397 protein-coding genes, 3 tRNA genes, 6 pseudogenes and 1 riboswitch (1 of these 407 only partly in view) are annotated in these 454,713 nt (G+C 69.9%); of the genes and pseudogenes, 214 read left to right on the top strand and 192 right to left on the bottom strand.

What is annotated here, in order from left to right; translation table 11 throughout:
* Nucleotides 1-18: the beginning of a helix-turn-helix transcriptional regulator gene (locus ACQPYK_RS37470; protein ID WP_433242124.1), read on the bottom strand. Its footprint begins 1,059 nt before the window's first position; only the first 18 of its 1,077 coding nucleotides appear in the window; its start codon is at nt 16-18; its stop codon lies beyond the left edge, outside the window.
* Nucleotides 19-90: 72 nt separating this feature from the next.
* On the opposite strand from ACQPYK_RS37470, the gene ACQPYK_RS37465 reads away from it, so the two are divergent.
* The gene (locus ACQPYK_RS37465; RefSeq protein ID WP_433242121.1) at nt 91-540 is read left to right on the top strand and encodes a hypothetical protein; all 450 of its coding nucleotides are present in this window, start codon (nt 91-93) and stop codon (nt 538-540) included.
* A 75-nt stretch (nt 541-615) separates the two neighbouring features.
* On the opposite strand, the gene ACQPYK_RS37460 is transcribed toward ACQPYK_RS37465, so the two are convergent.
* Together ACQPYK_RS37460 and ACQPYK_RS37455 are read right to left on the bottom strand one after the other, a co-directional pair.
* The gene (locus ACQPYK_RS37460) at nt 616-1,956 is read right to left on the bottom strand and encodes a HAMP domain-containing sensor histidine kinase (RefSeq protein ID WP_433242118.1); all 1,341 of its coding nucleotides are present in this window, start codon (nt 1,954-1,956) and stop codon (nt 616-618) included.
* Nucleotides 1,953-2,630, bottom strand: coding sequence for a response regulator transcription factor (locus ACQPYK_RS37455; RefSeq protein ID WP_433242115.1), 678 nt, complete (start codon nt 2,628-2,630; stop codon nt 1,953-1,955). Before ACQPYK_RS37455 ends, ACQPYK_RS37460 begins: the two co-directional genes overlap by 4 nt.
* Nucleotides 2,631-2,680: 50 nt before the next feature.
* Between ACQPYK_RS37455 and ACQPYK_RS37450 the strand changes: the two genes are divergently transcribed.
* The gene (locus tag ACQPYK_RS37450; protein WP_433242112.1) at nt 2,681-3,334 is read left to right on the top strand and encodes a hypothetical protein; all 654 of its coding nucleotides are present in this window, start codon (nt 2,681-2,683) and stop codon (nt 3,332-3,334) included.
* A 62-nt stretch (nt 3,335-3,396) separates the two neighbouring features.
* Here ACQPYK_RS37450 and ACQPYK_RS37445 read toward each other — a convergent pair whose 3' ends face one another.
* The gene (locus ACQPYK_RS37445; protein ID WP_433242109.1) at nt 3,397-3,894 is read right to left on the bottom strand and encodes a DUF523 domain-containing protein; all 498 of its coding nucleotides are present in this window, start codon (nt 3,892-3,894) and stop codon (nt 3,397-3,399) included.
* A gap of 86 nt (nt 3,895-3,980) precedes the next feature.
* Here ACQPYK_RS37445 and ACQPYK_RS37440 point away from each other — a divergent pair, with 86 nt between their 5' ends.
* The 5 genes from ACQPYK_RS37440 (at nt 3,981) to ACQPYK_RS37420 (ending at nt 7,867) form a co-directional block, all read left to right on the top strand.
* Complete coding sequence (locus ACQPYK_RS37440; RefSeq protein WP_433242107.1) at nt 3,981-4,343, top strand: hypothetical protein; 363 nt, start codon at nt 3,981-3,983, stop codon at nt 4,341-4,343.
* On the top strand, nt 4,340-4,720 hold the full coding sequence (locus tag ACQPYK_RS37435; protein WP_433242104.1) for a hypothetical protein: 381 nt from the start codon (nt 4,340-4,342) through the stop codon (nt 4,718-4,720). Before ACQPYK_RS37440 ends, ACQPYK_RS37435 begins: the two co-directional genes overlap by 4 nt.
* A gap of 59 nt (nt 4,721-4,779) precedes the next feature.
* On the top strand, nt 4,780-5,472 hold the full coding sequence (locus ACQPYK_RS37430; protein WP_433242101.1) for an SRPBCC family protein: 693 nt from the start codon (nt 4,780-4,782) through the stop codon (nt 5,470-5,472).
* Nucleotides 5,473-5,653: 181 nt separating this feature from the next.
* Complete coding sequence (locus tag ACQPYK_RS37425; protein WP_433242098.1) at nt 5,654-6,883, top strand: CynX/NimT family MFS transporter; 1,230 nt, start codon at nt 5,654-5,656, stop codon at nt 6,881-6,883.
* 129 nt (nt 6,884-7,012) lie between these two features.
* On the top strand, nt 7,013-7,867 hold the full coding sequence (locus tag ACQPYK_RS37420; RefSeq protein WP_433242095.1) for a metal-dependent hydrolase: 855 nt from the start codon (nt 7,013-7,015) through the stop codon (nt 7,865-7,867).
* A 175-nt stretch (nt 7,868-8,042) separates the two neighbouring features.
* Here the strand turns inward: ACQPYK_RS37420 and ACQPYK_RS37415 are convergent, their stop codons facing one another.
* Together ACQPYK_RS37415 and sigJ (ACQPYK_RS37410) are read right to left on the bottom strand one after the other, a co-directional pair.
* Nucleotides 8,043-9,209 carry an NAD(P)-binding protein gene (locus ACQPYK_RS37415; protein WP_433242092.1) on the bottom strand — a complete coding sequence of 389 codons (1,167 nt, stop codon included), beginning with the start codon at nt 9,207-9,209 and terminating at the stop codon, nt 8,043-8,045.
* A 36-nt stretch (nt 9,210-9,245) separates the two neighbouring features.
* Complete coding sequence (gene sigJ, locus ACQPYK_RS37410) at nt 9,246-10,133, bottom strand: RNA polymerase sigma factor SigJ (protein WP_433242089.1); 888 nt, start codon at nt 10,131-10,133, stop codon at nt 9,246-9,248.
* Between the two features lie 110 nt (nt 10,134-10,243).
* On the opposite strand from sigJ (ACQPYK_RS37410), the gene ACQPYK_RS37405 reads away from it, so the two are divergent.
* Nucleotides 10,244-11,674, top strand: a complete 1,431-nt coding sequence (locus tag ACQPYK_RS37405) for an MFS transporter (protein ID WP_433242086.1) — start codon at nt 10,244-10,246, stop codon at nt 11,672-11,674.
* A 19-nt stretch (nt 11,675-11,693) separates the two neighbouring features.
* Nucleotides 11,694-11,766: transfer RNA gene (locus tag ACQPYK_RS37400), tRNA-Ala, on the top strand.
* 695 nt (nt 11,767-12,461) lie between these two features.
* Here ACQPYK_RS37400 and ACQPYK_RS37395 read toward each other — a convergent pair.
* Entirely contained in the window at nt 12,462-13,040 is a 579-nt protein-coding gene (locus ACQPYK_RS37395; RefSeq protein WP_433242083.1) for a TetR/AcrR family transcriptional regulator, read from the bottom strand.
* A 79-nt stretch (nt 13,041-13,119) separates the two neighbouring features.
* Between ACQPYK_RS37395 and ACQPYK_RS37390 the strand changes: the two genes are divergently transcribed.
* Nucleotides 13,120-13,536, top strand: coding sequence for a VOC family protein (locus ACQPYK_RS37390; protein ID WP_433242080.1), 417 nt, complete (start codon nt 13,120-13,122; stop codon nt 13,534-13,536).
* Here the strand turns inward: ACQPYK_RS37390 and ACQPYK_RS37385 are convergent.
* Nucleotides 13,533-13,655 (bottom strand): hypothetical protein, encoded by a 123-nt coding sequence (locus tag ACQPYK_RS37385; RefSeq protein ID WP_433242077.1) that lies wholly within the window; start codon nt 13,653-13,655, stop codon nt 13,533-13,535. The two genes, ACQPYK_RS37390 and ACQPYK_RS37385, sit on opposite strands and share 4 nt — an antisense overlap.
* 266 nt (nt 13,656-13,921) lie before the next feature.
* Here ACQPYK_RS37385 and ACQPYK_RS37380 point away from each other — a divergent pair.
* The 4 genes and pseudogenes from ACQPYK_RS37380 to ACQPYK_RS37365 all read left to right on the top strand — a co-directional run.
* Nucleotides 13,922-14,206: pseudogene (locus ACQPYK_RS37380) on the top strand (transposase); the annotation flags it as partial.
* A 2-nt stretch (nt 14,207-14,208) separates the two neighbouring features.
* Nucleotides 14,209-14,501 (top strand): annotated as a pseudogene (locus ACQPYK_RS37375) (transposase); the annotation flags it as partial.
* Between the two features lie 166 nt (nt 14,502-14,667).
* Nucleotides 14,668-15,447: a hypothetical protein gene (locus ACQPYK_RS37370; protein WP_433242074.1), complete on the top strand. Its 780-nt coding sequence runs from the start codon at nt 14,668-14,670 to the stop codon at nt 15,445-15,447.
* 257 nt (nt 15,448-15,704) lie between these two features.
* Nucleotides 15,705-16,355 carry a class I SAM-dependent methyltransferase gene (locus ACQPYK_RS37365; protein WP_433242071.1) on the top strand — a complete coding sequence of 217 codons (651 nt, stop codon included), beginning with the start codon at nt 15,705-15,707 and terminating at the stop codon, nt 16,353-16,355.
* A 32-nt stretch (nt 16,356-16,387) separates the two neighbouring features.
* Here the strand turns inward: ACQPYK_RS37365 and ACQPYK_RS37360 are convergent, their stop codons facing one another.
* Complete coding sequence (locus ACQPYK_RS37360; RefSeq protein WP_433242068.1) at nt 16,388-17,032, bottom strand: response regulator; 645 nt, start codon at nt 17,030-17,032, stop codon at nt 16,388-16,390.
* Entirely contained in the window at nt 17,029-18,069 is a 1,041-nt protein-coding gene (locus tag ACQPYK_RS37355; protein WP_433242065.1) for a sensor histidine kinase, read from the bottom strand. Before ACQPYK_RS37355 ends, ACQPYK_RS37360 begins: the two co-directional genes overlap by 4 nt.
* A 135-nt stretch (nt 18,070-18,204) precedes the next feature.
* Here ACQPYK_RS37355 and ACQPYK_RS37350 point away from each other — a divergent pair, with 135 nt between their 5' ends.
* From ACQPYK_RS37350 to ACQPYK_RS37330, 5 genes are all read left to right on the top strand, one after another.
* Nucleotides 18,205-19,257: a hypothetical protein gene (locus ACQPYK_RS37350; protein WP_433242062.1), complete on the top strand. Its 1,053-nt coding sequence runs from the start codon at nt 18,205-18,207 to the stop codon at nt 19,255-19,257.
* A gap of 166 nt (nt 19,258-19,423) precedes the next feature.
* Nucleotides 19,424-20,344, top strand: a complete 921-nt coding sequence (locus tag ACQPYK_RS37345; protein ID WP_433242059.1) for a diacylglycerol/lipid kinase family protein — start codon at nt 19,424-19,426, stop codon at nt 20,342-20,344.
* A 310-nt stretch (nt 20,345-20,654) separates the two neighbouring features.
* Nucleotides 20,655-21,395, top strand: a complete 741-nt coding sequence (locus ACQPYK_RS37340; RefSeq protein ID WP_433242056.1) for an SAM-dependent methyltransferase — start codon at nt 20,655-20,657, stop codon at nt 21,393-21,395.
* Nucleotides 21,396-21,456: 61 nt separating this feature from the next.
* Nucleotides 21,457-22,248 (top strand): SDR family oxidoreductase, encoded by a 792-nt coding sequence (locus tag ACQPYK_RS37335; protein ID WP_433242053.1) that lies wholly within the window; start codon nt 21,457-21,459, stop codon nt 22,246-22,248.
* Nucleotides 22,248-23,081, top strand: a complete 834-nt coding sequence (locus ACQPYK_RS37330) for an SCO6745 family protein (protein ID WP_433242050.1) — start codon at nt 22,248-22,250, stop codon at nt 23,079-23,081. The genes ACQPYK_RS37335 and ACQPYK_RS37330 overlap by 1 nt, the downstream gene beginning before the upstream one ends.
* Nucleotides 23,082-23,141: 60 nt before the next feature.
* On the opposite strand, the gene ACQPYK_RS37325 is transcribed toward ACQPYK_RS37330, so the two are convergent.
* From ACQPYK_RS37325 to metE, 4 genes are all read right to left on the bottom strand, one after another.
* Nucleotides 23,142-24,389 (bottom strand): serpin family protein, encoded by a 1,248-nt coding sequence (locus tag ACQPYK_RS37325; protein WP_433242047.1) that lies wholly within the window; start codon nt 24,387-24,389, stop codon nt 23,142-23,144.
* A 124-nt stretch (nt 24,390-24,513) separates the two neighbouring features.
* On the bottom strand, nt 24,514-25,113 hold the full coding sequence (locus ACQPYK_RS37320) for a hypothetical protein (RefSeq protein ID WP_433242044.1): 600 nt from the start codon (nt 25,111-25,113) through the stop codon (nt 24,514-24,516).
* 37 nt (nt 25,114-25,150) lie between these two features.
* Nucleotides 25,151-26,536, bottom strand: coding sequence for a selenium-binding protein SBP56-related protein (locus ACQPYK_RS37315; RefSeq protein WP_433242041.1), 1,386 nt, complete (start codon nt 26,534-26,536; stop codon nt 25,151-25,153).
* Nucleotides 26,537-26,846: 310 nt separating this feature from the next.
* Nucleotides 26,847-29,063: a 5-methyltetrahydropteroyltriglutamate--homocysteine S-methyltransferase gene (gene metE / locus ACQPYK_RS37310; RefSeq protein ID WP_433242038.1), complete on the bottom strand. Its 2,217-nt coding sequence runs from the start codon at nt 29,061-29,063 to the stop codon at nt 26,847-26,849.
* A gap of 95 nt (nt 29,064-29,158) precedes the next feature.
* A riboswitch (cobalamin riboswitch) is annotated at nt 29,159-29,372 on the bottom strand.
* A 597-nt stretch (nt 29,373-29,969) separates the two neighbouring features.
* On the opposite strand from metE, the gene ACQPYK_RS37305 reads away from it, so the two are divergent.
* Nucleotides 29,970-31,070, top strand: coding sequence for a hypothetical protein (locus ACQPYK_RS37305; protein WP_433242035.1), 1,101 nt, complete (start codon nt 29,970-29,972; stop codon nt 31,068-31,070).
* A 139-nt stretch (nt 31,071-31,209) separates the two neighbouring features.
* Here the strand turns inward: ACQPYK_RS37305 and ACQPYK_RS37300 are convergent, their stop codons facing one another.
* A complete protein-coding gene (locus ACQPYK_RS37300) occupies nt 31,210-31,767 on the bottom strand; it encodes a hypothetical protein (protein ID WP_433242032.1) in 558 nt (185 codons plus the stop codon).
* A gap of 52 nt (nt 31,768-31,819) precedes the next feature.
* Nucleotides 31,820-32,464 carry a hypothetical protein gene (locus ACQPYK_RS37295; protein WP_433242029.1) on the bottom strand — a complete coding sequence of 215 codons (645 nt, stop codon included), beginning with the start codon at nt 32,462-32,464 and terminating at the stop codon, nt 31,820-31,822.
* Between ACQPYK_RS37295 and ACQPYK_RS37290 the strand changes: the two genes are divergently transcribed.
* From ACQPYK_RS37290 to ACQPYK_RS37280, 3 genes are all read left to right on the top strand, one after another.
* Complete coding sequence (locus tag ACQPYK_RS37290) at nt 32,433-33,836, top strand: hypothetical protein (RefSeq protein ID WP_433242026.1); 1,404 nt, start codon at nt 32,433-32,435, stop codon at nt 33,834-33,836. The two genes, ACQPYK_RS37295 and ACQPYK_RS37290, sit on opposite strands and share 32 nt — an antisense overlap.
* 39 nt (nt 33,837-33,875) lie before the next feature.
* Nucleotides 33,876-34,331 (top strand): hypothetical protein, encoded by a 456-nt coding sequence (locus ACQPYK_RS37285; protein WP_433242023.1) that lies wholly within the window; start codon nt 33,876-33,878, stop codon nt 34,329-34,331.
* Nucleotides 34,332-34,509: 178 nt separating this feature from the next.
* A complete protein-coding gene (locus ACQPYK_RS37280; protein WP_433242020.1) occupies nt 34,510-34,956 on the top strand; it encodes a MarR family winged helix-turn-helix transcriptional regulator in 447 nt (148 codons plus the stop codon).
* Nucleotides 34,957-35,024: 68 nt separating this feature from the next.
* Here ACQPYK_RS37280 and ACQPYK_RS37275 read toward each other — a convergent pair whose 3' ends face one another.
* Entirely contained in the window at nt 35,025-36,794 is a 1,770-nt protein-coding gene (locus tag ACQPYK_RS37275) for an asparagine synthase-related protein (RefSeq protein ID WP_433242017.1), read from the bottom strand.
* Between the two features lie 225 nt (nt 36,795-37,019).
* Here ACQPYK_RS37275 and ACQPYK_RS37270 point away from each other — a divergent pair, with 225 nt between their 5' ends.
* Together ACQPYK_RS37270 and ACQPYK_RS37265 are read left to right on the top strand one after the other, a co-directional pair.
* Nucleotides 37,020-38,495 carry a YfbK domain-containing protein gene (locus ACQPYK_RS37270; protein WP_433242014.1) on the top strand — a complete coding sequence of 492 codons (1,476 nt, stop codon included), beginning with the start codon at nt 37,020-37,022 and terminating at the stop codon, nt 38,493-38,495.
* A 187-nt stretch (nt 38,496-38,682) separates the two neighbouring features.
* A tRNA-Ala gene (locus tag ACQPYK_RS37265) sits at nt 38,683-38,755 on the top strand.
* 206 nt (nt 38,756-38,961) lie between these two features.
* On the opposite strand, the pseudogene ACQPYK_RS37260 reads toward ACQPYK_RS37265, so the two are convergent.
* Nucleotides 38,962-39,054 (bottom strand): annotated as a pseudogene (locus ACQPYK_RS37260) (IS5/IS1182 family transposase); the annotation flags it as partial.
* A 60-nt stretch (nt 39,055-39,114) separates the two neighbouring features.
* Here ACQPYK_RS37260 and ACQPYK_RS37255 point away from each other — a divergent pair.
* The 5 genes and pseudogenes from ACQPYK_RS37255 to ACQPYK_RS37235 form a co-directional block, all read left to right on the top strand.
* Nucleotides 39,115-39,861, top strand: a pseudogene (locus tag ACQPYK_RS37255) (MMPL family transporter); the annotation flags it as partial.
* Between the two features lie 48 nt (nt 39,862-39,909).
* The gene (locus ACQPYK_RS37250; protein ID WP_433259034.1) at nt 39,910-41,070 is read left to right on the top strand and encodes an MMPL family transporter; all 1,161 of its coding nucleotides are present in this window, start codon (nt 39,910-39,912) and stop codon (nt 41,068-41,070) included.
* Between the two features lie 270 nt (nt 41,071-41,340).
* Nucleotides 41,341-41,865: a sensor histidine kinase gene (locus tag ACQPYK_RS37245; RefSeq protein ID WP_433242011.1), complete on the top strand. Its 525-nt coding sequence runs from the start codon at nt 41,341-41,343 to the stop codon at nt 41,863-41,865.
* A gap of 33 nt (nt 41,866-41,898) precedes the next feature.
* On the top strand, nt 41,899-42,264 hold the full coding sequence (locus ACQPYK_RS37240; RefSeq protein ID WP_433259032.1) for a sensor histidine kinase: 366 nt from the start codon (nt 41,899-41,901) through the stop codon (nt 42,262-42,264).
* Between the two features lie 4 nt (nt 42,265-42,268).
* Nucleotides 42,269-42,940 (top strand): response regulator, encoded by a 672-nt coding sequence (locus tag ACQPYK_RS37235; RefSeq protein ID WP_433242008.1) that lies wholly within the window; start codon nt 42,269-42,271, stop codon nt 42,938-42,940.
* Nucleotides 42,941-43,039: 99 nt separating this feature from the next.
* Here the strand turns inward: ACQPYK_RS37235 and trpS are convergent, their stop codons facing one another.
* Nucleotides 43,040-44,020, bottom strand: a complete 981-nt coding sequence (gene trpS / locus ACQPYK_RS37230; RefSeq protein WP_433242005.1) for a tryptophan--tRNA ligase — start codon at nt 44,018-44,020, stop codon at nt 43,040-43,042.
* Nucleotides 44,021-44,905: 885 nt separating this feature from the next.
* Nucleotides 44,906-45,052, bottom strand: a pseudogene (locus ACQPYK_RS37225) (IS5/IS1182 family transposase); the annotation flags it as partial.
* A 330-nt stretch (nt 45,053-45,382) separates the two neighbouring features.
* Here ACQPYK_RS37225 and ACQPYK_RS37220 point away from each other — a divergent pair.
* From ACQPYK_RS37220 to ACQPYK_RS37210, 3 genes are all read left to right on the top strand, one after another.
* Complete coding sequence (locus ACQPYK_RS37220; RefSeq protein WP_433242002.1) at nt 45,383-45,847, top strand: hypothetical protein; 465 nt, start codon at nt 45,383-45,385, stop codon at nt 45,845-45,847.
* Between the two features lie 144 nt (nt 45,848-45,991).
* The gene (locus ACQPYK_RS37215; RefSeq protein ID WP_433241999.1) at nt 45,992-46,570 is read left to right on the top strand and encodes a TetR/AcrR family transcriptional regulator; all 579 of its coding nucleotides are present in this window, start codon (nt 45,992-45,994) and stop codon (nt 46,568-46,570) included.
* Between the two features lie 78 nt (nt 46,571-46,648).
* Nucleotides 46,649-47,431 (top strand): oxidoreductase, encoded by a 783-nt coding sequence (locus ACQPYK_RS37210; RefSeq protein WP_433241996.1) that lies wholly within the window; start codon nt 46,649-46,651, stop codon nt 47,429-47,431.
* A gap of 475 nt (nt 47,432-47,906) precedes the next feature.
* Here ACQPYK_RS37210 and ACQPYK_RS37205 read toward each other — a convergent pair whose 3' ends face one another.
* Complete coding sequence (locus ACQPYK_RS37205) at nt 47,907-48,497, bottom strand: TetR/AcrR family transcriptional regulator (protein WP_433241993.1); 591 nt, start codon at nt 48,495-48,497, stop codon at nt 47,907-47,909.
* Between the two features lie 114 nt (nt 48,498-48,611).
* On the opposite strand from ACQPYK_RS37205, the gene ACQPYK_RS37200 reads away from it, so the two are divergent.
* Nucleotides 48,612-49,568 (top strand): SDR family NAD(P)-dependent oxidoreductase, encoded by a 957-nt coding sequence (locus tag ACQPYK_RS37200; protein ID WP_433241990.1) that lies wholly within the window; start codon nt 48,612-48,614, stop codon nt 49,566-49,568.
* A gap of 234 nt (nt 49,569-49,802) precedes the next feature.
* Here the strand turns inward: ACQPYK_RS37200 and ACQPYK_RS37195 are convergent, their stop codons facing one another.
* Nucleotides 49,803-50,483, bottom strand: coding sequence for an alpha/beta fold hydrolase (locus ACQPYK_RS37195; protein WP_433241987.1), 681 nt, complete (start codon nt 50,481-50,483; stop codon nt 49,803-49,805).
* A 58-nt stretch (nt 50,484-50,541) separates the two neighbouring features.
* Nucleotides 50,542-50,766, bottom strand: coding sequence for a hypothetical protein (locus ACQPYK_RS37190; RefSeq protein ID WP_433241984.1), 225 nt, complete (start codon nt 50,764-50,766; stop codon nt 50,542-50,544).
* A 99-nt stretch (nt 50,767-50,865) separates the two neighbouring features.
* On the opposite strand from ACQPYK_RS37190, the gene ACQPYK_RS37185 reads away from it, so the two are divergent.
* Nucleotides 50,866-51,771: a LysR family transcriptional regulator gene (locus tag ACQPYK_RS37185; protein WP_433241981.1), complete on the top strand. Its 906-nt coding sequence runs from the start codon at nt 50,866-50,868 to the stop codon at nt 51,769-51,771.
* 105 nt (nt 51,772-51,876) lie between these two features.
* On the opposite strand, the gene ACQPYK_RS37180 is transcribed toward ACQPYK_RS37185, so the two are convergent.
* The 6 genes from ACQPYK_RS37180 to ACQPYK_RS37155 all read right to left on the bottom strand — a co-directional run bounded on the left by ACQPYK_RS37180 (nt 51,877) and on the right by ACQPYK_RS37155 (nt 58,977).
* On the bottom strand, nt 51,877-52,269 hold the full coding sequence (locus ACQPYK_RS37180) for a DUF3224 domain-containing protein (RefSeq protein ID WP_433241978.1): 393 nt from the start codon (nt 52,267-52,269) through the stop codon (nt 51,877-51,879).
* 164 nt (nt 52,270-52,433) lie between these two features.
* Complete coding sequence (locus tag ACQPYK_RS37175; protein WP_433241975.1) at nt 52,434-53,468, bottom strand: ABC transporter ATP-binding protein; 1,035 nt, start codon at nt 53,466-53,468, stop codon at nt 52,434-52,436.
* Nucleotides 53,465-54,619, bottom strand: coding sequence for an ABC transporter ATP-binding protein (locus ACQPYK_RS37170; RefSeq protein ID WP_433241972.1), 1,155 nt, complete (start codon nt 54,617-54,619; stop codon nt 53,465-53,467). The genes ACQPYK_RS37175 and ACQPYK_RS37170 overlap by 4 nt, the downstream gene beginning before the upstream one ends.
* Complete coding sequence (locus tag ACQPYK_RS37165) at nt 54,619-55,596, bottom strand: ABC transporter permease (RefSeq protein ID WP_433241969.1); 978 nt, start codon at nt 55,594-55,596, stop codon at nt 54,619-54,621. The genes ACQPYK_RS37170 and ACQPYK_RS37165 overlap by 1 nt, the downstream gene beginning before the upstream one ends.
* 19 nt (nt 55,597-55,615) lie before the next feature.
* The gene (locus tag ACQPYK_RS37160) at nt 55,616-57,124 is read right to left on the bottom strand and encodes an ABC transporter permease (RefSeq protein WP_433241966.1); all 1,509 of its coding nucleotides are present in this window, start codon (nt 57,122-57,124) and stop codon (nt 55,616-55,618) included.
* 146 nt (nt 57,125-57,270) lie between these two features.
* Nucleotides 57,271-58,977, bottom strand: a complete 1,707-nt coding sequence (locus tag ACQPYK_RS37155) for an ABC transporter family substrate-binding protein (protein ID WP_433241963.1) — start codon at nt 58,975-58,977, stop codon at nt 57,271-57,273.
* 811 nt (nt 58,978-59,788) lie between these two features.
* Between ACQPYK_RS37155 and ACQPYK_RS37150 the strand changes: the two genes are divergently transcribed.
* The gene (locus ACQPYK_RS37150) at nt 59,789-61,063 is read left to right on the top strand and encodes an MFS transporter (RefSeq protein ID WP_433241960.1); all 1,275 of its coding nucleotides are present in this window, start codon (nt 59,789-59,791) and stop codon (nt 61,061-61,063) included.
* Between the two features lie 73 nt (nt 61,064-61,136).
* The gene (locus ACQPYK_RS37145; protein WP_433241957.1) at nt 61,137-61,829 is read left to right on the top strand and encodes a peptidyl-tRNA hydrolase; all 693 of its coding nucleotides are present in this window, start codon (nt 61,137-61,139) and stop codon (nt 61,827-61,829) included.
* Nucleotides 61,830-61,878: 49 nt separating this feature from the next.
* On the opposite strand, the gene ACQPYK_RS37140 is transcribed toward ACQPYK_RS37145, so the two are convergent.
* On the bottom strand, nt 61,879-62,925 hold the full coding sequence (locus ACQPYK_RS37140; protein ID WP_433241954.1) for a DUF3616 domain-containing protein: 1,047 nt from the start codon (nt 62,923-62,925) through the stop codon (nt 61,879-61,881).
* Between the two features lie 169 nt (nt 62,926-63,094).
* Here ACQPYK_RS37140 and ACQPYK_RS37135 point away from each other — a divergent pair, with 169 nt between their 5' ends.
* From ACQPYK_RS37135 to ACQPYK_RS37120, 4 genes are all read left to right on the top strand, one after another.
* Nucleotides 63,095-64,036 (top strand): hypothetical protein, encoded by a 942-nt coding sequence (locus ACQPYK_RS37135; protein WP_433241951.1) that lies wholly within the window; start codon nt 63,095-63,097, stop codon nt 64,034-64,036.
* Between the two features lie 260 nt (nt 64,037-64,296).
* Nucleotides 64,297-64,890 carry a Maf family protein gene (locus ACQPYK_RS37130; RefSeq protein WP_433241948.1) on the top strand — a complete coding sequence of 198 codons (594 nt, stop codon included), beginning with the start codon at nt 64,297-64,299 and terminating at the stop codon, nt 64,888-64,890.
* Nucleotides 64,891-64,999: 109 nt separating this feature from the next.
* Nucleotides 65,000-65,749: an EI24 domain-containing protein gene (locus ACQPYK_RS37125; protein ID WP_433241945.1), complete on the top strand. Its 750-nt coding sequence runs from the start codon at nt 65,000-65,002 to the stop codon at nt 65,747-65,749.
* 409 nt (nt 65,750-66,158) lie between these two features.
* Complete coding sequence (locus ACQPYK_RS37120) at nt 66,159-67,304, top strand: DUF4192 domain-containing protein (RefSeq protein WP_433241942.1); 1,146 nt, start codon at nt 66,159-66,161, stop codon at nt 67,302-67,304.
* Between the two features lie 4 nt (nt 67,305-67,308).
* On the opposite strand, the gene ACQPYK_RS37115 is transcribed toward ACQPYK_RS37120, so the two are convergent.
* Nucleotides 67,309-67,647, bottom strand: a complete 339-nt coding sequence (locus ACQPYK_RS37115) for a hypothetical protein (protein WP_012893614.1) — start codon at nt 67,645-67,647, stop codon at nt 67,309-67,311.
* A gap of 233 nt (nt 67,648-67,880) precedes the next feature.
* Between ACQPYK_RS37115 and ACQPYK_RS37110 the strand changes: the two genes are divergently transcribed.
* Nucleotides 67,881-68,429, top strand: coding sequence for a DUF1707 and DUF4870 domain-containing protein (locus ACQPYK_RS37110; protein ID WP_433241939.1), 549 nt, complete (start codon nt 67,881-67,883; stop codon nt 68,427-68,429).
* A gap of 314 nt (nt 68,430-68,743) precedes the next feature.
* On the opposite strand, the gene ACQPYK_RS37105 is transcribed toward ACQPYK_RS37110, so the two are convergent.
* From ACQPYK_RS37105 to ACQPYK_RS37095, 3 genes are all read right to left on the bottom strand, one after another.
* Nucleotides 68,744-69,556: a septal ring lytic transglycosylase RlpA family protein gene (locus tag ACQPYK_RS37105; RefSeq protein WP_433241936.1), complete on the bottom strand. Its 813-nt coding sequence runs from the start codon at nt 69,554-69,556 to the stop codon at nt 68,744-68,746.
* A gap of 557 nt (nt 69,557-70,113) precedes the next feature.
* Nucleotides 70,114-71,640, bottom strand: a complete 1,527-nt coding sequence (locus tag ACQPYK_RS37100) for an ATP-dependent DNA ligase (protein WP_433241933.1) — start codon at nt 71,638-71,640, stop codon at nt 70,114-70,116.
* Nucleotides 71,641-71,778: 138 nt separating this feature from the next.
* Nucleotides 71,779-72,153, bottom strand: coding sequence for an FKBP-type peptidyl-prolyl cis-trans isomerase (locus tag ACQPYK_RS37095; RefSeq protein ID WP_433241930.1), 375 nt, complete (start codon nt 72,151-72,153; stop codon nt 71,779-71,781).
* 138 nt (nt 72,154-72,291) lie between these two features.
* Here ACQPYK_RS37095 and ACQPYK_RS37090 point away from each other — a divergent pair, with 138 nt between their 5' ends.
* The 6 genes from ACQPYK_RS37090 (at nt 72,292) to ACQPYK_RS37065 (ending at nt 79,226) form a co-directional block, all read left to right on the top strand.
* The gene (locus ACQPYK_RS37090; protein WP_433241927.1) at nt 72,292-73,089 is read left to right on the top strand and encodes an SDR family NAD(P)-dependent oxidoreductase; all 798 of its coding nucleotides are present in this window, start codon (nt 72,292-72,294) and stop codon (nt 73,087-73,089) included.
* Between the two features lie 304 nt (nt 73,090-73,393).
* Nucleotides 73,394-74,698, top strand: coding sequence for an ABC transporter substrate-binding protein (locus ACQPYK_RS37085; RefSeq protein WP_433241924.1), 1,305 nt, complete (start codon nt 73,394-73,396; stop codon nt 74,696-74,698).
* Between the two features lie 297 nt (nt 74,699-74,995).
* Entirely contained in the window at nt 74,996-75,964 is a 969-nt protein-coding gene (locus tag ACQPYK_RS37080) for a carbohydrate ABC transporter permease (protein ID WP_433241921.1), read from the top strand.
* Nucleotides 75,961-76,809 (top strand): carbohydrate ABC transporter permease, encoded by an 849-nt coding sequence (locus ACQPYK_RS37075; protein ID WP_433241918.1) that lies wholly within the window; start codon nt 75,961-75,963, stop codon nt 76,807-76,809. Before ACQPYK_RS37080 ends, ACQPYK_RS37075 begins: the two co-directional genes overlap by 4 nt.
* Nucleotides 76,806-78,230: a GH1 family beta-glucosidase gene (locus tag ACQPYK_RS37070; RefSeq protein ID WP_433241915.1), complete on the top strand. Its 1,425-nt coding sequence runs from the start codon at nt 76,806-76,808 to the stop codon at nt 78,228-78,230. The genes ACQPYK_RS37075 and ACQPYK_RS37070 overlap by 4 nt, the downstream gene beginning before the upstream one ends.
* The gene (locus ACQPYK_RS37065) at nt 78,231-79,226 is read left to right on the top strand and encodes a LacI family DNA-binding transcriptional regulator (RefSeq protein ID WP_433241912.1); all 996 of its coding nucleotides are present in this window, start codon (nt 78,231-78,233) and stop codon (nt 79,224-79,226) included. It begins immediately after the preceding gene.
* On the opposite strand, the gene ACQPYK_RS37060 is transcribed toward ACQPYK_RS37065, so the two are convergent.
* Together ACQPYK_RS37060 and ACQPYK_RS37055 are read right to left on the bottom strand one after the other, a co-directional pair.
* A complete protein-coding gene (locus ACQPYK_RS37060; protein ID WP_433241909.1) occupies nt 79,210-80,208 on the bottom strand; it encodes a LacI family DNA-binding transcriptional regulator in 999 nt (332 codons plus the stop codon). The two genes, ACQPYK_RS37065 and ACQPYK_RS37060, sit on opposite strands and share 17 nt — an antisense overlap.
* The gene (locus ACQPYK_RS37055; RefSeq protein ID WP_433241906.1) at nt 80,205-81,584 is read right to left on the bottom strand and encodes a GH1 family beta-glucosidase; all 1,380 of its coding nucleotides are present in this window, start codon (nt 81,582-81,584) and stop codon (nt 80,205-80,207) included. Before ACQPYK_RS37055 ends, ACQPYK_RS37060 begins: the two co-directional genes overlap by 4 nt.
* Before the next feature lie 193 nt (nt 81,585-81,777).
* Here ACQPYK_RS37055 and ACQPYK_RS37050 point away from each other — a divergent pair, with 193 nt between their 5' ends.
* The 3 genes from ACQPYK_RS37050 (at nt 81,778) to ACQPYK_RS37040 (ending at nt 85,208) form a co-directional block, all read left to right on the top strand.
* Nucleotides 81,778-83,136: an ABC transporter substrate-binding protein gene (locus tag ACQPYK_RS37050; RefSeq protein WP_433241902.1), complete on the top strand. Its 1,359-nt coding sequence runs from the start codon at nt 81,778-81,780 to the stop codon at nt 83,134-83,136.
* A gap of 85 nt (nt 83,137-83,221) precedes the next feature.
* The gene (locus ACQPYK_RS37045; protein ID WP_433241899.1) at nt 83,222-84,193 is read left to right on the top strand and encodes a carbohydrate ABC transporter permease; all 972 of its coding nucleotides are present in this window, start codon (nt 83,222-83,224) and stop codon (nt 84,191-84,193) included.
* A gap of 64 nt (nt 84,194-84,257) precedes the next feature.
* Nucleotides 84,258-85,208 carry a carbohydrate ABC transporter permease gene (locus ACQPYK_RS37040; RefSeq protein WP_433241896.1) on the top strand — a complete coding sequence of 317 codons (951 nt, stop codon included), beginning with the start codon at nt 84,258-84,260 and terminating at the stop codon, nt 85,206-85,208.
* On the opposite strand, the gene ACQPYK_RS37035 is transcribed toward ACQPYK_RS37040, so the two are convergent.
* Nucleotides 85,166-85,825 (bottom strand): general stress protein, encoded by a 660-nt coding sequence (locus ACQPYK_RS37035; RefSeq protein WP_433241893.1) that lies wholly within the window; start codon nt 85,823-85,825, stop codon nt 85,166-85,168. The two genes, ACQPYK_RS37040 and ACQPYK_RS37035, sit on opposite strands and share 43 nt — an antisense overlap.
* 514 nt (nt 85,826-86,339) lie before the next feature.
* Nucleotides 86,340-87,779: a GuaB1 family IMP dehydrogenase-related protein gene (locus tag ACQPYK_RS37030; protein WP_433241890.1), complete on the bottom strand. Its 1,440-nt coding sequence runs from the start codon at nt 87,777-87,779 to the stop codon at nt 86,340-86,342.
* A gap of 136 nt (nt 87,780-87,915) precedes the next feature.
* On the opposite strand from ACQPYK_RS37030, the gene ACQPYK_RS37025 reads away from it, so the two are divergent.
* Complete coding sequence (locus ACQPYK_RS37025) at nt 87,916-88,383, top strand: GyrI-like domain-containing protein (protein WP_433241887.1); 468 nt, start codon at nt 87,916-87,918, stop codon at nt 88,381-88,383.
* 39 nt (nt 88,384-88,422) lie between these two features.
* On the opposite strand, the gene ACQPYK_RS37020 is transcribed toward ACQPYK_RS37025, so the two are convergent.
* The 5 genes from ACQPYK_RS37020 to ACQPYK_RS37000 form a co-directional block, all read right to left on the bottom strand.
* Nucleotides 88,423-88,950, bottom strand: a complete 528-nt coding sequence (locus ACQPYK_RS37020; protein WP_433241884.1) for a hypothetical protein — start codon at nt 88,948-88,950, stop codon at nt 88,423-88,425.
* The gene (locus ACQPYK_RS37015) at nt 88,950-89,186 is read right to left on the bottom strand and encodes a helix-turn-helix transcriptional regulator (RefSeq protein WP_433241881.1); all 237 of its coding nucleotides are present in this window, start codon (nt 89,184-89,186) and stop codon (nt 88,950-88,952) included. The genes ACQPYK_RS37020 and ACQPYK_RS37015 overlap by 1 nt, the downstream gene beginning before the upstream one ends.
* A gap of 19 nt (nt 89,187-89,205) precedes the next feature.
* Nucleotides 89,206-90,042 carry an ABC transporter permease gene (locus ACQPYK_RS37010; protein WP_433241878.1) on the bottom strand — a complete coding sequence of 279 codons (837 nt, stop codon included), beginning with the start codon at nt 90,040-90,042 and terminating at the stop codon, nt 89,206-89,208.
* Nucleotides 90,039-90,884 (bottom strand): ABC transporter ATP-binding protein, encoded by an 846-nt coding sequence (locus tag ACQPYK_RS37005; RefSeq protein ID WP_433241875.1) that lies wholly within the window; start codon nt 90,882-90,884, stop codon nt 90,039-90,041. The genes ACQPYK_RS37010 and ACQPYK_RS37005 overlap by 4 nt, the downstream gene beginning before the upstream one ends.
* A 100-nt stretch (nt 90,885-90,984) precedes the next feature.
* Nucleotides 90,985-92,118 carry a CaiB/BaiF CoA transferase family protein gene (locus tag ACQPYK_RS37000; RefSeq protein WP_433241872.1) on the bottom strand — a complete coding sequence of 378 codons (1,134 nt, stop codon included), beginning with the start codon at nt 92,116-92,118 and terminating at the stop codon, nt 90,985-90,987.
* A 222-nt stretch (nt 92,119-92,340) separates the two neighbouring features.
* Between ACQPYK_RS37000 and ACQPYK_RS36995 the strand changes: the two genes are divergently transcribed.
* The 4 genes from ACQPYK_RS36995 to ACQPYK_RS36980 all read left to right on the top strand — a co-directional run bounded on the left by ACQPYK_RS36995 (nt 92,341) and on the right by ACQPYK_RS36980 (nt 97,636).
* Nucleotides 92,341-93,912, top strand: a complete 1,572-nt coding sequence (locus ACQPYK_RS36995) for a serine/threonine-protein kinase (RefSeq protein WP_433241869.1) — start codon at nt 92,341-92,343, stop codon at nt 93,910-93,912.
* Between the two features lies 1 nt (nt 93,913).
* Nucleotides 93,914-94,894, top strand: coding sequence for an NAD(P)-dependent oxidoreductase (locus tag ACQPYK_RS36990; RefSeq protein WP_433241866.1), 981 nt, complete (start codon nt 93,914-93,916; stop codon nt 94,892-94,894).
* A 111-nt stretch (nt 94,895-95,005) separates the two neighbouring features.
* Nucleotides 95,006-96,364, top strand: a complete 1,359-nt coding sequence (locus ACQPYK_RS36985; RefSeq protein ID WP_433241863.1) for an FAD-binding oxidoreductase — start codon at nt 95,006-95,008, stop codon at nt 96,362-96,364.
* Nucleotides 96,365-96,376: 12 nt separating this feature from the next.
* Entirely contained in the window at nt 96,377-97,636 is a 1,260-nt protein-coding gene (locus ACQPYK_RS36980) for a class I SAM-dependent methyltransferase (RefSeq protein WP_433241860.1), read from the top strand.
* A gap of 102 nt (nt 97,637-97,738) precedes the next feature.
* Here ACQPYK_RS36980 and ACQPYK_RS36975 read toward each other — a convergent pair whose 3' ends face one another.
* The 3 genes from ACQPYK_RS36975 to ACQPYK_RS36965 form a co-directional block, all read right to left on the bottom strand.
* Complete coding sequence (locus tag ACQPYK_RS36975; protein ID WP_433241857.1) at nt 97,739-99,244, bottom strand: hypothetical protein; 1,506 nt, start codon at nt 99,242-99,244, stop codon at nt 97,739-97,741.
* Nucleotides 99,237-101,276, bottom strand: a complete 2,040-nt coding sequence (locus ACQPYK_RS36970; RefSeq protein WP_433241854.1) for a hypothetical protein — start codon at nt 101,274-101,276, stop codon at nt 99,237-99,239. The genes ACQPYK_RS36975 and ACQPYK_RS36970 overlap by 8 nt, the downstream gene beginning before the upstream one ends.
* A 163-nt stretch (nt 101,277-101,439) precedes the next feature.
* Nucleotides 101,440-102,975 carry a long-chain-fatty-acid--CoA ligase gene (locus tag ACQPYK_RS36965; protein WP_433259030.1) on the bottom strand — a complete coding sequence of 512 codons (1,536 nt, stop codon included), beginning with the start codon at nt 102,973-102,975 and terminating at the stop codon, nt 101,440-101,442.
* Nucleotides 102,976-103,161: 186 nt separating this feature from the next.
* On the opposite strand from ACQPYK_RS36965, the gene ACQPYK_RS36960 reads away from it, so the two are divergent.
* The 5 genes from ACQPYK_RS36960 to ACQPYK_RS36940 all read left to right on the top strand — a co-directional run bounded on the left by ACQPYK_RS36960 (nt 103,162) and on the right by ACQPYK_RS36940 (nt 109,582).
* The gene (locus ACQPYK_RS36960; RefSeq protein ID WP_433241851.1) at nt 103,162-104,706 is read left to right on the top strand and encodes a GMC family oxidoreductase; all 1,545 of its coding nucleotides are present in this window, start codon (nt 103,162-103,164) and stop codon (nt 104,704-104,706) included.
* 57 nt (nt 104,707-104,763) lie between these two features.
* A complete protein-coding gene (locus ACQPYK_RS36955) occupies nt 104,764-106,020 on the top strand; it encodes a cytochrome P450 (protein ID WP_433241848.1) in 1,257 nt (418 codons plus the stop codon).
* Between the two features lie 106 nt (nt 106,021-106,126).
* Nucleotides 106,127-106,975, top strand: coding sequence for an alpha/beta fold hydrolase (locus ACQPYK_RS36950; protein WP_433241845.1), 849 nt, complete (start codon nt 106,127-106,129; stop codon nt 106,973-106,975).
* Nucleotides 106,976-107,028: 53 nt separating this feature from the next.
* Complete coding sequence (locus ACQPYK_RS36945; RefSeq protein ID WP_433241842.1) at nt 107,029-108,279, top strand: cytochrome P450; 1,251 nt, start codon at nt 107,029-107,031, stop codon at nt 108,277-108,279.
* A gap of 28 nt (nt 108,280-108,307) precedes the next feature.
* Nucleotides 108,308-109,582, top strand: coding sequence for a cytochrome P450 (locus tag ACQPYK_RS36940; protein WP_433241839.1), 1,275 nt, complete (start codon nt 108,308-108,310; stop codon nt 109,580-109,582).
* Nucleotide 109,583: 1 nt separating this feature from the next.
* On the opposite strand, the gene ACQPYK_RS36935 is transcribed toward ACQPYK_RS36940, so the two are convergent.
* Entirely contained in the window at nt 109,584-111,554 is a 1,971-nt protein-coding gene (locus tag ACQPYK_RS36935) for a hypothetical protein (protein WP_433241836.1), read from the bottom strand.
* Between the two features lie 556 nt (nt 111,555-112,110).
* Here ACQPYK_RS36935 and leuS point away from each other — a divergent pair.
* Entirely contained in the window at nt 112,111-114,579 is a 2,469-nt protein-coding gene (leuS, locus tag ACQPYK_RS36930) for a leucine--tRNA ligase (RefSeq protein WP_433259028.1), read from the top strand.
* Between the two features lie 188 nt (nt 114,580-114,767).
* Entirely contained in the window at nt 114,768-116,741 is a 1,974-nt protein-coding gene (locus ACQPYK_RS36925; protein WP_433241833.1) for a GTP-binding protein, read from the top strand.
* A 154-nt stretch (nt 116,742-116,895) separates the two neighbouring features.
* Here the strand turns inward: ACQPYK_RS36925 and lexA are convergent, their stop codons facing one another.
* Entirely contained in the window at nt 116,896-117,606 is a 711-nt protein-coding gene (gene lexA, locus ACQPYK_RS36920) for a transcriptional repressor LexA (RefSeq protein ID WP_433241830.1), read from the bottom strand.
* A gap of 272 nt (nt 117,607-117,878) precedes the next feature.
* Between lexA and ACQPYK_RS36915 the strand changes: the two genes are divergently transcribed.
* From ACQPYK_RS36915 to ACQPYK_RS36905, 3 genes are all read left to right on the top strand, one after another.
* On the top strand, nt 117,879-118,208 hold the full coding sequence (locus tag ACQPYK_RS36915) for a LysM peptidoglycan-binding domain-containing protein (RefSeq protein WP_433241827.1): 330 nt from the start codon (nt 117,879-117,881) through the stop codon (nt 118,206-118,208).
* 284 nt (nt 118,209-118,492) lie between these two features.
* On the top strand, nt 118,493-118,954 hold the full coding sequence (gene nrdR / locus ACQPYK_RS36910) for a transcriptional regulator NrdR (RefSeq protein WP_433241824.1): 462 nt from the start codon (nt 118,493-118,495) through the stop codon (nt 118,952-118,954).
* An 85-nt stretch (nt 118,955-119,039) separates the two neighbouring features.
* Complete coding sequence (locus tag ACQPYK_RS36905) at nt 119,040-121,889, top strand: vitamin B12-dependent ribonucleotide reductase (protein ID WP_433241821.1); 2,850 nt, start codon at nt 119,040-119,042, stop codon at nt 121,887-121,889.
* A gap of 232 nt (nt 121,890-122,121) precedes the next feature.
* Here the strand turns inward: ACQPYK_RS36905 and ACQPYK_RS36900 are convergent, their stop codons facing one another.
* Nucleotides 122,122-122,508, bottom strand: a complete 387-nt coding sequence (locus ACQPYK_RS36900) for an ArsR/SmtB family transcription factor (protein ID WP_433241818.1) — start codon at nt 122,506-122,508, stop codon at nt 122,122-122,124.
* Nucleotides 122,509-122,616: 108 nt separating this feature from the next.
* On the opposite strand from ACQPYK_RS36900, the gene ACQPYK_RS36895 reads away from it, so the two are divergent.
* The gene (locus ACQPYK_RS36895; RefSeq protein WP_433241815.1) at nt 122,617-123,894 is read left to right on the top strand and encodes an MFS transporter; all 1,278 of its coding nucleotides are present in this window, start codon (nt 122,617-122,619) and stop codon (nt 123,892-123,894) included.
* A 295-nt stretch (nt 123,895-124,189) separates the two neighbouring features.
* Nucleotides 124,190-124,591 carry a carboxymuconolactone decarboxylase family protein gene (locus ACQPYK_RS36890; RefSeq protein WP_433241812.1) on the top strand — a complete coding sequence of 134 codons (402 nt, stop codon included), beginning with the start codon at nt 124,190-124,192 and terminating at the stop codon, nt 124,589-124,591.
* A gap of 37 nt (nt 124,592-124,628) precedes the next feature.
* Here the strand turns inward: ACQPYK_RS36890 and ACQPYK_RS36885 are convergent, their stop codons facing one another.
* From ACQPYK_RS36885 to ACQPYK_RS36875, 3 genes are all read right to left on the bottom strand, one after another.
* The gene (locus tag ACQPYK_RS36885; protein WP_433241809.1) at nt 124,629-125,597 is read right to left on the bottom strand and encodes a helix-turn-helix transcriptional regulator; all 969 of its coding nucleotides are present in this window, start codon (nt 125,595-125,597) and stop codon (nt 124,629-124,631) included.
* Nucleotides 125,598-125,798: 201 nt separating this feature from the next.
* On the bottom strand, nt 125,799-126,269 hold the full coding sequence (locus ACQPYK_RS36880; protein WP_433241806.1) for a hypothetical protein: 471 nt from the start codon (nt 126,267-126,269) through the stop codon (nt 125,799-125,801).
* A 196-nt stretch (nt 126,270-126,465) separates the two neighbouring features.
* Nucleotides 126,466-126,951, bottom strand: coding sequence for a rhodanese-like domain-containing protein (locus tag ACQPYK_RS36875; protein ID WP_433241803.1), 486 nt, complete (start codon nt 126,949-126,951; stop codon nt 126,466-126,468).
* A gap of 145 nt (nt 126,952-127,096) precedes the next feature.
* Between ACQPYK_RS36875 and ACQPYK_RS36870 the strand changes: the two genes are divergently transcribed.
* Entirely contained in the window at nt 127,097-128,083 is a 987-nt protein-coding gene (locus tag ACQPYK_RS36870) for a helix-turn-helix domain-containing protein (RefSeq protein ID WP_433241800.1), read from the top strand.
* 15 nt (nt 128,084-128,098) lie between these two features.
* Here ACQPYK_RS36870 and ACQPYK_RS36865 read toward each other — a convergent pair whose 3' ends face one another.
* Nucleotides 128,099-128,740 carry a TetR/AcrR family transcriptional regulator gene (locus tag ACQPYK_RS36865; protein ID WP_433241797.1) on the bottom strand — a complete coding sequence of 214 codons (642 nt, stop codon included), beginning with the start codon at nt 128,738-128,740 and terminating at the stop codon, nt 128,099-128,101.
* Nucleotides 128,741-128,901: 161 nt separating this feature from the next.
* Here ACQPYK_RS36865 and ACQPYK_RS36860 point away from each other — a divergent pair, with 161 nt between their 5' ends.
* A complete protein-coding gene (locus tag ACQPYK_RS36860) occupies nt 128,902-129,462 on the top strand; it encodes a TetR/AcrR family transcriptional regulator (protein ID WP_433241794.1) in 561 nt (186 codons plus the stop codon).
* Between the two features lie 108 nt (nt 129,463-129,570).
* On the top strand, nt 129,571-131,043 hold the full coding sequence (locus ACQPYK_RS36855) for an alpha/beta fold hydrolase (protein ID WP_433241791.1): 1,473 nt from the start codon (nt 129,571-129,573) through the stop codon (nt 131,041-131,043).
* A 168-nt stretch (nt 131,044-131,211) separates the two neighbouring features.
* Here ACQPYK_RS36855 and ACQPYK_RS36850 read toward each other — a convergent pair whose 3' ends face one another.
* Nucleotides 131,212-131,790, bottom strand: a complete 579-nt coding sequence (locus ACQPYK_RS36850) for a TetR/AcrR family transcriptional regulator (protein ID WP_433241788.1) — start codon at nt 131,788-131,790, stop codon at nt 131,212-131,214.
* A 179-nt stretch (nt 131,791-131,969) separates the two neighbouring features.
* On the bottom strand, nt 131,970-132,797 hold the full coding sequence (locus ACQPYK_RS36845) for a LysR family transcriptional regulator (protein ID WP_433241785.1): 828 nt from the start codon (nt 132,795-132,797) through the stop codon (nt 131,970-131,972).
* Between the two features lie 82 nt (nt 132,798-132,879).
* On the opposite strand from ACQPYK_RS36845, the gene ACQPYK_RS36840 reads away from it, so the two are divergent.
* The gene (locus tag ACQPYK_RS36840; RefSeq protein WP_433241782.1) at nt 132,880-134,199 is read left to right on the top strand and encodes an MFS transporter; all 1,320 of its coding nucleotides are present in this window, start codon (nt 132,880-132,882) and stop codon (nt 134,197-134,199) included.
* Here the strand turns inward: ACQPYK_RS36840 and ACQPYK_RS36835 are convergent.
* The 4 genes from ACQPYK_RS36835 to sigJ (ACQPYK_RS36820) all read right to left on the bottom strand — a co-directional run bounded on the left by ACQPYK_RS36835 (nt 134,163) and on the right by sigJ (ACQPYK_RS36820) (nt 136,807).
* Nucleotides 134,163-134,918, bottom strand: coding sequence for a pyridoxamine 5'-phosphate oxidase family protein (locus ACQPYK_RS36835; protein ID WP_433241779.1), 756 nt, complete (start codon nt 134,916-134,918; stop codon nt 134,163-134,165). The two genes, ACQPYK_RS36840 and ACQPYK_RS36835, sit on opposite strands and share 37 nt — an antisense overlap.
* Nucleotides 134,919-134,988: 70 nt before the next feature.
* Complete coding sequence (locus ACQPYK_RS36830; RefSeq protein ID WP_433241776.1) at nt 134,989-135,165, bottom strand: hypothetical protein; 177 nt, start codon at nt 135,163-135,165, stop codon at nt 134,989-134,991.
* Between the two features lie 314 nt (nt 135,166-135,479).
* On the bottom strand, nt 135,480-135,944 hold the full coding sequence (locus ACQPYK_RS36825; protein ID WP_433241773.1) for a carboxymuconolactone decarboxylase family protein: 465 nt from the start codon (nt 135,942-135,944) through the stop codon (nt 135,480-135,482).
* On the bottom strand, nt 135,941-136,807 hold the full coding sequence (gene sigJ, locus ACQPYK_RS36820) for an RNA polymerase sigma factor SigJ (protein ID WP_433241770.1): 867 nt from the start codon (nt 136,805-136,807) through the stop codon (nt 135,941-135,943). The genes ACQPYK_RS36825 and sigJ (ACQPYK_RS36820) overlap by 4 nt, the downstream gene beginning before the upstream one ends.
* Before the next feature lie 156 nt (nt 136,808-136,963).
* Here sigJ (ACQPYK_RS36820) and ACQPYK_RS36815 point away from each other — a divergent pair, with 156 nt between their 5' ends.
* Complete coding sequence (locus tag ACQPYK_RS36815) at nt 136,964-140,503, top strand: protein kinase domain-containing protein (RefSeq protein ID WP_433241767.1); 3,540 nt, start codon at nt 136,964-136,966, stop codon at nt 140,501-140,503.
* Between the two features lie 212 nt (nt 140,504-140,715).
* A complete protein-coding gene (locus tag ACQPYK_RS36810) occupies nt 140,716-140,991 on the top strand; it encodes a hypothetical protein (protein WP_433241764.1) in 276 nt (91 codons plus the stop codon).
* Between the two features lie 253 nt (nt 140,992-141,244).
* Here the strand turns inward: ACQPYK_RS36810 and ACQPYK_RS36805 are convergent, their stop codons facing one another.
* From ACQPYK_RS36805 to ACQPYK_RS36715, 19 genes are all read right to left on the bottom strand, one after another.
* Nucleotides 141,245-143,029: a spore surface glycoprotein BclB gene (locus tag ACQPYK_RS36805; RefSeq protein ID WP_433241761.1), complete on the bottom strand. Its 1,785-nt coding sequence runs from the start codon at nt 143,027-143,029 to the stop codon at nt 141,245-141,247.
* A gap of 639 nt (nt 143,030-143,668) precedes the next feature.
* Nucleotides 143,669-144,760 carry an ABC transporter permease gene (locus ACQPYK_RS36800; RefSeq protein WP_433241758.1) on the bottom strand — a complete coding sequence of 364 codons (1,092 nt, stop codon included), beginning with the start codon at nt 144,758-144,760 and terminating at the stop codon, nt 143,669-143,671.
* Nucleotides 144,757-145,608 (bottom strand): ATP-binding cassette domain-containing protein, encoded by an 852-nt coding sequence (locus tag ACQPYK_RS36795; RefSeq protein WP_433241755.1) that lies wholly within the window; start codon nt 145,606-145,608, stop codon nt 144,757-144,759. Before ACQPYK_RS36795 ends, ACQPYK_RS36800 begins: the two co-directional genes overlap by 4 nt.
* Before the next feature lie 200 nt (nt 145,609-145,808).
* Nucleotides 145,809-146,585, bottom strand: coding sequence for an SDR family NAD(P)-dependent oxidoreductase (locus tag ACQPYK_RS36790; protein WP_433241752.1), 777 nt, complete (start codon nt 146,583-146,585; stop codon nt 145,809-145,811).
* Nucleotides 146,586-146,633: 48 nt separating this feature from the next.
* Nucleotides 146,634-147,311: a hypothetical protein gene (locus ACQPYK_RS36785; protein ID WP_433241749.1), complete on the bottom strand. Its 678-nt coding sequence runs from the start codon at nt 147,309-147,311 to the stop codon at nt 146,634-146,636.
* Between the two features lie 11 nt (nt 147,312-147,322).
* Entirely contained in the window at nt 147,323-148,336 is a 1,014-nt protein-coding gene (locus tag ACQPYK_RS36780; RefSeq protein ID WP_433241746.1) for an ABC transporter substrate-binding protein, read from the bottom strand.
* A 64-nt stretch (nt 148,337-148,400) separates the two neighbouring features.
* Nucleotides 148,401-149,825 (bottom strand): amidase, encoded by a 1,425-nt coding sequence (locus tag ACQPYK_RS36775; protein ID WP_433241743.1) that lies wholly within the window; start codon nt 149,823-149,825, stop codon nt 148,401-148,403.
* Nucleotides 149,822-151,468, bottom strand: coding sequence for an FAD-dependent oxidoreductase (locus tag ACQPYK_RS36770; RefSeq protein WP_433241740.1), 1,647 nt, complete (start codon nt 151,466-151,468; stop codon nt 149,822-149,824). Before ACQPYK_RS36770 ends, ACQPYK_RS36775 begins: the two co-directional genes overlap by 4 nt.
* A 960-nt stretch (nt 151,469-152,428) precedes the next feature.
* On the bottom strand, nt 152,429-153,037 hold the full coding sequence (locus ACQPYK_RS36765; protein WP_433241737.1) for a nuclear transport factor 2 family protein: 609 nt from the start codon (nt 153,035-153,037) through the stop codon (nt 152,429-152,431).
* Between the two features lie 35 nt (nt 153,038-153,072).
* Nucleotides 153,073-153,891, bottom strand: a complete 819-nt coding sequence (locus ACQPYK_RS36760) for a sugar phosphate isomerase/epimerase family protein (RefSeq protein ID WP_433241734.1) — start codon at nt 153,889-153,891, stop codon at nt 153,073-153,075.
* 153 nt (nt 153,892-154,044) lie between these two features.
* On the bottom strand, nt 154,045-154,905 hold the full coding sequence (locus tag ACQPYK_RS36755) for an alpha/beta fold hydrolase (RefSeq protein ID WP_433241731.1): 861 nt from the start codon (nt 154,903-154,905) through the stop codon (nt 154,045-154,047).
* 36 nt (nt 154,906-154,941) lie between these two features.
* A complete protein-coding gene (locus ACQPYK_RS36750) occupies nt 154,942-155,784 on the bottom strand; it encodes an IclR family transcriptional regulator domain-containing protein (protein WP_433241728.1) in 843 nt (280 codons plus the stop codon).
* Nucleotides 155,785-155,939: 155 nt separating this feature from the next.
* Nucleotides 155,940-156,665, bottom strand: coding sequence for an alpha/beta fold hydrolase (locus tag ACQPYK_RS36745; protein WP_433241725.1), 726 nt, complete (start codon nt 156,663-156,665; stop codon nt 155,940-155,942).
* A 138-nt stretch (nt 156,666-156,803) separates the two neighbouring features.
* The gene (locus tag ACQPYK_RS36740; RefSeq protein ID WP_433241722.1) at nt 156,804-157,658 is read right to left on the bottom strand and encodes an alpha/beta fold hydrolase; all 855 of its coding nucleotides are present in this window, start codon (nt 157,656-157,658) and stop codon (nt 156,804-156,806) included.
* A gap of 179 nt (nt 157,659-157,837) precedes the next feature.
* Nucleotides 157,838-158,434: a protocatechuate 3,4-dioxygenase subunit alpha gene (gene pcaG / locus ACQPYK_RS36735; protein ID WP_433241719.1), complete on the bottom strand. Its 597-nt coding sequence runs from the start codon at nt 158,432-158,434 to the stop codon at nt 157,838-157,840.
* Nucleotides 158,431-159,165: a protocatechuate 3,4-dioxygenase subunit beta gene (pcaH, locus tag ACQPYK_RS36730; protein WP_433259026.1), complete on the bottom strand. Its 735-nt coding sequence runs from the start codon at nt 159,163-159,165 to the stop codon at nt 158,431-158,433. The genes pcaG and pcaH overlap by 4 nt, the downstream gene beginning before the upstream one ends.
* A 105-nt stretch (nt 159,166-159,270) precedes the next feature.
* On the bottom strand, nt 159,271-160,461 hold the full coding sequence (locus ACQPYK_RS36725; RefSeq protein WP_433241716.1) for a thiolase family protein: 1,191 nt from the start codon (nt 160,459-160,461) through the stop codon (nt 159,271-159,273).
* A gap of 61 nt (nt 160,462-160,522) precedes the next feature.
* Nucleotides 160,523-161,155 (bottom strand): CoA transferase subunit B, encoded by a 633-nt coding sequence (locus tag ACQPYK_RS36720; protein ID WP_433241713.1) that lies wholly within the window; start codon nt 161,153-161,155, stop codon nt 160,523-160,525.
* Complete coding sequence (locus tag ACQPYK_RS36715; RefSeq protein ID WP_433241710.1) at nt 161,155-161,910, bottom strand: CoA transferase subunit A; 756 nt, start codon at nt 161,908-161,910, stop codon at nt 161,155-161,157. The genes ACQPYK_RS36720 and ACQPYK_RS36715 overlap by 1 nt, the downstream gene beginning before the upstream one ends.
* A 156-nt stretch (nt 161,911-162,066) precedes the next feature.
* On the opposite strand from ACQPYK_RS36715, the gene ACQPYK_RS36710 reads away from it, so the two are divergent.
* On the top strand, nt 162,067-163,758 hold the full coding sequence (locus ACQPYK_RS36710; protein ID WP_433241707.1) for an IclR family transcriptional regulator domain-containing protein: 1,692 nt from the start codon (nt 162,067-162,069) through the stop codon (nt 163,756-163,758).
* A 58-nt stretch (nt 163,759-163,816) separates the two neighbouring features.
* On the opposite strand, the gene ACQPYK_RS36705 is transcribed toward ACQPYK_RS36710, so the two are convergent.
* The 3 genes from ACQPYK_RS36705 to ACQPYK_RS36695 all read right to left on the bottom strand — a co-directional run bounded on the left by ACQPYK_RS36705 (nt 163,817) and on the right by ACQPYK_RS36695 (nt 167,278).
* Nucleotides 163,817-164,980: a low temperature requirement protein A gene (locus ACQPYK_RS36705; RefSeq protein ID WP_433241704.1), complete on the bottom strand. Its 1,164-nt coding sequence runs from the start codon at nt 164,978-164,980 to the stop codon at nt 163,817-163,819.
* A gap of 73 nt (nt 164,981-165,053) precedes the next feature.
* Nucleotides 165,054-165,656 (bottom strand): DoxX family protein, encoded by a 603-nt coding sequence (locus tag ACQPYK_RS36700; RefSeq protein ID WP_433241701.1) that lies wholly within the window; start codon nt 165,654-165,656, stop codon nt 165,054-165,056.
* Between the two features lie 68 nt (nt 165,657-165,724).
* The gene (locus ACQPYK_RS36695) at nt 165,725-167,278 is read right to left on the bottom strand and encodes an MFS transporter (protein WP_433241698.1); all 1,554 of its coding nucleotides are present in this window, start codon (nt 167,276-167,278) and stop codon (nt 165,725-165,727) included.
* Nucleotides 167,279-167,523: 245 nt separating this feature from the next.
* On the opposite strand from ACQPYK_RS36695, the gene ACQPYK_RS36690 reads away from it, so the two are divergent.
* From ACQPYK_RS36690 to ACQPYK_RS36660, 7 genes are all read left to right on the top strand, one after another.
* Nucleotides 167,524-169,392 carry a tetratricopeptide repeat protein gene (locus tag ACQPYK_RS36690; protein WP_433241695.1) on the top strand — a complete coding sequence of 623 codons (1,869 nt, stop codon included), beginning with the start codon at nt 167,524-167,526 and terminating at the stop codon, nt 169,390-169,392.
* Nucleotides 169,393-169,577: 185 nt separating this feature from the next.
* On the top strand, nt 169,578-171,920 hold the full coding sequence (locus tag ACQPYK_RS36685) for an AAA family ATPase (protein ID WP_433241692.1): 2,343 nt from the start codon (nt 169,578-169,580) through the stop codon (nt 171,918-171,920).
* A gap of 292 nt (nt 171,921-172,212) precedes the next feature.
* Nucleotides 172,213-173,196, top strand: a complete 984-nt coding sequence (locus ACQPYK_RS36680) for an ABC transporter permease (protein WP_433241689.1) — start codon at nt 172,213-172,215, stop codon at nt 173,194-173,196.
* A gap of 8 nt (nt 173,197-173,204) precedes the next feature.
* Nucleotides 173,205-174,116: an ABC transporter permease gene (locus tag ACQPYK_RS36675; protein WP_433241686.1), complete on the top strand. Its 912-nt coding sequence runs from the start codon at nt 173,205-173,207 to the stop codon at nt 174,114-174,116.
* Complete coding sequence (locus tag ACQPYK_RS36670; protein WP_433241683.1) at nt 174,113-176,272, top strand: dipeptide ABC transporter ATP-binding protein; 2,160 nt, start codon at nt 174,113-174,115, stop codon at nt 176,270-176,272. Before ACQPYK_RS36675 ends, ACQPYK_RS36670 begins: the two co-directional genes overlap by 4 nt.
* A 13-nt stretch (nt 176,273-176,285) precedes the next feature.
* The gene (locus tag ACQPYK_RS36665) at nt 176,286-178,013 is read left to right on the top strand and encodes an ABC transporter family substrate-binding protein (RefSeq protein WP_433241680.1); all 1,728 of its coding nucleotides are present in this window, start codon (nt 176,286-176,288) and stop codon (nt 178,011-178,013) included.
* A gap of 85 nt (nt 178,014-178,098) precedes the next feature.
* Complete coding sequence (locus ACQPYK_RS36660) at nt 178,099-179,187, top strand: winged helix DNA-binding domain-containing protein (RefSeq protein WP_433241677.1); 1,089 nt, start codon at nt 178,099-178,101, stop codon at nt 179,185-179,187.
* Nucleotides 179,188-179,200: 13 nt separating this feature from the next.
* Here ACQPYK_RS36660 and ACQPYK_RS36655 read toward each other — a convergent pair whose 3' ends face one another.
* The 5 genes from ACQPYK_RS36655 to ACQPYK_RS36635 form a co-directional block, all read right to left on the bottom strand.
* On the bottom strand, nt 179,201-180,085 hold the full coding sequence (locus tag ACQPYK_RS36655) for a biotin-dependent carboxyltransferase family protein (protein ID WP_433241674.1): 885 nt from the start codon (nt 180,083-180,085) through the stop codon (nt 179,201-179,203).
* Entirely contained in the window at nt 180,082-180,741 is a 660-nt protein-coding gene (locus ACQPYK_RS36650; protein ID WP_433241671.1) for a 5-oxoprolinase subunit B family protein, read from the bottom strand. Before ACQPYK_RS36650 ends, ACQPYK_RS36655 begins: the two co-directional genes overlap by 4 nt.
* A gap of 10 nt (nt 180,742-180,751) precedes the next feature.
* A complete protein-coding gene (locus ACQPYK_RS36645; RefSeq protein ID WP_433241668.1) occupies nt 180,752-181,507 on the bottom strand; it encodes a LamB/YcsF family protein in 756 nt (251 codons plus the stop codon).
* A 19-nt stretch (nt 181,508-181,526) separates the two neighbouring features.
* A complete protein-coding gene (locus tag ACQPYK_RS36640) occupies nt 181,527-183,038 on the bottom strand; it encodes a hypothetical protein (RefSeq protein ID WP_433259024.1) in 1,512 nt (503 codons plus the stop codon).
* 197 nt (nt 183,039-183,235) lie between these two features.
* A complete protein-coding gene (locus ACQPYK_RS36635; RefSeq protein ID WP_433241665.1) occupies nt 183,236-183,478 on the bottom strand; it encodes a hypothetical protein in 243 nt (80 codons plus the stop codon).
* Nucleotides 183,479-184,223: 745 nt separating this feature from the next.
* Between ACQPYK_RS36635 and ACQPYK_RS36630 the strand changes: the two genes are divergently transcribed.
* Nucleotides 184,224-186,317 carry a SpoIIE family protein phosphatase gene (locus ACQPYK_RS36630; protein ID WP_433241662.1) on the top strand — a complete coding sequence of 698 codons (2,094 nt, stop codon included), beginning with the start codon at nt 184,224-184,226 and terminating at the stop codon, nt 186,315-186,317.
* A gap of 310 nt (nt 186,318-186,627) precedes the next feature.
* Nucleotides 186,628-188,196: an RNA polymerase sigma factor gene (locus ACQPYK_RS36625; RefSeq protein ID WP_433241659.1), complete on the top strand. Its 1,569-nt coding sequence runs from the start codon at nt 186,628-186,630 to the stop codon at nt 188,194-188,196.
* A gap of 104 nt (nt 188,197-188,300) precedes the next feature.
* Here the strand turns inward: ACQPYK_RS36625 and yaaA are convergent, their stop codons facing one another.
* Entirely contained in the window at nt 188,301-189,041 is a 741-nt protein-coding gene (gene yaaA, locus ACQPYK_RS36620) for a peroxide stress protein YaaA (protein ID WP_433241656.1), read from the bottom strand.
* A gap of 45 nt (nt 189,042-189,086) precedes the next feature.
* Between yaaA and ACQPYK_RS36615 the strand changes: the two genes are divergently transcribed.
* Complete coding sequence (locus ACQPYK_RS36615; RefSeq protein WP_433241653.1) at nt 189,087-189,797, top strand: GNAT family N-acetyltransferase; 711 nt, start codon at nt 189,087-189,089, stop codon at nt 189,795-189,797.
* Nucleotides 189,798-189,800: 3 nt separating this feature from the next.
* On the opposite strand, the gene ACQPYK_RS36610 is transcribed toward ACQPYK_RS36615, so the two are convergent.
* Nucleotides 189,801-190,031 carry a DUF7455 domain-containing protein gene (locus ACQPYK_RS36610; protein ID WP_433241650.1) on the bottom strand — a complete coding sequence of 77 codons (231 nt, stop codon included), beginning with the start codon at nt 190,029-190,031 and terminating at the stop codon, nt 189,801-189,803.
* Between the two features lie 239 nt (nt 190,032-190,270).
* Between ACQPYK_RS36610 and ACQPYK_RS36605 the strand changes: the two genes are divergently transcribed.
* On the top strand, nt 190,271-192,343 hold the full coding sequence (locus tag ACQPYK_RS36605) for a DNA gyrase/topoisomerase IV subunit B (protein WP_433241647.1): 2,073 nt from the start codon (nt 190,271-190,273) through the stop codon (nt 192,341-192,343).
* 243 nt (nt 192,344-192,586) lie between these two features.
* On the opposite strand, the gene ACQPYK_RS36600 is transcribed toward ACQPYK_RS36605, so the two are convergent.
* Nucleotides 192,587-193,081: a beta-class carbonic anhydrase gene (locus ACQPYK_RS36600; protein WP_433241644.1), complete on the bottom strand. Its 495-nt coding sequence runs from the start codon at nt 193,079-193,081 to the stop codon at nt 192,587-192,589.
* 166 nt (nt 193,082-193,247) lie between these two features.
* On the opposite strand from ACQPYK_RS36600, the gene ACQPYK_RS36595 reads away from it, so the two are divergent.
* Together ACQPYK_RS36595 and ACQPYK_RS36590 are read left to right on the top strand one after the other, a co-directional pair.
* Nucleotides 193,248-193,565: a hypothetical protein gene (locus tag ACQPYK_RS36595; protein WP_433241641.1), complete on the top strand. Its 318-nt coding sequence runs from the start codon at nt 193,248-193,250 to the stop codon at nt 193,563-193,565.
* A gap of 265 nt (nt 193,566-193,830) precedes the next feature.
* Nucleotides 193,831-194,196 carry a VOC family protein gene (locus ACQPYK_RS36590; protein WP_433241638.1) on the top strand — a complete coding sequence of 122 codons (366 nt, stop codon included), beginning with the start codon at nt 193,831-193,833 and terminating at the stop codon, nt 194,194-194,196.
* Between the two features lie 71 nt (nt 194,197-194,267).
* Here the strand turns inward: ACQPYK_RS36590 and ACQPYK_RS36585 are convergent, their stop codons facing one another.
* Together ACQPYK_RS36585 and ACQPYK_RS36580 are read right to left on the bottom strand one after the other, a co-directional pair.
* Complete coding sequence (locus ACQPYK_RS36585) at nt 194,268-196,763, bottom strand: DNA gyrase/topoisomerase IV subunit A (RefSeq protein WP_433241635.1); 2,496 nt, start codon at nt 196,761-196,763, stop codon at nt 194,268-194,270.
* Nucleotides 196,764-197,081: 318 nt separating this feature from the next.
* Nucleotides 197,082-197,687, bottom strand: coding sequence for a GNAT family N-acetyltransferase (locus ACQPYK_RS36580; protein WP_433241632.1), 606 nt, complete (start codon nt 197,685-197,687; stop codon nt 197,082-197,084).
* Nucleotides 197,688-198,144: 457 nt separating this feature from the next.
* On the opposite strand from ACQPYK_RS36580, the gene ACQPYK_RS36575 reads away from it, so the two are divergent.
* Both ACQPYK_RS36575 and ACQPYK_RS36570 read left to right on the top strand, forming a co-directional pair.
* Nucleotides 198,145-198,966, top strand: coding sequence for a TauD/TfdA dioxygenase family protein (locus ACQPYK_RS36575; protein ID WP_433241629.1), 822 nt, complete (start codon nt 198,145-198,147; stop codon nt 198,964-198,966).
* Between the two features lie 108 nt (nt 198,967-199,074).
* Complete coding sequence (locus ACQPYK_RS36570; RefSeq protein WP_433259022.1) at nt 199,075-201,144, top strand: RecQ family ATP-dependent DNA helicase; 2,070 nt, start codon at nt 199,075-199,077, stop codon at nt 201,142-201,144.
* 234 nt (nt 201,145-201,378) lie between these two features.
* Here the strand turns inward: ACQPYK_RS36570 and ACQPYK_RS36565 are convergent, their stop codons facing one another.
* Nucleotides 201,379-202,272: a carbohydrate kinase family protein gene (locus tag ACQPYK_RS36565; protein ID WP_433241626.1), complete on the bottom strand. Its 894-nt coding sequence runs from the start codon at nt 202,270-202,272 to the stop codon at nt 201,379-201,381.
* A 148-nt stretch (nt 202,273-202,420) separates the two neighbouring features.
* On the opposite strand from ACQPYK_RS36565, the gene ACQPYK_RS36560 reads away from it, so the two are divergent.
* From ACQPYK_RS36560 to ACQPYK_RS36545, 4 genes are all read left to right on the top strand, one after another.
* A complete protein-coding gene (locus ACQPYK_RS36560; RefSeq protein WP_433241623.1) occupies nt 202,421-205,066 on the top strand; it encodes a GNAT family N-acetyltransferase in 2,646 nt (881 codons plus the stop codon).
* 244 nt (nt 205,067-205,310) lie between these two features.
* Nucleotides 205,311-205,901 (top strand): DUF5998 family protein, encoded by a 591-nt coding sequence (locus tag ACQPYK_RS36555; protein ID WP_089207763.1) that lies wholly within the window; start codon nt 205,311-205,313, stop codon nt 205,899-205,901.
* A complete protein-coding gene (locus tag ACQPYK_RS36550) occupies nt 205,898-207,013 on the top strand; it encodes an alkaline phosphatase family protein (RefSeq protein ID WP_433241619.1) in 1,116 nt (371 codons plus the stop codon). The genes ACQPYK_RS36555 and ACQPYK_RS36550 overlap by 4 nt, the downstream gene beginning before the upstream one ends.
* Nucleotides 207,010-207,822, top strand: a complete 813-nt coding sequence (locus ACQPYK_RS36545) for a sulfurtransferase (protein WP_433241616.1) — start codon at nt 207,010-207,012, stop codon at nt 207,820-207,822. Before ACQPYK_RS36550 ends, ACQPYK_RS36545 begins: the two co-directional genes overlap by 4 nt.
* Here the strand turns inward: ACQPYK_RS36545 and ACQPYK_RS36540 are convergent.
* The 4 genes from ACQPYK_RS36540 to ACQPYK_RS36525 form a co-directional block, all read right to left on the bottom strand.
* On the bottom strand, nt 207,762-210,194 hold the full coding sequence (locus ACQPYK_RS36540) for a CHAT domain-containing protein (RefSeq protein WP_433241613.1): 2,433 nt from the start codon (nt 210,192-210,194) through the stop codon (nt 207,762-207,764). The genes ACQPYK_RS36545 and ACQPYK_RS36540 overlap by 61 nt on opposite strands.
* The gene (locus ACQPYK_RS36535; protein ID WP_433241610.1) at nt 210,195-210,659 is read right to left on the bottom strand and encodes a hypothetical protein; all 465 of its coding nucleotides are present in this window, start codon (nt 210,657-210,659) and stop codon (nt 210,195-210,197) included.
* Nucleotides 210,656-211,228: an RNA polymerase sigma factor gene (locus ACQPYK_RS36530; RefSeq protein WP_433241607.1), complete on the bottom strand. Its 573-nt coding sequence runs from the start codon at nt 211,226-211,228 to the stop codon at nt 210,656-210,658. Before ACQPYK_RS36530 ends, ACQPYK_RS36535 begins: the two co-directional genes overlap by 4 nt.
* A gap of 61 nt (nt 211,229-211,289) precedes the next feature.
* Nucleotides 211,290-212,342 (bottom strand): S8 family peptidase, encoded by a 1,053-nt coding sequence (locus ACQPYK_RS36525; RefSeq protein ID WP_433241604.1) that lies wholly within the window; start codon nt 212,340-212,342, stop codon nt 211,290-211,292.
* Nucleotides 212,343-212,546: 204 nt separating this feature from the next.
* On the opposite strand from ACQPYK_RS36525, the gene ACQPYK_RS36520 reads away from it, so the two are divergent.
* Nucleotides 212,547-213,041, top strand: a complete 495-nt coding sequence (locus ACQPYK_RS36520; protein ID WP_433241601.1) for a DUF3145 domain-containing protein — start codon at nt 212,547-212,549, stop codon at nt 213,039-213,041.
* A 194-nt stretch (nt 213,042-213,235) separates the two neighbouring features.
* On the opposite strand, the gene ACQPYK_RS36515 is transcribed toward ACQPYK_RS36520, so the two are convergent.
* The 11 genes from ACQPYK_RS36515 to ACQPYK_RS36465 form a co-directional block, all read right to left on the bottom strand.
* Nucleotides 213,236-214,504, bottom strand: a complete 1,269-nt coding sequence (locus ACQPYK_RS36515) for a hypothetical protein (RefSeq protein ID WP_433241598.1) — start codon at nt 214,502-214,504, stop codon at nt 213,236-213,238.
* 420 nt (nt 214,505-214,924) lie between these two features.
* The gene (locus ACQPYK_RS36510) at nt 214,925-216,307 is read right to left on the bottom strand and encodes an IS30 family transposase (protein WP_433241595.1); all 1,383 of its coding nucleotides are present in this window, start codon (nt 216,305-216,307) and stop codon (nt 214,925-214,927) included.
* A gap of 123 nt (nt 216,308-216,430) precedes the next feature.
* Entirely contained in the window at nt 216,431-217,852 is a 1,422-nt protein-coding gene (locus tag ACQPYK_RS36505) for an acyl-CoA carboxylase subunit beta (RefSeq protein ID WP_433241592.1), read from the bottom strand.
* A 13-nt stretch (nt 217,853-217,865) separates the two neighbouring features.
* Nucleotides 217,866-219,098: a beta-ketoacyl-ACP synthase II gene (gene fabF, locus ACQPYK_RS36500; protein ID WP_433241589.1), complete on the bottom strand. Its 1,233-nt coding sequence runs from the start codon at nt 219,096-219,098 to the stop codon at nt 217,866-217,868.
* Between the two features lie 51 nt (nt 219,099-219,149).
* Nucleotides 219,150-219,389 (bottom strand): acyl carrier protein, encoded by a 240-nt coding sequence (locus ACQPYK_RS36495; protein WP_012893485.1) that lies wholly within the window; start codon nt 219,387-219,389, stop codon nt 219,150-219,152.
* 107 nt (nt 219,390-219,496) lie between these two features.
* A complete protein-coding gene (locus ACQPYK_RS36490) occupies nt 219,497-220,453 on the bottom strand; it encodes a beta-ketoacyl-ACP synthase III (protein WP_433241586.1) in 957 nt (318 codons plus the stop codon).
* A gap of 74 nt (nt 220,454-220,527) precedes the next feature.
* The gene (locus tag ACQPYK_RS36485) at nt 220,528-221,433 is read right to left on the bottom strand and encodes an ACP S-malonyltransferase (protein WP_433241583.1); all 906 of its coding nucleotides are present in this window, start codon (nt 221,431-221,433) and stop codon (nt 220,528-220,530) included.
* 117 nt (nt 221,434-221,550) lie between these two features.
* Complete coding sequence (locus ACQPYK_RS36480) at nt 221,551-222,777, bottom strand: PucR family transcriptional regulator (RefSeq protein WP_433241580.1); 1,227 nt, start codon at nt 222,775-222,777, stop codon at nt 221,551-221,553.
* Between the two features lie 96 nt (nt 222,778-222,873).
* Entirely contained in the window at nt 222,874-223,353 is a 480-nt protein-coding gene (locus tag ACQPYK_RS36475; protein ID WP_433241577.1) for a DUF350 domain-containing protein, read from the bottom strand.
* A 17-nt stretch (nt 223,354-223,370) separates the two neighbouring features.
* Nucleotides 223,371-224,531: a glutathionylspermidine synthase family protein gene (locus tag ACQPYK_RS36470; protein ID WP_433241574.1), complete on the bottom strand. Its 1,161-nt coding sequence runs from the start codon at nt 224,529-224,531 to the stop codon at nt 223,371-223,373.
* A gap of 10 nt (nt 224,532-224,541) precedes the next feature.
* Nucleotides 224,542-224,976 (bottom strand): hypothetical protein, encoded by a 435-nt coding sequence (locus ACQPYK_RS36465; protein WP_433241571.1) that lies wholly within the window; start codon nt 224,974-224,976, stop codon nt 224,542-224,544.
* Nucleotides 224,977-225,091: 115 nt separating this feature from the next.
* Here ACQPYK_RS36465 and ACQPYK_RS36460 point away from each other — a divergent pair, with 115 nt between their 5' ends.
* Nucleotides 225,092-225,880: a helix-turn-helix transcriptional regulator gene (locus tag ACQPYK_RS36460; RefSeq protein WP_433241568.1), complete on the top strand. Its 789-nt coding sequence runs from the start codon at nt 225,092-225,094 to the stop codon at nt 225,878-225,880.
* A 30-nt stretch (nt 225,881-225,910) separates the two neighbouring features.
* Here ACQPYK_RS36460 and ACQPYK_RS36455 read toward each other — a convergent pair whose 3' ends face one another.
* Nucleotides 225,911-226,444 carry a MarR family winged helix-turn-helix transcriptional regulator gene (locus ACQPYK_RS36455; protein WP_433241565.1) on the bottom strand — a complete coding sequence of 178 codons (534 nt, stop codon included), beginning with the start codon at nt 226,442-226,444 and terminating at the stop codon, nt 225,911-225,913.
* Nucleotides 226,445-226,527: 83 nt separating this feature from the next.
* On the opposite strand from ACQPYK_RS36455, the gene ACQPYK_RS36450 reads away from it, so the two are divergent.
* Together ACQPYK_RS36450 and ACQPYK_RS36445 are read left to right on the top strand one after the other, a co-directional pair.
* Nucleotides 226,528-227,790 carry an amidohydrolase family protein gene (locus tag ACQPYK_RS36450; protein ID WP_433259020.1) on the top strand — a complete coding sequence of 421 codons (1,263 nt, stop codon included), beginning with the start codon at nt 226,528-226,530 and terminating at the stop codon, nt 227,788-227,790.
* A 219-nt stretch (nt 227,791-228,009) separates the two neighbouring features.
* A complete protein-coding gene (locus ACQPYK_RS36445; protein WP_433241562.1) occupies nt 228,010-229,812 on the top strand; it encodes a protein kinase domain-containing protein in 1,803 nt (600 codons plus the stop codon).
* A 48-nt stretch (nt 229,813-229,860) separates the two neighbouring features.
* Here ACQPYK_RS36445 and ACQPYK_RS36440 read toward each other — a convergent pair whose 3' ends face one another.
* Together ACQPYK_RS36440 and aceE are read right to left on the bottom strand one after the other, a co-directional pair.
* Nucleotides 229,861-231,423: an alpha/beta hydrolase gene (locus ACQPYK_RS36440; protein ID WP_433241559.1), complete on the bottom strand. Its 1,563-nt coding sequence runs from the start codon at nt 231,421-231,423 to the stop codon at nt 229,861-229,863.
* Between the two features lie 88 nt (nt 231,424-231,511).
* The gene (gene aceE / locus ACQPYK_RS36435) at nt 231,512-234,259 is read right to left on the bottom strand and encodes a pyruvate dehydrogenase (acetyl-transferring), homodimeric type (RefSeq protein WP_433241556.1); all 2,748 of its coding nucleotides are present in this window, start codon (nt 234,257-234,259) and stop codon (nt 231,512-231,514) included.
* A 494-nt stretch (nt 234,260-234,753) separates the two neighbouring features.
* Between aceE and ACQPYK_RS36430 the strand changes: the two genes are divergently transcribed.
* The 6 genes from ACQPYK_RS36430 to ACQPYK_RS36405 all read left to right on the top strand — a co-directional run bounded on the left by ACQPYK_RS36430 (nt 234,754) and on the right by ACQPYK_RS36405 (nt 237,814).
* Nucleotides 234,754-235,161, top strand: coding sequence for a secondary thiamine-phosphate synthase enzyme YjbQ (locus tag ACQPYK_RS36430; RefSeq protein WP_433241553.1), 408 nt, complete (start codon nt 234,754-234,756; stop codon nt 235,159-235,161).
* Nucleotides 235,162-235,284: 123 nt separating this feature from the next.
* Entirely contained in the window at nt 235,285-235,713 is a 429-nt protein-coding gene (locus ACQPYK_RS36425; RefSeq protein WP_433241550.1) for a DUF3052 domain-containing protein, read from the top strand.
* Nucleotides 235,714-235,798: 85 nt separating this feature from the next.
* Nucleotides 235,799-236,257, top strand: a complete 459-nt coding sequence (locus ACQPYK_RS36420; protein WP_433241547.1) for a peroxiredoxin — start codon at nt 235,799-235,801, stop codon at nt 236,255-236,257.
* Nucleotides 236,258-236,316: 59 nt separating this feature from the next.
* A complete protein-coding gene (locus ACQPYK_RS36415) occupies nt 236,317-236,631 on the top strand; it encodes a hypothetical protein (RefSeq protein WP_433241544.1) in 315 nt (104 codons plus the stop codon).
* Between the two features lie 111 nt (nt 236,632-236,742).
* A complete protein-coding gene (locus tag ACQPYK_RS36410; RefSeq protein ID WP_433241541.1) occupies nt 236,743-237,690 on the top strand; it encodes an ROK family protein in 948 nt (315 codons plus the stop codon).
* 49 nt (nt 237,691-237,739) lie between these two features.
* Nucleotides 237,740-237,814: transfer RNA gene (locus ACQPYK_RS36405), tRNA-Val, on the top strand.
* A 56-nt stretch (nt 237,815-237,870) separates the two neighbouring features.
* On the opposite strand, the gene ACQPYK_RS36400 is transcribed toward ACQPYK_RS36405, so the two are convergent.
* Genes ACQPYK_RS36400 through ACQPYK_RS36390 form a run of 3 tightly spaced genes read right to left on the bottom strand, consistent with a single transcriptional unit; the run spans nt 237,871 to nt 240,745 of the window.
* Nucleotides 237,871-239,046 (bottom strand): site-specific integrase, encoded by a 1,176-nt coding sequence (locus tag ACQPYK_RS36400; protein ID WP_433241538.1) that lies wholly within the window; start codon nt 239,044-239,046, stop codon nt 237,871-237,873.
* A complete protein-coding gene (locus tag ACQPYK_RS36395; protein WP_433241535.1) occupies nt 239,043-239,249 on the bottom strand; it encodes a helix-turn-helix domain-containing protein in 207 nt (68 codons plus the stop codon). Before ACQPYK_RS36395 ends, ACQPYK_RS36400 begins: the two co-directional genes overlap by 4 nt.
* A complete protein-coding gene (locus ACQPYK_RS36390) occupies nt 239,246-240,745 on the bottom strand; it encodes a replication initiator (RefSeq protein WP_433241532.1) in 1,500 nt (499 codons plus the stop codon). The genes ACQPYK_RS36395 and ACQPYK_RS36390 overlap by 4 nt, the downstream gene beginning before the upstream one ends.
* Before the next feature lie 126 nt (nt 240,746-240,871).
* On the opposite strand from ACQPYK_RS36390, the gene ACQPYK_RS36385 reads away from it, so the two are divergent.
* Nucleotides 240,872-241,717, top strand: coding sequence for a GntR family transcriptional regulator (locus tag ACQPYK_RS36385; protein WP_433241529.1), 846 nt, complete (start codon nt 240,872-240,874; stop codon nt 241,715-241,717).
* Between the two features lie 1,399 nt (nt 241,718-243,116).
* Here ACQPYK_RS36385 and ACQPYK_RS36380 read toward each other — a convergent pair.
* On the bottom strand, nt 243,117-243,455 hold the full coding sequence (locus ACQPYK_RS36380) for a hypothetical protein (protein WP_433241526.1): 339 nt from the start codon (nt 243,453-243,455) through the stop codon (nt 243,117-243,119).
* 497 nt (nt 243,456-243,952) lie between these two features.
* On the opposite strand from ACQPYK_RS36380, the gene ACQPYK_RS36375 reads away from it, so the two are divergent.
* On the top strand, nt 243,953-244,558 hold the full coding sequence (locus ACQPYK_RS36375; RefSeq protein ID WP_433241523.1) for a hypothetical protein: 606 nt from the start codon (nt 243,953-243,955) through the stop codon (nt 244,556-244,558).
* A 476-nt stretch (nt 244,559-245,034) separates the two neighbouring features.
* On the opposite strand, the gene ACQPYK_RS36370 is transcribed toward ACQPYK_RS36375, so the two are convergent.
* From ACQPYK_RS36370 to ACQPYK_RS36340, 7 genes are all read right to left on the bottom strand, one after another.
* A complete protein-coding gene (locus tag ACQPYK_RS36370) occupies nt 245,035-245,259 on the bottom strand; it encodes a hypothetical protein (protein WP_433241520.1) in 225 nt (74 codons plus the stop codon).
* Between the two features lie 312 nt (nt 245,260-245,571).
* On the bottom strand, nt 245,572-246,534 hold the full coding sequence (locus ACQPYK_RS36365) for an aminoglycoside phosphotransferase family protein (protein WP_433241517.1): 963 nt from the start codon (nt 246,532-246,534) through the stop codon (nt 245,572-245,574).
* Between the two features lie 71 nt (nt 246,535-246,605).
* Nucleotides 246,606-247,487: a glycosyltransferase family 2 protein gene (locus ACQPYK_RS36360; protein WP_433241514.1), complete on the bottom strand. Its 882-nt coding sequence runs from the start codon at nt 247,485-247,487 to the stop codon at nt 246,606-246,608.
* Between the two features lie 198 nt (nt 247,488-247,685).
* Entirely contained in the window at nt 247,686-249,008 is a 1,323-nt protein-coding gene (locus ACQPYK_RS36355; protein WP_433241511.1) for a UDP-glucose dehydrogenase family protein, read from the bottom strand.
* A gap of 116 nt (nt 249,009-249,124) precedes the next feature.
* Nucleotides 249,125-249,910, bottom strand: a complete 786-nt coding sequence (locus tag ACQPYK_RS36350) for a hypothetical protein (protein ID WP_433241508.1) — start codon at nt 249,908-249,910, stop codon at nt 249,125-249,127.
* A 114-nt stretch (nt 249,911-250,024) separates the two neighbouring features.
* On the bottom strand, nt 250,025-250,369 hold the full coding sequence (locus ACQPYK_RS36345) for a hypothetical protein (RefSeq protein WP_433241505.1): 345 nt from the start codon (nt 250,367-250,369) through the stop codon (nt 250,025-250,027).
* A gap of 60 nt (nt 250,370-250,429) precedes the next feature.
* Nucleotides 250,430-251,719, bottom strand: a complete 1,290-nt coding sequence (locus ACQPYK_RS36340) for an aminotransferase class III-fold pyridoxal phosphate-dependent enzyme (RefSeq protein ID WP_433241502.1) — start codon at nt 251,717-251,719, stop codon at nt 250,430-250,432.
* A 249-nt stretch (nt 251,720-251,968) separates the two neighbouring features.
* Between ACQPYK_RS36340 and ACQPYK_RS36335 the strand changes: the two genes are divergently transcribed.
* Together ACQPYK_RS36335 and ACQPYK_RS36330 are read left to right on the top strand one after the other, a co-directional pair.
* Nucleotides 251,969-252,139 carry a hypothetical protein gene (locus tag ACQPYK_RS36335; protein WP_433241499.1) on the top strand — a complete coding sequence of 57 codons (171 nt, stop codon included), beginning with the start codon at nt 251,969-251,971 and terminating at the stop codon, nt 252,137-252,139.
* Nucleotides 252,121-253,362 (top strand): hypothetical protein, encoded by a 1,242-nt coding sequence (locus tag ACQPYK_RS36330; protein WP_433241497.1) that lies wholly within the window; start codon nt 252,121-252,123, stop codon nt 253,360-253,362. The genes ACQPYK_RS36335 and ACQPYK_RS36330 overlap by 19 nt, the downstream gene beginning before the upstream one ends.
* A gap of 95 nt (nt 253,363-253,457) precedes the next feature.
* On the opposite strand, the gene ACQPYK_RS36325 is transcribed toward ACQPYK_RS36330, so the two are convergent.
* From ACQPYK_RS36325 to ACQPYK_RS36295, 7 genes are all read right to left on the bottom strand, one after another.
* Nucleotides 253,458-254,330 carry a phosphotransferase gene (locus tag ACQPYK_RS36325; protein WP_433241494.1) on the bottom strand — a complete coding sequence of 291 codons (873 nt, stop codon included), beginning with the start codon at nt 254,328-254,330 and terminating at the stop codon, nt 253,458-253,460.
* Nucleotides 254,305-254,769, bottom strand: a complete 465-nt coding sequence (locus ACQPYK_RS36320) for a glycine-rich domain-containing protein (RefSeq protein WP_433241491.1) — start codon at nt 254,767-254,769, stop codon at nt 254,305-254,307. The genes ACQPYK_RS36325 and ACQPYK_RS36320 overlap by 26 nt, the downstream gene beginning before the upstream one ends.
* Before the next feature lie 133 nt (nt 254,770-254,902).
* Nucleotides 254,903-255,751: a helix-turn-helix domain-containing protein gene (locus ACQPYK_RS36315; RefSeq protein WP_433241488.1), complete on the bottom strand. Its 849-nt coding sequence runs from the start codon at nt 255,749-255,751 to the stop codon at nt 254,903-254,905.
* Between the two features lie 187 nt (nt 255,752-255,938).
* Nucleotides 255,939-256,451: an NUDIX hydrolase gene (locus ACQPYK_RS36310; protein WP_433241485.1), complete on the bottom strand. Its 513-nt coding sequence runs from the start codon at nt 256,449-256,451 to the stop codon at nt 255,939-255,941.
* Nucleotides 256,452-256,780: 329 nt separating this feature from the next.
* Nucleotides 256,781-256,972 carry a hypothetical protein gene (locus tag ACQPYK_RS36305; protein ID WP_433241482.1) on the bottom strand — a complete coding sequence of 64 codons (192 nt, stop codon included), beginning with the start codon at nt 256,970-256,972 and terminating at the stop codon, nt 256,781-256,783.
* Between the two features lie 75 nt (nt 256,973-257,047).
* Nucleotides 257,048-257,296: a DNA-directed RNA polymerase subunit alpha C-terminal domain-containing protein gene (locus tag ACQPYK_RS36300; protein WP_433241479.1), complete on the bottom strand. Its 249-nt coding sequence runs from the start codon at nt 257,294-257,296 to the stop codon at nt 257,048-257,050.
* Nucleotides 257,297-257,647: 351 nt separating this feature from the next.
* Nucleotides 257,648-258,031: a DUF6221 family protein gene (locus ACQPYK_RS36295; RefSeq protein WP_433241476.1), complete on the bottom strand. Its 384-nt coding sequence runs from the start codon at nt 258,029-258,031 to the stop codon at nt 257,648-257,650.
* Between the two features lie 525 nt (nt 258,032-258,556).
* Between ACQPYK_RS36295 and ACQPYK_RS36290 the strand changes: the two genes are divergently transcribed.
* Complete coding sequence (locus ACQPYK_RS36290; RefSeq protein ID WP_433241473.1) at nt 258,557-263,179, top strand: Ig-like domain-containing protein; 4,623 nt, start codon at nt 258,557-258,559, stop codon at nt 263,177-263,179.
* A gap of 74 nt (nt 263,180-263,253) precedes the next feature.
* Nucleotides 263,254-263,841 carry a DUF6461 domain-containing protein gene (locus tag ACQPYK_RS36285; protein ID WP_433241471.1) on the top strand — a complete coding sequence of 196 codons (588 nt, stop codon included), beginning with the start codon at nt 263,254-263,256 and terminating at the stop codon, nt 263,839-263,841.
* Nucleotides 263,842-264,225: 384 nt separating this feature from the next.
* Here the strand turns inward: ACQPYK_RS36285 and ACQPYK_RS36280 are convergent, their stop codons facing one another.
* The 10 genes from ACQPYK_RS36280 to ACQPYK_RS36235 form a co-directional block, all read right to left on the bottom strand.
* On the bottom strand, nt 264,226-264,432 hold the full coding sequence (locus ACQPYK_RS36280) for a hypothetical protein (protein WP_433241469.1): 207 nt from the start codon (nt 264,430-264,432) through the stop codon (nt 264,226-264,228).
* Nucleotides 264,433-264,464: 32 nt separating this feature from the next.
* Complete coding sequence (locus ACQPYK_RS36275) at nt 264,465-264,776, bottom strand: WhiB family transcriptional regulator (protein ID WP_433241467.1); 312 nt, start codon at nt 264,774-264,776, stop codon at nt 264,465-264,467.
* A gap of 19 nt (nt 264,777-264,795) precedes the next feature.
* A complete protein-coding gene (locus tag ACQPYK_RS36270) occupies nt 264,796-265,161 on the bottom strand; it encodes a hypothetical protein (RefSeq protein ID WP_433241465.1) in 366 nt (121 codons plus the stop codon).
* Between the two features lie 193 nt (nt 265,162-265,354).
* Nucleotides 265,355-267,661, bottom strand: coding sequence for a hypothetical protein (locus ACQPYK_RS36265; RefSeq protein ID WP_433241462.1), 2,307 nt, complete (start codon nt 267,659-267,661; stop codon nt 265,355-265,357).
* Nucleotides 267,661-268,059, bottom strand: coding sequence for a hypothetical protein (locus ACQPYK_RS36260; RefSeq protein ID WP_433241459.1), 399 nt, complete (start codon nt 268,057-268,059; stop codon nt 267,661-267,663). The genes ACQPYK_RS36265 and ACQPYK_RS36260 overlap by 1 nt, the downstream gene beginning before the upstream one ends.
* Nucleotides 268,060-268,062: 3 nt before the next feature.
* On the bottom strand, nt 268,063-268,500 hold the full coding sequence (locus ACQPYK_RS36255; RefSeq protein WP_433241456.1) for a hypothetical protein: 438 nt from the start codon (nt 268,498-268,500) through the stop codon (nt 268,063-268,065).
* A complete protein-coding gene (locus ACQPYK_RS36250) occupies nt 268,497-268,805 on the bottom strand; it encodes a hypothetical protein (protein ID WP_433241453.1) in 309 nt (102 codons plus the stop codon). Before ACQPYK_RS36250 ends, ACQPYK_RS36255 begins: the two co-directional genes overlap by 4 nt.
* Nucleotides 268,802-269,080, bottom strand: coding sequence for a hypothetical protein (locus ACQPYK_RS36245; protein WP_433241450.1), 279 nt, complete (start codon nt 269,078-269,080; stop codon nt 268,802-268,804). The genes ACQPYK_RS36250 and ACQPYK_RS36245 overlap by 4 nt, the downstream gene beginning before the upstream one ends.
* A 20-nt stretch (nt 269,081-269,100) precedes the next feature.
* Nucleotides 269,101-270,087: a hypothetical protein gene (locus tag ACQPYK_RS36240; protein ID WP_433241447.1), complete on the bottom strand. Its 987-nt coding sequence runs from the start codon at nt 270,085-270,087 to the stop codon at nt 269,101-269,103.
* A 330-nt stretch (nt 270,088-270,417) separates the two neighbouring features.
* Entirely contained in the window at nt 270,418-270,558 is a 141-nt protein-coding gene (locus ACQPYK_RS36235) for a hypothetical protein (protein ID WP_433241444.1), read from the bottom strand.
* Nucleotides 270,559-271,160: 602 nt separating this feature from the next.
* Here ACQPYK_RS36235 and ACQPYK_RS36230 point away from each other — a divergent pair.
* Nucleotides 271,161-271,790, top strand: a complete 630-nt coding sequence (locus ACQPYK_RS36230) for a helix-turn-helix domain-containing protein (protein ID WP_433241441.1) — start codon at nt 271,161-271,163, stop codon at nt 271,788-271,790.
* A gap of 230 nt (nt 271,791-272,020) precedes the next feature.
* Here the strand turns inward: ACQPYK_RS36230 and ACQPYK_RS36225 are convergent, their stop codons facing one another.
* Both ACQPYK_RS36225 and ACQPYK_RS36220 read right to left on the bottom strand, forming a co-directional pair.
* Nucleotides 272,021-272,365 (bottom strand): hypothetical protein, encoded by a 345-nt coding sequence (locus tag ACQPYK_RS36225; protein WP_433241438.1) that lies wholly within the window; start codon nt 272,363-272,365, stop codon nt 272,021-272,023.
* Between the two features lie 39 nt (nt 272,366-272,404).
* Nucleotides 272,405-272,749 (bottom strand): MerR family transcriptional regulator, encoded by a 345-nt coding sequence (locus ACQPYK_RS36220; protein WP_433241435.1) that lies wholly within the window; start codon nt 272,747-272,749, stop codon nt 272,405-272,407.
* 515 nt (nt 272,750-273,264) lie between these two features.
* On the opposite strand from ACQPYK_RS36220, the gene ACQPYK_RS36215 reads away from it, so the two are divergent.
* A complete protein-coding gene (locus ACQPYK_RS36215; protein WP_433241432.1) occupies nt 273,265-274,641 on the top strand; it encodes an MFS transporter in 1,377 nt (458 codons plus the stop codon).
* A gap of 232 nt (nt 274,642-274,873) precedes the next feature.
* Here the strand turns inward: ACQPYK_RS36215 and ACQPYK_RS36210 are convergent, their stop codons facing one another.
* Nucleotides 274,874-275,719, bottom strand: coding sequence for a phosphotransferase (locus ACQPYK_RS36210; protein WP_433241429.1), 846 nt, complete (start codon nt 275,717-275,719; stop codon nt 274,874-274,876).
* A gap of 277 nt (nt 275,720-275,996) precedes the next feature.
* On the opposite strand from ACQPYK_RS36210, the gene ACQPYK_RS36205 reads away from it, so the two are divergent.
* Entirely contained in the window at nt 275,997-276,341 is a 345-nt protein-coding gene (locus ACQPYK_RS36205; RefSeq protein WP_433241426.1) for a hypothetical protein, read from the top strand.
* Between the two features lie 38 nt (nt 276,342-276,379).
* Here ACQPYK_RS36205 and ACQPYK_RS36200 read toward each other — a convergent pair whose 3' ends face one another.
* Nucleotides 276,380-277,198, bottom strand: coding sequence for an aminoglycoside phosphotransferase family protein (locus ACQPYK_RS36200; protein WP_433241423.1), 819 nt, complete (start codon nt 277,196-277,198; stop codon nt 276,380-276,382).
* A 487-nt stretch (nt 277,199-277,685) separates the two neighbouring features.
* On the opposite strand from ACQPYK_RS36200, the gene ACQPYK_RS36195 reads away from it, so the two are divergent.
* Entirely contained in the window at nt 277,686-278,420 is a 735-nt protein-coding gene (locus ACQPYK_RS36195; RefSeq protein ID WP_433241420.1) for a sulfatase-like hydrolase/transferase, read from the top strand.
* 37 nt (nt 278,421-278,457) lie between these two features.
* The gene (locus ACQPYK_RS36190; RefSeq protein ID WP_433241417.1) at nt 278,458-278,715 is read left to right on the top strand and encodes a sulfatase/phosphatase domain-containing protein; all 258 of its coding nucleotides are present in this window, start codon (nt 278,458-278,460) and stop codon (nt 278,713-278,715) included.
* A gap of 645 nt (nt 278,716-279,360) precedes the next feature.
* Here the strand turns inward: ACQPYK_RS36190 and ACQPYK_RS36185 are convergent.
* Nucleotides 279,361-280,116, bottom strand: coding sequence for a DUF2306 domain-containing protein (locus tag ACQPYK_RS36185; RefSeq protein WP_433241414.1), 756 nt, complete (start codon nt 280,114-280,116; stop codon nt 279,361-279,363).
* Nucleotides 280,117-280,719: 603 nt separating this feature from the next.
* Here ACQPYK_RS36185 and ACQPYK_RS36180 point away from each other — a divergent pair.
* From ACQPYK_RS36180 to ACQPYK_RS36135, 10 genes are all read left to right on the top strand, one after another.
* Nucleotides 280,720-280,932, top strand: a complete 213-nt coding sequence (locus ACQPYK_RS36180; RefSeq protein ID WP_433241411.1) for an acyl-CoA carboxylase subunit epsilon — start codon at nt 280,720-280,722, stop codon at nt 280,930-280,932.
* A 395-nt stretch (nt 280,933-281,327) separates the two neighbouring features.
* A complete protein-coding gene (locus ACQPYK_RS36175; RefSeq protein WP_433241408.1) occupies nt 281,328-282,326 on the top strand; it encodes a hypothetical protein in 999 nt (332 codons plus the stop codon).
* A gap of 207 nt (nt 282,327-282,533) precedes the next feature.
* Nucleotides 282,534-283,526, top strand: coding sequence for a DUF1702 family protein (locus ACQPYK_RS36170; protein ID WP_433241405.1), 993 nt, complete (start codon nt 282,534-282,536; stop codon nt 283,524-283,526).
* Between the two features lie 365 nt (nt 283,527-283,891).
* Nucleotides 283,892-284,875 carry a DUF1702 family protein gene (locus ACQPYK_RS36165; protein ID WP_433241403.1) on the top strand — a complete coding sequence of 328 codons (984 nt, stop codon included), beginning with the start codon at nt 283,892-283,894 and terminating at the stop codon, nt 284,873-284,875.
* Nucleotides 284,872-286,851 (top strand): CRTAC1 family protein, encoded by a 1,980-nt coding sequence (locus tag ACQPYK_RS36160; protein ID WP_433241400.1) that lies wholly within the window; start codon nt 284,872-284,874, stop codon nt 286,849-286,851. Before ACQPYK_RS36165 ends, ACQPYK_RS36160 begins: the two co-directional genes overlap by 4 nt.
* Nucleotides 286,852-286,855: 4 nt before the next feature.
* The gene (locus ACQPYK_RS36155; protein WP_433241397.1) at nt 286,856-287,845 is read left to right on the top strand and encodes an enediyne biosynthesis protein; all 990 of its coding nucleotides are present in this window, start codon (nt 286,856-286,858) and stop codon (nt 287,843-287,845) included.
* Nucleotides 287,842-293,631, top strand: a complete 5,790-nt coding sequence (locus ACQPYK_RS36150) for an SDR family NAD(P)-dependent oxidoreductase (protein ID WP_433241394.1) — start codon at nt 287,842-287,844, stop codon at nt 293,629-293,631. The genes ACQPYK_RS36155 and ACQPYK_RS36150 overlap by 4 nt, the downstream gene beginning before the upstream one ends.
* A gap of 3 nt (nt 293,632-293,634) precedes the next feature.
* On the top strand, nt 293,635-294,063 hold the full coding sequence (locus ACQPYK_RS36145) for an acyl-CoA thioesterase (RefSeq protein WP_433241391.1): 429 nt from the start codon (nt 293,635-293,637) through the stop codon (nt 294,061-294,063).
* A gap of 33 nt (nt 294,064-294,096) precedes the next feature.
* A complete protein-coding gene (locus ACQPYK_RS36140; RefSeq protein WP_433241388.1) occupies nt 294,097-294,636 on the top strand; it encodes a flavin reductase family protein in 540 nt (179 codons plus the stop codon).
* Entirely contained in the window at nt 294,633-296,084 is a 1,452-nt protein-coding gene (locus ACQPYK_RS36135; protein ID WP_433241385.1) for a cytochrome P450, read from the top strand. Before ACQPYK_RS36140 ends, ACQPYK_RS36135 begins: the two co-directional genes overlap by 4 nt.
* A gap of 478 nt (nt 296,085-296,562) precedes the next feature.
* On the opposite strand, the gene ACQPYK_RS36130 is transcribed toward ACQPYK_RS36135, so the two are convergent.
* Complete coding sequence (locus ACQPYK_RS36130) at nt 296,563-297,330, bottom strand: helix-turn-helix domain-containing protein (protein WP_433241382.1); 768 nt, start codon at nt 297,328-297,330, stop codon at nt 296,563-296,565.
* A gap of 877 nt (nt 297,331-298,207) precedes the next feature.
* Here ACQPYK_RS36130 and ACQPYK_RS36125 point away from each other — a divergent pair.
* The 7 genes from ACQPYK_RS36125 to ACQPYK_RS36095 all read left to right on the top strand — a co-directional run bounded on the left by ACQPYK_RS36125 (nt 298,208) and on the right by ACQPYK_RS36095 (nt 305,752).
* Nucleotides 298,208-298,750 (top strand): SigE family RNA polymerase sigma factor, encoded by a 543-nt coding sequence (locus tag ACQPYK_RS36125; protein ID WP_433241379.1) that lies wholly within the window; start codon nt 298,208-298,210, stop codon nt 298,748-298,750.
* Nucleotides 298,751-298,789: 39 nt separating this feature from the next.
* Complete coding sequence (locus ACQPYK_RS36120) at nt 298,790-299,359, top strand: DUF5987 family protein (RefSeq protein WP_433241376.1); 570 nt, start codon at nt 298,790-298,792, stop codon at nt 299,357-299,359.
* Nucleotides 299,356-301,011, top strand: coding sequence for an FAD-dependent oxidoreductase (locus ACQPYK_RS36115; protein ID WP_433241373.1), 1,656 nt, complete (start codon nt 299,356-299,358; stop codon nt 301,009-301,011). Before ACQPYK_RS36120 ends, ACQPYK_RS36115 begins: the two co-directional genes overlap by 4 nt.
* A gap of 14 nt (nt 301,012-301,025) precedes the next feature.
* Complete coding sequence (locus tag ACQPYK_RS36110; protein ID WP_433241370.1) at nt 301,026-302,120, top strand: carboxymuconolactone decarboxylase family protein; 1,095 nt, start codon at nt 301,026-301,028, stop codon at nt 302,118-302,120.
* A 617-nt stretch (nt 302,121-302,737) separates the two neighbouring features.
* Complete coding sequence (locus ACQPYK_RS36105) at nt 302,738-303,541, top strand: TIGR03084 family metal-binding protein (protein ID WP_433241367.1); 804 nt, start codon at nt 302,738-302,740, stop codon at nt 303,539-303,541.
* 220 nt (nt 303,542-303,761) lie between these two features.
* Nucleotides 303,762-304,802, top strand: a complete 1,041-nt coding sequence (aroF, locus tag ACQPYK_RS36100; RefSeq protein WP_433241364.1) for a 3-deoxy-7-phosphoheptulonate synthase — start codon at nt 303,762-303,764, stop codon at nt 304,800-304,802.
* A gap of 29 nt (nt 304,803-304,831) precedes the next feature.
* A complete protein-coding gene (locus tag ACQPYK_RS36095; protein ID WP_433241360.1) occupies nt 304,832-305,752 on the top strand; it encodes a prephenate dehydrogenase in 921 nt (306 codons plus the stop codon).
* 126 nt (nt 305,753-305,878) lie between these two features.
* Here ACQPYK_RS36095 and ACQPYK_RS36090 read toward each other — a convergent pair whose 3' ends face one another.
* The 10 genes from ACQPYK_RS36090 to ACQPYK_RS36045 all read right to left on the bottom strand — a co-directional run bounded on the left by ACQPYK_RS36090 (nt 305,879) and on the right by ACQPYK_RS36045 (nt 318,199).
* Nucleotides 305,879-307,096, bottom strand: coding sequence for an FAD-dependent monooxygenase (locus ACQPYK_RS36090; protein WP_433241357.1), 1,218 nt, complete (start codon nt 307,094-307,096; stop codon nt 305,879-305,881).
* The gene (locus ACQPYK_RS36085; protein ID WP_433241354.1) at nt 307,086-308,402 is read right to left on the bottom strand and encodes an ATP-grasp domain-containing protein; all 1,317 of its coding nucleotides are present in this window, start codon (nt 308,400-308,402) and stop codon (nt 307,086-307,088) included. The genes ACQPYK_RS36090 and ACQPYK_RS36085 overlap by 11 nt, the downstream gene beginning before the upstream one ends.
* On the bottom strand, nt 308,399-309,436 hold the full coding sequence (locus ACQPYK_RS36080; RefSeq protein WP_433241351.1) for a hypothetical protein: 1,038 nt from the start codon (nt 309,434-309,436) through the stop codon (nt 308,399-308,401). The genes ACQPYK_RS36085 and ACQPYK_RS36080 overlap by 4 nt, the downstream gene beginning before the upstream one ends.
* A 29-nt stretch (nt 309,437-309,465) precedes the next feature.
* Complete coding sequence (locus ACQPYK_RS36075) at nt 309,466-310,728, bottom strand: ATP-grasp domain-containing protein (protein ID WP_433241348.1); 1,263 nt, start codon at nt 310,726-310,728, stop codon at nt 309,466-309,468.
* Between the two features lie 4 nt (nt 310,729-310,732).
* Entirely contained in the window at nt 310,733-312,004 is a 1,272-nt protein-coding gene (locus ACQPYK_RS36070; RefSeq protein ID WP_433241345.1) for an ATP-grasp domain-containing protein, read from the bottom strand.
* Nucleotides 312,005-312,108: 104 nt separating this feature from the next.
* The gene (locus ACQPYK_RS36065) at nt 312,109-313,509 is read right to left on the bottom strand and encodes a dihydroorotase (RefSeq protein ID WP_433241342.1); all 1,401 of its coding nucleotides are present in this window, start codon (nt 313,507-313,509) and stop codon (nt 312,109-312,111) included.
* Complete coding sequence (locus ACQPYK_RS36060) at nt 313,497-314,612, bottom strand: acyl-CoA dehydrogenase family protein (protein WP_433241339.1); 1,116 nt, start codon at nt 314,610-314,612, stop codon at nt 313,497-313,499. The genes ACQPYK_RS36065 and ACQPYK_RS36060 overlap by 13 nt, the downstream gene beginning before the upstream one ends.
* A complete protein-coding gene (locus tag ACQPYK_RS36055) occupies nt 314,591-315,637 on the bottom strand; it encodes a PrpF domain-containing protein (RefSeq protein WP_433241336.1) in 1,047 nt (348 codons plus the stop codon). The genes ACQPYK_RS36060 and ACQPYK_RS36055 overlap by 22 nt, the downstream gene beginning before the upstream one ends.
* The gene (gene asnB, locus ACQPYK_RS36050; protein WP_433241334.1) at nt 315,634-317,538 is read right to left on the bottom strand and encodes an asparagine synthase (glutamine-hydrolyzing); all 1,905 of its coding nucleotides are present in this window, start codon (nt 317,536-317,538) and stop codon (nt 315,634-315,636) included. Before asnB ends, ACQPYK_RS36055 begins: the two co-directional genes overlap by 4 nt.
* Before the next feature lie 172 nt (nt 317,539-317,710).
* Nucleotides 317,711-318,199, bottom strand: coding sequence for a cupin domain-containing protein (locus tag ACQPYK_RS36045; RefSeq protein ID WP_433241331.1), 489 nt, complete (start codon nt 318,197-318,199; stop codon nt 317,711-317,713).
* 991 nt (nt 318,200-319,190) lie between these two features.
* On the opposite strand from ACQPYK_RS36045, the gene ACQPYK_RS36040 reads away from it, so the two are divergent.
* From ACQPYK_RS36040 to ACQPYK_RS36005, 8 genes are all read left to right on the top strand, one after another.
* A complete protein-coding gene (locus ACQPYK_RS36040) occupies nt 319,191-320,441 on the top strand; it encodes a cytochrome P450 family protein (RefSeq protein ID WP_433241328.1) in 1,251 nt (416 codons plus the stop codon).
* A gap of 138 nt (nt 320,442-320,579) precedes the next feature.
* Nucleotides 320,580-321,569 carry a cysteine synthase A gene (gene cysK / locus ACQPYK_RS36035; protein WP_433241325.1) on the top strand — a complete coding sequence of 330 codons (990 nt, stop codon included), beginning with the start codon at nt 320,580-320,582 and terminating at the stop codon, nt 321,567-321,569.
* Nucleotides 321,569-322,309, top strand: a complete 741-nt coding sequence (locus ACQPYK_RS36030) for a methyltransferase domain-containing protein (protein WP_433241322.1) — start codon at nt 321,569-321,571, stop codon at nt 322,307-322,309. Before cysK ends, ACQPYK_RS36030 begins: the two co-directional genes overlap by 1 nt.
* Nucleotides 322,310-322,464: 155 nt before the next feature.
* Nucleotides 322,465-323,772 carry an MFS transporter gene (locus tag ACQPYK_RS36025; RefSeq protein WP_433241319.1) on the top strand — a complete coding sequence of 436 codons (1,308 nt, stop codon included), beginning with the start codon at nt 322,465-322,467 and terminating at the stop codon, nt 323,770-323,772.
* 257 nt (nt 323,773-324,029) lie between these two features.
* On the top strand, nt 324,030-325,181 hold the full coding sequence (locus ACQPYK_RS36020; RefSeq protein WP_433241316.1) for an epoxide hydrolase family protein: 1,152 nt from the start codon (nt 324,030-324,032) through the stop codon (nt 325,179-325,181).
* Nucleotides 325,182-325,388: 207 nt separating this feature from the next.
* Complete coding sequence (locus tag ACQPYK_RS36015) at nt 325,389-326,777, top strand: condensation domain-containing protein (protein WP_433241313.1); 1,389 nt, start codon at nt 325,389-325,391, stop codon at nt 326,775-326,777.
* A gap of 355 nt (nt 326,778-327,132) precedes the next feature.
* Complete coding sequence (locus tag ACQPYK_RS36010; protein WP_433241310.1) at nt 327,133-327,936, top strand: alpha/beta fold hydrolase; 804 nt, start codon at nt 327,133-327,135, stop codon at nt 327,934-327,936.
* Between the two features lie 252 nt (nt 327,937-328,188).
* On the top strand, nt 328,189-329,427 hold the full coding sequence (locus ACQPYK_RS36005; RefSeq protein WP_433241307.1) for an acyl-CoA dehydrogenase family protein: 1,239 nt from the start codon (nt 328,189-328,191) through the stop codon (nt 329,425-329,427).
* A 65-nt stretch (nt 329,428-329,492) separates the two neighbouring features.
* Here the strand turns inward: ACQPYK_RS36005 and ACQPYK_RS36000 are convergent, their stop codons facing one another.
* From ACQPYK_RS36000 to ACQPYK_RS35985, 4 genes are all read right to left on the bottom strand, one after another.
* Nucleotides 329,493-330,209 (bottom strand): MFS transporter, encoded by a 717-nt coding sequence (locus ACQPYK_RS36000; protein WP_433241305.1) that lies wholly within the window; start codon nt 330,207-330,209, stop codon nt 329,493-329,495.
* 199 nt (nt 330,210-330,408) lie between these two features.
* Nucleotides 330,409-331,803 (bottom strand): FAD-dependent oxidoreductase, encoded by a 1,395-nt coding sequence (locus tag ACQPYK_RS35995; protein WP_433241302.1) that lies wholly within the window; start codon nt 331,801-331,803, stop codon nt 330,409-330,411.
* Between the two features lie 33 nt (nt 331,804-331,836).
* Nucleotides 331,837-332,262, bottom strand: coding sequence for an SgcJ/EcaC family oxidoreductase (locus tag ACQPYK_RS35990; protein ID WP_433241299.1), 426 nt, complete (start codon nt 332,260-332,262; stop codon nt 331,837-331,839).
* 50 nt (nt 332,263-332,312) lie between these two features.
* A complete protein-coding gene (locus ACQPYK_RS35985) occupies nt 332,313-333,497 on the bottom strand; it encodes an acyl-CoA dehydrogenase family protein (protein ID WP_433241296.1) in 1,185 nt (394 codons plus the stop codon).
* A 672-nt stretch (nt 333,498-334,169) separates the two neighbouring features.
* On the opposite strand from ACQPYK_RS35985, the gene ACQPYK_RS35980 reads away from it, so the two are divergent.
* From ACQPYK_RS35980 to ACQPYK_RS35970, 3 genes are all read left to right on the top strand, one after another.
* Nucleotides 334,170-335,753 carry a 4-hydroxyphenylacetate 3-hydroxylase family protein gene (locus ACQPYK_RS35980; protein WP_433241293.1) on the top strand — a complete coding sequence of 528 codons (1,584 nt, stop codon included), beginning with the start codon at nt 334,170-334,172 and terminating at the stop codon, nt 335,751-335,753.
* 327 nt (nt 335,754-336,080) lie between these two features.
* A complete protein-coding gene (locus tag ACQPYK_RS35975; protein WP_433241290.1) occupies nt 336,081-338,237 on the top strand; it encodes a glycoside hydrolase family 9 protein in 2,157 nt (718 codons plus the stop codon).
* Between the two features lie 188 nt (nt 338,238-338,425).
* Nucleotides 338,426-338,890: an enediyne antibiotic chromoprotein gene (locus ACQPYK_RS35970; RefSeq protein ID WP_433241287.1), complete on the top strand. Its 465-nt coding sequence runs from the start codon at nt 338,426-338,428 to the stop codon at nt 338,888-338,890.
* Nucleotides 338,891-339,191: 301 nt separating this feature from the next.
* Here ACQPYK_RS35970 and ACQPYK_RS35965 read toward each other — a convergent pair whose 3' ends face one another.
* Together ACQPYK_RS35965 and ACQPYK_RS35960 are read right to left on the bottom strand one after the other, a co-directional pair.
* Nucleotides 339,192-340,574: an FAD-binding oxidoreductase gene (locus tag ACQPYK_RS35965; protein ID WP_433241284.1), complete on the bottom strand. Its 1,383-nt coding sequence runs from the start codon at nt 340,572-340,574 to the stop codon at nt 339,192-339,194.
* Between the two features lie 106 nt (nt 340,575-340,680).
* The gene (locus ACQPYK_RS35960; protein ID WP_433241281.1) at nt 340,681-342,219 is read right to left on the bottom strand and encodes a class I SAM-dependent methyltransferase; all 1,539 of its coding nucleotides are present in this window, start codon (nt 342,217-342,219) and stop codon (nt 340,681-340,683) included.
* A gap of 356 nt (nt 342,220-342,575) precedes the next feature.
* Here ACQPYK_RS35960 and ACQPYK_RS35955 point away from each other — a divergent pair, with 356 nt between their 5' ends.
* Both ACQPYK_RS35955 and ACQPYK_RS35950 read left to right on the top strand, forming a co-directional pair.
* The gene (locus ACQPYK_RS35955; RefSeq protein ID WP_433241278.1) at nt 342,576-342,947 is read left to right on the top strand and encodes a DUF1801 domain-containing protein; all 372 of its coding nucleotides are present in this window, start codon (nt 342,576-342,578) and stop codon (nt 342,945-342,947) included.
* A gap of 553 nt (nt 342,948-343,500) precedes the next feature.
* The gene (locus ACQPYK_RS35950; RefSeq protein ID WP_433241275.1) at nt 343,501-344,931 is read left to right on the top strand and encodes an extracellular solute-binding protein; all 1,431 of its coding nucleotides are present in this window, start codon (nt 343,501-343,503) and stop codon (nt 344,929-344,931) included.
* Between the two features lie 137 nt (nt 344,932-345,068).
* Here ACQPYK_RS35950 and ACQPYK_RS35945 read toward each other — a convergent pair whose 3' ends face one another.
* Nucleotides 345,069-345,710 (bottom strand): winged helix-turn-helix transcriptional regulator, encoded by a 642-nt coding sequence (locus ACQPYK_RS35945; RefSeq protein ID WP_433241272.1) that lies wholly within the window; start codon nt 345,708-345,710, stop codon nt 345,069-345,071.
* 369 nt (nt 345,711-346,079) lie between these two features.
* On the opposite strand from ACQPYK_RS35945, the gene ACQPYK_RS35940 reads away from it, so the two are divergent.
* The 9 genes from ACQPYK_RS35940 to ACQPYK_RS35900 all read left to right on the top strand — a co-directional run bounded on the left by ACQPYK_RS35940 (nt 346,080) and on the right by ACQPYK_RS35900 (nt 355,546).
* A complete protein-coding gene (locus tag ACQPYK_RS35940) occupies nt 346,080-347,690 on the top strand; it encodes an MFS transporter (RefSeq protein ID WP_433241269.1) in 1,611 nt (536 codons plus the stop codon).
* 137 nt (nt 347,691-347,827) lie between these two features.
* Complete coding sequence (locus tag ACQPYK_RS35935) at nt 347,828-348,832, top strand: methyltransferase (RefSeq protein ID WP_433241266.1); 1,005 nt, start codon at nt 347,828-347,830, stop codon at nt 348,830-348,832.
* Between the two features lie 667 nt (nt 348,833-349,499).
* Nucleotides 349,500-351,251: a non-ribosomal peptide synthetase gene (locus tag ACQPYK_RS35930; RefSeq protein WP_433241263.1), complete on the top strand. Its 1,752-nt coding sequence runs from the start codon at nt 349,500-349,502 to the stop codon at nt 351,249-351,251.
* 42 nt (nt 351,252-351,293) lie between these two features.
* Nucleotides 351,294-351,509: an MbtH family protein gene (locus ACQPYK_RS35925; protein ID WP_433241260.1), complete on the top strand. Its 216-nt coding sequence runs from the start codon at nt 351,294-351,296 to the stop codon at nt 351,507-351,509.
* A gap of 84 nt (nt 351,510-351,593) precedes the next feature.
* Nucleotides 351,594-352,679, top strand: coding sequence for a 4-hydroxyphenylpyruvate dioxygenase (hppD, locus tag ACQPYK_RS35920; RefSeq protein WP_433241257.1), 1,086 nt, complete (start codon nt 351,594-351,596; stop codon nt 352,677-352,679).
* Nucleotides 352,680-353,104: 425 nt separating this feature from the next.
* Entirely contained in the window at nt 353,105-353,716 is a 612-nt protein-coding gene (locus ACQPYK_RS35915) for an ArsR/SmtB family transcription factor (RefSeq protein ID WP_433241254.1), read from the top strand.
* Between the two features lies 1 nt (nt 353,717).
* Entirely contained in the window at nt 353,718-354,485 is a 768-nt protein-coding gene (locus ACQPYK_RS35910; protein ID WP_433241251.1) for an SRPBCC family protein, read from the top strand.
* A 106-nt stretch (nt 354,486-354,591) separates the two neighbouring features.
* Entirely contained in the window at nt 354,592-355,134 is a 543-nt protein-coding gene (locus tag ACQPYK_RS35905) for a dihydrofolate reductase family protein (protein ID WP_433241248.1), read from the top strand.
* Nucleotides 355,135-355,165: 31 nt separating this feature from the next.
* Nucleotides 355,166-355,546: a DUF1801 domain-containing protein gene (locus ACQPYK_RS35900; RefSeq protein ID WP_433241245.1), complete on the top strand. Its 381-nt coding sequence runs from the start codon at nt 355,166-355,168 to the stop codon at nt 355,544-355,546.
* Between the two features lie 682 nt (nt 355,547-356,228).
* Here ACQPYK_RS35900 and ACQPYK_RS35895 read toward each other — a convergent pair.
* Entirely contained in the window at nt 356,229-357,503 is a 1,275-nt protein-coding gene (locus ACQPYK_RS35895) for an acyltransferase family protein (RefSeq protein WP_433241242.1), read from the bottom strand.
* An 861-nt stretch (nt 357,504-358,364) separates the two neighbouring features.
* Nucleotides 358,365-358,703: a hypothetical protein gene (locus tag ACQPYK_RS35890; RefSeq protein ID WP_433241239.1), complete on the bottom strand. Its 339-nt coding sequence runs from the start codon at nt 358,701-358,703 to the stop codon at nt 358,365-358,367.
* Nucleotides 358,704-359,669: 966 nt separating this feature from the next.
* Here ACQPYK_RS35890 and ACQPYK_RS35885 point away from each other — a divergent pair.
* Genes ACQPYK_RS35885 through ACQPYK_RS35865 form a run of 5 tightly spaced genes read left to right on the top strand, consistent with a single transcriptional unit; the run spans nt 359,670 to nt 364,294 of the window.
* Nucleotides 359,670-360,836 (top strand): ABC transporter substrate-binding protein, encoded by a 1,167-nt coding sequence (locus ACQPYK_RS35885; RefSeq protein WP_433241236.1) that lies wholly within the window; start codon nt 359,670-359,672, stop codon nt 360,834-360,836.
* Between the two features lie 32 nt (nt 360,837-360,868).
* On the top strand, nt 360,869-361,744 hold the full coding sequence (locus ACQPYK_RS35880) for a branched-chain amino acid ABC transporter permease (protein WP_433241233.1): 876 nt from the start codon (nt 360,869-360,871) through the stop codon (nt 361,742-361,744).
* A complete protein-coding gene (locus ACQPYK_RS35875; RefSeq protein ID WP_433241230.1) occupies nt 361,741-362,751 on the top strand; it encodes a branched-chain amino acid ABC transporter permease in 1,011 nt (336 codons plus the stop codon). Before ACQPYK_RS35880 ends, ACQPYK_RS35875 begins: the two co-directional genes overlap by 4 nt.
* Nucleotides 362,748-363,494 carry an ABC transporter ATP-binding protein gene (locus ACQPYK_RS35870; protein ID WP_433241227.1) on the top strand — a complete coding sequence of 249 codons (747 nt, stop codon included), beginning with the start codon at nt 362,748-362,750 and terminating at the stop codon, nt 363,492-363,494. Before ACQPYK_RS35875 ends, ACQPYK_RS35870 begins: the two co-directional genes overlap by 4 nt.
* Nucleotides 363,491-364,294 (top strand): ABC transporter ATP-binding protein, encoded by an 804-nt coding sequence (locus tag ACQPYK_RS35865; RefSeq protein ID WP_433241224.1) that lies wholly within the window; start codon nt 363,491-363,493, stop codon nt 364,292-364,294. Before ACQPYK_RS35870 ends, ACQPYK_RS35865 begins: the two co-directional genes overlap by 4 nt.
* Nucleotides 364,295-364,376: 82 nt before the next feature.
* On the opposite strand, the gene ACQPYK_RS35860 is transcribed toward ACQPYK_RS35865, so the two are convergent.
* From ACQPYK_RS35860 to ACQPYK_RS35850, 3 genes are all read right to left on the bottom strand, one after another.
* Nucleotides 364,377-365,486, bottom strand: a complete 1,110-nt coding sequence (locus tag ACQPYK_RS35860; protein ID WP_433241221.1) for an LLM class flavin-dependent oxidoreductase — start codon at nt 365,484-365,486, stop codon at nt 364,377-364,379.
* Between the two features lie 178 nt (nt 365,487-365,664).
* Nucleotides 365,665-366,684, bottom strand: a complete 1,020-nt coding sequence (locus tag ACQPYK_RS35855) for an acyl-CoA dehydrogenase family protein (RefSeq protein ID WP_433241218.1) — start codon at nt 366,682-366,684, stop codon at nt 365,665-365,667.
* Nucleotides 366,685-366,718: 34 nt separating this feature from the next.
* Entirely contained in the window at nt 366,719-367,861 is a 1,143-nt protein-coding gene (locus ACQPYK_RS35850) for an acyl-CoA dehydrogenase family protein (protein WP_433241215.1), read from the bottom strand.
* Between the two features lie 322 nt (nt 367,862-368,183).
* On the opposite strand from ACQPYK_RS35850, the gene ACQPYK_RS35845 reads away from it, so the two are divergent.
* The 18 genes from ACQPYK_RS35845 (at nt 368,184) to ACQPYK_RS35760 (ending at nt 383,478) form a co-directional block, all read left to right on the top strand.
* Entirely contained in the window at nt 368,184-368,378 is a 195-nt protein-coding gene (locus tag ACQPYK_RS35845; RefSeq protein WP_433241212.1) for a ferredoxin, read from the top strand.
* Entirely contained in the window at nt 368,378-369,562 is a 1,185-nt protein-coding gene (locus tag ACQPYK_RS35840) for a steroid 3-ketoacyl-CoA thiolase (protein WP_433241209.1), read from the top strand. The genes ACQPYK_RS35845 and ACQPYK_RS35840 overlap by 1 nt, the downstream gene beginning before the upstream one ends.
* An 8-nt stretch (nt 369,563-369,570) precedes the next feature.
* Nucleotides 369,571-370,761: a CaiB/BaiF CoA transferase family protein gene (locus ACQPYK_RS35835; RefSeq protein WP_433241206.1), complete on the top strand. Its 1,191-nt coding sequence runs from the start codon at nt 369,571-369,573 to the stop codon at nt 370,759-370,761.
* Between the two features lie 240 nt (nt 370,762-371,001).
* Nucleotides 371,002-371,742: a 3-oxoacyl-[acyl-carrier-protein] reductase gene (gene fabG, locus ACQPYK_RS35830; protein WP_433241203.1), complete on the top strand. Its 741-nt coding sequence runs from the start codon at nt 371,002-371,004 to the stop codon at nt 371,740-371,742.
* Nucleotides 371,739-372,191: a hypothetical protein gene (locus tag ACQPYK_RS35825; protein WP_433241200.1), complete on the top strand. Its 453-nt coding sequence runs from the start codon at nt 371,739-371,741 to the stop codon at nt 372,189-372,191. The genes fabG and ACQPYK_RS35825 overlap by 4 nt, the downstream gene beginning before the upstream one ends.
* The gene (locus ACQPYK_RS35820; protein WP_433241196.1) at nt 372,184-372,726 is read left to right on the top strand and encodes a 3-hydroxyacyl-ACP dehydratase FabZ family protein; all 543 of its coding nucleotides are present in this window, start codon (nt 372,184-372,186) and stop codon (nt 372,724-372,726) included. Before ACQPYK_RS35825 ends, ACQPYK_RS35820 begins: the two co-directional genes overlap by 8 nt.
* Entirely contained in the window at nt 372,723-372,986 is a 264-nt protein-coding gene (locus ACQPYK_RS35815) for an acyl carrier protein (protein WP_433241193.1), read from the top strand. The genes ACQPYK_RS35820 and ACQPYK_RS35815 overlap by 4 nt, the downstream gene beginning before the upstream one ends.
* A 3-nt stretch (nt 372,987-372,989) precedes the next feature.
* The gene (locus tag ACQPYK_RS35810; RefSeq protein WP_433241190.1) at nt 372,990-374,195 is read left to right on the top strand and encodes a beta-ketoacyl-[acyl-carrier-protein] synthase family protein; all 1,206 of its coding nucleotides are present in this window, start codon (nt 372,990-372,992) and stop codon (nt 374,193-374,195) included.
* Nucleotides 374,192-375,313 carry a beta-ketoacyl synthase N-terminal-like domain-containing protein gene (locus tag ACQPYK_RS35805; protein ID WP_433241187.1) on the top strand — a complete coding sequence of 374 codons (1,122 nt, stop codon included), beginning with the start codon at nt 374,192-374,194 and terminating at the stop codon, nt 375,311-375,313. The genes ACQPYK_RS35810 and ACQPYK_RS35805 overlap by 4 nt, the downstream gene beginning before the upstream one ends.
* Entirely contained in the window at nt 375,291-376,412 is a 1,122-nt protein-coding gene (locus ACQPYK_RS35800; protein WP_433241184.1) for a beta-ketoacyl synthase N-terminal-like domain-containing protein, read from the top strand. Before ACQPYK_RS35805 ends, ACQPYK_RS35800 begins: the two co-directional genes overlap by 23 nt.
* Nucleotides 376,409-377,335 carry a beta-ketoacyl synthase N-terminal-like domain-containing protein gene (locus ACQPYK_RS35795; protein WP_433241181.1) on the top strand — a complete coding sequence of 309 codons (927 nt, stop codon included), beginning with the start codon at nt 376,409-376,411 and terminating at the stop codon, nt 377,333-377,335. The genes ACQPYK_RS35800 and ACQPYK_RS35795 overlap by 4 nt, the downstream gene beginning before the upstream one ends.
* Nucleotides 377,332-378,132 (top strand): alpha/beta fold hydrolase, encoded by an 801-nt coding sequence (locus tag ACQPYK_RS35790; protein WP_433241178.1) that lies wholly within the window; start codon nt 377,332-377,334, stop codon nt 378,130-378,132. The genes ACQPYK_RS35795 and ACQPYK_RS35790 overlap by 4 nt, the downstream gene beginning before the upstream one ends.
* On the top strand, nt 378,129-379,064 hold the full coding sequence (locus ACQPYK_RS35785) for a hypothetical protein (protein ID WP_433241175.1): 936 nt from the start codon (nt 378,129-378,131) through the stop codon (nt 379,062-379,064). Before ACQPYK_RS35790 ends, ACQPYK_RS35785 begins: the two co-directional genes overlap by 4 nt.
* Nucleotides 379,061-379,690, top strand: a complete 630-nt coding sequence (locus tag ACQPYK_RS35780; RefSeq protein ID WP_433241172.1) for a 2-hydroxychromene-2-carboxylate isomerase — start codon at nt 379,061-379,063, stop codon at nt 379,688-379,690. Before ACQPYK_RS35785 ends, ACQPYK_RS35780 begins: the two co-directional genes overlap by 4 nt.
* Nucleotides 379,687-379,812: a hypothetical protein gene (locus ACQPYK_RS35775; RefSeq protein ID WP_433241169.1), complete on the top strand. Its 126-nt coding sequence runs from the start codon at nt 379,687-379,689 to the stop codon at nt 379,810-379,812. The genes ACQPYK_RS35780 and ACQPYK_RS35775 overlap by 4 nt, the downstream gene beginning before the upstream one ends.
* Nucleotides 379,809-380,555, top strand: coding sequence for a class II aldolase/adducin family protein (locus ACQPYK_RS35770; RefSeq protein WP_433241166.1), 747 nt, complete (start codon nt 379,809-379,811; stop codon nt 380,553-380,555). Before ACQPYK_RS35775 ends, ACQPYK_RS35770 begins: the two co-directional genes overlap by 4 nt.
* A gap of 32 nt (nt 380,556-380,587) precedes the next feature.
* Complete coding sequence (locus ACQPYK_RS35765) at nt 380,588-382,201, top strand: AMP-binding protein (RefSeq protein WP_433241164.1); 1,614 nt, start codon at nt 380,588-380,590, stop codon at nt 382,199-382,201.
* Nucleotides 382,198-383,478: a cytochrome P450 gene (locus tag ACQPYK_RS35760; protein WP_433241161.1), complete on the top strand. Its 1,281-nt coding sequence runs from the start codon at nt 382,198-382,200 to the stop codon at nt 383,476-383,478. The genes ACQPYK_RS35765 and ACQPYK_RS35760 overlap by 4 nt, the downstream gene beginning before the upstream one ends.
* Nucleotides 383,479-383,528: 50 nt before the next feature.
* Here the strand turns inward: ACQPYK_RS35760 and ACQPYK_RS35755 are convergent, their stop codons facing one another.
* Both ACQPYK_RS35755 and ACQPYK_RS35750 read right to left on the bottom strand, forming a co-directional pair.
* Entirely contained in the window at nt 383,529-385,229 is a 1,701-nt protein-coding gene (locus tag ACQPYK_RS35755) for a (2,3-dihydroxybenzoyl)adenylate synthase (RefSeq protein WP_433241158.1), read from the bottom strand.
* A 377-nt stretch (nt 385,230-385,606) separates the two neighbouring features.
* On the bottom strand, nt 385,607-386,797 hold the full coding sequence (locus ACQPYK_RS35750; protein ID WP_433241155.1) for a cytochrome P450 family protein: 1,191 nt from the start codon (nt 386,795-386,797) through the stop codon (nt 385,607-385,609).
* A gap of 569 nt (nt 386,798-387,366) precedes the next feature.
* On the opposite strand from ACQPYK_RS35750, the gene ACQPYK_RS35745 reads away from it, so the two are divergent.
* Together ACQPYK_RS35745 and ACQPYK_RS35740 are read left to right on the top strand one after the other, a co-directional pair.
* Nucleotides 387,367-388,170, top strand: a complete 804-nt coding sequence (locus ACQPYK_RS35745) for an alpha/beta fold hydrolase (protein WP_433241152.1) — start codon at nt 387,367-387,369, stop codon at nt 388,168-388,170.
* 871 nt (nt 388,171-389,041) lie between these two features.
* Nucleotides 389,042-389,884, top strand: a complete 843-nt coding sequence (locus ACQPYK_RS35740; protein WP_433241149.1) for a hypothetical protein — start codon at nt 389,042-389,044, stop codon at nt 389,882-389,884.
* Here ACQPYK_RS35740 and ACQPYK_RS35735 read toward each other — a convergent pair.
* On the bottom strand, nt 389,881-390,327 hold the full coding sequence (locus ACQPYK_RS35735; protein ID WP_433241146.1) for a MarR family winged helix-turn-helix transcriptional regulator: 447 nt from the start codon (nt 390,325-390,327) through the stop codon (nt 389,881-389,883). The two genes, ACQPYK_RS35740 and ACQPYK_RS35735, sit on opposite strands and share 4 nt — an antisense overlap.
* A 438-nt stretch (nt 390,328-390,765) precedes the next feature.
* On the opposite strand from ACQPYK_RS35735, the gene ACQPYK_RS35730 reads away from it, so the two are divergent.
* Together ACQPYK_RS35730 and ACQPYK_RS35725 are read left to right on the top strand one after the other, a co-directional pair.
* The gene (locus ACQPYK_RS35730) at nt 390,766-391,221 is read left to right on the top strand and encodes a MarR family winged helix-turn-helix transcriptional regulator (protein ID WP_433241143.1); all 456 of its coding nucleotides are present in this window, start codon (nt 390,766-390,768) and stop codon (nt 391,219-391,221) included.
* 133 nt (nt 391,222-391,354) lie between these two features.
* Nucleotides 391,355-392,341: a hypothetical protein gene (locus tag ACQPYK_RS35725; protein WP_433241140.1), complete on the top strand. Its 987-nt coding sequence runs from the start codon at nt 391,355-391,357 to the stop codon at nt 392,339-392,341.
* Nucleotides 392,342-392,348: 7 nt separating this feature from the next.
* Here ACQPYK_RS35725 and ACQPYK_RS35720 read toward each other — a convergent pair whose 3' ends face one another.
* Nucleotides 392,349-392,579 carry a hypothetical protein gene (locus ACQPYK_RS35720; RefSeq protein ID WP_433241137.1) on the bottom strand — a complete coding sequence of 77 codons (231 nt, stop codon included), beginning with the start codon at nt 392,577-392,579 and terminating at the stop codon, nt 392,349-392,351.
* 630 nt (nt 392,580-393,209) lie between these two features.
* Here ACQPYK_RS35720 and ACQPYK_RS35715 point away from each other — a divergent pair.
* The 4 genes from ACQPYK_RS35715 (at nt 393,210) to ACQPYK_RS35700 (ending at nt 397,493) form a co-directional block, all read left to right on the top strand.
* Nucleotides 393,210-394,307, top strand: a complete 1,098-nt coding sequence (locus ACQPYK_RS35715) for an NAD-dependent epimerase/dehydratase family protein (RefSeq protein ID WP_433241134.1) — start codon at nt 393,210-393,212, stop codon at nt 394,305-394,307.
* 73 nt (nt 394,308-394,380) lie between these two features.
* Entirely contained in the window at nt 394,381-396,057 is a 1,677-nt protein-coding gene (locus tag ACQPYK_RS35710; protein WP_433241131.1) for an acyl-CoA carboxylase subunit beta, read from the top strand.
* Between the two features lie 105 nt (nt 396,058-396,162).
* Nucleotides 396,163-396,885, top strand: coding sequence for a maleylpyruvate isomerase family mycothiol-dependent enzyme (locus ACQPYK_RS35705; RefSeq protein WP_433241128.1), 723 nt, complete (start codon nt 396,163-396,165; stop codon nt 396,883-396,885).
* Between the two features lie 344 nt (nt 396,886-397,229).
* Nucleotides 397,230-397,493, top strand: a complete 264-nt coding sequence (locus ACQPYK_RS35700) for a phosphopantetheine-binding protein (RefSeq protein WP_433241125.1) — start codon at nt 397,230-397,232, stop codon at nt 397,491-397,493.
* 26 nt (nt 397,494-397,519) lie between these two features.
* Here ACQPYK_RS35700 and ACQPYK_RS35695 read toward each other — a convergent pair whose 3' ends face one another.
* On the bottom strand, nt 397,520-398,953 hold the full coding sequence (locus ACQPYK_RS35695; protein WP_433241122.1) for a PLP-dependent aminotransferase family protein: 1,434 nt from the start codon (nt 398,951-398,953) through the stop codon (nt 397,520-397,522).
* A gap of 61 nt (nt 398,954-399,014) precedes the next feature.
* On the opposite strand from ACQPYK_RS35695, the gene ACQPYK_RS35690 reads away from it, so the two are divergent.
* The 5 genes from ACQPYK_RS35690 to ACQPYK_RS35670 all read left to right on the top strand — a co-directional run bounded on the left by ACQPYK_RS35690 (nt 399,015) and on the right by ACQPYK_RS35670 (nt 403,320).
* Nucleotides 399,015-399,914 carry an SCO6745 family protein gene (locus ACQPYK_RS35690; protein WP_433241119.1) on the top strand — a complete coding sequence of 300 codons (900 nt, stop codon included), beginning with the start codon at nt 399,015-399,017 and terminating at the stop codon, nt 399,912-399,914.
* Entirely contained in the window at nt 399,911-400,681 is a 771-nt protein-coding gene (locus tag ACQPYK_RS35685; RefSeq protein ID WP_433241116.1) for an enoyl-CoA hydratase-related protein, read from the top strand. The genes ACQPYK_RS35690 and ACQPYK_RS35685 overlap by 4 nt, the downstream gene beginning before the upstream one ends.
* A 428-nt stretch (nt 400,682-401,109) precedes the next feature.
* Nucleotides 401,110-401,382 carry a hypothetical protein gene (locus ACQPYK_RS35680; protein WP_433241113.1) on the top strand — a complete coding sequence of 91 codons (273 nt, stop codon included), beginning with the start codon at nt 401,110-401,112 and terminating at the stop codon, nt 401,380-401,382.
* A gap of 299 nt (nt 401,383-401,681) precedes the next feature.
* Nucleotides 401,682-402,443, top strand: a complete 762-nt coding sequence (locus tag ACQPYK_RS35675) for a 4'-phosphopantetheinyl transferase family protein (protein ID WP_433241110.1) — start codon at nt 401,682-401,684, stop codon at nt 402,441-402,443.
* Between the two features lie 166 nt (nt 402,444-402,609).
* Nucleotides 402,610-403,320 carry an alpha/beta fold hydrolase gene (locus tag ACQPYK_RS35670; protein WP_433241107.1) on the top strand — a complete coding sequence of 237 codons (711 nt, stop codon included), beginning with the start codon at nt 402,610-402,612 and terminating at the stop codon, nt 403,318-403,320.
* A gap of 263 nt (nt 403,321-403,583) precedes the next feature.
* On the opposite strand, the gene ACQPYK_RS35665 is transcribed toward ACQPYK_RS35670, so the two are convergent.
* Both ACQPYK_RS35665 and ACQPYK_RS35660 read right to left on the bottom strand, forming a co-directional pair.
* Entirely contained in the window at nt 403,584-404,663 is a 1,080-nt protein-coding gene (locus ACQPYK_RS35665) for an SGNH/GDSL hydrolase family protein (protein ID WP_433241104.1), read from the bottom strand.
* Between the two features lie 332 nt (nt 404,664-404,995).
* On the bottom strand, nt 404,996-405,457 hold the full coding sequence (locus ACQPYK_RS35660) for a hypothetical protein (protein WP_433241101.1): 462 nt from the start codon (nt 405,455-405,457) through the stop codon (nt 404,996-404,998).
* Nucleotides 405,458-406,006: 549 nt separating this feature from the next.
* Between ACQPYK_RS35660 and ACQPYK_RS35655 the strand changes: the two genes are divergently transcribed.
* Both ACQPYK_RS35655 and recQ read left to right on the top strand, forming a co-directional pair.
* The gene (locus ACQPYK_RS35655) at nt 406,007-406,660 is read left to right on the top strand and encodes a TetR/AcrR family transcriptional regulator (RefSeq protein ID WP_433241098.1); all 654 of its coding nucleotides are present in this window, start codon (nt 406,007-406,009) and stop codon (nt 406,658-406,660) included.
* Nucleotides 406,661-406,761: 101 nt separating this feature from the next.
* Nucleotides 406,762-408,648, top strand: coding sequence for a DNA helicase RecQ (gene recQ / locus ACQPYK_RS35650; protein WP_433241095.1), 1,887 nt, complete (start codon nt 406,762-406,764; stop codon nt 408,646-408,648).
* Nucleotides 408,649-408,759: 111 nt separating this feature from the next.
* Here recQ and ACQPYK_RS35645 read toward each other — a convergent pair whose 3' ends face one another.
* Nucleotides 408,760-410,412, bottom strand: a complete 1,653-nt coding sequence (locus ACQPYK_RS35645) for a glycoside hydrolase family 13 protein (RefSeq protein ID WP_433241092.1) — start codon at nt 410,410-410,412, stop codon at nt 408,760-408,762.
* 369 nt (nt 410,413-410,781) lie between these two features.
* Here ACQPYK_RS35645 and ACQPYK_RS35640 point away from each other — a divergent pair, with 369 nt between their 5' ends.
* Together ACQPYK_RS35640 and ACQPYK_RS35635 are read left to right on the top strand one after the other, a co-directional pair.
* Entirely contained in the window at nt 410,782-412,035 is a 1,254-nt protein-coding gene (locus ACQPYK_RS35640) for a hypothetical protein (protein ID WP_433241089.1), read from the top strand.
* A gap of 135 nt (nt 412,036-412,170) precedes the next feature.
* Nucleotides 412,171-412,764, top strand: coding sequence for a hypothetical protein (locus ACQPYK_RS35635; RefSeq protein WP_433241086.1), 594 nt, complete (start codon nt 412,171-412,173; stop codon nt 412,762-412,764).
* Nucleotides 412,765-412,863: 99 nt separating this feature from the next.
* Here ACQPYK_RS35635 and ACQPYK_RS35630 read toward each other — a convergent pair whose 3' ends face one another.
* Nucleotides 412,864-413,556, bottom strand: a complete 693-nt coding sequence (locus ACQPYK_RS35630) for a GntR family transcriptional regulator (RefSeq protein WP_433241083.1) — start codon at nt 413,554-413,556, stop codon at nt 412,864-412,866.
* Nucleotides 413,557-413,617: 61 nt separating this feature from the next.
* On the opposite strand from ACQPYK_RS35630, the gene ACQPYK_RS35625 reads away from it, so the two are divergent.
* Entirely contained in the window at nt 413,618-414,379 is a 762-nt protein-coding gene (locus ACQPYK_RS35625) for a sulfite exporter TauE/SafE family protein (protein ID WP_433241080.1), read from the top strand.
* Here ACQPYK_RS35625 and ACQPYK_RS35620 read toward each other — a convergent pair.
* Both ACQPYK_RS35620 and ACQPYK_RS35615 read right to left on the bottom strand, forming a co-directional pair.
* Nucleotides 414,376-415,239, bottom strand: a complete 864-nt coding sequence (locus tag ACQPYK_RS35620) for an NAD(+)/NADH kinase (RefSeq protein ID WP_433241077.1) — start codon at nt 415,237-415,239, stop codon at nt 414,376-414,378. The two genes, ACQPYK_RS35625 and ACQPYK_RS35620, sit on opposite strands and share 4 nt — an antisense overlap.
* A 121-nt stretch (nt 415,240-415,360) precedes the next feature.
* Nucleotides 415,361-415,759, bottom strand: a complete 399-nt coding sequence (locus tag ACQPYK_RS35615) for a hypothetical protein (RefSeq protein WP_433241074.1) — start codon at nt 415,757-415,759, stop codon at nt 415,361-415,363.
* Nucleotides 415,760-415,965: 206 nt separating this feature from the next.
* Here ACQPYK_RS35615 and ACQPYK_RS35610 point away from each other — a divergent pair, with 206 nt between their 5' ends.
* The 3 genes from ACQPYK_RS35610 (at nt 415,966) to ACQPYK_RS35600 (ending at nt 419,448) form a co-directional block, all read left to right on the top strand.
* A complete protein-coding gene (locus tag ACQPYK_RS35610; protein ID WP_433241071.1) occupies nt 415,966-416,238 on the top strand; it encodes a GlsB/YeaQ/YmgE family stress response membrane protein in 273 nt (90 codons plus the stop codon).
* Nucleotides 416,239-416,756: 518 nt separating this feature from the next.
* Entirely contained in the window at nt 416,757-418,142 is a 1,386-nt protein-coding gene (locus tag ACQPYK_RS35605) for a family 2B encapsulin nanocompartment shell protein (RefSeq protein ID WP_433241068.1), read from the top strand.
* Nucleotides 418,143-418,395: 253 nt separating this feature from the next.
* The gene (locus tag ACQPYK_RS35600) at nt 418,396-419,448 is read left to right on the top strand and encodes a family 2 encapsulin nanocompartment cargo protein polyprenyl transferase (protein ID WP_433241065.1); all 1,053 of its coding nucleotides are present in this window, start codon (nt 418,396-418,398) and stop codon (nt 419,446-419,448) included.
* Between the two features lie 41 nt (nt 419,449-419,489).
* On the opposite strand, the gene ACQPYK_RS35595 is transcribed toward ACQPYK_RS35600, so the two are convergent.
* From ACQPYK_RS35595 to ACQPYK_RS35585, 3 genes are all read right to left on the bottom strand, one after another.
* Nucleotides 419,490-420,641, bottom strand: coding sequence for an acyl-CoA dehydrogenase family protein (locus ACQPYK_RS35595; RefSeq protein WP_433241062.1), 1,152 nt, complete (start codon nt 420,639-420,641; stop codon nt 419,490-419,492).
* Nucleotides 420,642-420,769: 128 nt separating this feature from the next.
* Nucleotides 420,770-421,576 (bottom strand): SAM-dependent methyltransferase, encoded by an 807-nt coding sequence (locus ACQPYK_RS35590; protein WP_433241059.1) that lies wholly within the window; start codon nt 421,574-421,576, stop codon nt 420,770-420,772.
* A gap of 205 nt (nt 421,577-421,781) precedes the next feature.
* A complete protein-coding gene (locus tag ACQPYK_RS35585) occupies nt 421,782-422,510 on the bottom strand; it encodes a hypothetical protein (protein WP_433241056.1) in 729 nt (242 codons plus the stop codon).
* Nucleotides 422,511-422,819: 309 nt separating this feature from the next.
* Between ACQPYK_RS35585 and ACQPYK_RS35580 the strand changes: the two genes are divergently transcribed.
* From ACQPYK_RS35580 to hrpA, 7 genes are all read left to right on the top strand, one after another.
* The gene (locus ACQPYK_RS35580; protein ID WP_433241053.1) at nt 422,820-424,457 is read left to right on the top strand and encodes an ABC-F family ATP-binding cassette domain-containing protein; all 1,638 of its coding nucleotides are present in this window, start codon (nt 422,820-422,822) and stop codon (nt 424,455-424,457) included.
* Between the two features lie 160 nt (nt 424,458-424,617).
* Nucleotides 424,618-425,598 carry a LacI family DNA-binding transcriptional regulator gene (locus ACQPYK_RS35575; RefSeq protein WP_433241050.1) on the top strand — a complete coding sequence of 327 codons (981 nt, stop codon included), beginning with the start codon at nt 424,618-424,620 and terminating at the stop codon, nt 425,596-425,598.
* Between the two features lie 311 nt (nt 425,599-425,909).
* Nucleotides 425,910-426,644, top strand: a complete 735-nt coding sequence (gene ppgK, locus ACQPYK_RS35570) for a polyphosphate--glucose phosphotransferase (protein WP_433241047.1) — start codon at nt 425,910-425,912, stop codon at nt 426,642-426,644.
* A 157-nt stretch (nt 426,645-426,801) separates the two neighbouring features.
* The gene (locus ACQPYK_RS35565) at nt 426,802-427,467 is read left to right on the top strand and encodes a hypothetical protein (protein WP_433241044.1); all 666 of its coding nucleotides are present in this window, start codon (nt 426,802-426,804) and stop codon (nt 427,465-427,467) included.
* Entirely contained in the window at nt 427,460-428,149 is a 690-nt protein-coding gene (locus tag ACQPYK_RS35560; protein WP_433241041.1) for a class F sortase, read from the top strand. The genes ACQPYK_RS35565 and ACQPYK_RS35560 overlap by 8 nt, the downstream gene beginning before the upstream one ends.
* A gap of 169 nt (nt 428,150-428,318) precedes the next feature.
* Nucleotides 428,319-430,622, top strand: a complete 2,304-nt coding sequence (locus ACQPYK_RS35555) for a glycoside hydrolase family 6 protein (RefSeq protein WP_433241038.1) — start codon at nt 428,319-428,321, stop codon at nt 430,620-430,622.
* A 249-nt stretch (nt 430,623-430,871) separates the two neighbouring features.
* Nucleotides 430,872-434,744, top strand: coding sequence for an ATP-dependent RNA helicase HrpA (gene hrpA / locus ACQPYK_RS35550; RefSeq protein ID WP_433241035.1), 3,873 nt, complete (start codon nt 430,872-430,874; stop codon nt 434,742-434,744).
* A gap of 161 nt (nt 434,745-434,905) precedes the next feature.
* Here the strand turns inward: hrpA and ACQPYK_RS35545 are convergent, their stop codons facing one another.
* Nucleotides 434,906-435,520: a Uma2 family endonuclease gene (locus ACQPYK_RS35545; RefSeq protein WP_433259018.1), complete on the bottom strand. Its 615-nt coding sequence runs from the start codon at nt 435,518-435,520 to the stop codon at nt 434,906-434,908.
* Between the two features lie 222 nt (nt 435,521-435,742).
* On the opposite strand from ACQPYK_RS35545, the gene ACQPYK_RS35540 reads away from it, so the two are divergent.
* Complete coding sequence (locus ACQPYK_RS35540; RefSeq protein WP_433241032.1) at nt 435,743-436,402, top strand: HAD family hydrolase; 660 nt, start codon at nt 435,743-435,745, stop codon at nt 436,400-436,402.
* A gap of 30 nt (nt 436,403-436,432) precedes the next feature.
* Here the strand turns inward: ACQPYK_RS35540 and ACQPYK_RS35535 are convergent, their stop codons facing one another.
* Together ACQPYK_RS35535 and ACQPYK_RS35530 are read right to left on the bottom strand one after the other, a co-directional pair.
* Nucleotides 436,433-436,738 carry a DUF5709 domain-containing protein gene (locus tag ACQPYK_RS35535; protein WP_433241029.1) on the bottom strand — a complete coding sequence of 102 codons (306 nt, stop codon included), beginning with the start codon at nt 436,736-436,738 and terminating at the stop codon, nt 436,433-436,435.
* A 46-nt stretch (nt 436,739-436,784) separates the two neighbouring features.
* A complete protein-coding gene (locus ACQPYK_RS35530) occupies nt 436,785-438,323 on the bottom strand; it encodes a gamma-glutamyltransferase family protein (RefSeq protein WP_433241026.1) in 1,539 nt (512 codons plus the stop codon).
* 67 nt (nt 438,324-438,390) lie between these two features.
* Between ACQPYK_RS35530 and ACQPYK_RS35525 the strand changes: the two genes are divergently transcribed.
* From ACQPYK_RS35525 to ACQPYK_RS35515, 3 genes are all read left to right on the top strand, one after another.
* Nucleotides 438,391-438,939, top strand: coding sequence for a TetR/AcrR family transcriptional regulator (locus tag ACQPYK_RS35525; RefSeq protein ID WP_433241023.1), 549 nt, complete (start codon nt 438,391-438,393; stop codon nt 438,937-438,939).
* Nucleotides 438,926-439,555: a DUF5360 family protein gene (locus ACQPYK_RS35520; protein ID WP_433241020.1), complete on the top strand. Its 630-nt coding sequence runs from the start codon at nt 438,926-438,928 to the stop codon at nt 439,553-439,555. Before ACQPYK_RS35525 ends, ACQPYK_RS35520 begins: the two co-directional genes overlap by 14 nt.
* A gap of 85 nt (nt 439,556-439,640) precedes the next feature.
* Nucleotides 439,641-441,224, top strand: a complete 1,584-nt coding sequence (locus tag ACQPYK_RS35515; protein ID WP_433237794.1) for an IS1182 family transposase — start codon at nt 439,641-439,643, stop codon at nt 441,222-441,224.
* Between the two features lie 182 nt (nt 441,225-441,406).
* Here the strand turns inward: ACQPYK_RS35515 and ACQPYK_RS35510 are convergent, their stop codons facing one another.
* The 5 genes and pseudogenes from ACQPYK_RS35510 to ACQPYK_RS35490 form a co-directional block, all read right to left on the bottom strand.
* Entirely contained in the window at nt 441,407-442,642 is a 1,236-nt protein-coding gene (locus ACQPYK_RS35510) for an IS701 family transposase (RefSeq protein WP_433241018.1), read from the bottom strand.
* Between the two features lie 179 nt (nt 442,643-442,821).
* Nucleotides 442,822-444,459, bottom strand: a complete 1,638-nt coding sequence (locus ACQPYK_RS35505) for an ABC transporter permease (protein ID WP_433241016.1) — start codon at nt 444,457-444,459, stop codon at nt 442,822-442,824.
* Nucleotides 444,456-445,349 (bottom strand): ATP-binding cassette domain-containing protein, encoded by an 894-nt coding sequence (locus tag ACQPYK_RS35500; RefSeq protein WP_433241012.1) that lies wholly within the window; start codon nt 445,347-445,349, stop codon nt 444,456-444,458. Before ACQPYK_RS35500 ends, ACQPYK_RS35505 begins: the two co-directional genes overlap by 4 nt.
* A gap of 184 nt (nt 445,350-445,533) precedes the next feature.
* Nucleotides 445,534-446,358: an oxidoreductase gene (locus tag ACQPYK_RS35495; protein ID WP_433241009.1), complete on the bottom strand. Its 825-nt coding sequence runs from the start codon at nt 446,356-446,358 to the stop codon at nt 445,534-445,536.
* A gap of 39 nt (nt 446,359-446,397) precedes the next feature.
* A pseudogene (locus ACQPYK_RS35490) lies at nt 446,398-446,607 on the bottom strand (cytochrome P450); the annotation flags it as partial.
* 205 nt (nt 446,608-446,812) lie between these two features.
* Here ACQPYK_RS35490 and ACQPYK_RS35485 point away from each other — a divergent pair.
* Entirely contained in the window at nt 446,813-447,526 is a 714-nt protein-coding gene (locus tag ACQPYK_RS35485) for a helix-turn-helix domain-containing protein (RefSeq protein WP_433241006.1), read from the top strand.
* 566 nt (nt 447,527-448,092) lie between these two features.
* Nucleotides 448,093-448,923, top strand: a complete 831-nt coding sequence (locus tag ACQPYK_RS35480) for an SDR family oxidoreductase (RefSeq protein WP_433241003.1) — start codon at nt 448,093-448,095, stop codon at nt 448,921-448,923.
* Nucleotides 448,924-449,020: 97 nt separating this feature from the next.
* Here the strand turns inward: ACQPYK_RS35480 and ACQPYK_RS35475 are convergent, their stop codons facing one another.
* Nucleotides 449,021-449,521: an NUDIX domain-containing protein gene (locus tag ACQPYK_RS35475; RefSeq protein WP_433241000.1), complete on the bottom strand. Its 501-nt coding sequence runs from the start codon at nt 449,519-449,521 to the stop codon at nt 449,021-449,023.
* 53 nt (nt 449,522-449,574) lie between these two features.
* On the opposite strand from ACQPYK_RS35475, the gene ACQPYK_RS35470 reads away from it, so the two are divergent.
* A complete protein-coding gene (locus ACQPYK_RS35470) occupies nt 449,575-449,718 on the top strand; it encodes a Scr1 family TA system antitoxin-like transcriptional regulator (protein ID WP_433240997.1) in 144 nt (47 codons plus the stop codon).
* Complete coding sequence (locus tag ACQPYK_RS35465; protein ID WP_433240994.1) at nt 449,699-449,965, top strand: DUF397 domain-containing protein; 267 nt, start codon at nt 449,699-449,701, stop codon at nt 449,963-449,965. The genes ACQPYK_RS35470 and ACQPYK_RS35465 overlap by 20 nt, the downstream gene beginning before the upstream one ends.
* A gap of 64 nt (nt 449,966-450,029) precedes the next feature.
* Here the strand turns inward: ACQPYK_RS35465 and ACQPYK_RS35460 are convergent, their stop codons facing one another.
* Complete coding sequence (locus ACQPYK_RS35460; RefSeq protein WP_433240991.1) at nt 450,030-451,178, bottom strand: PP2C family protein-serine/threonine phosphatase; 1,149 nt, start codon at nt 451,176-451,178, stop codon at nt 450,030-450,032.
* A 60-nt stretch (nt 451,179-451,238) separates the two neighbouring features.
* Nucleotides 451,239-452,975 (bottom strand): ABC transporter ATP-binding protein, encoded by a 1,737-nt coding sequence (locus ACQPYK_RS35455; protein WP_433240988.1) that lies wholly within the window; start codon nt 452,973-452,975, stop codon nt 451,239-451,241.
* Nucleotides 452,976-453,097: 122 nt separating this feature from the next.
* Here ACQPYK_RS35455 and ACQPYK_RS35450 point away from each other — a divergent pair, with 122 nt between their 5' ends.
* Nucleotides 453,098-453,514, top strand: coding sequence for a MarR family winged helix-turn-helix transcriptional regulator (locus tag ACQPYK_RS35450; RefSeq protein WP_433240985.1), 417 nt, complete (start codon nt 453,098-453,100; stop codon nt 453,512-453,514).
* A gap of 22 nt (nt 453,515-453,536) precedes the next feature.
* Here the strand turns inward: ACQPYK_RS35450 and ACQPYK_RS35445 are convergent, their stop codons facing one another.
* The gene (locus ACQPYK_RS35445; protein WP_433240982.1) at nt 453,537-454,607 is read right to left on the bottom strand and encodes an amidohydrolase family protein; all 1,071 of its coding nucleotides are present in this window, start codon (nt 454,605-454,607) and stop codon (nt 453,537-453,539) included.
* Nucleotides 454,608-454,713 lie beyond the last annotated feature (106 nt).

Raw genomic sequence — 454,713 nt, 5'->3', positions numbered from 1 at the left:
GAGCCGGCTCGCACGCACGTACGGATTATTTCCAAAAATTCTGAAAAACACTGACAGAAGGTGTCGGTGATCCCGGCCTAGCCTCCGGGCATGGACGACTTCGACTTCCTCATCGGCACCTGGACCGTGGCCAACCGCAGGCTCGTCGAACCGCTCGTCGGCTGTACCGAATGGGAGGAGTTCCCGGCCACCTCGATCGCCCGCCCCGTGTTCGGCGGTGCGGCCAACCTCGACGAGATCACCTTTCCGACCAGGGAGTTCTCCGGCCTCACCCTGCGGCTGTTCGACGTCAAGCGCGAGGAGTGGTCGCTTCACTGGGCCAGCAGCCGGACCGGAACGCTGTTCCCGCCGGCCGTGGGCCGCTTCACCGGCGGCAGGGGAGAGTTCTACGGGGACGACATCTACGAGGGCGCCCCGATCAGGGTCCGCCTCGTCTGGTCGGAGATCACGCCCGTCTCGGCCCGCTGGGAGCAGGCCTTCTCCGCCGACGGCGAGAGGACCTGGGAGACCAACTGGATCATGGAGCTCACCAGGGCGTAGAAGGGGCGCGGCCGTCGCGAGGACCTGCCGTTCCTCAGGCGGGGCGCGATTCGAGACGGAAACGGCCCGGCCGGTTCATCGCGGCCTGTCGCGGCGTGGCCAACGGCCGCCGACCGGCCGCCGCATCCCACGCGGGACGCGCTCGCTCCGGTCGGTGCGAAACCACAGCTGCACGCTGGCACCCCCCAAAGAGGAGGCGTCGATCCGCAACCAGCCGCCGGACGACTCGGCGAGCTGGCGGGCGATGTCGAGCCCGAGCCCGGTGGACCCCGAGCCGCTGGCCCCGCGGCGCAGGGCCGTCTCGGGATCGGGGATGCCCGGCCCCGCGTCGGCGATCAGGACGCCCACGGTGCCGGCGCCCTGGTGCAGGGTCACCGTGAACGCCGTGCCCTCGGGGGTGTGCCGGAAGACGTTGCCCAGCAGCGCGTCCACCACCGCGCTGAGCTCGGTCGCCGCGACGGGGACGCGGGCCGGCTCCGAGGCGCCGATCAGCTGCCACGGACGCTGCTGGTCCTCGGCCAGGGCGGACCAGAAGGTCAGCCGCTCGCGCAGCACGTGGGCGGCGTCGCAGGAGACGGACTCCGGCGCGCGGGAGGGCCGCCGGGCCGCCGCGATGATCTGGTCCACCTCGGACTCCAGCCGGGCCAGGGCCTGACGGCTCTGCTCGGCCTCCGGCCCCAGGTTGTCCAGGCTGAGCCGTAGCGCGGTGAGCGGGGTCCGCAGCCGGTGTGACAGATCGGCGACCATCTCCCGCTCGGCGGCCAGGAGCCGGACGACCCGGTCGGCCATGGTGTTGAACGCCTCCCCGGCCGACACCAGCTCCGGTGGGCCCTCGGGTTCGATGCGGACGCTGAGATCCCCGGCGCCCAGCGCGCCGGCGGCCCGGCCGAGCCGCTGGGTGGAGCGCACCACCCGCACCCCCAGCCGGTCGGCGACCAGCACCGAGCCGGCGACGAGCACCACCGCGACTCCGGTCAGCGTCGCCCATGACTTGGTGACGCCTCGGGTGAGGTCGCCGGCGGGCACGAAGATCTCGATGACCACGGTCCGGCCGCCGTCCAGGGCGACCGGGCGCAGCAGCAGATAGCCGGTGCCGATCTGCGTGGTCACGGCCCGGGTCAGCCGGGAGGCCGTGGCCAGGCTCTCGGCCGATGCCCGCACGGTGCCCACCGAGCCGCCGTCGGGGAGGTGGACCGCGATCCGGTCGCCCGCTCCGGTGCTGAGCAGCGCGTGGGTCAGCCGGGCCGGATCCACCGTGATGGCCAGCACGGGAACCAGCGCCGACGCCTGCCGTTCGGCCTCGGCCATGGCCCGGCCATGGGCGATCTCCCTGACGATGAGCCCGAGCGGGATCAGGAAGGCGAGGGCGATCATCGATGCCCCGGCGACGGCGAGCAGGGCCAGGGTCCGTCTCACGAGGGTGTGATCAGCATGACGCCGACGCCGCGGACGGTGTGCAGGTAACGAGGGTCGGAGGCGCTTTCGCCGAGCTTGCGTCGCAGCCACGACAGATGGACGTCGATGGTCTGGTCATCGCCGTAGGACTGCTGCCATACCTCGGCCAGCAGTTCCTTGCGGGGGACGACCCGGTCGGCACGGGCGGCGAGGTAGGCCAGCAGGTCGAACTCGCGCCTGGTCAGCGTGAGCGGCGCGCCGTCCACGGACGCCTCGCGCCGGTTGAGGTCCACCGAGAGCCCGCCGACGCGCAGCACCGAGGGCGGAGCCGTCGTTCCGACCCGGCGCAGCACGGCCTCCAGCCTGGCGTTCAGGTGGTCTCCGGAGAACGGCTTGACCAGATAGTCGTCGGCGCCGGCCTCCAGCAGACGGACGATCTCCGCCTCGTTGTCCCGGGCCGTGGCCACGATGACCGGGACGGTGGAGACGCTGCGGATCATCTTCAGCGCCTCGGACCCGTCCAGATCGGGCAGGCCGAGATCGAGGATCACCGCGTCCGGAGGGTTCTGGGTGATCTCCCGCAACGCGTCGAGGGCACGCCCGGCGCTGCGTACGGCGTGCTGGCGTCTGCTCAGTTCCTGGATGATCGCGGAACGTACGTAATCGTCGTCTTCCACCACCAGAACCGTTGCCATGTGACGTAACCGTAGTGAACAAAGAGATGTCTGAGGTAATAATTCACTCCATGCGGCAAACGCTTGGTTTCGTGGCGGTGTGGTGTACAGCCACGATTCTGGCGACCTCGGTCGCCTGGCTCGGCGTTCGCGACGTATTACGCAGCGAGGTCTTCGAGGACGCGAAGATCGAGCAGATCAACACTGCGGTCGACCGGATGGGAGTGGCCCCGCCCCCCTCGGGGACGCCGACCGGCCCGGTGGCGGTCCTGGGCACGCCGACCGCCTCGGCGCCTCCGCAGCGGCGCGCCCCGACCCCCCGCGTCACCTCGCAGGCACCCGTCCAGGAAACGATCCGCCCGCGTGCCACCCGCACCTCGCCGAAGGCCGTCTCCATTCCGGTGCGTTCGAAGGAACCGGTGGCCGCCGAGCCGCGGCCGTTCTCGACCGTGCCCGTGCCGGCCCCGTCCGCCGGCGTGCCGGCGCCCGCCACCCTGACGGGCTCCAACGACAACGTCCGGGTCGTGAACGTCCTGGGCGGCTCGGTCTCCTTCGCCATCGAGGGCGGCGCGTGCCGGCTGGTCACCGCCGCGCCCAACGCGGGTTTCGAGGCCAAGGTGTCCCGGGCCGAGGGCTGGATCCGGGTGGACCTGGCCCGGGACGAGCACGGCTCGGCGGTCTTCTGCATCGGCGGGGAGGGCCGGACCGACACCTGGGAGTACTAGAGCGCCGGGACTGCCGGGCATCGGCCGCGGTGGCGACTTTCCCGTTTCCCGGGAGAGGACTCCTAGGCTTCCTCGAGTTCGCGCAGCCGTACCCCGGCGTCGGGGATGTGGTCCTCGGTGAACACCGCGACGCCGTGCAGTTCGAGCAGCGCGGTGGTGACGCCGATGCCGGGCAGACGGCGGCCGCGGAAGGTGCCGTCGTAGATGGTCAGGCTCCCGCAGGAGGGGCTGCCCTCCTTCAGGATCGCCATCCGCACGCCGAGCGACCGGGCGACGGCGAGCGCCGACCGGGCTCCGGTCAGGAACGCCTGCGTGACGTCGGTGCCGTCGGCCGTCAGCACCCGGGCGGCTCCCGCGAGCACCGCCGAGCCTCCGGCGCCGCCCTCGATCTCGGCGGCCGGGCGGGGAACGGGCAGTCCGCCCTCGACCTCCGGGCAGAACGGGACCAGCCGTCCCTCCTGCCGCCAGGTGGCCAGCAGCGCGTCGCCGCTCGTCTTGGCGGCTCCGTCGTAACGGACCTTCCGCCCCATCAGACAGGCACTGACCAGGATCCTTTCCACGGACCCAGCCTATGCGCCGCGAGACGGAGGGCGACCCGGCCGGGCAGTACCCTACTGCTCATGTCCGTCGCCCCTGTGATGTCCCGATGATCGGCCCGCTCGCGACCGGGGTGATCGTGCTGGCGCTGGTGATCCTCCTGGCGGCCATCGTGACCGCCGTACGCGACCGTGCGATGGGGACCGTCCTGCTCGCCGCGCTCGGCGTGCTGGAGCTCGGCCTGCTCGTCCAGGCGGGCTTGGCGATAGCCGGGGTGATCCGCGGCGAGGGGCCGGACGAGACGGCCACCCTCGTCGGCTACCTGGCCGGCACCCTGGTGATCCCGCCGGCCGCGGCGTTCCTGGGGCTCGCCGAGCGCTCGCGCTGGGGAGCGGTCGTGATCGCGGTGGCGGCCTTCGCGATCTGCGTCATGGTCGGGAGACTGCTGCAGATCTGGCAGGGCACGGCATGAGCGGACCGGCGATCGGCAGCGGACCGGGACGCGCGCTGGTGGCGGTCTACGGGGTGTTCGCCCTCGCCGCGGGGGCCCGTGCGGCCGTGCAGATCGCGACGCGGTTCGGCGAGGCCCCGCTGGCCTACTCCCTGTCGGCCTTCGCCGCGGTCGTCTACATCGTGCTCACCGTGGCGCTGGCCCGCGGCGACCGGCGGCTGGCGTTGGCCGCCTGCGGCGTCGAACTGGCGGGGGTGCTCATCGTCGGCACGCTGAGCATGGCGGACCCCGAGGCGTTCCCCCGTGCGACGGTCTGGTCGGGGTACGGCAGCGGCTACGTGTTCATCCCGCTCATCCTGCCGCTCGTCGGCATTTACTGGCTTTTGCGGAGGAGGTAGTTAGGGCCGGATGCTCTCGGGCAGGTCGCTTCCCGAACCCACAACAGGGAGGCAGAGCTGTGAGCACGATCGAACAGTCCGTCGACGTGAACGTCCCGATCCGGACGGCGTACAACCAGTGGACCCAGTTCGAGAGCTTTCCCGAGTTCATGGAAGGCGTCGAGTCGGTCAAGCAACTGAGCGACACCCGTACGGCGTGGGTCGTCGAGATCGCGGGGGTCCGCCGCGAGTTCGAAGCCGACATCACCGAGCAGCACCCCGACGAGCGGGTCGCCTGGACCTCCGTCGACCGGCCGCACCAGGCCGGTGTGGTGACCTTCCATCACCTCGGCCCGGAGATCACGCGGGTCACGCTCCAGATGGAGTACGACCCGGAGGGCTTCGTCGAGACCGTCGGAGACTGGATGCAGATCGTCCGCCTGCGTGTCCGCGGCGATCTGGAGCGTTTCAAGACGTTCATCGAGTCCCGCGGCAACGAGACCGGCGCCTGGCGCGGTGACGTGCCCGGCCCGCAGGACCGTGGCGCGGGCGGCCTGGGCGCCGGTACCGGCGGCGGGAGCCTGGACCTGGAGGACCGTCCCACCGGCGGCACGGGTAGCGGCTACGGCTTCGACGAGCCGGCACCGCCGCGCACCGTCGGCGGCCAGTATCCGCCGGAGTCCCCGCTTCCCCCGCCCGGCAGCGGCCCGCTGCCGCCGGCCGGCCGGCGACCCGGCGAGGAGCTGCCGCCGGCTCCTGGCCCGCGTATCTGACGCTCGCGTCTGACGCGTGATGAAGCCGGGTCACGCCCTGTAAAGGGGGAAGTGGCCCGGCTTTCACGTTGTCAGGGGTTGGCCGGGTCAGGAACAAATCGCCGTTTCAGTCCTGTTACAGTTGGAGTCAGCCAATCATCCTACGATTGGGTGAATCAATTAGAGGAGGACTGAACCCCCCATGACCGTGCTCACCCAGCAGACACGGGGCCGCACCGGTGGAACGACGGGATCCCTGGCCTGGTTGCTCGTGGCGGGCATCATCCTCGCCGCGCTGAACCTGCGCACCGCCGTCACGAGCGTGGGGCCGGTCCTCGACCACATCTCCTCCGGCCTCGGCATGTCGGGGGTGGGGGTCGGGCTCCTCACCACACTACCCGTCCTCATCTTCGCCTCGGTCGGCGCGATGACGCCGACTCTGGCCAGGAAGATCGGCGAGCACCGGCTGCTCCTGCTCGCCCTCGTCACCCTCGGCGCGGGTCTGCTGGTTCGGGCGATGGTGGGCTCGGCGGGAGTGTTCCTGTTCAGCAGCGCCCTGGCGCTGTCGGGGGGCGCGGTGGGCAACGTGCTCATCCCCACCCTGATCAAGCGTCACTTCCCGGGCAGGGCCGGGACCATGACCACCGTCTACACCACCGCGCTCGCGGTGGGCACGATGCTCGCGGCCGCCGCGACCGTGCCCATCGAGCGCGCCGCCGACGGCAACTGGCACGTTGCCCTCGGGGTGTGGGCGGCGCTGGCCGCCGTGGCCGCCATTCCGTGGCTTGCGCTGTTGCGCAATGAGCCGGAGCGGGACACGGGCAGCAGCGATCTCGGACCCCGGACCCTGGTCCGGAGCAAGCTCGCCTGGTCGGTCGCCGCGTATTTCGGCACGCAGAGCATGGTGGCCTACATCATGTTCGGCTTCCTGCCCAAGATCCTCACCGACGGCGGTTACACCACCGGGCAGGCCGGGCTGGTGCTGGGTGTCTTCACCGCGATCGGCATCCCGGTCTCGATGGTCGTGCCCTGGATCGCCTCGAAGTTCGCCGACCAGCGCCCCGTGGTGGCCGCCTTCGTGGTCTTCTACACGATCGGCTTCCTCGGTCTCTGGCTGGCCCCCGCCGGGCTGGCCTGGGCGTTCGCAGTGCTGGTCGGCATCGGGATGGGATCCTTCCCGCTGGCGCTGACCATGCTCGCCCTGCGCACCCGCACCCCCGAGGCCACCGCCGCGCTGTCCGCCTTCGGGCAGAGCGCCGGATATCTCATCGCGGGCGCCGGCCCCCTGGTCGTGGGCGTGATGCACGAGTCGACCGGCGGCTGGACGCTGCCGTTCCTGCTCCTGTTCGCGGTGATCGGGGTGCAGTTCGTGACCGGCTGGTACGCGGGCCGCTCCCGCTACCTGGAGGACGAGCGGGTCCTCGCCGGCTGACCCTCCCCCTCCCCGGTCGCGGCTGACCCCCCTCCCCGGTCGCGGCTGACGTCCCTTCCGGCCTGAGTCGTCCCAGTACGGCTTGCGTCCCTTCGGGGGCGGCGCAAGCCGTACTGGCATGATGAGGGGATGAAAATCGGTGGATCGACTCTGGTCAGCTACCCGGCAGGTGAGGTTCGGGGACGTTCGGCGGTCGTGGGGGCCGTGCCGGTGGGGGACCGGTACGGAACGATCGTGGCCGAGACCCCGTTCCACCCGCTGGACCACACCTGGCCGGACCAGCCCGCCGACGTGGGGACGATCGGCGGCCTGACGGTCGTCGACTGCGTGACCGGAGCCGTGGCCGAGGACGAGGGCGAAAGCGAGCGGAGCGTCCATCTGGGCGAGGACATCCCGGTGCGCCGGGGCACCCCCGGCTGGAGCTGGCTGGTCGTCCACGTCACCGACGCGCCGGTGCCGGGTGAAGAGGTCGAGCTGGTGGTGGACGCCGGCAACCGCCGCGCGCTGTCGGCCGGGCACACCGCCTGCCATCTCACCGCGCTCGCGCTCAACGCGGCGCTGGCCGGCCGGTGGCGCAAGGAGCCGGCGGCCGACGGGCTCGGCCATCCCGATTTCGACCAGACGGCCATCACCTCCTCGCGGATCCTGCCGGACGGCAGCCTTGACCTCTACCGCCTGGGCAAATCCCTGCGCCGCAAGGGCTTCACCACCGAGGGGCTGGCGGAGGAGCTGCCGGAGATCGCCCGGCTGGTCAACGACCGGCTCAAGGAGTGGGTCGCGGCCGACGCGCCGGTCTGGATCGACAGCCCCGGTCCCGAGCTGACCGCCCGCCGTACCTGGCGCTGCGGCCTGCCCGACGGCGAGGTCGCCATCCCGTGCGGCGGCACGCACCTGTCGCGAACCTCCGAGCTCGGCTCGGTCACCGCCACCCTGGAGCTTTCCGGCGACGGCTCCGAGCTGACCATGCGCACCAGGGTCGGCTGACCCGCGCGCCGGGCGGGACTTCGCCGGGACCGGGGAAGACCTTCCGGCCGGGGGCGGGCGCCGCGCTCCGGCCGGCTCGCGAAGGGACCGCGCTCCGGCCGGTCCGCGGCAGGCGCCGCATCCGGGCCGGCCCACGCGGAGGTCGCGTTCGAACCGGCCCACGAGAGCGGCGTGTTCAGGCGGGCACGCGTGAACGGACGGCGCGCAGGGCCGACCGTGCCGCACCCAGGGCGCTGAGCGTGGAGACCTCGCTGAGCAGGCCGGGAGCCGCGACCGCGTCCCCCGCCAGCCAGACGCCGTTGCCCCTGTCGACCGCCGGCCGGTCCCGCCAGGAGAACCCGGGCAGGTCGAGGGCTCCGGTGCGGCCGTTGCAGACGGCCTCCCGCCGCCAGGTCGTCCGCTCCCGCCAGCCGGGCAGTCCCAGATCGGCCAGCCGCTCCGCCCTGGCCATCGCCTCAGTCCTGGACTCGCCCCGCCGCACCGGCATCTCGAGCTGGAACAGGGTGTGCCCGGCGGGGGCGAGCGAGGTGTCCAGCAGGCCGTACTGCTCCAGGAAGCCACCGTCGTCCAGGTCGGAGACCAGGAAGAGGTCCCCGGCACGCCGGGTGAGGCCGAGATCGAGCAGGACCGCCTTGCCGCTCTCCCAGCGCAGCGACTCGTCGCCGAGCAGCGTCGCGGCGGCGTCCAGCGACGTCGCCACGATCACCGGGGCGTTCTCGGGAAGGCGATCCACCCGTGCGCCGGTCTCGATGCCCACACCGAGCCCGCGCGCGTGGGCGGCCATCCGGTCGATCACCCGCTGCCAGCCGCCGATGACGTAGCGCGGCGCCGGGTATCGCGGCGCGGTCACGCGCAGCACCCGTTCCCAGACGAACGCCGCCGACAGCCGTCCGGGATCGGCCTCGTAGGTGATCACGCCGGCCAGTCCCGCGGCCGCACGCATCCCCTCCTCACCGAAGTGCCGGATGGCCCAGGTGCGAAAGTCCTCCTCCACCGGAGCGCGCAGCCGCCGCCCGGTGGTGATCGCACGCACCAGAGACCAGGGCGGCCTCGCGGTGAGGCGGTCGTCGTGCCGGAAGCGGGCCTTGGCGATCTCGCCGAGCGCCGGCCTCCGGAACGGCCCGACCAGCCCCCGGGCCGCCATCCAGCGCCATGGCTCCCCGTCGGAGTAGAAGACGTGGGTGCCGTCGTTGGCGACGTAGGGCGCGGCGGTGCTCCGGGCCCGGCCGCCGAGCGTCCGGTGCGCCTCGTGGACGGTGACCCGTGCGCCGCCCTCGGCACACGCGATGGCCGCGGTGAGCCCGGCGAGCCCACCGCCGATGATGGAGATCTCTCGTGTCATGCCCTCACGACGCACCCGGCGGGGCCGTTCGTGACATCACAGGCGGGACAGTTTCTCCGGATTGGCGACCAGGAAGACGGTCTCGACCAGACCGTCCCTGATGACCAGGGAGAACACCGTGATAGGCCGCCCGCCGGCGGTCACCACGGCCGCCGGGGCTCCGTTCACGTCCGCCGGCTCCACCGCGAGGCCCAGAGCCGGGTCGACGCCCAGCGACTCCAGGAACTTCCGCATGCCCCTGTCGGTGGCGGCCGACGTCAGGAAGCGCGCGACCCTCTTCCCGCCGGTGATGACCCGCAGCGGGGCCCTGACCTTCCCGCCGCCATCGCTGACCAGGGAGACGTCCGCGGCGAGCAACACGGTCAGCGCGTCCAGATCACCGCCGGCGGCCGCGCCGATGAACCGCTCAGTGAGCCGGCGCCGTTCGTCGCGGTCCACGTCGAAGCGGGGTCTGCGCTCCTGCACGTGCTGTTTGGCGCGCCGGGCGAGCTGCCGGGTCGTCGCCTCGGCGCGGCCGATGATCTCGCCGATCTCCGAGTACGGCAGGGCGAACGCCTCCCGCAGCACGAACACCGCGCGCTCCAGAGGGGACAGGGTCTCCAGCACGACCAGCAGCGCCAGCTCGACCGAGGCGGCCAGCTCGGCGTGCTCGGCCACGTCGGGCATGGTGCCGACCAGCTCCGGAAGCCACGACCCGACGTAGGACTCGCGCTGCGCCCGTACCCGCCGCAGCCTGTCGATGGCCAGCCGGCCGGTCACCCTGATCAGGTAGGCCCGGCCGTCCTCGACCGTGGCCGTGTCCACCCCCGACCAGCGCAGCCAGGCCTCCTGGACGACGTCTTCGGCGTCGGTCACGGTGCCCAGGATTCGGTAGGCGACCGCGATCAGCAGGTCACGGTGTTCCTCAAAGCGCTCGACGGCCATAAGAGTAAAGACGTATCACGGTATCCCTGGCGTGACATCACCCGACCGATGACGTTTTCTACGTACGATCTACCATTTGATTGCGAAAGTCGGCGACGGAGGGGGAGTCCGTGACAGAGGTAACCGTCGCCGAGCCGAATACCGAACAGCGGGGCAGGCAGCTGTGGCTGACCCTGCTGGCGCTGTCCACCGCCGGGATGGTCGTCTCCGTCCAGCAGACCGTGGTCATCCCGCTGCTGCCCCGGCTGATGGTCTCCTTCGGCGTGCCGGTCGCGGAGGTCACCTGGGTTTTCACCGCCTCGCTGCTGGCGGGGGCGGTCGCCACGCCGCTGCTGTCCCGCCTCGGGGACATGTACGGCAAGAAGCGGATGATCCTGTTCACCGTCGGCCTGCTGGTGCTGGGCTCGGTGGTATGCGCCCTGTCCGGCTCCCTGCCGGTGCTGATCGCCGGGCGGGCGCTACAGGGCGCGTCGTCGGCGCTGATCCCGCTGGCCATCGGCATGATCAGGGACGGCTTCCCGCGTACCCGGGTGATGACGGCCATCGGCGTGGTCAGCGCCACCATGGGCGTCGGCGGCAACCTCGGCATGATCGTCACTGGGATCATCGCCGACCGCACGCCCAGCCACCACCCCGTCTTCTGGATCACCGCGGGACTGGCCGCGGCGGCGCTCGTCCTCATCGCGCTGAGCGCCCACGACGGCGGAGCCCGCGCCGGCGGCCGCCCCGACTTCGTCGGCGCCCTGCTGCTGTCCGCCTGGTTGGTCTGCCTGCTGCTGGCGATCTCTAAGGGCAACGACTGGGGCTGGGGCTCCAGCCGTGTCGTCGGCCTGTTCGCGGGTGCGGTTGCGCTCTGCGCGGTGTGGGTGTTCAGCCAGCTACGGACCCGGGCGCCGATGGTCCGCCTCCACCTGCTCGTCGGCCGCCGGTCACTGCCCGCCAACCTGGCCTCGCTGCTGCTGGGCTTCGCCATGTTCGGCTCGTTCACCCTGGTCGCCAGCTTCGTCCAGATGCCGCCCTCCGCCGGCTACGGCTTCGGCGGCTCGGTCCTCGACGTCGGCATCTACGCCCTGCCCAGCACCGTGACCATGCTGATGTCCTCCTCCATGGCCGGCCGTCTGTCCGCCCGGCTCGGTCCGGCCCACTCTCTCGCTCTCGGCGCGACGCTGACGGCGGCCGGCTTCGGCTGGTTCACGCTCTTCAACACCTCGGTGATCCACCTGATCGGGGCCGGCGCGTTGCAGGGACTGGGTTTCGGAATCGCCTACGCGGCACTGGGCGCGCTGGCCGTACAGCACGTGTCGATGGACCAGAGCGGCATCGCCAGCGGCATCAACTCCCTGGTCCGCTCGATCGGCGGCAGCGTCTCCGGAGCCGTCACCGCCGCCCTCCTCACCTCGATCACCATCGCCGGAACCACCGTCCCGTCCCGGGACGCCTACGTCCTGTCTTTCGCGATCGTCACCGTGAGCGCTCTGGCCTCCGCCGGCGTCGCCCTCGTCTCCGGCGCGATGGCGCGCGGAGTGCCCGAAGTCGGCTAAGATTTCATCTGCATCGCAAGGGGCTATGGCGCAGCTGGTAGCGCGCCTCCATGGCATGGAGGAGGTCTGGGGTTCGAATCCCCATAGCTCCACACAAGGCCGTTCTCGAGGTGGCCTGAAGTGCGTTGACGAGATCCCGTCCGATCACCCCGATCGGGCGGGATTTCGTTGTTTTCCTGGCTGACGTGGCCTCGGCAAGCCCGTGTGAGCGTGTGCGGCGGTCGTGGTGAAGGGTGCGGGCGGTGTGCGGCCACTGCGGGCGCATCACGGATCGGCCGAGAGGCATACGTGACCTCGCGGCTGACGGTGTCCTGTGCGGTTGGCCCGGATCGGAGTCAGCAGCCGAACGGCGGTGGCCTGCAGTGCAAAGGGCACGATCGTCGAGAAGCCCAGCGCCCCCCGACGGTCACCCCCGGCCGTATTCGGCGACCTGGTGGACGCGCCCTCCCTGGGCGCGTTCATCTTTCAGGGCCGCCGGCAGTGCTCGCATCAGCACATGATCAGCGACGTGCCCGCCCGACCGCATTCCCGTGAAGATCGCCGACGTAGACACTGTCAGGCGGAGGATTCAACTCACCCTCCGGCCGTAGAGCCCGCGCGGTGTGCTCCCGAACGGACCACGTAAGCCCAGCTCACGGGTAGGTTCGTTGGATTTTCGGCCAAGACTACGGGCACCCCCGCCTGCGGGCGTATCACGGTGCCGGTTGCGGTGGTCATCTCGTGAGAGGACTCGAATCTCGTCTCTCCCACCCGAACGGCGGGGCGTTCTTGTCAGCTGGACTGCCGGTCAGGTGCGCAGGGACTCCAGCATGCGGGTGAGGGCGACCTTGGTGTCGGCGAGGTCGCCGGGGTCGGCCGAGGTGGCGAGCCACAGGGCGGCCTCGTTCATGGCGCCGGAGAGCAGGTGGGTCAGGGGGGCGACCGGTTGCCTGGCGATGATGCCGGCCTCGATCAGACGGGTCAGCGCGTCGGCGAGGTGGCGGGCTGAGGTGGCTTCGTCGAGCGCGCGCCACTCGTTCCAGCCGAGTACGGCAGGGCCGTCGATCAGCATGATCCGCTGGATATCCGGGTCGGCGCTCGCGGTGAGGAAGGCGTGGCATCCGGCGACGAACTGGTCCCAGGGGTCCGGCTCGGCGTCGGCGGTCGTGGCCACGCGCCGGCCGACCTCTTCCTGCACCTGCGCGAGGACGGCTCGGAACAGCGCCGTCTTATCGTCGAAGTGGTGGTAGAGGGCGCCTTTGGTGACGCCGACGGCGTTGACGATCTGGGGCAGGCCCACGGCGCCGTAGCCCTCGGCCGCGAACAGCCGCCTGCTCTCCCGCAGCAGTGCGCGTCTGGTCTGTTCGCGTTGCTCGGCTCTGCTCATGTCGCTCCTCGCGCTGTTGACATACCGATAGTATGCCAAATAGTTTTCGCGTACCGACGGTATGCGAAAGAGGTTCGCCATGATCCTGACCAGCTTTTATCCGGTCATCTGCACCAAGCGCCTGGCCGAGAGCCGGGACTTCTACGTCGGCCTGTTCGGCTTCGAGCCGACCTTCGAGGCGGACTGGTACGTGAGCCTGCGGCGGCCCGGCGCGCAGCCGTACGAGCTGGCCCTGCTCGACCACGACCACCCGACGCTGCCTGAGGCGTACCGGGCGCCGGTGCGGGGGCTGCTGCTCAATTTCGAGGTGGAGGACGTCGACGCGGAGTGGGAGCGGCTGGTGGTACGGCACGGCCTGCGGCCCGAGCTGGAACTGCGTAGCGAGGGCTTCGGGCAGCGGCACTTCATCGTCGCCGATCCGAGCGGGGTGCTGATCGACGTGATCACGCCGATCGAGCCGTCCGCCGGGTACGCGGAGCAGTTCAAGGCAGGCTAGGGGGTGATCGCCCCCTGGGTCGGGCCGGCCACCGCGGGGACGATGCCGAGCGGGACGAAGGCGGGCAGGAGGCAGAGGCCAAGCAGTGCCGCGGCGTCAAGCGCGGAACGCCGTGTCATCCGGTCGGCGTAGAGATGGACCGGTACGGCCGCGAAGGGATTTCAGGTCACCATCCCCGTAGGCGCCTTCGGCGCGGCGAGTACATACCTGGGAAACGATCACTTCGGATCCGGGAAGCGATCTTCAGGTGGGCTCCACCTCTCCAGGCCGGCCCAACTCGTGAACACCCCACAAAGGCCGTTCTCGAGACGGTCGGCAGCTAGTTGACGGGATCCCGTCCGATCTTCCTGGTCGGGCGGGATTTCGTCGTTTCCAGGGTTGTGAGGCCCTGATCAGCGTGGTGGCCACCGGCTACCTGCCGGGCGTCTCCACCCGCAGGGTGGACAAGCTCGTCGAACAGCTCGGCATCAAGACCATCTCCAACAGCCAGGTCAGCGAGATGGCCGAGGTGCTGGACGCTCAGGTGGATGCCTTCCGCACCCGGGCGTTGGACGGCGGGCCGTATGCGTTCGTGTGGCTGGACACCCTGACCCAGAAGGTCCGCGAGGGCGGCCGGATCATCAACGTGCACGTCCTGGTGACCACTGCCGTTGATGCCAACGGCAACCGGGGTCGAACAATCCGCGGGAGCGGTTGAACAAGGAGATCCGCCGCCGCACCGACATGGTCGGGATCTTCCCCGACCGCGGCTCGATCGTCCGGCTTGTCGGCGCGGTTTTGGCCGAGCAGACCGATGAGTGGACCGAGCTCGCCGCTACATGGTGCTGGACGTGCTGGCCAAGTGCCGGATGCGCGTTCTCGTCGGCGACACCGCCTCACAACCCTATCCTGCAGGCACTTACCGCTTAACCTGCGGAAACAGGATCGCGCGGAGATCAACTCATACACCATTCCACTGGACGTGACCCGGCCAGGTCGGGCAGGTAGGTGGCGATGGGCTCGTCCAGCTTGATGCGGCCCGCGCCGTGCGACCGGAAGCACCGCCGGGATCATGACGAACGGGTGAGGTATTTTCCCGGGGCTCCCGCGCTGGCACGATCAATGTGATCAGCGAATGACACGGGAGGCCGCGTGAAGCGTTGGAGACCACAGCCGATACACCTGCTCGCGTTCCTGGCGTGTCTCATCTGCGACCTGGTGGCGCCCCTCATCCTGGGCAGGAACGACGATGGGTTCCTGGTCCTCCTGATGCTCATGGCCCAGATGGTCGCTCTCCTGGCGGCGCCGCTTCTGCTGGCGTTCGCCCTGTACTTCGCCCTGAACGGCCGGCGGCAGTGGGTCGTCGCCGCGGTGCTGACGCAACTGGTGCTCGGCTTCGTCACCTTTCTCGGCGGCGCGCGTCCCCTGCACATCTCCTACCTGACCGTGCTGGGCCGGCCGGTCGAGGCCGTCATCGCGGACACGACGCAATACTGCGGTAAGCAGGTAACCGGTCAGGATGCCGCCACCGGCCCGTATGTCTGCACGACCTTCCTGCAGCTCCGGCGGCCGGACGGCAGCGCGGTGGCCGGGGGCGACCTGTTCGGGGGTGATGCGGAGAGCGAGTCCCCGGAGACGGTGCCACCATCCGATTCGATCACCGTGCTTGAGGACCGGCTAGGGCTGGTGCGTCCCATTCCGGCCGACCCGCGCACCGGATGGCCTGTGATGAGCGACTTCGGGCGCGTCCATGTCATGGTCCTGGTGATCTGCTGGATCGCGTTCGCCGCCAGTCTGGCCACGGCCATCACATCCGGCCTGCGGCGCCCCCGGGCGGACTCCGCGACCGGAGCCGCGGATGAAGCCTCCGACGGAACCGCAGGTGAAATTCCGAGTGAAGCCCCGAACGGGGACACCGGTCCGAACCATTGAGCGCCGATGCCGGGCCGGGCGATCTCCAGGGACGCGTCCGCCGATGGCGGCCTGGCCGAGGATGTGGCCGATGTGCGGGGAGAAGGCGGGCCGGGCTTCCTCGGCGTCTTCCGAGGAACACCCCGGTCCTGGCCGGCCCGATGCTCGCGCTCGACCGCTCTGCCCGGCGTGCCGGGCGCGACTCACGGCGGATCGCCGCATGCTGCGTCACCTTCTCGAACCGCGAAATCCGCCGACGGGCTCTAGCATGTCCACCCATGACCGAGCCGGACTTCCTCGGCGCCACCCGCGCCGCCTACGACACCTCCGCCGCCCGTTACGCCGAGTCCATCCCCGAGCGCTTTCACGCCAGCCCGCTCAACCACGCGATGATCTCCGTCTTCGCCGAGCTGGTCCGGGCCGCCGGTGACGGCCCGGTGGCGGACGTGGGGTGCGGTCCCGGCCACGTCACCGCGCATCTGCGCTCCCTCGGCGTCACCGCCTTCGGCGTCGACCTGTCGCCGGAGATGATCGCGCTCGCCCGCGACGCCCACCCGGAGCTCCGCTTCGAGGTGGGGCTGATGGACGCCCTTGAGGTGGAGGACGCCTCCCTCGCCGGAGTTCTCGCCAATTACTCGATCATCCACACCCCGCCCGAGCGGCTCCCCGAAACGCTGGCCGAGTTTCACCGCGTGCTCGCGCCCGGCGGCCATCTGCTGCTCTCCTTCCAGGCGTACGACGACCCTGCCGAGCTGGCCGAGGCGTTCGACCACAAGGTGGTACTCGCCTACCGGTATTCACCCGACCGCGTGGCCGAGCTGCTGCTCAAGGCCGGGCTCACCGAGGTGGCCCGGCTGATCTGCGCTCCCGGCGAGGACCCGCAGCGAGGCTTCCCGCAGGCCCACCTCCTCGCCCGCCGTACGGCCTAGCCCGATCCTCCCGGCCGCGGGTGGGTCTCCCCTCAGCGTCGCCCGATCCCGGCGAAGACGAGGCCCAGTTCGTAGGCCAGGACCGCCGCCTGGGTGCGGTCGCGGGCGCCGAGCTTGTCCAGGACGTTGCCCACGTGCGTCTTGACCGTCTCCTTCGAGACGTACAGTGTCGCCGCGATCTCCGTGTTGTTCTGTCCCAGCACGATGTGTCGCAGCACGTCCAGCTCGCGCGGGGTCAGCTCGACCGGCACGCGCGGCCTCGCCGTACCGTGACGGGGGGAGGCGATGCGACGCAGCGCGTCGGGGAAGAGCACCGCGTCGCGGGAGTGCACCAGCCGGACGGCGTCCGCCAGCTCACCGGCCGGCGAGCGTTTGAGCACGTAGCCGGCGGCTCCGGCGCGCAGGGCACCCCAGACCAGCTGGTCGTTCTCGAACGTCGTGACCACGATGACCCGCGTCGCGGGGGAGCGGCGGGCGAGTTCCTGGGTGGCGGCCAGGCCGTCCAGGCGGGGCATGCGGACGTCCATCAGCACGACGTCCGCGCCGGCACCCACCTCGACGGCCTCGTGGCCGTCGGCCGCCTCGCCGACGACCTCGAGATCGTCGTGGAGGGAGAGCATCGTCGACCATCCCGAGCGGATCAGCTTCTCGTCGTCGGCCAGGACGACGCGGATCACAGTGGAAGCGTCGCCTGGATGCGCCATGTGCCGTCCACCTCCTTCCTCGTGCACGTCCCGCCGACCAGACGGGCCCGCATCCGCATGCCCGTCAGGCCACGCCTCTCCCGGCTCGGATCGGGGGAGGGGCGGACGGTCTCGTTCTCCACGGTCAGGACCAGGTCGTCGCCGACGGCGATGCCGAGGGTGATGGGGCCGCGCCCGTGGCGCAGGGCGTTGGTGAGCGCCTCCCTGGCGATCGCGTAGGCCGCGCGCGAGGTCGTGGCCGGGATCCGGTCGAGACGGCCGACGTTCGCGCGGACGTCGAGGCCGCGGGTGAGCGAGTCGAGCGAGTCGAGCGTGGGAGCCTCGGCCGTGTCGTCGTCGTCGAGCACGCCGAGCAGCACGTCGAGATCCTGCTGGGCGTCGCGGGCGGTGTTCACCAGATGGTCGAGGGAGTGACCGGCCTCCACCACGCCGGCCCGCGTCTTCTGCAGCGCCGCCTGGGCGGCCATGGCCTGGACCAGGACGACGCTGAGGGCGTGGCCCACCGAGTCGTGCAGCTCCAGGGCGAGGGTCTGGCGGCGGCCGAGCTCCTCGAGCGTGCGTGACGGCTCGGCGCGCAGCAACCGGCGCGTCACCCACCGCTGGCCGAACCCGGCGGCGACCATCGCGGTCACCACGACGCCGGCGAGCAGGAGCACCTGAGCCATCTCACCGGGAGCCGCACGCCATCGCGCCGGGTCGCCCAGCTGGACCAGCCCCGGAGACAACAGCAGCACACCCGCGCCGAGCGTGGCGCCGCCGTACAGGTGCAGGACCGTCAGGGCCAGCAGGTAGAGCCGGTCGGTCCGCTCGGGCACCTCGACACCGAGCAGCTCCGGCAGCGCGGCCATCTCGATGCGCCGGATCAGCGGCATCATGGCGACCAGCACCGAGGCGGGCAGGCACGCCGCCCACAGCACCAGCACGCGCCCCGGCGTCTGCTCCGCCAGGAGCACCAGGCCGAGCGCCACAGCGGCCGGGGTCAGCAGCGCGGCGCCCAGCAGCTGGTACATCACGGCTCCCACGGCACGGGAAACAGTGCGGGAAATATGGTTCCTCACGACGGCCGACGTTAGCCTGCGGCTCGCCGCGTGGCCTCCCCCGGCCGGGGGAGGCGGCCTCACCTGCTCGTTTCTAGCGTGAACGGCATGACGAGAACTGATCGGATACTCGGCGCGGCGCTGTCCCTCGCGGTGACCGCGGTCGGGATGCTGTGGTGGACGACCCCGGCCTGCTACCCCTTCGGCGCGCGCGACCGCGTCACGGTGTCGCTGTCACACCTGATCGAACACGGGGTGGCCGGGCCGATGACGGTCACCGCGGGGCTCGCCGGGCTGGTGCTGGTCTTCGCATCCGGGCCGGTGCTGCGGGTGGGGGCGGTCGTGCAGGTGATCTTCTTCGGCGTGGTGATGTCCGACGCCGGCATCATGTCCCTGCTCGGATACGGCATGGCCCTGCTGGGCCCCTTCGCCCTGGCCGGCGTCGTGGTGATGGCCTGCGTGCGCGGCGGGCGCTCGGGTCTCATCGGACTCGCGGCGACGATCGCGGTGGCGACGGCCGGCGTCCTCACCGGGGTGACCTCCCCTCACACGGTCGGGCTCTTCGCGCGCAACGTCACCACGAGCCTCTCCTCCTACGCCGGGCGGATCGGCTGGACGCTGGCCTGCGCCGCGGCCTGCGCCGTGTGGGTGATGATCGCGGTGAAGGCGTTCGGCAAGAGTGAGCCGCGCTGGATCCGGCCCGAGAACGTCGCGCGGTGGGGGCGCCTGGTCACGATCGGGGCGGCCCTGTGCCCGCTGCCGTACGCGATCTACCGGCTGACCTGGCTGACGCCGTGGCCCACCGACACCGACCTGATCGGCCCGCACCTGGATCCGGGCACCCGGCTGCAGGGCGTGGCCATCGCCTTCGGCGCCCTCATCGGCACGGTGCTGACGCTCGGACTCATCAGCAGGTGGGGTGAGGTGGTCCCGCGCTGGGTGCCGGTGCACCACGGCCGTCCCGTCCCCGTGCGGCTGCCGGTCGTCGCCGGCGGGCTGGTCGCGGGGGCCTGCTGCCTGGCCTCGACCGGGCTCGTGGTCAACGCCGTCGAACGCGGGCAATTGTTCCTGCTGTTGTTGTGGCCGTACCCGCTGTGGGGGGCGCTGCTCGCCGCCGCGGTCTTCGCCTACTGGCTGCGCCGCAGATCCGCCACGGCCTAGCGGCGCGACGCCGGGCCGGGGACGGCGCTCCCGGAACGGTGGACGCGCTCCACTCGGAGGCCGCCGTTCCCGGCCGTGACCCGCTCCACCTTCCACACGAGTTTGCGGCTCCGCGGCCAGGGCAGCCCTCGAAGCACCCAAGGCGATGGCTAAGGAAGGGTTCTCCATGCTGCGGCAGAAGCGGAAAGTCGGCACGGTCGCGGTGATCGCCCATCAGAAGAAGTCTGTCGGGGGCGGGCTGGACGAGCTGCGCAGGCTCCTCGCCGACGAGGAACTCGGCACACTGCTCTGGTACGAGGTTCCCAAGAGTAAGAAGGCCCCGAAGCAGGCGCGCAAGGCGCTCAAGGAGGGCGCCGAGCTGGTCCTGATCTGGGGCGGGGACGGCATGGTGCAGCGCTGCGTGGACGCGCTCGCCGGCTCCGGCGTGACCGTGGGCATCATCCCGGCCGGTACGGCCAACCTCTTCGCGCAGAACCTCGGCATCCCCGAGGACCTTCCCGAGGCGGTGCGGATCGCCTTCCACGGGCAGAGCCGGAAGCTGGACCTGGGCAAGGTCAACGGTGAGCACTTCGCGGTCATGGCGGGACTCGGCTTCGACGCCGAGATGATCAAGGACGCCGATCGCGGGCTCAAGGACAGGCTGGGCCGGGTGGCGTATGTGTGGACCGGACTGCGGCACGTCCGGGGAGAGCTCGTCCAGATGGAGGTCGAGCTCGACGGGGTGAAGTGGTTCGAGGGGGAGGCGAGCTGCCTGTTGCTGGGCAACGTCGGGACCATCACCGGTGGTATCGAGGCCTTCGACGACGCGCGCCCCGACGACGGATGGCTGGAGGTCGGCGTGACCACGGCGAAGGGGCCGATCCAGTGGGCTCGCGTGCTCGGCCGGATGAGCGCCGGGCGCTCGGACGAGTCGCCCTTCGTCCGGATGACCCGGGCACGCAAGCTCACCGTCAAGCTGGGCGCGCCGATGACCTACGAGCTGGACGGCGGCGCCAAGGACTCCGTCACCCGGCTCAAGGCCAAGGTCGTGCCCGGCGGCATCACCGTCCGCGTCCCCGAGGTGGCCGAGCCGGACGGCCGGGGCTGAGCGGCCCCGGCCGGCACCGGCGCGGCGTGACCCCTGTCGTGGGCCGAGGAGCTCGGCCGGAGAGCTGGGCGGTGGAAAGGCTCATCTGGAGTTCGGTGATCCACTTGTCCTGGTCGTCATGCGGGCACTCGATGCCGACCTCACGGGCCGGCCCGACGCCGCGGTCGCCGCGCTCCTCGATCCAGTGGGCCGGCGCCTCACACGGTGTCAGAGTCAAGCGCGCGGCGACGGGGCAGGTCTCGTCCACGGGCGATCCTCGCCGGTGGAAAACCAGTTGTCCAAAGCGCCCCGTCTGGAAAACATGACCGCCATGTCACTGCGTTTCCATGAGATCGCCGAAAGCGGTCACCGCATCCTCAATCCGATCACCGAAGACAAGCTGGTGCTGCTGGGTGAAGTCGCCAGGCTCCGGCCCGGCACGCGACAGCTCGACCTGGCATGCGGGAAGGCGGAGGCGCTGTGCCAGTGGGCTCTGCGGCACGGCGTCGAGGGCGTCGGGATCGACATCAGCGAGGTCTTCCTGCGCGCGGCGCAGGAGCGGGCGCACGAACTCGGGGTCGCCGGGCAGGTGCGCTTCGAGCGGGGGGACGCCGGGAGCCACCGGGCCGAACCCGGGGCGTTCGACGTCGTCTCCTGCATCGGGACGACCTGGATCGGAGGCGGGCTGGAGGGGACGATCGAGCTGATGCTCCCGGCGCTGAGGGAGGACGGGATCCTCCTGATCGGCGAGCCCTACTGGATCACCGAGCCGCCGGAGGAGGCGTACGAGTCGTTCGGTTTCGGCCCGGAGGCGTTCAGCTCGCTGGCCGGGACCTTCGACCGGTTCGAGGCGGCAGGGCTTGAGGTGCTGGAGATGGTCCTCGCCGACCAGGACAGCTGGGATCGTTACGCGGCCGGCCAGTGGTGGACGTTGAGCGACTGGCTCCGGGCCAACCCCGACGATCCCGACGCCGAGGAGATGGCCGAGTTCCTGCGGCGGGCCCGCCGCTCCCATGTGGAGTACGGCAGGCAGTACCTCGGCTGGGGCGTCTTCGTGCTGCGCCGTCGTTGACTGCTACTGGCGGGTAAGAATAAGTTCCTAGATACCGACTGGTCGGTTTAAAGGAGCTGCTATGCGGGTGCGGGACAAGGTCGTCGTGGTGACCGGAGCCGCGAGCGGGATCGGGCGGGCCATGGCCCTGCGGTTCGCCGCCGAAGGCGCCGCAGGGGTGCTGGTGGCCGATCTCGACGAGGTGGGCGCGACCCAGGTGGCCAAGGAGGTCGGTGACCGCGCGGTGGCCGTCCGCGCCGACGTGTCCGTCGAGGACGACGTGCGCGGCCTGGTCGCCACGGCCGAGAGCACCTTCGGGCCGGTCGGCCTGTTCTGCTCCAACGCCGGGATCATCACCGGCCACGGGCTGGACGCCACCGACCTCGAATGGACCAGGACGCTCGCGGTCAACGTCCTGGCCCACGTCTACGCGGCACGGGCGGTCGTGCCCGGGATGGTCGAGCGAGGTGAGGGCTACCTGCTCAACACCTGCTCGGCGGCCGGCCTGGTGAGCTGCCCCGGCGACGCCCCCTACGCGGTCACCAAGTCGGCCGCCATCTCCTTCGCCGAGTGGGTGGCCATCCACTACGCGACCAAGGGCGTGAAGGTCAGCGTGCTGTGCCCGCAGGGCGTGCGCACCGGCATGTTCGAGAGGGGATTGGCCGAAGAGCACCTCACTGCCAGGGCGGTGGGCGCCTCCGGCGCCATCCTCGACCCGGACACGGTCGCCGGCAAGGTGATCGAGGGGCTGGAGGTCGAACGCTTCCACATCTTCCCGCACCCGGAGGTCGCCGAGTTCGTCCGGCGCAAGGCCGGCGACCCGGACCGCTGGCTGGCCGGGATGGCCCGCTTCGTCGACTCCCTGGAGGCGTGATGACCGACGTCCGGCTCGCCCGGCAGTCCTGGCGCCGCCTGGAACCGCTGCACGGAATGATCTACTTCGTGCCCGAGGCCGCCGAGCGCTACGCCGCGCTCGGCCTGAAGCCGCACGCCGGCTACTTCGCCTCACGCGCGGCGGCCTTCGGGACCGCCTCGCCCGAGCTGGTCATCGCGACCTTCTACAACTTCTGCCCCACCCTGGTACGGCGGGCGCTCCCGGCCGCCTGGGACGTCACGACCCCCCGGAAGGTGATCGAGGCCCGTCTCGACGCCGTCGGCGCCGCCCTGCGCCGTGGGGGAATCCACGAGATCGCGGTCCTCGCCGAGACGACGGCGCTGGCCAGGCGGGCCGCGGAGAAGGCGGGGGAGCACCCGCAGGGCCGCCCGCTGTTCGCCGCACACGCCGCGCTGCCCTGGCCGGACGACCCGCTGCTGGAGCTCTGGCACGCCCAGACCCTGCTGCGCGAGTTCCGGGGCGACGCGCATGTCGCGACCCTGCTGAGCGAGGGAGTCGGCGGCCTGGACGCGCTGATCCTGCACGGCGCGAGCGGGCAGATCCCCACGGTCTTCCTCAAGATCAGCCGGGGCTGGCCGGAGGAGGAGTGGGCGGCGGCCGAGGAGGGGCTGCGCGAGCGCGGCCTGCTGGACGGTGAGGAGCTCACCGAAGCGGGCCGGGCACTGCGGCAGCGGATCGAGGACCGCACCGACGAACTGGCCCTTTCCGCCTACGCCGCGCTCTCCGACGACGAGCTCGCCCGGTTGGCCGAGCTGGCCCGGATCTTCGGCCGGGCCGTGGTGGACGCGGGCCTGCTCACCTTCTCCGCCTGAGACCTCTCCGCCTGAGGACTCTCTGTCTGAGACCGTTCTCCGCCTGAGACCGGCGTCCGGTCAGCCCCTGGCGGTCGGGTCGGCGACCTGGCCGATGAAGAGCGGAGCCAGCGTCGGACGGTGGACGACCGCGAAGGCGAACGGACGGTCGGCGCGGACCTCGGCCTCGGGCGGCACCATGGCCGAGATGGGGAAGGCCAGGCCGGTGACGGCCGCCGCCTCGGTGCCCCACTCGTCCACGGTGATGGTGGCGCGGTGGACCGCCTGGTCGAGGAAGGCGCCGGGGACGATGCCGGAGTAGTCCGAACCGGTCAGGCCGAGCTTCCTCAAGGGCTCCTTAAGATCCAGGTTCGTAGTGAAGTCCCACCGGGGTATGACGATCTTGACCGGTGCGTTCCTGAGTCCGGCGGCCACCTCGGACATCACCGCGGGGGCCAGCAGGTCGGCGGGTGATCCGCCCGGCCGAGGCAGGAGGATCCACATGACCAGATCGCTCTTGGCGTAGGGGAGCTCGACGGCCTGCCAGCCCGATCCGGCGGCGTAGGGAAGGCTTCCCGTCCGGTGCATCAGGTCCGTCCGCACGGCCGTGCCGTCGGCCCGGGTGAAGGAGGCGTTCTTCTCGGGCGGGTCGGTGAACGCCGTCGCCCACTCGGCCTTGAGGTAGAGGGCGTTGGCGATGACGAGCTTGGTCTCCGGGGCCAGCTGGCCGAACACCTTCTTGATCCGCCCGGCGGTCTGCTCGCGTGCCCACGCGTCGATGACGTCGCGGGCGTCGCCGGTGAAGTCCACCTCGCGCGCGCCCGTGCCGTACTGGGCGGCGAGCGTGCGCAGGAACTCCGGTCCGACGCTCAACCCCTTCTGGGTGAACAGCCCGTTGGCCAGGCCCACCACCGGCCGGGCCGGCTCGCCGTCCTGGGCGTCCCGCGTCGCGCCGGGGGCGGGCGCCGGCGGTGGGCCGTCGACCGTGACGATCCGCCGGGTCAGCGTGTTGAAAGAGGTGTGCGGGCCCTCGGCGGGAAACCCGAAGATCCTGTCCAGCTCCGCACCCGTCCGCTCCGCCGCGCCCGCCCTGGCCACGCCGTAGGCGTAACCGACGCTCAGCGGGGACAGCACGGCGTTCACGCCGGGCTTGGCGGTGGCCGTGAGCAGGGCGTGGCCGAAGGCGGTCAGCCCGCGTACGGTCCGCGCGACCGGGGCGTCGGCCGGGGTCTCCCGCTCCACCCCCCTGGCGGTGATCACGCGGGACTCGCCCGCGCCGCAGGCCGCGAGCGTGGCGATGGCCAGCAAGGCGATGAACAGACGACGCATGCTCCTAACACGTGTGCCACCGCCGGGCGGTTCAACCCGGCGGTTCACGGAAGGTCGATGTCGGGTCCGCAGGAGGACGGGTCGGGCACCGAGTCTGCCTCAACAGCAAACCCGGCAGTTTCCATTAGGTGAGAACGGCGGAGACACCCGCGCCGATCAGGGCGACGGCCCACACGAAGTCGAGGTTGAACCACGCCTTACGGAGGACCGCGACGCCCAGCCGCTCATAAACGATCGTGGCCAGGGCGGTGGTCGCCGCGAGCATGGACAGCGTGTGGACAGCGGTCGCCAGCAGGCTCTGCGAGGCCAGCGCGGCGGCGCCGTGCCCGGCGCGCAGGGTGATCGGAAGCACCATCAGGCCCGCGCCGTGGGCGGTGGCCATCAGGAACGACCACCCGGCCAGCTGCCACCGGGTCACCTTCATCCCGACCCAACGGGGATGGCGGTGCCGTACCAGCCGCCAGACTCCGAATCCGCACACCAGGGCCGCCACGCCGTACGAGACGAGCTTGGGCGGGGCGGCCAGGCGTGCGACGGACACCAGCGCGAGCGTGATCAGCACCGAGCCCGCGTGTCCGAGCACGATGGGCGGCAGTGCGCGCAGCACCGCCGCGCGAGAGCGTTCCTGCAGGCCGAGGGCGACCGCGAAGAGCCAGCCCATGGCCGGGTTCAGGCCGTGGAAGGCGCCGAGCCCGATCAGGATCAGCACGGACGTCAGGTCCATCGGGCACACCCCGTCGCGATCGTGGGTGCAGAGGCGATCAAGGGAAGCAGTAGGAATCGGAGGAGGAGTCGCCGCCCTGCAGGCGGATCTGATGGGCGCGGCGGCCGTCGGCGGCGAAGTCGACGAAGAAGTCCGGGTCGAGGGAGATCGAGCCGTCGTCGGCGACGTCCACCTTAGCCAGCCAGCTGGAGATCCCGTCGGGGTAGAAGACGTCGTCCCAGGAGCGGTAGAGCGAGTTGGTGAAGTAAACCCGCCGTCCGTCCCTGCTGGCCTCGACCATCTGTGGCCCGCCGTTCAGCGCCCGCCCGGGAGCGGCCGGGTGGGGGTCGCGCCGGACGATCCCGCCGATCCGCACCGAGCCGGTCTCCCGGGGGCTGAGCGGATCGGAGACGTCGTAGGCCTTCAGCTCGCCCGTGCCCCAGCAGGAGACCAGCAGAATGCGGTCGTCGAGGGTCAGGGAGATGTCGGTGACCAGCGGCGGCACCGCGCCGAACTGCTTGAGCGGCTCCGGCAGCAGGTCGGCCGGCGCCGGCTCGGCCGGGATGCTGATGATTTTCCGGGCCTTCCAGAGCCCGTTCTCCAGATACCAGGTGAAGATGTTCGCCGACAGGTCCTCGACGCTGATCACGGTGTTGACGAAACCGTGGGTCTTGGTCGGGTCGTGGGCTGGACGCAGCTCCAGGGCCATCTGGTGCTGGTCGCCCAGGTCGATCTCCTGCAGGTGCCTGTGCTTGGTCAGGTCCCAGACGTGCAGCTTGTGGCCGTACTGCCGGCCGACCAGCAACTCCAGCGAGGGACCCGGCTCGATCTGGTTGGGGGTGCCCCACTCGCTGGTGATCATCGTGTCGTGGCCGAGGTGCCACCAGAAGTCGTAGTGCAGCTCCTGCGGTCCCCGGTCCACCTCCCATCGGCCCTTGGGCTCGAAGGTGTCGTGGTCGAGCGTGAACACCCCGCCCGGCGCGTCGCCGTCCACGTTGCCGAGCGCGCTGACATAGATCGCGTCGGTGCCGCAGTGGACGGTGTGCGGACGGCTGTAGCCGGTCTTCTCGAAGATCGTTTCTGGCTCGATCGTCTTGACGAGCTTGGGACGCCGGGGATCGTCCTTGACGTCGAAGATGTAGATCCTGCTGGACCGCAGGCCCGGCAGGACCAGGTAGCGCCGTTCGACGTGCGGGTGCGGAGCGTACGGGCACAGGGCGGCACTGCATACGTTCCATCCGAAATGATGGAGCTCGTCCCCTGGGACGGGCATGTCGTGCACGCTGACGATCGACCCGTCGGCCAGGTCGATCGTGGCGAGCCCGTCGGGGCGCCCCTCCCCGGCCGTGTCGAGCAGGGCGACATAGGCGACCTCCTCCCGTGGGGCCCGCATGGCCTCCCGGGCGGACGGGTAGAAGGTGGGATCGGGCTGGATGAGTGCCATGGCGGACTCCTAGGCCGAGATCAATATCCTACTAATGTTGTAGGAAAACTCTCCGCTGTCTAGGGGTCATTTTAGGTAATCGCCGCGAACGGGCGGCCGATCGACCCCCCCCGCCGACCCCCGCCGGCCTGTCGCCGGGGCGAGGTCACGGCCGGGGCCGGTCGTGGTCGTGGCGGTGGCCGGGGCCGCGCACGCGGGGAGGCCGGTCCCCGCGTGCGCGGCCTGCGGTCTGTATGGCTTGGGGCCTGTGCGGCTTGGCCTGTGCGGCTTGTGGCCTGTGCGGCCTGTGCGGTCTCCCGCGAGGGCCGCTCTACAGCGCGCGGACCCTGCGGGCCGCGGCGACCATGTTCCGCAGGCTCGCCTCGGTCTCGGCATAGCCGCGCGTCTTCAGCCCGCAGTCTGGATTGACCCACAACCGCTCCGGTTCGACCGCCCTGAGCGCCAGCCTGAGCGCCCGTTCGACCTCCTCGGTCTCCAGCACGCGCGGGGAGTGGATGTCGTACACGCCGGGCCCGATCCCACGCGTGTATCCGGCGGCGTGCAAGTCGTCCAGCAGCTCCATCCGGGATCTGGCCGCCTCGACGCTCGTCACGTCCGCGTCCAGGTCACCGATGGCGCCGATGATCTCACCGAACTCCGAATAGCACATGTGAGTGTGGATCTGCGTGGAGTCGGACACGCCCGAGGTGGCGAACCGGAACGCGGCGACCGCCCAGGCCAGGTAGGCGTCGCGTTGAGCCGCGCGCAGCGGCAGCAGCTCCCGCAGCGCGGGCTCGTCCACCTGGATGATCCGGATACCCGCCGCCTCCAGGTCGCGGATCTCGTCCCGCAACGCCAGCGCCACCTGCCGGGCCGTTTCGGCCGGCGACTGGTCCTCCCGGACGAACGACCAGGCCAGCATGGTCACCGGCCCGGTCAGCATGCCCTTGACCGGCCTGACGGTACGCGACTGGGCGTAGACGGCCCAGCGCACCGTCATCGGCTCCGGCCGGGCCACATCTCCGAACAAGATCGGCGGCCGCACGCACCGGGTGCCGTAGGACTGGACCCAGCCGTGCTCGGTGGCCGCGTAGCCGTCGAGCTGCTCGGCGAAATACTGGACCATGTCGTTGCGCTCGGGCTCGCCGTGGACCAGCACGTCCAGCCCGATGTCCTCCTGTAGCGCGATCACCGAGTCGATCTCGGCCCGCATCGCCGCCTCGTATCCCGCCCGGTCGATCCGGCCGTCGCGAAGGTCGGAGCGGGCCTGCCGTACCGCGTCCGTCTGCGGGAACGAGCCGATCGTGGTAGTCGGCAGCGGCGGCAGCCCCAGCGCCGTCCGCTGCATCACCGCTCGCTCGACGTGCCCGGCCCGCGCAGTGCCCTGGCCCAGCGCCTCCAGCCGGGCCCGCGTGCGCGCGTCCACCGGAGCCTTCGCCGGTACGGCGGGCCCGACCGCGTCCGGTCCCCGCCGCATCGCGCGACCGATCGCCACGACCTCCGCCACCTTCTGCCGGGCGAACGCCAGCCCCTCGGGCATCGCCGTCTCCCGGTCCAGATCGAGGGGGACGTGCATGAGCGAGCAGGAGGTGGAGACCACCACCTCCCCGGCCAGCCCGAGCAGCGCCGCGCAGGTGGACAGCGCGCCGGACAGTTCGGTGCGCCAGACGTTGCGGCCGTTCACCACCCCCGCCACCACGGTCTTGCCGGCCAGCCCGGGAGACAAGGCCGCCGCCGTCAGGTTGCCGGGCCCGGCGACGAAGTCGAGCCCCACGGACTCGACGCGGGTGGCGGCCAGCACGGGCAGCGCGTCGCCGATCTCGCCGAAGTAGGTGGCGACCAGCAGTCGCGGGCGGTGGCTGAGCCCGCCCAGATGATCGTAGGCGCGGGCGAGCGCCTTCAGCTCCTGCGCCGACCGGTCGGCCGCCAGCGCCGGCTCGTCGAGCTGGACCTCGACGACGCCGGCGGTGGCCAGCCGTTCCAGCAGCTCGGCGTAGACGTCGAGCAGGTCGTCCAAGAGCCGTAGCGGCGCGAAGGCGGCGGCGTCGGACTTGGCCAGCAGCAGGTAGGTCAGCGGGCCGACCAGCACCGGCCTGGTCTCGAGCCCCAGCTGCCTGGCCTGGCCGTACTCCGCCAGGGGCTTATCCCATGCGAGCCGGAACCTCGTCCCCGGGCCCACCTCGGGAACCAGGTAGTGGTAGTTGGTGTCGAACCATTTGGTCATCTCCAGGGGGGCGATTCCCCGGGTGCCGCGCGCCATGGCGAAGTAGCGCTCCAGGCCGTCCAGTTCGGCGAAGCGGGCGGGGATGGCGCCGACCATGATGCTGGTGTCGAGCATCTGGTCGTAGAAGGAGAAGGTGTTGGAGGGGATGTCGGTCAGGCCGGCGTCGCGTAGTTCGGTCCAGGTGCGTTCGCGTAGCTTCTGGCCGATGTGTTCCAGGTCGGCGGCGTCGATGCGGCCGGCCCAGTAGGCTTCCACGGCTTTCTTCAGCTGTCGGTCGGGGCCGATTCTGGGGTAGCCGAGGACGGTGGTGCGTTGGTCTGTCATGGGTCCTTTTCCCTCGTGGAACCCGGCTTGGCGGGCATGGCGAGGGAAGGTTCCCCCGGCCTTCCCGCGAGGCCATGGACACAGACCGCGCGCCGATCGGCGCACGGGCGGTGGCAGGTATTCGGACTCGTGGGCGTCGTGCCGGTTTCCTACTGGCCGTCGCTTCCCAGGCGATCGCTCACCCAGTGCTCGTGTGACGGCGGTCGTTCCCACTCACCGCTGCGGGGCAGTCCCGGAATCACACCGGGTTCCCTGTTGCCTCACCGCTCCGCCGAAGGGAGCGGCGAACCAGCCGCACCGGCAGCATAACCCGACTCCAGGCGAAAGCTCCGGCCGGTGGCACCACATCGCGGAGTCGATGTCGGTTAGAGGGGAGGCGGGGCCTGATCAGCCAACGAAAAATGGTACATAACCGGAAAATTCGATATTTCTGATCTCGTGGCTCGATTGAGGGGTCAACGCCGCCTTCGAGCTTCGAGCGTCCCCCCAGCCCGCTACGTGCACCGTTGATCCCATCCAACGGGCACAGGCGGAGTTGACGCCAACGGAGGAACCCGAACGATGAGGCAGCCGGGGAGAGGGGGAATCACGTCCGGCGATTCCGTGTCAGGGTCCTGCCGGCTTTCTGCTTTCTCACCGGCTGCTCTCGTGGAGAGCCTCGTAGTTCTCTTCGGGAACGCGTATGATCGCTCACCCGTTATTCCCTCATGACTGGGCTGACTTGGGTTTTCCCTCAACGTCGAGCGGAGAGATGTGGAGAATTTGACGGCGGCTGCCGGGGCGAATGGTGTCCCTTCTCGTGATTCGGGCGGAGCTGGATCAGATGCTGATGCGGAGCGCCACGCTGTCCGGCCTGGGTCTGGGCCTGGTCGACGTGTCGGAGTCGTTCTCCTCATCGTCGGTGTGTTGGGTGCGGGCTTCCTCTATCTGAATCGTCACGACAGGCCTCGTGTGGAACCGGAATGGAAGCCGGGGGCATTCGATCCGCCAGTGCAGTATGCATTCATCTCGAAGGATTCGGATTGCCATAACCGGCCCAAGGCAGAAGAGGAGGGTGCCGCGCCGAAAGTCATCACCTGTAGCGACTGGCGGCTACGTGTGAACTACAAAAGAGGCGAAGGGAGGCAGGACATGAATATCGCCTACGGCGAAGGTTGCGGTGGGTTCAGGGCGGGGGTCGGCGTCGGCGATGACGACTGTTCGAGTGACATCCCCCTCTTCGATGCGGCAAGCCAAGCTCAAGTGGAAGGCTCTAGCTATGTAGGTGTGCCACTCCGTATCACCTCTGACGGCCATCACGTTGCGTACTTCAGCAAGCAGCGTATGCAGTTCGTCGGCTGGGATCTGCCCGCCGCACAACTCAAAGCCATTTCGCCACGACTGGACGCGAAGACGCTCGACGACGTCTACAACCTGGCGATATCGCCTGATGGCCGGTTCTTCGCAGTCGCATTCTCCGGTGCTCAACCCCGCCTCCTGCTCACCGAGTTCGCCACGGGACGGACTTCTACCTTCCCGGGTTTCTGCCATGTGATCGGCCTGAGTGAAGCCGCCACCGTCATCGCAGCCAAACAATCATGTCCGGAACTCGGAGAAGATGATTCCGGAAATAACGCCGTTACCATACTTAACCGCCGAGGCCTGGTCATCAGTGAAGGGAGGGGAGATGATTTTGCGGACGACCTTTCACCGGACGGGCGCCTGCTGGTAGCGGTGATTGCCGACTCCGGCGAGGACGGCAAGGAACATCTTGTCACCTACAACGCCAAGACCGGTAAGACGGTAAACAAGTTTGATCTACGGCTTCTGTCCGAGCCGAACGATGCGATCGGATACGGCTGGCTCGATGCCGATGAATACATCGTCAAGGCCGACCCTCCCGAGTCCGGCGGATCCTTCGGCTATTACAAGGTCAACGTCCGGACCGGGAAGTCTCAACGAATCAGGGATCTTGGACTAAACCCCGGCGCCGTGGTCTCCCTGGGTAAAGTGCATATTGGCAGATGAGGGCCCGATTCTCCACGAACTTCCATCACCAGACCTGGCATATCCTCTCCGATCCGCACGGCGCGCTCAAAAGACCGGCGCGCTCAGAAGAAAGGTCCCCGCCCCCCCGTGACCTGGCCCCGGGCGGGATCACACATGCCTAACTCGCCGCGGGTCCCCAGGTCGGGGAGAGGTACGGCAGGCGGGCGGAGCGGTAGAGCGTGACGATCAGGGCCGCGATGGCCACCAGCCAGGCGACGAGCGTGACAAGGCTCAGGTCGGCGTAGCCGTACTCGACCAGCATGCCGAGCACTCCCAGGCTGACCACGGCCCAGCGCAGCACGTCGAGGAGAGCGGCTCTGGAGGTTTCTCCACAGGGACGGATCCGTCTGATGACGGCGTCGACGGTCACCCAGACGACGATCAAGGCACCGGCTGCGTTGACGATGCCGACCACGTGCTTGATGGGGGAAACCACCGGGGCATAGCTCGAGTGCACGCCGGACGACGCGATCATGGCGACAATCGAGGTGAAGACCATGACGATGGCAAGGGACCTGGCTCGGGCGAAGGTGTCGTCGGCGGATCGCTGCAGCCGAGCCAGCCCGGACGCGCACAGTCCCCATCCGACGGGGTCGAGCAGCAGGTCGAAGCCATTGAGACGGAGGGCGCCGAAGGCGAAGACGAAACCGGTGGCGATCTTCGTGACGGGCGGCATGCGCCACAACCTTCCAGACTTGGAATTGTCCGCGGACGAGTGCCTGTCAGGGTCAAGTCGGGCTCACCGCGTCATTGCAGATCTTGCCGGCGAGACCTCGCTGCCAGGCGACCGGGAGACTTCCCGCGGGTCCTGTCAGCCGCCATGAGCCCCACGTCACCTCCGCTGACCCTGAGCCCATCAAGGTTCTATAGGTGAAGTGGATCGGCTGGGGCTCGTGTGGCACCGCCGCGCAGTCGGTGATGAGAACGCGCCTATTCAGGATTTCCGTGCCACCACTCTCCACGGTGACCACGGAACGTTCCTCTTTCGCCTCGTCGGCAGACAGCAGGTGGAGGCCCGGCATTTCCGCCGAGATATCGGTGAGGGTGAAGGGGATCGATCCCTCGTTTTCAATCTCGATACGCATGTTGGTGGACAGGACGCCGTTATCATCCACCTCGGCATGGAGGAGGAAACCATCGGCAGTCCAGCGGATGTGCGGGGTTATCGCTCCTAGCCACCAGAGGAATGTCGAAATCATCGCAAGCGATAATAAAACGGACGTCACAACCTGTAATCGCCCATGCTGGGCGCGCCATGTGGCGACGCCGAATTGCTGCCATATCTCATCTGAATTCACAGTATAGAACCATATATGGTAGCAATTTGTGACGATACCTTCGATGACCTCCTGGGCAGTCGCCGTGATCACCATGCTGGTGGCAGTCGTGCCGGTCACACGGGAACGACTCACCAGGTTCGCCGTACTGACAGGCCTTTCCGTCACGGCGGCCAACGCCCGCCAGGTCATCGACCACTTCGCCGGCCTGCGGCGGTGGCGGCTGATCGCCCTCACTCTCGCCGCCCCCTTGGCATGCCTCACGGATGACCCGTTCTATCTGGTTCTGGGCTGGTGCGCCGTTTCCGTCTTCCGCAATGTACGGCTGCCGGCCCGGGTGCTCCATGCTCATGACGACGCGAGAATCTATCGGGGGGCATGGCTGCTCGGTTTGGGCGGCGCCGCGGTGGCAGGCGGCCATCTGCTGACCGACCAGGGGGCCACGCCGGCACGTCTGGCCCATTCCGCCATCGTGGTTATCGTGGCGGCGGCCGTACCGCTTGCCGCTCGGGAACTGAGTGCCAGGCCGACACCCGAAGCATTGGACGACATGACCCGGGCCGAGCTGGCCATCGGCCTATGGTCGACACGGACCCTCTATTTGGCGGGCACCGTGATCGTGCTGTCGGGCGCGCTGCTCACCCCCGGGCGACCGCCAAAACATGATCTGCCCGAATACTCGATGCCCAAGTCGTTTCCAAGGCAAACGGCTGTGTTCACGACGGTGAAGGAGTACAAGAAGCCTACCTGCCCGTGGGTCGACCAGATAGACGACCCTTGCCGATCGTGGCTGGTGAACGGGCGGCCATTCCCGCAGGCCGCGCCGTACATCATCGGGAAAGGCGGAGCACCCCGGCCGGCGCCGTTCGTGCGCAGCCCCGACAAGAGGGCCGTCGTCTACCTGGACAGACACGATCGCCGCATGGTGTATCAGGACGCTCGAGGCGTCCACCACCTCACCGGCAGCCTGGCCGACACCGCGGTGCCCACGCCCACGTTCGCCGGCCAGAGCAGGTATGTCGCCCTGGCCAAGGACGGCGCGCAGATCACCGACACCACGACTTGGAGCACGGTGTCGGTCCCCGGTGCTCAACAGGTCCATGACCTCAACGGGAGCGGGATCGTGGTCACGACGGCATCTCAGGTGCTCGTGCTCGACCGCCGGGGCAAGGCGCGGATGAGCCTTCCCATCAAGGAGATCAAGAATGTCCCCGAGGACACGTACCACCTCCGGCCGGACGGAAGCCGCTTCGTGGTCATCCGAGGCCGCGAGATGCGTGTCGAGAGCTTCGACCCGGGGACTGGCAAGCGTGTGTCCAGCGTCACTCCCAGGTTCCCCGGCGACGACTTCCTCGACATCGGCCTCGGCTGGTCGAAGCAGGGCCCCTTCCTGGTCCGCGGCTACGAGAGTGAACGTGTCTACTACCTCGACCTGGCGACGGGCAGGCTCTGGAGACGTGAGAGGTGACGACCACCCGGTCACCGTGTCCGTGCCATCCTGGCGGGTATGCGAGACGGGGACCTGACCGGCCTGTGGGACAGCGGACCCTACGACTACGGGACGATGGAGAGCAGTCAGCTGGGGCTGCTGCCGGACGGCCGCGGCTGGAGTGTGTGGGCCAACGCCGCCGGCGGGGTCGACGTGGGCCGGTTTCGCTGGCGTTGCCCGGAGCCCGGAGTGCTGGAATTGCGCTACCTGTGGTGGGCCTGCGGTGACTGGCGAGAGTCCGGGGGGCCCTTCACCCTCGGCTCCATCGACAGCCAAGGGCCGAGCGACGAGGTGGTGCGCACCGGCTTCACCGTCGGCCGGGACGACACGGTCATGACCGACGAGCCGTTCACCGCCCTGCGCCTGGAGGAGGACGTGCAGTCCTGTTCCACCTACGGTCTCGTCCAGCACGAGATCTCGATCGAGGACGACCCCGCTCACGACGTCGCCCCGTGGGGGCCCTGCGGCCCGTAGAACCGAAGACCCGAGCCGGCAGAGGCGGCCGGCAGGGGCACGGCGGCCGGCGGGGAGGGGCCGGCGGGGGAGGGGGCCGGTACGGCGGTCCGTATCGCCTCCGCCTACAATCCGTTCCGACAGGACTCTCGGATGAAGAGCATCTCGCTGACAGAGAGTTGTGGGTGGCGTGACGGACATGGAGCGGCGACCGGCGGTGGAAGCGGCCGCCCGGTCGCTGCGGCGAGTGATCGTGAACACGATGCTGTCCAACGCCCGGGTGGCCGACGCCATCGGGCTGAGCCCCAGCGACGGGCAGTTCCTCCATCTGCTGGAGTTGAACGGTCCCCTGACCCCGGGCAGCCTGTCCCGGCTGACGGGCTTCAGCACCGGCGCGGTGACCGGGGTCGTCGATCGGCTGGTGAGGAAGGGCTTCGTCCGCCGGGAGCGCGATGCGGCCGACCGCCGCAAGGTTCTCGTCATCCTCGACGCGGACAAGGCCGTGACGGAGCTGGCACCCCTCTACGCCGACCACGGCCGGCCCTTCGCCGCGGTCCTCGCCGGCTACGACCCCGCCGAACTGGCGCTCATCAGCGGCTTCCTCGCCCAGGTCGCCCAGGCGGAGCCGGCGGCCGCCGACGCGTGAGCGGCACCGCGCCACGAGCGGTCGCGCCGCCGTGGGGCGCCGTGGGCAGGGGTCAGGACGGGTCGGGGTCAGGACGGGACGGGGACGCGGATCGGATCGAGTCCCTCGGGCGCTTTGCCCGGGTAGGCGCCGGCGAGCATCGTGGCCACGGTGTAGAGATGCCAGGCCTGGGTGGGCTTCTTGAGCACCGGTTCGGCGAACAGCCTGCGGACCTCGTCGGGATCGACGATCGGAGCCAGCAGGTCGAGGTGATCGAGCACGTGCTCGCGCAGCACGGCCGTCAGCGCCTCGCCGGGACCGGTCCGCCAGTTCCAGCCGGCGCCCGTCTTCGGCGCCGTCAGGGTCTGCGGCCTGCGCTGCCACGGGTAGTAGCGCCTGCCCACGGTGAACCGCCACGGCTTGCCCTCGATCGGGATGTCGCGCAGCGACGGGGCGAACATGCCGATGAGGTCGTGGATGACCTCCTCCGACAGCCGCCAGGTCTGGTCCAGGCCCAGCGCCGCGCGCACCACCCGGTTGTCGAGGAACGGCCAGATCGGGTCGCCGCGGCGCAGCGACCCCGCCCGGGAGGCGGCCTGCCAACGGCCGATCCGGTAGGAGACGTACATGTGGTCGAGCGCCTCCAACCCCGTCCGCTCCAGCCAGGGCCGGGCCAGCTCGCGGGCGTGCTCGTTGGCCGCCTCGCCGAACAGCGCCGGATCCCGCAGGAACGTGGCCTCCACCCGGCGGCTCAGCGCCTTGTCACCCAGGTCGGTCTGGAGCAGCAGGAAGGTCCCCGCCCGCAGGACCTCCCCGCTCTGCCCGGACATGGTGGGCCTGGCGTTGTAGGGCAGATAGCCGACGATCGACTCGTAGGCCGACGTCATGCCCTCGCAGGTCCGCAGTGTTTCGTAGGTCCGCACGAGCGGATGCTCGACCAGGATCGCGTCCTTCTTCTCGGCGCGCACCGGGGGGATGACCGTGTGCTCGATGCGCAGCGCCCGAGAGATCTGCCCGGCGATGACCACGTCGGGGTGGTCGTCCAGGCCGTTGGTGGTCGCGCGGAGCGGGATCCTGGCCGCGTGCAGCAACGCGGCGACCAGCCGGCTGTCCCGGCCGCCGGTCAGCGCCAGATTCACCGGCTCGCCCGCCGCGCGGAGCGGCTCCACGGTCGCCAGCAGCGCGTCGGCCAGCTCTTCGACGAACGCCTTCTTCTGCCGGCGCGAGGCGGGCGCGGGCGCCGCGGCGGGAAGCGGGGTCTCGGTGATCGTACGGCTGCCGCCCGCGATGGTGATGGACGAGGACGGTGGCAGCGCGCTCACCCCGCGATAGGGCGTCTCGTCGGACAGGAAATATCCCTGGCGGATCATCGACTGCAAGGCGAGCACGTCCCACTCGACCATCTCGCCCCGGGCGGCGAGGTGGACCAGCAGGGCCCTGCTGCCGACCACGTGCACGTCGGGGGTCTCGGCGTGGTAGACCGGGCAGACCCGGTGGATCGCGGTGGCGGCCGACAGCTCGCGGCCGGTCGCGCGGAACACCGAAAAGCAGCCGCCGACCGCCTCGGTGCCCAACCCCGGCATGCCCGCCAGCCGATCGACCTCGCCGGGCACGGCGAGATGGCCGTTCACCCCGGTCACCCGATCGTGCCCGGCGACCAGCAGGGGCGGCTGCCGGGAGTCGTCCGGCTCGTTGGTCCAGGCGAACAGAGAGATACCGGGGCGGTGCCACTCCCGTGCCCTGATGGCCTCGGGAGGAACCGGGAACGCGGCGTCGATCGCGCCTCTGACGGTGTGCAGCATCGCGTTCGGGATTCCGTCTTCCGGGCGTTTGGCCGCCAGTCCGAGATACACACGCATGTCCAGGGATCTTATGTCGCGCTTTTTCAAGCCAGCTGTGCGTTCGCCGTAAAACGTGGCCGTCATCGACGAATCTCCAGACGGGGGACCGAAGGCGACGGGCACGATCCGGTCGGGAGATCCGCATCACGCGTTGAGCACGTTTTGTAGTCGCTTGGGTGAAGTGCCCGGCGGGTCGAGAGGACAAGCCGTCGTAGGGGGTGACACGCATCCTACGGAGGCGCCATGAATCCACGCACGCTCGCCGTTGCCCTCGCCGTGATCATCCTGATGTTCGCCGCCGGCTGTGGCGGCTCGGGAACCAGCGACCAGTCCGCCAGCAAGCCGGGCAACGGTTCCGGGCAGGCGATGCCCTCCCCGGCGCCGGACCGGGACGCCGGCGCCACCGAAGAGCGGGACACCACCGCCGACCAGATCTCCACCTTCGCCCTCGACGTCGACACCGCCTCCTACGGCTACGCCAGGCGGACCCTGCAGGAGGGGCGGCTGCCCGAGCAGGACCGGGTCCGGCCGGAGGAGTTCGTCAACTCCTTCCGGCAGGACTACGCCGAGCCGCGGGACGACGGGTTCACCGTCCACATGGACGGCGCCCGCATGCCGGAGAACGGCACCGCGCTGATCCGGGTCGGCCTGCAGACCCGCGGGGCGGCCGCGGAGGCGCGGCGTCCGGCGAACCTGACCTTCGTGGTGGACGTGTCGGGCTCGATGGGCGAGCCCGGCCGGCTCGACCTGGTCCGGGAGGCTCTTCACAAGCTCGTCGACCAGCTCGGGCCGGGGGACCAGGTCTCGATCGTGGCCTTCAGCGACGAGGCCCGGCTGGTCCTCTCCATGACCCCGGCGGCCGACAGGGAGCAGCTGCACGCGGCCGTCGATCGGCTCGCCGTACAGGAATCGACGAACCTGGAGGCCGGTCTGACCAGCGGCTACGCCGAAGCCGCTCGCGCCTTCCGGCCGGCGGCCACCAACCGGGTCATCCTGCTCTCCGACGGCCTGGCCAACACCGGCGACACGACCTGGCGGGGCATCCTCGACCGGGTGGAGGAGTTCGCGGGGCGGCAGGTCACCCTGCTGTGCGTCGGGGTCGGCCGTGACTACGGCGACGAGCTGATGGAGCAGCTGGCCGACAACGGCGACGGCGCGGCGGTCTACGTCAGCTCGGCCGACGACGCCCGCAGGGTGTTCGTCGAGCAGCTCACCGCCAATCTCGATCTCCGGGCCCGCGACGCCAAGGCGCAGGTCGTGTTCAACCCCTCGGCCGTGAAGTCCTACCACCTGATCGGCTACGAGAACCGGCAGATCGCCACCGAGGACTTCCGCGACGACTCCAAGGACGGCGGCGAGATCGGCCCCGGCCACTCGGTGACGGCCCTGTACGAGGTACGGCTGCGCAGCGGGGCCTCCGGCCAGCTGGCCACCGCCACCGTGCGCTGGCAGGACCCCGACACCCGGGCTCCGGGCGAGATCAGCCACTCTCTGGAGTCGGCCGACCTGTCGGCCTCGCCATGGCGCGGCCCCTCGCCCAGGTTCCAGATCGACGTGGTGGCGGCGGCCTTCGCCGAATATCTCCGCACCCGTGAGCAGATCGCCGGGGCGGGGATCAGGGAACTCGCCGGACACGCCACCCGCCTGGCCGCCTCCGTCGAGGACGCCACGGTGACCGAACTCGCCGGCCTCATCGACCGGGCCGCGTCGCTGGGCTAGGACCGGGCCGCGTCGCCGGGCCATGGCCGGGTCACGTCGTCGGGTCACGGCCGGGTCATGTCATCCCCGCGCGGTGGGCGTGCCTCCCCGCGCGGGGATCGCCTCAAATGGTTTCTGAGTGCTCTCCGATGTCCTATACACTGGCGTGGTGCCGCTGGGGCGAGAGCCCGGTGGCGCGAACACCTGAGGGGCTATGGCGCAGCTGGTAGCGCGCCTCCATGGCATGGAGGAGGTCTGGGGTTCGAATCCCCATAGCTCCACGCAAGGGCCGTTCCTGAGATGGCCTGAAGGAAGTCGACGAGATCCCGTCCGATCGACCTGATCGGGCGGGATCTCGTCGTTTTCCTGGCCGGAGGCGCTTGTGCCGTTCGGCGGCCGGCTGCCCGAGCATCGCAACGACGCCCGGTATCTCCGCCGGTCTTCACCGGACCGACAGGCCAGGAGGCCCCTCGTCAGGCTCGGCCGGTGCCGGTTCGACGGGGCTCTTGCCGGCGCGCTTGCCACCGGACGGCGCCCCGGTGATGCAGCCGTCGGCGGACAAGCGGTCGAGTTCGACGCCGGTGGCTTTGCCGGCGCCGTCCACCGACCGGACACGACCGCGGCCGGTTCGGCGGCACAGGACCTCGCCGAGCGGATGCGGAAGCTGCCCGAGGTGGACAGCGTGGCGGCCCCCGTCCGCTCGAAGGACGGCAAGGTCCTCAGGGTCTCGGTCCTGAAGGGCCCCGAGCTGAAGGGCAGGAAGAACGTCGTCCCGCTCCTCGAGCAGACGGCGAAGGTGCAGGCCGGCCACCCGGACCTGGTCGTGGAGGAGACCGGCTCGCCCTCCATCAGCAAGGGCGTCAACGATCAGCGAGGGAAGGACCTCGCGCTCTCCGAGCGCATCACCCTGCCGGTCACGCTCGTCACCCTGCTGATCGTCTTCGGCTCGGTGGTCATGGCCGGTGTACCGCTGCTGCTGGCTCTCTCCTCGATCGCCGCCGCCCTGGGGCTGTCCATGATCGCCTCGCATGTGCTCCCCGACCCCGGAGTCGGGACCAACATGATCCTGCTCATCGGCCTGGCGGTGGGCGTCGACTACACGCTCTTCTACCTCAAGCGCGAACGCGAGGAACGGGCCCGCGCCGGAGGACGGCTCAGCTCCGAGGCCCTGGTGGAGTTGGCGGCGGCGACCGCGGGCCGGGCCATCCTGGTCTCCGGCCTGGCCGTGATCGTCTCCACCGCCACCCTGTACCTGGCGACCGACGTCATCTTCTCCTCGCTGGCAACGGGCACGATCCTCGTCGTGGCGGTTGCCATGGCCAGCTCCCTGACCGTCCTTCCCGCCCTCCTTGTGAAGATCGGAAATCAGGCCGAGCGCCGAGCGGCACGCCAGACCGCCCGGCGGGCGAAGCGGGCGGAGACCGAGACGGGCCGGATGTTCGGCGCCCTGCTGCGGCCCGCGCAGAAACACCCCGTCCTCACCCTGTGCGTATCGGTGCTGGTCATGCTCGGCCTGGCGGCGCCCGCGCTCGGCATGAAGGTCGTCGACCCGGGCAGGGACACCTTCTCCCGCGACATCCCGGCGATGCAGGTCTACGACCGGCTCAACCACGCCTTCCCGGAGCTCCTGGCCAAGCACGAGGTCGTCACCCGCTCCACCCCGGACAAGGCCGCGCAGGTGAAGCAGGCCCTGACCGACCTCGGCCGGCGGGCCCAGGCCGATCCGCTGTTCGCCGCGAACGCCGAGCCGGTGGTGCGCACGTCGGCAGACGGCCGGATCAGCGTGCTGGAGCTGGCCGTTCCGTTCCCCGCCCCGTCCGCCGAGGCGATCGCCTCCCTCGACCGCGTCCGTCAGGTCTTTGTGCCCGCCACGGTCGGCCGACTGTCCGATGTGGAGAGCAGGGTGAGCGGTGACGTTGCCCGGGGCCGCGACTACGTGGCGCACGAGAAGGACATCCTGCCGCTGGTCATCGGGTTTCTGCTGCTGGCGACCTTCCTGATGACCGTGTGGGCGTTCCGCTCGGTGGTCATCGGACTGATCGGCGTCCTCCTCAACCTGCTGTCCGCCGGCGCCGCACTCGGCCTGCTGGTGGTGTTCTTCCAGGGGACGTGGGCGGAGGGCCTGCTCGCCTTTGACTCGCTCGGCGCGATCGCCTCCCGGGTGCCGCTGTTCCTCTTCGTGATCCTCTTCGGCCTGTCGATGGACTACCAGGTGTTCGTGGTCAGCCGGAGCCAGGAGGCCATGCGAGGCGGGGTGCCGGCCCGCGAGGCGGTCCTGGAGGGCATCAGCCGGTCGGCCAAGGTGGTGACCAGCGCGGCGATCGTGATGGTGACGGTGTTCGGGGCCTTCGTCGCCCTGCACCTCGCCGAGATGAAGCAGATGGGCTTCTGCCTGGCGGCGGCCGTACTGCTGGACGCCGTGGTCATCAGGCTCATGGTCCTGCCGTCGGTCCTGCTGCTGCTCGGCGACCGGGCCTGGTGGCCGCTGCGCCCGGCGCACCGGACCGGGCAGGCGGGGCAGGAGGGATACGCTGGGCAGGCGGGGCTGAAAGAGAACACCATCCCCACGGCCGGCGCCCTGGAGAACGTACGTTGACGATCACGACTCAACATCCGCAGCCCAACGACCGGGTTACGGATACGGTCGCTCCGCCGGTTGTACGCGGTCGCCTGGGTTCTCCTGGGCGTCTGTCCCCCGATGCTCTCCGTGCTGGGCGACGCCGGCGCCACGAAATACTGGTCGGCGGGACTGCTGGCCGCGCTCACCCTCTGCTAGGCGGCCGTCGCGGTCCTCCCCGGCAACCCGCTGCTACGGCCGCACGCCTTCCTGGGCGTACTCGTCCTCGGCCTGGGCGCGCTCGCCCTCGTGCGCGGCGACGGCGCGGCGCTGTTCATCGTCTCGCTGCCGCACTTCTGGCTCTTCGCCCGGAACCCGCGCCATGCGATCGCCTTCAGCGCCGCCGCCGCGGCGGCCACCGTGGCCGGCAGCATCCGCCATCAGGGCTGGCATGCCGAAGAGTTCTTCACCGGCAACGTCACCTTCACCCTCATCGGCTGGGTGGCAGGCGTCCTGATAGGCCTGGGGATGGTTCGGGTCGTCGAGCAGAGCGACGAGCGCGCCCGCCGCCTGAGCTCTGAGCTGGAGAGCACCCAACTGCGTCTGGCCGAAGCGCACCGGCTCCAGGGTGCCACCGAGGAGCGCGAGCGGCTCGCGCGGGAGATCCACGACACCCTCGCCCAGGGCTTCGCCTCCATCATCGTGCTGGCGGAGGCGGCCCGTTCCAGTCTCGGCACCGATCCCGGCCGGAGCGCCCAGCATCTGGTCTCGATCGAGAACACCGCCCGCGAAAACTTCGCCGAGGCACGCGTACTCGTCGGCTCAGCTCCGTAGAGCGGTCTCGCCCCCGGCTCGGTCGCCAAGACCCTGCGCCGGACCCTGGACCGCTTCACCGAGGACACCGGACTCACCGTCACGGCGGACCTGCCGGACATCGAGTGCGACCAGCCGACCCGGATCGCGCTCCTGCGCTGCACCCAGGAATCCCTGGCCAACATCCGCAAACACGCGGCCGCCTCCCAGGTGGAGATCGTCCTCGCGCCGTCCCCATACGGCGTCGAACTGGAGATCACCGACGACGGAAAGGGATTCGTGGTGGAGGACTCCCGCGGCTTCGGGCTCAACGGCATGCGCAAGCGCCTCGCCGAACTCGGCGGTGAGCTCACCGTCACCAGCTCGGTCGGCGACGGTACCCGCGTACTCGCCGTGATCCCCACGAACAGTCAGGTGTGACGACATGAAAGCCATGACCGCTGTGAATCCTGGGACCGCGGCAGAGGACAGGCTCCGCATCATCGTGGTCGACGACCACACGGTGATGCGCGCCGGAGTCGTCGCCCTGCTGGCCTCGGAACCCACCATCGACATCGTCGGAGAGGGCGACGACGGCCGCGCGGCCGTCGAGCTCGTCGAACGTCTGAAGCCCGACGTGGCGCTGATGGATCTGCGGATGCCGGTCCTCGACGGAGCGAGCGCCACCGCTCAGATCGTCACCGCCCGCTCGGCGACCCGAGTGCTGATCCTGACCACGTACGACACTGACGAGGAGATCGAGCGCGCGGTCGAGGCCGGAGCCATCGGCTATCTGCTCAAGGACACCACGCGCGAGCAACTCGTCGACGCCATCCACTCCGCAGCCCGGGGCGAGACGGTCCTGGCCCCGCGGGTCGCCGAGCGCCTGGTCGCCCGCATGCGGCGCCCCGCCCCAGTGGCGCTGACCACCCGCGAGGTGGAGGTGCTGAACGCAGTAGCCGACGGCCTGTCCAACGTGGAGATCGGCCGGCGCCTGGTCATCGCGGAGGCCACGGTGAAGACCCACCTGCTGCGGGTCTTCGCCAAGCTCGACGTCAGCGACCGCACACACGCCGTCGTCACCGCCCTTGAACGCGGGCTGCTGGACCGGCGCTAGGCGTAGCTGGACGGCCCGACCGGCAACGCCGCACCACGACGGCTTCCCGCTCGGGTCGCCGTCAGCTATGTGGATGGCCGAACTTCCGTGCACGCTGACTCATCCGGGTAGCAGACCGATCGCCGCCTTGGCCTGGCGTACCTTCGCGTTGGCCAATCCGCGGGCACGGTCGGCGCCGGCCCGCAGAACCGCTTGGACGTGCTGCGGGTCTTCGGCCAGTTGCAGGTAGCGGTTCCGGATGGGTGCGAGGGTGGCCACTACCGTATCGGCGACCGTTTCCTTCAACTCGCCGTACCGGTTGAACCGCCCGGCCAGTCGCTGCGGCTTGTCGCCGGTGCAGGCGGCCAGGATGGCGAGCAGGTTCGATATCCCCGGTTTGCGATCCGGATCGTAGCTCACCACGCTGTCGGTGTCGGTGACCGCCCGCATCACCTTGCGCCGCAGGACGTCCGGTTCGTCGAGCAGTCGCAGCACCCCCGCGGTCGAGGGGGCCGACTTGCTCATCTTGTCGCCAGGTGACGCCAGATCCATGATGCGAGCGGCGACCGGCGGGTTGACCGCCCGGGGGATGGTGAAGGTAGGGCTGTAGCGGGTGTTGAACCGCTGGGCGATATCGCGGGCCAACTCCACGTGCTGGCTCTGGTCCTCGCCGACGGGTACCTCGTCGGTGTCATACAGCAGGATGTCGGCGGCCATCAGGATCGGGTAGGTCAGCAGCGACATCCGGACCTGGTTCTGACGGCCGGACTTCTCCTTGAACTGGATCATTCGCTGGGCCTCGCCGTACCCGGTGGTGCACTCCAGCAGGTAGTGCAGTTCGGTGTGCTCAGGTACGTGCGACTGAACCAGGAACAGAGACGTGTCGGGGTCAGCGCCTGCCGCCAGCAGGATGGTCGCGAATTCCAGTGTCCGCCGCCGCACCTCGACCGGATCATGCTCCAGAGTCAGGGAGTGCAGGTCGGAGATGAACACCACCGTATCCGTGGTGGCCTGCTCGGCGATTATCGGTGCGATCGCGCCGATGTAGTTGCCTAGATGCAGGTCGCCGGACGGGGTGAAGCCGGTGAGTCGTCGTGGCATCGGTTTGGCTCCCTCAGGATCGGGAGGCCGCCCTGGCCGGGCCACCGAGGTGCGAATACACGAAACGGCCGCCCGAACTGGGCGGCCGCGTTATCAACTACGCGGATGAACAGTGCCGCCCGTCAGGGGCGCCACCAGTCAAGGAGCAAGAAGATCATCCGCACACCGTGACCCTACCATCCGACGGGCGGAGAGTAACAGGTAAGCCAGCGGTGATCCTTATAAGAAATAAGCCCTCGGTTCCCGAGCGCCTCTCCGGGCCATCTCGTCCCAGGACCAGGGTGTTCTCCGTGTAGAGCACGTTCAGGGTCGGCTGACCGTAAACGGCCTTGGGTTCCGGCGAGCCCAAGGGCGCACAACCTCCCAGACCGCCCCGACGGCCCGGGCTCGACCCTTGGGTTCGCCGGAACTCTGGGGTTTCACGGGGGTCGAGACTGGTAGGGGTGCCATCGGAATACGGCGGGAACGGGCGGCGCCCACCGGAAACCGCAAGTCAGGCGGTAGGGCCGGAAGCCGGGCTTTCGGCTGTGGACGGCCGTGCCCGGCGCGGGGCCGGATTGGCTCCCGCACCGGCCCCACGGTGCCGACCTGGGGGACGCCGTCCCGGGAACGGAACAGCAGGCGAACTCTGTCCGGTCACCTGGCGGCGTTACCTCAGGTCAACGCCTCCACACCGGTTCTCTGGCCGATTCGGTCTCGTGGACCATTCGGCAACAGACCACCGAAACCCGCTCTCGCCGAGCGGCACAACAGAACGCGTGGCACCGGCCGTTGCCCTTTTCCGGCGTGTGGTGCTGGTGCTGCTGGCCGCGATGACGGCGGTGGTCGCGCAGGGTGCCATCGGGCAGTTGAAGCGAAGCGGCCGGCCACCGCTTCACATATCGATCCGCGCCTGCGCCGGTTGGCCTGTTGGTCACGAGGTTCGGGGATGGTGTGGCGGATCTTGAGTCTGCGAAGGTAGCTCCAGTTGGCGCGAGAGGAGTAGGCCTTGTCACCCGACACGCTGTCGGACCGTGTGCGGGGACATCCCGGTCCGATCCGCAGGATGCGTCGACGCGCCTACCTGGCAGCAGGTTCTGCCGGCCTTCCTGGCCGCCGTCAGGCCGGTCGAAGCGGACCGGGGTGAGGCGACCCCGTTGCCGCCGCGAACGTCTACCTTCTGACGGTGTTCAGCGGCTCCGATGGCGAGCCGGGCATCCGCCGCTGCCTGTACCACGACCGCGAATCGGAACCCTTGGCGGAAGTACGCGCGTGGCGCGCCAAGGTTTCCGTAGTGGATTCCGGAATCAGGGTGGAGTCTGGACACTCCATTCGAAGGAGGGTTGAGTGATAAAAGTTAATTCGAAAGTTTCAGGGTTGATCATGAGCGTATTCTTCATTCCGTTATCCTTGATTGGATGCACGGAGAGCGGGGAGTCGAATGGGGAAACAAAGGTTTTCGAAATTGCCGATACCGAAGAGATCGTCGGCAGGAAGAGTGAAGAGGTGTTGACGCTCAGGAAGCATTATATGATTCTGAATCCACCAAGGGGCTTGACGGATTTAAAGGATTTGGTCGAAGGATATGCCAAGGATCATCCGGTCGAAAGTGAGGGCAGATTCCTTCATCTGTCTTTCTATAGGGAAAGTGGCGACTTGCCGAGGGACTGGCGGCCTGATGAAGGTTACATGAATACGGATCGGCTGGAACATCATAAAAGCGATCTCATCGCATCGATCACTTGGTCGGATGCTCAACCCGAAAAAGAATACGATGTCTATGGCAAAAGTGAGGAAGGAAAAATTCTGAAGCGGATGCGTTTCGTTGAGGATCGGCTTGTTAGGTGAGCCTTTTCGTCTTCTCGCCGGACGCCCCAGGAGCGACCGATGGAGGGCCGGGAGGCGTGTGTCCATCGAGCTGAGCGTGGGGCTGGCCGCCGAGAAGCAGCAGATATTTGACCTTAAGGTCAAAAATGCTGCTACGGTAGTGCCATGGGCAGGCCGAAGCAGTTCGATCCGGACGTGGCGGTGGAGCGCGCGATGGGCGTGTTCTGGCGCAAGGGGTACGCGGCGACGACGCCTCAGGACCTCGTGGATGAGATCGGCATCGGCAAGGGCAGTCTGTACAACACCTTCGGCAGTAAGCACGCATTGTTCGAACGGGCACTTGCCCGCTACCGCGACTCCCAGACCGCGTGGCTGGCGGCACTCCTCGACCATCCCGGTTCGGCGAAGGACCGGCTGCGAGGTGCGCTGGAGGCGCTGGTCGAGCTCGACTTGGGCGACCCGGACCGGCGCGGCTGCATGGCGGTCAACACCGCCGCCGAGTCGGTCCCCGGGGACGCCGAGACGGCCGACACCGTGCGCAAGATGTTCGCGCGCACGGAGAGCGCGTTCCGGGTGACCGTTGAGGAAGGTCAGCGTGCCGGTGAGATCGACGGCGATCGCGACGCGGCGGCGGTGGCCGCCTGGCTGCTCGCGACGGTGATCGGTATGCGAGTACTGGCGAAGACCGCCGAGGATGCCACGCAGTTGAGGCGGGTCGTGGACGCGGCGATGGGATCGTTGTAATTCAGCACTGCCGGCCGAAAGCCCTTTTTTATGGACTTGTTCTGTACCTGTAGTTCAAAAACTTGTAAGGAGTCTGACATGGAGCTCGATCTCGTCGGCAAGACCGCGGTCGTCACCGGGGCGGGCCGAGGCATCGGCCTCGCGATCGCGCGGCAGCTCGTCGCCGAGGGGGTCCGAGTGGTCGGCGCGGCCCGCACGATCACCGCCGAACTGAAGGAGGCCGGTGCCCACCCGGTCGCGGTCGACCTGAGCACGCCGGAAGGCGCCGAGGAGTTGGGGGCGCAGGCGCTCGCCGAACTCGGCGGCGTGGACATCCTGGTCAACAACCTGGGCGGCGGAGACGCGTTCACCCTGAATGGGTTCCTCGCGACCGACGACACCCTGTGGGCGCAGAGCTTCGAGGTCAACCTGTTCGGCACGGTCCGGGTCACCCGTCGACTGCTGCCGAGCATCCTGGAACGCCGCGGTTCGGTGGTGAACATCTCGTCGATGAGTGCGCGCCTGCCGGGCACGGGTCCGATCGAGTACGGCGTCGCGAAGGCGGGCCTCAACGCGTTCGGCAAGGCGCTGTCCGAGGAGTTCGGACCCCAGGGCGTACGCGTGAACACCGTCTCCCCTGGCCCGACACGTACCGGCATGTGGGAGGACGACGACAGCTTCGGCGCCCGCCTTGCCGAGGCGAACGGCGTCGGGCACCGCGACTTCGTGTCCGGGGTGCCCGCGGCGATGGGCATGACCACCGGCCGCATGGTCGAACCCGATGAGGTCGCGGCCGTCGTCGCGTTCCTCGCCTCGGACCGCGCGGCAAGCATGACCGGCGCCGACTACCTCGTCGAGGGCGGCGGCATCAAGACGGTGTGAGGCGTACGACGGGGGACACCGGCATACGCTCGGGACCCGGAATGCAGGTCTTGGGCGGATGCCGGTGGCGCTCTGCGCGTCCTCGTCGACAGCCGGGTCGTGGTGCGACCGCAGTCCGCCGGCGGTATCGGCGCTGGTCCAGCGTCCGCCGTGTCCATTCCGCCAGGTCACACGCTCTCGTGAACACCCCACGCAAGGCCGTTCCTGAGATGGCCTGAAGGAAGTTGGCGAGATCCCGTCCGATCGACCCGATCGGGCGGGATCTCGTCGTTTTCCCGGCCGGCGTGGCCGTCGGCGGGCTCGTGCGAGCGGGTGCGGTGAGCGTCAGAGGATGTCGCAGTCCACCGTGAGGGGTCCAAGGTCCGGGTGATGAACCGTCCTGCCGTCCGTGGTGTGGAGGCCGGCGGCCTGGGAGTCCCGCGGCTCGTCGAAGCGGTCACTCGCGCGTCGCAGATCGGCGATCGGCGATCGCCGATCAGCGATCTCCCTTGGGCGGCCCGGGCCAGCCGGATTCGAGGAGGTCGAAGATGGCGTTCATCGCTGCGAGGGGGTCGGGTTCGGCGCCCGCGAGGTCGGGGATCTCCAGCACGTAGCGGGCCAGGGCGCGGATGGTCATGTCCGAGGGGTCGCGGTCGTTCTCTGCGGCGATCGCTTCGGCCAGGGTCGCTTCGCTGGCGATCCAGAGCTTGCGCGAGTAGTTCCGCAGAGCGGGCGTGCTCACGATCAGGTCGCGTAGGCGCTGGAGTTCGGGCGGCATGTCGGTGGTGAAGGGGCCTCGGCCGGCCATGAACTGGCGCAGGGCTGCCAGGATCGGCTGGCCGGAGGGCCGGTCGCGGATCGCGGTGACCAGGCCGGCGCGCCGTTCGATGCCGTCGTCGAAGATCAGGGCTTCTTTGCCGTCCGGCACGTGCGCGAACAGGGTGGCGATGGAAACGTCCGCCTCGTCGGCGATCTGCGCCACGGTGACCTTGTCGTACCCGTGCTCGGAGAACAACCGTATCGCCGCATCGGTCAATGCCTGACGGGTCTGCGCCTTCTTGCGCTCACGCCGCCCCATCGTCGCCATGCCGCCATCCTAGCCGAAACTGAAATATGTCTAAATTCATAGTGATTATGATTTCATAGTGACTTCAGGTCGGCGTTGACCCGCCGGCCCGCCCATCCCCGCAAGGAGCCCTCCATGTCCACCCACCACAGCCCGGACCCGGCAGGGGGCCACTGGGACGTCCATCGGCTGCCACCTGCCGAGGGCAGGACCTTCCTGGTCACCGGCGGCAACGCGGGCATCGGATACTTCGTCGCCGAGCAGCTCGCCGGCACCGGCGCCACCGTCGTCCTCGGCAGCCGCGACAGCGCGAAGGCCGAAGCCGCGATGACCTCGATCCGCTCGCACGTCCCCGGCGCCCGTGTACGCCGCATTCCCCTGGACCTCGCCGATCCGTCCTCGCTCCGGGCCTCCGCGGACGCGCTGGAGCCGGACGGTCTCGACGCGGTCGTCTACAACGCCGGTGTGCTGCTCGACGAGCCGTCGCGCCGCGAAACCGGAGACGGCAACGAGCTGATGTTCGCGACCAACCACCTCGGGCACTTCGCGCTGACCTGGTGGCTGGCGCCGCTGCTCACGGCGGCGCACGCGAGCCGCGTCGTCACCACCGGCAGCTTCACGGCCAAGTCCGTGGACCTCGACGATCTCCAGAGCGCGCAGGACTACCAGCCGAAGCGCGCCTATGCGCGGTCGAAACTCGCGCAGATGCTCTTCGGCTTCGAACTCGACCGTCGCCTGCGCGCCGCCGGCAGCACCGTGCAGAGTGTGGTGATCCATCCCGGCGGCGCGCTCGACTCCCTCACCCCTTCACGCCCGCCGATGCACGTCCGGACCGTTGGAGAACGGCTGCGTGGCCTGCCCTTGGGCGTTCTCCTGCAGGGCAAGGAAGCCGCCGCGTGGTCCGCCGTCAGGGCGGTCCTCGACCCGTCCGTCCGGGGCGGCCAGCTGTGGGGTCCCCGGGCGTTCGGAATCCGCGGCCTGCCCAGACCCGAACCCGTACGGGGCCTCCTGGCCGACACCGAGCTCGCGGCGCGCCTGTGGACCGTCAGCCGCGACCTGACCGGCGTCGATCCGAGTTCCCGTTTCGGGTGAGAGCCGCTCCCGCTCCACCGCCCAGCCTCCGCTCCTCTACCGCGGTCGGGTCCGCTCGGTCATGGCGATCACAGCCGCGACGGCGCAGAGGACAGCGGTCCATGCCGGCGTGGCGGCGGTCGAGGTGCGGTCGGCGAGGTATCGGGAGGGTCGCGCCGCTGAAGACGATGCCCAGCCCGGTGCCGGCCGGCGGCCCGGCGAGGCCGCCGGGCGAGAGGACCGCGCCGGCGACGATCAGCCGGGTCGAACGGCCTCGAGAAGGATTTTCAGCAGTTCCTCCGGCGCGTCCCGCATGAGGTTGTGCCTGCTGTCCAGCGCGTGTGTCGTCCACAGCGGGTCGCCACGCAACCGCTGGTAGATAGGGGTGAACGGTGACTCGCCGTCCCACCCGGCCGCGTACACGTAGTCTCTGCGCCGCAGCCGCACGAGGTCGCCGGTGAGCTGGATCGGCTGGAGCAGCGAGGCGAGCGGATGGGGTGTGGCGCGTGACTCGAAGAACGGCAGTGGCCGTACCGAATGACCGCTCTCCGTCACGTCCATGTACCATCTCCGCTCCTGGTCGGAGACGAGGGTCCAGCAGGAGTCGCCGTGTTGTGGCACGACGGCGTCCAGGTACACCAGGGAGTCCACCCGATCCGGCACGCGGTCCGCGGCTCCGGTGATCACCATTCCCCCGTAGCTGTGGCCGACCAGGACCGCGTCCTCTATCTCCTCGGCCGCCAGCATGCCGACCACGTCCTGGATGTGCGTTTCGAGGTTCACCCCCGCGTTGAGCAGATGGTCGCGCTCGCTGAGCCCGGTCAACGTCAGCGGGTACGCGCGGTGACCGTGGAGTCGCAGCTGTTCGGTGAGCGGCCCGTAGGTCCAGCCGCCATGACACATGCCGGGGACGAGAACGAAGGTGGCCACGATCATGCTCCTTGTGTCGGTTGCCGGCGTCGTCACCGCTGTCTCTCGCGGCGGTGGCCGGGATTCAGCGGGTGGGGGAGACGAACTCGGGCTGGTCGAGCAGGCGCAGCCGGCTTCCGTCGGGTTGGCGCCGGACGACCTGCGCGCGGGTGCCGGCTCCGTCTCCCGGCGGGGTCACCGCGTCCTCCTCGTAGAGCGCGGCGACTCCGGCCGCGTCACCGGCGGTGGACCGCTCGACGAACAGGCGGGTGATGTCCTCGGGGCGCATGGCCTTCTCGTACTCCGGCATGAGCTTCCTCCTGGGAGCGGGGTTCGACACCTCCCAGCGTGGCCACCAGTTGATCAGAAGTCCAACAGATGGTTCTCATAGAAACTAGAATCCTTGGTTATGGAGCTGAGGCAGCTGGAATACTTCGTCGCGGTAGCCGAGGAGCGGAATTTCACCCGGGCCGCCGAGCGGGTGCACATCAGCCAGTCCGGCGTCAGCGCCCAGATCCGCCAGCTGGAGCGCGAACTCGGTGCCGAGCTGTTCGATCGGTCGGCGCGCACCGCCACCCTCACCGTCGCGGGAAAGGCCGCGCTCGAACACGCCCGCGCCGCGCTCGCCGCCGCCGAGGCGGTCGGCCAGGCGGTGGGTGAGGTGACCGACCTGATCCGGGGCCGGCTCACGGTCGGGATGGTCACCGGATGTACCATCACGCCGCTGTTCGACGCCCTCGCCGCCTTCCACCGGGCGCATCCCGGCGTGGAGATCTCACTGTTGGAGGACAACTCGGATCGACTCGCCGAGGGTGTGCGCGCCGGCACCGTCGACCTGGCCCTCATCGGCACCGCGACCGCCGCACCCGACGGGTTGGACGCGATGACGATCGTCAGCGAGCGGCTCGTCGCGGCGGTCCCGGCCGGGCACCCCCTGGCGAGCCGGCGGCGAGTCGCTCTGCGCGACTTGGGCGCCTATCCGATCGTGTGCATGCCACCCGGCACCGGCCTGCGCACGGTGTTCGACCAGGCCTGCGCGGCGCAGAACCTCCAGCCGGTGATCGCGCTGCAGGCCAGCGCCGCGGACGCCATCGCCGACCTCGCCGCCCGCGGGCTCGCCGTCGCCGTCCTCAGCGACTCGATGGCCTCGCACCACCTCGACCGGCTCACCGTCCTGCCCATCGACGACGTCGAAACACCCGCACTGCTCGCCCTGGTCTGGAGGAGCACGCACAACCCCGCGGTGCGCGAGTTGCTCGTGTACGGCCGGCAGGCATTCGCCGAGCCCGGCCCCGGCGGGAAACAAGCGCGCTGAACGCCGGTGGCGTGGCTGCCCGACCATCTCGCCCACGACCACCACTACGCCATGAGTCACCTGCTCCGCAGGCCCCGTTGCCGGGCGTAGCCGCCTTCCTCAGGGTCAGCCGAGCTCATAGTCGAGGTGGAAGGAGTGGGCGCCGTCGTCATTGACGATCTGCCCCTCGCCTCGGATGCCGAGGAACTCGCCGGTACCGGAATCGGGAAGGATCGTCCAGCTCAGGGTCGATTCCCCGGCGTGGCTGGTGGCCGTGTGGTGGAGCACGAAGGTGCCTTTGCGCCCGTCCACGGTTCCGGTGAAACGCTCGAAGCCGCAGTAGGCCGCCGAGGTCTCGACCTGGGCCACCGCGGTGATGATGTCGGTGGTGCTGGTGCCCTGCAGATCACCGTCGAAGGTCTTGGTCACGTGAACGTGGCAGAGCGCGGCTCCCTCGGCCTCGTCGTAGGGGCGAGGCTCCCAGCTGTCGATGCTGAAGGTACCGGTGGCGCGAGGCATGGGGATCTCCTTGTAGTCCGTGAATCTGGCTCCATCCTCATGCCCATATCTGCCATCTACTGTCAGGTATGGGCATGACATCGGCCTTCGCCGGACGGCGGGCATCACCCCGAAAACGCCGCGAGCCGTACGGGAGGGGCTCCCGTACGGCTCGCGGCGTTCGGTCAGTCTGCGACGACCTCGGCGAAATGGCAGGCCACCGGGTGGCCGTTGCCGCGGTCGACGAGCGCGGGCTCTTCGACGGCGCAGATCTCCTGGGCCTTCCAGCAGCGGGTGCGGAAACGGCAGCCGCTCGGCGGGTCCAGGGGGCTCGGCACGTCACCGGTGAGGATGACGCGCTCCCTGGCGCGCTCCTCCTTCGGGTTGGCCATGGGGGCGGCCGACAGGAGCGCCTGGGTGTAGGGGTGGGCGGGGCGGTCGTAGAGGTCGTCCCGGGGGCCGGTCTCGATGACCTTGCCCAGATACATCACCGCGACCCGGTCGGAGATGTGCCGCACCACCGACAGGTCGTGGGCGATGAAGATGTAGGCCAGCCCCAGTGAATCCTGCAGGTCCTCCAGCAGGTTCACCACGCCCGCCTGCACCGACACGTCCAGCGCGGACACCGGCTCGTCGAGCACCAGCAGCTTCGGCTCCAGGGCCAGAGCGCGGGCGATGCCGACCCGCTGACGCTGGCCGCCGGAGAACTCGTGCGGATAACGGTTGCCGTGCTCGGGGTTCAGACCGACCAGCCGCAGCAACTCGGCCACCCGTTCCGGGCCGCCGTCCTTCCACCGCTCGTGGACCTTCAGCGGCTCGGCGATGATGTCGTTGACGGGCATCTTCGGGTTGAGCGACGCGTACGGGTCCTGGAAGACGATCTGCATGTCACGCCGTACGGGCTGTAGCTGCTTGGACGACATCGTCGTCAGCTCCTTGCCCTGGAAGCGCACCGAGCCCGCGGTGGGCTTGTGCAGCTGCAGGATCGCCCGGCCGGTCGTCGACTTGCCACAGCCCGACTCGCCCACCACGCCGAGGGTCTCACCCTCGTCCACGTGGAGGGACACCCCGCTGACGGCCTGGACGTGGGCCACCACCCGGCGCATGAAGCCACCGCCCCGGACGGGGAAGTTCATCACCAGGTCGTCGACCTCGAGCAGGTGGTCGCCGCCGGTCGGCTCCCGCTCGGCGGCGGGCGTCTCCTCGGTCTTCACACTCATGCCAGAGTCTCGCTCTCGGTGCGGAAGAACACGGTCGGGTCCTCGACCGCCGCCAGCCGGTCCCAGTGGTGGCAGGCCGCGAAGTGCCCGCCGCTGTCGGTCTCGGCCAGCTCCGGCTCGACCGTCCTGCACTTGTCGTCGGCCAGCGGGCAGCGCGGCGAGAAGGGACAGCCTGTCGGCATGTTGATCAAAGACGGGGGAGTGCCCTTGATCGGGCGGAGCCGGCCGCCGGAGTTCTCCAGGGACGGGATCGAACCGAGCAGGCCCGCCGTGTACGGCATGCGGGGCTCCTCGAACACCGGGTCGGTGTCGCCGATCTCGACCGGGCGCCCGGCGTACATCACCAGCACCCGGTGGGCCATTCCCGCGATGACGCCCAAGTCGTGCGTGATGAGCACGATCGCCGCGTTGACCGCGTCCTTGACCTCGAGGAGCTTCTCCAGGATCTGCGCCTGGACGGTCACGTCGAGGGCCGTGGTCGGCTCGTCGGCGATGATGATGTCCGGGTTGTTGATGACCGCCATGGCGATCATCGCGCGCTGGCGCATGCCACCGGAGAACTCGTGCGGGTAGCTGCGCAGCCGTGCCTCCGCCTGCGGGATGCCGACGAGGTCGAGCATCTCCTTGGCGCGGGCCAGCGCGGCCTTGCGCGGCATCAGCTCGTGCGCGAGCACCGCCTCGGCGAGCTGGTCGCCGATGGTGTGCACGGGGTTGAGCGCCGTCATCGGGTCCTGGAAGACCATCGCGATCTTGCGGCCGCGCAGACCCCGCTGCTTGCGCGGCGACATCTTCAGCATGTCGTCGCCCCGGAAGAGGATCTGCCCCTTGATCCGGGCGCTCTTGGGCAGCAGGCCCATGACGGCCAGTGAGGAGACCGACTTGCCGGATCCGGACTCGCCGACGATTCCCAGCACCTCGCGCTCGCGCAGGCTGTAGGAGACGCCCCGGACGGCGCGGACGACGCCGTCCTCGGTCGGGAACTCCACGGTCAGGTTGTCGACCTTGAGGATCTCCTCCTCCGAGGGAGGCCGTACGGCGTCCAGCGTCAGGCCGACATGCACCTCCCCGGCGGCGTCGAGCACGTTGGGCGCGAGGTCGTAGGTGTGCACGTCGCCCTTGCGGGGCTCGATCGGCACGTTAGGAGTCGTCATTAGGCACGCACCCGGGTCTGTCGGGGATCGAAGGCGTCACGCAGGCCGTCGCCGATGAAGTTGATCGAGAGCGCGATGGCGATGATGAAGATACCCGGCCACCAGAACAACCACGGGCGGGTGACCATCGCGGTCTTGTACTCGTTGATCAACTGGCCCAGCGAGGTGTCCGGGGCCTGGACGCCGAGACCGAGGAAGGACAGGGCCGACTCCAGCAGCACCGCGTTCGCGACGGACAGCGTCGCGCTGACGATGATCACGCCGACGGTGTTCGGCAGGATGTGCCGGAAGATGATCCGGGTGCCGGAGGTGCCGACCGCGCGGGCCGCCTCGACGAACTCCTTCTCCCGCAGCGAGAGGAACTCGCCGCGCAGCAGCCGGGCCATGCTCGGCCAGATCACCAGGCCGAGGACGATGCCGAGCAGCACGACGCCGCTCTCGCCGAACTTGCGGCCCAGGACGGCCGCGATGACCAGGATCGGAATGGTGATCATGACGTCGGTGAGGCGCATCAGGATGGCCTCGGCCTTGCCGCGGTAGTAGCCGGCCATGGCGCCGACGACGGCGCCGACGACGGTGGCCACGATGGCGACCGTGAAGGCGACGATGATCGACTGCTGGGCGCCGCGCATGGTCAGCGCGAAGTAGTCCTTGCCGATGTTGTCCTGGCCGAACGGATGCTCACCGAAGTGGAAGCCCGATCCGCCGAGGAACTCGGGGATCAGGCCGAGTGTCGGCTTGCCCTGGTTGACCAGCGCTCCGGTGGCCGTGAAGTCCTTGTCCCACCAGCCGGGGATGCCGCCGAAGCCGATCGAGGTGAACGACAGCACGATGACGAAGCCGAAGACGATCATCCCGGCCAGGGCGGCCCGGTGCCGGAAGAAGCGGCGTCGCACCATCTGTGACTGGGTTCGCGCGACGATCGTCATGCCCTGCGCGCCGGTGTCCGCCCCGGCATCCTGCGCGTTGATTGTCATGATGGGTTCTCCGTTGCTCTCACGACAGTCGGATGCGCGGGTCGAGGTAGGCGTAGAGGATGTCGGCGATCATGTTGAAGATGACGATCGCGGTCCCGGTGACGATGAAGAACGCCATGACCGGCGCCGGGTCCACCTCTTCGAGCCCCTTGGTGAACAGGTGGCCCATGCCCTGCCAGCCGAAGACGTTCTCGGTGACCACTGCACCGCCGATCACTCCGGCGAAGTCGAACGCCATCAGCGTGGTGATCGGGATGAGGCCGTTGCGGAAGGCGTGCTTGACCACGACCGTGCGCTCGGGCAGGCCCTTGGCGCGCGCCGTGCGGACGTAGTCCTGGTTCATGACCTCCAGCATGCTCGCCCGGCTGTAGCGCGTGTAGGTCGCCAGCGAGATCAGGATGAGCGCCATGCTCGGCAGCAGCAGGTGACCGGCGCTGTCGAGGTTGAGCTGCCAGAAGTCGCCGTTGTAGTTGGGGGTGCGCGCGCCGATCGTGGAGATGGGACGGCCGCGCACGGTGGCGCTGTAGGCGGAGAAGGCCTGGAGCATCCGGTCCAGGAAGACCATGGCACCGGTGAACACGCCGGTCAGCACCGTGGCGTTGATCGCCTGGCGGCGCTGCAGGCCGCCGAAGGCGTAGCCGAGGCCGACGCAGACGGCGATGGTCAGCAGCAGGAAGCCGATGATCTCCAGCCAGGTCGGGTCGGCCAGCATGGGGCCGAGCACCTGCGAGCACAGCGCGCCGATCAGCGCCGCGACGAGGGCGGAGTACAGCGGGCCGCGGTACCGGAGCCCGGCGGACAGCGTGGTGAAGCCCACCGCCGCGACGAGGCCGAACGCGAGGATGAGCACCGGGCCCAGTCCGGGGTCGGCGAACCAGCGGGTCAGCGAAAGGATCGTGAACAGCGCGCCGCTGACCGCGAAGCCCACGGCGAAGGCGGTCAGCCGCCGGGTGCGGGCACCCGCGGTGAGCGCGCCGAAGATCAGTCCGCCGAGGAGTGCGAGGGCGACGATGGCGCCGATCGGTATGGTCGGGTCCTTCAGCCAGTCGTTGAACTCGATCGCCATGTACTGCTTGAGCATGACCGCGACCCAGAAGAGCGGCAGCGAGAAGCAGACGAACGCGGCGAAGGTGACGGTGTAGTCGAAGCCGCTGTACTGGCGGAGCGCGGAGATGATGCCGATCACGATGCCCACCGTGATCGCCAGCACGGTGGCGGCGAGGACGAGCTGGAGGGTCGCGGACAGGGCTTTGCTCAGCATCACCGAGACGTCCTGGCCGTCGCGGTTCACGCCGAGGTTGCCGCGGACTATGTTGCCGAGCCAACCCAGGTAACGCAGGGGGATGGGGACGTCGAGCTGCATGCGCTCGCTGCGGTCCGCCATCTTGGTGGCCTTCTGAGGGCTGTTGTCCTGGCGGAGGTCGTCCAGAGGGTCGCCCGAGAGCGCCGTCAGGACGTAGATGATGAAGGTGGCCGCCAGGAGGACGAAAAACGAGATGATCAATCTCCGCGCGATGAAGACGACCATTCCGTCACCTCCCGTTCAGGTAAGAGCGGACTGAGTGGCTCAGGGTCGAGACCGGAGAAGGGCTTGTGGCCTTTTTCCAGTCTCGACCCTGGTGTGGATGATGCTCCGTCAACCGTGGGGGCGGCTGGCGAGGTGAGGCGGTGAAGTTACTTCAGGCTCCACTTGTCCATGTTCCAGCCGATACCTGCCTGGCTGGGGTTCTGGATGACGCCCTCGACATCATCGGTCCACGCGGTGAGGTTGGGGTTCTCGTACAGCGGGATGGTGGCCAGGTCCTGCCACATGGCCTTCTCGACCTGGGCGATCAGCGGGGTCTGGTCGGGCTTGTTGGTCGTCTCGTTGATCTGCTTGATGAGCTTGTCGACCTGCTTGTTGGAGTAGCAACCGTTGTTGTTGCCCTTGTTCTCCGAGTCGCACTTCTTGGCCGTGGTGTAGGTGGAGGCCCAGCCGCTGACCAGGTCGGAGCCGGTCCAGCCGAACAGCGCCACGTCGTAGGTGTTGTTGGCCAGGCCGTTGCCGAAGAAGTCCTCGGCGCCCTTGTCCACGACCTTGAAGCCGGCCTTGTTACAGGAGTCGGCGATCAGCTGCACGACCGAGGAGCGGCGGGGGTTCGGGGTCTTGTAGCCGATCTTGACTTCCAGGCCGGACTTGCCGGCCTTGTCCACCAGGGCCTTGGCGCCCTCGATGTCGACCTGGTCGTACTTCTTGTCCTCGCCGCCGATGCCGGCGACAACGTCACCGTAGTGGGACTGGTTGCTGGCGACGGTGCGGGACTCGAGGACCTTGGCGTCCGCGTTCAGCGGCTTGATCAGGTTGTCCACGATCAGCTGCCGCGGAACGCACTTGGCGAACGCCTCGCGCAGGGTCCGGTCCTTGAACGGGCTGGAGTCGAAGTTGAAGTCCAGGTGGTCGTAGAAGAACTGCGGGGCGGTCTTGACCGTGACACCCTGCAGGGCGTTCAGCTGGTTGAGCACGTCAGGACCGGGCTGCGGGTTGATGATGTTGACTTCGCCGTTCTGCAGCGCCTGGGCCTGCTGGTCCAGCACGATGACGCGCTCGACGATCGTCGGAGTCGCGGGCTTGGGGCCCCAGTACTTGTCGTTGGCGACGTAGGTGAGCGACTGGCCGGCGTCGAGCTTGGAGAGCTTGTACGGGCCGGACGACGGGATCAGGTCCTCGCTGAGCAGCGCGCCCTTCATGATCCAGCCGTCGTTGTAGAACTTGATCGCCTCGGCGAGCTTCTTGTCGTCGGCGGCCTTGACCGCGGCGATGAGCTCCTCTTCGGAGATGTTGCCCTTCTTCTCCACCACCTGTGCGGGCATGATCTGCGTGTTCCCGAACAGGCCGCCGGCCCAGTCGGCGAACGGCTTGGTGTAGACCATGGTGACCTCGCGGCCACCCTTCTCACAGTCGGGAGTCTTGGTGTCCTCCCAGCCGGTGGTGCCGGCGGCGGAGAAGCCCTTGACCTTGCCGGAGTTGGCGGCCCACGACAGCATCAGGTCATCGCAGTCGATCGGCGAGCCGTCCGACCAGACGGCCTTGTCGCTGATCGTGTACTTGACGGTCAGCGGGTCGTCGGAGGTCTTCTCGTAGGTGCCGAAGTCGGTGTCCGGGGTCACCTTGCCGTCGCCGCCGTAGTACCAGAAACCGCTGAGCACGCGCTGCAGGGGCTGGTTGTTGCGGGCCGCGTTCTCCGCGCCGGTGTTGCCGTTGTAGGAGCTGAACTCCTGGTCGAACGCCCAGGTGACGGTCTGCGAGGCGGCCGGAGCCGACGCCGAGCCCGAGGAGCTCGGGTTGCTCGCCTGGCCGTCGTTGCCTGCGCAGGCGGTCAGCAGGAGCGCACCCCCCGCCACAGCAGCTAGAAACTTGCCAGATGTCCGCGCTTGGAACACGCCAGCACTCCTTTAATCGTCAGGTCTGGGGTCAGCCGCCAGCATTGGTCGAACAAAGCTGAGCACCGTGACTCTCTCTCGGACAAGTAGGACGACTGGGGTGTTGCAGACCTGAGACCGGCGACGCCCCAAGCTGTAACAAAGTCGGGCGTGAAGCGCGAAACTCCCCAATTGGTGAGGATAAGGAAAAACGTAACGTTTGACCGAATAGTCCCAGTATATGAGATGACAGAGAGTGACTGACGGGAGATTTCTAGAACAATATTCGGTGTCTGGAACGCTACAGCCGGGCTGTTCGGAAACTTTTCCGAAGGTCGCCCTCCTGTCACGTAGAGTGACGAAAGGGTTGGTTTACATGACTTTCGCCGTTTTTCGGTCGGTGTGGTGGACCCGGCGGTGCGAGCCGTGCCGCAGGGTTCGCCGATAGGGGGCTCTGTGTGGTATTTTCTTTTCACAAAATGGGTTTTTGCCTCATATTTTTTCGTAGAATAGTCATCAGGCAGGAATCTTGTCTGCCGACAGAGATCCTCGACGCCCCTTCGAGGCCGAGGCGGCCGTTCGCCTGCGGAACCTGAAAAAGGGGGTCGCCGGGCGCGGAAACGGATCACCACGTGAGCGGGAGCGCCCGCCGCTCATCGCGCGAGCGGAGAGCGCCCACCGCGCGAAACGGGTTCCCCCGATCACGCCGACGTGGCCATAGTGGCCCGATCTTTGCGAACATTGACACCCGGGCCACTCGTGAGGCCGGTCGGCCGCATCCCATGATTGGCCCATGACAACGGCTCTTCAGACACGCAAGCGTGGACTGCATCGCGCCTGGATCGTAGCGGGAGTCGCGTTCGTGGCCATCCTCGGCGCGGCAGGGTTCCGGGCCACGCCCGGTGTGCTGATCACCCCGCTCCAGCAGGAGTTCGGCTGGTCACGGGGCACGATCTCGCTGGCGGTCTCGGTCAACCTCATGCTCTACGGCCTGACCGCCCCGTTCGCCGCCGCCCTCATGAACCGCTTCGGCATGCGCCGGGTGGTGTCATGCGCGCTGCTGCTCGTCGCGGCGGGCAGCGGGCTCACCATCCTGATGAACGCCCCCTGGCAGCTCGTCCTGTGCTGGGGTGTCCTGGTCGGTCTCGGAACCGGGTCGATGGCTCTGGTCTTCGCCGCCACCCTCACCGATCGCTGGTTCGTCCGCCACCGCGGCCTCGTCACCGGGGTCCTCACCGCGGGCGGCGCCACCGGGCAGCTCATCTTCCTGCCCGTCCTCGCCAACCTGGCCGTCGCGCAGGGCTGGCGCTCGGCGGCCGCCACGGTCACCGCCGCCGCCCTCGCCGTGGTCCCCCTGGTCTGGTTCCTGCTGCGCGACCGGCCCGAGGAGGTGGGCACCACCGCCCTGGGCGCCGACCCCGACGCGATCGCGGTCCCCGTTCCGGCCAGGGCCGGCGGCGCCGCCGCGCACGCGCTCGCCGTTCTGTGGAGCGCCGCGCGGACCAAGCCCTTCTGGCTGCTCGTCGGCGGGTTCGCCATCTGCGGGATGAGCACCAACGGCCTGGTCGGAACCCACTTCATCCCCGCCGCCCACGACCACGGAATGGCCGAGCCGACCGCCGCGGGTCTCCTCGCGCTGGTCGGGATCTTCGACGTCGCCGGGACCATCGCGTCCGGCTGGCTGAGCGACAAGGTCGACTCCCGCATCCTGCTCGGCGCCTACTACGGACTGCGCGGACTGTCGCTGATGGTGCTGCCCAGCCTGTTCGGAGCGACCGCCGAGCCCAGCATGCTCGTCTTCATCGTCTTCTACGGCCTCGACTGGGTGGCCACCGTTCCGCCCACCGTCGCCCTGTGCCGGCAGATCTACGGTGCCGAGGGCGCGGTGGTGTTCGGCTGGGTCTTCGCCTCCCACCAGGTCGGCGCGGCCGTCGCCGCGGTGGGCGCGGGCCTCACCCGCGACCACTTCGGGGCCTACGACCTCGCCTGGTACGGCGCGGGCTTTCTCTGCTTGATCGCGGCCCTGATGTCCGTGGCCATCGCGAAGAAGGCATCCTTGAAGGCGTGAACGAGCGAAGCGGACAGAGCGGCGGGATCGAAGGCGGGCAGGGCGGATCGGTCACCCGGCGGGCGGAGGCCGCATGACCGGTCAGAAGGTGCTCCCCCTCGTGGTCAGGATCGAGCGGTCGGCTCCACCACGGCGCACCGACGCGCTGGAGGCGGCCGCGCTCGCGGTGCTGACGCTGCTCGACGATCCCCGGGCCCTCGACGGCGGCGAATGGGCCGAGCCGGTCCGGACCTGGGAGACCATCGGGATCAGAAAGGTCGTACGGCGGGCGCGGGGGGCCGAGTGGCGCCGGGTGCTCGACCTGCCCGGTATCACGGTCGTCTCCGGCAGCGCCGAGGTCAGGGTTCACCCGCCGGTGCCACTCGACGAGTGGCCCAAAGACCTGTCCAGGCTTCAGGTCTCCGGCACCGACCTGACCGACTCGGCCCCGCCGGGGCCGCCGGGGGAGGTGACGCTGTGGATCAACCCCCGGCTGGAGATGTCGGCGGGCAAGGCCATGGCCCAGGCCGGGCACGCGGCCCAGCTCGCCTGGTGGGGAAGCGACGAGCGGGCCCGGCAGGCGTGGCGCGACCGGGGGCTGTCGGTCGCCGTGCGGACCGTCGATCTCACCGGATGGGCCGCACTGGTCGATTCGGGCCTGCCCGTGGTCCGGGACGCGGGGTTCACCGAGATCGAGCCCGGATCGTGCACGGTCGTCGCCGACGCTCCCTGGCTGCGGCACGGAGGCTTCCGTCCCGCGGGCTCCGGGCCGCTCAGGTCGTCATGACGACGGGATCGTGATGGGATCGCCCAGGTCGTCATGACGACGGGATCGCTCAGATCGTCATGACGACGGGATCGCCCGGATGGCCGCTCTCAGGCAGCTTGACGATGTCGGCGAGCACTCCTCCCTCGGAGGTCAGCCGGGCCGCGGACGGGCTGTCGTAGACCACCAGGAGGTGCTCGTCGTCGAGCACGGCCAGTCCCTCCGGATGGTCGCAGCCGTCCCCGTGGGGCAGATCCATGACGAACTCCGGATCGTGCTCCACGGCCGGTCCGTCCGTGGGCCGCCAGCGCAGCACCCGGGCCGGGCCGTCGAGAGCCATGGTCGGCCCCGCCAGGATCAGCAGCCCGTCCCGGTGCGGGCACAGATCGCGGATGCCGAGCCCGCCGAGGTTCAGCAGGTGCGTCCGATACGGCTCCTCGTCGATCGGGGCGAGCCGGAGACGGCCGGGGTGCCGGGGATGGTCCTGCGGCCGGATCTCCAGCAGCATGGCCCAGCCGCGTAGCACCGGACCGCGCAGGCCGACGAACACGCGGCCGTCGAGTATCGCGATGCCCTCGACGTCCAGGCCGTTGTCCTTGCTGGGAACCGCCAGGAAGGGCGTCAGATGCGGATCGCCCACCATCAGGTCGGCCAGGCTGCTGCCGGGACCGCACAGGATCGCGGCCGCGCGCGGGCCGTCGCGGCGCACCGGCGTCGCGCCGACGAGCGGCAGCCGTACGAGGATGTAGCGGTTCTCCTCGCGCACCACGGTGCCGAGGCGGCGGCGGGCCTTCTCCGGAGAGTGGTCCCTTCTCACCCGCTTGCGCTTGAGGCTGTGCGAGCCGATCGCCCAGAGCCAGCCGTCGGCCCGGGCCAGCCCCTCGATGTCGGCCTCCTGCGTCGGCCCGGCCGGCAGGTCCACGAAGTCGGCCAGGGCGAAGGTGCGCTGGTCGTCGTAGCGGCCGTCGCGCAACCCCAGATACTCGACGGTGGCGGTCTCGTCCCCCGCCACCCAGAGACCGAGGCCGTCGGGGCGGACGGCGGACAGGTTGGTGTGGGTTCTCGCCTGACGTGAGGAGATGTGGAAGCGGAGCTCCACCTGGCGTTCTACGGGCACCGCCGAATCATCGCAGGCGGGCGTTCCGTCCCATACGGGAAGGCACTCGTTCCCGAAGTGTGATGGGGATCGTGCACGGGAAAACCGGATTTGTCGTACGCTCCCGATCGTGCTCGATGGGTTGGGTGGGACTCCGGGGACCCGGGGGACGGGTTCTGTACCGGCATATGTGACCGCTGAGGCGGACACGTCCGAGCTGCCGAAGATCGCCGTTGACGACCCCCCGCAGCCGCCGGTCAACCCGACGAGCTCACCGGTCAAGCGATCCCGCATCGGCGACCTGCCGATGCGGGTGATCTACCGGATTCTCGCCGTGGTCACCGCGCTGGTCGTGGCCGCGGTCGCGGCCGTGGTCGGTTTCACCTACTCCGGCTCCTCAGATCAACCGGGCGGGCAAGCGTCGGGGCCGATCGCCGCGCCATCTGCCGCGACGCCCCCGCCCGGTGCCGGTTCCTCATCCGCGCCTTCTTCATCGGCGTCGCCGGCTTCCGCGTCCCCGGAGTCCCCGGCGGCTCCGTCGCCCTCGTCGACCGTGAGCCCGGCCTCCGCGCAGGGGCGGAGCGCGGCGGTGGTCGCCGCGCTGGCCGACCCCCGCGTTCCCGGGGTGCCGCGCGACAAGCGGCTCGCCCGGTTGCCCGGCAAGGAGCACAAGAGCAAGCGCCGCCTGCAGGACGCCCGATCAGGTGTGTCGCTGGTAAGGCTCGCCAAACCGTGGAAGACCTTCGGCGCCTCGCCGTTCTCCACCAAGCAGGTGTTGCCGAAGGTGAAGGGCCAGACCACTCGGGCGATGTTCGTGAGCTGCCCCGTGCCGATCAAGGTGCAGGAGAGCCCGAAGGACACCGCGCTGCTGGCCGCTCGCTGGACGCTCAACCACCATCCCAGGGGCGCCGAGATCGCGTGGACCGCCTCCCAGCCGATCAAGGACGGCTGGCTGCTCGCCTACCGGGTGAAGTACGAGGTCAAGAGCAAGCTCCGCTTCTCCATGGCCGCCGTCGCCGTGACGGAGATCCCCGCCGCCAAACCCGCCATGGTCTTCGTGACGATCCCCGACGCCCAGCGTAAGTACTGGCGCGACATCAACGTCGCGATCTCGTCGATCAGGCCGAACTGACGCCCTACCCGAACTGACGCCCTCCCCGAACTGACGCCCTCCCCGAACTGACGTCAGGGGAACGCGTCAAGAGATCGCGCTGCGTGTCCTGCGAGGCGACCGCGACCGGCGGGACGCCATCGTCATCGCCCTGTTGGAACAGGAGACTCTGAGCGAGGCCGAAGCCCATGCGGCGGCGGGGCTCCCGTGTGGCGGCCCGACGGGCGGGATCACCGCCGCGCGGCACGAGGGCACAGGAAGCCGCGCTAGGCTCGATTGACGTGACTGAGATCGTTCTTGCTTCCGCTTCGCCCGCCCGCCTCGCCCTGCTCCGCGGTGCCGGACTCGATCCCAAGGTGATCGTCAGCGGAGTGGACGAGGAGGCGGTCGTCGCCGACAGCCCGAGTGAGCTCTGCCTGGCCCTGGCACGCGCCAAGGCGTCGGTCGTGGCTCGGGAGCTGACCGGCGGACTGGTGATCGGCTGCGATTCGATGCTGGAGCTCGACGGACAGGCCTACGGCAAGCCGTCGTCGGCCCAGGAGGCCGCCTCCCGCTGGCGGAGCATGCGCGGCCGGGAGGGTCGCCTGCTCACCGGGCACTGCGTGATCGACGTCGCCGGTGGGCGGGAGGTGTCGGAGGTGGGCGCCACCTCGGTGCGTTTCGGCACTCCCACCGACGCGGAGATCGACGCCTACATCGCCACCGGTGAGCCCCTCCGCGTCGCGGGCGCCTTCACGTTGGACGGTCCCGGCGGCTGGTTCGTCGACGGCATCGACGGCGACCACGGCAACGTCCTGGGCATTTCCCTTCCTCTCCTCCGCCGGCTCTTCGCCGCCCTGGGCGTCTCCGTGGCCACGCTCTGGCAGGGCGCCTGACCCTGCCGCCACCGGTGTCGGCGTCGTGTCGGTGTCGGTGCGGCGTAGCAGGGGCGGGGTTCCCGCCGTCGCCGCGCGGTGATCCACCGATCCCGCTAATCTTCCGGGCATGGGTCATTTCCGCTCCTTTGTGGACGGCATCGGGTTCTTCTTCCAGGGGTTGCGCTGGGTCGCGCGCAACCCCCGGTGGTGGCTGTTCGGGCTGATCCCCGCCCTGATCGTGTTCGCCCTCTACGCGGTCGGGCTCTACTTCCTCGGCACCAACGCCGGAGAACTCGCCGAATGGGCGACACCCTTCGCGGACGGGTGGGGTGAGGCGGCCCGGAACGCCCTCCGGGCGCTGGTCGGACTGGCGATCTTCGGTGCCGGGCTGGTGCTGTTCGTGGTGACCTTCACCGCGGTGACCCTGATCGTGGGCGAGCCCTTCTACGAGAAGCTTTCCGAGAAGGTGGAGGAGACCTACGGCGAGGTGCCGGGCGGGCACGAGGTTCCGCTCTGGAAATCGATTCCCCGATCCATCAGAGACAGCCTGGTCACCCTTGGATACGTCCTGCTGTTCACCATCCCGCTGTTCTTCCTCGGGTTCGTGCCGGTGATCGGGCAGACGGTGGTGCCGGTGCTGGGTGTCATGGTCTCGGGCTTCTTCCTCACCGTCGAGCTCACCACGCTGGCCATGGAGCGCCGGGGCATGGCGCGCAAAAGCCGTTTCGCCCTGCTCCGCAGGAACAAGGCCTCCGCTCTCGGCTTCGGGGTGCTCCTGTTCTTGATCTTCCTCATCCCGGTGGGAGCGGTGGTGGCGATGCCCGCCGCCGTCGCAGGAGCGGCGATCATGGTCCGCGCCCGCCTGGCGCCCGTCTGAGCCTCCCGCGAAGGCGGCGGGCGGAGTTCGACGCGTCCGGGGTCCGGTACGGCGGTGCGTGATCGTCTCGGAACCTTCGCGCGCCTCCGGCGGAGATGGTCGATCGATGTCCTTTTTCCTACCCATTCTGATTATTGGCTAATTTAGTGCCGTACTCTCTTGGTTTGTTTTTTCGAGCGGATTGACGCGACGCGTCGTGCCAGGTCGGGACTGTATCGGGCGTTTTCCGACGTCGGAGACATGATCGGCGACGGTTACCGCCCCTCGGCTCGTGTCCGGACCTCGGAAGAATCGACGTCACATAGATGGGAGCTCTCTTTCGGCTCGGCTGGACTGTGGACGAGCCGGAATTCTCCACAGAGTCAGGTTCGGCGCGAAAACGCGGCCGTGATCCGGCGATGCTCTCGCCATGACAACCGACATCCCGGCTCTCCCCGCCTCACGACCCCGACTGCTTCTCGGCTCCACGGAAGACATCCTCGGCGCCGTGCCGTACCTCGTGGGATTCCACCCCGCCGACAGCCTGATCGTGGTCGGTCTGAAGGGAGGTCCGACCGGCGGGCAGCTTCATCTCACCATCCGGTGGGATCTGCCGCTGGTCGGACCGAGGCTCGGCCGGATCGTCGCCCTCCTCCGTAAAGAGGGGATCGGCCAGGTCATCGTCATCGGCTACGGTCCCGGCCCGCTGGTGACCCCGGCCGTGGACATGGCCGTCGGGCTGTTGCGCCAGGGCGGCGTCACCCTCGTCGACGCGCTCCGGGTCGAGGGCGGCCGTTACTGGTCCTATCTCTGTTCCCGGGCCGGCTGCTGTCCCACCGACGGCACGCCCTACGAACGGCAGGCCAACGCGGTCGCCGCCGAGGCCACCGTTCACGGGCTGGTCGCCCTGCCCGATCGCGAGACCCTGGAGCGCTCGCTCGACCCCGTCAGCGGAGCCGCGAGGCTCGCCATGCGCCGAGCCACGGCCCGTGTGACAGACGAGCTGCGGGGCAGGCTCGCCGGATGCGAAGACGTCGAGACGTTGGCGGCGGAGTTCGTCGCCGACGGGATGGCCCGGGTCCGCGCGGCGATCGGCACCTACGCCTCCGGCGGGCGGCTCGACGACGAGCGGGCCGCCAGGCTGGGACTGGACCTGGCGGTGACCCGGATCCGGGACGAGGCGTGGGCGCTTGTAACCGACGACACCCATGACGTCCACCGCAGGCTCTGGCAGGACCTCACGCGGCGACTGGAGCCGAGGTTCGTGCCTGCGGCCGCCTCACTGCTCGGCGTGGCCGCCTGGTACGACGGTGACTCCGCGCTGGCCGGCATCGCCCTCACCCGCGCGCGTGACGTCGATCCGGATTACTCCATGGCGAACCTGCTCATGCACGCGCTTCACCACCTGCTCCCGCCGCACGCGCTGAGGGACAGGATGCCCAGCCCCGAGGAGCTGGACCGGGAGATGGGCAGCCCTCGCCTGACCTGGCTGCTCCCCGTGATCGCTCTGTTGGAGGAGCCCGAGTTACCGGAGGAGCCCGAGTCGCCGGAGGAGCCCGAGGAGACGGCCGGGTGACCGGTCAGCCCTCGGCGCGCCTGCGCCGCTCGTTGTAGGCCCGCATCCGGGGTGGGTAGCCGGTCAGCTGCACGTCATAGACGGGAAGAGCCAGGTCGCGAGCCACTTTACGAATCACCGCGGGTGAGCCGACCCGGCGCCGGGTCCACTCTCCGTCATCGGCGATGGCCATCGCCGTGGTGTCCGTCGCGAAGGTCTCCGGTTCGACGTAGAACTCCACCCCGCGACGCGACTTCGCGAAGGCGATGAGCGCTTCAACATCGGCGTCGGTCGCCTCACGGTCAAACTTGGCGATCTTCGGTCCGCGTAGACGCCTCAACCCATAGCGATCCCGCCATCTCATGATTCCTTGTATACCTCTCCGCGACGTTTCCTGGCCGAAGGTCAGGGTGGACTCTAAGGGACATTCAAGGGTTCATCCTGATGGACCGGGCGAAAATTGGCGGCAAATATGGGAGACAAAGCGGCGACGAAAGGGATCTCGGTTCCATGGCAGGCACAGTGACACCAACGTCGAGTCCGTGGCACGGGGGTGTGCCGACCCCCGGCGCGAGGCCCGGCCACGCCGATCTCAGGGTGAGCAACCAGGATCGAGAGCAGGTGGTCGAGCATGTCAAGGCCGCCTACGCGGAGGGACGGTTCGACAAGTTCGAGTTCGACGACCGGCTGGAGCGGGCGATGACAGCCCGTGTCCACGGTGACCTCATGCCGATCATGCACGAGCTGTACGGCTCGCGTCCGGTCGCGCCCCTGCCCTACCCGCCCGTGATGGGCCCGATGGGACAGGACCACCATCACCACGTGCGGGCGGACACGGCAGGAGAGCGCCTGGGCGCGGCGGCGGCGCACCTTCTACCGCTGGCGGGTCTGCTGGCCGTCGGCCCGCTGATCATGCTGCTCGCCGCAGGCAGGACTTCCCCCTACATCCGCAAGCACGCGGTGGAGGCGCTCAACTTCCAGCTGACCCTGCTCGGGGCCACCGTGCTGTTGGCGATCACCGTCGTGGGCATCGTGGCGACGCCCGTGCTCTGGGTCGGGGGCGTGGTCCTGTCCGTGGTGGGAGGCCTGGCGGCACTGGGCGAGGGCAATTTCCGCTATCCGTTCACGCTGCGCCCGGTGAAGTAGAGCCTGGACGGATCGGCACGGGACAGACCTCCTGAGAGGAAGCCGGCCCCGGCCGCTGAAGATCGCCCTGGCTTCTGAGAGGGATCGTTCAGCCCAAAGAGATCACCCTGGCCTCTGAGAGGGATCGTTCAGCCTCGGAGTGATCGTCCAGTCCTAAAAGATCGCCCCGGCCCTTGAGAGGGACCGGTCACCGCCCGGGCTCCGCTTCGGGCATGACGGTGTCGGCGGCGGCTGCGCGACTGGCGCCGGCCCGGTTGTGACACCACCGTCGGCCGGGCCTGTCGCTGCTCACCGGTTACTGCGGATGAGATGGATCAAGCGCCGAGAACCTCGTACTTCACCCGCATGACGCCGGCGCCGGTGTTGCCGATGGCGGAGAAGGCCGCCTTGGAAAGGTCGAGGCAGCGTCCGCCCACGTAGGGGCCGCGGTCGTTGATCCGGACGGTCACCGACGCGCCGGTGGCCGGATTGGTCACCCGGACCTTGCTGCCCAGGGGGAGCGTCTTGTGCGCCGCGGTCATCGCCTGGGGGTTGAAGCGCTCGCCGCTGGCCGTCATCTGCCCCTCGTCGTAGAAAGAGGCGCCGCATGCTCCGCTGGAGATCACATGGATTTTCGGCTTGGCGGCGACCTTCCGGGCCTTCGTCGGGGTGCCCTTCGCCTTGGGGGCGGCGCCGTCGCCTGACGTGCTCTTCACCTTGGAGACGGCGTCGCTCGGGGCGCTGTTCGTCTTGGAGGTCACGGCGTCGCCCGGGGTGCCGTTCGTCTTCGAGGCATCGGTCTCGCCAGGGACGGCCGCTTTGCCCGGTCCGGCGGTGGCCGTAGGCGTGGCGGACGGGGCACCGGGTGGGGTGGTGATCTCGTCGGCGGCGGCCTTCGCGTTCCCGGTCACCGGTTTCTGAGGGGAGGGGGAGCCGTCGAGCGCGGTTCCGGATGGCCGGGCACCGGCCAGCCCGGCGGAGGCGGTCGTCTGCGAGGCGTCGTCACCGGCCGAGATCGCCCAGGCGGTGGTGGAGACCACGGCCACCGCCGCGACGCCGGCGGCCAGGATGGCCAGGTTTCGCCTGCTTCTCAGCGGCTGCTTCGAGGAAGGCTTGTCGGGGGACGGGGTGAAGGAGTGCAGGCCCAAGGGAAACCACGGTCCAAAATCGGGGGCAGGACACGGGAGGCCGTACGGGGCGGGGGAGAGGGGGATGCGCACCGGCCGATCCCATTGACGGGGCACAGGGGTGCTTCCCGCGTAATGCGCTCGACAATAAGCGACAAACCACCGGTAAAGGCAAGTTAAACGGACAATAGTGACTTATGTCACTATGATCAATAAACAACATCAAATTCCCAATGATCCACCGAATCCCGGTCATCAGCCGGTAAACGCCCGTGTGGGGATAGCGATCTTCGGGCTGCGGAAAATCGCGGGAACGCACGCTGGATCATGGGCGTCCCGGAATGGGACGTCACTGCCAGGGAGCCGCCACCCCGTGCGGTGGTGTGCGATGAGCGTCCTCGGCTCGGTCGTCCCACCTGCGCGTGCGCCATGGTCGCGAGCGCGGTCTGCTCGAAGGAGCCGTGGCCGGTGAATCGGGGTGAAGCGGTCGTGTGATCGGCGACACGATCAAGGTGTGGATGTGCTCGAGGGAGAGCATGCGACCGGTGAAACGGTCACAACATGAGCCGGTGAAACGGTCACAGCATGAGGGAGCGCACCATGTCCATGGTGTCGGCCTGATCGGCGCTCTTGTCGGGGCGGTAGCGGATCACTCTGGCGAAGCGCAGAGCCATGCCGCCGGGATAGCGAGTGGACTGCTGGACCCCGTCGAAGGCGATCTCGACGACGAGCTCGGGGCGGACGACGACCGTCCAGCCGTCGGTGGGGCCTTCGGCGAGCGCGAGGAAACGTTCGGTCTGCCAGGCGAGCAGCTCGTCGGTCAGGCCCTTGAAGGTCTTGCCCAGCATGACGAATCCGCCGGTCTGCGGGTCACGGGCACCCAGATGCAGGTTGGAGAGCCTGCCCTCCCGGCGGCCGCTGCCCCACTCGACGGCAAGGACGACCAGGTCGAGAGTGTGCCGGGGTTTCACCTTGATCCAGCCGGCGCCGCGCCGCCCGGCGGCGTAGGGAGTCTGCAACGACTTGACCACCACACCCTCGTGGCCGCTCCTGATGACGTCCTTGAAGAACGCCTCGCCGATCGCGACGTCGTCGGTGACCAGGCGGGGGGTCACCAGCGCCGGGGGCACGGCCGCGGACAGCGCCGCGTGGCGTGCCTCGCCCGGCAGGTCGAGCAGGTCGGTGCCGTCCACGCGCAGGGCGTCGAAGAAGAACACGTGCAGCGGGGTCTTCCCCCGCACCCGGGTCACGTCGAGGCGGCTGGACACCCGGCCGGAGGTGACCTGGAAGGGCTCGGGGCGCCCGTCGGGACGCAGCGCGATGACCTCGCCGTCCAGAACGAGGTCCTGGGAGGACAGCGCGCGGACCGCCTCGACCAGCTCGGGCACCTGGGCGGTGATGTCGTCGAGGGTGCGGGTGAAGACGCTCACCGCATCACCGGAGCGATGGGCCTGGACTCGGACGCCGTCGAGCTTCCACTCGATCGCGGCAGGACCGCCGAGCTTGCCCAGGGCCGCGGCGACGGAGATGGCGCTCTGCGCGAGCATCGGCGACACCGGGCGGCCGACCTCCAGATGGAAGGCGCGCAACGCCTCCACCCCGCCGCTCAGCGCGGCGGCGCCGACGGCGGGCAGCCAGCCACGAAGGGTCAGTGCCCGCCGGACCTCGGCCGCCGGCACCCCGGACGCCTTCGCGACGGCTTCGATCATCACCCCGTCCAGTGCGCCCTGCCGCAGCTCGCTGCGCAGCAGCCGGGACAGGAAGGCCTGCTCCTGCCGCGTGAGCGCGCCGAACAGCTCGATGATCAGAGTCTTGCGCGCAGCCTGGGAACCGGGGCCCGCCTGGGCCTTGATGCGGTCGAGGAGGTCGTTGACCTGGCGCAGAGTGGCGGTCGCGGCCAGGCGGGGCTCCGGCGGATCCTGCAGGCCGGCCCAGCCCACGCCGATGTGGCGTTGCGGCAGCTCACCGGAGAGATAGGCGATCGCGATCTCCGCCTCGTCCGGCTCGACCCGGCCGAGCAGCTCCGCGAGATGGCCGATCTTCGCCAGCCGGGCGGAGTCGGCAGCCACGGCCGCGGAGGTGCGCGCAAGGTCGATCAACAACACAAACCCCAGCCTAAGAGCTGGGAGTGACATTTCGGGAGAGTGATCAGCTGCTTTTCGGAGCGATCCAAGCCCGGTGGCGGGCTGTTCCCCCGGTGGCGGGCCGTCCCTCCGGCGGAGGGACGGCCCGCCGGTGGAACGTCAGCTCACGCCGAGCAGGTCCACGACGAAGATGAGCGTCTCGCCCGGCTTGATACGGGCGCCGGCGCCGCGGTTGCCGTAGCCGAGGTGGGGCGGGATGGTGAGACGGCGGCGGCCGCCGACCTTCATGCCCGCGACACCCTGGTCCCAGCCGGCGATGACCTGGCCGCCGCCCAGCTGAAATTCGAAGGTGTCACCGCGGTTCCACGAAGCGTCGAACTCCTCGCCAGTGGAGAAGGCGACGCCGACGTAGTGCACGCTGACCTGGTGGCCCGGCTTGGCCTCCGGGCCGTCCCCCTCGACGATGTCGACGATCTGCAGCTCCGCGGGTGCGTCGCCCTCCGGGAAGTCGATCTCCGGCTTCTCCAGTGCCACGTGGTTCTCCTTGATCGGATATACGCCGGCCGATTTCCGACCGGCCGCACGACTCTACGGGGTCCGGCGGTCGTATGAGAGACGGAGGGACGGGACGGCCGCGGCGTCGTACCCTCGTGGAGGACCCGTGGAGGTGGAATGCGCAAGCCGTACACCCCGCAGGAGATCCTCCTCGCCGGGAAGGTCGCCGTCGTCACCGGAGCGGCGCGGGGGCTGGGGCGGGCGATCGCGGAGACGTTGCGGGAGTTCGGTGCGGAGCTGGCGCTGTGCGACCGGCATCCGATCGACGGGTTCGACGCGTTCACGATGACCATGGACGTGCGGGATCCGGTCGCGCTGGAGGTGTTCGCCCAGGCGATCGAGGAGCGCTTCGGGCGATTGGACGTGCTGGTCAACAACGCCGGCGGCACCTTTCACGCGGCCTTCGCCGACCTCTCGCCGCGTGGCGAGAGCACGCTGATCGCCGAGAACTTCACCCAGGTCACCGCGATGATCAGACGGCTGCTGCCGCTGATGTCCCCGGGCGCCTCGATCGTCAACGTGACCTCCAGCGAGGCACACCAGGCCGCGCCCGGATTCGCCGTCTACGCGGCGATGAAGGCGGCCGTGGAGAGCCTGACCCGCTCACTGGCGCTGGAGCTGGCCCCGCGCGGGATCCGGGTCAACGCCATCGCGCCCGACGCGCTCGCCACCGATGGTGAGAAGGGCGTGCGCGAGCGGATGCCGGCCGACCCGCTGCCCTTCGAGCCGGTGCGGCTGCCGCCGCTCGGTCATCTCGGCGATCCCGCGGAGGCCGGGGCGGCGGTCGCGTTCCTGGCGAGTGGGATGGCGGGATTCGTCACCGGGACGACCCTGCACGTGGACGGCGGCATCCACGCCGCGGGCGGCTGGCGGCGCACCGGCTCTGACGGAGAGGCAACAGGGAGCGCTCTCTAGGGAGAGATTGGCGCTCCCCGTCACGGCTGTCAAGGCCGTGGGCCCGCACCGTGAAATATGTCCGCCACGAGATGTTAACGTGACGCAAGTGTTGTGGGAGCGCTCCCTTGATCTTGTGTTGCGCTTTTTAGCCTCATCTGAGCTGCGGAAATGCCGGAAAGCTTGGGAGAGCGCTTTCCTTTAGAGGGGTAATGGGTAACGGCGATCGTTATCCAACGAATCGTTGACACGTAACCCCGGTGCCATCAATCTGCTCAGAGAGCGCTCTCTTCATGATCATTTATGAGGACCCTGGGAGGGTTCCATGCGTAAGTTACGTCACCGGTTCCTCGCCCCGATGGTCGCCGTGTCGGCGCTGGCCCTGGGCCTCACCGCCTGCGGCGGCGGCAACGGCGGTGGTGCCGCCGCAAGCGGCGCGGCGTCGTCCCAGCCGGGAGAGAAGATCAAACTGACCGTCGCGCTGTTCAGCGACTTCCACTACGCGCCGCTGTACGAAGAGTTCAAGAAGACCCACCCCAACGTGGAGATCGTGGAGCGCCGCACGCAGTTCAACGACCACCACACCAACCTCATCACCCAGCTGGCCACCGGTGCGGGCGCCGCGGACGTCGTCGTCGTCGAGGGCGGCTACATCGGCGCCTTCACTCCCGTGCCCGCCAAGTTCTACAACCTCAAGGACTACGGCCTGGAGCGGCGCAAGAGCGAATACCTCGACTGGAAGTGGCAGTTGGGCGTCTCCAACGACGGCTCCTCGCTCATGGGACTCGGCACCGACGTCGGCGGCCTGGCCATGTGCTACCGCCCCGACCTGTTCAAGAAGGCGGGACTGCCCGCCGACCGCGACGAGGTGTCGGCGCTCTGGCCGACCTGGGACCAGTACGTCGAGACGGGCAGGAAGTTCGCCGCGGCCAAGGTGGTGGGCGCCAAGTTCACCGACGGTCCCGGTGAGCACTTCCGCGCCATGGTCGAGCAGGCCCCCGTCGGGTTCTACGACGACCGGTACGCCATCGTCGCCGGCACCAACCCTGAAGTGCGCAAGGCCTACGACATGTCCGTGAAGATCATTGACGAGGGTCTGTCGGCCAAGCTCGCCGCCTTCACGCCGCCATGGAACACCGGGATCGCCAAGGGCACCTTCGCCACCATGGTCTGCCCCGCCTGGAAGACAGGCACGATCAAGGACCAGAAACCCGGTGAGGGCACCTGGGACATCGCCGCGGTGCCCGGCGGCGGCGGCAACCAGGGCGGCAGTCACCTGATGCTGCCCAAGCAGGGCAAGCACCCCAAGGAGGCCGCCGAGCTGATCGACCTGCTGACCAGCAAGGAAAGCCAGATCAAGCTCTTCACGGAGGCCAGCGCGCTGCCCTCACTGCCCGCCCTGTACGACGACCCGGCGGTGGCGGACTTCGTCAACCCGTACTTCGGCAACGCGCCGATCGGCAAGATCTTCACCAGTGCGGCGAAGGCGCTCAAACCGCAGCACGTGGGCCCCAAGGCCGGTGACATCCTGCAGGCGTTCAACAACGCCCTCCAACGGATCGAGCAGGGCAAGCAGAACACCGAGGAGGCCTGGACGCAGGCGCTGAAGGACGTCGGCAGGATCAAGTAGCCCGCCCTTCCCCAGTCGGTCGGTCCCGCACCGACCGGCCGGTCCAGTCCTGGCCGGTCCAGCCGCGACTGATCCAGCCCCGGCCGGTCCCGTCCCGTCGGCTCCCGTCCCGGCCGACCTAGCCTCGGCCGGTCCCGTTCCGTCGGCTCCCGTCCCGGCCGATCTAGCCCTGGCCGGTCCAGCCCCGGCCTCCCGCCTCCCGCTCGCCGCCTCCGGCGAATCGTGGCCCGCTCGCGGCTCCCCGGCCAGTCGCCGTCCGCTTCCCGCCTCCCCAACGAATCGCCGAAAGGAGCTGTCATGGCCACCCGCGCCCCCGAGCGCCTGGCGGCGGTCCCACCGGACAGACCGGTGCGATCTCGCCGCCTCCGCCGCCGCCTGGTCCACCAGCTCGACGTCAAAGGCTCGCCGTACGCCTATGTGGCCCCGTTCTTCCTGTTGTTCTCCGCGTTCGGGCTGTTCCCCCTGGCCTACACCGCCTGGGTGAGCCTGCACGAGTGGACGCTGATGTCGGACGAGCACGCCTTCGTCGGCCTGGACAACTTCAGGACACTGCTCGTCGACGACTACTTCTGGAACGCCACCTTCAACACCCTGTCCATCGGAGTGCTGTCCACCGTCCCGCAACTGCTGCTGGCCATCTGGCTGGCCCACCTGCTCAACCGGCCGCTGCGGGCGCAGACCTTCTTCCGCATCACGTTGCTGCTGCCCAACGTGACCAGCGTGGTCGCGGTGGTGGTCATCTTCAGCCAGCTGTTCGGCCGGGACTTCGGTGTGATCAACTGGATGCTGTCGTGGTTCGGCGTCGGCGGCGTCGCCTGGAACGAGGGGGTGGCGACCTCCCACGTCGCCATCTCCATCATGATCATGTGGCGATGGACCGGCTACAACGCGCTGATCTTCCTGGCGGCCATGCAGGCCGTACCGCGCGAGCTCTATGAGGCGGCTACCATCGACGGTGCGAGCGGGCCCACCCAGCTTCGCAAGATCACCATTCCGATGATCAAGCCCACGATCGTCTTCGTCGTCATCACCTCGACGATCGGCGCCATGCAGGTCCTCGCCGAACCGCTGCTGTTCGGCTCCTACAGCATCTCCGGCGGGCCGGACCGGCAGTACCAGACGCTCTCGCTGTTCATCTACGAGAACTTCGTCAAGCTCGACCTGGGCTACGCCTCCGCCATCTCCTGGATGATGTTCGTCTTCATCATCCTGATCGCCGGCGTCAACTATCTGCTCACCCGCCGCGCACAGGGAGGACTGACGTGAGCGCGCACACCGCCCCCGGAGGCAGGCGCTCCGGCGCCGCCCGCCGGCTCACCTACCTCACGCTGACCGCGGTGGCGTTCTTCTCGGCGCTGCCGCTCTACTACAGCGTCGTGGTGGCCTCCCGCGACAACGCGGCGCTGGCGGAGGTCCCACCCCCGCTGCTGCCCGGCGGCAACTTCTTCGCCAACATCGCCCGTGTCTTCGACACCGTCCCCTTCGCCATGGCGATGGTCAACTCCGTCCTGGTCTCCGGCTCCATCGCCCTGGCGGTGATGTTCTTCTCCACACTGGCCGGGTTCGCCTTCGCCAAGCTGCGCTTCCGCGGCAGGAACGCCCTGCTCTTGCTCACCGTGGCGACCATGATGGTGCCGACCCAGCTCGGGATCATCCCGCTGTACATGCTGATGGTGAAGCTGGAGTGGACCGGCGGCATGTACGCGCTGATCGTGCCGGCGTTGGTCAACGCGTTCGGCGTGTTCTTCATGACCCAGTACCTGTCGCGGGCACTGCCGACCGAGCTGCTGGAGGCCGGCCGGGTCGACGGCTGCACCACCTGGGGCCTGTTCTGGCACGTCGTGCTCCCGGCCGCCCGTCCCGCGGCGGCCGTGCTCGGCATGCTCACCTTCATGTCGGCCTGGAACGACTATTTCTGGCCGCTGGTCGTCCTGACCCCGGAGAATCCGACGGTGCAGGTCGCCCTGTCCACTCTGGCCAGCGGATACGTCAACGACTACGTGCTCGGCCTGGCGGGCACCGCGCTCGGCACCCTGCCGCTGGTCGCGGTGTTCGCCCTGCTCGGCAAGCAGATCATCGGAGGAATCATGCAAGGAGCTGTCAAGGGATGACCGTCGTCGGCATTCGGGGGGCCTCCCTCACACAGGGGCGCGCGGACTTCCCCACCGGTTTCGTCTGGGGCGCGGCCACCGCGTCCTACCAGATCGAGGGCGCCGTCAAGGAGGACGGCAGGCAGCCCTCCATCTGGGACACCTTCTCCGTCACGCCGGGCAAGGTCGTCGGGGGTGACACCGGCGACGTGGCCTGCGAGCACTATTTCCGCTACGCCGACGACGTCCGGTTGATGAGCGAGCTGGGCCTTGCCGCCTATCGCTTCTCCGTCGCCTGGCCGCGCGTCCAACCTGACGGCACCGGCCCGATCAACCTCCGGGGCCTGGACTTCTACAGCCGGTTGGTCGACAGGCTGCTGGAGGCCGGGATAACGCCGTACGCCACCCTCTACCACTGGGACCTGCCCCAGCCCCTGGAGGACGCCGGCGGCTGGCTCGAGCGGGACACCGCCCACCGGTTCGCCGACTACGCGCGCGCCGTGCACCAGCGGCTGGGGGATCGGGTCCAGCACTGGACCACCCTCAACGAGCCGTGGGTGTCGGCCTTCCTCGGCTACGGCAACGGGGTGCACGCGCCGGGCCGTAAGGATCCCGCCGCCGCTCTGCGCGCGGCCCATCACCTGCTGCTGGGACACGGGCTGGCGACGCAGGCGCTGCGCGCCGGGGGAGCCGAGGAGATCGCGCTGGTGCTCAACCTCGCGCCGGTGATCACCCCGGCGCAGGTGAGCGACCCCGCGGCCGAACCGTCGCCGGCGGACGCCGAGGCGGTGAACCGGATCGACGCCCTGCTCGCCCGGCAGTTCCTCGACCCGGCGCTGCGCGGGCGCTATCCCTCGGAGGTGCTCGCCATCGCCGAGCGCAACGGCGGCCTGGCCCACATTCGCGACGGCGATCTGACGACCATCAACCAGCCGATCGAACTGGTCGGTATCAATTACTACAACCCGTGCGTGGTCGAGTCCGCCTCCGGGGAGGTCGCCGACGCGGCGTGGCCGGGCAGCGAGGACGTCCGCTTCTGCACAGTTGACGCACCGGTCACCGCGATGGGCTGGCCGATCGTGCCCGACGGGCTGTCGCGCCTGCTCCTGCGGCTGGCCGACGACTATCCCGAGGTCGGTCTGATCATCACCGAGAACGGCGCCGCCTTCGACGACGTCGTCGAGGACGGCCGGGTCCACGACACCGGCAGGACCGGTTACCTGGACGGCCATCTACGTGCCGTGCACGCCGCGATCGCCGCGGGCGCGGACGTGCGGGGCTATCTGGTCTGGTCGCTGCTGGATAATTTCGAGTGGGCCGAGGGATATCGGCGTAGGTTCGGCATCGTGCACGTCGACTTCGCCACCCAGCGGCGCCTGCTCAAGGACAGCGCGCTGTGGTATCGCGAGGTCATCAAGCGCAACGGACTGCGGGAGAACTAGATGAGACGACCCACCTTGGAGGCGGTCGCCGCCCGTGCCGGGGTCTCCCGGTCGACCGTCTCCCGGGTGGTGAACGGCCAGACCACGGTCACCCCGGACATCCGCGACATGGTGATGCGGGCGGTGAACGAGCTGGGCTACGTTCCCAACGGCGCCGCGCGCAACCTCGTCACCCAGCGGACCAACTCGGTCGCGCTGGTCGTCTCGGAGCCTCCGAACCGGGTCTTCTCCGACGATCCGATGTTCTCCACCGTGATCCGCTCGGCCAGCATCGAGCTGGAGGCCGTCAACATGCAGGTCGTCCTGCTGCTGGCCGGCTCTCCGGAGAGCCACACCCGGGTGGAGCACTACATCGCCGGCGGCCACGTGGACGGCGTCATGCTCGTGTCGAGCCACGGCGCCGACCCGCTGCCCGTCGCGCTCACCCGGTTGCGCGTCCCGGTCGTCTCGTACGGCAGGCCGGCGGTGCCGGTCGCCATCCCGTACGTGGACGGCGACAACGTGGCCGGCGCGGCCAGCGCCGTGAGCCACCTGCTGGAGCGGGGCAGACGCCGGATCGCCACCATCGCCGGCCCGCTGGACATGATCGGCGGCCAGGACCGGCTGGCCGGATACCGGCAGGTGCTCCGCGACTCCGACCGCCGCTCCATCATCGCGGTCGGCGACTTCACCCGGGAGTCCGGCGCGGTCGCCATGCGCCAGCTCCTGGCCGACGACCCGGAGCTGGACGCGGTGTTCGCCGCCAACGACCTGATGGCGATCGGCGCCATGCACGCGCTGCGCCAGGCGGGGCGCCGCATCCCCGACGACGTCGCGATCGTCGGCTACGACGACATCGAGGCCGCCCGCTACACCGATCCGCCGCTCACGACAGTCCACAACCCGCACGCGGAGCAGACCGCGGCGATGGTGCGCCTGCTGCTCGGCCTGCTGTCGGACGGCCCGGCCGATCCGCTGGTCATGCCCACCGAGCTCGTCGTCAGGTCGTCCTCGTAGACTCCCGCACGACCAGCTCGGTGGGGAGCACCACCGAAGCCCTCTCCCGGGTGTCCAGCAGCATCCGCGCCAGCCGCCGCCCCATCTCGACGGTCGGCTGCCGGACGGTGGTCAGCGGGGGTTCGGCGTAGGCCGCGGCCGGTATGTCGTCGAAGCCGACGACCGCGACGTCGCCGGGGACCTCCCGGCCGGCCCGGCGCAGTGTCCGCAGCGCCCCCAGCGCCATCAGGTCGTTGGCCACGAACACCGCGTCCAGTCCCGGGTCGTCGGCCAGGAGCTGGCGCATGGCGACCGCGCCGGACTCCCGGGTGAAGTCGCCGACCGCGATGATGGAGCGGCGGTCGGAGTCGCGAAGGACATTGCGGTAGCCGGCCAGCCGGTCGAGCCCGGCGATCATGTCCTGGGGGCCGGCGATGGTGGCGATCCGGCGGCGCCCCTGCTCCACCAGGTGCCGGACCGCACGCTCGGCGCCACCGATGTTGTCCATGTCAACGTACGGCAGGCCGCCGGGCACGCCCGGACGGCCGCTGCAGACCACCGGCACGCCCCGCCGGGTCAGGATTCCCGGGAGCGGGTCCGCCCCGTGCATCGACGCGACGATCACGCCGTCCACGTGGCCGTTGGTGGCGTAGCGCTCGACCCGGTGGTAGCTCCCGTCCGGGCCGGTGAGCATCAGCACGAGCTGTTTGTCGGCCTCCTCGATCTCCATGCTGACCCCCCGGATGATCCCGGCGAAGGTCGGGTCGTCGGAGAAGACGCGGGTCGCGGGTTCGGGGAAGACCAGGGCGATCGAGTCGGCCCGCTGGGTGACCAGGCTCCGCGCCGCCTGGTTGGGGACGTAGCCCAGCTCCTCCACGGCACGGTTGACCGCCTCGCGGATCCGCGGGGCCACCCGGGTCGAACCGTTGATCACCCGCGAGGCGGTCGCCCGGGACACCCCTGCCCGGGCGGCCACCTTCTCCAGAGTCGGCCGGGGCCTCACAGCCCGTTCCGGCGCACGACCTCGCGGTACCACAGCGCGCTGTCTTTGGGGATGCGGTTCTGGGTGGTGTAGTCGACGTGCACGATGCCGAACCGCTTGGCGTAGCCCTCGGCCCACTCGAAGTTGTCCAGCAGCGACCAGACGAGATATCCGCGCAGGTCGGCGCCGCCCTCGATGGCCGCGTGGGCGGCGCGCAGGTGGCCGTCGAGATAGGACAGGCGGCCGGCGTCGTCGATCCGGCCGTCCTCGACGACGTCGTCGAAGGCGGCGCCGTTCTCGGTGATGACCAGCGGGGTGCCGGGGTAGTCGCGCGACAGCCGCAGCAGGAGGTCGGTCAGCCCGAACGGCTGGACCGGCCAGCCCATCGCGGTCCTCGGCACGTCGGGACGGGGGAAGGCGACCCCCTCGGTGCCCGGGTAGACCGGGTTGGCCGGCTCGCCGGTGCGGGCGGCCACGGTGTGCGGGTGGTAGAAGTTCACGCCCAGCAGGTCGATCGGCTGGCCGATGGTCTCCAGGTCGCCGTCCTGGACGAAGGACCAGTCGGTGAAACGGCGGGCCCGTTCCACCACGTCGGCGGGGTACTCCCCGCGCAGCACCGGGTCCAGGAAGATGCGGTTCTGCAGGCCGTCCACGATGGACGCCGCCTCGGCGTCGTCGCCGAGCACCGGCGCGAGGTTGAGCGTGATGCCGATCTGGTCCGCGCCCGCCGCACGCAGCGCCTTGACCGCCAGCCCGTGGCCGAGCAGCAGGTGGTGGGTGGCGACGAAGCCCAGCTCCGGCTCGGTGCGCCCCGGTGCGTGGATGCCCGAGGCATAGCCGAGGAATGCCGAGCACCACGGCTCGTTCAGCGTGGTCCACGTCTCGACTCGATCACCCAGTCGTGAGTGTACGATCGCCGCGTAATCGGCGAACCGCTCGGCGGTCTCCCTGCTGGTCCAGCCGCCCCGATCCTCCAGGGTCTGCGGCAGATCCCAGTGGTAGAGCGTCACGATCGGGGTGATGCCGGTCCCGTGCAGCTCGTCCACCAGGCGATCGTAGAAGTCCAGGCCGCGCGGGTTGGCCGGACCGGAGCCGTCGGGCTGGACGCGCGGCCAGGAGATGGAGAAGCGGTAGGCGTGCAGGCCCAGGTCGCCCATGAGGCGGACGTCGTCGGCGTAGCGGTGGTAGTGGTCGCAGGCCACGTCGCCGGTGTGCCCGGCGTGCACCTTGCCGGGGGTCCGGGAGAAGGTGTCCCAGATGGAAGGGCCTCTGCCGTCCTCCCGAGACGCGCCCTCGATCTGGTAGGCCGCGGTGGCCGCGCCCCAGACGAAGCCCTCGGGAAACCTCAGCACGCCGGAGTCCTCGAGGACGAGGGACTTTTCGGCGGACATGGTCATCTCTTCACCGCTCCATTCTGTTCGGCAGGGTCTCTGAGAGCGCTCTCACGAGCATCACGGTTCATTAAGCGGTGCGTCAAGAAATCTAGGGCTGTAACTGTAATATCACAGTTATTGACATCGACAAATGGGCAGACAATTCTTCCAGAGAGCGCTCTCACACTTCCCGGCAACTTTATCTGGAGGAAGGTCCATGTCGCTCCTCTCACGGGCCAATCGCGTCACCTTGGTGGCGAGCACCATTGGGCTGGCGCTGGTCGCCACCGCCTGCGGATCCTCGGGGACCGCCAAGCCATCGGCGGGCGGAGGCGGCAGCGCGTCGGCCGATTGCGCGGCCTTCGCCAAGTACGGTGACCACGCGGGTAAGACCGTCAGCATCTACTCCCCGATCCGTGACACCGAGGCCGACCTCTTCGAGCAGGCGTGGAAGCCGTTCGCGAAGTGCACGGGAATGAAGATCAGCTATGAGGGCACCGGCGAGTTCGAGGCCCAGATCCAGGTGCGCGCCGACGGCGGCAACCCGCCGGACATCGCCTTCTTCCCGCAGCCGGGCCTGCTGGAGCGTTTCGCCAAGGCCGGCAAGCTCAAGCCCGCCTCGGCCGAGGTCAAGAGGCTGACCGACGAGGGCTGGTCGCCCGACTGGGCCAAGTACGCGACCGTCGGCGGCACCTTCTACGGCGCGCCGCTGGGTGCCAGTGTGAAGTCCTTCGTCTGGTACTCGCCGAAGATGTTCAAGGAGAAGGGCTGGGCCGTCCCCACGACCTGGGACGAGCTGATGACGCTCACCAACACGATCGCCGGCACCGGGATCAAGCCGTGGTGCGCGGGCATCGAGTCCGGTGACGCGACCGGCTGGCCGGCCACGGACTGGATCGAGGACATCCTGCTCCGCGAAGTGGGCCCCGAGGGCTACGACGACTGGGTGAGCCACAAGCTCCACTTCAACGATCCCAAGGTCGTCGCGGCGGTGGACAAGGTCGGCGCCATCCTCAAGAACGAGAAGTTCGTCAACGGCGGCTACGGCCCGGTCAAGTCGATCGCCAGCACCGCCTTCCAGGAGGGCGGCGTCCCGATCACGCAGGGCAAGTGCGCGATGCACCGCCAGGCGTCCTTCTACGCCAACTTCTGGCCCGAGGGCACCAAGGTGGCCGAGGACGGCGACGTGTTCGCCTTCTACCTGCCGGGCAACGACCCGGCCAAGAAGCCGGTCCTCGGCGCGGGCGAGTTCGTGGCGGCCTTCGCCGACCGTCCCGAGGTCCAGGCCGTGCAGGCCTACCTCGCCTCGGCGGAGTTCCCCGCGGCCCGGATGAAGCTGGCGACCTACGTCACCGCACGCAAGGGCGTCGACCCGGCCCTGGCGCAGAACCCGATCGACAAGCTCTCCATGCAGATGCTGCAGGATCCGAACACGGTCTTCCGCTTCGACGGCTCGGACCTGATGCCGGCCGCGGTCGGCGCCGGCACCTTCTGGAAGGGCATGACCGACTGGATCAACGGCAAGGACACCAAGACGGTCCTCGACTACATCGACGCCTCCTGGCCAAAGTCCTGATATTTACCGATATGTCCGGTTCTGTGTAGCCTGCGGGACCGGACACGTCACCCCTCGGCACGATCCTTCCGGGAGATCTCTCCGAATGGACTTCGACTTCGCCGCCGAACAGCCCAAGTTCGTCCAACTGCTGATCGGCGTCGCCGCGTTCCTCGTGGTGGTCGCGGTGATCCTGTTGCTGGTCGACCGCGCCCCGATGCGGCGGCGGGCCTGGTCCCACGCGACGATCCTGCTCCTGCCCGCCCTCGCCCTCCTCGGCATCGGCCTGGTGGTGCCCGCCGTACGGACGACCCTGCTGTCGTTCATGAGCGGCGACGGCCTGCGGTGGGTGGGCCTGGACAACTACGCCTGGATGTTCACCCAGCCCGAGGCCCTGACCGTGTTGCGCAACACGCTCATCTGGGTCCTGCTCGTACCGCTGCTGGTCACCTCGGTCGGGCTGGTCTACGCGGTCCTGGTGGACCGCACCCGCTTCGAGTCGCTCGCCAAGTCGCTGGTGTTCCTGCCGATGGCGATCTCGTTCGTCGGCGCGGGCATCATCTGGCGGTTCGTCTACGCCTACCGCGCCGAGGACCAGGACCAGATCGGCCTGCTCAACCAGCTCGTCGTCGCCCTGGGCGGCGAGCCCCAGCAGTGGCTGCAGAACCCCCCGCTGAACACGCTGTTCCTCATCGTGGTCATGGTCTGGATCCAGTCGGGCTTCGCCACCGTGGTGCTCTCGGCTGCGATCAAGGGAATCCCGGCGGAGATCGTCGAGGCCGCCCGGCTGGACGGGGCGGGCCCGCTGCAGATGTTCTTCCGGGTGACGCTGCCGAGCATCCGTTCGGCCGTGATCGTGGTGCTGGTCACCCAGTCGATCGGCACGCTGAAGCTGTTCGACATCGTCCGCACGATGACCGGCGGCCAGTTCGACACCAGCGTCATCGCCAACGAGATGTACAACCAGGCGTTCCGCTACGGCGAGACGGGCAAGGGCGCGGCGCTCGCGGTCTTCCTGTTCGCGCTGGTGACGCCGATCGTGATCTACCAGATCCGCCGGCGCCGGGAGGCCCGGTGAGCGGGCGGACCGAGGCGGCCGGCATGCACGGCGCCAGGGGAACGTGCCCGACGAAGGAGTCCACGTGACCACATTGACCCAGTCCGTGGCGCGGGCCGGGGCCGTCACGGCGCCGCAGCGCGTCCGCAGGCGGCTGACCAGCCGGGTCGCCAGCGCCGTCGCGATCGTCATCGCGGTCCTGTGGACCACCCCGACCTTCGGCCTGCTGCTGTCCTCGCTGCGCCCGGAGGACCAGATCAAGTCCACCGGCTGGTGGACGTTCTTCTCCGACCCGCAGCTCACGCTGGAGAACTACCGGGAGGTGCTGTTCGGCACCTCCTCGTCCTCCGGTCAGATGATGAGCTTCCTGATCAACTCGATCGTCATCACGATCCCCTCGGTGCTCTTCCCGCTGGCCCTGGCCACCTTCGCCGCCTACGCGCTGTCCTGGCTGCCCTTCCGGGGTCGTGACTGGATCTACATCGGCATCTTCGCGCTGCAGATCGTGCCGCTGCAGATGGCGCTGGTCCCGCTGCTGTCGTTCTTCTCCCAGGGGGTGGACGTCTTCGGCCTGCAGGTGCTCCCCGCCTGGAACCTGGAGGGGCCCGCCCGTTTCGTCCAGGTCTGGTTTGCGCACACCTGCTTCGCGCTGCCGCTGGGCATCTTCCTGATCCACAACTTCATGTCCGAGCTGCCCGGCGAGCTCATGGAGGCCGCGAGGGTGGACGGCGCCACCCACGGCACGATCCTGCGCAAGCTCGTCCTGCCCCTGGTCGGGCCCGCGCTGGCGGCCTTCGGCATCTTCCAGTTCCTGTGGGTCTGGAACGATCTGCTGGTGGCCCTGATCTTCGCCGGGGGCACCGCGGAGAACGCCCCCATGACGGTACGGCTGGCGCAGATGGCCGGCACCAAGGGCAACGAGTGGCAGCGCCTGACCTCCGGCGCCTTCGTCTCGGTGGTCATCCCGCTGATCGTCTTCCTGTCGATGCAGCGTTACTTCGTCCGGGGGCTGCTCGCGGGCAGCGTCAAGGGCTGAGCCGGCCCGGAGGCGGCGGTGTCGTCCGGGGCGGCGGGCTCCTCGATCCCCGGGCGGCCGGGGGTCGTGGGCCGCGTGGCGGTCTCGTCGTAGAGTCCGGCGGACGGCGGCACCTCGACGACCACGGTGTCGGCGGGCCCGGGGGTTCCGTCGATCACGGCGCGGGCGTGGTCGAGGTGCGAGGCCGCGACCAGCACGTCGTAGCGGCCGGCGACAATCGCGCTGCGCGAGGCGAAGTCCCGCTTGCCGCCGGTGAAGAAGTGGTTGATGAACCCGAACGCGGCTCCCATCACCGCGCCCCAGAGCGCCGCCCACAGCACGAGCACGATGAACGACATCGTGGTGGAGGTGAACAGCCCGAGGAACATCCCGACCACGGCGCCGAAGGCCACACCGCTTCCCGCTCCGGTGAGCGCGGCGCGTCCGTTGGTCATCCTGCCGGTGACCGTCTCCTCCAGCTTCAGGTCGCTGCCCACGATCGCCACATGCTCGACGGGGAAGCCCGCGTCGGACAGCGAGTCCACCGCTCGCTGCGCGGCCAGGTAGTTGTCATAGCCGACCAGGACTCTGCGGTCGACGACGACCTGCGTGGCCAGGGGGATGGAGAGCTTTGCCATGTCCGTTCGCCTTCCCGTGCCTAGGGGGTGATCCGGCCTGGCGACTACCCCATGCCCGGCCGACAATGCACGGATCGGCCCGGGACCTTGTGTCATCGGAGGGCATGTAATACTTTCAAATGAAAGCTTTTCATACGAAAGCGGACAGAGGGGGACAAACACCCATCTCTACTGTTAAGGTTCTTAAGGGAAAGGCGCCGCCGGCAGGCGGCGACACAGGTTGTCCGGCGTTAGGTCCGTGAAGGAACCTGCAATGATCGCATTCATCGTGATGATCCAGGCAGTACTCGCGCTTACCGGGCTGATGGCGATGTGCCGCCTCACCCGATATGCGGGCCGGTCGCTGTGCTCACGTGAGCGTCACGGTCACATGGTGGGGGCGCGGCGGCCCCACTGACCGCCTGCCGGCCTGCGCTGACGTCATGCGGGCGGGTGCCGGCACCATGATTTTCCAACCACGGGTTTCCGACCACGGGAGACGGCGGAGCCGTCAGGCGCCGCCGTCCCGCGGAAGCTACCAGCTCTGGTGGAGCGGCATGCCCTCGGTGTAGCCCGAGGAGCTCTGGACGCCGACCACCGCGCGCTCGTGGAACTCCTCCAGCGTGGCGGCGCCCGCGTAGGTGCACGAGGAGCGCAGACCGGCCACGATGGCGTCGATCTGGTCCTCGACGCTGGGACGGGCCGGGTCGAGATACATCCTGGAGGTCGAGATGCCCTCCTCGAACAGCGCCTTGCGGGCCCGGTCGAAGGGGGAGTCCTCGGCGGTGCGCAGCTTCACCGCGCGGGCCGAGGCCATGCCGAAGTTCTCCTTGTACTTGCGCCCGTCGGGGGCGGTGCGGGTGTCCCCGGGAGACTCATAGGTTCCGGCGAACCAGGAGCCGATCATCACGTTGGCCGCTCCGGCGGCCAGGGCGAGCGCCACGTCACGCGGATGCCGGACCCCGCCGTCGGCCCAGACGTGGCGGCCGAGCCGGCGGGCCTCGGCGGAGCACTCCAGGACGGCGGAGAACTGCGGGCGGCCGACGCCGGTCATCATCCGGGTGGTGCACATGGCGCCCGGTCCGACGCCGACCTTGAGGATGTCGGCTCCGGCCTCGACCAGGTCGCGCACGCCCGCGGCGGTGACCACGTTGCCCGCCGCGATCGGCACGCCCGGGTCGAGCGCCCTGATCGACCTCAGCGCGCTGAGCATCTTCTCCTGATGGCCGTGGGCGGTGTCCACCACCAGGCAGTCGACCCCGGCGCCGAGCAATTCCTTGGCCTTGGCGGCCACGTCGCCGTTCACGCCGACGGCGGCGGCGACGCGCAGCCTGCCCGCGGCGTCGAGAGCGGGCTTGTACAGGGTGGCGCGCAGCGCGCCCGTCCGGGTCAGGATGCCGACCAGGCGCCCGTCGTCGTCGACGATCGGAGCGAGCCGGTGGCGGCCCCCGTGGAGCCGGTCGAAGGCCTCGCGCGGGTCGAGCCCGGCCGGCAGGGTGAGCAGATGGTCGGACATGACCTGGGAGAGCTGGGTGTACATGTCCACGCCGCCGCAGTCGCTCTCGGTGACCACGCCGATCGGGCGGTTCTCCCAGTCGACGATGATGATCGCGCCATGGGCCCGCTTGGGCAGCAGGTTGAGCGCCTCTCCGACGGTGTCGTGCGGGGTGAGCGTGAGCGGCGTGTCGTGGACCAGATCCCGGGACTTGACCCAGCCGACGACGTCCGTGACCACGTCGGTCGGGATGTCCTGGGGAATCACGGTGATGCCGCCGCGCCGGGCGATGGTCTCGGCCATCCGGCGTCCGGCCACCGCCGTCATGTTGGCGACGACGATGGGAATCGTGGTGCCGGTGCCGTCGCCGGTCGACAGGTCGACGGCGAGCCGGGAACCGACGGAGGAGCGCGACGGCACCATGAACACGTCGCTGTAGGTCAGGTCGTAGGCTGGCGCCATCTCATTGAGAAACTTCACGTTCGTCCACCTTATCCGGTGAATAGTCCAAAGAGAGCGTTCCCTGTTTGGGGGGTGCTCAAGAGGGTTCACCGGTCGAGGCGGGCACTAAGATCCCATTTGCGCGAATTCAACGGGATGGCCATGAGGAGGCGCTGTGATCGTTGTTGATCGGCCCGAAATGATCGTCGTGGGCCATGCTGTACGGACCTCGAACGCCGAGGAGGCGGAGCCGGGCCGGGGACGGCTCGGCGCGCTGTGGGCGCGGGCGGGGGCTCCCGGAGCCTTCGCGCACGTTCCCGGCCGGGTGGACGAGAACATCTACGCGGTGCTGACCGACTACGAGAGCGATCACCACGGCTCCTACACACAGATCGTCGGGGTGGCCGTGCGCACCGCCGCCGCGCTGCCCGAGGGCATGGTCGCGGTCCGGGTGCCCGGGGTCCCGGCGCTGAAGCTGGAGGCCCGCGGGCCGATGCCGGCGGCGCTGCTGGAGGCCTGGCAGCAGCTGTGGAAGCACACCGAGTCCGGTGGCACCCCGCCCCGCGCCTTCACCACCGACCTGGAGGTCCACCACCCGGCGGGCGTGGACCTCTACGCCGCCGTCTTCCCGTCGATGGGCTGAGCGCCTCCGCCCCGAGCGGGCCAGGCGGGGTTCACGGCGCTATTCGTCCTCGTCGTCCGGCGGGTCGGACATCCGCCAGCCCGCGATGAGCGACGGCATGATGACGTGCGTCGCCAGCAGGCCGAACATGAGCATGACGATCGCCGCCGCCGGGATCCGGATGACCATCTCCCCGCTGGGCATGGCGGACAGCAGCAGCACACCGAAGGCGACGAGGGTCACCGTCGTCGCCCGGTGGGCCTCGGCCTGGATCTTCCGGCGCTCGCGGGACTGGCGTTCGTCGAGGTGGCGTTCGGCCAGACCGACCACCCCGCGGGTGGCCCCGACCAACGCCGAGTAGACCACGACGTAGATCACCAGCGCGGCCCCGCCGAGGGCGAAGGTGGTCCACATGGCGGTCGCGCTCGGCGCCAGGTAGTAGCACACGATCGCGCTGATCCAGATCAGTCCGGCGGCCGCGGCACCCACGCCGACGAGGAGCCGGCGGCGCCCGCGGGTGGCGTACCAGGAGCGCGGCGGCCAGTCGCGGTAGCGGGCCTCCAGCTGCCCGGGGGTCAACTCACCCATCACTTCACCTCACTGCCCAGCCGGGGGAACGGCCTCAACGAGAAGACGACTTCCAGCGGCACCTCGAAGTATTCGGCGATGCGCAGGGCGAGGAACAGGCTGGGGCTGTACTCGCCGCGCTCAAGGTAGCCGATCGTCTGATAGTGGACGCCCAGCGCGCTCGCCAGGTCCTTGCGCGAGACACCGCGTTCGGCTCTCAGCACGGAGATCCGGTTGTATACGTCTTCGGCGGCCATCGCAGCAGTCTCCCAGCGTTCACGAGCCCTGTGCCGCAAGCCGGCGCGCGGCCAGCCGCGACCCCGACTCCCGCCGGGTCGTGCGGCGGATCAGCCTCGGCGCCAGCAGCATCCCGGCGACCGCCCACGCCGCCAGCGCGGCGGCCACCCAGGGCAGGCGCCAGCTCCCGCCGATCTCGGCGGCCAGCATGGAGTCGGGCAGGAACGCCGCGCGCAGGCCGAGTCCCTGCCAGTAGAGCGGGAACGCCTGGGAGATCCACCGGACCGGTTCGGGCATGAACGTGATGGGGAGCATGACCCCCGAGGTGACCATCAGGACCATCATCGGCAGCCCCAGGATCCTGGCCGCGGTCTTCGGCCCGGGGACCAGGCAGCCGATGACCGCTCCCAGCGGCACCACTGCGACCGTGCCGAGCAGCAGCACCCAGGCCAGGGTCGGCCAGTCGCGGGGCGGGGTGACCCCGCCCACGGCGACGCCGGTGCCCACGATCAGCACGCACTGCACGGCGACCTGGCACAGGAAGGTCACCGCCCGCCCGACGAGATAGGCCGGGACCCCGCCGGGGACGGTCCGCAGCCGCAGGAGCGTCCCCTCCTCGCGGTCGGTGGCGATCGCCATCGGAAGCGTCATCAGGCCGTTGGAGAAGACGGTGAAGGCCAGGAACCCGACCGTCATGAACGTGCCCTGGGAGACGCCCGTCCCCGGCACCGGCTTGTCGCCGATCCACAGCACCAGCAGGGCGAAGACGCCCACCGTGCCGACCAGGGTGGTGAGCAGCTCCTTGCGGTCCCCGACCAGGTGAAGCTGCTCTGTCCAGCCCCGTCGCAGGCCGATGCGCAGTGTCCTGACGTTCATGCCGCCCTCCCGATCAGATTCAGGTAGTTCTCCTCCAGCGACGGGCGCCGGATCTCCAGGCCGGGCACCGGGCCCTCGAACCTGCGGTGCAGCTCCCACGCCACCCGGGACGGGTCGGGTGTGGTCAGCACCCGCTCCCGGCCGTCCTCCAGCCAGCGCACGTGCGAGCCGGCCTGTACGGCCTCCGCCAGCTCGGACGGGGTCCCGCACACGGCGATCTCCCCGTCGACCAGGATCGCGGTCCGGTGCGCCAGCTTCTCGGCCTCGGCGAGATCGTGCGTGGTCAGCAGCACCGTGATGCCCTCGTCCGCGGACAGTTTCCTGATCAGCAGGTGGAACTCCCGGCGCGCCTCCGGGTCGAATCCGGTCGTCGGCTCGTCCAGGAAGAGCAGCTCGGGGCGGCCCACGATGCCCAGCGCGACGTCCAGCCGGCGGCGCTGGCCGCCCGACAGGCGGCTCGCCCGCTGCCCGGCCTGCGCGGTCAGGCCGAGCGCGGCCAGCAGCTCGTCCGGGTCACGGGGGTCGTCGTAGAACTCGCCGATGTGGGCCAGGAGGTCCCTGGCGCTCCACCTCGGATGGTCGCGCCAGCTCTGCACCACGATCCCGAGCCGGGCCCGCCAGGCGTCGGAGCCGTGCACGGGGTCGGCCCCCAGCACGCTCACCTCGCCCGCCGACCTGTTCCTGAAGCCCTCCAGGATCTCGATCGTGGTGGTCTTGCCCGCCCCGTTGGGTCCGAGCAGCGAGAAGATCTCGCCGCGCTCGATCCGGAGGTCGACTCCCCGCAACACCTCGGTCGCGCCGTACGTCATCCGCAGCCCGCGAACGCTCACCGCAGTACTCATGTGTATGAATGTAGTACACCTACTACATTTACAACAACTTCTACGACAAAGGGCGGTACGCCTGCGCCAGGCGTACCGCCCTTGAAGGGGGAGGATCGGGTCAGGCGAGCACGCCCGCCGCGCGCAGCTCCGCGGCGGCCTCCGCCGGCAGACCCCAGGAGGACAGGTCCGCCAGCCGGGTCGCGGGGGAGAGGTCCTGTCCGGCCGTGCCGAGCAGGCGCGGCGCGGGCGCGGGCTGCCGGACGCCGCCGACCTCGACGAAGGCGCCCCTGGCCTTGTTGTGCGGGTGGTCGGCGGCCTCGCCCATCTCCAGCACGGGGGAGACGCAGGCGTCTGAGCCGTCGAAGACCGCCTCCCACTCGGCGCGGGTCCTGGACCTGAACGCCTCGGCCAGCCGCTCGCGCAGCGCCGGCCACTGGGACCGGTCGCCCCGGTCGGGAAGGTCGGAAAGGCCCATCAGCGAGACCATCTCCGCCCAGAACTGCGGCTCCAGCGAGCCGACCGCGAGGAACTTGCCGTCGGCGGTCTCGTAGGTGTCGTACATGGGTGCGCCGGTGTCGAGCAGGTTGGTTCCGCGCGGGCCCCAGAAGCCGCTCTGGACGCCGTGGTAGAACATCGCGAACAGCGCCGCCGCCCCGTCGACCATGGCCGCGTCGATCACCCGGCCCTCGCCGGTCCGCTCCCGCTCGATGAGCGCCAGCAGCACGCCGTACGCCAGCATGAGGCCGCCGCCCGCGAAGTCGCCGAGGATGTTGATCGGCGGGGTGGGCTTGCCGCCCTCGCGGCCCAGCATCGACAGGACGCCGGAGATCGCGATGTAGTCGATGTCGTGCCCGGCGGTCGGCGCCAGCGGGCCGTCCTGGCCCCAGCCCGTCATCCGCCCGTAGATGAGGCGAGGGTTGACCGCGTGCAGGTCGGCGGGGCCGATGCCGAGCCGCTCGGCGACCCCCGGCCGGTAGACCTCGATGACCACGTCGGCGTTCGCGGTCAGCTCCTTGAAGGCGGCCACGCCCTCGGGCGACTTCAGATCCAGGCCGATCGTCCGCTTGCCCCGGTCCATCACGTCGGGGCGGGGCCTGTCCCCGGCCGCCTTGACGGCGGCGACGCGCTCCACCCTCAGCACCTCGGCGCCGTGGTCGGCCAGCATCATCCCGGCGAACGGCCCGGGCGCCAGGCCGGCCAGTTCGAGCACGCGAACTCCGGCCAGCGGGCCCTTCCTGGTCACGCGCTCCATCGGTATCTCCTCGGTGTGCTCTCGGCCCCGGTCCGGTACGGCCTTCGCCGGCAAGTGATCGGTACCCCTGCGGCCTTCCGTCGAGCCAAGTAGAACAACATTCGGCTTTCTGTGGCAAGACATCCAGCGTGAGGCCGCCTGGCGTGGAGGTGTTATGGGAAACTTGCGCGTTATCAAAAGGGATCTAGGGGTTACGCGATGACATATCCGCACAGTGAACGGGTGGTCGCTGGGCGTTACCGACTGCTGAGGGAGCTCGGCCGGGGCGGCATGGGCGTGGTGTGGGAAGGCTACGACACGCTCCTCGACCGCCCGGTCGCCGTCAAAGAGGTGCTCCTGCCACCGAACCTCCCCCCGGCCGAGCATGAGCGCCAGCTGGCCCGAACCTCGCGTGAGGCGAGGACCGCGGCCAGGCTCAACCACCGGGGCATCGTGGCGGTCTACGACGTGGCCGAGCAGGACGGCCGTCCCTGGATCATCATGGAGCTGGTCAGGGCCCGCGGCCTGGACCAGGTCGGGCCCCTGCCGGTCCAGCAGGTGGCCGGCATCGGCCGCCAGGTGCTGTCGGCGCTCCGGGCCGCCCACGAGGCGGGGATCCTGCATCGCGACGTCAAGCCCAGCAACATCCTCCTCGCCCCCGACGGCCGGGCCGTGCTGACCGACTTCGGCATCGCGACCGTGGAGGGCGACACCTCGCTGACCCAGACCGGCATGGTGACGGGCTCGCCCAGCTTCCTGCCGCCGGAACGCGCCACCGGTGAGGAGGCCGGCCCCTGGTCCGACCTGTGGGCGCTCGGCGCCACCCTCTACGCGGCGCTGCTGGGCCACGGCCCCTTCGAGCGCACCACGGCCATCGCCACCCTCGGCGCGCTCCTCACCGAGGAGCCCGACTTCGACCGCGTGCCCCCCGCGATGCGGGAGGTCCTCACCGGCATGCTCCAGCGTGATCCCGCCCACCGGCTGAACGCCGAGCAGGCCGACGTCCTGCTGGCGGAGGCGAGCGGCGACCCCACGGCGGCGCCCCGCCGTACCGAGCGGCACCGCAGGCGGGAGGCGCCCACCACGACGATGCCCGCGCGGCGGCGGCGCGACCGCGGGCGCGGCCGGATCCCGCTGATCGTGGCCGCCGTGGTGGTCCTGGCCGGAGGAGGAGCGGCGGCGGCCGTGGCGATGACGCGCTCCGACCCGCCCGACTCCTCGCAGGCCGGTCCGGCCTCGAACGCCTCCACGGCCGATCCCGCCACCGTCCCCACGGCGGAGCCGCCGAGCGCGCCCCCCTCCCCACGGCCGTCCAAGAGCAGGCCTCCCGCCGAGACCGGGTCGCGGTGGAGAGTGTGGCACGCCAAGCCCCCGGAGAACTGGTCCATCCGGTACCCGGCCGACTGGAAGGGGAACCGGGTCGCCGAGACGGGCTACACCCAGTGGCTGCGCCGCGACGGGAACGCGCACATGTCGGTGGAGGCGCTCCCGGGCCCGCACGGCAACCTGGAGTCGCTCCAGGAGACCATCAGGAACGACGCGGCCCAGTGGAGCGAGATCGCCTCCGACGACACGGCGCGCGTCCCCCTGGCCTACGGCACCGGGCTGCAGTGGGAGTTCACCTGGACGATGAAGGACAACAGCGGCGTGCCGTGGGCCCGCCCCGGTGTGACCTATCACGAGACACGGCGCTTCATCGCGATCGGCGACACGGTCATGGTGCTGAGCTGGACCACCACCGGCGGCGAGTGGAAGAGCCAGACGGGCCTCATGAATCAGGTCTTCGCCAGCTTCAACCCGCGGGGAGGCGAGTGACATGACCTGGAGGGTGCTGGCGCTGCCGCCGCTGCCCGAGGAGGCGCTGCGCGACCTGCTCGGCCCGCTGGGCGAGCGGGTCGAGGTGTCCGTACCGGCCGGCCGCGACCGCCCCGCCCTGCTCGCCGCCCTGCCGGAGGCCGAGATCGTGGTCGGCGACTGGAGCGGTGAGCTCGCGCTGGACGCCGAGGCCGTTCTGGCCGCCCCGCGCCTGGCGTTCGTGCAGCAGCCGTCGGTGGGCGTGGACGGCCACGACCTCGCCGCCCTGGCCGCCGCGGGGGTGCCGCTGGCCAACACCGCGGGGGTGAGCGCGATCGCGGTGGCCGAATGGTGCCTGGCCGCCGCGCTCACGCTGTCGCGCCGGTTGCTCGCCGCCGACGCCGCGGTCCGCGCCGGCGACTGGCCGCAGCTCGACCTCGGCCCCAGGGAGCTGTACGGCTCGCGCGTGGGCATCATCGGCTTCGGGCCGATCGGCGAGGCGTGCGCCCGGATGTTCGGCGCGCACGGCTGCGAGGTGTCCTACTGGACGCGGCGCCCTCGCCGGACGCCCTACACCTACCGGGAGCCGGCGGAGCTGATGGCCACCTCCGACGTGCTCATAGCGGTGATCGCCCTGTCGGAGGAGACCCGGGGCCTGATCGACCCCTCCCGGATGCCCGCCGGATCGCTGCTGGTCAACGCCGCTCGCGGGGGAGTGGTGGACCGGGCGGGGCTGCTGTCCGCCCTCGGGTCCGGGCACCTGGGCGGCGCCGCCCTGGACGTGTTCGAGACCGAGCCGCTCCCGCCGGACGACCCGCTGCGCGACGACCCCCGCGTGCTGCTGTCGCCGCACGTGGCCGGGGTGACCCCGCAGTCCACCGGCCGCCTGGTCCGCCGCGTGCTGGACAACCTGGAGGCAGCGGTGGACGGCCGCCCGGTGACCGGCGTGCTCAACGAGGTGGACCCGGTGGTACGCCGGCGTTCCGGGGGCGGGCGTACGTAGAGTTTTCGAGCGTTTAACGTGTCCCATCTGGTTCGGGGGACACCCGAGATATAACGTGCTAGGGCCGATCTTTACTATGAGGGCTCTGGGGGTGAGGTTCCTGTGCAACAGATGACACAGATGTCGGCGCATCGACGCGCCGTCGAGCAGATCAGGGAGTCCTACGCCGCGATCCCACAGGACGCGGTGCCCCGACTGGCCAAGGCCACCACCAACCTGTTCCGCTTCCGGGACGGCGCTTCCGGAGCGAAGCTGTCGGCCCGGGACCTGGACCAGGTCATCGAGGTGGACCCGGTGACCATGACCGCCGAGGTCCAGGGCATGACCACCTACGAGCACCTGGTGGACGCCACACTCGCGCACGGGCTCATGCCGTACGTCGTGCCGCAGCTGAAGACGATCACGCTGGGCGGCGCGGTGACCGGACTGGGCATCGAGTCCACCAGCTTCCGCGACGGGTTGCCGCACGAGTCGGTGGAGGAGCTGGAGATCCTCACCGGCGACGGCCGGATCGTCGTGGCGCGTGACGACAACGAGCACCGCGACCTGTTCCGCGCGTTCCCCAACTCCTACGGCACGCTCGGCTACGCGCTCCGGATCCGGATCAAGCTCAAGCCCGTCCAGCCGTACGTCAGGCTGACCCACATCCCGTTCGGCGACGCCGACAAGTGCATGATCGCCATGAAGGAGATCTGCGAGCGCGGCGAGCACGACGGCGAGCCGGTCGACTTCGTGGACGGCACGTTCTTCGGCCCCGGTGAGCTCTACATCACCGTCGGCCGCTTCGCCGAGCGCGCGCCCTACCTGTCCGACTACACCGGCATGCGCATCTACTACCGGTCGATCCAGACCAGGACCCGCGACTGGCTGAGCATCCGCGACTACCTGTGGCGCTGGGACACCGACTGGTTCTGGTGCTCGCGCGCCTTCGGCGTGCAGGGAGCGCTGGTGCGCTCGCTGATGCCGCGCAAGTGGATGCGTTCCGACGTCTACCGCAAGCTCGTCGGCCTGGACCGCAAGTACGGCGTGATCGCCCGGGTCGACCGGTGGCGCGGCCAGCCCGTCCAGGAGTCGGTCATCCAGGACATCGAGGTGCCCGTCGAGCGCGGCGCGGAGTTCCTGGACTTCTTCCACGACAAGGTCGGCATGGAGCCGGTGTGGATGTGCCCGCTGAAGTCCACCGGAGAGTGGCCGCTCTATCCGCTGGAGCCAGGGCGACTGTATGTGAACTTCGGCTTCTGGGGCACCGTCCCCCTGCCCCGGGGCCAGTTCGACGGCTACTACAACCGTCTGATCGAGCACAAGGTGCACGAGCTGGACGGGCACAAGTCGCTGTACTCGACGTCCTTCTACTCCCGGGACGAATTCTGGCGGTTTTATAACGGAATCGCCTACTGGCCGATCAAACGGGCATACGACGCGGGTGGCCGGTTGCTCGACCTCTACGACAAGTGTGTACGGGGGCGTTAGGAGGTTGATTCTGTGAAGCTCGCAGAAATCTTCGAGAAGGTCATAGGAACCGAGGCGGACATCCGGTTCGCCGCCTATGACGGCAGCAAGGCCGGCCCGGCCAACGCGGACATCAGCGTCGAGGTGAAGTCCCCGATCGCGGTCGCCTACCTGGCGCAGGCCCCCGGCGAGCTCGGTCTCGCCAGGGCCTACGTGTCCGGGCATCTCGACGTCAAGGGTGACATGTACACCCTGCTGTCGCGGATGTGGTCGATCACCATCAACGACCTCCCGGCGAACGAGAAGCTCGCCGTGGCCCGCGCGCTCGGCGTCAAGCCCCTGCTGATGCGGGTGCCGCCGCCTCCCCAGGAGGTGCGGCGCAGCATGCTGGCCAAGATGGGCAGCAGGCACGCCAAGCAGCGTGACGCCGAGGCGATCCATCACCACTACGACGTCTCGAACAAGTTCTACGAATGGGTGCTGGGCCCGTCCATGGCCTACACCTGCGCGGTCTTCCCCGGCGAGGAGTCCACGCTGGAGGAGGCTCAGTACGCCAAGTTCGACCTGGTCGCCCGCAAGCTGGGTCTCAAGCCCGGGATGCGGCTGCTGGACGTGGGCTGCGGCTGGGGTGGCATGGTCATCCACGCCGCCCGTGAGTACGGCGTGAAGGCGCTGGGGGTCACCCTCTCGCGCCAGCAGGCCGAGTGGGCGCAGAAGGCCATCGCCGAGGCCGGTCTGAGCGACCTGGCCGAGGTCCGTCACATGGACTACCGGGACGTGAAGGACACCGGCTTCGACGCGGTGAGCTCGATCGGCCTGACCGAGCACATCGGCAAGGACCAGCTGCCGTTCTACTTCCGCTTCCTTTACGACAAGCTCAACCCCGGCGGGCGGATCCTCAACCACTGCATCACCCGGCCGACCGGTAGCGAGAAGACCATCAACGCCGGCGGCTTCATCAACCGCTACGTCTTCCCCGACGGGGAGTTGGAGTCGGTCGGCCACCTCGTCCGCGAGATGGAGGACCTCGGCTTCGAGATCCGTCACGAGGAGAACCTGCGCGAGCACTACGCCCAGACCCTCCGCTACTGGTGCGCCAACCTCGACGAGCACTGGGACGAGGCGGTGCAGGAGGTCGGTCAGGGCACGGCCAGGGTCTGGCGGCTCTACATGGCCGGCTGCGTGGTCGGCTTCGAACGCAACAAGGTTCAGCTTCACCAGATCCTCGGGGTGAAGCTCGACTCCGAGGGCGGTGCCCACATGCCGCTGCGCCCCTCCCTCGACTGGCCCTGACCCCGATCCGGTGGTACGGCCCGCGCCTGTCGTGAGCGCGGGCCGTACCACCGGATCGGCGGGCGGCGCCGGGGCGGGACGCCCGCGCGCCGCCCGCCGAGGTCAGCCGGTCGTGCCGGGGCCACCGGGCTTGCCGGTCGTGTCGGGCCTGCCGGGAGGGCTTCCGTTCTCCGAGGTCAGCTCGGAGAAGACGACCCTTCCGTCCGGCAGGAGCCGCACGATGGGGATGGCCTTGTTGACGGGGTTGCCTCTCACGTCGAAGGTGATCCACCCGCTGGCGGCGGCCACCGGGGACAGCGCGCTGGTCAGCAGGTTCGCCACCGCGCTCGCCGAGGGACGGGTCCTGCCCTGCGCGGCGAAGACGTCCACCACCCCGATGGCGGTCAGCATCGCGTCATGATGCATGATGGCCTGCCCGTCGTCGAGGGACTCGTCGGGAAACTTGGCGGCGAAGCTGTCGATGCCCTGCCTGAAACGGTTGGCGACCGCCGGCTGGATGGCGTCGGGATAGGTGTCCCAGGCGGCGGGATGGGCCAGTGCCGTGTAGTAGACCTCGAGGCCGGCGCGGGTGTCGTCCCAGATCGGCGCCGGCTGGGCCCGGTTGAGGTTGCTGGCGTCGTCGCCGGTGACGACGGTGATCTTCCGGTCGACGCAGGTCCTGCGGGTCAGCGCGCGCAGGAACGACGGCAGGTTCTGCCAGCGCCCGGCGAAGAAGACCACGTTGGCGCCGCTGTTGCAGATCCGCTCCGTCATCTGCCCGAGCACCGTGTCCGCGCTGTCGAGTGAGGAGTTGTAGGTGAGCGGGATGTCCAGGAGGCGGTTGGCCTCCTTCACCGGGCCGACGACGCCGGCGAAGGCGGAGGTGAAGGACGCGGCCAGGGTGCTGGTGTAGGAGTCGTCCTCGTCCTCGTCCTGCACCATGACCGCGGTGACGGTGCCGCGCCTCTTGATGAAGTGTGCGATCGCCCTGGCCTCCGCGCTGTTGGAGGGGGACACCCGGACCATGGTGGTCTTGCCCGCCAGCCTGTCTGAGGTGATGACGGAGCCGACCAGGGCGATCTTCCCCTTCACGAGCTCGTCGATGGCCTTCTCGGTCCCCCCGGTGCTGGAGCCCAGGCCGGTCACCGCCACCAGGTGGTCCTGGCCCGTCACCTTCTGCCTGAGCTCGCCCACCACGGCCCGCCAGGCGTCCGCGTCGCCGGAGGAGTCGGCGAGCAGGAGCTGCACGTTCGGCGCGCTGGCATCTCCCTCGTCGTGGTTGCTCCAGTATTGGGCCAGGTAGGCACCCTGCAGGGCGTGCCGGACGGAGTCGGTGCTCTGCGTGCTCGCCGGACTGGTGCCGGGGTCCATCGGCAGCATCACCGCGATGCTCACATAGGGCATGTCCTGCCCGCGCACCCACTCGTTCTCCTGGCGGATCAGCTCCGCGACGGAGGAGAGGTTCTCGGTGTAGCGGCCGGAGCCGTCGGTGACCCGCGGAGCCGGGCGGAGAAGGACGACCAGCCCGGCGCCGAGGCCGCCGACGAGCAGCACGCACAACAGCCCGAACCAGAAGGGGTGCACCTTCCGGAACGGCGCTCGCCTGCCGAAACCGCGACGCTCACTCATCGTCGTCCTCCCGGTCGTAGCGGTGGGCCTCGTTCACCAGGACCGACCTTCCGCTGGTGGCGTATCGGGACAGCAGCCTCAGGCCGTCCGCGACGCCCTGGCGCCTGCAGCGCAGCGGATCCAGACCCGGGTCGGACAGGAACCAGCGGTCGACGACCACGCTGCGCACGACGGTCGTCCGGTCGGTGCCGGCCCGCCGGTCCAGGGCGGACCGGCCGTAGGGGTCGTCTCGATCGTCCGGGGCGAGACGGCCCTCCTCCGGTGGCTCCTGGATGAGCCGGCCGTACAGGTCGTCCAGCGGCGCCGACACGGGCAGCCGGTTCGGCGCCGAGGTGATCCAGTTGTACTGCCTGATCCATTCGGCCATGTCGATCTCGTTGAACCGCCCGTCGAGGAGCGCCACCACCTCTGCCAGGCGGAGGTGCCCGGCGGGTTCCAGGTCCACACGGGCGAGCCGGTGGTGCATGACCATGGACAGCCGGTCGCGCGGCACCTGCTCGCGGGAGGTGTAGAGATCCTCCAGGCGTTTGTGGACGGTGTTCCACAGCGGGCCGTCGCGGCCGTGACGGCGTGCGAGCTCCCGCAGCAGCAGACGCCGCAGCCACGGGTGGATCACCGGCGCCGAATCCCGCGGCGGGCCGGTCAGCAGCCACATGTGGTCACCGAGCTCGTCGATCGCCGAGCGCCACCGGCGCGACAGCAGCCCGGCGTCCTCGGCGTCGGCCAGGTCGGTCGCGGCGGCGCACGCGATCAGGTCCTCCAGGTCGTGCGGGAAGTCCCCGAAGGGGTGCTGCGGGTGTGCCCGGTCCAGTGCGGGAAGCTCACGCAGGGCCTGCTCGGTCCAGCCGGTCTCGCGTTCCCGCTCCTGCCACTCCCGCTCGCGCGCGGCCATGGCCTCGAGCAGATGCGTGAGCGCCAGCGGGTGGCCGCCGGTCAGCGCGTGCGCGAATCCCGCGTGGGCCCTGCCCGGCCCTCCCCGGCCGATCTCGCGCATCCGTGCCACCTCGGCGCGGCCGAGGCCGGGCAGCAGCACCGGATACCACCAGCGGTCGTGCCTGCCGCCCGCGCGGTTGGTGAGCCAGTCGCCGTAGCTCGCCTGCCGTACCCGGTGGGGATGCCGGGTGCCGCCGGGGGCCAGGGGCTCGGGCGTGCCCGGCCGGTTCCAGTGGTGGCCCAGGTCCTGCCACGATCGTGAGGCGGCGACCACGAGGAGGGGGTCCCGGCCGGCCGGCCCCAGGGTGTCGGCCCGATGGGCCTTGGCGGCCACCAGCGCCCGCAGGAACTCCCGGCCGGAGGGACTGTCTGAGTTGTCCAGCATGACCAGGCAGTTGCGCGGTCGCCACTTCCTGGACCAGCCCTCCCTCAGATCCTCCAGGAGCGCCTCGCAGATGACCCGGGCGGCCGCCGGGGAGCCGTCCTCGACCGCGCCGGAGCGGGCCAGGTCGGTCAGCCCGCCGGGCCCGAGCCGGTCGCGGTACCAGGCCATGCCCTTGCGCTCGAGGAGGTCGATCAGCCGCCGCCCTCGTGAGACCCGGTCGATCAGCGTGGCGATCAGCGGGCCGGCCACCGGCAGCACCGGCAGGCTCCCGCCGAGCAGGTTGAAGATCTCCTGAAGGGTCTTGGCGTTGTCCGGGATCCCGCGTCTGCCGCGGATCAGCTCGTAGAGCTTCTGCTCCGTCTCCTCCCGCTCCAGGTCGGGCCCCAGCGAGAGCGCCAGGTTTCCCAGCACCACCCGCGGTAGCTTGACGGGGGCGAACTGGCGCCAGCGACCGCCCATGACGCGGCGCGCGATCTGCGCCGTGATTTCCCCGACCTTTATGTCGGGATGTTCGGCGCAGTCGATATGGACGAATGGTAATGAAAAGGAGGTCGCGCTGTTTTCCGCGACCTCCTTCATGAGAGTGGTCTTGCCGCTTCCGCGTGGGCCGAAGAGCATGATGACCGGCAGTTCGCCGCGTCCGGGCCCGTCCTCGCGGTCGAGACACTCCTCGATCAACCGCTCACAGGCGGCTGTCAACTCGCTGTTCGCCATGTTCTGCCCGCCTTCGGCATTTCCCGGACCGCTGGGTCGGGAGTGACGAGAACGCGCCTTCGCCCCCGTGGCGCGGGACCGCATCGTAACCCAGCTTTTCGGGAAATGCCTTCTGATCAGGCATGTATGACTATTTTCAATTGTCGGCGGAAAGCCCGGCCGTTTACCTGAGCTCGCGCTTGAGGATCTTCCCGGTGGCGGTCATCGGGAGGGCGTCGCGGAACTCGACGATCCGCGGATACTTGTAGGCCGCCATGTTCTCCTTGCACCAGGCGATCAGTTCCTCCTCGGTGACGGTCGTCCCGGGGGTGCGGATGATGTAGGCCTTGACCTCCTCGCCGTGCGACTCGTGGGAGACCCCGACCACCGCGGAGAGGGAGACGCCGGGGTGGGTCATCAGGACCTCCTCCAGCTCGCGCGGGTAGACGTTGAAACCGCCGCGGATGATCAGGTCCTTGGCCCGGTCGACGATCGCGTAGTAGCCGTCCTCGTCGCGGGTGGCGATGTCGCCGGTGCGGAACCAGCCGTCGTTCATGACCTCGGCGGTCGCCTCGGGGCGGTTGTAGTAGCCCTTCATCACGTTGTGCCCGCGGATCGCGATCTCGCCGGGCCCCTCGCCCTCGACCGTCTTCCACTCGCTGTCGATCAGCCTCATCTCCACGCCCCAGACCGGCGTGCCGATCGTGCCGGGCTTGGTGGGCCGGCCGAGCTGGTTGAAGCTGGCCACCGGGGAGGTCTCCGACAGGCCGTAGCCCTCCAGGATGCCGACGCCGAAGGTGGCCTCGAAGTCCTTGAGCACCTCGACGGGGGAGGAGGCGCCGCCGGCGACCGCCACCTTGAGCGAGGTGGGCACCTCGTCGCCGTCGGTGTGGATCTTCGTCAGCATGGCCCAGTACATGGTCGGCACGCCCGCGAACAGCGTGATGTTCTCGGTGCGCATCAACTCCAGGGCGGGACCGGGCTCGAAGCGCGGCATGAGCACGATGGTGGCCCGGCGGCGGAACCCGAGGTTCATGACGGTGGTCTGCCCGAAGGAGTGGAACAGCGGCAACGCCGCCAGGAAGGCGTCGCCGCTCTCGCCGCGCGGGAACATCTCATCCGAGACCATGGCGTTGAGCAGCATGTTCTGGTGGCTGAGCTCGGCGCCCTTGGGCTGGCCGGTGGTGCCGCTGGTGTAGAGGATGACCGCGGTGTCGTCCGGCGCGGTCTGCACGGTCGAGAACTCGCCCGGCATACCGTCCAGCGCAGCCCACAGCGTCTCGCCGTACTCCGACTCGGTGGCGAAGGCGGCGGCCGGCAGCACGAAGAAGTGCTCCGTGGCCTCGGCCCCGTCGAAGCCCGCCCGCCCGCGCTCGCCCAGTGGCAGCTCCGGGGTGCCCTCGAAGCAGAACAGCGCCTTCGCCTCGCAGTCCTGGAGGTGGTAGGCGATCTCTCTGGGCTGCAGCAGCACGTTGAGCGGCACGACCGTGGCGCCGGTCTTGAGGATCCCGTAGTACACGAACGGGAAGTAGGGCAGGTTGGGGCAGGCCAGCGCGACCTTGTCGCCCTTGCCCACACCTCGGGAGACCAGCAGGTTGGCAACCTGGTTCGCGATGGTGTTGACCAGGGAGTATGGCAGCCGTAGATCGCCGAAGACCAGCGCGGTGCGGTCGGGCTGCTCCCGGGCGCTGTCCTCCAGCGCGACCGACAGGTTGAGCATGGTGCGTCCTCCTCCGAACAGGCTCTCGACGCTCATACTCGCAGCCCGAGATACCTACCGGTAGGTAACCAAGGTTACAAATTGACGCGTAAAGCAGCGAGGAGTAAGCAGATCGAATAAGGGCTCGCTTACGGGGGAGACGGGCCGGCCGTCCGTGCGTTCGTATGACGAAGGGGCAGTGGCCGTATGGAGTACGACTATGTGATCGTGGGTGCGGGTTCGGCGGGATGCGTGCTCGCCAACCGGTTGTCGGAGGACCCCGCGACCACGGTGGCGCTGGTCGAGGCGGGCGGCTCCGACGACAAGCTGGAGATCCGGATGCCGGCCGCCTTCGCCAAGCTGTTCAAGACCGACCGCGACTGGGACTTCACCACCACCGGGCAGCCCGGACTGTCCGGCCGCGAGCTCTACTGGCCGCGCGGCCGGATGCTCGGCGGCTCCTCCTCGATGAACGCGCAGATGTGGGTGCGCGGGCACCGGGCCGACTACGACGGCTGGGACGTGCCCGGCTGGTCCTACGAGGAGGTCCTGCCGTACTTCCACAGGATCGAGCGTCGCGCCGGCTCCAACCGCGGCGGCGTGTACGGCACGGCGGGTCCCGTCCACATCTCCGAGCTGCGCGCCCCCAACCCCGTCACCGCGGTGTTCCTCCAGGCCTGCGAGGAGCTCGGGATCGCCCGGCTGGACGAGCTGAACGGCCCCTCCAACGAGGGCTGCTGCCAGACCCCCGTCACCCAGAACCGGGGCCGCCGCTGGAGCTCCGCCGACGCCTATCTCCGGCCCGCCGCCAGGCGCCCCAACCTCACCGTGCTGACCTCCTCGCACGTGCATAGGGTGTTGATCGAGGACGGGCGCGCGACCGGAGTGGAGTACGGCGACGGCGCGGTGGCGCGCGCACGCAGGGAGGTCGTCCTGTCGGCCGGGGCGGTCGGCTCCCCGCATCTGCTGATGCTGTCGGGCGTCGGCGCGGCCGACGAACTGAGGGTCGAGGGCGTCGAGCCGGTCTGCGAGCTGCCCCAGGTCGGCAGGAACCTCCAGGACCACCTGGCCTCGGCCGTCATCCTGCACTGCCCCAGGCCGATCACGCTCGCGGGCGCCGAGTCGGCGGGCAACCTGCTGCGTTTCCTGGTCGGCCGCAGCGGCATGCTGACCTCGAACGTCGGCGAGGCCGTGGCCTTCGTGCGCACCTCTCCCGACGAGCCCGCCCCCGACATCGAGCTGATCTTCGCGCCCGGCCCGTTCGTCGACCACGGGCTCACGCCGCCCCCCGGGCACGGTCTGACCATCGCCTCGATCCTGCTCCAGCCGGAGAGCCGCGGACGCGTCCTCCTCGACGGGCGCGACGTGGTGATCGACCCCGCCTACCTGACGGCCGAGGCCGACGTCCGGCGGCAGGTCGCCGGCCTGAGAAAGGCGAAGGAGCTGTTCGCCACCGTGGCGCTCAAGCCGTTCGCCGGGCCGCCGATGAACCCGTACTGGGGCGCGGAGACCGACGAGGAGCTCGTCCGCTGGATCCGCGAGCGCAGCGAGACCCTCTACCACCCGGTGGGCACCTGCCGGATGGGTGAGGACGCCGACGCGGTGGTGGACCCGGAGCTGAGGGTCCGGGGTATCGAAGCCCTCCGGGTCGTCGACGCCTCGGTCATGCCGGTCATCAACCGGGGGCACACCCACGCCCCCACCGTGATGATCGCGGAGAAGGCCGCCGACCTCATCGTCCAAGCCCGGTGAGATCGGTCTTTGTCTCTCATGCTTGACGTAAGTGGTCACTTGCCTAAATCTAGGTTGATGACGGTGAGTGTGACGGATGTCGATCTGTCGGAGATCCTGTTCTGGGCGCGTCCGCAGGCCGAGCGCATGGCGGCCTTCAGGCGGCTCCGCGAGCTGGATCGGCCCGTGTTCGTCCGGGAGAACAAGATCCCTTTCGTCGGGCACGGGCCCGGATACTACGCCTTGGTGCGGCACGCGGACGTTTCCGAGGCCAGCCGCAACGCCGGGGTGTTCAGCAGCGAGCCGACCGCCAACAGCGTCGTCGACATGCCCCGGTGGATGGCGGTCTACTTCGGCTCAATGATCAACATGGACGACCCGCGGCACGCCCGGCTCCGCCGCATCGTCTCCCGGGCGTTCACCCCCAGGATCCTGGCCAAGATGGAGGTGGACCTGCAGCGGGCGGCCACCCGGATCGTGGACGAGGCGATCGCCGAGGGGCCGGGCGACTTCGTCACCCAGATCGCGGCCCGGCTGCCCGTCCAGGTCATCTGCGACATGATGGGCATCCCGCCGCGGTTCCATCCCCGGGTGCTCCGGGCCACCAACGTCATCCTGGGCAACGCCGACTCCGAGTACACCGGCATCGACCCGGAGCTCAGCCGCTGGAACGTCGGCCGCGGCCTGATCAAGCTGATGGCCGCCGGACGCGAGCTGAACCGGCTGGCCGCCAGGCTCGGCCGCGAACGCCGGGGCGACTCCACCGGCGACCTGACCAGCATGCTCGTCAACGGCGAGGAATCCCTCACCCCGCAGGAGCTCGGCTCGTTCTTCATCCTGCTCGTGGTCGCCGGCAGCGAGACCACCCGCAACGCCATCTCCCACGGTCTCAAGCTGCTCACCGACCACCCCGCCCAGCGCGAGCTGCTGACGGCCGACTTCGACAGGCACGCCCCCGGCGCGGTCGACGAGATCATCCGCTACTCCACCCCGGTGATCCAGTTCCGTCGCACGGTCACCCGGGAGCACGAGATGAACGGGCAGCTCTACCGCAGGGGCGACAAAGTCCTGCTCTTCTACAACTCCGCCAACCGGGACGAGGCGGTCTTCACCGACCCCGACGTCTTCGACGTCACCCGCCATCCCAACCCGCACGTCGGCTTCGGCGGACCCGGTCCTCACTACTGCCTGGGCGCCCATCTGGCCCGCCGCGAGGTCACCGTGATGTTCCGTGAGCTGCTGACCCGCCTGCCCCGCATCCGCTCCACGGGCGAGCCCTCCTACCTGCTGTCCAACTTCATCAACGGCGTCAAGCACCTGCCGTACACGACCTGACCGCTCTCGCGGGGGTGAGCCGTCGGTCCGGCGGACGGCCGGGAATCGGCGCCGGCCACTCGCGCATGCCCGCGCACGCTCGCCAAGCGAATGTTAGGTTCCGTTCATGGAGATGGGAACCGTCACCGCCAACGGCGTCGACTTCGCCTACCTGACGATGGGGGAGGGGCCGCTCGCCCTGTGCCTGCACGGCTTTCCCGACACCGCGCACACCTGGCGTCACCTGATGCCCGAGCTCGCCGAGCGCGGCTACCGCGCGGTCGCGCCGTTCATGCGGGGCTACGCGCCCACCTCGATCCCGGCCGACGGCGCCTACGAAAGCGGCGCGCTGGTCGCCGACGCCTGCGCCCTGCACGAGGCCCTGGGCGGTGACGGCGACGCGGTGCTCATCGGCCACGACTGGGGAGCGTTCCCGGTCTACGGGGCCACGGCCTTCGCCCCGCGGCGATGGCGCAGGGCGGTCGCCATGGCCATCCCGCCCGTGGAGGCGACGCTGACCGCCTTCCTCGACTACGAGCAGCTCAGGCGGTCGTTCTACATCTTCCTGTTCCAGACGGGGCTGGCCGAGGCCGCCGCCTCCCAGGAGGGGTTCATCGCGGGGTTGTGGCGCGACTGGTCGCCGGGCTACGACGCCTCGCGGGACGTGGAGCTCGCCCGGCAGAGCCTGGGCGAGCCCGCCAACCTCGCCGCCGCGATCGGCTACTACCGCGCCATGCTCGGCACCGTGCCGCTCACCGGTCGCTACGCCGCCGAGCAGGCCGCGGCCGGTGGGGACGTCCCGATCCTCTATCTCCACGGGGTCCGGGACGGCTGCCTGGGCGTGGAGCTGGCGAAAGAGGCGCCGGACTTCCTGCCGCCGGGCTCCCGGGCGCACCATGTCCCGGACGCCGGCCACTTCCTCCACCTGGAGCGGCCTCGCGAGGTCAACGACCTCGTCCTGGAGTGGCTAGCCTGAAGATCCTGTGGCAGGATCTCCAAAACCGAATGTGGTTCTAACAGGGGGCTGGTGTGACGGTTTCGCTCGCGGACATCGACCTGTCGGACATCGCCTTCTGGGAGCGGCCGATGGCCGAGCGCGAGGCCGCCTTCGCGCTGCTGCGGGCCCAGGAGGCCCCCGTCCGGTTCGCCGAACCGGAGATCGGCTTCGCCCCGCCGGGGCCGGGCTACTACGCCCTGGTACGGCATGCCGACATCGTCGAGGCCAGCCGCAACCCCGAGGTCTTCTCCTCGGCGCGCGGCTCCACCGCCGTCCATGACCTGGGCCCGGAGTTCGCCGAGTATTTCGGGTCGATGATCAACATGGACGATCCGCGGCACGCCCGGCTCCGCCGGATCGTCTCGCGGGCGTTCACCCCCAAGATGATCAAGCAGTTCGAGGCCGACGTCCAGGTCGAAGCCCGCCGGATCGTCGACGACCTGATCGCCACGGGGCCGGGCTGCGACTTCGTCACCGAGGTCGCCGCCAAGCTGCCCCTGAAGGTCATCTGCGACATGATGGGCGTCGGTCCGGAGCACTACCAGACGGTCTTCGACGCCTCCAACGTCATCCTGTCCGGCGGTGATCCCGAGTTCATCCAGGACATCAGCCGCGCGGCCGAACTGCTCCTCGGTGCCGCCCAGCGCCTCCAGGACCTCGTCGTCTCCCTGGCCGCCGAAGGTGGCGACAACCTCATCACCTCCCTGACCAGCGCCAACATCGACGGTGAGAAGCTGACGATGCGGGAGCTCGGCTCGTTCTTCATCCTGCTGGTCGTGGCGGGCAACGAGACCACGCGCAACGCCATCTCGCACGGCCTGCACCTGCTCACCGAGAATCCGGACCAGCGAGCACTGCTCCTGGCCGACCTGGACGGCCGCCTGCCCGGCACGGTCGAGGAGATCGTCCGCCTGGCCTCCCCGGTCGCCTGGATGCGCCGCACCCTCACCCGGGACCACGAGATGAACGGCCACCTCTACCGCAAGGGCGACAAGGTGCTGCTCTACTACTGGGCCGCCAACCGGGACGAGAGCGTCTTCACCGACCCCTACCGCTTCGACGTCCAGCGCACCGAGGGGCCCCACGTGGGCTTCGGCGGCCCGGGGCCGCACTTCTGCCTCGGCGCGCATCTGGCCCGCCGCGAGATCACCGTGATGTTCCACGAGCTGCTCACCCGGATCCCGCAGATCCGCTCGGTCGGCGAGCCGGACCGCCTGCGGTCCAGCTTCATCAACGGCATCAAGCACCTCGATTGTGACTTCGAAGACGTTCCATTGACGTAAGTGGTTGCTTGCGCAAATGATTGGCGATATGAGCGTGACGCCAGCCGAGCGGAAGCCGATCGTCTCCACGGCCGACTTCGACCTGTCGGACTACGACTTCTGGGCCAGGCCCATGGCGGAACGGGAGCACGCCTTCCAGCTCCTGCGCGGCCTGGACCGCCCCGCCTTCTATGAGGAGATGGAGATCTCCTTCGCTCCGAAGGGGCCCGGATACTACGCGCTGGTCAAACACGCCGACATCCTGGAGGCCAGCCGCAACCCCGAGGTGTTCTGCTCGGGGGACGGCGGGGCCACCAACATCCCCGACATGCCGCCGGAGTTCACCGAGTATTTCGGGTCGATGATCAACATGGACGATCCGCGGCACGCCCGGCTCCGCCGGATCGTCTCGCGGGCGTTCACCCCCAAGATGATCAAGCAGTTCGAGGCCGACGTCGACGCGGCGGCCGTGCGGATCGTCGACGACCTGATCGCCACGGGGCCGGGCTGCGACTTCGTCACCGAGGTCGCCGCCAAGCTGCCCTTGAAGATCATCTGCGACATGATGGGCATTCCGGAGAAGGACTACGGCTCCGTCTTCGACCGGTCCAACGTGATCCTCGGCGGGTTCGACCCCGAGTACGGCGGCGACGACATGACCACGGTCGCCGAGAAACTCCTGGCCGCCGGGATGGACCTGCAGCGACTCGTCCAGGACCTCGCCGCGCACCGGGTCGAGCACCCCACGGGGGATCTCACCTCATCGCTGGTCAACGCCAACATCGACGGGGAGAAGCTCACCGCCCAGGAGCTCGGCTCGTTCTTCATCCTGCTGGTCGTGGCGGGCAACGAGACCACGCGCAACGCCATCTCCTACGGCCTGCGCCTGCTCACCCAGAACCCCGGTCAGCGAGCGCTGCTCCTGGCCGACCTGGACGGCCGCCTGCCCGGCACGGTCGAGGAGATCGTCCGCCTGGCCTCCCCGGTCAACTTCATGCGCCGCAAGGTCACCCGGGACCACGAGATGAACGGCCAGCTCTACCGCAGGGGACAGAAGGTGGTCCTCTACTACTGGGCCGCCAATCGGGACGAGAGCGTCTTCCCCGACCCGCTCCGCTTCGACATCACCCGCGACCCCAACCCGCACGTCGGCTACGGCGGCCCGGGGCCGCACTTCTGCCTCGGCGCGCATCTGGCCCGCCGCGAGATCACCGTGATGTTCCGCGAGCTGCTGCGGCGGGTCCCGCAGATCGAGGGCGGCCGGCCGCAGCGGCTCTACTCCAGCTTCATCAACGGCATCAAGCACATGGACTGCGACTTCTGAGTCACGAAGCCGCTTTCCTGATCGACTTGAACACGGTGTTGATGTCGGGCAGCAGCTCCTTCTTGCTGTCCGGCACCGACATGTAGACGATCGCGGGCAGCTCGGCGCCGGTGTTCACGGCCGCCACGACCATGGTCGTCTTGGACGTGCCCGAGGTGATCTCGTAGGCGGCCAGCTGTCCCGACAGACCGTTGACCGACAGGGCCTGCTGGGCGGTCTTGCGAGCGGTGTTGTCCTCGGGGAAGAACTTCTTGCGGCCGGCCGAGGCCACCGCGTTGATCACCGGGGCCAGGCTGTCCGGCGAGGTGTACTTGCTCTTCAGCCGGGGCGACAGCGGTCCCGACATCACCTGGGCGAACTGCGCCGTGCCCTGCGAGTCGGGTCCGGCCGAGACGTACTGGCGGGTGGTGAAGCCGTAGCTGACCGACAGGTTCTGGCGCTGGTCCTGCCGCCAGGGCGCGCCGAGCTTGGCCACGCTGATCGCCGCGGTCTGGTCGGGCACGGCGCCGGCGACAGGAGAGGCCTTGCCGGGGAAGCGCGGCAGGCGGCCCACCGTCTGGGACTTGGCGGGCTTCTTGACGGTCGAGGAGGGCTTCGTCTCCGGGGTGGTCTCTTCCTTGGCCGAGGCCAGGGGGCCGGCCAGGAAGGCCCAGAGCACGACGCCGATCAGGGCGATCACCACCGAGCCCGCGAGGGCGAAGACCCAGACCGGCCTTCCCCTGTCGTCGAGATCCTGCTCGTCTCCCATGGCCTGGTAATTGTCGCCGAAGACCGTGTTCCACAGCTCCTGCTGACGCTCCGGCGGCGGAGTCTTGGGCCCGCTGATCTGGCCCGCGGTGACGAACGGCCTGTTGGGGTCGGACGGGTCCCGGCTCAGGTGGTCACCCGGCTGCCCCTGCGCGGGGGGCCGGCCGGGAGGGAACTGGCCGTTGCCCGGAGGCACGTGTCCGGGCGCGCCCTGCGGCGGAGCCTGCATCGGAGCCCCAGGGGGCGCCTGCGGCGTCGTCGCCCCCGCCAGAGCCCACGCGCCCGCACCTTCCGGGGCGGCGCCGTTCCCCCCGGGACCGGCCGGATGGGCCTGGTTGCCGAAGGGGTTGGGGCTGGTGAGGGGATCTTGGGAGGCGAAGGGGTTGGGGTTGGCGCTCGGCGGGTTGGTGGAGTGCCCTTGGTTGGCGAAGGGGTCCTGGTTGCCGAAGGGGTTGGGGCTGGTGAGGGGGTCCTGGGAGGCGAAGGGGTTGGGGTTGGCGCTCGGCGGGTTGGTGGAGTGCCCTTGGTTGGCGAAGGGGTCCTGGTTGCCGAAGGGGTTGGGGCTGGTGAGGGGGTCCTGGGAGGCGAAGGGGTTGGGGTTGGCGCTCGGCGGATTCGTCCAGGAGGGAGAACCGTCGGGCTCCGAGGCCTCTGGAGGCTTTCCCCACCCGCCGTTCTCGGTCGCCGGGGCGACGTTCCAGCCGCCGCCGTTCGCGGCCGCCGGAGCGGTGTTCGGCGCGCCGCCGTTCGTGGCCGGAGCCGTACCCCATCCGCCGTTGTCGGTGGCCGAGGCCGCGCCCCATCCACCGTCTCCGGCGCTCTGAGCCGCGCCCCATACGCTGCTGTCGGCGGCCGGAGCCGTACCCCATCCGCCGTTGTCAGTGCTCTGAGCCGTGCCCCATCCACCGTTGTCGGACGCCGGAGCCGGTGAAGTGGGCGGCCGGTCGCCGGACCTGTCCTGTGGCGCGGCGGCCTGTCGGGAATCGCCGCCCGTCTGCGGTCCGGAGGGCGGGGAGGCGGAAGCCGGTGTGCCGAAGGCGTTCTGCCAGGAGCCGTTGCCGGGGACGCCGGCCTGCCAGGAGGTGTTTCCCGCGGTGGGCTCCTCCTGGGGGAGGGGGAGCCGAGGGCTGGTGCCGGAGGACTCCTGCGGCCAGGCGGGCGCCGGCTCGGTCGCCTCCGGCCATGCCGGAGGCAGGTGGGACTGGCTGGACTGCTCCGAGGCCATGGCTTCCTTACCTCCAGGGCGTGTGCCCGAATTAGGGGTATTGGGCATGGTCTCACGTGAGACGGGGGGCTTCGCAGGGAAACTGGAGAACGCCCCCCTGAACTGGAGTCCGGTGGGGTCGGTTGGCGGATCCTGCATCGGCAGGCCGACCTCCGAGGGATCCGGGCCCTGCCCCGGCTCGACTGAGTGTGCCACGGTGAAAGAGTAAACGGGCGGGACATGTGAGGGCACAATGGACGTATCGCCACGACCCTCTCACCGTCCCAGACACATGAGCTTCCCCATTGTGCTGAACCACCGGTACCGGTGTCCCCGGTTTGACGTGATCGGGCGTGTTTTCCGGGCCATGAACAAGGCTTGCGGACTGCGATACTCTTGACGTATGCGTGCCGCGACCCTGCTGCTTACCTGGCCGCATCGGCCTTCTCGGCGCTAGACGCCTGCCGATGCGGCTGCCCTTCGCGTGAGCGGAGGGTTTTTCTATTGGGCCGGATGGGTCTAGATCATCTGTGCAGACGTACACCGAGGGAAGATTGACGTGAGCGAGCGAGCCGACATGCAGAGCGACGAGCAGCACTACGACCCGCAGGCCCTGCAGGCCAAGTGGCAGCGGCGGTGGGAGGAGCTGGACCCCTTCCGGGCCTCCGACGACCCCGCCGACCCGCGTGAGCGGCGCTACATGCTCGACATGTTCCCCTACCCCTCCGGCGACCTGCACATGGGTCACGCCGAGGTGTTCGCCATCGGCGACGTCGTCTCGCGTTACTGGTTCCAGCGCGGCTACAACGTGATGCACCCGATCGGCTGGGACTCCTTCGGCCTGCCCGCCGAGAACGCCGCGATCAGGCGCAACGCCCACCCGGCCGAGTGGACCTACGCCAACATCGAGACCCAGGCCCACTCCTTCAAGCGCTACGCGATCTCCTTCGACTGGTCGCGCCGCCTGCACACCAGCGACGTCGACTACTACCGGTGGACCCAGTGGCTGTTCATCCGCTTCTTCGAGCGCGACCTGGCCTACCGCAGGGGCGGCCTGGTCAACTGGTGCCCCAATGACCAGACCGTGCTGGCCAACGAGCAGGTCAAGGACGGCAAGTGCGAGCGCTGTGGCGCCGAGGTCGTCCGCCGGGAGCTGACCCAGTGGTACTTCAAGATCACTGACTACGCCGACCGGCTGCTGGACGACATGGCCCAGCTGGAGGGCGGCTGGCCGGAGCGCGTGCTGACCATGCAGCGCAACTGGATCGGCCGGTCCGAGGGCGCCGACGTCGACTTCGTGATCGAGGGCCGCGACGAGCCGGTCACCGTCTACACCACCCGCCCCGACACCCTGTACGGCGCGACCTTCTTCGTGGTCGCGCCGGACGCGCCGCTGGCCGAGGAGATCGTCGCCGAAGAGCAGCGCGAGGCCTTCGCGGCCTACCGGGCCCAGGTGTCCAAGCTGTCCGACATCGACCGGCTGTCCACCGAGAAGGAGAAGACCGGCGTCTTCCTGGGCCGCTACGCGATCAACCCGGTCAGCGGCGAGCGCATGCCGGTCTGGGCGGCCGACTACGTGCTGTCCGACTACGGCCACGGCGCCATCATGGCGGTCCCCGCGCACGACCAGCGCGACCTGGACTTCGCCCGCACCTTCGACCTGCCGGTACGGGTGGTGGTCCACACCGGTCTGGCCGACCCCGGCGAGACCGGCGTGGCCACCGCCGGCGAGGGCTCCATGGTCAACTCCGGTCCGCTGGACGGCCTGTCCAAGACCGATGCGATCCGGAAGATCATCGGAGTGCTGGCCGAGCGCGGCACCGGCAAGGCGACGGTCAACTTCCGCCTGCGCGACTGGCTGCTGTCCCGCCAGCGCTTCTGGGGCTGCCCCATCCCGATCATCCACTGTGTCGACTGCGGCGAGGTCCCCGTCCCGGACGACCAACTGCCTGTCACCCTGCCCGACCTGCGCGGCGAGGCCCTGGCACCCAAGGGCGTCTCCCCGCTGGCCTCGGCCGAGGACTGGGTCAACGTCTCCTGCCCCAAGTGCGGCGGGCCGGCCAGGCGCGACACCGACACGATGGACACCTTCGTCGACTCCTCGTGGTACTACCTGCGGTACGTGGACCCCACCTACGACGACGGCCCGTTCGACGTGGAGAAGGTGCGCCGGTGGGGCCCGATCGACCAGTACGTCGGCGGCGTCGAGCACGCGGTGCTGCACCTGCTGTACTCGCGGTTCTTCACCAAGGTCCTGCACGACATGGGCATGGTCGACTTCACCGAACCCTTCACCCGCCTGCTGAACCAGGGACAGGTGATCAACCAGGGCAAGGCGATGTCCAAGTCCCTGGGCAACGGCGTCGACCTGGGTGAGCAGATCGACGCCTACGGCGTGGACGCCGTCCGCCTGACCGTGGTGTTCGCCGGCCCGCCGGAGGACGACATCGACTGGGCCGATGTCTCCCCGGCCGCGTCGCAGAAGTTCCTGGCCCGCGCGTTCCGCGTCATGGCCGAAGCCGGTGCGGCCTCCGCTCCGGGTGTGGACTTCGCCACCGGCGACCTGAACCTGCGCAAGGTCGTCCACCGGACCGTCGACGAGGTCACCAAGCTGGTCGAATCCCACCGGTTCAACGTCGTGGTGGCCCGCATGATGGAGCTGACGAGCGCGACCCGCAAGGCCATCGACGCCGGTCCCGGCGCCGCCGACCCGGCCGTCCGCGAGGCCGCCGAGACCCTGGCCGTCATGCTGTCGCTGATCGCGCCGTACGCCGCGGAGGAGGGCTGGGAGCGGCTGGGGCACCCCGCCTCGGTCGCCAGGGCCGGATGGCCGGTGGCCGAGCCGGCCCTGCTGGTCCAGGACTCCGTCACCTGCGTCGTCCAGGTCGCGGGCAAGGTCCGCGACCGGCTGGAGGTCTCCCCGGAGATCTCCGACGCCGACCTGGAAGCGCTGGCGCTGGCCTCGGACAAGGTGCGGGCCTTCCTGTCCGGCGCTCCCCGCAAGGTCATCGTCCGCGCGCCCAAACTGGTCAACATCGTCCCGTAGCGTCACCGGGGCGCCCGTACGGCGGGCGCCCCGATTCATCGGCCCGAATTTATTGGCTCGAACGCCGAACCGATTGATGGAAGGATGCCGGCAGCAGACGGATCACCACCAGGAGCATGAGATGCGGCGAGTCTTCGAAACCTCACAGCGCCCTATCCGGACGAGAGTTTTCGAGGACTCCACCACTCATGCACACCGTCAACATCGGCATCCTCGCCCACGTCGACGCGGGTAAGACCAGCCTCACCGAGCGCCTGCTGTTCGACACCGGCGCCATCGACCGGCTCGGCAGCGTCGACACCGGCAGCACCCAGACCGACACGAACGACATCGAACGTCGCCGTGGCATCACGATCCGTTCCGCGGTCGCCTCCTTCACCGTCGGTGCTCTGCGGGTCAACCTCATCGACACCCCCGGGCACTCCGACTTCATCTCCGAGGTCGAGCGCGCGCTCGGAGTGCTCGACGGCGCCGTCCTGGTCCTGTCCGCGGTGGAGGGCGTCCAGGCGCAGACCCGCGTCCTGATGAAGACCCTGCGGAAGATGCGCCTGCCGACCCTGATCTTCGTCAACAAGATCGACCGTGCCGGAGCCCGTCACGAGGAGCTTGCGGCGGACATCCGGCGGAAGCTGGCAGCGCGGATCATCACCATGAACACGGTACGGCGGGCCGGGTTCCCCGACGCGCGCGCCGTACCGAACTCGCCGGCCGATCCGGGCTTCCGCTCCCGGGTGACGGATGTCCTCACCGAGAGCGACGACGCGCTGCTCGCCGACATCGTCGCCGGCATGGTCCCCTCGGCCGAGCGGCTCCTGGCGGGACTGCGCGCCCAGACCGCCGCCGGTCTGCTCCATCCGGTGTTCTTCGGCTCCGCGCTGGCCGGCCAGGGCGTCGACGCGCTCATCGACGGGATCGCGCAGCTCCTCCCGCCGGCGCGGGTCACCGGGGAGGACGGCCTGCGCGGCACGGTCTTCGCCCTCGAACGCGGCGACGCCGGTGAGAAGATCGCCTATCTGCGCGTGCACTCCGGCGGACTGCGCAGTCGGCAGCGGATCACCTGGTACCGCCGGGAGGCCGACGGCGGTGTCAGCGAGGACACCGGACAGATCACCGCGCTCCACGTCGTCGGGCGGGCGCGGACGGACATCCACCACCTGACGGCGGGGGACATCGCGAAGGTGTGGGGCCTGCCCGGCATCCGGGTCGGCGACCAGGTCGGCTCGCCGGACGGGCTCGCCGGGCGCTCGCATTTCGCCCCGCCCAGCCTGGAGACCCTCGCCCGGCCGAAGCGGCCGGAGCAGGCGGCGCGGCTGCACGCCGCCCTGGTGGACCTCGCCGAGCGGGATCCGCTCATCCACACGCGCGCCGTACCCGGCGAGGGAACCTCGGTGCTGCTGTACGGGGAGGTCCAGAAGGGCGTCATCGCGGAGACGCTCTCCCAGGAGTTCGGCGTCGAGGCGGTGTTCGAGCAGAGCCGGACGGTTCACGTCGAACGCCCGGTGGGTGTCGGGGAAGCCTGCGAGGAGATCGACCGGCACGGCCGCAACGACTTCTTCGCGACCCTCGGGCTGCGCATCGAACCAGGCGACGAGCCGGGAGTCGTCTACCGGCGGGAGGTCGAGCTCGGCTCACTGCCGCGACCCTTCCACCGGGCGATCGAGGACGCCGTCCGGCACGCGCTTGAGCAGGGAATCCACGGCTGGGCGGTGACGGACTGCGTCGTGACCCTGACCCGGACGGGCTACGCCTCTCCGATCACCACGGCCGCCGACTTCCGCAACCTCACCCCGCTGGTCCTGATGCGCGCGCTGGACATCGCCGGCACCCGCGTCTACGAGCCCTGCCACGACTTCGAGCTGGAGGTGCCCGCCGACGTGCTCAACGCCGTCATCGCGCACCTCGTCGCCCTCGGCGCGGACATCCGGGACTCCCACGGAGGTGCGGAGGTCTGGTCGGTCAAGGGCGACATCCCCGCGCGCCGGGTGCACGAGTTCGAGCGGCAGCTGCCCGGACTCTCCCGCGGGGAAGGGGTCTGGTGGTCGCGGACGTCGGGGGACCGGCCGGTCAGCGGCCCGGTCCCGATGCGCGAGCGGTCGGACGGCAACCCGCTCAACCGAAAGGAGTATCTGCTCCATCTCGCGCGGCGCGGTACGGCGCGGTGAAGCCGGCCGGCCCTCGTGTCACCCGCATCACACCGAGCGTCCTTGGAGGCGCCTCAAAATCCCTAGAGGGGTCCTGAGCGCCCTAAGGTGATCGAAAGTTCTCAAAAAAGAAGCGGGCCCCGCGATCCGGGGCCCGCTTCTTCGCCGTGCCGTCTCAGAGCTTGCGCAGAACCGCCACGACCTTGCCGAGGACGGTCGCCTCATCGCCGGGGATCGGGTCGTAGTTCGGGTTGTGCGGGACCAGCCAGACGTGGCCGTCCTTGCGCTTGAAGGTCTTGACCGTGGCCTCGCCGTCGATCATCGCGGCGACCACGTCGCCGTTGTCGGCCACCGGCTGCTGGCGGACGACCACCCAGTCGCCGTTGGCGATGGCGGCGTCGATCATCGAGTCGCCGGTCACCTGGAGCAGGAAGAGCGTGCCCTCGCCGACGAGCTGCTTGGGGAGGGCGAAGACGTCCTCGATGCTCTCCTCGGCGAGGATGGGGCCGCCGGCGGCGATCCGGCCGACGAGCGGCACGTAGGCGGCGGTGGGACGGCTGATCGGGGTCTCGTCGTCACGGGAGTCGGGATCGACCCACAGCACCGGCTCGCCCGGAAGACGCACCTCGAGCGCGCGAGGACGGTGTGGGTCGCGGCGCAGGTAACCCTTGCGCTGCAACGCCGTCAACTGGTGCGACACGCTGGAGGTGCTGGTGAGCTGCACCGCCTCGCCGATCTCCCGCATGGAGGGCGGATAGCCGCGCTGCTGCACCGAGTCGCGGATCACCTCGAGGATCTTCCGCTGCCTGGGGGTGAGGCCGAGGGAGTCGCGCCTGCGCACCGCCAGGTCACTGACGGCCGACCCGTTCTCGTCATGTTCGCTCATGCGATCTCCTCGCCTCCCGGTCTGTATTCCTTGTGTCGCACACAGCGACCGTACCCCCGTTGAAGATCGTATTCAAACAATTGTTCGAGTCGTTCTCGAAATCAGCGGCGGCGTGGTGTACAACATCGTACGGGAGTTCGATCGACACCGTGTTCGATTCGCCGATCTTTCTTCGACGTGTGTTCGGCCAGGTCGAAGGGGTGGGGGCCATCATGAAGGCGACCGTGACGACAGGAGGGCCCGGACGGGCGCCCGTGCGGCGTCCCGGGCCCGTGGGGGACGTTCGATATCCTGGTGCGCCGATCCGGCTCACCCGGCGGGGGCGGATCGTGGTGGTGGCGCTGCTCACCCTGATCACCCTGGGGGCGCTCTGGGTCGGCGCGCGCATCGACGCCGCCTCGGCCGGGGGGCGCGGGGGACATGAGGGGCTGCCGTGGGTCGTGGTGCACGGCGGCGACACGCTGTGGGGGATCGCGGACGCCGTGACGGGAGAAGCGGACCCCGCTCCGACGGTCCGTCGGATCATGGAGCTCAACGGCCTGTCCGACTCCGTGATCCGGTCCGGGGTCCGGCTCTACCTGCCGGGCGACTCCGTCCGCTGAAGGGGGCGCGAGGGGGTCGCCGGAAGGGCGACACGCCCGGCCCATGCGAATGTGATGCGCTGATCAGCGACTTCGCTCGAGGGGGCCGTCCCAACTTGCGTTCATGCGCCGACCCTCCTACCGTTGGACCACAACATCTAGTGGCTTAATCGACGCACTTCACCATAGATTGTGTTTCTATTACCGCACCTCGACCATTCGGGGTGCGCGCGAGCGTCTCTTCGGGAGCGCTGTGGAAGTGCAGGAGAAGGCGGGCCACTTGCCGGGTCAAGGAGGCGACGCTCGTGCACTGTCCGTTCTGTCGTCACCCTGACACGCGGGTCATCGACAGCCGGTCCACCGAGGACGGCGGAGCCATCCGCCGCAGGCGAACGTGCCCGGAGTGCGGGCGCAGGTTCACCACGCAGGAGACCGTGCTGCTCATGGTCGGCAAGCGCAGCGGGGTGACCGAGCCGTTCTCCAGGGAAAAGGTGATCGCGGGCGTGCGGCGGGCCTGCCAGGGGCGCCCGGTGGGCGAAGACTCGCTGGCTCAGCTGGGCCAGCGCGTGGAGGAGAGCATCAGGGCGACCGGGGCCGCGGAGATCGCGGCCCACGAGGTCGGGCTGGCGATCCTCGGCCCGCTGCGCGAGCTGGACGAGGTGGCCTACCTGCGATTCGCCTCGGTCTACCGGGGCTTCGAGACCCTCGCCGATTTCGAAACCGAGATCAAGCAGCTGCGGGCGGAACGCTCCGTCGAGCAGGACTGATTCACAACCCCGGGCGCCGGGGGAAGAGCGGCGCGTTGATGTGGTCCGACTCGAGGGCTCTGTGGAGCCCCGGAAGGGGGAAGTCATGACGGAAACGGTCAGTGGCGCAGTCGCGCGTGGGGGCAAGCGGTTGCGCAAGGGGCTGAAGATGAAGCGCATCTTCACCACGCCGGGAGTGCACCCGTATGACGAGGTGCGCTGGGAGCGCCGTGACGTCGTGATGACCAACTGGCGGGACGGCTCGGTCAACTTCGAGCAGCGGGACGTCGAGTTCCCCGACTCCTGGTCGGTCAACGCCGCCAACATCGTGACCACCAAATACTTCCGCGGCGCCGTGGGCACCCCGCAGCGCGAGTGGAGCCTGAAGCAGCTCGTCGACCGCGTGGTGGGCGTCTACACCAGGACCGCGGTCGAGCACGGCTACTTCGCCACGGACGAGGACGCCGAGATCTTCGACCACGAGCTCAAGCACGCCCTGGTCAACCAGGTCTTCAGCTTCAACTCGCCGGTCTGGTTCAACGTGGGCACCGCCTCGCCGCAGCAGGTCAGCGCCTGTTTCATCCTGGCCGTCGACGACCAGATGGAGTCCATCCTCGACTGGTACAAGGAAGAGGGTGTGATCTTCAAGGGCGGTTCGGGCTCCGGCGTCAACCTCTCCCGGATCCGCTCGTCGAAGGAGCTGCTCTCCAGCGGCGGCACGGCCAGCGGCCCGGTCTCCTTCATGCGCGGCGCGGACGCCTCCGCGGGCACCATCAAGTCCGGCGGCGCCACCCGCCGGGCGGCCAAGATGGTCGTCCTCGACGTGGACCACCCCGACATCGAGGAGTTCATCGAGACCAAGGCGCGCGAGGAGGACAAGGTCCGCGCGCTGCGCGACGCCGGTTTCGACATGGACCTGGGCGGCAAGGACATCGTCTCCGTCCAGTACCAGAACGCCAACAACTCCGTGCGCGTCTCCGACGAGTTCATGCGCGCGGTGCAGAAGGGCGAGGAGTTCGGCCTGCGCGCCCGCCTGACCGGCGAGGTCATCGAGAAGGTCGACGCCCGGGAGCTGTTCCGCAAGATGGCGACGGCCGCCTGGGAGTGCGCCGACCCCGGCGTCCAGTACGACGACACGATCAACGACTGGCACACCAGCCCGGAGACGGGCCGCATCACGGCCAGCAACCCCTGCTCGGAGTACCTCCACCTGGACAACTCCTCCTGCAACCTGGCCAGCATCAACCTGATGAAGTTCCTGAAGGACGACGACTCCTTCGACATCGCGAGCTTCGTGAAGATCACCGAGCTGATCATCACCGCGATGGACGTCTCCATCACCTTCGCCGACTTCCCGACCGAGAAGATCGACCAGACCACCCGGGCCTACCGCCAGCTCGGCATCGGCTACGCCAACCTCGGCGCGCTGCTCATGGCCACCGGTCACGCCTACGACTCCGACGGCGGCCGGGCCATCGCCGGCACCATCACCTCGCTGATGACCGGCGCCTCCTACCGCCGCAGCGCCGAGCTGGCCGCGGTGGTCGGGCCCTACGACGGCTACGCGCGCAACGCCGAGGCCCACAAGCGCGTCATGCGCAAGCACGCCGCGGCCAACGACGACCTGCGCACGCTGGAGGCCATGGACAAGGCCATCCACGCCGAGGCCTCCCGCCAGTGGACCGAGTGCCTCAAGCTGGGCGAGAAGAACGGCTACCGCAACGCGCAGGCCTCGCTGCTGGCGCCCACCGGCACCATCGGCCTGATGATGGACTGCGACACCACCGGCATCGAGCCCGACCTCGCCCTGGTCAAGTTCAAGAAGCTCGTCGGCGGCGGCTCCATGCAGATCGTCAACCAGACGATCCCGCGCGCGCTGCGGCAGCTGGGCTACCCGGAGGAGCAGGTCGAGGCGATCGTCGAATACATCGCGGCGCACAGCCACGTCGTGGACGCCCCCGGCCTCAAGCCCGAGCACTACGAGGTGTTCGACTGCGCGATGGGCGAGCGGGCGATCGCCCCGATGGGTCATGTCCGCATGATGGCCGCCGCCCAGCCGTTCCTGTCCGGCGCCATCTCCAAGACGGTCAACCTGCCCGAGTCCGCGACGGTCGAGGACATCGAGCAGGTCTACATGGAGGGCTGGAAGCTCGGCCTGAAGGCGCTGGCCGTCTACCGCGACAACTGCAAGGTCGGCCAGCCGCTCTCGGTCGCGGGCAAGAAGACCGAGGAGAAGGCCGCGCCCGCCGAGCCGGAGATCCAGGTCGTGGAGATCAGCCGCCCGACCCGCCGGCGGATGCCGAACCAGCGCCCCAGCACCACCACCCGCTTCACCGTGGGCGGAGCCAAGGGCTACATGACCGCCTCGTCCTACCCCGACGACGGTCTGGGCGAGGTCTTCCTGAAGATGTCCAAGCAGGGCTCGACCCTCGCGGGTGTCATGGACGCCTTCTCGGTGGCCATCTCCATCGGCCTGCAGTACGGCGTGCCGTTGGAGACCTACGTCGGCAAGTTCGTCAACATGCGCTTCGACCCGGCCGGCATGACCGACGACCCGGACATCCGCATGGCCGCCTCGGTGATGGACTACATCTTCCGCCGCCTGGCGCTGGACCACCTGCCCTATGACGATCGGGCCGCCCTCGGCATCTTCTCCGCCTCCGAGCGCGCCGCTCAGCAGCGTGGAGAGGACCCGGCCCCGATCCACACCGACGAGGTCATCGCCGAGCTGGCCACCTCGGCGCCGATCGAGCAGCCTCAGGCCCGCACGGAGGGCGCCATCGAGGCCGTCACCGAGGTCGTCGCCGTGGCCGCGCCGGAGCGGGTCGGCTCCCTGGAATCCCACCAGGGCCGCACCGCCGACGCGCCGCTGTGCATGACCTGCGGCACCAAGATGCGTCCCGCCGGCAGCTGCTACGTCTGCGAGGGCTGCGGCTCCACCAGCGGCTGCAGCTGAGAGTGAGCGCCTTTTGGGCGTGAAATAGCAGGTCAGCAGCAGGGCGTCGGCGAAATGCCGACGCCCTGCTGCTGTCTGCTCCAGGCAGTTCGTTACGTCCGATGCACCGTCGTTGCGTCCGATGTGACAGCGGGCCGCGATGGGCCCAGTGCTCTCCCTCTTGCGGAGAGTCGCTCCGCTCCGCGATGGGGGCCGTCCCGCCGGCGTCAGACCTCCGGGTCGAGGGCCGAGCCTAGCGGTCGGCGCGCTGCGGGGGCGTCCAGGCGGCGACGAGGTTCAACAGGCCGGGGAAGCGGGCGTCGAGGTCTTCGGTACGGAGCCGGCTCCGCCGTTCGAGACCATACTGGCGCTGACGTGTGAGCCCGGCCTCGCGGAGGGCGCGGAAATGGTGGGTGAGCGAGGACTTCGGCCGGTCCAGTTCGAACCAGCCGCAGGTGTGGTCGAAGTCTTCCGCCTCCAGTAGGAGCTTGCGCACGATGGTCATGCGCAGCGGGTCGCTCAACGCGCTCATGACCACTTCCAGGCGCAGCTCGTCACGCGCAGGCTCGGGTAGGGGCTCGGGCAGATCCGAGGGCGCGGAATCACGTTCGGTGACGGTCTTTCGGTAGCTCACTGCCATGCCTCCATTGAATCACAGCTGTACGACTTCATTCGTACTTGTGTTAAGTTCGACTCTACTCGTACAAGTTCGAGTTTTTTCGTACATTGTCGGATGAAGAGAGGCCTCATGGCGGCCAGTTCCGGAACATCAGGCGTTGACACACTCCGGTCCGTGCCGGAAGCGCGGTCGGTGAGGACCGCCGCTACCGGTGGTGGGGCGGCGCGCTGGAAGATCTGGCTGGCGGCATGGCCGGTGACCGGGGTCTTCGTGCTGTCCAACATGCCGACTCCGCTGTATCCGCTCTGGAAGCAGCGGATGGGCTTCTCCTCCGGGACGATGACGATCATCTTCGCCTGCTACATCGTCGGCCTGCTTGCCGCATTGATGGTGGCCGGGCGGCTGTCGGACCGCATCGGCCGCAAACCTGTCCTGTTGCCGGGGCTGCTGCTCGCGGTCGCGGCGTGTGCCACTTTCGCCACGGCGTCCTCCGTCCTCGAACTGGCCGTCGCGCGGCTACTGACCGGTATCGCGATCGGCATCACGGTGTCAGTGGGCATGGCGGCCGTCGTCGATCTGGGTGGAGCGTCTTGGGTCCGGCAGGCCACCCTGGCGGCGTCCACGGCGATGGTCCTCGGAGCCGGGCTGGGGCCCCTGTCGGCAGGCATACTGTCGCAGACACTGCCGGAACCGACGGTCGCGATCTTCTTGGTGGAGATCGTGCTGTTGCTCTCCGCCGTCGTGGCGATGCTCTGCCTGCCGCTGCCGAGGCCTGGCGCGGATGCGAATGGAGGATGGCTGCGTCTGCCGTCGGTGCCGACGCGAAACCGCGTGCAGGTGGCTTTGGGGATTGCGGTGTTCGCGCCTGGGATCACCTCGACCTCGTTCGTGCTGTCACTGGGACCGTCGCTGCTGGCCGATCTCCTCGCCACGCACAACCGGCTTGTCGCCGGAGGGATGGCGTTCATGATGTTCGCGGCGGCGACGGGTGTGCAGTTCGCCGTGCGACGGCTGGGCGTGCGCTCCATCCTGCTCGGTGGGCTCGTCTCCACCGCCGCGTCGATGGCCGCACTGATCCTCGCCGTGCACGTCTCGTCGGCGACTCTGCTGATCGTGGCCGCAGTCCTGGCCGGTGCCGCCCAGGGACTTGGACAGTTCGGTGGTCTGTCGCTGATCGGCGTGGCCGTGCCGCCGCATCGCCGTGCCGAAGCCAATGCGGCCCTCAACGTCGGCGGCTACGTGCCGGCGGCGCTCCTTCCGGTCACGGCCGGGTACCTCGGTGACGCGGTCGGAATGACGACCAGCTCGACGATCTTTGGGGCAGCCATGATCGCCATGGCGGCCGCAGGTGCCGCCTTCGTCGGTATCCGAGGGCGGGAGCCGATAAATACCGCATCTCCCGAATAAGTGCACTACAGCCGCTTTCGCGTGAACGCCCGCTGAGAACAGGGTGTCGGTGACAGGCCGACACCCTGTTCCCGCTTTCCGCCACCTGTCGTCCTTTCCGCCGCCTGCCGTCGCACGTGATGCGACCGGCGCGTTCACCCTCCAGTGTTTGACCGAAAAGTCCGGCGATCACCGGTTTGACTTAGAGTGCGCTCGAAGTTCTACCTTCAAGACATGGCCGGTGAGCAGCCGGGACCTGCGTCCCGGCTGCTCACCGGACGGAAAGATCGTTCGACACGGACACACTGGGGAAGTCATGACTCGCGAAGAGCGGTACGAGCACGGCCTGAAGGTGCTGCAGCAGATTGACGGCGAGGCGGGACAGAAGGTCGTCGACTCCCTCGCCGGCATCTCACCCGAGCTGGCTCATCAGGTGGTCTCCTGGGGATTCGGTGACATCTACTCCCGGCCGGGTCTGCCGCCCCGGGATCGGCAGCTCGTCACCCTTGGCATGCTCACCGCGCTGGGTGGCTGCGAGCCCCAGTTGGAGGTGCACGTCAACGCCGCTCTCAACGTCGGCCTCAGCTCCACCGAGATCGTGGAGGCGCTGTTGCACTCCGCCGTCTACTGCGGCATGCCGAAGGCGCTCAACGCCACCTTCGTCGCCAAGAAGGTCTTCGCCGAGCGGGGACTGCTCCCGGTGGCCACCGGCGACTGACCGGGGCCGGCGGGCGCCCCTTCCCGAAGGGCGCTCCTCAGGCGCCCGGCCGTACGGGGCCCGCCGCGCGGTTGTAGCGGTCGGCCAGCCTGCGGAGCTCGTCGGCGAGCTCGGGAGAGCCCGTGACGTCGAAGTCGACGTCGAGCATCCCCAGGTAGGCGGCGAGCATGTGCGGGGTGTGGGATCCGAGGTTGACCACGCAGGTGTGCTCGTCGACCGCCTCCACCAGGATCGCGGGCGGCAGCCGTTCGGCGATCACCTCGGCGGGGGCGTGCATCGTCACGCGGGCACGATATTTCCACAGCACCGATCCCAGGCCCTTCTCGACGTATGCCGCGACGTCGCCTTCGGGCGGCTCGCGCGGCGTGAACCGAGGACCGGTGGGCGTGCGGGGCTGGATCCGGTCGACGCGGAAGGTCCGCCAGTTCTCACGATCGCAGTCCCACGCGACGAGATACCAGCGGCCGCGGGTGTGCACCAGGCGGTGGGGCTCGACGACACGGAGGCTGACGGCTCCGTCGTGGGCGCGGTAGTCGAACCGCAGCCGCTCGTGATCGCGTGCCGCCCCGGCGATGGCGGTCAGGACGTCCGCCTCCACGGTCGGGCCGGAGCGGGAGATCGAGACCGTGTAGCTCTGCAGGGCGTTGACCCGATGACGCAGGCGTGACGGGAGGACCTGCTCCAGCTTGGCCAGCGCGCGCAGGGAGGTCTCCTCGATGCCGGAGATGGTGCCGCCGGCGGCCGTGCGCAATCCGACGGCGACGGCGACCGCCTCCTCGTCGTCGAGCAGCAGCGGCGGCAGGGCCGCGCCCGCGCCGAGCCGGTAGCCGCCCGCCGTGCCCGGGGTGGCGTGAACGGGATAGCCCAGCTCGCGCAGCCGTTCCACGTCGTTGCGGATGGTCCTGGTGGTCACGCCGAGCCGGTCGGCGAGCTGCGGCCCTGTCCAGTCTCGTGGTGTCTGCAGCAGCGACAACAGGCGGAGCAGTCGTGCGGAGGTCTCCAGCATGCCGTCAGTCTGCCAGCGAACGCGGAAGGGTTCTTTCCGCATCGCGTACGGAAATTTCCGATTTCCCGGCGTGGATGGAGCGACCGGCGCGGACGTCGCAGGGGCGATCCGCGCGTCCGGCTCCCGGAGGAAGGGCTCACCTCCGGCGAGTGCGGCCCGAACGCCCCGGGCCGGGAGCCCGGGGCGTGTCTCCGCGAGGCGTTATCCGCAGTTGCCCCAGGCGTTCCGGCCGCCGGAGGCCTGCTGGCCGCCGCCCTGGATGACTCCCCAGTACTTCACGCAGTAGCCCTTGGCGTACAGCGTCACCGGGCCGGCGTAGTACTTGTAGCCCTTGCCGTCCTGCTTGACCGCCGTCTGCGCGGGCTCATCCTTGATGCGCTTGGTCTGCGTCTCCAGCCGCGCCGAGGTGTAGGTGGAGGACCCCACGAAGCTCGACTTGATGGTGGTCACGCAGTTGAACCCGGTGGTGCGGTTGTAGAGCAGGTAGACGTAACCGAACACCGTGCCGGAAGGGGTCTTGACCGGGCGGCTGCTGTCGCTCACCCGGGCGAATCCGGTGCCGCACACGCCTTCCGGAGTGTAGGCGGATGCCACGGCGTATGCCGGGTTCGCCATGAACGCACCGGTGGCCAGTGTCGCGGCGAGGAAGATCGTCTTCGTGGACTTGAGCACTCACTCGTCCCATCGTCGGTGCCGCCCGCTGATCGAGCGGCGTCGGGCACGATCATTCTGCAGTGTTCACCGCCGGGAGATCATCGATATGCCAGAAGGTTTGGGTGGTTTGTAACCTGACTTCCGGTCGTGATCATTAAGTCCGACGCATCCGGCCTGCTCGGGGCCCGGGTGAAAGCGGTCACCGCTCGGACGGTCAGCAGGCGCAGGCGATGCCGGAGACCGGGGCGGTCAGCGGGTCGATCGCGCGCCGGGAGACACCGGACGGCGTCTCGACCGGAAAGCCCTCCCGGGCCCAGTACTCGAACCCGCCCAGCATCTCCTTGACCGGGTAGCCGAGCCTGGCGAACTCCAGGGCGGCGCGGGTGGCGCCGTTGCAGCCGGGACCCCAGCAGTAGGTCACCACCGTCACGCCCGCCGGGATCACCTCGGCCGCCCGGCCGGCGATCTCGGCGGTGGGCAGGTGCACGGCGCCCTCGATGTGCCCCTGCGTCCAGCTCTCCCGGCTGCGCGAGTCGACCACGATGACGCCCGGGGCACCCGAGGCCAGGTCGGCGGCCACGTCGGTCACGTCGGTCTCGAACGCCAGACGGCCGGCGAAGTGGGCGAGCGCGGCGGCGTTGTCGGCCGCGGGAACGGACGTGACGGCGGAGGCGGAGGCGGAGGCGGTGATGACGGACATCTCGGCGGCCTTTCGGTGGTGCTCGGTGGCGAACGGGAAGTTCTCGGTGGCGAGGAGGGGCTCTCTCCGGCGACAAGGGAAATGGTGCCGGTTCCGGCCACGGCTCGACAGTGGCGTGAATGCCGCTTATCGCTAATATCTCGCCATGCTGATTTCGCCACCGGTGCGCCGCGGCGCTCGCCGTACCGTGTCCGTGCTCGCCTTCGACGGCATGGCGCCCTTCGAGCTGGGGTGTGTCGTGGAGATCTTCGGCATTCCCCGGCCCGAGCTGGACGTGCCCTGGTACGAGCTCACCGTGTGCGCGGAGAGTACGGCCGACCTGCGGATCGTCGGCGGGTTCACCATGCGGGCCGAGCGCGGGCTCGAAGCCGTGGCCGCCGCGGACACGGTGATCGTGCCGGCGGTGCCGGACGTTTCCGGCGCGGTGTCGCCGGAGCTGGTCGCGGCGCTGAGAGCGGCGCACACCCGGGGCGCGAGGGTCGTGTCGATCTGCTCGGGGGCCTTCGCGCTGGCCCAGGCCGGGTTGCTCGACGGCCGCGAGGCGACCACCCACTGGAAGTACGCCGAGCTGCTCCAGCGCCGCTTTCCCCGGGTCAGGGTGAACCCCGACGTGCTCTACGTGGACGGCGACGACGTGCTGACCAGCGCGGGCAGCGCGGCCGGGCTGGACCTGCTGGTCCACCTGGTCCGCAAGGACCACGGACCGCGCGTGGCCAACTCGGTCGCCCGCAGGCTGGTCATCCCCCCGCACCGGGAGGGCGGGCAGGCGCAGTTCATCCAGGCGGCGGTCACCCCGGTGGAGGACGACGACGCGGTGGCCACCGCGATGGCCTGGGCACTGGAGCACCTGACCGAGCCGATCACGGTGGCCGACCTCGCCGGGGTCGCCCGCATGTCGCAGCGGACCTTCATCAGGCACTTCGGCCGCCAGACCGGGACCAGCCCACTGCGCTGGGTGATCTCCCAGCGGGTCGCGGCCAGTCTCACGATGCTGGAGTCCACGGCCGCGCCGGTCGAGGAGATCGCGGTCTCCGTCGGCTTCGACAGCCCGGTGACCTTCCGCCACCACTTCACCAGGGCGATGCGGACCTCGCCCTCGGCCTACCGCAGGGCCTTTCGGGCGTCGGCCTGAGCGGGCCGGTGTGTCTCATCCGCCGCTCCAGCGCCGGGTGATCTCCTCGGCGCTGGGCGGCGGACCCGGCAGGGAGGGCGCGGAGGTCAGATGCAGGGCGTCGAGCATCAGGGCGAGGTATCGATGCCTGATCTGGGCGGTGCGTTCCTCGTCGCCGAGGTGGACGGCGGCGAGCTGCTCGAAGATCATTGACATGTCGGCGACGTCCAGGCCGGGGCGGAGGACGCCGGCCTGGACGGCGCGGCCGAAGACCCGCTCGGCCAGTTCGGAGGCGTGGGTGGATTCGCGGTAGAGGTCCTCGTCGGGGGTGAAGGTCCCGGCCAGGTTGATCGTCAGGGAGTGGACGTCGGCGTCCACCACACGGCGCATGAAGACGGTGAAGGCCTCCCACGGGTCGCCCTCGTCGGACAGGGCGGCCTCGGCCTCGGCGATGTAGATCTTCAGTCCGTCCGAGCACAACTTGCGAAGCAGGTCGTCCTTGCTGGCGTAGCGCCGGTAGAGCGCGCTGATCCCCACCCCGGCGCGCTCGGCCACGGCGGAGATCGGAGCGCCGGGGTCGGCGACGAAGACGGTGCGCGCGGCGTCGAGGATCACCTGGTCGTTGCGGGCCGCCTGGGCCTTCCGGCCGCTCATGGGGCCGGTGGTGGTTGTCTTCATGCCGCCACTATAGCTAATGGAACATAATATTCCGTTCTAAGCTTCAGATGATTCACGGAAATCCTTGCCGTGCCGGTCGGGTGGCCGGCGTGTTCGGGGTCCGCCGGCCAGGAGTCAATCAGGGGTTGCCAATAATAGGCAGACCGGTCTATTTTTTGGATATGGGACAAAAGGGTGAGGAGACGCGTGTCCGGTTGCTGGACGCCACGCAGGAGCTGATCGAGGGCGGCGGCTACTTCGGGGCCGGGCTGAACCAGGTGATCGCGGCCAGCGGGACCCCGCGCGGTTCGCTCTACTTCCACTTTCCCGGCGGCAAGGACCAGATGGTCGGGGAGTCCGTACGGCGGGCCGGCCATGAGATCGGCCGGATCGTGCGGGATCTGGCGGAGAGCGCGCCCGACACCGCGAGCCTGGCGACCGCCGTGCTGGCGATGCTGGGCGATCGGCTGGAGGCCTCCGGATGGCGCAAGGGCTGCCCGGTGGCCACGCTCGCGCTGGAGATGGCGGCCACGAGCGACCCGCTGCAGGAGATCTGCTCGGAGGTCTACGGCTCCTGGGAGGGACTGCTCCGCGACCGGCTGGCCGCCGACGGGCATCCCGAGGCGGATGATGTGGCCGTGACCGTCCTCGCTCTGATCGAGGGGGCGTTGCTGCTGGCCAGGGCCCATCGCAGCCGGGAGCCGCTCGACCGCGTCGCCCGCCGGATCGTGCTGCTGCTGTAAACCCGCAACGGCGGAGAGGCCGTCGAAGGCGTCATCGTGAAGATCCACCCAGGGGTGGGTCTTCCATGTCCATTGAATATGTAGACCGATCTATTTTGAGGTGATCGTGTGACCCCCGACTCCATCGTCTTCGGCGCGGCGGGATTCGTCGGCCGTTCCCTGGTCGCGGAGCTGCTGCGGCGTGATCGCCGGGTGGCCGCCGCCGTGCGCGGGCCGGGAGAGCGGCTCACGTCCTGGCTCGCCCGGCAGGAAGTGGACACGGCGGGGCTGACCGTCGTGGCCGCCGACATCACCACACCCGGCCTCGGCCTCGAAACCGCCGAAGGCCTGGAACGGGTGCGTGACGTCTACAACGCCGCCGCCCGCTTCGCCTTCGGGTTGGACATGGAGCAGGCGCGGCGAGTCAACGTGACCGGGGCGCTCAACGTGGCCGACTGGGCCGCCACCCGGCCGGCGCTGCGCCGTCTGGTCCACATCAGCGGCTACCGCGTCAGCAGTGCCGCACCGGACTACCGCGTCGACGGCGCCTACGAGGCCTCCAAGAAGGAGGCCGACGCGGCGGTGCGGGTGCGAGCCCGTGAGCTGGGCGTCCCGCTGACGATCGCCAACCCCAGCACCGTGGTCGGCGACGGCCAGTTCATCGGGCTGGCCTCGCTGGTCAAGGATCTGTGGCATGGGCGGCTCCCGGCGCTTCCCGGCGGTGCGGACGTCTTCCTGCCGGTCGTCGACGCCGGCTACTTCGCCCGGTTCATGGCCGCCCTGCCCGAGCACGAGGAGACCGCCGGGCAGGCCTACTGGGTGCTCGACGACGACACACCCCACCTGCCGGAGCTGGTGGCCTTGGTCGCCGGGCACCTGGGCGTGCCCGCGCCCCGGCTGACGGTCCCGGCCGGGCTGGTGCGGCGGCTGCCCCGCGCGCTCACCGGGGCCGACCCCGAGACCCTGTCGTTCCTGTCCGGCGACCGCTACGACACAGCTCCGGCCCTGGCCTTCGCCGAGCGAGCCGGACTGCGCATGCCCCCGGTCGAGGAACTGCTCCGAAGCTGGACCGACGGGCTGGTCGGCGCCCGCTTCGGCGCCGGCGTCCCACCGCGCGGGCCGTACGGGTTCCAGGACGTCGCCGGGAGCCGGACCTGGGTGGCGGGTGAGCGGGAAGAGCCCGAGTACGTGATGCTGCACGGACTGCCGCTGGACGCCGACTCGTGGGAGGGCGTGCGGGATCGGCTGGATGCCCCGGTCCTCACCGCCGACCTGCCCGGCCTGGGCCGCTCGGCGCCCGCCCGTTCGCTCGACGACTGGACGGCGGCCCTGATGGAGCCGGTCAGAACGCGGCCGGTGCTGGTCGGCCACTCCTTCGGCTGCGGACCCGTTCTGCGTTATGCGCTTGCCCACCCCGATCGGGTGGCGGCCGTCGTCCTCGTCGCCCCCGCCTTTCTCCAGGCGCCCTCCGGGCGGCTGCGGCGTTCGGGGGCCGCCGCGCCGATGCTGCGGCGGATGTCGGGGCCCGCCTGGGAGAGAGCCTCGGCGTCCCGGCGGACGCGCTCGCCGACCTGCGCCGGCCGCGGGCCGCCCGCCGGGTGATCGAGGCGATGCGCATGGCCCACGCCGCGCGGCGGGAGCTTCGCCGGACGCTCGATCGCGTCAGGGGAGAGTCCGCGACTCCGGTGACGATCGTCGTGGGGGAGGGCGATCCGCTGTCGGTGGACATGTCCGCCACCGTGATCCGGGGCGCGGGGCACTATCCCCAGCTCACGCATCCCGCCGAGCTGGCACGCGCTCTCCGAGCAGCCGGTGGGCGAGCTCGGCCAGAGCCGTCGCGATCCGCTCGGGGCTGAGATTCCGCTCGCCCCGCTGGTGGGTGTAGACCTCCGGGGCCAGCGGGGCGAGCGCGACTTCGACCAGCGCGTCCGGGTCGGCCATCCCCGCCGAGACCAGCAACGAGCGCACATGCAGCCGCCAGAAGCCGTAGGCCCCGGTGGTGAACCGTGACTGCCCGGTTTCGGCGCCCAGCACCAGGTGGGCGTGGGCCTCCAGCAGCTCCACCATCGCGCCGTAGAAGGCGGCCAGCCGTTCGGCGGGCGGTGCTCCCGGCCCAAGGGGCGCCTCGCCGCCGATCAGCTTCTCCTGCAGGGCCTTCTCGTGTTCGTCGAGCATCGCGGTCGCGATCGCGGCCCGGTCGGGGTAGCGGCGATACAGCGTGCCGCGCCCCACCCCGGCCGCCTTGGCGATGTCGTCCATCGTGACGTTCGGTGCACCCTTGGCCGCGAACAACTGTCCGGCCGCCTCCAGAATGCGCGCCCGGTTGCGCGCGGCGTCTGCTCTCTCCATTCCTTCAGGGTATATGTGGACACGCTGTCCGCTAAGGCGCCCGCCGTTCGGGAGTGGTCAAGATCCCGTGGTGCGGTGCCGGGCAGAGCACGGGTATGGGTGCGGTGCGGCAGAGTGCGGGCGCGGGTGCGGACAGGGCGCGGGCGCGGGGCTGGGCAGAGTGCGGGTGCGGCCGCGGGTCAGGAGCTCATGGCGTAGAGCACGTCGCGCAGGGCCTCCTCGCGGCCGTCGAGCCAGACCATCCGCAGCGCCAGGTCGGGGGCCGGTAGCCCGAGCTCCACCAGGGTGCCCGCCGACAGGTCTTCGTCGACCACGAAGTCGGGAAGCAGAGCCATGCCCAGCCCCTGCTTGGCCCATTCCCGGACGGCGACGACGCTGGCCAGCTCCCGACGCCGGCCGTCGAGGCCGGTCATCCTGTCGGCGGCCATCCGGATCGAGCAGCCGGGGCCGGTCGTCAGCACGATGTCCGCGTGTCCCTCCGGGGCGGCGACCATGGCCAATCTCACCTGTCCGACGTCGAGGAAGTCCAGACCTGGCGGGGTCGCGAACCCCAGGGTCCCGATCTGCACGCCGGAGTCGAGAAGCAGACCGGCGTCGAGGGCGCCCTGGGCGATCCCGTCCAGGATCAGGTGCCGCGGGAGCACGGTGACGTCGAGATCGATGTCGGGACGACGCTCGGCCAGGCGCCGCATGATGCCGGGCAGCCGGGTCGCCGCCAGCATCTCCAGCGCGCCCACCCGCACGCTCCGCCGCCGCTCGGTGACGGCCAGCCGTACCGCCTCGGCGTGGTCGAGCAGCCCGGGAGCCCGGGAGAGCAGGACCTGCCCCGCGTCGGTGAGCCGCATGCCCTGCGGGGTGCGCTCGAAGAGCGCCACCCCCAGCGACCCTTCCAGCCGGCGGATCTGCTCCGACGTCGAGGCCGGGGCCAGGCCCAGCAGGTGCGCCGCGCCGGTGATCGTGCCCGTCCCGGCGACCGCGACGAACCCCCGCAACTGCCGTAGGTCCATGTCGAGAGCATACGGCTTTCCCGAATGCCCCGTACGGCTGCGGCGGTTGAGGGGAGATGTCCGGCTCCGCAGAGTGGTCGGCATGCTCGCACCATCGTCGTCCTCCTGGCGGCTCGCCGGGATCTCCCTGGCCTACTTCCTCGTCCTCCTCGACACCACCGTCCTCACCGTGGCCCTGCCCGACCTGCGCGCCTCCCTGGGCGGGTCGCTCGCCGGGCAGCAGTGGGCGGTCAACGGATACACCATCGCGTTCGCCGCCTCGCTCCTGACCGGCGGCGCGATCTCCGACCGGTACGGCGCGGCCCGGGTGTTCCGGGTGGGCGTCGTCGGGTTCGGGGTCATATCCCTGGCATGCGCCTTCGCGCCCGGCCTGGAGACCCTCGTCGCCCTGCGAGCGTTGCTGGGCCTGGCGGGCGCACTGTGCCTGGGGGGCTCTCTCGGGCTGATCGCCCAGCTCAACCCCGACCCCGCCCGGCGCGCACGGGCCATGGGAGCCTGGGCGGCCCTCACCGGCACCGCGCTCGCCGCGGGCCCGCTGCTCGGCGGACTGCTCGTGGGCCCCTACGGCTGGCGCGCGGTCTTTCTCGTCAACCCGCCGCTCGCGGTCGCCGCTCTGGCCGGTGTCCGGGGACTGGTCTCCCCCGCCGGCACGCGCGGGATCGGCTGGAGGTCGCAGGCCGCGGCCTGCGCCTTCCTCGCCCTGCTCGCCGCGGCGATCACCGAGACCTCCGTCGTCGCCGCGGCGCTCGCGCTCGGGGCGCTCGCCGTACTGATCCGGTCGGAACGGGGCGCCGCCACGCCCGCGCTGCCCGGCGGGCTGCTGCGCGCGGCGTGGGCGGGCCTGCTCACCGGCGGGGTGGTGAACTTCGCCTTCTCCGGCGCGCTGTTCGTGATCACTCTTCTCCTCCAGGGCGAACGGCATCTCACCCCGCTGGAGGCGGGGCTGGCGTTCCTGCCGCTGACCATCCCGATGACCTTCAACGCGCTCGTCACCGGCCGCCTCGTCGCCCGCCACGGCCCCCGGCCCTCGATTCTGACCGGTCTCGTCCTGCTGACCGGGGGCCTGCTCGCGGCCCCGTCGGCCATCGGAATGATCATGATCGGTTTCGGCCTGTCCTGCTGCCTGCCCGCGCTGGTCGCCGACGTCGTCGCGATGGCCCCCGCCGGCACGGCCGGCACGGCGGGCGGCCTGCTCAACGCGGCGCGTCAGGCCGGCGCGATCCTCGGGGTGGCGGTGATGGGCATCGTCGCGCACGGCACGGCGGACGGCACCTCGCACGCCCTGTTCCTGGCGGCGGCGCTCACCGGGCTCGTCCTCGCGGGCCTGGCCGGCTCCGCCGTCGCGGCCCGGCTCCGCCCGAGGGGTCAGGACAGCCGGGTCCCCGCGCGCACGCCGATGTGATCGGGAGGCGCGGCCCCTTCCGGAAGCAGGGGATCGGCGACCGGGGACAGCCAGGTGGTGGCCAGCGGCAGCACGCCCGCCCACAGTCCCAGCTCCGCGTCCGGGCCGTCCCCGTCACCGGGCGGGCCCGCGCTCACCTTCACCGACGCCTCCGTCAGGGAGATCGCCAGAACGGTCGTCGCGGCGAGTTCCTTGCGGTTGGGACGCCTGGCGTAGTCCCACTGGCCCGGGGCGGCGTGCTCGGTGATGATCCGCAGCGCGGTCAGCTTCTCCTCGCCCTCCAGCTTCCAGGGCACGCCGTACACCATGGCGGAGCGGTAGTTGACGCCGTGCTCGAACACCGACCTGGCCAGGACCAGGCCGTCCACGTGGGTGACCGTCACGCATACTGTGTCTGCAGCCGTGCCCGCGGCCGTGCCCGCGCCGGACCCCGGCCGCTCCCGCCGCGCGCCCGCGGATCCGGCGGACTGTCCGGCGTCCGGGCGTCCGGGGGGTTCTTCCACGATCAGGCTCCGGCTGGCGACCGAGCCGTGGACGTAGAGATGGTCGGCGTCGAAGCCGTAGACCGTGGGCACCACCATCGGCACGCCGTCCGTGACCACGCCGAGATGGCAGACGAACCCGGCGCCCAGCACCTCGTACAGCGCGGCCCGGTCGGTCCGGCCGTTCTCGCGGAGGCGACGGTGCCGGGTGCGCTCTGTCGAGGACAAATCACTCATGGGGTGACATTCAATCAGGCCTGGAAATGACGAGAGACCCACATGCCTGCGGGTCTCTCGTGAAGCGGGGTCAGGCGGCGGGGAGGGGGCCACCCACCAGCGGGAAGCGTAAGACGTTTCGCCCGGCGTAGGCGCGCAGGTCGACGACCTTGGCGTCGGCGGCGGCGGCCTTGCGGCGTGTCGCGGAGCGGATGTCCCTGATCTTGAGCCGTGTGACATATGGTGGCACGACCACAAGCCTCTTCATTGAGCCCCCCGGCGTGATGAATCCGTTACATGAGATGTCTACAGATCATCGCGTAAAACCACCGTAAAGATCTGTTCAGTAGGGAAGTCGGCGACCCGACGGGGATCGCAGATCCAGGCCGGGCGTGCGGATGGGCCGGCGCCGGCCCTGCGGCCGGACGATCCTTATGCGTCGCATGGTCTGCACCCTCTCCTCGGACTCGCCGTTCCTCGGGCTGATCGTGCTCCACGTCGCCGGACGGCACGCCCCGGGTGGAAGGGCCGGCCCGCACGGGGTTCCGTGCGAGCCAACCTAACCCCGTGACACGACCCGGATCAACTGGTTTTGTTACGCAAAGAGCCCGCGACCGCACGCGTGGTGACCGCGATCCGGTTCCATGCGTTGATCGCCGCGATCGCCATCACCAGCGCGGCCAGCTGTTCCGGCTCGTAGTGCCCGGCGGCCTCCTCCCACACGCGGTCCGGCACCGTCTCCCCGCGGTCGCTGAGCCGGGTGGCCTCCTCCGCCAGCGCCAGCGCCGCCCGCTCGGCGTCGGTGTAGTAGGGAGCCTCCCGCCAGGCGGCCACCGAGAACAGCCGCTCGTCGCTCTCGCCGGCCTTCTTGGCGTCGTGGCTGTGCATGTCCACGCAGAAGCCGCACCCGTTGATCTGGCTGGCCCGCAGCTTCACCAGCTCCAGCGTGGCGTGCGGCAGGCCGCAGCCGGCCAGGTATCTCTCCAGGCCCAGCATGGCCTTGTAGCCCTCGGGGGCGAGTTCGGCGATGCTCATCCGTGCTTTCATCGAACACTCCTCAGTTTCTGTGGGTTCATCACGACGAAGATCTCGGTGATCCGGGAGTCGGCCACGGTCAGCCCGTAGACGCCCTTCAGCCGTCCCCGATGGAAGCGCAGCAACCCCGGCCGGCCGTTGACCGTCGTGGAGTCGAACCGGCCGGCGACGCCGTAGCGCCCGGCCACCCCGATCAGGAAGCGGGCCACCCGGTCGGCCCCGTGGATCGGCCGCCTGGCCGCGCGCGCCAGGCCGCCACCGTCGCTGCGGAGCACCACGTCCGGATCGAGCAGCGCCAGCAGGGTGTCGATGGCGTCACCCACGTTGGCCCGGGCGAACGCCTCGACCACCCTGCGGTGCTCGTCGGCGTCCACGCCGAACCGGGGCGTCCGGGCCGAGACGTGCTTGCGGGCACGGGCGGCGAGCTGGCGGCAGGCGGCCGGCGACCGCCCGACCGCCTGGGCCACCTCGTCGAACGTCGCCCCGAACACGTCGTGCAGCACGAACGCGGTGCGCTCGGCCGGACTGAGCGACTCCAGCACCACCAGCATCGCCATGCTCAGCGACTCGGCCAGCGTCACCCTGTCGGCGGGGTCGGCCCCGGTCACCACCGGTTCGGGCAGCCACGGCCCGACATACTCCTCCCGGCGCACGCGCGCCGAGCGCAGCACGTCCAGCGCCAGCCGGGACACCGTCACCACCAGCCAGCCGGTGACGTCCTGGATCTCCACGCGATCGGCACGGCCCAGCCGGAACCAGGCGTCCTGGACCACGTCCTCGGCCTCGTCGAGACTGCCGAGCAGGCCGTAGGCCACGCCGACCAGCCGCGGCCGGATGGCGCCGAACTCCACGGCGAGGTCTTCATCGCTGTTCACACAGGGAGGACGAGACATCTCCTGAGTGTGTGACATCCGGAGAACTATGCTGCCCACCGGCACGTGCAACGAGCGGTGAACGGGCCGGCGAACGGACCATGAGCCGATATCCTCCCCGCGGCCGACGCCGGGGGTCTTCACACGAAAGGAGGTTCGATGAGCACCGGGCTGATCGACGGGGATCCCCAGCGGCTTGGCGACTACTGGCTGGCAGGGCGGCTGGGCGCGGGCGGTCAGGGCGTGGTCTACGAGGCCTACGACGCCGAGGGCAGGCGGGTGGCGGTCAAAGTGCTGCACGGCGACGCCGGTGCCGACCCCGAACTGCGCGAGCGGTTCGGACGCGAGGCGGCCGCCGCCCGGCGGGTCGCCTCGTTCTGCACGGCCAGCGTGATCGACGCCGACCTCGACGGGCCCAGGCCGTACATCGTCTCCGAATACGTCGAGGGCCCCAGCCTGCGCAAGGCGGTCGCCGACGGGCGCCGATTCACCGGAGGCGACCTGCACCGCCTGGCGACCGCGATCGCCACCGCGCTGACCGCCATCCACGACGCCGGGGTCATCCACCGCGACCTCAAGCCCGACAACGTGCTGCTCGGCCCGGACGGCCCCCGGGTGATCGACTTCGGCGTCGCCCGTACGGCGGACATGTCGCTGACCGCGACCGGCATGGTGGCGGGCACCCCGACCTACATGGCTCCCGAGATCTTCATGGGTCAGCGCGCCGGTACGCCGGTCGACGTGTTCGCCTGGGGCGGGATCATGGTCTTCGCCGCGACGGGAGCCGATCCCTTCCGGGCCGAGAGCCTGGGCGGGGTCATGCACCGCGTGCTCTCCGTCCAGCCCCAGCTGGACATGCTGCCCGAACGGCTCCGCCCCTTCATCGCGGCCTCACTCGCCAAGGACCCCCAGGCCAGGCCGTCGGCGAGGGACCTGTTGCTCGCCCTGGTCAGTGACGACGGCCGACTCGACACCTCGCGGCTGCTCGCGGCGGGCAGCAACGCCGGGGCCCAGGTCCGCGCCGCCGCTGCCGACCCGGCGCTCGGCACCCTGGCCGAGGACGCCTACGCCGCGCTCGGCCCGGCCGAACGGGAGATCGCCCCTGAGATCTTTCTCCGGCTGGTCACCGTGACCGACGACGGCGAGCCGGGCGTACGGCAGGCGCAGTGGGCCGAACTCCTCGACGGGCGGCACGAGAACGAGGCGGCCGCCGTGCGCAAGGTGCTGCAGGTCTTCGCCTACCTGGTCGCCCACAACGACCGGGAGGTCTGGCTGTCGCGGCCCGCCCTGCCACAGGCGTGGCCCCGGCTGCGCCTGTGGGTCCAGGCCAACCGGGACGGCCTGATCGTCCACCGGGGGATCCTCTCCGGCGCGCGGCACTGGCAGGACCAGGGGCGCCGGGACGGTGATCTGCTGCAGGGCAGCAGCCTGGAGAACGCGATGAACTGGGCGGCCACCGGGCGCCGCAACATCACGCTGAGCCCGGTCGAGCGCGACTTCCTGGAGGCGGGCGCCGCTCTCACCAGACGCCGCGCCCGCCGGGGCCGGCTGCTGTCCATGACGCTGGCCGTGCTGCTGCTGGCCGCGCTGGTGGCCGGGGCGCTCGCCGTACAGCAGAGCAGGGTGGCCGACGCGCGCAGCGCCACCATCGCGCTCCAACGAGACCAGGCGGAGGCCCGCCAGCTCGCCGCGACAGCCGACTCACTACGGGTGACCGAGCCGGTCAAGGCCATGCTGCTCAGCGTGGCCGCCTGGCGACTGGCACCGGTGGCAGAGGCCAGGGCGAGTCTGGCCGGCTCACTCGCCCAGCGGGAGAGGGCGACCTTCCACGACCCGGCCACCGCGATACAGACACTCAGGGCGCTCAGCCGTGACGGCCGCACGCTCGTCAGCGCGGGCGACGGCGAGGTGCGCGTCTGGGACGTGCGGACCGGCGAGCGCGTCGGCGGATTCAAGGGCATCGGCGACGACCTGCGAGGAGTCGCGCTGAGCCCGAGCGGCAAGCTGCTCGCGGTGATCAGCGGTATGGAGCTGAAACTCTGGGACATGGCCACGGGCAGGCCGACCGGCGCGACCCTCACCGTCCAGGGGCGGGAGGGCGGTGGCGACACCCAGGCCTTCTTCGGTCAGGCTGAGGACCGGGTCCTGATCACCGAGGGGGAGGGCCTCACGGTCTGGAACCCGGCGACCGGAGAGCGGCGGTTCCCATCCGTCGCGGGCCTGGACTTCGACACCTCCGCCGACGGCCGCGGGCTCGCGGTGGGCACCCTCGACGGGGAGTCGGTGGCCTTCACCCTGGCGGGCCTGGGCCGGACCCCGCTGGGGAGCCGGTGCAACGGCTGCGGGCCGCACGTCGCCTACAGCCCGGACGGCAGGACCATCGCCGTCGGCAGAGGGAAGACCGTCCAGTTGCGCGACGCCGCGACCGGAGCCGATCTGGAACGTCCGCTGGAGCCGGGCAACGGCGGAAAGCTGCGCTTCAGCCCCGACGGCCGCTTCCTGTCCGCCGCGGACGACACGAGCATCAAGCTCTGGCGGGTCCGGGACGGCAGGCTCCTGCTCACTCAGAGGATCGACGCCTTCATGCCCGTCGTGGCCTTCGACCCGGACGGGCGCACGCTGCGCTACCTCACCGAGGGGTCGGTCACCGCTCTCGACATCGCCGCGCTGACCAGCCCGATTGTGCTCAAGGGCGCCGGCACCCACTGGGCCGAGCTGAGCCCGGACGGGCGCCTGCTCGCCTCCAGGGACAGCGGGGCAGGTGAGGTCCGGCTGTGGGACGTCCGCCGGCGCAAACCCGTCGCCGCCCTGGCCGTCGGACCCAAGGGCGCCGACGGCTACTTCGCGATGGCCTTCAGCAGGGACGGCCGGCGGCTGGCGGTCAACACCGGCGGGGAGAGCTCCCGGCTGACGATCTGGGACACCGCCACCTTCAGGCGGATCGCCACCGTCGAGGCCTCGCGCCAGGGCCAGGTGCCCGCCCTGGCGATGAACGCCGACGGCACCGCCGTGGCCTCCTACGTCATGTATTACGACCCGGAGAAGGCGCCCAGCGGGGAGATCCACCTGTGGGACGTGCCCAGTGGCCGCCACCGCTGGTCGCGGGGACAGGAGTTCGTCAACGCGCTGGCGTTCACCCCCGACGGCAAGGCCCTCGGCGTCGCCGGGGGAGAGCAGCGGCTGCTGGACGTGACGACCGGCGAGCCGTTCGGCGACACCTACGGCGCGCCGACCGTCAGCATCCCGGTGACCTCGCTGGCCTTCAGCCGGGACGGCACCCGCTTCGCCACCGCCGACCAGGTCGGGCGGATGTCGGTGTGGGAGAGCGGGACCAGGAACCGGGTGGGCGCCCTGATCCGCGCCGGCACCGGGGCCGGGACGGGGCTGGCCTACTCGCCGCGCGGCGACGTGATCGCCGGCGGCGCGGACGAGCGGTCGGTGGCGCTGTGGGACATCGCCACCGGACGCCGTCTCGGACAGCCGATCGCGGTGCACACCGGCGACCTCCAGTCGCTGGCGTTCACCGCCGACGGTTCCCGGCTGATCACGGTCGATTCCGACGGAGTCCTGGCCGAGCAGCCGGTCGATCCGGAGCAGGTGGCGGCCGCGGTCTGCGAGCGGGCCGGCCGTACCCTGTCGCCCGGCGAGTGGCGCGACTCCCTGAGAGGCGTTCCCTACCGCGATGTATGCCCTGGTTGACCAGAGCTCTCCGTACGGGGAGCGGGTCCGGACACGTGCGGGGAGCCGCGGTGGAGCCCGTCGAGGAGGTCTGCGGTGCCTGGTTCGCTCGCTCCGATCATCTTGGGACGTTCGGCCTGGTAGCGGGGGTGGTCGCCTTGTGGGCGCCGGTCTGAGCGAAGCCCGCTCTGGGTAGACCCACACGGAAATCGCCGTGAGTTTTTGGGGGAGACATGGCGCAGTGTGAAGTATGCGGCAATGACTACGACATGAGTTTCGAAGTGCACGCCCAGGGGGCCGTGCACGTCTTCGACAGTTTCGAATGCGCGATCCAGCGGATGGCGCCGATCTGCGAGCGCTGCGGGGTCCGTATCGTCGGGCACGGCGTTCAGGCGGGTCGGCGCTGGTTCTGCTGCGCGCACTGCGCCCGCCAGGAGGGTGCGGACACGATCGTCGACCGGGTCGGGATCCCCACCCAGCAGGGCGCGCAGGAGACGACCTCCGCCTAGACCGGCCTGATCGTCACCGGCCTGGCCCGGCCTGGTCTGGCAGGGACCGGCCGGGACCGGCGGCCGTCGCCGTGCCTCGCCCGGACAGGGAATCCGTCGTCCTCCGGCACATGGGATCAGCCGATATATGGGATCAACCGGGACGCGACTTCGGGAGAGGCCCCGAACGTCCCGCCCGAGAGTTTCGCGGTGCCGGTTCCGCGGGCCCGGCGCGAACGATCGTGCCGGGCCCGCGGGTGGTCGGAGACTCAGGTCAGCTCAGCGGCCAACAGGTGGCGTGCGAGGTGATCTGCGCCGGCAGAAGGCCGAAGTTCCTGGCCGTCACCGTCCAGGAATTGTCCGCCGAGTTGGAGAGGTTGGCGGTGACGACCAATCCGTCCGGGTTCAGGTACCCGCCGTTGATCAACGCCGTGTTCACCGGGCAGATGGCGATTGCGGTTCCGACGCTCTCCCCCTCGACCGTGACGGTCTCGTCGACATCCTGAGGGTCCACGATGATGCCCGCGGGTCCCTGGGGTCCTTGGGGTCCGGTGTCGCCGGTGTCGCCCTTGGGCCCCTGTGGTCCGGTCTCGCCCTGCGGGCCCTGCTCGCCTTGCGGTCCGGCCTCGCCTTGCGGGCCCTGCTCGCCTTGCGGGCCGGCTTCGCCCTGCGGGCCCTGCTCGCCTTGGGGTCCGGTGTCGCCCTTGGGCCCCTGTGGTCCGGTCTCGCCCTGCGGGCCCTGCTCGCCTTGCGGGCCGGTTTCGCCCTGCGGGCCCTGCTCGCCTTGCGGGCCGGTTTCGCCCTGCGGGCCCTGCTCGCCTTGCGGTCCGGTTTCGCCTTGGGGTCCGGTGTCGCCGGTGTCGCCCTTGGGCCCCTGTGGTCCGGTCTCGCCCTGCGGGCCCTGCTCGCCTTGGGGTCCGGTTTCGCCTTGCGGGCCGGTTTCGCCTTGCGGGCCGGTTTCGCCTTGCGGGCCGGTTTCGCCTTGCGGGCCCTGCTCGCCTTGGGGTCCGGTGTCGCCGGTGTCGCCCTTGGGCCCCTGTGGTCCGGTGTCGCCCTGCGGCCCCTGGGGTCCTTGGTCGCCGGTGTCCCCCTGCGGACCTTGGGGACCTGTGTCACCCTGTGGGCCTTGCGGTCCGGTGTCGCCTTGCGGTCCTTGGGGTCCGGTGTCGCCGGTGTCGCCCTTGGGTCCTTGCGGTCCGGTGTCGCCCTGCGGACCTTGGGGACCTGTGTCACCCTGCGGTCCGGTGTCTCCGGTGTCGCCCTGGGGACCCTGATCGCCGGTCTCTCCTCTGGGACCCTGCTCGCCGGTGTCGCCCTGTGGGCCCTGTGGGCCCTGGTCGCCGGTGTCGCCCTTGGGGCCCTGGGGCCCGGTGTCCCCCTGCGGACCCTGCTCACCCTGTGGGCCGGTTTCGCCCGGCTCGCCCTGCGGACCCTGCTCACCCTGCGGTCCGGTGTCGCCCTTGGGCCCGCGCGGACCTTCGGTCCCCTGCGGGCCCTGCCTGCCTTGCGGGCCCTGCGGCCCGACGTCGCCCTTGGGACCCTGGGGGCCGACGTCCCCGCGCGCTCCCGGCTCGCCCTGCGGGCCCTGCCTGCCCTGTGGGCCCTGCGGCCCGGTGTCGCCCTTGGGACCCTGGGGGCCGACGTCCCCGCGCTTGCCCGGCTCGCCCTGCGGGCCCTGCGGGCCTGTGACGCCCGGCCTTCCCTGGTCACCGGTGTCGCCCTTGGGCCCGCGCGGACCTTCGGTCCCCTGCGGGCCCTGCCTGCCTTGCGGGCCCTGCGGGCCGGTGTCCCCTCTGGGTCCCGTGTCGCCGGTGTCCCCCTTGGGGCCGCGCGGCCCCGCAGGGCCTCGCGGTCCTGGTTCGCCCTGAGGGCCTTCGATGTTCCACACGATTCGCGTTTCATCGATGTAGCACGTGGTGATGCCGGTGCCGATGACGCGAGGCCATCCCCTGGTGGGCCCGAAGGCCTTCACACAGGCGTAAACCGTCGCAGGGGTGTCGGCCGGTTCGGCCAGTGCGGATGTCGCGACGGCCACCGCGCCGGCATGAGCCGTGACCATCGCGGCTGCGATAGCGAGCAGCCGACTACCGAGGAGGATTTTTGATTGCTGTGACACTCTTGTCTCTATTCTCCACGTCTTGGGGTGAATCCTGTCTGGTGAATGGCCGGCAATTTAATTCGCTCCACGAATACTGAAATAGATGGAAGAATCCCAATGGCACTTACGTGAGATGGGATGCCCGTTGAGCGAATTTCTTCTGGCCGAATGGCTCACCAGTGAATTTCGTACCCAGAAGTGGCTGGGCGACCAGAACGTGACGGTGAACAGAAGCTCAAGATCCATAAATGTGCGATCCCCGTGTAGGGCGCGGATCGATGGCTTGAAGCCGGCAGAGGTCACAAGGGCACATGAAAAGCTTTGATCTTTACCTGGAATGTCGATAGTGTCAGGAAATAAGCGCATCTTTCTCTTGCTGCCCGGCATTCGATCAATTAACCCGGTGGGGGATCGTGAATCGCGGGCGGTCCCCGGTCCGGCGCGCGGCGCGCGGGGCGGGGTCCGGCGATGTGGTCAATGTGATGAATGCTGCAGATATGGCCAGTATGGACAATATGGTCGGCAGTCGTGGCATCACGAGCCGCCGGGCCTTCGCCGCTGCCACGCGCCCACCGCGCCGTCCGGGCGCGGGCGTCTCGATCAAGTACGGCGGGCCAGCCGCAGCCGCTGCTGGTCGGCGAACACGGCGGCGACCAGCACGACGCCGACGGTGATCGTCTGCCAGGAGGAGCTGACCTTCGCCACCACGAGCCCGGTCTGAAGCACCGTTATGATCAGGGTCCCGATGACGGCTCCCGCGATGTTGCCGCGTCCACCGAACAGGCTGACGCCGCCGATGACGACCGCCGCGATCGCGGACAGCTCGGAGGTCTGCCCGGCCGTCACCGACGCGGCGGCCAGCTGGGACATCACGAGGAATCCGGCCACGCCGGCGAGCGCGCCGGCGAGCGCGTAGACCGTCGTGGTGTGGCGTTCGACCTTGATCCCGGTACGCGCGGCCGCCTCCGGGTTGCTGCCGATGCCGTAACAGTGCCGCCCGAAGCGGGTGTAGTGCAAAAGCAGGCCCGCACCGATCGCGATGACCGCCGTCACCAGGACGGGGATCGGGACCCATCCGTCGAGTAACGCGGTGTTGCCTATCGCGAAGATGTCGGGGGGCAGGTCGGAGATGTCCTGGCCGTTGTTGACCAGTTGGGTGACGCCGGTCGCCGCACCCATCATGCCGAGCGTCGCGATCAGCGGTGTGATCTTCAGCCGGGTGATGACGACGCCGTTGACCGTACCGACGAGGATGCCGACGACGACCGCGACGGCGGCGCCGACGATGAGGATCACCGTCTGCGACAGGGTCCCCTGCCCGAGCATCTTCGCCATCGCCCAGCCCGACACCATGCCCGACAGGCCGAGGTTGGCGCCGACCGACAGGTCGATGCCGCGTCCCACGATGACGAAGGTCTGGCCGAGGCTGAGCAGGATCACCTCGGTCGCGGCCAGTGACGTCGCCACCCAGGCGGCCTTCGTGTGAAACTGCGGCGCCACGATGCCGAACAGCACGACGATGGCGACGAGCACCCCCAGCGTCCACAGGCTGCCGGCGCGCTCGCCGATCACCGTGAGACGGCGGGTGGTGGTGCGGCCCGTGGCGCCGCCGACGGCACCCGCCGCGGGACCGGCCGCGTCCGCGGCGGCGACCGTCGTCACGCGCCCGGACTTCGACTGCAATTGGTTCATCCCAGGTCTCCGTGTGCTTCGCGTTCGGGTGACGCCGGCAGGTCCGTTCCGCCGTCCGCCTCTCCTTCGAGGCCGGTGATCAGTCCGACGAGGCGTTCGACGGTTACCGCCTCGCGGTCGGTGAGCGCGGCCAGCCGTCCGCGGCGCAGCACCGCGATGCGGTCGGCGATCTCCATGACGTGCGGGAGCTGGTGGCTGACCAGCACGACCGCGGTGCCCAGGGAGCGGACGTGGTCGATGAGGTTCAGCACCTCGCGTTGCTGCTCCACGCCGAGGGCCGCGGTGGGCTCGTCCAGCAGCAGCACCCGCTCGCACCAGGTGACCGCGCGGGCGATCGCCACCGCCTGCCGCTGGCCCCCGGAGAGGTTCCCGCACTCGCGGTTGATGTCGGGGACGTGGATGTGCACGCGGTCCAGCGCCGCCTGGGTCTGCCTGCGCATCTCCCCCCGGTCGAGCCACTTCAGCCATCGTCCGGGAAGCGAGGAGGTGACGATCTCCCGGCCGAGGAACAGGTTGCTGGTGACGTCGAGGTCGAGGGCCAGCGCGAGGTCCTGGTAGACGGTGGCGATTCCGGCGGCGGAGGCGTCGGTGGGGCCGCGGAACAGCCGGGGCTCGCCATTGACCAGCAGCTGACCCTCGGACGGTGTCGCGTTCCCGGACAGGATTTTCAGCAGCGTGCTCTTGCCGGCGCCATTGTCCCCGACCAGGGCGAGCACCTGCCCCGGGATCAGGTCGAGGGTGACGTCGTGCAGGGCCACGACCGAGCCGTAGCGCTTGGTCAGGCCACGTACTTCCAGTACCGGTGCGGAGTCGTGGCGGGTGGGATCCGATGTCGCGGTTTCTGCCATGGATGTCATGAGGGCCTTTCAAGGGGGTGGTGCGAAGATCGCCGGGGTCCGTCGGGGGTCACGGCACGTCAGCGCCCGTGTGTCTTCGGGCGGCTCGTGTCGCGGCCGCGCACCCGTTCGGCCGGGCCGGCGTGGCGCGGTGCCATGGCGGTCGGCGTCACGCCGGCATCAGGTACGGTGACCCGCCTTCCGCGGCGGCGTCAGCTGACGAAGAGCGGCAGCTGGGAGCCGGCGCACACGTGCAGGACCTCGCCGGTGATGCGCGCCGCCTGCTCGGAGGCGAGGAAGGCGACCGCGTTGGCGACGTCTTCGGGACGGACCAGTTCCTTCATCGGGGTCGCCGCCCGAACCCGCTCGGCGTAGTCGTCGAGCGTGTGGTCGTCGCCGCGCTGAAGGCTGAAGCGGGTGCGGACGAAGCTGGGCGCGACGGCGTTGACGGTCACGCCGAGCGGTGCCAGCTCCAAAGCCAGCGATCGAGTGAGTCCGACCAGCCCGGCCTTCGAGGCCGCGTACGCCGGGTGGCCGCCGCCGAGCCAGGTGCGCGACGCGATGTTGACCAGGGCCCCGGAACGCTGCCGGGTCCACCAGGGCAGCACCGCCTGGGCGAGCAGGGCGGGCCCTCGCAGGTTGACGTCGAGCGTCAGGTCCCATGATCCGACGTCGATGTCGGCGAGGTCCTGCGAGGGTTCCACGCCCGCCGAGCAGACGACCGCGTCGATGCGGCCGAATTCTTCGGCGGTGCGGGCCACGAGGTCGCGGATCCGGTCGGGGTCCGCGACGTCCAGCTCGCTCGCTCTCGCCCGGCCGCCGGAGCCGGTGATGCTCTCGGCGATGTCCCGAGCTCGCGCGAGGTCGAGGTCGGTGACGACGACCGTCCAGCCGTCCTGCGCCAGCCTGGCGCATGTCACGCCGCCGATGTCCCCGCCGCCCCCGGTGACGACGGCGACCCGGTCCGTGCGGCTCGCTCCCTCACTCATCGAATCCGCTTCCCGGCCGCCGCAGGGCCCGTTCGATGGATCGCGGACTCATCGCAGGGGTGACCAGGAGGTGGGCCGGACCACCACACCGGTGTTCGCCGTCTCCAACTGGGTGCTCTTCTCGCGCCAGGCCTGCAGCTCCGGGAACTCCTCGGGGGCGGACTGGGTGCGCACCAGCGTCTTGAAGTCGGGGAAGGACCAGATCACGATGGCCTCGCTCTGGTTGCGGAAGGCGACCTCGTAGGCGCCGAGGACGCCGAACCCGTACATGGATCCGAGCGCTTCCTTCAGCGCGCCGACGCAGTCGAGGTACTCCGGCGTGTCGCCCGGCCGGACGCGGATCGTCTCGTGCAGGACGACCGGGGCGCGCGTTCCGCTCTCGACGATCTCGTCCAGGGTGGGCGTGTAGTCGGTGCCGATGAGGACACGGTCGAAGCCGCCGGAGCGCTCGCCGTACCAGCGCTCCAGGGGCTCGTGGAACAGCTCGGGATGGGTGTCGAAATGGTCGGCGAAGCCGTCCCAGCCTCCCGGCATCTGCCAGAAGCCGATGATCTGGGGCCACTGGCCGGTCAGGAAGACGGGGACCCAGTTGGCGATGCAGCGCCCGCCGGCCGAACCCTTCGCGTTCCCCTCGGTGGCCACGACGTGGCCGATCTCGTCGAGGTAACGGTTGTGCGCCCCGGGAGACCTGACCGGGTCGATGGTCTCGTGCAGATAGATGTGCATGGGAGCTCCTTTCAGCTTCCAGAGGTGTAGAGCAGGGGGGTGACCGCGGGATCGTCGATGTTCTCCTTGGTGACGCCGACGTTGGGGATCAAGGTCGACGGTTTGATCGACGCCTTGTCTCCGCTCAGGTGCGCGTGCGCGTAGTCGATGGCCAGCGCCATCTGGTTGGCCGGCTGCGACACGGACAGGAAGTCGATCCGCCCACCTTTGAGCTGCTTGACCTGCTCGGGCGAGGCGTCGAACGCGGCGACTCGGATCTGCCCGGTCTTGCCCACGGCGGCCACGGCGGCGGTCGCTCCTTCGCCGTTGACCTCGGTGGCGCCGAAGATGGCGTTGGTCTCGGGGTGCGCCAGCAGGAGGCCGCGCACCGCCTGCTGGTTGGACGGGACCGTGGCGCCGCCGTACTGCTCCTCCAGGACCTTGATCCCGGGGAAGTTCTTCTTCATCGTGTCGTTGAAGCCCTTGACACGGTCTTCGATGGTGGAGCTGCCAGGCGCGATGTTGAGGACGGCCACGGTCCCGGTGCCGTTGAGCTGCTTACCGAAGCTCTCGGCGACGATCCGGCCGCCCTGGTAGTTGTCCGTCGCGATCTGCGCGACCAGCCCCTCGGTGTTCTTGAGCGTTCCGCCCACGGTGATGACCGGGATGCCGGCGCTGATGTACCGCTGGATGGCCGGCCGCAGCGAGATGTCGTCCACCGGTGACACGAGCAGGAGATCGGGCTGGGAGGCGAGTTCGGCGTTGAGCACGTTGTTCTGGGTCGTCGCGTCGTAGGCGGAGACCGCGATGTACTTGACCTGGTATCCGTACTTCTTCGCCTGGGCGGCGGCGCCGCGGTAGGCGGTGTCGAAGTAGGGCAGCTGAGAGACGCCGGGCACGTAGTCGATGACGACCGTGCTGGGATCCTTGCTCGCGGACGCCGTGGTGGGCGTGGCGGGCGTGGCCGAGGCGGCGCACGCTGTCGTCAGGGCCAGCATCGCGGAGCAGGCGAGGAAACCGATGGCATTGCGTTGGATCTTGGTCATGGGATGCGGTCGTGTGTCCATGGATGGCGCTCTCTCGCTTGGTTGGGCGGGTACGGCCGGCGGCTCACCGGCCGGGCGGAAACAGGTGGGCGGAGCCGGTCAGGCCGGCGCGGTGGCAGGCGGCCCCGATGCGCAGCAACCGGCGATCCGCACCCGGCGGCGCGACGAGCGTCATGCCGACGGGCAGGCCGTCATGGGTGCCGCAGGGCAGCGACAGCGCCGGCGCGCCGGCGAGGCAGAACGGATAGGTGAAGCCGACCAGGGCGGACGTCGTCTCCTCGGTGGCGGTGTCGATCCTGGGCGCCGTGGTCGGAGTGGTGGGGCAGACCAGCACGTCGACGTCGGCGAAGGCGGCGTCGACCTCGTCCCGCCACCGGTCGCGAAATCGCAGCGCGCGGACGTGGTCCACGCCCGAGAAGGCGAACCCGGCGGTGCGGCGGCTCTCCACGGTGGCGGAGTAGAGGTTCTCCTCACCGAGGAGGTCCGCGAACGCGGCGCTGACCTCGACGGCGTAGATGACCCGCGCCTGGTCGCGCACGAGTCGCGCGGACGGGAGTTCCACCGGCCGGAGCACGGCGCCGGCGTCGGCGAGCCTGTCCACGGCCGCGTCGAACCGGCCCAGCACGCCGTCGTCGGCCGTACGGAACCAGCCGGTGAGAACACCGACGCGCAGGCCGGCCGGCCCGTCCATGACGCCGTACGCCTCGGACCCCGGCCCGTCCGTGACGCCGTACGCCTCGGACTCCGGTTCGGCCGGACCGTCGTCGTCGAGTACGCGGAACACCTGCGAGATGTCCGCGGGTTCCCAGGCGATGATGCCGACGGTGTCGAACGTCCTGCTGAGCGGTGTGACGCCGCGCGTGCTGATGCGACCCGTGGTGGGGCGCAGCCCGCAGACGCCGGTCAACGCGGCCGGGATCAGTGCCGAGCCGGCCGTGTCGGTGCCCAGCGCGGCGACCACCATGTCGGCGGCCACGGCGGCCGCGGAGCCGCCGCTCGAGCCGCCCGCCGTCCGCTCGACGTCCCAGGGGTTGCGGGCGTCGCCGTAGTGCGCGTTCCTGGTCACGGCCGAGGTCGCCAGCTCGGGCAGGTTGGTCTTGCCGACGATCAGGGCGCCCGCGCTCTTCAGCCGGGCGACCGCGTCGGCGTCGGCGTCGGCCGGTGGGAACGCGTCGAGTGGCAACCCCAGACTCGTCACCTGACCCGCGACGTCGATGTTGTCCTTCACCGCGACGGGCAGTCCGGCGAGGAGGCCCTCGCGGGCGGCGGGGGAGGCGGCCGTCAGCCGGGCCTGGGTCGCGAACGTCTGGGTGAACGCGTGCAGCGTCCCGTCGTGCGACGCGATGCGCTCAAGCGAGCTTCGCAGCAGGTCCGTCGCCCGGACGTCCCCGGAGCGCACGGCGGCGGCGAGCCCCTCGACGCCGCCGTGCGCCAGGCGGTGGCGGCGCAACGCCGGGCCGGCGGTTCCGGGTCCCGGGCCGGACATCATGCCGGCCTTCCCTGCGGGGCGGGCGAGGCCGTCACGTACCCGAACCTGTGGCGCGGGGTGAGGGCCTCGTATTCGGGCCATTCGAGTTCGATTCCGATGGGGCCGGTGAGCATCGCCTGGAACTCGGCGAGTCTGGCCTCGTCGGCGCGTACCTGCGTGGGCCGCAGCTTCTGCCGGACGCAGAAGCCGGCGAGCGCGCCCGCGGCTTCGCCGACCGTCCATTCCGAAGGGTGCACGCGGCACGCTCCGCTGGTCAGGTGGGTGGCGCCGATGTTCTTGGCGGCCGGCAGCAGGTTCTTCACGCGTACGGGGATGAGGCTGCCGAGCGGGATCTGGAAGGGCCAGGTGTCGATGTCGATGGTGGGGCGGCCGCTGGTCGAGGGATGCACGTCGATCCGGTAGGCGCCGATGCCGACGCTGTCGGCGAAGCGCTCCGCCCCCTGCAGTCCCTTGCGGGCCTCGACGCCGATGTGCTGTTCGAGGAGCGTGACCTCCGCCCGGATGCGCCGGCTCTCCCGGATGTAGGGCATCTTGGCCAGCCCGTTCGCCGTGCCGGTCAGGTCACCGCGGGGCCGCAGCTCCGGGTAACCCTGGCCGCCGTCGTGCCGTGGCGCCTCGGTCTGCATCCAGTACAGAAACGACAGCGACAGCTGCTGGGCGTCCGCCAGCGCGCGCCGGCGGGTCTGGTCGTCGACCCCGATCAGCGGTAGCCGCGAGTAGTCCATCATCGGCCAGGCGGCGACCGTCACGTCCGACCATTCGTCGTCCAGGTGGCCGGAGTCGAGGACGCGCCTGGCGTGCCACAGGTCGTAGTAGATCCCGCCCGGCGACGGCCGGTCGACGAACAGCGGCCGGGTGCGGGGCCGGTGGGTGACGTGGTCGCTGACCTCCCAGCTCAGCAGCGAGCCCGGCCACTCCGGCGGCTGGTAGCTCCGCCAGGTCTCGTAGTCGTCGGGGCGCTCGATGGTGTTGTCGGTGCCCGGCTGCCAGCCCAGGACGAGAGCCCAGGTGATCGCCTGCTGGTCGAGCGGGTCGGGCGCGCCCGGCAGGGCGTGCGGCTCCCCGGTGTCGGCGGCGCTCTCGGCGCCCACGACGTGCTCGACACCGGCGAGACCGATCAGGTCTCCGAGGTCGGTGGCGTCGAGGAAGAAGCTTCCCGAGATCTCGATCTCATCGCCGCCGGCGCCGCGTACCAGCACGCTGCGAACCTCGTCCAGGTCGGTGGAGACCTCTGCCACCTGGTAGTCGCGCAGCACGGTGATCAGCCCTCGGCTGATCCACGGCGCGAGCATCTCCTCCAGGACGAGGCGCGCGACGTACGGCTCGTGGCTCAGCGGGCCGATGTTGCCCGAACCCGGGTTGAACAGGCGAGTCTCGCGGACGGCGGCGTTCAGCGGGTAGTTGCGGCGGTAGAAGTCCCGCACCCGGTCGCGGAACTCGCGGTAGGTCCGCGTGCATCCCACCGACTCGATCCAGGGATGTTCGTCCGGAGGGATGCACTGGCTGGAGACCTGGCCTCCGATCCAGTCGGACTCGCTGACCAGAACGCTGGGCAGGCCGAGCCGAGCCGCTGCAAGGGCCGCGGCGATGCCGCCCAGACCGCCGCCGATGACGACGAGATCGAAGTGTGCCGGTCGAGACAAGTCGGTTGCTCCCAAGGTTGTGAAGATCGCGCCGCGGATCGTCCGTCCGCTCGCCTCGTTTTGTACGCTATGCGCACCGTTGTGCGTATAGCGATCCTAGCGCCGCATCTCGTCAGGTCAATAGGGGTGTCCGTAATTGTTTGGCCGCGCCGTCTCTCCGGCGTTCAGGCGCCGGCTTCCCGGCGTTCAGACGCCGGTGAGCGGGGCGCCGAGGTGGTCGCCGATGAGCGTTGAGCCTGATGACCGCCGGTGGGCATGCCGGGAAAGGTCCTCTCGCCCCGGCCGGGGTGGAGGTACGGCCCGGCCGCCAGACGGCGATGGCTCGGTCCGGGGGTGGAGGTACGGCCCCGCCTGCTTGGGGATACGGCCCGGCCGGATACCGAAACTTCGGTGGATGGCTGGACTCGTCCTGCCGATCCGCCACATGGCCATCCGCCCCTGTGGGCGATGACGGCGACAAGGGCAAGGAAAACGGGCGGGTGGGAGGCGGGGGGTGCGCCGCCCGGCGCGAGGGCCGGGGCAGGATGGAAACGCTCCTCCGGGTGAGGCCGCGATCTCGCGGGTGGACACGCGGATCGGGTTCTCTCCGGCGCCGGCGACCATGTTGGAGCCGGTGCGCCCGTCGAGAGCGTCGAGGCTGGGAAACGGGGGATGCGTCGAGGCTGGGAAGCGGGGGATGGAGGGCGTTGGGGGACGACGGTGTCCGGTTGTCGGGGTCCGAGCATGGCCGCCCTCGACGCCGGGCACGGTCGGTGGCCGGTAGCCGGCGGGTGAGGCCAGGTGCCCTGCTCTGGCTTGGGCCGGTGACCGGGTGTGCTGCCCTGACCCGGGCTGGTGAGTGGTCAGAGGCGAAGCGGGCGATCTGTCTTGTTCCGGCTCGGCGGGTGGTCAGGGGTGAGGCCGGAGTCGTGCTCTGTTCCGGGCCGGTGGCCGGTCAGCGGCGAGGCCGAACGCCGTGTCTCATCGCGCGCCGGCGAGGTCGCGGGCGCCGTCCAGCCATGCCCGGCCGCGGGCGTACAGCGACTCGACGGCCGCGCCGGTGAGCTGCGGCATGTCCGCCTTCACCTGGTAGCCGAGCCCGGACTGCAGGTATGCGAGATGCCGGTAGCCCTCCGGGAACCGGCCCAGCCGCTCGCGATCCAGCCGGAGGCTCACGCCCGCCTCGACGGGGTCGATCCGGTCCCGCTCGTAGATCGGCTGGCGGTGCACCAGCCCCCACCGCTCGTCGCGCTGTTCGAGGAAGTCGAAGAACCGGCCGGTGCACACCACGTCGCAGAGCACCCCGTCGACCTCGGCGCGCTGTGAGATCGTCATCTTCGTCTGGGCGATCGCGCGGGCGCCGGCGAGGTCGACGGACGTCCCCCCTAGGAAGTGCAGGATCCGGACGCCGCGCTCCCACCCCTGCCTGCTGACGTCGATGAAGTCGGCGTAGCCGCCCTGGAACCAGGTCGCCTGCATGACCCCGTCCGGATGCCACACGGTGGCGAAGCGCTCCCAGTCGCCGGCGTCGCGCCAGACCACCCAGTTCTCGATGAGCTCTCTGATGGCTTGCCGATCGGCTGCTGACATGGCCGGTTCCTGTCTGTTCGGAGTTGATGTGACGGTCAAGCGGATGTGGTGGCCGTCGTGGTGAGCGACGGCCACCCGGCCCGTTCCAGGACGCGTCGTGTCGCCTCGAACACCCGGCTCGCCGCCGTGGCGGGAGGCAGGGCTTCGAGGGCGTCCGACCACACCTCGGCGGACATGGGTGCCCGCACCCCGTGGTCGCGCAGCAGTGCCAGCAGGTCCGTGAGTGCGATCGAGCCCTCGCCCGGAAGCAGGCGCAGATGCCGCGCCTCGTGGCGCGGGTCGGCGTCCGGCTCGGGCAGCGCGTCGTTGAGCTGGACGGAGACGATCCTGTCCGCGGGGATGCTCGTCAGGAGATCGGGTGAGCCGCCCGACCGGTGGTAGTGCCAGCTGTCCAGCAGGATTCCGGCGTTGGGCTCCCCGGCCGCGGCGATGACCTCCCACGCCTGGGCCAGGGTGCGCAGCTCGCTGAACGGCATGAACTCCAGGGCGACGGTCACCTGCCGGGCGGCCGCGCGGCGGCACAGCGCCGCGAACCGGCCGACGAGCTCGTCCTTCGGGTGCGGGACGAACTGCATCGCGTTGAACCGGCGGCACCCGAAGGCGTCCAGCACCTGGAACAGCAGCTCGCCTTCCTCGGCGGCCTGCGTGTCCGCCTCGCCGGCGGCCCAGTCCCAGCGCGTCTCCACCTCGGCCACACGCACCCCGTGCTCGGTGAGCAGGTCGCGCATCGCCGCGTCGTCGAATCCCGCGCGCCGCGCGTCGCGGTACTGCTCCAGGGTGAGCCCGATGGAGTCGAACCCGGCGGTCGCCGCGGCGTGCACGCGTTCGGCGAACGGTGCTGCCTGCAATGTCATCGCACACAGGGTGAGGGGGTATCCGTCGGGCATCTCGCTCCGTCCCTTCGTGCGCTTTGCGCGCAACTGTGCGCATAGTAACCAACATGTGCGGGCGTCGGCAACCATGGACCCGTGACCGAGGGGCGGCGCTCAGGCCCGGCCGGGCAGGGCTCAGGCCCAGCCGGGCAGGAAGGCGCGCAGCTGCCGCAGCACCTGTTCCGGCTGCTCCTCCGGCAGGAAGTGCTTGCAGTCGTCGATCGGCGCACCCGTCACCTGGTCGGCGTAGTCGCCCCAGATCTCCAGTGCCCGGCTGCTCCCCAGGCCTCCCTGCGCGCCCCACAGGACGAGCAGCGGCTGGCCGATGCCGTTCCCCTCGAACGCGTCCCGCTCGTCCGCCTCCAGGTCCTCCCGGAATCCGGCGCGGTAGTCCTCCAGTGACGCGTGCAGGGCGTCGGGGTCGCTGAAGGCCCGGACGTACTCGGCGATCGCCGGTTCGTCGATCGCCCCCGGGACGAAGGACTGCCTTTCGAAGAAGAAACGCAGGTAGGGCTCGACATTGCCGCCGATGAGCAGCTCGGGCAGGTCCGGCTGCAGATGGAAGAACCAGTGCCACATCGCCGCGGCCGAGTCCTTGTCGAAGCCGTTCATGACCTCCCGCGTCGGCAGGATGTCGAGCAGGACCAGCCGCTCGACCTCCTCCGGGCGGTCCAACGACCACCGGTGCGCCACGCGGGCGCCGCGATCGTGGCCGATGACGGTGGCCGTGGCGAACCCCAGCGCCTTGACCAGCCGGGACATGTCGCAAGCCGTCGTGCGTTTGTCATAACCGGCTCCCGGCTTGCCGGAGCGCCCGTAACCGCGCAGGTCGGGAGCCACCACCGTGTAGCGCTCGCCGAGGGGCTCCATGAGGTGGCGCCAGCAGTGTCCGGTCTGCGGCCAGCCGTGCAGCAGGACCAGCAGCCGATCACCCGAGCCGCAACGCCGGTAGAAGAGCCTGATGTCGCCGAGATCGGCGTGGTGGGCGGTGATCATCGCAAGGGGTCCTTTCGCGACCCGCCCAGGCGAGGACTACCCGATCAGTCCGATCTCCTGACCGCGGAAGCCGGGGCGCAGGTCTGCTTCGATTTTGCTGACCGCCTGACTCATGGCGGGCAGGAAGTCACGCATGGACTGGGCGGTGCCCCGCCCCGAGAGCATCGACACGTTGAGCGCGGCGATGACCCGGCCGGCCGAGTCACGGACGGGCATGGCGACCGACCGCGTGCCGTCGTCGAACTCCTGGTCGACGATCGCCCAGCCCTGCGTCCGGGTGCGGGCCACCAGGGAGCGCAGCTTGGCCGGATCGGTCACGGTGCGCTTGGTGAACGCCGTGAAGCCGGCGGACGTGAGGTATTTCTCCAGCCACTCGTCGGGCCGGCCGGCGAGCAACACCCTGCCCATGGACGTGGGATAGGCGGGGAAACGGCTGCCGACCATTATCGGCACGGTCATCAGCCGCTTGGTGGGGACGCGCGCGACGAAGACCACCTCCTCGCCGTCCAGCACCCCGAGAGAGCAGCTCTCGTGGATCTCGGAGACGAGCTCCTCCATGTGGGGCAGCGCCACGTCGGGCAGGCTCAGGCTCGACAGGTAGGCGTAACCGAGCTCGAGGATGCGCGGCCGCAGGGCGTACAGGCGGCCGTCGGTGACCATGTATCCCAGGTCGACGAGCGTGAGCAGGAAGCGCCTCGTGGACGCCCGGTCGAGACCGGTGATCTTCGCGACCTCGGTCGAGGTCATCTGGGGCCGTGTCTCGTCGAACGCCTTTATGATCTTCAGGCCTCGTTCGAGCGACTGGACGAAGTATGCCGGACGCTCGCCGTTTCGCGACTCCGGCGCGGCTTTGTCCGTGCTGCCGCCGGTCCGCGTCATCGCCTCACACTCCCCTGATCGCCGGCCGATGAGGCCGTCGTGATCCGCTCCCGCTCGAGATCCACGGCGGAGCTCTCAGCATAGGGGGCGGTCGCCGCGGCCCCGTCGGGCCGATCTTCCGCCGGCCCGATCCCGTCGCGCCCGGCACCGGGACCTCAGCCGACGGCCTGCGTGAGCAGCGTCGCCAGCTCTCGCGGGCGGCTCAGCATCGGCGAGTGGGCGCTGTCCATGACGAGCGACCGCTTCGCCCGCCGGGCCATCCTGGTCTGCACGTGCGCGAGGATCGCGTTGTCATTCTCGCACACCACATATGTCGAGGGGATCTCGCGCCAGGCGGCCCGGGTCACCGGTGTGGAGACCGTCTTGACGTGTTCGGGGGTCAGTCCGGCGATGGCCGTGCGCGCCTGCTGCGGGGTGCAGTCGCCGTAGAACATCTGCGTCGCCGCGGCCGCGGGGACCCGCAGGTAGTCGCCTTCCCGTACCGTGCCGAGGGTGGGGTCGGGCAGGACCGGGGCGGGCACGTTCGCATCGACGCAGGACTCTCCCACGTCCACCATGAACGCCGCGACGTAGACGAGCCCTTTGACGTTGTCCAGCCCGGCCGCGGCCTCGGTGACCACGGCCCCGCCGTAGGAGTGCCCGCACACGACGACCGGCCCGGTCGTGGCCTGGAGCTCGGCGCGCAGGAAGGCCGCGTGCCCCGCCAGGTCGTGTTCGCCCGGCCCGCGCCCGATCCCGGGCAGTTGTACGGCCAGCACCGGGATGCCGGCCTGTCTCAGAAACGGGAGGAGGGGGTCCCACGCCCAGCGGCCGTGCCAAGCGCCGTGAACGAGCACAAGTGTGGGCTTCGATTCCTTCTCCGCCACGGTCATCCCGATCATCTCAACTCTTCCTGGACCGAAGCGCGCGTCGTCCTGCCGGCGGGCATCACCTGGAGATCGTCTCCGGCGTCGCCCGCCGTGTCCGGCGGCACGTTCCATCCGTACGGTAAACACGTTACCATAGCGCACAATTGTGCGCTATGCGCTCAATGTGGCATCATGGCGGGCGTCCGCCGGTCCGCCCGCACCGTCCGGCCCGCCGGAGGCCGCCCTGAGATGGGCGCACAGCGCGGCGGTGACCGCCTCCGGCCGCTCCACCCCGGCCAGGTGGGCGGCGCCGGCGATCTCGACGAGGCTCGCGCGGGGGATGCCGTCGGTCAGCTCGCGGGCGTGGGCGGGCGGGGTGGCCGGGTCCTGGCGGCCGGCGACCACCAGGGTGGGGGTGTCGATCTCCGCCAGCTCGGCCCGCAGGTCGTATCCGGCGAGCGCGTCGCAGCAGGCGGCGTAACCGGCGGGGTCGGTGCCCGCCAGGTCGGCGAGCAGGCCGGCGCCACGGGGGGTGGCGGCGGTGCCCGCGGCAGCGAACCAGCGACCGGGCGCGGTGGCGAGCAGCGGGCCGGTGCCCTCGTCGCGGACCGACCGGGCCCGGTCCCACCATGCCCCGGGCTCGCCGAAACGGGCCGAGGAGCACACCACGGCGAGGGAGATGATCCGCCCGGGGTGATGGAGCGCGAGATGGGCGCCGATGGCGCCGCCGAGAGAGACGCCCGCGTAGTGGAAACCGGCCCAGCCGTGGTGGTCGGCCAGGTCGAGGACGAGCCGGGCCAGATCCGCGACGGAGGTGGCGCCGGGGGACAGGTCGGGCAGCAGGTCGGCGGGCGAGCCGCCGTGGCCCGGCAGGTCGAAGCGCATCACGCGGTGGGTCCGGGACAGCGCGGACAGCTGGGGCTCCCAGACGGCCAGGGAGGTGCCGAGCGAGGGTCCGAGAACCAGCGGTGGGGCGCCGGCCGGACCGTCGAGATCGTGGTGGAGCAGGTGCGGAGAGGATGACACGAGGCCTCCTTCGAGGAGGATGTGGCGCGGACGGCGCCGGGGCACCGGCCGTCCGCCGCGTGCGGGGCGTTCAGCGCCCGGCGGGGACGCCTGGCAGAGGCGACCGGGACAGGCGCCCGGCGGAGACGTCCGGGACAGGCGCCCGGCTGGGGGCGGCGGACGGCGGGGCGCCGACGGGATCAACCGAAATCGAAGAAGACCGTCTCCTCCTCCGGACCCTGTCCCGCCTGGAGGCGGATGTCGAAGCGGTAGACGCGCTCACGCTCGACGGTGGCGACCAGGGTGGCCCGGCGCTCGGGCGGCAGGGCGCCGAGGGCCGGGTCCAGGGCCAGCGCGTCGAGATGTTCGGGCAGGTAGATGCGAGTGTACAGATGGTGCAGCAGGCCGCGTGCGAAGACGCAGACCGCCAGATGAGGGATGGCGCCGTCACGGTGGGCGCCGGGTGGCAGGGTGCGAAGCGTCCAGCCGCCGTCGGCGTCGGTGGCGACCCGTCCGAAGCCGGTGAAGTCCACTCCGTCGCGGCCCAGGACCGCACCCGTCACGGGGTCACGGCGCAGCGAGCCGGGAGCGCCGGCGAGGCTCCCGTCGGGAGCGGCCTGCCAGAACTCCAGCAACGCGTCGGGGACGGGCTGCCCGGCGCCGTCGTAGACGCGCCCGCGGACGGTGATGGTGTCGGGGTGACCGGCCGGGGCGACTTCACCGCCGCCGGTGAAGGGCAGGGCGTAGCCGTAGAAGGGGCCGACGGTCTGGGAGGGGGTGGGTGCGAGGCGTGTCACCGGAGTCCTTCCTCGATCCAGGTGGCTGCGGGACCGTCGAGCACGATGTCCCAGCGGTAGCCGAGTGACCACTCGGGAACGGACAGGTCGTGGTCGTAGGCGGCCACCATGCGCTGCCGGGCCCGGTCGTCGGTGACGGAGTTGAGGATCGGGTCATGGACGAACAACGGGTCGCCCGGGAAGTACATCTGGGTGACCAGCCTTTGTGTGAAGGCGGTGCCGAACAGGGAGAAGTGGATGTGCGCGGGCCGCCAGGCGTTGAGGTGGTTGCGCCACGGATAGGCGCCGGGCCTGACGGTGGTGAAGCGGTAACGGCCCTCGTCGTCGGTCAGGCAGCGTCCCACACCCGTGAAGTTGGGGTCGAGCGGGGCGGGGTGCCGGTCGCGCTGGTGGGCGTAGCGGCCGGAGGCGTTGGCCTGCCAGATCTCGACCAGCTGGCCGCGGACCGGACGGCCGTCGCGATCCAGCAGGCGGCCGGTCACGGTGATCCGCTCACCGAGCGGCTCGCCCTGGTGCTGCAGGGTCAGGTCGGCGTCGTGCTCGGTGACGTCGGTGACACCGAAGGCGGGGCCGCTGAGCTCGACGGCCTCCGGGTCGTGGACGGCGACCAGCGGCCGGCGGGGGTGGCGCAGCAGGCTGCTGCGATAGGGCGCGTAGTCGCGGGCCGGATGGTGCTGCTCCGGGGAGCCTTCGGCCAGGGACTTGGCGTATATCTCGTGCAGGTCGTTCATCTCGCGATCGATGACGGCCTGGCCGAGCGGCGAGGACGGTCCCGCTTCCGACGGAGGCGGTGGTGCGGCGGTGGAGCTCATGAGCGGTCTCTCCAGAAGGTGGGATCAGCGTTCCAGGACGATGGCGAGGCCCTGCCCGACACCGATGCACAGCGCGGCCAGGCCGGTGCCGGAGCCCGCTTCGGCGAGGCGGTGGGCGACGGCGCCGGTGATCCGGGCGCCGGAGGCTCCGAGGGGGTGGCCGACGGCGACGGCGCCGCCGAGCGGATTGACGATCGAGGGGTCGAGCTCGGGCAGGGCGGCGAGACAGCCGATCGCTTGGGCGGCGAAAGCCTCGTTGAGCTCGGCCGTGTGCAGGTCGCCGATGTTCGCGCCGGCCTTGGCGAGGGCCTTGCGGGTGGCCTCGACCGGGCCGAGGCCGAAATAGCGCGGCTCGATTCCGGTCACCGCGCTCGACCGTATCCGCGCCAGCGGCTCGCGGCCGATCTCGGCCAGCCCGGCTTCGTCGGTGAGCAGCAGCGCGGCGGCACCGTCGCTGAGCGGGGAGGAATTGCCGGCGGTCACCGTTCCGCCCTGCCGGAAGGCGGGCTTGAGGCGGGCGAGGGCCTCCATCGAGGTGCTGTCACGGATGCCCTCGTCACGGGCCAGGTCCACGTCCTGGACGGGGACGACCTGGGCGTCGTGACGGCCGTCCTTCCACCCGCGGGCGGCCTTCTCGTGGCTGGCCAGCGCGAAGGCGTCCTGGGCCTCGCGGGTGACGCCGTACTTGTCGGCGATCAGCTCCGCTCCCTCACCGAGGGCGACGGTCCACTCCTCGGGCATCCGGGGGTTGACCAGCCGCCAGCCGAGGGCGGTCGAGGAGAGCTGCTGATGCCCGGAGGGAAAGGCGCGCTCGGGCTTGGGCAGCACCCAGGGGGCGCGGGTCATGGACTCCACGCCGCCGGCGATGACGACGGAGGCGTCTCCGAGGGCGATGGCGCGGGCGGCCTGGATGACGGCCTCCATGCCGGAGCCGCACAGCCGGTTGACGGTGACCCCGGGGACCGTCACGGGCATGCCGGCCAGCAGCACGGCCATCCGGGCGACGTCGCGGTTCTCCTCGCCGGCGCCGTTGGCGTTGCCGAGGATCACGTCGTCGACACGGGCCGGGTCGAGAGCCGGGCTGCGGTCGAGCAGGGCGCGCAGGACGCCGGCGGCGAGGTCGTCGGGGCGCACCCCGGCGAGGGCGCCGCCGTAGCGGCCGATCGGCGTCCGGACGGCGTCGACGACGTAGACGTCCCGCGGTCGTTCGGTCATCGGGGCTCCCTTGGATGTGAGGCGGGTGGATCGAGGCGGCGGCGTCCGCCGGTCCGGCGGGTCATTCGGTGCGCACCGGAGCGGCGGTACGGCCGACGATCTCGTCCGCGGTGACGCCGGGAGCGGTCTCGACGAGGACGAGGCCGTCCGCGGTGACGTCGAGGACGCCGAGGTCGGTGATGACGCGGTGGACGCACGCCCTGCCGGTGAGCGGCAGGGAACACTCCTCGACGATCTTCGGGCTGCCGTCCTTGGCGGTGTGCTCCGTCATGACGATCACCCGGCGGGCGCCGTGGATCAGGTCCATCGCCCCGCCCATGCCCTTGACCATCCTGCCGGGGATCATCCAGTTGGCCAGGTCGCCGCGGGCCGACACCTGCATGGCGCCGAGGATCGCGGTGTCGATGTGCCCACCGCGGATCATGCCGAACGACAGCGCGGAGTCGAAGAAACCGGCGCCGGGCAGCACGGTGACGGTCTCCTTGCCCGCGTTGATGAGATCGGGATCGACCTCTTCCTCGTCGGGATAGGGACCCACACCGAGGATGCCGTTCTCCGACTGCAGCACCACGTGCACGCCGGACGGCACGAAGTTGGGCACCAGCGTCGGCAGGCCGATGCCGAGGTTGACGTAGTCGCCGTCCCGGAGCTCGGCGGCGGCACGGGCGGCCATCTCGTCCCTGGTCCATGCCATCAGCGCCGCACCGTCCTCTTCTCGATTCGCTTGTCGGCGGCCTGCTGCGGTGTCAGCTCGACCACGCGCTGGACGAACACGCCGGGGAGATGGATCTCGTCGGGGTCGATGGCGCCGGGCTCGGCCAGCTCCTCCACCTCGGCGACGGTGATCCGGCCGGCCATGGCGGCCAGCGGGTTGAAGTTGCGGGCCGAGCGGCGGAAGACGAGGTTGCCGTGGCGGTCGCCCCTGGCGGCCCGGACCAGCGCGTAGTCGGTGGTGGTGCCGCGCTCCAGTACGTACTCGCGGCCGTCGAACTCGCGTATCTCCTTGGGCGGCGAGGTGACCGCGACGGTCCCGTCGGGGGCGTAGCGCCAGGGCAGGCCTCCGTCGGCGACCTGGGTGCCGGTGCCGGCCGGGGTGAAGAAGGCGGGGATGCCGCAGCCGCCGGCCCGCAGCCGCTCGGCGAGGGTGCCCTGCGGGACGAGCTCGACCTCGATCTCGCCGGCCAGATACCGGCGGGCGAACTCCTTGTTCTCGCCGATGTAGGAGCAGGTGACCCGGGCGATCCGGCCGGCGGCCAGCAGGATGCCGAGGCCCCCGCCGTCCACGCCGCAGTTGTTGGACACCACGCTCAGCCCGCTCACACCCGTCCCGTACAGGGCCTGGATCAGCACGTTGGGGACGCCGCCGAGGCCGAAGCCGCCGACGGCGAACGACGCGCCGTCTCCCACGTCCGCCAGCGCCTCCTCGGCGGTCGCCACCACCTTGTCCATATGAAACGCGCTCCGTCCGATAATTTGTTCGTCCAGTGAACTTGAGTTCATAATTGGTCTGCCCAGAGTTTGCGCTCAACGCCCGGCCCGTGTCAACGGGCGTCCGGATACCGTTTCCTCCACGACCTGAAGGCACCACCGCAGAAGGAGAGAGGCATGCCGCACGCCACGTCCGCGCTCCCGACGGCTCCCGCCGCGCCCGGCGGCGAGTCCGTAGGCCCCCTGGAACGCGGTCTCGCCGTGCTGCGCGCACTGTCCACCGGCCCGGCCCGCCGGATGCGCCCGGGCGACCTGACCCGCGCCACCGGGCTCGCCCGCTCCACGGTCGACCGCATCGTCACGACGCTCGCGCACATCGGTTATGTGCGCATCGAGGATCGCGACGTCCTGCTCGCCCCGGGCCTGATGGAGGTCGGCAACGCCTATCTCGCCGCCTGCGGGCTGCCCGACGACCTGGAACCGTACGCGGTGCTGCTGGCCGACGACCTCGACGAGTCGGTCTCCATCGCGGTGCCGGACGGGGACGGAGTGCGCTTCATCACCCAGTCCACCCGGCGGCGCACCATGTCGCTCGCCTTCCGCATCGGCGACCTGCTGCCCGCCGAACGCTGCGCGGCCGGCACCCTGTTCGCCGCGGACTGGTCTCCCGCGCGCCACGACGCCTGGCGGGCCCGGCTGCGAGACGACCCCGCCGACACCGGCTTTCCCGCCGTCCCCGCCCGCGCCGTGCCGCCCGCCCCGGACGAGGTCGAGGCGGACTTCGCGAGCCGGATCGCGACCGCGCGTGAAGCGGGCTGGTCGGCCGACGACCAGCTCATCGAACCCGGATTGATCGCGATCGCGGTGCCGGTGCGCGACGGCGCCGGTCAGGCGGTCTGCGCGGTGAGCGTGGTCAGCCACACCAGCCGGCACAGCGTGGAGAGCCTGAGCGCGCACGCCCTCGCGCGCCTGCGCGACAGCGCCGCGGCCATGGAGAGGGCGCTGTCCGCCACGGCCGCGCGATCACCCGGCGCGCCCGCCGATCACGGGGCGGACACCTCCCGCCGGTCCAAGGAGGAGCTCGGCCCGGAGTTCCTCCAGTCCCTCGCCCGGGGCCTCGCCGTCCTCGCCGCGCTCGGCTCGGACCGCGGCGGGCTGAGCCTGTCGGCCGCGGCCGAGGCCACCGGGCTGCCCCGCGCCACCGCCCGCCGGGCGCTGCTCACCCTCCAGCAGCTGGGCTACGTCACGACCGGCGACGGCCGCCGTTTCACCCCGCTGCCCAAGGTGCTCGAGCTCGGCTACGCCCGGCTGTCCGGCCTGACCTTCGGCGAGATCGTCCAGCCGCACCTGGCGCGACTGGTGGAACGGGTGCACGACTCGGCGTCGATGGCGATGCTCGCGGGCGACGACATCGTCTATGTGGCCCGCATGCCCACGGTCCGCATCATGAGCGTCAACATCACTCTGGGGACCCGCTTCCCCGCGTACGCCACCTCGATGGGCCGCGTCCTGCTGGCCGGACTGTCCGAGGCCGAGCTGACCGCGCACCTGGCGCGGATCACGCCGCGTCCGCTGACCCGGCACACCCGCACCGCACCGGACGACCTCGCCGCGGCGATACGGGCCGCGGGCCGGGAAGGTCACGCTCTGGTCGACCAGGAGCTGGAGGAGGGGCTGCGATCCATCGCCGTGCCGGTCCGCGACCGCCACGGCCGCGTGATCGCGGCCCTGAACGTCTCCACGCACGCCGGCCGGAGCACGCCCGACGCCATGCGCCGCACCGTGCTGCCCGCTCTGACCGAGATCGCCGCCGCCATCGAGCGCGACCTGGCCATGGTCACCGAACGCACCCGCCTGCCGATCCCCTGACGGACCGGGGCGACAATCCGTCGGGCGACCACGGCCCGGCGGGGTGTCGGCGGGCAGGTCAGCGGGTGGGCGATTCCATCGGGGAAGTGCGCAGGGCCGAGCGCTGTTCCAGCACGATCACCGTGACCGTCAGCGCGACCAGGGCGATGAGCTGCGCCAGGCCTGACCAGAGCCCGAGGACGATCGTCACGAGTGAGATCAGGGCACCCGCGTTCCTCAGATGATTGCCGGTGATGTCCAGGACCCGGCGGAACCACGCGTTGCCCGCCATGAACAGGGCGACGCCCACGGCCAGGACGACGGCGGCACCGGGCTTCAGCGGATCGATCGGGTGAGCGATCAGCTTCTTGATCCCGGCGGCGACCGCGACGATGCCCAGCAGCATCGGGATGTGCGCGTAGAAGTAGGCGCCGAGGATCAGCTTGGTGCGCCGCACCGGCTCGGCCTCGGCCATCACGTGCTCGGCGCGCGTCTCGTCGTCCCCGCCGAAGTACAGCCACCACAGGCCGGCCGCCAGCGCGAGGCCGAGCACCGCGGCCAGGCCGAGGGCGAAACCGACATGAAGCCCCTCGGCGCCGATGCCGATCGCCACGACGGACTCGCCGAGGACCACGATCACCAGCAGGCCGTGGCGCTCGACGATGTGGGCGGCCTTGAGGGCGAAGCCCCGCTGCCCGATGAAGTAGGGGCTGCCCCACAGCAGCGCCACCGCGGCGCCCCAGAGCAGGTAGTTGTACGGCTCGCCGACCAGACTCGCCACGCCTACCAGCGCGACCCCGCCGAGATTGAACGGGACCACCCGGGCGAAGGCCGAGGTGGCCTGCAGGTAGAGGCAGGCGTGGACGATGATCAGCAGCAGGTAGCCGATCGCGAACGCCATGCCGCCGCCGTCGAACACCGACGGGATCGACAGCGCCACGATCAGGAAGCCGGCCATGCCCACCAGGATCAGCACCCGGCGGGCGGGCCGTACCGGAGGGATCACGTTGGTCAGCCAGGCGTAACCGGCGTACATCCACCAGATGACGCCGAACACCAACAGCACGCGCAGCGCGCCCTCGACGGGCTTGCCCGCCTGCAGTCCGCCCACCAGCAGGCTGGTGAGCTGGGTGACGGTGAAGACGAAGACGAGGTCAAAGAAGAGTTCGAGTGTGGAGACGCGAAGTTCGCCCTCCGCGGGAGCGGGATTGACCCGCTCGGTGAACCAGCCGGGCAGACGCATGTGCCTATTGTGAGGGCACTCCGGCATCGACCATCAACCGATAAATCGTCTGTTGAACGGCGAAGTGGATGTATCACTCCCCGGCGGGCTCCCTTTTCTGCCCGGCCACCAGAGCGTCACCGCCCTCACCAGAGTGTGCGGGGGCGGCCTGAACGGACTCGTCGGGAACGAGCCCGTCGGGAACGGGATCGAGGGCCTCCGGCTCGCGCAGCGCGGCGATGACGTCGTCGGCCTCGGCATCGGCGGCGAAGTCCTCGGCGGCCTCGGTCTCGCGCCGTTTGATCACCACCATGTGGTCGACCGACAGACGGCCGCCCCCGCCGACCGCCAGCAGCACGGAGGCCGCGCCGAGCGCCACGACCAGGTTGACGTCACCGCCGGTCAGCGGCAGGCCTTGCTCGCCGGTGGCGAGGACGAACACGGCGACGGTCTCGGCGAACAGCAGCAGACCGCAGGCCGGTACGGCGAGCCCGGCGATGAGCAGTGCCCCGCCGACGAGCTCCATCAGCATCGTGGTGGCGGCCCAGATACCGGGGGCGGGGGCGCCCAGGGTCGCGAACTGGTCACCGGTGGCGGTCAGCCCCGCCTCCAGCTTGTGCCAGCCGTTGGCGAAGAAGATCCCGCCCACTCCCAGCCGGGCGGCCAGCGAGGCGAGATCGTGGAGGGTTCGTCGCACGGTTCCTCATTCTGGTCAGATTCCCCGTTCCTGCCCATAGATGACCGCGCGGGAGCCGTCCAAACCCGTCAGCCGGAGTCGCCCTGGTCGACCGGTCGCCGCGGGACCAGAAGCGCCACCGCCGTGGCGGTCGCGCCCAGCAGGAACACGCTCACCATGATCGTGGTGTGCAGTCCGGAGACGAACGCGATACGGGCGGCGTCCAGCAGCGTGACCCCGGTGACGCCGCCGATCTCCTGCGCCGCGTGCGCGGCGGAGGCGAGCGACTGGCGGGCCAGGGTCATCAGCTCGGGAGAGACGCCCGAGACCGAGGCCAGCGAGGGCGCGTAGACGATGGTGGTGATCGTGCCGAGGATCGCCACCCCGAGCCCGGCGCCGAGTTCGTAGGCGGTCTCCTCGATGGCGGCGGCGCCGCCCGCCCGCGCCTCGGGGGTGGACGACATGATCGTGTCCGATGCCGCCAGCAGACTGACCTGGATACCGAAACCGATGCCGACGAAACAGAGCGCGAGCACCAGGGGATGCGGCTCGGTGCCCCAGCCCAGCGGAGGCAGCAGGGACAGGGTGGTCAGCGCGAGACCGCCGCTCATCGTGGCGCGCAACCCGGCCCGATGCAGCAGCCGGGCCCCGGCCAGGCCGCCCACGATGGCGGCGATCATCAACGGCAGCATGCGGACCGCGGCCGCGAGCGGGCTGTCGCCGAGCACGAGCTGCAGGTATTGGGCGAGCATCAGCTCCAGCCCGACCAGTGCGAAGACCGTCAGCAGCACGGCGGCCACCCCGACGGAGAACGCCCGCTGCCGAAACAGGCCGAGGTCGAGCAGGGGGAAGGGCAGCCGTCGTTGTCTGCGCACGAACCAGACCAGCAGTCCGGCTCCGCACAGGAACGCCGCCACCCCGCCCAGATGTCCCGAGCCCGCCTCTTTCAGGCCGAAGGCCAGCGCGAGGATGCCGAGCACGGACAGCAGCGCGCTGGGCGCGTCCCAGGGCTGGGAGGTGCACGGGCGCGACTCGGGCAGGATCTTGGCGGCGGTGGGCAGCAGCGCCAGCAGGATCGGCACGTTGATCAGGAAGACGGCGCCCCACCAGAAGTGCTCCACGAGCAGGCCGCCGATGAGCGGTCCGATCGCGGCCCCGGCCGCCGCCACCGCGCTCCACACGCCGAGCGCGATCGCGCGCTCCCGCCGGTCGGTGAAGACCTGCCGGATGATGGAGAGCGTGGCAGGCATGATCATCGCACCGCCGATGCCGAGAAACGCCCGGGCGGCGATGAGGGTGAGCGGGCTCGGCGCGAACGCGGCCGCGGCCGAGGCGGCGCCGAACACCAGGTAACCGGCGAGCACCAGACGTTTTCGCCCGTAGCGGTCACCGAGCGTGCCGAAGGTCAGCAGCAGCGGCGCGACCACCAGCGAATAGACGTCGATGATCCATAGCAGTTGCACCGAGCTCGGTTCGAGCGCGGCGGTCAGGGCCGGGACCGCGATGTGCAGCACGGTGGCGTCCACCGCGATCAGCAGCAGGCTGAAGCACAGGAGTATCAGGACCGACCAGCGGCCGGCCCCGCGTTCTCGCGAGGTGTCTGTATCGCGCGTGGCGTCGGCCACGGCCCCCATGGTGATCATGGGCCGCTCAGGGGTTTGGTGGTCATAGGCCGCTCAGCAGCTGCCAGCCTGGATGAACATGCGACGCAGCTTAGGCGAAGTCGGGCACTGGATGAGACGGCATCGGATGATCGGTTCACGCGGATATGCGTGACGCGCGCGACCTCTCTAGAGAGATACAGGCATATAGCCGCCGTCTAGTCAAACGGTGATCTCGCGCCGACCATGGCGGTCGTGGGGAGTCAGCGCAAGGTCCTTGAGCCATCGTGAGGAACGGTCCCGGCGGCCAGGAGGCCGCTCAGGTCCCGTCCCCACTGGACCCCGACGATCCGCGCGAATGGTGTGTCGCGGCCGTCACCTGGTTGAGCCGTGACCAGCCGGAGGCCGCGCTGGAGGCCGCCCGCCAGGCGGTGGACCGCGACCCCGGGGCCGGGTCCGGGGCCGACTGGGGATACCGCCTCGCCAGCCTGGCCTTCGAACGGCTCGGCCGCGACGCGGAGGCCGTGGCGGCCGCCGAGGAGGCCGTACGCCTCGCCCCCGGGTCCTGGGCCGCGCGGCTGCGCCTTGGCGCGGCCCTGCGCCGGGTGCCGGGACGATGGCGGGAATCCCGGGCGCAGGCGGCCCGGGCCGTCCGTTACGCCCCGGAGGAGTCCGACACGCACGTCCTGGCCGGTGACCTCGCGCTGTTGCGCGGCGAGCACCGCCGCGCGGAGAGCGCCTACCGCAGCGCGTTGCGGCGCCTGGACGACCACCCCGGCGCCAGGATCAACCTCGGCCTGACGTTCCTTCGCTGGCGACGCCCCCGAGGCCATCATGACCCGGCCTGGCCGGTCGACCCCCGCGAGACCGGCAGGGCCAGGCGGGCCATGGAGATGTGGTCGCGGCAGATCCGCGTCCTGCTCGCCGCGTCGCTCGCCGCGGTGGCCGCGGTGGCCTTCGGTCCCGGCATGGCCACCGAGGCCAGAGCCGGCGGCGGGGCGATGCTGGCCGCCGTCCTGGCGATCACGCTCAGGCAGGCCCACCGGATCAGGCTCTGGCCCTACGTTCCCGGCATGCTCGCCCGTGACCCGTGGCTCGGCGTGTCCGTCTCGATCACCCTGACCACCGTCGCCGCCTACGTCGCGGCGGTCGCCACGCTTCCTCCGCAGGCTCCCCCGCTCGCCGCCGGCCCGGCGCCGGGGCAGGCGGGCGAAATGTGGACGGTGCTCGCCGGGCTGGTCCTCCTCAACGGCGCCGCCGTGATCGCCCTGCGCGTGCTGGTCGAGGCCTGGCGGGGACGGCCGGTCAGGGCGCTGGCCGAGTTCACCGCGGTCCACCAGGACCGTACGGCCCGGCGCGACATCGACGTGGCCCTCTGGCTGGTGGTGGGACGCGCCTGGTCGGTGCTGGCCGTGGTCGCGGGGGCGGCCCTCGTCCTCGACCAGCCGGGATGGGGTCTCGCCGCGATGGCCGTCCCGCCGGCGCTCGTCTGGGTGCGCGAGCGGGGCGGGCTGAGCCGCTGCCTTCCCCGGGTGCTCGTCATGGACCGCTGGCTGAAGGTGGCGCTGGCCCTGCTGGCCGTCGCGTCCCTGGCACTCGGCGTGGCGGCGGCCGCGGCGGCGCTGGGGCTGCCCGGGATGATGAGCCGGTGGTCCCTGCGGCTCGGCGCGGGGGCGCTGGCCGGGCTGGTGGCCGTGTTCGCCGCGAGATCGGCGCGGGCGTGGTGGCGTGGCGTGCCGGGGCCGTGGCGGTCCTCCCTGGTCATGTGCGACAGCTGTGGTCCCCGCCTGCCGGGCGACGTCAGCGCGCCGGTGGGGCTCGACGTGCGGGCGCGTCAGGCCTTCACCCACGCCCGCGGTGTGGTGCTCGCCTACGCCGACGCCACCGGGCCGCGCGCGCTGGCCGTCGGTTCGGTCAGTTCGGTCGGGCCGGGCGGCGAGCTCCGCCTGATCGCCGCCGCCGACGCGTGGGAGGCGGCCGAGCGCGATCCGAGGGTTGCGGTGTTCGTCGCCGATCCACTGGAGCGCCGGTACTGGGCGGAGGTGCAGGGCATCGCGATCGGCGACGCCGAGGCCGCCGTGCTCCGGGTCACTCCCAAGCGCGTCGTGGTGGGAGAGTATCCCGGCCGCCATCAGGGGCGCCCGCGCGCCGGCTGAAGGGCTCGGGCACGCTCCTGCCGGATCGCGGAGTCAAGGGCTCGGGCACGCTCCTGCTGGATCGTGGGGTTCATCCGCTCTCATCCCTTTATCTGATCGTGCCGCGCGGCGGCGTGGCGCGCGGCTCAGGCATGCGCAAACCTCCGTCTCGTGCGGTATAACCGGGGTCGGACCGGGGAGGCGTGATGCGGGAACCCGACAGGGCCCGTCCGGCGGGGCGCGCGGCGGCACGGGATGTGTTCGAACAGGTCAGGTTGCGTTATTTCCGGCTTTCACCTTTCCTGCGTAGGCTGATCTACGGCGTGTCGCTGATCGGGGCGGTCGGGCTGGCGCTGGGCATGGGCTGGTCGCCGCTCAACGCGTTCTTCGTCACGTTCATCCTGCTCGCCTTCATCGCGCTGACGCTGCGCTTCCCCCGCGCCGCCGCCACCTCGGTGGTGGTGGCCGCCTGGGCGCTGCTGCTGCCGGTCCTCGGGAGCCTGTACAGCACGCCGCAGCCCTTCCCCGGGGCGCTGATGCTCCTCGCCCTCCCGGTGGCCGGGATCGCGCACCTCATCCGCTGGGTCCCTCCCTGGCTGACCGCGCTCATGGCGCTGGCCCCGGCCGCCGTGGTGGTCCTGGCGCTCACCGCGATCGCGCCCGGTGCCGCCGTGTGGGCCGCCTACGGCGTGGCGGCCGCGGTGCTGGCCTACCGCTTCGTCCAGGCCCGCCGGGTCAGGGCCGCGCTGGCCGGCACGGAACAGCAGGCCGGGCTCCGGGCCCGCGAGGGCGGCCGGCGGGCCGCCGCGTCCGGCGAGCAGGCCGCACCGCCGCCGATCTCGGTGGAGGAGGCGCTCGGCGAGCTCGACGGCATGATCGGCCTGGCCCCGGTGAAGGAGCAGGTGCGCTCCATCGCGGCCTCGATCGAGGCCTCCCGGCTGCGCAGGGAGGCCGGATACTCCACCGAGCCGCCGATGCGCCACTTCGTGTTCGTCGGCCCGCCGGGCACCGGCAAGACCAGCGTGGCCAGGACCGTGGCGAAGATCTTCTACGCGTTCGGCCTGCTGGAGACGCCCTACGTGGTGGAGGCCCAGCGCGCCGACCTCGTGGGGGAGTTCCTCGGGGCCACCGCGATCAAGACGAACGAGCTCGTCGATCGGGCGCTCGGCGGGGTGCTGTTCATCGACGAGGCCTACAGCCTGATCAACTCCGGTGACGGCCAGCCCGACCGGTTCGGCGCCGAGGCCGTGCAGACGCTGCTCAAGCGGGCCGAGGACGACCGCGACCGCCTCATCATCATCCTGGCCGGATACGAAAAGGAGATGGCCGGCTTCCTGTCGTCCAACCCCGGCCTGTCGAGCCGGTTCGCCAGCCGGGTCCGCTTCCCCAGCTACGCGCCGGAGGAGCTGCTGCAGATCACCGAGCTGCTGCAGCGGCGGCGCGGCGACCGGATGGCCGACGACGCCGGACCCGCACTGCTGGCCCGATTCGAAGACGTGCACCGGCGCGCGATCGTGGACGAGCTGGGCAACGCCCGCTTCGTGCGCAGCCTCGTGGAGGCCGCGGCGCAGGCCCGCGACGTGCGGGTGGTGGGCGCGGGCGGCTCGCCCACCACCGAGGAGCTGGTGACCACCTCCGCCGCGGACGTCGCCAAGGCCTTCGGCGAGCTCACCGCCCGCTTCCAGGGATACCAGGCCGCGCCCACTCTGGAGGAGGCGCTCGCCGACCTCGACAGGATGGCCGGCCTGGAGCCGGTCAAACGGCAGGTGCACGCGATCACCGCGCAGCTCAGGGTGGCCAGGATGCGCCAGGAGCGAGGCCTGCCGACCCCGGCGCAGATGCGCCACTTCGTCTTCGCCGGGCCGCCGGGCACCGGCAAGACCACGGTGGCCCGCATTCTGGGCCGGATCTTCGCCGCGCTGGGCCTGCTGGCCCAGCCGGACGTGGTGGAGGCCCAGCGCGCCGACCTGGTCGGCCAGCACCTCGGGGCCACCGCGATCAAGACGAACGAGCTCGTCGACCGGGCGCTCGGCGGGGTGCTGTTCATCGACGAGGCCTACAGCCTGATCAACCCCGGTTACGCCGGGGGCGACGCCTTCGGGGCCGAGGCCGTGCAGACGCTGCTCAAGCGGGCCGAGGACGACCGCGACCGGCTGGTGATCATCCTGGCCGGATACGAACGGGAGATGGACGGGCTCCTGGCGGCCAACCCCGGCCTGGCCAGCAGATTCAACCAGCGCGTGCTGTTCCCCTCCTATGAGCCGGGCGAGCTCACCGAGATCGCCGAACTGCTCGCCGAACGGGCGGGTGACCGCTTCGACGAGGCCGCCCGCCGGGACCTGGCCGAGGTTTTCACCTGGGTCTGCGACGAGGGTCTGATCGACGGTCTGGGCAACGGCCGGTTCGCCCGCTCGCTGTTCGAGCGCGCCGCGATGCGCCGTGACGTACGCCTGGCCGCCCTGGGCGACGGCACGGCCAGCGCCGCCGACCTGACCACGATCACCAGCGCGGACCTGCGCGCCGCCGTGGACGAGCTCGCCGGGCGGTGACCTGCGACCCGGCGAAGGGGCTCGCCTGGCGGTGACCGTCCGCCGCCTTGATGAATCCGCCGGGCGGCGATCGTCCGTCACCTGGATGAGTTCCACCGGCGGTGACCGTCCGCCGTCTTGACGAATCCGCCGGGCGGCGCCCCGTGGGACGGCCGGTGAACCGCGTGAGGAGAGGGCGGCAAGCATAGCCCTTGACCGAGATCGCACTCCCGATTGAGAACTCCCTGTAGTTGAGTGGACGCAAGATGTAGCAGGATGGCCACCGACAGCAGGGACCGCGGAAGGGGAGACGTTGGCGGGGTTCCTTTTTCGCAGACTGCTCAACTATCTGGTGCTCATCGTCGTCGCCACGAGCCTGGCCTACATGCTGGCGGCCGCCGCGCTCAATCCTCGATCGAACTACGAGGGTCGCAACCCGCCGATTCCACAGGTGGTCATCGACGCGCGTCTCACCGAGCTGAACCTGAACGACAGGACCCCGCTGTTCGAGCGTTACCTGACCTGGGCGGGCGACGTCGTCCACGGCGACTTCGGCAAGACGGTGACCGGCGGTTCGGTCGGCGAGGACCTCGGGCGGCGGGTCGGCGTCACCCTGCGCCTGATCACCATCGGGCTCGTCCTCGGCAGCGTCGCCGGCGTGTTCGTCGGCGCCTACGCCGCGGTCAGGCAGTACGGCGTGTTCGATCGGCTGTCGACCGGCGCGTCCTTCGTCGTCCTCGCCGTCCCCACGGTCGTGCTGGCCAACATCCTGATCATCAGCGGGGTCTGGTTCAACGACCTGGTCGGCGCCCAGGTCTTCCTGGTCAGCGGTGAGGCGACCCCCGGGCTGCAGGGTGACCTCCTGACCCTGCTGGCCGACCGGCTCCGGCACCTGATCCTGCCGACGCTCTCGCTCTCGCTGGGACTGATCGCCGTCTACAGCCGCTACCAGCGCAACATGATGCTCGACGTGCTCGGCGCCGACTTCATCCGCACGGCCATGGCCAAGGGGCTGCGCCGCCGTACCGCGCTGATCAGGCACGCCCTGCGCACCGCGCTGATCCCGGCGGTCACCTATTTCGCCTTCACCTTCGGCTCGCTGCTGGTCGGCACCACCTTCACCGAGAAGATCTTCGGCTGGCACGGCATGGGCGAGCAGCTCGTCAACTCCATCTCCACCAACGACGTCAACACCGTCGCGGCGATCAGCTGCTTCGCCGCCTTCGCGGTGCTGGTGGCGTCCTTGGCCTCCGACGTGCTCCACGCCGTCCTCGATCCGCGGGTCCGGGTGGGGTGAGCCAGAAGATGACCATCTCCGACGAGGAGCTCGCCGAGCAGGGGGCAGCCATCGGCAGGATCAAGGCGCCTTCGCGGCTGCGGGTGGTCGCCGGCCGGTTCTTCCGCTCGGTCCAGGGCCGGATCGGGTTCGCGCTGCTGGCGCTGATGTTCCTGCTGGCGTTCGCCGGACCTTACTTCGGCGGGTGGACCTACACCGACAAGGACTTCATGGCGTTCCTGCAGCCGCCCTCCGCCGAGCACTGGTGGGGCACCCTGCAGACCGGTGCCGACGTGTACGCCGTCACGCTGCGGGGCATGCAGAAGTCGCTGATCGTCGGCCTGCTGGCCGCGGTGATCGGCACCACGCTGGCAGCCGTGGTCGGCGCCTTCGCCGGATATTTCACCGGTTGGGCCGACCGGTCGCTGACCTGGCTCACCGATCTGATGCTGGTGCTCCCGGCCTTCCTGATCCTGGCGATCATGTCCCCGCTCTTCGCCGAGGGCCAGTGGCTGCTGTTCGTGCTCGTGCTGGCGCTGTTCCTCTGGATGGTCACCTCGAAGATCGTCCGGAGCATGACCATCTCGCTGAAGGAGCGGGAGTTCATCCAGGCGGCCAGGTTCATGGGCGTGCCGGCGGTGCGGATCATCTTCCGGCACGTCATCCCGAACATGTCCTCGCTGCTGGCGGTCGACGCCACGCTGAACGTCAGCGCCGCGATCCTCACCGAGACCTCCCTGTCCTACTTCGGCTTCGGCATCCAGCCGCCCGACGTCTCGCTGGGCAGTCTCATCGCCGACGGCGCCAAGACGGCCGTCTACGCCCCCTGGACGTTCTGGTTCTGCGCCGGGCTGCTGATCGTCACCGTGCTCGCGGTGAACCTGGTCGGCGACTCCCTGCGCGACGCCTTCGACCCCACCGCGAAGAGGGGTGGACAATGAGAGAGTGTGACGAGCGTCAGGCGGGCCCGGGGGCCCGCCCCGGCCGGAGCGGCCAGGACGACACCGCCGACCCGGTGCTGGAGGTGACCGGGCTCAACGTCACCTTCGGTTCCGGCCGTGACGAGGTGCGCGCCGTGCGGGGGGTGAGCTACGAGGTCCGCCCGGGCGAGGTGCTCGGCATCGTCGGCGAGTCGGGGTCCGGCAAGTCGGTCACCTCGCTGGCCGTGATGGGCCTGCTCCCGCCGCACGCCCGCGCGACCGGCTCGGTGCGCCTGCGCGGCCGGGAGATCCTCGGCGCCTCGGAGAAGACGCTCACCGCGTTCCGGGGCAAGACGATCTCCATGATCTTTCAGGACCCGCTCTCCGCGCTCACCCCGGTCTACCGGGTGGGCGACCAGATCGCCGAGGCCGTGCGGATCCACCAGAAGGTCACCAGGGAGCAGGCCGCCGGCCGGGCCGTCGAGCTGCTCGACCTGGTCGGCATCCCCAACGCCGCCCAGCGCGCCAAGGCGTTCCCACACGAGTTCTCCGGCGGCATGCGGCAGCGCGCGGTGATCGCGATGGCGATCGCCAACGACCCCGATGTGATCATCTGTGACGAGCCGACCACCGCGCTCGACGTCACCATCCAGGCCCAGGTGCTGGAGGTGCTGAAACGGGCACAGCGGGAGACCGGCGCGGCGATCGTCATGATCACTCATGATCTGGGGGTGGTCGCCGGATTCGTCGACCGGGTCCTGGTCATGTACGCCGGCCGGCCCGTCGAGATCGGTTCGGTGGACGACGTCTACTACCGCATGCGCATGCCGTACACCATGGGCCTGCTCGCCTCGATCCCGCGCCTGGACAGGGGGGCCGGGCAGCCGCTGGTCCCGATCGAGGGAAACCCGCCGTCACCGGCGGCGCTGCCGCCCGGATGCCCGTTCGGGCCGCGCTGCCCGATAGTGGTCCCGGCCTGCACCGATGTGGAGCCGCCGTTGGAGCCGGTGGGTTCGCCCGGCCATCTGGCCGCCTGTATCCGCTCGGGCGAGATCGAGGCGGAGGGCTGGACTCCCGCGCAGGTCTACCGCGCCGGGGGAGCGGCCGGCGGCGGCGAGCGCGGGACCGAGCCCTCCGCGGTTCACGAGCAGCCGGTACGGCCGCCGCGCGACCGGCGCGACGTGGTCTTGGCGGTGCGGGACCTGGCCAAGCACCATCCCCTGACGAAGGGGGTGCTCTTCAAGCGGCGGGTCGGCACCGTGTACGCGGTGGACGGCGTCAGCTTCGACATCCGCAGGATGGAGACGCTCGGCCTGGTCGGCGAGTCGGGCTGCGGCAAGACGACCACGCTGATGGAGATCCTGGAGCTGACCAGGCCGCAGCAGGGCACGATCGTGGTGCTGGGGCGTGACACGGCGGCGCTGGGCGCCCGCGACCGGATGGCGATCCGGCGGGACATGCAGGTCGTCTTCCAAGACCCGATGGCCTCGCTGGACCCGAGGATGACCGTCTACGACATCATCGCCGAGCCGTTGCGCACGCACGGGACCAGAGATCCCGGGCCGAGGATCCGGGAGCTGCTCCACCTGGTCGGCCTCGACCCCGGCCACGCCGCCCGCTACCCGCAGGACTTCTCCGGCGGACAGCGCCAGCGCATCGGCATCGCCCGGGCGCTCGCGCTGGAACCCCGGCTGGTCGTGCTGGACGAGCCGGTCTCGGCGCTGGACGTGTCCATCCAGGCGGGTGTGATCAACCTGCTGGAAGGTCTGAAGAACCGCCTGGGCCTGTCCTACCTGTTCGTGGCGCACGACCTGGCGGTGGTCCGGCACATCGCCGACCGGGTCGCCGTCATGTATCTCGGCAAGATCGCCGAGATCGGTGAGGTCGGCCGGGTCTACGACACCCCGATGCATCCCTACACCCAGGCGCTGCTGTCGGCGATCCCGCTGCCCGACCCTGAGAAGGAACGTTCCAGAAGGCGCATTCTGCTCGAAGGCGACCTGCCCAGCCCGGCCTCCCCTCCCTCCGGCTGCCGCTTCCGCACCCGCTGTCCCAAGTTCAAGACCCTGGACGAGACCGGCCAGGGGCGGTGTGTGAACGAGGAGCCCCAGGTCCGCCTGTTTGGCGAGGACCACGGCGTCTCGTGCCATTTCGCCGAGAAGCTTGAAGTCGTATGAACCAGGAGGAACCGTGATATCAATCCGGCGCGTGGGCGCGTTCGCCGCCGCTTTGAGCGTGGCCGGCTCGTTGGCGCTGGCCGGCTGTGGCAGCCAGGGGGGCGGTGGCGGCCGTAGCAGCGCGGGGGACGAGTCGGCCGGTTCGTCCTCGGCGGTCAAGGCCTACGACATCAACCCGGTCGCCCGGGACAGGGTCCGGGACGGGGGCCTGCTGCGCTGGGGGCTCAACGAGTATCCGACCAACTGGAACCTCAACCACGTCGACGGCAACCTGGCGATGGTCAAGAAGGTGATCGACGCGCTCATGCCCTCGGCCTTCCGTTCCAACGAGAAGGGTGAGATCTCGGCGAACACCGACTACCTGCTGGAAGGCCGGATCACGGCCAGTAGGCCCAAGCAGGTCGTCAGGCTGACGCTCAACCCGAGCGCAAGGTGGTCCGACGGCAAGCCGATCACCTGGGAGGACTATCGGGCCCAGTGGCAGGCGATGAACGGCAAGAACGGCGACTACCGCGTCGCGGGCACCACCGGTTACCAGGACATCGAGAACGTGGCCAAGGGCAAGGACGACCACGAGGTCGTCGTCACCTTCGCCAAGCCCTTCGGCGACTGGCAGTCGCTGTTCGGGCCGCTCTACCCCAGGACCACCAACGCCACCCCCGCCGCGTTCAACAGTGCCTGGCTGAACAGGATCCCGGTGACCGCGGGCCCGTTCAAGTTCGCCTCGTTCGACCAGACCGCCAAGACCATCACCCTCGTCAGAGACGACGCCTGGTGGGGGGACAAGGCCAAGCTGGACCAGATCATCTTCCGGGCACTGGAGAGCGACGCGCTGGTCGGCGCCTTCAGCAACGGCGAGCTCGACACCTTCGACGTCGGCCCGTCCGCGCCCGACTACGCGCGGGCCAAGGGCAGCCAGGACGCGATCGTACGGCAGGCGGCCGGCCCTGACTTCCGGCACATCACGCTGAACGGCGAGAGCGCGGTGCTCTCCGACGTCAACGTCCGCCGGGCCGTCGCGATGGGCATCAACCGCCAGGCCATCGCCCAGTCCGACCTGCAGGGCCTGGACTGGCCGATCGTCCTGCTCGACAACCACTTCTTCATGAACACGCAGGAGGGCTACCAGGACAACGCGGGCGAGATCGGCGTCTACGATCCCGGCAAGGCCAGGCAGCTGCTGGACGCCGCCGGGTGGAAGCTTTCGGGGCAGACCCGCAAGAAGGACGGCAGGGAGCTGGTCCTGCGCTTCGTCATGCCGTCCGGCCTGCAGCTCACCAAGTCCGAGGCCGAGATCACCCAGAACATGCTGGCCCAGATCGGCGTCAAGGTCACCCTGCACGCGGTGCCCAGCGACGACTACTTCACCAAATACATCATCCCCGGCAACTACGACATCACCGCCTTCGCCTACGTCGGTACGCCCTTCCCCGTCTCCAGCGGCTACGGCCAGTACGCCAACGCCACCAAGGACTCCAAGGGCCAGCCGCAGTGGAACGCCAACCTCGGCCGCATCGGCTCCGCGCAGATCGACGCCGCCATGAGCAAGGCGACCGCCAACCTCGACTCCTCCCGGGCCATCGCCGACACCAACGCCGCGGACCGGCTGATCTGGGAGGCGGTGAACGTGGTGACGCTCTACCAGCGCCCGCAGAACGTCGCCGTCAAAAGCAGCATCGCCAACTACGGCGCCCGCGGTTTCTACGACCTGAGATACCAGGACATCGGTTTCGTGAAGTAGCCCTCGTCGTCCGGAGGGGTCCCGCACGGTGCGGGCCCCCTCCTGCCGGCGCGCCGGTGTGGAAAGCCGGTGTAGAAATTCGTCCATGGCTATCTCGGTGACCTGGCCCCAGGTGCTCGCATGGCGGTTGAAACGGCAGTTCGTCGATCCGGCGGCCGGCCCCGACGTCGTGTCGGTGATCCGGCGGCTCACCGGTGTACAGGCCCAGGTGGCCTCCTCGGCCGAGCTGGCGGTGGCCGTACGGCTCGCCGGCTCGCGCCCCGGCGAGCTCGAGCGAGCCCTGTGGCAAGAGCGCACCCTGGTCAAGACCTGGACGGCGCGCGGCACCCTGCACCTGATTCCCGCCGACGAGTTGGCCTCCTACACCGCGGTCCTGGGCTCGTTCCGAAACTGGGACAAGGGATCGTGGCAGCGGGGTCACGGCGTCACCGCCGCCGAGGTCGCCGCCCTTCTCGACGCGGTCCCCAAGGCGCTCGACGGCCGCACCCTCACCCGGGAGGAACTGGTGGAGGGGGTCATCGAGGTCACCGGCGACGCCCACCTGAAGGAGGCGCTCACCTCGGGCTGGGGCGCCCTGCTCAAGCCGCTGAGCTTTCTCGGCGAGCTCTGCTACGGGCCGCCGCGCGAGGGCAAGGTGACGTTCGTCAGCCCCCGTGACTGGGTGCCCGGCCGGCCCGCCGAGCCGCTGACGGTGGAGGAGGGCGGCATGCGCCTGCTGCGGTCCTTCCTCGGCGCCCACGGTCCCGGCACCCCCGAGACCTTCGACGGCTGGCTCTACCGGGGCGGTGCCCGCAAGGCCGCCCTGCGCGGCTGGTTCCGCGATCTCGCCCCCGAGCTCGCGGAGGTCGAGGTCGAGGGCCGGCCGATGGTCCTGCTCGCCGAGCACCTCGACGACCTGGCCGCGACCGCGCCCTCCACCGGAGTCCACCTGCTGCCCGGCTTCGACCAGTACATTCTCGGCGCCCCGCGCGACCTCGAACCGCTCCTGCCCAAGGAGGCCAGACCCAAGGTCAGCCGGACCGCCGGCTGGATCTCCCCGGTGGTGATTCACCGGGGTCGGGTGGCCGGGGTATGGGAGGCGAAGAACGGCGAGATCACCTTCGACCTCCTGGAAGAGGTCCCCGCCTCCGCCCTGACCGCCGAGACCCGCCGGCTCGCCGGGCTCCTGCGGTGAGGCGCGTGGCGCCTCACCGCCCGACGCGAAAGCGGACCCGGTCACCTGGGCGAAGCTGGGCGGCCGCGGCCAGGTCGGCCGAGGCGAGAACGGCGATGACCGGGTAGCCGCCCGTGGTGGGATGGTCGGCCAGGAAGACGATCGGCCGCCCGTCGGGCGGCACCTGGAGGGCTCCGGCGACCATGCCCTCGCTGGGCAGCTCTCCGCCGCGGGCGCGTTCCAGGAGGGCGCCCTCCAGCCGCACGCCGACCCGGTTGCTGTCCTGGCTCACCCGGTACGGCTGCGCGCACAGGGTGGCCAGGGCGCCGGGGACGAACCAGTCGTCGCGGGGGCCGGGCAGGACGCGCAGCGTGCCCGGCGGAGCCGCGGGAGGTGGTGCCGCGTCCACGATGATGGGGGGCAGCGCGGCGGTCGGCCCCACGGGCAGGGTCGCGCCGGCACGGAGCGGGGCAGGGCCGAGACCGGAGAGCGAATCGGTCGAGCGGCTCCCCATGACGGCGGGCGTTTCGACACCGCCCCGGACCGCGACGTAGGTCCGCAGGCCGGTGGCCGGCGTCCCGACCCGGAGCTCGGCTCCCGCCGCGGCCCAGAAGGGCGCGCACTGTCCCACGGCCCTGATACGAGGAGCCGGCCCGTCCGGTGACCCGGTGGTCACCAGCTCGACGGGACAGCGAGCCCCGGTGACGGCGACCCATGCTCCCGCGGTGAACCGCAGGCGGGCGCCGCCGAGGGTCAGCTCGATCCCGGCGTCACCCTCCGGATTGCCGACGAGGCGGTTGGCCAGCCGCAGGCTCGCCGCGTCGGCGGCACCGGAGTGCGGCACGCCGAGGTGGGCGTAGCCGGGCCGGCCGAGATCCTGCACGGTGGCGTACGGCCCCGGCGCGATGACTTCGATCATGTGCCGGTGATCGCCTGGAAACGCACCCGCGTGCCCGGGGTCAGGACCGCGGGCGGATCGGCGGCCGCGTCCCACACCGTCATGGGAGAACGCCCCAGCAGCCGCCAGCCCCCCGGGGAGGCCGAGGGGTAGACCGCCGAGTAAGGCCCGGCGATCGCCACGGCCCCGGCCGGCACCGAGGTCCGGGGGGTGGACAGCCGCGGCACGTGCAGCACCGGGTCCAGCCCGGTGAGATAGGCGAACCCCGGGGCGAAGCCGAGCCAGCCCACCACGAGCTCCCGCCCGGTGTGCCGCTCGACCACCTCCTGCGCCGACAGCCCGCTCAGGGCGGCCACGTCGTCGAGATCGGCGCCGTCGTAGACCACCGGGACCGTCACGCTCCTGCCCCGGACGGGAGGACCGCCGCCGCCCGCCGTACCCAGCAGCAGGGAGAGCCGGGAGCGGAGCCGATCCAGGTCGGCGCCCGGCGCGGCGACGAGGACGGTCGCCGGGCCGGGCACGATCTCGACCACCCCGGCCGGGCGGTCGGCCCGCAGGAGGGCGTCCAGCCGGTGGGAGGCCTCCAGCGACCCGGTCTCCACCAGCAGGGCGTGCTCCCCGGCACGTCGGACGGGCACCTCGCCCTCGCCGGTCACCGCGGCGGTCTCGGACGTCACCGCGGCGACCTCACGTGAACGCCCGCAACGTCACCCCGGCCGCCACCAGGCCGTCGCGTACGGCACGGGCCAGCAGCACGGCATCGGGGGTGTCACCGTGCACGCAGATCGAGCGCGCGTCCACCGGGACCTCGGAGCCGTCCACCGCGGTCACCGTGTGGGCGGTGGCCATGCGCACGGCCCGGGCCGCGACCACGGCGGGGTCGTGCAGCACCGCGCCGGGGGAGCGGCGGGAGAGCAGGGTTCCCCCGGAGGTGTAGGCGCGGTCGGCGAAGGCCTCCGTGACGGTGGCGATGCCCTCCCGGGCGGCGACCTCGTGGACGGCCGAGCCGGGCAGGGTGAGCACCGGCAGGCCGGGGTCGTGGTCGGCGACGGCCGCCACGACCGCCTCGGCCTGCTCGGGGTCGCGGCAGATCCGGTTGTAGAGCGCGCCGTGCGGCTTGACGTAGGAGACCCGGCCGCCCATCGCCCTGGCGATCCCGTCCACGGCCGCCAGCTGGTACAGCACCTCGGCGCAGAGCTCCTCCGGGTCCACCTCCATCTCGCGCCGTCCGAATCCGGCCAGGTCCCGGTAGGACACCTGGGCGCCGATCATCACGCCCCGGTCCACCGCCGCCGCGCAGGTGCGGCGAATGGTCAGCGGATCGCCGGCGTGGAACCCGCAGGCGATGTTCGCGCTGGTCACCACGTCGAGCAGGGCCATGTCGTCGCCCAGCCGCCAGATGCCGAAGCCCTCACCGAGGTCGGCGTTGAGATCGATCACCATTCAGGTCACCACCGTTCACCTACACCGGAGGCTCGTCGGGGATGTCGGCGATGTCGTCGAGGGCGATCGCCAGCTCCTCGGGGTCGTCACCGATCCGCTCGGCGATCTCGATCAGCACGTGCAGCACGTCGTGCCGGTCGTGGCCGAGATCCAGCAGCCGCTGGGCGGCCTCCCAGAGCTGCGGGGGGTCACCCTCCCACAGCCGGCCGGCGATCTCCTCGTGCCAGGCCAGGTGCTCGTCGTAGTCCGGACGGTCGAGCTCGCCGCCGTGGTCGATGCCCAGCAGGACCCGCCGGTCGGTCTCGTCGGCTGGGTTGAGCAGGTCGAGCTTGACCTCGCCGTGCGTGCCCTGCAGGAAGGGGAAGGCGAACACCCGCCGGGCCAGCGCCGACAGGTCACCGTCCGGCAGCAGCCGGTCCAGCAGGTCGCGGTCGAGGCCGAAGGTGGTCGGATCGCGGTAGGTCTCCGCGAACCTGGCCGTCGACTCCCAGATCCCGTCGAGCGTGGCGCGCAGGCCCTCGTCGGCCAGCCCGGTCCGGCGCGCGGCGAAACGCGCCCACGCGCCCAGCACGTACGGCACGGCCTCCTGCTCGGCCGGGCTGAGCATGACCTTGCGCGGCAGCCAGTCCAGCAGGAACGTCTGGCACTTGGTGGGGCTCACCCGCAGCGGCCGGCCGAAATCCTGGTCGCAGCCGTAGTCGATGATGTGGTCGGCGCACCGCGAGGCCGCCGAGGGATCCGACAGGTGCTCGGCGGCGTCCGAGGAGAGGAACTCCGCCGCCAGCATCGCCCGGCGGTCGCGGCTGTAGGGGGCCTCGCTGTGCAGCGGAGCCGGGCGCTTGCGACCGGGCGGCAGCGCCTTGATCCGGGACCTGGCGAAGGCGTGGTAGGCGCTGTAGCTGTCGCTGACCGGGGCGGTCGTCCTGCGGTCGCCGTACTCCACGGTGGACTTCATGGCCGATTCCAGCAGTGCCCTGGCCTGCTGCGGCTCGATCTCCTCGAACCTGAGCATCGGGTTGGCCTCGGCCTCGGCCGCGGCCTGCTCCAGCAGCTTGTCCACGTGTGAGGAGACCCAGGCGTCGCGGGCGATCCCCCGCATGTTGTAGTCGACGACCACGACCAGGGCGTGCCGGTCCTCGCCGCTGTCGGCGCCGCGGTAGGCGAAGGTGCACACCACGGTGTCCTGGTCGCCGTAGGCGTCACGGGAGACGAAGCAGCCGGTCGGCTTGACCGCGCCCAGCCGGTCGGCCCAGCGGGGCCTGGCCACGTCGCGCTCGATGAGCGCCAGCGCCGCCCCCTCGGCCTTGGCCGCCTGGCGGGCCGTGCCGAGATAGGCCAGCGCGATCAGCAGGGTGAGCGCGGCGGGGGAGCCGGCCTTGGCCGCGTAGTCGACCAGGCCTTCGCCCAGGACCTGCTCGGCGTCTCCGTGCCGCAGACGCCGTCCCCACCAGGCGCCGACCATGTCGGAGACCATGAGCTCGGCGTCCAGCGGGCTGCGCACGGCCAGCAGTTCGCGAGCGGCCAGCAACATCTCGGAGAACACCTCGTCCGGAGACTGGCTCTCTCTGGGATCTCGACGGTGTCGCCGGCTCAAGCAGCCTCCTCCGTCGGCCGTATGAGCCCAGTGCCATCGCGCTGATTGGCTCGCTCGCTTCGCTCGCTCACGTCCCAACCTTCTCGCATTCCCGGGCCAAACGGTGCGTAGAACACGGCCCGGTGATCTCGATGTTACCGGGGACTTCGCGGTGGCGGCGCGGAGTTGACGAGGGCGAGCAGATGCTCGCGGGCGACGCGTTCCACTATCTCGGGGGTCGCGTCGACCCCCAGGTGCTCGGCGCAGGCCCGGACGTCGGCCACGCACCGTGCCACGGTGCCGAGCGGGACGGTCAGGAACTCAGCGGCCAGACGGGCGCTCACCGGGTCGTGGGACGTCGTCGTGCCGCCGGTGAAGCGGATGGCGAGAGCGGGCATGGGCGTCGCATTCCTCCGGGTTTCCGGGGAGCATCCCCCGGATGGGCGGCGGGGACGTGCGTTTTCATTCCACAACTTATCGCGCGAGTGTCAACCCTTCTGTGTGGGGCAGGTGAAGCTGACCCCAATCCTGACTCGATCAGTCGACTCGGGAGTAAACGAGTGTTCCCGAAGGGGGAGCCAAATCGTCAATCAGTCAGTAGCCTGATCTTGCTTGGGACGCTGACGGAGATGAGGTGGGCAGTTGTCGGGACGGTCCGGCTTGATCCTGCTAGGGTCCTGGCCGCATGCATTCGAAGGCGTCAACGGTGATCGCATCGGTGTTCCGGGAAGGCGGCGGGAAGGGCGTCACGCCCGGCCCGGCGCAGGCCTGCAGGGGCGTGCGGCGGGTGGGGGCGACCGGGTCGCTCGCGCCGTGCTACGGCCGCCGCTGCCGCGATCCCCGGAGGGGGAGGGGCGCGGTGGGCGACGGCGCCGCCGTCCGGGCCACCGCCCGGCTTCGACGGGATGCCGGTCGGACGGCGCCCGCGCCGGGAAATCGGCGCGCTAGCGTGGAAACCCTGGTCTTCGGATCGGGAGGGTTCGTAGTATGCGCCGACCGCATCATGGGCGGGGCTTCCGTCCACACGCACCCATCGCCGATGATGTACTGCAGGATCCGGTCCCCCGGAGCTGCGCTACGCCAATTCGCAAGTTTGGAGATGTGCCTCGTGGGAGACCCTGGCACGCGACGGAGGTGCCGACCATGAGCGCCGAAACCTCCGTGCCCCGTCCCCGGGGGTCGGGTGCGGACATCTCAGACCCCGGCCTGTTGCAGGGCTTGCTGTCGCAGTCGCCGTTCGCCTTCGCGTTCTTCGACCCCGACGGCCGCTTCCAGCGGGTCGACGAGGTCTTCGCCGACGTGGTCGGTCTTCCCGCCGAGCGTCTGGTCGGCGCGACCCCTGGCGAGCTGCTCTCCGCCGACCTCACCGCGCTCCTGGAGGGGTCGGTCCGCGGCATCGTCGAAGAAACCGAGGTCGAGGCCGACCAGCGGATCCGGGTGCGCACCGACGACGGGCGGACCCGTCACTGGTCGCTGACCTTCTCCCCGATCCACGACGACAAAGGCGTGCTCCGCGCGGTCTGCATGGTCGGTGTGGACATCACCGAGAGCAGGCAGGTCGAGGAGGACCTGCGGCGCAGCGAGGAGCGCTACCGCTCGCTGGTCGAGGCACAGTCCCAGCTGGTGTGGATCACCGCTCCCACCGGGGCGGTGGCCGAGGACGCGCCGCAGTGGCGCGCCATCACCGGTCAGGGCCTGGAGGAATACCTCGCCCAAGGATGGCTTGAGGCCGTCCATCCCGACGACCGCCCGCACGCGGAGGAGGCCTGGCGCGAGGCGCTGCGCGGCCGGACCATGTTCGAGTGGAACTACCGGGTCCGCACCCGGGCCAGCGGTTACCGCCACTTCGAGGTCCGCGCGGTCCCGATCATCCGCCACGGCCGGGTGGTCGAGTGGGTGGGCGCGAACACCGACGTCACCCCGCAGCGCGAGGCCGAGGAGATGCGCGGCCGCCTCACCGACCAGCTCGGTGCCGCCGCGCTGCGGACGGCGCGGTTGCAGGGTGCCACGGCGATGCTCGCCGAGGCACTGACCGTCGAGCAGGTCGTCCAGGTCATCATCGACGTGGGTCGTACGGCGCTGGCGGCCGACCGCTCGGCCGTGGCTCTGCTCGACGTCGAGCGGGCCGCGCTGAAGCTGGTCAACAGCGGTGGCATCCCCGATGTTCCCGGGGCGCCCGGCGAGGAGATCCCGCTGTCGCACTCCAGCGTGATGACCATGGCGGTCAACAGCCGCCGGCCGGTCTTCGCCGAGTCGCCCGACAGTCTGCGCTCCCAGCTCGTGGACGCCGGAGGCGACGAGGAGGTCGTCACCGGCTTCATCGCCCACAGCGACGAGCGGGCCTGGGTGGGCCTGCCGCTGCTGGCCGCCGGACGCGCGCTCGGCGCGCTGCGGTTCTCCTTCACCCGACCGCAGAAGATCTCCCAGGAAGACGGCGTGTTCCTGGAGGCGCTCGCCGGGCAGTGCGCTCTGGCCGTCGAGCGGGCCACCCTTTTCGAGCGGGAGCATCGCACCGCCGAGACGCTGCAGCGCAGCCTCCTGCCCGACCGGCTGCCGGTGGTCCGCGGACTGGTGCTGGCCCAGCGCTTCCGCTCCGGAAGCCGCCACGTGCAGGTCGGCGGCGACTGGTACGACGCGTTCGTGCTGCAGGACGGGCGGGTCGCGGCGGTGGTCGGCGACGTCATGGGCAAGGGCGTCAAGGCCGCGGCCGGAATGGGCCGCATCCGCAACGCCATGCGGGCCCTGGCGCTGACCAACCCGCCACCCGCGGCGGTCCTCACCGGTCTGGACCGGGTTTTCGAGGCTACCGAGGAGGAAGAGCAGGTCACGACCCTCGCCTACATGGTCGTGGAACCCGGCACGGGAGAGGGGACGCTGGCGCTGGCCGGTCATCCGCCGCCCCTGCTGGTCTCACCGCAGGGTGTGCCGCTGCTGTGCGAGGGCGAGCCCGGCACTCCGCTCGGCTGGCCGACGAGCCGCAGGCAGTTCCGGTTCTGCGTCCCGCCCGGACACACCGCTGTCCTGTATTCGGATGGTCTGGTGGAGAACCGCAAGCGTGGGTTGGATGCCGGACTCGCTGAACTTTGCTCTGTTGTGACCGAAGCGCCACCCGAAGTCGTGGGAAGCCCGCACATGTTGCTGGATTTCCTCGTAGATCGCATGCTGTCGGGATATGAGCAGGATGATGACGTCACCGTGCTGGCGATTCACGTTCCTCCAATCACGAAGAGTGACTGAATGAAACAGTCATAACGGTTGCTTTCGGGTATCGGTGCCTCGCTTACGTACGCACTACTCTCTTGGTCGGCCTAGGGTGGAGGGCAACCGCCAGGAGGCGGCCGTATGGATCACGGTGTCGTGCCACAATGCTGGACAGGTGCGTCGCGGTTCACGCGGCCTCGTCCATCATGACAACTAGAGGTAATCGCCCCTAGTGGGCATCTGGGTCCATTCTCGTCACGCTTTCCTTCGAGAGGTGTTCGTGTCGCCTGCAAGTTCGACTCGCTCGAAGCCATCCGAGCTGAACGAGCCCGTCATTCAGCAGCTGATGGAGCGGGGGCGCTCGCAGGGGTTCCTCGAGTCCGAGGATGTCCGCAAGGCCGTCGAGGAAGCGGACATTCCGATGGCGCAGGTCGCTGGAATTCTGCGCAGCCTCAGCAAAGAGGGCATCACCGTACGACTGACTGCTGAGGACTCCGCGGCTCCCAAGAAGTCTCGGACTTCGAACAAGCGCCGTACCCCCGCCGCTCCCGCCACAGTCAAGAAGACCAAGACCGCCGCGGCGGCCAAGGATCAGCCGGAGACCGTCACCGCGGTCGTCGGCGGCTCCGAGGCCACGCCCGCGGCCAAGAAGCCGGCGCCTCCGGTCAAGAAGGTCGCCCCGGCTGCCAAGAAGCCGATCCCCGGCCCGCCGAAGAAGGCGGGACCCGAGGTACCCGCACCCACGTCCGAGCCCAAGCCGAAGTCGGCCGGCGGCGAGGACGACGAGGTCATCGATCTCGAAGACGACGTCGAGATCGAGGACTTCGACCTCGAGGTCGAAGTCGAGGTGGAGGTCGAAGTCGAGGTTGAAGCCGAGGCCGAGACCGAGACCGAGACCGAAGAGGAGCCGAAGGCCGAGAGCGTCGAGCAGAGCGAGGACGAGGTCCTCATCCTGTCCGACGACGATGACGACGCTCCCGTGCCGCAGGTCGCCGCCGCGGGCGCCACGGCCGACCCCGTCAAGGACTATCTCAAGCAGATCGGCAAGGTCCCCCTGCTCAACGCCGAGCAGGAGGTCGAGCTCGCCAAGCGCATCGAGGCCGGCCTGTTCGCCGAGGAGCAGCTCGGCACCGACGGGGACAAGCTGCCGGTGGACGTCCGCGCCGAGCTCGAGTGGATCGCCGAGGACGGCCGCCGCGCCAAGAACCACCTGCTGGAGGCCAACCTCCGCCTGGTGGTCTCATTGGCCAAGCGCTACACCGGCCGCGGCATGCTCTTCCTGGACCTGATCCAGGAGGGCAACCTGGGCCTGATCCGTGCGGTCGAGAAGTTCGACTACACCAAGGGTTACAAGTTCTCCACCTACGCCACGTGGTGGATCCGCCAGGCGATCACCCGTGCCATGGCCGACCAGGCGCGCACCATCCGCATCCCGGTCCACATGGTCGAAGTGATCAACAAGCTGGCCCGGGTGCAGCGGCAGATGCTGCAGGACCTTGGTCGTGAGCCCACTCCCGAGGAGTTGGCCCGCGAGCTCGACATGACGCCCGAGAAGGTCGTCGAGGTCCAGAAGTACGGACGTGAGCCGATCTCCCTGCACACCCCGCTGGGTGAGGAGGGCGACAGCGAGTTCGGTGACCTCATCGAGGACTCCGAAGCGATCGTCCCGGCCGACGCGGTCAGCTTCACGCTCCTGCAGGAGCAGCTCCACTCCGTTCTGGACACGTTGTCCGAGCGCGAGGCGGGTGTGGTCTCGATGCGGTTCGGTCTCACCGACGGTCAGCCCAAGACGCTGGATGAGATCGGCAAGGTCTACGGGGTGACGCGCGAGCGCATCCGGCAGATCGAGTCCAAGACCATGTCCAAGCTCCGTCACCCGTCCCGGTCCCAGGTCCTGCGCGACTACCTGGACTGAGAGCCTGAACGACGAAGGGCCCACGCCGTACGGCGTGGGCCCTTCGTCGTTCAGGCGGGTGGGGCGTCCTCGCGATCCTGTGAGCGCGCCGGGGGTGTTGCGGATCACACCGTGACGTCGAGAGTCCATGGCCGCCTGCCGCCGGGAGCCTCGCCCAGGGCGACGGCGTGGCCGAGGTCGTCGAGGACCTTGACCAGCTCCTCCGGCGTCTGCGGGTCGCCGTCTCCTTCCAGCAGGGAACGGGCGATCACCCCTCGGGTGGCTTTGGCCATGTGGCTGACGACTCTGCCGTCCTTGAGCACCCGCACCGCCACCGCCCGCCCGCCCGGCTGCCAGGCCGCCGCGTAGGTGCTGGAGCGCAGGTCCACCACCAGGCCGGATTCGGCGTCGAGGACCGGGGTGACCGACCGGCGCCAATATGCTCCCAGCCCGCCCAGCGGCGGCAGCCTCACACCCATGGACAGGCGGTACGGCGGTACCCGGTCGCCGATCCGCAGCAGGCCCCAGAGTCCGGAGAAGATCACGAGGCTTCTCGCCGCCCGCTCGGCGGCCTCGGGGGACAACGAGGCCAGGCCGAGGTTGTCATAGAGCACCCCGGTGTAGAGCTCGGCGGCGGTCAGGGTGGGCGCGGCACGCAGGTTCCGGTTCTTGTCGATCTCCCCGAGCTGCCCCGGCGACAGTCCGAGCACGGTCTGTGCCTCGGGCCCTTCGCAGAGTGCGACAAGCGCGTCCAGGACCGTCTCCCGGGACGCGTTCAGGGACGGAAAGCCCAACCGGGACAGCTTAAGAGCCGGACCCTCGCCCAGCTCTGCCTTTCCCTCCGACGGCGGCAGCAGAATCAACACAGTCGCCGAGCGTAGTACGACGGCTGGAGTCTAGGATTCCCGGGCATGATGGATGAAACCTTCGACCGTCTTGTCGACCAGGCATGGCCGGCCTTCCACCGCGTGGATGCGGGTGGGTGGGTCCTGCGTGCCGCGGACGGGGTGACCAAGCGAGCCAACTCGGTGCTGCCGCTCGGAGAGCCGGAAAATCTGGAGGTCGCCATCGGCGAGGCGGAGAAGTTCTACGCCGACCGGGGGCTGCCGTGCGCGTTCTCCATGGGCGCGGGCGCGTCCGGAGGGCTGGACGACGCCCTGCAAGCGCGTGATTATCGGGTGGTGGATCCCACGCTGGTGATGACGGCGTCGTTGACGCACGCCGTACCGGCCGAGGGAGGGGTCGAGCTCGCCGACACGCCGTCACCGGCGTGGCTGGACACCTGGTGGAGCGTGGACGGGAGGTTCGGTGACGACGGTCTGGCGACGGCCGCACGAATCCTCACCGGCGTGCCCGGCGTGTACGCGTCGCTGGGACGGCGGGCCGTCGGGCGGGGCGTCGAGCAGGGCGAGTGGTTCGGGATCTACTGCATGGCCGTGGCGCCGCATGCGCGACGCCGGGGCCATGGGCGAGAAATATTGCGCGCCCTGCTCTCACATGCGCGGGAACAGGGCGCGCGGAAGGCATATCTGGTCGTGGTGGAATCGAACGCCGCGGCCCTGTCGCTCTACGAGCGACAGGGCTTCACGGTGTCAGGCCGATATCACTATCGGGTCCGGTGATTCCTACCGTTCGTTATTGGTCGCGGTCGAAGGGGTGTCGCTGAGGCGTGCCGACTCGTCCTGGATGTCGGCGCCCTTGGCTCTCAGCACAGCTACGTGCTGCCGCCCATGGTGGGCGCAGAAAAGCAGCTCCCCACCTACGGGCAGGGTTGCGCGGATGTAGGCCTGGGCGCCACACCGGTCACAGCGGTCCGTGGCCTTCAGCTGCTTGGCGGGGGCGAGGGTTCCAGTCACGTATCGCCTTTCAGGTCATCCCCTTGTTGAGGATCTGGCGTCAGTCACTTGAGAGAACATCTAACCCGATGCGAACGTTCCCAACCGACCCCTCGCTACGCCGAGAGCGGAAACTGTCCGAAAGTAACGGCCGGCACGCCGGAAGTAACACTGTTGGCGACCTGATGGCAAGCTTGTACGCGGTGCGGCGGGAAGAACGGTAGGCTGCGCACACGTGTTCGAGCAGAGTGGGAGTGGGTGTGACCGCAGTTAGCGTGGAGACGGGTTATACGGCCCGTCATCTGTCGGTTCTGGAGGGTCTCGAAGCCGTCCGCAAGCGCCCGGGCATGTACATCGGGTCAACCGACAGCCGCGGTCTCATGCACTGTCTCTGGGAGATCGTGGACAACGGGGTCGACGAGGCCCTTGCCGGCTACTGCACCCGCATCGAGGTCGAGCTGCACGCCGACGGGTCGATCGAGGTGCGTGACAACGGCCGCGGCATCCCGGTCGACGTCGAGCCGAAGAGCGGCCTGGCCGGTGTCGAGCTCGTCTACACCAAGCTGCACGCGGGCGGAAAGTTCGGCGGCGGTTCCTACGGAGCCTCGGGCGGCCTGCACGGCGTCGGCGCCTCCGTGGTCAACGCCCTGTCCTCGCGACTGGACGTCGAGGTCGACCGCGACGGCCGCGTTCACGAGATCAGCTTCCGCAGGGGTGTCCCGGGCGTCTTCGACGGCGACGGACCCACCGCCAAGTTCAAGAAGAAGTCCGGCCTGCGCGACGGCGGCGCGCTCGCTCGCAAGGTCACGGGCACCCGTGTCCGCTTCTGGGTGGACCACCAGATCTTTCTGCCCGAGGCGGAGGTCTCCCTCGACGAGATCCACGTCCGTCTTCGCCAGACCGCCTTCCTGGTCCCCGGCCTCACCCTGGCCGTGCGCGACAGCCGGGGCGAGGAGCCCGCGGAGGAGGAGTTCCGCTTCGACGGCGGCATCTCGGAGTTCACCGAGTTCCTCGCCCGTGACGAGCCCGTCTGCGAAGTGCTGCGGCTGCAGGGCGTCGGTCACTTCCACGAGACCGTGCCGGTCCTCGACGACCTGGGGCACATGACCCCCACCGAGGTCCAGCGCGAGCTCACCGTGGACGTCGCGCTGCGCTGGGGCAAGGGCTACGACACCACCGTCCGGTCCTTCGTCAACGTGATCGCCACCCCCAAGGGGGGCACCCACGTCAACGGCTTCGAGCGCGCCCTGGTCCGCACGCTCAACGAGCAACTGCGCGAGACCCGCCTGCTGAAGAACGGCGACGCCCCGGTCACCCGGGAAGACATCCTGGAGGGCCTCACCGGTGTGGTGACCGTCCGGGTGCCCGAACCGCAGTTCGAGGGACAGACCAAAGAGGTGCTGGGCACCTCGGCGGCCTCCCGGATCGTCGCCCACGTCGTCTCCCGTGAGCTGAAGGAGCTGTTCGCCAATCCGTCGCGTGCGCTCAAGCCGCAGCTGCGGGCAGCTCTGGAGAAGATCGTCGCGGCGGCCAAGGCCCGTATCGCCGCCCGCGAGCACCGTGACAACCAGCGGCGCAAGACCGCCCTGGAGAACTCCGCGCTCCCGGCCAAGCTGGTCGACTGCCGCAGCGACGACGTGGACCGCAGCGAGCTGTTCATCGTCGAGGGTGACTCGGCGCTCGGCACCGCCCGCGCGGCCCGTGACTCGGAGTTCCAGGCTCTTCTGCCGATCCGGGGCAAGATCCTGAACGTGCAGAAGGCGTCCGTCGCCGACATGCTCAAGAACGCCGAGTGCGCCGCGATCATCCAGGTCATCGGTGCCGGCTCGGGCCGTTCGTTCGACATCGAGGCCGCGCGCTACGGCAAGGTCATCCTGATGGCCGACGCCGATGTCGACGGCGCGCACATCCGCTGCCTGCTGCTCACCCTGTTCCACCGTTACATGAGGCCGATGGTCGAGGCCGGACGCGTCTTCGCCGCCGTCCCGCCGCTGCACCGCATCGAGGTCACCAACCCCGGTCGTGGCCAGAGCAAGTACGTCTACTGCTACTCCGACGCCGAGCTGCACCGCGTCCTGCGTGACCTGGAGCGCCGGGGCAAGCGCTGGAAGGACCCCGTGCAGCGTTACAAGGGTCTGGGAGAGATGGACGCCGACCAGCTGGCCGAGACGACCATGGAGCCCCGGCACCGGACGCTGCGCCGGGTCAGGATCGAAGACATCGAGGGAGCCGAGCGCATCTTCGATCTCCTGATGGGCAGCGAGGTGGCCCCGCGCAGAGAGTTCATCGTGGGCAGCGCGGCCGAGATCGACCGCGACCACATCGACGCCTAGCTCGCCCGGCCACGGGCCCTGACCGGCCGTCGGCGACCGCCTCCACGAGGCGGTCGCCGACGTCTTTGCGGGCCCGGTGGCCTTCCCGGGCCGGAGACCCTGGCGTGCCCGGTGCTTTCGGCTGCCCGGCGCCCCCGGGCGGGCCGGTTGCCGGGCGGGCCGGAGGCCGTCGCAGACCGGACGGGTGCGAGCGGTCACCGGGCCCGCCTGCGTGATACGGGCCCGGTGACCGCCGGCGGGGCGTCACATCTCGACAGGCGTGAGCCTTCCGGTGCGCACGTCGTAGATGGCACCCCCCACGGCCAGATCCGACGGCAGGAACGGGCTGGTCCTGATGCGCGTCAGGTCGTGACGCAGGGCGGCGTCCTGGTCGGGGACGGTGTGGAAGTCCAGGCTCCGGGTGTCGACGCCGTGTCGGGCCGCGAGCTGGTGCACGTCGTCGTCGGTGGCCTTCGCCATGCCGCAGTCGGTGTGCGGCATCACCAGCACACGTTTCACATTCAGGAGATAGACCGCCAGGACGAGCGTCCGCAGCACGTCATCGGTCACTCTGGCCCCGGCGTTGCGCAGGATCTTGGCGTCGCCGGCCTTCAGGCCGAACAACCCCAGCGGATCGATCCTGGAATCCATGCAGGTGACCACCGCCAGCTCGCGTGCGGCCCTACCGGTCAGCGCGGCATCGGTGAACGTGGCGGAGAACCTCTCGTTGGCGGCCAGCAGGTCGTCGAAGGCACTCACGGGAACACCCTTCGGTCAGCGGAATCAACGGGTCAATGATTCTGCATGACCGTTTCGTAGGAGTTTCCGGGGGTCCTATCCGACTCGACTTCAGGAAGATCCCACAATTCCTCCTCACCATGGGTGATGATGTCATGACGCAAAGTGCGGAAATCTGGAGAGGGTCATGAGCAGGATCGAATCCCTGGCCGAATATCTGCGTGCCGAGGGCAGGCGGAAGCTGGACCGGGTCGAGGTCCGCGACGGGGGGCGCAACGCCCGCTCGGCGCTCGCCCTTCTCGACGCGGCGGTCTACACCCGATCGCTCGGCGACGACGATCCGCTCATGGCCGTTCTCATGGAGGCCGGATGCTTCGGTCCGCACGGCTTTGACGATTTCCAGCCGGGGGAGGAAGTCGCGAGGATCATCCGTTCCTGGGAGTCCGGTGAGCCCTGGCAGCTGTTGATGGCCATCCGTTTCGCCCTTCAGGGCTCGCTGACCTGACCGCAGTGGCTCGCCACGGGGCTTGGTGATGTTCGCGGCCGGGTCCGGGGTGAAGGCGAGCCGGTCGGCTGCCGGGCGTCCATGCTGCGCCGTCCTCGCAGGTCGCGCCGGAGCGTGGTTTGGTCCCGCCGATTGAGGAAAACGGACCGGGTGTGGCGGTGACGCTGAGTCGGATGCGTCGTGCGTGATAGGTCCGGAGCGGCATTGAAATCCTCGGAGACACCGTCATAAGCTTGATGGCGGTGTCGTTTCCTAGGAGGAAACCATGGCAATCGCGCGAATGCGGTCTGTCGTCCTCGACTGTCCCGACCCCAAGCGCCTGGCCGGCTTCTACAGCGCGCTCCTGGGCTGGGAGATCACCTCTGTCGAGGACGACTGGGTGGTGGTCACCGACGGACGACCGGAGCGAATCTGCTTCCAGCTCGCCAAGGACCACCAGCCACCCGACTGGCCCAACCCCGACCGGCCCCAGCAACTGCACCTGGACCTGACGGTGGACGACCTCGACGAGGCCGAGACAGAGGTGCTCGCGCTGGGAGCGACCAAACACTCCTACCAGCCGGGCGAGAAGGACGGTTTCCGCGTCTTCCTCGACCCGGCCGGGCACCCGTTCTGCCTCTGCGTGGACTGAAGCCCCGGCGTCCGGGGCCTCAGCGCGGTCAGGGTCCGTGCGCGATCAGGCTTCGCGCGAGGCCCGAGAGGTCACTGCTCGGCGGGAACGGGCTTTCCGGCGGCCGGCTCCTCGCCGGCCGCACCGAGGGCGCCGCCCACAGCCGCCACCGTGTGGGTGAGACGGACGCCTGAGCCGTCGCGGCGGCCCAGCTCCTCCGGAAGCGGGACCGGCTTGCCGACGGTGGAGACCGCACGGGCCGGGGCCGGACCGGCCCAGGCGAGCAACAGCACGTCCTCGCCCTTGAGGAACCGCTGGACTCGGACGCCACCGGTGGCGCGGCCCTTGGCGGGATACTCGGCGTAGTCGGAGACCTTCGCGCCGCCGATCTGGGTGCCGGGCAGGGCGGTGGAGGATCCGGCGATCGTCACGACCTGTGATTCGCGCGTCGGGTCGACCACGCCGAACCAGACCACGACGGCGCCGCCGTCCAGCCGGACGCCCGCCATGCCGCCCGCCGGACGGCCCTGTGGCCGGACGTTGACGGCGGGGTAGCGTAGCAACTGGGCGTCGGAGGTGATGAAGACCAGGTCGTGGTCCTCGGCGGTCAGCTCCACCGCCCCGACCACGCTGTCGCCGTCCTTGAGCCCGATGACCTCGAAGTCGTCACGGTTGGCCGGGTAGTCGGGGACGACCCGCTTGACCACGCCCTGCGCCGTGCCCAATGCCAGACCGGGCCCGTCGGGATCGAGCGAGCCGATGCCCACGACCGTCTCGCCGGGGTTCAGCGTGACGTATTCGGACACGGGATGCCCGCCGGACAGCGACGGCGGGTTGGCCGAGGGCGGCAGCGTCGGCAGATCGACCACCTGGACGCGGATCATCCGTCCCTGGTTGGTGACCACGCCGATCTCGCCCCGGACCGTGCTGTTGACCACCGAGACCAGCACGTCATGGGCCGAACGCTCGCCTTCACCCGCCAGCGGGGAGGCGTCCACCGTACGGGCCAGCAGGCCGGTGGAGGAGAACAGCACCATGCACGGGTCGTCGGCCACCTCCAGAGGCGCCGAAGCGTTCCTGGTGATGCCGGAGGACTCCAGCAGCACCGTCCGCCGAGGCGTGCCGAAGGTCTTGGAGACCTGGGCGAGCTCGTCGGAGACGACCTTGCGGAGCTTGTCCTCGGAGGACAGGATCGCGGTCAGCTCGGCGATCTCGCTCTCCAGGGTCTCCTTCTCCTTTTCCAGCTCCAGCTTGTCGAAGCGGGTCAGACGGCGCAGCGGGGTGTCGAGGATGTAGGCGGCCTGAATCTCCGACAGCTCGAACACCTCCATCAACCGCTCGCGGGCCTGCGCCGAGTCGTCTGAGGAGCGGATGACCTGGATGACCTCGTCGATGTTGAGCAGGGCGACGATGAGGCCCTCGACGAGGTGCAGGCGCTCCTCGCGCCTGCGGCGGCGGTAGGCCGAGCGGCGGCGGACCACATCGAGGCGGTGGTCCACGTAGACCTGCAGCAGCTCGCGCAGGCCCAGCGTGCGAGGCTGGCCGTCGACCAGCGCCACGTTGTTGATGCCGAAGGTCTCCTCCATCGGCGTCAGCCGGTAGAGCTCCTCCAGCACGGCCTCGGGGATGAAGCCGTTCTTGATCTCGATGACGAGGCTGAGGCCCTTGTGCCGGTCGCTGAGGTCCTTCAGGTCGGAGATGCCCTGGAGCTTCTTGGCGGTGACCAGCTCCCTGATCTTCGTGACCACCCGCTCGGGTCCCACGTTGAAGGGCAGCTCGGTGACGATGATGCCCTTGCGGCGGGGGCTGACCTGCTCCACGGAGCACTTGGCGCGCATCCGGAAGGTGCCCCGGCCCTTGGCGTAGGCGTCACGGATGCCGTCAAGGCCGATGATCGTGCCGCCGGTGGGCAGGTCGGGACCCGGGACGAACCGCATCAGGTCGTCGAGCGTGGCGTCCGGCTTCTTGATCAGATGGCGCGCGGCGGCGACCACCTCGACGAGATTGTGCGGCGCCATGTTGGTCGCCATGCCGACCGCGATGCCGGTGGCCCCGTTCACCAGCAGGTTCGGGAACGCCGACGGCATGACCGTGGGCTCGGTCTCCTGGCCGTCGTAGTTGGGTTTGAAATCGACGGTGTCCTCGTCGATCGACTGCACCATGGCCATGGCCGCGGAGGCCAGGCGGGCCTCGGTGTAACGCATCGCGGCGGGCAGGTCGTCGGGAGAGCCGAAGTTGCCGTGCCCGTCGATCAGCGGCAGCCGCATCGAGAACGGCTGAGCCATGCGGACCAGCGCGTCGTAGATGGCGGTGTCGCCGTGCGGGTGCAGCTTGCCCATGACGTCGCCGACGACCCGTGACGACTTGACGTGTCCCCGGTCGGGCCGCAGGCCCATCTCGCTCATGGAATAGAGGATGCGGCGCTGAACCGGCTTGAGGCCGTCCCTGGCATCGGGCAGCGCGCGCTGGTAGATGACCGAGTATGCGTATTCGAGGAAGCTGGTGCGCATCTCGGCGGAGACGTCGATGTCGACGATCCGCTCCTCGAAGTCCTCTTCAGTCGGGGGTGTGGTCGTCCGTCGGGCCATCTGATTTCCTGCGCGGGCACCTCGGCTTTCAGGCCGAGAGGGAAGCGCATCCTCCTTCTGTCTTCGCGGTGTAACGGCGGTCGTCGGCTCGCTGGAGGAGCGTCAGGCCGGTGTGCGGGTATCGGCATATCCCGTGCCGGTGGCGATGCGGTAACGTACGGCGACGTGTCCTGTGCGCTCATGCACGGGCAACGAAGTCATCGAAGGCACCTCCTCGATGATGACGGGGCTGATCCACGAGCTCAACCCCGATCGGCATGACCGGATGCTGTGCCGCGACTCGTTACCATACTCACGCCGTCCGACACTTCCGGACCCCTACACGAGATTCGGCGAGGCGGCGGAGCTGCCGTAGGGGCGAGGCCCGGCTCCCGGCCACGCCCCGGTCGCAGGACCCTCGTACTCATCGCCGGGGGTGTTGGTCTTGGTGTCGTAGACCCGGAACCCCCGAGCCCGGTAGTTGGCCAGCGCGACCGGGCTGTCGAGAGAGCAGGTGTGCAGCCACACCCGCCGGGTCGGCTCCAGGTCCGGCCGGCGCTCGGCCATGTCCCAGGCGCGAGCCGTGCCGACCTCGAGAAGGCGTCCGCCCACGCTCTTGCCGGTCGCCCAGGGCAGAAGGCCGAAGCACGCTATCTCGACCGTCGCGTCGTCGCCGGGCAGAAGCTCGACATAACCCGCCGGGGTGCCGCGGTGGTAGGCCACCCAGGTCTCCACGCCGCGGTCCAGCCAGTCGGCCCACTGCTGCCAGGTCCACGGCAGCCTGTCGGTCCAGTGCCAGTCGCCGCCCACGGCCGTGTTCAGGAACCGGCTGAACTCGGGGGAGGCGACTTCGGCGAGCAGGATGTCGAGCTCGATCGCCGGCGGTCTGGCGGCGAGCAGATCCGAGGGCGAGGTCTGTTCGAGATACCACGTGGTGACGTCCATAGTGAGATGCATCAAACCACGGCGCGGAACCCGGCCGGTCCCTTCGTCCGTTCGCGTCCCGGCCACCGGATGCGGGCGTGCCGAGGCCCGCCGGCCCCGCTCCTCTTCAGGGACCCCCTCGGCGTCGTCTTCCGTGCCCTTCCGAGGCCCTCTCCGAGGCCCTTCGCGGGCCCCTTCGCGGGCCCCTTCGCGGGCCGCTTTCCCCGCTGCTTTCCGGGTCCCTTCGCGTGCTGCTTTCCGCGCCGCTTCCGGGCCGCTTCCGGGCCGCTTCCGGGCCGCTTTCCATGCTGCTTCTCGGGTCCCTTCGCGGGCCGCTTTCCGGGCGCCCCGCCGCGGCATATGCTTGACCAAGCGATTGCTTGATTGGCGCGGTCGAGTGATCCTCACGAGCAAGGGGCCGGCCAGAGGCCGGCTTCCATGACCGGCATGTGGCCACAAATGGAGGGGTGTCCGCGAGATGATCGAGTTCAAGCCCGTCACCAGGCACATCGGCGCCGAGGTAACCGGCGTCGACCTGCGCAAGCCACTGTCGGAGGGTGAGGCCCGGGAAATCCGGCGGGGCTGGCTGGAGCACAAGGTCCTCTTCTTCCGCGACCAGCACATCGACGACGAGGAGCACATCCGCTTCGCGGAGAACTTCGGCTCGATCAACCACCCGGCCTTCAAGAAGAACAGCGGCACCCCGATCCACATCCTCGACCAGACCGACCCCAAGGGGGAGGGCGGCGACGAGTGGCACAGCGACAACACCTTCGAGCCCGTCCCGCCCATGGGCTCGCTGCTGCGCTGCGTGCAACTCCCCAGCGTCGGCGGCGACACCCTGTTCGCGAACGCCCACCTGGCCTACGAGACGCTCTCCCCGCCCATCCAGCGGCTCTGCGACGAGCTCACCGCGATCCACGACATCACGGCCTCGATGAAGAAGGCCATCTCCAAGGGCCACGACTTCGACCTCGCCGAGATCCAGGCCAAGTGGCCGCCGATCGAGCGGCCCGTGGTCAGGGTGCACGCCGAGACCGGGCGCAAGGCGCTGTTCGTCAACCGCTCCTCCACGACACGGCTGGTGCAACTGTCCGACAGGGAGAATGAGGCACTGCTGCCGTATCTGATCGACCACATCCGCTCACCCGAGTACCAGGTGCGGCTGAACTGGCGGCCGGGCACGCTGGCCTTCTGGGACAACCGCAGCACCCAGCACTACGCGGTGGCCGACTACACCGAGCGCCGCCGTATGCACCGGGTCACCATCAACGCCTTCCCCGAGCACCTGGACCGGTAGAACGCCCCTTTTCCGGTACGGCTGCCGCCGCCGGCCAGGGGCCGCACGCCGTACCGGAAGCAAACAGTCACCGGGACCTGGTACCAATGACCGGTGAGCGAAGAGCAGATGCTGCGCGAAGAGGCCGAGGGGCGGCTGCAGGCGCTGGCCGGCGAGCACGCCCGGTTGCGCGAGGACCAGTGGGCGGCCATCAAGGCGCTGGTGATGGACCGGCGGCGGGTGCTCGTGGTGCAGCGGACCGGCTGGGGCAAGTCGGCGGTCTACTTCATCGCCACCGCGCTTCTGCGCGAGCTGGGCGAGGGGCCGACCGTGATCGTGTCGCCGCTGCTGGCGCTGATGCGCAACCAGATCGCCGCCGCCGAGCGAGCCGGGATCAACGCGGTGACGGTCAACTCGGCCAACCCCGAGGAGTGGGAGCAGGTCTACGGCCAGGTCGCCGAGGGCATGGTCGACGTGCTGCTGGTCAGTCCCGAGCGGCTCAACAACCCCGACTTCCGTGACCAGGTCCTGCCCGAGCTGGCCGAGAGCGCGGGCCTGATCGTGGTGGACGAGGCGCACTGCATCTCCGACTGGGGCCACGACTTCCGCCCCGACTACCGCCGGTTGCGCACGCTGTTCGACGAGCTGCCCGAGGGTGTGCCGATCCTGGCCACCACCGCCACGGCCAACGCCCGGGTCAGCCACGACGTCGCCGAGCAGATGGGCGAGGAGACCCTCGTCCTGCGCGGGGCGCTGGAGCGGGAAAGCCTCCATCTGAGCGTCGTACGGCTGAGCGGAGCCGAGCGGCGTCTGGCCTGGCTCGCCCAGGCGCTGCACGAGCTGCCCGGCTCCGGGATCATCTACACCCTCACCGTGGCGGCCGCCCAGGAGATCGCCGCCTACCTGCGCGAGCAGGGACACGAGGTGGCCGCCTACTCCGGGCAGACCGAGCAGGCCGAACGGCTGGCCGCCGAGCAGGCCCTGCTGGACAACAAGATCAAGGCGTTGGTCGCCACCTCCGCGCTCGGCATGGGATACGACAAGCCCGACCTCGGTTTCGTCGTCCACGTCGGCGCGCCCCCGTCACCGGTGGCCTACTACCAGCAGGTCGGCCGGGCGGGGCGCGGGGTCGAGCGAGCCGAGGTGATCCTGCTGCCCGGCGCCGAAGACCGGGAGATCTGGGCTTATTTCGCCTCGCTGGCCTTTCCTCCCGAGCCGGTCGTGCGGACCGTGCTCGCCGCCCTGGAAGAGGGCGGGGTGCTGTCCACGGCCGCGCTGGAGAACCGGGTCGATCTCAGCCGCACCCGGCTGGAGACCATGCTCAAGGTGCTCGACGTGGACGGGGCGGTGCGCCGGGTCAAGGGCGGTTGGGAAGCCACCGGTGAGGCCTGGGGGTACGACGCCGACCGCTACGCCCGGGTCGCCGCCGAGCGCCAGGCCGAGCAGAGGGCCATGCTCGACTACCTCGACACCGCCGAGTGCCGGGAGATGTTCCTGCGTCACCGCCTGGACGACGACACCGCCACGCCGTGCGGGCGCTGCGACAACTGCACGGGCGCGCACCGCTCGCCCGAGGTCGAGGCGCGGGCGGTGGAGCGCGCCGCAGAGAGCCTGCACCGCCCCGGGGTGGAGATCGAGGCGCGCAGGCAGTGGCCGACCGGGCTGGCCGACCTCAAGGGCCGGATCAAACCCGAGCTGGGCGCCGAGCCGGGCCGTGCCCTGGGGCGGCTGACCGACATCGGCTGGGGCAACCGGCTGCGCGGGCTCCTGGCCGACGGCGCGCCCGACGGTCCGGTCCCCGACGACGTCTTCGCCGCGGTGGTCAAGGTGCTGTCGTCCTGGGAGTGGACCCAGCGTCCGGTCGCCGTGGTCGCGATGCCCTCCACCGGCCGTCCTCAGCTGGTCCGCAGCCTCGCCGAGCGGCTCGCCCAGGTCGGCCGTCTGACCTATCTGGGTGATCTGGGATACCGGTCGGGCTCGCCGGGACGGCAGTTCAACAGCGCACAGCGGGTCCAGGCCATCCGCGCCACCTTGGCCATGCCCTCGGCGCTCGGTGCCGCCATCACCCAGACGAACGGCCCGGTCCTGCTGGTCGACGATCGTGTCGACACCGGCTGGAGCATGACGCTCGCCGCGGCCATGATCCGCCATGCCGGAGCTCCCGCCGTGCTGCCGCTCACCCTGGCGGTGACGAGCTAGCCGAACGGTGAGACCCCCGAGGAGCCTGCCCTTCCGGGCGCCGGGTCGTGAGGTGTCGTGTCCGTTCCGGGCGTCGAACCTCCACGCCCGGGGACGCAGCCTCCCGGATCGTGGCATGGCGTGACGGCGCGCGAGGGGTGATTCACGGGAGCGCCGGACCGCGGACGGAACCGGGTGCGGCGGTCGGCGCCCTCGTGGGCGGGCCGTAGGGAGACGAGCCGGAGGGGAGCGCGGTCAGAGGCGGGGGCGGGCGCCCAGGTGCGAGATGGCCCTGGCCGCCAGGCGGCAGCCGGAGGCGAGCGCGTCGGCGGGGGGCTTGCCCTCCAGCCAGGCCGGCAGGAAGCCGGCGGTGAAGGCGTCGCCGGCGCCGGTGCCGTCGACCACGCGCTCCACGGTCTCGGCCGGCACCTTGACCGGCTCGGCGCGGCTGTTGGTGTACCACAGGGCGCCCTCGTCGTTGAGCTTGACGACGACCTGGGGGAACCAGGCGGTGAGCACCTTCGCCGCCGCGGCGGGGTCGTCGCGGCCGGTCAGGACCTTGGCCTGGTCGACGTTGGCGAACAGCAGCTTGGCGTTCTGGGTCCACTCGAGGAACGGCTCGGCTCCGGTGCGCTCCAGCGGCGCGGAGGAGGAGCAGTCGACCGAGACGGACATGCCGGCACGGCGGGCCATCTCAAGGGAGGCCAGACCGGCCTCGCGCGAGCCCTCGTTGATCAGGGTGTAACCCGACAGGTGCAGGTGGCCGCCCTGGGAGAACAGGTCTCGGGGGAGGTCCTCGGGGGACAGCGCGGCGTTCGCTCCCGGGTCGGAGAGCATGGTGCGCTCACCCTTGTGGGTGACGAGCACCACGCACGTGCCCGTCGGCCGCTCAGGGTCCATGACGAGGCGGGCGTCGACGCCGTAGCCCATCAGCTCCATGTCGCGGTTACGCCCCGTGATGTCGGCGCCGCGGCGTCCGATGAAGGCCACCTCGGCTCCCTCGACGGCGAGCCAGGAGGCGATGTTGGCGCCCGAGCCCCCGCCGTGCATGGTGACGATCGCCGGTGTGTCGCTGGCCCTGGCCAACGGGTAGCGAGCCCGCGCGACCGCGTCGGTCATGAGATCGCCCACCACGACCACCCGCGTCATGATGTCACCACCTTGCTGCCTTCGATGCTGACGTGCCTCTAGCCGCGAAAAACTTAACAGCTTCCGGCCAGCGTATGGGGTCGGGACCGGACACCGGGCCCTAGTCGATGCACAAGCGTTGTGTGAAGTCGCCCTGCTTGTCCGTCATATGGGATTCGCGTTTACTCTCGGGACTGTGGAGGTTTCTCAGTATCCCGCTCACTGGGAGGCGGACGTCGTCCTGTCGGACGGCGGTACCGCTCACGTACGCCCGATCCGGCCCGCCGACGCCGACCGGTTGCGTTCCTTCTACTCCCGGCTGTCGGAGGAGTCGATCTACTTCCGCTTCTTCGGGCCGAGACCCCGGCTGTCGGACCGCGAGATCACCTGGTTCACCAACGTCGACTACGTGGACCGCGTCGCGCTGATCGCGACGATCGGCACGGAGATGGTGGCGGTGATCCGCTATGACCGGATCGAACCGGGAGAGGCGGAGGTGGCCTTCCTCGTCGAGGACGCCCACCAGGGGCGCGGGGTCGCCTCCGTGCTGCTGGAGCACCTGGCCGAGACCGCCAGGGAGCGGGGGATCGCCCGGTTCGTCGCCGACGTGCTGCCCGCCAACCAGAAGATGATGGCGGTGCTGAAGCAGGTCGGCTACACCGCGCAGAGCCGCTTCGCCGACGGCGTGGTCCGGATGACCCTCGACCTCACTCCGACCGAGACCGCCCAGGAGGTGACCGCCTCCCGGGAGCACCGGGCCGAGTCTCGCTCGATCGAGCGGCTGCTCTCCCCGGGGTCGGTCGCGGTCGTCGGCGCGGGGCGGGAGCCGGGCGGCGTCGGCCAGACCGTCCTTCGCAACCTGCTCGGCGCGGACTTCACCGGCCCGGTCTATCCGGTGCACCGCGAGGCGCGGGCCGTCGCGGGGGTGCGGGCCTATCCCAGCGTGACGGCCATCGACGGTGAGGTGGACCTCGCCGTGCTGGCCGTACCCGCCGACGGGGTGATCGAGGTGGTCAAGGAGTGCGCGGAGAAGGGCGTGCGCGGGCTGATCGTGGTCTCCTCCGGGTTCGGCGAGACCGGCGCCGAGGGGCGGGCCAGGCAGGACGAGCTGGTCCGCATCGCCCGCGCGTACGGCCTGCGCGTCGTCGGCCCCAACTGCCTCGGCGTCGCCAACACCGACCCGGCGGTCCGGCTGAACGCCACGCTCGCCGCGACGATCCCCGGCCGGGGACGGGTCGGCTTCTTCAGCCAGTCCGGCGCACTGGGCACCGCGCTGCTGCAGCGGGTGGCCCAGCGCGGCATGGGCATCTCCTCGTTCGTGTCGGCGGGAAACCGCGCCGACGTCTCGGGCAACGACCTGCTCCAGTACTGGGAGGAGGACCCGCACACCGACGTGATCCTGCTCTACCTGGAGTCGCTGGGAAATCCCCGCAAGTTCGCCCGTCTGGCCAGACGGATCTCCCGTCGCAAGCCGATCGTGGTGGTCAAGAGCGGCGGCACCACCCAGGGCGTGCCCATCGGTCATGCCGCACCCGTGCTCGGCCTGCCCGACACCGCGCTGAGCTCGTTGTTCGAGCAGGCCGGGGTGATCCGCGTCGACGACCTGATCCAGCAGTTCGACGTGGCGCAGCTGCTGGCCTACCAGCCGCTGCCCGCGGGGCCCAGGGTCGGCCTGGTCAGCAACTCCGACGCCCTGGCGCTGCTGGCGGCCGACGCCTGCGTGCGGGCAGGGCTCGAACCCGGCCCGCCGGTCAACCTCGGCGCCCGGGCGGGGGCAGCCGAGTTCGGCACGGCCTTGGCCTCGCTCATCCCGGACGTGGACGCGGTGGTCGCGATCTACATGCCGCCGATCCCCGGCCCGGCCGACGAGGTCGCCGCCGAGCTGCTGCGCGTCTCCCGCGACTGCGGCAAGCCGGTGCTGGCCACCTTCGAAGGCAAGATCGGCATGCTTGCGGAACTGCGGGTCGGCGCCGCCCCCGAGCGCGGTTCCATCCCGTCCTACGCGGCGCCCGAGGAGGCGGTGCGCGCGCTGGCCCATGTCGTACGGCACGCACGCTGGCTCGGGCAGCCCGCCGGCGTCCAGGAGGAGATCGAGGGCGTCGACACCGCCGGGGCCCGGCGGCTGGTGCTGGCCCAGCTGGGGGAGGCTCCGGCCGAGATCGACGCAGCGGAGCTGCTCGCCTGCTACGGGCTGACCGTGTGGCCCGCGCGGGTGGCCGGGTCGCCGGAGGAGGCGGTCGAGGCGGCGGAGCAGCTGGGCTGGCCGGTGGTGCTGAAGGCCGCCGATCCCGAGGCGGCCAAACGGGCGGGCACGGTCCGCCTGGGACTGTCCGGCCCCGACGGGGTGCGCGAGGCCTTCGCCGGCCTGAGAGAACAGCTCGGTCCCGACGCCGTGCTCGCGGTGCAGCGGATGGTCCCGCAGCCCGCGGTGCCGACCGTGGTCAGTGTCATCGAGGACTCCGCGTTCGGGGCGGTCGTCTCCTTCGGGCTCGGCGAGGTCACCGCGCGGCTGCTGCGCGACGAGGCCTACCGGCTCGCCCCGCTGACGCGTGAGGACGCGGCGGCCCTGGTCAGGTCGCCGCGCGCGGCGCCCCTGCTCTTCGGCGAGTACGGCTACCCGCCGGTCGCCGTCGAGGCGCTGGAAGATCTGCTGGTCCGGGTCGGACGGCTGGCGGACGATCTTCCCGAGGTGGCCGGGCTCGACCTCGACCCGGTGCTGGTGGGGGAGTCCGAGGTGATCGTGCTGGGCGCGCGCGCCGTGCTGAGCAGCCCGCGGGGGCCACGACTCGACGGCGGTCCACGCCGCCTCGGCTAGGCCTCGGCCGAGGCCGCGCCCTGGTGAGAACGGGCCGGTCAATCGAATTCACCATGAAAGCCGCGCCATCCTCCTGCAAATGGCAATTATTCGTAAAGCGGGGGATTAGCTGTTAGTGCCGCGTAAAGGTCCCCGCGCCCGGACGAGGTCACGATTTGACCGGCCGGGGTCACGATTTGCGCCGACGGCCGAACCGCGTGCGCGCGGGGTGAAAGCGTTGCCTCGGACAGGGCAGGATGGACCCATGAGGGAAACCCGACTCTCGGCCGCCGGCCTGCGTGACGCCATCGACCGCAGTGGCTACTATCCCGACCTGGTCGCCGACGCGGTTGAATCCGCATTGGGCAAGGAGCAGGTGGGCGCCTACGTGGTCCATCACGAAGCCACCTTCGACCCGGCCATGGAGGTGCGCCGGCACGTCACCGTGCTGGTGCTCTCGCCCACCCGGCTGCTCGTCTGCCACACCGACGAGCATCCGCCGGTGGAGGGGGTGTCGGCCTCCCACGCCTCCACGACCACCGAGGCCGTGCGCCTGAGCCGGATCCAGTCGGTCGCCGTCACCCGGGTCGTCCCCGACCCCGCTTCCTACGTGCCGGGCGTGCCTCCCACGGAGGTCACGCTCACCATCGGCTGGGGCGCCATCTCCCACGTCGACCTGGAGCCGGCCACCTGCGGCGACGAAAACTGCGAGGCCGACCACGGATACACCGGAGCCATCACGGCCGACGACCTCTCCCTTCGGGTGAGCGAGGCGGCGGACGGTCCAGAGGCCGTCTCCCACGTGCTGGCCTTCGCCAAGGCGCTGTCGGAGGCCACCGCGCGCGCCGCCTCGTGAACCCCCTGATCCCCGCGTACGGCGTGGCCTCGCTCGCCGACCTGTCCTCCTCCCTCCTGGCCGCGCTCGGAATGGAGGAGGACAACCCGCTGGGTCTCGCACCGGCCGGGCGGGTCCTGGTGTTCCTCGTCGATGGCCTGGGCGCCGAGCTGCTCCGCGCCCACCCGGAGAGCGCCCCGTTCCTGTCGGCGCACTCCGGCAGGGTGCTCACCGCGGGCTTCCCCGCCACCACCGTGACCAGCCTGAGCACGCTGGGCACCGGCCTGCCACCCGGCGAGCACGGCATGCTCGGCTACCAGCTCGCCGTGCCCGGCGCCGGCTACCTGCTCAACTGCCTGCGCTGGACCGCCACGGGCCCGCTGATCCCTCCCGACGAGTGGCAGCCCACCCCGACCGTCTACGAACGCGCCGCGGCGGCCGGAATCACCGTCGGCTACGTCGCCCCCTCGGCGTTCGAACCCACCGCCTTCAATCGGGCCGTCTACCGGGGAGTGCGCTTCGTCGGCGCCGACGGCGTCGACGACCGGATCGAGGGCGTCCGCCGGGCGCTGGCCGAGCCCCGCTCCCACGTGACGGTCTACTACGGCGACCTCGACTCCGCGGGCCACCTCCACGGCTGGGGCAGCCCGCGGTGGCTGGAGCGGCTCGCCCAGGTCGACCGGATGGCCGAGCGGCTGGCGGACACGCTCCCGCCCGGCTCGGCGATGTACGTCACCGCCGACCACGGCATGGTCAACGTCACCGAGCGGATCGACGCGAACGCCGTCCCCGCGCTGCGCGAGGGCGTCGCCCTGCTCGGCGGCGACAGCCGCGCCCGGCACGTCTACGCCGCCCCGGGTGCGGCGGAGGCCGTGCTCGCCGCCTGGCGCGACACCCTGGCCGCGAAGGCATGGGTGGCCTCCCGGGAGGAGGCGGTCGAGTCAGGCTGGTTCGGGCCGCGGGTGCGTCCCGAATGGCTGCCCCGGATCGGCGACGTCCTCGCCCTGCCCTACACCGACTGCGCCGTCGTCGCCTCGGTCACCGAGCCGCTCGAAGCGTCGTTCACCGGCTGCCACGGCTCCCTGACACCCGCTGAGCAGTATGTCCCTCTGCTGGAGGTAAGCACCCGATGAACCCGTTGATCACCCCTGAGGACCTGGCCGGCCTGGCCGAGGCGACCGTCCTGGACGTGCGCTGGAAGCTCGGCGGGCCGCCCGGGATCGACTCCTACCGCGAGGGGCACCTTCCCGGCGCCGTCTTCTGCGCCCTCAACGCCGACCTGGCCGCTCCTCCGGGGCGGGCGGGCCGTCACCCGCTGCCTTCCGCCGAGCCGTTCCAAGCCGCCATGCGCCGTCTGGGCGTGTCCGGCTCCCGGACCGTCGTCGTCTACGACGAGGCCGACTCCACCGCCGCGGCCCGAGCCTGGTGGACGCTGCGCCACTTCGGTCACCCGGACGTCCGGGTCCTCGACGGCGGTTTCCGCGCGTGGACCTCCGAGGGCCGGCCCGTCGCCAAGGGAGAGGAGACCGTCTCTCCCGGCGACTTCGTCGCGCGTCCGGGCGGGATGCCCGTGCTCGACGCCGACCAGGCGCTGGAGCTGGCCTCCGACGGGGTGCTCCTGGACGCCCGGGCCGCCGAACGCTACCGGGGTGAGGTCGAGCCGATCGACCCCGTCGCCGGGCACATCCCCGGCGCGGTCAGCGCCCCCACGGGAGACAACGTCGACCCGGCCGGGCGCTTCCACCTGCCCGACTTCCTCCGTGAGCGGTTCAACACCCTCGGGGCCGTCCCCGGCGTGCGGGTCGGCGCCTACTGCGGCTCGGGCGTGACGGCGGCCCACCAGGTGCTGGCCCTGGAGGTGGCCGGCATCCCGGCCGCCCTCTACGTCGGATCCTGGTCCAACTGGGTCGCCGATCCCTCGAGGCCGGTCGCCACGGGCTGATCTCCGTACCCGAAGCAGACGAAGCCGGCCACCCCGGTCTTCCCGCTCGCCGTGCACAGCGCCCGGGCGGGCGGGTGGCCGGCGGCCAGCAGCTCGTGGAAGACCGTCATCAGCGTCAGGGTCTCCTCATCGCGCACCGGGACCAGGCTGGCCACCACGCACTGCGACCCCAGCGACAGGAAGGTGCCCGCCAGCCCCAGCGGCACCCCGTCGGCCGGAGCGTGCGCCATGCCCGCCTCGCACGCCGACAGCACCGTCAACCGTGGCGGCGTGCGTAGCCGTAGCAGGTCGTAGGCCATCAGCGGGCCGTCGTCGAGGGCGATGCTGGACAGCAGCGGACTGCGTGGGGAGAACATCCCGTGCGCGGCCAGGTGCGCCACTTCGGCCCCCTCCAGCGCCGCCAGCACCTCCGGGCGCCGCGCCGCCACCCGCTCCGTCACGGGATGGCAGCCGCCGATCATGTCCGCCTCGGTCTCCGCGCACCGCAGCCCCGGACCGGCGACCGCCACGACCCTCCCGCCGGGTACGGGCCGCCTTCGCCGCCCGGCCAGCCAGGCGGCGGCGCCGACGGCCACGGTCACCGGGCGATCGGCGTTCGACGGCAGGATCGGCCAGGGCAGGGTGTGCAGCGTCCCGGTCGGCACGATCACCAGGGGCCGTTCGCCCAGATGACCGCGCAGCGGGCCGAGGAGCAGCCGCTCCAGCAGCGCCGCCTCTTCGGCCAGCCCGGGTGCCTGTCCGTCGAGCAGGTGCGTCCGGCGCAGGCCGTACCGGAGCCTGACCGTGGCCTCGGCGACGGCCGAGAAAGGACCGAGGCGGCGCAGCGCGACACGGTCCGGGGTGACCGCGACGGCGATCAGCTCATCGGCGTGCCGGACGAACTCCACCAGCGCGGTGTCCCCCAGCGCGGCGCGCAACTCGTCCACGCGGGGTGCGACGGGTCGCCCCCCACCCCCGGTGACCGCCCGCCACCGCTCCGCCCAGGCCAGGACCGTACGGCCCCGCCCGGTCTGCAGGGCCAGGGCCAGCCCGAACCCGGCGAGCGGCTCGCCGGCTCTGACGGCGTGGGCGCGCACCATCGGATCCTCCAGCGCCGTCGCCCCGGCGCCCACCTCGGCCAGCCCGGCCCGGGTGGCGGCGAAGGCCCCGCGCCGGTTTCCCGCCAGCGCCCGACGCAGGGCGGTCGCCTGGTGCGCCAGCACGCCCGGTTCGCCAGCGAGGCGGGCGAGCTGCTCGTCTGCGGTACGGCGGTCGCCGAGCCGCAGCGCGACCTCGGCGGCCGTGAACCTGAGCGCGCCGGAGACATGTCGGTGGCCGGCACCGTCGAGGGCGTCTGCGCAGGAGAGCAGCTCGGTGAGCGATTCCCCGCAGGGCGGGCCGAGCATGAGCCGGGCGCGCAGGAGGATCTCGGTGGCCAGCGGGGCCAGGACCGTGCGCCCCTGCGTGGCGAGCTCGGCCGCGGCCCGCTCCGCGCTCTGCCGGGCGCGGTGCGGGTCGCCGGTGCGCAGCTCGGCCCGGGCGAGCAGGAGCCGAGCCTCGGCCAGAGCCACGTTCGCCCCCGCCGCGGCCAGCTCCGGAACCGCCAGGTCGAGCAGTGCCCGGGCCTCGCCGGGCAGATGGGCGGCGATGAGCGCCTCGGCCAGGTCGCATCGCACCACCGCCAGCCGCTCCGGGAAGCCGAACAGGCGGCTCTCCGCGCGTCGGTAGGCGGTGAACGCGGCGGGCAGGTCCCCCCGCCGCGCGGCCAGGAACGGCAGGTTGCCCTCGGCGAGCGTGAGCACGTGATCCAGACCCGCTCGGCGCGCTAGCTGCGCGCACCGGGTCAGATCGGCCTCCGCCGCCTCGAACTCACCGAGGAACACCCGGGCCAGCCCCCGGTTCAGCATCGCCCCGGCCAGGAATCTGATGTCCTCGCCGAGGACGTCGATGGCGCGGTCGCAGTGGCCGACGGCTTCGGTGTAGCGGCCGAGCCGGCTCAGCGCGACCGCCCGGTGGACGCCGAGCTTGGCCACCTCCACCCGGGTGAGATGAGGTTCGGCGGAGTCGGCGATGGCGAGCGCCTGCCGCGGATGCCCCAGCTCGGTGCGGACATGGACCAGGGAGAGGCGTGCCTGGGCGGCTCGGTGCGGCAGGCCCGCGCCGAGCGCGATGCGCACGGCGTGCCGCAGGTGCTCCTCCGCCAGCGGCAGGTCGCCCAGCTCTCGTGCGGCCACCGCCAGCGCCCGGTGGGCGACCGCCGCGGCCTCACCGTGCGGATCGGCCGCCGAGACGTGGCGCAGCACGCTGCGGGCCAGTGCCCGCGCTCGCGCCGGGGCACGGCCCGAGAGGTCTATCGCGCGCTCGGCGGCGGCGATCGCGTCGTCGATGGTCACCTATGGGCGGATCCGGGTCCAGCTGGTGGCCACGGGGGAGTGCTCCGGCCGGTGACACACCACGCTGAACCAGCCCGGCGGCAGGCCGGTGACGGCGAACTGGCCCATCGGGGAGAGCTCACGTGTCTCGGTGAGGTGCAGGGTGCGCACCTCCACCCGCGAACCCGCCTCCGGACACGGGGAGACCTGTCCGGCCAGATCCACCAGACCGTCCATGGAGGTGACTTCCAGATCCACCGTGAGCCCGGCGGCGGTGAACCGCAGCAGCCGCGCCTCGTCGACCGATCGGACCCCCAGCGGGGTGGGCGTGGCCACCGGCCGAGCCGCCGCGGCGCCGGGCAGCCGCAGGCCGAAGACCGCCCGGGCGGCGACGGAGACGTGCGCGGGCACGGGGTCGTGGCCCGCCGTCAGGCGGAGCGCGGCGATGAGGGACTCGTCGTCGATCGCGGGGGGATGTCGGGTCACGGCGTTGCCTCCTGGGCGGTGAGCATGGTGCGTAGTCGGTTCAGGCAGCGGCCCCGCGTGGGGCCGTAACTGCCGCTGGGCATACCCAGCCGACCGGCGAGCTGGTGGACGCCCGCGTCGGGCGCCGTGGCCATCAGCCGAAACAGTGAGCGGCAGGGCTCGTGCATCTCCTCGACGGCCCGCCACAGGCGGCGGCCCTCGTCGGCGGTCAGCACGGCCACCGCCGGATCGGGGTGGACGTGCCCGCCGAGCGCGGGGCCGGAGGGGTCGTGTTCCGCGTCGGCGAGATCGGCGATCAACCGTTCGCCACGGTTGCGCCTGCTCAGATGGGAGGCCTCACGCTTGGCAGTGGTGAACAACCAGGAACCGATCCGGTCCGGATCGCGGATGGTGTGCAGGTTCTCGACCAGCCGCAGCCATGTCCCCTGCACCGCGTCGGCCGCATCGGCCGCGCTCAGGTCATAGGCGCGCACAGCCGACCACAGCGGTCCCGAGAACCGGCTGACCAGCGCATCCCACGCCGCCTGGTCGCCCGCCAGTGCGGCATGGATCGCGTGCTGGTCACTCACCGGCGCCTCCGAGGTCACGTCGAACACTCTGGGTGTCCGCGCGAAGACTTTGGGTGAGACTTTACCTTGGCGCGGGCACGACGACCCCTAGATCGGGAATTTGTCGGGTTCGCCGGGGGTCGAGAACGTGCGCGGCGGCCTCCTTCGGCGTACGGTCCCCGGCCGCCGCAGCGATCGCCCCGCTGACCACGGCCGTGGCGAAGGAGGTCCCGCTCCAGCGGGCGTATCCCCGGAACGCTCCATGGTCAAGGAAGGCACTGGTCAGCCACTCGCCCCGGGTGCAGGCGTCCACCCATGGGCCGTACGCCGAGAAGGGGGCTCTGGCCTCCTCGGCCGTGTCCAGCGCACCGACGGCGATCACTTCGGGCAGCGCCGCGGGCCAGAACGGGCGGTCCGAGGCCGTGTTGCCCGCGCAGGCGACCACGGCCGTGCCGGCCATCCCGGCCAGCGCGGCCTCCACCAGCGGGGAAGGGAGATCGTCGAAGGTGTGCCCGCCGAAGGAGAGGTTGAGCACCTGGGGCGGGTCGCCGCCGAGCCGGGCCAAGGCTCGCAGCAGTCCCGCCTCATCGCCTATGCCGTGGCTGTCCAGCACCCGCAGCGGGCGCACGCGCGCGCCAGGAGCCGAACGCAGGACCAGGCCGGCCACGAACGTGCCGTGCCCGGCCTGGGCGTCCAGCTCGCCGTCACCGTCCGCGTCGAGCGGCTCGGCGGTCTCACGCCGCTGCCTCAGGAACCAGGGACTCTCGCGCCACCAGGGGTGCGCGGTCAGGCCCGTGTCGGCCACCGCCACGGTGACGTCGCCGTCGGCCGCCTCGGGCAGGAGCGCGGGGTCGGCGGGAAACGGCCGGGAGGCCGGGCCTCCGAAGAAGAGCGGCTGTCCCACCAGGACGTGGTTGGGAGAGGCGGGATGGCCCTGGCCGCGTATCGTGGTCACCAGGTCGCAGACGTCCACGCCGGGGGAGAGCCGGATGCGGAAGATCCCGTCGGCCTCGCTCACGGCGGTGGTCCACCGGGCCGCGACGGCCATTCCCGAGGCGTCGGTCAGCAACTGCCCCGTTCTGATCAGAGCGGGGGCTCCGGGAACGGGTTCCACCCGTTTGATGTCGGCGTCCATCCGGTCCTCCGGGGAGTGATCACCAGGTCGATGGTCTTTTCCCTCCGAGCATGCCCCGAGCCGGGCGCCCGCCGCACAACATCTCGGTATGACCCCCCTCTGGTGCGGCGTCACAACCGACGGTAGTCTCTCCTTCAGTCACTTGTGATCATCCTGGGACGAGGCCGTTGGGGAAGGCGCACCTCGTACGAAACGGGAGGTCCGGTGTCTGCTCGTGGCGTGCTTTACGTCCACTCAGCTCAGCCTGCGCTGTGCCCTCATATCGAATGGGCGGTCGCGGGTGTCCTTGGCGTGCCCGTAGACCTGACCTGGACTCCGCAGCCCGCCGCGCCCGGCCATGTGCGCGCACAGGCCGAGTGGGAGGGTCGTCAAGGTACCGCGGCGGCCATCACCTCGTCGTTGATGGGCTGGCAGCGGATCCGCTTTGAGATCACCGAGGACGCCTCGCCAGGTGCCGACGGGTCCCGCCATGCCTACACCCCGTCCCTGGGCGCCTTCACGGCGGTGATCGGGGCCACGGGCGACATCCTGATCCCCGAAGACCGGTTGCGCTCCGCCATGCTGATGGCGCGGCAGGGCCGTGTGGTGCTGGAGGAGGAGCTGGACCGGCTGCTCGGCAAGCAGTGGGACGCCGAACTAGAGTCGTTCCGTTACGCGGGCGAGGGGGCCCCGGTCCGCTGGCTGCACGCCGCGGTCTGACGAGGCGGCTCCTTTCGCCGGAAGGAGCGGACTCGGCCGGCGACGGAGTCGTGCGACCCGGGGCTCGGCCGGATCCTGTGCCAGGCGACCGGGCTCAGCCGCCACCACGCCCAACCCCTGGGTGAAGAAGTCGCCGTGAGTGCTGTCACGGGGGCCGGCGCCTGCCCGCCGGCCGTACTGTGTGCGCTGAAGGTTCAGTCGGGCTCTTCGGTCATCTTCTCCAGCAGCCGGCGCAGTCTGCGTACTCGACGAGCCGAGTCGATGAGGTTGAGCGGACCGAGGGTTCTGGCGGTCGTTCCCCTCGGGCCGAGGGTGAACAGCGCCCCCGCGTCGCTGTAGGCGGGAAGTGAGAACCCCTGGGCCTTCGAAGCACTACGGGCTTTGGCCCATTCCTCTCTCGGATCGAGCCATCTGGCCTTCTTCGGATCCGAAAGCTCTTCCGGAAATCCCTGAAACGACGGTGCCTCGACAATGCCTTTGGACGGCACATGCGGGAATTCCGGCATCACGAATATCGTGCGGTTCAACCGGTGGTTGGCGCGGAGCCAGTTCATCTCCCACTGCACCCAACGGCTTGCACTCGGGATCATGATGATGTGCTCGGCGGCGGAGGCGAGCCGGGCGAAGAGGTCGCGCCAATGGTCATCCGACTGCTCTTCGATTCGAGGGATTCCGAGCCCCTCCGAAGGTGGGCCCAGCGCAATCGTGGGGTGCCGGTTCGCGGTGGCTCGATAGAGAACGGTTTCGAAGTCAAGATGTGGATGCCACTGGATCCGGTTCCACTCGACGGCGTACGGTGACTGGACCAAAAATCGATCTGTTATCGCGAAGGACCGAAGATAGAGATTGAAGGGCTCTGGTGAGCCGTCGTCGACGACGGCCTGCTTGATGAGATTCGCCCGCGCATCTCGTTGCTCCCGTGTCCGTATCGAGTCGGCTTCGGAAAGGCTGGTCATCCTTCGGGCCGGCAGCCTCAGCAGAAATGACGTCAAGACCGTCGCGCCGAGCGCGGCCGACCCCCAGAGCCAGCCGGACACGCTTGAAATCGTGTTACCGCTCCACAGATGCACGAAAACGAGCGCGAATGCTGCGAAGAGCACCGTTTTCGGAGCGTTGCGGAGCGAGAGTTCGGCGTTCGGCCCAAGGTGGGGATTCCTTATTTTGACCGAAAAACCAAAATCAAGTGACACGCCGATGACCGCCACGACCGCGAGCGTGATGCTGTTCCGATGCCAGCTCAGCGCGTTCGGCAGCCTCTCGACCAGCCATAGCCACGCGCCGAGCATCGCGGCGGAATAGGGATAGGACAAGATCGCGGTCCACCAGGTACGCGCGGAGACGTCGACAAGGTTGATCATCTTCAATTGCACCGCGCCGCCCAGATTGATCGACGACACGAAGATCGACAGGATCGCTGCGATCAGTGCTCGAAGTGAGCCGGGCAGCCATGTCGCGACGAGCATCACAAGCATGAAGCCGCTTGCCTTCCGGTCCGGTCGTCGTCAGAGCGGAGGCGGAAGCCGGAACCGCTTCGCCCCGGGGTGATCGAATGAGCGGTGCGCGTATCCGCTGAAAGGATCGTTTGGATTTTCGCGGTGGACGCCGACGGCGTCTGCCTCGTTGATTATTCTCAGCTATGAACCCCTCGTATGCCACCGTGTGCGGGCGAAAATCCTGCGGTGGCCGCGCCGTTCCGCTCTCCGGAAGTGTTCAGGAGGAGGTTCGAGCGTGCCGCGCCGCTGAGGCGGATCAGCCGGATCGGCGTATGCCGCAGGCGTCGCCAGGGTGGTGGCGGGATCGCCGGAAGCGGGCACCGGCCTTCGACCATGACGACGACGCCCCCGCCGATGGCGGATTCTAGGGATCCTCGCAACACCTGCCACTTACGTGGCTGTCAGTAGATCACGCAGGCGCTCGGCTGGGGTTCCCCAGCCGAGCGTTTTGCGTGGTCGGCCGTTGAGTTGTTGGGCGACGTGTTCGAGATCTGCGGGGCTGTGCACGGACAGGTCGGTGCCTTTGGGGAAGTACTGGCGCAGTAAGCCGTTGACGTTCTCGTTCGATCCACGCTGCCAGGGCGAGTGGGGGTCGCAGAAGTAGACCGGCACGCCTGTGGCCACGGTGAACTGCTTGTGCGCGGCCATCTCGCAACCCTGGTCCCAGGTCAGCGAGCCGCGCAGGTGCTCGGGCAGGGTCTGGATCAGAGGCACCAGCACGTCGCGGACCTCCTCGGCGGTGTGTCCGCCGGGCAGATGTCCGAGCAGGACGTAGCGGGTGGAGCGCTCGACCAGGGTCACGATCGCACTCTCGCTTCGGGGACCGACGATCAGATCGCCTTCCCAGTGGCCCGGAACCGCCCGGTCCTCGACCTCCGGTGGCCGCTCGGAGATCATCACCATCTCGTCGACGAAGCGGCGAGTGCGCTGCTGAGGAGTCTTGCGCGGCTTGCGGCGGGTGCGCCCGGTGCGCAACGCGTCAGCGACCTGGCGGCGCAGTCCGCCACGGGCCTGGACATAGATCGCCTGGTAGATCGTCTCCGGACTCACCCGCATGCTCTCGTTGCCGGGGAACTCGATGACCACAGCGTGACAGATCTGCTCTGGGGACCAGCGTTCGCGCAGCTTGTCCTCAACGTATCGACGCAGCGGACCGTCTGCGGTGAGCTTCGAGGCCTTGGGCCGCAGCCGGCTCTCGGCCCAGGCCCTCTGGGCCCGGTGCGGCTGGTAGATGCCGTCGACCGCCCGAGCGTCGATCTCCCGCTTGATCGTGGACGCCGGTCGGCCCAGAGCTCGTCCGATAGCCCGCAGCGAGTCGCCGGCCCGGTGCATGTCAGCGATCGTCTCCCGCTCGGTCACGTTCAGGAACCGAGGGTGCAGCCGCGCGTCGACCGCCGCGAGGGACGGCTTGGTTGCACTGGCGCTGATGGTGATCACACCGGTCTTATAGTCGATCAGGCGGCCATCAGCGTGCAGTCGCGAATGGCCGATCTGCCGGATGCCCTGGTCCCAGTCCTGGGCGGTGCGCTCGTGGACGCCGACCTGCGCGGCGGCATCGCGGCGTCGGACTCCGGCCGCACGCAGCCGCTCGTACTCCGCCCGGCCCGGATGTCCGGACGCGCCGGGCTTGCCACGACCACGTACACCGGCCCGACGGGCCCACCCGAACGCCGTATTGCGGTTCACCCCGGCTGCAAGAGCAGCAGCGGTGACGCTGCCGTCCTCCCGGTCCAGTGCCTCGAAGAACCTCGCCTTCAGCACCTCAAAACCCATGATCCCCGCAGCTCCCTGACTTCAGGGTGTTGCGGGGATCATTAGAACCCAAGAGTGGCCGGCGGGGGCGTCGTGGAAGCGGGCTGTCGAGACGGTCCTTCGAAGTGAGGCCGTCGCGACGGGTCAGAGCGGGATGTTCCCGTGCGCGCCGCGGGCCGGGGTGGCCTGAGCCAGGACCTTGGCGATGGCGCCGCGGGTCTCCTCGGGCTTGATGACCTCGTCCACCACGCCGAGCTCGATGGCCCGGTCGAGGCCGCCGGCGACGATCTCGTGCTCCTCTGCGAGCTTGGCCTCCAGCTCCGCACGCTCCTCGTCGGGCGCCGCCGCGAGCTCGCGGCGCTTGAGGACGCGGACCGCGGCGACCGCTCCCATGACCGCGATCTGGGTGGTCGGCCAGCCGAAGACTCGGGTGGCGCCCAGCGAGCGGGAGTTCATCGCGATGTAGGCGCCTCCGTAGGCCTTGCGGGTCACCAGCGTGATCCGCGGCACCGAGGCCTCGGCGAAGGCGTGCAGGAGCTTGGCGCCGCGGCGGACCACGCCGTCGTGCTCCTGGCCGACGCCGGGGAGGTAGCCGGGGACGTCGACCAGGACGACCAGCGGCACCCCGAAGGCATCGCACATACGGACGAACCGTGCGGCCTTTTCGGCGGAGGCGGCGTCGAGGCAGCCGCCCAGGCGCATCGGGTTGTTGGCGATCACGCCGATGGTCCGACCCCCGAGACGGCCCAGCGTGGTGACGATGTTCGGTGCCCATTTCGGGTGCAGCTCGACACCCGGCTCGTCGAGCAGACCCTTGACCAGCGGCTTCACATCGTAGGCGCGACGTACGTTCTCCGGCAGGAGATCGGAGAAGTCGACCTCGTCGATGTCGGTGCGGACTCGGCCCTGGTGACCGAGGAGCACCGCCAGGCGTCGTGCCTGGACGTAGGCCTCGGTCTCGGACTTGGCGACCACGTGGACGACGCCGCTGCGCTTGCTGTGCGGCTCGGGGCCGCCGAGGGCCGCCATGTCGATCTGCTCGCCGGTGACACTGCGCACCACGTCGGGACCGGTGACGAAGATGCGGCCCTCGTCGGCCAGGATCACGATGTCGGTCAGCGCCGGGCCGTAGGCGGCGCCGCCGGCCGCGGGGCCGACCACCACGGACAGCTGCGGGATCACGCCGGAGGCACGGGTCATCGCGGCGAAGACGCGGCCGACCGCGTGCAGCGACTCGACGCCCTCGGCGAGCCGGGCGCCGCCCGAGTGCCACACGCCGATGACCGGGACCCGCTCGCGGACCGCGACGTCGTAGGCGTGCACGATGTGCTCGCAGCCTTCGCTTCCCATCGCGCCGCCCTGGACGCGGGCGTCGCTGACGAACGCCACGGCCGGTACACCCTCGACGCGACCCATCGCGGAGAGCACGCCGCTGCGGTCCACGGGGGTGATCAGCCGGACGGAGCCCTCGTCGAAGAGGGCTGCGAGGCGCACCTGAGGGTCACGAGGATCGGCAGCCTCCTTTTCGGAGGCGTCGGTCACCACCCCGCTGTCGAGCACAGTCATCCCTAGCTCCCTGTCAGATGCTGCTGAAGGCCACGGCGACGTCGTGTCCGCCGAACCCGAAGGAGTTGTTGATCGCGGCGATCTGACCGTCGGGCAGCTTGCGCGGCGCGCCGCGCACGATGTCCACCTCGACGCCGTCGTCGAGGTCGTCCAGGTTGATGGTGCCGGGCGCGATCCGCTCGTGCAGCGCCAGGACAGTGAAGACGGATTCGATGCCGCCGGCGCCGCCGAGCAGGTGACCGGTCATCGACTTGGTGCCGCTGACCAGCGGGTGGTTGCCGATGACCTCGCTGATCGCAAGCGTTTCCACCACGTCGCCCGCGGGGGTGGACGTGGCGTGCGCGTTCACGTGCTTGATGTCCTGACCGGTGAGGCCGGAGTTCTCCAGGGCGCGGCGCATGGCCAGCATGACCCCGGCGCCGGTCGGCTCCGGCTGGGCGATGTGGTGGGCGTCGGCGGAGTAGCCGACGCCGGCGGCCACCGCGTAGATCTTGGCGCCGCGCGCGAGGGCGTGCTCCTCCGACTCCAGCACGACGATGCCGGCGCCCTCACCGAGGACGAATCCGTCACGACCCCTGTCCCAGGGGCGGGAGGCCAACTGGGGCTCGTCGTTGCGGGTGGACATGGCCCGCATGGCGGCGAAGGAGCCGATGTTCAGCGGGTGGATGGCCGCCTCGGTGCCGCCGGCGACGACCATGTCGGCGCGCCCGGAGCGGATCATCTCGATGGCGTAGCCGATGGACTCGGCGCCGGTGGCGCAGGCGCTCACGGTGGCGTGCACGCCGGCCCGGGCGCCGACCTCGATGCCGATCCAGCCTGCCGCGCCGTTCGGCATCAGCATCGGGACGGTGTACGGCGAGAGCCGCTGCCAGCCCTTCTCCTTGAAGGTGTCATAGGCGGCGAGGATCGTGGTGATGCCGCCGATCCCGCTGCCCACGACCACGCCGAGGCGCTCCGCGTCGACCTTGTCGATCGCGGCGTGCGCCCAGGCCTCGCGAGCCGCGACCAGCGCGAACTGCTCGGCCCGGTCAAGCCGCCGTGCCTCCGGCCGGGGCAGCACCTCGGTCGGGTCCACGGCGGCCACGGCGGCGAACTTCACCGGGACGGAGTCGACCCAGTCCTCGGTGAGATCGCGGACCCCGGACCGACCGGCGAGAAGCGCCGACCAGGTCGAGGCGACGTCCCCACCGAGGGGCGTCGTCGCGCCGAGCCCGGTGACGACGACACGTACCTGGTCTGTGTTCACTTTCTGCGCTCCTTGTGATCGCGGGTCTAATCCGGGAAGTTGTACGACGTCTCAGTTCTGGATGAAGTTGATGACGTCCTTGACGGTCTTGAGGTGCTTGAGCTGCTCGTCCGGGATCTCGACGCCGAACTCGTCCTGGGCGGCGACGGCGATCTCGACCATGGACAGCGAGTCGATGTCGAGGTCGTCCACGAAGTTCTTCTCCGGGCTGACCTCAGAGGCCGGAATGCCGGTGATCTCGTTGATGATCTTGCCGATACCAGCGAGGATCTCCTGCTCGGTCAGAGCCATGTCGCGTATTCTCCTTGGATTGGGTTTCTTCTTGTTCTGCACGGCCGTGGCCGTACAAGCTTCAGAGGGTCTCGACGCGCCCTGTACGGCGAAGCCGCACCGGACGCTCAGGGGATCTCGACGACCTGGCCGGCGTAGGTCAGGCCGGCGCCGAAGCCCAGCAGCAGAGCGAGGCCGCCCGACTGGACTTCGCCGCGCTCGACCATCCGCGACAGCGCCAGCGGGATCGAGGCCGCGGAGGTGTTGCCCGCCAGCACGATGTCCTTGGCGATGACGGCGTTGTCGGCGCCGATCTTGCGTGCGATGGCCTCGATGATGCGCAGGTTGGCCTGGTGGGGCACGAAGGCCGCGAGGTCGGCGGGGTTCACCCCGGCACGCTCGCAGACCTCCTTGGCGACCGGGTGAAGCGCGGTGGTGGCCCAGCGGAACACGGTCTGGCCTTCCTGGTGCAGGAAGGAGTCGCGGTCCTTGATGATGATCGCGTCGGACTTGTCGCCGGCGCTGCCCCACACCACCGGGCCGATGCGGGGGACGTCGGAGGGGCCGACGACCGCGGCGCCGGCACCGTCGGCGAAGATCACCGCGGTGGTCCGGTCGGTCCAGTCGATCCACTGGGAGAGCTTCTCGGTGCCGATGACCAGCACGTTGGTGGCCGAGCCCGCGCGGATGGCGTCGTTGGCGACGGCCAGCGCGTAGCAGAAGCCGGAGCAGGCGGTGTTCACGTCGAAGGCGCCGGGGGCGTCGATGCCCAGGCGGGTGGCCACCCGGCCGGCCGCGTTGGGGATCTGCGTCTCCAGCGTGCAGGTCGCGACGATCACCAGGTCGATGTCGGCGGCCGACAGCCCGCTGGCGGCGAGGGCCTTGCCGCCGGCCTGCACGGCGAGGTCGATCTCCGACTCACCGGCGGAGGCGATCCGGCGCTCCTTGATGCCGACGCGGCTCTGGATCCACTCGTCGTTGGTCTCCATGGTGGCCGACAGTTCGGCGTTGGTGACCACCCTGGACGGCTGGTAGTGGCCGAGGGCCAGGATCTTCGCGCCAGGAGCGCCCTGCGGGGTCTTCATCCGTCGCTCACCACTTCTCGTTCGCTGCGCGAGCCACTTGTGGCTCGCGGGTCGCCGCGCTCACCGCGCCGGGTTCAGGCCGATGCACTGAGAACCTCACGGGCGGCGTCGAGGTCGTCGGGAGTCTTCAGGGCGACCGTGGTCACCCCGCGCAGCGCACGCTTGGCCAGGCCGGTGAGCGTGCCGCCGGGCAGGAGCTCGATCATCGCCGTGACGCCCCGGTCGGACATCGTGGCCATGCAGGCGTCCCAGCGGACCGGGTTGGCGACCTGGTTGATCAGCCGCTCCACGAACTCGGCGCCGCTGGTGACCACCGCGCCGTCCGCGTTGGACAGCAGGGTCACCGACGGGTCGCCGGGCGTGACGCCGGCCGCGACCTCGCGCAGGTGATCGACCGCCGGGGCCATGTGGACGGTGTGGAACGCGCCGGCGACCGAGAGCGGTATCAGCCGGGCACGCGCGGGCGGGTCGGCCTTGAAGGCCTCCAACTGCGCCAGCGTGCCGCCGGCCACGATCTGCCCGGCGCCGTTGACGTTGGCCGGGGTGAGGCCGTGCGCGTCGATGGCCGCGAGCACGTCTTCTTCGACGCCGCCGAGAACCGCGACCATGCCCGTCTCGGTGATCGCGGCGGCCTTGGCCATGGCCTGACCGCGTTCGCGGACCAGGGTCAGGGCCTGCTCGGCGGTGAGCACCCCGGCGAGGGCGGCGGCGGTCAGCTCCCCGACGCTGTGACCGGCGACGATCGCCGGGGAGGCCCCGAGGACCTCGGCGACGGCCAGCCCGGCGGCCACGAGCAGGGGCTGCGCGACCGCGGTGTCACGGATCTCGTCCGCGCCGGCGGTGGTCCCGTAGGCGATCAGATCGATGCCGACCAGCTCGGACCATGCGGACAGGCGGTCCGCCAGGCCCGGTATGTCGAGCCATGGGGCCAGGAAACCTGGAGTCTGGGCGCCTTGGCCCGGAGCGACGATGACGAGCACGAAAACCAGCCTGCCCTGTAGAAGTCCGCTACACGGATAAGGATACGAACGAACTTTATCCACATCTTTTTGTAGGAAACCTACAGCGGGAGTTTCGCGGATGTTAAGTAAAGAGAACTAGATCCCGGTTGTTTCGGACAGGCGGCCCAAAATAAGCCCGACCTGCAGGGTAAAGGCGGAACGCCCCTCCGTGGGCTGGTATCCGGTCAGTTCGGTGATCTTACGCAGGCGGTAGCGCACCGTGTTCGGGTGCACGAAGAGCAATCGGGCCGTGGCCTCCAGGGACGTGCCCTGTTCGAGGTAGGTGGCGAGCGTGTCGAGGAGCGGCGTGCCCACCAGCGGCAGGTAGACGTTTTCGATCAGCTGGCCCCTGGCGTCGCCGTCGCCGTCGATCGCCCGTTCGGCCAGCAGGTCCTCGGCGTGGACGGGCCGGGGGGCGTCGGGCCATCCGGAGGCGGCCCGCAGGCCGGCGATCGCCGCCCGCGCCGAACTCGCGGCGGCCTGCAGGTCGTTCACCTCCGGCCCGATCACGATCGGGCCGGGCCCGAAGCGCGGCACCACGTGCCTGGCCGCGGCGCTGACGCTGTCGGCCCCGCCCACGATCACGATCAGCCGGTCGTTGTGGACCCCGGCCAGCATGTCCAGCCCGGACCTGCGTCCCCGGTCGCGCAGCCCGTCGATCACCGCCTGCGGGTCGTCGTCGGGGGTGTGCCCGGCCAGCACCACGATGGGGGAGGAGGTCCAGCCGAGCGCGGCGGCCCACGAGTGCAGGCCGTCGTCGACCTCGCCCCGGACCAGGGCGTCGACGATCAAAGCCTCCAGTCGCGCGTCCCAGGCGCCGCGCGCCTCGGCCTCCCGCGCGTAGACCTGGGCGGCGGCGAACGCCACGTCGCGGGTGTAGCGGAGCATCGCCTGCTGCAGCTGGTCCTCCCCGCCGGGCGCGGCCAGGTCGCCGGTCTGCGCCTCGACCACCTCGACCACGATCCGGACGATGTCGACGGTCTGCTGCAGCGAGATGGAGCGCTTGAGCTCCCGGGGCGCGGTGCCGAAGAACTCGATGCTCGGGGTCGGGCGGCCCTCTCCGGCGTGCTGGAACCATTCCACGAACGCGGCGATCCCCGCCTGGGCCACCAATCCGACCCAGGACCTGTCCTCGGCCGACAGGGCACGGAACCACATCAGCCGGTCGTCCATCCTCGCCATGGCCGCCGTGCCCAGTGTGCCCATGGCCCGCTCCAGCCGGCGGGTGGTGTCTTCTCGCACCCGGTCCTGGTCGGGCTCCCCTCTGCCGGGCTCGACCAGGACGTCGCCGTGTTTGCTGCCTCGCTCGTTCCGCTCCCTCACGTCACTAAGAGTGCCAGGTCGCGTGAGATGCGCCAGCCGCCGTCCGGTCGGCGCGGCCTCGCGCCCCGTACGGCGAGGCGCTCCACACCGCCCCGGTCAGATGACGGCGACGGCGGTGATCAGGCCGATGACCAGGTGGGTGACCGCCAGGAGGCGGGCGCCGGGCTGGAGGTCGGGCTCCTGGACCAGCTCGCGGACCGAGATGCCGGCGACCCTGTCGAAGGCGACCATCGCGACCGTCTGCACGGCGATGCCGACCAGGCCGAAGACCGCGGTCGCGAGCAGGCCCTCGTGCAGGGCCCCGCCCGCCGACCAGATGGAGGCCGCGACGATCAGCCCCACGGCGGCCAGGCCGGAGCCGGTCAGCAGCGTGGCGTTGGGGTTACGGTCGGCTTTGATCAGCTGGCTGAGCTTGCCCGGGATGGCCATGTCTATCACGTAGAAGCCGATGATCAGCAGGATCACGCCGAGCGCGGCGTAGGAGACGATGGCGAGCGCGCCACGCCCGAGGATTTCGGCGAGCGAGAGGGCGGCCGTCTCGGCGCCGGCCGGGACGGGCGAGGGGATGGGAGGCATGGTGTTCTCTCCGGGTTCTAAAGTTCGATGCGGTGGGGGACGAAGGACGACGTGTCGTCGGTGATGAACCCTGAGGTCTCGCGGATGCCGGCCCCGGCCGCCTCGTCGTGGATCACCCAGGCGCCGAGTACGGGACGCCAGCCGTCGAAGACGGGCAGCGGCTGGAACTCCTGGTAGACGTAGCCTTCGGCGCCGTAGCCGCCCGGGGTCTCGACGCGGTCGCCGGGGGTGACGATCCGCATGCTCGCGCCCTCCCGGCCGAGCAGCGGTTTGGCGATGTAGGACGCCATGTCACGGGGGCCGTCGAGGTAGGCCGGCAGCAGGTTCGGATGGCCCGGATACAGCTCCCATAGCACGGCGAGCAGCGCCTTGTTGGACAGCAGCATCTTCCACAGCGGCTCGATCCAGGTCATCGAGACCTGCTGACGCACCGCCTGGGCGCCGAACGGGTCGGCGACCGCCCACTCCCACGGATACAGCTTGCACAGGGAGCGGATCACCCGCCCCTCCATGTCCACGAACCGCAGGTTGAGGCCGTCCCAGCCGATGTCCTCCATGGCCACGGCGATCGTCTTCAGCCCTGCCTGGTCGGCGGTCTCCTGGAGGTAGGCGAGGGTCATCGCCTCCTCGCCGGTCTCGTCCATGTTGGTCCAGGCGAAGTGCGCCGGCCCGCTGGGCAGGACGGCCGCTATCTGCTGCCAGCGGTCGATCAACCGCTCGTGGATGGAGTTCCACTGGTCGTCGTCGGGGTAGCGGTCCCGCAGCCAGAACCACTGCACGACCGAGCTCTCCAGCAGACTGGTCGGGGTGTCGGCGTTGTACTCCAGCAGCTTGGCGGGGCCGGTGCCGTCGTAGCGCAGATCGAAGCGGCCGAACAGGTGGGGGTCGTTGCGCTCCCAGGAGCGTGCGATCTCCGGCGCCGCCCAGCCGGGGATGGCGAAGTCGGCGTAGCGGCCGTGCTCGATGACGTGCTCCACCGCGTGCAGGCACATCCGGTGCAGTTCCTCGACCTGGTTCTCCAGGTCGAGGACCTCGTCCATGGAGAAGACGTACTGCACGCCCTCGTCCCAGTAGGGGCGGTCGAGACCGCCGGGGTGGGCCGAACGGTGGTAGGCCAGGCCGTGGCCCTCGATGATGCTCTCCCAGTCGTCCCGGGGGAGCGAAGTCTCGCGTCTCATCTGCCCGGGCTCAGCTCCCGCTGCCCCAGCCGCTGCGGCCGCCGAAGCCGCCGCGCTGGATCACGGTGCCCTTGCGGCTGGTGATCGTGACGTCGGAGGGCCGCACGGTGGTGCCGCGCAGGATCCGCGCTCCGGAGCGCACGCCCCCGTAGTACCAGCTGTAGGCGCCCCGGGAACCGTGGTAGCCGTGGTAGTGGGAGTCGTCGCAGTAGTCTTCGTCCACGACCGTGTAGGACCCGTCCGGCTGCCGGCTGTTGAGGTCCACGCAGTCGGCGCCGACCTCCGCGTAGTCGTCCTGCGCCGAGCAGTAGCCGATGAGCAGGACCGAGACGACGCCGAGCCCGGTGAGCGTGATGACCTTGGACGCCTTCGAGCCCGAGGACTTGGCGGGCAGGTGCGGGGGGTCCTGTCCTGCGGCCAGTGGGTGTTTCGATGCTGCGGCCATCAAACTCCAATGAGATGTGTCGCCACAGGCTATCGATGCTGTTTTGTCTGTTCAACTACGGTGTAGTGATCGACGTCCATCGAGACTGTCGGTATCGGCGCGTAACGTCGTGAATGTGAACCGTACTGATCGGCTTTACGCTCTGGTCGAGGAGCTTCGTGCGATCTCGCCCCGGTTCCGGTCGGCCCGGGAGCTTGCCGCCAGGTTCGAGGTGAGCGTGCGCACGGTCGAGCGCGACATCTCCGCGCTCCAGCGGTCGGGGGTGGCGATCCACGCCGAGCCCGGCAGGCGCGGCTACGCCCTGGGCAGGAGCCTGTCGCTGCCTCCGATCGACTTCACCCCGGCCGAGGCGGCGGCGGTCGCCGTGGCGCTCGAACGGGCGGGGGAGGACCCCCTGGCCCTCCACGCCCGCAGCGCCCTGCACAAGCTGGTCGCCGCGATGACGCCCGCCGGAGAAGCCGGAGGAGTCGGGGAAACCAGGGAAGTCGGGGAAGCCGGAGAGGTCGAAGAAGTCGAGGGGGGCGGGGAGGCGGAAGGCGCGGTGGAGGCCGGGGCCGGGAAGCCGGTCGCCGGGGCGCGCACGGCCGTCGAGCCGGAGCCCTATCCCCGGGTGTCGCGCGTGATCGAGCAGGCGCTGCTGCACCGCAGGGTGCTGCGGATCGAATACGAAGACCGCAAGGGCCGCGTCACCACGCGCGAGGTGGAGCCGGTGATCTTCGTGGGCGGGCGTGGCGGCCACTGGTATCTCGTGGGCATGTGCCGGCTCCGAAAGGACGCGCGGGCCTTCCGGCTCGACCGTATCGGCCGGGCCGAGGAGACCGAGGAGGCCGCGCCCGAGCGCGGGCAGGAGCGGTTCTCCTCGCGTATCCCCCAGATGATCGTGGGGGCTCCGGACCTGGAGTGAGCGTGGTGGTGTGGGCCGCCGCCGGGCGGTTCAGCCCCGGTGGGAGGGGGCCGGCCGGTCGCCGAGGGCGAGCAGCACCTCGCGCAGCAGGTCGGCCAGGGCCCGCGCGGTGTCCTGCGGGACGCCGGCGAGCAGGCTCCCGTGGGCCTCGGTCGTGGCCAGGGCGAGCTCCTCGGCCCGCCGCGCGCCCAGTGGCGTCAGGCGGACCCAGGAGCTGCGGCCGTCGGAGGCGTCAGGCTCGCGCTCGACGAGCTTCGCGGTGGTGAGCCGCTGCAGGATGTTGCTCGTCCCTCCCGTCGTGAGCGAGGAGCGGGAGGCGAGCTGGCTGGGCTTGAGACGGTAGGGGGCGCCGGCTCTGCGCAGCGTCGCCAGGACGTCGAACTCGGCGTAGGTCAGTCCGTAGGCGCCCAGCACGGACTGGGTGACCTCCTCGACGAGGGACTTCAGGCGCCCGGCACGCTTGATGATCTCCAGCTGGACGGTGGCGGCCTCGGGCAGCTCGGCCCGCCATCCCTCCATCATCTCGTCGACGTGGTCGCGCTGTGTCGTGTCTCGCCGTGCCATGGGATTGAGGATAGTCCTCTCACCTGATAGCTTTTCGAAAAGCTTTTTAGATTGCTTTTACGACAGGGAGATTTCTCGTGCGCATGCTCATCACCAACGGGACCGTGATCGACACCGATCCGCAGCCCCGCGTCCTGCCGGGAGCGGACGTGCTCGTGGAGGACGGGACGATCGTCGCCGTGGGCCCCGGGCTCGGCGTCGACCCCGGAGCCGCCGAGGTCGTCGACGCGACCGGCCGGATCGTGCTGCCCGGCTTCGTGGACACGCACCGGCACGTCTGGCAGAGCGTGATCCGCTCCATCGCGGCCGACGCGACGCTGGGTGAATACCTCGGCCTCATCCTGGGCCGGCTCGCCCCCGCCTTCCGGGCGGAGGACGTCTACGCCGCCAACCTGTGGGGCGCTCTGGAGGCGCTCAACGCCGGCGTCACCACGGTCTACGACTGGTCGCACATCCAGCTCACCCCCGCGCACACCGACGCCGCGATCGACGCGTTGCGCGAGTCGGGGCTCCGGAGCGTCTTCGCCTACGCGCACCCGGCCGGCGACGACGACGCACGCAGGGAGGACGAGGTGCGGAGAATCGCCTCGCTCGGCCTGCCGGACCTGGTGACCCCGGCCCTGGCCGCATGGGGGCCCGTCTACGGCTCGATCGGCGCGGCCGAGGCCGACTGGCGGCTGGCCCGTGAGCTCGGGCTTCCGATCAGCCTGCACGCGACCGGCGTCGGGGCGGTCGAGCGGCTGCACGAGAGCGGCCTGCTCGGGCCCGACGTGATGTTCGTGCACGGCAACGGCTTCACCGACGAGGCGATGAAGCTCATCGCCGACAGCGGCGGCGTCGCCTCGGTCGCACCCGTCGTGGAGTCCCAGATGGGGCACGGGCATCCGGAGACCGGCAGGTTCCTCGGGTTCGGGATCCCGACGGGGCTCGGCGTCGACACGGTCACCGACGCCCCGGGCGACCTGTTCACCGTCATGCGCGCCGCGTTCGCCGGGGAACGGGTCCGGGGCGGATCGCTGACCACGGCCGAGGTGCTGCGGATGGCGACCGCCGAGGGGGCGCGGGTCCTCGGCATGGAGGACCGGATCGGCTCGCTGCGACCGGGCAAGCAGGCCGACATCATCATGCTCCGCGCCGACGCCCTCAACCTCGCGCCGGTGCACGACCCGATCGGCGCCGTGGTGACCTGCGCCGACACCAGCAACGTGGACACCGTGATCGTCGCCGGCCGGATCGTGAAGCGAGCGGGCCGTCTCGTCCAGGCGGACGCGCGCCGAGCCCTCGATCTCGCCTCCCGCACGGCCGCGCGGATCGCCGAGGCCGCCCAAGCCCCGGGTGCCGCCTGAGTTACGGCGCCGCCGGGCGGCGCTCGGTGCCTTTTCTCATGGCGATTCCCTTCCTGCCGCCCCAGGCGCGGCGAGGACCTCGTCGAACGCTCTTCCGGCGAATCAGCTTGACCGTTCAGCCTGACCGTCCTCTATGTCCAAGGGGTTGGCGAGAGCGTGTGATCTTCACCGTGCCGATGTGTAATGCTTGGGCAAAGCGGTGCATACGAGGGGTCGGCGATGCCGGAGACCAGACCGCTGCGGCCCGGGGATCCGCCGCAGTTGGGGGACTACACGCTCAGGGGCAGGCTGGGGGAGGGCGGTCAGGGGGTCGTCTACCTGGGGGAGTCCGACAGCGGAGAACACGCCGCGATCAAGCTGCTGCACGTGCGTTTCACCGGCGAGGTCCACGCGAGATCCCGCTTCGCGCGCGAACTCACGGCGGCCCGCCGGGTCGCGGCCTTCTGCACCGCCCGGGTGCTCGCCGCCGACCTCGACGGTGAGACGCCGTACATCGCGAGCGAGCTGATCGACGGACCCTCGCTGCGCCAGGTCGTCGAACGCGACGGGCCGCTCGGCGGGGAGGCGCTCGAACGGCTCGCCGTCGGCACGGTCACCGCGCTGACCGCGATCCACCACGCCGGGATCGCCCACCGCGATTTCAAACCGGACAACGTGCTGCTCGCCGCGGACGGTCCCCGGGTCGTCGACTTCGGCATCGCGAAGATCATCGATGAGAGCGGGACGATCACCACCCGCGCGGTCGGGACCCCCGCCTACATGGCGCCCGAGCAGATCGCCGAGGAGCATGTCGGCTTCCCCGCCGACGTGTTCGCCTGGGCCTCCACCATGGTCTTCACCGCCACGGGCAAGGCGCCCTTCGGCGGGGACACGATCGTGGCGACGCTCAACCGGGTCATCAACCACGAGGCCGACCTGAGCGCCCTCCCCGAGGGCCTGCGCGCGGTCGTCGCCTCCTGCCTGCACAAGGACCAGAGGCTGCGGCCCACCTCCGACGAGGTGCTCAAACGCCTGCTCGGCCATCCGGTGGACGAGGCCGAGGCGTCCGAGGAGGTGCTCGCAGAGGGCGCCCAGGTCGCCACGGTCGACCTGACCCGGGCAGAGGGGCGGGCTCCGGCCGGCCGTCGCCGTCGTCTGGTCGCCGCCGGCGCCGCCGCCCTCGGCGTGGCCGCGGCCTTCGCCTTCATCCAGTTCGGCCCCGCCTTCGGCGGGAACGTCGAGGTCCCACCGGCCCGGAGCGCTCCCGCCACCGCCACTCCCACGGCGACCTCCACCGGCTCGGCGCTGCTCGATCGGATCAGGGGCGGCGGCGTGCTCAAAGTGGGCTACCGCAACGGCCTGCCCGGGGTGTCGCTGGGTGACCCGCCCAGCGGGTTCGAGATCGAGGTGGCCCAGCACATCGCCAAGGCCCTGAAGGTGCCCGAGGGCAGGGTCAGGTTCGTGCCCGTGGGCTACGCCGACCGGGAGGCGGCGGTCGAGCGGGGCAAGGTGGACCTCGTGATCGCCAACCTCTCGATCGACGGCGCCGACCGCGGCCGGGTCGCCTTCGCCGGGCCGTACTACATCGCCCATCGCGACGTGCTCGTCCGGGCCGGCGTGAGGATCTCCAAGGTGGAGCACCTGCGCGGCAGGAGGATCTGCCTGCCGAAGGGGCAGACCACCAGTCCCATGATCAGCGACAGGGGCGTCAGATTCGTCGCCGTCCACGACGACGACACCTCCAAGTGCGCGACCCGGGTGGCCGACGGCAGCGCCGACGCCCTGCCCGGCGACGACGTGCTGATCGCCGGGTTCGGCGCCCGCCTGCGCGGGATCGGACTCAAGATCGCCGGAATCCGGCTCACCACCGAACGGTACGGCGTCGCCCTGAAGGCCGGCGACCCCGAGGCCTGCCGGGCGATCAACGGGGCGATCGCGTCCATGTACGCGAACGGGACCATGGAGGCACTGCTCAGGCGCCACTTCGGCAGGGTCGGGTTCCGTTTCGAGACCGGCCTGCCCCGGCCGGAGGTCTGCGGGTAGCGCGCGTCCCCCCGGCGGGGCGTCCTGGCGTGGAGTCCTGGCGTGGAGTCAGGAGGCGGGGCAGGTGGTGCCCTTCGCGGGGACCTTCCCGTCGAGGAAGTAGGCGTCGATGACCTTCTTCACGCACGCGTCACCCGACAGGTACGCGCCGTGGCCCTCGCCCTTGTAGGTGACCAGCACGCCGGTCGTGAGCTCCCCGGTCAGCTTCGGCGCCCACCTGTACGGCGTGGCCGGATCACCGGTGCCGCCCACCACCACGATCGGCGCGGAGCCGGCGGCGTTCACCTTCCTGGCCTCGTCGCTGCCCGAAGCGGGCCACACCCGGCAGATGGTCCCCAGCCCCGCGCTGCCGAACAGCGGGGAGATCTTCAACGCCGCCGCCTGGACCTTGGCCAGCTCCTGCGGGCTCGGCCGCTCGGCGGTGTCGACACAGCTGATGGCCGGGAAGCTGCTCATGAGGGTCGAGTACGAGCCGTCGGGCTTGCGGCCGTTGTAGCTGTCGGCCAGGGCCAGCAGGATCCGGCCGTCGTCCTTGAACCCCTGGCTGAGGGCCTGTTCGAGCAGCGGCCAGGTCAGCTTGGAGTACAGCGCGGCGGCGACGCCGGTGCCGGCCAGGCCCTGCGTGAGCTCGCGGTCGCCGACCGGCAGCGGTTTCTTCTGCAGCTGAGCCAGGAAGCTGTCGACGTTCTTGTTGGCGATGGTCGTGTCGGCGCCCAGCTCGCACTGGCCGGGACCCCGGACGCAGTCCTTCAGGAAGGACTGGTAGGCCTGCTGGAAGCCGGCCGTCTGGATCAGTGTGCGCTGCTCCAGGGTGACGCTGGGGTCGAGCGGGCCGTCCAGCACGAAACGGCCCACGTTCCCGGCGAACTTGGTCGCGTAGATCGCGCCGAGCTGCGTGCCGTACGAGATGCCGAAGTAGTTGAGCTGCTTGTCGCCCACCGCCTCGCGGAGCCGGTCCATGTCCCGGGCGGCGTTGACCGTGCCGACGTAGGGGAGGATCTTGCCGGAGGTCTGCGCGCAGGCGTTGGCGAACTCCTTGATGATCCTGTCCATCGCGGCCTGCTCCTCCGGATTGGCGGCCACGCTGTTCATCGAGGTGAACCTGTCCATGATCTGCTTGTCGCCGCACCTGATCCCGGAGCTGCGCTCCACCCCGCGCGGGTCGAAGCTGATCAGGTCGTAGCGGGCGCGCAGGGTGCCGAAGACCTTGACGGCCTGGGCGAGGGTGTCGACGCCTGAGGCGCCCGGGCCGCCGAAGTTGAAGACCAGGGAGCCGATCCGCGCGCCGGGGCCGGTGGCCTTGACCCGGATCACCGCCATCTCCAGCGTCTCGCCGGTGGGCTTGGCGTAGTCGAGCGGGACCTTCAGCTTCCCGCACTGCAGGTTCGGGTCCGGCTTGGCAGGCTCTCCGTCCGGGCGCTCGATGTCGGTGCACGGCCCCCAGTCGATCGCGCCCGGCGCAGCGACCGAGCTTCCGGTGGAGTCGTGGACGGAACCGGACGTGGGACCGCCGGCGGCGCCGTACCCGCCGGGTGCGCCGCCGCCACTGCAGGCGGCCAACGCGGTGGACAGGACCGTCGTCACGGTGGCAGCCGTCAGTAATCTTCGCACGGAGTGCTCCCCTCGATTCGTTCGCCGGGGGAAGCGATTCCACCCTAACCGGGCGGGGCCTTCCGAAGAAGGACCCGCCCGGCAGGGATCACAGCCCCATGGACTGAGTGTCGTTGCTCTCGGCGCCGCCCGCTTCGGTGACACCGTTCTTCAGGTGGTACTTGGCGATCGCGTCGTTCAGCACCGCGGCGTCGAGCTCGCCCCGCTTGACGAGCTGGGTGAGCACGGCGAGCGTGATCGAGGCCGCGTCCACGTGGAAGTGGCGGCGCAGCGCCGACCGGGTGTCCGACAGGCCGAAACCGTCCGTGCCGAGCGAGGTCCAGTCACCCGGGACCCACTGGGCGATCTGGTCCTGCACAGCGCGCATGTAGTCGCTGACGCCCACGAACGGCCCCTGGGCCGCCGACAGCACCTGGGTCACGTACGGCACGCGCTGCTCGGCGTCGGGGTTGAGCAGGTTGTGCTCCTCGGCGGCCAGCGCCTCGCGGCGCAGCTCCGCCCAGGAGGTGGCCGACCAGACCTCGGCCGCCACGCCCCACTCCTCGGCCAGCATCCGCTGGGCCTCCATGGCCCACGGGCCGGCCACGCCGGACACCAGGATGTTGGCCTTCGGACCCGGCGCGGCCGGTGCGGCCGCGAAGCGGTACAGGCCCTTGAGCAGGCCCTGCACGTCCAGGTCGGCAGGCTCGGCCGGCTGCTGGTAGGGCTCGTTGTAGACGGTCAGGTAGTAGAAGATGTTCTCCGGCTGCTCGCCGTACATCCTCCGCAGGCCGTCCTTGACGATGTGCGCGACCTCGAAGCCCCACGTGGGGTCGTAGGAGACCGCCGCCGGGTTCGTCGAGGCGATCAGCGGGGTGTGGCCGTCCTCGTGCTGCAGGCCCTCGCCGTTCAGCGTGGTGCGGCCGGCGGTGGCGCCGAGCAGGAAGCCCCGGCCCATCTGGTCGGCGAGCTGCCACATCTGGTCGGCGGTGCGCTGCCAGCCGAACATCGAGTAGAAGATGTAGATCGGGATCATGTGCTCGCCGTGCGTGGCGTACGCCGTGCTGGCGGCGATCGTCGAGGCCATCGACCCGGACTCGCTGATGCCCTCGTGCAGGATCTGACCCTCGGTCGACTCCTTGTAGGACAGCAGCAGCTCGCGGTCCACGGCGTCGTAGGTCTGGCCGTGCGGCGAGTAGATCTTGGCGGTCGGGAAGATCGCGTCGAGACCGAAGGTGCGTGCCTCGTCCGGGATGACCGGCACGAAGCGGTGGCCGATCTCCTTGTCGCGCATGAGGTCTTTCAGCAACCGGACGAACGCCATGGTGGTGGCGACGTTCTGCTTGCCGGAGCCCTTCTTGAGCTGGGCGAAGGCCGCGTCGCCGGGGAGCTTGACCGGCTTGGCGCGGACCACGCGCTTGGGCAGGAAACCGCCCAGGGCCGCGCGGCGCTCCTTCATGTATTCGATCTCGGGGTCGTTCTCGCCCGGGTGGAAGTAGGGCGGCAGGTCGCCCTCCAGAGCCGAGTCCGGGATCGGCAGGTAGAGCCGGTCGCGGAACTCCTTCAGCTCGGCCTTGGACATCTTCTTCATCTGGTGCGTCGCGTTGCGCGCCTCGAAGTCCTTGCCGAGCGTCCAGCCCTTGATGGTCTGGGCGAGGATGACCGTCGGCTGGCCGACGTGCTCGCTGGCCGCCTTGTAGGCCGCGTAGACCTTGCGGTAGTCATGTCCGCCGCGCGACAGCTTGCGGATGTCCTCGTCCGACAGGTGCTCGACCATCTTGCGCAGGCGGGGGTCGCCGCCGAAGAAGTTCTCGCGGATGTACTCGCCCGACTCGACGGAGTAGGTCTGGAACTGGCCGTCGGGGACGGTGTTCATCTTGTTGACCAGCACGCCGTCGACGTCGGCCGCCAGCAGCGGGTCCCAGTCGCGGCCCCAGACCACCTTGATGACGTTCCAGCCGGCGCCCCGGAAGTAGGACTCCAGCTCCTGGATGATCTTGCCGTTGCCGCGCACCGGGCCGTCGAGCCGCTGCAGGTTGCAGTTGATGACGAAGGTGAGGTTGTCGAGCTCCTCACGGGCGGCCAGGCCGATCGCGCCCAACGACTCCGGCTCGTCCATCTCGCCGTCGCCCAGGAAGCACCAGACGTGGCTACGGCTGGTGTCCTTGATCTTTCGGTTCAGCAGGTAGCGGTTGAACCGAGCCTGATAGATCGCCCCGATCGGGCCCAGGCCCATGGAGACCGTGGGGAACTCCCAGAAGTCCGGCATCAGGCGCGGGTGCGGGTAGGACGGCAGGCCCTTGAAGCCGTGCGACAGCTCCTGCCGGAAGGCGTCGAGCTGGGGCTCGTTGAGCCGGCCCTCCAGGAAGGCGCGAGCGTAGATTCCGGGCGCGGCGTGGCCCTGGAAGAAGACCTGGTCGCCGGACTCGCCGTGGTCCTTGCCGCGGAAGAAGTGGTTGAAACCCACCTCGTACAGCGACGCGGCCGAGGCATAGGTGGCGATGTGACCGCCGACGTTGGTACGGGCGTTGGCCCGGGTCACCATGACCGCGGCGTTCCACCGGATGTAGGCGCGGATCCGCCGCTCGACGTGCTCGTCGCCGGGGAACCAGGGCTCGCGCTCCGGAGGAATGGTGTTGATGTAGTCGGTGCTGCGCAGGCCGGGCACGCCGACCTGGTGCTCTCGAGCCCGTTCCAACAGGCGAAGCATCAAATAACGGGCTCGAGTGCGACCTTCCGTCTTGATGACGTTGTCGAGCGACTCGAGCCACTCCTGGGTCTCGCTGGGGTCGACATCAGGAAGCTGGCTGGGTAGGCCGTCGCTGATGACCGAGAAACGCTGGCGTCCGGAAGCCACTGGGTCTCGCCTTCCGAGGATGGACTTTTGTCTGGTGTAGGTCGTCTTCCATCCTGGTCGCTTACCCCGGAAAGTGCATCTCTACTAACCGGTAACCAGGAAGTCCCTGCTGGCAGGGGTATAAATGTGGCCTAGACCACCGATGGTAGGACGAATTTCTCCCAAAGGTTACATGGCCGCCGCTTCTTTCTGGAGGTTCGGGGCGTACGGAATTCGGACCCTCCGCGCTCAGCCTGGTCGGGAGAGGTGCGGGAGGCCGGTGTGACGGCGGATGCGGGTGTGCGGCGCGCCGTGGGCGCCACCGGTGGCCAGAAGTCGGCAGGGGAGTGTCCGCCGGGTCCCCGGGACGGGTAAAGAAAGATCGTTTTAGGTCGTCGGCATTGAGGGCGTACCCCCTTATACGGTGCGGCTCGGCGGCGGATGCGCGCGGCCGGTCACGTCCGGACCGCGCGTGGTCGTCGTCCCAGCTCAGGATGGATCGTAGGATCGGGTATGTGAGATCTCAGACAATCGAGGTGGTAACGGGTTCCCGCGAGCGGGTGCACGACATCACCTCCGAGTGCGAGACCTTCGTCCGGTCATGTGGGGGAGACGGTCTGCTGAACGTCTTCGTGCCACACGCGACCGCGGGGATCGCGCTGATCGAGCTCGGCTCGGGCAGTGACGACGACCTGGTCACGGCCTTGGGAGACCTGCTTCCGGCCGACGACAGATGGAGGCATGCGCACGGATCCAGAGGGCATGGACGGTCGCATGTCATGCCGGCTCTCATACCTCCGTACGCCACCGTCCCGGTCCTGTCCGGGCGGCTCGCACTGGGCACCTGGCAGTCCATTGCCGTTGTGGATCTCAATGTCGACAACCGGGAACGCCAGGTCCGTTTGTCATTTTTGTCGGACTAATTCATACGTAGCCCAGTCGTTGCCGTGGCGACCGTTGACGACCGAGGGTCACAGCGTGTGGACTGTGCCGAAGCACTTTGAGCACCGTGTAATCGCGGGGCCATTCAAGCAGGAGGGACAAACGTGAGCGCGACCGCGGGTCAGGCGCAGGGCGAACGCGGCCTGGCCGAACGACTCGGTCTCAAGCCGGGTCAGGTGGTGCAGGAGATCGGATGGGACGAGGACACCGATGACGATCTGCGCGACTCCATCGAGGAACTGACCGGCAACGAACTGGTCGATGAGGACTTCGAGGACGTCGTCGACATCGTGCTGCTGTGGTGGCGCGATGGTGACGGCGATCTGTTCGACGCCCTGAGCGGCGTGTTGACCAACCTGAGCGAGGGGGGCCAGATCTGGCTGCTCACCCCCAAGGCGGGGCGGGAAGGGCACGTGGAGCCAAGCGACATCGGGGAAGACGCCACGACGGCGGGTCTGTCGCAGACCAGCAGCATCAGTGCCGCTCCCGACTGGTCGGGAACACGGCTGGCCACGCCCCGGGCGCGCCGCTGAGGGTCCCGCCCTGCCGTACGGCTCGCGCGAGCCGTACGGCAGGATGATGGCGTTCACCGTCATCCGATGAAAGGACCTGTTGAACATGGCAGTCGAGGTAGGTTCCCCGGCTCCGGATTTCGAGCTGAAGGACCAGCACGGCACTCCGGTCAGGCTTTCGGACCACCGGGGCAGGAAGGTCGTGCTGATCTTCTACCCTCTCGCGTTCAGCGGCGTCTGCCACGGTGAGCTCTGCGCCATCCGCGACGAGTTCATCGCCACCGCGCCCGAGGACGTCCAGGTGCTGACCGTCTCGGTCGACTCGGTGTTCACCCACCGGGCCTGGGCGGATCAGGAGGGCTACACCTTCCCCCTCCTCTCCGACTTCTGGCCGCACGGACAGGTCGCCCAGGCGTACGGTGTGTTCGATGAGGACAAGGGGCTCGCCATGCGGGGCACCTTCATCATCGACGGCGAGGGCGTGGTCCGCTGGAGCGTCGTGAACCCGATTCCGCAGGCGCGCGACGTCGCCGAGTACCACAAGGTGCTCGCCGAACTTTCCTAAGCGGTGATCCGGCGGACGCTCACGAAGCGTCCGCCGGTCTCGACCTCTCGGAGGCGATCATGCCCTGCTTCTCCTGCGGGGCCAGGCAGACCGACCCGATCCGTGGCGCGAGTCCGTGGAAGCGCGGGGTGCGCCGGGAGGCCCAGGTGCTCATCTGCCCGGACTGCCAGCGCACGCACGATCTCGACCTCGACACGTGTTCCTCGTGCGGCTCGGTCGCCCTCATCTGCCGGCTCGGCGAGGTGGAGTGCCGCTCCTGCGGATCGGTACGGCCGGCCCGCGGTGGCGAGCCGCTCGCCGCCGCGTCCTGTGCGCCCGGCCTGTCGGACGAGGTCGAGGCCGCACTGAACCGCGTCCTTGGTCGAGCTCATTAATGCTCATAAGTCGTCTTTTAGTGCATTTATGAGCATGCAGGGGGAGCTGTTGATGTTCGCATGCGCTAGGGTCAGGCTCGGTCCCGCCCCTTCGACCTGCTGGATGCGTGCATGAGCTCCTTCGTTGTGGCCCTTGACGTCGGTGGCACGTCCATGAAGGGCGGCCTCGTCACCCGTTCGGGTGAGATCGTCCTCACCGACCGCCGGGCGACACCGCGCGACGAAGGTCCCGCCGCCGTCGTCGAGGTGATCCGATCCTTCATCGACGACCTCGCCACCGCGGGCGGCGGCACCGCGGCGGGGGTCGGCCTGGCCGTGCCTGGCCTGGTCACCGCGGAGGCGGCGCTCTACTCCGCCAACATCGGCTGGCGTGACGTCCCGGCCGCCGACTTCGTCCCCCTCGACGTGCCCGTCATGCTCGGCCACGACGTGCGTACCGGCGGCCTCGCCGAAAGCGTCCTCGGCGCCGGCCGCGAGATTTCCGACTTCCTCTTCCTGCCCATCGGGACGGGCATCGCCGGCGCGGTGATCCTCGGCGGCGAGCCGTACGGCGGGACCGCCGGATGGAGCGGTGAGATCGGCCACATCCCGGTCTTCCCCGACGGGGAGACGTGCGCCTGCGGCCAGATCGGCTGCCTGGAGACCTACGCCTCCGCCTCCGCGGTGAGCCGCCGCTACTCCGCCCTGGCGGCCTCCCCCGCGACGGCCGAGCAGGTCGCCGCCCTGACCGCCTCCGGCGACCCCCTGGCCGCGCAGGTGTGGGACGACGCGGTCGAGGCGCTGTCCCTCGCCCTGGCCACCTACACGCTCCTGCTGGATCCCTCCGCCATCGTCCTCGGCGGCGGCCTGGCCGAAGCGGGCCCCGTCCTGTCCGACCCGCTGACCGCCCGCCTCCGCGAGCGCCTGACCTTCCGTGCCGCCCCACCGCTCCGTCCGGCCGCCCTCGGCGTCAACGCCGGCATGCTCGGCGCGGCCCTCCTCGGCTGGCGAGCGGCCGGCGTCCCCGAAGTCGGAGCCACATGGTCGTTGGATGTGCTGAAATCCCCTCGCGTGCCGTAAGGTGTTATCCCGTCTGCCGGACGGGATCGTCTGCCGGACGGGATTTCCGGGGCGCTTAGCTCAGCGGTAGAGCGCTCGCCTTACAAGCGAGATGTCACTGGTTCGAACCCAGTAGTGCCCACCAGCCAAAACGCCCCGCATCCGATCTTCGGAGCGGGGCGTGAGTGACTAACTGGGTGACTAACTCCCGAAGATGTCGTCCATGGCCTCCGCGCCCTGCATGAGCACCGGGCGGATCTGCTTGCGGTAGACGGTCTCGGTGACCACCGTGTTGCGGTGCCCGACGAGCCGGGAGATGTCCTCGATCGGGACGCCCGAGTCCGACAGCAACGAGACGAAGCTGTGCCGCATCTCGCGGGGAGTCCAGTCGGTGCCCCGAAGCCCCGCCTTCTCGATGATCTTCCGGACGTCGCGCCGGACGTTGCCCGCACTCATGGGGGTTCCCTTTGAGGTGGAGAAGACGAGACCCTCCGTGTCAGCGAGCTTCCCGCCTGCCTTCTCCTGTTCCTCCCGGAGCGTCCGCAGCGCCTCGACACACCGCCGGGGGAGCTTGAGGGAACGGCGCGACTTGACGGTCTTGGTGTCTCCCTTCTGCCGCACCGACCGCCAGACATAGATCGCGAACTCCTCGTGCTCCCAGCCCGCGTTCGCCACCGGTAACCACGCCTTGCGCTCCTCATCGAACGCGACGACGTGGGACCACAGGAGCGCGCGTAACTCCTCGGTCCGGGCACCGATCAGCAGCGAGAGCACGATGTACGCCCGCATGCGCGCGTTGGCCTTCTCCGCCAGGGCGACGATGGCGTTGGCCTGTGCGAGCGTGAGCGCCTTGGAGACACGACCCTCACGCCCCTCAGGGATCTCGCAGAGATCGACCACGTTCCGCTTCACCTTGTCCCGGCGCATCGCGCTCTTGACCGACCGGTTGAGGATGCCGTGGATCAGCTTGAGGGACCGTGTGCTCAGCTCTTCCGTCTTGCCCGCCAGCCACCGGTCAACGTCCTCCACCGACAGGTCGCGCAGCTTACGGGCGCCCACCGCCGGAATCACGTGCTTGTCGGCGAACGTGGTGTACATCTTCACCGTGTTTGCCGACCGTCCGCCCAAGCCGTGCTGGAGCCAATACTTCACCGCGTCGGCCACCGTGTAGTTGGCCGGTGCGATGGCCAGCCCGTCTTCGTAGTCGCGGATGATCTCTTTGAGCTTCGCCTTGGCTTCGGTCTTGGTCTTGCCGCTGGCCTTCTTGACGATGCGCTTTCCGGCCGGGGTGTAGCCGACCGTCACCGAGGCAATCCAGCGTTCCCGTGTCTCGTCCCAGTGCAGGCCGCCGTCTCCCCGGCTGCGTCGTGTGGTCATGATGCCCTCGCTTCCTGTTCGAGTAGTGCGATGTAGTCGGAGATGGCCGAGTCCGGGATGAGCCGGGTACGGCCCTGGGTGACCGAGCGCAGACGGCCCGATCGGATCTGTTCGTAGATCACGCTGCGGCTCATGCTGAGCAGGTGCATGGCGTCGCATATGCGGTAGAGCCGCCGTTCGCCGGGCGGTCCGAGTGCTGTCATCCGTCCTCCCGCTCGGCGGCGATCTTCCGAGCGGTGGCGACCTTCTGCCGGATGTGCTCGGCCATGATCGCCTCACCGGGGGAGTAACCCGATCCGGCGAACCGCCAGTGACCGAGAACGAGGGTCGTCTCGTCGCCAAGGGGCGGAAGGCCGTGCCGTTCGCGTGCTTCGGTGGCCCGATGTGTTGCGCGAACCTGCCGGAGATCGCCGAGGGTGGTGGAGTAGCGGCGGGACTTCGTGGAGAAGTGGCCACGAAACCCCAGCATGTGCGCCCAAGGCCGGAGACGAAGAGCCTTGTACTCCGAGTGCGCACCTAGCTCCCAGCAGGTACGGATCATCTGTCGCGCGTGCTCGGTGACCGGGAGCGCGTCCAGGTGCAGCCCCGGCTTCAGGCCCGTCCCGTGGCAGCGCCCGCAGGACGCCATCAGGCTCAACCGACCCCGACCGCCGCAGGCAGGACACGACAGCCGGTGATCGACCGTGCCAGAGGCTTCGGCACCCTTCGTCGCGTACTTGGCGATGTAACCGGCCACCGCCCGCTCATTCAACCCGTCGGCACTCTGATCGAGCAGGATGGGCCGGATGTCGAGCTGATCGCCCCAAGCCAGATCCCACCGGCCGAGATCACTTGGGGGAGAGGCGACCGTGACCCGCCGGACCGCCGGAGGGATCGCCCGACTGAGCAGGTCATGATCAGCCCAGTCCGGAGGGATCTCACTCCCGCCGCCCGGACCGTCGAGCCTGACGATGGCATGGAAGTGCACCAGGCCGCGCTGCTGATACTCGGCCACCTTGGCGAACGACACCCGGACATGCTTGGCGAACTCCCGGCGGCTCAGCCCCGCCTCGCTGGCAAGAGTGCGCCGTACTTCCAGAGTGAATCGATGCCACAGCGCGCCCGCATGCGCCTGCCAGAGCACCGCGCCCACGTAGTCGTAGCATTGGCCGCATATGGGTTGCCCGAGCCGATCGTCTCCCGGCTCGTGGCGAGTATGGCAGCCGACCGGATGCCCGTGCTCACAGATCTTGTCGCGCTTGCGGGGACGGCAGGCCCGCAGCGCTCCGCCCTTCTCCCGCCGGGTGTGCACCGGTCCGAACGAGGGGGCCGTCAGGGTGACGAACGCCCGGGGATGCCCGCTCACCTCCTGCGGGATGCCCTTGCCGCCGGACAGGCCCGCCCGGATGAGTTGGAAGGTGTCGGCCCGGTAGACCTCTGAGCAGGACGGACACACCGACGCCCGGCGGTTGCCGCAGGCCACCAGTAGATGCCCGGACGGCTCATCCGTCGTGCGGTAGCTGTGCAGCACCTCACCGCTGGTCGCGTTGACGATCAGCGATTCGCCCGCCAGGTGCACCGGGTGGGCACACCCTCCGGTCCCGGCGACCATGGCGCGCCACCGGTCGTAGCCCGGATCGTTGATCACCCGTGCGAGATCGACCAGCCATTCCGGCTGCTGGTCAGCGGTGCGGTGCTGTGGTTCCTTTTTGTGGTTCATGACGTCCTCCTTCGCTCGCCTGCCAACAGGTGCTCCAACACGTGCTACGTCTTGGCCCATGTGGACATGGTAAACAACACGTGCTACCTCTTGTAAAGAGCAAACATGGAAGAAGAAGGGATCGGCATGACCGACGAAGCGAAGAGCGCGGCCCGCTGGCGAATCATCGCCGACCTCTTGCGCTCTGACGTGGTTCAGGACCACTACCAGCCCGGACAGGCACTCCCCGGCGAAGCGTTCCTCGCCTCCGAGTACGCCACCTCGCGTCCGACGATCCGCAAGGCCATCGCCCAGCTCGTCGGCGAAGGACTGCTCACCGTCGCTCACGGCCGAGGCACCTTCGTTCGCCCCACCCCCGACCGCCGCCTCATCCTCATGGGCGGCTCAGAGCGCGAAGACCTGCTCAGCCCCACCTACGCCCCCGCCAAGCAGGGATGGGAACACATCACCGTCGCCAGCGAAGCCGAACGCACCGCAGGCCGCGTCACCCCCAACTCGGCACTGTTCATGAGCCTCGAAGGAGCCAAAGCCGACGTGCTGGGCGTGCGCCGGGGCCGCATGGGCGTCTACCGCTACGCCTACTGGCAGCACAGCAAGACCCGCGCCCGCATCCACCTGTGCTCCTACCTTCTGGCCGACCAGGTCGCCACCATCACCGGCGAAGGCAGAGGTATGGAGATCAACTCCGAGATCGAGCCCCAGGACTACTACGCCCACCTGGAGCGCGCCCACGGGCCCCTGCGCTGGGTCACCTCGGTGCACACCCAGATGCCCTACGGCGAGACCTATGAAGACCTCAACATGGAACCCATCGGCACGCCTATGTTGATCGTCCGGCGCGTCATGCTCAGCCAGGACGGCCGCCCGCTGGAGTTCACCGAGATCGAAGCCCCCGGCGACCGCTTCGAAGTCGCAGCGGCCAGCGAACATGACCAGGCCGGATCAGACGGACAGGTCGCCCTCAGGGTGTAGTGGGCTCAGAGTTTCTTTACTGGTTCAAGGCGGCAGCGCTCCGCGCCGCCGCACGGCGGGACACGCCCCGCCGCCCCGGCACGGCCAGCGGGCCGGGCGTGCGGCCCTGGCGGCCGGTCCCGGCCCGCGCCAGCCGGGACGGCACGGCGTAAGCCCGCCGTCGCCGCACCGAACACCCGCCACAGCCGAACGAACCCGCCGCTCGTGGTACGCGCTGCCGCCCTGCCGCCTGCCGCCCCACCCTGTTCACGAGGGCACATGATTCACCTCTTGGGGGTTGCACAGTATGCCGCAATCATTTTCGCTTGCGGTTTCGCAAGCGGCTATTGCCATACCCTCTCGCTGCCTGTCGTTAAAGAAGTAACTTAATTCTGTAGTTGGGGCCTCCCGTCCGTGCTGAGCAGGCGATATTGCAGGTTATTTAGTCGGTCCGGCTTGTTGTTCAGGAAGGGTGAATATCTGATCCAAGCGCTCGATGTACCCTCTGGTGCGGTAATCTCCAAGCTCAAAGAGAAGCGCCCACCGTCATCTTCCAGGAGGCCGGTGGGCGCTAAAGCTCATCCCTGTATCTAGGAGCAGCTTCATGAGCAGGTTACCGCTTGGCCAGGGTCCGCTGCTGGTCACATGCGTAGTCGCATGTCTTGTCACCTTGCTTGTGATCATGGGGCATGGCAGTGAGGCATCGCTGGTGGTAGGGGCCGTTACCACGATTCTCATGATCTTCGTTGGCCGGTCGACGGAAGCCAAAGCCTCTCGCTCTGAGAGTCCCAAGGAAGCCGAGGCTCTCACGCTGGGGCGCTCAAAGGAGTGACTGTGAGCGGTCGGTCAGCCGCCTCTGCGCATGGTGTGCCGGGTTGCTGTAGGTGACTCCCCCGCCCCCGCTGCCTCATTGTTCGTGCCCCTCGGTCGGCATCAACTCCGTCTATACCTGTTGGGTGAGGGCTGGCGTGCACGTCGGGGGTGAACGGACACGCGAAGACGGAGTTGACACCTCGGTCGGGACACACAAACCGGCAGCTATCGGGGGCGGGGGAGGAATGGGCCGGGAATCCGCCGGGTGACCCCTGGCAGGCGTGGCGGCGTCGTCCCTCCAAACTCACGTCGCCACGCCCGTCTTATCGGGCTCTTCCAGACAGCAACGCCGTCCAGATCACCCGAGCTTCGCTGATCGGCCAGGTCGGTGTCTCGTGGACCTGGGGGCCGCCGTCGAGATGGACGGTTCGCCGGAGGAACACACGGCCTCCGCCCTCACACAGCTCATAGATCATGACCCGGCATTCGCAGGTCCAGGCAACTGAGCGCGTCCGCGTAAGTGTCGGATACGGCCGTCGCCAGTCCAACCGGATGTGGTCTTGTTGCGGCGTCGCCACATGTGGGCTCAGGCACTCACCGAGCAGAGTCATGATGCACACTCCGCGACGTCATCAGACCGTGGGGACGTCTTCCGGAGTTCTCCGTACCGGTGAGCGACGCAGCGGGCGACGGTGACCGGGTTGTCCACGCCGTAGGCCGTGTACAAGCGGCGGCCTGTCCTCTCCGAGATCTTCCCCGTCCACCAGCGGTAGACGAACCCGTCCGTCCAGACCAGAAGATCGGCCCACACCGAGACCAGGGCGACACCGTAACCCTCGTGGACATCGGCGGAGACGCCGCAGTGTTCGAGACCGCCCCGCAGTCGCTCGGCAGCCAGGGCGGCCGGGTATCGACGGGCTATATGTCTCCTCTCGGTGGCGCTCATGACTCCCGCCCCTCCTGGTCACGGAGCTGTTGGGCGAGGTCGGGGATGTCATCGGCATCGATCGTCTGGCAGAGGCCACGGCCTAGCTCTTCGTCCGTGAGATGCCGGCCATTCCGGGTAGCCCACAAACGGCCGGCGGAACTCCGCCATATGCACCAGCCGGGAAAGGCTGCCTGGAGATCTTCCAGAATCGCGGGGGTTGACATGGGGTAAGCGTCATTCGATTCGCGTGACGAAGGCACCACGTTCGGCAGACGTCCAGGACGTTTCAAAGTTAGAGTCGAAAACGTCCCTGACGTCCTCACCCTTCGAGGTGAATCGTGGCCAATGTCCCCTTACGTCGCGCAATGCTGGACGCGAAAGTAAACGATCAGCGCCTCGCGGACCATTGCGGGGTGGACGTCAAGACCGTGGCACGCTGGTTGCAGGATGAGGCGCGAATCCCGCATCTCCGGCATCAGTGGGCCGCCGCTGAGGTTCTAGGAGTTGATTCGGCAGTGCTGTGGCCAGAGGCGATCCGTAACACCGTGAAGACCGGCCCGGACCGGGAGGTCCTGACTGTCTACCCCTATCGATCGGCGTGCCCCAAGTCGATCTGGCGCAGCCTGATCAACTCGGCCCGCAACGAGATCGTGTTCGCGGGCTACACCAACTACTTCCTGTGGCTGGAACACCCCAATCTCGCCAAGGTCCTCAAGCGCAAGGCCGAGCAGGGCTGCAAGATCCGCTTCCTGATCGGTGATCCGGACAGCGAGGTCACCCGGCACCGGGAGGAGGTGGAGAACGTCCCGCTGACCGTCTCCACCCGCATCCGGATCACCCTGTCGGAGATCGAACAGGTTCGCGGGGTGCCCGGCATCGAGGCGAGGTTCGGCGACGAGCACATCGCCATGAGCGTCTTCCGCTTCGACTCCGAGATGCTGGTGACGCCACACCTGGCCAAGCTGGTCGGGCACGACTCGCCGATGTTGCATCTCCGTCGCTACCAGGACGACGGACTCTTCGACCGGTTCGGTTACCACGCCTCCGAGCTGTGGAGCAACGGCCGGAACGTCTGGGCCGAGGAGCCGAAAGAGCGCACCGAGAGCGCCAGTTCTGGGTGACCAACTGAGTGACAATCGCCCCGGACGACGCCGGACAACGGCGGACTGTCCTGGACCGTACGCCTAGGTCAGAGCCCATGTAGGCCCTGGCCGGGGACACGCTCTGATTGCCTTACAAGCGAGATGTCACTGGTTCGAACCCAGTAGTGCCCACCCAGGTCAGGCCTGCTTTTTAGGCCTAGCACGAAGATCGCTAACTTCCGATTGGGGGCGTTTTGGGAGCGGAGCCGCTTGGGGCTCCGATCTGAAGGCCTCCAGCAGCTCATCCAGAAGCGGCCGAGCGCCCTTCGGGGACTTGGCGGCGCAGGTTCGAATCCGGCCGAGAGCACTACCTGCTCCGCATACTCTGTGCGTGGGCCCCTGGGCGTGTGGACAACTCCCGGGCCCCACCTCATGCAGCAAAACGCCCGCCCTCCTTCGGGAGGGCGGGCGTTTTCGTGCTGTCTGTATAAGAGGGTGAGCCGACGAGGTACGCGCTACTTGCTGGCCTCTACGAGGTTGACGATGGCCACCGCAGCGCGGAAGTACTTGTTACGGCCAAGGTCGCCGATGGTTTTGATGTTGAACGCTTTGGCCAGTGATTCAGCGTCGGCGTCGCTGACTCCGGCCAGGGCGTTGACTGGGGCCTTGGGAAGCGCGTCTAGGTCGTACTTCTCATAGGCCTTGTCGAGCAGCTTGTCGAGATTGGCGGTAACAGTCATGGCGCACCTCCGTGTGAGCGTTTAGATGATGGGACTTGGCCCCACGGGGATGTTTTCAGCCTCGTCGGGATCCGCCCTGGATCGACCTTCGTGGCTGTCGAGAGCTTGATGGTGATTTGCCGATTCTGGGATCAGACGCTGCTTGGTGCCCGCCTCTGCCGCGGTTGCTCGTGGCACCCGCCTTCGGTGGTACAGCGGCGGGTACGGCCAGCGCGCTGGCCTGACTCCGAAAGGACAAGCGGCCCAGCCACGTGCGAAACCGAGATGCCCTGCTCACCCTCATGGGCGGGGCCGTTTCTGCGTTGGGTGGGATCACCAGCCAGTGCGGTACATCGTCCATGTGATGGCGGCTGCGGCTGCCCTGCGTTGGTAGCTGCGCAGGTGAGGGACACCAGGCGGGGCAGACTGTCGACTCATGCGAGTCCAGTATCCGGCGAACGCCGCCGCGTAGCTGGTGATCACATCTGGTTCGGCGAGGTCCCAGACCGACAGCCCTATGAGGGCTTTCTCTGCCGTTTGTGGGCTGTGTCCAGCCATGATCATGTGGGGGATGAGGTCGGCGATGTCTTGCCAAGCGGCGCCTTGGCAGGGTTGCGCCCAGTCCACGACGGCCGCAGTGGCGTCGCTCGTGATGAGCAGGTTGTCGGGCCGAATGTCTCCGTGGACCAGCGTGGTTCCATCGGCGTGTCTGACCCAGAGGGTTTCCAGGTCGGTAAGAGCCTGAAGGTGGCGTTGCTCCCAGCCGCCCAGATCATGGGGCGGCGATGTGGCCAGGTCGCCCCAGCCATGCAGCAGACGGGCCCGGCTGATGGAGGCAAGCGGAAGATGGGGCAGCGGGTTGGGTGTCAGCAACGCGGCCATATCGGACAGTGCTGAGGCAACGGTAAAGATATCTGGTGAGCCGGGTGTTAGGTCAGGGTGCCGACCGTCGATGTCGTCGAAGATCAGAATGACCCATCCGGCTGCGGTTCCGTGCCACCGTAGGCGCGGGCTTGGCGTATTACCGGGAAGGTGGCCGGCGGTTTCAGCCTCGGTCCGGTACTTGGCGGCCAAGACATGGTCGTTCGGGATGGCTTTGATGAATACCCGGCCGTTGGTGAGGATGAGCCGGGCAGCGACTCCTGGTGTGAAGCCGCCGCTTTGGACGTCGGCCCTGATGATGGCCGAGCCAAGGTGGACGGTGACGAAGTCGCGTAGCTCGTGGGGGAGTTGCTCCCAGGAGGGGCGTACCGCGGTGGAGCCGAGTGGACGGTTGCTGAACTGGTCGAATGACATGGGAAGTCCTGCACGTTTCGGGATGGTCGGCGAATGTCACCAGCGCCGAGCGGGTGAGGCGGTGCCTCGTTTCAAACGATCGGGGGCCGCCCGGCGCGGGTCAGCCGCAGTACGGTGACCCAGGACATCGGCCGGCGCTGCCCGTGCCCACCTTTGAGGCCTTCCCACAGGCCACGGGCCCAGACGGCGAGGTTCGCACGGGAACGGATCCGGACGATGCTGAGCAGCGTCCAGATCGCCAGGTAGACGGGAATCAGCGGGGCGGGTAGGCGGCGGTAGGCGAGCCAGACGCGGTTGCGGGCGACGAGGCGGTAGTAGGTGGCGTGCCGGGCCGGGTCGGTGGCGGGGTGGTGGATGACGACGTCGGGTGCGTACCAGCCGGTGCGGCCCAGATCCCACAGCCGCCAGCTCAGGTCGATGCCCTCGTGGAAGAGGAAGAAATCGCCGGGCCAGCCGCCTGCCCGCTCGTAGTCGGCGCGGCGCACGAGGACGACGCCTTCGGCCATGACGGTGATGGTGCCGGGCCGGGTAGCGTCGCCGGCGCGCAGCCGCGGGACCCAGCGGCGCATGGTGACGCCGGTGTCGGGGTCGGCGATGCGTGGCTGGATGTAGGCGGCTTCAGGGTGGCGGCGGGCTTCGGCGGCGAGCCGGGCGAGAATGTCGCGGGCGGGGAGGACCGCGTCGTTGTCGAAGAAGAACACGAACTCGCCGCCTGGCTTGGCCAGGGCGTCAGCGCCAACGTTGCGCCCCTGAGGGATGCCTTCGTTGACGGGCAGGGTGACGGCGCGCACGCCGGCGGGTACGTGGTCGGGCTCTATCCCGTTGCCCACGATGACCACGCGCAGCTCGACGTTCTCCTGGGCGAGGAGAGATGCCATTGCCTGCGGGAACTCGGCGGGTCGATCGTTCATGGTGAGGACCACCACGTCGATGGTGGTCGTCGGGCTGGTCATCACGTCTCCCGGACAGGGTGAACCGCGCTCGGCGCGTAGGAGCGGTGCCACCTGCTGGGGGACGAGCAAGGTGGGCTTGTCAGGTGTGGTTCGCCTCGTCGTAATCGGCTCACCCTAGCGCCGCATCAGCCGGACGTCGCCCAGAACGCGCCGGTCCAGGATGCCCCTCCGGGTGCCCCACCACGTGGGGGCCCGGTTCTACTTCCCGGGTCGTCCGAGCTGGTGGACGGTCCAGCCCGTCGCGCGCCAGGGCTCGGGGTCGAGGGTGGTGCGGCAGTCGATGAGCAAGGGGTTGGCGGGGCGGTCCACCAGGGCTTGGGGGTTGGCCTGCTGGTACTCGGGCCATTCGGTGGCCAGGACGACGAGATCAGCGCTGTTGAGGGAGGCAGGCAGGTCGTCGGTGTAGTCGAGTTCGGGATTGCGAATCATGGCCGTGGCCACGGCCTGCGGGTCGTGCACAGTGACGATGCCGCCGGCCCGCTGGAGGGCATGGGCGAGGGCGAGGGCCGGGGATTCACGCACGTCGTTAGTGCCGGGCTTGAACGCCGCACCCCACACGGTGACCCGGGCTCCCCTGACCGGCCGGTCACCCAGGGCACTGGTGATGAGGCCCATGGCCACGTCGATACGGGTCTCGTTGATTTGCTCGGCGGCGAGCAGGAGGCTGGCGGCCCGGTCGGCGCCGAGCTGCCGGGCGGACGCAGTGAAGGCGCGGAGGTCCTTGGGAAGGCAGCCGCCGCCGTAGCCGATGCCGGGCCTCATGCCGCCGGCGCCGATCCGAGGGTCGATGCCCAGGATCTCCACGATCTTGGAGATATCGCCGCCCGCGGCCTCGCACATGTCGGCGACGGCGTTGATATACGAGATCTTCAGGCCGAGGTAGCTGTTCGCCGCGCCCTTGGCGAGCTCAGCGGTCTGCGGGTCGGTGATGAAGATCGGCACGCCGGTGTCCAGGATGCCGGCGTAGACCGCGCGGATCGCCTTCTCGCCCTCGGCGCTGGTGACGCCGGCGATGAGCCTGTCCGGGCGCAGGGTGTCCTCGACCGCGTGGCCCTCGCGCAGGAACTCCGGGTTCCACACGACCTCGACCGCGCTGCCGGCGGGGGCCAGGCGCTGCGCGAGGGCGGTGACCTGGACGGTGGTCCCGACGGTGACGGTGGACTTCCCGACGATCGTGCATGGTCGGTGGAGGTGGGGTGCGAGCTGGCGGATCACGCCGAAGACCTGTCCGTTGTCGTAGGAGCGGCCGTCGGCGTCGATAGGGGTTCCGACGCCGACGAAGTGCAGTTCGGCGACGGCGGCGGCTTCGCGGATGTCGGTGGTGAACCGCAGCTGGCCGCTCGCGGTGTGGCGTGCCAGCAACTCGGGCAGGCCGTCCTCGAAGATCGGACACTCGCCGGCGTTGAGTCGATCGACCTTGGCCCGGTCGACGTCCACACCGATGACTTGGTGGCCGAGGTGGGCCATCGCCGCCGCGTGGGGGATGCCGAGGTGACCGCAGCCGATCACGGAAACAAGCATTGCGAGTCCTTGTCTGTTGGAGTCCGCGGGGCTCACTGTCTGTCGGAGTCTGCGGGACGCACTCCAGGAGCGCCCCGCAGTGACGCTATCGCGTAGAGATCGCGAGCCGGGGGACTTCAGAGCACTGGGAGGACCTTGGTTTCCAGCAGCTCACAAAGCCGCGACAGCACGGGAATCGCCTCCTGTCGGATCACGATGTCGCCTTCCCGCGCCCCCTCGATCGGGTACTCCTTGAAGACGCCGTTCTCCTCCAGACCCTCCGGGTCCACGTAGAAGATCTTCATGCTCTTCTCGCGGGCCCGCGCCTGGACCGCGCGTCGATCGGCGTGCAGCCCGATTACCAGAAGCGCCTTCGCTTCCGGCAGCAGCGGCACGGGCGGGATCTTCTGGTCGTAGCGGCGGACGAACACCTCCGGCAGGCCGGCCCGCGCGCTGAGGACGTCGAAGTTGTGCGTGATGACCGGCCCCACCATGTGCCCGGCATCGTGCAGCGCCTTGAGCATGTGGTGCGCGGGCGTCGGCTCGGCAAGGAAACACGCCTTGAACATCCGTACGAGGTCGGCGGCCTTGCCTGTCGCGTCGAGCAGCATCTCCCGCACGAGCGTGTCGTTCTCCGGGCTCATGGTGAAGGGGTGCGACTGGGTCAGAGTGTTGTCCTTACGTGCGGTCACTCGGTAGACCTCGTGGAGGTAGTGGAGAGGCGGGATGCCCGCCTCGATGGAGGTACCGCAGCCGAGCTCCACCTGGGACGGCAGGTAGTTCACCAGCTCCGACAGATCGTTGGCGATCGTGGGCTCGCCGCGCTGTTCCTTGATCCGGATACCGCCGGCCAGCACGTCCCAGGGCAGGTTCCGCACCGTGCGCGGCGGATCGAAGCCGTCCGAGGTGATGCAGACGTCCACCGAGTGGAACCCGTCAGGGGTGTCGCGGCCAGCGCGCTCGTCCTGCGGGTGCTCGTCGTACTTGGTGATGGTGACTCGCAGGTCTCCCTTGCGGTAGCTGTCCGTTTTCGCGCGTCACCGGCCCTCCGCGAGCCAGGAGTCGAGGCCGGTGAGGTAGGAGCCGATCTCGGCGACCGGTGCGGTGAAGGAGTGGTACAGGTACAGGTCGGTCAGCACCAGACGCGGGACGGGGTAGGTGTAGTCGAGGCCGTACTGGTAGCGGTAGTGGACGATGCGGCGGCGGCCGCTGTTGTCCTTGTTCCATCCGGACTGGGTGGCATTGGCCGGGTCCTGCGTCCGGCGCCAGATTCCCTCCTCGATGCTTCGGGGCCGTTCGTGGCCGTCGCCGGCGAAGTGCTGTTCCCAGGTGAGCACCTGCTCGGGGGTCAGCTGCTCGATCACGGGGTAGGGCAGAAACACGGTTGCCTCCTGGGTTCGTTCATCGGGTGTCGGCCGGTTGGGTGGCCCGGCCTGACCGTTTCAGTGCAGGGCGGTGGCCGCGTCGCGTAGCGCGGCGGCCAGGAACTCCAGGTCCTCGTCCGTCGAGATCAGCGGCGGGGCGACGACCAGGCCCTCGCTCTTCGGGTGGCCGGCGCCGGTGAACGGGTAGAAGAACGCGCCGCGCTTCTCGGCCTCCGCCATCAGCGGCCAGAGCAGGCCGGGGGCGAGCTCCACCCCGTACAGGTGCCCGAGGCCCCGCACCTCCCGCACACCGGGCAGGTCGGTCAGCGCCCGCAGCGCCGCACCGAGCCGTTCGCCGCGGGCCCGGAACGCGTCGAAGTCCATCAACTCCAGCTCGTCCAGGACACCGAGGCAGGCCGCCGCCTGGAGGGGGTGCGCGGCCATGGTGCCCATCGCGGGCAGGGGGTCCGCGTCCTCGTGGCGGATCAGCGGTGCGAGCTCGGGGGCGACCAGCACCGCGGCCATGCCGGTGTAGCCGGCGCCCAGGCCCTTGGACAGGATGACCAGGTCCGGTTCGGCACCCGCCCAGTGGTTGCTGGCCAGCGGCGTGCCGGTGCGCCACAGCCCGGTCAGGACCTCGTCGTGGATGACCAGGACGTCCCGCTCTCGGCAGATCTCCGCGACGCGCTTGAGGTAGCCGTCGGGCGGCACATAGGCGCCGCCGGTGGTCCCGTTGACCGGCTCCAGCAGGACGGCGGCGACGTTCTCCGCTCCCCTACTGTCAATCGCCTTGGCCACCTCGTCGGCGCACGACGCGTCGCACGGCGCCTGGCCGTGGCTGTGGGTGGGCGGGTAGGGCGCCGGGAACGCTGGGCCGAGGTCGAGCGCGTCCTCCGGGCGGGGCCGGCGAGCGTGGTTGCCGGCCAGCGCGAGGGTGAGCGCGCTCATCCCGTGGTAGCTCAGATCGGAGGTGGGGATGTCGCAGCGGCGCTTGCCGCCGCGCACTCGGGCGATGTTGCGGGCGAGGCCGACGGCGACTTCGACGCCGAGCGTCCCGCAGGTGACCAGCGCGATGGAGTCGTCCGGCCGGCCGACGGCCTCGCACAGGCGCCCCACCAGCTCCATCTGGATGTGAGGCTGGACGACGGCGGCGCCCCCGAAGGAGTACTTCGGGAACTGCTGCTCGATGCGGGCGAGGACCTTGGGGCTGCTCTGCCCGACGTTCGCGCAGAGCAGGCCGCTCGATCCGTCGAAGATCCGGGTGCCGTCCGCGCGGTGGAGCCAGGGCCCGCTCGCGGCCACGACCTCGAAGTCCGGCATCGGCCTGGTGGAGGTCAGCAGCCGCTCGCGGCGGGGGGTCAGGTCCATGGGCAAGTCCCTTCTGAGTGTGCTCACTTGGCTTTCCTCGCGCGGCCGTGGTGCCGGGCTGCTCGGCGGGGATCGTGGTGTCGAAGAGCCGGGCGCTCTGCTGGGCGGGCACTGCCAACGGTGGGGCCGAGAAGGCCGCCGGAGAAGACGCGCGGGGTTGCTCTCGGTTGCCTCCGGGCCGTGCCGTCTTCCCAGCGGCCCGGTCGGCGCGGAGACTGGAGACCCTTTCCTGGGGGAGGTAGAGCGCCCGTGATCACAGCCACCGCCGTCGAGTGCCACCCGCTCACCACGCTGATGGCCCGGCACAACCTGACCGCGGCTCGCTACCTCAAGCGGGTGGCTGACCGTCACCTGGCCCTCGGGTTCGGCGCGATGGCCTACCGCAAGGAAAAAGCCTGCCGGTGGACGCAAAAGGCGTAACCCCGGAGAGGACCGCGCTGCTGGCGATCGCCAGCCTGCACGGCATCGACCTCGCAGACGTTGACCGGTACGGCTGGCCGGACTTCCTGCTGCTGGCCCTCGATGACGACCGGACCGTACTGGAGTCACCGTGGACGGTGGCGGGTACGGTGAACTCACTGACGGATATGGGAGGTCCCGTGGACCGTCGCGGCTTTCTGATCGCTACCACCAGCACGCTGGCCGCGGCCGTCGCGCAATGGCGCACCGCCGAACCAGCCCTGGCGGTCACCGACCGCAGGCGCCGAGTCGGCGCCGAGGCCACCGCCCTGTTCGATGTACGCCTCGACGCCCTGCGCCACCTCGATGACACCGTCGGCGCCGGCCACGTCTACGACGCCGCCGTCTTGGAATTGCGGCTGATCACCGACCTCCTGAAAAACGCCTCCTACACCGAAGCAACCGGACGGCGTCTGTTCGCAGCCGCAACAGAGGCATCCCGCCTGGCGGGCTGGTGCGCATACGATCACGGTCGCCGAGCCGCCGCCGAACGCCACTTCATCACCTCCCTGCGCGCCTCCGCCTGCGCGAAAGACCCCGCCCTGGGAGCGGTCACCCTCGCCTTCTGGGCCAATCTGCGCTACAACGCAGACGACCTCAACGGCGCCCTCCACCTTGTCGAAGGTGCCCTCGCCGACCGCCGTAAGATCTCATCGCCCCGCGTGATGGCCATGCTCCACGCCCGCGCAGCCCGCGCCCAGTCCAAAGCGGGCGAGCCCACCGCCGCCTGGCACCAGGTCGACGCCGCTTTCGACGCCTACAGCCGAGCCGACAACCCGCAGGCGGACCTGCCGTCGATGTACTGGATCAACCACGGTGAACTCCATCAAGTGGCCGCCAGCTCCGCCCTCAGCCTCGGCGAGCATCGACGGGCTCTGGAAAACTTCGACGCTGCCCTCACCCACGCCGACCCATACGACACCGCACGCGAAACCCGGGGCGCCGTCATCTACCAGGCCCGCAAAGCTGAAGCTCATCTAGCCATCGGCGACATCGACGCTGCCCTCGACATCGGCCACCAGGTCATCACCACCATGGGCGGCATCGACTCCGCCCGCACCACCAGCACCCTCGAAGAACTCCGCGGACAGCTCGCCGGCCACCAGCACATCCCCACCGTCCGCGACTTCCTCGACTACGCCGGGAAGGGCTCGCCTGGCCAGATCGAGCGTGTCGAGCTGTAGCCGCCTTTTGCGGATCCCGGCTCCCTCGCCGGAACCGAGGCTGGCCAGCAGAGAAGCCCCCGCCCAGCATGGGCGGGGACTCCTTCGTTCTGGGCTCAGCTGGTGCGGTACTCCACCCATGCTCGGCATGCCGCGGCGGTTCGCTCCCGCTGTGCCCGTAGATGCGGTGGGCCGATCTGCCCCATGCGGACGGCGAACAGCGCTCGGGCAGCTGCCAGTGCGGTGGTGGCGTCGGCAGGAGCCGAGCCCCACGCGGGTACCCGGGCGGCGACCTGCTCAGCCTCGGCGGGCGTGTGGCCGGCGTCGATCAGCCGAGGGATGAGCAGCGCGACGTCCAGCCAGGCCGCACCCGAGCAGGCCATCGACCAGTCGACGATCCGCGCGCGCCCGCTGTCGACGAGCAGGTTGTCCTTGTGCAGGTCGGCATGGAGCAGCATCCCCCCGACGAACTCGTCCAGGTTCAGGCTCTTGATGAGAGGCTCGTAATGGCTGAGCTCAGCGGGAGAGTCGGTCAGGAGCTCCTCGGCCACGCGCAGGAGCCCGCGGATCTTTCCGGCCACAGGTGGGGCGGGCCACGGGCACGGGACGGAGATGGCGGTCACCGCGTCTAACACGGCGGGCAGGTCCGGCGATCCGGGGGCCAGGTCCGCAGGGCGGCCGGGCGCGTGCTCGAACAGAAGCACATGCCAGTCGGCGACATCGGCCGTCCACCGCAGGCGGGGGGCGGGGAGGCTCGCCGGCAGCGCCTGGTTAGCGGCGCGCTCCCGCAGCAGATGGTTGGCGACAGGCGCAGCGGCGGGAGCCGCCTTCACGAAGAAGACGGCCCCCTCAGCGGTGCTGATACGTGCGGCGATTCCACAGGTCAGGCCAGCCGCCGCTGACCAGACGTCGGTGACGGCGCCGACCTGCTCCTGGATCGCCGCGCGTGCCTGCTCAGGCAGGTCAGCCCAGCTTCTTCGGGCTGTCATAGCAGCCCGCGTGGCACTGGTTGCACTTGCTGGTGCACTCGGCCCCCTTCGGCCAGAGGTTCTTGTTGACCGGGTACCCGGCCGCCTCGATCGCCGCGATGGTGACGGCGAGTGCTGCTCCGCCTTCGGTGCCCTCGACGTCGTCGGGGGTGTGGTGGATGAATCGGCCGGCGACATCCTCGCAGAAGCGAGCGTAGTCCTCGGTGTACATCAGGAAGGTGTGCCAGCCGATGTCGACGAGGTCGGACGGGCCGAGGCTGGCGCCGGGGTTGACTGCACAGGTGCCGAGGAAGGCGAGCGCCTCGGTCATGATCTGCTCGGCCTGGTGGGCGTGCTCGGGGTGGTCGATGCGGATCCGCCCGACGAGCCGATTGAACAGCTCCGGCGCGATGAGGGTGCGGGGGCTGGTGAGGGTCGGGCGTTCTGCGGTGACAGTCATCTCGTCTCCAGAGTTGATGGTGCCGTTGATGAGACCCGATCTGCGCCCCTGCCTGGGATCCGTCCCGGGGTGAATCGCGGGGGCACGCCAACGACGCTAGGTATCCGAGTGACCCCGCATCAATGATGTTGCGCTATGTTGCTTGAAACTCACTCGCAGCGATCTGTAGGAGGTCGCGGGCTGCTTGCCCGTACACCGCGACGGTGTGCAGCGCCTCGAACGCTTTCTCATACACCTGCACGTCCGAGGGCGCCTTGTGCTGGACCTGGCCCGGCACCGTGTCCACCCGCACCCGGTCGGCGTCGTAGATCCAGAAACTCTCCGGCGGCATCATGGCCGGCCGTGCCGACGCCGGGATGATCCCGAACGACACGTTCGCGACACCGGTGGTCAGCTCGACGAGCCGGTCGAGCTGAGCAGCCATGTCCTCCGGTTCGACAAGCGGGGTGCGCAGCGCCTGCTCGCCGACGATGAACGCGAACCGCTTATCGCCGTTCCTCAGGATGTCCTGCTGCTTGAGGCGAGCCTCCACCGCGGCGTCGAGGTCGTCGGGGATGCCCCGCCAGTCGATGATGGTCCCCAGGTGGCCGCGAGCGTACGCCTCGGTCTGGATCAGGCCCGGGATGGCGGAGTGCTGCCACACCCGGAACCGGCGCGTCTTGTCATATAGCGGTAGGAACGAGCGCTGCACGTGGCCGAGGCCGGTCTCCTCCAGGCGCCGCCATTCGGTGTACATGGCCTCGACGTTCTTCGCTGCCGCGATCAAGTCAATCACCTGTTCCTCTGCTCCGCATGCTGCGCACCAGGCGCGGATGTCGTCCTGGCTGGGGAGCTGCTTCGCGTTCTCGATCTTCGAGATCTTGGTGTGGTCGATTTCGGTCTTCACGGCGAGAGCCCGGCCGGTGAGGTTCGCATCCAGGCGGAGCGCTTTGAGCCGTGCGGCGAGGATGCCTTTCGCTTCATCGATGCGGGAGGTACCCACTGTCACCTCATCATCGCTGCTGGGGGATTGGTTCACCTGGGACGGTACGCGGCGTGTTGCGCAGTGTCGCTAGATGTTGCGAATGGTTGCGATGATGTGGCATGCGGGACAGGTGATCGAAGGCCCCGGCTCCCCTTGCCGGAGCCGGGACCGGGTAGCTGGAGGGCATGGTCCCCGGGGGCGGACGTCAGCGGGCGGTCTCGGAGGCTTGAGCGAGGTGCTGGACGTGCCGACGGATTCTGTCGCGGTCTTCAGGGAAGGCGCCTTGCCAGTTGTGTTCCAGCGGGATCCAGGCGGCTGGCTGTCCGCTCTCCCCAGATAGGGGGAGCCCGCGGTCGACGATCGCCGCATACGACAGTCCCAGCGTTGGCGACCAGTCCGAGCGGTAGGCGCGGACGGAGACGGCCGCTGGCGTCGGCAGCAGCTCCGCTGAAATGCCTGTCTCCTCCAGCAGCTCGCGGAGCGCCGCTTGGCGTGGCGTCTCGCCCGGTTCGACCTTGCCGCCGGGTGGGACCCAGCCGCGCCACCGGTGCCTGATCAGCAAGACATGGCTGAAGGTGTGGTCGGTGACCCAGACGTCCGCAGCGAGAGGCTCCATCGGCCTCGTGCGGGCATCCTCCAACCAGGCAAGCGCGTCGTCGAACTCCATCGCAGCGATGCGGGCATCGGCTACCGCCGCGTCCAGGGTCACGGGGATCACTCGCGACACCTTATGTGGACCTCATGGGAGCTGGTGGGACGAGAGATGCCGTTTCGAGGTTAGTCCGGCGCTCGGTCCCGCCTCCTCTCGCCGGAGGCGGGACCGGACTGTCAGCCGTCGGTGAGCCGTTCGGCCTCGTGGTGGAGTACCTCGGCCAGGACGAGCTCTACCCAGAGACCGTCCGCGAGGGCGTCGAGTGATGCCATGATCCCTCCTCACAGAGGGGACGTGTCACCCCTATGCCCGGATTACGGGCGCGCCGGAACCGATCCGGACAGTAGACAGTCCCTGCCCGTGCTGAGTGGGGCTTCTCGTCGCGAAGGGGGCAGCTACTCCTCGATCCGCGCGCCGAGGGAAGCGGGCGGAACCAGGTGAGCGCATGCATCTGCATGTGAGATGAGAACGAACTTTCCATCCCATCGGTCCACGAGGTGCTCAACGAGGCAAGAGCGTCCTTCCTGATCAGGGACGCGGGTCCAGCAGGGGATTTCCTCGCCGATGGTGTTGTCGATGAGCTTCACGGTCGCCTCCTCGGCGAGCACGCTCACGCGGCCGGGTAATCACGCGCTGGCGGTCAGCAGGATGCCCTCGTTACTTCAGCGCGGTACGGCAGGGGACTGCTGCAGGGACAGGCCGATAGCGGCAAGCCTTCGTTTGACTTCCTCGACATACATGGGACCGTTGCGCTCGATCGCCAGCAGACCCTGCTCACTGTGAGCGACCAGCTCGCCATACGTGTTTATGCCCGCACGCTTAAGAGGGGCGTACGCCCGCACCGTGAGGCCAAGTTCCTCAAGGGGCAGCCTGGCGTATTTGTCGTTCAGCGGGGAGCTTGTGGAGGGCATCATGTCTCTTCTTTGTGCTCGTGGCTACTCCGCGCTGGAGAAGCGTAGGTAACGCATTATGCGGCTACTGTTCGCCGAACGCGGGCGCCTGCATGATGGCCGCGACCTCTTCGTCGGAGGCTCCGGCGATCTGAGCTCGCCATGTCCGGCGGGAATCGTCCGTGAGACGAGTCAGGGCTGCTGTGAGGCCATCGTCATCCATGCCGCCATACTCGCGCCGCGGGATGATCGTCCGCAGGGGCGGTAGCGCCTCGGAGGAAAGGCGAGGCCCGTTGGCCGCACGCCAGGGCCTCACAGGGTTGGACGTCGGCCGGGTGCGGGAGGTTCACACCGAAACCGAATCGGACTCGGCTACGGCTTCCACTCCGGCTGGTAGTCGGAGTGGTCGGCGTACGGCAGGGCGAACAGGCGGAGGTCTTGGCCGGCGCCTGGCTCGATTGGCGAGGCGAGCATGTCCTGCGCCAGCTCCAGCATCCGCCACTTGGCCTCGATGTCGCGGAGCACGCGGGCCGGGTCGTGGCGGGCGATGTGCGGGCCGACCTCGCTCCACACCTCGGCGACGGTCTCCTCGCCGAGGGAGAAGATCGACGTAGCCTCGCTGTCGTCTGGGTCGCCTTTCACTAGACCGAAGGCCGGGTTCCACCACCAGGACTTGCCGTACACCGCGGAGGCGAGGCGGGCGTCAGCCTCCTCCTCGCCCCAGCGGGCGCGCAGGAACGCGATCAGACCGTCCATGAGGTGAGCGTACGATCCACGGGCACCCCGCGACGGGCGGATACGGAGACGTCCCCATTCGAGGGTGGGTTGCCCGCATGTATGGCTGCTGCCTGGCTCTCATAGCCAACCGGCCGGCATTACCTCTCTTCACTGGTCCGGAAGCGAGCGAGATCATCTACGTTGCCTGGTTTCGGAGCTGATCGAACACCGGATTGCTGGTGCACGCTGCAGCAACTTTCTCCCCGCTGAGGTCACACTGAGCAAGCCCTCGCATACATAGAAATGATCTTTGCTTTTACTTCGACCTTATGTAAAGATCACCCGGTTTGCTACAAACGTTCGAGAAAGGTCGGAGTGAACACACATAGACCGAGGCCCGGCGTGTTAGCCCGCAGCTACCGCCGCACCTCCCTGATAGCCGCTCTGGGGCTATCTACCTCCCTGATGGCAGCCCCCGCCATCGCAGAACCGACTCCCACCCCCTCACCTCCCGCACCTGCCTCTTCCAAGGCGACGTCGACGGCTTCCCCCAACCCGGTGGACGTGGCACAGCAGGAGGCGAAAAAGCAAAACAAGCGGATCGAGATCGATTCCTACCGGGCTGAGAACTCGACCACCTACGCCAACCCCGACGGCAAAACGCTCTACACCGAGCTGCACTCCACGCCCATCCGGGTCCAGAAAAACGGGGCGTGGCAACCGATCGACACCACCCTGGTCGAGCACGACGGGGTCATCACGCCCAAGGCCATTAAGGGAGAGCTGACTCTGTCGGCCGGTGGAGACACCGCGCTGGTGGAGGTCGCAAGCGACAAGGGCAAAGCCACCGTCTCCGCCACCGCCAAGCTGCCCAAGCCGCAACTGGCCGGCAACGTCGCCACCTACCCGTCGGCCTATGGCGAGGGCATCGACCTGGTCGTCACCGCAACGCCCACCGGTTTCCAGCAAGAGGTTGTCTTCCGTCAGCGACCCACAACCAAGCTGAAAATCCGCATCCCCGTTGACCTGCCCAAGGGCATGAGCTACGGCAAGGACTCTTCCGGACGGCCCACCCTTCTCACCGCCAAAAAGGAAAAAGAGACCACCGCTGTCACGGCCGCGCCAATGACCGACGCGCTCGCCGCGAAGGACCCCGACGCCGGCCGCACCGCCACCGCCACCACTGTCGTCGAGCAAAAGGCCGTGGGCCAGGCGCTGGTGATCACCCCGGACGCCGGTTTCCTCGCCGACCCCTCGGTCACCTTTCCCGTCACGGTGGCCGCCGCTTCCGATACCTGGACCGGTACCGGCGTCGACGGTGACACCTACATCAACAGCGGCACCCAGGGCGATGGCAGATTCAACAGCACCAAACCCGACCTGATCGCCGGTAAGTCCAACAGCGGCAGCGTGACCTGGCGCGCCTTCATCCGCTTCAACATCGCCAACACTCCACTGATGGGCGGCACGGTCGAAAACGCCGACCTGCGGCTATGGAACCACGACTCCAACACCTGCGACTCAGAGATCAACTCCGGCATCCTCGCCCAGCCGATCATCACCGACTGGAATATCAACACGCTGACCTGGAGCAGCCAGCCGCAGACGACTGCCAGCGCTCAGGTCGGCAACAAGGGTGCCTACGACGCAAGCTGCCCCAATCGGGGTGAGGGCGAGCTGTACTACTCCATCGAGCAGATGGTTCAGGGCTGGATGGACGGCCAGCACGACTACGGTGTCCGGCTTCGCTCCGTCAGCGAAAGCGACCTCACCAACTGGCGCTGGTACCGCTCCTTCGAATACGGCGGCTATGACGGCTGGCCGGGCAGCCCTCGCGGACCTGTTCTCTTCGTGAACTATCAACCAGCGGCGGAAACGTACGTAAGCATGTGGATGGGCTCCAGTAAACCGCTGCAGTCCATGCCGAGCTACGAAGAGGCGGTGGCCAAGCAGATCACCGGGTACCAGGGCATTCCCGATCTGCCTGGCCGGACCATTGAGCAGACTAATACTGACAGCGGAACCGACGACCCGTACGAAGTCGACAGGGACGCGCTCCAGCCGCTGCCCGGAGAAGACCCGACCCAAGTGTCGGAGGCGCCTTGGCCTACGACATCGCCGATCCCGACGCCGCAACCCGATTCGACACCACCAGCAGTTAAATCGACCATACCGGAAGGAAACGCCACGGACATTCCGGTGGACGCCCGGATGATCGCTGAGTTCACCGAGGCGGTGACCGGAGCGCGGATGTCGCTTACTGACCCTGCGGGCGTCGCCATTCCCGGCGACCAGGCGCTGGATCCCACGAATGGCGTCATTGCTTTCTCCCCGCATCAGAATCTGCTGGGCGGCGCCGTTTACACGGCCACAATCCAGGGAGCAAAGGATCTTCAGGGCAACAGCATGTCCACGCCGTATACCTGGAGCTTCACCACGGCGGCGCCCGATACCACGCCACCAACGATCAAGGAGACGACTCCCGCGCGCGACGCCACTGGTGTCGCGACCAACACACCAATCAAAGTGGTGTTCAGCGAACCTGTAGCAGATGCCCGGGTGAACATCAAGGATGCCTCCGATGCTTCCCTTTCCGGAAGCTTCACTATGGACGCCGGAAACACCATCTTGACGTTCACTCCAGAGAGCCGTCTGGCGTCGACATCGCGGTTCGTCGTCGACGTTACCGGCGCCAAGGACGTCACGGGCAATGTGATGGAGGCCTATTCCTGGGCGTTCACTACTGGGGCCCCGCCGACCGAGCAGACGATCTCATTACCGGCGCAGACAGACACTTGGATTCATGATGAGGGAATGAGGGGTCCCAGCGAGCCCACGCTGTGGAGCGGCTTGTACGAGGGAATCATCGAACGGACATACCTGAAGTTCGACACCTCAGCCCTTGCGGGCAAAACCGTCACCGACGCCAAACTGGAGTTATGGAACTCCGAGGCCCACGGCTGCGGTGACAGCGACTCGGGCCTCAAGGCCCAGCGCGTCACCGCAGCCTGGGATGCCAGCGCACTGACCTGGAACAACCAGCCCCCGGCCACCACCAGCGGCGAAGCGGTCGCCAAGGACCCCGGTGGCTGCGCCGGCACGCCGCCGAGCAACGTCACCTGGACCTGGCCGGTCACCGGCATCGTGCAGGACTGGGCCTCGGATCAGAGCAATCACGGCTTCCTGCTGCGCAGCGTCAACGAGTCTTATTCAGGTCCCCAGTACGACCGTGGTTTCCACTCCTCCGAAAACGCGGGCGCGAACCCTCATCCGCCGGTGTTGAAGGTCACCTACACCGACAACCCCACACCCACCCCCACTCCGACGCCAACCCCCACACCGGGGCCGGACACGACGGCGCCAACCGTAACCGAGGTGAGCCCGGCCAACGAAGCTGCAAACGTACCGGCCACCGCCCAGGTGAAGATCACTTTCAGTGAACCGGTAACCGATGCCCGGATCACCTTGACGGACGTGGCGTTGGAGGAAGAGGTCACTGGCAGCGCGGCGATGTCCTCCGGCAACACGGTGCTGACCTTCACCCCGAGTGCCCCTCTGGACAAGGCCTACTACGGAGCGGAGGTCAGGGGCGCCAAGGACGCCGCGGGCAACACCATGGCCGCTCCCTACACGTGGTCGTTCACCGCCACCGATCCAACCCCGACGCCCACCCCGACACCGACGCCTGCGTGTACGTATCCGACGTGGAGCGCCAGCAAGTTCTATTCTTCGGGCAACCGGGTCACCTGGCAGGGACACTCCTGGGAGGCCACCAGCTTCTCGTCGGGGACGGCACCCGGCTCCAACGGAGACTGGCGAGATCTGGGTGCCTGCAGCGGCACACCCACCAGCGTCTCCTCCCAGAAACAGAGTGGACCGCAACCCTCGACGACGCAGAAGACAACGGTTCGGGCAGGAACTAAAACTCAGAGCGCCGCTCCGTTGACAGCGGAGGCGTCCTTCCCCTATGGCTACCCGGACCTGCAAACGGGGCATCCCACGGCGGAGTGGTGTGAGCGGGAGCAGCTCAGTAAGGTATCGAATCGTCCCAATGGCGCCATCGGCTATGTGCGCCCGTACTTCTACTGCTACAGCCAGTGGCTGGTTCTTCCGATCTTCAAAGAAAAGACCGATAGGAGTGGGAAGAAAACACGTATAGGAGTGGGGGCATTCCAGATATCCGCCACGGCTGTCATTCATACCTATGCTGGCGACGGTGCAGGCGTGCACGCCATTCCAGATCATTCTGCCAGTGGTACGGACGGGACCAGGCCGAGAGACATGAAGGCGTGGATAAAGGTAAGTCAGCCATTCTGGTTCGATTCCAACGGGAACGCTTGGGACAATCCTCCACAAACATCCATCAAGGCATTCATAAAGGCGGCTCCCGCGCCAGGGTATACTGCGGATGAGTGTCGTGAGGTGAACCCAAAGTCAGAGGAACTCCGGAAAAGAAGCGTCTCATCGTGGTTGTCAGACCCGCACGAAGAGTTTGTATTCAACTCGACTACGGTCAGCACTGATAGCCCTGACAAGACCGCAACGTGCACCCTCCGGCCCTGGATCGAGGTGAGCACGGCTCTGGCGGCGCTCCCGATTGATACGGTGCCGCTATTCCAGCCAGAAATCCTGCCAGATATCTTCTGCGACACGTCGCCGGCGATTGTCCGATATAAGGGTGGCTGCCGTATGAAGAGAGCACGCATGATCTACCAGATGAAACGAACCGATCCTGCGACCGGCGAGGTCGCTAAGCATATATGGCAGGCGTTCTATCAGCCGTGGACTACAAGGCCAGTGGCTGAGAACAAGGTCGTTCCGGGAAACGCGGCCTTCCTTCCCCCGCGACTACAAGAACCGACCGATCCGCGCGCTATGCCATTGCGCCGGGCCATGCGCTATGACAAGAAGAACCTCCCCGAAGGGTGGATGGACGTACCAAGCAGGAACGAAAACAGGAAGGACACTATCTGCATAAAAGAGTGGACGGCGGCAGAGAGGAACGGCAATCAATGCGACGAGTATCCGTTTGCAACCTCCTATGAAGGTGCCGCGTACGCCGGAGATAACATCTCCGTTAAGCCTGTCCCTCAGCTCCACAACAGGGATGCTGGAATCGATCTAAACTACTTCTTTGAGCGATTCAGAATTCTCGACAGAGACAATTACTGGGTTCTCATTAAATAGCATTTCACTCTAACGCGAGACGGCCCTCCGTTAATCTAATGGAGGGCCGTCGGGGCATAGATCGGCGAGATTTCATGGATGCAACAGAATATTTTGACGACCTACTGGAAAGCGTCGGACTATTCCAGCAATTCTGCGGGACTTGGACCAAAGGTCTGCAGGCAGATAGTGTGGCTCGACTTCTTGGCGCCAATATGCGATCCAAATCCATGCGGACAATGCATGACGTCAACGCCAATCTATGGCGAATCGACCATCGTACGCCGGTCCTTCTTGTCGGGCCAGCCTCTGATTCATGGACTCTCGCCATCGAGCCGCAGAGCTACCGAGGTGCAGAGCCAGATCGCCTCCGCAACCTTTCCTCAGGAAACGGCCAGGCAATAAACATCCACTGGACCGTCAACCTCACCAGCGGCCTCACGCTGGCAGAAAACGGTACGATAATCACCGGACTGTCCTTGACTAACCCCTATGTGGATCGCGAGGGCGAAAATCCCGCCCGGCTTGACGAACAGTTGGAAGCCTTCGGTCTCGTCGCGGGAAGGAACTTCAACGAGCAGGTGGCGACAGCTTTTCTATTGGTCAACCGACTGACCGGTTTCATGCTCAATAGTGAATGGTTCAGCACACTGCAAACGCAGTATCTAGGAGAGAAGCGCTGAGAATTGCCAAAGAGTGGAATCAAAATCTTATAGTCATGTCAACGGTGCTGCGATAATAAGACTCGATTGTCTTGTTGTAGCAAGTGGTGATGCATGCCATCAACTGAGCCAGTTAAAGCACTTCTCCACGACGCCGCGATGCAGCAGACCTCTGCGAAAGTGGGAGGCTATCCGCCCCGGGGGCCGCGACCTGAAGGAAGCGGCTCACAGGTTCGGCACCGTCATCTGTGCGGAGAAGACCATCAGTGGCTCATCCTTGGTCTTGGGAATTGCTCTGAAGTGAGATAAGTCTGGTGCTGTGTAGTCGCTCGACTCTGGCATGTCAACCTCCGTTGAAGGTGCTCACAAACGTTCGACGACGTTGCGGCTCCAGCTGAGGCCGGGCTAGGTGTTTTTGGAGTTCATCCGCCGCTGCTGCTCGCGCAGCGCCTTACGAACCGCTGCGGCGTCTCGTCGCTTGGCCGGGATCACCTCACACGGGTGGCCGAGCTGTCCGAGGGCGCCGACGACCGCGTCTCGTTGGATACGGCTGCTGGTCTCCTCGATCCGCGGTGGGGAGGCGTAGACGATGAACCATTTCTTGCCCAGCATGATGAAGTTCTCCTCTCAGGCCTTGCGGCCCATCAGACGAGCGCCGGCACGTCGCCGACGCCCCGTGCCTCGGCACAGTCGGTGGCGGAGAGGAGGGGGCGGCGTTCGCGTTCGGACAGGCCACCCCAAACGCCGAACCGCTCGTGATTGGCCAGCGCGGAGGCCAGGCATTCGTTGCGCACCTCGCACGAGCGGCATATCTGTTTCGCGTCGCTGGCAGAGCCGCCCTTCTCCGGGAAGAAGGTCTCTGAGTCGATCTCCGCGCACCGGGCGAAGTCTCGCCAGTCGAACGCCTGGTCGGTCACGTCGTCGTATTGCCGTGGCGGCCAGATTCGCGGGGTCATGTCGTCTCCCGTGAGTTGATCAAGCGAGGGCGTTGGACAGGTAGGCCAGGGTGATCGCGACGATCGTCGCTCCCCCGCCCACGCAAACGATCACGACCGTGGGTGTCCAGAGGTGCCGGCCGCGGATCGAGCGGGCCGCGACGTCGGCGGCGGCCAGATGAAAGACGGCCAGCAGGATCCAGAACGCAGCCGTCGGCAGGGGCGGGGCGAGGGTCATCAGGTCGGGGTAGAAGATCAGCCCGAGCAGGGCGAGGAAGATCGTTGCTGCCGCGTTTGTGATCTCCCTTGCCCTGCTCGGGGCAGCGGGTCGAGGGCCTCGACGGCGGGGCGGCAGGGGCATCTCGACGTCGCTGCCGGAGGGGCTCGAACGGGGGTCATCGGTCATCGCGGATTTCCGTTCTCGATCTTGTGTGGTTACCGTGCGTGCGCGGGCGCCGAGCCGTGCGCGGTGCTGAGCGGACTGTGACGGCGACTGTGACGTTCCGGCTGTTTCGCCTCGTGTCCTTAAGAGGGGGAGGGGTTCGCGCCTGATTTGTCCGCCCGTAACTGTGACGTGATCTTGCATCACAGTGAGAGCGTCACACCTCCAGCACTAGCGACTCTGCGTAGTCGTCGAGATCGCCCCGACGGGTGTGCCGAACCTCGTACACGCCATAACCCTCGGCATCCTCGACGCACCCCCACCCCTGCAGCGTCTTGAGCTCTTTGCGCACCCACGAATCCCCTCGGCGGGCCCGCCGATCCAGCGCGTCATACAAGTCGCTCGGCCGGAAGGTGCCGCCCTCGCCGACGTCGTCGCGCAGCACGGCGAGCAGGACGTCGAAAGCCTCGTTGCGGTCGAGGATCGGCTCGAAATGCGCTTCGTCGGGATCCGGCGGGAACTCGATGTCGTCGGCGGCGACCAGCGGGCCCACCGCCTCGTCATCGTCTTGGCCGTAGCGTTCGAGCCCGTCGACCGCCAGGCCCAGCACGGCGCCCGCCTCGGCGTCGCCGTGCAGCATGTTCGCCATGTCGCCGACGACGTCCTCGGCGGCTTCGGTCAGCTCGGCGCGCTCGTCCGCAGCCGTCGGTTCGCTCTCACCTGGCTCGCCGAGATCGAATCCCTCCTCGGGTCCTGTGGGGAGTGGGGCCGGTGGGCGGGGGGCCGTGGGCAGGGACACGGCGGGGACAGGCCGCTCGTCGAGCAGGACCGCGCCGGCGAAGGCGTGCTGCTGGGGGCGGCGGCCGTGCTTAGCTTCGATCTGTGCCCGATACTCCTGGTAGGGCTCGCCCCAGGTGGCGACCGTCCACGGGTCGCAGGGGCTGGCCAGATGCATGTACTCGGCGAGGGCGGCCTCGATGTCGGAGCCGTCGGGAGCATGTCGGGCGAAGCGGGCTGGTACGGCCTGGCGGGCGAGCGGCAGCTCAGGAAACACGACGAGGCAGGTGCCGGGCTGCTTGTTCTGCCAGGCCCCAGGGTTGACGCCGAGCTCCAGCAGCGCGGGTGGCACGACGAGAGCGGCGTCGTCGTAGTCGTAGGTGCCGAACACCAGCATCGCCGCCATGTTCGAGCGGGCGTTGGTGTCGACGCGGTCGTGAATGCCCTTTTGCACCTCGACGATGATCTCGATGCCGACCGAGGCGGCCCGCTCGGTCAGCTTGGTCATGTCCTGGTTGTTGAACAGGGCGGCGGCCTCGTAGACGTGCACCGCGACCCACGACAGGCCGCAGCCGGGCTCCCACTCGCGCAGACGCCGGCCGAGCCGGTTACGCGTCGGGTCGCCGAGGATCGCCGCGCGGGTCGGGATCGTCGAGGCCACCAGCCGGTGAAAGAACGACCTGATCTTGGGGGCGGTGTTCAGCACGTAGTCGGCGCCGGCTTCGATCGGGCCGAGCTGCTGGTCGGCCTTGACCGGGTCGCACACGACGAGGATCGCATCGGATCGGGTGGCGATGTTGACGTCGAGCAGCTCACCGGATGCGCCCTTGCCTGAGCGGCTCATGCCGTAGATGCCAATGTGCGACTGCATCTTGGGCTCGCCGTCGGACGTGCGGGGCGCGACATACGGCAGGGTCAGCGACAGGTCGAGCAGGTCCCGGTAGCGGCCGATCCCCTCGATCGGCTCGATCATGCTCGCGCCTGGCGCGTTCGGCCCCTGCCAGTGCATCGCCGTCTTGAGCGGGTCGCGGCGGGCGACGCGCACGATCACCTTGTCGAGGTAGTCGCCGGCGATCAGAGAGGCGCCGCCGGCCAGGCCGCCGGCGAAACGGGTGACGCGCTCCAGTAGCGGGCCGACGTCGGACGGGATACCGGCCTCGCCGAGGTCGAGGCCGACGGCGAGTTCGTCGGCGTTGTCCTTGAGCACGGTCATGGTGGAGTCGACCAGCGAGGGGGCGTGTTCGGCGGTGAAGGCCCGCCACCGCTGCGGCAGCGCGCCCCCAGCGCCGCCGTGGCGCTCCAGCTCGCGCATCGCCGTGCTCGTGTGGCGCCGGTTCCACACGATCGCGCTGGTGATTCCGAAGATCGCGGACGCGATGAGCACGTACTTGTCGGGGCCGTAGGCCACGGTGTAGGCGACCACGCCAACGGGGGCTGAGACGTTGAACAGCTCGTGCGCGCGGCCCAGGTGCATGCGGCCCCGGGTCAGGGTCAGCGAGACGTACAGCATCACCACGCCTGCGACGGCGATGCAGATCGCGGTGAACGCCTGCACCTCGCCCCACCGGGCGAGCCACCACGCCAAGGGGGCCAGGCCGAGCGCCGCGGCCAGCAGCGTCCAGGGTGCGAGCACCCGCCACATCTGCGACAGCTCGCCGCCGACGTCGCCGAGTGACTTACGCAGGGTCTTCTCGCTGCGGCGCGTCTCGCGTAGCGCCTTGCTCGTCAATGCCTGCTGCTGGGCCATCACACGTCCATCCGGTCGTCGGGCTCCGGCTTGTGGCGGCGGGCCTCGGTTTTGCCGTACTTCTTCTCGCGCAGCCGGTCGATCTCGACGCCTGCGTGCTTTTCCAGGGCGGGGTACAGGATGCGCACGCCGTGCCGGGCGACCCGCACGGCCACGGCGGCCGTGATCAGGCCGCGGGTCGCTGACAGGGCGCGCAGGTACTTGTCCTCGCCGGTGCCCAGGCCCTGCTTGTGAGCCTCCTTCAGCAGGGCGAACACCCGCTTGACGAGCTCTTTGCGGCGGGCCTCGAACTCGGTCGCCAGATCGCCGAGGATCTCATCAGCGGCGCGGCCGTAGACCCGCACCTGCCCGGGGGTGCGGGTCGGAATCTTGCCGAGGTCGGCCGAACGGCGTGCCACGGGTCAGACCTCCAGGATCGGATTGTCGGGGTCGTCGTCTCGGCCGGGCGGCGGCGCGTCCGGCGGCCAGATGACGGCGGGGATCGAGCCGGTCGCGTCAGGGCCGGCGTCGGTGAGGTCAAGGTCGTCGCGCTCGATCGGGTAGATGCGCGGGGTCGCGGCGCGGGCGCCGAGCCGCAACCAATACCAGGCCAGACCGGCAGCGGCGGCGGCCACCAGGGCGGCCAGGAGGACGCCAGCCAGAATCAGGGCGGCGGCGAACGCGCCGACTAGGCAGGCCGCGCCGAGCACGGTCTTGGCTAGGCGGCCGAGGATGTGCGCGGGGCGCCGGTGCATCCGCTCCTGGGCCCACCAGACGCGCAGCGGGGTGCCGTCGTAGCGGGACAGCCGCACCCCGGCAGCTACCGCGAGCAATCCGGCGGCCAGGAGAAACGGGATCATCGTCTCGCCTTTCGCGCCTTGGCGGAGATGCCGGCCCGGTCGCCGAGCTGCTGGCACCAGGCGGGCAGCGCCGCACCGACCAGGAGCCCGAACAGCGTCCCGGCGATGCCGGATGCCGCTGCGGTGTTCAGACCCCATCGGGTCAGGCCGAGCCAGACGGCCGCGGCGAGGACGGCGGCGACGGCGAGCAGGCCGAGCATCCGCGGTGGGCGTTGCTTCTTTTCAGTGGCAGGCCGCGCGGCTCGGGGGGCGGCCGGGGCGGGGCGGTCAACGCGGTGGAAAGTCGAGTGCTCCTCTCCGGTCATGCCGTCACCTTCTTCGCCGCGTCCAGCCGGCGGCGGGTCCGGCTGTCCAACTGGCCGTACCAGGCCTTGCGCATCTTGCGGCCGTAGGAGTCGTTGCAGCCGCCCACCTCGGCGAGCCTGGCGCCGGTGGGAAGGTCGTTCTTCTCGATGCATTCCTGCCAGTAGCGCCACATGGCTTCAGTGGCGGACGCGGTAGCGGTCTCGGTGTCGTCGTCGGTGTCGGTGACGTCCTCGCGGAGGGCCGCGATGATCGCCTCCAAGTCGTCTTCCGCCACCTCGGGCGCTACCTGCTCCGCTACCTTGTCGGAAGTGGCGGTGGAGGTGGCGGTGTCGGTGGCGGTCGGTGCCGCCAGGAGGGTTGCCCAGTCGGCGTCGGAAAGGTGAGCGACTCCATGCCCGCCACCATCGCCGCTACCTGGGGCGCTACAGGGTAGGAGGTGGCGCTACCAGCGGCCGGCAGGTGGCGGCCGGCGGCGAACGCCGCCAGGGACGTGACCGCGGCGGACACCTCGCGGTCGTTGCTGCGCTTGCGGTCGATCGTGTCGGACCACCGGTCGAGGGCGCCGGCGAGTTTGATGGCGTCGTTGTTGCGCTGGGCGCCGGTGACGGCGGGGTGGTCGAGGTCGGCCCAAGGTGCCGCCGCGATCTCCAGGAGAGCGGTGATGCTGTCGCCGCCGCCGAGGGCGGTCGCGATATCCAGCAGGGTCGCCTGCGTCGCCTTATTGCGGGCGAGGTCGGTGTGCTCTACCGCCTGGTCCAAGGCGCGATCCCGCTTGGTGACGGCGGATCTGATCTTGCGGCCGGAGGCGTTTGCCTGGCGGGACTGGTGGACGCGCTTGGCGGCCAGGGCGAAGCGGGTGAGCCGCCGGTGGGTGTCCACCTCGCTTGCGGTTCGGTCCCGCGCTTCGGCCAGGCCCAGCCGTACGAGGATCCGCTCCGGGGTGATGCGCCAGTGGATGCCGGCCAGACCCGTGAGGCGGTGCCGCTCGATCGCCATGCCACGCTCCCAGAGCCACGCGGCTACCAGCGGAGCGGCGAGACGGAACACGGCCTCGGGCAGAGACGCGGCTTCCATGGCGGACAGGACCGCGGACAGCGACGTGAGAGCCCACACGGCCATGCCGTCGACGCCCGCCGAGTACTTCTCTTTCATCGACCTCTTCGCGCGCACCGCAGATGTGATGACAGCGACCTCGATGAACGCGAACATGGCCACACGCCAGTACCAGGGGACGGCGGGCATGATGCGCTCGAAGAACTGCCACATACCGCTGGCGCTCACCGCAGTGGCGATGCCCGCAGCGATGACGGTGAGGGTGTCCTCGGACGGGCGGGGGAGAGACGTGAGATGAGGAGAGGAGGAAGACGTTTCCCGGCACGGAGGACGGCGCGAGCCGAGAGGCAGCTGGGGATCAGGAGGGCTATGACGATCACGCCGATGATGGCCGATATGACCGGGTGGTCCGCTATGAAGGCGTCGGCCTCCGCGAGGGTCTGCGGAACAGGGCCGACCAAGTCGGTTAAGGTCTGCACGTTCGGGCTCCAGTTGAGTGGGGCGTCGAGCAAGTAGGAGACCCCCGTCGGCTGGCAGGCCGGCGGGGGTTCCCTGCGTTCAGGGGTCGGTGTGTTCGAGGTCGGCGAGGGCCCGGTTCATGAGGGTCGCGAGGGCGTGTTCGAGGTCAGTGATGGCGACGAGGATTTGTTCGATGCGCTCGTCGGCTCCGGTGGGGAGGTCGAGCGCTTCGTCGTCCATCGCTGCCTCCTCGTGGTTGGATGGCCGGCCTCTGCCCGGAAGCGGCACGGGCAGAGGCCGGGGTCCAGCAGGACCTGGGTTTGGACGCTGCCGGAAGGGGCGGCCCTGGCCTCCACGGGGGGAGAGGCACAGGGCCTGGGGTCCGGCGGGAGGTACGGGGGCGACCTCACCGCCGGACGTGTGTGGGGTGGCCCCGCCCGCCCCTCCAAGCTCTGCGGGGCCACCCGTCGGCACCGACTGCCGCGCGCCCGGATCGCGGCGGCAGCCGGCTGTCTAGGGGATGGAGCCGCGGTTTTCGGTGAGGGGGCGGGGCTGGCGGGGACGCGGAGTGTGCAGACCGGACGGTGAGGCCCCACACCGGCTCCGGTCCTCGGCGTGGCCTGGCCCTCTGATCTCGTACAGCGTGCGGTCCACTCTGATGATCACCAGGAGTGCCTGGTCACAACGGGCGGGGTCGGACACCGGCGGATTGCCGCGGGCCGTACGCCAGGGCCGGCGCTGGTCGGGGAGGACGTCCTTGGCTTCGTGGGACTTGGTCGGCGGCCCCGTAGCCAGGCGGCGTTCTCGTGGTGGCACTCCGGGGCGACCTCGCAGGGTGCGACGTGCCGTTCGAGCGCGGTGCGGAGTTCGGGCAGGTGCAGGAGGCCGTTGACGCGGCGGAACCGCTCGGTCGCCTCGGCCATGCCGCTCGCGCACCGGCTCGGCGCCTTGGAGTCGCCCAGGATCACCGACTCGATGCCGCATTCGGAGGAGGACGACGCCGTGGAAGAAGAGGAAGCCAAACCGCCTCGCGGCTCTGCCCGATCTGGGACAATGATCACATTGTGATCTCCCCTCCTCCACGCCCCACCATCTACGCGGATGTGACCCTGTGTGCTGATGAAAGCGCACGGGTCATCCCGTTCGTCCTACCTCTGAACGTGCCTGAAGAGTCGATGAGCATGACCGTCCGCGAATGGCTCCGGCTGGATGAGAGGGCAATGATGGTCGGAACCCTTGACCAGTCGGCGATCATCGCCCGGCTCAGGGCACTCCGGCTCGCTCGCGGGCTGACGGTCCAGTACCTCGCCGATCAGACGGGAATCCACCGTTCGATCATCGGCAAGCTGGAGCGCGGCCAGCGGAAGACGTTCAATCTCGATGAGGCCAGGGCGCTGTGTGACGCTCTCAAGGTCGATCTGCGGATGGTGATCAGTGATGAGCCCATGGTGATCACGACGAACCCCTCATGAAGTCCGGCCGGCTCGCAAGGCCGGCCCCACACTCCGGTCATGGCGGATATCGGCCACCTCGACGCCTGGCGGCTGTGACCGGACGGCGAGTCCACCGCGGAGAACGACTTGTTCGGACTGCAGACGCTCCGGTGGGCATCGTCGGCTTTCTCAAGGTGGTCGCCTTCATCCCGGCGTGCCTCCTGAACCTGCGCTCGTAGCGGGATCTGTGCTGCTCGCCCAAAAGGTGCTCACGAAACCACCGGCGATCTCCAAGCATCCACATGCGGTCCATATCCGCCGCCCGCGCGTCCAGACAAGGTCATTTGCTTGAACCTGTCGCCGGGATGGCGAGCCGGTTGCCGGACCTGCCCGGTGCTGACGTCGACCGCATAAGTGCACATGACTTCCATGTCGTGGTAGACGAGCGTGACCTCGGATCCGCTCTGCCAGAGGGAGATATCGGAGACGCCTCCGTCCTTCGGCAGGCCGCGGATGACCGCCTTCCGCAGGGTCCGCCCGGTCTTGGCGACGCCGGCCTTGATGCCGATCGCCTCGAACTTGCCGGGTACCGACACCGTTTTGCCGGTGCGCATGTCGATCTTGTCGGTCGGTGCGTTCGTCCGGGTGGCGGCTCAGGGCTGTGCCAGATAGCCGGCCAGGGTACCGCGGTTACGTTGGAGACCGTCGATACGTTCGTCCATGGCCGCCAGTTCCCGGTCCATGATGGCCCGCAGATCCGCGCACCAGTCGAATTCGGGATGCTCGCCCCGGGTGCACGGCAACACCACACGGATCACCTCGGTGGTCAGGCCCGCATTCAGCAAGGCGCGAATCTTCCGCACCGTGATCACCGAGTCTTCGTCGTAGCCGCGGTAACCGTTCGAATCACGCCTGGCCTCAAGCAATCCCTGCGCCTCGTAGTACCGCAGCAACCGCGAGCTGACCCCGGTACGCCGGGACAATTCTCCGATCAGCATGTGACCCGCCTTGTTCGGGGTTGACCTTCCAACCGATGTCAAGCCTTAACGTCGCGCCGTGAGCAAACATTTCGCGCACCCGTCCACGGTTCCGGCGCCAGGCCGCTGCTCGCGCGTCACGCCACGTAGCGAGACCCACTCGTCCTGGACGAGGTGGCCGACGGACCGGTCGTCGTGACCGGTCCGTTGGTCCGTCCGCTCGATTCCGTGCTGTTGTTCGAGCCGCAGGCGTCGGCCCGGTCGAAGACGCGCCGGCCGCAACCGCCGCAATCCCTCATCGGAAAACATGTCGCCGACCCGAAGCGATTTACGCGCGAACACGAAATGAAGCGGCCGATGTCGCCCATGAAACGCGGCCCGAAATGTGCTCCCCGCTTACGAACGCGTTTCGTGTTTTCGAATCGAAAATTACACCGGGGTGCGGAATTCGCCGCTTCCCGGCTCGGATCCCTGGAGTGCGGTAATAAATGGCAAACAGCTTGACCCCGAGTGAAGAGCGACCGGGAGGTGACGCCTTGGCGGCGCCCGCGGTCCGGAAGGATTCCCCGCGCTGGTCGGCGCGGCTGTGGATCGCACTGCTCATCTGCAGTGGGGTGATTCTGCTCGATGGGCTCGACATCTCGATGATCGCTGTGGCGATACCGGAGATCCAGCACGAGTTCGGGATGGACGCGGCTGCCGCGCAGTGGTTGGCGGGCGCCTACATCCTGGCATTCGGCAGTTTCCTGTTGCTGGGCGGACGATGCGCCGACTTGTTCGGCCGACGGCGGGTGCTGGTGGTCGCGATGGCCCTGTTCGCGCTTGTGTCGCTGCTCGGCACACTCGCCGACGACGCGGTCCTGCTGGTCGTCTCACGCTTCGTCAAGGGCATGGCCGCGGCTTTCACCGCACCGGCAGCCATGTCAGTGCTGACCACGACCTTTCCCGAAGGCCCGCAGCGGAACAAGGCGTTCGGGATCTTCAACGTCTTCGAGGCATCGGGATACTCCTCCGGGCTGCTGATAGGCGGCCTGCTCGCAGCGCTGAACTGGCGAGCCATCTTCATCCTGCCGATCCCGATCGCCGTGCTGATTCTGGCGGCCGCGTTGCGCTTCCTGCCGCCGGATCCGCCGCGCGCCGAGCGGCCGCGGCTGGACATCGGCGGCGCCGTGACCCTGCTCGCCGGGATGCTGCTGCTCGTCTTCACGGTGTCCTCCGCAGCGGATGCCGGCTGGACGTCGCTGCGGACCATAGGCGGATTCGCCCTGTCCGGGTTGCTGCTCGTCGCTTTCATCGTGATCGAGCGCACCGTGAAGGAACCGCTGGTTCGCCTGGGCATATTCCGCAACCGGAGTTTGGTGGCCGCCAACGTCAGCTCTGCCCTCCTGTACGGCGGCGCCATGGGGTTTCAATTCCTGCTTGCCCTGTACTTGCAGAACCTGCACGGTTGGCAGCCGTGGCAGATGGCATTGGTGCTGTTGCCGGCGGGACTCATGGTGGTCGTCATCGGGCCCAGACTCGGGACTTTGATGAACAGGTTCGGCGTGACCGGGGTGCTGCTGGTCGGGCTCGTGTCATTCGTTCCGTGTTACTTGTTGATGCTGCGCATCGGCCCTGAGCCGGACCTGTGGACAGTGTTGTTGCCCGCGTCGCTGTTGTGGGGTCTGGGCTTCGCGCTCAGCATCTCGGCGTTGATGGTCGCCGGCACCAGCGGGGTGGCCGACCACGAGCAGGGACTGGCCGCCGGGCTGCTCAACAGCTCGCTGCAGGTTGGCGGTGCCGGCGGCCTCGCGGTCGTCGCCGCAGCGATCGTGCCCGGTACGCAGCTGACCATGCTCTATCCGGGGGTGGCGGTCATCCTGACATTCGCGATCCTGACGCTGCTGGCGCAGCTGCTGCGTGGACAGAGGTGACCACGGCGGGCGGAGCGGCCCGGCGGAGCGGAGCCGGATTCTGGTGGCCGGTGTGCCGGTCGACTGTCGCACGCGGCTTCGAGCGGAGGATCGGCCAGGTGCGCGTCTGCCGATCCCGCCTACGGGTCACGTCCACGGACGCACCCGCCTACGACGGCCTGCGGGAACGCGTGGCTTCGCTCATGGCTCCGGACCGGCTCACCGGAACACATGAGCGGAGTGTCCAGGGCGATTACCGGTCGGCGTTCTGCTCCAGCCATGCGACGATGTGCCGCACATAGCTTTCGACGTTCGCCAGGGGCCTGCCGTCGAGCGCGGCGACGAGGTGGGTGACACCGAACGCCCGGTCCCAGACCCGGGCGCGCCGGTAGGTCTCGCCGTCGACGGCCTCACGGACGTTGTCCCAGCCGTGCACCCACCCCAGGAAGGCGGTGTCGACCGCCGGGTCGAACAGCTGTGCCCGGTCCCAGTCCAGGACGCCGATCAGCTTGCCGTCCTTGCTCCAGTGGATGTTCTCTCCGCCGAGATCGCCGTGGACGAGGGAGTCCGGGACCGGTCGCAGGGTCAGGGCCTCCTCCAGCCGCCGCCGGCCTTCGTCGCGCCACTTGCCGGGCAGGCGCGGGATGACCTCTTCGGCCAGGATGTCGGCCCAGTGATGACCGTCCGTGTACGTGCGCGGCGTACCCAGTACGGCTCTCAACTGCGCAGTGACGGGGAGCTCCCGCAGAGCTTGGAGGAGCTCGCCGAGTCTCGCCGGGTCGCCCACGCCGTCGGGCAGCCCGGCGCCGTCGAGCCATGAGACGGCGACGGCCGCGCGCTCGTCGAACATCGTCACCGGAGTCAGCGGCTCCGGCACCGCGAACGGCAGCCCGGAGGCCGCGATGACCCGCAGCAGTTCGGTCCGGCGCGGCAGGGCCTCCGCCCCGGACGGGCGTCGGCTGACCCGCACGGCCGCCACCCCCGGAAACAACACGACGTCGTGCATCCCGCCCTGGACGAACCGTGCGGTGTCGAGGGAAGCGCCCGGCATGAGCGCGTCGGCTATATCCAGCAACTCGGCGGGGACCCGGTCACTCACTTCTCAACCTTTTCTCGGGCGATCCATCGCTGACAGCCGGCCTCGGGCGGCACCGAAGCTCTGTTCGGTTCGGACACGCCGGCGACGCATCCTAACGTCGGCGTCGCATCATGTGTCCGGGGGATGCGCGGTCTCCGGGGGCAGGACCGAGCAGCCGGCTCCGCCGAAGAAATAATGGATTTGTGGGTGAAATGCCGGGAAGAGGCATATTTAGGCTGTTTGTGCTTCTGGTGGCTCTCGAACGAGGGCCGTGGGTACCCGCCGGAAGGAGATACCAGTGAACGGCAAGCGACCGTCGGTGCTCACCGCGGCCTTCCTCGCCGCGGTCACGCTCTGGCCGGGCGAGATCGCGACGGCCTCGGCGCTCGCGGACTCCACGGGGGCGGTGGGGGTCATCTCCGTTCAGAGCGACAGCTCGCACGTCAGGCGCTGCTGGTCCAGAGGGCCGCTCATATGCTGCCACTCCTGGAAGGGCGTCAGGTGCCACAGAAGCCCACGGGCCCGGCGCAGGGATCTGGACGACCTCCACGACGAGTGGCGGGACCGCCACAGGAGGGACGACCGGCACGAGAGCTTTCACCGCGAGGACTTTCACCATGAGGACTTTCACAAAGTCTGGTGAGAGCGCACCGGCACCGTCCTGCGGCTCCCGATCGCCGGTCATGACCGTCCGAGGTGGGTGAGCAGGCGAACCGCCTGGCGTTCCACGGTGCCGGGCGGATTGCGTGGATGATCGGGATCATCGTGCATGAGCATGATCAGCCAAGTGAGGGCCAGCAGGCGGCGGCACTCACGGAGCCTGCGAGCTTCGGTGGCGGTCAGCGCGAAGTGGCCGAGCAGCGCGGAGGCGTCGAGCCCGGTATCGACCCACGCGGAGACGTGCTCGGTGACCTCGGCGAGCTCGAAGGCCCGGTCGCTTCGTCCGGACTCCTCGAAATCGACCAGCCGAATCCGCGAACCGTCCCACAGGTAGTTCGCCAGATTGCCGTCTCCCATCCCGAACACCGGAGTTCCCGGATCACCGGCGATCTCGTCCCCGGTCAGCTCCAGCCACTCTTGGCCCGCCGCGAGCGCCTCGGCCACCCCGGGATCGAGATCATGGAACGACGGTTCCGCGCACCAGCCGCGTACCAGGTCGACAACCTGGGCGGCGTGGCCGTGCCGTAGCGCGAGTCCCTCCAGCACCCGGGCGGGCACGGCCGTGTGCAGCGCCGTGATCGCCTCGACCACGGCGGTGAGCTGCCGGCGGTCCAGGATCTGGCCGCGCAGGGGCACTCCGGGAAGACGCGACATGGCGATCACCGGCTCCGCCGGCAAGCCGGCGTGTACCGGGTGCGCGGCCAGTCCGGGAGCGTACTCGGCCAGCAGGGTCAGCGCCCGCCACTCGGCCTCCGGCTCACCGCGCTCCCGCGATCGGAACCTCTTGATCACAAGGTCCGCGAGCAGTTCGATGTCGTGCGTGCTCCACCGGTCGGTCACTCGCCCCCCTCGACGTCCGAGCCGTGATCCTCGCAGCGCGGCGAGAGTCGCGGCAACCGGAGTGTCATGGCGTATTCCCGGACGCGGCGCTCATGTCTGCGGCGTCTCCGCCTGCGCTTGGCGGTTTTCCGGGGGTGAGTCACCAAAAGGTTCGGGCGAAGGAATCGATTCTGGGCATGGACGGGCCGCCCTATTTCGGCCAGGCTCTGTCGGTTGCACTCCAGACTGGTATAGGGCGGCCCGTAACGCCAGATAATGCCTATTTAGTAGGCCATTGACAAGGGCTTTGCCGGTGGAAACTCCAAAATGGGGATACGGGTGAACCAGTGAGGCTGGTGTGACGTCCGCTGAGTGTGTCGACGCTCCGGCGTCTGACGCCGTTCTTTCCTTCGAGCCGCACCGACGATCCCCTCCAGCGGGCTCACGACGCCCGTTGTCTGCCGTTCGCTGTCCTGCCGTCCGTTGTCCTGCCCTGCGGAGGAAGCGCATGCCCGCACACCCGCGCCGACATCAGCTCGGCGCAGCACTGCTCGCCCTGGCCGGTGTCGCCACGTTGACGACCGCCGCCGGTGTGTCGGCGGTCAAGCCCAACGTGGTCGTCATCATGGTCGATGACATGAACGTGTCCGCCCTGCGGTATCTGCCCAACGTGCGATCGTTGCTCGCCGCACAGGGCACCACCTTCGACAACAGCGTGGTGTCCTACTCGCTGTGCTGCCCGTCGCGCAGCACTTTCCTCACCGGGCAGTACGCGCACAACCACGGCGTGCTGGGCAACCAGCCGCCGGACGGCGGGTACGAGAAGTTGCCCGCCGCGGAGACCCTGCCGGTCTGGTTACGCCGGGCAGGCTACGCCACCGCGCACATCGGCAAGTTCCTCAACGGCTACGGCGGTCAGCGTCCCACGGAGATCCCTCCGGGCTGGGCCGAGTGGTACGGCTCGGTGGACCCGAGCACCTACCGCATGTGGGGATACACGCTCAACGAGAACGGCACCCTGCACACCTACGGCGCGGCCGACCAGGAGGATCCCGCCCTCTACCAGACCGACGTCTACGCCCGTAAAGCGTCGATTACATCAAACGCAAGGCGCCGGCCGGCGAGCCCTTCTTCCTGTCCTTCGCGCCACTGGCACCGCACGGCGAGGGAGCCGCCGGGGCGGACCTGTCCCGGCGCAACCCCCGCCCCGCGCCCCGGCACCGTGGCGATCTGGAAAGCGTGAAATCGCCGTCGACACCGTCTCGCCCGCCCGCGGCATAGTGATCGAGACCGGTCCCAAGCAGAGCGGCAGGTGGTACGCCGGTCTGCGCACTCCGAGATGGAAGTACGTCGAACACTCGACCGGTGAGCGGGAGCTGTACGACCTGCAGCAGGATCCCTACGAACTGGCGAGCGTGCATAACGATCCGGGTTACGCCGTCACGCGGCAGGCACTGGCCGGCCGGCTCGCCACCCTGCGCACGTGTGCCGGCGACGTGTGCCGGCAGTGGACCCCGGTGCCCGCGCCGAAGCCCTGAACGGAGCCGTGGGGTCGTCCGCCCGGGTGACGGGGCCGGGCAGACGGCCTGCGCGCGGCGGCTCGGCGACCTGCCGGCGCAGACGACGGTGCCGGGAATGCGGGCCGATGCTCCGGTGGAAGGCCGGCATCCCGGCGGAGAACCGGCGGGACACGCCGAAGTCATGCTGCGGCCTGTTTCGAGCGGGATGGTCTGGTGTGAGGTTTTCATTCTTCGGAGCCGCCGGAACGGACGAAGGCCGAATGCGCCTGGTGGGTGGAGTTCTTTCATCGGAAACGCGTTCCGAGGAATTGCAGGGTCACGTGACACCGGATGCCGATAAGATCGCCACGGGTCTGGTCGTATCGATTTCCAGCTGTTCGGAAATGGATTTACGAGCATGTGCGCGACCTCTGATGCCGGTGGAGCGAGAGCCGGTGAGTTCCGGCGCCGGGATGCTCTGTTCTCGGCCGGGAATACCGGGACGCCTCGTTTCCGGTCGGGGAAACGAGGCGCGGGCGGCGGTTTCGGATGGGGAGAGCACACCCGTCTCGTGCCGGATGTGATCCGGAAGCCACGTCTTCGGCGCTTCGGGTACGCGTCTCCCGTCCGATCGACTTCACCCGCTCCCGGCGAGGAGCATCCGGGGTCGGCTCCGGCCCCTTCTCATGCCGGGCTCTTGTAGGTCACGTTCAGTGGCCGCCGCCGCAGCAGGCGCCTGGAGTGCCGGTACAGGTGCCAGTCCACCAGGACGATGCCGGCCACCCAGCTCCAGCGGGCCACTTCGACCAGGACGTCGACGCCGATCCCGAACGGAAGCGACAGTCCCACTATGACGACGAGCAGGGCCGCGATGATGTTCATGAGAATCGCGAAGCTGTACAGCATGAAACGGCGGTGCAGGTCGTATCGGCGCCCCCGCGCCATCCAGAATCCCATCACGGTCGTGGCCAGCCACAGGACCGTTCCAACGGCGACGCCGACCCGGCCGGTGGGTGGCGCGAACCCCACGATCACCAGGCCTATCACGCCGCATGGCAGTGTCGACAGGACGTAGACCCGCCCGCTCACCCGATGGACGGCCGGATGGTTGCGGCGCAGCCAGGGCCATGCCTGGAAGCAGACGGTCACCATCGCCACGGCCCCGAACGCCATGTGCCCGATGAGGAGGGGGTAGTAGAGCGGGAAGCCGTCATGCCGGGGGATCGGCGCCTCGCTCTCGTTCAGGCCGGCGAAGCGCGTGGCCTGGAAGGCGAGGAAGGCGGTGACGAGCAACGCCAGCGGGATGATCCAGGGGCGGCGCCACCACCGTGGCGCGGTGCGGGCCGCCGAGGCCGATGAACGCGCCCGTTCACCCGATCCTTCGGTATGGGGAGCCGGAGCGTCGGATTTCTTGATGTCCTGCTTTAGCGCGGATACCATTGACATCACCTACTCGAAAAGGTTCTGATCGAATCAGCCCATGGCTGAGATATTGCCGGCGTGAAGAGTGGATGGGTGCGGAGTGCCAACGGCACATGGAATGTCGCCACCGAACCTGTAAAATGCGTCCACGCTGCTGCCTTCGGATCAGCGTCACACTGATCATCTTTTTATGCATCTCTTTGCTTGCTGCGAAGCGAACCGATTTTTAAAGCCCTGTATTATGGTCTGTACCGGCCGGCCTGGCGCTCTGGCATCCGTTTTCCGGCACCGCCGCAGGCGGCGCTCGCCGGCCTTCGGCAATCCGGTGCAGTTCAGCGCGCTGCCACTCTGAAGACCCGTCCGGGCGTCACCGGCCCGGACCCGATAACGCTGTGCAATAAGGCCCCGATAGTGCATGTTCCCGGCCCCCTGTCCGGGTGAATGGGTCGGGGCGTTTTCGTCCCGGACGTCGAGACGCTTCCTTGTCTTCGCCGGGTGGCGGCGCGGGCGTCCGCCGCACCGTCATCCGCGTTCATGAACACGCCGCCAATTAATATTCAAGAGTTGCATCCTGTTGTGTCCGGGGTGACACTCATGGCGAATCACAACGGGAGGTGCGGTATGGACGATGGTTCGCTCCTGATGGTGGTACGAGGGAATGCGACACCCGAGGAATTGGCGGCGCTCGTCACGGTCGTGACCGCGCGCGTCTCCTCGGCAGGCCCCTCGGCGCCGCCGGCACCACCGCCGGGCTGGGCCGACCGTTCCCGTTCCGTCCGGCGACCGCTCGTGCCCGGCTCGGGCGCCTGGCGGACCGGCACCTGGGCCCGCTGAGCCGTACCGGTCCCTCGCCTGACCCCGGCCCGCCACCTGTCGTCCGGCGTATCGCCTGATGTCCGGTGCATCGCCTGACGTCCGGTCCGCCGTCTGATGTCCGGCGTATCGCCTGACGTCCGGTCCGCCGTCTGATGTCCCGCCCGCCCGGCCGATCCCGGTCCGCCGGGCGGTTTTCGGCTGCCGGTGCGACGCCCGGGTGGTCCGCCGTCCTCGCCCACCGGCGTGGCGCGCAGGGTGATTGCGCATTCTGGGAAAAGTTTTGTCCGGTTTGTCGCCGCATTCTGAGGAGGAGTACGGCCGTGCCGTGCGGTAGTGCTCCCCTCGGTGAGCCAGACGCGTTCGAGCGCGGGAGCAGCCTTCGGAGAGGCTTCCGCCCGGCCTTTGAGGAGATCATGATGCCGCGCCACCACACCACGCAGACCGGGCCGGGAGCGCTCGGCGACATCGGAGCGGAGAGCGCGCCAGCCACGTCGGCCTTCGTCAACGGGCACTTCCCCCGGAGGCGAGGGCTGGTCCTCCTGCTCGCCGGACTCGCGGGCTTTCTGCTGACGGTGGTCTGGTCGGCCCGGTTCGTCGATCAGACGATCGGCGACGGCGTCGCCGACACGTTGCTCGGACACGACGCCAAGCAGACGCCGATCGCCGGTATCGGCGCCGGCATCGTGTTCGCGTTCGTCAGCGGGATAGCCGGCACGTTCACGGCCTGCAACATCGCCGCGTTCGGCGCGGTGGCGCCCCTGCTGGGCGGCGCCGGCGGCCGGTGGGGTCGCCTGGCGCACGCGTTGAAGCCGCTGGTGTGGCTGTCGGCCGGCATGATCACCGTATCCGCCGTCTACGGCGCGATCGTCGGATTCGTCGGCACCCGGATGCCGCAGTTCTCGACGGCTCAGAACGCCGTGGGAACCCTGTCGCCGCGCAGCGTCCAGTCGATGGTGGTCTTCGGCCTGATCGGGCTGGCGATGTTCTATCTGGGACTGGCCGCGCTCGGCTTCGTGCGTGACCCGTTCGCGCGGATCGCCAGGCGCTTTCCCAACGCGCCGATGGTGTTCATGGGCGCCCTGATCGGCGGGTTCCTGATCGGGCGCCCGTTCGCGCTGTTCCGGCAGATGTTCCGGGACGCGGCCGAGAGCGGCAACCCGCTGTACGGCGCGGCGGCCTTCACCCTGCAGTCCGTAGGCAACATCGCCGTCATGACGGTGCTGTTCGTGATCCTGACCCTCTTCGCCGGAGGCAGGCTGCAGCGGTGGCTGGCGGCGAAGCCGAGCCGGATCGCGGTCCTGACGGCGTCGGCTCTGATCGTCGCCGGGGTGTTCACCTTCCTCTACTGGGACGTGCGGACGCTGGCCCGGCGGGAGATCATTCCCTGGTACCCCACGGCGCCCTGGTCCTGATGCGCCGGTTCCCGACCCGGTGCGAAATTCACTCGCACCGGGTTCTCGTTATGCGCGTCAAGAATTCGATCATGTGCCACTGATTGGACATTAGTTACAAACACCGCAGTCCTGGAGATGCCCACAGCAATTTCGCATATGACCATTAATTGGTCTGGCCGATGGCGAGTGTACGCCTTCGGCCGATGGCGAAGATGAGGAGGGCATATGTCGACCTTGTTCGGTTCGCTGCGCAGGCTCGTGTTCGCGCCGTCGTTGGCAGAGGTGACTTTCGGCGAACGCGGGTTCCCGGTCACGCCGACCGACGCCACGCGGAGACTGGAGGCCATTCCCCAGGCGGTGGTCTGTGGATTCGAATGGGGGATTGACGTACGGGACCAATGGGAGATCGAGCGTCGATTGAGCATGGTGGAACCCGAGTTGCGAGGGTTCGCCTATGAGGGTGCGACGATGGCGTTCACCATTCTTGACGCGATGGGCGGCGGTCGCGGCCACCGTACCCGCGACCTGTTGCTCGGCCCCGGACAGCCGCACATCTTCCTCACCTACATCGGTATCGGTTTCGCCATGGCACGGCTGCCCCGGCCGCTGTGGAAGAAGGTCATGCCCGACCTCGGCGGGTCGGCGTACTACCCGACGATGAGCTGGCTGGCGGTCGACGGCTACGGCTTCGACCGCGCCTACTTCGACACCCGGCGCTGGGTGGACGAGCAGCGGGTGCCCGCGCCCTATTCCTGGGAGGGCTCGCCCGACTACTTCCTGCGGGCGGTGGACCAGGGCATCGGCCGGGCCCTGTGGTTCATCAACGGCGGGCAGGTGCTCGACGTCGCCTCCGCCGTACGGCGCTTCGCCGCCCACCGTCAGGCCGACCTGTGGAGCGGCGTCGGCCTGGCCGCCACGTTCGCCGGCGGCGCGGAGAACGATGCGCTGGCGGCGTTGCGCAGGGAGGCCGGAGAGCACCGGGCCGAGCTGGCCCAGGGCGTGGTGTTCGCGGTCAGGGCGCGCACCTTCGCCGGTTTCCTGCCACCGCACACCGAGGCCGCCTGCGCCGTACTCACGGACCTGTCGGTTCCCGACGCCGTCGCGCTCGCCGACGGTACCGAGGTGGACCCCAGCGGCTCCGGCCCGGTCCCGCAGTACGAGGTGTGGCGGCAGCGGGTGCGCGCGCACTTCGCCGCCGCAGACCGTCTTCCCGCCTGACCGCGGACCGTCCCGCGGCCGGGGTACGGCCGGGGCGCGCGGTCTGCAGCGGTGCCGCCGCGGTCCTGTCACGGGCGATCCACGGCCCCGATCCACGGCCGCGATCCACGGCCCCGGATCGGGGCCCTGGCTCGCGGCGCGTCCCGGGCCGCCGGAGAGCCGTCGCCCGCCGTGCGGTTCACTCTGCCCGCGCTCGCGAGGCCAATTCCTTTGTGGTGCGGAAATCAATTTGAATCATGTCCGAAAAATATTTTACCGCTTCGAGTGAGCACTTCCGAAGTAGACCCGGGATCGGTCTATATGGGTAGATTTGTCTAAGGATAATCCCGTGAGAAGGGTAACCCTACAAGGGGCGGGAGAGATAATTGACCAGTATTTTGCGGTCATTGAGACGGCGCATTCTGACGCCCGACGTCTCGGAAACACGACTTGAAACGCGTGGTTTCCATGTGAAGAGTCCGAAGGCCCGGGAATTGCTGGAGACCGTCGGCGAAACGTTTCTCACCGGTTATGCCTACGCGGCGGAGGCGCGTACGCCCGCCGAGGCGGAGGAGCGGCTGGAGACAATTCCCCGGCAGTTTCGAGGCTTCGCCTACGAAGGCGCCGGCATGGCCTTCACCATCCTCGACGCGATGCCGGTCGGCGGCGGTGGGGGCGGCAAGCTCGCCGAGTTCCTCGCCGGACGCGGCAACGACCACATTTACATGGTCTATGTCGGGATCGGCTGGGGGATGGCGCGGCTGCCACGGTTCCTGTGGCCGAAGAGTTCCACGCTCGACCCGCTGCTGCTGTGGCTCGTCCACGACGGCTACGGCTTCCACCAGGCCTATTTCCACACCCAGAAGTACGTGAACGAGCAGTTCCACGACACCCGCTTCCCCTGGCCGGCCGGTGGCGAGTCCTACGTCGGCCGGGCCATCGACCAGGGCATCGGGCGGGCCCTGTGGTTCGTCAACGGGACCGATGGTGACCGGGTCGCCTCGGCGATCGAGAGCTTTCCCGAGTCGCGACGCTCCGACCTGTACGGCGGCGCGGGGCTGGCCGCCACCTACGCGGGAGGCGCCCAGGAGGACGAGTTGCGGCAGTTCCGGGAGCGCGCCGGGGTCTATCGTCCCCAGCTCGCGCAGGGAAGCGCGTTCGCGGCCGAAGCCCGCGCCCGGGCCGGTCTGACGGTGCCGCACAACGAGATCGCGACGCAGGTGTTCTGCGACACCACGCCGGAACTGGCGGCGCGGATCTGTCATGAAACCCGCCCCACCGGGGCGGTACGGGGCGAGCTGCCGGCCTTCGAGGTCTGGCGGCAGCGCATCGCCGGTGAGTTCGTATCCCTTGGAGGTGTTAGTCCGTGACCACGACAGCTGGCTGGCTGCGGAAGCAACTGCCCGGAATCGTCGCCCTCGCGCTGATGACGGGTGCGTTCATCGTGAGCCACCCGCCCACATCGTCGGCGGCCGAGAAGGCGGGCATCGCGAGCAAGTACGCGTTCAAGCCGCTGACCATCGCGATGCCGGGCGGATTCTCCCAGAAGACGATCCGGGCGGTGAACAAGAGATACACGCACATCGACGCGTGGATCTCCTCGGTCGGGGCCGGGGTCGCGATGAACGACCTCGACGGGGACGGCCTGGCCAACGACCTGTGCATCACCGACCCCCGCATCGACCAGGTCGTGGTCACCCCCACGCCCGGCGAGCGGTCCGGCCGGTACGCGCCGTTCGCGCTCAACCCCGGCACCCTTCCCATGAACGAGGCCATGGCGCCCATGGGCTGCCTGCCCGGTGACTTCAACGAGGACGGCCGCACCGACCTGCTGGTCTACCTGTGGGGCCGCACGCCGATCGTCTACCTGGCCAAGGCCGGCGCGACGGGACTCGGCGCCGGAGCCTACCTGCCCACCGAGCTGGTGCCCGGTGTCGGCAGCGGCGGCAAGTACACCGGGCCGCTGTGGAACAGCAACACGGCCACCTTCGCCGACTTCGACGGCGACGGACACGACGACGTCTTCATCGGCAACTACTTCCCGCACAGCCCCGTGCTCGACGACAAGGTCAACGGTGGCGTGGAGATGAACGACTCCATGTCCAGGGGCCTCAACGGCGGCGAGGACTACTTCTTCCGCTGGACCGCGGCCTCCTCGGGCGCGCAGCCGTCGGTGACCTACCAGAAGGTCGACCACGCCCTGCCCACCAACGTCTCCAAGGGGTGGGAGCTCGGCGCGGCCTCCGCGGACCTCGACGGCGACCTGCTGCCCGAGCTGTACCTCGCCAACGACTTCGGCCCCGACCGGCTGCTGTACAACCGCTCCAAGCCGGGCGAGATCAAGTTCTCGCTGGTGGAGGGCGTGCGCACGCCGCTCATTCCCAAGTCCAAGACGCTCGGCCACGACTCCTTCAAGGGCATGGGCCTCGACTTCGGCGACCTCAACGGCGACGGCATCTACGACATGTTCGTCAGCAATATCACCACCTCGTTCGGCATCGAGGAGAGCAACCTCCAGTTCATGTCCACCGCCAAGGACCAGGCGGACCTGCGCGCGAAGCTGAGCAAGGGCGAGGCGCCGTGGGAGGACCGCAGCGCTCAGCAGTCCACCGCGTGGACGGGCTGGGGCTGGGACGTCAAGATCGACGACTTCAACAACAGCGGCAACATGGCGATCGCCCAGGCGACCGGCTTCGTCAAGGGCGACGTCAACCGCTGGCCGGTCCTGCAGGAGCTGGCGACCGCCAACGACGGCGTCCTGCGCAACCCGCACTCGTGGCCGAAGGTCCGGGCCGGTGACGACGTCGCGGGACACCAGACCCTCGCCTTCTTCGCCAAGACCCCCGACGGCCGCTACGCCAACATCGCGGGTGACCTCGGACTGGCCATCCCCGTCCCCACCCGGGGCATCGCCACCGGAGACGCCGACGGCGACGGCCGGCTCGACTTCGCGGTCGCCCGGCAGTGGGACGAGCCGGTGTTCTACCAGAACCAGAGCCCCTCTCCCGGCGCCTTCCTCGGCTTGAAGCTGACCCACGAGAACACCGCCGCCACCGGCACCGCGGCCCCGGGCACGCTCCCGGCCCTCGGCTCGGCGGTGATCGGCACCGAGGTGACGGTGACCACGCCCGACGGGCACAAGTACATCGCGCGGGTCGACGGCGGCAGCGGCCACTCCGGCCGGCGCAGCCACGACGTGCACATCGGCCTGGGGCCGAACGTGACCGGACCGGTGCAGGTGCGCCTGTGCTGGCGCGACCGGACCGGACAGATCCATGACCAGACCCTTCAGCTGACCCCGGGCTGGCACTCCCTCCAGCTCGGTTCCCAGGCCAAGGAGAAGTGACGATATGGCCGAGAAAACCAAGACCCCGCCGCGTCACGACCCGAAGGTCGTCACGGCCCTGCGCAGGTTCGCCCTCTCGATGTCGGTCTTCAACATCCTCGGATACACCGTCCTGGGGTTCGAGCAGCCCTGGCTGTGGCCGCTGATCGCCCTGGCCACCGGCTACACCGCGGAGATCGGGCTGGAGTACATCTCGGCGCGCAACGAGGGACGCGCGCCGCGGTTCACCGGCGGCGGCTTCCGCGGCCTGGCGGAGTTCCTCCTCCCCGCGCACATCACCAGCCTCGCGATGAACATGCTCATCTACGTCAACGACCAGATCCTGGTCCTGATCTTCGGGGTCATCGTCGCGGTCGGCACGAAGTGGGTACTGCGGGCACCGGTGCGCGGACGCCTGCGGCACTTCATGAACCCGTCCAACTTCGGCATCGCGACCATCCTGGTGCTCTTCCCCTGGGCCAGCATCGCCCCGCCGTACCACTTCACCGAGCAGGTCAGCAATCCGATCGACTGGATCGTGCCGGGTGTCATCATCTTCTTCGGCACCATGCTCAACGCCAAGCTCACCAACCGGATGTGGCTGATCTTCGGCTGGGTGGGCGTCTTCGCCCTCCAGGCCGTCTTCCGCGGCATCGTCCTGGGCACCTCCATCCCCGGCGGCCTGGCCATGATGACCGGGGTGGCGTTCATCCTCTTCACCAACTACATGATCACTGACCCGGGCACCAGCCCGTCCAAGCCGCTGTCGCAGTTCGCCTTCGGCGGGGGAGTGGCCGTGGTCTACGGCATCCTCACCGGCATGAACATCCCCTACGGGATCTTCTTCGCCACCGCCATCGTCTGCCTGATCCGCGGCGGGTTCCTGTGGTCGCTGCACATCGTGGACAAGGCGCGCGAGCAGGCCAAGGCGCAGGAGCGCGCCGCCGCCGCTCAGGCGCCCGTCCCGGCCGTCGCCGGCCCCGCAACCGCAGAGAAGGAGGTCGCGACCGTATGAGCAGGATCGCGATCGTCGGCATGGCGTGCCGATATCCGGACGCCGCATCGCCGAGAGAGCTGTGGGAAAACGCTCTCGCCGGTCGCCGTGCCTTCCGCCGACTGCCCGACGTGCGCATGCGGCTGGAAGACTACTGGGACGCCGACCCGGCCACTCCGGACCGCTTCTACGCACGCAACGCCGCGGTCATCGAGGGCTACGAGTTCGACCGGCTCGCCTACAAGATCGCCGGTAGCACCTACCGCTCGACCGACCTCACCCACTGGCTCGCCCTCGACATGGCGGGCCTGGCGCTGGCCGACGCCGGCTTCCCCAAGGGCGAGGGCCTGCCCCGCGAGCGCACCGGCGTGGTCGTGGGCAACACCCTCACCGGTGAGTTCACCCGGGCCAACGTGATGCGCCTGCGCTGGCCGTACGTGCGCCGCACGCTCGCCGCGACGCTCAAGGAGCAGGGCTGGGACGACGACCGGCTGGCCACGTTCCTCGACGACTTCGAGGCCACCTACAAAAACCCGTTCCCGAACATCGATGAGGACACCCTGGCCGGCGGCCTGTCCAACACGATCGCCGGGCGGATCTGCAACCACTTCGACCTCAACGGCGGCGGCTACACCGTCGACGGCGCGTGCTCGTCGTCGCTGCTGTCGGTGGCGACGGCGGCCAAGGCGCTCATCGACGGCGATGTCGACGTGGCCATCGCCGGCGGGGTGGACCTGTCCATCGACCCGTTCGAGATCGTGGGTTTCGCCAAGACCGGCGCCCTGGCCAAGGGAGAGATGCGGTTGTACGACCGTGGCTCCAACGGCTTCTGGCCGGGCGAGGGCTGCGGAATGATCGTGCTGATGCGGGAGGCCGACGCCCTGGCGGCCAGGCACCGGATCTACGCCACCATCGCCGGCTGGGGCATCTCCTCCGACGGCAAGGGCGGCATGACCAGGCCCGAGGTCAGCGGCTACCAGCTGGCGCTGCGACGGGCCTACGAACGGGCCGGGTTCGGCATCGAAACCGTGGAACTGTTCGAGGGCCACGGCACCGGCACGGCGGTCGGTGACAAGACGGAGCTGACCGCCCTGTCGGGAGCCAGGTTCGCAGCCGACCCCGCGGCCGCGCCCGCGGCGGTCAGCTCGATCAAGGGAATGATCGGGCACGCCAAGGCGGCGGCAGGGGTGGCCGGCCTGATCAAGGCCGCGATGGCGGTGCACGAGCAGGTGCTGCCGCCGACCATCGGCTGCGTCGATCCCCACCCGGTGCTGACCGAGGAGTCGTCGTCCCTGCGGGTGCTGCGCAAGGCCGAGCCCTGGCCCGCCGGCGCGCCGGTGCGCGCGGGCGTCACGGCCATGGGCTTCGGCGGCATCAACACCCACATCGTGCTGGAGAAGACCGGCCCGAGGCGGCGTGTGCCGCTGCCCACCCGCACCAGGATGCTGGCCTCCTCGCTGCAGGACGCGGAGCTGCTGCTCGCCGACGCCGCCTCCCCGCAGGCGCTGCGCGAGCGGCTGGCCGAGCTGGCCGGCTTCGTGCAGCAGGTGTCCTACGCCCAGCTCGCCGACCTGGCGGCCACGCTCCAGCGTGAGCTGCGCGACCTGCCCTACCGGGCCGCGGTGGTCGTCTCCTCGCCCGAGGACGCCGAACGGCAGTTCCAGCGGGTGATCGAGGCACTCGACGCGGGTGAGACCAGCCTGTTCGCCTCCAACGGCCGGGCATTCCTCGGCCACGCCGACGGACCGGCCAAGGTCGGCTACCTCTTTCCCGGCCAGGGGTCGGGCCGCGGCACCAGCGGCGGCGCGCTGCGCCGGCGCTTCGCCGGGGTCGAGGAGATCTACACCGAGGCGGCGCTGCCCACCGACGGCGACATGGTGGCGACCGCGGTCGCCCAGCCGCGCATCGTCACCGGCTCGATGGCCGGCCTGCGGGTCCTGTCCGCCCTCGGCGTGGAGGCGGACGTCGCGGTCGGCCACAGCCTGGGCGAGATCTCGGCGCTGCAGTGGGCCGGCGCGTTGGAGGAGGAGGCCCTGCTGCGCGTGGCGGGCATCCGGGGCAAGGCCATGACCGAGCACAGTGCCTCGGGCACCATGGCCGGCATCCGAGCGACGCCGGACACGGTGATCGAGTTGGCGGCGGACCTGCCCGTCGTGATCGCCGGCTACAACGGACCCAACCAGACCGTCGTCGCGGGACCGGTCGACGCGATCGAGGCCTTCGGCCGCAAGGCCGCCGACGCAGGTCTGCGCTCGACCCGTCTGTCGGTGTCCCACGCCTTCCACTCGCCGCTGGTGGCGCCGGCGGCCGAGGCCTTCGGCGCGCAGCTCGCCGGTGAGGAGTTCGGCCGGATCGAGCGGCAGGTCGTCTCCACCGTCACCGGGGAGATGCTGGCGCCGGACACCGACGTCCCGGCGCTGCTGCGCAGGCAGATCACCGATCCCGTGCTGTTCACCCAGGCCGTGGAGGTGGCGGCCAAGGACATCGACCTGTTCGTCGAGGTCGGTCCGGGCCGGGTGCTCAGCGGGCTCGCGGCGGACGTGACCGACGTGCCGGTGGTCGCGTTGGACACCGACGACGAGTCGTTGAGCGCACTGCTGCGGGTGGTCGGCGCGGCCTACGTCGCCGGCGTCCCGGTCATCCACGAGGAGCTCTTCCAGGGCCGGCTGATCCGGCCGCTGCAGGTCGGCGCCGAGTTCACCTTCTTCGCCAGCCCCGCAGAGCAGGCGCCGGAGGTTCAGATCCGCGCCGGTGCCCGCAAGGTCGAGGAACTCCCGAAGGTCGTCTCCACCGGCACCCCGCAGACGGAGGGGCAGCCGGCGGAGTCGAGCGTCGACCTGCTGCGCCGCCTGGCGGCCGAACGCGCCGAACTGCCGTTGGAGATGGTGGGCGCCGACAGCCACCCGCTGGACGAGCTGCACCTGAGCTCGGTCACGGTGATGCACATCATCGACCAGGCGACCCAGCGGCTGGGCGTGCCCGCCGCGCAGGCGCCGACGAACCTCGCCACCGCGAGCCTGCGAGAGCTGGCCGACGCACTCGACCAGCTGGCCCAGAACGCCCAGGCCGCCGACTCCGCGCCCACCCGGCTGGTGGCCGGAGCGGCCCCGTGGGCCAGGCCGTTCGCCGTGGACCTCGACGAGGTGCCGCTGCCGGCGCGGACCACGTCGCAGGAGAACGGGCAGTGGCAGGTGTTCGGGGCCGGAGAGTCCCCGCTCGCCGAGCCGCTGCGCCAGGCGCTCGAACGCGAGAAGGTCGGTTCCGGGGTGCTGGTGTGCCTGCCGCAGGACTGCTCCGAGGAGCACGTGGAGCAGGCTCTGCTGGGCGCCAAGGCGGCCATCCGCGGTGCGCAGGACAGCCGGTTCGTCCTGGTCCAGCACGGTCGCGGCGCGGCCGGTCTGGCCAAGACGCTGCAGTTGGAAGCCCCTCACCTGCGCACCACCATCGTGCACCTGCCGGCGGGCCCCGAGGCGGTCGGCCGGGTTACGGCCGAGGTGGCGGCGACCACCGGATACGCCGAGGTCCACTACGACGCCGACGGCGTACGGCGGGTGCCGACGATGCGCGCGATGCCGGTACGGCCCGCTCGCACGACGCAACCGCTCGACGGGACCGACGTGCTGCTGGTGACCGGCGGCGGAAAGGGCATCACGGCCGAATGCGCGCTGGCGGTGGCCACCGACACCGGTGCCAAGCTGGCCGTGCTGGGACGTTCCGACCCGGCCGACGACCAGGAGCTGGCCGCCAACCTCCGGCGGATGGCCGACTCCGGCGTGACCGTGCACTATGCCCGGGCCGACGTCACCGACGCCGACCAGGTGCGCCGCGCGGTCGCCGAGGTGGAGGCGGCACTCGGGCCCGTCACCGCGGTGCTGCACGGCGCCGGACGCAACGAGCCCGGCGGGCTGGCGAGCCTGGACATGGCCGCCTTCCGGCGCACCTTCGCCCCCAAGGTCGGCGGCCTGCGCAACGTGCTCGCCGCCGTCGAGCCGGGCAGGCTTCGCCTGCTGGTGTCCTTCGGCAGCATCATCGGCCGTGCCGGACTGCACGGCGAGGCGCACTACGCCACCGCGAACGAGTGGCTGGCCGACCTCACCGCCGAGGTCGCCGAACGGCACCCGCAGTGTCGCAGCATCTGCATGGAATGGTCGGTCTGGTCCGACGTCGGCATGGGCGAGCGGCTGTCGGTCGTCGACGGCCTGGCCCGCAAGGGCATCACGCCGATCTCCCCGGAGCAGGGCGTGCAGATCATGCGGCGTCTGGTGGCCGACCCCGACGCGCCCACCGTCGTGGTGATCAGCGGGCGCACCGAGGGCATCGACACCGTCCGCTACGACCTGCCGTCGCTGCCGCTGCTGCGCTTCGTCGACAAGCCGCTGATCCGCTACCACGGCGTCGAGCTCGTCACCGAGATCGAGATGAACGCCGGGACCGACCTCTACCTCGCCGACCACCTCCTCGACGGCAACCTGCTCTTCCCGGCGGTGTTCGGCATGGAGGCCATGGCTCAGGTGGCCTCGGCCGCCACCGGGTGGGACACGGTGCCGGCGATCGAACAGGCCGAGTTCATGCGGCCGATCATCGTGCCGCCGGAGGGCAGCACCACGATCCGGATCGCCGCGGCCGTCACCGACCACGAGACGGTCGAGGTGTCCATCCGCAGCGCGGAGACCGGCTTCGACGTGGAGCACTTCCGGGCGCGGCTGCGCTTCACCGGTGAGGGCGCCCCGGACGGCCCGCCGGACCAGGTCGGCGAAGGACTGCCGACGGTGCCGCTCGACCCGGACACCGAGATGTACGGGGACGTGCTGTTCCAGGGCGCGCGGTTCCAGCGCCTGCGTCGCTACCACCGGGCCGCGGCCCGTCACGTCGACGCGGACGTGGCGGCGCTGGAGGCGGGGAACTGGTTCGCCGGATTCCTGCCCGCCGAGCTGCTGCTCGGCGACCCGGGCATGCGCGACGCGCTGATGCACGGCAACCAGGTCTGTGTGCCGGACGCCACGCTGCTGCCGACCGGCATCGAACGGGTGCATCCCGGCGGCGCCGCGCTGGCCGCGGCGGGCGAGTTGCGCTACTGCGCCACCGAGCGGCAGCGCGACGGCGACACCTACATCTACGACATCGCGGTGCGCACCCACGCCGGTGACGTCGTCGAGCGGTGGGAGGGCCTGCGCCTGCAGGCGGTGCGTAAGAAGGACGGGCGCGGGCCATGGGTGACCCCGCTGCTCGGGTCCTACCTTGAGCGGACGCTGGAGGACCTGGTGGGCGCGCGGGTCGCGGTCGCCGTGGAGCCGCACCTTCCGGACACTCCGGAAGGCGACGAGCGGCTACGGTCTCTCGCGGCCGTGACCGTGGGACGGGCTCTCGGCCGCCGGACCGAGGTCCGGCACCGGCCGGACGGACGGCCCGAGGCCGACGGCGGCCAGGAGGTCTCGGTCTCCCACGGGGCGGGAGTGACCCTCGGCGTCGCCTCCGGCGCCACGGTGGGCTGTGACGTCGAGAAGGTGACCGAACGGTCGCCGGCGCAGTGGCGGGAACTGCTGGGCGCGCACGCGCCCGTGGCCGAACAGGTCGCCGCGGAGACGGGCGAGAGCCTCGACACCGCGGGGACACGCGTGCTGGCCGCCGTCGGGTCCCTGCGCGAGGCCGGCCTGCCGGCGGACGCCCCCCTCACCCGGACCCCGGCGCAACGGGACGCGTGGGTGGTCCTCGCCTCCGGCGACCTGCGGATCGCGACGCTCGTCACGGCCCTGCGGGACGCTCCGGCTCCAGTCGTGTTCGCGGTCCTTACAGAAGGGCGGTCCTAGGCCATGGGCAAGTACTTCGAACACCTGCACACGGTCGGCTTCGAAGAGACCAACATCGTCGGCAACGTGTACTACGTCAACTACCTGCGATGGCAGGGGCGTTGCCGGGAGATGTTCCTGAAGCTGCAGGCGCCGGAGGTGCTCGCGGACCTGCAGGACGACCTGAAGCTGTTCACCCTGAAGGTCGACTGCGAGTTCTTCGCCGAGATCACGGCCTTCGACGACCTCTCCATCCGGATGCGCCTGGCCGATCTCGCGCAGACCCAGATCGAGTTCAGCTTCGACTACGTCCGGCTCGACGCGGGCGGGCGCGAGACGCTCGTCGCCCGAGGCCGGCAACGCGTGGCGTGCATGCGCGGGCCGAACACCCGCACGGTCCCCGCCAGGGTTCCTGAGCCGCTGGCCCGGGCGCTCGAACCGTACGCGCCCTAGGCGCGGATCCAGACAGTGAGCCAGGAGGTCAGCGTGACAGTCGACAACTCCATGTCATCTCGCGAGATGGCAGAAGCGAAGGCGCTGCGGCGGGCGTTCGGAACGTTCGCCACCGGTGTCACCGTGGTGACGACGGGCGGTCCCATCCCGCACGCCATGACCGCGAACTCTTTCACCTCGGTCTCGCTCGACCCGCCGCTCGTGCTGGTCTGCGTCGACCGCAGCGCAGTCATGCACCGGTGTCTCACCACCACGGGCTTCTTCGGGGTGTGCGTGCTGGCCGCCCATCAAGAGGCCACGGCCCGGCACTTCGCCGACCGTTGGCGGACCCTGGGCGCGGCCCAGTTCGACGACGTCGACTGGCTGCCCGGCGAGCTCACCGGTGTCCCGCTGCTCGGAGGCACCCTCGCCCGTTTCGAGTGCGAGCTGTGGCGCACCTACGACGGGGGCGACCACACGATCTTCATCGGAAAGGTGCTGTCCATGGAGCAGCAGGCCGACCTGGACGCCCTGCTGGTCTTCAACGGCAAGTTCCGTCAGATCACCCCCGATTGGAGCGAGGTGACGGCATGACTTCCACCGGGCGGCGCGCCGCGGCCGTACCGAAGAGGTCGTCCTCCGGCACCCGCCTGGTGCCGCCGGGACCGCCGTGGTGGGCGGGGCCGAGCCTGTTCAAGAAGCTGGCGATGGACCGCCTCGGCATGATGTCGCTCGCGGCGACGTACGGCGACGCGGCTCGGCTGTCCATCGGTCCCAAGACCCTCTACTTCTTCAACCACCCCGACCACGCCAAGCACGTGCTGGCCGACAACAGCGGCAACTATCACAAGGGGGTCGGGCTCGTCCAGGCGCGCCGGGCCATCGGTGACGGGCTGCTGACGAGCGAGGGCGAGCTCTGGCGCAAGCAGCGCAGGATGATCCAGCCGGTGTTCCAGAACAAGCGGATCTCCCAGCAGGCCGGGGTCATCGCCAGGGAGGCGGCGAACCTGGTGGGCCGGCTCCGGAACCACTCCGGCGGTCAGCCGGTCGACGTGGTCAAGGAGATGACCTGGCTCAGCCTCGGCGTGCTCGGGCACACCCTGCTCGACGCCGACCTCGGCGCCTTCGGCTCGATCGGGCACTCCTTCGAGGCCGTCCAGGACCAGGCGATGTTCGAACTGGTGACGCTGAGCAAGGTGCCGATGTGGCTGCCGCTGCCCAAGCAGTTGCGCTTTCGCCGGGCCCGCGCCGAGCTGCAGCGCATCGTCGACCATCTCGTCGCCGACCGCCTGGCGCGGTCCGGCGACGGCGGTGACGACGTCGTGTCCCGGCTGATCGCCTCGACCCGGCAGGAGGCCGACCCCCGGGTCGGCCGGCAGCGGATGCGTGACGAGCTGGTCACACTGCTGCTCGCCGGGCACGAGACGACGGCCAGCACGCTGTCATGGACGTTCTATCTCATCGATCGGCACCCGGAGGTCCGGGAACGGCTGCACGCCGAGGCGGTGGAGGTGCTCGGCGACCGGCTGCCGGTCTACGAGGACCTCCACCGGTTGAGGTACACCGCGATGGTGGTGGAGGAGGTCATGCGCCTCTACCCGCCGGTGTGGATGCTGCCGCGGGAGGCCCAGGGCGACGACGAGGTCGGCGGGTACCGCGTGCCGGCCGGTTCGGACGTGCTGATCAGCCCGTACACGCTGCACCGGCACCCGGCCTTCTGGGACGCCCCGGATCGTTTCGACCCGGACCGGTTCGACCCGGACCGTCCGGCGAACCGGCCCCGGTACGCCTACATCCCGTTCGGCGCGGGTCCCCGGTTCTGCGTCGGCAATCACCTCGGCATGATGGAGGCGACGTTCGTGATCGCCATGGTCGCCCGCGACCTCCGGCTGGTCAGGGTGCCCGGTCACAAGGTCGTCGCCGAACCCATGTTGTCCCTGCGGGTGCGCGGCGGGCTGCCGATGACCGTGCACGCGGCGCACGGCGCCCGCGTCCCACGCCCCCGGGCCTCCTCCGGTCACGCCGGGGACTCTGGGGACTGAGGTCGCCGGCGGTCTCCCGCCGGCGACGCCCACCACCGCACAGCCGACCGGCCGGGCGCGACTTCCGCGCCCGGCCGGTTCGCCGTGCCGGACCGGTGCGCGTGTGCGGTGCGCGTGCGATGTCCGTGTGCGGTGCGAGTGTCCGGTGGCCGTGTGCGGTGGCCGGCGGATGAAGACGGTAAGGGCGCCGAGGGCGGCTGCCCGCCGATGAGGTGCGGACATGCCGATGGACCCGGAACCGGGTCCTGGGGGCGGTCGAGAGTTCATGCGCCGGGTTCCGAAGCGATCGGCTCCGAAGGGCCGACTCCAAACGGCCGACTCCAAACGGTCGGCTCCGAGCGGCCGGCTTCGAGGGGCCGACTCCAAACGGCCCGCTTCGAGGGGCCGACTCCAAGCGGCCGGTTCGGCGGAAGGGAGCGGCGCGGCCCGACCTCGGTCGCGGCCGCTCGCCGTACGTGACGGCGGTGACCGCGATGGGTCAGCCCGTGCGCCGGGCGGTGCCCGCGAACAGCAGGTCGCGCAGGGCGAGCAGGACCGGAGGGTCGAGCGGGCGCATCGGCCTGAGCTGGACGTCGGCGAGCTTCGTCTCCGTGTCGAGCCGTACCGTGATCGGCCCGTGGCGTCCGATGCACAGTGCCTCGTCACCGCCGGGCGCATGATTGACGGCGTCCTCGTGACCGGCGGCGACCGACTGCGCGATCAGATGCCATTCGCCGGGAGGGACGTCTTCCAGTACGTATGGTCCTGGTTCGGGCAGAACCGTGTAGCTGACGGGCCGGCCCTCAAGGATTCGGTCGGGGAACAGCCCGGCGAAGACGGGCCGATCCTTCAGCGGAGACGAGATGGCGCCGCGAACCGTCACCGAACGGGTCCCCGAGGTCACCGGACGGCCTTCGACGAAGATCTGCGGTGTGACGCTCTCCAACTGGCGGTACCTGCTCGGGGAGACTCCCACGCTGCTGGTGAACCGTGAGCTGAAGGTGCCGACGCTGGAGTAGCCGACCCGGTGGCTGATGTCCGTGACGGTCAGCGTGGTCGAGGCCAGGAGCCGCTTGGCCTCCTGCAGTCGCACCGCCGACAGGAACCGGCCGGGCGACAATCCGGTGACCCGCTGGAAGACACGGGAGAAGTGGAACTTGCTGAACATCGCCGTACGGGCCATGTCATCGATGGTGATCTGTTCGCTGAGGTTTTCGTGCATACTCCTGACGACCCGCAGGACGGCTTGCTCTATTTCGTTCTCCATTGCTCCTCCCGTGCATTGGAGGTTTCATCCGAATTGACGTGGCGTAGGAAAACGTGACCACAGTGCTCACGGCCTGTATGTGCCTCGCGGATGGCAGAGCCGGTGCGTGTTCCCGTTCGCCTGGGCGAACGTTCACCGAATGGCTCTGGCCACCGTTGACGGCTGCTCCGTTCGAGTTCGGCGTCGCGGCGTGGTGCTGGGGGTTCCGCCGGGACGCCCGTACGGCAGCCGCTCCTTCGTCTGCTCGATAGGTCGTTGATCGCATGGCGTCACAGGACGCCGGGCGATCCGGCTCTCGCCTTCCTCGCCCCGCGGTTCTCGATGATCGTTCGAACCGGCTTGACCGCCACCGGTGACGACCATCGGGCTTGCCTGCCTACTACACGCCGCGAGAGGCGCCGGACGCTGCATGACTTCGGAAATTTTTTATGACGGACGGGAGGTAGCTGAATGGTTACACAATGTGCGTGCTCAATGGCTCTGGCCTGAGGCGATGCCGTCTGGCGCGATCTTCGGAGAGGGGCGGTCGATGGGTCGTAAAAATGATCTACGATCACGAAACAAAATGAATGTGAAATAAGTCAGATCGCCCTTGACTTTTTACTTTAAATGGTCATCGAAATTGTGATCATTTAATTGGCCCAACTGTCGCGTCCATCTTTGGTCCTCTTCTCCGGTAATTGGCGTGAACGGTTTTCCTGGACCCCTCGAAACCACATAAGGGCAGGTAGGGGGTGGGTAGGGGTTGTCCTCGCGGGTGCCACGGCCAATTCTTGTGACGTTGGGCCAGTGCCCTCGATGCGTCGTCATCGAGCACCGTTTTTCCCCGAATTCACGCCATAGGCGGATGGGGTTCACCGTGATGGAGTGTGGGCAGATGGCGGAGGCTCGCGAGGACGAGTTCTCGCGCTACGTCAAAGAGGCCAGGCCGGCGCTGCGGCGAACGGCCTTCCTGCTCTCGTCCGACTGGTACGAGGCCGACGACCTGGTCCAGCGGACTCTCATCGCGATCCACGGGCGCTGGGACAGCCTTGAGCACCGCGACAAGATCGCGGGCTACGCACGAACGATCATGATCCGATTGATCATCAGTGACCGCAGGTCCCACCGGTGGTCGCGCGAGGTCCTCCACGAACTGCCACCCGAACCCGACCCGACGCCCGATCCGTACACGCTCCTCGGTGATCGGCTCCTGCTGATGAGAGCCCTTTCCAACCTCGCGCCCCGGCAGCGGGCCGTTGTCGTCCTGCGTTACTGGGAGGACTGCAGCGTCGAGGAGACCGCGCGGGCGATGGACAGCATGTGTTCCACGGTACGCAGCCAGACCGTCCGCGCCCTGGCCACCCTTCGTTCGACGCTACAGGCCGAGGCGAAGGGCAACTCGGAAGATGCACCCGGCGTAACGATGCTTGGACGATGAAGTGGACAGGAGCTGACCCAAATGCACGAGGGAACACCCATGCAGCCGCGAACTCCCGACGAACGACAAGCCAGGACGATGACACTTGAGGCGTTCGCGGACACGATCGTCCCCGGCGAGAAGCGGTCGCCCGACGACAGGGCCATCGCGGGCGCCAGCACCGGCGGCGGTGCGGTGGCGGCCGGCGCCATCGAGTTGCTGGAGTGGGACGCGACCGGGCTGAGCAGTGGACTGGACGACTTCGCCCGCCTGTTGAACGACCACGCGCGGGAGTACGCGACCGGGTACAGGCTGGTTCTCGACGAGTCGGTTCCGCCCTTCGTCGCGCTGGCCTTCCAGCACCGCACCGCCCTGGTGCAGCGGCTGACCTCGCCCGGCCATCCGGAGAAGCCGTTCTGGGTCAGCCTCGCCCTGTTCAGCAACATGGCCTTCGACTCCGCGGCCCACATGCACACCGCCGACGCGCTCGCGGCGGGACATCCCGGCCTGACCGCGATGGGCATCACCCTGCCCGACCCCGACGGTCTGTGGCGCTTTCCCGAGTACTCCTACGGCCGCCGGCTGGCCGACCCGCACCCGGACACGACCCCTTCAGGGAGCCCCGCATGACGAGCACCGAACGCACCGACGTCCTCGTGGTCGGCAGCGGCTTCGGCGGCGCGATCGCGGCCTACCACCTCGCCGCCGGCGGCGCGCGGGTCGTGGTGCTCGAACGCGGACCCTGGCTGAGCGGAAACGACTTCGAGCACGACTACAAACTCGGATCGTCCTACACGCGAGCCTTCGACTTCGTCGTGGGCGACGGCATGAGCCTGCTCGGCGGCAACTGCGTGGGCGGCGGCAGCGTCGTCTACTTCGCCGCGATGCCCCGCGCGCCGCGCTTCGTCTTCGAACGCCACGGCAGCATCGGCAGGCGGATGTGGCCGTCGGCCGTCAGCCGCGACACCCTGGAGCCGTGGTACGACCGGGTGGAGGAGGCGATCCCGGTCACCAAGCAGGACTGGAACGACGCCACCTACGCCGGAGGGCTGTGGGCGGCGACGTGCAACCACGCGGGCCGTACGGCCAACACGCTGCCGGCGGCCATCGACAACAGCAAGTGCACCAACTGCAACTGGATGATGGCCGGCTGCCGCTTCGACGCCAAGCGTTCGCTGCTGTTCAACTACCTGCCGGCGGCACTCGCGCACGGCGCCGAGATCCGGCCGCTGCACGAGGTGCAGCAGATCTCCAAGACCGACGACGGCGACTACCGGGTGCACTACAACGTCGTCGACGACGAGGACTACCGGGTCCAGGCCGGCAGCGGCACGATCGACGCCAAGATCATCATTCTCGCGGCCGGTGCCGGCGCCACCCCCGTCATCCTGCAGCGCAGCGAGGCGACGCTCGGCACGATGCCGCACGCCGTGGGCAGATACTTCTCGGGCAACGGCGAGCGGCTCAACACCGTCGTCTTCGACGAGGACCGGGTGCGCGATGTCCTCGGCCTGACCCGAGGCGACGGCCTGGCCTACGAGGCCAACCAGATCGGCAAGGGGCCGACCGTGGCGAGCTGGGACCGTCTCGACGGCTCGCTGCCGGAATACTCCCGCTTCTCACTGGAGCAGCTCTACTTCCCGCCCGGTCTGGGCACCATCCTCGCGCAGGTGCCCGGCGCGGTCGGCCCGAGCTGGTTCGGCGTGGAGAAGAAGGAGCTTCTCAAGCGCTGGCGCTCCTGGCTGATCATCTTCCAGATGACGGAGGACGACAACGAAGGGGTCTTCGGGCCGCCCCCGGCCACCGGCAACGCCGACCGGATCTCGCAGCAGATGCTCGGCGTCGGCCGGCTCCGCTACGACCCGACCCCGAACACACTGCGCGGCTGGGCCCAGGCGGACGCCGAGGTGAAGGACATCGTGGAGCGCGACGGGCTGGCCAAGGTGGCGGCGTGGACCAACGACGTGGTCGGCGCCTACACCGTGCACCCGCTGGCCTCCTGCCGTATCGGCGACGACCCGGGGACGTCGGCGCTCGACGACCGTCACGAGCTGCGGGGTCATCCCGGCATCTTCGTCACCGACGGCTCCGCCGTACCGGGAGCGTTGACGGTCAACCCGGCGATGACCATCGCCGCGCTCGCCGAGCGCGCCATCCCCGGCATCGTGCAGGCCGCCCAGCAGCGCGGCGTGAACGTGACGTACGGCGCGCCGGCGCCGGACGGTGCCATCAGCGGACGAAGCGGAGTGGCCCCGTTGGTGCCCACTCTGCTGCACCGATAGCGAGGGAGCGGGCGATGGGCAGGATCCTCACCCCGGTGGCACGGCGGAGCGCGCTTTCCCAGATCCGCCATGTCTCTCCGGTCGGGCCGGGCGCCGCGCTGGGCCTCGTCGAAAAAGTCTACGACCAGGTCGAGCGGGACTTCGGCATGCTGGCGCCGCCGGTGATCCTGCACTCGCCCGCCCCGGAGCCGCTGGCGGCCTGCTGGCTGATGCTGCGGGAGTCACTCCTCGCGCAGGGGATGGTCAACAGGGCGATCAGGGAGGCGATCGCCGCGGCGGTCTCGCTCGGCAACGCCTGCCCGTACTGCGTGGACGTGCACAGTGCGACGCTGCACAGCCTCGTGCAGGGGCGCTACGCCGCCGAGATCTCCGGCGACCGCATCGAGGAGATCGCCGACCCCGGCGTGCGCCGGATCGCCGCGTGGGCGCGGGCGAGCGGCACGAGGGAGACGGCCGCGCGGCACGAGCTGCCCCTGCCGGCCGAACAGGCGCCGGAGCTGATCGGCGTGGCGGTGACCTTCCAGTACTTCAACCGCATGGTCAACGTCTTCCTCGACGAGTCCCCGGTGCCTCCGCAGGTGCCCGCCGGGATCCGTCCCGTCCTCATGCGGCTGCTCGGGTTGTTCATGAGGCCGGCGGCCCGTAGGGCGCACGCGCCCGGCGCCTCCCTCGGCCTGCTGCCGGCCGCGCCGCTGCCCGCGGACCTGTCCTGGGCGGACGGCACGGCGAACATCGCCGAGGCCTTCGCCCGGGCCGCCGCCGCCATCGACAGGGGCGGCCGGCGTTCGGTGCCGGAGCCCGTTCGTGACGTGGTCGCCGCCGAGCTGGCCGGCTGGAACGGTGAGCCGGTGGGCCTCAGCCGCGCCTGGGTCTCCGAAGCGGTCGGCGGCCTGCCGCCCGCCCAGCGCCCGGCCGGTCGCCTGGCGTTGCTGACGGCGATGGCCTCCTACCAGATCGACCAGCCGCTCATCGACGAGTTCCGGCGTGAGAACCCCGACGACCGGGCGCTCATCGAGCTCGCCTCATGGGCGAGCTTCGCCGCCGCCCGCCGGGTGGGCGGCTGGATTCCGGCCGCCCGGCCGGCCGGCCCCGCTCTCCACGAGGTCTGACCCCGCTCTCCATCGCGAGGTCTGACCCGGTCTCCACGAGGTCTGACCCCGCTCTCCATCGCGAGGTCCGACCCACTCTCCGCGAGGTCTGACCCGGTCTCCACGAGGTCTGACCCCGGCCTGGCCTCTCCCGTCTTTTCCCGGTGGCGCCCGGTGGCTTCTTCCGGCGTCTTCCCGCGCGGGCCGGCCGAAACGCGATTCGGCCGGCCCGCGCGGGCTCGTGGCATGCCTGTGAGCCGATGGGCCGGCCGGTCCGTGCGCGTCCGCGATACCTCCCGCCCGCTTTCCAGGGGTGGTGCGCCGTACCCGCCGGTTGCGGCGGGCCCATCGCCCGTGCGCGGCAGATCCCGTACGGCGAGCCCACCGCCCGTGCGCGGCAGATCCCATACGGCGAGCCCGCCATGGCGAAAAGCACACACGGAGAAGACATCGCTATTTCCGTCGATGCATGCTTAGTTCAGCGACATAAATATGATTCATTTTCGATAATGCCGCCGTGAGCGATATATATGTTTATCGCGTGTTCCGCCGCTCGATTCGCCGACCGGACCGGTGTGCCAGAAAAGAGTGGTTCCGACACCCCGCACAATCCGATTTCCAGGTGAGAGGACAGACACGTGACAGAGCTGGATGAGGTTCTCAAAGACCTGGCCGCGGAAGGCGACGAAATCGATCGCATGGTGGCCGACCTCGACGCGTCGCAGTGGGCGCTGCCCACTCCCGCGCCCGGATGGACGGTCGCCCACCAGATCGCCCACCTGGCCTTCATCTTCCGTCTCGCCGGGACGGCGGCCTCCGACGCCGAGGCCTTCAAGGCCCTGATCGCGGGAGCCGAGGAGAACTTCGACGGCGCGGTGAACGCCGCGCTCGCCGACTACGCCGGCGACTCGCCGGAGGTGCTGCTGTCCCGCTGGCGCGCCGAGCGCGCGCACACGGTCGAGGCGCTCGCCGCCGTGCCGCCCGGCGAGACGGTGCCCTGGCTGGTCAACCCCCTGCCGCCCATCATCCTCGCGTGTGCCGGGATCATGGAGCAGTTCGCGCACGGCCAGGACATCGCCGACGCGCTCGGGGTGCGCCGGGAGTTCACCGACCGGATCAGGCACCTGGTCATTTTCGCAGTGCTGACCAGGGATTTCGGTTACCTGTCGCGGGGTCTCACCCCGCCGGAGACCGAGTTCCGCTTCGAGCTCACCGGTCCCTCGGGAGAGGTGTGGGCGTTTGGACCGGAGGACTCGGCCGAGAAGGTCAGCGGACCCGCAGCCGACTTCTGCCTGCTGGTGACCAGGCGCCGGCACCGTGACGATCTCGCGGTCGTCGCCTCCGGCAGCGAGGCCGACCACTGGCTGGACATCGCGCAGGCCTACCGCGGACCCGCCGGGGCGGGACGCGCCCCCGGCCAGTTCGAGGCCTCCGCGCGGTAATCACGGACCTGCGGCACCGCTTCCCGGCTGCCGGCCGTACCGGCCGGGCCGCCCGGATGGCCGAGACGACGGCGATCGGGGCGCCCCGGCCGGGAGCCGGAACGACGTGACGATCACGAAGCCATCCTCGCCGGCGTCGGCGCGGCCGGTGAAGGTCATTCGCCGTGATGAAACGCGATGGCCGGTAATGGCGTGAAGGCGAAGAAAGGGCACCGAGAATATGGTAATCGTGATGGCCGCGGACGCCACGCCGTCGGACATTCAGGCGATCGTCTCATTGGTGGAATCGACGGGCGGAGAGGCGTTCGTCAGTCGCGGGGTCAGCCGGGTGATCATCGGTCTGGTGGGTGACATCGACCGGTTCGACACGTTGAATCTGCGTGGAATGCGAGGGGTCGGCAACGTCACGCGAATTTCGGTGAAATACAAGCTGGTCAGCCGCGAACATCATCCGGACCGTTCGGTCGTGCAGGTCGGCGGCGTGCCGATCGGTCCCGGCACGGTGACCCTGATCGCCGGCCCCTGCGCGGTGGAGACCCCGCAGCAGACCCTCCAAGCGGCCGAGATGGCCAAGGCCGCCGGCGCCACCCTGCTACGCGGCGGCGCCTACAAACCCCGCACCTCCCCCTACGCCTTCCAAGGCCTGGGCGAAGCCGGCCTGCGCATCCTGGCCGACGTCCGCGAGCAGACCGGCCTGCCGGTCGTCACCGAAGTGGTCGACGCCCACGACGTCGACCTCGTCGCCTCCTACGCCGACATGCTCCAGGTCGGCACCCGCAACGCCCAGAACTTCGCACTGCTGCAAGCCGTCGGCGCCGCCGGCAAACCGGTCATGCTCAAGCGCGGAATGAACGCCACCATCGAAGAATGGCTGATGGCCGCCGAATACATCGCCCAGCGCGGCAACCTCGACATCGTGCTGTGCGAGCGCGGCATCCGCACCTTCGAAACCGCCACCCGCAACACCCTCGACATCTCCGCCGTCCCCGTCGCCCAGCGACTGTCCCACCTACCGGTCATCGTCGACCCGTCCCACTCCGGCGGCCGCCGCGACCTCGTCCTGCCGCTCAGCCGCGCGGCCATCGTGGCGGGCGCCGACGGCGTGATCATCGACGTGCACCCACAGCCCGAGATCGCCCTGTGCGACGGCCCGCAGGCACTGGTCGCCGAGGACCTGCAGGAGCTCGCCCACGCGATCGAACGCCTGGCCCGGTTCATGGACCGCAGGCTGCCCGCGCAGCGCGAGCTGCTGGCCGGATGAAGCTCGACCAGGGCATTTCGGGAGGGCTGATGAATCCGTCCGCGATTCGCCGAGTCTCGGTTCTCGGCACCGGTGTCATCGGAACGTCGATCGCGCTCGCCCTGCGGCGCGCCGGTGTCCACGTCGGCCTGTACGACCTGGACACCCGGGTGGTGGCGGAAGCGGAGCTGATGGGGGCGGGCATCGCGCTGCACCCCGACGATCCGCCGGCCGACGTGGTGGTGATCGCCACCCCGCCCTCCACCGTCGTCGGTGTCCTGCGCGACGCCCAGGACTGCGGACTGGGCGCCGTTTACACCGACGTCGCCAGCACCAAGGCCCGTATCTTCGCCGAAGCCGAGGTCGCGGGCTGCGACTTCACCACCTACATCCCCGGGCATCCGATGGCCGGTCGCGAGCTGTCGGGCCCGGGCGCGGCGCACGCGAATCTGTTCACCGGCCGGCCGTGGGCCCTGTGCCCGCACCCGGTGACGCCGCCGGGCGCGGTGCACATGGTGGCCGAGCTGGTCGAGATGTGCGGGGGAGAGGCCAAGGTGATCGCCCCCGACGCCCACGACCGGGTCGTCGCGGCGGTCTCGCACGCGCCGCACCTGGTGTCGGCGGCGCTCGCCGCCAGGTTCGCGGCCGCCGACGAGACCATGCTCTCGCTGGTGGGCAAGGGGCTGCAGGACGTGACCCGGATCGCGACGGGCGCTCCGGAACTCTGGTGCGACATCCTCCAGCAGAACGCCGGCCCGGTCGCCGCCGTGCTGGACGCGGTGGTGCGGGACCTGACCGAAGCCGCGTACGCGCTGCGCAACTCCGGCCGCGCCGGTGGTGGCGCGCTGGCCGACCTGCTCACCCGGGGCAACCACGGCCGGGAGCACATCGTCGACAGGGTGCACGCGAAAGGGCGGGCCCACCGGCCCGAGGGCGACGAGCTGGCCGAGCTGGCTCGGGCGCGGGTCTGAACGTCCGGCGAGCTCCGGCCCGAACGCCGCGGAGCAGGCCCGATGACCCTCTCCCGGCCGTGGGAGCCCGCGCGCCGGGTCCGGCTGCCGGGCCCGGGCGGCGTGTCCGGCGCCGCCCGGCTCCGCTCACGCCACGATCTTCCCGGCCCGGCCGGGCGGCCGCCAGCCGAAGAGCGTCCTGAACCGCTCGTCCTGGGTGCTGAAGTCCCGGTTCTCGCGCCCGCCGGCGCCGGAGGCGACCGGGGCGTCGGTGGCGGCCTGGCCGGTGCCCGACTCCTTGTCCACACCGCCCGTCCGCCGTGACCGCAACACCACCTCGGCCGTCCGGGGCGCGCGCTGCGCCGAGTAGGCCTTCAGCGCGGCCGGCACGTCCGCGCGCGACCGCAGACCGGCGGCGAGGACCACCGCGTCCTCCAGCGCCATGCCCGCGCCCTGCCCGGCCGCCGGTGTCATCGGGTGCGCGGCGTCGCCGAGCAGGGTCACCCTGCCGAACGACCATTCGGGGACCGGATCGCGGTCGACGATGTCGGTCACCACGATCCCGTCGTCGAGGTCGGTGCCGCAGATGATCCCCGCGATGGAGTCGTCCCACCCGGTGAGCCTGTCGAGCAGGGCGGACATCGCGGCCGCCGGGTCCATGGCGGGCCAGACGCCGGCCGGGGCGGTGATCTTCGCGGTCCAGTAAAGCTGGCCGTGGCCGGTCGGCCCGGCGAACAGGTCGACCCCCGGTCCGCTCGCGATCAGGCCGAGGGGATAGGCGGCGGGCGCCGCCGTCCTGCCCCGCAGCGAGGTGTAGCCCCGGTAGACGGGCGGGAGGTCGCCGAGCAGCCGCCGGCGGACACCGGAACGCACTCCGTCGGCGCCGACCAGCACGTCCGCCCTCAGCGTGGTGCCGTCGGACAGCGCCACGTCGACGCGGTCGCCGCGATCGGTGTGGCCGTCGACCGCGACGCCCGTGCGGAGGTCGGCGCCGGACGCGACGGCCTCCTCCAGCAACGCGTTCTGCAGCGCGGAGCGCAGCACGGTCACCTGGGGGGTGCCGAAGCGGCGGCCGAGCTCTCCGATCGGGTCGACGCCCAGCACCCTGCCGTCGGAGGCCAGCAACGGTCTCTCGTCGCCAGGCACGGCCACGTGTCCCGCCGCGCGCACGGCCGCGCCGAGCCGGGCGCCGATGGCGTCCAGCGCGGTGATGCCGTTGGGGTAGAGCACCAGGCCCGAGCCGACGTCCGCGATGCGGGTCGCGCGCTCGACGAGCGTCACCCCGATCCGGGCGCGCCGCAGGGCGATCGCCAGGGCCAGGCCGCCGATGCCGCCGCCGGCCACCACCACCGGGTCAACGCGCATCGGTGCCCTCCCCGCCCGCCGGGCGGCGGGCGGGTCCGGACGGCCCGTCGCCGGTCAGCGGTTCGATGACCAGCCCGCCCAGGAACCACGCCTCGACCTGGCGCATCCTGCTCTCGCACGTCCTGCGGTCGGGGCCGGTCACCACGAAGGAGGCCAGGAAGTCCGCCGAGAAGGCGGGGCCGTTCATCACCTGGCCGGGCCGTACGAAGATGTTGTACTTCTCCACCCACGGGAAGGGACGCTCCTGCGGCACGGCCACGACCCTGCCCGCGCGTTTGACCAGCACCAGCTGCCCGGCCATGGTGGACGGCCGCAGGCGCGGCCCGGCGGTGTCGATCGGCAGCGGCAGCCCGAGCTGCGCCCTGACCCAGCACTCGGTCGGGTCGGCGCCGAACAGCGCCCGCATGATGTCCCGGATCGAGGCTCCGCCGTTACGGCACGCTATCTCGCACAGCACCAGCCGGTCGTCGGGGGTGTGGAACACCTCGGCGTGGAAGGCGAAGTGCCGCGGGCCGGGCAGCGCCGCGAGGACGCGGTCGGCGAGTTCGAGCAGGCGCCGGGAGAGCGGGTCGTCCGGGTCGAGGGTCACATCCAGGCGGCCCCCGGTGTCCTCCTTGAACGTCGACAGCGCGAACAGGTACTGCGACGGCCAGGCGAAGACCACCCGGCCGTCCACGACCAGCCCGTCGACATGGCACATCGCCCCCGGGACGTACGACTCCACCAGCAGGTTCGGCTGGAAGGGGCCGTGGAGGCCGGCGTCCTCGGCGAGATACCGGTCGAGCTCCTCCTGCGACCCGATGACCTTCACACCTATCGAGCCCGCGCTGTCGCGGGGCTTGACGACGATGGGGAATCCGCGCTCCCCGGCGAAGGCGATGACGTCGGCCGCGCACTCGACGGCCGCGTACGGCGCGACCGGGATGCCCGCCGCCCGCGCCATGTCCTTCATCACGAGCTTGTTGCGGTACGGGATCGTGCTCGGCAGCCGCTGTCCCGGCAGCCCGAGCAGCTCGCGCAGCCGGGCGGCGCGTTCCAGGTCCTGTTCCTGGCAGGCGATGATGTGGCGCACCCCGTGCTCGCGGGCGAGGTCCACCGCCCTGGGCTCCACCGTCCCGCCCGCCTCGTAGCCGTCCAGCGCCTCCACGTGGCGGTAGCCGCTCCCGGCTCCCGGCAGGTCCTCGCCGACGAGGTCGAGGTGCCGCCGCGAGCCGAGGAGCAGGACGTCGCCGTCGTAGTCGGCCAGCCAGCGGTCGTACGGCGTGCCTCGCAGCGAGCCGCGGTGGTGCAGGACGAGGACGCTCATCGGACCGCCTCCCCGGTCGTGGCGGGGACCGCCGCGGGCAGGGCTGTGGGCAGGATCGTGGGCAGGGCTGTGTGCGGGGTTGGGGGCAGGGCCGCCTGCGCGCGCACCGCGTCGCGGTGGACGTCGGCGCCCAGCGTCCGGGCGAGCGCTCCGGCCGCGGGGCCGGTGACGTCGCACCCGACCGTGTCGGCCAGCCATCGGCCGTCGTCGCCGCGCCTGAGCTCGACGAGGTAGGGGTGGGCGTCGGCGGCCGGCAGCGCCGCGAGCACCGCGCCGGCCGCGGCGAGCACGTCCTCCTCCCAATCCTCGGTCCCCTCCCGCGGATACGGCGTCCGCGGATACGGCGCCTCCATGTACGGCGTCTTCGGGTACGGCGGGCCGTCCTCCTCCGCGACGCCGTACAGCCGCCAGGTCCCCTCCGCGGTGACCCCCGCGACGCGACGGACGGCGCCGGCCGGCCAGGGCTCCATCACCAGGCCGGGCACCCACTGCAGGTCGGGGGAGAGCCCGCCGCGGGTGAACTCCCGCGCGGCGGCCTCGTCGCGCAGCACCGACACCGGCGCCCATCCGTTCCTGCGCCGCCGCACGTGCACCGGGTATCCCCACCGGCCGGCGTGCGCGTAGACGTCGGCCACCCGCTCCACCGCCGCGCACGGGACGGTGGCGATCCCCGCGCGTTCGAGGCGCCCGCGCATGGCGACCAGGTCCGAGAACGTGATGGCGGCCTCCCGCCGTTGCCCGGCGAGACCCAGATGCTCGCGCAGCGCGCCGGCCCTGATCGCGTCGGCGGGGGAGACGGCGACCACGGCCGACAGCGCGGTGCGCGCCGCCAGGTCGAACACGGCCCGGTCCACGTCGGCCGAGCGTGCGTAGTCGCTGAAACACCGCACCTCGGCATAGGCGCCGACGTCGTGCGCGGTGATCTCCGCCGCGGGGCGCGCGGTGAACAGCACCACGTCCCGCGCGCCGTCACGCAGCCATTCGGAGTACGGCGGAAGCGGACCGGAAACCCGGTCCAGCACCACGATGGTCATCGTCTTCCTCTCCTCGGATCTCCTCGGACTCACACCCGCGCCGCGGGACGCAGCCGGATGTTCACGGAGTTCGCGACCAGGTCCTCGCACAGCCGGACCGCCGCGTCGGTGTCGGAGCCCCTGACGGCGACCAGGCCCAGGCGGTCCCAGTTGTCGGCCAGCGGCCGTACCACGTCGCCTGCGCTCGCCGTGACCTGGGCGATCAGTACGTCCGGTCGGGCGCGGACCGTCTCGACGCCCTCGACGCCCTCGATCCGTCCCGCGCCCGTGTGCACGAAACGCACGCAGGCCCCGGCCAGGGGACGCGGCCGCCCAGCCAGCTCCTCGACGAGCCCGAACGGCCAGCCGACCGCGTAGGCCGCCATGTCCACGCCGTAGGCCGCCTCCACCAGCTCGTCGATGTGGTCACCGCCGATCCGGTTGTGCGACTCGATGACGACCGGCCCGTCCCGCCCGACTCGGACCTCGGTGTGGCTCGGCCCGTCGGCTATCCCGATCACGTCGAGGAACGCGGTGACCGCGGCGACGATCTCCTGCTCCGCCCCGAGGTCCAGGCGGGCGGGCAGCGCGTGGCCCAGCTCCGCGAAATGGGCCTCGTCGACCAGCTTCTCGGTGACCGCGATCACCACGTGCCTGCCCCCGAAGCTGAAGGCCTCCACGCTGTATTCCGGGCCGCTGACGTACTCCTCCATGATGAACTCGCCGATCCTGAACAGGTCGGTGGGCCCGCGGTCGACACCGGTCCGGCGCACCCGCTGGACGCGATCCCACGCGTCGTCGACCTCGGCGGCCCCGCCGACGCGGAAGACGCCGAAACCGCCCGCCACGTCGGTGGGCTTGACGATGAAGGGGTAGCCGTGGGCGGCACCGAAGGCGGCCAGGCTGTCGCGGTCGCGCACCAGGGACGCGCCGATCGTCTTCGCCCCGGAGCCGGCCAGATGGCGGCGCATCTCCCACTTGTCCCGCAGCCGGTGGCTGGCCGCGAACCCGGTGCCGCCGAGCCCGAAGCGGTCGTTGGCCCAGCCGGCGACCTCCAGGCCCGGCTCGGTCAGCGACACCGCGGCCGAGAAGCCCCAGGCCCGGTGCGCCGCCTCGATGAGCGGGCGGGCCACGGACGGGTCCGTGTAGTCGGCCAGCAGCAGCACGTCGGCGAGCTCGGCCTGCTCCGGCTCGAACTTGCTGCGGTGCTGCAGCAGGATCACCGCCAGGCCCAGCGCCTTGGCCTTGCGGACCGTCGACGTCTGGTGGCCGATGAGCAGCAGCGTTCTCTCGGGAGTCTTCTCGGGGGTCATCACGTCACTTCCCGTCGGTGGGTGGGGATGAGCCGGCGGAGGGGGAGACGGCGGAGGAGGAGGGCCGGTCGTCCGGCCGGACCACCACGCGCAGCAGCGCGCGCACCACCGCGGTCCGCTCGTTCGCCTGTTTCTCGGAGGCCGCCTCGACGACGACGTGCCCGTGCCGGCTCCCGGAGTCCACGACCGGGGGCAGCACGTCCCCCGGCCCGAACCCGAGCCTCAGTTCGTGCACGAAAGCGAGCCGTCCGGCCTCCTCCAGCCCGGCCACGGACTCCACGCGTCCCGGGCCGAAGTCGAAGAACGAGACGCAGGCCGTCCTGGTCGCGGCGCCGGGCCGTACCGGCTTGCCGGCGAGGGCGCGGAAGACGGCGGCCTCGATGTCGAAACCGGTGGCGATCTCGACCAGCAGCGGGATGCGGTCACCGCCGATCCTGGTCTGGGACTCGACGATCCGCGGGCCCGCGGCCGTCAGGATCACCTCGGTGTGCGCGGGACCGAAGCGGTAGCCGGCCGCGTCCAGCAGGGCGACCACCGGCTCGGCGATCGCCGCCCGCTCCGGCTCCGGCAACGGAGCCGGGTGCACGTGCCCCATCTCCACGAAACCGGGCGGCGGCGCCAGCCTCTTGGCGGTGACGCCGACGACGTGGTGACGCCCCTGCACGGTGAACGTCTCCACGCTGAACTCGTCCCCGCGAAGGTACTCCTCCACCAGGACCGGCCCCGAGTAGCCGTAGGCGGCCAGGTCCGTCACCCAGCCGTCCAGGTCGCGCACGTCGCGCACGAGCCGTACGGCCCGGCTGCCGTCCAGACAGGTGGGCTTGACCACGACGGGCGGACCCAGCTCGCGCACCGCCTCGCGCGCCTGCTCCGGCGCGGCGACCTCGATCGAGCGGACGGGGGAGAGACCGTGGTCGCGCAGCAGCCGTCTCATCGCGGCCTTGTCGTTGATCCCGGCGAGCGCCCCCGGTGGGTTCGGCGCCAGCCCCAGCGACCGCGCCTCCTCGCAGACCGGCAGCTGGCTGTCCTCTTTGCCCAGGTGGAGGACGTGTGCCACCTCGTGGCGCCGCGCCGTTTCGCGGACCAGCGCGCGCAGCGCGCGCTCGTCCCGGAAATCGGCGAGGATCATCTCCTCCGACAGCTCCGCGATCTCGTCGAGATAGGCCGCGGGCTGGTAGCGCGGATCCCAGATCGAGTGGATACGGAAGCCCTCCGCCGCGGCCTTCGCGAAGAACTGCCGGTACGGCATCAGCATGAGCAGCCTGTCGTCGGCCATGGTCGATCCCCCGTCTCCCGCTGTGTCTCCCGCCGTGTCCTCTGCCGTGTCCTCTGCCGTGTCCTCTGTTCCGTCTTCCGCTCTGCCGGCACCGGCGGCGTCGTTCACGCGAGCCGGCCTGCCGGCTCGCGGGCGGCCGTCCCCAGCCAGCGGCCCGTGGGCGGGCCGAAGGCCCGCCGCTCCGCGTCCCAGGCCACCCGGCCCGCCTTCAGCGTGGTGCGCACCCGGCCGGCCATCGTCCAGCCCTCGTAGGCCGACCAGCCGCATTTGGCGTACACGTCGCGCGCGGAGAACATCGTCGGCCGATCCGGGTCGAAGATGACCAGGTCGGCGTCGGCGCCCGGTTCCAGCCGGCCCTTGCCCGGCAGCCGGAACATCGCGGCCGGCCTGGCGGCCAGGTGCTCGACCAGCCGGGCGATCGCGACGTCGGCGGGCTCGTCGGGCCGGCGCCTGCGCATGCCGGTCCACACCGCCGTCGCCAGTTCCTGGACGCCCGGCAGGCCCGGCGGCGCGTCGGCGACCCGCCGGCTCTTCTCGGCGATCGTGTGCGGGGCGTGGTCGCTGCCCAGGCTGGCCACCTCTCCGGCCCACAGGGCCGCCCACAGCCTGTCCTGGTCGTCCTGGCTCCGGATGGCGGGCGACAGCCGGGTCCTGGCCCCCATCTTGAGCGTGTCGGCATCGGTGAAGGACAGATGGTGGCCGGTCAGCTCGAAGGTGACGGGCAGCCCCGCCGCCTGGGCGGCGGCCATCAGGTCGGCCTCCTCCGCGCTCGACAGGTGCAGGACGTGCGCCCGGGTGCCGTGCCTGCGGACGAGCTCCAGCACGGTGGCGACCGCGGCGATCCCACCGCTGCGGGGCCGCCGCCTCTCGTAGTCGCGGTAGTCCCGCGGCTCGCCCCGCCAGTTGTCGAGCAGCGCGAACAGCGCGTCGTCCTCGGCGTGCAGCACCAGCTGCACGCCTCCCGCCGCGGCCGCCGCGAAGATCTCGTCCAGCCGCGCCGGGTCGCGCACGACGGTCGGCGCGGTGTGGTGGCCCGCCATGAAGACCTTGGCGCTCACCGCGATCTCCGGGGAGAGGCCGGCGAGCAGTTCGGGCCGCCGGGGATCGACCCCGATGTGAAAGCGGTAGTCGACCAGCGACGACCCGGCGACGAGCGCGGCCTTGGCGACCATCGCCTCCGGATCCAGCCCCGGCGGCACCGTGTTCGGCATGTCGATGACGGTGGTGACGCCACCGGCGACGGCCGCCCGGCTGCCGTGCGCCCAGTCCTCTTTGTGCTCCAGGCCGGGGGTGCGGAAGTGCACGTGCGAGTCGACCAATCCGGGCAGGACGTAACAGCCGTCCGCCCGCAGCCGGGGCACGCTCACCGGCAGGTCGTCGCCGTCCAGGACGGCGCCGATCCGCTTGCCGGACACCACCACGGTGGCCTCGCGCACCCCGTCCGGGGTGACCACGCGGCCACCGGTCACCGCGAGGTCGGCGGGAGAGTCCATCAGCTCGTCCATGAGGCCGCCACCAGCTCCCGGCACAGGTCGTTCGTGGGCCCCATCAACGCCACCGCACGGGCATCGGCGATCAGCCGGTTGAGCTGGTGGCTCACCACGTAGGCGGCGGAGCCGAGCATGCGGGCGACCTCGATGCAGACCTGCTCGGCCGTGGTCGAGGCGAACAGCTTGCTGCGTAAGGTGACCGCGCCGGGCTCGGCCGAGCGCCTTCGCCCGGCGCTGTCGACGATCGCGCGCGCGGCCTCCACCTGGGCGCTCAGCTCCGCCAGCCGGTGCCGTACCGTCTGCGTGGTGAGCAGCCCGGACCGGCCGGCGTGCTCGGCGGCGATGTCCAGCGCCGCCTGCGCTATCCCCACCGACACCGCGCCGAGGGTCGCGCCGCTCTCCCGGACGGCGGCGATGATGGCCGGGGCGTGACCCAGCGGGCCGAGCCGGTCGTCGTCGGAGACCTCGCAGTCGCGCAGCGACACGAAACCGGTCGCCGACCCCCTCATGCCGACCAGATCGAGGTCCAGGTGCGCGACCAGTCCCGGGTTGTCGCCCCGCACCAGGAAGAACGACTGCCCGGCCGAGCCGTAGGCGCTGTCGTGGTCGTCCGGTTCGGCCGAGGTCGTCACGAGGACGAGATAGAGGTCCGCCACCCCGGCGCCGGTGGTGAACGACTTGGCCCCGTTGAGCAGCCAGCGGCCGGAGGGCAGTGGGGAGGCCGTGGTGGCGAGCCTCTTCTTGGCGGCGCCGGCGCCCGGCTCGCTCCACGACGAGGCGGCCAGGCACTCACCGGCCGCCAGCGCGGGCAGCAGCGTCGCCTTCTGCGCGGCGCTGCCCCACTCGCCTATCCGCGCGGTCACCGCGAAGTGCTGGAACAGGATGATCGCCATCGAGGGGTTGACGGCGGCGACCCGCTCGACGACCTCGTTCACCGTGGCCGCGTCCCCGCCGGCGCCGCCGTACTCGAGCGGGACCGCCGTGGCGAGCAGGCCCGAGCGGCGCAGTTCCGCCAGTGCCCGCCTGTCGGGCCGGCCGCTCACGGCGGTTCGCGTCGCGGACCGCCGCAGTGTCTCCAGCACCGGACCTGGCTGGATCACGCTGACACCGACAGACATTCGGCGGTCTCCTTGAACTGGAAGTGGGCGAGCGGTTCGATGAAGAACGAGCCGCGGAAGGCGACTCTCCGGTCGCCGACGGTGATCCAGGCGATCCGGCGCTGTGCGTCGTGCACGTTGATGGCGGCCAGGACCTCGACGCTCCCGCCGGGGGTGAGGACGTTGATCCCGTTCCCCTCGCACCCGGCCTGCCGGGCGGCCAGCCACGGGATCGTCTCGGCGATGCCGGTGGCCGCCCCGAGGCACGCGGCGCCGGTCAGCGCCAGCGTGGGATGCCAGCCGGGCACCGAGACCGCGCGCACCGCGATGCGGCCACCCGCGACCGGCATGGTGACCGCCACCTTGGGGAACACGCTGTCGGCCGGCCAGCCCAGATGGGCCGCGGCCGCGCCGCGGATCCGCACCAGCCGCTCGAACAACCCCGGGTCGTCGCCGTACAGCTCGACGGTGCCGGACACGCCCGCGTCCGGCGCGGACACGAAGACGTAGGGGTTTCCCGCGGAGACCAGCGAGACCTCGACCCGCTCGCCGTCCACGTCCACGGCGGTCCTGGGCTCGCCGGTCAGCAGCAGCCGGGAGACGGGCTTGGGCGGCGTGTAGAGGAAGTGCATCGTGAACCGGACCGTCTCCCGGCTCACCTCGTCCACCTCGCAGGCGAGGTAGTCGCCGTTGTTGAGGACGTTCACCCGCACCCGCAGGCCGGGGGCGAGCCTGGGCAGCATGCCGGCCTCCGCGGCCGCCGTGATCGCCGACAGCACCGAGTGCCCGCAGGAGCCCCGCAGGTCGAATCCGGCCGGGTCGCCGGGCAGCGCCTGGATGAAGCGATAGTCGAGATCGAACAGCGGGTGCGTGGAGGGCTGGATCAGCGCGATCTTGAGCACGTGCTCGCCGCCGGCGGCCGCCAGCCACCTGCGGGCCTCGGCGAGCGCGGCGAGCAGCGGCTCTCGCTCGCGGGGGAGGTGCCTGGCGTCGAGGACCAGCGTGGGGCAGGGGCTGCCCATCGCGTAGGCCAGATGCCCGATCACGCGGCCAGCTCCGCTTCCGCGAGCGGCCGGCGCGCTCCCGCGCGGAACTGGTCGAGCCAGACCTCGTACACGAGCAGGGCCCACAGGGTCAGGGCCGCGGTGTCGTCCGGCCCGGCCGCCTGGCGGGCGAAGAGGCCGCGCACCGCGGCGGGATCGATCTGCCCGCCGGCGCGCAGCCGATCGGCGGTCAGCATGTCCCTGGCGTACTCCCACAGCGGCCATCCCGGGGCGAGCATCGCCGTGATCGGCAGGGTGAAGGGCTGTTTGCGGCGGGCGAGGACGCTACGCGGCAGCAGGCCGGCGGCGGCGCCGTACAGCACGCGCTTGACCCGCCCCGCACCGATCCGCATCCGGTCCGGCAGCGCCCGGCCCAGCTCGACGACGTCGCGCTGGCAGTACGGCAGCCGCACCTCGACCGAGCTCGCCATGCTCAGGTGGTCCACCCTGCGCAGGTGGTAGGCGGGCAAGCGGTAACGCGTCTCGAAGGCCGTGATCCGCTGCAGCACGGTGCCGCTCCCGCCGGCCAGTGCCTCGGCCGCCTCCTCGGGGATCGCCGGCCGCTCGCCGCGCAGCTGCGCGGCGTAGTCGCCGGTGTACAGGGCCAGGCGCCGGGCGGCGGGCAGGACGGCGAGGCTGTCGAGATACCCGTCGTACCAGGGCAGGCCGGCTCCGGCGGCGGCCGTCGCCGTGCTCATCCGCTCGTAGCCGCCGAACACCTCGTCGGCGGCGTCCCCGCTGAGGGCGACCTTGAACCCGGCGTCCCGCACGGCGGCGAAGAGAGCGTGGGTGCTCAGCGTGATCGGGTCCGCGTTCGGCTGACCCAGATGCCACACGACGTCGGCCAGCATGTCGGGGAACGCGACGGGGTCGATCTCCACCTGGTGGTGGCGGGTGCCGGCCCGTTCGGCCACCTCGCGCGCGTAGTGGCGCTCGTCGCGGGGCCAGCGGCCTCGGTAGGCGATGTTGAAGGTGTGCAACTCGCCCGGCGCCTCGGCGGCCAAAGCGGTGACCAGGCTGGAGTCCAGCCCGCCGGAGGTGATCGCGGCGACCGGGACGTCGGCGACCAGCAGCCGGTGCACCTCCCGGCGCAACCTGTCGCGCAGCTCGGCGGCCACCGCGGCCTCGTCCACCGGCACGCCGCCCGCCCTGTCTCCTGCGCTGTCTCCCGCTCTGTCTCCCGTCCTGCCGCGCACCTCGCCGCCCACGGTCCCGTCGTCCGCGGCGGCCTCGGCCGTCCGCCCCCGGCGCGAGAGACGCAGCCCCGAAGCCTGGTCGCAGATCGCGGTGGCGCCCGGTGGAAGCACCCTGATGTCGGCGAACATGGTCTGCTCGCCGAACGGGGTCTTGGTGGCGAGGTAGGCGTCCAGGCCCGGCGTCCAGGTCCGGGTGGACACCCCGTCGAACGCCACCAGGGACGAGATCTCCGACGAGAAGTGCAGCGTGCGCTCCGCCGGGTCCCACCGGTAGAACAACGGCTTCATGCCCGCGTGGTCGGTGGCGAGCACCAACCGGGGGGCGGCGCGCAGGTCCAGCACCGCGATCGCGTACATCCCGTCCAGACGCTCGGTGAAGCCGTCGCCGTAGACCTGGTAGAGCGCGGGCAGGATGGAGCCGTCACAGCGGTCGGGAAAGGTGAATCCCCGGCCGCGCAGATCCTCGCGCAGGACGTCGTGGTTGTAGATCTCTCCGTTGAAGACGACCTTTACGGCGCCGCCGGGCAGGTCGTACGGCTGACGCCCGCCGCCGGGATCCATGATCGCAAGCCTGGTGCTCCCGAGCGCGTGCCGGCCGACGCGCACACGTCCTCCGCCGTCGGGCCCGCCGTGGCGCTGGAGCGCCTCGACCGTTCTCAGCTCGTGGGGTGAGACCACCGCGTCGAAACATCCGTAGATACGGCACATCGCACCTACCGCCTTCCCTGCCAAACGCGGTCGCCGCGGCGCCGGCCGTTCGATCACCGTCCGGCTCGCCCGTCCGTTCGCGCACCGGGACGGCGACACGTACGGATCGAGCCGTCGGAGCCGCCGTGCCGGGGCCGCGATACCGCTTCATCCGCTTCCTTGAGCCGATCGGCTAGATCCAGTAGGTGTCGTGGCGCAGGAAGAACTCCGCCAATTCCTCGTCGCTGGGCCGTCCTGACAGCGCGAACTCCGCGAGCGCCTCGAAGTAGCCCTCTCGCGGCGCTCCCGGTGCGAAGTGCAGCAGCATCGACGCCGGCGCGCCCGACTCGTTGCGGAAGGAGTGGATCCCGCCTTCGGGGACGTGCACGAAGTCTCCCGGGGTGGCGTCGAACCAGCTGACACCGTCGTACATGCGCACGGTCCCGGAGAGGATGAAGAACGACTCGGAGATCGTCTTGTGGAAGTGCGGGTCCGCGCCGCTCGGCTTGGCCGCCATCTCCCACCGGTAAAGGCCGAACTGGCCGTTCGTCGTGGCGCCCGTGGCCAGGTAGTGCACCGTGTTGCCGGACTGGAAGGCCAACTCGGGCGCGTGGTCGGCCGTGCGGTAGGTGGTGCTGATCTCGCCCTTGTCACCGAGGTAGCGCGGGTCCGGATATGTCATGAGATACAACCCTTTCGGTGTTGTTCGGGATTCTTCGCCGAGGGGAACTCCCGGAGTGCCGTACGGCGGCCCCGGATTCGCCCGGTCCTGGCCGAGAGCGGCCGCCGGGCGGCGCGGGGACCGCCCCGCCCCCGCGGTGGCGGGGTGGCCCGGCGGAGTTTTCACCATGATCTACGGCCTGCGGGCCGGAAGTCTTCTTCGTGCTTGCGCAGCCGACCCGAAACGCGTTGCCGGAGTGGTCCGAAAGCGCGGCGAAGGTGGCGGTCAGAGTCGTCTTCACCGCGAAAAGAGCACAGCAATCCGGAAGATGCATAACAGAACGGACGGATGTCACGATAACCACGTAGTTTGACGGGCGGAACGGGCTCGGGTAATCGAAGAGCGGATTTCACTTCGACCCCGCGCACCGGCCACGCCTCGCGATGTGCCCGCATTGAAGAGCTTTAGCATTCAAGGAGGGAATTGAGTTTCCTTTCACCGCTTCGGCGACTGCAGGCGCCGAAGCGGAAAGGGCACGGCCTCTCCTGGGACCCCGGTGCCATCGGCCGTCCCGGCGGTCGCCGGGATCGTCCGGGAGAACCGGCCGGCACCTCGCTTCCGAAGTCCTCGGCATCGCATCTCGCAAGCATCCGAACGCCGCTCCGCCGGGGCGGCGACATCGTCATGCGCCGTTCCTTTCTTCGACCACGCTTCACAAACGCTGTCCCGGGAAACAACACGGAGAATCCGGCCGGACCGCGCAAAGGGATTCTCCGGCTCCGGCGCGCCTGCCCGCCGGACGAATGGACTCCCGTTCTCTTCCAGATTGCTGAACTCGCTCCAGGCATCCGCGACTTCTTTTTTCGGATGTCAATCCGAAATAGCATCGAGTAAGGACATGACGGACCTAGGGGAATTTGTCTCCGGCGACTGAGTCGTATTGTCTGTCTGTTTTTCTGTTGGTGCGTTGGCACCACGACTAGCTCTACCGACGAGATCTTTGGAGACATCCATGGAGAACCGCTGCCCCTTCGCCCTCGACATCACCGGCCGGGACATCCACGCCGAGGCCGCCGTCCTGCGGGCACAGGGACCCGCGACCCAGGTGGAACTCCCCGGCGGCGTCCTGGCATGGTCGATCAACAGCTACGCCGTCATCAAGCAGCTGCTGAGCGACTCCCGGGTCACCAAGAGCGCCCGCAACCACTGGCCCGCCTTCATCAACGGCGAGATCCCGCCGGACTGGGAGATGATCAGCTGGATCGCGATGGACAACATGGTCACCGCGTACGGCAAGGACCACGTGCGCCTGCGCAGGCTGGTCGGCAAGGCCTTCACCCCGCGCCGCACCGAGGCGATCCGGCCGCGCATCGTGGAGCTGACCGACCAGCTGCTGGACGGCCTGGCCGCGGCCGGGCCAGGCGAGGTGGTGGACCTGCGCGAGCGGTTCGCCTACCCGCTGCCCGCCCGGCTGGTGGCCGACCTGATCGGCATGTCCGAAGAGGCCCGTGTCCAGACCGCCAAGGTCATCGACCTGATGGTGGACACCACCGTCACCCCCGAGCAGGCCCAGGCCGTACTGCTGGGCTGGCGGGGCGCGATGGCCGACCTCATCGCCGCCAAGCGCCTGGAGCCGGGCGAGGACATCACCAGCGACCTGATCGCCGCGCGGGACGAGGACGGCTCCCGCCTGAGCGAGGCCGAGCTGACCGACACCATCTTCGCGATCCTGGGCGCCGGCTCCGAGACCACGATCAACTTCTTCGACAACGCCATCACCGCGCTGCTGACCCACCCCGAGCAGCGTGAGCTCGTCACCTCCGGCCGCGCCTCGTGGGACGACGTGATCGACGAGACGCTCCGGGTGGAGTCCCCGCTGGCGCACCTCCCGCTGCGCTACGCCGTCGAGGACATCGAGCTCGACGGCGTCACGATTCCCCAGGGCGACCCCATCCTCGTCAACTACAGCGCGGTGGGACGCGACCCGGCCCTGCACGGTGACAGCGCCGGCAGCTTCGACATCACCCGCTCCGACAAGGAGCACCTGTCGTTCGGCCACGGCCCGCACTACTGCCTCGGCGCGGGCGTGGCCCGCCTGGTGGCGACGATCGGCCTGTCCACGCTGTTCGAGCGCTTCCCCGAGCTGAGCCTGGCCGTCGGGCCGGACGAGCTGCAGCCGCTGCCGACGTTCATCATGAACGGTCACCGGGCGCTGCCGGTCCGCCTGACCGCGCCGGTGCCCGCCGGAGTCTCCGCGAGCTGACCAGCACGTGGCGATCCGTCCGGCGCGGGCGGTCAGCTCCCGCCGGGCGGATCGCCGTATCAGCCGTCAACACATCCAGCTGCGGCGACCGCCGTGAACCGGGAAGACCGGCCGCAGCGAAGACCGAAGGAGTGATCCATGACCGTTGGGTTGCAGCCGGCCGCGGCCACCCGACAGGCGATTTCGTCCTCCCTTGAGGAACTGGTCGGCGACACCCCGCTGCTGCGGATCGCCTTTCCCGGCACCGCGGCGGGCGTGCGCCTGCTGGCCAAGCTGGAGATGCTCAACCCGCTGTCGAGCGTGAAGGACCGGGCCGCGCTGCGGATGATCCAGGAGGCCGAGCGTTCCGGCGCCCTCGACCCCGGCGGCGGGACGGTGGTCGAGGCGTCCTCCGGCAACACCGGGATCACGCTCGCCGCGCTGTGCGCCGCGCGCGGTCACCGGTGCGTCATCGTCCTGCCGGACAACGCCACGCAGGAGCGCAAGAGCATCCTGCGGGCGTTCGGCGCGGAGATCGTGCTGTCGCCGCATCAGGAGGGCCTCCTGGCGGCGATCGCGCTGTCGGAGGAGATACAGCGCTCCATCCCCGGGGCATGGCTGGTCGGCCAGCACCGCAATCCCGACAACGTCGCGGCCCATTACGACACGACCGGACCGGAGATCTGGAACGCCTGCGCCGGCGACGTCGACGTGTTCGTCTGCGGGGTCGGCACCGGAGGCACGCTGACCGGGGTCGCCCGCTATCTCAAGGAGCGGCGCGACGTCCACATCGTCGCCGTCGAACCGGCCGGCTCGCCGGTCCTGTCGGGCGGCGAGCGGGGACCGCACCGGATCCCCGGCCTCGGCGGCGGCTTCGTCAACCCCGTCACCGACGTCTCCTGCATCGACGAGGTGATCACCGTCTCCGACGAGGACGCGATCGAGACGGCTCGCGAGCTCGCCCGTTCGACCGGTCTGCTCGCCGGGATCTCCTCGGGCGCGGCCGCCCACGCCGCCCGGGTCGTGGCGAGCCGCGACCGATGGGCCGGCGCCACGGTCGTCACGATCCTGCCGGACAGCGGCGAGCGGTACCTGTCCATCTGGGACACGCCGGTCACTCCGGCGATCGAAGAGGAGAGTGGATCCTGATGACCGAAGCACCGGCCCAGGTCGCCGAGACACACTGGAACGACGTCGGCATCGACTACGACAAGGTGCTCAACACCGACGCCTCGAACGTCGCGCTCCTGTCGGCCGCGGTGGCTCTGCTGCCCGCCGACGTCAAAGACCTGCTGGACGTCGGGTCGGGCACCGGTCGGCTGACCAAGCTGTGCCGTGACGCGCTGCCGGGAGCCCGGATCGTCGGCGTCGACCCCGCTCCGACGATGGTGCAGGCCGCGCGGGAGAAGTTCGCCGCCGACCCGGACGTGTCCTTCGCCGACGGCGTGGTGGAGGATCTGTCGCTCTTCCCGGACAACAGCTTCGACGCGGTGATCAGCAGCTTCGCGCTGCACCACCTCGAACTCGACGTCTACGCCACCGCCGCGGCCGAGCTGTTCCGGGTGCTGCGGCCCGGCGGACGCTTCGTCAACGCCGACCAGTTCTGCAGGGTCATGGGGCCGGTCGCCAGCCAGGAGCGGGCCCTCGACATACTCGATCTGCTGACCGCCAAGGCGCGACACTACCTGGAGCACGCCTGCTTCGAGCGCATGCTGCTCCAGGTCGACCTGTTGCCCCGCTTCATGCGGGAGGACGGAGAGATCCTCACCACCCCGGAGTATTGGGGGGACAGGTTGACCGAGGCCGGCTTCGAGCAGGTCACGATCGTCTCCACACCGCCCGCCGAGCTGTACAACCGGGTCGTCTGGGCGGTCAAACCCGCGAGATAGCCGATGCGGGTGCGAAGCAGTCCTCTCCCGCCGTGCGGTCCTTCTGCCCGCGGAGCCGTTCGCGGCGCGCCGGGGGAGGACGGGGCGGGCACATCGACCGTGGGAGCCCCTCCCCGTGACTTCCGGGACCAGCGGCCCCTGGGGAAGGAACAGCCGTGACGCAAGCCGGACGCCGCCGCGATCTCGTCGTCTTCGGGGTGTCGTCGTTCATCGACGCCGTGGGGACCGGGACGTTCCTCGCGGGCTCCGCGCTGTACTTCACCACGGACGTGGGCCTGAAACCGAGCCAGGTCGGGCTGGGGGTCACCCTGTCCGCCCTGCTCGGGCTGGTCCTCACCGTTCCGTGGGGCCACCTGGCCCACCGTTACGGCGCCCGCGGCGTCTACCTCGTCCTGCTGCTGTCCAGGGCGGCCTGCCTGGCCGCCTTCGCCACGGTGGACGGCTTCGCCGGGTTCCTCGTCGTGTCGTGCCTGCTCGGCACGGTGGACAAGCCGACGGCTCCGGTGCAGCAGGAGCTGGTCGGTGCGGTGACCGGCGGGCTCGACCGGCAACGCGTTCTGGCCTGGGTGCGGACCGCCCGCAACCTCGGCTTCGTGCTGGGCTCCGGCGCGGCCGGAACGGTGTCGGTCCTTCCCGGGCTGGGCGGGTACCGGGCGGTGGTCCTGATCAACGCGGCGACCTTCGTCCTGGCCGCGCTGCTGGCCACGACGTTGCCCAGGCCCACGGCGCGGACCGGGCCCGCGCCGGGCGCGCCGGTCAGGCTCACCGGGCTGCTCGCCGACCGGCGTTACCTGACGCTGACCGCGGTGAACGGCGTTCTCGCCGGCCACATGGCGTTGCTGGGCGTCGGACTGCCGTTGTGGATCGTCACCCGCACCACTCTTCCGCCGATCGCGGTCCCCGTGCTGACGGGCGTCAACGCCGCGATGGCGATGGTGTTCCAGATACCGGTGGCGGCGCGGATCCGCACGACGTCCTCGGCCGCCCGGTCGCTCACGCTGGCCGGTCTGCTGCTGGCGGGATGCTGCGTGAGCGCCGCGCTGCTGCCCGCCTTCGAGGGTGCGGCCTGCATGGCCCTGGCCGTGCTCTCGATGCTGTTGCTCACCGCGGCCGAGCTGGTCCAGTCGGCCGGCGGGTGGAAGCTGTCCTTCGACCTGGCCCCCGAGTACGGCCGCGCGGTGTATCTGGCCAGGTTCAGCCTCGGCGTGACCCTCCAGCTCCTGGTGATGCCACTGCTGCTGACCGGGCTGGTCTTCCCCGCGGGGGCGATGGGCTGGGTCGCGCTTGCCGTGGCGCTCGCCGCGACCGGCGTCGTTTCGCCCCGGATGCTGCGCATGGCGCCCCCGGCCGGCATGAGCGCCGCGGCCGGAGCGCGGCCTCTCCCCGGCCGGTACGGGACCGAGCTTCGAGCGGTTTCCCAAGGCAGCACGCCAGGAGATGCGTCGCGGCAGGGGCCCGCGTGACGATGTGATCGTGAGGATCGGCGGGTCACCGCACGGCGGCTCACCGGCGGCGCGCGTGCCGGGCGGGGCCCGGCTCGGCGAAAGTGCCGGCCCGCGGGGATCAGGGTGCGACGGACGCGACCCGGCCGCCGATCGTCATCCGCTCGCCTGCCGCACTACGCAGGTCGGCCCCACCGGCTCGATCATCGCGATATTCGGCGGTCGCGGCGCCTGCATGACGCCTGACGGAAAACGACCCACAGTGAATGGGGCACGACATGCGACCTTTCCGTATCGAAATCCCGCAGACCGACCTCGATGACCTGAATCGCCGGATCGCCGACACACGGTGGCCGGACGAGTTGCCCGGCGTCGGCTGGGACCGCGGGGTGCCGGCAGGTTATCTCAAGGAGTTGGCGGAGTACTGGCGGACGAGCTATGACTGGCGTGCGGCGGAGGCGAAGCTGAACGCCCATCCCCAGTTCGTCACCGAGATCGACGGCGCCGACGTGCACTTCCTGCACGTGCGCTCCCCTGAGCCGGACGCCACGCCGCTGCTCCTCACCCACGGTTGGCCCGGCTCGGTCGCGGAGTTCCTTGACGTCATCGGGCCGCTGTCGGACCCCCGCGCCCACGGCGGCGACCCGGCCGACGCCTTCCACCTGGTCATCCCGTCGATTCCGGGCTACGGCTTCTCCACGCTCCGGGAGACCGGCTGGAACGTCCCCAGGATCGCGAAGGCGTGGGCCGAGCTGATGCGCGTCCTCGGCTACGACCGGTACGTGGCGCAGGGCGGCGACGCCGGATCGGTGATCTCCCTTGAGCTGGGCCGGACCGATCCCGAGCACGTCATCGGGGTGCACGTCAACATGCTCATGACGTTCCCCTCCGGGGACCCGGCCGAGTTCGCCGACCTGAGCGAGACCGACCAGGCGCGCCTGGGCAAGCTCTCGCAGTTCGACGCCGACCTGTCCGGCTACATGAAAATCCAGGCCACCCGTCCGCAGACGCTGTCGTACGGCCTCAACGACTCGCCGATCGGGCAGCTGGCGTGGATCGTCGAGAAGTTCCGGGAGTGGACCGACTCGGCGAAGGTGCCCGAGGACGCGGTCGACCGCGACCAGCTGCTCACCATCGTCTCGATCTACTGGCTGACCGCGACCGCCGGGTCCTCGGCCCAGTTCTACTACGAGGGAGCCGAGGGCGTGCGCCAGGCGGCGAACGGGATCCTGCCGCCGCCGGTCACCGTCCCCGTCGGGGTGGCGGTGTTCCCGCACGACATCTTCGTCCCCCTCCGCCGTCTCGCCGACCGTGACCTTCCCAACATCACGCACTGGACGGAGTTCGACCGCGGCGGTCACTTCGCCGCCATGGAGCAGCCCGCGCTCCTGGCGGGTGACATCCAGGCCTTCGTCCGCTCGCTGGGCTGACCGGGGCCGAGGGCCGCACCGCCGTGCCACCGCGTCGTCCGCGCGGTCCACACGGCGCTCCGGCACCCACCGCGACGGGTTGACCGTCGCCGGGCCGGTCGGCCGACGAACCCGACCGGCCCGGCGGCGTCGAGGAGTCAGACAACGGCTGGGATCGAGCCAGCAGGGTGGATTTCATGCACGAAGACCTAGAGAGGTTTGGGCACCATGAGTGTTCCTGAGACATCGCAGGCATCGACCGGCCTGGCCGACCGTATTCCGCTCTCCCTGAACCAGGAATTCCTGTGCGCGTTCGACAAGGGTGACGCCGAGGGAGCGTTCAGCCACAGGCACACTCTGGTCTTCGGCTGGCGGATCAACGGAGAGATCGACATCGATACGTTGCGGGGGGCGCTGGACGACGTGGTGGCACGTCACGAGACGCTCCGGACGTCGATAGTCCGCGGCGGAGACGACCGCCACCAGGAGATCCACCCCCCGAGCCCGGTGGAGCTGGTGGTCCGCGACCTTTCCGGAGGCGATCCCGCCACACGTGACGTGCAGGCCGAGGAACTGGTCAACGAGCTGGACGCCGGCACCTACAGCGTCGCGGAGCTGCCGCACCTGCGCGCCGTCCTGGGGCGGTTCGCCGACGACGACGCGGTCCTGGTCCTCATCGCGCACCACACGGCGACCGACTCGTGGTCGATAGAGCTGATCATCCGCGACCTCGCCGCCTTCTACGCCGCGCGCAGGGGCCACGGTCCGGTCGATCTCCCGCAGGTGCACCAGTACCGGGAGTTCGCGGTCTGGCAGCAGGAGAACCTGGACACCGACGCCATGAACGCCTCGCGCGAATACTGGCGGGGAAAGCTGCGCGACGCCCAGATCCTCGCCATTCCCACCGACCGGCCGAGGTCGGCCGAGGTCGTCGCCACCTACTCGGTGTACCGCTTCCTGATCGACGCCGAGCTGACCTCCGCGACCATGAAGTTCGCCAAGACGACGCGGAGCTCGCCGTTCATGGTCATGCTCGCGGCCTACAACGTCCTTCTCAACAAGATGACGGGGGCCACCGACATCGTGGTCCCGACGTTCACCTCCGGCCGTTACCAGGACCGGTTCCTGGACACGGTCGGGCCCTTCTTCAACTTCGTCCCCCTGAGGACGGACATCTCCGCGTGCGGGACCTTCCGCGAGGTGGTCGACCGGGCTCGTGAGACCTGCATCGACGTGTACACCCACGACATCCCGTTCGCCCAGGTCGTCAACGAGGTTCCCGACCTCATCCGCCCGTTCGCCGAGCCGGACCGCTCCGTCGTCGCGTTCGAAGTCCTCCAGTCCCCGATGGCGATGGACGGCGAGGTGGTCGGCGACCTGAAGTACTCCGAGGTTCGCAGGCGGCTGCTGTCGCAGCCCGTGGGCTCGGACATCCCGGATGGCGCGCTGTGGGCGATGGACGTGCTCCCCTCCGGGGAGATCGTCGGAAGCCTGAAGTTCAACGGCAACCTGTTCGACGAGAGCACGATGATCACCATGGTGTCGGAGTTCCGCCGGGTGCTGGGCAGGGCGGTGGCAGCCCCGGACGCTCCACTGACGGAGATCCAGGCCCCGTAACCCCGGGGACCCGGCCCGTACGGCGACGGCCGTCCGACGATCGAGTCGCGACACGACTCGATCGTCGGACGGCCGTTTTCCTGTCTCTCCTGCCTCCACCCCCGCCCGCTGCGACGCCGCATCGTCCCGGCCACTGCGACGCCACACCGACAATTCTAATTTTCTTGACAACATAGATTGTCGGTGAAAGGATCGAGGCATGTTCGAGGTGGCAACGGGCGGACGCTCCGGTCACGGCCGAGATCGCGCCGGACGCCACCGCGGACCCGGTGGCGGGCCGAGGCCCCGCGCGACCGGTCGGCCAGACGCGACGCAGGCCCCTGTCCGGGCTGCGTGAACGATCGAAGGAGCGCACATGAGCAAGGTGGCGACGATGAACAAGGTCACGTCGAGCGACGGCACGGTCATCGCCTATGACCGGGTGGGCCGGGGGCCGGCGCTGATTTTGGTGGGTGGGGCGTTCAGTTACCGGGCGTTTCCGGGGCTGGTGGAGCTGACGGAGCTGTTGTCGCAGCATTTCACGGTGTTCAACTATGACCGGCGGGGGCGGGGTGACAGCGGCGACGGCGCGTCGTATGCGGTGGAGCGGGAGATCGAGGACATCGAGGCGTTGATTCGGGAGGCCGGGGGGTCGGCGTCGGTGTGGGGGTTGTCGTCGGGGGCGGTGCTGGCGTTGAAGGCGGCGGTGCATGGGCTTCCCATCGGCAGGTTGGCGTTGTACGAGCCGCCGTTCATGGTGGGGGAGCAGGGGCATCGGCCGCCGGCGGATCATCGGGAGCGGTTGGAGGAGTTGGTGGCGGCGGGTCGGCGGGGGGAGGCGGCGAAGTACTTCATGAGCAAGGTGTTCGGGGTGCCGGGGGTGTTCGTGGCGGTGATGCGGTTGCTGCCGATGTGGTCGCGGTTGAAGGCGGTGGCCAACACGTTGCCGTATGACGCGGCGGTGATGGGGGATTACTCGTTGCCGGTGGAGCAGATGGCGTCGGTGGCGGTGCCGACGTTGGTGATCGCGGGGGAGAAGAGTCCGGTGGTGTTGCGGCAGGCGGCGCGGGAGGTGGCGGGGGTGGTGCCGAACGCGCGGCATCGTGCGCTGGAGGGGCAGAACCACAACGTGTCGATGAAGGCCCTGGCCCCCGTGCTGGTGGACTACTTCAAAGGCTGAGAGCCGCCGTCACGGACGGGTGCGGGCCGCCGGAATCCGGGCAGGCCGCACGGCGCGACGGAGCATCGCAAGCACGGAGATGCGTCGCGGAACGCGGGCATGTGACGCTGGAGAGGTGGCCGGACGCGAGGGCACGACCCGGCTGCTCGCCGGGGCCGGCGGCGCCACGGCCATGGCGTCGCCGCACACTCCACCGGGTCACCGTGCCGATGTTTCCGAGCCGACCATTCGAGACAAAGGACCTGCGCAGCGATGACAGTCGTCACGAGTGTTGCCGAACACGGATCTCCCCTCCCGCCCGAACCCGGGCTCACGCCCGCGGAGATCATCGCCAGGGCCGAGGCGATCGCACCGACCCTGGTCGGACGCCAGGCCGAGACCGAGGAACGCACCTTCTACGCCCAGGACACCCACGAGGAGTTCGCCAGGGCGGGCTTCTACCGGATCCTGGTCCCCCGGCGTTACGGCGGCTACGAGTTCGGCGTCGACACCTTCATGCGCGTGTCGATGGCACTGGCCCGGGGCTGCCCCTCCACCGCCTGGATGTATCTGTTCGGGGCCGCTCACGCGCTGCCGGTGGCCACGTTGTTCGACGAGCGGGCGCAGGCCGAGCTGTTCGGCTCCGGCGACTTCATCTGCCCCGCCACGGTCGCCCCCACCGGCAGCGCCGAGCGCACGGCCGACGGCGACTGGGTGCTCAACGGCACCTGGACCTACTGCTCCGGCGCGCCGTACGCCACGCACTTCCTCGGCCACACCCTGGTATCCCCGGGAGAGGGCCTGCCCCCGGCTCCCATGATGTTCATCATTCCGCGCAGCCAGTGGCAGCGCCTGGACGACTGGGGACGGCAGCTCGGCCTCAAGGGCAGCGGATCGCACAGCATCGCCATCGACAACGCCCGCATCCCCGAGCACTTCACCCTCCCCACCCACATGAGCCAGGTCAGCGTCACGGAGGGAACGCCGGGACGGGCGCTGCACGACAACCCCGAGTACGGCGGCGGGCCGCTCAGCTTCATGCTGCTCGAACTCGGCGCCCTGGCCGTGGGCATGGCGAAGGGGGCGCTCGACGCCTACGAGGAGCTGATGCGGACCAGGACGACCTCGTTCTTCCCCATCGTCTCCCGCGCCGAGGATCCCGACTACCAGTTCAAGTACGGCGAGGCCACCGGCATGATCGCCGCCGCCGAGGCCGCCATGCTGAACGCGATCCAGCAGTGGAGCGACACCTGCGCCAAGGGCTCCGCGGCGTTCACCAGGGAACAGGAGCTGCGCCTGGCCACGATCAGCCGCGAGGCGGTCAGATTGTGCTGGCGCGCGGTCGAGGGACACCTGTTCCCCACCGCGGGGTCGAGCTCCGTCCGCTCCGGCGAGCGCATCGAGCGCGTGTGGCGTGACATGTCCACGCTGCACAGCCATGCCGGACTGGGGATCTTCCTGTCCACCCTGGCGAACCGCGAGCTCGCCCGGGCCAGGTTCGGCATCGGCTGAGGATCCGCACGGCGGCAGCCCCCGCACCCGGCCGGGACGCCGCCGGCTGAACCGTCTCGCCGTCGTCAGACAGCGGAACGGAGTACGGCTTCGGCCTCCTGCGCCGCCCGTTCCGCCGCGGCGACCGAGCGGTTCGTCACGGGCCGGGAGACCAGGACGACGGCGACGAGGCGCAGTACGGCGGCGGCGCAGAACACGGCGGGCAGTCCGGCCCGGGCGCCGAGGAACCCGCCTGCCGCCGCACCCAGGGGTGCGGCCCCCATACCGATCAGGCGGATGGCCGCGTTGACCCGGCCGAGCGACTCCTCGCGGATGATCCGCTGCCTCAGCGAGACCAGGACCACATCGGAGACGGCGTTCGTCGCGCCGAGGAGCGCGGCGGTGAGGCCGATCGCGGCGATGGTCGGCAGGAAGACCGGGACGAGCAGCAGAGCGCCGTTGACCAGGTCGGCGATGATCAATGCGCTGACCTGGCCGGCGCGGCGGGACAGCTTCTCGGCCGGCAGGGAGCCCGTCACCGCCCCGAGGGCCGTCACCGCCGCGAGGGCCGTCACCGCCGCGACGAGGCCGTAGCCGCGAGGGGAAAGCCCCACCCGTGACTCATCGCCGACGATCCACAGGACGAACACCGCGAAGTAGGCCGCGTTCGCGAAGTTCAGCGCGCCCGCGAAGACGGAGAGCGCGCGCAGGACGCGATGGCCCCACAGGTGGCGCAGGCCATCGGCGATGTCGGCGCGGAGCGGGCGGGTCGAGGGGACCTCGACGCGGAAGCGCCCGCGCATGCCGAGCAATGCCGATCCCGTGACCGCGTGGAGCAGGGCGGACCGGGGACAGCCCGGGTGACGTACGACCTGCCCGCGCGAGGCGGCTTCGGCGCTCCACCCTCGTCAAGGTCTGTGCAAGGGGAGCCTCACGAACGGTCGTGCAACGCCGGACGCCGCCCCGGCCCGGAAGGGCCGGGGCAGCGCCGTTGTGCGATCGTCAGCCGACGGGCTGGGCCGGAGCCTTGGTGGGAGTGCTCTTCGGTGAGGCCGGCACGCTCAGCGGCTTGCGCCAGGCGTTCCACAGCACCCGCAACACCATCCCCGGGCTCATGAGGGCCTGCGGCGGATCGACCAGGCCCGCCACCCGCATGAACGTCCTGGTGATGGCGCCGTCCCGGGTCGCCGCGGCCTGCAGCTTCGCCATGTAGGCGTTCATCACCCGGACCATCAGCGGACGGGGCGCCTCGACCTCGGGGAAGGTGAGGTCACCGCCGGCCGAGATGCCCCACGGCACGTCGATGACCTTGGCGATGTCCTTGAGGAAGCGCAGCGGTTGCGGCGACACCCCCTGCCGGAGGTAGGTGCGCAGGGTGATCGCCTCGAGCGCGGCCACGGTCATGCCCTGCCCGTAGACCGGATTGAAACTGCACGCGGCGTCGCCCATGACCAGCAGGCGGTCGGGGAAGCGCTCCAGCTGCTCGTAGTGCCGCCGGACGCTGGCCGGGTAGCGGAAGGCCACCGGGTCGTCGAGCGGCTCGGCGTCCTTGATCACGTCGTAGACGTCCGGGACCGGCAGGGACCGGATGAAGTCGAGGAAACCATCGGGGTCGGTCGGCGCGCTGTCTCCCAGCACGCCGGTGAGCGACAGGGCGCACTTGCCGTCCTCGATCCGCGAGAAGAACGCGCCGCGAGGATGCGAGGGCGAGGAGACCGGGTTGATCGACAGGTCACCGTTGAGGATGCCCTCGTCCGGCAACCGGTACTGCCGGGTCGTGTAGGTAAGGTTGATCTTGATACGTTCTTCCGCGGGCCGCTCGTAGCCGGCCTCCTCCAGCCACACGGGTGTGCGCGAGCCGCGCCCGGTGGCGTCGACGACGAGATCGGCCTCCAGCACCTCCTCGACGCTGCCCTCGGCCTGCCGCTGCACGCGCACGCCGGTCACCCCGCCGCGGTCCGGCGTCATGACCAGCCCGACGATGTCGCACCGTTCCACGAAAGTCACGTTGGGCAGGGCGTCCACCCGGGCCCGCACGTGGCTCTCCAGCACCGGCCGGGCGGCGGACACGCACACCAGCCCGGTGCTGGCCGGCTGCAGCCGCACCCCGTTGAAGTACCAGCGGAGTTCTCCCAGGTCGCCGGTCGGCACACCGGCCGCCGTGGTCCCCTCGGTGAAGCCCGGGAACAGCTCCTCCAAGATCTGCTGACCGCGGGCGAGCAACCCATGGACATGCCGTCCCTGGGGAACGCCGCGTCGCGCGGCGGTCACGCCGGTCAGCTCGTCGCGATCCACGACGAGCACTTCGGTATAGGCCTCGGCGAGCACTCGCGCCGCGAGCAGACCCGCCATACTTCCGCCAAGCACCACCGCGCGTTCACCCACATGGTTGCCCATCGCGGTCACCTCCTTGAAATTTCCCGCCGAGGATTAGGCGGCGTCGCGGGGGCTGTTCTGGTAAGCGGCCAGGCGCCACTGCCCGTCCTGCTTGACGACCACCCAGGAGGCCCGGATGGCGCGCTCGTCGGAGACCTCGGTCTCACCGGGCCGCATGACGCCGCCCTGCGTGATCAGGACTCCGGCGTCGCCGCCGAAGAACTTGATGTCGATGGGCTGCCCGGTCACCCGGGTCCCGTTGTACTCGCCGGCGAATGCGGCCGCCATGAACGAGCGGATCTCCTCACGGCCCTTCCGGTACAGGCCGGGCAGGATCATGGTCCCGTCCTCGGTGAAGACACCGGCGAAGGCGTCGGCGTCGTGGCCGGCCCAGGCGGCGACGACGCGCTGGGGGATGGCCGCGATGGCGGCCTGGTCGTCGGCGGTGGGGCCCGCGACGGTGGGACTGCTGGTCGTCATGTTCCTTCTCTTTCTCCGTGGAATGGACGCGGAATGGAGATCGACGGCGATCAGATGTAGAAGGTGTTGGGCTCCAGGCCGCAGAGGATGCGCCCGTACAGCTCGGCATTGGTGTTCGGGTGCATCAGGGCGTGCAGGTTGACGGCCTGGATGTCCCGCGTGATCCGCTGGATCGGTACGTCGCTGTAGATCGACGAACCGCCGCTGGCCAGGGCGAAGATGTCCACGGCCTCCTTGGCCAGACGGCACACCGCGCCCATGTCGGCGCGGGCCCTGGCGCGCTCCTCCAGCGTCAACGGCACGCCCTCGACACCCTTGGAGTCCACCAGCGTGGCCAGGCGGTGGGCGTGGAACTCCGCCTCGTCGATCTTCATCGTCGCGTCGGCGACCTGCAGGTGCGTCAGCGGCGCCTCGCTCTGGGCCGCGTACCCGGTGTAGGTGATCTTGCGCTCGGGCAGCCGCTGGAAGAACGCCTCGCTGGCGGCCTTGGCCAGGCCGACCACGGTTCCGACGGATGAGGCGGAGGCGACCGGCAGCAACGGGGACCGGTAGATGGGGGAGGCGGCGTTCAGCTTCGAGGCGTACTGCTCCTGGAGCACCGCCGGCAGCGGCAGGACGCGCTCGGACGGGATGAACACATCCTGCGCGATCGTGCTGACACTGCCCGTGCCCTTCAGGCCCGCCGTGTACCAGTCGTCGACGACCTGCAGCTCCGAGCTCGGAACCAGCGCCATGATCGGGTACGGCTCGCTGTCCGGCCCCACCAGGATCGCCACGATCTCCTGCCAGTGGCTGTGCAGGGCGCCGCTGATGAACCCCCACTTGCCGTTGACCACGACACCGCCGTCGACCGGGGCGGCCATCGCGGTGGGGCTGAGGGTTCCGCACACCCGCACGTCCGGGGTCGAGAACACCTCGTCCTGAACCTCGTCGGGGAACAGGCACGTCATCCACGTCGGGATCCAGTAGACCGACGCCACCCAGGAGGTGGACCCGTCGGCCCGGCCGAGCTCGGAGGCCACGTCGACCAGTGTCCGCGTGTCCGACTCGTAACCGCCGTAGCGGGTCGGCACCCTCATCTTGAAGACGCCGGCGTCGGCCAGCGCCTCGATCGACTCGTCGTGAATGCGCCGGTTCTCCTCCGACCAGGCCGCGTTCTTCTGAAGAACGGGCGCCAATTCGGCCGCGCGACGAACAAGCTGCTCCCGCGTCGGAACATCGGTCGTCAACACCATTTCCTCCCAAGGAATTCTGACGAGAAAGTGCAGCCGTACTCCGCGCGCCCCGCCGGGGGTTTTATCAAAAGCCCGGGACGGGAAAGTCGCGCCGGAGATACGATCCGGCCGGGACGTCGCGCAAAACTCAGGGACTCGATCACTGAGATCTGCCATGGGGCGACAGCGGTCGCGCACCACCGAGCCGAGCCGCCTATTTGCCATGGCCGTCCGCCGATACTCACCACCTGACGTTCGCATCCGTGTCCAGGCCCATGCATCTTCTGAATTGCGGATCGCCGGTGCGGACGGGGCGGCCGTACGGCACTGATTCGTGCACACCGAAATCCGGCCGGCCGGGCGATCGGCGCCGGAATCGACTTTTCCAGTTCCGGAGGGCTGCACGGTGAATAAGGCGGCCGAATCATGCGGTGCGAACCGCGCAATCTGAAAGAAGCCCGCAAAGTCCCCGGGTGCCAGCATGAAAGCCTGCAGCAGAATGCCGAGGCGCTCGCCCGCCGACGTCGCCGAGCGGAACGCGCCGCCCGGAGAGTTTCGGCTCCGGCGTTTCCTGAATTCTGCCGGCGCATGCGAACGATCACGGACTTCTTCGAGCGCGTCCCGTTTGGACAGGAAAGCTCGACGGCCACCGATTCACGTAGGAGTTGAGTTGAGAGAAGAGGGAGAAGTCCGATGACCGACCATCAGGATGCCGCTGCCGGCGCGACTGAGGAGCGGCCGAAGACGCGTCCTCTGACCGGCGACGAATATGTCGAGAGTCTGCGCGACGACCGTGAGATCTACATATACGGCGACCGCGTCAAGGACGTCACCTCACACCCGGCGTTCCTCAATCCCGTCCGCATGACCGCGCGGCTGTACGACGCCCTGCACGACCCGGACAAGCGCGATGTCCTCACCGCGCCGACCGACACCGGCAGCGACGGTTACACCCACCGGTTCTTCACCACGCCGCACAGCGTGGACGACCTCGTGGCAGACCAGCAGGCCATCGCGGCGTGGTCGCGCATGAGCTACGGCTGGATGGGGCGCAGCCCGGACTACAAGGCGTCCTTCCTCGGCACGCTGGGCGCGAACGCCGACTTCTACGAGCCTTTCGCGGACAACGCGCGCCGCTGGTACAAGGAGTCGCAGGAGAAGGTCCTGTACTGGAACCACGCGATCGTGCACCCGCCGGTCGACCGCAACCGTCCACCGGACGAGGTCGCCGACGTGTTCATCCACGTGGAGAAGGAGACCGACGCCGGCGTCATCGTGAGCGGCGCCAAGGTCGTCGCCACCGGTTCCGCGCTCACCCACTACAACTTCATCGCCCACTACGGCCTGCCGATCAAGGACAAGAAGTTCGCGCTGGTGGCCACGGTGCCGATGGGCGTGCCGGGCATGAAGCTGATCTGCCGTCCGTCCTACACCGCCACGGCCGCGGTGATGGGCAGTCCGTTCGACTACCCGCTCTCCTCCCGGCTGGACGAGAACGACACCATCCTCGTCCTCGACAAGGTCCTCATACCGTGGGAGAACGTGTTCGTCTACGGTGACGTGGGCAAGGTGCAGCTGTTCACCGGGCACTCCGGGTTCATCGAGCGCTTCACCTTCCACGGGTGCACGCGCCTGGCGGTGAAGCTGGAGTTCATCGCCGGTCTGCTGGCCAAGGCGCTGGAGATCACCGGCACCGCGGACTTCCGGGGCGTGCAGAGCCGGCTGGGCGAGGTTCTGGCCTGGCGCAACCTGTTCTGGGCCTTCTCCGACGCGGCCGCGCGCAACCCGATCGAGTGGAAGAACGGCGCGCTGCTGCCCAACCCCCAGTACGGCATGGCCTACCGATGGTTCATGCAGGTCGGCTACCCGAGGGTCAAGGAGATCATCCAGCAGGACGTCGCCAGCGGACTGATCTACATCAACTCCAGCGCCGACGACTTCAAGAACCCCGATGTCCGCCCCTACCTGGACAAGTTCGTCCGCGGCTCCAACGGCACCGACTCCGTCGAGCGGGCCAAGGTGATGAAGCTGCTGTGGGACGCGGTCGGCACCGAATTCGGCGGCCGGCACGAGCTCTACGAGCGCAACTACGCCGGCAGCCACGAGAACACCCGGGTGGAGCTGCTCTTCGGGCAGCTCGCCAACGGGCAGATGGACGGCTACAAGGCCATGGTCGACCAGTGTCTCGCCGAGTACGACCTCGACGGCTGGACGGTACCGGACCTTTCCTCCTTCGACGATCTGCGGGGCGTCAGGAACGGCCTGATCAACGGCTGAGCGCCGGACGTCGGCCGCCCCGCCGACAGCCGGAACCGATCATGGCGGCACCTTCACGGTGCCGTCATGATCATTTTCGGCCCGGGCGGCGGCTGAACGGGCGAACTCTGTGCCGCCGACCGGTCGGCGAATCGCAAGCCATGCCCGCGGCGGAGACGCCGTCCTGCCGAGAGCCCCACCTCATCCCCGCCCCCGCGCGCTCCCGCGTCCGTCCTGACCGGCGCCATCAGGATGAAATCGGCGCCGTGTTGCGGGATCCCTCTAGATCGCGAAGAATTCCTCCCCGGTCCGGCCGCCGCGGCCGGACGTACCCGGGGGAAGGCTTGCATGTCGTTTCGATTCCGCGTGGCCTGCGCACTGATGTTGGTGGCCACCGTCGTCCCCGCGGTGCCCGCGCAGGCGGCCACCTACGAGCGCCTGCGCAACGGCTCCTTCGATATCGACCTCGCCTACTGGTGGAGCACCAAGAACCTGACCGGCCACCGCGTGAACGGGGAGCTCTGCGCCACCGTCCCCGCCGGCACGGTCAACGCCTGGGACGTGATGATCGGCCAGAGCGATGTCCCGTTCGAGCGTGGCCAGCCGTACAAGCTGGCCTTCACCGCCAGGGCCAGCAGGAACGTGTCGATCAGGGTGGTCGGCCAGATGGCCGTCTCGCCGTACACCGGGATCCTGTCGGGGCAGAAGTCGGTGACGACCAGCACGCAGAGCTTCGAGATCACCGGCACCGCCGCCGTCGACGAGCCCAAGGCGCAGCTGCTGTTCCAGGTGGGCGGGGCGAAGGAGCCCTACGACCTGTGCCTGGACGACGTCTCCCTCACCGGTGGTGTCATCCCGCCGGGCGGTCGGGATCTCGGCTCACCGGTGCGGGTCAACCAGGTGGGCTACCTGCCCGACGGCCCGAAGCGCGCCACGATCGTCAGCGGCGCCACCTCACCGTTGCCCTGGCGGCTGCTCGACGCGACCGGAGTGGAGGTCGCCGCCGGCAGGACCACGGTGTACGGCGGCGACGTCATGTCCGGCGATCAGGTCCATCTCGCCGACTTCAGCCAGGCGAGCGGGGCGGGCAGCGGCTATCGGCTGGAGGTGGGCGGGTGGCGGAGCGTGCCGTTCGACATCGCCGCCGACCTGTACGGCCGGCTGCGCAAGGACTCGCTGGCGTACTTCTACCACAACAGGTCCGGCATCCCCATCGAGGCCGCGTACGTGGGCGCCGCCTACGCCAGGCCGGCGGGGCATCTCGACGTGGCGCCCAACCAGGGCGACGGCGAGCGGCGGGGCGGCTGGTACGACGCGGGCGACCACGGCAAGTACGTGGTCAACGGCGCGTTGGCCGCGTGGGAGCTGATCGACTCCTACGAACAGTCCGGCAGCGTGTCGCTGAGCATCCCGGAGGCCGGCGGCGGGCTGCCGGACGTCCTGGACGAGGCCAGGTGGGAGCTGGACTTCCTGCTGCGCATGCAGCGGGAGGACGGGATGGTCCATCACAAGATTCACGACATCGGCGGATGGACCGGGATGGTGGCTCCGCACGAGGACCCACGGGAGAGGAAGCTCTTCGACCCCTCGACGGCCGCGACGCTCAACCTGGCCGCGGTGGGCGCCAGGTGCGCCCGGGTCTACCGCCCCTTCGACGCCGCCTTCGCCGCCAAGTGCCTGGACGCCGCGCAGCGGGCCTGGAACGCCGCGAAGGCGAACCCCGCCGTCTACGCCTCCGCAACGCCGGTGCCCGGCGGCGGGACCTACGCCGACGAGGACGTCTCCGACGAGTTCTCCTGGGCCGCGGCCGAGCTGTACACCGCCACCGGCTCCAGCGGCTACCTGGACTCGATCAGGCACACCCTGAACCCGGGGAACTTCTACTGGGCGATGACCGGAGGCCTGGCCGACCTGGCGCTGGCCCGGGCCGCGCTCGTGCCGGGCCCGGACGGTGCCACGAAGGAGAACCCGAACTACCCCGCGGCCCGCACGCGGATCATCGGCGTCGCCGACACGCATCTGGCCGACCTGCGCCGCCAGGGCTACCCCAACCCGGACCTGCCCGGCGGGCACAGGTACTTCTGGGGTTCGACCGGCGGCACGGCACAGAGGGCGATGGTGATGGGCATGGCCTACAGCCTCACCAGGGACCCGAAATACCGGGATGGAGCGCTGGAGTCGCTCGACTACCTGCTCGGCAGGAACGCGCTCAACCAGTCCTACGTGACCGGGTACGGCGAGCGCGCCAGCCAGAACCAGCACCACCGGTTCTGGGCCCACCAGGCCAACCCCGCGCGCCCGCACCCCGCTCCCGGCTCGCTGGCCGGAGGGCCCAACTCGGACGTTTCCGACCAGCCGAAGGTGGAGGCCGAGAAGTTCCTCGTGGGATGCGCCCCGGCCAAGTGCTACGTCGACGACATCAACTCCTACGCGACCAACGAGGTCGCGATCAACTGGAACTCGGCGCTGGCCTGGCTGACGGCGTTCGCCGACATGGCGGCGTAGCCGCGGCGGCCTACCTGGGGATGTTTCCTCTTGATCTGGTACGCATGTGTTTGTCCAGCATCAGAATGGCAGGAAGTGGTTCGCGGCGGGCAGCTTGATGATCCTGACTTCCCTGGTTTACGACCTGTCGAGCGAGCAGAGTTGTTCTTGCAAGAACAAGTCCGCAGCCCGAGAAAAGGGGTCAGGAAATGATGAAGGCACTGAGCAACAAGGGCACCATGCTTTCTAAGATCGGTGTGGCCGCTGCGCTGGCGCTGGGTCTGGCCACCGCTTTCCAGTCCGCGGCCGGCGCGGCCGTGCCCGCCGCAGCCTCGGCTGCGGCGGTCTCCTTGACTCCGTCGACGAACCTTGCAGACGGTGACACGGTTGCGGTCTCGGCCACCGGCCTCAGCCCCAACACGGTTTACCACGTCGGGCAGTGCGCCTTCGTGCAGAGCGGCGCGATCGCTTGCAACCAGCCCCAGTCCGTGGACGTGACCACGGACGCGAACGGCGCGGCCACCACCTCGATCGTGGTGCGCCGCACCTTCCAGGGGTTGGCCGGCTCCGAGGGCACCCCGGCGGGCACGGTCGACTGCGCCGCGGTCGCCTGCTCGATCGGCCTGGGCACCAGCGCCGGCCAGGGGGCCGGGGCGGGTATCTCCTTCAAGTAGGCGCACCACACCATCGACAGCCCTGTGCCGGGTCGCCCCGAAGCGGCCCGGCACAGGGCTGTCGCACGTCCGGCGAGCCGCGCGTACGGTCTGGCCGGCCGTACGCACGGCAGGTGCGGCAGCGGCCAGGCGACAACGATCACGGTCCGGTGCCCCGCCACCCGGGCGTGAGCGGGAAAGGCCGGGCATCCGAAGTGACCGCATCGCGCGGAGCCGAAGGAAGCGGAGCCGAAGGAAAAGGCGGCCGGACTGCTGTCCGGCCGCCTGGGGTTCCCGTACGGAAAGGTCGGTTCGAGCGAGGTCAGGACACCGCGGTGGCGTTGGGCGCGATGTCGTCCCGGAACCGGCCGGACGGATCGATCCGCGCGCGCACCCGGTCGACGACCCGTATCTGATCCGGGCTGAGATGTCCCTGCGGCTGCTCGAAGTCCTCCACGAAGGAGGGCGCGGTCCGCCCGGTGTCCCATGGTTTCATCGCGGCGCGCACCCTGTCGCAATGGCTCCTGAGCGCCTCCGCGGTGACCGGGCCCATCGGCACTCCCGACCCCGCGTAGGAGTAGCGCGCCTCGAGATGGTCGAGCGCGCCGCCCGCCGGGTCCGGTATCGCGTAGGCGCCCCCGAGCTGGCGCAGCCCGGCGACGACCAGCGGCGACCCGGATCCCTCGCCGGTCACGCGGAGGAACTCCGCGGCGCCGTCGTCGCCGATCTCGCCGAGCAGCATGTGGTCACCGATGACGGCGACGGGGTCACTGGGATCCATGTGCGCCTGCAGTACGGCCGAGGGCGCGGTCAGCTGCCAGGTGTCGAGCACCGGCTCGGCCACCGACCGCAGCGGCCCGAGCAGGTCCTCGGCGTGCTGCTGCGCGACCGTCACGTCCTGGGTCGTGCTGAGCACCGCGCCGTCCACCGACAGCACCGGGCCGGCGGCCAGCGCGGGCGGGACCCCCGGCACCGGCGGCAGGTTCATCACCCGCACCGACGTCGTCACCTCCCAGGGAGCGTCCAGGGTCCACCGCCGCCACGCCGACAGCAGCCGTTCGGCGTGCACGGCCGGCCAGAAGGCGGCTCCGGTGATGACCTTGGCCGCGGGGAACAGGTCGATCTCGACGGCGGTGACGACGCCGAAACCTCCGCCTCCGCCGCGCAGCGCCCAGAACAGCTCCGGGTCGGACGAGGCGTCCACCCGGCGCAGCTCGCCGTCCGCGGTGACCAGCTCGATCGCGCGCACGCCGTTGACGGCGAGTCCGACCGCGCGCCCGTAGAAGCTCAACCCGCCACGCAGCAGATATCCGACGGCCCCGACGGTCGGCGACGAACCGTGCGCGACGGTCAGTCCGTGGGGAGCCGCGGCCTCGACCACCGCGCCCCACCGGGTCCCCGCCGGAATGCGGGCCAGGCGGCGCTGCGCGTCGATCTCGACGCCGCCGCCCATCCGCGTGCGGATCAGTACGGCGTTGCGCATGGGGCGGGTCGCCGCCGAGGCGTGCCCGGTGGTGTGCACGCGTACCGCCAGCCCTTCGGCGTCGGCGTAGCGGATCGCGGCTCTGATCTCGTCGATGGTGTGCGCGGTCACCGCGGCCACCGGCTGCGCCGGCGCGGACAGGTTGAAGACCTGCGTCGCGGCCTCGTACGCCGGGTCCCCGGGTAGCGCGATGCTCGTTTCCCGCTCGCCGACCGTGGTCATGAGTGCCGTGCCTCCAGTTCAGTGGTCAATGCGACCGTGCCTTCGCGTCCGTCGTGCGGCCGGGTTCACGGGCGTTCGCCGCGTGAGGCCCGGACCGCCTCGCTCGTCACACCCGTTCGGCCGTGATGAAGACGAACGTGCCGGGGGTCGACTCCTCGCGCACCTTCAGCCCCGCCTCGGCCAGCCAGCCCTTGAGCTCGTCGAGGTCGAACAGCCGCAGCCCGTCCGCGTGCTGCGGCAGGCGGTGAGCCGCCTGGAAGTAGCGGGCGATCGGGTCGGAGGACATCCGGAAGGTCATGATCGTGAAGGTGCCGCCCGGCCGCAGGCACCGGCCCACCTCGGCGATCGCCGCGGCCGCGTGGTCGGGGAAGGCCTGCAGGGCGTTCCAGCAGAGCACCGCGCCCAGGGCGGCGTCGTCGAACGGCAGGGCGGTCGCGCTCGCCAGCACCGAGGGCACCTTCGGCAGCCGCCCGCGCAGCACGGTCAGCATGGCCGGGTTCACATCCAGCGCGATCACCCGCTCGGCGCCGACCGCCTCCGCGAGCACGGCCGTCCAGCCGCCCGCTCCGGCCGCGAGGTCGAGCACCGGCCCGTCCACCGGCCGCACGTGCTCGGCGATGTAGGCGTCCTCGTCGGCCCGGCTGACCTGGCCGCCCCAGTTGGAGCCGGACACCCGCAGGAAGGCCGGCCGGGCGATGGCCTCGTAGAACAGGCCCATGGTCGGTATCTCGGACAACTTCAGCAGGAAGTCGTCGTCGTCGGCGTAGTTGCCGGCGCCCGCGAAGAGGTTGAGGATGCCGCTGCCGATCGGGTAGGTCGTCGAGCATCCGGTGCACCGGACGCCGCTGTGCTGGAAGTCCAGCCTGCTGCGGCAGTTGGTGCACCGCAGCACGTCCGCGTGCCGGGTGAAGATGTCGATGGCGGGGTCGGGGGAGGGGGTCCGGACCGCGTCGCGGGCGGGGACCGTGGGGCTGCCGGCGGCCTCGGGGGTTCCGTTGCGCACCGCCCAGTAGGCGTTCCCGCCCGCGTGCCCGAGCACCGTGCGGGTGTCGTCCTCCCAGCTGTGCGTGATCTGCGCGGGGGTGAGCGTCTTGATCCACGCCTGGTCGAACTCGCGCTCGGCCTCGTCCAGCGTCCACACCGACGGGGACGGGAACACCCGGCCCAGCACCGGGCTCGCCGGATCCAGCCGCTGCAGGGCGCGGTCGAGCCTGCCCAGGTCGTCCGGGTCGATGTGCGCGTCCGCGGCCACGGCGAGGACGCGGTCGCGGTCGTCGGGGAAGTGCGCCAGCAGGTAGAAAAGGGCCAGCGACAGCGGCTGCCCCTTCGTGCTGCCGCTCGCCAGGTCCAGGTACAGGTCGATGCCCTGCCGGACCGCGGCCGTCACCTCGCCGTCGACGGCGGGATACTCCGCCTCGGCGAGCAGGCCCAGGAGGATGGCCAGATAGCCCTTGCGGTCGTCGTCGACCTGCCCCAGCCGTGCCACGAGGGCGGGCACCGCCGACAGGGCCAGATCCGTCAGGTCGCCGTCGTTCCACAGCGCGCCGACCAGTCGCCGGTACTCCGCGTCGAGCTCATCGGGTGTCGCGCCGGTGAAGGAGTCGATCAGTTCCGCGACGGTCGAATGGGCAGTGGAAACACTCATGTGCACGTCCTTTCGTGAAAGGTGATGGGGTAAGTCGGCCCGCACCCAGGTGCACGGCCAGACGGCCATTTCCGCAACCCAACTCACTCCAATTCGCATACGGCGAGACATCCGCCGGTAAAATCGTCACATCGGCGTCTCTCTGCGTCTTCTTCCAGCGTGCTGACCGGCCAGGATCCTTGCCGGCGGGCCTGCCCAGAATGCATGGAGGCCGTTCCCGGCCACCCCGGTTGAAAATCACCCGCCGCTCCACGCCGACGAATCGAGCAATCCGGAAGATGCATTCTCGGTAATCGGGGGATCACGATGGGGCAATAGTGGCAACTGGTCGGACGGCGCTCGGAGGAAGGAGCGACATGGCGAAGTTCGCGAACGTCGATGAGTATTTCGCGGCTCTGGCGGAGCCGCTGCGGGAGGTCGGAGAGAAGGTCCGGTCGGTCATCGACGGGGCGTTGCCGGGGGTGGAGGCGGCGCTGTGGCACGGGGATCCGACGTGGAGCCTGGGTGCCGCGCCGGGTAAGGCGCCGGTGGTGTTCGTCAAGGCGTCCGCGGCGTATCTGACGTTGGGACTGTGGCGGATTCAGGAGATCTCCGACCCGTCGGGGCGGATCCAGCCGATGAGCCGGCCCGGGATGGGGAGCGTCAAGCTCCGCAGCGTCGCCGACATCGATGTGGAGCTGTTCACCGACTGGCTGCGTCAGGCACGGGAACTGGAGCCGGCGAAGTAGAGCGGTCCGGGCTCGTTCCCTCCCGGCGGTCGCCCGCGGGCCATGAGCGCCCGCGGGCCACGGTCGTCGACGGGCCACGGTCGCCTGGCGCGCCGCCGTACGGGTGGGACGGAAATCGCCGAAAGCCGTACGGGCGGGACGGAAATCACGGAGAGCCGTACGGGTGGGATGAAATCGTGGAGAGCCGTACGGGCGAGACAGCAATCGCGGAGATGTGAGCGCGCCGTTCAGCGCGAATCATAGGCCTTAGGCAGTTCTTTTTCCCGCGGGCTCGACCGCCCGGAAAGCTCGGGTGAACAGGCGGCCACGGCGCGAGGGGAGGCCGGGAAATCACGAACGCGGCGAACTGCGTTCCGGATGATCTGCTCGGACGCGGTCCCTGAGCTGTCTGGCGTACGGCCGGCCTAACGCACTCCGGCGGAACCGCTTCGAGTCGTTGGCCGGCACGGTCCTCCCCGCCGCCGGCCGGTGGCCAGGTTCCTGCTGGTAAGGCTGGGTGCAGGTGAGCGATCGAAACGCCATACCCCAACCCCGACAAGCAGGAAGAGATCGAATGAACAGTAAAGTCGTCATTGACGTCTGGGTAGCCGATCTGACCTTTCCGGGCTATATGGACCGGCTGAGGAGACTGGGCGAAGAATTCGACGCGGCTCACCCTGAGTATCATGTCAACATTCGGGGTTGTGATTTCCGTACGCTTCCCCTGGAGATTTCCGAGGCTGCCGCACAGGGTTGTCCGCCGGCTATCGCCGAATGTTATTTCTATATCACCCAGGCGGCCCGGGACATCCGTAGGGCCGACGGCACGCCTCTGTTCACCTCGGTGGAGAAGGCGATCGGCGGTCGCAAGGAGATCCTCGGCGAGCCGGTCGTGATCGATGACATCATCCCGGCGGTGCGCGACTACTACACCTACGACGGCGATCTCACCTCCATGCCGTCGGTCGCCACGACGATGTTGCTCTACGCCAACGCGAACCTGCTCCGCGCGGCCGGCGTGTCCGATATGCCGCGCAACTGGGACGAAGTCGAGGCCGCGTGCAAGACCGTCGCCGAGCTTGCCGACGGTCCGTCCCACGGCATCACCTGGTCCAACCACGGGCTGTTCTTCCAGCAGGCGCTCGCCGTGCAGGGCGGCCTGCTGGTCGACAACGCCAACGGCCGCTCCGGCCGGGCCGAGAGCGTCGACCTGGTGTCGAAGGAGATGCTGGCCTGGGTGACGTGGTGGCGGCGGCTCCACCAGGACGGTCACTACCTCTACACCGGCAAGATCCCCGACTGGGAGGGCACCTTCAAGGCCTTCGCGACCCAGGAGGTGGCGTTCAGGATCACCTCGTCCAACGACCTCAACTACATGGTCCAGGCGGCCGAGAGCGGCGGCTTCGACATCGAGGTGAGCCGTTTCCCCGACAACGGCCGCGTCCCCTACGCCGGCAACGCGCTCGCGGGCACCTCCCTCTGGCTGGCCGACGGCCTCGACGAGGTCACCCGGGACGGCGCGCTGGCCTTCCTGCAGTACATGCACAACCCGCACAATGCCGCCGACCAGCACAAGTCCAACAGCTTCGTCCCGGTCACCAACGCGTCGTTCGATCTGCTGGAGAAGGAGGGCTGGTTCGACAGGCACCCCTATCACCGGGTGGCCAGCGACCAGCTCAAGACGTATCCGGCCCACCGGGCGGCCGAGGAGCAGGTCGACGCGGCGACGACCACGCCGCAGTCGTGGGGTGCGCTGTTCGGGGACTTCGCCGGAGTCCAGGACGTCATGACGCGGGCCATGGGAGATGTGCTCTCCCACGGCGCTGACCCGGTCGCCCGCTTCGCCGAGGCCACCGCCGAAGCCCAGCAACTGCTGGACGACTACCGGGCCGAGTGCCTCCGGACGGGCCCTCGCAGCCCCAACAGCCTGAGGGTGGAGTTCTTCCGGGACGCGGAGCCGTACTCCGGCGCCGACCTGGAGAACGTCGTTCAGCTCAATCGTTAGCGCGGCGCGCCCGGATTTCCCCGGCGCGCCGGAGGTGGGCCGCCGCCGTGACCCTCGTAACCTCGCGGAGATCGAGGGTCACGGCGGCGGCCGGGCCGGACGCCGGGGATCGCCTCGCCCGGCAGCGGTCGTGGCGGTCAGTGGTGGAAGATCTCGGCGAACCGCCGCAGCAGGGCCGGGTCTCCGGTGAGGCGAACGCCGCCGCCGGCGACCGCTTCGGCGAAGCCCGTCCCCACGGCCGGCAACGCCTGGGCCGGCGAGTCGGTCTCGATGACGAGGCCGGCGCCGGGCAGGGCTCCCTGCGCGACGTCGAGACGCCCGCCGCCGACGATCACGTGGATGACGATCTCACCGGCGCGCAGCTCGTAGCTCACGTCGGGGCCACCGGCGGCCTCGGGGTGGAAGGCCGAGCGCACCGCCGTGATCAGCGAGTCCACCGTGACGATGTCGTCCGGTCCGGGCTCGCCGAGTGTCCGCGACCCCCACCGGCTCAGGCGCAGGACGACCTCCTCCAGCTCGCCGCCGTATTCGGTGAGCTCGTACACGACGGAGCCCGCCGGACGGGGCAGGACGCGGCGGCGCACGACTTCGGCGTGCTCGAGCTCCTTGAGCCTGGCCGACAGCACGTTGGTCGGTATCCGCGCGAGCCCGTTGCGCAGGTCAGTGAAGCGCTTGGGGCCGACCAGGAGATCACGGACGATGAGCAGCGCCCAGCGCTCGCCGACGATCTCGAGGGCGCGTGCGAGCCCGCAGTGCTGCCCGTAGGTTCGTCTGGTCACGATCTTCATTCTATATCATGGTTGCTTCTGTAATGTTTACTTGCTTAGAACAAGTAATACTCGACTGACCTGGACGGACGCCGGGGCAGCCCCGCCTCATCCGGGGAGCCGGCCCTGCCGCCGCCGCCTCCGGCCCGCCACCGTGCGGGCAAAGACAGCAATCGAGGAGATGCGCGCGCACCACCCGGCGAGGCACGCTTTTGTCGCACGACCGACACGACCGATCCACCGAACCGAACATGCCGGGAACCCACGCGCGCAGGCGGCGGGCGCAGGCTGGCCGATCGTCATCGACCGCCATGCCCGAGTACGTGCCGCAGGCCTGAGGCGGGTTGAACGGCCGAGCGAGATGACGAAAGGAGTAGGAACGTGACTGTTGCGGATGTACCCAAGGCTGGGCGGCGGGAGTGGGTCGGGCTGGCGGTGCTTGCCCTGCCGACATTCCTCGTGGCCATCGACATTTTCGTGCTGCTGCTGGCCCTGCCGCACCTGAGCGCGGACCTGAAGGCGGACAGCACCCAGCAGCTGTGGGTCATGGACATCTACGGGTTCATGCTCGCGGGCTTCCTGGTCACGATGGGCACCCTGGGCGACCGGATCGGCCGCCGCAAGCTGCTGCTGATCGGCGCGACCGCATTCGGCATCGCCTCGGTGCTGACCGCCTACGCCACCAGCCCTGGGATGCTGATCGCCGCCCGCGCGGTGCTGGGCATCGCCGGAGCGACGCTGATGCCCTCGACCCTGGCGCTGATCACCAACATGTTCCAGGACGCCAAGCAGCGGGCCACCGCCTTCGGCCTGTGGGGAGGGACCTTCACCCTCGGCGCGATCGTCGGCCCGATCATCGGCGGCGTGCTGCTGGAGAACTTCTGGTGGGGAGCGGTGTTCCTGCTGGCCGCGCCGCTGATGGTGCTGCTGCTCATCCTGGGCCCGATCGTGCTGCCCGAGTATCGCAACAGCAACGCCGGACGGATCGACCCGGCCAGCGTCGTGCTGTCCCTGGCCACCATGCTGCCGATCATCTGGGGCATCAAGGAGCTGGCCCGCAACGGCTGGCACCCGCTGCCCATCGTGGCCGTCCTGGTCGGCATCGTCGCCGCCCTGGCGTTCGGCCGCCGGCAGCGCACGCTGCGCGACCCGCTGCTGGACCTGGGCCTGTTCGGCAACCGCTCCTTCAGCACCGCCCTGACCAGCCAGCTGTGCTACAGCGTGGTCGGCGGCGGGACCATGCTGTTCATGATGCTGTACTTCCAGGTGGTCGGCGGGATGTCCACGCTGCAGGCCGGCCTGGCGATGCTGCCAGGAATGGCCGCGGCCACCGCGGGCTTCATGGTGGCGCCGATGCTCGCGAGCAAGTTCCGTCCCGCCTACGTCATCTCCGCCGGCATGGCCGGTACGGCGATCGTCCTGGCGGCCTTCACCCAGGTCGGCGCGACCTCCGGGACCGCGATCCTGATCGTCGGCTTCGCCTTCTTCTCCTTCTGCGGCGCTCCGCTGGTGGCCCTGGGCACCAACATAGTCGTCGGGTCCGCTCCGCCGGAGAAGGCCGGATCCGCCGGTTCACTGGCGCAGATGAGCAACGAGTTCGGCGGCACCCTGGGCGGCGCCCTGCTGGGCACGATCGGCTTCGCCCTGTACCGCAGCCACGTCGCCGACACCATCCCCGCCAACATCCCGGCCGACGCGGCCGCGGCCGCCCGCGACAGCATCGCCGGAGCCGCGGCGGCGGCCGGCAAGCTTCCCGAGCAGCTCGGCGCGGCGCTGCTCGCCCCGGCCAACCAGGCCTTCGCCGGCGCGCTGAACACCGTGACCGCGATCGGCGCCGTGCTCCTGGCGGGCGTCGCCGTCCTCATCGCGACCATGCTCAGGCACGTGCCCCCCATCGGTCAGGCCGAGCCGGCCGCCGACGGTGGGTCCGAGCAGGTCTCCGACGGCGCGGAGGCGGCCGCCCCCGTGGCGGCCTCGACCCCGTCGGCGTAACGCCGGCAAGGCAAGAGCCCGGGACCGGTCCGGCCGCCGGCCCCGAGTGACGAAGTCGTCCTGACCTGGTCAGGACGACTTCGTCGCCTTGCGGCCCGGTTCGGGGACGACTTCATCAACGGTGACGACGGGAGAACGTGGTGGCAGACGAGGACGGGACACGCGCCAAGCTGTGGGCCATGGCCCATCTCGGGACCCCGATGGCGGTGCGCGTGGCGGCGACGCTGCGGATCGCCGACCACATCGCGGCCGGGACACGCACCGCACCGGAGCTGGCCGAGGCGGTGGGCGCCGACGCCGACGCGCTCGACCGCCTGTTGCGCTATCTCACGCCCAGGGGGGTACTGAGCCGCGACGGGTCGGGCCGATACGGGCTGACCGCCCTGGGTGAACTGCTGCGTGACGACCACCCCGCCGGCATGCGCGCCGGGCTCGACATCGAGGGCGTCGGCCGCGCCGATCTGGCCTTCGTCCACCTGCTGCACAGCGTGCGCACCGGCGAGGCCGCCTTCCCGCTGCAGTTCGGCCGTTCCTTCTGGGAGGATCTGGCGGCGGACCCCGCGCGGACGGTGGCCTTCAACACCTACATGGGCGTCGACGTCCCGGCGCGCTCGCGCGCCGTCATCTCGGGTTACGACTGGGGATCGCTGGGACACGTGGTGGACGTCGGCGGCGGGGACGGCTCGCTGCTGATCGCGCTGCTGACCGAGCACCCCGCCCTGCGGGGCACCGTCCTGGACCTGCCGGACACCGCCGAGGCCGCGTGGAAGGCGCTGACCGAGGCCGGGCTGGCCGACCGGAGCGACGTGGTGGCCGGCAGTTTCTTCGATCCACTGCCGCCGGGCGCCGGAGGCTACCTGCTGTCGCTGGTCATCCACGACTGGGACGACGACTCGGCGCGCGCGATCCTGCGGCGCTGCGCGGAGGCGGCGGGCAGCGGCGGCACCGTCTTCGTCGTGGAGAAGATCGGCGCCGACGGCGAGTCGCCGCACACCGGGATGGACCTGCGAATGCTGGTCCTGTACGGAGGCAAGGAGCGCGGCGCCGCCGAGCTCACCGCGCTGGCCGCGGACTGCGGGCTGAGCGTGGCGGCCGTGCATCCCGCCGGGGACCTGTCGATCGTCGAACTCACCGTCGCCTAGCGACGCGCGCACGCGGCGGGCCCGCCGCGTAACGGGCCGGCGTCACGTCCATGGACGCGCCCTTCGTGGCATCCGCGTCCATGGACGTCGCCATGTGCGGCACCCACGTCCATGCACGCGCCCTTGGCGGCACTCGCGCCCGTGGACGTCGCCATGTGCGGCACCCGCGCCCGCGAGGGGGCGTGCCTCACGGCGTCCAGGGCCGTGAACGTGACCATGCCCGGCAGCTCGCCAGATCATGGCGATCGTCGCCTCCACCGCGGGAAGACCACACCGCAATTCGGGAGATGCACCTCAGAGTGCGCAAATGTGACGCTGGTCGCATGGCTGGTTCGAGGGCACGACCGTACTGATCGCCGGAGGTGGCAAGCGGCATGGGTCTGGTCACCGTACGGCGGCTGGTCCGCCGCGGAGCGGACGCGGTGCTCCCGCGGCGCGGCGGCGTTCGGCTCGCGGTGACACCGGTGGACTCCGATTCCCGGAGATCCGGATGTCGCCGGCGTTCCTCTCGGACGGCCATCTCGCTCTCCGGTCCACCTGATCGTCGCGGTTCCCGCCGGCGTCGCCGTGCGCCGGACACGTGGTGATCCGAACCGGTGGGCCGCGCGGTGCCGCCGTCACCATTCGCGCCGTCGGGCTTCAGGGAATGAACGGATTGGAGTACGTGATGGGTTCCTCTTCCATCCAGGGGCGTTTCGCCGAGCAGGTCAGCCGGACGCCGGATGCGGTGGCGGTGTCCTCAGGCGACGTCCGGCTGACCTACCGGGAGCTGGACGAGCGGGCGAACCGGCTCGCGCACCGGCTGCTGGGCCTGGGCGTGCGTCCGGAGAGTCCGGTGGCGGTGCTGATGGAGCGTTCCGTCGAGGTGGTGGTGGCGATCCTGGGGATCGTCAAGGCCGGCGCGTTCTACATGCCGCTGCACAGCGCCTACCCCCTGGAGCGCATGCAGTGGATCGTGGACCACACCGCGTCCCCGGTGCTGCTGGCCGACGAGGTCATGCGGGGACGCGGTCTTCCCTCGTGCGAGCAGGTCGTCATCGTCGACACCGACCGGGAGATCGCGACGTCACCGGCATCCGATCCGGGAGTGACGGTCCACCCCCGCCAGCTCGCGTACGTGATTCACACCTCCGGCTCGACGGGACATCCGAAGGGCGTCGCGGTCACGCACCGGGACGTGCTCGGCCTGGCGCTCGACGGATGCTGGGACACCGGTCGTCACGAGCGGGTGCTGATGGTGGCCCCGTACGCCTTCAACGTCTCCACCTACGAACTGTGGGTGCCGTTGCTGCACGGCGGGCAGATCGTCGTGGCGCCGCCCGGAGACCTGGACGTCGGCGTCCTGCAGCGCCTGATCGGTGACAACGAGATCACGGGCATTCACCTGACCGCGGGGCTGTTCCGGGTGCTTGCCGAGGAGGCGCCGCGGGCCCTCGTCGGTGTGCGCGAGGTGCTGACCGGTGGCGACGTGATCGCGCCGACGGCGGTGCAGCGGGTGCTGGCGGCGTCCCCGGAGACGGTGGTCCGGGCCATGTACGGTGCCACCGAGGTGACGCTGTTCTCCACGCACTCGCCGATGACGGCTCCGTACGAGCCCGGCACGAGCGTGCCGATCGGCGGCCCGATGGACGACATCCGGCTCCACATCCTCGACGACCGGCTCAACCCGGTCTCCGACGGCGTGGTGGGCGAGCTGTACATCGCCGGCCGCGGCCTGGCGCGGGGCTACTACGGCCGCGCGGACCTGACGGCCGAGCGCTTCGTCGCCGACCCCTTCGGCGCTCCGGGCGAGCGGATGTACCGCACCGGCGACCTCATGCGCAGAAACGACGACGGCCTGCTCGAATTCATCGGGCGCGCGAACGACCAGGTGAAGATCCGGGGCTTCCGGGTGGAACTCGGGGAGATCGAGGTCGTCCTGGCGAAGTATCCGGGGCTGGCCCACGTCGCCGTGGTCGCCCGGGAGAACGAGTCCGGTGAGAAGAGGCTCGCCGCCTACGTCGTGCCCGAGTCCGGCGACCTCGACGTCGCCGCCCTGCGCGCCCACGCCACGGAGTCGCTGCCGGAGTACATGGTGCCGACGGCGTTCGTCGCGATGGACGCCCTGCCGCTGACGCCCAACGGAAAGCTGGATCGCCGGGCGCTGCCGGAGCCCGAGTTCGTCGAGGGCGCGGCGGCCTACCGGGCTCCCCGGGACGCCAGGCAAGAGGTCCTGTGTTCCCTGTTCGCCGAGGTGCTCGGCGTGGAGCGGGTGGGCATCGACGACAGCTTCTTCGACCTCGACGGGCAGTCGTTGCTGGCGATGCGGCTGACCAGCCGCATCAGAGCGGTGATGGGCGTGGAGCTGACGGTCGGCGACCTGTTCAACTCCCCCACGGTGGCGGGTCTGGCCAGGCAGCTGGAGGCCGGCGCCAAATAGGCGCCGCGCACACGCGAGACGGAGACCGGAAAGAGGTCCGAGATGACGAATCCTTTTGACGTCCAGGACGGCACGTACTCCGTGCTGGTCAACGAAGAGGGACAGCACTCCCTGTGGCCGGACTTCGCCGGGGTCCCGGCCGGATGGACCGTCGTGTACGGCCCGGCCGCCCGGGAGGCCTGCGTCGACTACGTGAACGCGCACTGGACCGACCTGCGGCCGCGCAGTCTCGCCGAGCACGTGGCCGCTTCCGCCTGAGCCCGTCCGGCGCCCGTTCGGGCCGACTCGCCGGGTCCTCGTTTGTACGGCACGCCAATTGGACGACTAACGGAGATGTTTTCTATGGCCTCGTCAGGAACACGGATCTTCGACGGCATGCTCGTCGACCACGTTGAGTTCTACGTCAACGACATCGCGGCGAAAGCGGACTGGTTCGTCAACAGCTTCGGCTTCACGGTGTACGCGGCCACGGACGCGTCCGACAGGACGGCGGAGGTCCACTCGGTGGGACTGGGCAAGAACCAGATCCGGCTCGTGCTGACCGAGCCCCAGGTGGCCGACCACCCGAGCGCCGTCTACGTGGACAGGCACGGCGACGGCGTGGCCAATCTCGGGTTGCGGGTGGCGGACGCCGCCGCCGCGTTCGACGAGGCCGTACGGCGTGGAGCCCGCCCGCTGTCCCCGCCGGTCCGGCACGGTGATGTGGTGACCGCCGCGGTCATGGGCTTCGGCGATGTGGCGCACACCTTCGTGCAGCGCGCCGTCGGCACCGACGAGCGGACGCTTCCCGGGCTGCGGCCGGTGCCCGTCGCGGACCCCGGCCCGGACAACGGCCTGGGCGAGGTGGACCATTTCGCGGTGTGCGTGGAGTCCGGCCAGATCGACTCGACGGTGGAGTTCTACCGGCGGGTCCTCGACTTCGAGTTGATCTTCACCGAGCACATCGTCATCGGCTCGCAGGCGATGACCACCAAGGTGGTGCAGAGCGAGTCCGGCGCGGTGACGCTGACCCTGATCGAGCCGGACGTGTCGCAGGTGCCCGGCCACATCGACGAGTTCCTGGAGCACCACGGCGGCGCCGGCGTGCAGCACATGGCGTTCACGACCGGCAACATCGTGGAGGCGGTGGACGCGATCGGCGCCAGGGGGGTGGAGTTCCTCAGCACTCCGGACGCCTACTACAGCCTCCTTCCGCAGCGGGTGGAGCTGGGCCGCTACTCCGTCGACGCGTTGCAGCGGCTCAACATCCTCGTGGACGAGGACCACGACGGGCAGCTCTACCAGATCTTCGCCAAGTCGGTTCACTCGCGTAACACGTTCTTCCTGGAGCTCATCGAGCGGCTGGGGGCGCGGTCCTTCGGCAGCGGCAACATGGCGGCGCTGTACCAGGCCGTGGAGCTTCAGCGGAGCAGGGAAGAGATCCACTGATCCGTCGGCCGACACGGCGACGACACAGCAATCTGGGAGAAGCGGGTGTCGGGAGCCGATTGATACGGTCCGTATCTGGAGGAATCAGAGCGTCAACGCTTCGCGGCCGGCCGGATCGCCCGCTGTACGGGTGATCCGGCCGGCCGCGAAGCCGTATGCGGACGCGGGCGCGCGGGGGTCGTCCGATCCGTCGCGTGCCGGCGGCTCGACCCCGCGGGTCGTGTGCCGCTCCGCCACGGATCGCACCGGGGGCGGACTTCCCTGCCGGCGGGACGACCTGCCGGCCGAGGTTTCGCGACGGTCCGTGAGGCCGCGCACGGCGGGCCGGACGGCTCGCCATGGGAGCGGTGTATCGGGATCCGGAATCACCCACCGACAGTTTCGATTTCCTTGACAAAATAGATTGTCGGTGAGAGTCTGAGGATATGTTCGAAGTGGCGGTGATCGAGGACCCGGCGGCGGCCGAGGTCTCGCTGGACCCGGTCCGGGCCCGGCTGCTGGCCGAGCTGGTCGAGCCCGCTTCGGCGACGATGCTGGCCGCGAAGGTCGGCCTGCCGCGGCAGAAGGTGAACTATCACCTCAAGGCGCTGGAACGGCACGGCCTGGTCGAGCTGGTCGAGGAGCGGCGCAAGGGCAACGTCACCGAGCGGGTGATGCGGGCCACCGCGGAGTCGTTCGTGATCTCGCCGGTCGTGCTGGCCGCCGTGCAGCCCGATCCGGCCCGCTCGCCGGACCAGCTGTCGGCGCGCTGGCTGCTGGCCCTGTCCGCGCAGCTCGTACGGGACGTGGGCGCGCTCATGACGGCCGCGGACGAAGCCCGTAAACGCCTGGCGACGTTCGCGATCGACGGCGAGGTGCGGTTCGCCTCGGCGGCCGACCGCGCCGCCTTCGCCGAGGAGCTGGCCGAGGCGGTCACCGGGCTGGTCGCCAAATACCACGACGAGACAGCCGAGGGCGGACGTGACCATCGTGTGATCGTCGCCGTACATCCGAGCGTCGCCTCCAAGGCCGCTCCCAACGACGCGAAGGACTTCTGAGGTGCCGCACGACTACGAGCTCCACATGGAGGTCACGCTCGACGCAACCCCCGAGCAGGTGTGGGAGGCGATCGCCACGGGCCCGGGAGTCGACTCCTGGTTCATGGGACGCAGCCAGATCGAGCCTCGCGAGGGCGGCAGCGTGCGGACCCTCCTGGGCGGCTTCGTCCAGGAGTCCGAGGTGACCGCGTGGGAGCCGAACAAACGCTTCGGATACCGCAGCGGCGCGGGAGACGACGGATCGTTCCTCGCGCTCGAGTGGCTCATCGAAGGACGCGACGGAGGCAGCACCGTGCTGCGCTCGGTCGGCAGCGGCTTCATCGGCAGCGACGACTGGGAGGGAGAGTACGACTCGCTGAAGCAGGGCGGAGCGTTCTACTTCCACAATCTCATCCAATACCTCACCCACTTCGCCGGCAGGACCGCGACGCCCATCTCCACCGCACACCCCCGGGCAGGGGACGCCGAGCACGTGATGGCGGTGCTCAGGGGCGGTCTCGGCCTGGCCGGCGAGGTCAAGGACGGCGATCCGGTACGGCTCGCCCCCGGTGGGCTCGCGCCGGTGGACGGCGTCATGGACTCACCGGTGGACGGCGTCGTGGACTACGCCACCCCGCAGTTCCTGGGCGTGCGCACGAGCGACGGACTGTACCGGTTCTTCCACAGCAGGGGTGGCGCGGCGGTCGTGGAGCTGCACCTCTTCTCCGACGTGGACGCCAGGGAGGTCGAGGGTTCCTGGCAGTCCTGGCTCACCCACTCGTTCGCCTGATCCCCCGGCGGGGAAGGCGTCCCGCCGCCGTCACGGCGGGCGGGACGCACCGGGGACACGGCGAACGAGCGGACACCCGTAACCAACCAGATTCCAAGGAGATGTCATGAGAAAGATCATCGCGGGATTCTTCATGTCGCTGGACGGCGTCGTGGAGGCGCCGCAGAACTGGCACTTCCCCTACTTCAACGAGGAGATGGGCGAGGCCGTGGGCGCCCAGACCTCCGAGGCCGACGCGATGCTGCTGGGCCGGCAGACCTACGAGGAGTTCGCCGCCCACTGGGCCGACAAGGGCAGTGACGTGCCGTTCGCCGACCAGATCAACAACACGCCCAAGTACGTCGTCTCCACCACCATGGAGAAGGCGCAGTGGCGCAACTCGACGCTGATCCGCGACAACGTCGCCGAGGAGCTCACCAAGCTGAAGCAGCAGCCAGGCAAGAGCATCCTGGTCAACGGCAGCGCCACCCTCGTCCGGTCGCTGCTGCGCGACGACCTCCTCGACGAGCTCCGGCTGCTGATCCACCCGATCATCGTGGGCAGCGGTCAGCGCCTGTTCGCCGACGGCGCCGAGCAGAAGGGTCTCAAGCTCGTCGAGTCGAAGACCTTCAGCACCGGCGTCCTCAACCTCATCTACCACCCGGCCTGAGCCCGGCCCGTCAACCGAAGGGAAGATCGACATGGCGAAGTTCGCGAACGTAGACGAATACCTCGCGGCTCTGGCGGAGCCGCTGCGGGAGGTCGGCCAGAAGGTCCGGTCGGTCATCGACGGGGCGTTGCCGGGGGTGGAGGCGGCGCTGTGGCACGGGGATCCGACATGGAGCCTGGGTGCCGCGCCGGGTAAGGCGCCGGTGGTGTTCGTCAAGGCCTATCCGGCGTACCTGACGTTGGGACTGTGGCGGGGCCAGGAGATCTCCGACCCGTCGGGGCGGATCCAGCCGATGAGCCGGCCCGGGATGGGGAGCGTCAAGCTCCGCAGCGTCGCCGACATCGATGTGGAGCTGTTCACCGACTGGCTGCGTCAGGCACGGGAACTGGAATCGGCGGAGTCGGCCAAGTAGCGCCGATCCGCTGGTCGTCCCGCGGGCGCGGCTGGGACGACCGGAAGACCGGCGACTGGAAAGACGGCTGAAAGACGGCTGGAAAGACATCGGCCGGAAAGACATATGACGGCCCGGTGGCCTCAACCCGACGATCACGATGTCGTGGGTGGGGCCACCGGGCCGTTGCGTTGCGGGCGTCCGTCCGTCCGCGGTCGCGGGCGCCTGTCCACAGAGGTCGGCCCACGGCTGTGACGCGGACGTGACGCAGAGCCTGCCCCGCCGCTCATCACCCGTGTCCGGCCGTCGAGGCGGTCGCACCGCCGTACGGCGCAGAATCCCCCCTCACGCTCGTCCCCCCTTGTGGTGACGAACTCCTCGACGCCGGTCGACGCCGGCCCAGGCCTCGCCGGGAGACGACGCGAACGGAGACGGTGCGGACAGGAACGGTGCGGACAGGAACGGTGCGGACAGGAACGGTGCGGACAGGAACGGTGCGGACAGGGACGGCGCGAACAGGGACGATGACCTGAAAAGGCACGGCGCCCGCGGTTCATGAGGGGGGGAACTCAATGAACCGCGGACGCCGTGCCTGCCTGTCAGTCATCCGTTTCGCCGAATATCGTGGCGAGAGCCGGGTTGGAACCGATGCGCCGGGGCCGGTCGTGACGACCGGGTGAAGACCGTCTGACGTTCGGAGACGTCAGACGGCCGCCGCCGAGTCGGAGACCCGCTGCACGGTGCCGGTGCCGGTGTCGGTGTCGGTGCCGGTCGTCGTGCTCTTGCGTGCCTTCCGTGAGCTGATCCACCGCTCGCCGAGTTGCAGGAGCGGGCGCTCGATGGCGTAGTAGCTCACCGTCGCGACCACGATGCTGCCCAGCAGCACGGCGGACTCCAGCTCCCAGAAACCGGCCATGCCGCGCATGGCGGGAACCTGCAGGGGGTCACCGCCGAATATGCTCCCGCTACCGAGGTAGAGGTTCATGACGATGAAGTGCCAGAGATAAACGCCGTAGGAAATGCGGCCGAGGAAGACGACCACCCGGTTTCCCACCACCGCGTCGATGAGTCGCGACTCCGAGTTCGGCGCGACCATCGGCGTTATCAGCAACGCGCAGAAGAGAATGAACAGCACGTAGAAGGTGAGCGCGCCGGGCAGGCTGTCGTAGTCGCCGTAACCGGGCCTGCCGAAAGGCTTGGCGCAGTTGATGGCGAACACGATCAGTGCGGCGAACCAGAACATGTTCGGGTGCTTGGCCGCGACGCGGAAAATGCGGGAGGTGTTACCCGGCGACACCTGGGAGAGCGCGGACATGATGCCCAGTCCCATGCCGGCGGCGATGTTGGCGGCGACGCCGATCGGCCACCAGAACTCGGGGGGGAAGATGCCCATGAAGGGCTGGTGGATGTAGACGTTCCATGCGAATCCGACCAGGATGAGGATCGGGATCGGGATCATCAGCCGGCGCGCCCGGCTCACCGGGTCGGCGCCCCGGCGCGCGTACCAGTGGCTGGCCCAGGCGATCAGCGGCAGCACGATGTACCACTGGATCTCGGTCGGCACGGTCCAGGTGATGTCCATGCCGGCCATCCACTGCGGGTCGTAGTTCTGCATGAGCAGGACCGGCCGCAGCACGTACCAGATTCCGTCGATGCTGTTGAAGTTCAGTGCCAGCAGGGCGACCGCGGTCACCACGTAGTAGGCGGGCAGCAGGCGCAGGACGCGCCGCAGGAAGTAGGGCCCGAGCTCGGGCTTCGGGGTGTCGGTGATGATCGCGCGAGCGAACGGGCGGTAGAGGAACAGCCCGGACAGCAGGAAGAAGACTCCCACCGTGATCTGGAAGCCGTTGATCACCGTGGCCGCGGGCAGGTTGCTCGGCGCCTCGTTGTAGGAGCCGGTGAGACTGGCGGTCCACGCGACGTGAACGACGAGCAGCGCCACCGCGCAGAGCCCGCGAATCCCGTCGAACTTCGGCATTCTTTTCGCCTCGCGGCTGATCACGGCGGATCCGTTCGTGCTTTCCCCCGTGCCTGTGTTCCGTTTTCCGGGAGAACCACCCGATCGGGTCGTGGAAACACTCATGTTCCCCTCCTTTCATGAAGGGTGACTGGATATGCAGACCGTGCCCCCGGCGCACATCTAGACGGCCACCGCCGTAACGCGGCTTGTTCCGAACCCTCGTCTGGCCATGTACCGCCGATGCGATTGTTGCATCAGGGTCCTCGCAGGTTTTCTTTGAAATTGCTCGGTTTGCGGATGATCGTCCTCGTATATTTACTTGAGACCTGACTTCGGGTGATGCTTATAAGTCAGAGTCCTTCGCCGGCGGCAGCGGTTTCCGTGCCCCTCCGCGAAACGCACGTCGCGCGGCCGGACTCGCCGGGGCAGGGGGCTCGCGGGGGCGGGGTGTGGAACGGCGGACAGGGGTGGCCGCCGTGAAGGCGGGATCCGTTTCCGCGACGAGGGCCGACGCGGGACGGCGCCGGGGCGGTCGCCCTCTCCGGCTGCGCATGGCCGCTCCCGCGGAGGGGCCGTCGCTCGTGCCGGCGAATCCGTCGCCGCGCTCGAACCGAGCGGATGCCGATCCGGGGCGAGCGAACGCCGCACCGTAAGGGTGGCGGCGCGCCGGCCCGGGTGCCGGCCGGTGAACAAGGACCGGTGTACAGAAGTCGATGAACAGGGCCGATGAACAGAAGCCGGTGAACAGGCCGGCGAGCAGGACCGATGAACAGAAACCGGTGAGCAGGCCGGTGAACAGGCCGACGGACAGGGCCGATGAAGACGAACGGGCCCGACCGGCCAGGGAGGCGCGGGCACCCGCGACCTCCCGATGCCGGGTCAGCTCGGGGTGACGACGACCTGGGCGGCGATCCAGTTGGCGCCGTTCTGGTTGGCCGAGCAGACGTAGCTGCTCTTGGCAGAGGCCCCGGAATCGACCGTGCCGGTGAACTTGAAGCCGTAGGGCTCGCCCTCGAACTTCTCCTCCGAGAACGTCGGAGTCGCCGAGGTCTTGAGCTGCTGTTTGACCGCATCGTGGCAGACGGCAAGCCCCGCGGCCTGCCGGGTGTCGGCGGTGTCGGTCGGCTGTGCCCTCGATGTGCTTGAGCAGGCGGCCAGGGTCAACGCGAGCGTCGTGGCGGCCGCGGCCAGGAGGCTGGTGCGCGTTGTGGGAGTCACGTCGCACAGTGTGCATGATCGTTTTCGGTGGCGCCAGGGCGCGTCCGGGAGGCGATGGCGCACGATACACATGATCGTTCTTGGCGGCTCGGCCCGCCCCGGAGCGGCGTGATCGCCCGCTACCAGGCGCGTCTTCCGCCGCCCCCCACCGCAGCGGCGCTTCCGGCGCGGCCGTGCGGGTGATTTCCAGAGGGAAATCCCGGACTTGAGTGAGCAAGCTGGAAGAAGACATAGAAATCAATTCCTTGCGAGCATTCAGCCACAGAGCATTCGGCGATGAGCCAGATGGATGCCTGGGGGGCGGTTGAGATCAGGGGCCATCGGTGGCCGGCGGCGCGAGCCGCCGGTGCCGGTTGTCGCAGCTGTGGCATCGGCCGGGACGGCTATGAGCCGGCGGGGCCGATCAGCAAGGTCGGGCCGGCATCGACCCCGGATGCCCGCGCCGGCGGGCGCGTCGCTCCCGGCCTCGACCGGTGGGTGGGGCGATCCGCTGTGGTGTCGGAGGTCGGGATGCACGTTACGGTCACCTGCCGGGGGGATCCGGGCCGGACACGTGCGCTGTCGCCGTTCGTCATGGTGGTCCACCGGTCGGATGAGGGGTCGTCGTCCGGCGGACACTCGATGAGGTGTTCGCGGCCGTGGACCCGGTTCGGGTGGCCGGCCGCGACACGCGGATCGGAAGACGCCGAGTTCACCGGTCGTGTGCGGACCGGGCCGATGCGGTGCTCAGCTGTGACCTGCGGCTGCGCCGATGCAAGTGCCTGTCGATGATGCACGTCGGCACGTCATATCCACGTCACGACATCCGTGCCGGACGCCGCTCGGACACCGGCCCGGCGGCGCTCGGAGCCCCGGCCCGCAACGCTCCGGCCGGGACGGTTCCGCGCGATCCGGCACGATCACGCACGGTGAGCAGCCCTGACCGCACCCGCCGTCGCCCACCCCTTGACCCACTAGGGAGCAGATATGCACCTACGACGAACGCGACGCGGCCTGGTCGGACTGCTGGCCGTCACCCTTGCGGCGGCGGGCTGCGGCAGCGGCGGCAGCGGCCCGGGAAACGTGAAGATCGGATTCGTCGCGAGCCTGTCCGGCACCTACCAGGCGGCCGGTGAGGACATGCGCGACGGGTTCCAGCTCTACCTGGACACCCACGCCGGCAAGTTCGGCGGCCGGAAGGTCGATCTCGTCGTGGCCGACGAGGGTGACGGGCCGGCCACCGCCCTGCCCGCCGCGACCCGGCTGATCAAGCAGGAACGGGTGGCGGCGCTGGCCGGGATCGTCGCCAGCGGCTCCTACCAGGCGATCTCCGCTCTCACGATCGAGAACAAGGTTCCGCTCGTGGGGGCCAACGGCCGGCCGCCGGTCAAGGACACCTCCTGGCTGTGGCACACCAGCTTCGTCTCCGACGAACCGGGCGCAGCCGTCGCCCCCTACATCAAGGAGAAGGCCGGCGGCCCGGTCTGGGCGATCGGCCCGGACTACCAGGGCGGCCACGACCAGCTGCGCGGGTTCACCGACACGTTCACGCGCGTGGGCGGCAAGCTGGCCAACCCCGGCGGGAAGACGACGTGGACGCCGTTCCCGACCACGAGCAACTTCCTGCCCTATTTCACCCAGATCAAGAACTCCGGTGCGAAGGCCGTCTACGCCTTCTACGCCGGTAAGAGCGCAATCGACTTCGTCACCCAGTACGCCCAGTCCGACATCAAGGACCTGCCGCTGTACGGGGCGTTCCTGACCGAAGGCGTCCTCGGCGCCCAGGGGGCGTCGGCGGAGGGCACCTGGAACGTGGCGAACTACTCGCCCGACCTGGACAATCCCGCCAACCGTGCCTTCGTCTCGGCCTGGTCCGAACGCCACGACCGCGCCCCCACCACGCAGGCGATGGCCTCCTACGACGCCGCCGCCGTCCTCGACAAGGCGATCGGGAAGATCCAGGACGAGGTGACCCCGGAGAAGGTCAACCGGGCGATCGGTGAACTCGGGCAGATCGACAGCCCCCGCGGCGCCTGGCAGTTCTCGGCCGCGACGCACTCGCCGATCCAGCACTGGTACCTGCGCGAGGTGCGCCGCGACGGAGCCCGGCCGGCCAACCGGGTCGTCCAGGACCTGGCCGTCATCGGCACCTAGAGCCGTCACCTACGACGCAAGGGAGGACTGCCGTGGGCCTGCTGGACGCCTACCTGATCCCCACCATCGACGGGCTCGCCTACGGGTTGTTGCTGTTCACCGTGGCTGCGGGCCTGACCCTTACCTTCGGTGTCGGCGACGTGCTCAACCTCGCCCACGGCACCATGTACGCGCTCGGCGCCTACGCCGCCGCCGCGCTCGGCGACGGAAGCTGGGCCGGACTCGGCCTGGCCGTGGTGGTCGGCACGGCGGCCGGCGCGGCCGGCGGCGGACTGCTGTCGGTGGCCCTGGCCCCCCTCACCGGTCGTGGGCACCTGACCCAGGCGCTGTTGACCTTCGGGATGGCGCTGGCCGCCGGTGCCGTGCTGGTTCTGGCCTTCGGCGCCGACGATCTGCGGCCCACCATTCCGGCGGCGCTCGACACCGCCGTGGCGGTCGGCGACCATCGGTATCCGGTCTACCGGCTCGGGTTCATCGTCGCCGCCGCGGTGTTCGCCGCCTGCGGATGGCTCGTCATCCGCCGCACCCGCGCCGGTGCGCGAGTGCGGGCGGTGGTCGACGACCGTGACATGCTCGCCTGCCTGGGCACCAGTCCGCGTACCGTGCTGGCCGTCGTCCTGTCGGCCGGCGGAGCCCTCGCCGGCCTGGCCGGTGCCCTCGGGGCGCCGATCATCGGGCCGGGGCCGCGCACCGCCGACACGGTGCTGCTGCTGTCGCTCGTCATCGTGGTACTCGGCGGGCTCGGCTCGATCGGCGGCGCGTTCGTGGCCGCCGTCATCGTCGGCCAGGTGCAGAGCCTGGGCGTCGTGCTGGCTCCCGCCTGGGCGCCGTACCTGCTGTTCGCCGCCATGGCGGCCGTCCTGGTCCTGCGCCATCGGCGCGTGCTCGTTCTCGGAGGGCGCTCATGAACTCCGTCCGGCATGTCCTGCCCGGCCGTGCCCTTGCGGCCCCGGTCTGGGCGGTGCCCGTACTGGTCCTGCTGGTCTCGGCCGCCTGGGTGGTCGATCCGTACACGCTCAGCGTGCTGGCCCGCATCCTGTCTCTCGGGCTGCTGGCGGTCAGCGTGGCGATCCTCACCGGCGTCGCCGGCCTGCCCACCCTCGGGCAGGTCGCCCCCTACGCCGTCGGCGCCTACACCACGGCCCTGCTCGCCCGCGCCGGCGTCACCGTCGGCCCGGTCCAGCTCGTGGTGGCGGCGCTGGTCGCCGCGCTGTTCTCCGTCCTGGTCGGCCTGGCCGTGATCCAGGCACGCGGGATCACCTTCCTCATGGTCACCCTCGCCGTCGGGGAACTGGCCGCGGTCGCCGCCGGGCAGTGGAAAGCGGTCACCGGCGGCACCGACGGGCTCGCCGGCATCCCCGCCGCCCAGCCGCTCTGGGGCGCGTCGCCGCTGGTCGGCGACCGGGCCGTCTACGGCTACGTGCTCGTGGTCGCCGTCGCCGTGACCGTCGTCACCTGGCTGGCGCTGCGGTCCCCGGCGGGACTGCTGATCCGCGGCTGCCGTGACCACGAGGCACGCATGCGTGCCAGCGGTCACCCGGTCACCCGCTACCTGCTGGCGGTCTACACCGCCGCCGGCGCCGTGGCCGGCGTCGGCGGGGCACTGCTGGTCACCAGTCAGCGCTACGTGTCGCCGCAGGACGTGGGGTTCGAGGTCTCGGCGCTGGTACTGCTGGCCGTGACCATCGGGGGGGCGACCTCCCTGGGCGGCGCGCTGGCCGCGGTCGCGGTGGTCGTCGCCGTACGGGAATGGGCGGCGGGATCGATCCCCGGCCACGGCCCCCTGCTGCTGGGAGCCCTGTTCGTCGTCGCGGTCTACCTGCTGCCCGACGGCCTGGCCGGGCTGGGCGCGCGATCGCGCCACCGGCTCGATCACCGGCCCGGTCACCGGCCCGGAGAGGCGGCGTCGTCATGACCGCCCTGCTGGCCGCGACCGGCCTGGCCCGGAGCTACGGATCGCTGCGCGCCGTCGACCGCGTCGACCTCGACCTGTCCGCCGGAGCCCGGCGCGCGCTGATCGGCCCCAACGGCGCGGGCAAGAGCACCCTGCTCAATCTGATCGCCGGCACCGTACGGCCCTCGGCCGGCCGAATCCGGCTCGCCGGCCGCGACATCACCCGCGCCGGACCGGCGGCCCGGGCGCGGCTGGGCGTCGCCCGGACCTTCCAGACCCCCGCCGTCCTCGATTCGCTGACCGCGCTGGAGAACCTCGTCGTCGCCGCGTGGCGGCACACCGGCGCGGGCCGCCGATGGCGCGAGTCCCGGCGCCGGGAGCCGGCCCGTCTCGGCCTGCTCGACACCCTCGGCCTCGGCGCGCAGGCCCACCTCACGGCCGGCAGCCTGTCCCACGGACAGCGCCGGCTGCTGGAGATCGCCGTCGCGCTGGCCGCCGAGCCCAGCGTGCTGCTGCTGGACGAGCCCGCGGCCGGGCTCGGCGACGCCGACCTGCCGCGGCTCCTCGCCGCCCTGCGCCGGCTGCCGGCCGAGATGGCGGTGCTGCTCGTCGAACACAACCAGGACCTGGTCACCGCCTTCGCGGACACCGTGACCGTGTTGCACCACGGGCAGGTGCTGGCCACCGGTACCCCACAGGAGATCCATGTACATCCAGCCGTGGCCGAGGTCTACCTCGGCACACCACAGGCGGTGAGCCGATGATGACGCTGAACCTGGACCAGATCAGCGCCGGCCACAACGGCGGCACCGTCGTGCACCAGATCCACCTCACGGTACGGCCCGGCACCGTCCACGCGCTCGTCGGCCACAACGGCGCCGGCAAGAGCACCCTGCTGGACACGGTCGCCGGGCTGATCCGCCCCGCCGGCGGGCGCATCCTGCTCGGTGACCGGGATCTCACCCGGCTGCCCGCCCACCGCCGCAACCGCTCCGGCATCGGCTACGTACCCCAGGGCGCCCGCGTCTTCGCCACCCTGACCGTGGCCGAGCACCTCGCCATCGCCGAACGCCGGGCCTCAGGGCCGGGGGGCTGGACCCGCCGGCGGGTGCTCGACCTGCTGCCGCGCCTGGCCGAGCGGCGCGACCACCGTGGCACGCAGTTGTCCGGCGGCGAGCAGCAGATGCTCGCCCTCGCCCGGGCGCTGCTCACCCAGCCCCGCCTGTTGCTGCTCGACGAGCCCACCGAGGGGCTCGCCCCCGTCATCGTCGAGCACGTCCAGCGCACCGTCACCGCCCTCGCCGCCGACGGCCTCGGCATCCTGCTGGCCACCCCCCAGCCGGACTTCGCCCGGGTGGTCGCCGACCACCTCACCGTCCTGACCGCCGGACGCGTCACCGCCCGGCTCGCCGCCGGCGCCGTCCGGGACGACCCCGGCCTGCTGTACGGCGCGCTCACCCCGGGGGCCGGCGACGCCGCCGCGTCCCGCCCGCGCCAGGCCGTACTCGCCGGCGCCCTGGCGACCGACACCCCGGCCGTCACCGAACCGGCGGCACCCTCGTAGCGTCCGGAGTCCGCCCGGCCGGGCGGAGACGGATCGGAACGTCTCCGCCCGGCCGGGTGTCATCCGCGTTCGGTCACCCCGTTCACCCGAGTGCCGCGGCGGCCGGTTCGGTGAGCAGCCCGCGCTTGCGCAGCAGGGGCATCACACCCTCCCCGAACGAGTAGGCCTCTTCCAGATGCGGCTGCGCCGACAGGATGAGGTGGTCCAGGCCGAGCGTGTGATACTCCTCGATCCGCTCGGCCACGTCTTCGTGGCTGCCGACGAGGGCGGTCCCGACGCCGGGGCGGACCAGCCCGTAGCCGGCCCAGACGTTCGGGTAGACCTCCAGCGCGTCCGTGCTGCCGCCGTGCAGGGCCGCCATCCGTCGCTGCCCCTCCGACTCGGTGGCGCGAAAACGCTTCTGCGCCTGGCTGATCCTGGCCGGATCCATGCCCTCGACCAGCTGCCGCGCGACCTGCCACGCCTCCTCCGCGGTGTCCCGGCTGATGACGTGGAAGCGGGTGCCGAACGTCAGCTCCCGTCCCTGGGCGGCGGCCGCCTCCCGCGCCTGGCCGATGAGCTCCGCCATGGCCTGCGGCGGCTCTCCCCAGGTGAGATAGACGTCGGCGTGCCGGGCGGCCACCTGCCTCGCCGGGGTGGAGGAGCCGCCGAGGAAGATCTGCGGCCGGATCGGGTGCGGGCGGGCCAGCAGCCCGCCGGAGATCCGGTAGTGCGCGCCGTCGAAGTCGAACCGCTCGCCCGTCCAGGCGCGCAGGAACACCTCCAGGAACTCTTCGGCGCGTTCGTAGCGCTGGTCGTGCTCCAGCCAGTCGCCGTAGCGCCGCTGTTCGTCGGCGTCGCCGCCGGTGACGACGTTGAGCTGCAGGCGCGAGCCCGAAACCCGCTGGAACGTGGCGGCCGTCTGGGCGGCCAGCACCGGCGAGACGAAGCCAGGCCTGAGCGCGATCATGAACTTCACCCGTTGCGTCCTCGCCACCAGCGTGGACGCGACGACCCATGGATCCTCACAGAACATCCCGAACGGCGTCAGCATGCCGGTGAAGCCGAAGCGGTCGACGGCGAGCGCGACCTGGGTCAGATAGTCGATGTCGGGTTCGCGGCGGGCGCCCGGCGACGCCGGCCCCTCGGCCCGCTTGGCGACCTCCCTGCCGTCGCCGTGCAGCGGCAGGAACCAGTGCAGTTCTAAAGGCATGTCACTCCTTCCACGTGGATGCTCGCCGGAATGCGGCACCGCTGCCGGCACCGCTGCCGGCACCGTGCCCGACCCTGTGCCCGACACCGTGTTCGATACCGTGCTCGAACCCGCGACCGAGCCAGTGCCCGGCGTCGCGGCTCTCGTACGGCTCCCGCGGCCGGGTTCCACGGCGCCGTCATCCGAGCACGACCTCGGCGAGGGCGGCCAGCGGATCCGGCCGTCCGGCGTGGAACGCCTCAAGCCACAGAGCCCGGCGATACCACCGGTGCACCGGGAACTCCCAAGTGACGCCGATCCCGCCGCACACCTGGATCGCGGTCTCGCAGACCCGCGTGGCGGCCTGCCCCGCGGCGTGCACCGCGCAGGCGAGTGCCTGGCCGGCGTCCTCCGCCTGGTCCTGCAGCGCGCAGGCAGCCCGGTAGGCGAGCGAGCGGGCGAGCTCCAGTTCGGCGTAGCCGTCGGCCAGCAGGTGACCCACCGCCTGGTAGGAGCCGATGGGCCGGTCGAACTGGACGCGTGTTCCGGCGTACTCCACGGCGAGTTCGAGGGCGCGGTCGGCGACCCCGACCGCCTCGCAGGCGAGCAGCGCGACGGCCCTGCGGCCGGCCGATGCGAGCAGCGGCTCCGCGGAGGGGGAGCCGACCAGCAGCCGCGCCGGGGTCCGGACCAGCTCCAGGTCCGAGACCTCCCGCAGCGGGTCGATTCCGGCTCGTTCGACGCGGGACAGCCCCGGCGCGTCCGGTCGCACGCCGAGCAGCGCCACACCGGTGCCGGTACGGGCGGCCACCACGATCTCGGCGGCGGCGCGGGCGTCGACCACGGAGGCCACCCGGCCGCGGAGCAGCCAGCCGTCGCACTCCCGTGAGGCCCGGCAGGTGTCCGAGCCGTCGGCGAGGGTGGCCGGGCCGGGCAGTCCGACCCCGGCGGCGGCGTAGACGGGCAGGGCCTGCCCGGCCGTCGCCCACCACGGCGCCGGGTGCAGCGCGCGGCCGCCTTCCTCGGCGAGCAGGGCGAGCTCGACCATCCCGAGGTCCGCGTCCAGCCAGCCCTGCCGTTCGAGCTCCGGCCAGGCGCCGCCGTCGTGCCCGGCGGCGTCCGACAGCTCGGCGATTCGCGAGGCGGGGTAGCGGTCGCCCAGATAGCGGCGGGCCGCCGCCCTGAGGTCGGTCTGTGTCTCGGTGAGGGCGAAATCCATTCCGGGTCTCCTCCGATCCCGTCGCGGTCGGGTTCTAACGGGATCGGGGCAGCCCGAGCACCCGCTCGGCGATGATGCCGCGCAGGATCTCCGACGTGCCGCCCTCGATGCTGTTGGCTCTCGTGCGCAGCCGCTGGTGCTGCCAGTACCCGCTCCAGGAGGCCGTCGCCGTACCGCCCAGCAGGCCGGACGCCAGCGCGCTCAGCCGCTGGTTGGCCTGTGACCAGCCCAGCTTGAGGACCGAGCCCTCCGGGCCCGGCTCGCCGGTGCGCTCCAGCGCGGCGAGCGCGCGATAGCCGGTGAAGCGCAGCCCCTGCAACCGCACGTACAGCTCGGCGATTTCGCGGCGCACCACGGGGTCCCGGTCGGCGCCGGCGGCCGTGGCGGTCTGGACCAGCCGGTCGAACTGCACCGCCAGGCGTGCGGTGAGCGTGATGCCGAAGGTGCCTCGTTCGTGCGCGAGCGTCGTCAGCGCCACCCGCCACCCCTCGCCGAGCGGGCCGAGAACGCTGTCCTCGGGCGTGACCGCGCCGGTAAGGATGATCTGGTTGAAGTCGGTGTCGCCGGACATCTGACGCAACGGGCGGACCTGTACGCCCGGTGCCCTCATGTCGATCAGGAAACAGGTCAGGCCCCGGTGCTTGGGCGCGTCGGGATCGGTTCGCGCCAGCAGCAGGCAGTGGTCGGCGAGGTGGGCGTAGGACGACCACACCTTCTCGCCGTCGAGCACGTATCCGCCGGGCCGTCGCCGGGCGCGGGTGCGGACCGAGGCCAGATCGGAGCCGGCGTCCGGCTCGGAGAAGCCCTGGCAGAAGATCGCCTCGCCCGAGAGGATGCGCGGCAGGTAGGTCGCCTGCTGTTCCTGCGTGCCGTACCTGATGATGGTCGGTCCCACCATGTTCAGCCCGATCACGTTGATGTGATCGGGCGCCTCCGCAAGGGCGCTCTCCTCGGCGTATATGGCCTGGTAGGCGGGGGAGAGACCGCGCCCGCCGTGTTCAGCGGGCCAGGTGAGCCCGGCGTATCCGGCCTCGTGCAACGCCCGGCTCCACGCGCGCAGCTCCTCGGCCGCCCAGACGCGCGGCGCGCCCGGCCGTGCCGGGGGCACGTGCGCTCGCAACCAGCCGCGCAGCCGTGTGCGGAACTCGCTCTGATTCTCGCTGTCGCCCAGCCGCATGCTCGCACCGTAACGCAGCGGGATATGCGGAATGTAGACGCGGGCGCAGGGTCAGCAATTCAGAAGAAGGAATATCCGGCCGATCAATGAGGCCTCAATATATCCCCGGCCGTGTTGTGAAATCGACCCGGCATTCGCGCGGCCCGGAATTTCACCGGGCCGATCCGATGCAGCATTCCAGGAGATGCCCGAAAAAGCGGTTCGCCGTGACGATGTCGTCGTGAGCAACGGCCGATTCGCCGTTGCCCGCCCACCGGTCACGGGGAGGGTGCCCCATCCCGTGACCGCATCGGACGGCCGACGGCTTGAGAGGGTGCGGCGAATGCGGGTGATTGTCGACTACGACAGATGCGACGGCATGGGACTGTGCGCCGGGATCGCACCCGAGATCTTCGAGCTGGACGACGACATGCTGCACCTGAGGGCCGAGCGCCCGGCGGACGAGCACTGGCCGGTGGCCGAGGAGGCCGCGCGGGCCTGCCCGAAACTGGCCATCACGTTGCTGGAGACGAGCTGATGGCCGCGCCGGGGGACCGCACCCCGGTCATCGTGGCCGCGGCCCGCACGCCGATCGGCAGGCGGGGCGGCTGGCTGGCCGGGCTCAAAGCCGTCGAACTGCTGCGTCACGTCCAGCTCGAGGTGATCGCCCGCGCCGGGATCGGCCCCGGCGACGTCGAGCAGATCGTCGGCGGCTGCGTGACCCAGTCCGGCGAGCAGAGCCTCAACGTCACCCGCAACGCATGGCTCAGCACCGGCCACGACCCCGCCGTGGGCTGCACGACGGTGGACGTCTCCTGCGGCTCCGCGCAGCAGGCCAACCACCTCGTATCCGCCCTGATCGCCGCCGACGCGATCGACGTCGGCATCGCCTGCGGGGTCGAGTCCATGAGCCGGGTCCCGATCGGGACGAACCTCTACAGCGGTCCGGGCCACTACAAGACGGCCGACTACCCGTGGGACGACCCGCCGAAGGCGCAGTTCGGCGGCGCGGAACGGATCGCCCGCAGGCAGGGGATCGGCCGCGCCGACGCCGACGCCTACGGTGCGCTGTCCCAGCGGCGCGCGGCCACGGCGTGGGCGCAGGGACGTTTCGACCGAGAGGTGACGCCGGTCGTCGCGCCGGTGCTCGACGAGGAGGGCCGGCCGACCGGCGAGACCCGGCGGATCACCGGCGACCAGGGGTTGCGCGAGACCACCGCGGAGACGCTGGCCTCGCTGCGGCCCAACATCGAGGGCGCCGTGCACACGGCGGGGACGACCTCGCAGATCTCCGACGGCGCGGCGGCGATCCTGTGGATGTCCCTGGGCCGTGCCCGCGCGCTGGGGATCGAACCCCGGGCTCGGCTGGCCCACCAGGTCGTCACCGGCGCCGACCCGTACTACCTGCTGGACGGCCCGGTCGTGGCCACCGAGCGGATACTTCGCCGGGCGGGCATGAAGCTCAGCGACATCGACCTGTCGGAGGTCAACGAGGCCTTCGCCGGGGTCGTGCTCAACTGGGCGCACGCCCACGGCGCGGACCCGGAACGGGTGAACGTCAACGGCGGCGCGATCGCGCTGGGCCATCCTCTCGGCGCCAGCGGCACCCGGCTGATGGTGACCGCGCTGCACGAGCTGGAGCGCACGGACGCCGAGACCGCACTGATCACCATGTGCTGCGGCGGGTCGCTGGGCACGGCGTCCATCCTGCAGCGGCTCTAGGAGACGACATGCGCGAGCAGGATTTCCACCGGGAGTCGCTGAGCGATTCGACGGGGCCGTTGCAGGGCGTCCGGGTCCTCGACGTGACGAAGGTGTGGTCCGGTCCGCTGGCCACCTGCGTGCTGGCCGACCTGGGCGCCGACGTGGTCAGCGTGGAGCTGCCGGGCGGGCGGGACGGTCAGGTGCCGCCGGACATCCCGGGCACCGGGCTGTCGTGGTTTCGGGAGACGGTGCGCCGCAACAAGCGCAGCGTCGGCCTGGACCTTCGCGAGGCGGAGGGCAGGGAGTGCTTCCTGCGCCTGGTCGCCACCGCGGACCTGGTGGTGGAGAACTACAAGCCCGGCACCCTGGACGGCTGGGGGATCGGCTACGAGGACTGTCGCCGGGTGCGGCCGGACATCGTGTTCGTGTCCGTCTCCGGCTGGGGGCAGTACGGGCCGAACGCGCACCTGCCCGCCTACGACCCGGTCATCCAGGCGGCCGGCGGCTGGATGGACCTCAACGGCCTTCCCGGGAGCGCGCCGGTCCGGGCGCCCACGTTCCTGGCCGACGAGCTGGCCGGTCTGCACGCCGCGATCGGCGCGCTGGCGGCGCTGGCGCATCGCACGCGCACCGGCGAGGGGCAGCACGTCGACGTGTCCATGATGGACAGCCTGCTGTTCAGCAGCAGCGGGCTGCCCACGCTCGCGGCGACCGGCGCCCCTCCGCCCCGGCTCGGCAACGAGACCGATTTCGTGGTGCCGTCCAACGTCTACGCGTGCCTGGACGGGCACCTCTACCTCGCGGTGGCGCTCAACAAGCACTGGCGGGCGCTGGCCGAGGTGATGGGCAGGCCGGAGCTGGGAGGTGCGGACGGCTACGCGACCAACAAGGAGCGGCTGGCCAACCGGGACGAGATCAACCGGATCGTCGCCGGATGGTGTGCCGGGCGGACTGTGTCCGGGGCCGTCGCCGCGCTGTCCGAGCGCGGTCTCGTCGTCGCACCGGTGCGCACGCTCACCGAGGCCGCGGCCGACCCGCACGTCGCGGCGCGCGGGATGTTGCAGGAGACCGTGCTGAGCAACGGCTCCCGCGCGCCGCTCGTCGGCCCGCCGGTGAAGTTCTCCCGCACACCGACCGGAATCCGGCGCGCCGCGCCGGCGCCGGGAGCCGACACCGCCGAGGTGCTGGCCGAGTTGGAAAACGACGCAGCAACATAAAAGAAGCAGTTTTAGCGGCCGATTTTATAAAGTTTAGACAACGCACAACATGCGAGTCTGCCGCCGGTGGCGCAAATGCGACGCCGAATGCGGCATCGAATGCGGATCCGAATATCGGATCGAATTCGAGGCCGAATGCGGTGGTGAATGCGACGCAAATGCAGTGCCGTATTCGGATCGAATGCGGTGGTGAATGCGGCGCCGTCGCCCACGGCAGGCGTTCTCACACGAGGAGGCGGAGTGGCTGAGCAGCACCGGGCACTGGTCACCGGGGCCTCGCGCGGCATCGGCCGTGCGGTGGCTCTGCGGCTGGCCCGCGAGGGCTACGCGATCGCCGGCTGCCACAGCACCGCCAGCGAAGCGGCGCGGCAGACCGAGGCCGACGTGCGGGTGCACGGCGTGCCCTGCTATTTCGCGGAGTGCGACGTGTCGGATCCCGAGGCGGTGGAGAAGTTCGTGCGCACCGCCGAGGAGGAGCTCGGCACGATCGACTTCCTGGTCAACAACGCCGGCATCACCAAGGACAGCCCGCTGGTGCTGGCCTCCTACGAGGACTGGAACGCGGTGCAGGCGACCAACCTCACCGGCACCTGGAACCTCTGCCGGGCCATGGCGTTCCGCTTCATGAAGAGCCGCCGCGGCTCGGTGGTCAACATGTCCTCGGTGGCGGGAGTGTACGGCCACGCGGGCCAGACCGCCTACGCGGCCAGCAAGGCCGGCATCATCGGCTTCAGCAAGTCGCTGGCCAAGGAGGTCGCCGCCTACGGCGTGCGCGTCAACGTGGTGGCCCCGGGCTTCATCGAGACCGACATGACCGACGTCCTGGGCGACAAGCTGCGCACCCAGGCGCTCACCCAGATCCCGGTGCGCCGCTTCGGCAGGCCCGAGGAGGTGGCCGACCTCGTCGCGTTCCTGCTGTCGGACAGCGCCTCCTACATCACCGGCCAGGTCTTCCAGGTGGACGGGGGGATCACGCTGTGACCAGCACGGTCGATGTCGAGTGGATCGCGGCGCCCGACGTGCCGCCGATGGCGGCGCCGCTGCGCGCGGTGGACTCCTGGCGGTCCGGGCAGGAGGGGGACGAGCTGACGCTGACCGCGCGGGTCGGCGTGCGCGGCGACGACCCGAACCTCCGAGGCCACTTCCCCGGCCTGGCCGTCTTCCCCGGCGTGTTCGTCGTCGAGGCGCTGTGCCAGGTCATGAACCTGGCCCTGGGGGTGGATCCCGCCACGCCCCTGGTCCTGCGCTCGGTGCGGTCGGTCCGCTTCCTGGCCCCCCTGCTGGACGGGGACGAGCTGACCCTCCAGATCACCGCGTCGCCGGGACCCGAGGGCGGCTGGGAGGTCACCGCGCAGGGGTCGCGCCGCGACGGCACCACGACGGCGCGGATCCGCGCCGACTTCGACCGAGGTGAGGCCGCCCATGCGTGAACACGCCGACATCAGGGCGATCCTGCCGCAGCGCTACCCGCTGCTGCTGGTGGATCGGGTTCTGGAGCTCCACCCGGGAAAGTCGATTCGCACCATCAAGGCGATCACCGGGACGGAGCCCTGCTACGCGGGACTCCAGGACGGCGCCGAAAGCCGGTGCTATGACTACCCGCGCTCACTGATGATCGAGTCACTCGGGCAGAGCGCCGCGCTGCTGTGGCTGGACGGCCGCGCGCCCGCTGCGGACGACGACCAGGTCCTGATGTTCGTGGGCGCCAGGAACTACCGCTTCGAGGGAACCGCCCATCCGGGCGACGTCCTGCGACATGAGGTCCGGCTGGACTCCGTGCTCGCCGACACGGCTTTCGCCTCCGGCGAGACCTGGGTCGGCGACCGGCGTGTCGCCACCGTCGCCACCCTGATCGCCACGCGGCGCCCCGTGCGTCCGTCTGGCTCCGTGCCGCCCGCCGTTTCCGCGGGTGGTCCAGCGTCAACCCCACCGAGGGTGCCGTCAGTATGGGAAGGATCGCGATGACGCAGGTAGAGCAGGAAAACCAGCAGCTGGAGGAGCTCCGCGACATCGTCGCCGAGGTGCTCGAACTGGAGCCGGAGGAGCTCAACGACACAGGTGACTTCATCGAGGACTACGGCGCGGACTCGCTGCGCGCCATCGAGATCCTGGCGCGCATCGACAAGCAGTACAAGGTCGAGATCCCTCAGGCCGAACTGCCCGAGCTGCGCAACCTGAAGGCGGTCCACGCCGCGCTCAACCGGCACTCCAGCCGGCAGGGCTGAGCCATGGTCCGCGTCGCGGTGACCGGGCTCGGTCCTGTGTCGAGCATCGGTGTCGGCGTGTCGGCGTTCACCGACGCGCTGCATGCCGGACGGTCCGGCATCTCGCGGATCACCAGCTTCGATCCGGCCGGGTTCCCGCATCAGAACGCAGGCGAGGTGCGCGACTTCAACCCCGACGATCACCTGCGCCGGCTGGATCCGGCGAAGTGGGCGCGGTCGAGCCAGTTCGCCGCCAGTGCGGCGAGGCTGGCGGTGGACGACGGCGCGCTGGATCTGGGAGCGGTCGCACCCGGACGGGCACATGCGGTCATCGGCACCACCAGCGGTGAGTCGACGGTGGCCGAGGCCCTGACCGCGCAGATCGTGAACGGCGGGTTCCCGGCGCAGGACCCGGCCCTGCTGGCGCAGTTGCCGGCCAACCGGCTGGCCAACGCCGTCAGCGAGGAGCTGGGCCTGCTCGGTGAGTCGCTGACCATCGCCACCGCGTGCTCGGCGAGCAACTACGCCATCGGCTACGCCTACGACCTGCTGGTCACCGGCGAGGCCGACGTGGTGTTCGCCGGGGGCGCGGACTCGGTGTGCCGGTGGGCGCACGCCGGGTTCTACCGCCTCGGCGCCCTGACCGACACCGCCTGCTCGCCGTTCGACCGGGATCGCTCGGGCATCCTCACCGGTGAGGGCGGAGCCGTGCTGTTGCTGGAGACGTTCGAGCACGCGCGGGCGCGCGGCGCCCGGATCTACGCGGAGCTGCTGGGATACGGCCTCAACTGCGACGCCACCCACCCGGTCTCCCCGGACGCGTCGAGCATCGCCGAGTGCATGCGGATAGCCCACCGCAACTCCGGGGTCAAGCCGGAGGAGGTGGACTACATCTGCGCGCACGGGACGGGCACGCCCGCCAACGACCTGGTGGAGAGCCGGGCGATCCTGGAGGTCTTCGGGCAGCGGCCGCCGCCGGTCAGCTCGATCAAGTCCATGATGGGCCACACCATGGGCGCGGCCTGCGGCTTCGGCGCGATCGCGTCCGTCATGGCGATCGACCGGGGCTTCCTGCCGCCGACGATCAACTGGCTCACCCCCGACCCGGAGATGCAGGGCATCGACCCGGTGCCGAACGTCGCCCGGCAGGCCGACGTGCGGGTGGTCCAGAACGACGGGTTCGCCTTCGGCGGCAACAACGCCATCGTGATGCTGGGAGCAGTCGCATGACCGGGGTCGTGATCACCGGCTGGAGCGCGCTGAGCTCCGCGGGCGTCGGCGTGGACGCGCTGGCCGGGCGGCTGGCCGGCAGGGAGCTGAGCGCGGTCCCGGTCAGCCCCGGGGTCGGTGTCGGTCATCTGTACGAGGAGCCGCTTCCCGCGCCGGACGGCCACGCGCTGGCCGACTTCGACGTGCGCGCCCGGCTCGGGCGCAAAGGCACCGGCTCCTACGACCGGACCACGGCGCTGGCCGTCGTCTGCTGCCAGGAGGCGTTGCGCGAGGCGGGCATGACCGTCGACGACGTCACCAGGAAACGCATCGGCGTCGTGCTCGGCACCAGTCTCGGCAGCTTCAAGTCCACCAGCGACTACAGCCGTGAGACTCTGGTGCAGGACAAGCCCTACCTGGTCAACCCGATGCTGTTCCCCAACACGGTGATGAACTGCGCGGCCGGGCAGGTGGCCATCCGGTTCGGCCTGCGCGGCGTCAACGTGACGATCGCGGGCGGCGCGCTGGCGTTCCTGAACGCGGTCCGCTACGCCGGCAACGTCATCGAACGCGGATACGCGGACGTGATGCTCACCGGGGCGGTCGAGGAGTACACGCCGCACCGGGCCTGGGCCTCCCACCTCACCGGCTCCACCACGACGGTCGCCGCCGGAGAGGCCGCGGGCATGTTCGCGCTGACGAGCCCGCAGGCGCCGGTCTGGGCCGGGTCGCGCCGCTCGGCACGCATCCTCGCGGTGAGCACGGGCTACGGCCCCGGCGGCGGCGAGCAGGCCGAGCGCGCGCTGAGCGGATGCGTGAACCGGGTCCTGCGCCGCGCGGGAGTCGATCCGGACGCCATCTCCACGGTGCTCACCTGCGAAGGCGACGAAGCCGATCGCCGGGAGTACGGGCCGGTGGCGTACGCGCTGGGACACCGACCGCGGCGGATCATGGCCAAGCGGCTCTTCGGGGAGTGCGACGCGGCCTCCGGCGCGGTCGCGCTCGCCGTACTGCTGGCGGCGGGCAAGGACGGGGTCGCCGCGGAGGGGCTGAGCATGCTGACCGCCCGCGGCGCGGACGGCGCCGTCGGCGCCGCGATCGTGAAGGGATACGCCGATGCCGGCACTGATCGCGGGTAGCGCCGTACGCACCTGCCTCGGTGCGGGCGCGGAGACGTTCGCCGCGCTGCTGCGCGGCGAGTGCGGCGCGGGCCCGCTGCGGCACGGGGATCCGGCCAGGCTCAACGTGTTCGCCGGTTACCACGTCGGCGCCGACGATCCCAACCGGCCCTTCCGCGCCGGACGGCTGCTCGCCGAGTGCGTCGCCGAGGCCGCGCGGCAGGCCGGTCTGGACACCACGCGGCAACGGGTGGCGGCACTCGTCGGCACCGGTCTGCGGGAGCTGTCGGCGGTCGAGGACTGGGCGCTGACGGGATCGTCCTTCCCGCCGCGGCGCCTGCACTTCGGCGACGTGGTGCGGGAGGCGCTGCCCGGCGTGAGCGAGGTGATCACCATCTCCAACGCCTGCAGCGCCGGCGGGCACGCCCTGGCGCTGGCGCAGGACCTGGTGGAGCTGGGCGAGGCCGACGCCGTCGTGGTCGGCGGGGCCGACACCATGACGCAGTCGATGCTCGCCATGATCGGCAGGGTGGCCCCCGGCCGGACCGAGCGGGTGCGCCCGTTCGACCGCGACCGGGACGGCGTCCTGCTCGGTGAGGGCGCGGCCGCGCTCGTGGTCGTGGCCGAATCCTGGCAGGGGCGCGCGCTGGCCCGGCTGGCCGGCACCGGGCTCTCCTGCGACGCCCACCACCAGACCGCGCCCGACGTCGCGGGCATCTGCCGGTCGATGCGCGACGCCTTCCACCGCACCGACCGCGATCCGTCCGCCGTGGATCTCGTGGTCGCGCACGGCACCGGCACCGAACTCAACGACCCGGTGGAGTGCGAGGCGCTGCGCGAGGTCGTGCTGGGCGCCGGAGGCGCGCCGCTGGTGACCGGGGTCAAGGGCTCGGTCGGCCACACCTCGGGAGGCGCGTCGCTGGTCAACGTGGACGTGGCGCTGCGCTGCCTGGCCGAGGGCGTGGTCCCGCCGGTGGCCGGCCAGCGCGAGGCGCTGAAGGAGGGCGACGGGCTGCGGTTCGTGGTCGGCGCGCCGGTCCCGCTGCGGCCCGAGCTGATCCAGGTCAACGCGTTCGGCTTCGGCGGCGTCAACGCCGTGACCCTGCTGGAGGCGGCGTGAGGATTTCCGCGGAACCGCTGCTCGCGACCGGCTGGAGCCTGCATCTGCCGGGCGTGCGTCCCGGCGAGGCGCTCGCCGCGCATCTGGGCGAGCCCGCCGGTGCTTGGGCCGACGACGACTCACCCGCCCCCGACCAGGCCAAGGAGCTCCTCGGGCGCAAGGGCCTGCTGTACAAGGAGCCGGCGACGCGGCTGGCGCTGTGCGCGGTGCACCGGGCACTGGGACTGCGGCCGGGGCAGCGGCCCGACTGGCCCCTGGCCCCGGAGGTCGCCGTGGTGGCCTGCAGCAACCTGGGAAACGTCGAGACGGTCGCAAAGGTCACGCGCACCATCGCCGCCGAGGGCGGTCGGGGCGTCAGCGTGCTCGACGCGCCCAATGTCTCCAGCAACGTCGTCGCCAGCACCGTCGCGCTGTGGTTCGGCTTCGGCGGCCCCAACCTGATGGTCTGCTCGGGTGCGACGGCCGGCCTGGACGGGGTACGGCTCGCGGGATTGCTGCTGCGTGCCCGCCGAGCCGAACGGGTCGTCCTCGTCGGCGCCGAACCCGCCGACGAGGTGGCCACGGCGCTGCACGCCGCGGGCGGCCCGGCGCGGCCGTTGCGCGCCGGGGCGGCATGCGTGGTGCTCGAGGCGTGGCGGCCGGAGGCCGGCGGCCCGCCGGGCCGGGCACTGGTCGAGCCGGTGCCCGCGGCCGGGCCGTGGCCCCGGCCGCGGCGGATCACGATCGGCCGGGACGGGTTCGACCCGGCGGCGCACTGGGGCGACTGCTACGGCGCGGAAGGCGTGGTGGCGCTCGCCCTCGCCGCACACCTGGCCGCCGACGAGGGGCACGGCCCCGTCGGCGTCCGCTGCGACAGCGAGGACGGCTCACGGGCCGCGCTGGTCAGCTCGGCGGAACCCGTCACGGTCGGGAGGTATCGGTGATCAGATCGGCGATCAAGGTGCACACGCTGGCGCAAGGTGTCCCGGGCGCCCCGTTCGTCGTGTTCGCGCACGGGCTTGAGGACTCCTGGACGAGCTGGCTGCCGCTGGCGGCGGAGCTGGACCCGGACTGGCGGCTGGTCGCGCTCGACCTGCCGTGGCGGCCGGGCAACGACTACCGCTGGCGTACCAGGCCGGCCGGACAGTGGCTGGGGGACGGGCTCGACCTTCTCGACACCGCCCCCGACGCGGTGGTGGCGCACTCCTTCGGAGCCAACGCCACCCTCGAACTGCTGTGCGCGCTCGACTCGCGTCCCGGGCGGGCCGCGGCCCTGGTGTGCCCGCTCTACCGGCTGCCGCGCCACCCGGTGACCTGGCGCATGTTCGAACGCTCCCGGAGCACGTTCGTCCAGCACATCCGGGACGGCCTGCGGGCGCGGATGGGCGTCCGGGCCGACTCGACCGAGCCCGGAGTGCTGGAGACCATGATGGACATGGCGCTGGACCGGGTGGGACCGTCCGGCTTCCTCACGGTGTTCGAGCAGTTCGCGGCGAGCGCCGACCTCCCGCTGGGCAACGTCGGACTGCCGACGCTCGTGCTGGCGGGAGGCGCCGACCCGACCCTGTCGCTGGAGGCGGCCACCGCGCTCGCCGACGGGATCCCGGGAGCCGACCTACGGATCCACCACGATTACGACCACTTCTGCCACATTCGGCACGCTCGCGGCGTCGCGGCGCAGGTCGCGAACCTTGTCGATGTCGCCCGTGCCACAACCAGGACGGTAGGGGAATTCCGATGACCGTGACCATTCACCCGGAACCGACCGTGGTGTACGGCCGCCCGGCTTACGAGGGCGCCAACATCCGCACCTGGATCGGTTTCAAGCACTTCACCTACCTGGTCGAGCAGGCGGTGCTGCAGTGGCTGATCGACCAGGGCACCGGCTCCCGGAACCTGTTCCTGGAGCACGGTCTCGGCATGGAGATCGTCGACAGCTCGATCCAGCTGCCGGCCGTACTCGAACTCGACGACGACGTGCGCGCGCAGGTCACGGCCGGTAAGGGCAACCTGCTGACCGTGCAGCTTTCGGTGGTGCGCGACGGAGGCGAGGTCGTCGTGCTGCGCGGCAAGGTACGCGTGGCATTGGTGCGCGAGCGGACCGCGGACGCCCACCGGCCTGCTCCGGAGCCGCTGGCCGCGCTGGAGGTGGCGGACCTGGCCGAGGCCGGCACGGTCGCCCGCCCGGCCGATCTGCACCTGGCCGCCGGGCAGACGGCGCAGGCGGCGCTCACCGCCGATCCGGCCGCCTTCCTGTGGTCCTGGCGGGCCCCCTACTTCTACTGCCACTTCTCCGATCGCGTTCAGCATTCCGGGTTCGTGCGGGCGCTGGAAGAGGTCGTCGACCGCTTCCTGGCCGACCGGGGCATCTCCGTCGGGCGCATGCTGCGTGAGCGGTCGTGGATCCCGGTGGTGTCCCGGGCGCGCGTGCGGCTGATCGCCGCCGCCCACATGGAGGAGACGATCCACACGGTGTTCACCGTCACCGACGTCCTGCGCGGGATCATGTTCGACGGCCGCATGGACTGCTACGTCCAGCGCGGCGACGAGCTCGTCCACGTCGCCACCGCGCAGATCCTGCACGGGTACGCGATCGCGGCCGGCGAGGGCGCCGGCGGCATGGCCCAGCTGGACGACGGCGTGGTGCGCGCGCTGACGGGAGGCGCATCATGAGCCGGCGCCCGCGCCTGTACTTCTCCTTCCGGAGCCCCTACAGCTGGCTGACCGTCCTGCGCCTGCGCGAAGCGGTGCCGGACGCGTGCGAGACCGTGGACTTCTTCCCCTACTGGGACCCGGACGAGCAGACCGGCCGCGCGTTGGCCGAGCGCGGTGGGGAGTTCCACTACATCCAGATGAGCCGGGCCAAGCACCTGTACATGCTGCTGGACACCAAGCGGCTGGCCCAGCAACAGGGGCTGGCGATGGCCTGGCCGATCGACGTCGACCCGTGGTGGGAGCTGCCGCACCTGGCGTGGCTGTACGCGCGGCGGCAGGGACGGGCGTGGGAGTTCTACGACGCCGTCACCGAGGCGCGCTGGGGCCGGGGCGACAACATCTGCGATCCCGAGGTGGTCCGGGCGGCCGCCCGGCAGGCGGGGCTGGACCCCGAGGCCGCCATCGCCGCGGCCGGGGACCCGGACATCCGCGCGGAGGCCGTCGGCAGCCTCTACCAGGCCTACCTCGACGACGTTTTCGGCATCCCCTACCTGAAATGGGGACGCCACAGGTTCTGGGGCTTCGACCGGCTGGACGCGTTCCTGGACGCGTGGCGGCCCGTACTGCAAGGAGCGAACGCATGATCCGGCCGGACACCCTGACAGAGGTCGACGACGACGTGGACAGCCCCTGGTACGGCATCCCGATCGAGCTGATCAACGGGGCGGACCTGTACGACACCGACTCCGCGGGCGGTTGCGGATGACTCCCGCTCGCCCTCGGCGGACGCTGGAGGAGGAGCGGCTGTACCGCAAGCAGCGCCTCGCCGCGTCCCTGCGGCTTTTCGCCCGGCTGGGGTTCGACGAGGGCGCGGGCGGTCACATCACCGCCCGCGACCCGGGCGAACCCGAGCATTTCTGGATCAACCCATTCGGCGTCCACTTCGGGCACGTGCGCGTCAGTGACCTGCTGCTCGTCGACGCCGGGGGCACTGTCGTGTCGGGGACCGGCGGCGTCAACCCGGCGGGGTTCGTCATCCACTCGCAGGTGCACGCCGCGCGGCCGGACGTCGTGGCGGCCGCGCACACCCACTCCGTCCACGGCCGGGCCTGGTCGACGCTCGGCAGGCGGCTGGACCCGCTGACCCAGGACGCCTGCGCCTTCTACGAGGACCACGAGGTGTTCGACGGCTTCGAAGGCGTGGTGCTCGACTCCGACGAGGGCAAGCGCATCGCCGAACGGCTCGGCTCGGGCAAGGCGGTGATCCTGCGCAACCACGGCCTGCTCACCGTCGGCGGATCGGTGCAGGAAGCGGCCTGGTGGTTCGTGACCATGGAGCGCTCCTGCCAGGTGCAGCTGCTGGCGGAGGCGGCCGGCACACCGGTGCGCATCCATCCGGACGTGGCACGGGCGACCGGCGCGACCATGGGCTCGCCGGGGATGGGGCGGCTCAACTTCCGCCCGATGTACGCCGACATCGTCCGCGCCCAGCCCGATCTGCTCGACTAGCCGGTCCGGACTCCGAGAGGGACAAGCCCGCCATGCCAACGCTGCTGAACGACTACATCTCCGGCGACGGCGCCGGCACCGCCATCGTGGACGGCCACGGCGCGGTGAGCTGGAGCCTGCTGGGGGAGCGGGTGAACCGGTGGATCGACCTGCTCACCAGCCGCGGACTGGGGACCGGGGACCGGCTCGCGTGCGTCCTCGGCAACCGGCGCGAGACCTTCGAGGTGCTGCTCGCGTGCCTGCACACCGGCATCACCGTCGTGCCGGTCAACTGGCACCTCACCGAGCCCGAGATCGCCTACATCCTGGCAGACTCGGGTAGCCGGGCACTGGTCGTCGAGGAGGCCTACGCGCCGGTGGCGGCGCGTGCGGCCGCCCGGGTGACCGGCTCGTGCACGGTGCTGCTGGCCGTCGGAGAGCGGGACCACGACGGGTTCGCCGCCGTGGAGCCGCTGCTGGCCTCGGCCGGCCCCGGTGAGCCGGCGCAACAGTGCTGCGGGTCCACCATGCTCTACACCTCCGGCACCACCGGGGCCCCCAAGGGCGTCGTCAACGGCCTGTTCGTGGTCGGCGCGCCGTTCTCCAGGGTGGCCAGGCTGGCCGACTACGCCCGCGTGGTGCTGGGCGTGCCGGCGCGCGAGCGCCTCCTGCTGGACGGCCCGTGGTATCACTCGGCGCAGCTGTTCTTCGCGCTGCTCGGGCTGCTGCAGGGCTGCCGCCTGGTCATCCGCGGCCACTTCGATCCCGCGGCCACCCTGGAGGTCATCGACCGCGAGCAGATCACCGCGGTCCACCTGGTGCCGACACAGCTCGTACGGCTGCTGCGCCTGGACGAAACGGCGAGACGCGCCTTCTCCGGGGCCAGCCTGCGCGTGGTCTGGCACGGCGGCGGACCCTGCCCGATCGACGTGAAGCGGAAGATGATCGACTGGTGGGGGCCGGTCCTGACGGAGTACTACGGGGCGACCGAGGGCGGGGTGGTGACCCTCATCGACTCCGGCGACTGGCTGCGCCGCCCCGGCAGCGTGGGCCGCGCCGTCCCGCCCGGCGAGGTCGTCGTCGTCGGCGACGACGGCACGCCGCTGCCGCCCGGCGAGTCCGGCAGGGTCTTCGTGCGCCGCAGGACGGCCAAGAGCTTCCACTACCACAACGCCCCCGACAAGACCCGGTCCGCGCACCTGGCGCCGGACACCTTCACCTACGGCGAGCTGGGCCACCTGGACGAGGACGGATTCCTGTTCCTCACCGGCCGTGCGCAGGACCTGATCGTCTCGGGCGGGGTCAACGTCTACCCCGCCGAGGTCGAGGCCGTCCTGCTGGCCCACCCCGCGGTGCGGGACGTCGCGGTGATCGGGGTGCCGGACGACGAGTTCGGCGAGCGGGTCGTCGGCATCATCGAACGGGAGGCCGGCGCCCCGGACGACCTGCCGGCCCTGCTCGACGGGCACTGCCGCCGCTCGCTGGCCGGCTTCAAGACCCCCCGCGCCTACCACCTCGTGGACGCGCTGCCTCGCGAGCCCACCGGAAAGCTCCGCAAGGACGCGTTGCGCGAGAGCTTCTCGATTCCGGCGCCGGTTTCGGCGTTGGGTTCGGTGCCGGTTTCGGCGCCGGCCGGGTCCGCGCCGGCGAAGGAGGCAGCCCGATGACCCCGTCGACGGCCGGCGCCCTGCGGCGTCCGGACATCGCCGATCCCGTCACCTACGCCGCCGGGGTGCCGCACGAGGAGTTCACGCGGCTGCGCCTGACCGAGCCGGTGTCCTGGGTGCAGGAGCCGCTGCTGTGGCGGCACAGTAGCGGCGGCCGGATCGCCGAACGGGGTTCCGGGTTCTGGGCCGTGACCACGCACGAGGCGGTGCTGTCGGTGTCACGCCGGCCGGAGGAGTTCTCCTCGGGCGCCAAGGGCGCCTTCCTCGTCGATCCGCGCACGCCCGCGGACCTGCGGCAGACCAGGCAACTGCTGGTCAACATGGACGCGCCGCAGCACCTGCGGATCAGGAGACTGGTGACGTCGGTGTTCACCCCGCGCGCCGTCCGCGGCCTCGTCGAGAGCGTCACCGCGCACGCCACGGCCCTGGTGGACCGGGTGGCGCGGGCCGGGCGGTTCGACGCGGTCACCGATCTGGCCTGCGAGCTGCCGCTGCTGGTGCTCTCCGACCTGCTCGGGATGCCCCGGGAGGACCGGCACCTGCTGTACCGGTGGAGCAACCACCTCGTCGGCTTCGACGACCCCGACTACGGCGGCGGCGACGTCGAGGCCTACCGCAGGACGTTCGTCGAGGCGTTCCAGTACGCCCTGCGGCTGGCCATGGAACGGCGGGACAACCCCACCGGCGATCTCGTCAGCCTGCTGGCCAACGCCGAGGTGGACGGGCAGCGCCTGTCGGACCGGGAGTTCTGCAACTTCTGGCTGCTGCTGGTGGTCGCCGGCAACGAGACCACCCGGCATCTGATCTCCGGGTCGCTGGAGGCCCTGGCCGCCTACCCGGCCGAGCGGGACCGGCTGGTGTCCGGCGCGGTGCCGGTGCCGACGGCGGTGGAGGAACTGCTCCGCTGGGTCACGCCGATCATGCAGTTCCGCCGCACCGCGACCCGCGACACCGAGCTGTGCGGACGCCGCGTCTCCGAGGGCGACAAGGTGGTGATCTACTACACCTCGGCCAACCGGGACGCCGCCGTGTTCGCCGACCCGCAGCGGCTGGACCTGGGCCGTGATCCCAACCCCCATCTCGCCTTCGGCATGGGCCCGCACTTCTGCCTCGGCTCGCATCTGGCGCGTCTGGAGGCGACGGCGCTGTTGACCGCGATGCGGCCGCACCTGGCCGCGTTCGAGTTGACCGGCCCGGTCGCGCGGCTGGAGTCCAACTTCGTCAACGGGGCCAAGTCGATGCCGGCTCGGATCGCGGGTGCGCCGCAACGCACCTGACTTCCCCGGCGCGGGCGCCCCCGGCGCCCGCGCGTCGTCCGTGAGGAGGGTCAGGCCGCGGGTATGACGGTTTCGGCGGTGGCCCGCTCCATGGAGAGCCGCTCGTCGATGTCGGCGCGCAGCGCCTTCTTGTCGATCTTTCCGAAGTTGGTGCTGGGCAGCGAATCGACGAGGACGAGCCGCTCGGGCAGCTTGAACCGGGCCACCCCGGTCTCCTCCATCACCGCCCGGACGTCCTCCAGACGCACGATCGTCCCGGAGTGCGGCACCACGTAGAGGCACACACGCTCACCGAGGTCGGGATCGGGCATCGCGACCGCGGCGGCCAGGCTGACGCCGTCGACCTGGTAGGCGAAGTTCTCGACCTCCTCGGCGGAGATCTTCTCCCCGCCACGGTTGATCATGTCCTTGTCCCTGCCCTCGACGATCAGGTTGCCGTCCGGGCGCCGACGCACGATGTCGCCGGTGCGGTACCAGCCGTCTCCCACGAACGCGCGGGCGTTCTGCTCCTCGGCCCGGTAGTAGCCCCGCGGGGTGTAGGGGCCGCGGGTGAGCAGCACTCCCGGCTCGCCCGGAGCGACCGGTTCACCCTGCTCGTCGACCAGCAGGATCTCGTCGTCGGGGCAGATCGGCCGGCCCTGGGTGTGGCAGGTGATCTCGTCGGGGTCGTCCAGCCGGGTGAGGTTGGTCAGGCCCTCGGCCATGCCGTACCCCTGCTGCAGGACGCAGCCCAGCGTCGGGGCGACCTGCTGTGCGACGTGGTCGGCCAGCCGCGCGCCGCCGACCAGCAGCAGCTCCAGTGAGCCGATGTCGTGACTCCTGTCCGATTCGCGGTACTCCAGCCACCGCTGCGCGACCGCCGGGACCGCGGCCGCGGCCGTGACCCTTTCGCGCTCGATCGTGGGGAACGCCTGCTCGGGGATCGGTGAGGGGGCGATCACCACGCGACCGCCGACCAGCAGCGTCCCCATGATTCCGCCCAGCGGGAAGTTGTGGCCCAGCGGCAGCACCACGAGGTAGGCGGTGTCGGAGCCGAAACCGCAGACCTCGGCGGTGCGCTTGGCGTAGTAGGCGTAGTCGTCGTGCGTGCGGGCGATCAGCTTGGGCAGCCCCGTCGTGCCGCCCGAGAGCAGGAAGAGCGCCACCGCGCGGCTGCCGGGCGCGTCCTCGTCGAGTTCCGCACGCGCGGCGGCCGGATCCTCGGCCGGCCCGCACAGCGCCCGCAGGTCGACGTTACCGGCCCGGACGTCGGTGCCGATGACCAGGACGTGTTCGACACTGGCGGTGTCGTCGGCGATCGCGCGGGCCATCGCCTGGTGGTCGAAGCCCTTGAGCGTGTCCGGCACGACGATCGCCCTGGCCTCGGCGTGCCTGGCCAGGTAGGACATCTCGTGCCGGCGGTGCGCGGGCAGCGCCATCACGGGAAGCACGCCGAGCCGCAGGCACGCCAGGATCAGGACGACGAACTCCCAGCAGTTCGGTAGCTGTACGACGACGCGGTCGTCCGGCCGCAGGCCGAGCGCGCGAAGCCGGAGCGCGGTGCCGTCCGCCCGCTCCATGAGCTCGCGGTAGCTCAGCCGCAGTTCGCCGTCGACGAGGGCGATCGCGTCGGGTGTCGCGTCCACGACGGCGAGAAAGTGCGCGCCGAGCGCGCGCCCCTCCCAGTAGCCCTTGGCGACGTAGCGCGCGATCACGTCCTCGGGCCAGGGAACGATTCCGGTGCTGCTCGGCTGTATCGATGTCACTGTCATGCCGCCCCTCCTTGATGAAGATGACAATCGCGATCAGGGCGGCGAGTCCCCTCTTCGGTCGCTGCGACGGATTGACGTTCGATCGCTGCACGTCGCGATGCGGCCGGCAGGACGCCGCCCTGGGCGCCCTCGGGACACGTGTCGGCCAGTCAAAGAACCAGCGGTTTCGGCGTCGTGCCGCCCTGCCCCAGGCGGCGGCCGAGTGTCGCCGCCCCCCCACAGGCCGGCCACGAGGCCCTTCTCGTTGACGCGATCGTATCGACGTGCACTTGTTGTCGGCTTCTCCTGAAATGCTCAGAAAAACCGATCTCGACGGCATTTCACGGCCGGCGTCCGGCGGGCAGCGTGGCGGTATCCGGACCCGGTGCCGGGAGCGGTCAGCGGAGGCGGACGGGCAGCTCGGCCAGCCCGTGCATGACCAGGCTCACCCGCCAGTCCAGCTCCTCGGCCGGTACGGCGAGCCGCAGCCGCGGGAACCGGGCGAGCAGCGAGCCGATCGCGATGGCGCCTTCGAGGCGGGCCAGCGGCGCGCCGAGGCAGTGGTGGATCCCGTGGCCGAAGGCCAGATGCGAGTTGTCGGCCCGGTCCAGGCGCAGCCGATCGCCGTCGGGGAATCGGGCCGGGTCGCGGTTGGCCGCCAGCAGCGACACGATGACGACCGAGCCGGCCGGGACCGTCACACCGTCCAGCTCCACCGCCTCGGTGGTGAATCGCAGCGCGGCCTGCACCGGGCTCTCGTACCGCAGGAACTCCTCGACGGCGGCGGGCAGCAGTTCCGCCTCGGCGCGCAGCCGGGTCAACTGCCGCGGATGGGTCAGCAGCGCCAGCACCGCGTTGCCGATGAGGTTCACGGTGGTCTCGTGGCCGGCGATCAGCAGCAGGAAGACCATCGACGTCAGCTCGTGCTCGCTGAGCCGGTCGTCGCCGTCGCGCACGGCGACGAGCGCCGACAGCAGGTCGGCCCGTGGCCGGCGCCGCTTGCGTTCGAGCAGCGAACGCACGTAGCCGATCATCTCGGTGGCCGCGCCGCTGAGATGCCCGAGGGGCAGCGCGCTGGCGGTGAGCGTCTCCGTCCAGCCGTGGAACGCCTCGGAATCCTCCTCGGGCACGCCGAGCATCTCGCCGATCACGCGGATCGGCAGCGGCAGCGCCAGCGCCTCGACCAGATCCACCTCGTCCCTGCCGTCCATCGCGTCGAGCAGCCCGTCGGTGACCTGCTGGATCCGGGGGCGCATCTGCTCCATCTGGCGGCGGGTGAACGCGGCGGAGACCAACCGCCGCAGGCGTGTGTGGTCGGGCGGGTCGTTGTTGAGCATGTGGCTGTTCATGCCCAGCCGTACGTCCTCGGGCAGGCCGCGGCGATCGCCGACCGCGCCGGTGCGTCCCTGCAGGCGCGGGTCCGCCAGGGCTTGGCGGGCCGCCTCGTATCCGGTCACCAGCCATCCCGTCCCGCCGGACTGCAGCGTGATGAGGTGTACCGGGCTCGTGCCGCGCAGCCGTACATACTCGGCGTGCCGCTGTGGAGCGCCCGCCAGCAGGAAATCGGCGCTCTGCAGGACTTCGATCATGTCCCGCATCGTCGCCTCCCGCCGTGGCGCGGTGCATCTTCCACCGTGCGCTGCTTCCCGGGTTCGCCCTGTCCGGCCGCCGCGGCGGCAGAAGCGCACTTTGAAAGATGCGCCGCCGTGGGAGCGGATGTGAGGCTGTCGCGTGGGCCGCCTGTCCGGGTTCGGAGACTTCGAAGGCAAGGCCGTACCGGTGACCGCGGGGCAGCGGCGGCGGTCCGGTCGCCGTGCGGTGGCCGTTGGAGGTGCGCTCCGCCGTTGCCGTCGTTTCGGTGTGCCGGATATCCGCCGGTCAGGACCGTGCGGTACGGCGGGCCTCGCCTGTGCTCACCGTGATGGGAGGCGGACGTGCCGGAGCGTGGGCCGTTCGCCGTTCCGGCTGACCTTAATCTTTACCCGATATCAAGCTTGTGTTGACAGACTTTACTTGCTTTTAGCAACATGCTCCGTGGATCGGTGTCGGATCCCCAGGACAGCCGCGGCACATCGTGTGCCGGGGGCTCCGGCGCAATCGGTCGACGGAACGCAGCACATCCACATCCGGATCGTGTACACGATTGGAAAGGGATCTCATGGGCAAGGTAACTTCGCGTGACGGCACCACCATCGCCTTCGACCGTTCGGGCGAGGGGCCGGCGGTCATCCTGGTCGGCGGCGCGTTCAGCGAGCGGGCGCACCCTTCGCTGTCCCAGCTGGCCGCGCTGCTGGCGTCGGACTTCACCGTCTACAACTACGACCGCCGGGGCCGGGGCGACAGCGGGGACACCGCGCCCTACTCCGTCGATCGTGAGGTCGAGGACCTCGAAGCCCTCATCGCCGACGCCGGCGGGTCCGCCTCCGTGTTCGGCCTGTCCTCCGGCGGCGCCCTCGCTCTCGAGGCGGCGACCCGCGGCGCGCCCATCGCGAAACTCGCGGTGATGGAGGCGCCCTACATCGTCGACGACAGCCGTCCCCCGATGCCGGAGAACCTGGTGGACACGCTCAGCGAGCTGATCTCGTCGGACCGCCGGGGCGACGCGGTCGAGCTCTTCGTGACGACGGGCATGAACCTCCCCGTCGAGGTCGTCGCCCAGTGGCGGCACGCACCCATGTGGCCGGGCTTCGAGGGCCTGGCGCACACGCTCGTCTACGACGCCACCCTCGTCCTCGACTCCTCGATGCCGGCCGGACGGGTGAGCTCCATCAAGGTTCCCACGCTCCTGATCGACGGCGGGGAGAGCCCCGGCTGGATCCGCAACGCGGTGAAGACCGTCGTGGAGGCCGTTCCTGGCGCGGAGCACCGCACCCTGGAGGGCCAGGATCACTTCAGCGTGGCCGGAGAGGCGCTCGCCCCGGTGCTGGCGGAGTTCTTCGCCGACACCAAGAAGGCGAACTGAGCGCCGGACGCCAGGTATCGACGACGTCGTGGTGGCATCGGGTCCCGACGCGTGCGTCGTCATGATTCCGGCCGGATGGATCCGGTGAGCAGCTCCGGCCGGGCAGATCGGTCGCCTCGTCGTCGGCGCGCGCCGGCGGGGCGTGGCGGGGCGTGCGGGGGGAGGCCCGCCGGCCGGGCGTGGGGAAGGTCCGCCGGTAGGGCGCGGGGGAGGCTCGCCGGCCGGCGGTGGGGATCACCTTTCCCGGTGATCGACATGGTCGGCGTCCGATGAATTCCGTGACGGCCGGCATGCGAAATCCAGGATCGCCGGAATTCGATGTCCGCGGGATTCACCCGTTTTCTCGGGCCGCCGCCGGGGCCGGAAGACCGGTCGAAAAAACGTCGTCCGGCGCTGCTGGGGGCGGCATTTCGCGCTATATGAAACGCCCTTTCTTCCAAGTTGCTGTATGGGGCGTTTCGCGTTGACGCCATCCCTGCGAAAAGTGTTCCATTGGTCTTGTGTCAGCACCTTGTGCGATAAGTGACACGAATTGGGATGCTGAATGCCGGGGAAGCCCGGCTCGCGGCCCGTGCTGATGGCAGGACCCTTCCGGCGGCGGCAGGCCGCGAGCCGAAGGGCTTCATCATGGGCCCCTCGGGGGCCCGGGAGGCGTGGCGAGGAGGGACTGATGGCGCCCACACCTGGAAGCTCTCGGTCGGTGATTCCGGGGGCTTCATGGTCGCCGGCGCCTCTTGAAGGCGTTGCCGAGTGTCTTGGCGGGGAGGTCCATCTGGCGTACGCGCGGCGTCCGACCTCCGGGGTCGTCACCGTCGCGGCCGCTTTCTCCGCCGACGTCGCACGGACCAGGGCGGAGACACGAGCTGCGGCCATGGACGCGCTGTACCGCATTCCGGACGGTGTCGCGAACCCCTGCGTCGCTGAGGGGGGCAGGCGGCTGTGCCTGTCGGACTTCATGCCGGAACCGCCGCCGGACAATCGTTCGCGTATCGCCGGGGTCGGCCTGCTGAGCCGGGAGCGCTATGTCCTTCCGGCCGAGGTCGTGTGGATGGGCGAGCGGGACTGCCGGGTGGAGCCCACCGTGGTCGGCGTGCTGGAGGACCGCTTCGAGGGCGTCTCCGACGCGATCGCCGACCTCCTGGCCCACGACGTGTTCACCCGCTGGTGGGCGAGCCCGCGGATGCCGCTCCTGCGGGTCTCCGAGCACCTCGGCGGGCTGATCCCGCAGAGCGTCGCGTCAGCGGCGTCGGCCCTCGGGCTGTGGGTGTCGGCGTTCGTGCTGCCCGGTCCCGACTTCCAGATCGCCGTCGTCGGCGTCAGCGGTGAGGGGACCACGATAGCCACCGCGGCCGCCCGGTCGGTGAGGTCGGCGGTGGGCGAGGCGTTCCTGCGCGCGGTAGCGGCGCGGGCGCAACCCTGGGACACCCTTCCGGTCGCCGACTCCCTGCGGCGTCTGACGGTGTGGCATCGCGAGGCCGACTATCTGGCCTATCTTGAACGCTCCGCCGTCGACGCGGATCCGTCGGTGCTCGACGAACCCGCCCCGTGGGAGGGGGCGCCCGGTTGGGCCGACATCGCCTGCCGCAGGTTCGGGCACGAGCCGATCCTGGTCAGGCTGGGGGCGGCGGACGATCCCGTGAAGGTGGTGTGTCCCGGCGCCGCCTGTTACCGGACGGTACCCCCGGGCACGACGCTTCCGTGTCCCGTCCCCTAGGGTGCGTCGGCTTCGGAGGACTCGACCGGACCGCGTTCGTGCACAAGGCGCCACAGGAGCTTGTTGAACAGCTCGCGCTCGTCCGGGGTGAACGGGGCGAGAAAGGTGTCCAGGGCGTTCAGCATGGTGGGGGCGAGCTTGTGGCGCAGGAGCGCCTGCCCTTCGACGGTGAGGCAGATCGCGTATTTACGTCGGTCGTCCGGGTTGCGCGCGCGCTGAACGAGGCCGAGCCGCTCCAGCCCGTCGACCACGCTGACCATGGTCGTCCTGTCGATGCCGTGCGTGCGGGCGAGCTGCTGCTGGGACTGGGGGCCCATCGAGTCGATGGCCGTGAGCACGATGAAGTCCTTCGAGCGCAATCCGAAGGGTTCTACCGCTGATTCGAAGATTCCGACGAAAAGATCGTTGGCCTTGCTCACCAGCAGGCTGGTAGAGCTGGACATGAAGTTCGACAGGGGAAGATCCGTACTCGGAGAATCAGTGCTCACATACGTCCCTTCAGCGGTCACGCGTTCCATAATGCGCAAAAGTGCCCATATCAAGCATGCTCATATATGGCAAGACTGTCACTCGCTATAGGGCAAGAGTGTCACACGCCGACATGTGCAGCGCAACAGCTGAATTTAAATCATCAGTACTACTGATTGACAGGAATCCTGAGGATCTGTGAAGCTGATTACTGTGTGAGGGGCGGTGGAGGGCCTCGCTCGGGGGTCCCCGGCCGCCGTGGGGAGGAGAGACTCCATGTCCGCAGGCCGAGTCGGCTCCGATGCCGGCACCACGTGGGATGAGGTCCGTGAGATGGTGCTCGATGTGGACCCCTTCGAAGCGGTCGATGAGCCGGAGGGCTGACCGCTGATCCGCCGGGAAAGGGGTGGGCTATGGGTGGAGAGCGGTGTGACCCCGTGCCGGACGCCGGGCTGCTCGCCCAATCCACCGGCTGGCTGCTCAACGGCGCGGCCCGTGCGGTCACGCTGGAGTTGGAGGAGGCGCTGAAGGGCGATGACCTCCGCTGGCGCGACTACGGCGTGCTCGGCGTGCTCGAAGCGGCCGGGCCACTGTCACAACAGGAGATCGGCAGGAGGCTCGCCGTCGACCGTTCGACGATGGTGCACATCATCGACGTTCTCGAACAGCGCGGGCTGGTCGTGCGCAGCCGTGATCGGGCCGACCGCCGCGCCTATTCGATCGAGCTGACCGATCCCGGTCGTGCGCTGCTGGCGGAGGTGCTCCATCCGGTGACCGCCAAGGTCCACGACCGAGTGATCGGCAGGCTGACGTACGAGGATCGCGTCCATCTGAACCGGATCCTCGCCCAGCTGGCCGGCGGCTCCTGAGGAGAGCTATATGAAAGTTTGCTAATGATCTATGCTCTGATAGTTTGTAAACACGCATATCTGCGGAGCTGAGCCAGGGTGGACCGGTCTGAGGTCGCTCCCCTGGGTGAGGTGCATGGCCGGGAGGTGAGCCATGGACATTTCCGTCATCGGGATTTCGGCTGAAGCCGAGGAGATCTATCGATACTTCCTTAGGCACCGTGGCGAGGGGATCGGTTCGGTACGGCAGGCGCTCAACCTGGACCCGGACACGATCGAGGCCGCCGCCGAGATGCTCGGCAGGCTGTCCCTGCTCGACCTCACCGACCGGCACCGAGTGGTGGCCACGGAACCGAGAATCGGCATCGAGCGCCTCGTGGAGCAGCGCCTCGACCAGCTCAACATGGAGATCCGGCGCGTTCTGGCGGCACGCGACGCCATCGCGTCCTTCGTGGAGGACCAGCGGCATGGTGAGAACGCGACGCCGGTGCTCGACATCGAGCGGGTCGAGGGCCTTGACCGGGTCCGCCAGCGGCTCGACGACCTGGGGTTCTTCTCCTACAAGGAGACGCTGTGCCTGCATCCGGGCGGGCCGCTCTCCCGCGGGGCCATCGAGACGGCGCTGCCGCTCGACACCCGCTCCCTGCGCCGCGGCCTCGCGGTGAAGGCGGTGTATCACCCCAAAGCGCTCGACGACCCGCTGATGGCGTCATACTTACGCGACGTCGTCGGCCTGGGCGGCCAGATCCACATCACGGAAGACCCCATGGACCGGATGCTGATCTTCGACCGTAGCGTGGCGGTCGTACCGATCAACCCCAAGGAGAGCTCCCGGGGCGCGTTGCTGGTCCGGGAACCCGGCCTGGTCTCCCAGCTGGTCACCTACTTCGACGGCGTATGGCAGGCCGCCACCGACCTTCGTGACTTCACCGAGCCCTCCACGGACGCGCCGCTCCTTTCCGATCTGGAGAAGCGGGTGCTCGCGGTGATGGCGACGGCGGACAAGGACGAGATCGCGGCTCGTGAGATCGACGTGTCCGTCCGGACCTACCGGCGCTACGTCGCGGACCTCATGGCCCGGCTCGGTGCCGTCAACCGCTTCCAGGCGGCGCTGCGCGCCAAGGAGGAGAACTGGATCTGACAGGCGATCAGCGACCGGCGCCTCCCGGTTCGCGACGGCCGGCGGTCAAGGTGTGGCAGGTCGCGAGCTCCCAGTGACTGATCGCCGGATCGGCGAGGGCCTCGACCACTTCGGCGCGGATCTGCGCGCTGGTCACGTCCTCGTCGGTATGGACCCGGATGACGACGTCCCCGGTGGCCTGCCGGAGATCTTTGCGCCATCTTTCCGGCAGGAGCGCCAGTATCCGAATCCCGTCCACCGGTGAATTTCCCGCCGCTTCTCCCGCGGTCCGTCGCATCCTCAGTTCAACCAACACGGCCTGATGCCTCCGTCCGATTCCAGATGTCTCCGGCCGCGATCGCGATGGAATGTCCGGCGTGCGAGGCGCCACCGGAAAACAACGCGACCGGTGGTCCGGCCGTCGCTTTGAAATTGGTCGGAGAGGCTGCTGGGCTTTTCATTTATCGATCCCTTTTATCGGGCCGTTCGTTTTTCCCGCATGGTCGACTCTGCGCGCTCGGCGGCCCGCGGACCAGGCGGATCGGGGGCAGCAAGTTGTCTGCCCGTAACCGCTTGCTGCCAACCCGGCGCTGGACAGGCTCGTCCACGCCTGCGTAGGAGGGGGAATAGTCGCAGGTGGGAGCCGGTGTATCGAAAGCCGGCCGGTGTCACGCCGAGGCGACCCGCACTCCGGCCGCGGTGCGGCGGAGCCGGTCCTTCTGGGCTGACACGGCGATCTTTCCGGCTCGACACGTATCAGAACCCGGCCCGGCACGTATCGGAACCCGGAAAGAACGGCCACTTCGCCGCCGCCGGGCAAAAGCACACTCGGAGATGACAGGGAGGAGCCGCGCATATTTCACTGGTGTGGATTAGAGGAGATGGTCTGATGCTGGTGAGCGTGACCGGAGGTACTGGATTCGTCGGAGCCCATTCGGTTGCGGCGATTGTCGGGATGGGCCATCGGGTTCGCATGCTGGTGCGTGATACCGCGAAGGTGAAACGCGCCCTAATGCCGTTGAACGTCGACCTCGATGCCGTGGACGTGGTCACCGGTGATATCACGGACGAGGGCGGCGTGGCCCGTGCGATGCGCGGCGCCGACGCCGTGTTGCATGCGGCGTCGGTCTATTCCTTCGACAGCAGGCTCCGCGCGGCGATGCGGCGGGTCAACGAACGCGGCACCGAGCTCGTGCTCGGCGCCGCACGGCGGGCGGGCGCCGATCCCATCGTCCACGTCTCCAGCATCGTGGCGATGTTCCCGGCGTCGGGGCGGGTGATCGACGAGAACTCGCCCGTCGGCCGTCCCCGCGAGACGTACATGGCGAGCAAGGCCGCCGCCGAGGTGATCGCACGACGACATCAGGCGGAGGGCTCCCCGGTCGTGATCACCTATCCACCGGCCCTGCTCGGCCCGCACGATCCGAATCTGGGCGACCAGAACGCCCGTGTCCGCAACGCGCTCCGAGGGCTGACGCCCCTGTGGCCGCTGGGCGGGTTTCCGATCGGTGACGTGCGGGACACCGCGGCGCTGCACGCCCGGTTGCTCACTTCGTCGCGAAGCGGGCCGACCGGCGACCCCGCTCCGACCGGCGACCCCGCTCCCAACGGCCACGTGGAGCCGAACCGCCACTTCGGGCCGGGCCGTTATCTCTCCACGCGGCAGTACGTGAAGGTGCTGCGCGAGGTCACCGGACGCACGCTGCCGACGATCTTCCTGCCGGCCCGCGGGATGATCCCGGTCGGGCTGCTCGTCGATCTCGTGCAGCAGGTGTGGCCGTGGCACATCCCGGCCGAATACGGAGCCATCTACACCTGCGCCTGTGCCACGCGGCCGGCCGAGGGCGTCAGCACGTACGGGATCAGCCCGCGGCCCATCGCCGAGACCGTCGGTGACACGGTGCGCTGGCTGCACGCAAGCGGCCAGCTGTCCGCTCGGCAGGCGGGTTCCGGCCGGCCGAGCCTGTCGTCTGTACCAACGCAATGACGGGAGATGCCCCCATGAGCGAGTGGACCGCCCGGCCGGCCACGGCCTTGGCCAATCCGGGGAAGGAGCGCCGATGAGCACCTCGGAGCTCGATTTCCTTGTCGTTCCGATTCCCGCACCGGTCAGGGAGGGTCTCGACGAGCGCCCCGGTGACCACGCCGACGACCACCGGGCACAGCCACCGGCGCCGCGGCCGCAGCCGCGGACGATGCGCCTGCTGCGCGAACAGCGCGACGGGCTGCGTGACGAGGTCACCGCCGGCCGCCGCCAGGCGGTCGAACGGCAGCACGCCCTCGGCAAGCGCACGGCGCGCGAGCGGATAGAACTGCTGCTTGACGAGGGATCGTTCACCGAGATCGACATGTACCGCCGCCACCAGGCGCACGGCCTGAGGATCGAGGAGCAGCGCCCCCACACCGACGGCGTGGTCACCGGCTCCGGCACGATCCACGGCCGCCGGGTGTTCGTCTACGCCCAGGACTTCACGATCTTCGGCGGATCGCTCGGCGAGGCGCACGCGTCGAAGATCCAGAAGGTGATGGACCTCGCACTCGCCACCGGCTCCCCGTTCATCGGGCTCAACGACAGCGGGGGCGCCCGTATCCAGGAGGGGGTGATGTCCCTCAACGGCTATGGCGGGATCTTCCAGCGCAACGTTCAGGCATCGGGTGTGATCCCGCAGATCAGCGTCGTGCTCGGCCCCTGCGCGGGAGGGGCGGCCTACTCCACGGCGCTGGCCGACTTCACCTTCATGGTCCGCGACACCGCGCAGATGTACCTGACCGGGCCCGACGTCGTCGAGGCGGTGAGCGGCCAGCGGGTCACCCACGCCGAGCTCGGCGGCGCGGAGGTGCACGGCGGCCGGTCGGGAGTGGCCACGTTCGTGCACGACGACGAGGAGAGCTGCTTCGAGGACGTGCGGTATCTCGTCTCGATGCTGCCCAGCAACAACCTGGACCTTCCCCCCAGCGCGCCGTCCTGCGACGCGGTCGAGGACGTGCGGCCTCGACTGGCCGAGATAGTCCCGGTCGAGCCCAACAAGCCCTACGACATGCGGCAGGTCGTCGCCGAGCTGGTGGACGACGGGGACTTCCTCGAACTGCACGAGAACTGGGCGCCGAACGTGATCTGCGTGCTGGCCCGGATCGACGGCGAGGTGGTCGGACTGGTCGGCAACCAGCCCATGGTGCTGGCCGGGGTGCTGGACGTCGCCGCGTCGCAGAAGGCGGCACGCTTCGTGCGGTTCTGCGATGCCTTCGGCATTCCGCTGGTGACGCTGGTCGACGTGCCCGGATTCCTGCCGGGCACCGACCAGGAGTACGCCGGGATCATCCGGCACGGCGCCAAGCTGCTGTACGCCTACTGCGAGGCGACCGTGCCGCGCATCCAGGTCATCCTGCGCAAGGCGTACGGCGGCGCGTACATCGTGATGGACTCGCGTTCCATCGGAACCGACCTCTCGCTGGCATGGCCGACGAACGAGATCGCCGTGATGGGCGCGGAGGGCGCGGTGAACGTCATCTTCCGCAGGGAGCTGGCCGCCGCGGTGGACCCGGTCGAGCTGCGCTCGGAGCTGGTCGCCGAGTACTCCGAGCAGCTGGTGCATCCGCACTACGCCGCCGAGCGCGGACTGGTCGACGATGTGATCGACCCGGTGCAGACACGGGCCGTGGTGGCCCGCGGACTGGCCATGCTGCGCAACAAGCGCAAACAGCCGCCGCAGCGTAAACACGGAAACGTGCCGTTGTAGACGACCTGCCGGCGCCGGAACGGACCGGCGCCCGGCGCGGGCCGGGGGCGCGGAAGGAGCCCCCGACCGTGAGAACACCGAGCAGGACGAAGGGAGGACCGGCACATGGCCGCTGCCCGGCACGAGGCTCCGGAATCCGTGTCCGGCTGGGAGCGGGTGCCCGCCGACGCCGCCTACAGCCACGTTCGCAACAACGTCACACGACTGCTGGCGGACCGGCCGGCGGCCGGCGACCTCACCGTCGCCGCGTGTCCGGAGTGGACGGTCCGCGACGTCGTCGCCCACCTCGTCGGGATCTGCGCGGCGGTGGCCGTGAAGCTGGGCGGCCGATCGGCGGCGGAACCGCTCCCGGGCTCCGACGCCGCCCTGGCGGACCTTCTCGACGCCTGGGCCGTGGCGGGCGAGCAGGCGGAGCGGCTCATCGCCGGTGCCCGGCGGGGTGGCGTGATGACGATGGACGCGTTCACGCACGAGCTCGACATCCGTCATGCGCTGGGCGTGCCGCCGCCAGCCGGGCACCCGGCGTATCCGGGCGCGCTCGACGTCGTCGTCGGCGGCTTCTCCGCCGAGGTGAGCAGGCGCGGCCTTCCCGCCCTGTCGATCGAGACCGCCGGCGCGCGGTGGGCGGCCGGCGGGGAAGGCCGCCCGGCCGTCACGCTGGAGGCCGGCAGGTACGACCTGTACCGCTCGCTCGCCGGACGGCGCACGCACGCGCAGATCGCGCGGCTGCGCTGGAGCGAGGACCCCCGGCCGTGGCTGCCCGCCTTCGCCTGGGGGCCGTTCGAGCCGCCGGTACGGCAGGCCGAAAGCGCGGCCGATGCTTGGTGAAGGCACGCCGAAGCCCTGAGGGGCTCGAAGGCCGGTGAACGCCGAAAGGCCGGTGCAGGATCGGTCCGGAAGGGCGTGGAGGCGAGAAGGCAGAAGGAGACGGGCGGGAGACGGAGACGCGGAGGGAGACCGCCGGCTTTCCGATCGGCTTCCCGGTGCCTTTCCGCCGGGAAATCGGCAATCTGGAAGACGGCGAGCCGGCCCCGGGTCGATACGGTTGTCTCAGCCCCGCACCGGTCGGGAAAGTCGTGCGTCGGTGCGTATGGCCGTGCTGAGCAGCGCCTGCGGGGTCGCGGCTGCGACGAAGCGCGCCTGCGCGGGGGACGCCGCATGGAGGGCGCCGCGTGCAGGACGTGAGTTCTTCGGTGGTCGGCAAACGCGTCGAGGAGATATGGAGAACCGTGCTCGACTCCTCCGCCGAGGAGCCGAACGCCACGTTCTTCGAGCTGGGCGGACGGGCGATCTCCGCGCTTCGCATCGTCGCCCGCATCGAGAACGAGCTCGGGATCAAGGTGGACGTGGGTGATCTGTTCGAGCACCCTGGCCTGGACACCTTCGTGCGTCACGTCATGGCGAAGGCGCCGGGCCTTCCACCCGTGGACCGGTAGGCGGGGAGCCGCGGCACGAGGCCCGGTCAGGTCGGGCTGGCGGCCAGCTCGCGGGTGTGCTCCTCCCAGGCGGCGGTGAGACGTTCGACGGCGGACTCCAGGGTCCCGGGGGACTCGGCGAAGGACAGGCGCAGGCCGTTCAGGTGGCGGGCGTCGACGCAGGAGGTCGCACCGGAGGCGACGATGACGCCGTAGCGGCCGGCCAGGTGGGCGAAGGTCTCGCTGTCGGACACGGGGAGGGTCGCCCACACCGACAGCCCGGCCTGCGGCGCCCGAGCCTGCCAGGCAGGCAGCTGCTCCGACAGCAGGGCGAGGAGCAGGTCACGCCGTTCCCGCAGCGTCCGGCGCAGGCCGTCCTGCCAGGCGGTGTCGGCGGTCTGCAGCAGGCGGGTCGCGATGACCTGGGCGGGCACGCTCGGAGCCAGGTCGCTCGCGGCGCGCAGCCGCAGCAGGTATCCGTGCAGCGGGCGAGGCGCCCGCAGCCAGCCGATGCGCAGTCCCGCCCAGAACATCTTCGACAGGGAGCCGAGAGCGATCACGGAGTCGTCGTCGGCCGCCAGCGGGACGGGCGGAGGTTGCCGCGGATCGAGCCCGAGACCGGCCTGGGCGAGGTCTTCCACGAGTACGGCGCCGCGGCGCCGTACCGTCTCGTGCAGTGACCGTCTTCGGGAGGCGCTGAGGACGGCCCCGGTCGGATTGTGCGCCGCCGAGTCCACGTAGATGAGCGGGGCGTTCAGGCGGGCGGCGGCCCGGTCGACGGCGTGCGTCTCCAGCCCGAGGGCGTCCACCGAGATCCCGACGAGGTGACCCTGGTGCCCCGTGACGACGCCGGCCAACCCCGGATAGACCGGGCATCCCGTGATGACCGCGCGGCCGGGGGAGAGCAGGGCCGCGGTCACCAGGGACAGGGCGTGCTGGGCGCCGCAGGTCACGATCAGCTGTTCGGCGGTGGTCGGCAGGCCGAGGTGCCGGGTGAGGTGGTCGGCGAGGGCGGCGCGCAGCTCGGGCAGCCCGGCAGGGTGCAGGCCGTGCCCGTCGAGACCGGGCGCCAGGAGCGGCCGGGCGGCGGGTGGCAGGTGACCGGTTCCGGCGGGCACGGACATCGACAGGTCGATCATGTCTTCGTCGCCGGCGAGCCTGCGCTGCAGCAGGGTGGAGGCCGGGGTCTGCGCCGGGGCGTGCGTCCAGCCGGGAGTGGGCCGCACGAAGGTGCCGGCGCCCTGCCGGCGTTCGACGAGCCCGGCCTCCGCCAGCGTGTCGTAGCCGCGGACCACCGTGCCCCGGCTGACGCCCAGCGCGTGCGCGAGCGGTCGTTCCGCGGGCAACCGCTCTGCGGTCTCGACGAGCCCGCGCTCCATCGCCTCGGCGAGCGTGGTGGCGATGCGCCGGTAGTGAGGACCACGCCGCCGTCGCCAGCCGTCGAGCGCGATCCGCACCCACCATCCGAGATCATGGTCCATTCGGTCACATTGGCACTGTTATCTCCACGGGGCAACAGGCACACTGAGCGGGCCCGTCCGGGTGAGAGAGCAGCGAGACAGCGGGGGAGGGGAACGCGTCGTGGTGCCGAGTCCCACGCTGGCCAGACGATTCTGGGAGGCGATCGAGCCCGTCCACGCCGTGGCGTACTTCACGCCGGAGCCGGCCGAGGCGGCCCGGGCCGTCGGGCTCCTCGGCTGGTGGATGGGATACTTCGCGGGCCGGCTCGCCCCGCTCGGCCCGCTCGGGGCGCCGGCCGCCAAAGCGCTGTGCTTCGCCTTCGCGCCGGGCAGGGTGGCCCGTGCCCTCCCGGACGCCTGGACGTACGCCACCCCCGAGAAGGTGCTGCACACCCGTATGGGCGCCGTGCAGGCGGCTCTCGAACGGGTCCTGCCGGCCACCGGCCACGCGGACCTCGAGCGCCTGGTCCACCTGCTGGAGCGAGCGGTGGCGGGCTGCGGCTACGAGGGACGCCCGCTGGCCGCCGCCTGGTCCGGCGTGCCCCGGCCGGGCAGCCTCACCGGACGGCTCTGGCTCGCGGCCACGATCCTGCGCGAGCACCGCGGTGACGGTCACGTCATCGCCGCCGCGCACGCCGGCCTCACCGGGATCGAGGCCGGTCTCACCCACGTCGCCACCGGTCAGATCCCTCGGGCGCTCATCCAGACCAGCCGGGGCTGGAGCGACGCCGACTGGGAGCAGGCCCGGCGCCGTCTGGTGGCCCGAGGGCTGCTGGACCAGGGTTCCCGCCTGTCCAAGCGCGGCGGAGTCGTGCGCCGCGAGATCGAGAACGCCACGGACCGGCTCGCCGCCGCTCCGGTCACCCTGCTGGGCCCGAGCGGCGTCGAAGAGGCCATCCGCCTGGCCGCGCCGCTCAGCCGCCACCTCGTCGACACCGGTGTGGTCCCGGTGCCCAACCCGATCGGAGCCCCCCGGCCGTGAACACGATCCGCACCACCCGCGAGGGTGCCATCACCACGTTGACCATCGACCGCCCGGACAAGCTCAACGCCCTCGACTACGGCACCATCGACGCGCTGACGGCGGCCCTGGACGAGGTGGAGTCCGACGACGCGCAGCGCGCCGTCATCCTGACCGGCGCCGGGCGGCGCGCCTTCAGCGCGGGCGCCGACATCGCCGACCTCGCCGGCAGCATCGCCCTGGGCGTCGACCAGGCGCTGCGGGACGTCGTCCGTAGAGGTCAGGGACTGACCCGGCGGATCGAGACGTTTCCCAAGCCCGTCGTCGTCGCCGTCAACGGGCTCGCCTACGGAGGGGGCTGCGAGATCACCGAGGCCGCGCCGCTCGCCGTCGCCGCCGACCACGCCACCTTCGCCAACCCGGAGATCACCCTCGGCTTCCCGCCCCCGTTCGGCGGCTCGCAGCGGCTGCCACGCCACATCGGCCGCAAGCGGGCCCTGGAGATGATCCTCACCGCAGACCCGATCGACGCCGCGCGCGCCGCCGAACTCGGCCTCGTCAATCGCGTGGTCCCCGCCGCTCGCCTGCTGGAGGAGGCCACCGCCTTGGCCGAGCGGGTCATCCGCCACCCGGCGAGCGCGGTGAGCGCCTGCCTGGCCGCCGTCACCCGCGGCGTCAACCTGCCGATCGACGAAGCCCTGGCGGTCGAGGCGGCCTGGTTCGCCGTCACCGTCCCCACCGACGGCGTCGCCACCGGCCTTCGCCGCTTTCTCAGCCGTCCTCGCTGACCGAGTGCCCGAGCTTTCGCCGCTTCCCTCTGTCGCTTTCTCGGCCGCTTCGCTGACCCTGTGCCTGAGCCTTCGCTGTTTTCTCGGCCGCTTCGCTGACCGCGTACCCGAGCCTTCGCTGCTTTCTCAGCCGTCCTCGCTGACCCTGTGCCCGAGCCGTCCCCGCTGACCATGTCGTTTCCATGACCATGTCCATCGGCTGCTTCGCCGGGCGCATCGCTCTTCGCCGACCGCGCGGTCCTTCCGGCCGATCGCGTCATTCCTGGCCGACCGCCTCGCCCCGACGGGCGTGGGCGGTCTCGTGACCGCGCCCGCGTGCTTGCCGATACGGCTCGCCGGCAGCGGTCTACCTGCGGTTATCCCCTTTTCCGCCGGCACCCGTGGCCGTCCCGCGTCCGGTTGGCAGGAAGCGGCTACGGGCAGGCAACTTGCTGCCTTTGATTCGCCTGGTTCCCGGGCCGCGCGGAGCGCAGAGTTGGTTGTGCGAGAAGAAATGCACAGCCTACCGAAAAGGGGAACGTGAAATGAAGATCCCAATTATCTTTCCGGCCGGTTTCGATGTCGCCGAGAAATTGTCGGCCACGGTCGTCTCCAATGTCATTGCAGGCGCCGTCGCCATCGGTGGCTACTGCGTGACGGGTGCCGCCGGCACCACCTGGGACTCCGTGTCGCCGGCCCCGGCCGGCATCACCTGGGTCTAGACGGGGGCATCCAGCCATGTTGGTTGAACTGACGATGCGCCGGGCCTCGGGAGAACCGGCAGGCCACTCACCGGTCGACGGAATCCGAATACTGGCCCTGCTGCCCGAACAATGGCGCAAAGACCTTCGGCAGGCCACCGGGGAAATCATCATCCGAGTGCACGTGGACGAAGAGATAACGAGCGCGCAGATCTGCGCCAAGGTGATCGCGGTCCTCACGGATCCGGCGGTGAGTCACTGGAGACTCGTCACCTGCCACACCCTGACCACCGACAGCCACGAATCGAAGGAGGCACTCCGTGATCACCCCCGTCTTGCAGACTGGCGAATGCAACGTATTGTGGGCGGACCCGCGACACCAGCCGGTCGACGTCCTGACCAGCGCGCTCAGTGGAATTGAGCGGGAGCGGGCCTCGACCTACCGCCGTGAACCGGACCGGCGCCGATATCTGACCGCGTGCTGGTTGCTGCGTGCCGCGGCCGCCGCCCATCTGGACATCTCTCCCGCGGCCGTCTTGGTCGAGCGGCGATGCCCCGACTGCGACAAGCCGCACGGCAAAACCTACATTCGCAACGCCGTACCCGAACTGCACGCCTCCGTCTCCCACTCGGCCAACCGCGTCGCGGTGGCCGTGAGCAGCGCCGGGCCGCTGGGCATCGACGTGGAGGAGGTGCCCTCGGGGCCGGTCGCCGAGCTTGCGCAGTGCGCGCTGTCTCCGGTGGAGCAGGCCATCCTGCGGGCACTTCCCGAGCATGAGCAGAACATCGGCTTCGCCCGGATGTGGGTGTGCAAGGAGGCGGTTCTCAAGGCGACGGGCCACGGGTTGCGGATCCCGCCGGACCAGGTCGAGGTCAGCGGCCCGAACGAAGCGCCCGCGCTGCTCGGCTGGCCGCTGGACATCCCTCCCGGAGCGGTGCAGATCCACACCCTGGACCCCGGCGACGGCTACGTCGGCGTCGTCGCGGTCATCGCCGACGATCTTCCGATCACCGTGTCGGAGTCGGACGCCACCGACCTTCGCCGGACCCCCTTCTCCGACGCGGCGTGCAAAGCCGCCTGACAACCCTTGACGAAGCCAGTAAGAGGCGGCTGAATAAATGAGGAAAGTCATGACTGGCGGGTCGCCGGTCCGCGGACATAATGTAGTGATAGGTCCGCTTTCCATATTATTCAAGGCAGCCTCACAGTAAAGGAGAGGACGCTGAACTGCCGTGGAAAATCATTTCGTGCTGATTCCAGGCCCCTGGATGGGGGCCTGGGTCTGGGAGCCGGTGGCCTGCGGGCTGCGCGCGCTCGGCCATCACGCCCGCCCGGTCACGCTGTCGGGGCTGGCCGGCTCCGACGCCGACGTTTCGGATGTCGGTCTGGAGACCCACGTCGATGACGTGCTGGCGCTCCTGGAGGCGGACGACCTGAGAGACGTCATCCTCGTGGGGCACAGCTATTCGGGCATCGTGGCCGGCCAGGTCGCCGATCGCGCGCCCGACCGCGTCGCGCACACCGTCTTCGTCGAGGGGTTCCTCCCGCACGACGGCACGTCGATGCTCCAGATCTTCCCGGAGCGCCAGCGTGCCGACGAACTCCGGCTGATCACCGAGAACCACGGTCGCTGGCCCATCCCGGACGCCGCGGTCGTGGCCGACGGACAGGACCTGTCCGATGAGCAGGCGCGGTGGCTGGTGGAGCGTTTCGTCGGCCACCCGGGACGCACGATCTCCGAACCGGCCGTGCTGACGCGCCCGCTGTCACAGCAGCGGGCCACCTACGTCGTGTGCGAGCTGGAGCACTTCGACGGCAAGGTCTCCGACGACGTCGCGGCGATGCGCGCCGAGCCCAACTGGACCTTCCACACTCTCAAGACCGGCCACTGGCCGATGGTGTCGGCTCCCGACCAGCTCGTCACGCTGCTCACCGACGTCGCCTCCGGGCGAAGCTGACCGGACGGCATCGCCGTGAGCGCCCGTCCCTCCGGCTCGGAAAGCCGCTCAGCCCTTCGAAGCACCAGCCCCTCGCAGCCACCAGCCCTTCGAAGCACCGGCCTTCAGACGCCCCGCCAGGCGCCTGGCACGGCCTCACGGACCCGACATGGACTCCGTCATGGTTTCCGTCACGGCCTCACGGACCCGACACGAACCCCGTCACGGCCTCACGAACCCGACACGGACCCGACACAGACCCCGACATGGGCCCCGTCACGGCCTCACGAACCCGACACGGACCCCGACATGGACCTCGTCACGGCTCCCGTCACGGCCTCCGTCACGGACAGGGCCGGCCGCCCGTCGAGGACGACGCCGACGGCTCGCGTGGCGATGGTCTCCTGGGACCCGCGCGCACCGCTGACCATGAACTCATAGGCGTGCCCGCTCTGGGCCGGAAACTCCAGGCTGTCGGCGAGTATCGGCAGCGGTGATCTTTGGAAGCCCTCTCCGGCGGTGACGTCACGCCAGTAGAGCCAGTACCCGCTCGCGCCGAACACGTGCGGCCACGAGAGGCCGATGGAGGAACCACGCGGGACGGCGACGATGCCGGCCGGCATGGAGATGACGAGCGGGTCGGGCGCGCGGGGGATCGGGGTGAGGAAGTCGATCCGGCCGTCACAGAACATCGATGAGAACGTGTCGGCGAACGCTCTGGCGATTTTGAACTCCCCGAGGTCGTTCGGGTGGAGGCCGTCGTAGGTGTCGCGGTGTGGATCGTAGTCGCGGTCCAGGTCGACGAGGACGACCGGCGAACGGGCCGTCGACATCGCCGCCAGCCTGGCGGGCAGCGCCTCGTTGTAGGAGGTGATGACGTCCGCGGGACCGGGACCGGTCTCCAGCGGCGTGCGATGGACGACGTTGGCGACCAGGAGCCGGATGTCCGGATTGGCGCCGCGCGCGCACCGGACGAAGGCCTCGAGGTCCGCGGCCAGCCGGTCGGGGCCGGACACGCCCCAGGCCAGGTCGTTGAACCCGAGCTCGACCATGAGGTAGTCGGCCTTGTGCGCCACGACGGCGTCATGGATGTTGTCCTTGGCCTCCTGCAGCAGGCGGCCCCATCTGGCGTAGTGCCTGTGGTCGCGGAAGTCGATACCGGGCCGGTAGCGGCCGGTGTGAACGGGATCCGCGGTGCGTGCCGGGTAACCCCTCGGCTGGCTGGCGGGCAACACCGAGGTGCCCGTCTCCGGCCCGACGAAGCGGATCGGGAAGCCGTGCCCGCCGAAGTTCTGCGACAGCCGGTACCGCCAGGTGTAGTCGCCTTCCAGGCCTTGGCTGATCGAGTCTCCAACGATCATCATGTGTGGAATCGTGCCTGGAATGGCGTACCTCCGGAGTCGGTGAGGTGACGTGAACGCATCCGGCCGGCTTCGCCGTACGTCGTGTGGTCTCGCCGCACCGCCGGCGGTCGCTCGCCGGCCGGGACATGCGTTCACCGGGAAACCGCGGGAACCGCGGGAGCTGAGGAAACCGTGAATGCCGCCGGCCCGGTGGGCGGGCGTGGCCGGCCGTGTCCGGAGTCGTGGCACGAGCCGGAAGGTCCTGGGGTGCCGGGGCGTGGTACGGGCCGGAGGGCGTCCGCGGTACGGGCCGGAGGGCGTCCGCACCGCGGACGCCCTCCGTCATCTTCTCGTCATCCGTGTGCGAGCGCGCAGTTGCAGCGCATCGCGGCGTGCTCGGAGGGACGGGGACGCCGGTGCAGGATCATCGCCACGACCATGGGGGCGAAGACGATCGCGTTGTAGAACAGGTGGAGTTCCACCCGCGGCACGATGAGCTGGATGATGCTGGTCGGGACCGGACGGCCCAGCAGGTGCGAGCCGGTGATCGCCTGGATGAGCAGGAGCAGGTGCTCGAGGTGATGCCACACCTGGATTCCGAGCGAGATGTTCCACCATGTTCGTGACCTGCCGGTGAACCCCCGCCGCAGCATGATCAGGCCGATCAGCATCAGCAACGCGTACCCGTAGTGCATCCACTCGGACTTGACGAGCCAGGGAAACGGAACCCCCAGAACGCCGCGCGCCTCGGGGACGGGCCAGCCGAGGACGTAGATCTGGATCGCCTGGGCGACGTGCTCCGCCCAGTGGGCCACGACTATCAGGAGATAGAGACCCAGCGCGGTGCGATGATATCGACTGTTGAGAGCCGATATTCGAGCTCGGAAAGGAGTTGCCGAAACTGTCTCGGTTGCCATGCGCGAACCTCGATCCCAGGAATCACGACCGTCCGCCCGCCGCGCATTCCATGGCGCGGTGGACATTCCCCTCGCCCCGCGTTCATCGCGGTTGCATTGTCAAGCTAAAAGCCAATTCTCGCGGGCGGGCCGGGACGGTGTCTTCTTCGGATTTGCTCTCTTCGCCGGTGACGCGCCAGGGGGCGCCGTCGCGAGAATGGGCGGCGAGATCGAGATATTCCTCCCGATTAAGTGCGCGAAGCGTGAAATTCAGGCCATGCCGTACGGCGTGCCTGTCGCCGCGCTTTGCGGTGAGAAAGGGACCGCCGGGCGGTCCGAGGACGGCGCCGCGTCTGCTCCGTCTATCGCGCAAAGCCCAATGTGCGAGCCCCGGTTCCGGGAGGGCGGATGAAGTCGGCGCGGAATTCCGGCGGCCTGGTCGCCACGGGGCGCTAGCCTTACCTAGTGATGACTAGGTCGACGGACGGCAACGGCGCGGCCCCCGCGCCCCGCAGGCGGATGAGCCCGCAGGCGCGGCGAGAGGTGATCGAACGCGCCGCCACGGAAGTGTTCGCCGAACGCGGCTACCACGCCGCCTCGGTCGAGGAGATCGCCAAGCGGTCGGGCATCTCGGTGCCGGTATTGTACGACCACTTCGCGTCCAAGCAGGAGCTCCATCGCCATCTCCTGGCGCGGCACTACGCCGAGCTGCGGGCGATATGGCACGAGCACCTTTCCGGCGACGAGCGACCGGAGCAGCGCGTCTTCCGTACGGTCGACGCCTGGTTCGCCTACGTCGAGACGCATCCCTACGCCTGGAGCATGCTCTTCGCCGACACGACGGGACAGGATGAGGCCGAGGCCATCAGGCGGGAGGTCGCGCAGGAGAGCCGGGCGATGATCCTGCCTCTTTTCGCCCGGGTGCGCGGCGCCGATGCGGACGAGATGGACGACGAGACCCTCGACCTTGCCTGGGAGGCCTGGAGGGCCGCCATCCAGGGCATGGCGCTGTGGTGGCGCGGGCACCGGCACGTCCGCCGTGAGCGGTTGGTCGCCATGGCGATGAACACGCTGTGGATCGGCCTCGAACGGGTGCGGCGCGGCGAGAGCTGGTCGCTGTAACGCCCTGACCGCGCCCGCCGCCGGTTCAGTCGATTCTCCCGCGTCTTCGCGTCGATCGTGGCGGGGGCGACCGGCCGTACGGGTCCTCATACAATGACCCGATGGTTTCCCCCGTGAGCGGTCCCGAGGTGAGCGACGCGCTGCAGGTGCTGCACCGCGTCTTCGGCTACGACTCGTTCCGGGAAGGTCAGCAGGAGATCATCGATCACGTCGTCGCCGGCGGCGACGCGCTGGTGCTGATGCCGACCGGTGGCGGCAAGTCGCTGTGCTACCAGATCCCCGCGCTCGTGCGCGAAGGCGTCGGCGTCGTCGTCTCGCCGCTCATCGCCCTCATGCAGGACCAGGTCGACGCTCTGACGGCTCTCGGCGTACGGGCCGGGTTCCTCAACTCCACGCAGGACCCCGACGAGCGCCACCGGGTCGAGTCCGCCTTCGTCGCGGGCGAGCTGGACCTGCTCTACCTGGCGCCGGAACGCCTGCGGGCCGACTCGACGCTGCGCCTGCTCGAGCGCGGCGCGATCTCCCTGTTCGCCATCGACGAGGCGCATTGCGTGGCCCAGTGGGGGCACGACTTCCGGCCCGACTACCTCGCCCTGTCCGCCCTGCACGAGCGCTGGCCCGCCGTGCCTCGCATCGCGCTGACCGCCACCGCCACCGAGGCCACCCACGCCGAGATCGCCTCCCGGCTGAACCTGGTCGAAGCCCGCCACTTCGTGTCGAGCTTCGACCGCCCGAACATCCAGTACCGCATCGCGCCGAAGAACGAGCCGAGGCGGCAGCTGCTCAGGCTGTTGCGCACCGAGCACCCCGGCGACGCGGGAATCGTCTACTGCCTGTCGCGCTCCTCGGTCGAGAAGACCGCCGAGTTCCTGGTGGAGAACGGCGTCCAGGCGCTGCCCTACCACGCGGGGCTCGACGCGCAGACCCGGGCCGCCAACCAGGCGAGGTTCCTGCGTGAGGACGGCCTCGTCATGGTCGCCACCATCGCGTTCGGCATGGGAATCGACAAGCCCGACGTGCGTTTCGTCGCCCATATCGATCTGCCCAAGTCCGTCGAGGGCTACTACCAGGAGACCGGCCGCGCCGGGCGTGACGGCCTTCCCTCCGTCGCCTGGCTGGCCTATGGCCTCCAGGACGTCGTGCAGCAGCGCAAAATGATCGACACCTCAGAGGGGGACGACGCCCACCGGCGCCGTCTGGGCACCCACCTCGACGCCATGCTGGCCCTGTGCGAGACGGTCGAATGCCGGCGAGTGCGGCTGCTCGCCTACTTCGGTCAGCACAGCACGGCCTGCGGCAACTGCGACACGTGCCTGACGCCGCCGGAGTCGTGGGACGGCACGATCGCCGCGCAGAAGCTGCTGTCGACCGTGCTCAGGCTCCAGCGGGAGCGGCGCCAGAAGTTCGGCGCGGGGCAGATCATCGACATCCTGCTCGGCCGGAAGACGGCCAAGGTCACCCAGTTCGGCCACGACTCCCTGACGGTCTTCGGCGTCGGCACCGAGCTGGGCGAGGCCGAATGGCGCGGCGTGGTCCGCCAGCTGCTGGCCCAGGGCCTGCCGACGGTCGAGGGTGACTACGGCACGCTGCTGCTCACCGAGGCGAGCGCCGAGGTGCTGGGCCGGCAACGCCAGGTCATGCTGCGGCGTGAGCCCGAGCGGGCGGCGCGGGCCAGGTCCGAGCCGGCGGCGCGGACCGGTGGGGCCCGCCGCGCGGCCCCCGCCGACCTGCCCGAGGAGGCCGTCGCGGTGTTCGAGCGGCTCCGCGCCTGGCGTTCGGCCACCGCGAAGGAACAGGGCGTGCCCGCGTACGTGATCTTCCATGACGCGACCCTGCGGGAGATCGCGACCGGGGCTCCGTCGTCCCTGGAGGAGCTGGGCCAGGTGAGCGGTGTCGGCGAGAACAAACTAGTGAAGTACGGCCGGCAGATCCTGGACGCCCTCGCGCAGGACGCCGTCGAGCCCGACCAGGCTCTCGTCTTCCCATGACATAGCCGGCCGGTTCCCGTCAGGATGTGGCCCTCCTTAAGGGAACCGGCCGGGGCTGTCTCGCGCGGCCCCCCGACCGGCGCGTTCAGAAGGTGGCACGAGGCCACCGGTTCAGGAGGTGGCGCAGGACCACCAGGCAGCGGTGTCGGGTTCCAGGATCGCCTGGAGCCCGTTGGAGCGCGTGTCGCTGCTGGCCAGCAGCAGCGTGCCGGGCGACTCCAGGACGACCGGTTCGGCGCCCAGGTTGACCGTGCACAGCAGTCCGGGCTCGCGCGTGAAGAACAGGGTCTCCGGCGGAGAGTCCAGCCACCGCATCGCTCCCCTGCCCAGGGCGGGATGGCTGCGGCGCAGGCGCACGGCGTTGCGGTACAGGTTGAGGAAGGAGCGGGGGTCGCCCAGTTGCGGGATCACCGCCTGCCCGCCCCAGTCGCGGGGGATCGGCAGCCAGGTCGGATCGGCCCCCGGCGGTGAGAAGCCGAAGGACGACTCGCCGTATGCCCACGGAATCGGCACCCGGCTGCCGTCGCGGCCCCGATCCGCGCCGGCCGTACGGAAGAAGATCGGGTCCTGCAGCACCTCGTCGGGGAGGTCGAGCACCTCCGGCAGGCCGAGCTCCTCACCCTGGTAGATGTAGACCGAGCCGGGCAGCGCCATGGTGAGCAGCGCAGCCGCACGCGCGCGCCTTACTCCCCGGCGTCCTCCGCCGTAGCGGGTCACATGGCGCACCTGATCGTGGTTGGACAGCACCCACGTGGTGGGCGCGCCCACCAGGTCGGTGGCCGCGATCGAGGCGTCGATCACCTGGCGCAGGGGACCGGCACCCCAGTCGGCGGCGAGATAGTTGAAGTTGAACGCCTGGTGGAGCTCGTCCGGCCGGACGTAGTTGGCCAGCCGGGCGGGCGACGGAGGCCACACCTCGGCCACCCCGATGCGCTCGCCAGGGTAGGAGTCGAGCAGCCGCCGCCAGGAGCGCAGGATCTCGTGCACACCGTCCTGGTCGAAGAAGGGCAGCGGGGCGCGGCCGAGCATCTTGAGCTGGCCGGTGAACCCGGCGTCGGGCAACCCCTCCGCCTTGACCATGCCGTGGGCGACATCGACGCGGAACCCGTCCACGCCGATGTCCAGCCAGAACCGCATCACGTCCTCGAACTCCGCGCGGACCTCGGGGTTGTCCCAGTTGAGGTCGGGCTGCTCGGGAGCGAAGAGGTGGAGATACCACGAGCCGTCCGGCACCCGGGTCCAGGCGGGGCCGCCGAAACTCGACTCCCAGTCGTTGGGCGGCTCGGCCCCGCCGGGCCCACGGCCCGGCCGGAAGACATAGCGGTCCCGGGCCCCGGGTTCATCCCGCAGGGCCTCCTCGAACCAGGGATGCTCCGAGGAGGTGTGGTTGGGCACGATGTCGATCAGCACGCGCATGCCCAGGCCGTGGGCTTCGGTGACCAGGGCGCGGGCGTCGTCGAGAGTGCCGAGGCGGGGGTCGACGGCGCGGTAGCTCGCCACGTCGTACCCGCCGTCGTGCAGCGGGGACGGATAGAAAGGGGTCAGCCAGATGGCGTCCACACCGAGGTCGGCGAGGTAACGCAGGCGGCTGCGGACGCCCAGCAGGTCACCCATGCCGTCGCCGTTGCCGTCGGCGAAACTGCGAACGTAGATCTCGTAGATCACGGCGTCGCGCCACCACTCGGAGGGCGAAGGCGCGGACGGGGATGGCGCGGAGAGGGCCGGCGAGGAGACGGCGCAGGGGGTGACGGACTGGTGCGTCACTAGTGCTCCTTGCAGGTGAGGGACATCAAGCCCGGCTGATGGGACTCCGGTCGGCCGTACCCGCCGCCGTCAGTGATCTCGGGGAGTCGCGATCACATGCATGCATGTTATGCATTCGCGTTACGTAGCCGTCAAGAGGGTGTAACCACCGTGTTGTGTCCTTCTCACCCGCACCCGCCGGGGCAAGGGGCCGCGCGGAGCAGGGGGATGGCCCCGCCCACCGGTGCTCGTGCCCGTCCGGGAGGGCGGGCTCCACCGGTGTTCACTCACGTCACAGGCGTGACTATCCGTTTCGCGAACAAGCTCGCGACATTCTGGAATGATCGCGTCCATATCCTGTCGGACATCGAGACTGACGGACAGTGACTGATGCCCCCCATCGATCAAATCACCGCCTTCGCGTCGGACCACCCGGTCGGAACGGTCATCATCTGCGTGGCCGCGCTGATCCTCCTGGGCCTGGCCTATTTCGTCCTCCGCGCCGTCTACCGCGCCGGCAACCGCTTCTTCCAGCGTTTCGTCGCCCCCCGGCCGGCCGAGGACATCCTCACCATCGTGGCCGCGAGCATCGCCACGGGCGTGTCCGCCCAGGGCATGTGGCGCTTCTCCGGCGACGTGCTCGGCTTCGACGGTCCCCTGCGGCTCCTGCTCTTCGCGTTCATCGAAGTCGCCGTGATCACCAGCGCCGTGCGGGCACGCCGCAACATGAGGGAGAACTACTCCGCCGGTATCGACGGCATCGCGGTGTGGACGCTCACGGGGCTGTCGGCGGTGCTGTCGAGCATGGACGCCCGCAGCGTCGCCGAGGCCGTCTTCCGGCTCGCGGCCCCGCTGGTGGCCGCGTGGCTGTGGGAGCGCGGCATGGCGATCGAACGGCACCGCATCACCGGGCGCGCCCGCATCAACTGGCGGATCACGCCCGAGCGCATGCTGGTCCGGGTCGGGCTGGCCGAGGCCAGCGACCGCACCGCGAGCGAGGTGGACGCCCACCGGAGGCTGACCCGCGTCGCGCTGGCCGCCAAGCGCGCCCGCGCGCTCCGCGAGGCCGGGGCGTCCGACCGGAAGATGCGTACGGCGCTCACCAAGCTGGACCGGGCGATGGACCAGGCGGTGGAGCACACCGGCCTGGCGGTCGACGCGACCCGCCAGGAGGCCCTGCTGTCCCAGATCGGTGCGCTTTACAACACCTCCGCCCTGATCGACCTGAGCCCGCCCGTTCCGTGGGCCCCCGAGCCCGAGGAGCCGCACGCCTCCCCGGCGCTGCCCGCGGCCAGGCCCTCCGCCTACGACGAGGACGAGGACGAGGAGGCCGAGGTGGTGGAGAGCGCCATGCCGGTCGTCGACACGGCGCAGCGTGCGGCCCTGATGCGCGCCGCACGGGAGTACTGGGACAAGCAGATCGAGCGGAAGTTCGTTCCCCGGGCGGCCGACATCGCCCACGAGATCGGCATCTCGCCGGCCACCGCCCGTGAGTACCGTGCTCTGTGGAAGCTCGAGCCCCGGGCACACGCGCTGATAGAGGCCGCCTACAACGAGCACGGGATCATCGACACCGGGACCTTCCCCGCCATCGAGACGCCGGAGCGCGTCCTGTCGGTGAACGGCTCGTCATCCGGCTCCTGAGACCGCCGGGTCCCCGAAGCCGTCTCGAAGCCGGTCCGGAGCCGGCTCGATCACCGTTCGCCGTCGGCCGTTGCCCGGGACTCTCGATAGGTTCTCCCGCGTAACAGGAGATACCTATGCATAAGGGGAGTCGTGATGTTCCGTATGACTGCGGGCCTCGGCCTGGCGACCGTGCTGATCGCCGGAACGGGGGCGGCCTTCGCCGCTCCGGTCGAGGCCACGGCGGGGCCCGCGTGCTATTCCGGGCCATGGAAAATGACCGCCATGAAGATCGTTGCCAAGGGCAAGACGATCAACAACCCGAGCAGCACCGACATCCTCAAGGGTGGCGCCGGGGTCAAGTTGACGCTGACCGCGACCGGGGCGACCTATGACTTCACCGGCTCGAAGAAGGTCTTCTTCAAGCTCCAGAGCGACAACACGACCGGCTGGGACCAGTACACCGGTCTCCTGAAGGTGCGTGCCAAGGTGACCGGCGACCGCGAGGGCCGGATCGCCGTCTCCCGTACGGGCGCCACGGGCGATGCCAAGGGTTCGACCACCTACACCGACCCGTACGTCAAGGACCCGTCCTGGTCGGTCCGGTCCCGGCTGGCAGAGGGGTACTACAACGGCCCGATCGTCGAGAACGCCACCTTCACCTGCGCGGGCGACAGCCTGAGGATGGTCGACGAGTACAAGGACCATGGCTGGGTCCGGGTCGCCGACCTCCGCTTCACCCGCATCTGACCGGCCCTCCGGACACCCCCGTGATCCGGGCGTCGGCGACGCCCGGATCACGGGGGCCGGACCGTCTCGCGGTGCCGGGCGGCGGGTCGATGAGTGTGCTCATGGCTCCTCCCGCCGGGGGTGGGAACCGCTGTAGACGACGGCGGCACGCCGGATGTGGTGGCGGGCGACCGCGGCCGCCCGTTCGGGGTCGCCCTCGGTGATGGCGGTGACGAGGTCTCGGTGATGGCCGTGCACCTCGTGGCCCCACTGCGAATCGACGGTCAGATTGCTCAGGCTGGACACCGCGATGCGGTCCCAGAGCTTGGTGAGCGCCTCGGTGGCGAACGGGTTCGCCGCCAGGGTGCAGATCCACTGGTGAAAGCGGAGATTGGCGACCGTGGCACGACGCTGGTCGCCCTCCTGCGAGTGTGTCTGCACCCTCTCCGCCCTGGCGCTCAGCTCGGCCAGTTGCGCCCTGGACAGCTCCCCGTCCCGCGAGCGAACCGCGGCCAGCTCGGCGGTGAGCGCCTCAAGCGCCGCCCGGTACGCGTAGGCGTGCGTGACGTCGGCGACGCTCAGTCCGCAGACGACGACCCCCATGCCCTTGCCGCCCGCGGTGACCAGGCCGTCGCGCTGCAGCCGTTTGAGCGCCTCGCGGACCGGGGTGCGGCTCATGTTCAGCTCCTCGCTGAGCTGTCGTTCCGACATCTGTGTGCCGGGTGGGTGGTCGCCGGACAGCAACAGCTCACGGATGTGGAGGTAGGCCTCTTCCGCGTGGTTCAGCACACCTGGCGTATCGGTCCAGTTCATGTAAGTGGTATACCAGGTATTCCTGGTGCACCGCCAGGCGTGATGTGGAAGGACCCCCGCCGTGACCGTCGCTGACGCCCTCCTGGTGATCTCCGCAGGACTACTCGCCGGAGCCATGAACACGGTCGCGGGCGGCGGAACCCTCGTCACCTATCCGGTATTGCTGTTGTGCGGTCTTCCGCCCATCTCGGCGAACATCACCTCGGCGGTCGGCCTTGCGCCCGGTTATGCCGGGGGCGCCTACGCCTACCGGCGCGAACTGCGCGGCCAGCGCCGTCGACACCTGGCGCTCGGCCCGACCGCGATCGTCGGCGCGATCACCGGAGCGGCACTCTTGCTGGTCACGCCGCCCGGCCCGTTCCAGACGATGGTGCCCTTCCTGGTGCTGGCCTCGTGCCTGCTGTTGCTGGTCCAGCCGGTGTTCGCGGCGGCCGTCGCACGCCGCGCGGGTGAGGGGCGTGACAGGGTGTCCCTGCCGGCACACGCCGGGATCTTCCTCGCCTCGGTGTACGGCGCCTACTTCAGCGCGGGGCTCGGGGTGCTCATGCTCGCGGTGCTCGGCATCGTGTTCGGCGACGGTCTGCAGCGGCTCAACGGCCTCAAGAGCTCCCTTTCGGGGATCGTCGTGCTGACGGCCGTCATGGTGTACGCCGCCTCAGGCCAGGTCGCCGTCGGCTACGCCGCACTCCTGCTCGTCGCCTCCTACCTCGGCGGTACGGCGGGCGGCGCGGTGGCCCGCCGGCTCGACCCCGGCGTGCTGCGCTACACGGTCTCCGCGCTCGGCATCGCCCTGGCGGTGGTGCTGTTCCTGACGCGGCGCTAGTCGACCTCGGCGCTGCCGTTCACGCGGAGCTTGCGGCGGGCGCGCTCGTAGAAGCTCGTGGTGCCCAGCCGTACGACCCAGGCGAAGGCGCGTATCGCGGTGACGGTGAGCTGGTCGCCGGGGAACAGATGGGCGCCGATCGCCCCGTCCACCTCCACGGCCAGCCGGCCGCTGGTCGGAAGCACCTCCAGGCTGACCGTCTCGTCGGCGGAGAGCACCAGCGCCCGGTTGAACGCCGAATGGGCCGCCGCCGGAACCACGAGGAACCCCTCGACCGTCGGGGACACGATCGGGCCGCCCGCCGAGAAGCTGTAGGCGGTCGATCCGGTGGACGTGGCCACGATGACGGCATCGGCCGCGTAGCGGACGAACGGGTGGTTCTCCACCGAGATCGACACCGCGGACAGTCCATCGCCGGGTATGCGCACCAGGGCGATGTCGTTGAACGCGGTCACCGTCCTTCCTTCGGGAAGGGTCGCCCGCACCGCCATGCGGGGTTCGACGGTGTAGTGATGGTTGTCGATGGCCGACAGCGCGATGGACAGGTCGTCGACGTCGATCTCGGCGAGGAATCCCAGCTTGCCGAGGTTCACCCCGAGGATGGGGGTGGGTTTTCCGGCGATGAGCCGCATGGTGCGCAGCATGGTGCCGTCACCCCCCAGGCTGACCAGCAGGTCGGCGCATTCCACGAGGGTGTCGGTGTCGACCGCCACCGCGCTGCAGTCGATCCGTCCGACCTCGTCGGGCAGGCCGTACACCGTCACCCCTCGAGCGCGGGCCCACTCCACGATCGTGTCGATGGCCACCTTGGAGTCACGTTGCGGGTGCAGCACCAGGCCCACCGTTTCGACCATGCCCATGTCGCCACTGTACGGTGCGCCGCCGCGCGACGGGTCCCCGGCGGATCCGCGCCGGCCGGAGCGGGGACCCGCGAGTGCGTCCCGTCGCGTCCGGTGCGAGACGCCTCCGCCCCCGGACGCCTCAGCTCTGACGCCTCTGCCTCATCCGCGCTTCGTAGAGATGGCGGCGGCCGCCGGCCAGCTGATCTCTGATCCGCTTCTCCAGTTCGGTGAAGAAGCGGTAGTAGCCGTCGTCGTACTCCTCCATGATCTGAAAGGTCCACCGGTCGGGAAGCACGTTCCGGCCGATCAGCTCCTCGGCGACGACATCGGCCAGGTCGGGGTGCCCGGCCTCGCGAAGCAACTCCACGACCCGGTCGAGCTGCAGGTCGGCATGACCGGTGAGCTGGTGGAAGGAGTAGAGGTGCCCCCGGGCCCGCTCGGTCGTCTCCAGGGCCTCGGAGAGCCTGCCCAGCGCTTCGACGGTCGTGTCGTCGAGGTCGGGGCTCGGAGACCCGGCCGGTCGTTCGTCAATGGTCACGTGATCTCCTCACAACATCTCCTCACAACGGCTCGCGGAAACCTTTCTCTACCCGCGCTGCCGGGAGTGAATCGCCGGCGCGCTCCCGCGCCGGCGGTGACGGGGGAACACCTCGGCCGCCGGGATCGTTCTCTTATATGTCATTTATGTGTCATTCGCCTCTCTAAGGGCATACGTCCGGCAGCCGAGTATTGGGAGCGTGGACCATGACAGTTACCGGCATCATCACCGCCATCGTCATCGGAGCGATCATCGGCGCGCTGGGTCGTCTGATCGTGCCGGGACGGCAGGGCATTCCGATCTGGCTGACCATCGTGATCGGCATCGTCGCGGCCCTCATCGGCACCGCGATAGCCGGCGCGATGGGCGTGGGCGTCACCCGGGGGATCGACTGGATCGAGCTGGTCATCCAGGTCGTCCTGGCCGCCGTGGGAGTCATCCTGGTGAGCACCCTCTACAGCAGGCGTGGGGTCCGCTGACGGACCCGAAGTGACCATCGATCAGGTCCGCTGACATGCGCGGACCGGCACGGCGGTGGCCCCGGCCCGGGATCTCCCGGCCGGGGCCACCGCCGTATGCGCCCGGCATCGCGGCGGCCCCGGGGAAGGCGTCCGCTCCGCTCCCCTGCGGGCGATCGCTTCTGCCGCAGGGCGCTCTCCCCTCCGGCCGGCCGGTCCCGGCGGGAACGAACTCGTCGGGCAGGGGCAGACCCGTCAAGATCCACGTTAGACGGCAAAAGTGCGAAAGTAATCTTTAGGTCGGCATTTCGCAATAATATCTATATTTGCTTTTGACCGAACCTTGTTTAATGCTTGACAGGTCATTTAATCGAACTCCAAAATTGGTCCTGTTCGCGATGTCGGTCTGCATCCGGATTCTCACTCCATGAACGGGAAAGGCCTGCGAAATTGGCGACGGCCGATCTCGCGATTTTCCATTCCCAGATTCAGATCCCTAGTTTCTCCCTTTCGACCCGAGTGCGGACAGGTGGTGTGTTGTGACGGAGTTCGATGCCGGCAGGGCGCAGTTGAGTCTGGGTACGGCCGCGGCGCGAAATCTCGCGACGACGACCAAGACGGCCCCGCAGATGCAGGAGATCTCCTCGCGGTGGCTGCTCAAGATACTGCCGTGGGTGCAGGTGTCGGGCGGCACATACCGAGTGAACCGGCGGCTGAGCTACACCATCGGCGACGGCCGGGTCAGCTTCACCACCGTGGGATCGCAGGTGAGGGTGGTCCCGGCCGAGCTGTGCGAGCTGCCGACGCTGCGCCACTTCGACGACTCCGAGGTCCTCGAGGCGCTGGGAGAGCGGTTCACGCAGCGGGAGTTCGCGCCCGGGGAGGTGCTCGTCCAGGCCGGACGTCCGGCCGACGAGGTGGTGCTCATCGCGCACGGCAAGCTCAACAAGGTCGGCACCGGCCCCTACGGCGACCAGGTCGTCCTGGGAGTGCTGGCCGGCGGCGACCACTTCGGCGACGAGACGCTGGCGGGATCGCAGGGGGAGTGGGAGTTCACGGTCAAGGCCGTCACCGCCGGGACGGCCATGGTCCTGCCCCGGCAGGCGTTCCGTGAGCTGGCCGACCAGTCCGAGGCGCTCCAAGCCCATCTGCGTCTGGTGCAGGCCGCTCCGAAGGGCCCGCAGAACAAGTACGGCGAGGCCGCCATCGAGACGGCGGCCGGCCACGTGGGAGAGCCCGACCTGCCGGGAACGTTCGTCGACTACGAACTCTCGCCCCGCGAGTACGAGCTGAGCGTCGCGCAGACCGTGCTGCGCGTGCACAGCCGGGTGGCGGATCTCTACAACGACCCGATGGACCAGATCGAGCAGCAGCTCCGGCTGACGATCGAGGCGTTGCGGGAGCGCCAGGAGCACGAGCTGATCAACAACCGCGAGTTCGGGCTGCTGCACAACGCCGATCTCAAGCAGCGGATCCACACGCGAAGCGGCCCGCCCACCCCCGACGACCTCGACGAGCTGCTCAGCCGCCGGAGGAACACGCAGTTCATCCTCGCCCACCCGCACGCCATCGCCGCGTTCGGCCGGGAATGCAACCGCCGAGGGCTCTATCCCCTCGGCGTGGACTTCGGCGGGAACACGGTGCCCGCCTGGCGCGGTGTCCCCATCTTCTCCTGCAACAAGATCCCCATCACCGACACCCGCACCACCTCGATCCTCGCCATGCGAACCGGCGAGGACAACCAGGGCGTCGTCGGCCTGCACCAGACGGGCATCCCCGACGAGTACCAGCCCAGCCTTTCGGTCCGGTTCATGGGGATCAGCGAGAAAGCGATCATCTCCTACCTGGTGAGCGCCTACTACTCCGCCGCCGTCCTGGTCCCCGACGCGCTCGGCATCCTTGAGGACGTCGAGCTCGGCCACTGAGGGCGGGACCGCACGCGGCTTCTCGAAGCTCCCGCCCGGCCACCCGGCCGAGGTGGGTGTGCCCGGTCGCCGCGTGAACGGGGATCTGAGAGATGTCATGACGGAGTTCGGGATCGGGGTGCGCGCGGCCGGGCCGGGTACGGCCGTGCGCATCCGATCCCGCGATGGGGGCCGGGCCGCAAGCCTCGGCCCCCATCGTGCCCGGCGCCCTCCAGGACACCGGGCTCGGCAACGGAGCGAGGGGACGGGGAACATGACCGCGGTTGGGGTGACGGCCGAGGGGCGCTCGGCGCGCGAGGTGCTGGCCTGGAGCCGTGACATGGTCGAGCCCGCGCTGCGTCCGGCGGTCGGGACACTGCCCCCGTCGATGCGGCGCATCGCCGGCTATCACTTCGGCTGGTGGGACGAGCACGGCCGCCCGTCTGAGGCGGGCGGTGGCAAGGCGAGCGGCAAGGCGATCCGTCCCGCGCTGGTCCTGCTGGCGGCGGGGGCGGTCGGCGGTGGTGCCACCACGGCGCTGCCGGCGGCGGCCGCCGTCGAGCTGGCCCACAACTTCTCCCTGCTGCACGACGACGTGATGGACGGTGACAGGACCCGCCGTCACCGCCCGACGGCCTGGACCGTCTTCGGCGTCAGCCCGGCGATCCTGGCCGGTGACGCCCTGCTGACGCTGGCCTTCGAGGTGCTCGCCGCCGGCGGGCACCCGGCCACCCCGCAGGCGACGCGGATCTTCGGCGCCGCGATCCAGGAGCTGCTGGAGGGGCAGAACACCGACGTCGCCTTCGAGAAACGCCGCGACGTCGAGCTCGCCGAGTGCCTGAGCATGGCGGCGGGCAAGACCGGCGCCCTGCTGGGGTGTGCCTGTGCGCTCGGCGCGCTGCTCGGCGGCGGCAGCGTGGAGCAGGTGGAGAGCCTGCACGCCTTCGGCCGGGACCTGGGACTGGCGTTCCAGCTCGTCGACGACCTTCTGGGCATCTGGGGCGACCCCGCGGTGACCGGCAAGCCGGTCTACTCGGACCTGCGCAGCCGTAAGAAGTCCCTGCCGGTCGTGGCGGCGCTCACCTCCGCGACCTCGGCCGGACGGGAGCTGGCCGAGATGTACCACGGAGAGCGTCCCCTGTCCGACGCCGAGCTGGCCCGCGCCGCCGACCTCGTCGACGTGGTGGGCGGGCGGGCCTGGAGCCAGGCGCAGGCCGACGAGCTGCTGACACGGGCGCTGTGCCGTCTGCAGTCGGCCGGGTCGGTGCCGGAGCCGGTCGCCGAGCTGAGCACGCTCGCCCGGCTGGTCACCCGCCGCGACCACTGAGCGGCGCGAGTCCTGCCCGCCGGATGAGGGGAGGACGGGCGTCAGACGAAGGCGCCCACACCGGTGACCGCGCGGCCCACGATCAGGCTGTTGATCTCGCGGGTGCCCTCGTAGGAGTAGATGGCCTCGGAGTCGGCCACGAACCGGCCCATGCCGTAGTCGAGCACGATCCCGTTGCCGCCCATGATCTCCCGACCCCAGCCCACGGCCTCGCGCATCCGCACGGTGCAGAAGGCCTTGGCCATGGCCGAGTGCTCGTCTTTGTAAACGCCCGCGTCCTGGAGCTGGGCCAGCCGTACCACCATGCCCAGCGAGCAGGTGACGTTTCCCAGCATCCGCACCAGCAGATCCTGCACGAGCTGGAAACCGGCGATCGGCCGTCCGAACTGCTCACGCGTCTTGGCGTATTCCAGCGCCAGCTCGTAGGCGCCCATCATGCAACCGACCGCCTGCCAGGCCACTCCGCCCCGCGTCTGGCGCAGGATCGTCGCGGTGTCGCGGAAGCCGTTGGCGTTCCGCAGCCGGTTCTCCTCCCGCACCAGGCAGTTCGTCAGCGTGATGTCGGCGTTCTGGACCGTCCGTAGTGCGATCTTGTTCTCGATCTTCGTGGCGGTGAACCCCGGGGTGCCCTTCTCCACCACGAATCCCTTGACCTGGCCGTCGGCCTCGTCCTTGGCCCACACCACGATCAGGTCGGCGAAGGTCGCGTTGCCGATCCATCTCTTGGCCCCGTTGAGCACCCACACGTCACCCTCGCGCCGGGCCGTCGTGCGCAACCCCGCCGCGACGTCGGAGCCGCCCTCGGGCTCGGTCAGGGCGAAGGCCCCGATCTTCTCCATCGCGGCCATCGCCGGCAGCCACCGCTCCCGCTGCTCCTCGGAGCCCAGCCGGTCGATGCTGCCCATCGCCAGCCCGTTGTGCACGCCGAAGAACGTCCCCATCGAGGGGTCCACCCGGTTCATCTCCAGCACCACGAAGCCGGTCAGCAGGCTCCGCGCCCCCCGGTACGGCAAGCCCGCGATGTCCAGCTTCGCGAATTCGGGTATGAGATGGTGGGGGAAGCGGGCGTTGGTCCACTCCTCATCTGCGATGGGCGCGACCTTCCGGGCCATGAAATCCCGCACCCGCAGGACGACCTCCTTCTCCTCCTCCTCCAGCAGTTCGAAGTAGTCGTAGAAGTCACCCGTCATCATCGCCGCAGCTCCCCTCCGGTCCGTGTGCCCGCCCATCTGCCCGGGGACCGGGGGATCAACCAGTGACCCGCCTCACAGGCCGGCCGCCTTGGGCAGGGACTCGGCGAGGTCGAGCAGGTGGACGGGCATCAGGCCTTCTTGCCCACGCCGCACATGATCAGTGCCTGCGAGGGGTCGTCGTAGGGCAGGCAGTCCTCCGGCCGCCATTCCGGCAGCCAGACCAGGCCCGGATCCACCAGCTCGAACCCGTCGAACAGTTCGAGGATCTCCTGGCGGGAGCGCAGGACGAGCGGCGAGTTGGCGCGCTTGTAGACCTTGACGCCCTTGTTCACGGCCGCGGGTCGCGAGTCGCGGGACCCGTGGGACAGGACGAGATAGCTGCCGGGCGGTACGGCGTCCCGAAGTGTGGCCACGATGCGCCCGGGATCGTCGGACTTGGTGATGAAGTGCATGATCGCCACGAGCAGCACGGCCACGGGCTTGGAGAAGTCGAGGTGCTCCTGGATCTCCGGGGACTTCAGGATCTCCTCGGGCTGGCGCAGGTCTCCTGAGGAGACCAGGACCTCGTTACGGGCCCCGCGAAGGAGCGCCCTGGCATGCGCGAGGACGATCGGGTCGTTGTCGACGTAGACGACGCGTGCCTCTGGCGCGATCTGGTGGACCACCTCGTGGACGTTGCCCCGCGTGGGCAGTCCGGTGCCGATGTCCAGGAACTGCTCGATGCCCGTCTCGGCCAGGAACCTGACGGCCCGGCCGAGGAAGGCGCGGTTCTCCCGGGCGGCCACGCGCACCTCGGGAGCGATCGAGAGGATCTCCTCGGCGGCGGCACGGTCGGCGGCGAAGTTGTCCTTCCCGCCGAGGTAGTAGTCGTACAACCTGGCGACGCTCGGAGTGTCGACGTCGATGCCCCGCCCCGCCCACTCTTCTTCCGCCATGTTCACCCTTCGTCAGAACAGCCGTGAAGATCCTTACCCGAGCGTAATGCGGTATCTGCGGATATAAATAGGTTTTTGTGAGAAGAACGCCGGAAGCCCAGGTCGCCCTGGGCTTCCGTGTCATCTATTCGTGCCCGGCCGTCCGGCCGGGCCCCGTCGCCGGCGTCATCCGTCCACTCCCCGAGGCGGGCGCCGCTCTGGGGGACTACCGCCGCCAGACCTGGACCCAGTCGGACTGGCTGGTGCTGTCGCCGAGGTCGTCGGTGCCCTCGAAGACCGCGCGGTACTGGCCGCTCCTGGAGGCGCGGGCCTGGGCCTTGAACCTGCCTCTCCAGTCGGTGTCGGCGGAGGTGACCCACTTCCAGGCGCTGGAGCCGCTGGGACGGAAGTAGATCGTCACCTCCTCGCCGCGCACGCTCTTCCAGCGGTCGTCGATGTCGGCCTGAAGGCGGCCGGTGAAGTAGACCCAGCGGCCCTTGCGGATCGCGCCCGGGTCGGCCGAGAAGCGGGTCAGGCGGGTGTCGGCCTTGCCCTGCTCCTGCTTGACGGAGAAGTTGACCGTGTCGGTCGCCTTCTTGCCGTCCTTGTCGTAGGCGTCGGCGACGGCGAGCCAGCGACCCTCGAAGTCGTTCTCGTCGAAGCTCGTGGTGAAGCGCCACAGGTCACCGTCGTGGATGATCTTAGGCTCCGCCGCGTCCAGAGCGCGGAACCGGTCGGAGACCGGCTTGAGGCGAAGCTCGACGCGGGTGGCCTCGGTGGTGCGGACCTCGATCGTGACCCTCGTGTCCTCGCCGCTCTTCACGACGACCGGGTTCGGGTCCACGCTGTCGATGCGCACGCTGAGGGCGGTGCGCTCGGCGGAGGCCGTGCCGGCGGACAGGAGCAGCGAGCCGCCTACAGCTGCGGACAGGAGGCCGATGGCGATTCGTTTCATCAAGACGTTTTCCCTCTCCCCGTTGCGAGAAGCGTCAGGGGTGATCGCTTCCACCCGTATAAGACGAGAAGCTCAATAGAAATGTTGCTAAAAATCTTGAAAAAGGCAGGATAAAGTTTTTGTAAGCCGATGTTCGGCGGTAAGTGTGCAGGTGGCGATCCTGCCGAAGGGGCGCCCCGCCCTTCGGGCTCGACGGGAGACATGTCCGTTTTGCCGGAAATGGGATTGAGGTAGGAGACCGGTCCCGGGCGGCGGGAGCGGGACGCCGGGATGACACCCCGGTGGTGGACGGCCGATAGCGTTTCCCCCATGAGTGCCACCATCGTCGCCAAGGACCTCGCCGCGGGACACGGCGACCGCGCGTTGTTCTCCGGGCTGGAGCTGGTCGTCGCCCCCGGCGACGTGGTCGGCCTGGTCGGGATGAATGGGGCGGGCAAGTCCACCCTGATGCGGATCCTGGCCGGCCTGCTGCCTCCCGAGCACGGCTCGGTACGGCTCAGCCCGCCTTCGGCGGCGGTCGGCTACCTGCCGCAGGAGCGGGAGCGCCGGGCGGACGAGACGATCGCGGCCTTCCTCGCCAGACGGACCGGGGTGGCCGCGGCCCAGCGCGCGCTGGACACCGCGACCGAAGGCCTGGTCGAGGGGCGTCCCGGCGCCGACGACGACTACGCCGTCAGCCTGGAGAGGTGGCTCGCCCTGGGGGGAGCCGACCTGGAGGATCGCGCCGAGGGGGTCGTCGCCGAGCTCGGCTTGGCGGTTGACCTGGACCGGCCCATGACGGCGCTCTCCGGCGGCCAGGCGGCTCGGGCGGGGATGGCCTCCCTGCTGCTCAGCCGCTACGACATCTTCCTGCTGGACGAGCCCACCAACGACCTCGACCTGGAGGGGCTGGAGCGGCTGGAGCGCTTCGTCGCCGACCTGCGCGCCGGGACGGTGCTGGTCAGCCACGATCGCGAGTTTCTGGCCAGGACGGTGAACCGGATCGTCGAACTCGACCTCCTCCAGCAGCGGATCGGGGTGTACGGCGGCGGCTACGAGGCCTACCTCGCCGAGCGCGAGGTCGCCCGGCAGCACGCGCGCAACGAATACGAGGAGTACGCCGGCACCGTGGCCGCGCTCAAGCAGCGCGCCGGCATGCAACGCGCCTGGATGGAGAAGGGCGTCAAGAACGCGCGGCGCAAGGCGACCGACGGTGACAAGATCGGCCGGAACTTCCGCACCGAGGCGACCGAGAAGCAGGCCGCCAAGGCCCGCCAGACCGAGCGGATGATCGAACGGCTGGAGGAGGTCGAGGAGCCCCGCAAGGAGTGGGAGCTCCGGATGGAGATCGCCGTGGCTCCCCGGGCCGGGGCGGTCGTGGCCACCCTGCGCGGGGCCGTGGTCCGGCGGGGCGCCTTCAGCCTCGGTCCGGTGGACCTGCAGATCGGCTGGGCCGAGCGGGTGGCGATCACCGGCGCCAACGGCTCGGGCAAGTCCACGCTGCTCGCCACGCTCCTGGGTCGCCTGCCGCTGGAGGAGGGGAACACCGCGCTCGGCTCCGGAGTGATCGTCGGCGAGGTGGACCAGGCTCGAGGGCTGTTCCTCGGCGACGAACCGCTGATGGACGCCTTCGCCGCCGCCGCGCCGGACATGACTCCCGCCGACGTGCGCACCCTTCTCGCCAAGTTCGGGCTGCGTGCCGCCCACGTGCTGCGGCCGGCGGCCACCCTGTCGCCCGGTGAGCGGACCCGCGCCGCGCTCGCGCTGCTCCAGGCCCGGGGAGTGAACCTCCTCGTCCTCGACGAGCCGACCAACCATCTGGACCTGGCCGCCATCGAGCAGCTGGAGTCAGCGCTCGCCTCCTATACCGGCACGCTCCTGCTGGTCACCCATGACCGGCGGATGCTGGGCGCGGTGCACACCACCCGGCACATCCACCTCGATGCCGGCCGGATCGCGGAGATGTAGGCCCGAACGGCGGAGATGTAGGCCCGGACGGCAGCCCGCCTTCCATCGGTGACGGCGCGGTGCGGGCGGGACGCCGAGGAGGATGACGAAGCGCGGGAGACGTGCGATGGTTTTCGCAAATGCCCGCAAATATTTGCGTCTTATGTCGTATGGTTTCGTCATGACGCGACGGCTTGCAGAGGTGGCCAAGAAGGTCGGCATGAGCGAAGCGACGGTCAGTCGCGTGCTCAACGGGAAGCCCGGGGTGTCCGAGGCGACGCGGGAGGCCGTGCTCACGGCGCTCGACGTGCTCGGCTACGAGCGGCCGACCCAGTTGCGCGGAGACCGGGCGAGGCTGGTGGGCCTCGTCCTCCCCGAGTTGCAAAACCCCATCTTCCCGGCATTCGCCGAGGTGGTCGGGGGCGCGCTGGCCCAGCAGGGGTTCACCTCGGTGCTGTGCACCAGGACGCTGGGCGGGGTCTCCGAGGCGGAATACGTGGACCTGCTCCTGCAGCAGCAGGTGTCGGGCGTGGTGTTCGCCGGGGGACTTTTCGCCCAGGCCGATGCCTCCCACGACCACTACGCGCTGCTGCTGGAGCGCCGGCTGCCGACCGTGCTGGTCAACGCCGCCGTGGAGCACCTCGCCTTCCCCCAGGTCTCCTGCGACGACGTGGCTGCCGCGGAGATGGCGCTCGGACACCTGCGCTCGCTCGGCCACGAGAGGATCGGGATGGTGCTCGGGCCGCCGGACCACGTGCCTTCGCGGCGCAAGCTCGAGGCGGCCGGCCTGCCCCTCGAGTTCGTCGAGCACACCATGTTCTCCCTGGAAGGCGGGCACGCGGCGGCGGCCCGGCTGATACGGCGAGGCGTGACCGGTCTCATCTGCGCCAGCGACGTCATGGCGCTGGGCGCCATCCGGGCGACGCGCCGGGCGGGGCTGTCGGTGCCCGGCGACATCTCGGTGATCGGCTACGACGACTCCGCCCTGATGAACTGCACCGACCCGCCGCTGACCACCCTGCGCCAGCCGATCGACGCGATGGGCCGCGCGGTCGTCGACCTCCTCGCCGCCCAGATCGACAAGGCCCTGGTCCCGGCCGACGAGCTGCTCTTCGAACCCGAGCTGGTGGTCAGGGCCTCGACGGGCCCCGTCAAGCGTTGAGGCGTCGCACGGCGGGCGGGATCTGCGGCTCCCGTCCGCCATGCCGTGCCCGCGTCCACACCGGCGGACCATCGGCTATCCGGTCATCATCAGTCGTTATCTTGCGGCGACGCATTTCAACGTTACGGACATCTGTCGCAGACGACGTCACGAGCGTCCGGCAGAGCCGGGATCCTCGTCATCGGAGCGGTCCTTCCTGCTGTGGTGCCCGCAGTCTGCGAGGGATGGCTTGCGGTCCGGTCGGCCTTCCGCCGCAGAGGAGTATCAGCGTCCCGTGGCGGGGAAGGAGCCCGAAGCAGGAGGTGGATGTCATGGAAGCGCTGGGAATCGACATCGGCGGCTCGGGGATCAAGGGGGCGCCGGTGGACATCGTCAAAGGCGAGCTGACGCGGGAGCGTCTGCGGATCCCGACACCCGTCCCCGCCGCTCCCAAGGCGGTCGCCGCGGTGGTCGCGCAGATCGTCGAGCACTTCGGCTGGGCCGGGCCGGTCGGCGTGACCTTCCCCGGAGTCGTGGTCGACGGGATCACGAGGACGGCCGCCAACGTGGACCAGTCGTGGATCGGCGAGGACGCGCGGGCGCTGTTCGCCAAGGTGACGGGTATGCCGGTGACGGTGCTCAACGACGCCGACGCCGCGGGCCTGGCCGAGATGGAGGTCGGTGCGGGTCGGGGCAGGAACGGCGTGGTGCTGATGCTGACCTTCGGCACCGGCATCGGCAGCGCCCTGTTCGTCGACGGTCACCTGGTGCCCAACACCGAGCTCGGGCACCTGGAGATCAGGGGCAAGGACGCCGAGAAGCGGGCCTCCGACCACGCCCGTGAGGACCACGAGCTGAGCTGGGACAAGTGGGCGGGGCGGGTGGAGGAGTATCTGCAGCGCGTCGAGGCGCTCTTCTCCCCCTCACTGATCATCATCGGCGGCGGCGTCAGCAAGAAGTCGGAGAAGTTCCTGCCCAAGGTGGAGGTGCGCACCCCGGTCGTGCCCGCCACCCTGCAGAACGAGGCCGGCATCGTGGGTGCGGCCATGGCGGCCGCGAAATTGTAGGAGCTTATGCGTCATATGCCGGAAAGGCCGTTCATATTTTGATCTTCCTTTGACGGACACGCTCTCCAGTCTGGGTAGGTAGTGATCGTTATCAAGATCACTTCTGCTGGAGGCGGGGGACGTGATGCGATCGACGGTGAGGGTGACTCGCTGGGCTGTGACTGCGGGGGTGGCGGCCGTCATGACCGCGGGTGCGGCGTGGCCGCCTCCGGCCGCGGGAGACGACCAGGAGGTGCACCTGTCGCCCTACCGGGTGATGCCCGGGCAGAACGTCGAGATCGCGCTGGAGTGTGACGGGCCCGCCCTCGCCGAGTCGGCGGCCTTCCAGGACCCCGTGGAACTCGACGCCGGTCCGGGCTTCCAGGGCGGCGCGGGGTTCGAGGAGGACGGGTCCGAGGGGTTCGGAGGTGGATTCGACGACGGGTCCGGCGGGTTCGGGGACGGCCCCGGGGATGGATTCGACGATGGGTCCGGCGGGTTCGGAGACGGCCCCGAGGGTGGATTCGACGACGGGCCGGCCATCGCGTTGGGCTGGGCGCAGGTGGACTACGACGCGCCGAGGGGACCGTACGGTGTGGAGGTGGAGTGCCAGGGAGACGGCGGCACCCGCTACGGAGAGATCTTCGTGGTCGACGGCTTCGGCCCCGACACCGGCGGCGGCGCTCTCGCGCTGGCCAAGGACGCGGCGGCGCACGACGCGCCGGGCGCGAGGGGGGCGGCGCCGGGCGCCGTGACGGACTGGGCGATCGGTGCGGCCGCCGTACTGGCCGGGGCCGGTGGACTGATGCTCATCAGACGCCTGCGGGCCGCGGGACGTGGCTGATCTCCGGACGGCGACGGCCTTGGGGCTCGGCGCCGTCCTGCTGCTCGCGGGCTGCAGGGCCCCGACCGGCAGGCAGGCCGATCCCGCCCTGGTCCGCGCCCTGCCGATCGTCGCGCCCGCCGCGCCGCGGCCGGGTGCGACCGTCGTCGCCGCCCGGCAGGGAAGAGGCGGGTGGCCTCAGACGCTGCCCCGGCTTCCGGGCGCGTCCGATCCGGTGGCGCTCGTGGTGCCGCGCGCGGATGTGAACGCCCCCGTCACCCTGATCGAGTCCGCCGAGGACGGGACCCTGGAGCCGCCGTCCCTCGACCAGGCCGACCTGGTCGGCTGGGACCGCCTGGGGCCGACTCCGGGCGAGCCGGGTTCCGCGGTGATCGTCGGCCATCTCGACACCAGGACCGGGCCTGCCGTGTTCGCCGGGCTGTCGCGGGTGCGCAAGGGGGACGCGGTGGTGGTGACGCGCGCGGACCGGACCGCGGTGGTCTTCCGGGTGTCGGCGATCGAGCGGGTCAGCAAGACCGCCTTCCCGGTGAAGAAGGTCTACGGCTCCCCGCCACGTCCGGCGATCAGGCTCGTGACCTGCGGCGGCGACTATGACGCCGAGCGTCACTCCTACGAGGACAACACGATCGTCTACGGCGAGCTCGCCGGCTGGTACCGCCTGTCGGACTTCCCGCGCGCCTGACCGGCCGGGCGAGGACTTTGAAACTTTCATCGGACCGGAAAGGCGTTCGGTGAGGTCAGAGACGGGGGCGGTCCCGGTGGGGTGCCCCCGCCGCACAACAGGCTGTACACGCGCGTGAAACATCCGGACTATGGGAGCGCTCCCACTTTCGTCCTGGAGATGATCACTGATGAGAGCTCTTCCGCGCCGCCGAGTCTGGCGCAATCGGGCGGTGACCACGGCCGCCCTGCTGGTGGCCGCCACCGGCCTCGCCGCCGGGCAGGCCGGCACGGCGCACGCCGCGGTCTCGTGCGACGTCGCCTACAGCACCAACGCCTGGCAGGGCGGCTTCACCGCCAACGTCGGCATCAAGAACCTCGGTGACGCGCTCACCGGCTGGACCCTCGGCTTCACCTTCCCCGGCACCCAGAAAGTCCAGCAAGGTTGGTCGGCGACCTGGAGCCAGAGCGGCGACCAGGTCACCGCGAAGAACCTCGACTGGAACGGCGACCTCGCCACCGGCGCGTCGACCAGCGTCGGTTTCAACGGGTCGTGGAGCGGGAGCAACCCCAAGCCCACCTCCTTCACGGTCAACGGCGTCACCTGCGGTGGGCAGCCGCCGGTGAACCAGGCCCCGACGGTCAGCCTGACCAGCCCGGCCGGCGGCGCCGCCATCCCGGCGGGCTCCGCCGTACCGCTCGCCGCGACGGCCGGCGACGACGGCGCGGTCGGCAAGGTCGAGTTCTACATCGACGGCGTCCTGGTCAACACCGACATCTCCGCCCCGTACGCCTACTCCGCGACGGGCGTGACGGCGGGCGACCACACCGCCAGGGCGAAGGCCTACGACAACGGGACCCCGGTGCTGTCCGGGGAGAGCGCCGAAGTCCCCTTCACGGTGGGCTCCGACGGCGGCACCGCGTCGATCGTCGCCTCCGCGACCTCGGTCAGCGTCCCCGAGGGCGGCTCCAAGACGGTCGGCTTCAGGCTCGGCAAGGCGCCCGCGAGCAACGTCACGGTCAACCTGACCAAGACGGGCGACGCCGACCTGACCATCACTCCGTCCACGCTCACCTTCACCCCGGCCAACTGGAACACGGCGCAGAACGTGACCGTATCGGCCGCCCAGGACGCCGACCAGACCGACGGCACCGCCACGATCGCGGCCGCGGCCGCCGGGCACACCGGCGTCTCCATCACCGCGACCGAGTCCGACGACGACGTCGTCACGCCGCCCGGCGAACACGTCGAGAACCCGTACGCCGGGGCCACCGGCTACGTCAACCCCGACTGGTCGGCCAAGGCCGCGGCGGAGCCGGGCGGCGACGCGGTCGCCGACATCTCGACCGGCGTGTGGCTGGACCGCATCGCCGCCATCGAAGGCACCGCCTCGGCCAAGGGCCTGCGAGCCCACCTGGAGGAGGCACTCAAGCAGGACGCGGCCAACGGCGGCAAGCCGCTGACGATCCAGTTCGTCATCTACAACCTGCCCAACCGCGACTGCTCGGCGCTGGCCTCTAACGGAGAGCTGCTCATCGCCCAAAATGGCCTGAACCGCTACAAGACCGAGTACATCGACCCGATCGCCGCCATCATGGCCGAGCCGAAGTACGCCGCGCTCCGGATCTCGACGGTCATCGAGATCGACTCGCTGCCCAACCTCATCACCAACCTCAACGTGCCCAAGTGCGCCGAGGCCAAGTCGAGCGGCGCCTACGTCGACGGCATCCGGTACGCCCTGAACAAGCTGCACGCGATCAAGAACGTCTACACCTACATCGACGCCGGGCACCACGGCTGGCTGGGCTGGGACACCAACCTCGGTCCGTCGGCCGACCTGTTCGCGAGCACCGTCTCCGGCACCACGGCCGGATTCGACAGCGTCGACGGCTTCATCACCAACACCGCCAACTACTCGGCTCTGCGCGAGCCGTACTTCACCATCAACACCACCGTCAACGGTCAGTCGGTCCGCCAGTCGAAATGGGTCGACTGGAACTTCTACGTCGACGAGCTGACCTACGCCCAGGCCTTCCGGACCCTGCTCATCCAGAAGGGCTTCAAGCCGGGCCTCGGCATGCTGATCGACACCTCCCGTAATGGATGGGGCGGTACGGCCCGCCCGACCGGTCCCAGCGCCTCCACCGACCTCAACGCCTTCGTCAACCAGTCGCGGGTGGACCGGCGCATCCACGTCGGCAACTGGTGCAACCAGAGCGGCGCCGGCCTCGGCGAACGCCCGCAGGCCAGTCCCGCCGCCGGCCTGGACGCCTACGTCTGGATCAAGCCCCCGGGCGAGTCGGACGGCGCCAGCGAGTTCATCCCCAACGACGAGGGCAAGGGCTTCGACCGGATGTGCGACCCCACCTACACCGGCAACGAGCGCAACGGCAACAGCCTGACCGGCGCCCTGCCCAACTCCCCGCTCGCCGGCCAGTGGTTCTCGGCGCAGTTCCGCGAGCTGCTCAAGAACGCCTACCCCGCTCTCCCGTGATCCCCTGATCCCCGGGCCTCCGCTTCGGCGGGGCACCGGGCGATCCGTGACCGACGAGCACGGCCCCGCCGTCCCCGCGAGGGAACGGCGGGGCCGTCCTCCTTCCGGCCCTTTCCGGGGCTGGGATCGCCGGGGTCGCGAGGGCGGTGCACGCCGTACGGGCGAATATTGGGATGCGGCGGCGCGGAGGCTCGGGCACGATGGGCGGTTGGCTCCTGACTTGCGGGCTGAAAGTACTCTGGAAGCAGTATGGGAACGCCTCCGTTGACATCTCCACTCGCCGACCTCCACACGCGCCTGCCCGAGCTCACGCTGCGTGACCAGCGGCGGCTTCGGCGCCGGCTCGACGGCGCTCGCAAGGTCAGAAACCGCGCCGCGCAGCAGAAGATCGCCGCGGAGATCGCCTCCGACATCGAGAAGGCCGAACGCAGGGTGGCCGCCCGCCGTGCCGGGGTGCCCGCGATCACCTACCCGCAGGCGCTGCCGGTCAGCCAGCGCAAGGACGACATCCTCGAGGCGATCCGCGACCACCAGGTCGTGATCGTCGCCGGTGAGACCGGTTCCGGCAAGACGACCCAGCTGCCGAAGATCTGCCTGGAGCTGGGCAGAGGCGTCAGGGGCCTGATCGGGCACACCCAGCCCCGCAGGATCGCCGCCAGGACCGTGGCCGAACGCGTCGCCGAGGAGCTGGACACGCAGCTCGGCGACGCCGTGGGCTACAAGGTGCGCTTCACCGACCAGGTGAGCGACGGCACGCTCGTCAAGGTGATGACGGACGGCATCCTGCTGGCCGAGCTGCAGACCGACCGCGACCTCGCGCAGTACGACACGTTGATCATCGACGAGGCGCACGAGCGCAGCCTCAACATCGACTTCATCCTCGGCTATCTCAAGCAGCTCCTCCCGAAGCGGCCGGACCTGAAGATCATCATTACCTCGGCCACCATCGACCCGGAGCGTTTCTCCAGGCACTTCGGCGACGCCCCGATCGTCGAGGTCTCCGGCCGCACCTACCCGGTCGAGGTCCGATACCGTCCGGTCGGCGAGGACGACGACCAGATCCAGGCGATCAGCAACGCCGTGGACGAGCTGTGCGCCGAGGGGCCGGGCGACATCCTGGTCTTCCTCAGCGGCGAGCGGGAGATCCGCGACACCGCCGACGCGCTGTCCAAGCGCAAGGACGCCGAGATCCTCCCGCTGTACGCCCGGCTGTCGGCGGCCGAGCAGCACCGGGTCTTCCAGCGGCACTCCGGCCGCCGGGTCGTGCTGGCCACCAACGTGGCCGAGACATCGCTGACCGTGCCCGGCATCAAATACGTGGTCGATCCCGGATTCGCCCGCATCTCCCGCTACAGCCACCGCACCAAGGTCCAGCGACTGCCCATCGAGGCGATCTCCCAGGCCTCGGCCAACCAGCGCAAGGGCCGCTGCGGCCGTGTCTCCGAAGGCGTCTGCATCCGGCTTTACGAGGAGGACGACTTCCTCACCCGGCCGGAGTTCACCGACCCGGAGATCCTGCGCACCAACCTCGCCTCGGTCATCCTGCAGATGACCTCCATCGGCCTGGGCGACATCGGGGCCTTCCCCTTCGTCGAGCCGCCGGACCAGCGCCAGGTGAAGGACGGCTACGACCTGCTCCAGGAGCTGGGCGCGTTCGACCAGGCCAAGCAGATGACCCCGCTCGGCCGCAAACTGGCGGGGCTGCCGGTCGATCCCCGTCTGGCCCGCATGGTGCTGGAGGCCGACCACAACGGCTGCGTCCGCGAAGTCATGGTCATCGCCGCCGCGCTGTCCATCCAGGACCCGCGCGAGCGGCCCGCCGACAAGCAGCAGGCCGCCGACGACAAGCACCGCCGCTTCGCCGACAAGGAGTCGGACTTCGTCTCCTACCTCAACCTGTGGGAATACCTCCAGGAGCAGCAGAAGGAGCTGTCCTCCAGCGCCTTCCGCCGGTTGTGCAAGGCCGAGTTCCTCAACTACCTGCGCGTACGCGAGTGGCAGGACGTCTACAGCCAGCTCCGCCAGATGTCGAAGTCCCTCGGCATCACACTGAACAGCACCCCCGGCGACGAGCAGAAGATCCACGCCTCCCTGCTGGCCGGCCTGCTGTCCCACCTCGGCGTCAAGGACATCGACAAGAAGACGACCAACGACGGCCCCCGCCGTCCCATCACCGAATACATCGGCGCCCGCAACGCCCGGTTCGCCATCTTCCCCGGTTCCGCACTGGCCAAGAAGCAGCCGCTGTGGGTGATGTCCGCCGAACTCGTGGAGACCTCCCGGCTCTGGGCCCGCGTCAACGCCAAGATCGAGCCAGAGTGGGTCGAGCCGCTCGCCCAGCACCTGATCAAACGCACCTACTCCGAGCCGCACTGGGAGAAGAACCAGGGTGCGGTGATGGCCTACGAGAAGGTCACGCTGTACGGCGTGCCGATCGTGGTGCAGCGGAAGATCAACTATGGCCGCATCGACCCCGAGCTGAGCCGGGAGCTGTTCATCCGGCACGCCCTGGTCGAAGGCGACTGGGAGACCCACCACGCGTTCTTCCGGGAGAACCGCAAGCTCCTCGAAGAGGTCGAGGAGCTGGAGGAGCGGGCCCGCCGTCGCGACATCCTGGTCGACGACGAGACGCTGTTCGACTTCTACGACCAGCGCGTCCCCCAGGACGTCGTCTCGGGCCGCCACTTCGACTCCTGGTGGAAGAAGGCCAGGACGACCCAGCCCGACCTGCTCAGCTTCGAGAAGTCGATGCTGATCAGCGAGTCGGCGGGTGACGTCAGCCAGCGCGACTACCCCGACGTGTGGCGCCAGGGCGGCCTGCGCTTCCCCCTGACCTACCAGTTCGAGCCCGGCACCGACGCCGACGGCGTCACCGCGCACATCCCGCTGGCCCTGCTCAACCAGGTGAACGTCGAGGGCTTCGACTGGCAGATCCCCGGCCTGCGCGAGGAGCTGCTCACCGCGTTGATCCGGGCCCTGCCCAAGAACATCCGGCGCAACTTCGTGCCCGCCCCCAACTACGCCAAGCAGGTGCTCCAGCGGGCGAAACCCACCCAGGAGCCGCTGCTCGCGGTGCTGGAACGGGAGCTGCTCGACCTGACCGGCGTCCAGGTGCCGCGCGAGGCGTGGCAGCTCGACCTGGTCCCCGACCACCTGAAGATCACCTTCCGGGTGGTCGACGGCCGTAAGCACAAGCTGGCCGAGAGCAAGGACCTGGCCGACCTCAAGCGGCGTCTGGCCCCCAAGCTCCGCCAGACCCTCTCCAGGGCCGCCGACGGGCTGGAGAAGTCGGGCCTGACCACATGGAACGTGGGGGAGCTGCCCAAGACCTTCGAGCAGCGCCGGATGAAGGCCTACCCGGCGCTGGCCGACGAGGGCGCCACCGTCGCCGTGCGGATGTTCGACACCGAGGCCGAGCAGCGCCGCGCCATGTGGGAGGGCACCCGCAAGCTGCTGCTGCTCAACACCCCGTCCCCGGCCAAGTGGGTGCTCGGCCGCCTGGACAACCAGGCCAAGCTCGCCCTCAGCCGCAGCCCGCACGCCGGGGCCACCGCCCTGTTCGACGACTGCATCGCCTGCGCCGCCGACGAGCTCATGAGCGAGTACGGCGGGCCGGTCTGGGACGAGTCCGCCTTCACCGCCCTGCACGACAAGGTCCGCGCCGAGCTCTTCGACACCACCGCCGAGGTGGTCGCCAGGGTGGAGGGCATCCTCAAGGTCTGGCACTCGATCGCCACCCTGCTGCCCGAGAGCCGCTCCACCCCCGCGGTCGAGGACATCCGCGACCAGGTGGCCGACCTGGTCTACCCGGGCTTCGTCACCGACACCGGATACAAGCGCCTGCCGGACCTGCTCCGCTATCTCAAGGCGGCCCAGCGGCGGCTGGAGAAGTTTCCCGACGACCGGCTCCGCGACGAGGAGCGGATGCACCAGATCCACGACCTCGAAGACGACTACCACGACCTGGTGGAGAAGCTCCCTCCGGCCCGCCGTACCGACGACGACGTCCGCCGGATCCGCTGGATGATCCAGGAGCTCAGGGTCAGCTATTTCGCCCAGACTCTCGGCACGCCGTACTCGATCTCCGACAAGCGCGTCCGCAAGGCCATGGACCAGCTCTGAGGCTCATCGGCGGCTCGGAGCCCGGGCGGTGACGCTCGTCCGGCCGCCCTTGAGCACTCATGTGCGAGATTCGGTACGGCTGTGCGATCGCCAGGCCCCGGACATGAGAGAACCCGCCACGGTCGTGAAGGCGTGCCGTCGCGGGTTCGGGAAAAGGCGGACTACAGGAAGATCGAGGTGTCCAGCTCGAAATCGACCGGGGCGGGGATCCGGATCGGCTTGCCCACCTCGACCCGGGTCATGCTCCGATAGGTGCCGTCTTCGGGGTCGCTGAGAACGGTGATCGTCGGAGGGACGACCACGGGGTCGATGATCATCGTGATCGGAATGCCGCAACCCGCGTAGATCCTGGGCTTCGAGATGCGGTCCATCTCCATGCTCCCGGGCGAGACGACCTCGGCGACCATGATCAGCCCTGAGGAGAGGATCTCCCGCTCGCCCCAGAGGGGAGCCTCCACGGGCACCAGGCAGTAGTCGGGGATCACGGTGTCACGTGGGCCCTCGATGCAAACGTCGACGTCGCCCGAGAAGCTCTCCCATCCATTGGCGTCTTCCACGGGGATCAAGGCTCGGCCGAGCCGTCTGGCGATGCGGGCGTGGCCAGGGGTTCCAGAAGGACTCAAAATCAGATTCCCATCAATGATCTCGGCCCTGAGGCGGAGAGTGGAGGGAAGGGATTCGAAGAACTCTCTCGGAGTGATCGGTGCCGGGGAGGGCTCGGGGATCTCGGGGGCCTCGGGGGGAGTGTGCCGGGGGAGTCGTCCCTGCGCTGTCATCACCATGGGTTCGTTTCCCTTCGTGTTCGAACAAACACGCTAAGTGTTGCATGGGATTCCCTGGGAAAGGCGAGTCATGCGCCACGGTTATGGGCCATGGTCATGGGATCCGGCATGGGCTCCGGTCATGGGTTCGGCACCGGTGGCCGTCACACCCGCCCGGGTCGGCGTGGCCTCGCCGTACTCCCATAGGATCGGTGGGCCGAGCGAAGGGGAGGCGACGTGGTCCGGGCGCTGGTGTTCGATGTCGGGGAGACGCTGATCGACGAGACGCGGATCTGGTCGCGGTGGGCCGACCGGGTCGGCGTCACCCGGTTCACGATGCTCGGTGTGCTGGGCGGCATGGCCGCGCTCGACAGGTCCTTCGAGGAGGCCTTCCAGATCGTCAGGCCCGGGTTCGACGTCGAGGCCGAGCAGGAGGCCTGGAAGCGGGACGATCCCGACGGGCTCCGGGTCGATTTCGACGCCGACGACCTCTACCCCGACGTACGGCCCGGCCTGGCCGCGCTGCGCGGCCTGGGATACGAGCTGATCATCGCGGGCAACCAGCCGCCGCAGGCCTACGACGCGCTGGCCGCGATGGACCTGCCGGTCGACGCGATCCACACCTCCGACGGCTGGGGCGTCTCCAAGCCCGACCCGGGGTTCTTCGCCAAGGTCGTCGCGGTGTCGGGCCGGGAGCCCGGCGAGCTCCTCTACGTCGGCGACCGCCTCGACAACGACGTCCGGCCCGCCCGCGCGGCCGGGATGCGGACCGCCCTGATCCGCCGTGGTCCCTGGGGCCACCTGCACGCGGCACGTCCCGAGGCGGGGGAGGCCGACCTCGTCGTCGACGACTTCCCCCACCTCGTCAGGGCGCTGACGGCCGAGCCGGCCGGCTGATCGCCGGGCCCGGCGGTCACGGGCCGGGCGTCAGGCGTCGGGGTCGATGTGGACGGCGCGTTCCTCGGCCGACAGGTCGCCGTCGTCGGGGCCGACGTCCCGGGCGTACTCCTCGGACGTCTCGTCCGGCCCGATGCCCTCGTCCGGCGCCACCAGACGGTTCTCGTCGCGCGGGGCCCGCTCGCGGTCGGGGGCCTCGCGCCACAGGCGCTCGTCCAGAGTGTCCCGGTGGCGGGGATCGTTCTCACGGATCTCGTGGTCGAGGCCGAGATCGTCGGTCCACTCCTCGACCTCGATCGCCTGCTCGTCGCTCAGACCCTTACGGTCTGGGGGCATTTCACTCATATCGCCGCCCTACCCGTTCTGCGGCCGAAAACCCCGGTCACCGACCGGCCGCGGACCCGATGATCGACCGCGGGTCGGCCGCTCCGGCCAGAACCCCCGAGGGCAGCACGTCGATCAGGTGGGCGTGGCCGAAGGCCGAGCCGTACGGCATGGCGCCGACGGGGTGACCCCGCTCGCGCAGGCCCTCGCCCCATGAGCCGCCGTCCTCCACCTCGACCACCGCCTGGTCGGGGGCGTCCCAGGTGTCGAATCCGGTGCCGCCGGAGGCCAGTCTCCAGCGGGCGGCGCCGACGGCCTCGCCGGGCGTCTGGGCGTGGGCGAGCAGACGGGTCAGGACCTGGAGCAGGATCTGTGGCTGGGCGTCGCCGCCCATGGTGCCCACGACCGAGCGGAGCGACCCGTCGGGCCGGGTGACCAGCGCGGGGGCCAGGGTGTGCGGGGGACGGCGCCGGGGGCCGTACTCGGCGGGATGGCCCGGCGCCAGGGAGAACCCGATGCCTCGGTTGTGCAGGTTGATGCCGGTGCGTGGCTCGAAGACCAGGCTGCCGAAGCCGGCGGCGTTGGACTGGATCAGCGAGACGCCCATGCCGTCGCCGTCCACCGCGCACAGATAGGTGGTGTCGCCCGCCGCGGTGAGGTCGCGCACCGCGACCCGCCCGGCCGGGTCGATCAGGGCGCGGCGCGCGGCGGCCGACTCCAGCACGTCGCCGACGGCCGCGCCGTCGAACAACACGTCCGGCCGGTCGTGCCCGGCCATCCGCGCGGCCTCCACCAGTAGGTGGGCCCAGAGCGGGTCGGCCGGGTCGGCGGGCAGGTCAAGACCTTCGACGATGCCGAGGGCCAGAGCCAGCAGGTATCCCTGCGAGTTGGGCGGCATGGTCCACACGTCGTGCCCGAAGGCCCGTGCCCGGAGCGGCTCCACCCATTCCGCGCTCGTGCGGGCCAGATCGTCCTCGGCGTACTCGCCGCCGCCGACGGCGAGCAGTCCCTCGCCGAACTCGCCGAGATAGAACCCTTCCCGGCCGCCGGCCAGGGCTTCCAACGCCCGTGCCACTCCAGGGCGCCGGATCAGGTCACCGGCCCGCCGGGCCGGGGCGAAGTCCTCGCACAGCGGCCCGACCGTCTCCAGACCGGGCACCATCAGCGGCGAGGCGGGGAATCCGTCACGGGCGTGCCCGATCGCCGGGGCCAGCACCTCGGCCGTCGTCAGCCTGCCGTACCGCTCGTGCAGGGCCAGCCAGCCGTCGGCGCAGCCGGGCACCGGAGCCGAGCGGATGTCGTGGCGGTGCGGCATGCGGTCGTGCCCCTCGGCGCGCAGCCGCTCGGGGTCGGCGCCGGATCCCGCCCGCCCGGACGCGTTGAGCGCCGCCGGCGTGCCGGTTCCCTCATGAACGAGTGCGAACAGGTCGCCGCCCAGCCCGCACATGTGCGGTGCGGTCACTGCCAGCACGGCGTTCGCCGCGATCGCCGCGTCAGCCGCCGATCCGCCCTTCTCCAGCATGGTCACGCCCGCGCCGGAGGCGAGGTGATCGACCGTGCAGACCATTCCGGAGCGCGCATAGCGGGTGTTCAGCATGACGAGAGCGTACGGCTTGCTTTACCGGCCATTGAAACTATACCGGTCAGCCGGTAAAGTTAAGATCGTGCCAAGACCGAGTTCCAAAGACCGACTTCTCGACGCCGCCGCCGAAGTGCTGCTCACCGAGGGAGCGGAATCGCTGACCCTGGAAGCCGTGGCCCGGCGCGCGGGGGTCTCCAAAGGCGGGCTTTTCTATCACTTCCCCACCAAGCAGGCCATGGTGGCCGCGATGGTCGAGCGCCTGGTCGGCGCTTTCGACGCGGCCCTCGCCGACCCCGGCCCGCGACCGGGCGACTTCCTGCGCGCCTACGTCGCCGCGACCGTTCCCGAGCGCCCGGCCGACGGCCGGGCTCCGGCCGACCGGATCACCGCGGCCCTGCTCGCGGGCGTGCTCGTCGACCCCGGCGGTCTCGCGCCCCTGCGCGAGCGCTACGCCACCTGGCAGCGCCGTCTGGCCGACGACGGCATCGACCCCGCGGTCGCCACGCTGGTCCGCCTCGCCGTGGACGGCTGGTGGGCCGCCCGCCTGCTGGGTCTGGCCGAACCCGAGGCCGGACTGCACGAGCAGGTCCGCCACCGGCTGATGGAGATGATCGACCATGCTGCGCTGTAGTGTCCGCCCGCCTTCCCCGGACGCCTCCCGCCCGGATGCCTCCTCTGACGCCTTCCACCCGGACGCCTCCCACGTCTCCTGCCCGGACGCCTCCCGCTCTGACGCCTTCCACCCGGTCGGCGTCCCCTCGCCGGACGGCCCCCTCGGCGGCCTCCGGCCGGACCTCGACGGTCTCGATGATCCCGGCGGCGCCGGCCGGCCGCCGGGCCGGCCTCTCCGGGTGACCAAGGCGCTCATGCTGGTCACCGATGTGGGCTTCCTGGTCTACTTCTCGATCACCGGCCTGGGTCTCATCCCTCCGGAGTGGGCGTTCGCCGACTACGCCGATCCGCTCATGGTCTCCTGGAACTGGTCGTTCCTCTGGATCGACGTCCTGGCCAGCGCCACCGGTCTGACCAGCCTCCACCTGGTCCGCCGAGGCGCCCGCAACGGCCCGGCGCTGATGCTCGTCTCCCTGGTCCTCACCGCGGCCTCCGGACTGATGGCCGTCGCCTTCTGGACCCTGCGCGGAGACTTCTCTCTCGCCTGGTGGATCCCCAACCTCTACCTGCTGGCCTTCCCCCTGCCCGCGATCGCCCATCTCGCCGGGCCGGTCAGGGGCGGGACACGGGCCTAACCTCTCAGGTCAATACACCTAGAAGATCACTGAAGATGTTGGGGGCTGACCTCGCCTCGAATGATGGCGGGGTCAGACTGGTGTTATGCAAGGTGAGTGGGCTGGAGAGCCGGTCGGCCCGGATGTGTGGGCCACCTGCCGGCAGCTGATCCCCGAAGGCAGCGTGTTCGCGTTTCTGGCCGAGCACCGCGAGGTGTTGTTGCCGGCCGAGATGTTCGCCGACATGTATCCCTCACCCAACGGGCGGCCGAGTATGCCGCCGCAGGTACTGGCCGCTGCGGTGCTGCTGCAGACGCTGTATGGCGTCTCGGACTTCGATGCCGTCCAGCAGTTGCGCTGTGACCTGCGCTGGAAGGCCGCCTGCGGGCTGGGGCTGCATGACAGCGCCTTCGATCCGTCGCTGCTGACCTACTTCCGGCGTCGGCTGGCCCGCTCGGCCGATCCCCAGCGGATCTTCACCGTGATCGGTGCGGTCATCGCCGCGACCGGCGTGCTGACCAGCCGGCAGCGGCGCGCACTGGACTCGGCGGTGCTGGAGGATGCGGTGGCCACCCAAGACACCGTCACCCAGCTGATCGCCGCGATCCGCCGGGTGATCCGCCAGGTGCCCGGCGCCGCGCCGATCGCCGCTGCGCAGTGCACCGCCTGCGACTACGCCGAGGCGGGCAAGCCGCGCATCGCCTGGAACGACGAGCAGGCCCGGGCGGCGCTGGTGGACGATCTGGTGGGTGATGCGATCCGGCTGCTGGCCAGCCTCCCCGAGCAGACGCTCGACCACAAGGCCACCGACGCGGTCGGCCTGCTGGCCCTGGTCGCCTACCAGGATGTGGAGCCCGCCGAGGGCTCCGACGGCCGCGACGGGCGCTGGCGCATCGCCCGGCGCACCGCACCCGACCGGATGATCTCCACCATCGATCCCGAAGCCCGGCACATCCATAAGACCCGCGCTCATCGTCAAGACGGTTTCAAAGCCCATCTGGTGGTGGAGCCCGAGACCGGCCTGTTCACCGCCGTTGCGCTGCGGCCCGGATCCGGGCCGGCCCATCACGAGGCCACCGTCGCCGCCGACCTGCTGGCCGATGAGCGGGCACCGGTGCAGGTCTTCGCCGATGCCGCCTACGACGGTGGTGATGCCCGGCGTCGCCTGCAGGCGGCTGGGCACCGGCTGGTGATCAAGCCTGCCCCGCTGCGGCCGGCCATCCCCGGCGGATTCACCCTGGACGACTTCGCCATCGATACCGTCGCCGACACGGTGAGCTGTCCTGCGGGACACACCGTCGTGCTGTCACCCGCGGCCGGGCGGCATCATCAGCGCAAGGCGTTGTTCGGTGACAGGTGCGCCTGCTGTCCGTTGCGTGAGCGGTGCACCACGGCCAAGGCCGGGCGCATCGTGACCATCCGCCCGGATCACGGCCTGATGGCCGATGCCCGCCGCCGGGCCGCCACCGATGCGACCTGGCGAGCCGACTACCGCCGCTGGAGAGCACCCGTCGAGCGCGGCGTCGCCTGGATCGTGGCGCGCGGCAACCGCCGCCTGCGCTACATCGGTGCCATCAAGAACGATGCCTGGCTCCACACCCGCGCCGCCGCCCTCAACCTTCGCCGGTTGATCAGTCTTGGACTGACCCGTATGAACGGCGCCTGGGTGATCGCCTCTGCCGGCGCATAGCGAGCAGGGGCATCGCAGTGCGAAACACCCCTCCACCAGCAAGATTTTCAGCGGCCTTCTAGTAGGGCTTGGTTAGGTGGGGACGGGCTGGGCATGTCTGGGCAACCTGCGATGGCAGGTGGGGCAGGCCCCGGCCCAACACGCCAGGAGCAGCTGCAACTCGGCGATGACCCGGTAGGTGCTCAAGCCATGGCCCGCGCTTTTGGGTTGAGCCGCTCAAGGGTGCAAAACGCGTGAGCGACCGAGACCAAGGTGACGTGGTGATACCAGCCACTCCAGGTGCGGCCCTCGAAGTGGTCCAGGCCCAGACCGGTCTTCAACTCGCGGTAGTCGTGCTCGACCCGCCAGCGGATCTTCGCCATTCTCACCAGGTGCCGCAACGGGATGTCGCCGGGCAGGGTGGACAGCCAGTACTTGGTCGGCTCCGGCTCGCCTGGCGGCCATTCAGCCAGCAGCCAGCACTCCGGCAACTCCCGGCCGGCGTGGGCGCGGCGGATCCGTACTCCCGCCGGGCGGACCCGTAGCGCGGCGAACCGGGAACGCAACGGCCCCTTGGACCCGGCCCGCCAGGTCACGGTGTGCAGCGCGCGCCGCCCGGCGGCGGTCACGATCTGCTGGGCCGAGCACGGCTTGTCCCGGTAACGCGGGACCGGCCGCCGCCCGGTCCCGCCATAGGCCGGGGCGGTGCGGCGGGCACCGGCGCCCAGCAGCGCGGTATCGGAACGCACCCCTACCACGTAGGGAATACCGCGCTCGGTCAGGCCCAGGCGGAAGGCCCCGTCTTGGCCGTAGCCCTCATCGGCGACCACCAGCGGCGCCTCCAGCCCCCAGCAGCACAGCTCATCGATCATGTCGATGACCAGTTGCCACTTGGGCACATGAGCGACGTCGGCGGGGATCCGGGCCCGGAGTCTGCGTGCCGCCACCGCGGCCGGATCTTCTGCCCGCGGCGAGGCCGCATCCCACTGCTCGGGCACGAACAGCCGCCAGTTCACCGGGCAGGAAGCGGCGTCGGTGACCAGGTGCACGCTGGGGGCGACCTGGCAGTTGGCGGTCTTGCCCAGCGCCCCGCAGTACTGCGCGGCCACGCCCGGCGACTCCTGGCCGTCCTTGACAAAGGACACATCATCGATCACCCACGCCACCGGGTTGATCGCCGCCTCCATCCGCCAGGCCAACTCGGCCAAAACCAGCTGATGCGACCAGGGGGCGTCGGTGAGGAACTGCTGCAGCCCCTGGCGATCCACGCCCAGCCGGGCCGCCATCGGCTCCATCGATTTACGCGCTCCGTCGGTCAGCAGCCCACGCACATACCGCTCGCCCCACCGCCGCTGATCAGCACGGGAGAAACAGGAGAACACCTCGGCGGCAAACGTCTCCAACCGCGCTCGTACGGCCTCAAGTTCTTGAGGGGTCATCGTCCCTCACCCCCCAACGCAGGGGACATACCGTCTCCTACCCGAGGTAACCAAGTCCTACTAGGGCGTGTATCGAAGTCCGCTGTTGACGGTACGGAACAGGTCAGAAACGCCATCATGCTGTGGCCATCCGCTACGAAGCCATCAACGAATGGCTCTGGCTGACTTCGATACAGCCCCTAGACCGTGGTGAGATCGCGGCGGCGCAAGCCGTACAGACCGAGGGCCGTCAGCGCACCGGCGAGTGCGACCAGGACCACCGTGGCCACCGGGGCGAAGGCCCCCAACGGGTGCCAGGGAAGGTGGGACAGCACCGACGTGTTCACCAGCCATCCAGGCACCCCCTGGTAGGACCCCAGGATTTGGACGAACCCGCTGTACACGAGCACGACCCAGGCCGCGCTGATGGCTCGCGGGGCGAGCCCGAGCAGCGCGGCGGGGACGGCGAGCAGCACCAACACCTCCGGGATGCGGAGCAGGCATGCCCGGATGACCTCGCCTGCGAGGGCGAGATCTCCGCTCGACGCGGCAGCGCCGGCACCGAGCGCGAAGCCGTACACCGCCAGCAGTACGGCCACGGCGAGCGCGGAGACCAGCAGGGACGACCCGAGCCACGTCGATCTGCTGGTCGGTCCGGCCAGCACTGGACCGATACGGCCACGCACCTCCTCCGCGCGGAGCCGGAGAATCGACAGGACCGCGAAGACGCCGGTGTAGAGAGACCCGGTGAACACCATGAGGCTGAGCCAGGCCCGCCCGAAGTCCGCCCCGGCGAAGATGGGGAGATCGGTGTTCGACATTCCACCAGTCATGCCGCCCAAGACGAGGCCCACGGCGACAAACGCGGCTCCCCACCAGCCGATGGCCGCCTGCTGGAGCCTCAGCGCGAGTGTGAACGGCGAGCGCAGCCAAGAAGGCGCCGAGGGCCGGCCAGGTCGCGGGGCCACCAAGGCGGCACCGAGATCTCTACGGCCCGCCAGGGCGTAGGCGCCCGCGACCAGGAGCCCGGCGAGAAGAGCAGAAAGACCGAGCGGCCACCAACGATCGCCGGCCAGCACCCGGGCCTGCTGTGACCAGCCGATCGGGGACAGCCAGAACAGCGGACCGCCCTCCTGGGTCTGCATCGCTCCCGCGCCGCGGAGAATCCACGCTCCGAAGAGCGCCACGCCCGCGAGCCCGCTGGCGCTTCTGGTGTACTCGGTGAGCTGGGCGGTGACCGCGGTGACCGCGGTGACCGCGGCGAACACCAGCCCGGCCGCGGCGAGGGAAGCGCCGAACAGCAGCGCGCTGCCGGTGGGAAACCCGATGCTGATCGCCGCGACAGCGGTGAAGGCCGCGAGCACGGCATTGCCCAGCAATGCGACGATCAGCGCCGCGGTGAGCTGGGCGTGCCGGCCGATGACGGCCGCGCGGATGAGTTCGGCCCGGCCTGTCTGCTCTTCCGCCCGGGTGTGCCGGGTGATGAGCAGCATGTTCATCAGCGCGGCGGCCAGCAGGAACTCGACCCAGTAGGCGGCGAGGAAGTACTTCTGCGTGGTGACGGCCTCGACGCCGAAGAAGGGCCCGGCAAGCACCTTCATGAACGAAACGCGGATCAGCCGCGTGGCTTCGGCCAAGGCCTCCGGCGTCGGGACGACCGTGGTGGTGGCCGCGTAGTAGAAACGCGGGACGAGAACGGTGGTGGCGAGCACCCAGATGGGCAGCTTGATCCGGTCGCGGCGCAGCGCCAGCCGTACCATGGCGCCGGTGCCGGTCAGGTGGCTGCTCGCCGCTCTCGATCCGGTACGGCCCCGGGCCGGGGAGACCGCGGCGGTCATGCCGCCTCCTTGATCCCGTAGTGCCGGAGCATGAGCTCCTCGAGCGTCGGCGGGTGGCTGACCAGCGAGCGGATGCCGAACCTCGTGAGGTGCAGGACAGCTGCGTCGAGGTGTTCGGTGTCCACGCTGAACCGCACGCCACCGTCCTCGACCTTCGCGTTGTGGATGCCGGGCAACTGGTCGAGGCCGCTGACCGGTGCGGCGGTCTCGGCCACGATCGTCGTCCGGGTCAGGTGCCGCATCTGCGCCAGCGTCCCCGACTCCACGGTCTTCCCTTCCCGGATGATGGTGATCCGGTCGGCGAGGGTTTCGACCTGGGCGAGGATGTGACTGGACAGCAGGATGGTGCGGCCGGCGGCTTTGGCCTCGGCGACGACCTGCTGGAACACCGCCTCCATCAGCGGGTCCAGCCCGCTCGTGGGCTCGTCCAGGATCAGCAGCTCCACGTCGGCGACGAGGGCGGCGACGAGGGCGATCTTCTGACGGTTGCCCTTGGAATAGGTCCGCGCCTTCTTCTTCTGATCGAGCTCGAACCGCTCGATCAGCTCGTCTCTGCGCCTGTTGTCGAGGCCGCCACGCAAGCGGCCGAGCACGTCGATGGTCTCGCCTCCGGTGAGGTTGGGCCACAGCTCCACATCGCCCGGCACATACGCCAGCCGCCGGTGCAACGCGACGGCGTCCGCCCAGGGGTCGCCGCCCAGCACCCTGGTGCTGCCGGAGGTGGCTCGCATCATGCCCAGCAGGATGCGGATGGTGGTTGATTTTCCGGCCCCGTTCGGGCCGAGGAAGCCGTGCACCTCGCCGGTGCGTACGGTGAGGTCGAGCCCGTCGAGGGCGCGTGCCGGTCCGAAGGCTTTGACGAGTCCGGCAGTGGCGATGGCAGGGGTCATGGGTTTCTCCGATAGCGGGTTTTTGAGCATGGCGAGGAGGCGACGCTCGATCTCATCGCCGGTGAAGGTGCCGGAGGGCGTCAGGACAAGGACGGCCTGGCCGGCGTCGGGGGGAAGTCGGCCGCGCTCTTGCGCTTCGGCCGGGACCGCGGGGCCTGTGTCGCTGTCGGGGGCGACGGTTCGCTCATGAGGCGGGGAGGGTCACCCGTGCGTCGAATTCGCGGTCCGGGAGGGACCTCTTGAGGTTGAGGAGACTCTCGGCCTGCCGGCCCACGACGTAGCGGGTTTCCGGCCGGGCCGACTCGATGGCCTCCCTGATCGCCGTCGCGACGACGTCGGGGTCCGAGGCGTGGCCGCTCTCGCTCACCGACGCCTCGGCCGCGCGTGCCATGGCTTCGGCCATCTGCCGGTAGGCCCCGTTTCCGGAGATCTCCCGCAGTTGCCGAGCGGTTCCGGCCTCGAAATCGGTCTTGATGATGCCGGGCTGGATGACGACGACGTCGATGCCGAACTGTCCGGTCTCCATTCGGAGCGTGTCGGAGAAGGCTTCCAGGGCGTGCTTGGAGGCGTAGTACCAGGCGCCGAGCGGGAGGGCGAGCTCGCCGCCGATCGAGGACACGTTGACGATCGTGCCCGATCGTTGTTGCCGCATCTGCGGCAGGACGAGTTGGATCAGCCGGGCCGGCGCGTACACGTTGACCTCGAACTGGTCTCGTGCCATCGCCAGGGGCGTGTCCTCGACGGCGCCGTGTACGACGGCTCCGGCGTTGTTCACCAGGACGTCGATCCGCTGGTGTTCATCCAGGATGGTACGAACTACCCGTTGGAGGTCTTCTTCCTTGGTCACGTCCATCGGGAGGATGTGACCTCCCGCTTCGCTGATCGCCGCCATCTTGTGCACCCGCCGTGCCACGCCGTACACGATGTGGCCGGCGCGCAGGAGCTCGAGTGCGGTGGCGTGGCCGATGCCGGAGGAGGCGCCGGTGACGAGGGATATCTTGGCAGCCATGCCAGGGTCTCCTGAGATTCGATGGAAGTCGGTGTCCGCCTACGCGTCCCAGGCGACAGGGAGCTCGTGGAGGCCGTAGACGGCCATGTCGGTACGCAATGACAGGTCCTCTGGCGAGGCGGCCAGGCGCGGGGTCGGGAATCGGTGGACCAGGGCGGGGAGCGCGACCTGTAGTTCCACGCGGGCCAGCTGCTGGCCGAGGCACTGGTGGATGCCGTGGCCGAAGGCGACGTGGTCATGTGGGCTTCTTTCTGTGAGAACGGCCATCATTCACACATCGGGAAAGCTACGGACGCGTTCGAGGATTAGGCAAGCGGCAAACGGTGTCACCGCAGTTCAGGCGGCATCGATTGGCGCAACGACCATGCCGGCAAATGCAACAACCGCCTGCCGCGTCGCAATCAAGCACGCCTGGCGACATACTTGTGCACCCGCGACGAACCGGGAGGCGTGCATGCCGGGAGGCCACCTGACGTACGAGGACCGCCGCAAGATCGCCGAAAGACTGGCGGAAGGGCTCGCCTATGCGGAGATCGCCCGTCGCCTGGGGCGGCCGAGGTCGACCATCGGCCGCGAGATCGCCCGTAACGGCGGCCCGCACGGCTACCACGCGGCCCGGGCGCAGCAGGCGACCGGATGGCGGGCCCGCCGGCGGCCGAAACCGCCACTGAGCACGCCGGCCGTCGTGGACGCCGGCGGGTGTGACCCCCAGGCGGTGCGGGAATACGAGCAGAAACTCACCGGCCTGATGTCAGGGGGGTGGCCGCCGATGGCGGCCAAGGTGCTGGTCTGCCTGCTCACCAGCGACAGCGGCAACATGACCGTCGCCGAGCTGATCGAACGGCTGCGGGTCAGCCCGGCGTCCATCTCCAAAGCCGTCGGCTCGCTCGAGCAACTGGGGCTCGTCAAACGCGAACGTGACAACCGGCGTGAGCGGTACTTCATCGACGAGGACGTCTGGTACAGGGCGTGGTCGGTGGGCACCCGGTCGATGGCGATGTGGGCCGACACCATTCGGGAAGGCGTCGAGGTACTCGGCGCCCGAACCCCGGCCAGCACCCGGCTCCAGACCGCAAGTCGGTTCTTCCAGCTCCTCAGCTCCGACATGGCGCAGGCGGCCGAACATTACCGGCGAACCTTTTCCGGCACCGGTGACGACACGCACTGACCACACCTCGCGTCGTCGACGCGATCCGCGCCACTCGAGAGGCGGTGACCGGCGTGGCGCTGCGCGTAGGCCTGGGGGTCGAAGGCGGGTGGTCGGCCGCCCTGACCGTTTCGGCACAGGCAGCAGCTTTTCCAGCACCACCCACTGCGCATCGGTCAGGTCGAACCGCCGCGTCACCGCCAAGGCGGCCACGAGGTCTCCGGTATCGAGGTTCGTCTTGGTCGACCAACCACCTACCGGAGACCTCACTCGTCGTCGATCGCTGACCCGCTCCGTATCGTCAGGCCGACCCTCACGCCACAGCGGACTTCGATACACGTCCTAGGCGACCCGGTGGGGAGGACCGATCCGTGCGATGTCATTCAACCAATTGAAGTTTGTCATTCAATCGATTGAATTGATATCTTCGGAGGGCGATCGGGAACACGCTCCACATGCGGCCTCCGTAGGCCGGCGCCACCGCAGACCTACCCCCGGTCTCCTCCCCGCCGGCGGGCTCGGTGGCCGCACCCTCCGCGATGTCGACCTGGACGCGCGGAAAATCACAGAAGGGACGCATCCCCATCATGATTCTGGTGACCGGCGCGACCGGAAACGTCGGCCGTAACGTGATCGACCAGCTGATCTCCAGGGGTGAGAAGGTGCGGGCGATCGCCCGCGACCCGGGGAACGCGAAGCTGCCGGACGGGGTCGAGGTGTTCCAGGGTGACCTGCGCCGTCCCGAGACGCTGCCGGCCGCGCTCGCGGGCGTCGACCGCGCGTTCCTGTTCCCGGTGTTCGGCGCGCTGGACGGCTTCCTCGACGCGGCGGCGCGGGCGGCGGTGGGACATGTGGTGCTGCTCTCCTCGTCCTCGGTGACCTATCCACGGCTCAACCGGATCGGCCGCATGCATGTCGAGTGCGAGCAGGCGGTGACCAGGTCGGGGCTGCCCTGGACGTTCGTGCGTCCCGGCGCCTTCATGACGAACGACCTCACCTGGGCGCCGATGATCAGGGCCGAAGGGGTGGTGCGGACCGCGTACGGCGACGCGGCCGTGGCCGGGATCGACGAGCGTGACATCGCCGCCGTCGCGGTCAGCGCGCTGCTCGACGACGGGCACGCGGGACAGGCCTACAAGCTCACCGGGCCGGAGTCGCTGACCCAGGTCGAGCGCGTGCGGATCCTCGGCGAGGTGATCGGTGGCCCGGTGCGGTTCGAGGAGGTGCCGCCGGAGCGGGCGCGGCAGCAGATGATCGACTCCTCCCTGCCGCCGGAGTTCGCGGACACCGTGCTCGAGGTGCTCGCGGCCCTGGCGGGCAAGACCGCGGAGGTCCTGCCGACCGTCGAGGAGGTGACCGGCCGCCCGCCGTACACCTATGCGCAGTGGGCCGCCCGCCACGCGGGCGACTTCCGCTGACCGCTGACCGCTGACCGCTGACCGCTGACCGCTCACCGGGCGCGGTGGCGCGCCCGAGCTCGAACGCTCACGCACCGTCTTCGCCCGGACGCGGCCGTCAGACGTGGTCCTCCGGAACCGAAAGCCCGTCCGGTAGATACACGGGACGGCCGTTCCCGCGGGCCTGACGCGCGGCGGGCAGGCGGGCGGCGGAGTGCGCGGGCAGGAGGGTGGCGGCGGTGTCCCAGGGCAGGAACGCCGCGTCGTCGAGCTCTTCGACCTGCAACCTGATGAGGTCCGGGTCGGGGAGGACACCGCCGTCGAACAGAAAGTTGATCATAGAGCGGGGGCGGTCTCCCGCCGGTGGCGACCAGTGGACCACGAGGAGCCCGCCCGCCTCGACGGTCACGCCGAGCTCCTCGGCGACCTCCCGCACGGCGCAGTCGTGGGGCGCCTCGCCGGCCTCCGTGATCCCGCCGGGGAAGCTCCAGCCCGGCCGGTAGTTGGGCTTGACCAGCAGCACGCGGTCCTCGGCGTCGGTGAGCAGCAGGCAGGCCGAGACGAACGCGCTGGGCAGGGTGGCATACCACTCGGCGGGTTCGAGATAGGTCTCGCTCATCCCGGCCACGCTACCCTGCCGGTCGCGCGTCGTCACCGAAGGCGCGTTGAGAGGTGGCAGCGCCGCACATCGAGGTTCGGGTGCTCCCGTTCAGTGCCGGTGCGCATGCCGGCCCGACAGGCGCTTTCCGGATACTGCAGATGAAGGATCCCTATTCGGCCGAGCTCATCTCCGCGATTGCAGAAGAGGTGCGGTGAACGTGATGGAAGGGCATGGCCTGCCTACCCCCGAGGACTTGGCCGATGTTGCCTGGCACATCAGCACGAGAAGCGACAACGGTGGCGGAAGCAGCGTGGAGGCCGGCCCCTGGCCGACGGCAGCGGGCGGGCCGCCGTACGGCACAGCCATCATCCCGACGGTGAGGTGGTCGTCTACACCCGCGCCGAGTGGGAGGCGTTCGTCGGCGGTGTCAAGGACGGGGAGTTCGACTTCCCGGCAGGGTGACCGCTCCACCGCTCCGCCGCATCGAGCGTGCGGCGCAGGCCGTACGGGGCGCCCGTATGAAGGCTCAGCCGCGCCGCGCGTCGCCGTTGAGGCGTTCAACCGCGATCATCGCGGCGTCGTCGCCCAGGCGCCCGCCGACGTGGGCGAGGAGATCGTCGTGGACGTACTGGAGAAGGGCCTCGGGGCCGCCATCGCTCCAGCCGGAGATCCGCTCGGCCAGCGGATAGAAGGCCCCGTCGGGGTCGCGGGCCTCGATGACGCCGTCGGTGTAGAGCAGGAGGATGTCGCCCGTCTTGAACTTGAACGTCTCGATCTCGTAGTCGGGCTCGCAGAGCAGGCCCAGGCCCAGCGGGGGCGCGGGCCGGGTGGCGTGGAGCGCCGTGACACGGCCCTCGCGCACGATCAGGGGCGGGGGATGCCCGCAACTGACCATGGTGAGCAGGGTGTCCCCGTCGGGGATTTCGAGCACCGCGGCGGTGACGAAGCCCTCTCCGACGCCTTCTTCGGTGCTCTTCGGGCCGTCGTCCCGGACCTCCCCGAGCCCTGCCAGGTCGGAGCTGACGCTCTCCTCCAGGTCGGCGGTGAGGCCGGGCAGGTCGACGTGGCGGCGGGAGGCCTCCCGAAAGGCACCGAGCAGCAGAGCGGACTCGGAGATGGCGTCCAGGCCCTTGCCTCGCGCGTCACCGATGATGAGCCGGGTGCCGCCGGTGGTCCGCGCGACGCCGTACAGGTCGCCGCCGATCTGGGCCTCCTGCTCGGCGGCGAGGTAGACCGAGGCGAGCCGGAGTGGGCCGATCCGCTCCGGAAGGGGGCGCAACAGGACCCGCTGCGCGGCCTCCGACACCGACCGCACCTGGACGAGCTCCCGCCGGTCCCGGTCCCGAAGCAGGGAGAAGATCACCACAAGGACCGTGACCACCATCAGGGCGAGGACCTGCATGCGCAGCTCCTGAGCGCTCAGCTCGCCGTCATGGGCGCCGATGAGCACCTGGTCGGCGACGGCGAGGAGGCCGATCGTCCCCGTCAGCCGCGGGCCGGCGAAGGCGGCCGTGATCGCGGGCGCGGCGACCAGCAGCGGAGCCAGATGGACCTCGGCCGGGATCACGACGTCGGCGATCGTGATGCCCAGGATCAGCGCGAGCGGGATCGCGACGAGCGCGGGTCCCGAACGCCCTGACCGGAGCGGATCGGAAATGCGCTGCCAGAGTTGCACCCTTCCTGCTTACACCCTGCGAAAACGGATCTTGGAGGAACCCGCCGGGGCGGCCTCCCGTCAGGCGGCGACCGCCGCGGGCTCGTCGCGCCGGACGAGGGCGGCGTAGGGGCCGTCGGCGGCGAGGAGCCCGGCGTGGGTGCCGCGTTCGGCGACGCGGCCGTGGTCGAGGACCACGATCTGATCGGCGTCGCGGACCGTGGACAGGCGATGGGCGATGGTGATGGTGGTACGGCCCCGCGACAGGGTGTCCAGGGCCTCCTGGACGGCGCGCTCGGTCTGGGTGTCGAGGGCGCTGGTGGCCTCGTCCAGGATCAGCACGGGCGGGTTGCGCAGCAGCGTGCGGGCGATGGCCAGACGCTGCTTCTCGCCGCCGGAGAACCGGTAGCCGCGCTCGCCGACCATGGTGTCGTAGCCGTCGGGCAGCGACGCGATGTGGTCGTGGATGCGGGCGGCGCGGGCGGCCTCGACCAGCTCGGCGTCGGTCGCGGAGGGTTTGGCGAAGCGGAGGTTGTCGGCGATCGAGGAGTGGAACAGGTAGGTCTCCTGGGAGACCACGCCGACCGTCTCGGCCAGAGTCTCGAAGGTCAGCTCGCGCACGTCCACGCCGTCGACGGTGACCCGCCCGCCGGTCACGTCATAGAGGCGGGGCAGCAGGTAGCTCAGCGTGGTCTTGCCGGAACCGGTCTCGCCGACCACGGCCAGGGTCGTGCCCGCCGCGACCGTGAGGTTCACGTCCGACAGGGCGGGCGCCTCGCCGTAGGAGAAGTCCACGTGCTCGAAGCGGACCTCGCCACGCACGTCCCGCAGCGTCCGGGTGCCGGGGTGGATGTCGACCGGCAGGTCGAGGTATTCGAAGATCCGGGCGAAGAGGGCGAGGGAGCTCTGCACGTCCACGCCGAGCCGCAGCAGCGACACGGTGGGCCGGAACAGGTTCATCTGGAGCGTGGTGAAGGCGACGACGGTGCCGATGGAGACGGCCGAGGTCAGCCCGGTGGCCCAGTAGATCATCGCGGGCATGGCCGCCATGATGATCTGGATGGTCGACTGCCGCCAGCGTCCGGCCATGCTGGAGCGCACCTCCAGATCGGCCAGCTCGTCGGAGGCGGCGGAGAACTGCCGGGTCAGCTCGGGGCCGCGACCCATGGTCCGGCCCAGCAGGATGCCGCTGATCGACAGCGACTCCTGGACCGTCGAGGAGATGGCGGCCATCTTCCGCTGCCGCTCGGAGGTGATCTTCCTGCGCTCGCGGCCGACCCTGCGGCTGATCCCCACGAAGACGGGCAGCAACAGCAGCGACACGACGGTCAGCCGCCAGTCGAGGACGAGCATCGCGATGATCGTCGCCACCACCGTGGTCAGGTTCGACACGATCGAGGCGGCGGTGGAGGTCACCACGCTCTGCATGCCGCCGATGTCGCTGGCGATGCGCGACTGCACCTCTCCGGTGCGGGTCCGGGTGAAGAAGGCCAGGGACATGCGCTGGAGGTGGCCGTACACGGCGGTGCGCAGGTCGTGCATGACGCGCTGGCCCACGGTGGTCGAGATCAGCGTCTGGACGACGTCGAGGACGCTGGTGGTGACGGCGACCGCGACCATGCCGAACGCCAGCAGCGTCAGCAGGCCGGTCCTGCCGTTGGGGATGGCGTCGTCGAGCACCTCGCGGAGCATGAACGGCGACGCCAGCGAGACCAGCGAGGACAGCGCGATGAGGGCGCCGACCAGGGCCAGCCGGCCCCGGTAGGGATGGAACAGGGCGACGATGCGCCGCAGGGGCGCCCGGGGTTCGTCGTTCATGTCAGGTGCTTCGTGCCGGAGGGCTCTCTTGGTTCGCTCGGTCATGCAACCCCTTTCTGATGTTCACTCAAACAGAGGTTAGCTCACAATCATTCCCGTGAACAATGAGATAAATTCAGGACGTGGAGACGGAACTGGCCGACCTCGTGCACGGCGTCGGCCATCGCCTGCGCCGCGGTTACGGCGAGCGCCTCGGGCCCCTGGGCCTGAGTCCCGGCCAGGCGCGGGCGCTGAGGATCATCGCCGACGCCGAGCCGCCGCTCAAGATGGTGCAGCTCGCCGACAGGCTCAGGATCGTGCCGCGCTCGGTCACCCCCGTGGTGGACGCCCTGGAGGAGGCCGGCCTGGTCCGCCGCGAGGTCGACCCGGCCAGTCGCCGGTCCACCCTGCTGGTGATCACCCCCGAGGGCCGGGTCCAGTACGCGCAGGTGCGCGAGGCGCGCAGGCAGGTGGCCGAGGAGCTGTTCTCGGTGCTCACCCCCGAACAGCAGGATCGGCTCAGGGAGCTGCTGGGCCTGGTGGACCGCGAGTTCGGCTAGAGCCGTCCGGGCGCAGGTCCGGTCAGGCGAGACGCCTGGCCTCGACGTCGTGGCCGCCGCCGAGGCGCCAGCGGGGGCGGCCGCCGATGATCGTGGCCACGCACCGGCCCGGACCCTCGCGCAGCAGGGCGGTGTAGGCGGTCCGCTCGTCGGCCTTCACGGCGAAGACGGCGAAGTCCGCGCGGCTGCCAGGGCCGAGAGAGCCCAGACGGCCCGTGCCCTCGGCCATGCCGAGGGCGCGCGCCCCGCCCAGCGTCACCGCCTCGACCAGAAGCCGGTCGAGGGCACTGCCGCCGGCGGTGTCATCGGCGGCGTCGCGGGCGAGCGTGCGGGCGACGGCCAGCGGGTCACCGCCGGTCCGGGTGCCGAACGCGATGACGCCCCCGCCGTCGAGCAACCCTTCGGCGGCGAACGGCGACGAGATCGCCACCGCCGTGCCCCGGATCCGGAGCAGCTTGCGGTCCGCCTCGTCGAGTGGGCCGGAGACGGCCACGTGACAGCCGGGACCGAGGGCGCCCACCTCGTCCAGGAACGCGGCCGGATGGCGGCCCACCTCGATGAGGAGCCGGAGCCGGAACGTGCGGGACAGGATGGCCAGGTCCTCCATGACCACGGGGTCGGGGGAGTGCGGGGCGATGCCGATGGCCCCCGGATGGTCCACTTCACGGATGGCGGTGATCAGCCGATCACGCCCGTCGCCCTCCCACCGCGCCTCGTTCTCGCAGCGCGTCTCGAGGTAGGTCACGCCGCCGAGGCCGGTCTCCCCGACCGCCGATGCGACGTCCGGATCGCCCGCCACGCCCGCGATCGCGGTGACACCGTGGACGGCTGCCCGGACGGGCGTCTGGTCGAGCCGGAGATGGGCGTCCACCAGCCCCGGCACGATCATCCCCGGCCAGCGGGTGGGGGCGGACTCGGGATAGGCGGCCTCGATCTCCCCGCGGGGGCCGACCCGGATCACCCGATCTCCCCGGACGGCGACGGCTCCGTCCTCGATGGGCCGTTCGCAGACGGGCAGGACGAGCGGCGCGCTGTGCACGACGACTGCCGAGAGCGCACGCGTGCCGATGGCGTGGCCCGCGCGCGTGGGCATAGACACTCCTGTCTGTTTGTCCCTTTAAAGAGATTAAGGGCATCGGTCCTTCGATCTCAAACGCCGCGCTGAGGATCGTGCTCCCGTGCGGTCCCTGCGTTCCCGT

The sequence above is a fragment of the Streptosporangium sp. CA-135522 genome, assembly GCF_050949235.1.
Lineage (GTDB): Bacteria > Actinomycetota > Actinomycetes > Streptosporangiales > Streptosporangiaceae > Streptosporangium.
This window is presented reverse-complemented; position numbering and strand designations above follow the sequence as displayed.

What these genes read in the sequence shown, in the direction of transcription:
- ACQPYK_RS35480 (WP_433241003.1), top strand. Translation starts at nt 448,093, where the DNA reads ATGATTCTGGTGACCGGCGCGACCGGAAACGTCGGCCGTAACGTGATC.
- ACQPYK_RS35655 (WP_433241098.1), top strand. Translation starts at nt 406,007, where the DNA reads ATGACTAGGTCGACGGACGGCAACGGCGCGGCCCCCGCGCCCCGCAGG.
- ACQPYK_RS37115 (WP_012893614.1), bottom strand. Translation starts at nt 67,647, where the DNA reads ATGAGATGGCGGGATCGCTATGGGTTGAGGCGTCTACGCGGACCGAAG.
- ACQPYK_RS35975 (WP_433241290.1), top strand. Translation starts at nt 336,081, where the DNA reads ATGTCGTTTCGATTCCGCGTGGCCTGCGCACTGATGTTGGTGGCCACC.
- ACQPYK_RS36570 (WP_433259022.1), top strand. Translation starts at nt 199,075, where the DNA reads ATGCTGCGCGAAGAGGCCGAGGGGCGGCTGCAGGCGCTGGCCGGCGAG.
- ACQPYK_RS35730 (WP_433241143.1), top strand. Translation starts at nt 390,766, where the DNA reads ATGGGTGGAGAGCGGTGTGACCCCGTGCCGGACGCCGGGCTGCTCGCC.
- ACQPYK_RS37210 (WP_433241996.1), top strand. Translation starts at nt 46,649, where the DNA reads ATGGAGCTCGATCTCGTCGGCAAGACCGCGGTCGTCACCGGGGCGGGC.
- ACQPYK_RS35665 (WP_433241104.1), bottom strand. Translation starts at nt 404,663, where the DNA reads ATGATGATCGTTGGAGACTCGATCAGCCAAGGCCTGGAAGGCGACTAC.
- ACQPYK_RS36010 (WP_433241310.1), top strand. Translation starts at nt 327,133, where the DNA reads ATGAGCAAGGTGGCGACGATGAACAAGGTCACGTCGAGCGACGGCACG.
- ACQPYK_RS36655 (WP_433241674.1), bottom strand. Translation starts at nt 180,085, where the DNA reads ATGATCGAAGTCATCGCGCCGGGGCCGTACGCCACCGTGCAGGATCTC.
- ACQPYK_RS37275 (WP_433242017.1), bottom strand. Translation starts at nt 36,794, where the DNA reads ATGCGTGTGTATCTCGGACTGGCGGCCAAACGCCCGGAAGACGGAATC.
- ACQPYK_RS36710 (WP_433241707.1), top strand. Translation starts at nt 162,067, where the DNA reads ATGCCGCACGCCACGTCCGCGCTCCCGACGGCTCCCGCCGCGCCCGGC.
- ACQPYK_RS35870 (WP_433241227.1), top strand. Translation starts at nt 362,748, where the DNA reads ATGACCGCCCTGCTGGCCGCGACCGGCCTGGCCCGGAGCTACGGATCG.
- ACQPYK_RS36695 (WP_433241698.1), bottom strand. Translation starts at nt 167,278, where the DNA reads ATGATCACCATGGGGGCCGTGGCCGACGCCACGCGCGATACAGACACC.
- ACQPYK_RS36905 (WP_433241821.1), top strand. Translation starts at nt 119,040, where the DNA reads ATGACGGAAACGGTCAGTGGCGCAGTCGCGCGTGGGGGCAAGCGGTTG.
- ACQPYK_RS36250 (WP_433241453.1), bottom strand. Translation starts at nt 268,805, where the DNA reads ATGACCGGAGAGGAGCACTCGACTTTCCACCGCGTTGACCGCCCCGCC.
- ACQPYK_RS36420 (WP_433241547.1), top strand. Translation starts at nt 235,799, where the DNA reads ATGGCAGTCGAGGTAGGTTCCCCGGCTCCGGATTTCGAGCTGAAGGAC.
- ACQPYK_RS36640 (WP_433259024.1), bottom strand. Translation starts at nt 183,038, where the DNA reads ATGTTGCTGGCCGCTCGCGAACTGCTGGCCGTGCGCAGCCCGCTGGAC.
- ppgK (WP_433241047.1), top strand. Translation starts at nt 425,910, where the DNA reads ATGGAAGCGCTGGGAATCGACATCGGCGGCTCGGGGATCAAGGGGGCG.
- ACQPYK_RS36510 (WP_433241595.1), bottom strand. Translation starts at nt 216,307, where the DNA reads ATGGGTTTTGAGGTGCTGAAGGCGAGGTTCTTCGAGGCACTGGACCGG.
- ACQPYK_RS37055 (WP_433241906.1), bottom strand. Translation starts at nt 81,584, where the DNA reads ATGACCATGTCCGCCGAAAAGTCCCTCGTCCTCGAGGACTCCGGCGTG.
- ACQPYK_RS36810 (WP_433241764.1), top strand. Translation starts at nt 140,716, where the DNA reads ATGGCGCAGTGTGAAGTATGCGGCAATGACTACGACATGAGTTTCGAA.
- ACQPYK_RS35855 (WP_433241218.1), bottom strand. Translation starts at nt 366,684, where the DNA reads ATGGATTTCGCCCTCACCGAGACACAGACCGACCTCAGGGCGGCGGCC.
- ACQPYK_RS35630 (WP_433241083.1), bottom strand. Translation starts at nt 413,556, where the DNA reads ATGAACTGGACCGATACGCCAGGTGTGCTGAACCACGCGGAAGAGGCC.
- ACQPYK_RS36365 (WP_433241517.1), bottom strand. Translation starts at nt 246,534, where the DNA reads ATGTCATTCGACCAGTTCAGCAACCGTCCACTCGGCTCCACCGCGGTA.
- ACQPYK_RS35970 (WP_433241287.1), top strand. Translation starts at nt 338,426, where the DNA reads ATGATGAAGGCACTGAGCAACAAGGGCACCATGCTTTCTAAGATCGGT.
- ACQPYK_RS36225 (WP_433241438.1), bottom strand. Translation starts at nt 272,365, where the DNA reads ATGCGCACCGGCAAAACGGTGTCGGTACCCGGCAAGTTCGAGGCGATC.
- ACQPYK_RS36555 (WP_089207763.1), top strand. Translation starts at nt 205,311, where the DNA reads ATGAGGGAAACCCGACTCTCGGCCGCCGGCCTGCGTGACGCCATCGAC.
- ACQPYK_RS36715 (WP_433241710.1), bottom strand. Translation starts at nt 161,910, where the DNA reads ATGGACAAGGTGGTGGCGACCGCCGAGGAGGCGCTGGCGGACGTGGGA.
- ACQPYK_RS36765 (WP_433241737.1), bottom strand. Translation starts at nt 153,037, where the DNA reads ATGTCAGCAGCCGATCGGCAAGCCATCAGAGAGCTCATCGAGAACTGG.
- ACQPYK_RS35805 (WP_433241187.1), top strand. Translation starts at nt 374,192, where the DNA reads ATGACCGGGGTCGTGATCACCGGCTGGAGCGCGCTGAGCTCCGCGGGC.
- cysK (WP_433241325.1), top strand. Translation starts at nt 320,580, where the DNA reads ATGACCGTTGGGTTGCAGCCGGCCGCGGCCACCCGACAGGCGATTTCG.
- ACQPYK_RS36685 (WP_433241692.1), top strand. Translation starts at nt 169,578, where the DNA reads ATGCGGGAACCCGACAGGGCCCGTCCGGCGGGGCGCGCGGCGGCACGG.
- ACQPYK_RS37010 (WP_433241878.1), bottom strand. Translation starts at nt 90,042, where the DNA reads ATGAACGTCAGGACACTGCGCATCGGCCTGCGACGGGGCTGGACAGAG.
- ACQPYK_RS37465 (WP_433242121.1), top strand. Translation starts at nt 91, where the DNA reads ATGGACGACTTCGACTTCCTCATCGGCACCTGGACCGTGGCCAACCGC.
- ACQPYK_RS36130 (WP_433241382.1), bottom strand. Translation starts at nt 297,330, where the DNA reads ATGGAGAACGAAATAGAGCAAGCCGTCCTGCGGGTCGTCAGGAGTATG.
- ACQPYK_RS35905 (WP_433241248.1), top strand. Translation starts at nt 354,592, where the DNA reads ATGAGAAAGATCATCGCGGGATTCTTCATGTCGCTGGACGGCGTCGTG.
- ACQPYK_RS36090 (WP_433241357.1), bottom strand. Translation starts at nt 307,096, where the DNA reads ATGCGCGTTGACCCGGTGGTGGTGGCCGGCGGCGGCATCGGCGGCCTG.
- ACQPYK_RS36565 (WP_433241626.1), bottom strand. Translation starts at nt 202,272, where the DNA reads ATGACGCGGGTGGTCGTGGTGGGCGATCTCATGACCGACGCGGTCGCG.
- ACQPYK_RS36560 (WP_433241623.1), top strand. Translation starts at nt 202,421, where the DNA reads ATGGGATTCGCGTTTACTCTCGGGACTGTGGAGGTTTCTCAGTATCCC.
- ACQPYK_RS36320 (WP_433241491.1), bottom strand. Translation starts at nt 254,769, where the DNA reads ATGACTGTCACCGCAGAACGCCCGACCCTCACCAGCCCCCGCACCCTC.
- ACQPYK_RS35755 (WP_433241158.1), bottom strand. Translation starts at nt 385,229, where the DNA reads ATGACAGTGACATCGATACAGCCGAGCAGCACCGGAATCGTTCCCTGG.
- ACQPYK_RS36745 (WP_433241725.1), bottom strand. Translation starts at nt 156,665, where the DNA reads ATGATCGGGATGACCGTGGCGGAGAAGGAATCGAAGCCCACACTTGTG.
- ACQPYK_RS37335 (WP_433242053.1), top strand. Translation starts at nt 21,457, where the DNA reads ATGCGGGTGCGGGACAAGGTCGTCGTGGTGACCGGAGCCGCGAGCGGG.
- ACQPYK_RS37205 (WP_433241993.1), bottom strand. Translation starts at nt 48,497, where the DNA reads ATGGCGACGATGGGGCGGCGTGAGCGCAAGAAGGCGCAGACCCGTCAG.
- ACQPYK_RS37215 (WP_433241999.1), top strand. Translation starts at nt 45,992, where the DNA reads ATGGGCAGGCCGAAGCAGTTCGATCCGGACGTGGCGGTGGAGCGCGCG.
- ACQPYK_RS36040 (WP_433241328.1), top strand. Translation starts at nt 319,191, where the DNA reads ATGGAGAACCGCTGCCCCTTCGCCCTCGACATCACCGGCCGGGACATC.
- ACQPYK_RS37235 (WP_433242008.1), top strand. Translation starts at nt 42,269, where the DNA reads ATGAAAGCCATGACCGCTGTGAATCCTGGGACCGCGGCAGAGGACAGG.
- ACQPYK_RS35960 (WP_433241281.1), bottom strand. Translation starts at nt 342,219, where the DNA reads ATGAGTGTTTCCACTGCCCATTCGACCGTCGCGGAACTGATCGACTCC.
- ACQPYK_RS36935 (WP_433241836.1), bottom strand. Translation starts at nt 111,554, where the DNA reads ATGGCCTCGGAGCAGTCCAGCCAGTCCCACCTGCCTCCGGCATGGCCG.
- ACQPYK_RS36175 (WP_433241408.1), top strand. Translation starts at nt 281,328, where the DNA reads ATGATGCCGCGCCACCACACCACGCAGACCGGGCCGGGAGCGCTCGGC.
- ACQPYK_RS36415 (WP_433241544.1), top strand. Translation starts at nt 236,317, where the DNA reads ATGCCCTGCTTCTCCTGCGGGGCCAGGCAGACCGACCCGATCCGTGGC.
- metE (WP_433242038.1), bottom strand. Translation starts at nt 29,063, where the DNA reads ATGACAGACCAACGCACCACCGTCCTCGGCTACCCCAGAATCGGCCCC.
- ACQPYK_RS36005 (WP_433241307.1), top strand. Translation starts at nt 328,189, where the DNA reads ATGACAGTCGTCACGAGTGTTGCCGAACACGGATCTCCCCTCCCGCCC.
- ACQPYK_RS35545 (WP_433259018.1), bottom strand. Translation starts at nt 435,520, where the DNA reads ATGACAGCGCAGGGACGACTCCCCCGGCACACTCCCCCCGAGGCCCCC.
- ACQPYK_RS36805 (WP_433241761.1), bottom strand. Translation starts at nt 143,029, where the DNA reads ATGGTCACGGCTCATGCCGGCGCGGTGGCCGTCGCGACATCCGCACTG.
- ACQPYK_RS36840 (WP_433241782.1), top strand. Translation starts at nt 132,880, where the DNA reads ATGCTCGCACCATCGTCGTCCTCCTGGCGGCTCGCCGGGATCTCCCTG.
- ACQPYK_RS35785 (WP_433241175.1), top strand. Translation starts at nt 378,129, where the DNA reads ATGACCGTGACCATTCACCCGGAACCGACCGTGGTGTACGGCCGCCCG.
- ACQPYK_RS36720 (WP_433241713.1), bottom strand. Translation starts at nt 161,155, where the DNA reads ATGGCATGGACCAGGGACGAGATGGCCGCCCGTGCCGCCGCCGAGCTC.
- ACQPYK_RS35530 (WP_433241026.1), bottom strand. Translation starts at nt 438,323, where the DNA reads ATGCTGAACACCCGCTATGCGCGCTCCGGAATGGTCTGCACGGTCGAT.
- ACQPYK_RS37145 (WP_433241957.1), top strand. Translation starts at nt 61,137, where the DNA reads ATGACCGGTCAGAAGGTGCTCCCCCTCGTGGTCAGGATCGAGCGGTCG.
- ACQPYK_RS36280 (WP_433241469.1), bottom strand. Translation starts at nt 264,432, where the DNA reads ATGCTGGGCAAGAAATGGTTCATCGTCTACGCCTCCCCACCGCGGATC.
- ACQPYK_RS35915 (WP_433241254.1), top strand. Translation starts at nt 353,105, where the DNA reads ATGTTCGAAGTGGCGGTGATCGAGGACCCGGCGGCGGCCGAGGTCTCG.
- ACQPYK_RS35760 (WP_433241161.1), top strand. Translation starts at nt 382,198, where the DNA reads ATGACCCCGTCGACGGCCGGCGCCCTGCGGCGTCCGGACATCGCCGAT.
- ACQPYK_RS37435 (WP_433242104.1), top strand. Translation starts at nt 4,340, where the DNA reads ATGAGCGGACCGGCGATCGGCAGCGGACCGGGACGCGCGCTGGTGGCG.
- ACQPYK_RS36795 (WP_433241755.1), bottom strand. Translation starts at nt 145,608, where the DNA reads ATGGCAGAAACCGCGACATCGGATCCCACCCGCCACGACTCCGCACCG.
- ACQPYK_RS35885 (WP_433241236.1), top strand. Translation starts at nt 359,670, where the DNA reads ATGCACCTACGACGAACGCGACGCGGCCTGGTCGGACTGCTGGCCGTC.
- ACQPYK_RS35715 (WP_433241134.1), top strand. Translation starts at nt 393,210, where the DNA reads ATGCTGGTGAGCGTGACCGGAGGTACTGGATTCGTCGGAGCCCATTCG.
- ACQPYK_RS37340 (WP_433242056.1), top strand. Translation starts at nt 20,655, where the DNA reads ATGTCACTGCGTTTCCATGAGATCGCCGAAAGCGGTCACCGCATCCTC.
- ACQPYK_RS37290 (WP_433242026.1), top strand. Translation starts at nt 32,433, where the DNA reads ATGACCTCCTGGGCAGTCGCCGTGATCACCATGCTGGTGGCAGTCGTG.
- ACQPYK_RS35750 (WP_433241155.1), bottom strand. Translation starts at nt 386,797, where the DNA reads ATGATCGAAGTCCTGCAGAGCGCCGATTTCCTGCTGGCGGGCGCTCCA.
- ACQPYK_RS37165 (WP_433241969.1), bottom strand. Translation starts at nt 55,596, where the DNA reads ATGACAATCAACGCGCAGGATGCCGGGGCGGACACCGGCGCGCAGGGC.
- ACQPYK_RS35520 (WP_433241020.1), top strand. Translation starts at nt 438,926, where the DNA reads ATGCTGCGCTGTAGTGTCCGCCCGCCTTCCCCGGACGCCTCCCGCCCG.
- ACQPYK_RS37085 (WP_433241924.1), top strand. Translation starts at nt 73,394, where the DNA reads ATGCGTAAGTTACGTCACCGGTTCCTCGCCCCGATGGTCGCCGTGTCG.
- ACQPYK_RS35745 (WP_433241152.1), top strand. Translation starts at nt 387,367, where the DNA reads ATGGGCAAGGTAACTTCGCGTGACGGCACCACCATCGCCTTCGACCGT.
- ACQPYK_RS36885 (WP_433241809.1), bottom strand. Translation starts at nt 125,597, where the DNA reads ATGCTGGAGACCTCCGCACGACTGCTCCGCCTGTTGTCGCTGCTGCAG.
- ACQPYK_RS35485 (WP_433241006.1), top strand. Translation starts at nt 446,813, where the DNA reads ATGCCGGGAGGCCACCTGACGTACGAGGACCGCCGCAAGATCGCCGAA.
- ACQPYK_RS37325 (WP_433242047.1), bottom strand. Translation starts at nt 24,389, where the DNA reads ATGCGTCGTCTGTTCATCGCCTTGCTGGCCATCGCCACGCTCGCGGCC.
- ACQPYK_RS36185 (WP_433241414.1), bottom strand. Translation starts at nt 280,116, where the DNA reads ATGGTATCCGCGCTAAAGCAGGACATCAAGAAATCCGACGCTCCGGCT.
- ACQPYK_RS35955 (WP_433241278.1), top strand. Translation starts at nt 342,576, where the DNA reads ATGGCGAAGTTCGCGAACGTCGATGAGTATTTCGCGGCTCTGGCGGAG.
- ACQPYK_RS36830 (WP_433241776.1), bottom strand. Translation starts at nt 135,165, where the DNA reads ATGAAGAGGCTTGTGGTCGTGCCACCATATGTCACACGGCTCAAGATC.
- ACQPYK_RS37355 (WP_433242065.1), bottom strand. Translation starts at nt 18,069, where the DNA reads ATGTACCAGCTGCTGGGCGCCGCGCTGCTGACCCCGGCCGCTGTGGCG.
- ACQPYK_RS36755 (WP_433241731.1), bottom strand. Translation starts at nt 154,905, where the DNA reads ATGATCACCGCCCACCACGCCGATCTCGGCGACATCAGGCTCTTCTAC.
- ACQPYK_RS36595 (WP_433241641.1), top strand. Translation starts at nt 193,248, where the DNA reads ATGAGCAGGATCGAATCCCTGGCCGAATATCTGCGTGCCGAGGGCAGG.
- ACQPYK_RS35965 (WP_433241284.1), bottom strand. Translation starts at nt 340,574, where the DNA reads ATGACCACGGTCGGCGAGCGGGAAACGAGCATCGCGCTACCCGGGGAC.
- pcaH (WP_433259026.1), bottom strand. Translation starts at nt 159,165, where the DNA reads ATGAACGACCTGCACGAGATATACGCCAAGTCCCTGGCCGAAGGCTCC.
- ACQPYK_RS36155 (WP_433241397.1), top strand. Translation starts at nt 286,856, where the DNA reads ATGGCCGAGAAAACCAAGACCCCGCCGCGTCACGACCCGAAGGTCGTC.
- ACQPYK_RS36150 (WP_433241394.1), top strand. Translation starts at nt 287,842, where the DNA reads ATGAGCAGGATCGCGATCGTCGGCATGGCGTGCCGATATCCGGACGCC.
- ACQPYK_RS35695 (WP_433241122.1), bottom strand. Translation starts at nt 398,953, where the DNA reads ATGGACCATGATCTCGGATGGTGGGTGCGGATCGCGCTCGACGGCTGG.
- ACQPYK_RS37285 (WP_433242023.1), top strand. Translation starts at nt 33,876, where the DNA reads ATGCGAGACGGGGACCTGACCGGCCTGTGGGACAGCGGACCCTACGAC.
- ACQPYK_RS35635 (WP_433241086.1), top strand. Translation starts at nt 412,171, where the DNA reads ATGTTCCGTATGACTGCGGGCCTCGGCCTGGCGACCGTGCTGATCGCC.
- ACQPYK_RS36780 (WP_433241746.1), bottom strand. Translation starts at nt 148,336, where the DNA reads ATGACCAAGATCCAACGCAATGCCATCGGTTTCCTCGCCTGCTCCGCG.
- ACQPYK_RS35585 (WP_433241056.1), bottom strand. Translation starts at nt 422,510, where the DNA reads ATGAAACGAATCGCCATCGGCCTCCTGTCCGCAGCTGTAGGCGGCTCG.
- ACQPYK_RS36390 (WP_433241532.1), bottom strand. Translation starts at nt 240,745, where the DNA reads ATGAACCACAAAAAGGAACCACAGCACCGCACCGCTGACCAGCAGCCG.
- ACQPYK_RS35810 (WP_433241190.1), top strand. Translation starts at nt 372,990, where the DNA reads ATGGTCCGCGTCGCGGTGACCGGGCTCGGTCCTGTGTCGAGCATCGGT.
- ACQPYK_RS37125 (WP_433241945.1), top strand. Translation starts at nt 65,000, where the DNA reads ATGGGTCATTTCCGCTCCTTTGTGGACGGCATCGGGTTCTTCTTCCAG.
- ACQPYK_RS37050 (WP_433241902.1), top strand. Translation starts at nt 81,778, where the DNA reads ATGTCGCTCCTCTCACGGGCCAATCGCGTCACCTTGGTGGCGAGCACC.
- ACQPYK_RS36635 (WP_433241665.1), bottom strand. Translation starts at nt 183,478, where the DNA reads ATGCCCGCTCTCGCCATCCGCTTCACCGGCGGCACGACGACGTCCCAC.
- ACQPYK_RS36660 (WP_433241677.1), top strand. Translation starts at nt 178,099, where the DNA reads ATGGCTATCTCGGTGACCTGGCCCCAGGTGCTCGCATGGCGGTTGAAA.
- ACQPYK_RS37315 (WP_433242041.1), bottom strand. Translation starts at nt 26,536, where the DNA reads ATGGCACTCATCCAGCCCGATCCCACCTTCTACCCGTCCGCCCGGGAG.
- ACQPYK_RS37320 (WP_433242044.1), bottom strand. Translation starts at nt 25,113, where the DNA reads ATGGACCTGACGTCCGTGCTGATCCTGATCGGGCTCGGCGCCTTCCAC.
- ACQPYK_RS36275 (WP_433241467.1), bottom strand. Translation starts at nt 264,776, where the DNA reads ATGACCCCGCGAATCTGGCCGCCACGGCAATACGACGACGTGACCGAC.
- ACQPYK_RS37440 (WP_433242107.1), top strand. Translation starts at nt 3,981, where the DNA reads ATGATCGGCCCGCTCGCGACCGGGGTGATCGTGCTGGCGCTGGTGATC.
- ACQPYK_RS37195 (WP_433241987.1), bottom strand. Translation starts at nt 50,483, where the DNA reads ATGATCGTGGCCACCTTCGTTCTCGTCCCCGGCATGTGTCATGGCGGC.
- ACQPYK_RS36760 (WP_433241734.1), bottom strand. Translation starts at nt 153,891, where the DNA reads ATGACATTGCAGGCAGCACCGTTCGCCGAACGCGTGCACGCCGCGGCG.
- ACQPYK_RS35620 (WP_433241077.1), bottom strand. Translation starts at nt 415,239, where the DNA reads ATGGGCATGGTCGAAACGGTGGGCCTGGTGCTGCACCCGCAACGTGAC.
- ACQPYK_RS36125 (WP_433241379.1), top strand. Translation starts at nt 298,208, where the DNA reads ATGGCGGAGGCTCGCGAGGACGAGTTCTCGCGCTACGTCAAAGAGGCC.
- ACQPYK_RS37395 (WP_433242083.1), bottom strand. Translation starts at nt 13,040, where the DNA reads ATGAGCAGAGCCGAGCAACGCGAACAGACCAGACGCGCACTGCTGCGG.
- ACQPYK_RS36960 (WP_433241851.1), top strand. Translation starts at nt 103,162, where the DNA reads ATGGAGTACGACTATGTGATCGTGGGTGCGGGTTCGGCGGGATGCGTG.
- ACQPYK_RS36990 (WP_433241866.1), top strand. Translation starts at nt 93,914, where the DNA reads ATGACCTGGAGGGTGCTGGCGCTGCCGCCGCTGCCCGAGGAGGCGCTG.
- ACQPYK_RS36675 (WP_433241686.1), top strand. Translation starts at nt 173,205, where the DNA reads ATGACCATCTCCGACGAGGAGCTCGCCGAGCAGGGGGCAGCCATCGGC.
- ACQPYK_RS36030 (WP_433241322.1), top strand. Translation starts at nt 321,569, where the DNA reads ATGACCGAAGCACCGGCCCAGGTCGCCGAGACACACTGGAACGACGTC.
- ACQPYK_RS36355 (WP_433241511.1), bottom strand. Translation starts at nt 249,008, where the DNA reads ATGCTTGTTTCCGTGATCGGCTGCGGTCACCTCGGCATCCCCCACGCG.
- ACQPYK_RS35840 (WP_433241209.1), top strand. Translation starts at nt 368,378, where the DNA reads ATGGCCGCGCCGGGGGACCGCACCCCGGTCATCGTGGCCGCGGCCCGC.
- ACQPYK_RS35775 (WP_433241169.1), top strand. Translation starts at nt 379,687, where the DNA reads ATGATCCGGCCGGACACCCTGACAGAGGTCGACGACGACGTGGACAGC.
- ACQPYK_RS37120 (WP_433241942.1), top strand. Translation starts at nt 66,159, where the DNA reads ATGACAACCGACATCCCGGCTCTCCCCGCCTCACGACCCCGACTGCTT.
- ACQPYK_RS37420 (WP_433242095.1), top strand. Translation starts at nt 7,013, where the DNA reads ATGAAAATCGGTGGATCGACTCTGGTCAGCTACCCGGCAGGTGAGGTT.
- ACQPYK_RS36085 (WP_433241354.1), bottom strand. Translation starts at nt 308,402, where the DNA reads ATGAGCGTCCTCGTCCTGCACCACCGCGGCTCGCTGCGAGGCACGCCG.
- ACQPYK_RS36970 (WP_433241854.1), bottom strand. Translation starts at nt 101,276, where the DNA reads ATGGCGAACAGCGAGTTGACAGCCGCCTGTGAGCGGTTGATCGAGGAG.
- ACQPYK_RS36965 (WP_433259030.1), bottom strand. Translation starts at nt 102,975, where the DNA reads ATGCTCAACCTGTCGGTCGCGCTGGAGGACAGCGCCCGGGAGCAGCCC.
- ACQPYK_RS35770 (WP_433241166.1), top strand. Translation starts at nt 379,809, where the DNA reads ATGACTCCCGCTCGCCCTCGGCGGACGCTGGAGGAGGAGCGGCTGTAC.
- ACQPYK_RS37065 (WP_433241912.1), top strand. Translation starts at nt 78,231, where the DNA reads ATGAGACGACCCACCTTGGAGGCGGTCGCCGCCCGTGCCGGGGTCTCC.
- ACQPYK_RS37015 (WP_433241881.1), bottom strand. Translation starts at nt 89,186, where the DNA reads ATGGCCGCCGAAGACGTATACAACCGGATCTCCGTGCTGAGAGCCGAA.
- ACQPYK_RS35765 (WP_433241164.1), top strand. Translation starts at nt 380,588, where the DNA reads ATGCCAACGCTGCTGAACGACTACATCTCCGGCGACGGCGCCGGCACC.
- ACQPYK_RS35985 (WP_433241296.1), bottom strand. Translation starts at nt 333,497, where the DNA reads ATGGTGTTGACGACCGATGTTCCGACGCGGGAGCAGCTTGTTCGTCGC.
- ACQPYK_RS37080 (WP_433241921.1), top strand. Translation starts at nt 74,996, where the DNA reads ATGGCCACCCGCGCCCCCGAGCGCCTGGCGGCGGTCCCACCGGACAGA.
- ACQPYK_RS36815 (WP_433241767.1), top strand. Translation starts at nt 136,964, where the DNA reads ATGAGCACCGGGCTGATCGACGGGGATCCCCAGCGGCTTGGCGACTAC.
- ACQPYK_RS35845 (WP_433241212.1), top strand. Translation starts at nt 368,184, where the DNA reads ATGCGGGTGATTGTCGACTACGACAGATGCGACGGCATGGGACTGTGC.
- ACQPYK_RS35835 (WP_433241206.1), top strand. Translation starts at nt 369,571, where the DNA reads ATGCGCGAGCAGGATTTCCACCGGGAGTCGCTGAGCGATTCGACGGGG.
- ACQPYK_RS35990 (WP_433241299.1), bottom strand. Translation starts at nt 332,262, where the DNA reads ATGACGACCAGCAGTCCCACCGTCGCGGGCCCCACCGCCGACGACCAG.
- ACQPYK_RS35950 (WP_433241275.1), top strand. Translation starts at nt 343,501, where the DNA reads ATGAACAGTAAAGTCGTCATTGACGTCTGGGTAGCCGATCTGACCTTT.
- ACQPYK_RS36895 (WP_433241815.1), top strand. Translation starts at nt 122,617, where the DNA reads ATGGCGGCCAGTTCCGGAACATCAGGCGTTGACACACTCCGGTCCGTG.
- ACQPYK_RS36075 (WP_433241348.1), bottom strand. Translation starts at nt 310,728, where the DNA reads ATGACCCCCGAGAAGACTCCCGAGAGAACGCTGCTGCTCATCGGCCAC.
- ACQPYK_RS35710 (WP_433241131.1), top strand. Translation starts at nt 394,381, where the DNA reads ATGAGCACCTCGGAGCTCGATTTCCTTGTCGTTCCGATTCCCGCACCG.
- ACQPYK_RS36000 (WP_433241305.1), bottom strand. Translation starts at nt 330,209, where the DNA reads ATGCGCGGGCGCTTCCGCGTCGAGGTCCCCTCGACCCGCCCGCTCCGC.
- ACQPYK_RS37150 (WP_433241960.1), top strand. Translation starts at nt 59,789, where the DNA reads ATGACAACGGCTCTTCAGACACGCAAGCGTGGACTGCATCGCGCCTGG.
- ACQPYK_RS36850 (WP_433241788.1), bottom strand. Translation starts at nt 131,790, where the DNA reads ATGGAGAGAGCAGACGCCGCGCGCAACCGGGCGCGCATTCTGGAGGCG.
- ACQPYK_RS36575 (WP_433241629.1), top strand. Translation starts at nt 198,145, where the DNA reads ATGATCGAGTTCAAGCCCGTCACCAGGCACATCGGCGCCGAGGTAACC.
- ACQPYK_RS35505 (WP_433241016.1), bottom strand. Translation starts at nt 444,459, where the DNA reads ATGACCGCCGCGGTCTCCCCGGCCCGGGGCCGTACCGGATCGAGAGCG.
- ACQPYK_RS36080 (WP_433241351.1), bottom strand. Translation starts at nt 309,436, where the DNA reads ATGACCATCGTGGTGCTGGACCGGGTTTCCGGTCCGCTTCCGCCGTAC.
- ACQPYK_RS35865 (WP_433241224.1), top strand. Translation starts at nt 363,491, where the DNA reads ATGATGACGCTGAACCTGGACCAGATCAGCGCCGGCCACAACGGCGGC.
- ACQPYK_RS36015 (WP_433241313.1), top strand. Translation starts at nt 325,389, where the DNA reads ATGAGTGTTCCTGAGACATCGCAGGCATCGACCGGCCTGGCCGACCGT.
- ACQPYK_RS35555 (WP_433241038.1), top strand. Translation starts at nt 428,319, where the DNA reads ATGAGAGCTCTTCCGCGCCGCCGAGTCTGGCGCAATCGGGCGGTGACC.
- ACQPYK_RS36825 (WP_433241773.1), bottom strand. Translation starts at nt 135,944, where the DNA reads ATGAAAGCACGGATGAGCATCGCCGAACTCGCCCCCGAGGGCTACAAG.
- ACQPYK_RS36985 (WP_433241863.1), top strand. Translation starts at nt 95,006, where the DNA reads ATGACACAGATGTCGGCGCATCGACGCGCCGTCGAGCAGATCAGGGAG.
- ACQPYK_RS35600 (WP_433241065.1), top strand. Translation starts at nt 418,396, where the DNA reads ATGACCGCGGTTGGGGTGACGGCCGAGGGGCGCTCGGCGCGCGAGGTG.
- ACQPYK_RS37000 (WP_433241872.1), bottom strand. Translation starts at nt 92,118, where the DNA reads ATGGAGCGCGTGACCAGGAAGGGCCCGCTGGCCGGAGTTCGCGTGCTC.
- ACQPYK_RS37035 (WP_433241893.1), bottom strand. Translation starts at nt 85,825, where the DNA reads ATGGCAAAGCTCTCCATCCCCCTGGCCACGCAGGTCGTCGTCGACCGC.
- ACQPYK_RS35575 (WP_433241050.1), top strand. Translation starts at nt 424,618, where the DNA reads ATGACGCGACGGCTTGCAGAGGTGGCCAAGAAGGTCGGCATGAGCGAA.
- ACQPYK_RS35875 (WP_433241230.1), top strand. Translation starts at nt 361,741, where the DNA reads ATGAACTCCGTCCGGCATGTCCTGCCCGGCCGTGCCCTTGCGGCCCCG.
- ACQPYK_RS36800 (WP_433241758.1), bottom strand. Translation starts at nt 144,760, where the DNA reads ATGAACCAATTGCAGTCGAAGTCCGGGCGCGTGACGACGGTCGCCGCC.
- ACQPYK_RS37415 (WP_433242092.1), bottom strand. Translation starts at nt 9,209, where the DNA reads ATGACACGAGAGATCTCCATCATCGGCGGTGGGCTCGCCGGGCTCACC.
- ACQPYK_RS35980 (WP_433241293.1), top strand. Translation starts at nt 334,170, where the DNA reads ATGACCGACCATCAGGATGCCGCTGCCGGCGCGACTGAGGAGCGGCCG.
- ACQPYK_RS37390 (WP_433242080.1), top strand. Translation starts at nt 13,120, where the DNA reads ATGATCCTGACCAGCTTTTATCCGGTCATCTGCACCAAGCGCCTGGCC.
- ACQPYK_RS36325 (WP_433241494.1), bottom strand. Translation starts at nt 254,330, where the DNA reads ATGACAGCCCGAAGAAGCTGGGCTGACCTGCCTGAGCAGGCACGCGCG.
- ACQPYK_RS35780 (WP_433241172.1), top strand. Translation starts at nt 379,061, where the DNA reads ATGAGCCGGCGCCCGCGCCTGTACTTCTCCTTCCGGAGCCCCTACAGC.
- ACQPYK_RS36615 (WP_433241653.1), top strand. Translation starts at nt 189,087, where the DNA reads ATGATGGATGAAACCTTCGACCGTCTTGTCGACCAGGCATGGCCGGCC.
- ACQPYK_RS35725 (WP_433241140.1), top strand. Translation starts at nt 391,355, where the DNA reads ATGGACATTTCCGTCATCGGGATTTCGGCTGAAGCCGAGGAGATCTAT.
- ACQPYK_RS36525 (WP_433241604.1), bottom strand. Translation starts at nt 212,342, where the DNA reads ATGGACGCCGACATCAAACGGGTGGAACCCGTTCCCGGAGCCCCCGCT.
- ACQPYK_RS36455 (WP_433241565.1), bottom strand. Translation starts at nt 226,444, where the DNA reads ATGGCACGGCGAGACACGACACAGCGCGACCACGTCGACGAGATGATG.
- ACQPYK_RS35860 (WP_433241221.1), bottom strand. Translation starts at nt 365,486, where the DNA reads ATGCCTTTAGAACTGCACTGGTTCCTGCCGCTGCACGGCGACGGCAGG.
- ACQPYK_RS36890 (WP_433241812.1), top strand. Translation starts at nt 124,190, where the DNA reads ATGACTCGCGAAGAGCGGTACGAGCACGGCCTGAAGGTGCTGCAGCAG.
- ACQPYK_RS37190 (WP_433241984.1), bottom strand. Translation starts at nt 50,766, where the DNA reads ATGCCGGAGTACGAGAAGGCCATGCGCCCCGAGGACATCACCCGCCTG.
- ACQPYK_RS35445 (WP_433240982.1), bottom strand. Translation starts at nt 454,607, where the DNA reads ATGCCCACGCGCGCGGGCCACGCCATCGGCACGCGTGCGCTCTCGGCA.
- ACQPYK_RS37005 (WP_433241875.1), bottom strand. Translation starts at nt 90,884, where the DNA reads ATGAGTACTGCGGTGAGCGTTCGCGGGCTGCGGATGACGTACGGCGCG.
- ACQPYK_RS36750 (WP_433241728.1), bottom strand. Translation starts at nt 155,784, where the DNA reads ATGACGCGGACCGGCGGCAGCACGGACAAAGCCGCGCCGGAGTCGCGA.
- ACQPYK_RS36860 (WP_433241794.1), top strand. Translation starts at nt 128,902, where the DNA reads ATGGGACAAAAGGGTGAGGAGACGCGTGTCCGGTTGCTGGACGCCACG.
- ACQPYK_RS36445 (WP_433241562.1), top strand. Translation starts at nt 228,010, where the DNA reads ATGCCGGAGACCAGACCGCTGCGGCCCGGGGATCCGCCGCAGTTGGGG.
- asnB (WP_433241334.1), bottom strand. Translation starts at nt 317,538, where the DNA reads ATGTGCCGTATCTACGGATGTTTCGACGCGGTGGTCTCACCCCACGAG.
- ACQPYK_RS37270 (WP_433242014.1), top strand. Translation starts at nt 37,020, where the DNA reads ATGAATCCACGCACGCTCGCCGTTGCCCTCGCCGTGATCATCCTGATG.
- aroF (WP_433241364.1), top strand. Translation starts at nt 303,762, where the DNA reads ATGGTAATCGTGATGGCCGCGGACGCCACGCCGTCGGACATTCAGGCG.
- ACQPYK_RS36790 (WP_433241752.1), bottom strand. Translation starts at nt 146,585, where the DNA reads ATGAGTGAGGGAGCGAGCCGCACGGACCGGGTCGCCGTCGTCACCGGG.
- ACQPYK_RS35820 (WP_433241196.1), top strand. Translation starts at nt 372,184, where the DNA reads ATGCGTGAACACGCCGACATCAGGGCGATCCTGCCGCAGCGCTACCCG.
- ACQPYK_RS37200 (WP_433241990.1), top strand. Translation starts at nt 48,612, where the DNA reads ATGTCCACCCACCACAGCCCGGACCCGGCAGGGGGCCACTGGGACGTC.
- hrpA (WP_433241035.1), top strand. Translation starts at nt 430,872, where the DNA reads ATGGGAACGCCTCCGTTGACATCTCCACTCGCCGACCTCCACACGCGC.
- ACQPYK_RS35535 (WP_433241029.1), bottom strand. Translation starts at nt 436,738, where the DNA reads ATGCCCCCAGACCGTAAGGGTCTGAGCGACGAGCAGGCGATCGAGGTC.
- ACQPYK_RS36925 (WP_433241833.1), top strand. Translation starts at nt 114,768, where the DNA reads ATGCACACCGTCAACATCGGCATCCTCGCCCACGTCGACGCGGGTAAG.
- ACQPYK_RS36645 (WP_433241668.1), bottom strand. Translation starts at nt 181,507, where the DNA reads ATGGTGATCGATCTCAACGCCGACCTCGGTGAGGGCTTCGGCATCTGG.
- ACQPYK_RS37300 (WP_433242032.1), bottom strand. Translation starts at nt 31,767, where the DNA reads ATGCCGCCCGTCACGAAGATCGCCACCGGTTTCGTCTTCGCCTTCGGC.
- hppD (WP_433241257.1), top strand. Translation starts at nt 351,594, where the DNA reads ATGGCCTCGTCAGGAACACGGATCTTCGACGGCATGCTCGTCGACCAC.
- ACQPYK_RS36630 (WP_433241662.1), top strand. Translation starts at nt 184,224, where the DNA reads ATGAGCGCCGAAACCTCCGTGCCCCGTCCCCGGGGGTCGGGTGCGGAC.
- ACQPYK_RS37220 (WP_433242002.1), top strand. Translation starts at nt 45,383, where the DNA reads ATGAGCGTATTCTTCATTCCGTTATCCTTGATTGGATGCACGGAGAGC.
- ACQPYK_RS37330 (WP_433242050.1), top strand. Translation starts at nt 22,248, where the DNA reads ATGACCGACGTCCGGCTCGCCCGGCAGTCCTGGCGCCGCCTGGAACCG.
- ACQPYK_RS36065 (WP_433241342.1), bottom strand. Translation starts at nt 313,509, where the DNA reads ATGGACGAGCTGATGGACTCTCCCGCCGACCTCGCGGTGACCGGTGGC.
- lexA (WP_433241830.1), bottom strand. Translation starts at nt 117,606, where the DNA reads ATGAGCGAACATGACGAGAACGGGTCGGCCGTCAGTGACCTGGCGGTG.
- ACQPYK_RS35595 (WP_433241062.1), bottom strand. Translation starts at nt 420,641, where the DNA reads ATGATGACGGGTGACTTCTACGACTACTTCGAACTGCTGGAGGAGGAG.
- ACQPYK_RS36370 (WP_433241520.1), bottom strand. Translation starts at nt 245,259, where the DNA reads ATGACTGTTACCGCCAATCTCGACAAGCTGCTCGACAAGGCCTATGAG.
- ACQPYK_RS36255 (WP_433241456.1), bottom strand. Translation starts at nt 268,500, where the DNA reads ATGATCCCGTTTCTCCTGGCCGCCGGATTGCTCGCGGTAGCTGCCGGG.
- ACQPYK_RS36195 (WP_433241420.1), top strand. Translation starts at nt 277,686, where the DNA reads ATGCCCGCACACCCGCGCCGACATCAGCTCGGCGCAGCACTGCTCGCC.
- ACQPYK_RS36270 (WP_433241465.1), bottom strand. Translation starts at nt 265,161, where the DNA reads ATGACCGATGACCCCCGTTCGAGCCCCTCCGGCAGCGACGTCGAGATG.
- ACQPYK_RS37070 (WP_433241915.1), top strand. Translation starts at nt 76,806, where the DNA reads ATGACCGTCGTCGGCATTCGGGGGGCCTCCCTCACACAGGGGCGCGCG.
- ACQPYK_RS36505 (WP_433241592.1), bottom strand. Translation starts at nt 217,852, where the DNA reads ATGACTGTGCTCGACAGCGGGGTGGTGACCGACGCCTCCGAAAAGGAG.
- ACQPYK_RS36625 (WP_433241659.1), top strand. Translation starts at nt 186,628, where the DNA reads ATGGAGCGGGGGCGCTCGCAGGGGTTCCTCGAGTCCGAGGATGTCCGC.
- ACQPYK_RS35455 (WP_433240988.1), bottom strand. Translation starts at nt 452,975, where the DNA reads ATGAACGACGAACCCCGGGCGCCCCTGCGGCGCATCGTCGCCCTGTTC.
- ACQPYK_RS36340 (WP_433241502.1), bottom strand. Translation starts at nt 251,719, where the DNA reads ATGGACCTGACCCCCCGCCGCGAGCGGCTGCTGACCTCCACCAGGCCG.
- ACQPYK_RS36180 (WP_433241411.1), top strand. Translation starts at nt 280,720, where the DNA reads ATGGACGATGGTTCGCTCCTGATGGTGGTACGAGGGAATGCGACACCC.
- ACQPYK_RS35800 (WP_433241184.1), top strand. Translation starts at nt 375,291, where the DNA reads ATGCCGGCACTGATCGCGGGTAGCGCCGTACGCACCTGCCTCGGTGCG.
- ACQPYK_RS36145 (WP_433241391.1), top strand. Translation starts at nt 293,635, where the DNA reads ATGGGCAAGTACTTCGAACACCTGCACACGGTCGGCTTCGAAGAGACC.
- ACQPYK_RS36020 (WP_433241316.1), top strand. Translation starts at nt 324,030, where the DNA reads ATGCGACCTTTCCGTATCGAAATCCCGCAGACCGACCTCGATGACCTG.
- ACQPYK_RS35515 (WP_433237794.1), top strand. Translation starts at nt 439,641, where the DNA reads ATGCAAGGTGAGTGGGCTGGAGAGCCGGTCGGCCCGGATGTGTGGGCC.
- leuS (WP_433259028.1), top strand. Translation starts at nt 112,111, where the DNA reads ATGCAGAGCGACGAGCAGCACTACGACCCGCAGGCCCTGCAGGCCAAG.
- ACQPYK_RS36515 (WP_433241598.1), bottom strand. Translation starts at nt 214,504, where the DNA reads ATGCTCGTCGCGACATGGCTGCCCGGCTCACTTCGAGCACTGATCGCA.
- ACQPYK_RS36940 (WP_433241839.1), top strand. Translation starts at nt 108,308, where the DNA reads ATGAGCGTGACGCCAGCCGAGCGGAAGCCGATCGTCTCCACGGCCGAC.
- ACQPYK_RS36285 (WP_433241471.1), top strand. Translation starts at nt 263,254, where the DNA reads ATGGATGCAACAGAATATTTTGACGACCTACTGGAAAGCGTCGGACTA.
- ACQPYK_RS37345 (WP_433242059.1), top strand. Translation starts at nt 19,424, where the DNA reads ATGCTGCGGCAGAAGCGGAAAGTCGGCACGGTCGCGGTGATCGCCCAT.
- ACQPYK_RS36045 (WP_433241331.1), bottom strand. Translation starts at nt 318,199, where the DNA reads ATGACATATCCGGACCCGCGCTACCTCGGTGACAAGGGCGAGATCAGC.
- ACQPYK_RS36975 (WP_433241857.1), bottom strand. Translation starts at nt 99,244, where the DNA reads ATGAGTGAGCGTCGCGGTTTCGGCAGGCGAGCGCCGTTCCGGAAGGTG.
- ACQPYK_RS37160 (WP_433241966.1), bottom strand. Translation starts at nt 57,124, where the DNA reads ATGGTCGTCTTCATCGCGCGGAGATTGATCATCTCGTTTTTCGTCCTC.
- ACQPYK_RS36875 (WP_433241803.1), bottom strand. Translation starts at nt 126,951, where the DNA reads ATGTCCGTCATCACCGCCTCCGCCTCCGCCTCCGCCGTCACGTCCGTT.
- ACQPYK_RS35580 (WP_433241053.1), top strand. Translation starts at nt 422,820, where the DNA reads ATGAGTGCCACCATCGTCGCCAAGGACCTCGCCGCGGGACACGGCGAC.
- ACQPYK_RS35495 (WP_433241009.1), bottom strand. Translation starts at nt 446,358, where the DNA reads ATGGCTGCCAAGATATCCCTCGTCACCGGCGCCTCCTCCGGCATCGGC.
- ACQPYK_RS36170 (WP_433241405.1), top strand. Translation starts at nt 282,534, where the DNA reads ATGTCGACCTTGTTCGGTTCGCTGCGCAGGCTCGTGTTCGCGCCGTCG.
- sigJ (WP_433242089.1), bottom strand. Translation starts at nt 10,133, where the DNA reads ATGGCCGTCGAGCGCTTTGAGGAACACCGTGACCTGCTGATCGCGGTC.
- ACQPYK_RS35735 (WP_433241146.1), bottom strand. Translation starts at nt 390,327, where the DNA reads ATGTCCAGCTCTACCAGCCTGCTGGTGAGCAAGGCCAACGATCTTTTC.
- ACQPYK_RS36900 (WP_433241818.1), bottom strand. Translation starts at nt 122,508, where the DNA reads ATGGCAGTGAGCTACCGAAAGACCGTCACCGAACGTGATTCCGCGCCC.
- ACQPYK_RS35590 (WP_433241059.1), bottom strand. Translation starts at nt 421,576, where the DNA reads ATGGCGGAAGAAGAGTGGGCGGGGCGGGGCATCGACGTCGACACTCCG.
- ACQPYK_RS36095 (WP_433241360.1), top strand. Translation starts at nt 304,832, where the DNA reads ATGAATCCGTCCGCGATTCGCCGAGTCTCGGTTCTCGGCACCGGTGTC.
- ACQPYK_RS35995 (WP_433241302.1), bottom strand. Translation starts at nt 331,803, where the DNA reads ATGGGCAACCATGTGGGTGAACGCGCGGTGGTGCTTGGCGGAAGTATG.
- ACQPYK_RS36865 (WP_433241797.1), bottom strand. Translation starts at nt 128,740, where the DNA reads ATGAAGACAACCACCACCGGCCCCATGAGCGGCCGGAAGGCCCAGGCG.
- trpS (WP_433242005.1), bottom strand. Translation starts at nt 44,020, where the DNA reads ATGCCACGACGACTCACCGGCTTCACCCCGTCCGGCGACCTGCATCTA.
- ACQPYK_RS35740 (WP_433241149.1), top strand. Translation starts at nt 389,042, where the DNA reads ATGGACGCGCTGTACCGCATTCCGGACGGTGTCGCGAACCCCTGCGTC.
- ACQPYK_RS36395 (WP_433241535.1), bottom strand. Translation starts at nt 239,249, where the DNA reads ATGACAGCACTCGGACCGCCCGGCGAACGGCGGCTCTACCGCATATGC.
- ACQPYK_RS36465 (WP_433241571.1), bottom strand. Translation starts at nt 224,976, where the DNA reads ATGGCCGCAGCATCGAAACACCCACTGGCCGCAGGACAGGACCCCCCG.
- ACQPYK_RS36470 (WP_433241574.1), bottom strand. Translation starts at nt 224,531, where the DNA reads ATGAGACGCGAGACTTCGCTCCCCCGGGACGACTGGGAGAGCATCATC.
- ACQPYK_RS36725 (WP_433241716.1), bottom strand. Translation starts at nt 160,461, where the DNA reads ATGACCGAACGACCGCGGGACGTCTACGTCGTCGACGCCGTCCGGACG.
- ACQPYK_RS35930 (WP_433241263.1), top strand. Translation starts at nt 349,500, where the DNA reads ATGGGTTCCTCTTCCATCCAGGGGCGTTTCGCCGAGCAGGTCAGCCGG.
- ACQPYK_RS36265 (WP_433241462.1), bottom strand. Translation starts at nt 267,661, where the DNA reads ATGGCCCAGCAGCAGGCATTGACGAGCAAGGCGCTACGCGAGACGCGC.
- ACQPYK_RS36585 (WP_433241635.1), bottom strand. Translation starts at nt 196,763, where the DNA reads ATGGCCCGACGGACGACCACACCCCCGACTGAAGAGGACTTCGAGGAG.
- ACQPYK_RS35900 (WP_433241245.1), top strand. Translation starts at nt 355,166, where the DNA reads ATGGCGAAGTTCGCGAACGTAGACGAATACCTCGCGGCTCTGGCGGAG.
- ACQPYK_RS36135 (WP_433241385.1), top strand. Translation starts at nt 294,633, where the DNA reads ATGACTTCCACCGGGCGGCGCGCCGCGGCCGTACCGAAGAGGTCGTCC.
- ACQPYK_RS37280 (WP_433242020.1), top strand. Translation starts at nt 34,510, where the DNA reads ATGGAGCGGCGACCGGCGGTGGAAGCGGCCGCCCGGTCGCTGCGGCGA.
- ACQPYK_RS36295 (WP_433241476.1), bottom strand. Translation starts at nt 258,031, where the DNA reads ATGGACGGTCTGATCGCGTTCCTGCGCGCCCGCTGGGGCGAGGAGGAG.
- ACQPYK_RS35640 (WP_433241089.1), top strand. Translation starts at nt 410,782, where the DNA reads ATGCCCCCCATCGATCAAATCACCGCCTTCGCGTCGGACCACCCGGTC.
- ACQPYK_RS36590 (WP_433241638.1), top strand. Translation starts at nt 193,831, where the DNA reads ATGGCAATCGCGCGAATGCGGTCTGTCGTCCTCGACTGTCCCGACCCC.
- ACQPYK_RS37020 (WP_433241884.1), bottom strand. Translation starts at nt 88,950, where the DNA reads ATGGGTGAGTTGACCCCCGGGCAGCTGGAGGCCCGCTACCGCGACTGG.
- ACQPYK_RS36400 (WP_433241538.1), bottom strand. Translation starts at nt 239,046, where the DNA reads ATGACCACACGACGCAGCCGGGGAGACGGCGGCCTGCACTGGGACGAG.
- ACQPYK_RS37045 (WP_433241899.1), top strand. Translation starts at nt 83,222, where the DNA reads ATGGACTTCGACTTCGCCGCCGAACAGCCCAAGTTCGTCCAACTGCTG.
- ACQPYK_RS37170 (WP_433241972.1), bottom strand. Translation starts at nt 54,619, where the DNA reads ATGACGACTCCTAACGTGCCGATCGAGCCCCGCAAGGGCGACGTGCAC.
- ACQPYK_RS37090 (WP_433241927.1), top strand. Translation starts at nt 72,292, where the DNA reads ATGCGCAAGCCGTACACCCCGCAGGAGATCCTCCTCGCCGGGAAGGTC.
- ACQPYK_RS36070 (WP_433241345.1), bottom strand. Translation starts at nt 312,004, where the DNA reads ATGGCCGACGACAGGCTGCTCATGCTGATGCCGTACCGGCAGTTCTTC.
- ACQPYK_RS36410 (WP_433241541.1), top strand. Translation starts at nt 236,743, where the DNA reads ATGAGCTCCTTCGTTGTGGCCCTTGACGTCGGTGGCACGTCCATGAAG.
- ACQPYK_RS36580 (WP_433241632.1), bottom strand. Translation starts at nt 197,687, where the DNA reads ATGGACGTCACCACGTGGTATCTCGAACAGACCTCGCCCTCGGATCTG.
- ACQPYK_RS35500 (WP_433241012.1), bottom strand. Translation starts at nt 445,349, where the DNA reads ATGACCCCTGCCATCGCCACTGCCGGACTCGTCAAAGCCTTCGGACCG.
- ACQPYK_RS36385 (WP_433241529.1), top strand. Translation starts at nt 240,872, where the DNA reads ATGACCGACGAAGCGAAGAGCGCGGCCCGCTGGCGAATCATCGCCGAC.
- ACQPYK_RS36785 (WP_433241749.1), bottom strand. Translation starts at nt 147,311, where the DNA reads ATGCACATCTATCTGCACGAGACCATCGACCCGGTCAGGTCTCCCGGG.
- ACQPYK_RS36545 (WP_433241616.1), top strand. Translation starts at nt 207,010, where the DNA reads ATGAACCCGTTGATCACCCCTGAGGACCTGGCCGGCCTGGCCGAGGCG.
- ACQPYK_RS35850 (WP_433241215.1), bottom strand. Translation starts at nt 367,861, where the DNA reads ATGCGGCTGGGCGACAGCGAGAATCAGAGCGAGTTCCGCACACGGCTG.
- ACQPYK_RS37295 (WP_433242029.1), bottom strand. Translation starts at nt 32,464, where the DNA reads ATGGTGATCACGGCGACTGCCCAGGAGGTCATCGAAGGTATCGTCACA.
- ACQPYK_RS36835 (WP_433241779.1), bottom strand. Translation starts at nt 134,918, where the DNA reads ATGAGTGATTTGTCCTCGACAGAGCGCACCCGGCACCGTCGCCTCCGC.
- ACQPYK_RS36380 (WP_433241526.1), bottom strand. Translation starts at nt 243,455, where the DNA reads ATGAGCGCCACCGAGAGGAGACATATAGCCCGTCGATACCCGGCCGCC.
- ACQPYK_RS35925 (WP_433241260.1), top strand. Translation starts at nt 351,294, where the DNA reads ATGACGAATCCTTTTGACGTCCAGGACGGCACGTACTCCGTGCTGGTC.
- recQ (WP_433241095.1), top strand. Translation starts at nt 406,762, where the DNA reads ATGGTTTCCCCCGTGAGCGGTCCCGAGGTGAGCGACGCGCTGCAGGTG.
- ACQPYK_RS37455 (WP_433242115.1), bottom strand. Translation starts at nt 2,630, where the DNA reads ATGGCAACGGTTCTGGTGGTGGAAGACGACGATTACGTACGTTCCGCG.
- ACQPYK_RS36495 (WP_012893485.1), bottom strand. Translation starts at nt 219,389, where the DNA reads ATGGCTCTGACCGAGCAGGAGATCCTCGCTGGTATCGGCAAGATCATC.
- ACQPYK_RS36300 (WP_433241479.1), bottom strand. Translation starts at nt 257,296, where the DNA reads ATGCCCTCCACAAGCTCCCCGCTGAACGACAAATACGCCAGGCTGCCC.
- ACQPYK_RS37450 (WP_433242112.1), top strand. Translation starts at nt 2,681, where the DNA reads ATGCGGCAAACGCTTGGTTTCGTGGCGGTGTGGTGTACAGCCACGATT.
- ACQPYK_RS37385 (WP_433242077.1), bottom strand. Translation starts at nt 13,655, where the DNA reads ATGACACGGCGTTCCGCGCTTGACGCCGCGGCACTGCTTGGCCTCTGC.
- ACQPYK_RS36360 (WP_433241514.1), bottom strand. Translation starts at nt 247,487, where the DNA reads ATGACCAGCCCGACGACCACCATCGACGTGGTGGTCCTCACCATGAAC.
- ACQPYK_RS35475 (WP_433241000.1), bottom strand. Translation starts at nt 449,521, where the DNA reads ATGAGCGAGACCTATCTCGAACCCGCCGAGTGGTATGCCACCCTGCCC.
- ACQPYK_RS36235 (WP_433241444.1), bottom strand. Translation starts at nt 270,558, where the DNA reads ATGGACGACGAAGCGCTCGACCTCCCCACCGGAGCCGACGAGCGCATC.
- ACQPYK_RS36845 (WP_433241785.1), bottom strand. Translation starts at nt 132,797, where the DNA reads ATGGACCTACGGCAGTTGCGGGGGTTCGTCGCGGTCGCCGGGACGGGC.
- ACQPYK_RS35510 (WP_433241018.1), bottom strand. Translation starts at nt 442,642, where the DNA reads ATGACCCCTCAAGAACTTGAGGCCGTACGAGCGCGGTTGGAGACGTTT.
- ACQPYK_RS36705 (WP_433241704.1), bottom strand. Translation starts at nt 164,980, where the DNA reads ATGCGTCTGCCCGGCTGGTTCACCGAGCGGGTCAATCCCGCTCCCGCG.
- ACQPYK_RS37175 (WP_433241975.1), bottom strand. Translation starts at nt 53,468, where the DNA reads ATGAGTGTGAAGACCGAGGAGACGCCCGCCGCCGAGCGGGAGCCGACC.
- ACQPYK_RS35895 (WP_433241242.1), bottom strand. Translation starts at nt 357,503, where the DNA reads ATGCCGAAGTTCGACGGGATTCGCGGGCTCTGCGCGGTGGCGCTGCTC.
- ACQPYK_RS36120 (WP_433241376.1), top strand. Translation starts at nt 298,790, where the DNA reads ATGCAGCCGCGAACTCCCGACGAACGACAAGCCAGGACGATGACACTT.
- ACQPYK_RS37185 (WP_433241981.1), top strand. Translation starts at nt 50,866, where the DNA reads ATGGAGCTGAGGCAGCTGGAATACTTCGTCGCGGTAGCCGAGGAGCGG.
- ACQPYK_RS36110 (WP_433241370.1), top strand. Translation starts at nt 301,026, where the DNA reads ATGGGCAGGATCCTCACCCCGGTGGCACGGCGGAGCGCGCTTTCCCAG.
- ACQPYK_RS36115 (WP_433241373.1), top strand. Translation starts at nt 299,356, where the DNA reads ATGACGAGCACCGAACGCACCGACGTCCTCGTGGTCGGCAGCGGCTTC.
- ACQPYK_RS36950 (WP_433241845.1), top strand. Translation starts at nt 106,127, where the DNA reads ATGGAGATGGGAACCGTCACCGCCAACGGCGTCGACTTCGCCTACCTG.
- ACQPYK_RS36450 (WP_433259020.1), top strand. Translation starts at nt 226,528, where the DNA reads ATGCTCATCACCAACGGGACCGTGATCGACACCGATCCGCAGCCCCGC.
- ACQPYK_RS37250 (WP_433259034.1), top strand. Translation starts at nt 39,910, where the DNA reads ATGTTCGGCGCCCTGCTGCGGCCCGCGCAGAAACACCCCGTCCTCACC.
- ACQPYK_RS36220 (WP_433241435.1), bottom strand. Translation starts at nt 272,749, where the DNA reads ATGCTGATCGGAGAATTGTCCCGGCGTACCGGGGTCAGCTCGCGGTTG.
- ACQPYK_RS36060 (WP_433241339.1), bottom strand. Translation starts at nt 314,612, where the DNA reads ATGTCTGTCGGTGTCAGCGTGATCCAGCCAGGTCCGGTGCTGGAGACA.
- ACQPYK_RS36870 (WP_433241800.1), top strand. Translation starts at nt 127,097, where the DNA reads ATGCTGATTTCGCCACCGGTGCGCCGCGGCGCTCGCCGTACCGTGTCC.
- ACQPYK_RS36490 (WP_433241586.1), bottom strand. Translation starts at nt 220,453, where the DNA reads ATGAAGACCCCGCAGGGCGCTCCTGGCGCGAAGATCCTGGCCCTCGGC.
- ACQPYK_RS37365 (WP_433242071.1), top strand. Translation starts at nt 15,705, where the DNA reads ATGACCGAGCCGGACTTCCTCGGCGCCACCCGCGCCGCCTACGACACC.
- ACQPYK_RS35815 (WP_433241193.1), top strand. Translation starts at nt 372,723, where the DNA reads ATGACGCAGGTAGAGCAGGAAAACCAGCAGCTGGAGGAGCTCCGCGAC.
- ACQPYK_RS37180 (WP_433241978.1), bottom strand. Translation starts at nt 52,269, where the DNA reads ATGCCTCGCGCCACCGGTACCTTCAGCATCGACAGCTGGGAGCCTCGC.
- ACQPYK_RS35610 (WP_433241071.1), top strand. Translation starts at nt 415,966, where the DNA reads ATGACAGTTACCGGCATCATCACCGCCATCGTCATCGGAGCGATCATC.
- ACQPYK_RS36475 (WP_433241577.1), bottom strand. Translation starts at nt 223,353, where the DNA reads ATGCCTCCCATCCCCTCGCCCGTCCCGGCCGGCGCCGAGACGGCCGCC.
- ACQPYK_RS36955 (WP_433241848.1), top strand. Translation starts at nt 104,764, where the DNA reads ATGACGGTGAGTGTGACGGATGTCGATCTGTCGGAGATCCTGTTCTGG.
- ACQPYK_RS36670 (WP_433241683.1), top strand. Translation starts at nt 174,113, where the DNA reads ATGAGAGAGTGTGACGAGCGTCAGGCGGGCCCGGGGGCCCGCCCCGGC.
- ACQPYK_RS35705 (WP_433241128.1), top strand. Translation starts at nt 396,163, where the DNA reads ATGGCCGCTGCCCGGCACGAGGCTCCGGAATCCGTGTCCGGCTGGGAG.
- ACQPYK_RS36775 (WP_433241743.1), bottom strand. Translation starts at nt 149,825, where the DNA reads ATGATGTCCGGCCCGGGACCCGGAACCGCCGGCCCGGCGTTGCGCCGC.
- ACQPYK_RS37425 (WP_433242098.1), top strand. Translation starts at nt 5,654, where the DNA reads ATGACCGTGCTCACCCAGCAGACACGGGGCCGCACCGGTGGAACGACG.
- ACQPYK_RS37350 (WP_433242062.1), top strand. Translation starts at nt 18,205, where the DNA reads ATGACGAGAACTGATCGGATACTCGGCGCGGCGCTGTCCCTCGCGGTG.